This is a genomic window from Oxalicibacterium faecigallinarum (assembly GCF_014635705.1).
Taxonomy (GTDB): domain Bacteria; phylum Pseudomonadota; class Gammaproteobacteria; order Burkholderiales; family Burkholderiaceae_D; genus Oxalicibacterium; species Oxalicibacterium faecigallinarum.
In genome coordinates this window covers 224,032-685,404 of record NZ_BMDI01000002.1, presented here as the reverse complement: position 1 = coordinate 685,404, position 461,373 = coordinate 224,032, and the positions used below count along the sequence as shown (strand labels likewise).

Genomic DNA, 461,373 nt, shown 5'->3' with positions numbered 1-461,373 from the left:
ACCGCTTTACAGATCAGAAAACGGCGCAAAAGCGCCGTTTTTTCTTTGCGGCATGTGATGCAAACAGGCATTGAACATGCAATATCTTTCATTTAACTGAGCATTATTCTCAATAAAATGAAATAACACGATATGTGGAAGATGGTGTTAGACTGTCGCCACTGTCGATCGACCATTGTCGTGACCCCGCAGTCGAATGTCGGCTCTATCGCATTCAAGCTCGTTCGTCAGTGCTTTCCTACCGTATCTCGGGACAAGCACTGATCGCCCTCAAATGAAGGCTCCTCTATTCTCGCAACACAGGTTTGAAAAACCAGTTCTACGTTGCGGAAATTTGCCAAGACTGATGAAACGGTTCGCCAGCGTGCTTGTTTCAGCAGTCGTCACAATAAGGAATCGATCATGTCCAAGACCAACCATGAGCTCACCCACCGCATTCTGTCGATGAGCAGCCAGGCCGAAGAGAAACATCACGGCGACAACGATCGCGAGACCGTTGCCGAGACACAAGAAGCCGCAGATAAACGCGAAAGCCACATCCACGTCGTGCCATTCAATCCAGTGCAGACCGGGTCGTTTCAGTAATTTCCGTTTTTCCGTATCCCGGTGTTTAGCGAATCAGACTTTCGCGTGCCGCAGAGCTGATCGCTACCACCGCCGGATGCGTCAATTGTCTTTCCACTGAAATCGCATAAAACTGTTCGGTCACCAGATTGGTTCGACCAAGTTCAGTCACACCTGACTGTTTGCAGATTTGATCAGCCACCGCAGATGGCGCAGCAAAGATCCCCTTCCCCGCTTCGCCAAAAGCCTGCAGCAACGCACCATCGTCAAATTCGCCCACGATCCGCGGGTGCACCCGCTCTTTCTCAAACCAGCGCATCAGCCGCGGCCGCACCGCGGCGTCCTCTCCCGCCATCAGGAAAGGGGCGCCATCCAGGCTTTTCGGGAAACCCTTTTTGTACTGCTTCGCCAGTTCTGGCGCGGCAAAAAAACTGACGCTGCACTCTCCCAGCAAGTGGTTGTAGCCACGCACATCGATATTGGCCGGCATCGGGCTGTCTGCAATCACGATATCGAGACGGTGGATCGCCAAATCCGCCAGCAAATCGTTGAGCTTGCCTTCGCGACAGACAATCCGCAATGAATCGGGTAATTCCATCGATGGTTCCAGCAACAGATAAGCGATTGCCTTCGGCACCGCATCCGCCACCCCGACACGAAACTGCAGCGGCAAACCATCCGGGCGCGAACGCAGGACTTCCTGCAGCTCCTCACCAATGGTGAAGATTTCGTCGGCATAACTGAGTACGACACGACCGGCGTCATTGAGCTCCAGACGTCGACCGACCCGATTGAACAGCGGATAACCGAGTACGTCCTCAAACAATGCGATCTGACCGCTGATGGTCTGCGGCGTGAGATGCAGGCGTTCACTTGCCCGCCCAATGCCGCCCGACTTGGCCACCACCCAAAAATAGTGCAGATGCTTGTAATTGATTGCGTTCATCGTGTCTCACTCTATGGTTTTTACGAACGAAATGCTGAATTTATTCGAATTTTAATGAGGCAAATCTAGCCGTACAGTACGCCAGCCGGGGCAATATTGCCAGCCATAAAATGAAGCGTGACTGCAAAACAAGATAAAACGGCAGCGCTCGAGGAGACGTCATGAAGTGTCCCTGTTGCAAAGACATGCAACTGATCGTATCGGACCGCCACGGTATCGAGATCGACTACTGCCCGAATTGTCGCGGTGTCTGGATGGATCGTGGCGAACTCGATAAATTGATCGAACGTTCAATTACATCGCTGCCCGCGGAGCCGCCTGCGCCGGTGCGATCGCCGATATCGTCCATGCGTGGCATGGCTGCAGCCAACCCAAATCCACACTACGGCTACATCAAGGAAGGCTACGGTCAAAAGCAGCGCAAGAATCTGCTGGCCGAGCTTTTTGATTTCTGACCGACTTCGAAAGAAGGCACCGCGTAAGCAGGCGGGCAATTTGCCGCCTGCTTTTTTTATGGAAAAACGCCCTGAATGCGCTCGCCTTAACGCTTTGCCAAGGCAAAGTTCGGCCGAATGCTTTAAAGTAACGCCCTTAGCGGCGTTCTGTTTTACCAAACAGCGTCCTCACGACGCCATATAGCGCGCTCGTCCGTAACTCACAACAAGACTTACAGGAAATTTTTCATGCCAAAGCGCACCGCTAAAGAAGCACTCGCACGTCTACGTGACGGCAACCAACGTTTCGTCTCCGACATCCGTAGTATCGAAAGCATGACCACCAAGGTCCGCCGCAGTGAAGTCGTTGATGGACAAGACCCGTTTGCCATCATTCTCGGCTGTTCCGATTCCCGCGTTCCCGCAGAGATGGTGTTCGATCAGGGACTGGGCGATCTGTTCGTGATCCGTGTTGCCGGCAACGTCGTCGCGCCATCGCAGATCGGCAGTGTGGAATTTGCCGCAGCCCGCTACAACACCAAGCTGGTCGTTGTGCTCGGTCACTCGCAATGCGGCGCCATTCTGGCCACGCTGGAAGAACTCAAACGCCCCAGCGAAAACCAGTCACCGCATCTGAAATCCATCGTCGACCGCATCCGTCCGTCGGTTGCCACGTTGCTCGACACCGATCTCAAACACGATCACTGCGCACTCGTACATCAGTCGGTACGCGCCAACATCCGCGCATCGGTCAACCAGTTGCGTCATGGCTCGGCCTTGCTGGAAAACCTGATCGAAACGCAAGGTCTGGTTGTTGTCGGTGCCGAATACTCACTGGAAACCGGCGAGGTGGAATTCTTCGAAGGCTTGCCGGAGTAGGCGAACCGGGCTTCAAAAATAAAAAGCGGGCGCAATGCCCGCTTTTTTTTGTTGAGACGTAGCGATGCGTCAATCCACGGCCATCTCTGGCTCCACATCCCGCAGTGATATGGTCAGTTCCGGCGGCACGCCTGCGCGTCCACGCATACCCTCGATATCACGCAGGGGCGACTGTCCGTAAAGCCGTGCGTACTCGCGACTGAACTGCGACGGACTCTCGTAACCCACGCGGTGCCCTGCCGTACCGACATCCAGCCGTTCCACCAGCATCAGCCGGCGCGCTTCATGCAAACGCAACCGCTTCTGGTATTGCATGGGGGTCATCGCCGTCACCTGCTTGAACTGATGATGCAGCGAAGAGACGCTCATATTGAGGCGCTCTGCCAGTTCGGTCACCCGCAACGGCTGATCAAAATGATCGCGCAACCATGCCGCTGCCCGCGCGATGCGATTACCCTGACAATCCTCTGTCGCCACGTTGAGCAACTTGGCGCCATATGGTCCGGTCAGCAGACGATACAGAATTTCCTGCTCGATCAAAGGTGCCATTGCAGGGATATCGTCAGGACGATCCAGCAAACGCAACAGACGCAAGACTGCATCGATCAGTTCCGGCGGCGCTGCATGGACCGAAACCCCGCGCAGGTTAGCGCCATTCACGGCCGATCTTGGAATATGGGTGCGCTTGAGCAGTTCGGCCAGTCGGTCGCTATCGATGGCCATCCCGAGGCCCATATGCGGTTCGGCTTCGCTGGCTTCGGTAATGCAGGATTCGACGGGCAGATCCATCGATACCATCAGATAGTCGCCGACACCGTAGTCGAAGACTTCCGATCCCAGTGTCACCCGCTTTTTGCCCTGCACGATGAGCGCGAAACAAGGCCATTGCGCCGTATGGACCGCACGCGTGGTCTGACTGCTGCGCTTGAAGAACAGGTTGCCGATAGCCGTGTCGTATTCGCCATCCTTGTCGGCATAACGGGCAATGATGTCAGCCATTTCCTGATAGGCGGCATGCATGGAGATTCCTTTTCTTTCATCGACTTATGATGCAAGCGATGCTATCAGAGGCAAGTGCTTTTGATCGTACCCGACCCGACGATTTGCAGGATCGTGCATGAAGTTCGCAGGATAAGGATAACGGCCGATTGAGCAGCCATGCGAAAGTCTGTTCCTCCGCTACGGTCTGACTGTCGCCTGGATTCTCTGCCCGTTGCCTTTGCCCTGTTTTCACGCGGCTCCCGCCATTCTTTTATGAGGAATATCCCATGACGCATCGTACGCACCCGCTTCAAAACAAGGTCGCTATCGTCATTGATGCTGCTCACGGCATCGGTGCCGAACTGGCGCACCAGCTTGCCCATGCCGGCGCACTGGTCGTTGTACAGTACCGAGCCGTACAACGACAGGCCGCGCACAGGGTGGAAGAAGAAATCTTTGCTTGTGGCGGTCGCGCCTGGGCCGTCCCGGCCAATCCGTACAGCGCGTCGGACATTGCGTTTCTATTGGAACAAACCCAACAAGGCTTTGGCACGCCGGACATCATCATCGCCTGCGAGTCAAACGACGACATGTTGCGCCAGCAGTTTGGCACGCATGCAGAAAAGGTCTGGTTGCTGAGCGACGCTGCGGGCTGCACGCGAAAGAACTGCACCTTGCCAGCCAATGCGAGCTGTGCGCTGGTTCGCATCATCACGCAGGCGACGCGTAACGCCGCGCTGCAGCAGGGACGTCATCCGGTGACAACCGATGACGAAGAAGAAATGGCACGCAGCGGGGACTGGCTTACTGCGCACGCACACGTCTAAGTATCGCCTCAGTACTCGAAACTGACGGTAATCGAGCCAAAACTTTGTGGCTTGACCTGCCCGCGAAACTCTTTGCTGCGCAGGTACTGGGCATAGGTGATCTTGCCGCCCCGCCACTGCCAGGCAATCCCCGCCGCCACATCGCCTACAAAATAGCGTTTGGGTATGCTGTGACTGTCCGAAAAGGTATTGCCATCGAGGAAAATATTGTGCGCCATGGCGCGGGCATCCACCGAGACGAAACCGTGCAAACCACCTTGCGCCAGCCGACGGGATGAATTGACAGGCAACGGCGCATTGCTTTCGCTGGCAGGCCGAATTGGCGAGGTACCAAAGTCGTTGGGCAGAAAATTACCGATCCGCATCTCGACCCCGGCATTGGCGTATGTCTTGACGTTACCCAGCGCATAACCATAGTGCGTGATCGCGTCGAATTTCAACGCCCCCGCATCATGAATCTGCATGACACGACGTTTCTTTTCCCGCACATACAGAATGCCAAGCTCATTGTTCAACTGATTATTCCAGCCCTGGAAACGGTAGATACCGCGCCACTTGTGGATCAGGTCCTGCGACTGTCGCGCCAGTGACGCCGGTCCGACCATCCCCACGTTGATTTCAACCGTCTCCATCTCCTTCTCGGTGCGTGCGTTATAGGCTAGTCCCAGATACAGCCAGCCGGCATAAGGACGATCGTTGGTAATCAGGTCGCTGCGCGTGTGATCGGTAGGCGTGTAAATCTGCTGTCCGCCGGTCACCACCATATTGCGTGATTCGAAGTCACCAGGCTGGAGATGGCGGGAAAAATGGTTTAGACGACGTATCCATTTGGGCAGACATGGATCGCTGATGTAATCCTCCAGATTGGCCGACACCCACGATAGCTTGACGCCATTGGTATAGTTGTTGTCCGTGCCAGCGAAAAGATCGTTTTCAAAATAGAAATTGTAGACATCCGGATAGTTCTTGAGCTCACGCACACCCGGCTTTTTACCGCAGCGCGTGTGTTCGTAATCTTCCTCTTCTGCGGCAAGGACCTGGACGGGCAGTACGCAAAACGACAAGGCAAGACCTAACGCAAATCGTTTGCAGCAAGCAGAACGAATCGGTGAGTTTGGCATGGGTCGGAAAGGTAAAGGTCATACACACGCAGTGCGAGCCGTCGGCACTGCACCAGCGTCCATGCGCTAACGCACATCAGACAACTCGCATAATATGCGAGGATATGCCAATCGTTAATTGCTTCCTGCACGGACAAGATCAAACATGACTATTTCGCCACGCTTTACCGCCATCCTGCTCGCCACCACCCTGCTGGCCGGCTGTTCCATGTTCTCCAAAAAGGATAATAACGCCGTCCTGTCAGGCAATCTGACCGGCAGCGTGACCTATCGCGAACGGATTGCATTGCCGCCGGATGCCAAGGTCATCGTCAGTCTGGAAGACACCACACGCAAGGACCGCAGCGCCGAATTCGTGGCCCAGCAGGTACTGGAGCCCAAAGGCCAGGTACCGGTTGCCTTCAACCTGCGCTACATCCCTTCCGCCATCGATCTCAAACACCGCTACGCCATCAATGCAGCCATCATCGACGGTGCGGACCAGTTGCTGTGGTCCACGGATGAATCCGTACCCGTCAATTTTGCCGAACAGGACAAACCCATCGCAGTCACCGTCAATCGCATGCTGAGTCCGGTCGCGGCCCCTGTCCCCGCACCAAAAACTGCCATGCCATTCAAATGCGATGAAATCAGCCTGATCGCCCGCTTCTCGGATGGCGTGGTGGAAATTGCCTTGCCCGGCCGCACGATCTCCTTGCCACAAGTCGTCTCGGCATCCGGCGCACGTTACACGGATGGCCAGACCTTGTTCTGGAATAAAGGCGACACTGCGCTGTTCGAAATGAACGGCAAGAAGTACACGGGTTGTCTGGTTGATCGCCAGTTTTCGCCAGCCAAATCAGGACCGGCAGCCAAGAAAAATTAAGCCGCTTTACCTGTCCGGGAAACAGTCGCCTACATAACGACGAAAGACTTCATCCGGCCAGTACACGCCGCCGCACCTGTCAACAACAGTGGGAGTGATGCATGAGTTCATACTTGTTCTATCTTCTTGTAGTGGCTGCAGGTGCCAGTGTCGCGTTTCAGCAGGTATTGATTTCCAATCTGCGCCTACAGATCGGTTCGGCGTGGTGGGCCGCCGTAGCGAGTTATCTGGTGGGCTTGCTGTTCACACTGATAGTCGCGGCCATTGCACCCGGACCGAAGCTGGCCGAAGTCTTGCCCAGGAGCGGTGACTGGCTGCCCTGGATGGGCGGCATATTTGGCGCGATTTTTCTGGCCATTACCATCATGATGGTGCCGAAGCTAGGCGCGGCCACCACCATCTCGCTCATCATTGTCGGTCAGATGATGCTGTCGCTGATCATGGATCACTTCGGACTTTTCGGACTGCCGATCCAACCCATCAGTCTGCTCAAGCTGGCCGGTGCCGGACTATTGATCGCCGGGGTGGCACTGATTCGTGCCTGACGGCCATGCCTGTCAGGCGGTGATACCGCCTTGTTGCGCGCAACGCTTTTTCTGCAAAGGAATCCGAACCCACATCTTGACTTGCGCAATTTGCAGGCAGACATAGAGCAGACACAACCTTTCCCTCCTTAGCAGCTTGCGTCGTCTGTTTTTTCCCGCCTGAATTCTTTCCGCTCAGCCTGCCTGAAGCACCTCTGCACGCCGGCTCATTCAACTGCCCACCCATCGAGGGGCGCCACGCAACACCCCCATCGTACGCCTCAGCAGGCGTATTCCTTGTAGGCATCTCCTTACATCATGAAGTGGATGCAGCTTTCATTTCCCATCGGCATTGGCTTCTTACGGCGAAATACGCGGACGCCTATTCTGAACACATGTCAGGAGCGCTTATGAAAATCGTCGTTGTGGAAGATTCAGCAGTGATTCGAAAACATCTGATCACGTTGCTGGAAACGGTAGAAGGGGTGGAGGTTGCCGGCGAAGCAGAGTCGGAGCAGGCAGCCTTGGCGCTCATACCGGATACGCAGCCTGACTTGGTGGTACTCGATATCAGACTGTCTCCCGGCAACGGATTGAATGTGCTGAGAGAACTGCGTGCTTCTGGTGATGCAACTGAAATTCTGGTGGTAACGAATCTGATGCACGAGCAATACCGGAAGTTGAGCATGCGTCTGGGTGCAAACGGTTTTTATGACAAGACGTACGGTATCGAAACGATGTTGAACAGGATTCAGAGTGGATGTACCGGGTGGTCTCAAAAAAGGCAATGTAATTAATTTTTCCGCAGTCACAATCTGTCAGATACAGGAGTCGAAAATGTCCAAGTTGTTGAAAGCCGTCGTAGTTTGCTCCGCAGCCCTCGTTAGCAGCGCATCGTGGTCGGCCACCGCTTCCACCACCTTCCAGGTAACGGCGACAATCCTGAGCTCCTGCACCGTTGCCGGCACGACGCTGAACTTCGGTAGCAACATTGATCCGATCGCGGCGAGCGTGCCGCTGGATTCGACTTCGACCCTGACGGTTACCTGCAGCAACACCACGCCTTATACGGTGGCATTGAGTGCAGGCAGCAATGCAGGTGGTGCGACCAACTTCACTTCGCGTGCGATCAAGAACGGTTCGAGCACGCTGGGTTATCAGCTTTACACGGACTCCTCGCGCACCACGGTGTGGGGCAACGGTACCAGTAGCAGCAGCACGGTCCCCGGTACCGGTTCCGGTAGCAATCAGACGCTGAGCATTTATGGCCGTCTGCCTTCGTTGACTGGTGCTGTGCCTGGCAACTATACCGATACCGTCACCGTCACGATCACGTACTGATCATGTTGTACCTACTCTGCACCGCTTGCTGCCTTGGCCTGATCATCAGGGTCCGCGGCAAGGCAAAAATCGTGACAGCGACAATCAGAAAATCTCGGTAGAAAAAGGGCGGCCAATTGGCCGCCCTTCTTCCATGCAAGCGCTATCTGTCAGTTTTGGACCCATGCCAGCAATCGATTGTTGGCAGGCATTGCATGATCCGCACGTTGGACAAACCCGCATGATGCAGCCAGCGCTTGCACGGTTTCCAGATCGCGCAAACCCATATGCGCACTTTGTGCACGCAAGGCTTCATCGAACCGCGCATTGCCATCACTGGTGTACTGACCGCCGATATTAAACGGGCCGTACACACACAACACCCCTCCTGCGGGCAATACACGACCGGCACCATCGAACATGCGCTCGACCTTGTCCCATGACATGATGTGGCAGGTGTTGGCGGTAAAGATGGCATCGAAATCACCTTGTGGCCAGTCCGGTTGCGCCATGTCGAGGATCAGCGGCTTGCGCACATTGTGCAGTTGCGCCTCGTCGATCCATGCCTGAATGCTGGGATGATAGTTGGGCAGATCACTCGTTTGCCAGATCAGATGCGGCAAACTGGCTGCCATGTGCACAGCATGCTGACCGGTACCACTCCCGATTTCGAGCACGTGACGAGCGCTGGCGAACTCCTGTCGCAACACGTCGAGGATAGGATCGGCATTGCGTTCGCAAGCACTGGAAAATTGCTTGTTCATCGTGTCCTTTTCTTCAACTGAGGACTCAAGGGTACACGATGCGAAAGATCGATGTGCACGGGTCGAGCCCGCGGTTCACGACAACTGATCGCGCCCGACACGCCAGAGTTGATCCTTCTGCATACAAAAACGGCGCTTCTGTGCAGCGCTCAATCGCTTCATCGTGTATTCGGCACGTGATGCGGCTGCACGATCCGGATAGGCCACGACGGCCAGCAAGCGTCGTGGCGGATGCGAGCGTGTATAACGTGCGCCCTTGCCATTCTGGTGACGTGCAAAGCGCGCCTGCACATCCACCGCAATGCCGGTGTAAATGCTGCCGTCATGGCATTCCAGCATGTACAGGTACCAGCTCAATGCCCACACTTTCTGATCGTGCGAGGAACGGATGCGAACGAGGCTTCGTTATACTTTGCTGTCCCTTCAGAAATCCTGCACATGCATCCGTCCTTTTCATTCATCTTGCGGCTTGCCCTGACAAGCGTCATCGCCGCGTGCGCCTTGTTCGGCACCACAACCTTGCATGCCGACAACGAACCAACCCTGACCTTGTCGCTGCCCAATCAGGAGCAAAAGCTGGCACGCTCCAATCTGCTGCGCCACACAGCAACGCACACCATCACCGTCCCTGACGATCAGGCCTACAAGCGCACGATGACATATCAGGCGATTCCGTTTGCGGCCATTGTGCGCGACATGCGCCATATCGACACCTTGCAGTTTACGTCTGCAGACGGCTTTGTCGCCAATATTCCGGGAGAGCTGTTTCGTTCCGCATCCGAACCATGGATCGCGATTGAACCGGCAGGACGACCCTGGCCTGCCCTTTCATCCGACAGCCTGCGCAGCGCCGGCGCATTCTATCTGGTCTGGCTGACACCGGAGAAAAGCGGTGTCAAAGCGGAACAATGGCCGTTTCAGATCATCAGCATCCGTAATGTGGAAGCCTTGACCGTACGCTATCCGCAATTGCTTCCCAGGACAGAGGGACAAGACGAAGACGCGCAAGCGGCTGTACAGCGCGGCATGCAGCAATTTGTAATGCAGTGCGCAAGTTGCCATCGGCTCAATGGCGGCGGTGATGCCGATGTCGGGCCGGATCTCAATCTGCCCTTCAGTCCTACCGAATATTTTCAAGAAGCCTATTTACGCAAACTGATCCGTCATCCGGCTGCCGTGCGCAACTGGCCGCAGGCCCGCATGCCCGCCTTTGGCGAGGCGGTCATCAGCGACAATGAGCTGGATGATCTGCTGACCTACCTGCAGCAGATGGCCAGACAGCGCGATCGTGGCCGCTCCACACATCGCGATGCGACCATTACGCAGGAGTGAAAAAGCGGGAAGACATTTCTTCCAGACCTAGTGTCTGCAGGACTTCCTGCAACCTTTCGGTTGGACGGCGACGCGGCAGATCCTTGTAGCTGGCGATAATCAGCTCGTTCTTCATCGAATGCTCCCACCCGACCAGCTCGGTCACATTGACCTGATAGCCATGCGCCTCCAGCTGCAGGCAACGCAGCACGTTGGTGACCTGACTGCCGAATTCACGCGTATGTAAAGGATGGCGCCAGATCTCGGTCAATGGACTGGCTAGCGCCTTGCCTTTGTTCTTTCGGAGTACGGACGCAACTTCAGCCTGGCAGCAAGGCACGATCACGATGAACTGCGCCTGCTTTTTCAACGCGAAATGAATCGCATCGTCGGTTGCCGTATTGCAGGCGTGCAATGCCGTGACGACATCGATTTTTTCCGGCAACTGGTCCGAAGTGATGGAATCCGCCACCGACAGATTGAGGAAGGACATGCCCGGAAATGCCAGCCGTTGCGCCAGTTCGGTCGATTTCTGTACCAGTTCGTCGCGCGTTTCGATACCGTAAATGTGTGACTGATCCTGACGCTGCTTGAAAAACAAGTCATACAGAATGAAGCCCAGATACGATTTGCCCGCGCCATGATCCACCAGCGTGATATCCGGATGATCGGCGGAAATCTGCTCCAGCAGCGGCTCGATGAACTGATACAGGTGATACACCTGCTTGAGCTTGCGGCGACTATCCTGATTGAGCTTGCCATCGCGCGTCAGGATGTGCAGCTCCTTCAGCAGTTCAATGGATTGGCCGGGACGAATGTCGTGGGCTTGTGCTGACGAGGGGGACGACTGCTCGGTTTGCTGCCTGGGCGCGTCGGTGCGTTTACGGCTCATGGTACGGTTACTCGGAAAGCGTGCGAGCCGCCACTATAGGCACTTTGCGCAGCAGCGGCAACTTTGGTGGATTTCTGCCTGGACGGGAACTAGCTGGTTCGCTACAGGGTCGGACTGCGGCAACGGGCCTGCTCTGGCAACAAGCGCATGCAAATACTGTAAGCTTGCAAGGTCGGCAACACCCATCACGTTGCATTCTTTCCGTATCGACATCGATATCGGTTTGGCAATTCGCTCATGTTGCAGCGCTTTTTTGCGGCAGGCCTTTTTCACAAAACCAGTGCTGAACAGAACTCTTTACTCCTTCCATTCTGCGCGTCTTTTACGACGTCCCGTGCGGACATGTGTGATGCTGCTCGCCTGCCTGCTGCCTGTATGGTCGATGCCGGCACTGGCACAGGATGCGGTTGAAGCCGATGAGGCCGCCATCGAAGAAGTAAAAAACGAGACACCGATCGTTCCCTATCGTTTTGAAATCAATGGTGCGGGTGGACTGACGCCGTTCATTACCGACAATCTGGAACTGGCCAAGCGCCAGTCGCAATCCCTGAACGAGGATGAAGTCTCGCGCCTGATGACGGTTGCGCCCAACCAGATTCGCTCCTTGCTCGCGACCGAAGGCTATTTCTCAGCGACGGTCACCCACGAAATCAACCGGGACAGTACACCTTGGCTGGCGCGGTATCAGGTGACACTCAACGAGCGCACGCTGGTACGCAGCGTTGCGCTCAACGTCACGGGTCACATTGTCGAAGCCGATCCGCAACGCGTGGAACGATTACGCCGACAATGGGGCCTGAAGGCAGGCGGCATTTTCCAGCAGAAGGCATGGGATGACGCCAAGACTGAAATGCTGCGCTCCTTGCTGGTACGTGATTATCCGGCCGCTGCCATCACCCATAGTGAAGCGCGCATCGAGCCGCTGACCGCCAGTGCCACCCTGCTGATCGATGTCGACTCCGGTCCTGCCTTTACCTTTGGCGAATTGCAGATCGAAGGTTTGCAGCGGTATGAATCGCGCATGATCACCGATCTGAATCCGATCAAGCCCGGCGATCGCTACTCGCAGGAAAAACTCAATGAGTTGCAGGCGCGTGTGCAGGACACCGGTTACTTTCGCTCTGCCTTTGCGACCGTCGACATCGATCCTGCCAAACCGACCAATGTGCCGGTGCGACTGGATCTGAGTGAAAACGAACGCAAGCGCTTGTCGCTGGGTGTCGGCTTCTCCACCGATTCCGGGCCGCGCCTGCAACTTAAATGGCTGAACCGCAACTTTCTTGGCCGCGACTGGCGTCTGGAATCCAATCTGCGACTCGATCGCGACAACCGCCGCATCGGGTCTGAGGTTTTTCTGCCGCCAATCAGCAATGGCTGGAGTCCGAGTTTTGGTGCGCAGTATTCCTACACCAATCTGCTGGGTGAAAAGCTCGACAAGATTCAAACCGGTGGTCGCCTGACCAGCCCGGACAAGAACAATGAGCAGGTCTGGGCGCTGACGCTGTATGCCGATCGTCAACGTATCGGCGACAACTTTGAAACCAATCGTGAAGCCTTGCTGGCGTCCTACAGCTACACACGACGTCGTGTCGATAATCTGATCACACCGTCGCGCGGTTATGTCGCCTCGATCGAACTGGGTGCCGGACCCAGCGGTGTCGTCAATGAAGAAAACATCGCCCGTGTGGTCGCACGCGCCACCTACCTGTCACCGACATGGAACCGGCGTTGGCAAGCCGTGTTGCGCGGCTATGTCGGGCAGGTATTTGGCGCCGAGCGCGATACCGTTCCCGGCGATCTGCTGTTCCGTACCGGTGGCGATCAGACAGTCCGCGGTTACGGTTACAACCGATTGGGTGTCGAACAAAAAGGAGCCATCGTCGGAGGCACCGTCACTGCCGTTGCCAGCGCAGAACTGGTCTATCGGATCACGCCGGCGTGGGGCGCAGCGGTCTTTACCGATGCCGGTAATGCCGCCGATTCCTGGGGCAACTTCAAGTTCATGCACGGCAGCGGCGTTGGCGCACGCTGGCGCAGCCCGATCGGACCGGTGAATCTGGATCTGGCGTACGGACATGAAACCAAAGAACCCCGCCTTCACTTTTCCATCGGCTATGGCTTCTGACATGACGACACCAGAGCAACAGCCGCAACCGGCAAACAGCCCGAACAAGCCAAAGCGCCGCCGCTGGTGGCTGCTCGCAATCGCGCTGCCTGTCCTTTTGATTGCCGCTTCGATTGGCGCAGGCAGCTGGATGTTGCAAAGCGAACGCGGCGCTCAAACGGCATTGTCACTGGCCGAACGCTTTTCCGCCGGCACGCTGACGGCCGAAGGTGTCGATGGTCGCTTTAACGACACCTTGCACATCGCCCGACTGCAGATCAAGCTGGAAAATCAAGCCATCGTTCTCGACAATCTCGCCTTGTCCATGCGTCCTGCGGAATTGCTGCAAGGCCGACTGCATGTGACAGCACTGAATATCGATAAGCTCGGTATCACCAGCAAGATTGCGCAGACCAGCGAACCAGCCAAACTGCCAGACAGCATCAGCCTGCCCTTGCGTGTTCGCATCGATGGTGTTCAGGTTAAGGGCGGTGAACTGTCGTGGGGGCCGTTGAATGTCGTGACACTCGGTGCCTTTGCCTTCAATCTCGATTATGACAAGCAGCGCTATCTGTTGAATCTGGATCAGTTCAGTGCGCGGTCAACCTCTGGCAACAATGCCTTTTCCGGTGATGTGAGCGGCAAGCTGGAACTGACGACGGCGACACCGTATGCACTCGATGCGCATCTCAAGACAAACAGCGAAAACGTGATCGGCGATCGTGCCATCGTGATCGCCGGCGATGTGACGGCACAAGGCTCGCTGGCGGATGTGCAGGCCGGCATCGACATGCGCGTCGATCGGGCAACGATCAGCGGTCATGCCAGCATTCGTCCATTCGCCGAACAACTGCTCGGCAAGGCCGATCTCACGACGCGTGATCTTGATCTGGCATTACTGGCCGATGGCCTGCCAATGACGACACTGAATATCGACCTGCAGGCGGATGAAAAAGGCAGTGGCAATCTGACCATCAACAATCCGGCCGCTGGTTTGTACAGTGATGGCCGCGCCCCGCTCTCGCGTCTGGTCGTTGAGTTCGCACAGTCAGACAGCCGCTTTGATTTCAAACGCATTCTGGCCTCTCTGGGCAGCGCCAGAACGCCAGCCGGTACGATAGAGGGTAGCGGACATCTCAAGGATGGCGCGCTCGACATGACACTGAATACCGCAGCGCTCAATCTGCAACGCATCGATGCCCGCATCCGCCCCACCAAGCTGCAAGGCCGCCTGAACATCAGGCATGTGGAAGGTCGGCAGGACTTTACGCTGGCCTTGCAAGAACCATTGAAAAGCAATCCGCTCACCCTGAACGCACACGCAATCATCGCCGATGAGGCGGCTGTCATCGATAAGGCAGAACTGCGTGCCGGTAGCAGTGCCGTCGATCTGACTGCACGCATCGGTCTCGCCAATGCACAGGCGTTTGAAGCCAAAGCGCTTATCCGCGATCTGGACCTGCGCAACTTCGGCAATTTTATCGATACGCCCAAACTGAAGCTCAATGCAGAACTGTCGGCCAAGGGGCAGCGACATCCCGCGCTGGAAGCAGATGCTGATTTCCGTATTGCCAACAGCAGCATTGAAGGACACGCGCTGACAGGCGAGGGGCAAATCGCGCTGCGCAAAGAGACCTTGAACATTCCCAGGTTCCTGCTCAATGCCGGCAGCAATCGTCTGAGTGCCCAAGGAAAACTGGCCGAACAGGATGCCCGTATAACCTTTGCCATTGATGCGCCGGCATTGGCGCAGCTTGGCAATCCGTTTGGCGGCGCGCTGAAACTGGATGGCGAAGTGCGCGGCAGCGTGCAGCAGCCACGCATTGCCGCCAGCTGGAATGGCACACAGTTGCGCTTACCGGCGCAACTGCAGATCGATGGCACGCAAGGCAAGCTTGAACTGGCGCTCAACCGTAACGCCAACGCTGCGCTGATTTCTTCCGTTACCCTGCTTACCGATGCACAGGGTGTACGCAATCATACGCAGCAGGTCAAGCAACTGAGTGCGTCGTTGCAGCATGGCGCACCGGCCAATGCGCCCCTGAATCTCAAGATTCGCGGCGATGGCATCAGTGGCCAGCAACTCGATGCCGAACATTTTGAGATCACCGGTAGCGGCACCACCGCGCAACACACACTGACGGCGAGTCTGGCAGAGCGTGATCAGAACTGGAAGATGATCGCCCAAGGCGGCCTGCAAGATCTGGCGCGCAATCCGGGCTGGAAAGGCACGATCAACACCGTCGATGCAACAGGTCGACTGAATATCAAACTGGCTGGTCCTGCCGGATTCCAGGCATCGCAACGACAGGTACAACTTGATCAGTTCCGCCTAGCCTTTGGCAATGGCGTGATCGCGATCGAGCAATTCCTGCGCAACGAACGCGGCATCACTACACGCGGCACGATTGCCCGCCTGCCCGTCGCCGAGCTGCTGCGCTACGCGGCACCGGAGGCTCCGATGAGTACTGATCTGACCTTGGCCGGCGACTGGGATTTGAAGATGAGCAACCGGCTTGATGGTCGCTTCAATCTGCAACGCGAAAGCGGCGATATTGCCGTCCTCAACAACACCTCTGCCCGTCTCGGTCTGTCTGCATTGACGCTGACCGGCAATGCAGACAGGGGCCGGCTTGCGCTGCAGTTCCTTGCGGAAGGCGCCAAGCCGGGTCGTATCGAACTGCGACTGGACACCGTGATCGGCGGTGGCGAAAGCCAGTTTTCGATTGCTCCCAGTGCACCATTCAACGGCACTGCTCGCATCAACACGCCGACACTGACTTGGCTTGGCCCGCTGCTCTCCCAAACCTTGGTCACCGAAGGCAGCCTGAATGCCGATGTCGCCATCGATGGCACGTTTGGTCGTCCGCGCTTCAATGGCGGCATCAACGCCGACAAGCTCCGTGTGCTGATGACGGATACCGGCGTGGATTTGCGTAACGGTACCTTGCGTAGCCGCTTTCAGGGTGATCAGCTCGTGATTGAAGGCTTGAATTTCCAGAACGGCCGCGGCACGCTGTCGATTGCCGGGCCATTGAGTATGGTGCGCGAGCAGCTGGCACTGGAATTATCGGTCAATGCCTCGCGCTACACATTGATTGATCGTTCGGATCGCAAACTGGTTATCAGCGGTAGCAGCGTGGTCGGCTGGCGCGAAGGTCAGGCCAAGGCAAACGGCAACTTCACTGTCGATTCCGGCATGGTCGATATCGGCTCGTCCGAGGTGCCGCAATTGTCGGACGACGTCATCATCGTCGGTCAAGGTGACAAGCAAGGCACCAAAACCGTCATCGCACTGGACCTGACCATCGGTCTGGGCAAAGGCATCCAGCTGACCGGACGCGGACTCGATGGCACCATCGTTGGTGACATTCGCCTGCTGGCAGATGCCGGCGGCCCGTTGCGTGCGGAAGGCACGCTGCGCGTCGCCAAAGGGACGTTCAAGGCATACGGACGCGAACTGGCAATTGAACAAGGTCTGCTGCGATTCAATGGCCCCCTCAACAATCCAAGTCTTGATATTCTGGCGATGCGACGCGGACGCGATCTGGAAGTCGAAGCAGGCGTCTCGGTGCGCGGCAATGTCATGACGCCACGCATCACGCTGGTATCCGATCCGGTTGTCGCCGATGCGGAAAAACTGGCGTGGCTGGTATTGGGACGCAGTCTGTCCAGCGCCGGTGATGGCGACATGAGCGCACTGCAAAGTGCGGCCAGCTCCCTGCTGACACAAGGCGCGGCCGCCGGCCTGTCCTCGCAGATTGCAACCGCGTTCGGTCTCGATGATTTCAGTATTGGCACCAGCAATACCGGTTTGCAGGAACGCATCGTGTCACTGGGCAAGCGGATTTCTTCCCGTTTGTATGTGAGCTACCGTCAGGGACTGGAAACCGCCAGCAGCATCCTGCTGCTGCGTTACACGCTGACGCCGCGTATCTCGGTCGAGGGCGAGGCCGGTACCAGCAGCGCACTGTCTCTGTTCTATAACTTCGCGTTTGATTAAAAGCTTGTTTTTTGACAACGGAACGAAGTCTGCCTGCCCCGCTCTAAATCCCTGCATCAGCTCCGCAACAGGCTGAAGGCTTGTGCCGATCCATGATCCGGGGAGAACGAGAATGACAACAGAAGAACAGACCCAGAGACCGCAAACCCGACCCGATTCCATCAATTCGCCGCACCGCATCGTCATCGTTGGCGGCGGTGCTGGCGGACTTGAACTGGCGACCACGCTTGGCAACAAGCTGCACGAGCGCGTCAAGGTCGTGCTGGTCGATCGCAATTCCATCCATATCTGGAAACCGCTCCTGCATGAAGTCGCCGCCGGCAGCATGGATGCCAATGCCCACCAGCTTGAATATGCTGCACAGGCCCGCTGGCATCGCTTTGTGTTTCAGCAAGGCGATTTGTGCAAGCTGGATCGCGCCCGAAAAATCATCACTGTTGGCGCGTTGCTGGATGACAATGGCGAGGAACTGATTCCCGCACGCGAGATTCCCTACGATATGCTGGTACTGGCCATCGGCAGCGTTACGAATTTCTTCAATGTCCCGGGTGCTGCCGAGCATGCGATTGCACTCGATGCATTGCATCAGGCCGAACATTTTCGTCGTCGCATGATCAGCATGTGCATGCGTGCCGACCGCGGCATGACCAGCAATTCGGACAAGTCCAACCCGCAGATGCACATTGCCATCATCGGCGGCGGCGCGACCGGTGTTGAACTATCGGCAGAACTGCGCAATACCGCGGAAGTGCTGGGTGCGTATGGCTTGCATCACCTTGATCCGCACAAGGACATCCGCATCTCGGTCATCGAAGCCGCACCACGCATTTTGTCTGCCCTGCCGGAGCCGGTTTCAGCCAAGACTACCGCCTTGCTGCAAAAACTGGATATCGATGTGCTGACCAGCGCCAAGGTCGCCGAGGTACGTGCCGACAGCGTGGTGTTCGACAACGGGAACAGCGTGCCAGCCGACCTGACGGTATGGGCGGCCGGTATCAAGGCGCCAGCCATCCTCGCCGAACTGGACTTGCCCATCAACCGGCTTGGCCAGGTCGTGGTGAAGCAGACACTGCAAACCGAAGTCGATCCCGATATCTTTGCCTTCGGTGATTGCGCAGCCTGCCCATGGCCTGAGAAGAACAGCACGGTGCCACCACGCGCACAGGCAGCGCATCAGCAGGCGGATTTTTTGTTTGATGCCATCAAGCGTCGTCTGAACGGTGAGCCGCTCCAGCAATACACATACAAGGATTTAGGCTCGCTGGTATCGCTCGGCCGCTTTGATGCAGTCGGCAATCTGATGGGACCACTGGTCGGCAGCACGCTGTTTGTCGAAGGCCTGCTCGCGCGTTTGTTGTATATCTCGCTCTATCGCATGCATCTGGTCGCATTGCATGGCTGGCTGCGTACAACAGCCGATTCGATCGGGCAGTGGCTGCAAAGAAAAACCTCACCAAGGGTGAAATTGCATTAATAACAAGTCACGGCAAGCCATTGATGTGACAAATATTTGCACTATAATCGGCACCCCGGCACATTTGCCGGGCCCAAAGCAGGGTGCGCCGCTCTATCGTCGCAGCCACGTGCCGGATGATTGCAGTGGGTCGCAATCACCGTTCCTGCAGGATGGCAACCACCCTGCACCTATGCTATGTACTGCATCGACGAATTGCAACAAGGCAAGCAGTCAAGCCATAAAGAAGCGAAAGATCGGCAAGAGCAGCAAGAACCGCCGACCTCGCCGCGTGTCGAAAAGCAGAAGAGCATGACTGTGTATCAAGAAGTTTAAGACGTGCATCCGTGCATGCGCGATACATGCTTGGCGTTGATGAGCGCGCATCCTTTCTGCCGGTTTGACCGCTTTTAATCATTGCCGGGAGCAATATGACGCCACACAGTTTTTTCCCAGCGCTGCCGGAAGCGCTGAATGTTTTGACCGCGACCGGGCTGCTTCTGATTGCCGGACTGGTCGGCGCACATCTGCTGCGCCGTGTGTTTCCGCAAGTGCCCGCCATCACTGGCTATGTCCTGACCGGATTGCTGATCGGACCGTCCGTTTTCAATCTGATCAACGTACCGCTGCTCGCCGATATGAGTCTGCTGGTCGATCTGGCGCTCGGTCTGGTGCTGTTCGAACTGGGACGTCGTGTCGATTACCAGTGGCTGCTGCGCGAGCGCGGTCTGCTGTTTACCGGCATCGTCCTGAGCACCGTTACCTTCTTTGCCCTGTTCCTGCTGATGACGTGGTTTGGTGTCAGCAAGCTGGTCGCCACCATGGTCGCAGCGCTGGGTATGGCGACTTCGCCGGCGGTGGTCCTGAATGTGGTGCGCGAGGTCAAGGCCGAAGGTCAGTTGACAGAACGCATGCTGCATATTGTGGTGATCGGCAACGTACTTGGCTTTGTCGCCTTCACCATCGGTCTGATGGCCGTCCACGTGGAATACGACGCGGGCTGGAAAAGCGTCGTGCTGCATCCGATTTACCTGCTGCTGGGCTCAGCGCTGCTGGCTTGGGTGATGAGCCGTTTGCTGGTCTGGATTGGCCATTATCTCGGCAGGGATGTGCAGGCAAGGACGATTCTGGCACTGGCGCTGATTGCAGCAACCGTTGGCATCGCCTTCATGCTGAATCTGTCGGCCCTGATCGCTCTGCTGTTGTTTGGCATTGCCAGTCGCAAGAACGATCCGCGCCACACGGTGGTTGAAACCGATCTCAGTCCCTTTACCGGCGTGCTGTATGTTGCCCTGTTTGTTTTTGCCGGTGCAAGGCTTGAACTGTCGCACTTGCTGACCTTGTGGCCGGCTGCATTGGCCTTCATTGCCCTGCGTCTGTTGATCACCCTGACGACGACGACCGCCATGTCACGTCTGAACGGCATCGCCTTGCGTAAAGGCGCACTGCTTGGTGTCGGGCTGGTGCCGCTGTCCGGCTTCAACATCATCATGGTGCAGCATGCGGTCGGTTACTATCCGCAATTCGGCGCGCAGCTGAGCGCGCTGGTGGTCTCGATTCTGGTCATCCTGGAATTGCTGGGACCGATCTTCACAAGATATGCGCTGGTTGCCTCGGGTGAAGCCAAAAACTGAACCCCAAAAAAGCACGACGCTGATCAAGGAGCAACATGCTGGAATTCAATAACTCGACGCCGCTGACCATGGGCGTTGAACTCGAACTGCAGATCGTCAACCGTCGCGATTACAATCTGACGCGCGGTTCCGACGATTTGCTGGAGATTATCAACAAGGTCGATCACGGCTACGACATCAAGCCCGAGATCACCGAAAGCATGATCGAGATTGCCACGTCTGTGCATACCGATCACCATGCGATGCTGGCTGAGCTGGTCGAGATGCGCAAGCTTCTGGTCGCCGCTGCCGACAAGCTGAATCTCGGTCTGGCCGGCGGCGGTGCCCATCCGTTCCAGCACTGGGAAGATCAGCGTATTTATCCGACCGATCGCTATCGCCTGGTTTCCGATTTGTACGGCTATCTGGCCAAACAGTTTACGGTTTACGGTCAGCATATTCACATTGGCTGCCCAAGCGGTGACGAAGCCATCCGCCTGTCGCATCTGCTGGCACGCACGATTCCGCACTTCATCACCTTGTCGGCCTCGTCCCCGTTCTATCAGGGCGTCGATACCACCTTCCAGTCATCACGACTGACCAGCATCAATGCCTTTCCGCTCAGCGGTTACATGCCGTTTGTGACGGACTGGGATGGCTTCAACACCTACTTTGACAAGATGTCGAAGCTTGGCATCGTTGCCAGCATGAAGGATTTTTACTGGGATCTGCGGCCGAAGCCGGAATACGGCACGGTCGAGATCCGCGTCTGCGATACGCCGCTGACCATTGAAACTGCCGTTGCACTGGGTGCGTATGCGCAAACGCTGAGCAAGTACTTCATGGACAACCGCGACCTGCAACCCTTGCAGGATACGTATCTGACCTATTCCTACAACCGCTTCCAGGCATGTCGCTTCGGGCTCAACGGTGCCCTGATCAATCCGATTGCCGGAACCCAGTCATCAATTCAGGAAGACATCCTCAATACGTTCGACATGATCCGTGATGCTGCCGACGCGCTCGGGACCAGCGATGCCATCGCTTTGCTGCGCAATCGTGTAAACGCGCAGGGCGATGCAACATGGCTGCGTGCCAGCTACGAAAAGAGTGGTTCGTTGTCTGACGTGGTGCGTCAGCAAAGCAATGTATGGATGGGAAAGTAAAATCAACAAAAACGACGTCGCAACATTTTCCCTCAAGTAAGAGGATTCCTACAAACGAATTGGAAAAGCGCCGATTCTGCAATCTTTGCAACACGCTCACAATAGCCTCTGTAAAAAATGCATGTTGCTTTAGCAGAGGAGAATTACATGGCGAATGGATTGAATGTTTGTGGCAATGTTGTCGGTTTGCCGACACTTGACGCAAAGACACAGGCAGTCCTTCACGAAGACCGTGCTCCGTATCAGGAAACGGAACTGAGCCGTTGCGGCAAGCTGTATGGTGCATCCGAACCGATGCGCAATCTTTTTACCATGATCAGCAAAGTTGCACCGACCAATGCCAATGTCCTGATCGTGGGTGAAAGCGGCACCGGCAAAGAGCTGGTAGCCAATGTCATTCACCAGAAAAGCAAGGACAGCAGCCAACCGTTCGTTGCACTCAATTGCGGTGCCGTGTCACCCCAACTGATCGAGGCAGAACTATTCGGCCACGAGCGCGGCAGTTTTACGGGCGCCATCCGCTCCCAAAAAGGCTGTTTTGAACGTGCCAATGGCGGCACACTGTTTCTCGACGAAGTGACTGAGATGTCGCTGGACATGCAGGTCAAGTTGCTGCGCGTGCTGGAAACCAACCGTTTCTACCGCATTGGTGCAGATGAAGAAACCGAAGTGCGCGTGCGCGTGGTAGCGGCCACCAATCGCGATCCGGCAGAAGCCGTCGCAGCAGGTTTGCTCCGTCGCGATCTTTACTACCGTCTGGCGGTGTTTCCAATTGCCATGCCGTCATTGCGCGAGCGTGGTCACGATATCGGTCTGCTGGCTGATCTGTTTCTGCAACAGCTCAATGCCGAGGAAGGCTGCAATAAATTCTTTTCGCGAGCCTCGCTGCGACTGCTGCAAGCGTATCCGTGGCCAGGCAATGTTCGCGAACTGAAGAACGTCGTCCACCGCGCATTCATTCTGGCAGACCGCGAGCTCGACATTGCGCCGGCCATCGGCCCGGTCCGTAATGCACCGACATTGGCCGAGCAGAACACGGATTGCGTTACAGTGCAGATTGGCTCCAAGCTGGCGGACGCCGAACAGCAACTGATTTGCGCGACCCTGGACCACTGCGGCGGTAACAAGACCATGACCGCCGAGGTGTTAGGCGTGAGCCTGAAAACCCTTTACAATCGATTGAACGAATATCAATCGAAGTTATTCCTGCAGGATGCCATCGTGCATGCCAGCCCATACGGTGTACAGGCACGAAATTAACATCTGTTTGAATCCATTCTTGCCAAGACAATGATAAAAATTCTGGTAGTCGATGACCATGCAGTCGTAAGGGCGGGCGTACAGCACTTCATTTCGCAAGTGCCCGACATGAAAATCGAGGGAGAAGCAGGGACTGCACAGGAAGCCATCCGCATGATTCGTGCGCAGGAGTACGACATCGTCCTGCTCGACATCAACATGCCCGATAAAAGCGGCGTTGAAGTCCTCAAACAGATCAAGCGCGAAAAGCCGAACCTGCCGGTTCTGATCCTGAGCATGCATCCGGAAAGCCGCTATGCGGTACAGATCCTGCGATCGGGCGCGAGCGGTTATGTGCAGAAGGAAGCGCTGGCAGACGAATTGGTCAATGCGATCCAAACCATTTTACGCGGTCACAAGTACATCAGCCACGCCGTTGCCGAACTGCTGACCACTGAGCTGGATGTCAATGCCGAAAAGCCATTGCACGAGACGCTGTCCAAGCGCGAATACGAGATTTTCTACAAGTTATGCCAGGGACATGGCGTAACGAAAATTGCAGAGGATCTCTGCCTGAGCGTCAAGACCGTCAGCACGTATCGTGCGCGTGTCTTGCAAAAAATGAACATGGAGAACAACGCGGGCATCATTTACTACGCGATCAAACAAAATCTGATTGACTAGATTCATCAGGAATACCGCAGCGCACAGTACGTACCGTAACAACGACATGACCACGATCAACGACAACTCAATCACTCAAGGCAATCTGCCATTACGTGTTTTTCTGGTGGAAGACTCGCTGGAAATTCGCGACTTGATGGTCGAGAACATGGCAATGATCGATGGACTGAATGTCGCCGGTATGGCCGAATCGGAAGATGAGGCACTGATGCAACTGCAGGCTGAGCCGTTCGATATTCTCATTGTCGATATCCAGCTCAAGAAAGGCAATGGCATCAACCTGCTGCGAAATATTGCCGAAGATCAGAAATTTACCAATGCACTGAAAATCATCTGCAGCAACAATGCGACGGAAGTGTTCAGACGCGTTGGTCGTCAGTATGGCGTCAATCACTTCTACGACAAGACATCCGAGTTTCCCCAATTGTTTGCCCTGCTTCAGCAAATCGCCTCCCAACAGGATCACCGTCAGCAAGCCTGACGACGCTTATCAAGCCTGCCCACCCCATCCTGCTGCATCACATTCTGCTGGATCACATCCGGGTTCGGCGCGCCTGGAGCCAAACGCACCACCTTAAATCAGATCGCCAGTCAGATCCGGTTCGGCATCGTTCCGCATGTTTGCGGGAATTTTGGGAATGGTTGCACTGATCAACGTGCCGCCACTAGGCGCGTTCCCCACCGTGACCGAACCACCCAGATAGGTGGCGCGCTCGCGCATGCCGCGCAGACCGTGCGTCATCACATCCTTCAGACGTTCCGGCGCGATGCCGATGCCGTTATCGCGGATATTGAGAATGATCTCGTCATCCGTATCGTCCAGAATCACATCCACATGCGTCGCCTGCGCATGCTTGGCAATATTATTCAGTGACTCCTGCACCATGCGAAACAGCGCGATATCAACGCGCGGCGCATAAGACAGCGCATCATCCGGCAGGCTCGCATTGCAACTGATGCCGGAATACTTTTCAAACTCCAGCGCCTGCTCTGCAATCGCGACTTTGATACCGAACACGTCAAGTTTGTCAGGACGCAAACCGTTCTGAATGCGTCGTGTCGCCGTCGTGATCGAGGCCAGCAAGGTACGTATCTTGGCAATGCGTTCTGTGAACTTCGGTTCGTCCGGCATCTGCTGGAACGCCAGCGACAGATGCATGTTCAATGCCGTCAATGCCGAGCCCAGGTCATCGTGCAACTCGCGGGCAATGGCCTTTTTCTCTTCTTCTCGTGTCGTCTCAAGGTGACCGATCAGTTCATTGACTTCGGCAGTACGGGAGGCAACCAGTGCTTCCAGCTGCGTTTCATGTGCCTTCAGCGCATCTTCCATACGCTTGCGATCGGTGATATCGGTACTGATACCGACCAGTCCCATCATCTGCCCCTTTGCGTTCAGCCAGGGTGCTTTGGTGGAATGCAAGGTACGTACACCGAACGGAAAGTGTGTGGTCGTCTCGAACACCTGGGCCTGCTCGGTCTCGATCACGCTTCTGTCCTCGCGCGCGACGCGCTCCGCATCATCGCTGTTGATGTAAATGTCCTGACTGCGGAATCCCAGGACTTCATCACTGCTCTTGCCCAGCAGACGCAATTTGGCCGGATTGGCAAAAATCATGCGGCCATCCGTATCCTTGACGAAGATCGCATCCGGCGTGTTGTCGCTCACTGCACGTAACAGCGCATTGCTTTCGGCGAGCGCAATCTCGCCCTGTTGCCGCACTTCGTACTCGCGATTGAGCAAGCTCGCTGTACGACAGAACATGATGAACAGCACCGAGCTTGCCAGCAGGATCAGCAGCGGAGACGTCTTGTCTGCCTGATAGAAACCGCGTTCGACCCCCCACTTCACCGCAAGATCCAGCACAACCAGTAACAACAGACTGTTTGGCAGCAAGCGGCGCAACAACGGACCTGCCGGTGACTTGCTGTTCCAGAGACTCATCAGCCGGTGCGTCGGACGCGCCGCCAATATGCCCAGAGCCAGAATCACAAACGCGATCGAGGTGGCCGGCGCGACATCCGGATTGGCGGCAGCCGTACCGAATGAAATCACGTGATAGAAATGGCCGATCAACGGCACGCCCATGACACCACCCAGAACGATGGCACAGTATTCGGCCGGATAATGCTCGGCAGGCGTGCGGTAGTCGATAAACAGCAGGCAGCTGCCCGCCAATACAAACCCGGCAGCAGCCAGCGGCAGAATATTTGCGGACGCCTGTGCACTGGCCAGCACATAGTCGTCACCGATCTGCACGTTGAACAATTCACGCATCAGCGCCAGTGCACCTGCGGCTATCACCGCAACGGAAAAGATCGAGCCCACCATCGCCGCGCTGGTTTTCAGCAAACGACTTGAAAAGCGCATGGAGCGCAAACAAAGCGCAACGCTGACCAGCACAAAGATCAGGCCGGTATTGGGATTCATGGGAACAAAGTCGGAAACTGGATAATCAAGAATCCAGTACTGTTGCTGAGCGTTGATGATCGAGGTCAGTCCGACCACCGCCAGAAAACAGGCTGCCAGCACAGGGGCGTATAAGACGCGATATCCGATCAATCGGAACATGTAGAAACTCCGGTGAATAAGACTGAACCCTGCTTGCATTATCCCGATCTGCACGCTGCGTTTATTCGCGACGTCACGAGATGTGTGGAATAAGTATTACCGCATTCCATTGTCCACTTTTTGCAGCGCATTTGCATACCCATTCGGCGACAATTTCTGCAGAAATTTCAGAGCAAGAAAACAGGGACAGGTAGACATGACCTCACGGCCTGATAGCGAGTTGCACCTAGACGGCACCAGACTTTCGCACCAGATCCGCCTCGCCAAACAAAAAAGTCCGCGCTTGGCGGACTTTCTCGCTCTCTTGCTACGACATCAAAAAATCAGGTAAATCAGCACCAGTACAAAAGCTGGAACGCCGAGCAACCATGCAACGAAATATTTGCCCATGATGAGCCTCCTTGATAATTTATGCGCCGGGTTTATCCGCCGTGACAGAGCCTCACGCCATGTCACCGGACTTTGATGGCTTCCATGCTAGCGCGCGGGATGTCATCGCTGTATAGGCCGATGGCGCATAAAGATGTAGGAAAGCAAGTAAATGCAGGGCAGCAAATGAAGCGCATGTGGCAGCATGGCGCCGGCTGGCATCACCAGGATTCAGCGACGCAACTTTCATCGGCCGACAGAGTCTTTTAGTTACCAGCGTCTTTAGTTACATTACGTACGGGTACGGGCACCGGCCCATACGCCCACCGACACTCGATCTAGCAGGACGACGCCATGGCTTCTGGCACAACAAAAGAGTCGTACTCCGTCTGGCGACGCATGCGTATCGTCGCACAATGCTCCGTTACAGAATGGTTTGACCTGCGCGGCGGCAGTAAAGGTGCGGCAGTCGCTTTTTACACTCTTTTTTCCATGGCGCCGATTCTGGTGCTTGCGGTTGCAGTCGCCAGCGCCTTCTTTGGGCCACAAGCAGCACGCGGTGAAATCTTTGCCCAACTCACCAGCCTGGTTGGGCCGACCGGCGCGCAAGCCATCGAGATGCTGCTCACGCATGCGCAAAACCGTGAGGCCGGCTTTGCTGCAACCGTCATTGCCACCGTCGTGCTGATAGTAGGTACCACCACGATCTTTGCCGAGTTGAAGGATAGTCTGGATGAACTCTGGCATGTGCCGATTGCACGCAAGGTCGGTCTCATGCAGGTACTGCGTGTCCGGCTGCTGTCATTCGGCATGGTGATGGTACTGACCTTTCTGCTCCTCGTCTCGCTGGTCATCAGCGCAGGTATCGCGCTGCTGCAACGCTACTGGAACGACATGTGGCAGGAACATGCCATCTACCTGTGGCCGCTGGCCAATCTGGTGTCCTACTGTGTCATTGCGATTCTTTTCGCTGTCATCTACAAGACACTACCGCAGGTCAAACTGTCATGGCGTGATGTGATGATCGGAGCGATGGGCACGGCAGGCTTGTTCATCCTTGGCAAATATCTGATCGGTCTCTATCTGGGCAATAGCGGGGTGGCAAACAGCTATGGCGCGGCCGGCTCACTGGTAGCTCTCCTGTTGTGGGTGTATTACTCCGCACAGATATTTTTCCTCGGCGCCAGCTTCACGCGGCAATACGCCTTATGGTTTGGAACCCTGCACAATGATCAGCTCGCGCATGCGCAAGGCGCATCGTGCGCAGCAGAGACCTCTTCCGACACCTCCCCCTCTGTCGGTAATCAACACTGACCACACCCTTCCTTTTCTCTTTCAAAAGCCTCCTGCTTTCTCACATGTAGCGCTTGCAATCCCGTTCGAAATATTTACAAAAAACCGCATCGAAAATCATAAGTCACTGATTTTCATAGATAAAAAACCTGGCCCGAGGTTTGCAATAGGGAATGCAGGCACTTTTGCCGCGTTACCAAGCCAAGGAGAAAAATTATGAACTGGGACATCGTCGAAGGTAACTGGAAGCAACTCAAGGGAAATGTGAAAGAACAGTGGGGCAAGCTCACCGACGATCACCTTGATGTCATTGCGGGCAAACGCGATCAACTCGCCGGGAAGATCCAGGAAGCCTATGGCGTCAGCAAGGATGAAGCCGAAAAGCAGATCAAGGCGTTTGAAGAGCGCAACAGCAACGATCCACGCTTCAAGTAATTTTTCCTGCCGCTCACCAGACACCGCTTACTTAATTTAATTAACTAGGCATTGATTTATCAGAGCAAGACCAATCCAACTACAAAAAGGAGTATCACCATGAAAAAAACGCTCTCCATGCTCGTTCTCGCTTCCGCCAGCTTCGGCTTCATGGCAACGGCTGCTCACGCAGACCATCACATGAACAAGATCACCAAGGCAGAATACGATGCCGCTAAAAAGCGTGCTGATGCCGACGAAAAAGTAGCCAAGGCTGAATGCGACAAGCTGAATGGCAATGCAAAAGACATCTGCCAGGCTGAAGCAAAAGCTGCGCATACCAAAACCGTAGCCGAAGCAGAGGCTGCTTACAAAAACACGCCAAAAGCATGGGAAAGCGCTCGTAAAGACATCGCTGATGCCAACCACAAAGTCGCTAAAGAAAAATGCGATGACCTGAATGGCAACGCAAAAGACGTCTGCGAGAAAGAAGCAAAAGCAGCGCATGAAGCCGCCATCGCTGATGCAAAAAAAGATAAAAAAGTAAGCGATGCAAAAAAAGAAGCAGCTGACGACAAGAAAGACGCAATGGTCAAAGCTGAAAAAGAAAAATGCGATGCATTGAGCGGTGAAGAAAAATCGCGTTGCATCGGCGCAGCCAACGCCAAGCGTTAATCACATGCGCATGTAAGGAAAAGCCCTGACAGAGCCTGCTCAGTCAGGGCTTTTTTACACAAGACGCACATTCTCAATCCAGATCACATACTGTCTATAAGCATTTCAGAAACTGCAGCGGGGGAGCATCATCATGACAATCATTCTTTGTATCGCCACCGGTATCATCCTCGGCGGACTCTGCGCATTCTCGATGTCGGAAGACCGTTCGGACGTGATCCTCAATCTGATGACCGGCATCTCGGGTGCCGTACTGGGTGGCTGGATGCTGGGCCCCATGCTCGACGCCGCGCCCTCTACCATGAATGCCTTTGACGAGAGCAACATTTACGCAGCCATTGGCGGCGCCATCGTACTGCTAGTCATCGTGCACGTCTTGCAAGCGCAAGACCGCGTCGAATAACCATTAAAAAATGGCGCATCAAGACGGATACGCCAATCTACATTCATTTGCCGCACCGGGCCTCTTACCCAGAACAAATCAGCCTGGATGAATCATGTCCTGCGGCTGTACCCAGCGATCAAAATCTTCTGCACTGACCCAGCCTGAAGCAATTGCCGTTTCCTTCAGGTTCTTGCCTTCCTTGTGGGCGGTCTTGGCAATCTGCGCCGCTTTGTCATAACCAATATGTGGTGCCAGCGCGGTTACCAGCATGAGTGAACGTTCCATCAAATCCGCGATGCGATCCCGATTGGCAACAATGCCGCGTGCGCAATGTTCATCAAAGCTGTGGATGCCATCCTTGAGCAATCGCGCACTCTGCAGGAAGTTGTGCGCCATCAGCGGCTTGAACACGTTCAGTTCGAAATTGCCTGATGCGCCCCCCATGTTGAGTGCGACATCGTTGCCAAACACCTGACAACACAACATCGTAACGGCCTCGCTCTGCGTCGGATTGACCTTGCCCGGCATGATGGAGCTGCCGGGTTCGTTTTCCGGAATGCTCAGTTCACCCAGACCGGAACGCGGACCGGAAGCCAGCCAGCGTACATCATTGGCAATCTTCATCATGACTGCAGCCAATGTCTTCATGCCGCCATGCACACTGACCAGTGCATCGTGTGCCGCCAGTGCGGCAAACTTGTTGTCGGCACTTTTAAAAGCGACGCCGGTTCGCCTGCCCAGCTCTGTTGCAACGCGATCGCCGAATTCCGGATGCGTATTCAGTCCCGTGCCGACCGCCGTACCGCCTACTGCCAGTTCATGCAGCGATGGCAGCAAGGTGCCAATGACCTGTTCGGCATGCGCCAGTTGCGCGACGTGGCCGGAAAACTCCTGTCCCAGCGTTAGTGGCGTGGCATCCTGCAAATGGGTGCGGCCGATCTTGACGATATCGGCAAACTCGCGCGCCTTGTCATCGAGCGTACGACGCAATCCGGCGATCGCCGGCAACAAATCGCGCACCGCAAGCGCTGCCGCCACGTAAATTGCCGTTGGAAAAATATCATTGGACGACTGGCCAAGATTGACCTGATCGTTCGGATGGATCAATCGCTTTTCGCCACGCTCGCCCCCCATCAGCTCCGAACCACGATTGGCAAGCACCTCGTTCATGTTCATATTGCTTTGCGTGCCGGAACCCGTCTGCCAGATCGCCAGCGGGAATTCTTCCGGATGGCTGCCGGCAATCACTTCATCGGCAGCCTGCACGATGGCATCGGCTTTCTTCTCATCCAGCTTGCCGAGTCCTTTGTTGACGACTGCCGCAGCACGCTTGACTTCAGCCAGTGCCGTAATCAGTTCGGGCGGCATGCGTTCGGTTGAAATATGAAAGTGATGCAGGGAACGCTGCGTTTGTGCTCCCCACAGTCGCGCGTTATCCACCTCGATCGGACCAAACGTATCGCGCTCAAGCCGTGTGCTCATGATTTCTCCTTGTTCTGCCAGCCCGGTGTGGTGAGATCACCCCTGTATGTGTCATCCATGGTAGCGCAGCGTCCCCCGTCCCTGCGATTACCCGTACTGCGGAAACGGGTATCACACTGATACTTGCCGCCATGATGACTCCAGCCATGAATGCATGCATCGATGCATGACATACCGTCAGAGCTGCCTGGGTCCAGCAAGTTTCAGATATGGATATTCAAAAATATTCGATTTCGATTCGCAACGATTCCCTTACCATCCATTTCCATCCATCAACATCGCTGCAGCTGCGTCCGTGCTGACGCATGCATCCGCCCTCCATGACGCCGGCCGCATTCCGCTTTTCTTCTTCCCTTCAGTGGACAAAGTCCATCTGGATGCGGCTTGCCAGTCTGCTGCAATCAACATCGCGTGAACCCGCTTATGGTTATCTGCTGGACGCGGATGGCGATGCATTGTTGCAGGACGGTCGTGTGCTCTGGATCATGCAATTGCAGCAACGCCGGATTTTGCATGCCAGCATCGGCGTGGAAGAAATCTATGGGCATACAAAAGAACGGTTTGTCGCTGATCACAGCTTGTGGCTGGAGTGCATCGCCCCCGGCGATCGTCAGCAACTGCAAACGCTGCTGACGACCATCGGCGTCGGTCAATCACACACACTGTCACTGCGGATCAACCGTCCCGACGGCAGCCCGCGCTGGATCGAATATCAGATCAAATGCCTTGCCGACTATGCAACCGGCGACATGCACGTACGCTTTGTCGGTACCGATATCACCACCCGCCATCATCTTGAGATTGCACTGGCGCGCAGCAATCGGGCGCTACGCGCGATTACCGCTTGCGAAGATGTCATCGGCCATGCCGCCAACGAATCGACGCTACTTCAGGGCATTTGCGATGTCGTCACCGCTACCGGCTATCAGCTGGCATGGGCCGGCCTGATTGAATCGGATGGCGCAATCACGCCGATCGGTCTGACCGCGAAGCATCAGGATTATCTCGACGCGATGAAAGTCCCGTTGGGTGCCGGCGGCAACGGCACCATCGCGATCGCAACGGCACTGCGCACGCGCCGCCCCGCCGTTGCCAATTACTTTGCCAGCGACATGAGCCCGACACCGTGGCGACTGGCGGCCATGCGTTACGGCTTTCACTCCAAGCTGGTATTGCCGATGGCGGATCAGGACACCATGCTGGGCGTCTTCAATGTCTATGCGTCAGAACCGGATGCGTTCGATGCGCAGGAAGTCGCCCTGCTGGTCAGCTTGGCGCAACGCGTGGCGATGGAACTGCGTGCGCATCGCGATCGCGCCGGCAGACAGGCCGCAGAAGCGGCGCTGCGACTGCGTGAACGTGCCATCGAATGCAGCGCCAATGCCATTATCATCTCCAGCGCACGCGCCCCGGACTTTGTCATCGAATACGTGAATCCGGCCTTCGAACGCATTACCGGTTACAGCGCTGCCGAAGCCATCGGCAAGAACAGCAATTTTCTGCTGGGCACTGATCACGATCAGCCGGGCTTGCTGGAAATCCGCGCCGCGCTCTCCGAGCGACGCGAAGGCAAAGCCGTGCTGCGCAACTATCGCAAAGATGGCTCGCTGTTCTGGAATGATCTGCACATCGCGCCGGTAACCGGCGACGACACACGCACCACACACTTCGTTGCGGCGATGAGCGACATCACGCCGATGAAGCAGTATGAAACCACGCTGCATCGCATGGCCAACCACGATGCGCTGACCGGCCTGCCGAATCGTTCCCTGCTGGAAGACCGCCTCGAAAATGCCATCAACTACTCCGCCCGCAACGAACACTCCTTGTGGGTGGTTCTGGTCGACCTTGATCGCTTCAAGCTGATCAACGACACCATGGGGCATCAGGCCGGTGATCATTTGCTGAAGATCATTTCCGATCGTCTGCAATCCTCGGTCCGCGAATCCGATACGGTGGCGCGACTGGGCGGTGACGAATTTGTGCTGGTGCTGCCCGAATGCGCAGATGGCAACGCCAGTTCGGCGGCCGACGTGATCCAGCGCATCATGGATGCGGTGATCCAGCCATTGACGATTCGCGGCAATGAATACGTACTCGGCTGCAGCATGGGGGTGGCCGTCTACCCGAACGATGGCACCGACCCGGCAACCTTGATGGCCCACGCCGATGTCGCCATGTATCGTGCCAAGGACAACGGTGGCAACAGTTTCCAGTTCTATACACCGGTCATGCACGATGCCGCATTGAAGCGCTTGCAGCTGGAGTATCAGTTACGTCGTGCGATCGAACTGGATGAGCTGACCTTGCACTATCAGCCGCAGGTTGATCTGCGCCACGGCACCATCGTCGGCATGGAAGCGCTCATTCGCTGGAATCATCCACAAATGGGGCTGATCACGCCCGGTAGTTTTATCGGCATGGCGGAAGAAACCGGCCTGATCCTGCCAATCGGCATCTGGGTCCTGCGTACCGCCTGCCTGCAGGCGAAGAAATGGCAGGACATGGGCCATGACAATCTGCGCATCGCCGTCAATCTGTCGGCACGCCAGTTCGTGCAAACCGATCTGACCGAAACGATCGCGGACATCCTGCAGCAGACCGGCCTGCCGCCGCACTGCCTGGAAATCGAACTGACCGAGAGTTCCGTCATGGCCGACATCGAGCGTCACCTGTTGATCCTGCATGCCATCAAAGCACTCGGTGTGCATTTGTCCGTCGATGATTTCGGGACCGGCCATTCGAGTCTGGCGTACCTGAAGCGCTTTCCCATCGATACCCTGAAGATTGATCGTTCATTCGTGCGGGATATTGCCCTGCATCAGGACGATGCCTCCATCGTCGCCACCATCATTGCACTCGGTCACAACCTTCACCTGCAAGTCATTGCCGAAGGGGTGGAAACCGAAAACCAGATGGCCGTCCTGCGTGCACAGGGTTGCGATCAGATGCAAGGCTATTACTTCAGCAAGCCGCTTCCCGCCGAGCAGATCGAAGCCCTGTTTCTCGATCAGCAGATCACGGTCTGAGAGAACGCTTTTCCGCTCTTGCACATTTTTATCATGTGCTTATACCTGCAACGTCTTATGCGGAAAACGTACAAGCATGCGCGAAGAGATTCGTTCCGTTGCGCAAAGTGAATCGCTACTCTTGTTCTCCTCTGCATTGCAATGACGCCTTCAGACGGCGAACAGGCAGTGACCCCATCCTTCACTTTCAGGGTAGAACATGGATCGCCGATCATTCATCAAGAACACCTCCGTATTGTCTCTGGCTGGCCTGACATCCGGCCTGTCTCTCTCTGCATTGGCGGCAAACCCGCCGGAAGTGCGTCTGGATTATGCTTACTACTCGCCCACCAGCCTGGTGCTGAAAAAGTTCGGCTGGCTGGAAGAGGCGCTCAAGCCTGCCAACATCCCTGTCAAATGGACGCTGTCACAAGGCAGCAATCGCGCGCTGGAATATCTGGCGGCCAACAGCATCGACTTCGGTAGTACCGCCGGTCTGGCAGCCGTGCTGTCGCGCGCCAATGGCAATCCGATCAAGAGCATCTACGTCTACTCGCGCCCTGAATGGACTGCATTACTGGTAACCAAGGATTCGCCGATCCAGTCTGTTGCACAACTCAAGGGCAAGAAGATCGCCGCCACCAAAGGGACCGATCCTTATCTGTTTCTGTTGCGCACATTGAAACTCAATGGCTTGCGCAAGAACGATGTCGAAATCGTGCATCTGCAGCACGCCGATGGTCGTACCGCGCTGGAAAGCGGTCGCGTCGACGCATGGGCCGGCCTTGATCCACACATGGCGGCGAGCGAACTGCAAGCCAATACGCGTCTGCTGTATCGCAACGTCGCCTTCAATACGTATGGCTTCCTGAACGTCACGGAAGACTTTGCGAAAAAATATCCGGATACCGTCAAGCAGGTGATTGCTGCCTATGAGCGCGCCCGTCTGTGGATTCTGGCGAATCCAAAAGAAGCATCGCAAATCCAGGCTGACGAGGCAAAAATTTCTTTGGCCGTTGCCAAGGTTCAGCTCAATCGTACCGATTTCTCCAATCCGGTCATCGGTCGCGAGCATAGCGATGCATTAAAGGCCGCTGCACCGATCCTGTTGCAGGAAGATCTGGTCAAGCGTGGCACCGACGTCAACAAGGTAATCGATGAACTGATCGATCCACGCTTCGTACAGGGCATCGCCGTCAAGAAAGCCGTTTAAGCAAGCCATCTGATCGATAACCGGACTCAGGAATCGCCATGCCTCGCAGCCCTTCTGCCTCGCTCACATCGTACCCGGACAAACGGCTGGTTTCCGCTGCTGCGGTGACTGCGCCCATACCGCGTACGGTACAGGCGGCAAATGAACAGCCTGCCCACGATCAGCAGGTCACACGCAAGACATCGCACCGTACTCTGGGATGGCTGGGATGGATTCTGCCGGTTGCTCTGCTCGGCTTTACGGAAATCGCGGCCCATGTCGGCTGGGTGCAGGCGCGTCTGTTGCCGCCACCCTCGGAGATCGCACAAACCTTGTCAGCGCTGGTCGATCAGGGCTTGTTCGGACATATCGTGGCAAGCAGTACGCGCGTGCTGTCCGGCTACGCAATCGGCGCCCTTCTCGCACTGGCCTTTGGTCTGCTGGTCGGATTGAGCCGTCATGCAGAAGCCTTTTTTGAACCGACCTTTCAGGCGTTGCGCGCGATTCCAAGTCTGGCATGGGTACCGCTTCTGCTGCTGTGGTTCGGGATTGATGAAACACCGAAGATCACGCTGATCGCCATCGGCGCGTTCTTCCCGATTTATCTGGGGCTGGTGTCCGGCATCCGCAATGTGGATCGCAAGCTGATCGAACTGGGTGAGATGTATGGCCTGTCGTCCCTGACGCTGGCGCGCCGCATCGTATTGCCAGCCGCACTGCCAAGTCTGTTTACCGGCCTGCGCAACGGTTTGTCGCTGGCATGGATGTTCCTTGTCGCCGCCGAATTGATCGCTGCCACACGTGGCATCGGCTATCTGCTGACCGATGGTCGCGAAACCAGTCGGCCGGATGTCGTACTTGCTGCCATTCTGCTGCTCGCCATCCTCGGCAAGCTGACCGACAGCCTGTTGAAATGGCTGGAAGTGCGCAAGTTGGCATGGTCCGATTCACTCGCCACGCGCAATGCCTGAGGATTACCCCATGACTGCCCTGCTCGACCTGCACATTCATCACAAGCATTTTGACCAGCGCACGATCTTGCACAACGTGACGCTCTCGCTGAACGCTGGCGAAGTCGTCAGTCTGGTCGGCAAATCCGGCTGCGGGAAAAGTACCTTGCTGCGTCTGATTGCCGGGCTGGACCGTCAGTTTGACGGCCGGATTTCGCTGGATGGCAACGCCTTGCACGGTGTGTCGCCGGATGTCGGCCTTATTTTTCAGGAACCGCGCCTGTTGCCATGGCTGAGCGTCGCCGAAAACGTCGGCTTCAATCGCGACAGCAAGGGCGCAGCCAATCTCGATCCGCATATCCGTACCCTGCTGCAGGAGGTCGGTCTGATCGATGCCATCAATGCCCTGCCCAAGCAACTGTCGGGTGGCATGGCACAACGTGCAGCAATCGCACGCGGCTTGTACAACCAGCCGCGCCTGTTGCTGCTCGACGAACCATTCTCGGCAGTCGATGCATTTACCCGCATGCGGTTGCAGGACCTGCTGCTGACCTTGGCAGCACAACATGGCTTTGCCGTCCTGCTGGTCACGCATGACATCGATGAAGCGGCCTACCTGAGTGATCGTGTCCTCATCATGGGTCAGGGCGAGATCATCGATGACCTGCCGATTCATCTGACACGGCCGCGTAATCGCCATGCCGAAGAACTGGCCCAGGCACGGGATCGCATTCTCGACGTACTGGAAGAAATCCACGCCATCTGACCTGCGGCGTCGCCTCAACGGCACAGCCACTGCACATTAACCAAACACCATCACCATCGTTCAGGGAGAACATTTTGAAAACGAAACACAATCTTCGCCGTACCTTACTCACCCTGCTGGCACTGGCACCACTCGCTGCAACCCTGCCAGCCCATGCGCAAAAAGCACCGGATACGGTGCGTATCGGCTATCAGAAATCGTCGACACTGATTACCGTGCTCAAGACCCGCGCCACGCTCGAACAAAAACTGGCGCCGCTCGGCGTCAAAGTGACGTGGCATGAATTTGCCAGTGGCCTGCCGTTGCTGGAAGCATTGAACGTCGGCGCAGTCGATGTCTCGGCTGACGTTGCCGATACCGTACCGATCTTTGCGCAGGCTGCGGGTGCACAACTGACCTTCATCGCGCAGGAAGCGCCATCGCCGACCGCACAGGCGATAGTCGTCAAGGAAGACTCGCCGATCAAATCGATCGCCGATCTGCGCGGCAAGCGCATCGGTTTTGCCAAGGCAGCCGGCGCACATTACCTGTTGATCGCAGCGCTGGAAAAGAATGGCTTGTCGCTCAAGGACGTGACGCAGGCCTATCTGGCACCGGCGGATGGGCGCGCCGCGTTTGAACGTAATGCGATCGATGCGTGGGTAATCTGGGATCCGTTCCTCGCTGCCGTGCAACGCCAATCGAAAGTACGCGTACTGGCAGACGGTACCGATCTGGCCAGCTATCAACGCTACTACCTGGCTTCCACGCCATTCGCCAAGGCACGTCCTGACGTCGTGAAAGTTATCGTCAACTCACTGCAGGAAACCGGCAAGTGGGTCAAGCAATCCCCGCAAGATGCTGCGGCACTGCTGGCACCGGTCTGGGGGCTGGACACGGCAACGGTTGAACAGGCCAATGCCCGCCGCAGCTATCTGGTACGCAGCGTTGTACCCGGCAGCATCGGCGAACAACAGAAAATTGCAGATGCCTTCCTCGATGCAGGACTGCTGCCGAAAAAGGTCGACGCCACCAACGTACCGCTGTTCTAAGCAACGGACTTGAATCATCACATAGAAAGCAAGCTACCATGGGCCAAATACTGAAACTGGGCGAGCGGCAACAGGAACGCGATGCCGCCGTCACCCCCGCGCATCTCGCTCAACGCGATTTCGGCTCATGGACGGATGCGGTTGAGCAGGTTGCATCCGCCCTTGCACTGACCGCGATTGAGCGGGATCGCAATGGTGGCACCGCATGGGTCGAACGTCAGGTTCTGCGGGAAAGCAACTTGCTGAAGCTCGCTGTACCGGCTGCATTCGGTGGTCCTGAAGTGCCATGGCCGACGATTTATCAGATCATCCGCCGTTTTGCGGAAGTCGATAGCTCGCTTGCCCATCTTTTCGGCTTCCAGCATTTACAGGTTGCCAGTGTGACGCTATTTGGCAATCCGGAGCAAAAAGCATCGCTGCTTGGCAGAACGGTCAGCGAAGGCTGGTTCTGGGGCAATGCAACGAATGGCCTGGACACCCGCACCACACTGACCTGGCATGATGCCGATGGTGATAACGCCGCGCATTTTGAGCTGAACGGCATCAAGTCCTTCTGCTCCGGCGCAACCGGATCGGACATGATCAATATCACCGCGCCACGTTCTGCCGATCCGGCCGATCGTGTGTTCATCTCGATTCCGACCAATCGTGCCGGTGTGACGGTCTTGGATGACTGGGACAATCTTGGTCAGCGCCAGACCGATAGCGGCTCAGTCACCTTCGATAAAGTCCGTGTGGAAGCACATGAAGTACTCGGTCCGCCGGGCACCGCCGGCACACCACGTGCCACTTTACGCACGCTGGTGTCGCAACTGATCCTGATCGAAATCTATATCGGCAATGCCCAAGGCGCTTTGCTCAATGCCTGGCATTACACGCATGAACAGGGACGACCATGGTTCACCTCGGGTGTCAAACGGGCAATCGACGATCCTTTCACGCAACAGCATTACGGCGATTTGCGGATTGCCTTGCGTGGTGCCATCGCACTGGCCGAATCCGCCGCGCGCGATCTGCAACATGCATGGGAGCGTGGTGATGCCTTGACGGCGGAAGAGCGTGGCCTGCTGGCCGTGACGATTTATGAGGCAAAGATTGTCGCTGCGCGTGCTGCGCTGGATATCACATCAAAAATATTTGAAGTGATGGGCGCACGTGCCACTGCAGCGAAGTATGGCTTTGACCGCTTCTGGCGCAACGTGCGCGTGCACACGCTGCATGATTCGCTCGATTACAAACTCAAGGATGTCGGGCAGTGGGTCCTGACCGGCGACGTTCCGACACCATCGATCTACTCGTGACCGGCGGTTGATCCATCGCGCTTTATTTTGACGGCAATCTACTGAACTCGGGCCGGCTTGCGTCGCAGGCCGATCGCCACCTTCGCTGTTATATACAGGCCGACGAGCCCGCCTATCAGTAACAAGGCGTCAGCCAGATCGTCACGATCGTCCATGTTCTGGCCCAGAATTGCCAGTGCCAGCAAGACCATCACCAGATGGATACAGAACACCGGCAAGGATGCGGCACCCATGACTTCAAAGATGCGCAGACGCGGCAAGGCAAGCCGGATGCGTTCACCGTAGTGCATGATCAGAATCAGCAAGGCAAAGAAGTTGAGCATGCGCAGCGGTCCCAGATGCCATTTGTCCTGCAATGCATTCAGCATTTCATTGCCGGGGAAAGGCACCTGCCCAACGATATGGCGCCAGGCAAAGAAAAACAGCGCGATCAACAAGGAGGCGATCACGATGGAATCAGGAAAAGGTTTGCGATTCCGCAGCACCCCTTTGGCATCCATTGAACCCAGCCACAGGCCGAACACCCACAGGAATTGCCATGCAAAGGTTTCGAACGAACCTGTCTCATTGAACGGCACCGGCAAGCCGGTCACTGCCACCAGTATCTTGTAGAGCGCCGCGGAAAACTCGAACTGCGATAACAGCCATAACAAAACGCTGACGGTAAAAATGCCGCGCCAGCCATGCTTGATGCCATACGACAAAATGAAGGGACTGACCAGCAGCAACATCACGTACAAGGGCAGAATGTCGAGCAGAGGCGGATTGTAGATGAGCAAGATGCCGGCCCATAATCCGGTCACGGGCTGATTCAGATAAAAGCCGAGGTAATTGACGAAATCTTCCTGCTGATACTTGAGACCCAATGCGGTAATCAGCGTGAACAGGAATAACAGGCATGCAACGTGGCACCCATACACTTTCAGTGTGCGGATCAGGAACGAACGACGCATGACGGGAATGCCATCCTGTTCTGCTCTACGGGTATAAATCATGCCGGCCATGAAGGCCGACAGAATGACAAAGCCTTCCGCGGCAGAAACAAACCCCAGAGGTTGCCCCAAGCCGATGCTGTAACGGGTAGGAAGATGGGTCGCAAACATCAGGACCAGCATCAAGCCGCGCAGAGCGTCGAGCTCCCAGCGGCGACGGGTTAAATCTGTCATCGTGAAAATGGTATGCGCCGACCATGCCGACAAAATCAAACGCGCATTCAGGTATCAGAACAAGCGACGAGTCTGGTAGACCGGCCTGTTTTTTGAAAGTTCATGAATAATTTACAAAGTGCCGTCTCGACCGGGAACAATTTGCATACCGTCAGGAAGACCGTTGCGACAAACTGTTTTATGGCGAGCCGGATGCACGATGTTGCAAACGACCATCGTGCCAGAGCATGAATCCTGTCAACATCGCCAGAATCGCACCAGTCACGCAGATCGCGCCCCACCCGCCAATATTCCATGCCAGCGAACCCGCTGCCGACCCAAGCGCAGCACCAATGAAATACGTGGTCATGTAAACCGCATTGATGCGTGAGCGTGCCTCCGGCATCAGTTGATACACGATCTGCTGGTTGCTGATATGCAGCCCCTGCAAGGCAAGATCGATCAGCAACATTCCTGCGACAAACCAGAGCAGACTGGTGCCGCCAAGGTAAAGTCCGCCCCAGCTCAGCAGTAGCAGGATTGCACACACCATGCTGGTTTGACGATCCCAGCCACGATCGGACAAGCGACCCGCTACGTTGGCCATCAAGGCGCCCGCCACGCCGATCAATCCGACCAGACCGATCTGTGCATCATCCAGACCATGTGCAGGCCCCGACAACAATAGCGCCATGGTCGAGAACAAGGCACTCACTGATGCGAACGCCAGCGCACCGATGATCGAACGACTGCGCAAACGAGGCATGTCGCGAATCAACGTCGCCATGGAAGCGAGAATCTGAAAATAACTGGCACGTACCGGATTGCGCGACGACGGCAGTACGAACCACAAGGCCAGCGCAACGACCAGCATCGTGACACCTGCCACGCGATACACGGTATGCCATCCGCCCAGCCCGGATAACAGACCGGCGACGCTCCGCGCCATCAGAATGCCGATCAGCAAACCGCTCATCACGATCCCGACTGCACGACCGCTACGCGCCGGGTCCGACAGAGTCGCGGCCATTGGTACGAGAATTTGCGCTGCGACCGAGAACAGACCTGCCATCACGATACCGGCAAACAACAAGCCAATGTCGTTGGTGAAACCACTGATGAACTGACCGGTTGCAGCCAATAGCATCAAGAGAACCACCAGACTGCGACGCTCCAGTTTGTCACCCAGCGGCACCAGCAACAGCAAGCCAAACGCGTAGGCTACCTGTGCCACTGTCACCGTGAATGCAGCGGTCGCTTCACTGACCTGAAAACTGGTGGCAATCGAATGCAGCAAAGGCTGATTGAAGTAATTGCCGCCTGCGCACAAGCCGCATGCAACCGACATCAGCAGCAATACCGGCGTGCTCAATCCGCTATGTGATATCTGATTCGGCGAGGAAGAAGAAGTCATGTCAAAACCATGATGGATGATCAGTGCGGATGCAAGTGACATTCCGCCGGCGAAAAGCGTCGGGCAATGGCGAACATCGCCAACGATGCCAGCGCCATGAATAGCCATGCGTCAGTCAGATCATCGGATTGCTGCCGCACAATGCCTGCGATGAACGGAAACAGCGCGGCAAGGATATAACCGCCGCCCTGCGCAAAGGCGACGATCTCCCCTGCCCGTTGCGGGCTGTCGGCATGATCCATCGCCACAATCAAGGACAGGGGGAACAAGGCGCCAATGCCGAATCCCAGCAACACCGCCATCGGCCACGCCGCAGCCAGCGGGATGGTAATCAGCAAAAGCAGTGCGACCAACAACGAAGAGATTGCCGCATACAGCGCAATGCGCCGATCATGCAAACGATCGATCCATGCAGAAACCGCCAGGCCCACCATCACTTCCGACAGGGTGACGACACCCAGCAATGAACCAGCCTGTGCAGGTGTCCAGCCAAGCGCCGTGTAATACGGTGGCAGCCATGCGAGCACCAGTGCATATGCGCCTGTTCCCAAACCAAAGAACACCATCAACAGCCAGGCACGGGGCAGGCGCAATAACGAGGACGAAACCTGCGCAGTCGATGGAACCGATATCGGCTCTTGCGGCCACAGCAGCAACCACAATACGACAGCCGCCATTGCCGGCACCGCCCACACAGACAGGGCAACCATCCAGTTCGACAGCGCCGCGATATTCGGCGCACTGACACCCGCGATCAAGGCGCCACCCATGATCGCCGTGGTGTAAAAACCCATCGCACTGCCTGCCTTGCTGGCATAACGCTGGCGAATCAACACGGGCAACAATGCCTGTACCAACGCAATACCAAGCCCCGCAACAATCGCCGTCATGACGAGAGAAGCGCTGCCCGGATTCCACACACGTGCCGCGCACGCTGCGGCAATCGCCAGCAATCCGATCAGAATGCCGCGGCTCACACCAAACCACATCCGCAGGCGCGCCGCCAGTAACCCGCAGACACCCATCAGAACGACCGGTATCGTCGTGAGCAGACTGGCCGCCGTGTTACTCAATCCGGTTTGTGCCTGCATCTCGTCCAGCAAAGGACCGATCGTCGCCAGCACCGGACGCAAATTGAGTCCGATCGCAATCAACGCAATGGAAAACAGAGCCAGCGAAGAACGGGAACGCAGCATGGAACGCCTTGAAGGATGATCAGGAACAAGATAAAGTATCTTGACGTCGAGATATTATAGCAAAAACTATCTCTACGTCGAGATAGTTGAGGAGGCACGATTGGATAGAGCAGAAAAAGCAGCAAGGCAATGGCGCGAGGAACGTCCGGATATCGAAGTCGGACCAATGGTGTTGCTTGGGCGTCTGCAGGAAGCAGCCCTGGTGATTTCGCGCGACAGGCTCAACCCGCTGTTTGCCGAATATGGATTGCAGCCGGGCGAATTCGATGTACTGGCAACCTTGCGTCGCAGTGGCGCACCGTACATGCTGACACCGACCGCCTTGTATAACACCGCCATGATTTCCTCCGGCAGCATGACCAACCGGATCGAGCGTCTCGAAAAGGCCGGTCTGGTCAGTCGCAATGCGCATCCGACCGATGGCCGAGGCTCGCTGGTCGCCCTGACGGAAAACGGGCTGACACTGATCGAGGAGATGATCGGCGCCCACGTCAAAAATCAGAAAAACATTTTGCGCACGCTGAGCAAGGCCGAACAAGCGCAACTAAGCGCACTGCTGGAAAAACTGCTGGCCGATCAATGTCCCCCTGTGGATTGACCGGCAGATTCCCGTTTTGCGCCCACCTCCATCACCAGATAGGCAATCGTCGCCAGACCGAGCGGGATGAAATAATAAAAGGTCCGATACAACAGCAATCCAGCCAGCAATTCACTCGATGGCATGCGATGCGAGAGCAGCGCAACGAACACGGCCTCGATCACGCCCAGACCTGCCGGCACATGGGTGATCACGCCGGCAATCGCCGCAATCAGCAAAACACTCAGCACATCCACATAGGCGATCTTCTGCTCCAGCAGCACATAGATCACCACCCCCATGATCATCCAGTTGGCTGTCGACATGACGATCTGCAACAGGCCAAAGGGCAAAGAAGGAAAAGTCATCTCATGCCCGCGAAACGACAGCGTCTTGCCACCACGCAGCGCGCACAGCACAAGATAAAGACAGACGACACCTACCAGCGGCAAACCAAGCAAATGCAGCTCCGCCGTATCCATCGCCCATGAGGGCGGCAAACTCAGCGGCCGGAACCAGAACAACAAGCCCGCCACCAGCATGTAGCCGAGCCAATTGGTTGCCATGCTGGTGGCGACGACGCGCGTAATGGTGCTGGCATCCAGACCCAGACGTGAGTACAGACGATAGCGAAACGCCACACCACCCACCAGTGAACCGAAATTCAGATTGAAGGCATAGCTGATCATCGTCACGCTGACGACCTGCCATACACGCAAACTGTGCTTCATCAGGTAACGTCCGAGCAGATCAAAGCAGCCATACAGACTGTGACTACACAAGGCGAGGACCAGTGCCGGCCACAGCGCAAGGAGTGAACGTTCCTTCAGGGTATTGAGTACCTCGCCCCATTCGATCGTACGTGCGTGCTTGACGATCAGATAAGTCACGATGGCAAAGAAGGCAATCTTGAGAAAGCGCATCAGCCACGGCCACCATGCCCGCTGGCGCCAGCCGTGTGCGGCTTTATGCGCTGCGGATTTCTTCACAGTGCGTTCAGCCCCGGTATGCGGTGTTGCCTGTGAAGACTGCGCCATCATGCCTCCTGCGTCGCCGCTTCGACCGATGCCGTGGTTTGAGAACGATGCGCTGCCTTCAGCGATGGCGCATGCGTGGGCAGCCACCCCATCCACGACGGATAGCGTCGCAGAATATGAAACAGGAAATAGCTGCGTGTCAGGCGCCACCATGTCGGCTCTTCGATATCCTTGATGGAGAGTTGCTTGCAGCTCTCGTTCATCAGACGGTCGAGGCTCTTGCCCAGCTCGGCATTAAATTCCCGATCGCGGATCATCACATTGGCTTCCAGATTCAGCGCCAGACTGAGAGGATCGAGATTGCTGGAACCGACGGTCGCCCATTCATCATCGACGAGCGCCACCTTGCCATGCAGCGGACGATCGCAATACTCATAGATTTTGACGCCGGCGCTGAGCAGATGGTGATACAGCATGCTTGCGGCATACTGCACGATCGGCATATCAGGATTGCCCTGCAAAATCAGTGATACGTCCACACCGCGTTTTGCGGCATGGCGCAACGCTTTGAGGAAGCGATAACCGGGAAAGAAATAGGCATTGGCAATCACGATCCGTTTTTGCGCAAGACGGATGGCCAGCCGGTACTGCCGCTCGATATCGTTGCGATTACGATGGTTGTCACGCCAGACAAATGCGGCCAGCGCACCTTGCGGTTTGGCCGTCGGAGCAAGCGGCTCACGACGTCGAAACCAGCGGCGCCGGTCACGCGTCTTTTTCACTGCAGCCTGCGCAAAACTGTACATGTGCGACACCACAGGCCCATGCACCTCCACCGAGTAATCCTGCTTGGCTTCCGGTCCGAAATCGGCCAGATGATCTGCCGAGAAATTGATCCCGCCGATGAAGGCGATACTGCCATCCACCACGATCAGCTTGCGATGCAGGCGACGGAACAAATGCACACGACGGAAGATACCCGGCGCTGGATCAAATACATGCACGCGTACGCCAGCCTTCGTCAATGTCGAAATAAACTCCTCTGACAGATCCGGCGAACCCCAGCCATCGATTGTCATGTCAACCTCGACCCCGCGTTCGGCGGCAGCAACCAGTGCCTGCTGCAGGGCACGCCCTACCTTGTCGTCAAACAGGATGAAGGTTTCGAGAAAAATATCCTTTTGCGCAGCCGCAATCGCCTCGTACACCCGAGGAAAAAAAGCCTCGCCGTTTTCCAGTAGAGAAAAACGATTGCCATCGACCCAACGCTGTCTCAAGATAACCTCTGCGTGATTACACAATCTTTGGCGTGCGGCATGCAGGCGCATGCCTGTATGGATTTGCAAACAGCTCTGTCGCACGTCGAACCATTGCTGTAAAGTAATCGCGTCAGCCCATGAAGTCTGTGCGCTGACTCACAGTCCGACAATCGTCTTACCCGATCTTGTCATTTGGCAGCATTATTGTTCGTCAACGTACATAAATTTGGTTTTGCCATCCTTACAATGAGTTGTACCCATAGTTGTAACTGAATGGAGGTGTGTACACGCTCAGGCTGTTGCGCTGTGCACATATTTTTCCTCCCTTCTTTTTTAGCTTTATCACACAACAAGAAAGGAACCGACATGGCCACGAATATGAGCGGGGAGAGCGTTTCCCAATGCACGCTTCATCTGATTGAAGAACAATTGCAGGTCTTGCCGATTTCCATCGCTACCATCATGCAAGCAGACGAAGTTGGAGAAACAGCGTCTCAACTACTGTCCAAGCTCTTTCTGAAACGTAAACCGCGGCACAAAAAGACCGGTTCAGCCGGTAACATCGTCGCCGAAGAGGCACAGCCTTCGGAAGACATCGATTTCCATGAAGCCAGCGAATATTTGCGCGAGCATCCGCTTGAAAAAATGGATTACGCCCGCGTTCTGGTCAGCAACTCGCTGCTGTCCGTCGGCATTTATATGCGCGATCACGACATGGCATCGATGCGCACGCCCGAATTCCAGTTTCTCGGTCATGTCGTCAACGCGCTTCTCAACAACAACCGTTTCAAAGTCAACGAAGGCTATATGCCGATGGCTACCTTTGATGGCCTCGTCATCGATAGCAGCCTGAACGGCACGCGCGTCTTCGCTGAAAAAGGCGAGGACGGTTTCCTTGAATTCGGCGATGCGGTTGCTCTGCTACAGTGGCTGTCGCGCTACCTGCGCGGCGAGAAACGGTTTGTCTCGGGCGGCGACGCAGGTTAAACGAAACACCGCATAAAAAATGCCGGCTTCAAGCCGGCATTTTTTTGAGCAAAACGGATTACGAATGATTAGTTCGCAGCGTGTTTGGCACGCTCGATCCCTTGCGCAATAAAGCGTTTGCGCATTGGCGACAACACAAACTTGGCCGTCAACCCGGCAGTGATGGTCACCACTGCAGCCAGAATAAACACGCGGTTCCAGTTACCACCTGCCGCCAGCAGTGAGGCCAGCGGCACCAATGCCGCGGCGGCACCTTTGGCGGTGTACAACGTACCCGCATTGGCCGAGGCAAACTTGCTGCCGAAGGTATCGCCACAGATCGCAGGGAAAATAGAGAAAATCTCGCCCCAGAACATGAAGATCAGTGCAGCAAACACCATGAAGGCATAAGGATTGTGTCCCCACTGCATCAGACCCAGCAAGGCCAGACCTTCACCGATGAACACAATCACCATCGTGTTCTCACGGCCGATTTTGTCCGAGATCATGCCGCACAGAGGACGGGTCAAGCCGTTGGCCACGTTATCGATCGAGAGCGCCATCGTCAGCAAAGGCAGGGTCGCACCAAACAGCGTGATTGGCGTACCGGCGATACCGAAGTCATGCGCAATCGGACCAAGCTGCGCAGTTGCCATCACACCACCCGCAGCCACCGCAACATAGATGACATAAATCAGCCAGAACACCGGCGTTTTCAACATTTGTTTTGGTGTGTAGTCAGCGGCTTCCACTGTTTTCGTGCCTTTGGCATGTTCAGGCGCACGTGGACGAACCAGAAACAATGCAAGGATGAAGATCACCACACCTTGCAAGATACCGAAAGTCAGGAAGGTTTTTTCATAGCCTTCGCTGGCGATCATGTTGGCAATCGGGATCACGGTGATGGCCGCACCCGCGCCAAAGCCGGCCGCCGTCAAACCAGCGGCCAGACCGCGGCGATCAGGAAACCATTTGAGCGCATTGCCCACGCAAGTGCCATACACACAACCCGCACCGATCCCCGAAATCACGGCAGCCGTGTACAGCAACGGCAGGCTTTCTGCATAGCTGTTGAGAATCCAGCCCAGACCGGCAAAGATCGCACCGCCGGCCACAACCGGACGTGGACCGAACTTGTCGCCCAGCCAGCCTTCAATCGGCACCAGCCAGGTTTCGGTCACGATGAAGATGGAGAATGCCAATTGGATGGCGGCAGTTCCCCATTGATGCTTGGCGTTCATCGGTTCGACGAACAAGGTCCAGCCATATTGCAGATTGGCGACCAAGCCCATACAAAGAATACCGATGATCAGTTGCACCCAGCGGTTTCTGAATCCGGTGAGTGGCTGCACAGCGAGTGCAGACGTTTGTACTTGAGCCATGACGTTTCTCCTTCTTATCGGGATGAATTTACTATACTCGTGAATATTTCAGTTTTGAATTAAATATTCGTTAAGATGGCAAATTATTTTTATCCCGCGGGAAGTTTTTTCAGAAACCACGATGGAAATTACGCGTTAACGCGTAGGCGGAACGTATCCTCTTGGCAAGCACAGCCTCCCGCACGCCACGCAAAGCGCATACCTGCTTTGCGTGCCACTTCCTATTTGACGCGCTGCTTTTCCAGCTTGCGCGCCAATGTGCGACGGTGCATTCCCAGACGACGCGCGGTTTCGGAGATATTGAAGTCGGTTTCGACCAGCACCTGATGAATACGCTCCCATTCCAGCGTCTTGATCGAGGTCGAGCGATTGGTCAGTTCGATATCCGTATTGCCGGCAACGTGGTTGAAGGCCGCTTCAATGTCATCGGTATTCGATGGCTTGGCCAGATACTGACAGGCACCGAGCTTGATGGCCTCGACCGCAGTCGCCAGACTGGCAAAGCCGGTCAGCACGACGATCAGCATGTCCGGATTGTGCTGATGCAGCATCTGTACACACGCCAGACCGGATGAATTGCCTTCGAGTTTGAGATCGACCACGGCATAACCGGGTGAATGCTCTTGCAGGACCTTGGCCGCTTCATCCTGATTGGCAGACAACAACACCTTGTAGCCACGCCGCTCGAACGAACGTGACAAGGTACGTGCGAACGCCGTATCGTCTTCGATAATCAATAGTTGCCGATCAACCGACATGTTGTTCATCTCCTTCCAGACTGATCGAGGACAGTGGCAACACCACCTCGACGATCGCGCCGCCCTCTTCGCGGTTGCGGGCAACGATGGTGCCACCCAGCTTGCGCGCAACGTTTACCACCAGAAATAATCCAAGTCCCCGACCCGGTCTATTTTTGGTGGACTGATAAGGCTTGCCAAGCTGCGTCAGGATCGTCGCCGGAAACCCCGGGCCGACATCGGTAATCCGCAGACACAGGGATTCGCCCTCGCGCGAGACATCAAATCCGACCCAGCGTGGTGATGCTTCGGCCGCATTATCCAGCACATTCCAGATCATCTGCTTGAGTACCGAATCAAACGCAACAGGCACATCCTGCTCGATACGATTGACGTAATCAAAGTCGGTGACGCTGCGTTTATCGCGCCAGTCGTCCACCAGTTCATCAAGAAAGGTGCGCAGTGTCGTCTTGACCGAAGATTCGCCACGCGCCTCGCCCGCCGACAACAGAATGCTGCTGACGATGCCTTTGCAGCGCAGAATCTGCGCCTCCATCTCGGCAATCTCATCCTGCACTTCACTATTCTGAAATTCGGGCATGCGTCGCCAGTCACCAAGAATGACGGACAGCGTCGAAAGTGGTGTTCCCAATTCATGCGCCGCACCGGATGCCAGCAGACCCATCCGCACGATATGCTCTTCCTCGACAGCACGATTACGCAGATTGGCGAGTTCGGCATCGCCTGCCCGCAGATTGGCATTGATGCGAATAATGAAGAACGCCAGCAAGGCTGCATTCAATACAAAGCAGATCAGGATGCCTTGCACGTACAAGCTGAAGAACAGCGTTTCGCTCTCGCTTGGCAAAACCAGCGGATGCGAAAACGCAGACAGGCCAACCAGACAGGTACTGGTGATACCGACAATCATCCAGGTCGACCATGCCTCGAGCAGCAAGGCACTGAGGATGATTTGCAGCAGATAGAGAAAAACGAAAGGATTGGTGGTGCCGCCGCTCAGATACAGCTGGGCTGTCAGGATGGCAACGTCCACCAGCATTGCAAGGAACAGTTCCTTGTTGGAAACCATCGGCCGCTCGTGCCAGCGCAAGTGACTGGCCAGATTGAAGGCGACCAGACACACCAGTACTTCCAGCATCAGGCGCACCGGAAGCTCGATGCCGAACACCACCGTGACCACAAAGATGGTGGAAAGCTGGCCGATCACGGCGATCCAGCGCAACTGAATCAGTTGCTGCATGTTCTTGTGACCGGTCAGGCTGGTACCGAGTGCATCTCGCCAGCGCTTTCCGGCGCTGTGCTCGGCCGCTGCCGTTTCGCTTTTTCCTGACATTCAGGTTTCCGTGGCTGTCTTTGTCAATCGGCGGGTGCGGCAGCGGCGCGACGTTTGCGCTCCGTACGCGCAATCCACACCACGACAGCCACCACCATCAAGGCAAGAGCATACCAAGTTAGTGCATACACCAGATGGTTATTATGAAACGAGATCACCGTCAGACCGCCAACCGGCTGCACCGCACCGTCCAGCAAGGGATCGGTCAGCACCTGTCGGGACGCATCGGCATCAATGAAGTACGGTGCCACCCGCGTCAGGCCACGCGCCTGGGCAACCGCCGCGACATCCCGCGAATGCCAGCGATCTGCTGCCGGATCATTGGCGCGTAAAAAGCCGCCACCCGGTTCGGTGATACGGAGCAAGCCATTGACCTCGACCGGTTCAGTGGCAGGCGCCAATGCATCGGCAGCCTTGCCAGCCATCGCCGCACGAATCCGTGCCGCATCCTGTACAGATACAAAACCGCGATTGATCAGTGTGGTGCTGCCCTGCTCATCGCGCAATGGTGTCAGCAACCAGTAACCCGCACCCAGCTCGGTCGTCGCCTGCGTCAGTGCCGATGCCTGATACTGATAATGACCACGGACGGTGACATGGCGGTATTCATCGGAAGCGGCATTCACTTCGGACCAGCGATCCGGCGTTGGTGCTGCAACCGGCGCAGCATGCGCACGTTGCTCGACGCGTTCGATCAAGGCCAGTTTCCACTGCAGACGATAGAGCTGCCAGGTCCCCAGCGAGAAAAAACCGGCGAACAAAATAACGGCCAATACAACCAGAATCAGCCGGGCGGATTTTGAACGTAAAAGCGGCTCGGCTTCTTCCGAAGCCGAGCCGCTTTTCAGGGCAGTCCTGTCACTCATTTGCTATGCGACAGATGTCCTGCATCCGGTGCGCCAGCAGGCAGCGTCAGGTTGTGTGCCGCATCGTGCATCATGCCTGGCATCATGTTGTGATTCAGGTGATACATGACCCAGATCGAACCCGCCAGCATGATGATCACGACCACGACCGTGAAGATCAGCGCCAGCATCGACCAGCCACCTTCCACCTTGCCATTCATGTGCAGGAAGTAAACCATGTGCACCACGATCTGCACGGCTGCAAAGCCGAGGATGACGAAAGCCGTCGTGTTCGAGTTCTGGATGACATTGCCCATCACCAGCCAGAACGGAATTGCCGTCAGGATGACCGACAGGATAAAACCGACGACGTAGCCTTTGGTGGTGGCGTGATAGCCGCTGTCGTGGTCGTCATGACCGTGGTCGCCGTGTGCGTGTGCGTGATCGCTCATGGCAGAACTCCCATCAGATAAACAAAGGTAAAGACGCCGATCCAGACCACGTCCAGGAAGTGCCAGAACATCGACAGGCACATCAGGCGACGACGGTTCTCAGGAATCAGACCATGCTTGTTCAGTTGCACCAGCAACGTGATCAGCCAGATGATACCGAAGGTGACGTGCAGACCGTGGGTACCGACCAGCGTGAAGAACGCCGACAGGAACGCGCTGGTTTGCGGCGTCGCACCCATGTGCCACAGGTGATAGAACTCGTACAGTTCAACCGCCAGGAACGCTGCACCGAACACGCCGGTAATGGCGAGCCAGAGCTGGGTGCCCTTCAGGTTCTTGCTCTGCGCAGCAATCATGGCCATGCCGTAGGTGATCGACGACAACAGCAGGAATGCCGTGTTGATGGCCACCAGCGTCAGGTCAAACAGTTCTGCACCCGTTGGACCACCTGCGTAGTTACGACCGACCACTGCATACACTGCGAACAGCGAGGCAAAGATCAGACAGTCACTCATCAGGTAGATCCAGAAGCCCAGCATCGTGCTGCCTTCCGGATGATGCTCATGCACGTAATAACGTGGATCAGCGGCGCCGCTCAGGGCGCCATGCGAAGTTGCGTGTGTATCAGACATGGCTTTCCAGCAAACGAGTACGTGCTTCTTCGGTGCGGGCTACTTCATCCGCAGGGATGTAGAAATCACGTTTGTAATTGAAGGTATGGATGATCGAGGCAACAACGATGCCTGCGAACGTAAGGCCAGCCAGCAGCCACATTTGCCAGACGAGGAAGAAGCCCATCGCACCGCTCATCGCAGAGATGATGAAACCTGCTGCCGTGTTCTTTGGCATGTGGATCGGCGTAAAGCCTTCCAGCGGACGCTGATAACCGTTCTTCTTCATGTCAGCCCAGCTATCGGTGTCATGCACGCGTGGGGTGAACGCGAAGTTGTAATCTGGTGGTGGCGACGAGGTCGACCATTCCAGCGTACGGCCATCCCATGGATCACCGGTCACGTCACGCAGCTTGTCGCGTTTCAGGAAGCTGACACCGAACTGGATCAGCATCGAACCGATACCCATCGCGATCAGCACTGCACCGACTGCAGCGATCTGGAACCAGATCTGCAGCGATGGATCGTCGAAGTGGCTCATACGACGGGTCACACCCATCAGGCCGAGAACGTACAACGGCATGAAGGCAACGTAGAAACCGATGACCCAGAACCAGAACGAGCACTTGCCCCAGAACGGATCCAGCTTGAAGCCGAATGCTTTCGGGAACCAGTAGTAGATACCGGCAAACAGACCGAACAACACACCGCCGATGATCACGTTATGGAAGTGCGCGATCAGGAACAGGGAGTTATGCAGCACGAAGTCGGCAGGTGGAACCGCCAGCAACACGCCGGTCATACCACCGATGACGAAGGTCACCATGAAGGCAATCGTCCACATCATTGGCAGCTCGAACGAGATGCGGCCACGATACATCGTGAACAGCCAGTTGAAGATCTTCGCGCCGGTCGGGATCGAAATGATCATCGTCGTGATACCGAAGAACGAGTTGACGCTCGCTCCCGAACCCATCGTGAAGAAGTGGTGCAGCCACACGAGGTAGGACAGGATGGTAATCACAACGGTCGCGTACACCATCGAGGTGTAACCGAACAGACGCTTGCGGCAGTACGTCGACACCACTTCGGAGAAGATACCGAAGCAAGGCAGGATCAGGATGTACACCTCTGGGTGGCCCCAGATCCAGATCAGGTTGACGTACATCATGGCGTTACCGCCAAGATCATTCGTGAAGAAGTTGGTACCCACGAAACGGTCCAGTGCCAGCAGCGTAATGACTGCGGTCAGGATCGGGAACGAAGCAACGATCAGCACGTTGGTGCACAGCGAGGTCCAGGTGAAAACAGGCATCTTCATCATGGTCATGCCTGGCGCGCGCATCTTGACGATGGTGGCGATCAGGTTGATACCGGACAGCGTCGTACCCACACCGGCCACCTGCAGCGCCCAGATGTAGTAATCGACCCCGACGTCCGGACTCGCAAGAATGCCTGACAGCGGCGGATACGCCAGCCAGCCGGTTTTTGCAAATTCACCGATGAACAGCGATACCATGATCAGGACGGCACCGAAGGTGGTCATCCAGAAGCTGAAGTTGTTCAGGAACGGAAACGCAACGTCACGTGCGCCAATTTGCAGTGGCACCACATAGTTCATGAAACCCGTCACCAGCGGCATTGCCACAAAGAAGATCATGATCACGCCGTGCGCCGTGAAAATCTGATCGTAGTGGTGCGCGTTCAGGTAACCGAGGTTGTCGCCGAAAGCGATCGCTTGCTGCAGACGCATCATGATCGCGTCGGCAAAGCCGCGCATCAGCATGATCAGACCGAGGATCATGTACATGATGCCGATCTTCTTGTGATCGATACTGGTGATCCAGTTGCGCCACAGCGGGCCCCACAGGCGGAAATAGGTCAACGCACCCAGCATCGCGATGCCACCAAGGACAACCGCGCAGAAGGTGACGATGAGAATCGGCTCGTGAAGCGGGATCGCGTCCCAGCCCAGACGGCCGAAAATCAAGTGATTAGTATGCTCTTGCATCTTCGTTCTTCATCAAATTTGGAGTGGAACTGCACACTTCGCTGTTGATCAGCGCAAGGCGTGCCGCAGCTTCATTTTTGGACAGGTTGCGTGCAAGGACATCAACGCGCAGACGGTTTGCATCCGCTGCCATCATGTCTTTCATGCAAACAGTGCCAGGTTCGACGCAACGATTAACGATGGCTTCGAACAGTTCTGCGTCCAGTTTGCCGTAACGACGCACAGGCTCACGTTCACTTGGTTTTTCCAGTTCAACGTAATTGGTGCGATCCATCGATTCAGCGTTTTCGGCCTTGGTCTTTTGAACCCAGGCAGCAAACTCTTCATCGCTGACAGCATGATATTTGAAGCGCATGTGCGAGAAACCCGCGCCGCTGTAGTTGGCCGAGAAACCTTCGTAGGTGCCTGGCTTGTTCATGACAGCGTTGAGGGTGGTTTCCATACCTGCCATGGCGTAGATCTGGCCAGCCATCGCAGGAATGAAGAACGAGTTCATGACGGTCGATGCCGTGATCTTGAAGCGGATCGGCGTATCGATCGGTGTCACCAATTCATTCACCGTCGCGATGCCTTGTTCCGGATAGATGAACAACCATTTCCAGTCCATCGCGACAACCTGCACGGTCATCGGCTGGTGATCGGCTGGCAACGGACGGCTGGCATCGATACGATCAAGCGGACGATACGGATCCAGCTTGTGTGTGCTCACCCAGGTAATCGCACCCAGAATGATGATGATCAGCAGCGGTGCGCCCCAGATCAGCAATTCGAGCTTGGTCGAGTGATCCCAGTCAGGTTCATACTTGGCTTCGGTATTGCCCTTGCGATAGCGCCAGGCAAACACGAAGGTCAGAATGATGACCGGAACAATAATGATCAACATCAGCAGCGTCGAAACGATGATGAGGTTGCCTTGCTGGGCTGCGATATCGCCAGAAGGATTCAGCAGAACCAAATCGCATCCGGACAATAGTAGTACGAGCGGTAACAGCCATAGCCCGCGACGTGTGAATAAATGAGTCATTCCGTACATACAGAGGTTTGGGAGGCTGCTACTGTAATCTCAATTACGCAACCTGCCGATTGGACGTTTTGTCCCACCTTTTGATAAATCAGGTGTAAATTAGTATCAAGACGTCTGAACAGTGAGGTAAAGCAGGGTAATTGATGGACTAAACCAAAAGAAATGGAGGCGAGGATCATGGCTACCACTTATAACGCTGGACTGTCTGCCCATCCAGGATCACCAGGGCATCACGATTCCTTGAGTAGTCAAACCGGCAACATCAATGCCCAGGGGGGCAAGGTCGAACCAGGAGAAATCGCGATCGGGGTCGTACTGGGTCGCACTTCCGAGTACTTTGACTTCTTTGTCTACGCCATCGCCTCCGTCCTGGTGTTTCCCGCCGTGTTTTTTCCGTTCGAAGAACGTCTGACCGGCACGCTGTATTCTTTCCTTATTTTCTCCTTTGCCTTTTTGGCCCGTCCCTTTGGTACCGTCGTGTTCATGGAAATTCAACGACGCTACGGTCGGGAAGCCAAGCTGACACTCGCCTTGTTCATTCTCGGCTTCTCCACGGCAGGCATTGCCTTTCTGCCAACATACGGCACACTGGGTGCGATCGCCATCCTTCTGCTGGCCATGTTCCGTATTGGTCAGGGCGTGGCGTTGGGCGGTTCCTGGGATGGTCTGCCCTCCCTCCTTGCGATCACGGCACCGCCAGAACGCCGCGGCTGGTACGCCATGCTCGGCCAGTTGGGCGCGCCGATCGGCTTCATGATCGCTGCCGGCCTGTTTGCCTATCTGGTTTATACCCTGTCTCTGCCAGATTTCCTGGAGTGGGGCTGGCGCTATCCGTTCTATGTGGCATTCGCCATTAACGTGGTAGCCCTGTTTGCTCGTTTGCGTCTGGTCTCCACACCCGAATACACGGAGTTGCTGGATGCACAGGAACTGGAACCAACCAGTGTGGTTGAGCTGTCGCGCTCGCAAGGCCGCAACGTATTGATTGGCGCATTGGCAGCATTGGCCAGCTACGCCATGTTCCACGTTGTGACGGTATTTCCCCTGTCGTGGATCAATCTGTATTCGGCGCGCTCAATCAGTAACTTCCTGGTGATCCAGATGGCTGGTGCGGTACTCGGTGTTCTGGGTGTGCTGTTCTCGGGCCTGATCGCGGATCGCTTCGGACGTCGTAACACCCTTGGCACCTTTGCAGCCATGATCGCCGTGTTCAGCGCCTTTGTGCCCGCCATGATGAGCGGCGGCATTGGCGGCCAGAACACTTTCATTCTGCTCGGGTTCTTCCTGCTGGGTCTGTCTTACGGTCAGGCACATGGTGCGGTATCGGCCAACTTCCAACGTAAATACCGCTATACCGGCGCTGCGTTGACGTCGGATCTTGCTTGGCTGGTCGGTGCCGGCTTTGCACCGCTGGTCGCGCTGGGCCTGTCGGCACACTTTGGTCTGGGTTATGTCAGCCTGTACTTGCTGTCCGGCGCTGTCGGTACGCTGGCCGCACTGAGTGTCAATCGCGCCTTGGCATCCCGCAACTAGCTCGGCTTGCCTCGCTGCATCAAAAGCCTTGCGGTCTTGCCGCAAGGCTTTTTTATTGGGTACCGCGCAGCAAGACCTTCCACTTTTTCAACAGAATTGGAAAGATTGCCTGAACTATCACGTTTTTCGGGACTCCCTCTGTTTTATGGAAAGGAGAACGCCCATGTCTACTTCTTTAAATGGAATGCGAGTCGCTATCTTGGTAACAGATGGTTTTGAGCAAATCGAGCTGACCTCACCCAAAGCTGCACTGGAAAAGGAAGGCGCAACGACGATCATTGCCTCCGATCAAAAGGGACAGGTGCAAGGCTTTCACCACGACAAGAAAGCCGATCATTTTCTCGTCGAACAGATTTTTGATAACATCGACCCCAACGATTTTGACGCCGTCTTGCTGCCGGGTGGCGTACAGAATTCGGACACCATCCGCCTCAACCAGCCTGCACAACGATTTGTGCAAGCCATGCAAAAGCAGCACAAACCCATCGCCGTCATCTGTCACGGTGCCTGGCTTCTGGTCTCTGCAGGTCTGGTCAAGGGACGCACACTGACCAGCTGGCCTTCCCTGCAGGATGACATCCGGAATGCGGGCGGCGAGTGGGTTGATCAGCAAGTTGTTACCAATGACAACTGGATCAGCAGCCGTAAGCCCGATGATCTGCCCGCTTTCAACAAGGCTGTGATCAAAGCCATCTCCGACTACAAACAACAAAGCGTGCGTGGTACGGAAGATGAAAATGCCGTTGGCCTTGCCGCAGGCTAGTTAACCAGAACGGTGTCACACAGAGCAGGCAATCGCGACAGCGGTTGCCTCTTTTTGCATCCAGCGCAATCAATCAGGAAGCACATGTTTTACCCAACGCCATCGTCTCTGCGCGACATGGTGATTGATCGTTCCAAGGGAGTCAGCAATATGAACAGCAGCACCTCAGCACGTCTCAAACGTCGTACCTCCGCCTTATGCCTTCTGGCCACCACCACCCTCGCTGCTTTGTCCACACACGCAGCCACTGTCACACTCAACAATGGCGACCAGATCTCCGGCACACTCAAACAGTTGACTGGCGACACGGTCATATTTGAATCTGCCGTTTTTGGCGAGATCAAGATTCCCTTCAAGGAGGTCAGCAAGCTGACCACGGATGAAGATGTACGCGTACAGCTCAGCGATGGCACGGCGCTCAAAGGCAAGGTGGCGATGCAGGATGACGGTGCTGTCCAGATTGCCGAGCAACCGACCGAGGCACCGCTTACCGTGCCGCGCCAGCAGGTCGCCGCCTTCAATCCACCCATCATTGACGAATCGATGAAGTACACCGGCCGTCTGGATCTCGGTGGCGCGATGAATCGTGGTAACTCAACCGATGAGAAGCTCAATATCAACGGCGAATTTGTCGCACGCGACATCAAGAACCGTTACACGCTTGGCTGGGAATTCAACGAAGCCAGTTCTGCACAGGTGACCACCACCTCCAACCGCCGTCTGCTTGGCAAATACGATCGCTTCCTGAATGAAAAGGATTACATCTTCTTCAGCGTAAAGGGAGAAACCGACAAGATGGCTGCGCTGGATCTGCGCAGTTCAGTCGGTACCGGTTATGGTCGCCAGTTCATTGAAACGCCAGAAACCAAATTTTCAGGCGAGGTCGGCGTCAACTACATCAAGGAGCGCTATGCGACTGCGCCGGACGAATCCTTCCCGACCCTCAGCCTTGGCATGAAGTACGACCGCAAGTTCTGGGAAGACAAACTGGTCTTCTTCGAATACCTGAGCATCGATGCCAGCCTGGAAGATGCCAGCGATACACTGCTACGTAATCGCATCGGCTTTCGTGTACCGATCGCCAAGGGTCTGAACCTGAGTACGCAGTTCAACCTCGATTACGATAATCAGCCTGTGCCCGGCAAGAAAAAATCCGATCGTGCCTTCATCGTCAGTATCGGTTACGGGTTCTGACCCGAATTCTCTGCGCAGCAAGACAAAAAGCCGACTCCTGTAACATGGGTCGGCTTTTATTTATCTTCAGACCTTTCAGACCATGCCAACAGCATGGCAGCATCTCGAATGAAGTCACTGAACATCGCATCACTGGCCGCACTGTGCATGTTACTTGCCCTCGCTGGCTGCAGCGCTCTGCCCTCATTGGATAACCGGACTCGCAGCACGGCACTGGATGAAGCCAGCGCCAACGCGACGACGCTCGGACGTGCCAATCTACCTCGCACGGCTGCACATCCGGACAAATCCGGCATTCACGTCCTGCAAGACGCGCACGATGCCTTTGCCGCCCGCATGCTATTGGCGCATGCGGCAGAAAAAACGCTGGATGTACAGTATTACATCTGGCGCAACGATCTGACCGGCACCATGTTGTTCGAGGCGCTGCACAAAGCCGCCGACCGGGGCGTGCGGGTCAGATTGCTGCTCGACGACAACAATACGGCCGGACTGGAAACGGCATTATCCGCACTCGATGCGCATCCCAATATTGAAGTGCGGCTGTTCAATCCGTTCGTACCGAGACAGCTACGCATCATTGGTTATCTGACCGATTTTTCGCGTGCCAACCGGCGCATGCACAACAAATCATTCACTGCCGACAATCAGGCCACCATTATCGGTGGCCGCAATATTGGCGATGAGTACTTTGGCGCCACCAGCGGTGTGCTATTTGCCGATCTGGACGTGCTGGCAGTTGGCCCGGTCGTCAAGGATGTCTCGCGTGACTTTGATCGCTACTGGGACAGTGCCTCGTCCTATCCGGTCGGGCTGGTGTTGCCGCCGGTCGATCCAGAAGAATTGCAGCAGTTGGCAGCCAACGCAGCATCGGCCGAACGCAAATCCGAAGCCGCCGCCTACATGCGCGCGTTGCGTCACGCCACCATACTCGGCAAGCTGGCCGCCGGCGATCTGCCGCTGGAATGGGCGACCACCCATATGCTCAGCGACCATCCCGATAAAGGTTTGGGACGCGCAGCCGATCATGAATTGATCACGCACGACCTGTTGCGCATCATCGGCAACGCGAGTGCGGACGTTGAACTGATTTCGCCTTATTTCGTCCCGACCCAAGCCGGTGTCGACGCGTTGGTCGCGATGAAGAACAAGGGCGTCAGGATTCGCATCCTGACCAATTCGCTCGACGCCACCGACGTTGCAGCCGTGCATGCCGGCTATGCCAAACGCCGTGCGCCGTTGTTGAAAGCCGGTATCGAGCTTTTCGAACTGCGCCGCCTGTCACCCACTGCCAGCAAACCGGAAAACAAGGGAAAAATCGGCAGCTCAGGATCCAGCCTGCATGCCAAGACCTTTGCCATCGATAGGGAGCGCGTGTTTGTCGGCTCGTTCAACTTCGATCCCCGTTCTGCCCGTCTGAATACCGAACTGGGTTTCATCATTGAAAGTCCCGCACTAGCCGCCCGGATCGACGATGCATTCGAGAACGACATCCTGCACAACGCCTATACCGTACACCTGGATGAACACGGCAAGCTGTACTGGAATGAACTGGTGGATGGCAAATCGGTGCGCCACGACATCGAACCCGGCACCTCTGCTTTCCAGCGTAGCGCCGTCCGGTTTCTGTCCATCCTGCCGATTGAGTGGTTGCTGTAGTCGTGCAATTACCCTCCCTGCCGATCACGCGGACATAAAAAAGGGGATCAGATAACTGATCCCCGAAAACGCCCTGGCTCATCCTTAAGCCAAGGACTCCGCATAACTGGAACCCGGCATGGTGATGCAATGCATATCCTTGACGCGTGCCATCAGTTGCTCGATCTCGCTGTTCTTGGCAAAAAAATGCTCTACGCCCTGATCGCGCACAAGCTCGCGATAATCAGGCACGCTGCAGTTACTCAAAATCCATACTCGGGTGCGATTGCCGGACTTGCGGATTCGCTTCAGTGCATTGATCCCGTTACCGCTTTCCAGACCGATATCCATCAGCACCAGATCCGGACGCTTGCGATCCACCATGTCGACCGCTTCATCTTCACTGGCTGCATGACCGACAACTTGCACGCCCTGGATTCTTGCCAGTTGCAAAGTCAGTCTTGCCCGCACAATTACCGAATCTTCCACCAGAACGATCTTCATTTCCGACTCCTATTGCATCCATCACATGACTGCATTCTAGAAATCGGGGATTAAAACGCACAGTCGCAAAGCCCCTTCCGCATCGACAAGAAAGACTGAAACATGTGTAGGGAAATCCTCACGCACTGCTCGCGGGATTGTGTTTTAGGAAAGTTAAGGCTATATCTGAGTCATCGCTGGCGTTTACCAAGGAATATCTTCATGTCTGACACATCAACCTCCGCCATCCACTTCAGCGACAAGCGCATCACGGTATTGATTACCGGTGCAACCGGCTTCATCGGGAAGAAACTGGTGGCGGCACTGCTGAAAGATGGTCATCAGGTCATCGCACTGACACGTGATCCAGCCAAGGCAAATGCCATGTTTGCCGGCCAGGTGCGTTGCGTTCAGGAGCTGGATGACTTGAGCGATACGGATGCGGTAGACGTCGTGATCAATCTGGCCGGTGCACGCATACTCGGCGCACGCTGGAGCGCTCGACGCAAGCAGACCTTGCGCGCCAGTCGTGTCGGTCTGACAAAAAATCTGGTGTCGTGGATAGCCAACGCGCAACACAAACCTGCACTGCTGCTATCAGGATCAGCCGTCGGCTATTACGGTATTCAACATCAGGACGATCCGACACCGCTTGCGGAAGATGCGCCACCGCAAGCCATCTTCATGTCGCAGCTCTGTCAGGAATGGGAACAGGCGGCCGGCACCGCGAGACAGGCGGGCGTGACAGTCGCCTGTATGCGCTTTGGCATGGTGCTTGGGCACGAAGGGGCGTTACCGCTGATGATGATACCCGTCAGACTGGGTCTGGGAGGCCCACTTGGTGGTGGCAGACAGATGCTGGCCTGGATTCATGTCGAGGATGTACTGCGCGGTATGGCGCACCTGATTCAGGCTTCCGCGCAGGACAGGCCCATTGCAGCCGCCTACAACTTCACGGCACCACATGGCACGACACAGGCGGAATTTTCGCGTACGGCTGCGCTCATCCTGCATCGCCCTTGCCTTTTCCCGACGCCGGGATTTCCGGTCCGCCTGTTACTGGGCGAACAGGCAGACATCGTTCTCGAAGGACAGCGCGCCGTACCTGTGCTGTTACAGAAAGAAGGATTTCAGTTCCGCTATCCCACGGTAGACGATGCCTTACAGGCGTTGCTGCGCTGAATCGAACGTTCGTCGCGTCCGGCAACGACTAGCGCAAGACCGACAGATGCCGCGGGTGGGCCAGCGTATCGGCGATGTCGCGCAAACGCTCGAACTGTTGCCACCCCTGCTCCCAGTCACCCAGGCCGGATTCGGCATTGATATGCCCTAAGGCGCCCGCGTTCAGAAAGCCACAGCCCCAGACATCGGCCCAATAGGAAGCACGTGCCGCATTCATCCACGGGTCATTGGTGCTGCCGACCACAACCGATGGGCAGGACAGCCGCACATCACGCAAGGCATTGGCAACGTGAAACTTGTCCGGATCGGCAGGTGCCACCAGCAAGGCACCAGCGATGTTGAAACGGCCATGGCGATTGGCATGGATCGTCGTCAGACAACCAAAGCTGTGTGCCACGATCAGGGTTGGACGATCGGACTGAGCCAACGTCTGCTCCAGTTTCCATGACCAGCGCGGCAGATCAGGGATCGACCAGTCATCCTGATGTACGCGCTCGAAGTCCGCATGTTGTGCTTCCCAACGGCTTTGCCAATGTTCAGGTCCGCTGCCATGCAGGCCCGGCACAATCAGAACGCGATAGTTATCTCTGGTCGTCACGATGTCGCTCCCAGCGGCTGTTGTTCAGACACGATATCCCACTCTGCGAAGACAGAACGCGGCTGATCCCACAAATGACCTTGCACCTTCAATGACTGCGGTGCGCGCTCTGCGAGACGAAGCAGCTTGTCATGCACGCCTTGCGACTCGACACGTTTGAAGACGACGCTGACATGATTCGTCTGCGCTTCCAACAACAGCTCCAGTGCCGCCACTTCGTCATACAACTCGCGCACATCCACCTTGATGACATCCGGGCGAATCTGCGTCAGTTGTGCCAGCCCCTGACGCACGTCGGCAACATTGATCGCCAGACGGAAACCATTGCGACGGTAGTTGTCCGCAACGTAATGTGCAATCCACGCCTGATCCGGCTGGATCATGGGCAGTTGCAGAATGATCTTGCGGTGCGGCAAACCCAGGACATCCAGCACATGGCGGAAAGACATGCCATGGTTGCTGTCGACGGCCGACAGCAAGCGTGCATGCACGCTCAGATACAGATCGGCGTCGACCAGCTCCGGCTGGCGATAAAAATTCAGTACATGCAGCAGGCGGCACAGACGATCCAGTTCAATAGACTGATCGTCGGTCGCCACCGTATCCAGCAACTTCCATACGCTCAAACCAGCATCATTTCGGGAATGGCTGCGCATGTAACCCTGCACACCCACGATACGATGGTCGGCCAGCGTACGTATCGGTTGATAAACGCTAGTCAGGGTCGAGTTGAGATAACGTCCGTGCGCCTTGCCCTGCGGATCCAGCCACAGCGACGTATCCACTGGCGTATGGCGCAAGCGATCAAGATAGTCTTGCAATGCAGGGAATGTCATGGCGTTCTCCTAAAACCCGATCCTGCTCGTCTGCAACGCATGCAGATGAGCAGGCCTTCGCTTCGATTACAGCAGTTTGGCGAGCGATACTTCGGTCGCTTTCACCAGTGCCACGACTTCGGTGCCGATCTTCAGATCCAGATCCTTGACTGATCGCGTGGTGATGACGGAGGTCACGATACCGGCAGGCGTATCGACGTCGATCTCCGACACGACCGTGCCTTCGATGATGTTGCTGATCTTGCCTTTGAACTGGTTGCGTGCGTTGATTTTTTCGATGCTCATTGATGTTCCTTGTTGACGATGATGATGAAAATGATTTGCCTGAATGGTTCTAGACTGCCCAGGCAAATTGATTAACGGCCTTGAGCAGGGACACATCGCCAAGCGAGGCATCCGGGTCATTGGCCGAAGCCGGTTGCTGCAGGACGCGCGACAGAATCCGCTCTTCCAGTTGTGCAAAGGTCAGGTTGCCGCGTGCCCTTGGACGTGCCAGTGGAATCTGTTCGTCGAGCGTGATCCGCCCGTCTTCGATCAGGACCACACGATCGGCGAGCGCAATCGCTTCCTGCACATCGTGCGTGACCAGCAAGGCGGTAAAGCCACGCGCTTGCCACAACGATTCGATCAGTTGCTGCATCTCGATCCGTGTCAACGCGTCGAGTGCACCCAGCGGTTCGTCCAGCAACAGCAATTCCGGGTCGTGGACCAGTGCGCGCGCCAGAGCGACACGCTGACGCTGCCCGCCGGACAGCACGGCAGGCCATTCGCCAGCGCGGTCTTCCAGACCGACCTGGCGCAAGGACTTGCGTGCATCTTCCTTGTGCGACAAACCGAGAGCGACGTTATCGAGCACGCGCTTCCACGGCAGCAAACGCGAATCCTGGAACATGATGCGGGTCTCGGGACGCTGGCCGTTTTCGCCAAACTGCAGCGTGCCGCGATCGCCATTTTCAAGTTCCGCGATCAGGCGCAGCAAGGTGCTCTTGCCGCAACCGCTGCGACCGACCACAGCGACAAATTCGCCCGGTTCGATGTTCAGATCGACCGACTTCAGTACGTCGCGCCCGTTGTACGACTTGTACAGGCTCTTGATGGCAACACGAATACCGCGCTTGCCTGTACCGACCGCTTGTTTCAATTGACTGGACATGACAATTCCTTAATGACGATAACCGGGATGCCAACGCAACCAGTACCGTTCCAGCAGGCGCGACACCACGTCCGCCAGCTTGCCCAGCAAGGCGTAGAGCAGGATGCCGACCAGTACGATATCGGTCTGCAGAAATTCCCGCGCATTCATCGTCATGTAGCCAATACCGGATTGCGCAGAAATGGTTTCTGCGACGATCAACAACACCCAGACCAGTCCGAGCGAAAAACGCACGCCGACCAGAATCGATGGCAAGGCGCCTGGCAGGATCACGTCACGATACAAAGGCCAGCCGGACAAGCCATAGCTCTTGGCCATTTCGATCAATCCTTTATCGACCGAACGGATGCCGTGAAAGGTATTCAGATACACGGGAAAGAACACCCCGAGTGCAACGAGAAAAATCTTCGCGGTTTCCTCGATGCCGAACCACAAGATGACCAGCGGAATCAGTGCCAGCGCCGGAATGTTGCGGATCATCTGCAAAGTCGTATCCAGCAAGGTCTCCGCCGTACGGAAGGTGCCCGTCAGCAGACCCAGCGTCAGACCCAGACCGCCACCAACCGCAAATGCAGTGACAGCGCGTCCCAGACTGACTTGTACGTGCGTCCACAATTCACCCGAGACGGCGAGTGCCCACGCTGCCTTGGCAACTGCCCACGGCTCCGGCAAGATGCGGCTCGACAGCCAGCCCACTTGGGAAGCAATCTGCCAGACGGCAATCAGGACAAACGGCACGATCCACGGTACGACGCGTGACCATGAAGACGAACGCCAGGAGGAAACCGGTCGCTTGAGTTGCTGGGCGTCATCGACGCCGGTATTGGAAAGTACGGCACTCATGCATTCACTCCTCAGCTTGCCGAAACCTTGGGCAGGATATCGTTGGAAATCACTTCGCCAAACGGGCCGGTCAGCGTCGGTTCATCCGCCCTGTCCTTGCCCTTGCCGAGCAACGGGAAGACCAGTTCTGCGAAGCGATACGACTCTTCCAGATGCGGATAACCGGACAGAATGAAGGTCTCGATGCCCAAGTCGGCATATTCCTGCATGCGCGCCGCGACAGTCTCGGCATCGCCCACCAAGGCCGTTCCCGCGCCACCCCGTACCAGACCGACACCGGCCCACAAATTTGGCGAGACTTCGAGCTTGTCCTTGTTACCGCCATGCAGCGCGGCCATGCGGCGCTGACCTTCGGAATCCATCTTGGAGAAGGAAGCCTGCGCGCGCTTGATCAGGTCATCATCGACGTACTTGATCAGTTCATCTGCATCGCGCCATGCTTCCTCATTGGTTTCGCGCACGATCACGTGCAGACGAATACCAAACTTGACGGTGCGGCCACGCTTGGCCGCACGTGCACGGATGTCGGCAATCTTTTCTGCCACCGCTGCCGGTGGCTCACCCCATGTCAGATACACGTCGACCTGCTCGGCTGCCAACTCGTGCGCGGCCGGCGATGAGCCGCCAAAGTACAGCGGCGGATAGGGTTTCTGAATGGATGGATACAGCGTCTTCGCACCTTTGACCTTGATGTGCTTGCCATCAAAATCAAAACCAGCATCACCGCCCTCACCGGCCAGCGAGGCACGCCAGACTTTCAAAAATTCCGACGAGATTTCATAACGATCTGCATGTGATGCCCACAAGCCATCCGCTTCCAGCTCGGCCTGATCACCGCCAGTCACGACGTTGATCAACAGACGGCCTTTGGACAGTCGATCAAAGGTTGCTGCCATGCGCACCGCCAGACCCGGCGTACTCAAACCCGGACGGATAGCGACCAGGAACTTGAGTTTCCTAGTCTCGCCGATCAGGCTCGATGCGGTCACCCAGGCATCTTCGCAGGAGCGGCCGGTAGGCAGCAACACGCCGTCATAGCCGAGCGTATCGGCAGCGACGGCAACCTGCTTCATGTAATCAAAATCGACCTGCCGAGCGCCCTTGGAGGTGCCAAGGTAGCGGCTGTCACCGTGGGTTGGAATAAACCAGAATACGTTCAGACTCATGTGCACTCCTTGCGGTGCGTCGCCACCTCTTCAGGCGTGGTCGACGACATTTTCGTGGTTTCGTGGATCAGGGCTTGGTGGCGAGCACCGCATCCCTGACATTGATTTTCTTGGGAATCAGTTTGAGATCAGCGAACACATCAGCGATCTTTTGCTGTTCTGCAATGACTTGGGGCGACACCGGTTTGACGCCGTATGAGTAGCGTTTGGCAGCCAGTTCCACGGTCGGATAATCAAGGCCGGTTTGTTCGGCCAAAATGGTGGCGACTTCCTTCAGGTTCCTGGCACCCCACTGATCAATCTTGTCGAGTTCCTCCAGCAGGATGGCGAGCAGCCTGGGATTTTTCTCCGCATAGCTGCGCGAGGCGAGGAAGAACTGGTGATTGGCAACCAGTCCTGTGCCATCTTCCAGCACACGTGCACCGATCTGTTTTTCGGCGGCGGCGAGGAAAGGGTCCCAGATCACCCACGCATCCAGACTGCCACGCTCGAAGGCCGCACGCGCATCGGCAGGTGCGAGGAACAGAGTCTGGACATCCTTGTATTCAAGGCCGGCACGTTCAAGCGCTTTGACCCAAAGGTAATGGACGTTAGAGCCGCGATTGAGTGCAACCTTCTTGCCTTTGAGCTCTGCCACAGTCTTGATCGTGGAATTCTTTGGCACGATGATGGCTTCGCTGGTTGGCGATGGCGGTTCATTACCGACGTACACCAGATCAGCGCCGGCAGCCTGCGCAAAGATCGGTGGCGCTTCACCTGCGACACCGAAGTCGATGCTGCCGACATTCAAACCTTCAAGCAGTGCAGGGCCGGCAGTGAACTCGGTCCATTTGATCTCAATGCCTTCCGAGGCAAAGCGTTTTTCCAGCGTGCCGCGTCCCTTGAGGATCACCAGCGTGCCGTACTTCTGATAACCGATGCGCAGCACCTTGCTTTGCGCGGCCGCCAGCGTTGGTAGACCTGCCGTCAGTGCACCCAGACCAGCGGCCGACAGATAGGCCAGTGTGCGGCGACGTGCGGCGTGTTTTTCATTGTGATCCGACATACCGATTCTCCTGATGCAAAATTTCAGAAAAAGCGATCCCACCAGCATCGCAATGCCGTTCTTTCAGGACCGGGTTGATGAACTACGACAGTGAACGACTCAGCAACAGTCAGTTCGTACTAGTCGACGGCTTGCCAGCCGCAGTCTGGCGTCAAACGCTACAGCGCACAGCAGAGAATGGAATCGGATCGAATCCATTGACTGCTGCCGTTTCACGAATTGCCGCCAGACTGGACGACAAGTTCTCGATACCGTCACTGACACGTTGCGCAATGAGCGGATCAATGATCAGCCCGCTTTCGGCCGACCAGTTGATTTGTTGTTCGGTGGCGTAGATGCTGGGCAAAACATGCCGCGCATCGAGTGCCGATAACACCGGACGCAGACCGTAATCCAGCGCCAGCATGTGTGACTGACTGCCCCCAGTTGCAATCGGCAAGACCAGCTTTCCCTTCAGGCCATCCTGTGGCAACAGATCGAGAAAGGCCTTGAGGATGCCACTGTAGGCTGCCTTGTAAACCGGGGTGGCGATGACGACGGCATCTGCTTCTGCCACCTGCTGCCGTGCCGACTTCAGCACGGGATCGGCAAAGTCTGCATGGATCAGTGACTGCGCAGGCAGATCACGCACATGCAGCTTCACATAGCGGTGGCCGAGTGATGCCAGTCGTTCGCCAACATGATGCAGCAGACGGGTAGAACGCGATGGTGTAGACGGACTACCCGCGAGCAACAAGATGTTCATTTACTTCTTTCAGCTTTAAAACGATGTCGTGATATCGATGACGATACGGACAACAATCAATTACTTCGAACCTGGTTGATAGATCTTGTCGAACACACCGCCGTCCGAGAAGTGATCTTTCTGTGCCTTGGTCCAGCCACCGACGTCTTCGATCGTGTACAGCTTCAGTTTTGGAAACTGAGATGCATACTTGGCTGCCACTTTGGTGTCGATAGGACGGTAGTAGTTCTGTGCTGCCAGTTCCTGACCTTCAGTCGAGTACAAGTACTTCAGGTAGGCTTCGGCAACTTCACGGGTACCACGACGATCGACAGTCTTGTCGACAACGGTCACTGGTGGTTCGGCCAGAATACTGACGCTAGGGGCAACGATTTCAACCTTGTCCGGGCCGAGTTCCTTGATTGCCAGGATCGCTTCGTTTTCCCATGCCAGCAACACGTCGCCGATACCGCGTTCAACGAAGGTGGTGGTTGCACCACGTGCACCGGAATCCAGAACAGGCACGTTCTTGTACAGCTTGCTGATGAAATCGGTGGCCTTGGCTTCATTGCCGCCCGGTTGTTTCAATGCGTACAACCATGCTGCCAAGTGGTTCCAGCGAGCGCCACCCGAAGTTTTCGGATTTGGCGTGATGACGGCAACGCCTGGTTTCACCAGATCGTTCCAGTCCTTGATGCCTTTCGGATTGCCTTTACGGACCAGAAACACGATGGTCGAGGTATAAGGCGAGCTGTTGTGCGGCAGGCGTTTTTGCCAGTCTTTTGCGAGCAGGCCCTTGTCGGCAATCGCGTCGATGTCATAAGCCAGTGCCAGCGTCACAACGTCTGCTTCCAGACCATCGATGACCGAGCGACCTTGCTTGCCGGAACCGCCGTGCGAGGTACGGATCTTCAGATCGTCACCGGTCTTGGCTTTCCATTCCTTGGCAAAGGCCTTGTTGAATTCTTGATACAGTTCACGTGTCGGGTCGTACGAAACGTTCAACAACGAAACTTCCTTTGCATGCACCACTGGTGCAATCAATGCGAGTGCCAGAGCACTTCCAACCAATTTCTTGAGCAACATGTTTTCCCCTGAGCAGTAACTAAGTAACTTAGCGAATACAAACCGTTGGCTTGTTGAGGATGGAGATTACGGGGGCGTAAAAAAAAACAGAACGAATTGTTTCGCGGTTGCTTATCCGTTTTACGCATAACGCATGCATATCAAGGGCACAAATTGCGAACTACTTGAATCGCGCATATCGATATGACGAAGATGTCTTAGATGCGCGCCGCATATGGTGCGTAAAACCCTGCTGTGCCTGCATTGGCAATTATTGATAGACTGAAGCGCTTCCGTTTTCGCTTTAGCAACAGGAGCACGCATGCAATACCATCCACTTGGCCGCACCGATTTGCGCGTCAGCACCATCGCACTGGGCACCATGACCTGGGGCGAGCAGAATTCCGAATCAGATGCCCATGCGCAACTCGATATGGCGCTCGATGCGGGTGTCAATCTGGTCGATGCTGCAGAAATGTATCCGGTACCGCCCAAACCGGAAACACAAGGATTGACCGAGCGCTATCTGGGCACCTGGTTGAAGAAAAGCGGCAAGCGCGACAAGATCATCCTCGCTACCAAGGCAACAGGTCCGGCGCGCATGGCGCACAATCCGCAGCACATTCGCAATGGGTATTCCCGCCTGGACCGTCGTGGCCTGACCGAAGCGCTGCACGGCAATCTGGAACGCCTGCAAACCGATTACATCGATCTTTATCAATTGCACTGGCCGGATCGCACCGTCAATATCTTTGGCGCTCGTGACTATAGGCATCATGGCGAGGAAGACACCACGCCAATCGAAGAGACCTTGAGTGTGCTGGCCGAGTTTGTGAAGGCAGGCAAGATTCGCCATATCGGTGTGTCGAATGAAACACCATGGGGTATTGCACAGTTCCTGCGTGCGTCGGAACAACTGAATCTGCCGCGCATCGTCAGCATCCAGAACCCTTACAACCTGCTCAATCGCAGTTTTGAAATCGGTCTTTCCGAATTCAGTCATCGCGAGCAGGTTGGCCTGTTGGCGTATTCGCCGCTGGCGTTTGGCACACTGTCGGGCAAATACCTGAACAATGCGCGTCCTGCCGATGGCCGACTGACGCTCTTCAGCCGCTTCGTGCGCTATACCAATGAACATGCCACCAAAGCCATTGCTGCTTACGCAGAACTCGCAAAAGAGCACGGACTTGACCCGGCACAAATGGCGCTGGCGTATGTGAACAGCCGTCCTTTTCTGACCAGCAATATCATCGGTGCCACCACGCTGCATCAACTCGAACGCAATCTGGCGAGTATCGATCTGACGCTCAGTGCCGACGTGCTGGCAGCCATCGATGCCATTCATGCGCGTCATCCCAATCCGGCACCATAATGTGCGCTATCACATCGATTCACATGCAGACAATCTGGTAATGTCCTAAAGCCACGACAACCCTCTTTATCGACCACTTCGAAAAGGAACACCATGAGCCAAACCCGTAACGTCGCCGTCATCGTCGGCAGCCTGCGCAAGGATTCGTACAACCGTAAAGTGGCGGAAGCGCTCATCGCCATCGCGCCGCCAACCCTGAAACTGCGCATCATCGAGATCGCCGATCTGCCGCATTTCAGTCAGGACTGGGAAGCCAATCCGCCACAGACCGTGGTCGACTTCCGCAACAAGATCGGCGAGAACGATGCCGTGCTGTTTCTCACGCCGGAATACAACCGCTCGATTCCCGGCGTGCTGAAGAACGCCGTGGACATCGCCTCACGTCCTTACGGTCAGGGCATTCTGATGGGCAAACCAGCGGCGATTGCCAGCGCATCGATCGGTGCGACGGGCGGCTTCGGCGCCAGCCATCACCTGCGTCAGGTGCTGGTCAACGTCAACATGCCGACACTGGCGCAGCCTGAAGTCTATCTGGGCACCATCGACAAGCTGCTCGATGACAAGGGTCAACTGAGCGATGAACGCACGCTCAAATTTCTCGGCAAGTTTCTCGCCGCGTTTGAAAAATGGATCAACATCCATCTGCCTGCCTGAGCGCCCGCGCCAACAAAAAAGCCGAAGCATCGCTTCGGCTTTTTTGCTTTCTGATCGCAAGATCACGCCACAAAATATGGCCACAGGATCACGATCCAGGTTGCGCCTGCCAGTAACAACATCAGCAATACGGCCGCACTTCCAAAATCCTTGGCGTTCTTGGATAAGGGGTTACGTTCCAGAGAAACACGATCCACCACCGCCTCGATCGCAGAATTGATCAGTTCGACAACCAGCACCAGCACAAACACACCGATCAGCAACAAGCGTTCCCATGCAGCGACGGGCAGCAGAAAGGCAATGATGGCAGCCGCAACCACCAGCATCAGCTCCTGACGAAAAGCATGTTCGTTACGCCAGGCACTCCTGAATCCTTCAAGCGAATAACCCAGTGCAGAAATAATGCGCCGGAAACCGCTTTTGCTCTTGAATTGACTGACAGGCTGCGGGGATTGATCAGGGGTCATCGGTTGGTTCCGGTAGTCGGCCACAGGCGTGGCAACAAATCAGGGATGGTTCGATTATCAAACCAAGCCGCATTCTGCACAAGCAAGGAAGAATCGGATGGAGCCCATCCTGACCGATCCGCCGTGAAGCCGGCGTCAAGATCAATCCTTGCAGCAAGCGCGTTCTACGCATTGTTCTGATGTTTCACAATGTGATATAAACGTGGCACTGTACTGCCTAGACCAATTATGAGCACACCTCCCACTGCAGATCAGGACAAAACATCCATTCAAGTCATTGAGCGCATGGTGTCGCTGCTCGATGCCCTTGCCCTCCAGCCGGATCCGGTCAGCCTCAAGGAACTGGCGGCCACCACCGGATTGCACCCCTCCACCGCGCATCGCATTCTGAACGATCTGGTCATCAAGCGTCTGGTTGATCGTTCCGATCATGGCACCTATCGCCTCGGCATGCGCCTGCTGGAACTGGGCAATGTCGTCAAAAGCCGTTTGAATGTCCGCGATGCCGCCCTTGATCTGATGCGCGAACTCCATCGCAAAACCGATCAGGCGGTCAGCCTGTCTGTACGACAGAACGATGAAATCATTTATGTCGAGCGCGCGTTCTCCGAGCGTTCAGGCATGCAGGTTGTACGTGCCGTGGGTGGTCATGCGCCACTGCATCTGACATCAACCGGCAAACTGTTTCTCTCGGTCGATGAGTCCAAAGCGGTACAAGCTTATGCCAGACGCACCGGACTGTCCGGCCACAACCACAATTCGATCACGACGCTGGACAAGCTGGAAGCCGAACTTGATCGCGTCCGCACGCTTGGCTACGCACGCGACAACGAGGAACTGGAACTGGGTGTGCGCTGCATGGCTGCCGGCATTCATGATGATAGTGGCAAGCTGATCGCTGGCTTGTCCATTTCGGCACCAGCCGATCGCTTGCAGGATGCCTGGCTCGATGACCTGATCGCAACTGCACATCAGATTTCCATCGCACTCGGCTATAACGGTCATCCCAGCGGTAAATCTCGGCAATAGCCGCGCACTTTGCATTGCGGGCTGAGCGCGCCCTGTCTTATGGCAGAAACGGCAAGGACAATAAACGCAAGCCAATCGAGAACCAGCGTTCCTGCGAGCCGTCGTATCCAAAACGACTGCCGTAGGTAGCGTCGATCTGTACGCGATCCTGAATCAGCCAGCGACGTACGCCGAGCTGGTAGAACGGTCGCCCGCCTTGCTGACTGAAAGTTTCTCCAATCAACCAGGTCGATGGCGTCAGCTGCCATTCGCTACCAATACCCCATGTGCCGCGTTGCGTTCTCAACTCCCCATCGCGCAGCCAGCCCAGGTTGGCATGCACCAGCATGCGATCGTCACGAAAAGAAAAGGTCGCTGGTACGTAAGCGTAATAATCATTGGCAATGCGTCCAAGTCCGCGGTCATCGTGTCGCGTACCGCCTATAACCAATCCCCACCCCCAGTCATTTTCTTCGAGCTGGCGAAACAAGGTTTTGCCCTGCACGACCATGTCGGTGGTACTGCGTGTGTCTGGTGAGCGTGTATGACCGGTGCCTATTGCCAGTTCCAGATTACCGCTGAAGTTACATGCAGGCAGTGCCCAGAACTCATCATTCCCGCGATTATGCTGCGTCCAGCTTTCCAACTGACAGGCCTTGGGATCCACCACACGCGCATCATCCGTCACCATCGGGCGCGCTGCATGCACCGTGGTACTCGCCAGCATCAGTGCAAGGCAAGCGAAGCATGGCGACAAGGGAAAAAAGCGGGAAAAATACTGCATACAGGATGAAGCCTGGCGAAAAGATAAACGGCACAAACAGAAGCGGAGTGGCTGCGATTGTACGCAAGCGAAAGGAGAACTCAAACGCCTTCAGGGCGAAAGCAGAAAAGCGTTTGATCTTGTCCACGCGTCATCGGCGTGTCATGAAATTCTGCAACCATCCGAGATGGCTTGCAGAGAAAAAGCATCAGCTTTCGATGGTACGTACCTTGCGACTGGCGTTTTGCGGCTGCGTTTCTTCCAGCCATTTACGGATGCGTTGTGCATCGCCCAGACGCGAGTACTTGCCCTTTGAGTCGAGGAAGATCATCACGATCTGACGACCATTGATGCTGGCTTGCATGACCAGGCAACGGCCAGCTTCCGAGATATAGCCGGTCTTTTGCAGGCCGATTTCCCAGTCGGGATTGTTGACCAGACGATTGGAGTTGGCGTACTGCAGCGAATGACCACCCGGTTCGACCACATACTTGGTATCGGTCGAATACTGGCACAGCACGGGATGATGCGAAGCAGCCGCAACCAGCTTGGCCAGATCACGCGCCGTCGCGACATTACTGCTGGACAGGCCGGTCGAATCGACATAATGCGTACCGCTCATGCCCAACTCTTTTGCCTTGGCATTCATGGCCGCGACAAAGGCTTTGATGCCGCCCGGATAGTGACGACCCAATGCCGACGCCGCGCGGTTCTCCGAACTCATCAGGGCAATGTGCAACATGTTGGCGCGCGACAGCCGCGAACCGACACGCAGACGCGAGGAGCTGTTTTTCTCGCGATCAATGTCTTCGCTGGTGACTTCCAGCATTTCGTGCATGTCTTGACGTGACTCGACGACCACCAATGCCGTCATCAGCTTGGTGATCGAGGCAATCGGCAATGTCACGTTGGCATTTTTTTCAAACAGGACGTCCGAACTTGACTGATCCATCACCAGTGCCACATTCGATGCCAGTGCCAGCGGGTCGCGCGTCAGATTCAGGCCAGCCAGATCGCCTGCGGTCATCACAGGCGGTACGATAGGCACCGCCGGCTTGGCGACGCGATCATAAACGGTCTGCTTTTTACCATTGACGACAACCGATTTCTTGACCAGCTTTTCCTTGCTGTTCAGAGAGGCGGTTTGTGAGGACTTGGACTTGCCGGAAGCGGCGGTCTTTTGTGCATTGCTCTTGCTGGCTTTGCTGGAAGCGGTCTTGCTGGCAACCGGCTTTTTGCTGCTGGCAGCGGTTTTGGAAGAGGTCTTGCTGGAGGAGGCAGTTTTTGTCGTAGCGGCAGTGCTTTTCTTGGCGGTCGGGCTGGCGGTCGTTTTCTTGGAGGACGTCGTTTTTGCATCCTTGGCGTGCGCAGCCGGTACAAAAGCGATCATCAACGAAAAAAACATGCCTAGCGCAGACTTAAGCATCAGCGGCTCCCCAAAATCGGTGTACAAAATTGCTTGCAGTTTAGCAAACTCGCAAAAATACGCAAGAAAATTAAATAGTTAGCGTTAGTCATTAAACTATTTTCTAACTAACAATATTTGCTTTTCACCTAAACAGTGCGCGCTTTGGCACGCATCATCCTGCAAATGTAATTTCCTTTGAGCAATTTTCAGACCATTGTTTGACGTGCGCCTGCCTACTTGCGCACAACAAATGCCACTCCGGCAATCGCGAGCAACATTCCGAGCACCCCGATCATGCTGAAGGTTTCACCAAACATCAGCCATGCCATGATGGCCGTGGTCGGCGGTGTCAGATAAAGCAGGCTGGTCACTTGCGTGGCAGCGCTACGGCGGATCAGCGCAAACAACAGGAAGATTGCGCCAATCGACAACGCCAATACCGACCATGCCCATGCACCGATGAACTGCGGTGTCCATTGCACATCCGCAAACGCCGGCGTCCAGCCTTCAAACCAGATCGCCAGTGGCAGCACCACCAGCAAAGACGCCACATACTGAATCAGCGTACCGCTACGCAAATCGAACTGCGGGCAATGATGCTTTTGGTAGAGCGTGCCCACGGTAATGCAGAACAAGGCGATCAGACACCAGACGATGCTTTGCCACGTCAACCCGATCAGCGAGACCTTGTTGGCGACCACCAACGCCACGCCGGACAAGCCGAGGACCAGACCGATCCATTGCCGGCCGCGTACGCGTTCGCCGATCAGCGGTGCCGCAAAAGCAGTCAGAACCGGCTGCATCCCCACGATCAGCGCCGAGAGGCCCGCCGGCATCCCCAGTTTGATTGCGCACCAGACGCCTGCCAGATAACCGGCCTGCACGAGTACACCAGCCACGGCGATATGCCCGACCTTGCCATGCGGCCACGGCGCGCGCATGAACAGCACGAGCGGCAACAAAATGATGGCGACACCCAGAAAGCGCAGCATCAGAAAAGTCAGCGGCGGCGCATAGGGCAAACCATACTTGGCGGCGATAAAGCCGGTACTCCAGATCAGAACAAAGAGGAACGGCATCGCAGCGAGGCCGACCTGAGCTGACCAGTCAGTCGAAACGCCGGAAGAGGAAGAAGATTTGTCAGTCATTTGCAATTGTGGCACCACAGTCCACATGCGAAAAATGCATGCGGGACGCGCAGTATGCCTGTTCGCTGACTATTTTTCTTTGAGATTTTTTCACGCCGCATGCGACGCATGAATAATGTTCATCCGCGGCTGCCGCGATGCCCGGATCAGGATCGCAGTTTGTTTGAAGCAATCGCACGTGCCAGCACCATCACCGGCACCATGGCGATCAGCACAATAGTGAATGCGGGCAACGCCGCTTCGCCCAACCGCTCATCGGAAGCCAGTTGATGCGTGATCACTGCCAGCGTATCGAAATTGAAAGGCCGGATCGTCAGTGTCGCCGGCAACTCCTTCACCACATCGACAAAGACCAGCAGGCCTGCGGTCAACACACTACGCCATAACAATGGCGCATGCACACGCATCAGCATCGACGCCGGCCCATGCCCGAGACTGCGTGCACTGGCATCCATGGAGGGCGTGATCTTGAGCAAACCCGCCTGCACACTTTGCAGCGATACAGCAAGGAAGCGCACCAGATAGGCGTAGATCAGGGCAATCACGCTGCCGCTCAACACCAGCGCCACACCATGCTCGCTGCTCCACTGATCCATGCGCGCAATCGGGATCAGAATCCCCACTGCAATCACGGCCCCGGGAATGGCATAACCCATGCCAACAATCCGATTGCAGATGCGCTGTGCCGTTCCACCTGCAATTCGCGCCGCGTAGGCAATCACGACACAAATGATCACAGCAATCACTGCAGTCACGCCTCCCAGCAGAATCGTGTTGCGCAACCACTCGACGTAACGTGCCGAGATCACAATCGTTTCCGCGTCGATCAGCAAGTGCACCAGAATCAGCAACGGCGTCACAAAGCCGATCAGGATCGGCAACGCGCAAAACAGTCCTGCACCCACTGCATGCCTGCCACGTAACACCGCGCGTGGCTGCACCACGCTGCGCGCACCCACTGCGTAATAGCGTGCGCGCCCGCGACTTTTCTGTTCGAGAAACATCAGCAGCATCACCGTCAGCAACAACACACCGGCGATCTGTGCTGCAGCCGTGCGATCCGAGAAGATGTACCAGGATTTATAAATGCCGGTTGTGAGCGTCTGAACGCCAAAGTAACTGACCGCGCCGTAATCCGCCAGCGTCTCCATCAGCGCCAGCGCAATGCCTGCCGCCGCAGCCGGACGTGCCAGCGGCAAGCTCACCTGCATGAAGGCACGCCATGGGCCAGCACCCAGCGTACGCGCGGCATCCCACATGCGCGGACTGCGTTCCAGGAACGCGTTACGCACGATCAGATACACATACGGATAAAGAATGAAGGCAAACAGAATCCCTGCGCCTGATACCGACCGTACCTCGGGAAACCAGTAACTGCTGCGTCCCTGCCAACCAAACAGTTCACGCAAACCGCTCTGGATCGGCCCCGTGAACTGCAGGAAATCGGTGTAGGCGTAAGCAACCACATACGCCGGCATTGCCAGCGGCAGAATCAATGCCCATTCGAACAGTTTTCGCCCCGGAAAATCAAAGACCGCAACCAGCCACGCACACCCGATCCCGATCACAGCCGTCAGCACGGTGACGATCAATGCAATCGTGAGGCTATTCAGGATGTATTCCGGCAAAACGGTTTGCCACAGATGCGTAAACGTCTGCGCCTCCGCATCGGCCACGACAAACAGATTCGACAACACACCGATAATCGGCAGCGCAACGAGTGCAGCAATCAGCAAGGAAAGCAGCAACAAAGGATGGGCGCGCCCACCGTACAGAAACGGCCGACTCCGCTCACGAGAGCGAGCAACAACAGTGGGATCGGGCATGAATCGAGACGAGACGTGAAAGAGGAAACGAGAATTATAATCACTTTGCCTCTATACTCTGCGCAATCTCATTCGGAGCCTGCATGTCGTCTGTATCTCAAACGCCCCATCTGCATGTTGAAACGATCCGTGTCGGCTATCGCACAAGCCGTGAAATGCACGAGATCGTGCATGGATTATCGTTCTCGCTGGCACGTGGCGAAATCGGTTGCCTGCTCGGGCAGTCGGGCTGTGGCAAAACCACGGTATTGCGCGCCATTGCCGGTTTTGAAGGGCTGATCGATGGGCGTATCACACTGGGCGGACGTGAGCTGAGCAACGCGCAGAAAACAGCCGCACCGGAGACCAGACAGATTGGTGTCGTGTTTCAGGATTACGCCCTGTTCCCGCATCTGTCGATTGCCGACAACGTCGGCTTTGGCCTGCGCAAGTTATCCACGACTGACCGCAACAAGCAAGTCGACAAGCTGCTGCAACTGGTCGGTCTGTCTGCACATGGCAAAAAATTTCCGCATGAGTTATCGGGTGGTCAGCAGCAACGCGTGGCGCTCGCGCGCGCACTGGCACCACAACCCGATCTGCTGTTGCTGGATGAACCGTTTTCCAATCTGGATGTCGATTTGCGCGAGCGCCTTGCGACCGAAGTACGCGACATTCTGAAGGAAGTTGGCACCACCGCTATTCTGGTGACACATGATCAGCACGAAGCCTTTGCCATTGCCGATCGTATCGGCGTCATGCATGACGGCATGATCGTTCAGTGGGACGACGCTTATAACCTCTATCATCGTCCAACGACACGGTTTGTGGCGGACTTCATCGGACTGGGTGTCTTCGCGCCGGGAATCGTGGATGCAGACAGTAACCAGGTGCGTATCGAACTTGGCAATCTGCCACTAACTCAGCCCGATTTCCTGCCGGGCAATGCGCGTGTCGATGTATTGCTGCGCGCCGATGACGTGATTCATGACGATGCGAGCACGATGTCAGCAAAGGTGATTCGCAAGGCATTTCGCGGCGCCGAATTTCTGTACACACTGCGACTCGCCAGCGGCCAACAACTGCTGGCGCTGGTACCGTCGCATCACGATCATGCGATTGGCGAATATATCGGTATCCGTCTCGATGCTGCGCATGTGGTGAGCTTTCCGCGCGCCGACTAGCTCCACATACCGGACACTCAAGTCGGCGTGAACTCTTCCCCGCGCTTTGTCAGCTCGGCCTTCAAGCGTTCAAAGGCCGGCGCAACCGATTCAGGCGGCCCCTTCACACCCAGTTCGATATGCCGACGCGTGTTGGCATCCCCGACGCTAGGCAAACTGAAAACCTTGACTGGCGCATAATCGTGCTCGATCTGTTCCATCATGGGTGTCAACGCTGATTCCATCGCTTCGAATACCAGCACGGATTGTTCGGTACTGGGCTGCTGATGAAACAGATGCGCGTAATGCGTATCCAGCAACCATTCGATCATCGGCCATGCCATCACCGGAAAACCCGGCATGAAGTAATGCGCGCCGCCTTTACCATGACGAATCGAAAAGCCGGGAATCTTGTTGTACGGATTGGGAATGATGTCGGCGCCTTGCGGAAACTCGCCCATCTTCAGGCGATGCAGATTCTCCGGCTTGTTCAGGTCAAACGGCACGCCCGCTTCGCGCGCCATGTCCAGCATGCGCTCCTGAATTTTCTGCTTTGCCTCCGGATGCAGCACCAGCGGCACATCCAGTGCAGCCGCCGCGCATTGCCGCGTGTGATCATCCGGCGTCGCACCAATGCCGCCGCAACTGAACACCACATCGTCACTGCTGAAAGATCGTTTCAGTGTCGCGGTAATGCGCGCACGATCATCCCCGACGTATTCCGCCCAGCCGAGCGACAAACCGCGTGCAGCCAGCAACTCCACTACCTTTGGAAAATGCTTGTCGGCACGTTTACCCGACAGAATCTCGTCGCCGATGATGATGAGTCCGAATGCCATAGGTGATCCTAATCAGGGCAGCAAAGCTTGCATGGCTGCGTCAGTACGAACCTTCATGCAGAAGGCGTGGTGGGCGAAGGTGGTTCTGCAATCTCCGGCAGATCTAGCAGCGGCATCACATCTTTCGGTCCGGCATCACCATGCTCGACGCGATAGGTCGCCAATGCCTGCAAGACGTAATGCTGAAACCACAAACCCGTGAAAACGAACACCAGCACATACAGCCAGATCGCACCGGTTGCAAACACCGGCAGAAAAAACAGGAACACGGCACCGCCCAGCCACAGCAGCATCGGTGCCGCGCCCAGCAAGGTGGCCAGCGTACCGATGCAGAGCAAAGGCCAGCGATGCTGTTTGAGAATCGCCTTGCGCTCTTCCGCATCCGCATAGTCAGCAAGCGCGTCATACGCCATCACGCGATACGTGACCCAGCCCCACAACAAGGCTTGCGCAACGAACATGAAGGGAATGATGAGTGACAGTGGCAACGATACCAGCCACAGCACGAGAAAAATCAGGAATGAAGAAACCGAAGTCCACAGGCTGCCGAAAAAACTGCCGCCTTTACGCTGCTCCAGTCCCTTGTAATGACGCCCGCCGACATGACGCACAATAAACGGCATCGCAATCACGCCGACAAAGATCAGCGCCGTAAAGATCATCAGCGGCAACAGGATCCACATCGAAATCAGCGGCACCACCACCGTCTTGAGCGTTGCCAGCCCCAGCCAGGTCAGTACATTGCTTGCGGTGGTGAAGCCATCATTCTCGAGAAAGAAGGCCTGGGTCCAGTCCATCATGGCATTGAGACAGAACCACAGCACGACGCCCCAGATCAGCATCGACAGAACAAATGGCACGACCGTCAGCAGCAGCATGCGTATATGCAACTGACTGACAACCGCCCGCCCGAAGGCAACCAAGATTGCTTGCATCAAACCTTCCTGTTTTTCCTGTAAGGATTGCGGCCACATGCCATAAAGCGCTGGCAGCCAGCACGCATTTTACCGCGCCGCCTTATCTCATGCCGACGCCTGCCGGTCTTTGGCCAGGCGTGAACCTATGCCGTCCCGATGCGGTCTGCCTGTTATCCGCACCAGCGGAAGCCGGCGCGTACCTGATACAATCGCTGGCACTTTCTGACAATCATTTATCAAGGGAAAAACATGTCCACTACCACTTCCTCCGGTCTGCAATACGAAGACAAAGTCGTCGGCGAAGGTGCCGAAGCCACTGCGGGCGCGCACGTGACCGTGCACTACACCGGCTGGCTGCAAAATCCGGACGGCAGCGCTGGCGCCAAGTTCGATTCGAGCAAGGACCGTAACGATCCCTTCCGCTTCCCGCTCGGCGCCGGTCATGTGATCAAAGGCTGGGATGAAGGCGTGCAAGGCATGAAAATCGGCGGTACCCGCGTGTTGACCATTCCATCCTCGCTGGGTTACGGCGCACGTGGCGCAGGCGGCGTGATTCCACCAAACGCAACGCTGATTTTCGAAGTCGAACTGCTCGGCGTTTAATTCGCGCCTTCAATCAAAAACCGCACATTACCGTTGTTTCTTCCCGCCAACCAATCCGAGGAGAAATCATGAGTCTGCAGCAAGAATTTGAACAAGCCGTCGCCGATTCCAAAACGCTCCCGCAGCGTCCTGACAATCTGACCTTGCTGAAAATCTATGCACTATTCAAGCAAGCCAGCAGCGGTAATGTCGAAGGCGAGCAACCCGCCATGACCGACTTTGTGGCGCGTGCCAAATGGGATGCCTGGAACAATCTGAAAGATCTGTCGGCCGATGATGCCAAGCAGCAGTACATCGATCTGATTACAGACCTCAAAGGCTGAGTTGTCTTCACCAAAAAAATCCCCGCGCTGGCATCTGCCACGCGGGGATTTTTTATTGCAGAACGTTGGGCAAATGCGTTCGGCAACAATCAGGCGGTCGTACCAAAAAACTTGTCCATATTGCGCGCGATCTTTTCTTCCAGCGTGGACGAGAATGCCTTGAACAGAAAGTCCAGATTCACATCGACCTGAGCTTCATTCTCGCGCAAGGCCAGCGTGCCGGATACCCCGCTACGCTTGAATGCCAGCACATCGCCCTGCCACTGCGTACTCATATCGAATTCATTGACCATGCGATCGGCAATCTGTTGTGCCGCGTTGCGTGCCTGTTCCAGAGGAAGCTGATGCGCACGCTTGATACTGATGTCTGCCATTTGTACTACGTTCCCTTTACTGTTTGAGCGCGTCCGATTAACGCTATTTAACGCTATTACTTGAATGTATCTCCGTTGATCAGATTGGGGGGACGCTGTCCCGACAGCGCTGCCACCAGATTCGCCGATGCACAATCCGCCATGGCGCGACGGGTTTTTTCCGAGCCGCTGCCGATGTGCGGCGTCAGTACCACGTTGGGCAAGGTCAGAAAATCCGGATGCAGCGCTGGTTCATTTTCGAAGACATCCAGACCGGCAGACGCAATCCGCTTTTCGCGCAAGGCCGCGATCAGCGCTACGTCATCAACGATGCCGCCACGCGCGATGTTGACCAGTGTCGCGGTCGGCTTCATCAACGCCAGTTCTGCAGCGCCGATGATGTGATGGGTTTCCGCCGAATACGGCAACACCAGAATCAGGTGATCGGCGGTACGCAGCAATTCTTCCTTGCTGACGTAACGCGCATTGTTGGCCTGCGCCTCCTGCTCTGGCGTCAGGCGGCTGCGATTGTGATACACCACCTTCATGTCGAAACCCATCGAGCGGCGCGCAATCGCCTGCCCGATGCGTCCCATGCCGAGAATACCCAGTGTGGCACCGTGTACATCCGCACCGAGGAATTGATCAAAACGCCAGTTCTTCCACAAACCGGCGCGCAGATAATGCTCGGACTCTGACACGCGGCGCGCATTTGCCATCAACAATGTCCATGCATAGTCTGCAGTCGTCTGGTTCAACACATCCGGCGTGTTCGTCACCATGATGCCCGCCTTGGTTGCTGCCTGCACATCGATGTTGTTGTACCCGACCGCGACGTTACAGATCGCTTTAAGGTGCGTGTTCGCAGCGATTACATCCGCAGACATTTTTTCGCTGCTGGTGATCACGATGGCATCCTTGCCTTGCATCTTGCGATGCAATTCTTCGGCAGAAAAAATCTTGTCGTCCTGATTCGATTCGACCTCAAACTGCTGTTCCAGACGATCCAGCACATCCGGAAAAGTGGCGCGTGCAACCAGAACCTTGGATTTCATCAATGTCTCCTCAGACTGTGAGCTGTGTGGGGGAAAACAACGGCATTTTTGTTTTTATTGCGACGCAGCGCAAGAATGAACGTGCGGTATCGGTCCACCATTCTATCGCAGCTCTCTGTGGCGCATTGCCAGCCCGCAATGGTCGCCCCTCTTTGTTCGAAAATCTTATTTGCTTATGCAAAATCCATATAACTCGCATTTGTGGGAAAGTGCGATTTGCCTTAAAATGCGATGTTCTGCGGCTGTCCGGCGCGATCTCTTGCTATTCCAGCACTTCGCTTCTCCCATACTGCCCGCCAGGTTTTTCAAAATAATCAACAGTTAGGACTTGGTATGACCCACGTTGTTGCCGACTCATGCATCCTTTGCCGTTATACGGATTGCGTGGACGTCTGTCCGGTGGACTGCTTCCGTGAAGGCCCGAATTTCCTCGTGATCGACCCGGACGAGTGCATTGATTGCGCCGTCTGCGTGGCCGAATGCCCAGCTGCCGCAATCTTTGCCGAAGAAGATTTGCCAGCCGATCAGCAAGAGTACATTGCCATCAATGCTGAACTCTCGCGCTCGTGGCCGTCGATCACCAAGACCAAGGCACCACTGCCTGACGCAGACGAATGGAAAGACAAGCCGAACAAGCTCCAGTATCTGGAACGCTGATTCACTACTCTGCTCTCTGAACGCCTCGCTGTTTTTACACGGGGCGTTTTTCATTTGCATGCCACAGATTGGAATGCCTCTCATTACGAATATCCGTACGGATTGCCGGTCTTGCTTGGCGTTGCATACTGGTTAAGACCATAATTCGCTCTTACGCCACGACCGCACCCGCATGACCGTGTCTTCCTCCGACAATCGCACGCTTGCCGATCGCCTTGAAGATCTGCTGCCCCAGACGCAATGTACAAAATGCGGCTATCCGGCTTGTCGTCCGTATGCGGAAGCCATGGCCGATGGCAGCGCGTCCTACAATCAATGCCCTCCGGGTGGTCAGGAAGGCATCATCCGTCTGGCCAATGTTCTGGGCAAACCTGTTATTCCCCTGAACGTTGTGCACGGCCAAGAGCGTCCTCGTCCGATTGCCGTCATCGACGAAAAAATCTGTATTGGTTGCACGCTTTGCATTCAGGCATGCCCTGTCGATGCCATCGTCGGTGCCGCCAAGCAGATGCACACCGTCGTATCCGAACTGTGCACCGGCTGCGATTTATGTGTTGCACCCTGCCCGGTCGACTGCATTGATATGGTTGAGGTCACGCCGGGCAGGACGGGTTGGGATGCGTGGTCGCAAGAACAGGCGGATGCGGCACGCGCACGGCACGACTTTCGCATCGAACGTCTCAAGCGCGAAAAGGAAGAAAACGATGCCCGCCTGGCTGCCAAGGCGGCAGCCAAACTCAAAACGCTCGAGAGCGAAGAAGTCTCGGACGCTGAAAAGGCCGAGCAGGATCGCAAGAAAGCCATCATCGCCGCGGCCATCGAACGTGCACGTCTGAAAAAAGAACAGGCGGAGAAAGACAAGCAATGAATGCCGACAAGCGACGCGAGATTTTTACGCGACTGCGTGCTGCCAATGAAAAGCCCACCACCGAACTCGAATACACCACGCCGTTCGAATTGCTGATCGCAGTGTTATTGTCTGCGCAGGCCACCGACGTTGGCGTCAACAAGGCCACCCGCAAGCTCTATCCGGTTGCCAATACACCCGCCAAGATTTTTGCGTTGGGTGTTGAAGGATTGATGCCCTACATTCAAACCATCGGTTTATATAAAACCAAGGCCAAGAACGTCATCGCGACGTGTCAGATTCTGCTTGAGCAACATGGCGGCGAAGTCCCCCGCACGCGTGAAGCACTCGAAGCCCTGCCCGGCGTCGGCCGCAAGACTGCCAATGTCGTGCTTAATACCGCCTTCGGCGAGCCAACCATCGCGGTCGATACCCATATTTTCCGCGTCTCCAATCGCACCGGCATTGCGCCCGGCAAGAATGTCGATATCGTCGAACAGAAGCTACTGAAATTTGTCCCAGCGGAATTCAAGCTCGATGCGCATCACTGGCTGATCCTGCATGGCCGCTACACCTGTATCGCACGCAAGCCGCAGTGCTGGAACTGCATCATCGCCGATCTGTGCGAATACAAAGCCAAGACGCCGTTGCCTGCCAAAGGTGTCTAGGAATTAGATTCATCAATGAAAACAAAAACGACATGCCTTGGCATGTCGTTTTTTATTGCGCATCAAGTTGATCGCTTACAACACAATCGCACAAGCCGCATCAAACGTCAGACGTGGCAGACGTGGTTTGATCGCGGTGTGGTCGCCATAACCGATGCTGCACAGGAAGTTGGCCTTGACCTGGGTACCGACAAAGAAGGTTTCATTGACCTTGTCTGCGTCAAAGCCCGACATCGGGCCAACGTCCAGACCGATCGCGCGTGCGGCCAGAATGAAGTATCCGCCTTGCAATGACGAATTGCGGAAAGCGGTTTCTTCAGCCAGTGCCGGATTACCGTCCATCAGCGCCTGCACGTTGAACGGAGGATAGAGCTGCGGCATCTTGCGCGAGAACGCCATGTCCATGCCGATGATGGCAGTGATGGGGGCAGTTTTGACTTTCTCTACATTGCCGGCAGACACGCAGGCAGCGAGTTTTTCCTTGGCTTGTGGTGACTTGATGAAGGCAATGCGGGTGGGCGCGCTGTTGAAAGCGGTTGGGCACCATTTCATCAATTCATAGATTTCGCGCAGCTGACCATTGGTAACCGGCTTGTCGAGCCAGGCATGATTGGTATGGGCTTGGGTAAAAAGAGTCTCAAGTGCTTCCTGATTGACCATGGTCGATTCCATTCAAGTTTCAATACGCCGCGCTCGTGCATTTCTCATGCGGCAACAAACGGCTATGGTAGCGGAAACTGTCACTGCGAGCTTGGCCCGGGCAACGTACAATATCGGCTTGGCGGGCGATTTTGCCTATTGAGTGCTGGATTACTTGCTTCGAGACCATGTTTTTTACACCTTCCCAACACGACGTGCGTCGCTTCTTTTGCGAGACCTATCGCAAGACGACCGATAACGTCATTCTGACGCCGCTGGAAGCGATCGCGCGCGACTGGATCGTGCAGCATCCGGAATACGCCCCCGATTTTGAGAATGTGGAAGAAGCGATTGCGCGTGATTACTCGGTCGAGAATGGCCAGACCAATCCCTTCCTGCATTTGTCTATGCACTTATCGATCGCCGAACAGATTTCCATCGACCAGCCGCCGGGCATCCGTGCGGCATTCCAGAATCTGGCGCGTCGTCTGGATTCCGAACATGAGGCACATCATCGCATCATGGAGTGTCTGGGCCAGATGCTGTGGAAGTCGCAACGTACCAACTCGCCACCAGACGCTGCGGAATACATTGAATCCATCAATCGCATCGGCAGTTGAATCCGCACACTCTTTGTACGATTTGCTTCTAGCGAACAAAAAAGCCGCCTTCAAACGGGCGGCTTTTTATTTCCCAAAACGGAAAGCACTTTACTTCCGAAGCACTAACGTCCCCGGCAAGCTGTGCAGATAAGCAGCGATATTCTCGATATCCTGATTAGATAGCTTGCGTGCTTCCGGCACCATGATCGCGTTGGCGCGACCATTCGTGCCATCGCCGCCACGCTTGTACGCAATCAGCGCGTGCTTCAGGTAATCGCGATGCTGGCCTGCCAGATTGGGATAAGCCGGATCGATCGGTGTCTTGAAGTCGGCACCATGACATTGGGCGCAGTTGAACTTGGCGACGGCTGCCTTGCCCGCCTCGATCCGTTTGTCCGCATGGGCCGAAACCGAAACCAGCGCAGCCAGCGAGAACACACTCAGGGAAATGATTTTTTTCATGTCTGCGCTCCCTTATTTCTGATGTGAGTAATAGGCAGCGACATCGGCGATGTCCTGATCCGACATGCTCTCGGCTATGCCGCGCATGGTGGGATGCGAGCGCTCGCCCTTCTTGTATGCATTGAGGGCGTTGATGATGTACTTCTCGTTCTGCCCGCCGATCATGGGCACTTGATAAACCTCGGGGAAAGTTGCCTTGTAGCCGGGAATGCCGTGGCATCCGATGCACATCGCAACCTTGTTTGCCGCCGCCTTGGCATCGCCAACCACTTCTGCCGAGACTGCGAAATGCGGGGTACTCGCGAGTACGAGAATTGCAGTAAGAGATATAAGAGGTTTTTTCATGTTAGCCGTGGACAAGTTAGTCGAAGCTGCTGCATGAAGCTGTGCGACGGATGAAGATAAGGCGGTGTCGCACGGAAAGGCGAGTTGATTCTACATGAAGAAAAATATCAGTCCAACCAGTTATTTATTGCCACAAATACAACTTGCTATTTGGCGTTATTTCAACCGCGGATAGACAGGCGGCTCGTCGTCGTCGCGCTGCTTACTTTCATCACTGATTTCCTGCGAATCGGCAGCCACGACTTCGGCCGCTTTGCGTGCATCGGCGCCGACCGGCAATACGAAAATCAACGGCGTCAGCGTGACGCGACGTAAAAAGGAGCGGTAGACAACCCGCCGCACACGGCGCGGCACATCACGCGCACGCAATGCCAGCAGCAAGGCGCAGACAAACGCCACGCCAACGTTGAGCAAACCGACCGCAAGCAGACCGGCAAAGGCCAACCAGAACTCGGATGTCAGCAATACCATCCAGCCCAGACTACCCACGGTTGCGGTCAGGGTAGCCGCCGACAATGCCACATGACGTACATCCACCGGCAGGCCGAAGAAGTGCGCCACGGCAGGCATCATACCCAGCAGAACCGCCAGCGCCAGATTACCGGCGATGCCCGACACATTGCGCTCCAGCCAGTTGGCAAATCGTTCGGCGCGGTTGGCACCCATCGCATGTACCAATCGCCGGTGATTAGACAGCGACTCCTTGAGTCTGCGTAAGGCAAACCAGTTGTCGGCAAAGCCGGCAAACAGACTTGCCAGCCATAGCAGCAATCCGGTCACGGCAGCAAACAATGGTGTCCAGCCGATGATCGACAAGGAATGCAATGTCGTGTGCGCATCAATCGGATGCATCAGCGGCGCGTCCATCAGGAACAATGCCGCCACGCTCAGACCGCTCACCACCATGGCGACCGTCAAGACATTTCCCAGTACGGCAGCCGCCTGCGAACGTAGCAAGGCTGCCATTTGCGACAGCAGGCCACACAATCCTTCTATCGTATCCAGTGCGCCCATTTTTTCAGCCAGTGCCGCCGCCGTAATCACCGGCTGGCGTGCTGCCAGCACGCCACCAATAGCCGAAATCAGCAAGAAGCCAATCGCATAATTAACCGATAGGAAGAAACCTTCGAAGAATTCAGCAAAGCGGGCCCGATCGATGCCGAACTTGAACAGCCAGGTAAAACCAATCACCAGACCACCCAGCATGGCTGCCTTCAGCATGCGTTTGTATTCCTTGCCGTCACGCGCAATGTAATGCTCGCCGTGATAAGCGGTACGTTCGACAATCTTGCGTGCCAGCAGCGAAAAGCTGCGCCGGATCAAATCACGCACGGAAGAACGGTGATGATGTGCAGTGATCAAATCCACCAGCACGCTCTGGATCTGTCCCGATCCCTCTTCCGCATACGGTGCATTACGCAGATCAAGCAGGCGCCCGATACGATTGAGCTGTGCACGCATGCGTTCCAGGTGATACACCAGCCCGACCGAGGTGCCGAATTCGTCCAAGTGCGCGTATATCCGGTCGGTCTGTGCCTGACAAACCGCAATCAGCATGCGCACGCTACGCAAGGCACCCTGATCACGGGTATTGGTGATCAGATAGTGCTCCAGTTCCCGACGCAGCGACATAAAGGGCGTCGCCAGTAATTGCATGCGTGGCTCGAGACGCTGGCGAAACGCCGGGCTGATGCCGACCGATACGACCATCTGCACCAGATACAGCATCGCCTCATCAATCTGCTGGCGATAACCGTGGGCAATGCCGTCATCGCCGCACAGCTTCCACAGACGCATCATGGTGCGATCATCAAGCTCCAGCAACCATTCTGCATCGGATACGTCGGGAAACATCACCGTAAACAGCGTAGACAGATCATGCTGCCCCAAAGGCTTGGGCAAGATCAGCTTGACCAGTCGTTCGGACAATTCGGTAAAAAATGCCGACTCACGCGGCATGCCGGTCGACGAAAACAATTCGTGCCCCGTGGCTTCACGCAGCGTCTTGCGCAAGGTAGCCTGCACGGTTTGTCGCGCATCGCGATGCGCATCCAGCCAATCGAGCAGAAAACGCAGGCGATAGTGCTTGAGGCGGCGCCATTCGTCGCGCGCCAGCAAGGACACTTTCGGTTCATGACGCAGCCAGTCCGCCAGATCGATCATCCAGTTGGCGCGCACATGCCACGACGCATTGGGGTCGGCACGGCGAACCAGCGATTCGATCTGCGGCACGTACTGCGCATGATCGGCATGATGGCGCAAGGCACCACGACGGAATCTGCGCCATACGGCACAGATTCTTAAAAACGATATTTTCATTCTAGTTATTGTTGATTCAGGCGCTGTCTTGAAGAGCAACCGCATGGCTAACCGTGGCTGCTCACAAAAAGTTACTTCTCGCTCTCGCTTATACTGCGTATCTCTTCCTTGATATTTTTTACATCCGCCATGCGACAAGATACACGCTTCGAAGGTTCCCCGAATTACGTCACAACGGGCGATCTTAAACTGGCCGTCAATGCTGCCTTGACGCTGGAGCGCCCGTTGCTGATCAAAGGCGAACCGGGTACCGGTAAAACCATGCTGGCGGAAGAAGTCGCCGCAGCGCTCGGCATGCCACTCTTGCAATGGCATATCAAATCAACCACAAAAGCACAGCAAGGTCTGTACGAATATGATGCCGTCTCGCGCCTGCGCGATTCGCAACTGGGCGACGAGCGCGTCAAGCATATCGAAAATTACATCGTCAAGGGCGTCCTCTGGCAAGCCTTCATGGCCGATCGGCAAGTGGTGCTGCTGATCGATGAAATCGATAAAGCCGATATCGAGTTCCCCAACGACTTGCTGCGCGAACTGGATCGCATGGAGTTTTACGTGTACGAAACACGCGAAATGATCCGCGCCCGGCATCGCCCGCTGGTCATCATTACCTCCAACAACGAGAAGGAACTGCCGGATGCATTTCTGCGCCGCTGTTTCTTCCATTACATCAAATTTCCCGATGCAGAAACGATGGCACAGATCGTGGCCGTCCATTTCCCCAATCTGAAACAGGAATTGCTGGCAAGTGCCCTTGACGTGTTCTACCAGCTAAGGAATATCGGTGGCCTGAAGAAAAAACCATCCACATCCGAGCTGATCGACTGGCTCAAGCTGTTGCTGGCAGAAGACATTCCACCGGAAGCGCTGCACGCCAACACCACCGACATCAGCGTGCCACCGCTGCACGGCGCACTGCTGAAAAACGAGCAGGATATCCACCTGTTCGAACGTCTGGTGCAGATGGCACGCGCCAACCGCTAAAACTTTTTCGGCACATCACGCGCGCATGCTGATCGACTTTTTCTACACCCTCAGGAATGGTGGCGTACCGGTCTCGATCAAGGAATTTCTGATCCTGCTCGAAGCACTGGAGAGGCGCATCGTCGATTGCTCGTTTGACGATTTTTACTATCTGGCACGTCTGACACTGGTCAAGGACGAGGCGCACTTCGACAAGTTTGATCGCGCCTTTGCGCTGTACTTCAAAGGCATCGAGGCTGGTTTTGACGAGAAAGCCGAGATTCCGCTGGACTGGCTGATCAAGCGTGCCATGCGCGAACTCTCGCCGGAAGACAAGGCGCGACTGGAAAAATTCGGTTACGACAAGTTGCTGGATCGCCTGAAGGAATTACTGAAAGAACAGAAGGAACGTCACGAAGGCGGCAGCAAATGGATCGGCACCGGCGGCACCTCCCCTTTTGGTCATGGCGGCTACAACCCGGAAGGCATCCGCATTGGTGGTGAAAGCACGCACCGCCGCGCCGTCAAGGTGTGGGAAGAACGCAGCTTTCGCGATTACGATGCCTCGCGCGAAATCGGCACGCGCAATATCAAGGTGGCATTACGCAGGCTGCGCCGCTTTGCGCGTGAAGGTGCTGCCGAAGAACTGGCTCTGGATGACACCATCCGCGCCACTGCCAGCAATGCCGGCTGGCTGGATCTGAAGATGCGGCCGGAGCGCCGCAATCACACCAAGGTACTGATGCTGCTGGACGTTGGCGGATCGATGGACGATCACGTTCAGCGTACGGAAGAATTGTTCTCGGCTGCGCGTACCGAGTTCAAGAACATGGCGTTCTATTATTTCCACAATTGCGTCTATGATCATCTGTGGCGCAGCAACAGCCGCCGCCGGAACGAACGCTTTGCCACCTGGGATGTGCTGCATACCTATCCGCCGGATACCAAGCTGATCTTCGTCGGCGACGCCACCATGAGCCCGTATGAAATACTCGCCCGTGGCGGTGCGATCGACCATCACAACGAGGAAACTGGCGCAACGTGGCTGCGCCGTTTCACGCAAGCCTTTCCCAGCCATCTCTGGCTTAATCCGGAACCGGAACATCTTTGGGATTACCGCCAATCGATTGCCCTGATTCGCCAGCAGATGAGCAACCGCATGGTGCCGCTGACGCTGGAAGGACTGGAACGCGGCATGCGCCTGCTCAGCAAGTAAGTTCGACGCGCTCAACGCGGGAGATGCATGAAACGCTGCAGGGCGATGGTCAGATTGGTTTTGGACACCGGCATCGACAAAAAGCCGTCATATCCCGATACACGAGCACGTTCGGCATCGAATGTCATGTCCCGCGCCGACAAGAAGATCACGGCAATCCGCTCGTCATGCGCACGATTCTGTGTGACCAGATCGCACACCGCATAGGGATCCATTCCGGCTGCCGTCGTATTGACGATCACCGTTGCGACCGGGTGGAGGACGCAAGCCTGTTCCACCGCCGACATGGTATCGGCCAACAGAATCCTGACCGGCGCCTGCGCAAACATGGCAGCAATCCAGTCATACAGTTGCGGCGACTGATCCACGATCAGCACAGTACGTCCCTGACTGCGTTTGGTGCGCATCTTCAGATAGTCAGCCGGATCGGTCAGATCAATGTCCACCCGGTTACTGCGCCTGCGCTCGGTCACCGTCACAATGTCCGATGCCTGCAGGCGGGACAACGCGTCTGCCCGCGTCTCAATCAGCTTGTCCAGCACTTCGACCAATTGCTGCCAGCGTATCGGTCGCTCAACCCGAGCATAAGGCAAGGCCACTGGCGGCTCGCCCACCAGCAACGCCGGTCGTACGTCGCTCGGACGCAATTGCTCGAGAGTGACCAGCGCCTTCAGGCTGGCCGCATCGGCAATATACAAGTCCGGGTCTTGCAGATTGTCTTCATGCAGTTGCATGTAACGATGTCCCTGCTGCTCAACGGCAAAGGTCGCGTCGAAGACATCCGTTTCCTGCCGGGTAAAGCCCAGCAGACGCACTGCAAAAGGAAAAGAATGGGATGACATGTCTTGATACACACCCGATCAGCTTGCACGCCGTCTGGGCCACAGCACAATTTTCTAGTCGTCTGTTTACCAGCTCGTTTCAAACAATATTTGATCGCATTACCAGCCAGCATCCATGCAAATCACCGCATGGACTGATTGTTCTTATTGGAACCCTTTTGCCGAAAAAGCGCCATATGCTCATGCAAATAAATCCATGTTTGCCTGTCTTTGCATAGTTTCCCGTATAGTCGGCAAATCGTTCGGAAATGCAGTCCGGCAAGCCGGTAAAAGCATGCAGGCTGGTTTTTTTATTAGAATGCAACACATTACTCAGCATTTTTGCCGCAAGGCAGAATATTTGGAAACGGACTTTCACAGGTCCACCGCATCCCCAGCAAGATTGAATGGCCACTAAAAAATCCCCAGCAGACTACAGCGAATCCTCCATCCGAGTACTCAAAGGCCTGGAACCCGTCAAGCAACGGCCGGGCATGTACACCCGTACCGAAAACCCGCTGCACATCATTCAGGAAGTCATCGACAACGCCTCCGACGAGGCGCTCGGTGGCTACGGCAAGAACATCCAGGTCACGCTCAATGCCGATGGCAGTGTCAGCGTCGAGGATGACGGCCGCGGCATTCCGGTCGGCCTGCATCCGGACGAAGGCGTGCCAACGGTTGAAATCGTCTTTACGCGCTTGCACGCGGGTGGCAAGTTCGATAAAGGTTCGGGCGGTGCATATGCCTTCTCGGGTGGTTTGCACGGTGTCGGCGTCTCGGTCACTAACGCGCTGGCCAAGCGGCTGGAAATCACGGTCTGGCGCAAGGATGGCAACAACGGCGTCCATCACTTGGCGTTCGCCGCAGGCGATGTCATCGAACCGCTGACATCGCGCCCGTATCAGCGCGACGAAAAGCGCAACGGCACGCGTGTAACTGTCTGGCCAGATGGTAAATACTTTGACTCGGCTGCGATTCCGCTGGGCGAACTGCAACGTCTGCTGCGCTCCAAGGCAGTACTGCTGCCGGGCGTCAAGGTTACCCTGACCCAAGCCAAAACCGGTGAAACCCAAACCTGGTTCTACGAACAGGGCTTGCGTGGTTATCTGACCGAATCGCTGGCACAAGCGTCCGGCTCGGACTTGCTGATCCCGCTGTTCGAAGGCGAGCAGTACGCAGGCCCGGACGCCGACGGCTTTGCCGAAGGTGAAGGCGCAGCGTGGGTGGTGGCATGGACCGAAGATGGCGCAGTCGTGCGCGAGTCGTACGTCAACCTGATTCCGACATCCAATGGCGGCACGCACGAATCCGGCTTGCGCGAAGGCTTGTTCGGCGCGGTCAAGAACTTCGTCGAGATGCACTCGCTGCTGCCCAAAGGTGTCAAGCTGCTGCCGGAAGACGTGTTTGCACGTGTTTCCTTCGTGCTGTCGGCCAAGGTGCTCGATCCGCAATTTCAGGGCCAGATTAAAGAACGCCTGAACTCCCGCGATGCCGTACGTCTGGTGTCCACCTTCTCGCGCCCAGCGCTGGAGCTGTGGCTCAATCAGCACGTCGACTACGGCCGCAAGCTGGCCGAGCTTGTCATCAAGCAGGCGCAATCGCGCCTGCGCTCGGCGCAAAAAGTCGAGAAGAAAAAATCGTCCGGCGTCGCCGTCTTGCCGGGCAAACTGACCGATTGCGAATCCAGCGATACCACGCGTAATGAACTCTTCCTCGTCGAAGGCGATTCCGCCGGCGGTTCGGCGAAGATGGGCCGCGACAAGGAATTTCAGGCGATCCTGCCGTTGCGCGGCAAGGTGCTCAACTCTTGGGAAACCGAGCGTGATCGCCTGTTTGCCAATAACGAGATTCACGATATTGCCGTCGCCATCGGTGTCGATCCGCATGGCGTCAATGACGAGCCCGATCTGTCCGGTCTGCGCTACGGCAAGATCTGCATCCTGTCCGATGCGGATGTCGATGGTTCGCACATCCAGGTTCTGCTGCTGACGCTGTTCTTCAAGCACTTCCCGAAGCTGATCGAACACGGCCACATCTGTATCGCACGTCCACCGCTTTATCGCGTCGATGCGCCGGCACGTGGCAAGAAACCGATCCAGAAACTGTACGCGCTTGATGACGGCGAACTGGAAGCGATCGAAGACAAGCTGCGCAAGGATGGCGTGAAGGAAAAAGCCTGGGGCATTTCACGCTTCAAAGGCTTGGGCGAGATGAATGCCGAGCAGTTGTGGGAGACCACGATGAATCCGGACACACGTCGCCTGCTGCCGGTTTCGCTCGGCGAGTTTGACAATCCATTCTCGGAAGCGCGCTTCAATATGCTGATGGGCAAGGGTGAAGCAGCGGCACGACGGAACTGGATTGAAGAGCATGGCAACGAAGCCGAGGCCGACATTTGACGACTTCAATCTCGCAGCGATGACTGCGTTGCAAGGTCTTGCCGTGCCATTGGCACTGTCTACGACCTTCCGCCTTGTCCTCGCCCCGATATTGAACCCGTCGGTATTTTTGATGTAATGAATAATTGTGTAAAACAAGATGACCGATCAAGCCAATCTTTTTGACGAAGCTGTTCCTTCCGATAGCGGTGAATCGCTGACGCTCGCGACGTTTGCGGAGCGTGCCTATCTCGACTACGCCATTTCCGTCGTCAAGGGCCGTGCCCTGCCGGATGTGAGCGATGGCCAGAAACCGGTACAACGCCGCATTTTGTATGCGATGCATGAGCTGGGACTCGACGCCAGCGCCAAGCCGCGCAAATCCGCTGCAGTCGTCGGCGACGTGCTCGGTAAGTTGCATCCGCACGGCGATCAATCCGTGTATGACGCGCTGGTGCGTATGGCACAGGACTTCTCGCTGCGCTATCCGCTGATCGATGGCCAAGGTAACTTTGGCTCACGCGATGGTGACGGTGCGGCGGCGATGCGTTATACCGAAGCGCGTCTGACACCGATCTCCAAGCTGCTGCTCGAAGAAATCGACATGGGCACAGTGGACTTTCAGCCGAACTATGATGGTTCGACGGAAGAACCAAAGCTGCTGCCAAGCCGTCTGCCATTCGTTTTACTGAATGGCGCATCCGGTATTGCAGTCGGCATGGCGACGGAAATCCCGTCGCATAATCTGACCGAGATCGCCAAGGCTGCAGTTGCACTGATCCGCAATCCCAAACTTACGCATGCCGAGTTGATGGAAATCGTACCTGGCCCTGACTTCCCGGGTGGTGGCCAGATCATCACCTCGCCAGCCGCCATCAGCGACATGTACGCCAGCGGTCGCGGCAGCCTCAAGGTACGCGCGACATGGAAGATCGAAGATCTGGCACGCGGCCAGTGGCAAGCCGTTGTCACGGAACTGCCGCACGGCGTGTCGTCGCAACGCGTGCTGGAAGAAATCGAAGAGCTGACCAATCCAAAGATCAAGCTCGGTAAAAAATCTTTGTCGCCAGAACAGCTCGCGCTCAAGCAAACGGTACTGGCAATGCTCGATACCGTGCGTGACGAATCGGGCCGCGATGCGCCAGTACGTCTGGTATTCGAGCCAAAGTCCAAGAATCAGGATCACACCGAATTCACCAACCTGCTGCTGGCCCACACTTCACTGGAAACCAGTGTCTCGGTCAATCTGGTGATGATCGGCGGCGATGGTCGCCCACGCCAGAAAACACTGACCGACATCCTGCAGGAGTGGATCGCCTTCCGCTTCTCGACGATTACCCGTCGTACGCAATTCCGTCTGCAAAAGGTCGATGACCGCATTCACATCCTTGAAGGACGTGAAGCGATTCTGCTGAACATCGACGAAGTCATCCGCATCATCCGTGAATCCGATGAGCCGAAGCCAGCACTGATCGATGCATTCCGCTTGTCCGAACGTCAGGCCGACGACATTCTGGAAATCCGGTTGCGTCAGCTCGCCCGTCTGGAAACGATCAAGATTCAGCAAGAGCTGGCAGCATTGCGTAACGAAAAAACCACCTTGCAGGATCTGCTCGACAATCCATCGTCGATGAAAAAGCTGGTCATCAAGGAAATTGAAGCCGATGCCAAACAGTTTGGCGATGCACGTCGCACATTGATCGAAGAAGCCGAGAAAGCGACGGTCGAACAGAAAGTCATCGACGAACCGGTTACCGTCGTCATTTCGCAAAAAGGCTGGGTGCGCGCGCGTACCGGTCACGGTCATGATGCCGCGCAGTTCACGTTCAAGGCAGGTGATGCGCTGTATGACGCGTTCGAATGCCGCACGGTCGACAACCTGCTGGTATTTGGCTCCAACGGCCGTATCTATTCGGTGCCGGTCAACGCACTACCCGGCGCACGTGGCGATGGCGTCCCGATCACCACACTGGTCGAACTCGCCAGCGGCACCCAGATTCGTCACTACTTTGCAGGTTCGGGCGACACGCAACTGTTGCTCGCTTCGACCGCCGGTTACGGCTTTACTGCCAAGGCCGGTGACATGACCGCACGCAATCGTGGCGGCAAATCATTCATCACGCTGGATGAAGGCGATGAGCCATTGGCACCACGCCCGGTCATTGCCGGTGCCAGTGCGATTGCCTGCCTGTCGGAAAAAGGTCGCCTGCTGGTCTTTGGCCTAGACGAAATCAAGACACTCACGGCTGGTGGCCGTGGCGTGATCCTGATGGAACTCGAGAAGAACGAAAAGCTGCTGGCAGCACAACCGATCACGCAACGTGGCGTGCTGGTCAGTGGCAGTGGACGCGGGGGCAAGGCGCAGGAAGTCGCCCTGTCCGCGTCCGGCCTCGCAATCCACATCGGCAAGCGTGCGCGCAAGGGCAAGGCACTGGAATCCAAACTCAAGGCCACGACGCTGGCACCGCAAAAATGATGGTGGGGACGGCAGCAAGATCGTGCAGAGCGACGCGCACCGGCTTGCTGCTGGCCTTGTCCGCCACGCTGATGCTGGCCGCGTGCGGCCACAAGAACCCGTACTACGATCCCGCCAAGCCGCATCACACGCCCGAAGGCTTTCGCAACAATTATCTCGACAGAAAGCCGGATGGCTTGCTGAAGTGGCAGTGGCAACGCATCACGCAAGGTTTGCCCAAACCGCCTGCCAACAACTATGCGTTCCCGATTGTGCGGCCCGATGTCGTCGCATTGCATGCCAACAAGACGGATACCACTGCCACCTGGATCGGCCATGCCACCGTGCTGTTGCAAGTGCAGGGCACCAATGTCCTGACGGACCCGATCTGGTCCAAACGTGCCTCACCCTTATCCTTCATGGGCCCCAAACGGCACGTGCCGCCGCCGATGGATATGAACGAACTGCCGCATATCGATGTTGTTCTGATTTCACATAATCACTACGATCATCTGGATCGTGCAACGGTCGAGCAGTTGAACAAGCAGGATGGCGGCCCGCCGCTGTTCCTCGTTCCACTTGGCATCAAGCCGTGGCTCAATGATCTGGGCATCACCAACGTCAAAGAACTCGACTGGTGGGAAAGCGCATCGCAAGGTAGCTTGAATTTTCATCTGGTGCCAGTACAGCATTGGTCCGCGCGTAGCCTGACCGACCGGCAGGAAACTCTGTGGGGCGGCTGGACGATGCATACCAACAAGGATACTGCTACGCCCTTCTCCGTTTTCTTTGCCGGCGACACCGGCTTCTCCAAGGACTTTGAAGACATCGCCACGCGTTTCGGCAGCTTTGATCTGGCACTGATCCCGATCGGTGCCTACGCGCCACGCTGGTTCATGCAAACCCAGCACGTCGATCCGGCCGATGCAGTCAAGATCCACCAAACGATCAAGTCGGCTTACTCGATTGGTGTGCACTGGGGTACGTTCGAGATGGCGGATGAATCGCTGGATGAACCACCGCTGGCTCTGGCAGAGGCACGGAAAAAGGCAGGGGTTGCCGATCAGGCGTTTGTCGCACTCAAACATGGTGAGACGGTACGCTTCGATAAAAACGGTGCAGTTATTCCTTAAATCTTCCAGAGCGACACAATAAAAAACGGCGTCCGAGGACGCCGTTTTTTATTCGCTGATTGAAGATCAACGCAGCTTGTTCTTGATCAAGCCTGCCAGCACTTGCACACCATGCCGAATCTTTTCTGGTGGCACGGTGACAAAACTCAGACGCAAGGTATTGGTTTCTGGCTCGTTCGCATAGAACGGTGCGCCCGGAACGAATGCAACGTTTTGCGCAATCGCTTCATCCAGCAATTGCATGCCGTCGATGTGCTTGGGCAAGGTGACCCAGATGAACATACCGCCTGCAGGCTGGTTCCATTTGACGCCAACCGGGAAGAACTCTTCCAGCGCATCCAGCATGACCTTGCATTGATTGGCATACAGCGTACGAATCGATGGAATGTGCTGTGAAAGGAAACCATCCTTGATCGCTTCATACACCACCATCTGCGTCAGTTGCGAGGTGTGGAGATCAGATGCCTGCTTGGCCTGTTCCAGCTTGCGGATCAGGATCGCCGGTGCGACCACATAACCGAGACGGATGCCCGGCGTCAGCACCTTGGAAAACGAACCCAGATAGATTACGCCATTCGGATTCATCGTCAGCATCTTCGGCAATGGCTCACCGGCATAGCTGAGCGCACCATACGGATCATCTTCGATCAGGGGCAAGCCAAGACGTGCACAGGTTTCCACCAGAGCTTCCCGACGTTCGAGCGACATGGTGCGGCCGGTCGGGTTGTGGAAGTTCGGTAACGAATACAGCAGGCAGGCACCATCGGCAATGCCTTCGACGGTTTCCGGCAACAAGCCGTTTTCATCGGTCGGTACAGAAACGAACTCCGGGCGATACACCGAGAACGCCTGCAAGGCGCCCAGATAGCTCGGTGTTTCCACCAGCACCTTGCTGCCATCTTCGACCAGCACCTTGCCCAGCAAATCCAGCGCCTGCTGCGAGCCCGATACCATCAACACCTGATCCGGTGAAATCGTCACGCCATCGATCGACAGCGACTGCGCAATCCATTCACGCAATGGCGCATAGCCATCAGTAGGGCCGTACTGCAAAGCCACCTTGCCCTGATCCGACAAAACCTTGTCGAATGCCGTCTTCATATGCTCGACCGGGAAGGTTGCCGGCGAAGGCAAGCCACCCGCGAACGAGATGATGTCGGGCCGCATCGTAACCTTGAGGATTTCGCGGATGACCGAGCTTTGCAGTTGTTCAGCGCGTTGGGAAAACTGCCATTTGATCGGGGTTGGATTTTCGATTTTCATGATTCAGGAAACGGTGCTCTGCCTTGGCAGAGCGGGTAAATCGGACGAGGCAACCCCGTCAGAGTTGAATGAAGGAAAGATCAGGCAAGAACGCAGGCAACACTCAGATCACTTCGGCAATCAGCTCGATCTCGACACAAGCACCAAGCGGAATCTGTGCCACCCCGAACGCGGAGCGCGCATGCTTGCCCTGCTCACCAAAAATCTCGCCAAACAACTCCGATGCACCATTGGTGACCAGATGCTGCTCGGTAAAGTCCGGTGTGGAATTGACCAGGCTCATGACCTTGACGATACGCTTGACGCGATTGAGATCGCCGCCGCAGGCCGCTTGCAGTGTGGCAATCAGATCGATTGCGACGACACGTGCGGCCTGCTTGCCTTCTTCCGTTTCCATATCCTTGCCCAACTGACCGACCCATGGCTTGCCTTCCTTTTTTGCGATATGGCCAGACAGGAAGATCGTGTTGCCGGTTTGTGCATACATCACATAGGCGGCAGCGGGCGCGGACACCGCAGGCAATTCGATATTCAGGGCTTTCAATTTGTCATAGAAGGACATGCAGACTCCGGAAGGAAACAAGGCCAGCGCCTCAAGCGCCGTGACCGTTAGAAAAACGAAAACAGGCAAAAATTGCCGAATTCCGTGATTATCTCAAATCCGCGCCAACCCGACCGAACTATCTCGTTGCAAGGCAATGACACGCATCACATCAGCCATAACGGCGAACCGGCATGCGCTTGCCCAGCGCCACCACAATCACGATCAGCGTCGCAAACAGGACGGTTTTCCATGTCAGTGGCTCACCCAGAATCACCGCAGCACCCAGCAGGGTCAGGAAAGGCTGGATCAGTTGTACCTGACCGACACGCGCAATGCCGCCCAGCGCCAGTCCCTTGTACCAGAAGAAAAACCCGATAAACATCGAGAACAAGGACACATAGGCGAACCCGAACCAGGCACGTGGAGAAGCATGCAGCCCATGCTCCATGATCAGCCAGCCGAGCGCCGGCAACGCCAGTGGCATCGACAGCAGCAATGCCCAGGAAATCACGGTCAGTCCGCCCATTGTTTCGGACAAGCGGCCACCTTCTGCATACCCCATGGACGCGGCTACCACCGCGATAAACATCGCCAGATCGCCCCATTGCAAGGTGCCACCGCCCTCTTCCAGCGCAAAGGCCGCCACCAGCGCACTGCCGATCACCGCCGCAATCCAGAAACCTGCAGAAGGACGCTCGCCAAAACGGAGCGCGCCAAACAGCGCCGTCGCCAGCGGCAGAATGCCAAGCATGATGGCACCATGCGAAGCGTGAATCTCTCCCATCGCGACGGACGTAAAAATCGGAAAGCCCAGCACGCAACCGGCTGCGACGATGCATAGCGACTTGACCTGCGACCGGTTCGGACGCGGGGCCTTGGTCCACCACAACAGCGTGGCGCCACACATCGCTGCGACCACAGCCCGCCCCAATGCCATCAGGACAGGATGGATTTCCGTTACCGCAATACGGGTAAAGGGCAAGGTCAGGCTGAACATGGCAATGCCGATGGCACCCAACAGCATGCCGCGTGTTTCGTCAGAAAGCGCTTTTGCCATTGCCTTTACCTAAAGCCAGATTGCCACAGCGGCATAGACGGTCGCCAGCACCATCACGACACTGAAGACGCGACGCCAGAACACATCCTGCAAATAGCGGCGCAAGGCGGCACCTGCGGCAGTCCAGACGCTCAGGCATGGCAGGTTGACCAGACTGAACACGAGACAAAACAGCAAGATAGCCAGCCAGACCGGTTGCAGTGTCGGCAAGAAGGCGGCCGCGCCGGTAATACCCATGATCCATGCTTTGGGATTGGCAAACTGAAACAACGCTGCAGCACCAAAAGACATCGGCTTTGCCTGTCCGGTCATTGCGTCATCCGCTTTCATCACCCGCAATTGCCACGCCAGATACAGCAGATAGGCTGATCCGGCCACGCGCAGCAGCATATCGGCACCGGGCAAGGCCAGTACCAGACTGCCAATACCCGCCGCGCACAAAGCCAGCAGTATGGCAAACCCGCTCACGACACCCAGCATGTGCGGAATCGTGCGTACGAAGCCAAACCGGATACCGGAAGAAGTCAGCATGATGTTATTCGGCCCCGGCGTAATGGACGAGACAAAGGCAAAGATCAGGAAGGGCAACAGGGTATTCATGACAGCGAAGAGGCGAAACGACAGCGGGAAACACAATCGAACCAACCATCCGACCTGTACGACATGACACGTGCATCCCCGTCCCGAAACGATACAGGGAATTGCCATTTTGCGTTTGCCTCTCTCTGAAGCGGCTTTTGCGTGCCATCCAAACGCAAAAAAGTATTGAAAAAATCGATTCCGTCGCCAACTAGCAGCGCAGGGCAAAATCGGCGCGTTTTGCCTGATTTAACGGTACGCGTACAATGCGCGCACTTCACCGCATTCACGCAATGCGCCGCGCCGTGGCAACCGGCCTGACCGGCACTGCCTGCGATTTCAATATTCAACGACGTAACATCTCGACTCTGAGGAAAAAATGGCTACATCCGAAAAGCAAACCCTTGGCTTCCAGGCGGAAGTAAAACAGTTACTGCAACTGATGATTCACTCCCTGTATTCCAACAAGGAGATTTTCCTGCGCGAGCTGATCTCGAACGCATCCGATGCATCGGACAAACTGCGTTTTGAAGCGATCAATAACGCTGCCCTGTTCGAAGATGATGCCGATCTGAAAATCAAGGTCAGCTTCGACAAGGAAAAACGTACCATCACCATCAGCGACAACGGCATCGGCATGTCACGCGATGATGCAGTCGAACATCTCGGCACGATCGCCAAATCCGGCACCAAGGAATTCTTCTCCAAACTGTCGGGCGACCAGCAAAAGGATGCGGCACTAATCGGTCAGTTCGGCGTTGGCTTCTACTCCGGCTTCATCATCGCCGATCGCATCACGGTCGAAAGCCGTCGTGCCGGCCTGCCAGCCAATGAAGGTGTGCGCTGGGAATCCGAAGGCGCAGGCGACTTCACGATCGAAGCCATCGACAAGCCAAACCGCGGCACCGACATCATCCTGCACCTGCGCGAAGGCGAGGACGACTTCCTCTCCTCGTGGAAGATCAAATCCATCATCCGCAAATATTCCGACCATATCTCTCTGCCAATCGTGATGCAGAAGGAAGAATGGGATCAGGAGAAAAACGAAACCGTCGTGCGCGACGAGCTGGAAACCGTCAATCAGGCCAGTGCACTGTGGGCACGCAGCAAGAATGAGATCACGCCAGAGCAGTACACCGAGTTCTACAAGCATGTCTCGCATGACTTCGGCGATCCGCTGACCTATACGCACAATCGCGTCGAAGGCCGCAGCGAATACACGCAACTGCTGTACATCCCTGCCAAGGCACCATTCGACCTGTGGGATCGCAACAAGCGCGGCGGCATCAAGCTGTACGTCAAACGCGTCTTCATCATGGACGACGCCGAACAACTGATGCCGGTGTATCTGCGCTTTGTCAAAGGCGTCATCGATTCGGCCGATCTGCCGCTGAATGTCTCGCGTGAAATCCTGCAAGAGTCGCGTGACGTCAAGGTGATTCGCGATGGTTCGACCAAACGCGTGCTGTCGATGCTGGAAGATCTGGCCAACAGCGAAGAGCAAGCCGACAAGGACAAGTATGCGACCTTCTGGACCGAATTCGGTCAGGTGCTCAAGGAAGGCATTGGCGAAGATCACGCCAACAAGGATCGCATCGCCAAGCTCTTGCGCTTTGCCTCGACACATAACGATAGCGATGCCCAGACGGTATCGTTTGCCGATTATGTGTCGCGCATGAAAGAAGCTCAAACCAAGATCTTCTATGCGACTGCAGAATCCTACAACGCCGCAAAGAACAGCCCGCACCTCGAAATCTTCCGCAAGAAAGGTATCGAAGTCCTGTTACTGACCGATCGCGTCGATGAATGGATGCTGTCCTTCCTCGAAGAATTCGATGGCAAGCCGTTGTCGTCGGTTGCCAAAGGCGATCTTGACCTTGGCAATCTGGAAGACGAAACCGAGAAGAAACAGCATCAGGAAACCGAAGATCAGTACAAGGATCTGGTTGCCAAAATGCAGACCGCACTGGCAGACAAGGCCAAGGAAGTCCGCGTCACCTTCCGTCTGACCGACTCGCCAGCCTGTCTGGTTGCCGAAGAAAATGAATTGTCAGGCAACCTGCTGCGCATGCTGAAAGCTGCTGGTCAAAATGCACCGGATGCCAAACCAATTCTGGAAATCAATCCGGATCATCCGCTGGTACAACGCCTGAAGTACGAAGAAGCCAAGTTTGATGACTGGTCCAACATCCTGTTCGATCAGGCGCTGCTGGCAGAAGGCGGCAACCTCAATGATCCTGCCGGTTTCGTCAAGCGTCTGAATGACATGCTGCTGGGACTGGCCGGTAAGTAAGCCTCTTTTCGTTATCATGAAAAAAGCCGCACAGTGTGCGGCTTTTTATTTGAGGTTGTGCGAACGTTTTACATGAGAGGCATGAGTCGGCTTACTGGGGTATCTTTCTCTCGATGTAAGTGTTAGGCATCCGTGCCTCTGCTAACACGTTCTTTGCGCCAGGCTTCGAGCAACTCAGTGTTTCCGGTAGCTACTTGGATAAGCATTTGCAGCGACAGGATGGCCCCTGGAACTATGCCTTCTTTGTCAATTTCTTGGTTATCGTAGTCCGGGTTAGTCGCAAGTTCGACATTGATAACCCACCAGACTTCAATTTTTCGTAGTAGCTCGAAAAGGACTTCAAACTGCGCTTGGTGATCTGATTCAACTTGTCCCGTAACTACATCAAAAAGTTGATGCGCAAGTTGATTCCGTATTTTCTTTAGCTGCTCGAAGGTTTCGAGATCATGGTCATTGATTACTTCATACTCTTTTAGCCAATCGAGGGATGCGTAGAGAATGCTCCTGCTTCTTGATGCGACATTCTTTTGATAGTCTGGGCCGACGATAAGTCCAGTTTGATCGAATCCGTTTATATAGAAATCTCGAATGCGATCAACGATGCAGTCTTGGAGTATCTCAAACGTTGTGACGAACATCGTAGCCATAAAAAGCGATGGCCTCACTACGTCTGGATCGAGAAATCTCTCCCACCTATCAGCGTTGCTTGTCATTACAGACGCCTAACTATTTTTCAGCAGCGCAACAATATGAGCTGGCATCGACTTCTGCCAACCGCTTTGCGTACGGTTTATTTCCAGCAGTACACATAAGGCAGCGTACGCATCGTTGGCCGCGTAAACCAGCTGCCCTTCCGACAAAGTGCGCAACGCCCAGTTGGAGGTCGTCATGCTCTTGGATTTGTGAAAGCGCTGATTGAAGGCAAGCGCCACCGCAGCACGCAGACCAGTCGAATTCTTGTAACCCAATAGTTTGAAGACGGTATTGATATCCAGAACCGACGCAAGCGTGATACCAAAACGACGTCGGCTGTTGGACATATCCGATTCCAGTCCGAATCCTGCCTTGAGTACTTCAGGCGAGGACAGAATATCGATCACCGCTTGTTCACATTCAGGGCGATGCAACTGGAAAATGTAAGCTGTCTCCAGCGTAGAGAGCTGAACGACGTGCGGACCATCATCCACCGCGTTCTGCACAAAGATCGGCTTGGACTCGGTATCAAAACCAACGATGCGTGCACGACGCAGATCAGCAATCGCCTCCCTGCATGCCGCTTCGCCTGCCGGTACCTTGATGCGCGACATCGGCAACATGGGAAACGGCTGCAGCAGGTCCGTCTCTGCCTTGGTCGGGGCGTTCATGCGTCGTCCGTGCTGCGTGCGCGCGGCAGGTGACGGCGACTCTCGTTCTTGATCCATAGGGCGATTCGTGGATGTGATTGTTGGAAAGGAAGATTGCCTACTGGGCGCCATCCGCTTTCTGCGCCGCTTTGACTTCTGCCACGGCAGCACGCATTTCCATCTGCATGCGCTGCATCATCGGGCCAATGCGTGCTTGCGTCAGCTCCATCGACTTACCCATGACGACAGGCATTTTTTCGATCAAGGCCTTGCCGGTTGGTGTTGCATAAAACGTCAGCAAGTCATCGACTTCCTGCTGCGTAAAGTTTTCGCTGTAGACCTGCACGTAAATCGGTTTGGTTTGCTCCCAGCTGAGCTCTTCTCGCATGACCTTGACCATACGCGCCATGAAGTTATCCATGACCTTGCGGCCTTCTTCATTCATTTTGTTTTGCTGTACAGACTGATTGACCATGTTCTTCATGAAACCATCCAGATGGTCAAACATCTGATCCATCACCTTGTCGGAATCGGTGACGATCAAGAGCTTTTCAATCGATTCGGCAGATGGCTTTTCCGCCAGCGCAGCGCCGGAAACGGTCAGCACCAACAATAAAGTGATCAATGATTTCATGCACAGTCCCTGAAAAATGACTTCGGTCGAAGCGAAGCATTTAACCACAGGAAGTGCGATTTGCACGGTTATCCATGCAGAATACGAGGTCTTTGATACGGGAGAAAAATAGAGAAAGGAAGCTATTGCAACTTGCTGTCTTCGCCCTTGGCTTCCTGCATCGCTTCGGGCTCCAGTTCTTCTGCCGAACGATTAAAGTAGACAAACGCACCCCAAGCTGTCAGCAGCAAGGCCGTCGATGCCAGTATCGAGGCGGCATAAGGCAAATGCGCCATGTCGTCATGAATCGCCTTGAAAGTCGCGACCAGCCCTTCAATCGCCAGCGCCACCACCACGACAACAAAGAACCGCGACAAGAACCGGCGCACGCGCGTGGGGGCACTGATGTCGGCATCACGCACCACTTCCTCTTCGACGATCGTCTCAGCAATCTGTAACGCCACCACCGCCGCCGCCAGCAAGCCGACCGCTTCAATGATTGATTGTGCGGCACTACTGTCGAGTTCACCACCGAATGCCTGCCAGCCCATGCGCACGGCAATGATGATCAGCATCAGTGCCGCCATGGCAAAGAACACGGCAGTCAACACATGCATCGAACGAAAAAGACCGGTGACGAATTTCATGGTGATCCCACACAGGATATAGATCGTGCCGAGCAGGCGCATCGGCTTGCCCCAAGCATACGAGAATCACCTGGCGCCGAATGTGCGGCACCCCGCACAGGCTAGCGTCCGCCGGTCACGTCGATCAGTGTGCCGGTGGTATAGGAAGCCTTGTCGGACAACAGCCACATCACGGCTTGTGCGATCTCGACCGGCTCACCGCCTCGCTGCATCGGGACATGCGCCTTGACGCGATCCACACGTCCCGGCTCGCCGCCGCTGGCATGGATATCGGTGTACACCACGCCCGGACGTACGCCGTTGACACGTATGCCTTCCGTCGCAACCTCTTTGGCCAGCCCGACGGTCAACGTGTCGATAGCACCTTTGGAGGCCGCGTAATCGACGTACTCGGCCGGGCCACCAGCCTTGGCTGCAATCGAGGACAGATTGACGATGGCGCCGCCTTTGCCGCCATGCAGCGTCGACATGCGACGTACGGCTTCCCGGGCGCATAGGAAACTGCCGATCACATTGGTGGCAAAGATGCGCTGCATGCGCGCCGCATCCATTTGATCAACGCGCATTTGCTGCTCGAGAATACCGGCATTGTTGACCAGCGCGGTCAGCGGACCAAAGGTCTGATCAACTTCATGAAACATGCGCAGAATGTCCGTTTCCACAGCAACGTCGGCCTGTAGCGCCAACGCCTGTCCACCCGCTTGCTCGATCTTTCTGACTACACTGTCTGCTGCAGTCCGATTGCTCTTGTAGCTGAAACAGACCACATAACCATCCGCCGCAGCAAGCTCGGCAATCGCCGCGCCGATGCCACGACTGCCACCGGTGATCAGCATGACTTTCTTGTCCATCTTCGTCTCCTCCCTGTTTTGATCAAGAACGAAATTGTGCTTGCTGAATCACGCTCAAGTTACTGAGTGCCGAAACGGCATGATCCAGAAACGCCCGTAATCTCGGTACCATGTGTCGTGTGCCCGTAACCACGAGCTGAACCGGCAACGGTGCAGGTTCGTAGTCCGGCAACAGACGGACCAGCGCACCTGCTTCCAGATCCTCGGCAACCTGATACGACAAGGCCCGCGCGATGCCACGACCGGCCTTCGCCGCCAGCAATGCCGCATCAATTTCATTGACGGTCAGACGCGGCGTCAATTGCACTGTACGCTCCCTGCCCTCATGCCGGAAGCGCCATTCCGTTGCATGGATGCGTTCTGTGGTGAAGATCACATCATGCTGCAACAGATCATGAGGTGTCTGGGGCATGCCACGTCGGGCGAGGTAGTCCGGGCTGGCAACCAGCAGGCGACCGACCATGCCAACAGGACGCGCAACCAGTGTCGTATCAGCCAGCGTCCCGATCCGGACAGCCAGATCAAGTCCCTCTTCGATCAGATCAAGATTACGGTCGCTCATCATCATTTCGACCTGCATCTCCGGATACCGGTCGAGATAGCTATTGACGATCGGCGCCACGTGGCGCCGGCCAAAGACCATTGGTGCCGTGATACGCAGCTTGCCGCGCATCGCGGTCGATGCATCATCGGACACAGCCGCCTCATAGAGTGACAACACCTGCCTGGCTTGTCCGGCAAGGCGCAAACCCGCTTCGGTCGCTGCAAGATGGCGCGTTGTACGTTCCAGCAAGCGTGTGCCAATACGTTCCTCCAACGCGGATAACAATCGCGTCACGGCCGGCGCAGACCGCCCCAGCTTCCGACTCGCACCGACCAGACTTCCGGTGTCCAGAATGGCGAGGAAAACCTCCAGCTCATCCAGCCTGTCCATGCGCTTTCTCGCTCAAGTCCATCGTTTAATTATTCCATTTATTGAAATATTGAATTGCATTTTTACATAATTTACATCAATTATTGGAATAACTATGATGAATCCACTTTTCACCCATTCATCAAGGAGTTGTTCATGTCACACCTGCCACGCAAACTTTACGGTCTCAAGATTTCCGGTCACTGCCATCGCGTCGAGCTGATGCTGCGCATTCTGGACTTGCCGTTCGAATACGTTGAAGCCAATGCCACCGTCCGTCATAGCGCGGAATTCAAGGCCTTGAATCCGCTGGGGAAAATTCCCGTTCTGGTCGATGGCGATCAAGCGATCCCGGACAGCAATGCCATCCTCGTCTATCTGGTCAAACGCTATGCGTCAGGCACAACATGGCTGCCCGACGATGCCCTGCAGGCGGCAGAAGTCCAACGCTGGCTCTCCATCTCGGCCAATGAGTTGCGACATGGTCCGGCCAGCGCACGCATGACGGTGCTGTGGAACATGCCGGGAGAAATCGCACTGCCACTGGCACACGCCATCTCTGAACGTTTACTGGAAATGATGGAAGGACATTTGAAAACACGCCACTATCTGGCCACGGCGCACCCGACCATCGCCGATCTGGCGTGCTATTCCTACATTGCGCATGCAGACGAAGGACGTATCTCGCTGGCACCCTATCCGTCTATCAAAGCGTGGCTCAAACGCATTGAGGCGTTGCCGCACTTTGTGCCAATGCCTGCCTCACCTGTTCCGGAAGCAGCATGAACATCCCGACCAAGGCCCTACCCTTTCATGCGGGCGAATTGCGCGCACAGCAACTGGCGGGTGGTGGCCCGCCCGGATTTGCCATTCGCGAGGCGATGCCTGAACAACATCGCGACTTCTTCGCGATGCTGCGTTACATGATGGTGGCAACAGTTGATCACGATGGCTGGCCGGTTGCCTCCATCGTGACGGGCCCGTCCGGCTTTGCTACCTCCCCCAGCGCGGAAAAGCTGGTCATTGCCCGTGATGCACAGTGGCTTTCCAACATTCAGCCTTTCCTGCACGCTGGCAAGCCAGTCGGCATGCTTGGGATTGATCTGAATACACGTCGCCGCAATCGCGTCAATGGCACGATCAGCCATCTTGATGCGGAGGGCGTGCATCTGGATGTCAGGCAATCCTTTGGCAATTGCCCTAAATACATCCAGCTACGCAGCATTGACGATCATGCCGTCATGACTGCAACCACCAGTCAGGCGACACGTTCATTGACCAGTCTGGATGCGCAAGCGCAGGCCATGATTGCCAGGGCGGATACCTTGTTCGTGGCAACCACCAGCAATCCGCACGCAACTGAAAACGGCGGACTGGATATCTCGCATAAAGGAGGACGCCCCGGTTTTATTCGTGCCGATGGCAATATGCTGACCATTCCGGATTTCGTGGGGAATCGCTATTTCAACACGCTTGGAAATATCCTGACTGATCCACGTGTGGCCTTGCTGATCATTGACTTTGATCATGGCCATGTACTGCACCTGCAGGGCAAAGGCGAGGTGCTCTGGCATGCGTCAGAAACGGCTCAGGTGACCGGCGCGCAGCGCCTGTGGCGCGTCCATGTACAACACGCCAGCATCTTGCACAATGCAGTGCCATTGCGCTGGACATTTGTAGAAGCGGCACCGACAACACTGGCAACCGGCACCTGGCAACGGGAGAGCGAAGCTGTGCCTGCAAAATGACGGCAACGACGCCATGTCATTACAATAGGCACATGTCTTCCGCTGTCTTTCCCTCTCTGCGCTGTTTCCCGCCGGTCATCAACACCGATACGGAGATTCTGATTCTCGGCAGCTTTCCCGGTGAAGCATCGCTCGCTGCGCAACAGTACTATGCGCATCCGCAAAACCAGTTCTGGCGATTGCTGTCCGCCGTACTGGATGATGATCTGGTTGCGTTGCCGTATGCAGAACGACTGGCGCGATTACAAACGTACCGTATTGGTTTGTGGGACGTGATTGCTGCCTGCACCCGTGAAGGCAGCCTTGACAGCGCAATTCGCGGTGCGCTGCATAATGACTTCTCGCTCTTGCGCGAGCAATGCCCAGTCTTGCGCCGCGTTTGTTTCAACGGCAAAAAATCAGGGCAGCAGGCCGCCCGGTTTGCGCAAGCCGGGTTCGAGACCTTGCTGCTGCCCTCCTCCTCACCGGCTTACGCCGTCATGCGATTCGAACAGAAACTTGCAGCGTGGCGCGGTATCATCGCGCCAACCTGATTTTTTCCCAAAAGCCATTCATGCTGATCAAACGCAAATCCATCGAAGCCGAAGCCAACGCCAAGGCAGGACCGGGCCGCAAGAAAACTGCCACGCTCGCCAGCCTGAAGCAGCTCGCCTCGCCCAAGCAACGCAAACCCAGGTTTGCACCGGTCACACTGTCCGAACAGTTCGGCGTGCGCTATCTCCACTTTGGTACGGAATGGGTACAAGGTGCCATGCGCATCAGCAAGCCGGACTGGATCGAGCTGGAATATGCGCAGCAGATGATGGCGTGGATGCTGTTCAAAGACCAACCGCAACACATCGTACAACTCGGTCTTGGTACGGGTGCGTTGACCAAGTTTGCTTACCGTCGCTTTGCGGATGCCCGCGTTACGGCGGTGGAACTGAATCCTGCCGTGCTGGCGATTTGTACCTCGATGTTCAAACTGCCACCCAATGATGCACGTCTGAACGTGATCGAAATGGATGCGCTGGACTACGTGAACAATGAAGAACATCACGGCACCATCGATGCACTGCAAGTCGATTTGTACGACGCCACTGCACGCGGACCGGTGCTGGATACGCCGGAGTTCTATCAGGCGTGTGCCGCCTGCCTGAAACCGGATGGCATCATGACCGTCAACCTGTTTGGCGATCATCCGAGTTACGCCAAAAACCTCAGTGCCATGCACTATGCCTTCGATACGGTGATCTCTCTGCCGGAAGTACATGACGGTAACGTGATTGCGATTGCCTTCAACCAACCGCCAGAACTGGATATTCCTGCGCTCTACGAACGTGCCGCGCACATCACTGCCACCACGAAACTACCCGCCAAGTCCTGGGTCAACGGGATCAAGGCCTGGCAGGCACAACAGTAAGCAGGCGATCCGGCAAGGCGTGGGGGCTGTGATAGCATCGACGCACTTTTCGTCTTCTGGATTTGCACATGGCCAACGCCCCAATCGCAGCAAGTGGCACCGGCAAACCTGCCGCAGCATTCACTGCCAGCACACCCACACGACTGGATTTGCAGACGCTGTTCAACTGGCTGCTTGCCGACGGCATTCTCGCCAGAGAAGACGGCAAGACCTTTTACACTCAGGCGCAGGCCATTCACCGCAATGCCAGCATTGCCATGCATCCGCTGGTTGCCATTGCGCAGTGCAAGCTGACCGCGTTTGCACCACCACATCGTCCGCTTACACTGGAATGGTTGACGGAATGGCTGGCCGGCAAGGTCAAACTGCCTTTCTATCGTATCGATCCGCTCAAGATCGACTTTGCACGTGTTGCCGATGTCATGTCTGCCACCTACGCAACGCGCTTTCATATCCTGCCGGTCGAAATGACAGCAACCGAACTGGTGATTGCAACCTGCGAGCCTTTCCAGACCGAATGGGAAGCCGAGATCGCCAAGATCACGCGCCGCACGGTCAGGCTGGTCGTGGCCAATCCGCTCGACATTGCGCAGTACACGACGCAGTTCTTTGCACTCGCCAAATCCATCAAGGGCGCACGCAAGCTGGGCGGACAAGACCTTGCCTTGCGCAATAACTTTGAGCAACTGGTTGAGCTGGGCAACAGCAAACAGGTCGATGCCAACGACCAGCACATCGTCAGCATCGTCGACTGGTTGTGGCAATACGCGTTTGAGCAGCGCGCCTCCGACATTCATCTGGAGCCCAAACGCGAGTTTTGTGCGATTCGCTTCCGCATCGATGGTGTATTGCATCAGGTTTATCAGGTGCCACCGAGCGTCATGATTGCGATGACGGCGCGCATCAAGCTACTCGGTCGTATGGACGTGATCGAAAAGCGCCGCCCGCAGGATGGCCGCGTCAAGACGCGTACGCATGGCGGACAGGAAATCGAGCTGCGACTCTCCACCCTGCCGACCGCCTTCGGCGAAAAGCTGGTCATGCGTATCTTCGATCCTGACGTCGTCGTCAAATCACTGCCCGAACTCGGTTTTCCACCGGATGATGCCGCACGCTGGGCCGAGCTCACCACGCGGCCGCACGGCATCATTCTCGTCACCGGTCCAACCGGCTCTGGCAAAACCACCACGCTCTACACGACACTCAAGGCGCTTGCGACCAGTGAAGTCAATGTCTGCACGGTGGAAGATCCGATCGAGATGGTCGAAGCCGCCTTCAACCAGATGCAGGTGCAGCACGGCATCGATCTGTCGTTTGCCGAAGGCGTCCGTGCACTGATGCGACAGGACCCCGACATCATCATGGTGGGCGAGATCCGCGATCTGGAAACCGCCGAAATGGCCATCCAGGCGGCGCTGACCGGTCACCTTGTTTTGTCGACACTGCACACCAACGACGCACCGTCCGCCATCATGCGCCTCCTCGAACTGGGCGTACCGTATTACCTGCTGGAGTCGACGCTGATCGGCATCATGGCGCAACGGCTGACGCGTACCTTGTGCGCCCACTGCAAGTCGCCCGATGGCACCCTTTCCGATGAAGTTTGGCAAAACCTCGTCGGCGATGCCAAGATCAGCAAACCACGCACCGTATATCGTCCCGTCGGTTGCCCGGAATGCCGTCAGACCGGCTATCGTGGTCGCACCGGACTCTATGAACTATTGACGGTTTCACAGCCGTTTGCCCGTCTGATCAAGGCTGAAACAGACATCCATGCGTTGCGCAAGCAAAGCATCGCCGATGGCATGAAACCTTTGCGGCTGGCCGGTGCCCTCAAGATCGCCGAAGGCGTCACCACCATGGAAGAAGTACTGAAGGTGACCGCAGTACAAAACTGAGTCACGACACACATCCCCCAAAACAAGCGGGATATAAAAAAAGGAACTCTTACGAGTTCCTTTTTTGTTGCAGCAGGCTGCGCATGCAGCCTGCTTCTCAGCGCCTCACACTCAGGCGGTTTGTTCCTGTGGTTTGCCATCATGCGGCAGGTCTTCTTCACGCACATCGCAGATTGCCATTTGATGGGCACGACGCATACGGATGTTGCACAGTTCCACAACCAGCGAGAAGCCCATTGCGCCGTAGATGTAGCCCTTCGGAATATGGAATTCCAGGCTTTCCGCGACAAGAACCGCACCGACGATCACCAGGAAGCACAGCGCCAGCATCTTGATGCTTGGGTACTTGTTGACGAACTCGCCGATTGCCTTGGCCGAGAACATCATGATACCGACGGCGATCATGATAGCGACGATCATGATTTCGACTTCCTTGACCATGCCGACAGCGGTAATGACCGAATCCAGCGAGAACACGATGTCGATGATGGCGATTTGCAGCAGCACCATACCGAACGTTGCTTTCTTCACGGACACTTCCTTGCCGCTTTCCTCTTCCTCATGACCACCGGACATCAGTTCCTTGATCTCGACCAGCGCTTTGTAGAGCAGGAACAGACCACCGAAGAACAGAATCAGGTCACGACCAGAGAAGCCCATGGTACCAATCGTAAAGACCGGCTCGACCAGGCTCATCATCCACGAGAGGCTGAGCAGCAGCAGGATACGTGTACCCATCGCAAGACCCAGACCGATGATGCGGCCTTTTTGTTGTTGATGTTTCGGCAGGCGATCCACCAGAACCGAAATGAAGATGATGTTATCGACGCCAAGCACAATCTCCAGCATCGTCAGCGTTGCCAGCGCAATCCATGCTTCAGGCGTAGTGAAGACTTGTAAAAATTCCATAATGATCTCGAAAGTTGGTTTGAAAACACGCCGGACACATGGTGAGTTGTCCTGTCCTGATTGCTGACCAGCGCGGATAATTCATGCCATTTGAAGAAATGACAATGGTTGACGCATGTCATCCTTGGGATTGGCCTGCTTCTACATTGCAATTTCCTTTTTAGTTTTGGTCCCTGTTGGCAGGTGGTGCCACTCTAACGGAATCTTAACTGGGTGCAAAATCGAATTTAGCGTGAATTTAATTCGAAAAAACCGAATATTTAACGTTTTAAATGCCAAAAAAATGGATACGAGATCGTTAATTATCCTGCGAGTTCTGCTGCCATCCCAACAGAGAAAACCCTCTGTCCGCTATATTTTGCGCGCACTCAGGATGAATGCTTTGTGCAAAGCCGCACATGCAGATTGAAGCAATCACAGATTTTTTCGGATAATTTCTTTTTAACAATAATGAAGCGGATTGTTCGAAAAACCCGACACACAATTAACAACAATCTAACGTGATGGCGCGGTCTTAACGATTTTCTGTAACCCGTGTTGCACGGTGGAATAGTGCAGGCGAACGCCCAGTTCGGTTTTAAGCCGCCGATTGGCAAGACGGCGGGATTCCGCCATGAAGGAAAGCATTGCTGGCGTGACCTGATGCTGCAAGTCGGTACGCGGCAGACGTGGCGGGCGCGGCAACTGCAAGGCATCGGCCACCACGTCGAAGTAAGCACCCATTTTCATATCCGAATCATCCACGGCGTGATACACGCGCAATGGCTGCGCGCGCCGCATGGCGGCGATCACGATGCGCGCCAGATCGTCGGCATGGATGTGATTGGTAAATACATCGTCGGACTCGACCAGTGCCGGCGTTCCTTTGCGCAGACGCTCCTCAGGCAAGCGGTTCTGCGCATAAATGCCGGGTACGCGCACAATCGCCAGTCTTGAACCTGAGCGCCTGGCCCAGCGACGCAAGGTACGCTCTGCATCGACGCGGCGAATGGCGCGTGCATTGTGCGGCCGGACAGCACGCGTCTCGTCAATCAATGCACCACCGCAATCACCATAAACACCGGACGTGCTGACATAAACCAGTAAGGTGTGGTCGGGTAAAATGGCGGTCAAATGGCGGGTACGGCGATCAATCTGCCCTTCTGCCTGTGGCGGTGCCAGATGCAAAACGGTCGGTGCCAGTCGCGCCAGCCGGGCGGCCTCTGCCGGATGATCGAGATTGGCCAGGATGGGCGTTGCACCGGCAGCACGCAGCTCAGCCATGCGGTCGGCCTGTGTCGTGACGGCAAAGACACGATAGCGGTCTCGTAGCAGCGGCAGCATGCGCATGCCGACATCGCCACAACCCACAATGAGTAAGCGCGGTTTGCCGATTTTGCGGATCGCCTGTTTGTTTTGAATTTGCATGATCAGGATTGTATGACGTTCCAAGTAACCGTTAAGCCCAGCGGCAGGCAATTTCCCTGCGAAGCCGACGAAACCATTCTGAATGCCGCCATTCGCGCCGGCATCGGCTTGCCTTATGGCTGCAAGAATGGCGCCTGCAGCACCTGCCGCGGCAGCATTCTGGAAGGTGATGTGCATCACGGCCCGCACCAGGAGCGTGCTCTGTCCACTGCAGATGAATCCAAGGGTTTTGCCCTCTTCTGCTGCGCCAAACCTTATACCGATCTGGTGATCGAATCGCGCGAAGTACTGGGCGTCGGCGAGTTTTCGATGAAGAAGCTGCCTTCGCGCGTCGCCAAGCTGGAACGCCTGAGCGATGACGTCATCGTCATGTCGCTGCAACTGCCGGCCAATGAGCGTCTGCAGTATCGCGCCGGTCAGTACATCGAATTTCTGCTGAAAGATGGCAAGCGCCGCAGCTACAGTATTGCCAATGCACCACACGCCGACGAGCACCTGACGCTGCATATCCGTCATATGCGTGGCGGCCTGTTCACCGATCACGTGTTCAATGTGATGAAAGAACGTGAAATCCTGCGCTTTGAAGGCCCGCAAGGCACGTTCTTCCTGCGCGAGGATTCGCGCAAGCCGATGGTACTGCTGGCGTCCGGCACCGGCTTTGCACCGATCAAGGCCATCGTCGAACAAGCTGTGTATGAACGTAGTGAGCGCCCGATGGTGCTGTACTGGGGCGGCCGCCGCCCGCGCGACCTGTACATGCATGCCCTGTGCGAAGAATGGGCCCGCACGATTCCCAACTTCCGCTACATCCCGGTGATTTCCAATGCGGTCGCCGAAGACAACTGGACAGGACGTAGCGGCTTTGTGCATGAGGCCGTGATGGCCGATCTGCCGGACTTATCCGCGTATCAGGTCTATGCCTGCGGCAATCCGGCCATGGTCGATGCGGCGCAGGAAGCTTTCAACAAACAATGCGGCCTGCCGCGTGACGAGTTCTACGCGGATGCATTTACCTCCGAAGCGGATCTGCACAAGAACATGATCGAATAGGCACAGCGGTCGGAAAACGTTTTGACGGCCTGTGCAAAACGTCTTACTATTTCCGCATGAAACCGACCGCCATCAGCCTGCGACGCCGTAACCCGATTCCGCTACACCGGATGCCGTGCGCGTAGGCTTTTGCCGATCAATCAGCCACAGGCCCATCCTGTGGCTTTTTTTTTAGTTATCCATTTTTACTTACTCGTCACGAACAATCGGACGACTTTTGTATCCAATCACCATCTTTCGCTCGGGAGCACCTGCAATGGAATTCAGCCAGTACGACGTTAACAAACTGATGTACATCACCAATCGTCCACCGATCGTGTTCGTCGAAGGTGACGGCATGTGGCTGACCGACAATAACGGCAAACGCTATCTGGATTACCTGCAAGGCTGGGCCGTCAACTGCCTCGGCCATTCGCCACAGTGCATTCACGATGCGCTGGTATCGCAATCGAAAAAACTGATCAACCCATCACCTGCTTTCTACAACGAGCCGTCGATCGAGCTGGCCAAACTGCTGACCGACAACTCCTGCTTCGACCGCGTGTTCTTCGCCAACAGCGGCGCAGAAGCCAATGAGGGCGCATTCAAGCTGGCCCGTAAATGGGGCAAGATCAACAAGAATGCTGCAGGCGAAAATCGCTACGAGATCATCACCTTTGATCACAGCTTCCACGGCCGCACCATCGCTGCCATGTCGGCAAGCGGCAAAGCGGGCTGGGACACAATTTTTGCTCCGCAAGTGCCGGGCTTCAGCAAAGCGATCCTGAACGATATCGCGAGCGTCGAAAAACTGATCACCGACAAAACCGTGGCCGTCATGCTGGAGCCGGTACAAGGTGAAGGCGGTGTGATTCCTGCCACGCGTGAATTCATGCAAGCGTTGCGCGCCCTGACCAAGAAGCACAACATCCTGCTGATCGTCGATGAAGTGCAAACCGGCATGGGTCGTTGCGGCACGTTGTTTGCCTATCAGTTGTCGGGTATCGAACCGGACATCATGACACTCGGCAAGGGCATTGGCGGCGGCGTGCCACTGGCAGCCTTGCTGGCGAAGGAAGAAATCGCCGTGTTCGAGGCAGGCGATCAGGGTGGCACCTACAACGGCAATCCGGTCATGACTGCCGTCGGTTCTGCAGTCGCCAAGACACTGCTTGCGCCGGGCTTTCTGCAATCCGTGCAGGAGAAAGGCGATTACCTGAGCAAGGAACTGATCAAACTCTCCGACAAACATGGCCTGGCGGGCGAACGTGGCGAAGGTTTGCTGCGGGCACTCAAACTCGGTCGCGACATTGGTCCACAGATTGTCGAGATCGCACGCGATCTGGCACCGGTCGGTTTGCTGCTCAATTCGCCACGCCCTGACCTGCTGCGCTTCATGCCATCGCTCAATGTCACGAAGGAAGAACTGGATCAGATGCTGTCCATGCTGTCCAACGTGCTGGACAAGATCGGGCGCTGATTGATGTCAGGCCCGATGGAGAAAAGGACAAGCCGACGTGGCATGCTGCTCGCGCTGCTTGCTGCCTCGGTGCTCACAGCGTGCGGCACACCCACGCCATCAAGACGGCAAGCCGTAAAGCCTATCCTGTACGAACCGCAACCAGTCAGCGAACAAGGCAACGAAGTTGCACTGTTTGCGATGGGCCTGATCGACATCGGCTATCAGTTTGGTGGCAAGAATCCGGAAGCAGGCCTCGATTGCAGCGGCATGGTGTCCTACATCTATGGCAAGGCCGTTGGGATGCGCCTCCTCGGCAGCGCCGCCGACATGGCACGTCGCGGTCGCGAGATTGAGCCGCGGACCTTGCGTCCTGGCGACCTGGTGTTCTTCAATACGCTGAATCGTCCGTTCTCGCACGTTGGCATCTATATCGGCGATGGCCGCTTTATCCACGCGCCTTCCAGCCGCGGTCGCGTGCGTATTGATCGCATGGACAATGTCTATTTTGCGCCACGCTTCGAAATGGCACGCACCTACTTCGATTAACACCGTTTGAACCACATGCCTTCAAGGGGGCAACGATGTTGCATACGCCGGGCGATCAACGAATCTGCTTTGTCGGTGACTCTTTCGTACAGGGAACCGGTGACCCCTTGTGTCTTGGCTGGGCCGGACGACTTGCGCAACGTGCCGTTGAACACGGTGTCAATCTCACGCATTACAACCTCGGCATTCGTCGCGATACCAGTCGCGACATCCTTGCCCGCTGGCGGCAGGAATGTGCGGCCCGTCTGCCATCCGATTGCGCGCAGCGCGTCGTGTTCTCCTTCGGCGTGAACGACACATCCTACGATCACAATGCATTGCGCGTAGCACCGGGCGAGAGCCTTGCGAACCTGCAAACCATTCTGAGTACGGCCACCACGCGCTATCACGTCCTCATGGTCGGCCCGCCGCCCATGCCGGACCCTGCACACACGGAACGCATCGCCCGCCTGGACCGGCAGTTTGCCGATCTGGCCGACGTGCTGAGCGTACCGTATCTGTCAATCTGGGAGGCATTGCGCAACGATGCGTACTGGCTGCAGGAAGCGCAGCACAGTGACGGCGCACATCCGGGTCGACATGGCTATGACACGCTGGCCGACATGGTCCAGCGTTGGGAAGGCTGGTGGTTCCGTTAGGTAAGGCGTTCTAGTTGCGCCCGATCAGGGCACGACGCAATGCCGGCACGGTAGTTTTTTCTCCCAGCCAGATATCAAGAAAATGCCGGTTGAAGTCGCCATCCCGGATCGTGTTGATAAACCGGCCGTTGTGAAAGAATCCCAGACTGGCGTCTTCCCGTTGCACCACCGTCAAAGTATCGCCTTTCTTCACATCCAGCAGAACGCTTTGCATGAGCGGTTTCCATTGCACCAGCCGTGCCTCATCCACGCCCTGCTTGCGCATCTGTTTCAATCCTTCATCCGCCAGCGTATCCGCACTGAAGTCGCGGCTATAAACCAGTTCCAGAGCGTGTGGTCTGTTCACCGCATAATGACCGCTGCCAGCCCACAGGCTGGCCTCGTAGATATGCAGTCCAAACCAGCGCAAGGAGCCGGTTCCGACAATCGCCGCCTGCGGAATGTCGGCATTGATGTAAGCCGGCGCGCTACTTGCGCCAGCCATATTGGCCCATGCCAGAAGAATCAGGACAAGGTAGCGCACGGTTGACGAACACCCAGAGTCCACAACGCCACATCGGTACGACGCTCAAGAAAACCGGCTTCGCAATATTTGAGATACATCTCCCACAAACGCATGAAAGGCTCGTCAAAACCCTGCGCACGTATCTGTTCGCGTTGCGCCATGAAAGCGCGATGCCAATGATGCAGTGTCAACGCATAATCAAGGCCGAACGACTGATGCCGCTCTACACGCAATCCGACGTGATCGGATTGTGTGTGCAGCACGGAAGGACTGGGCAGCATGCCTCCCGGAAAAATGAATTGCTGGATGAAATCAGTACTGCGACGGTAGTGCGCGAAATGCGCATCGGCGATATCGATCGATTGCAGCACGATCTTGCCATTCGGCTTCAGACTGCGTTTCAGCATCGAAAAATAGGTAGGCCAGTGTGTCTCGCCAACCGCCTCGAGCATCTCGATCGAGACGATATGATCAAACTGCCCTTCGACGTGACGGTAATCCTGCAACGTGAGTGTGACGTATTTTTCCAGTCCCAACGTACGCATCCGTTGTTCGGCATAAGCAAGCTGAGACGGCGACAACGTGATGCCATATACATGGAGGCCACGTTGCGCCGCATATTCTGCAAACCCGCCCCAGCCACAGCCAATCTCCAGCACACGTTGCCCCGGCCTGGCGTCAAGTTCATCCAGAATGCGCTGGTACTTCGCTTGCTGAGCACAGTAGAGATCAAGTTGCTCCTGCCCGCCAAACCATGCCGACGAATACGTCATGCTGGCGTCGAGCCATAGCTGGTAGAAGGAATTGCCGAGGTCGTAATGCGCCTGGATATTCCGCTTGCTGCCCGCCCGGCTGTTATTGTTCAGCCACACGTGGGCAAGACGACGCATGAGCAGCGCCCACCACTTGCCATGGATGGCCTGCTCCAGCATCTGCTGGTTACGGATGACCAGCCGGAACAATGCAACCAGACTCTCGCTGCCCACCCAACCTCGACGCAGGCTCTCGGCAAAACCGATATCGCCTTGCATCATGATCGGACGCGCAGCACGCCAGTCGTGGATCGTCATATCTGCATCAATGCCTGTTTGTCGGCGACCAAACAGATGCACCATCCCCTCCGGCGTGGTAACACGCAGACTTCCCTCTTCAATTCGTTCCAGCAGCGAAAACAACAGCTGTCCTGACAAGGGAATGGTGTCGGGTGCCTGTAACGACAGTGCGCGACTCGATTTGATTTTCATTGCCGGAATTCCTTTTTATTACTGGTCAACGAATGAGAGGGTGGGACAGGCTTTGAATAGAACGGCGTTTTCTTCATCCATAACTTGAGTGCCTGCACGTGAATGCGAAACATGACACCCAGAGTAAGAAATGGCATGCGGCACAGGGCACGCCATAACTGACGGTCGGTGGCTGGCAGGCTGCGATAGGCGATGGCTGTCGCAATCAGCGGCTGACTGGACGAAGCTTCATCGAAATAATCGATTTCCATACGATGATGCGCGCCATTGCCGCAATAGCGGAAACGGTAATGTCCACCGACGCGACAGAACGGCGACACATGAAACTCCTTCCGGCAAATCAGCGGCGTGGTTTCCGTAATGGATTGCTGGTCTGGTGCGCACAACAGATACTGGTGGTGCTCTCCGAACGTGTTGTTGACCTCGGCAAGAATCGCGCGCAATGCTCCCCTGCTGTCGTGCATGTACCAGAAGCTGACCGGATTGAAGCCATAACCCAGCACACGCGGCATGGTCTGCAACCAGATCGCGCCATCCGGCAATGACATCCCTGCCTTTGCCAGTTCTGTCGTCAGCCACTGCATCAGTTCACCGGAACGATCGCCATGGTCACGCGAAAAAAAGGACAGCAAGGCAGGCCGATCAACGGCAAACAGGTAATTGTTTTTCTTCTGCAGCATCGCCAGCGCACGTACCGGAATGCGCAAGCAAAAAACCGGATACAGGAACCGATGTGCGTTGGGACGGGTACGTGCATGCATGACCTTGCCAAGCCCAAGCTCCATGAACGAACGATCATTCATATACAGCCTCCCATGGCGGCGCAATACCGAAGTCGCGTGCGACACGCAAGGCAGACTTCAGCCCGTCTTCATGAAAACCGTAGCCCTGCCATGCGCCACAGAACCAGACACGATCCTTTCCCTGTATCCGGGGCAATTCGCATTGAGCAGCAATGGCTGCTGCATCCATGATCGGATGCGCGTAGTCGAACTGTGCGAGCACGGCATGTTCGGCGATCGCCTCGTAAGGATTCAACGTCACAATGACTGGCTGCTGCCAGGGCACCGGCTGCAGCGCATTGATCAGATAGCTGACCGTCACGGGGACCGCGGCACTCTGCTGCGCCGCCAGCCTGTAGTTCCAGGCAGCCCATGCCTTGCGCCGGGCGGGCAATTGCAAAGAATCCGTATGCAGCACCGCATGATTCGGCTCCGTGCGGAAGGCACCAAGTATGCGTGCCTCTTCTTCATTGCAATCCAGCAGTTTCAAGGAAACGGGTGCATGACAAGCCATGACCACCTGATCATATTGCTCCACGCCCTTTACACTTTGCACCACAACACCCTGCGGTGTACGACGTACAGCGCGTACCGGGCAACGCAAATGCGTTTGATCAATCGCAGGCAGCATGCGATTGACATAGTCGCGTGCACCTTCCCGTACCGTTTTCCAGATTGGACGTTCGTTGATTTGCAGCAGACAATGATTGAGGCAAAACCGCAAAAAGGTCGCTGCCGGAAAATCCAGAGATGCCTGCGTCGAGCAGGACCAGATTGCTGCCGTCATGGGGAGCAAATACCATTCACGCATGGCGCTGCCGTATGCATGTCTGTCCAGCAAGTGACCCAGCGTACATCCGTTTTCGTCAGCCTCGATCAAATAGGCCGACGCGTTGCGGTTGAAACGCAGAATGTCTTTCAACATGCCGAGGAAGCGCGGGTTGAAGAGATTGCGTCGCTGACAGAACACGGTATCAAGATTGTTACCCGCCCATTCGATGCCATGCTTTTTGATGCCAACCGAAAAACTCATGCTGGTTTCGTGCGTCTGCACGCCCAGATGGCGAAATAGTGCGATGAGATTCGGATACGTCAGATCGTTATGGACAAGAAAGCCGGTATCGACAGGTGCCGTGATGCCTTCGAGCGTGACATCCACCGTGTGCGTGTGCCCACCGAAATAATCGTTGGCCTCATACAAGGTCACTTCGTGCTCACGCGCAAGCAACCATGCCGCGGCCAAACCGGCAATACCGGAGCCAATCACGGCAATACGTTGCGGCCGGTTCATCTTACGTTTCCTTCAGTAATTGAAGACGCAAGCGCTGACTGTGACAATCGGGATGAAACCAGATGTGCGCCATTGCGATTGCCAGATCTGGATCGGCAATGCGTCCCAGCGCCCCGTCTGCATGATGGAAAGAGACTGCCTGCCCGCGCTCGAAGATCATCCACAACACATCGCCTCGGTGTGCATCCGGCATCACTTTTCGCAAGGCCGCTTCCCATCGCTGCATTTGCTCGAGCGTCGGCTCGGCGAGACGCGCAATCTCGCGCTGGCTCGCTTCCACAATCGATTCCGCACTGACATTCCGCAGATAGGAGAACTGCAACGCAAAGTGTGGATTCGCCGGTTCGCCAGCCTCCAGCACGAGCGGGCCGGACGTCCACAACGTGGCGTGATACACCGAAAAGACGCTCCAGGTCAGCGTACCTGTGCCTTGCGACTGCCAGGCAGGCGACACCGGATGAACTTGGTCGAGGAATTCTTGAGCTTGCATGAAAATACGTCCGCAATACCGATTAGTACAAAATATAACATATAAGTTTAAATGAAAAACCAATTAGTTTTCTTTTTTACCAATTGGTCTATAATGAACAAAACCATTTGAAAAGCAGCAATGAATACACCTCCGAAGCCCAGTCTGAAAGAACGTCAGTTTGCATTGCGCGAAAGCGCGATTCTCGACGCGGTCGATGCACTTCTCTCGGGCAAGGGCTTCGATCTGATGACCATGGACGAGGTGGCGCAGGCGGTCGGCATTTCCAAAGCCAGCCTGTACAAACATTTCGATTCCAAGGAATTGCTGGCGGCTGCGACCATGTCGCGCCTACTGGATCGGACGCTGGACAAGGTTGCCGAATGCACGGACAACCAGCGCGCCATCGACAAACTGAAAATGCTGGTGGCGTGGAGTGTGCTCGAACATCTCGAAGGACGCATGCCGACATTGCCCTCCACGCGATCGAGCATTCATGAGTTCATGATGCGACACCGCCCGTATGTGGAGAAACTCGAGCAACTGACCGAGATCCTGGGCGGTTGGATCATCGCAGCGCAGGAAGCGGGACATATCAACCCAAGGCTACCCGGCGAGGTGGTGCTGTACACGATCTACGCCCGTCCTTGCGACCCGGTCACCGACTTTTTGAAGATGGGTGGCGCTTTCACCGATGAGGAAATCATCGATGCCATCGTCACCACCTGTTTTAACGGATTGCAGCCCGGTTAGCGGCCGCTTCCTGCGTTTGGGAGAAGCAAGATGCCATTGATTAAATATGCAATTGAACTTTCCGAACACGGCCGCATGCCGGATACCTTTATTCGTGCCGGCATTCGCCACTTGTTGAAGTCGCGACTCAACGAAATTGCCGCGCATGACATCGCCACCAGCGCTGACATGCAGCACGCCTTCGTACAGGACATGTGCATAGCACCTGTTGCCTTGCTACCCGAACGGGCAAACGAACAGCATTACGAACTGCCCACGGAATTTTTCCGCCTCAGTCTCGGACATCAGCTCAAGTACAGCTGCTGCTATTGGGACGATCAGACAAACACCCTGGATCAGGCCGAGGAAAACGCACTGGCATTGACGGTCGAGCACGCCGGTCTGGTCAATGGACAGGACATACTTGAACTCGGCTGCGGATGGGGCTCGCTGACCCTTTATATGGCGCGCCACTTTCCGGACAGCCGCATTACCGCCGTATCGAACTCTCACTCACAGCGCCAGTACATCGAAAAAGCGGCGCGCGAACGCCAGCTGGACAACATCACGGTGATCACCGCAGACATGAACGCGTTTGCGACCACCCGGCAATTTGACCGTATTGTTTCGGTCGAGATGTTCGAGCATATGCGCAACTATGAAGTCCTGTTTGAACGCCTGCACGGCTGGCTCAAACCGCAAGGGCGTTTCTTCATGCATATCTTCGTGCATCGCCTGACACCGTATGCATTCGTCGCACAAGGCGAAGATGACTGGATGAGCGAACTGTTTTTTTCAGGCGGCATGATGCCAAGCGATGCGCTTCCGCTGCATTTCCAACAGCATCTGACACTACGTCGGCAATGGCGCTGGAGCGGCGAGCATTATGAAAAGACTGCCAACGCGTGGCTGCAACTGATGGATGAAAAAAGCGACGTCATCATGCAGCTCTTCCGTGAAACCTACGGCGAAGACGCGCAGCGCTGGTTCAATCGCTGGCGCATCTTTTACATGTCCTGCGCCGAACTGTTTGGCTATGCAGATGGGCAGGAATGGTGGGTCAGCCATTATCTGTTTGAGCGCACATGATCCCGCTTGACGAGACATTCTGGCAACCCTGGCTGGCTGCGCTACCGGCGCTGCTGGTTTTCGCCGTTGCCGGATGGCTCTACAGCATATGGCGTCATAACGTCCACATCATCGATAGCATGTGGGCGCTGTATTTTTTATTGACCGCCATTTGCGTGGCATTGCAGCAAGCAATCACAACACGAGGCATCCTGATCTTGTGCGTGGCGATGATATGGGGATTGCGTCTGAGCACTTACCTGACCTTTCGCAACTGGGGCAAACCAGAGGATTATCGTTACCAGCAAATCCGCAAAAACAATGCGCCCCACTTCTGGATCAAAAGTCTTTATCTTGTCTTCGGCTTTCAGATGGTGCTGGCATGGTGTCTGGCGCTGCCGCTGATAGCAGCCATGCATAGCACGGCAGCAATGACCTGGCTTGATATCACTGGCCTGGCAATCGCATTGATCGGCATTGTGTACGAAGGTACAGCGGACTGGCAGCTCTATTGTTTCAAGCAGAATCCGGCGAACAAGGGCAAAGTCCTCGACCATGGTTTATGGGCATGGTCGCGTCACCCGAACTATTTTGGCGAGTCGCTGACCTGGTGGGGATTTTTCATCGTCGCCTTGGCATCTGGCCATTGGTGGACTGTATTCAGTCCAATCATCCTCACCATCTTGTTGCTGAAAGTCAGCGGTGTGAGGCTGCTTGAAAAAACCATTCACGAGCGACGCCCCGCGTATCGGGAATACATTGCGCGCACGAGCAGTTTCATTCCCTGGCCACCCAAACAACCATTGTCCCGTACGTCGACGTAAAGGAGCATGACATGTCATACAAGACCTGCCTCGCAACATGGATGGGCGTGTTAACACTTTCTGCCTGCTCGACAACCAGCACGCCGGTGCCACTGGCCGAGAAAATCGACCTCGATCGTTTCATGGGGAAATGGTACGTCATTGCCCATATCCCGCTATGGGTGGACAAACATTCCTTCAACGCAGTGGAATCTTACGAGCTGGCCAAGGACGGCACAATTGCCACGACGTTTACATTCAATGAAGGCAGCCTGAAAGGACCGCTCAAGACTTACAGGCCGACAGGATTCGTCAGGGAAGACACTAACAATGCCTTGTGGGGCATGCAATTTATCTGGCCGATCAAGGCGCAGTACAAGATCAGCTACATCGCGTCCGATTACTCCAGCACGATTGTCGCGCGTGACAAGCTGGATTATGTATGGATCATGGCGCGCAAGCCCACCATGGATGAGACTGAATACGAACGCCTGCTAACCCTGATTAAAGGGTATGGATATGACATCAGCAAGCTGCGTCGCGTCCCGCACGATACCCAGCCGACAAACTGAAATTACTCCAGTCAGTCGCCGATCGAAAAACCGGACAACTTGGCATCAGACCGTCATTCATTCAGCAGGACCGAGAATCCACCGTAAATCATGCGCTTGCCATCAAACGGCGCCCCAACGCCCGGTGCATGCATGCGTGGATCGTTCATGACCTTTTGCATACCCGCATCGCGCGTTTCCTTATCGGGCCAGCTGATCCAGGCGAAGACCACTGTTTCATCCGCCTTGCATTTGACCGACATCGGGAAAGAAGTCACCTCGCCTTGTGGCACATCGACGCCCCAGCATTCGACCACGTTCAAGGCACCAAACTCCCTGAACACAACCGCAGCATCTTTCGCGTGCTTTAGGTAGACATCTTTATTGGCGGTGGGAACGGCAGCGACAAAACCGTCTACGTAATGCATGCTTGCCTCCATTGATTAAACATAGCTGGAAGACGCAGTCCTTACATGAAAACGCATCCACCGTCTGGCGCATTCTAGAATTTGGCAAATTGCACGCCAAGCTTGTATTCCAGACTTTCACCGAGTCGAGGACCAATGCCCGGCAAAATGGCGCGCAGATTGCGTGGAAAGTGATGCAATTCATCCCGCATCTCTTTCAGCATTTTCTCGGCATCCTCGTCGCACATGCCATTGGACAAGCCTTCGCGGCATCGCACCACCATACCAACCAGTCCATCAGTAAAGTAATCAAGCCCTTCGTCGTAGGTTTCGCGCAGCAAACCGATCAGTTGATCGTAGATGATCAAAAGCTTGCCAAGTTCAAATTCAGGAGTCGTATCCGGAGCAACGCGTTTTACAGGACGCTTGAAGGGAAGAACGTTACTGCCGTGCGAAGTATTCTCAATCATGACCATCGAGCCTTATGCCAACCTACGCGAGAAAAACCTGCTCATATGACTTGGAGCGTATTTCTCTCGATTAATTTCAAGAAGACTGCTAACGCAGGACAAAAGCAAGCAATATTCGCGCCCTCAACTGCAGACGTACAACACACTATCTCTGCAAGTTTTTGATTTGCAAGGCGAAAGCATCAACAGCAGACCAGTCAGTAAATTCGACTGGCTTATTCAGATCAGTCGGCCCGCCGGTCATCCACATGATGAAGCGAATCATCTGCCGGTCAAAGAATCGATACTTTGCATAATCAATCTTGCCACCAAACATGGCGGCCAGTTGCGGCGACCAAGCTGCTTGAGCGACAAATTTCTTGAAGTAAGGATTATGGGCCCGCGTAGCCTTGTCCGCATTACGCGCAACACCACTTACGGAAAAGAACGCACTTGGCAAAGCAGCAAGCGTAACGCGATGCCTCTGAATGAAGTTGTACAAGGAAGGATGATGCTTGCCATAACGAATGCTCGCACCAATCACAATGCAGTCAAAGCCGCTGCAATCCAGCCGGATCGCTTCTTCAACAGATAGCAACGCAACTTGATGACCATAGTCTTCGAGAAGACGCTGAATAGACTGGCAAATTTTTCGTGTATGACCATCAATGGTTGAATACACAATTAGGATATGAGAATCGACATGCATGACACGTCGATTGTAACGCCTGGGTCAGCAAAAATCGCTTCTTGGGCTTAGGCGGCAAATAAACAGAAGGCATGCAACTGATAACAAGAATGAGCCAAGCTTGCATTGATGGAATCGCAGTGTGTGCGACGATCAGGAACGTAAAACAGGCGCACGTTGCGAGAACCATGCATGGATTAATCCAGACTGATAGAACTGCACAGCCTGATCAAAGCCCGCTGAAGTAATCATGGATGCAATCCGCGCAGGCGGCAGAATCGCGACATCTTTGGCATACGCTGCGCGCATCTGCTCCAGCCCAGCCGCGGGAATGCCAGCTGCCAGCATCATGTTCAGCCAAGTCTCAAGCAGAACTTCATAATCGGATGACCCAATATCCGAAGCCAGATCCGAACTCGCAAGTATCCCGTTCGGTTTCAATCGTGCAGCAATGCTGTGGAAAAAAGCGATGCGTGCGTCTTGATCGAGAATGAATTGCGACACCAAAAAACATGTCGCTGCATCAAAAGCATTCTGATCAGGTAGTGAATCCAGATAGCCCTCATGGAATTCGCAACGCGCCAGATAACCGCCCTTTTCAGCCTTGCTACGGCAAACATCCAGCATGGCTCCGGAAGGTTCTACGACGGTAAATTTCCATTGTGGGTAACGCTTGGCGAGATAGTCAATTTCCTCGCCGGTCCCAGCACCGACGCAGAGAATTCGAGCATTGACTGGAAGCGTGGCGAATACCGCTTCAAGCAGAAAATGCAAGGCATGGCGGATTGGAGCAGTCTTTGCCCAGCGCTCATCGTAGCTTGTAGCTTGTTGATCGAAGATAGCTTTGATTTCGTCGTCACGCATAAGATGTATTGCCTTGATAGCGATTTCAAGAAAAAACGGCGCATACGCGCCGTTTTTTATATTCAATTTTTTACTTCTTTCGCATCGGCGGCAAATCCGTGCAAACCCCTTTGTACACTTCCGCCGCCATACCAATCGACTCGCCCAAGGTTGGATGTGGGTGGATGGTCTTGCCGATATCGACAGCATCCGCGCCCATCTCAATCGCCAGAGCAATTTCACCGATCATGTCGCCGGCATGCGTACCGACAATGCCACCACCAACGATGCGATGTGTCTCGGCATCGAACAGCAGTTTGGTGAAACCTTCATCACGACCATTAGCAACTGCACGGCCGGATGCTGCCCATGGGAACAGGCCTTTGTCGAGCTTGATGCCTTTGGCTTTGGCTTCGTCTTCCGTCAAACCAACCCATGCAACTTCCGGATCGGTATAGGCAACCGATGGAATCACACGGGCATCGAAGTAGGCTTTCTCACCTGCTGCCGCTTCTGCAGCAACATGCGCTTCGTGCACGGCTTTGTGCGCGAGCATCGGCTGACCAACCAGATCGCCGATGGCGAAGATGTGATGCACATTGGTACGCATTTGCGCATCGACCTCAATGAAGCCGCGATCCGTGACAGCCACGCCTGCATTCTCGGCACCGATCTTCTTGCCGTTCGGGCTGCGACCAACTGCGACCAATACGAGGTCATAGACTTGTGGCTCTGGTGCGGCGACAGACGAATCAGCCGCTTCGAAGGTGACCTTGATGCCTTCCTTCAATGCTTCGACACCAACGGTCTTCGTCTTCAACATGATCTTGTCGAAGCGCTTTTCGTTGAATTTCTGCCAGACCTTGACCAGATCACGATCCGCGCCTTGCATCAGGCCATCCATCATTTCGACCACGTCGATACGTGCACCGAGCGTCGAATAGACTGTTGCCATTTCCAGACCGATGATGCCGCCGCCAATAACCAGCATACGCTTTGGCACGCTACGCAGTTCGAGCGCGCCGGTGGAGTCGACGATGCGTGGATCCTGCGGGATGAAAGGCAGATTCACCACGGATGAACCGGCTGCAATGATCGCCTGTTTGAACTGAACGACTTTCTTGCCATCTGCGGTCGCCACTTCAATATGATTAGGGCCGACAAACTGACCGACACCCTGCACGACATTGACCTTGCGCGCCTTGGCCATGCCAGCCAGACCGGTGGTCATCTTGCCGATTACTTTTTCCTTGTGGCTGCGCAGCTTGTCGATATCGATTTCCGGCTTGCCAAAAGTCACGCCGTGCGATGCCATGGCAGCCGCTTCGTCAATCACAGCTGCGACGTGCAGCAACGCCTTCGATGGGATGCAACCGACATTCAGGCAGACACCGCCGAGCGTCGAATAACGCTCGATCAGCACCGTCGACAAGCCCAGATCAGCTGCGCGGAAGGCAGCGGAATAACCGCCGGGACCTGCGCCCAGAACCATCATGTCGCATTCGATATCCGCAGTGCCATTGAAACTGGATGCGGTTGGCGCAGCGGCTTGCCGGGCCGGTGTTGCAGGTGCCGCCGTTGCAGATTGCGCAGGCACCGCAGCTTGTGCGACAGGTGCAGGTTTCTCTTCCTGTGGTGCGGGCGCTTCTTCACTCGCGTCCGCTTCCAGAATCAGCAACAGCGAACCCTCACCCACCTTGTCGCCCAGTTTGACTTTCAGTTCCTTGACGACACCGGCGTGACTGGATGGAATTTCCATGCTGGCCTTGTCGGATTCAACGGTGATCAGTGATTGATCCACCTTGATGCTGTCGCCTGCGCTGACAAGCACTTCAATGATTTCCACATCCTTGAAGTCACCGATATCCGGCACCTTGATCTCGACCGTGCCACCAGTTTGCGATTTGGCTGCGGGAGCGGCCGGTTTTGCCGCCGGCGCTGGCGCCGGTTTCTCTTCCGCTTTCGGCGCAGGCTGTTCGGCCGGTTTTTCTGCCGGTGCGGCTGCGGACGACTCCAGCACGAGGAGCAGCGAGCCTTCGCTGACCTTGTCACCCAGTTTGACCTTCATCTCCTTGATCACGCCGGCATGACTGGCAGGAATTTCAAGACTTGCCTTGTCGGACTCAACCGTGATCAGCGACTGATCGACGGCAATCGTATCGCCCACGCTGACCAGCACTTCGATGATTTCCACATCCTTGAAATCGCCGATGTCGGGGACTTTCACTTCAATCGTGCTCATCGCTTTCGCTCCGTATTGTTGTCGTTGGTCCGCACCTGGGCGAACGCACTATGTTTTTGAATGGGTTACAGAACCTGCATCGGAAAGCTGACGATGCGGAAAGGTCCGGCCGAGCTCTTGTCGAATTCGGCGCCTGCATTGACGCCAATCTCTGCCACTTCATACGCTGTCTGGCATTTGTCATAGGCGGCGTACATCGCACCCAGCGCAAAATTGCGGCCACTGCCAATGCCCCAGAAACGATCAAAGCAGAACACTTCGCGGTACGAGTACACGCCAAAGATGCCGTATGGATTGGCGACCAGTGCCGCAATCTGCGAAGACTCGTAAGGATCGTCATCTTCCTCTTTGGTATTGAGGAAGAACTGCTCCTTCAGGATCTGATGCACCTTTGAGAACGTATCGAAAACCTCGTCACGCGTATTGAGCTTGCAGTCTTCTGCCATGCCAACCAGCAGCTTGCGCATGACGGGAAAATGCGCTGCCGTACCCGCCAGCGTGACCCACGAATTGCCAACCTCGAACATCTTGTTGTTCGCTTCGTACGCATGCGACAGCCGCGTGTCACCAAACGTGACGAGCGAATCGCTGGCAATCGCGATCTCGTTGTTTTTCTTGACGACGACGCAGGTAGTCATGCGCCGTTCCTTAAATCAGCGATTTGCGCAGATCGGCCAGCATCTCGCTCAGATAGGTCACAAAGCGCGCGCCTTGTGCGCCATCGATCACGCGATGATCGTAGGACAGCGACAGCGGCATGATCAGACGCGGCACGAATTGCTTGCCGTCCCAGACTGGCTTCATCTGGGTTTTGGACAGACCGACAATCGCGACTTCCGGCGCATTGATCAGCGGCGTGAAGTAGGTACCGCCGATACCGCCGAGCGACGAGATCGTGAAGGTTGCGCCTTGCATATCGCTGCCTTTGAGTTTGCCGTCACGCGCCTGCGCCGACAATTCACCCATTTCACGCGCGATCTCCGTCACCGTTTTCTTGTCTGCGTCTTTCACGACCGGCACGACCAGACCATGCGGCGTATCGGCAGCAAAGCCGATGTTGTAGTACTGCTTGAGAATCAGGTTGTCGCCGTTTTCGTCGAGCGAGGAATTGAACTCCGGATATTTCTTGAGTGCCGCAACGCAAGCCTTGATCACGAAGGCCAGCAGGGTCAGCTTGACGCCGGATTTGGCCAGCGCTTCATTGCTCGATTTACGCAGTGCTTCCAGTTCAGTGACATCCGCTTCGTCGTATTGCGTCACATGCGGAATCATGACCCAGTTGCGATGCAGATTTGGACCACTGATTTTCTTGATGCGCGACAGCGGTTGCAACGTGGTCGGACCAAACTTGCTGAAATCCAGCGATGGCCATGGCAGCAGGCCGAGTGCAGCGCCATCGCCTTTTGCCGCTGCCGCAACCGGTGCCGCAGCAGGTGCCGCCGACAATGCCGACTTGACGAAACCTTGCACGTCCTCTTGCGTGATACGACCTTTCGGGCCGGAACCGCTGACTTTACCGAGGTCAACACCAAGCTCGCGTGCAAATTTGCGGATCGATGGCGATGCGTGGGCCTTGCTGTCTGCGCGTGCTGCAGGCGCTGCGGCGGCAGCTGGCTTTGCCGGTGCAGGTGTCGGTGCGGGAGCAGCCGCTGGTGCTGCTGCAGGTGCTGCTGCAGGTGCTGCAGGTTTGGCTTCTGCGACAGGCTCTTCTTTCTTGACTTCCGCTTTTGGCTCTTCAACCTTGGCTGGCGCTGCTTCTTCTTTTGCAGGCGCCGGTGCGGCCTTTTCTTCCTTGGCTGGTGCAGCCGCTTCTGCCGCTTCCAGCGTCAGCAGCAAAGAACCTTCACTCACCTTGTCGCCAAGTTTGACTTTGAGGTCCTTGACCACGCCAGCGTGGCTGGATGGAATCTCCATGCTGGCCTTGTCGGACTCGACCGTGATCAACGACTGATCGACCGTAATCGTGTCGCCTGGCTTGACCAGCACTTCAATGATTTCGACTTCCTTGAAATCGCCGATATCCGGGACTTTGACTTCCACGATGCTCATCTTTTCTCTCCGCTCATTTGTGCGTATCCGTCATCGCGGAGAACAACAGGCGCGTATTGATCGGAGAGCGATCTTCGCACCTGCGTCGCCCCGCGACGACGAGGGATGTTATTTCTGGATTACAGCGTGACCGGATTGGCCTTGTTCGGATCGATACCGTACTTCTTGATCGCATCGGCAACCACGGATTGTTCGATCGCACCTTCGTCCGCCAGCGTCTTCAGTGCTGCAACCGTGACGAAGTAACGGTTGACCTCGAAGAACTCGCGCAGCTTGGCGCGGCTGTCGGAACGACCAAAACCATCGGTACCCAGGACCTTGTACGAACGATCTTTTGGAATGAAGGCACGCACCTGCTCGGCAAACGTACGCATGTAATCGGTCGCCACAACGATAGGACCAGCCGTGCCTTGCAACGATTGCGTGATGTGCGCAACGCGTGGTTTCTTGGCGGTTGGATTGAGCATGTTCCAACGCTCTGCATCCTGACCATCACGTGCCAGCAAGGTGAACGACGGTGCCGACCAGATATCAGCCGTCACGCCCCAATCGTCTTTGAGCAGATCCGCTGCCGCGATGACTTCACGCAGAATCGTACCGGAACCCATCAGTTGTACGCGATGTTTGGCTTTCTTCGCGCCTTCCTGCAGCAGGTACAGACCTTTGAGGATGTTTTCTTCCTGACCGGCAACCAGACCTGGCTGTGCGTAGTTCTCGTTCATCAGCGTGATGTAGTAGAACACGTCTTCCTGATTGGTGACCATGCGACGCAGACCATCATGCAGGATGACTGCAACTTCGTGCGCGAAGGTTGGATCGTAAGGAATACAGTTCGGAATGGTCGACGCCATGATGTGGCTGTGACCGTCTTCGTGCTGCAAGCCTTCGCCGTTCAGCGTGGTACGACCGGCGGTACCGCCGAGCAGGAAGCCGCGTGCACGCATGTCGCCCGCTGCCCATGCCAGATCGCCGATACGCTGCAGACCGAACATCGAGTAGAACGTGTAGAACGGCACCATGATGCGATCATTGGTCGAGTACGAAGTCGCTGCCGCGATCCACGATGCCATCGCGCCCGCTTCGTTAATACCTTCCTGCAGAATCTGACCGGCTTTGTCTTCGCGGTAGTAGCTGACCTGATCTTTATCGACCGGCTCGTACAACTGACCTTGATGGTTGTAAATACCGATCTGACGGAACAGACCTTCCATACCGAAGGTACGCGATTCATCGACGAGAATCGGCACCACGCGCTTACCGAGGCTGGCGTCGCGCAACAGGATCGTCAGGAAACGCACGTAGGCTTGCGTGGTCGAGATTTCACGACCTTCTGCAGTTGCATCGAGTACGGCCTTGAAGGTTGTCAGTTCAGGCACCACCAATTTCTCATCCGACTTGACGCGACGTTGCGGCAGGTAACCACCAAGAGCCTTGCGGCGTTCGTGCAGGTATTTGATTTCCGGGGCGTCGTCCGATGGCTTGTAGAACGGTACGTCGGCCAATTGATCGTCGGCGATTGGCAATGCAAAGCGGTCGCGCATTTCGCGTACGGCTTCGTCGTCCAGCTTTTTGGTTTGGTGCGCGGTATTACGCGCTTCGCCCGATTTGCCCATGCCATAACCCTTGACGGTTTTGACCAGCAATACGGTCGGCTGACCCTTGTGTTCTTGCGCAACCTTGAAGCTGGCGTAAACCTTGTGCGGATCGTGACCACCACGCAGCAGGTGCCAGAGGTCGTCGTCCGACATGCGCGAGACCATTTCCAGCAGTTTGGGATGCTTGCCGAAGAAGTGCTTGCGCACGTAGGCGCCATCCTTGGCTTTGTAATTCTGGTATTCGCCGTCCAGCGTTTCCATCATCACGCGTTGCAGAATGCCTTCCTTGTCTTTTGCCAGCAGCGGATCCCAGTTGGAACCCCAGATGACTTTCACGACATTCCAGCCTGCGCCACGGAATTCGCCTTCGAGTTCCTGCATGATCTTGCCGTTGCCGCGCACCGGGCCATCCAGACGCTGCAGGTTACAGTTGACGACCATGACCAGATTGTCGAGCTGCTCGCGACCGGCCACGCCGATTGCGCCCATCGATTCGACCTCATCCATCTCGCCATCGCCGCAGAAAACCCATACCTTGCGATTGTCGGTTTTCGCGATTTCACGCGCTTGCAGATACTTCAGGAAACGTGCCTGATAGATCGCCATCAGCGGACCAAGACCCATCGACACCGTCGGGAACTGCCAGAAGTCAGGCATCAGTTTTGGATGCGGATAGGACGACAGACCGTTGCCATCCACTTCGCGACGGAAGTTGATCAGCTGTTCTTCGCTCAGACGGCCTTCGAGAAAGGCGCGCGCATAGACGCCAGGCGACGAGTGGCCCTGGATATAAACCAGATCGCCACCGTGATCTTCGGTTGGTGCGTGCCAGAAATGGTTGAAACCCGTACCCAGCATGTTTGCCAGCGACGCAAAGCTGGAAATATGACCGCCCAGATCACCATCGGCACGGTTGGCCTTGACCACCATTGCCATTGCATTCCAGCGCATCCACGAGCGCAGACGCTCTTCGTATTCCAGATTGCCCGGCGAGTTTTCGCCCAGGTCAGCCGGAATCGTGTTGACGTATGCCGTGGTTGGCGAGAATGGAATGTGCGAACCGCGACGGCGCGCCAGATCGATCATGCGTTCGACGAGGTAATGCGCGCGGTCCGGGCCCTCGTTTTCAATCACCGCTTCGAGGGCATCAAGCCACTCTTGCGTCTCCATCACATCTGGATCGTTGGCGGCTTGCGCGAGTACCTGATCGAGCTGGGCTGACATAGATAAAGTCTCCTGATTTGTCTGGTGCCATCTTTTGTAAAGACGGCCACGATTTTTAAAAATCCGATATATGCATTGTCATGCGAACGGGTCGGAGTTTAACAGCAGTTTTTGCAATTTCCAAATTGCGATATGATTTTCCACAATGTGAAATTTTGCAGTTTTGAGCCTTATTTCATCCGGTTAATCTTTTGATACAGCAACTGGATTACTGCCGATAACGGACCCGGAAAAGTGACCAGATCCTGCGTCAGGACGGCGCACCTATATAATCAGTTTCCTGATCGGTTCCGGATTCCCCTTTTCATCGGTTTTCGACTGTCTTACAAATTTCTTACAGCCCTATCTTTTCATTTATGACCGCACAAATCATTGATGGTAATCAGCTTTCCAAACAACTTCGTGCAGATATTGCACAACGTGCCGCTGCGCTGACCGCAAAAGGCAAGCAACCCGGTCTGGCCGTCATTCTGGTCGGCGAAGATCCGGCGTCTCACGTTTATGTCCGCAACAAGGTCAAAGCCTGCGAAGACAGCGGCTTGTACTCCCTGCTGGAAAAATACGATGCCGATTTGACCGAAGCTGCCCTGCTGGCCCGCATCGATGAACTGAATAAAGATCCAAAGATTCACGGCATTCTTGTTCAAATGCCATTACCCAAGCATATCGACGCGACTAAAGTCATTGAAGCGATCTCGCCACGCAAAGACGTGGACGGCTACTCTGTATTAAGTGCAGGCGAACTGCTGACCGGTCTGGATGGCTTCCGCCCTTGCACGCCTTACGGCTGCATGAAGCTGATCGAAAGCACCGGCACCAGCCTCAAAGGCAAGCACGCGGTCGTTATCGGTCGCAGCAATACGGTTGGCAAACCGATGGCACTGCTGCTCTTGCAAGCCAACGCGACCGTCACCATCTGTCATAGCGGTACCCCGGACCTTGGTTACCACACACGTCAGGCTGACGTCGTGGTCGCCGCCACCGGTCGTCGCAATACGCTGACGGCCGATATGGTCAAACCGGGCGCCATTGTTATTGACGTCGGCATCAATCGTGACGACAACGGCAAGCTGTGCGGCGATGTTGATTTCCACGCCATCAAGGAAGTTGCAGGCCACATCACCCCGGTGCCAGGCGGCGTCGGGCCCATGACCATCACCATGCTGCTCGTGAACACAATCGAAGCAGCGGAAAGAGACAACTGATGAATATTGCCCTGAACCCTTTACTCGATTTTTCCGATCTGCCACGTTTCGAGGGCATCAAACCCGAATACATCGGTCCGGCCATCGATGGCTTGCTGGACGAATGTCGCCGCGTCATCCAGGAACTGGAAAGCTCAACCACCCAAGTCACGTGGGAGAACTTTGTCGAACCGCTGGAAGACGTGACGGAAAAACTGGGACGGGCCTGGGGCATCGTCAGCCACCTGAACGCGGTGGTCGACACACCGGAACTGCGCGCTGCCTATAACGAAAATCAACCAAAGCTGACCGAGTTCTGGACCGAGCTGTCACAGAACCTGACCATGTTCACCAAATACAAGGCGCTGCAACTCGGCCCTGACTACGCCGGCTATTCTGCTGCACGCAAGAAGATCATCGAAAACGCCGTGCGCGATTTTCGTCTGGGCGGCGCTGAACTGAGCGATGCGCAAAAACCCGTCTTTGCCGAGATTCAGGAAAAACACGCTGCACTGACCACCAAGTTTTCGGAAAACATTCTCGACGCGACCAACGACTATGCCTTGTTCGTCGAAGATGAAGCCGAGCTGGCAGGCTTGCCGGATGACGCCAAGCAGGCAGCACGTGCTGCGGCGGAGAAGGCCAACAAGCCCGGCTACAAATTCACGCTGCACTTCCCGTCGTACTTCCCTGTTCTGCAATATGCAGACAGCCGTTCGCTACGCGAAACCATCTATCGCGCCAACGCGACCAAGGCATCCGAGCTTGGCGGCCATCCGGAATGGGACAACACACAGAACATCGTCGATATCCTGAAGCTGCGCGACGAAGAAGCCAAGCTGCTCGGCTACAAGAATTACGCCGAAGTGTCATTGGTGCCAAAAATGGCGCAGACGCCGGATGAAGTCATCGCCTTCCTGCAGGATCTGGCCAAGCGCGCCAAACCGTATGCAGAAAAGGATCTGAAGGAACTGCGCGACTTTGCCAAGAAAGAACTCGGCATCGACGATCTGCAAGCCTGGGACGTGACCTACGCGTCGGAAAAACTGCGCGAGCAACGCTATGCGTTCTCCGAGCACGAGGTCAAACAGTACTTCCCGGAAAACAAGGTCATCAACGGTTTGTTCCGCACCATTGAAACCCTGTTTTCGGTTGTGATCAAATCGGATAACGCCGAAGTCTGGCATCCGGACGTCAAGTTCTTCCGCATCGAAAAAGACGGCAAGCTGATTGGCCAGTTCTATCTGGATCTGTATGCACGCAATGGCAAGCGTGGTGGCGCGTGGATGGATGACGCGCGCGGGCGCCGTCGCCTGACGTCGAACAACGATGGCACCGGCGTACAAACACCCGTCGCCTACCTGACCTGCAATTTTACCGAACCGATGGTCGTCGACGGCAAGGTCAAGCCCGCCTATTTCACGCATGACGAAGTCATTACGCTGTTCCACGAATTTGGCCACGGCCTGCATCACATGCTGACGCAGGTCGATGAACTCGGCGTGTCGGGCATCTCAGGCGTGGAATGGGATGCCGTCGAACTGCCATCGCAGTTCCTCGAAAACTTCTGCTGGGAATGGGACGTGGTGCAAAGCATGACGGCCCACGCCGAAACCGGCGAGCCATTGCCCCGTGCGCTGTACGACAAGATGATCGCAGCCAAGAACTTCCAGTCCGGTCTGCAAACCCTGCGCCAGGTTGAATTCTCGCTGTTCGACATGCACGTGCATTACGACTACGATCCGGCTGGCGCAAAGAGTGTGCAGGATGTGCTCAATGAAGTTCGCAAGCAAGTGAGCGTCCTGACGGCGCCGCCCTTCAACCGCTTCCAGCATTCGTTCTCGCATATCTTTGCGGGCGGCTACGCAGCCGGCTATTACAGCTACAAATGGGCAGAAGTCTTGTCCGCCGACGCATACGGTGCGTTTGAAGAGGCAGGGAGTACGGAGGGTAATGTGCTGTCGCAAAACACCGGCGCCCGTTTCCTCAAGGAAATTCTCGCGATGGGCGGCTCCCGCCCCGCGATCGAATCGTTCAAGGCCTTCCGTGGCCGTGAACCATCGATCGATGCATTGTTGCGTCACAGCGGCATGGCTGCATGATTTTTGTGCGTCACCGCTTGCTTTTGCGAGCGGTGACGGCGCATACTCTGGCGATTGAGATTCTGGCTTGACATTCATTCAACAACAAGCGTTACACAACGCGAAGGAGACTGGAATGCACCATCGATCTTTATTGCTCTTGCTGTCCCTGCTGCTCTCTGCCACTGCACACGCCCAGCTTTACAAGTCCGTCGGTCCTGACGGCAAAGTCACCTACGGCGACACTCCGCCGCCAGCCAAGACCGGCAAGGTGCAGGAAAAAAACCTCAGCAACGCCGCACCTTCGACGCAATTTCCTTTCGAACTGGCAGATGCATCCCGCAAACACCCTGTCACGCTTTACACCGCCAGCAATTGCGCAGCCTGTGATCGCGGCCGTGAAGCACTCAATGCACGCGGCGTTCCCTTCACTGAAAAAACCGTGCAGACCGAAGCAGATGTCGTCAGCCTGAAACAGGCTGGCGGTGATCAGGAATTGCCGCTGCTAAAAGTCGGCAACAAAAAACAGATCGGCTATGCGCCAGATACATGGGCACAACTGCTCACCACGGCGGGCTACCCGGTCAACAGCCAGTTGCCTCGCACCTATCGCAATCCCGCACCCCAACCTGCGGCACCCGCCGCCCCAGCCACAAAGGCATCCACGTCCGCCACCGAACCTGCTGCAAGCGATAGCGAACGCTTTGCCGAGCGCCCTGCGGCAACCGGCAACGCGCCACCGGGTTTCCGTTTCTAAAACAAGCTATTCCTCAAAGATGGCATCACAATGACGAGATGCCATCGCCTCAAGCTCGCGCAGGTTTCGCTTCACCCAGGCTGGGCATTTCGTATAATCGATGACATTGTCCCGCCGGTTTGAAGAATTCATGACGCGTATCGATTTTCACAGCAACGTCCCCGACAAGATTGCCTATGCCTGCCGCCTTGTGCGCAAGGCACGCAACGCTGATTTCCGTGTCGTCATCCTGACGCAGGACTCGACACAGATGGCACGGCTCGACGAAACAATGTGGACCTTTTCCGCGCATGATTTTCTGCCCCATGTAGCAATCAACGATACGCTCGCTGCGCAGACACCCATTCTGCTGACCGCCGATCCTGCCATGGAAGCGCCGCATCACGACATCCTGATCAATCTGTCGGATGCGCCTCCAACACACTTTGCCCGCTTTGAACGCATGTTCGAAGTGATCTCTGCCGACGATGCCGACAAGCATGCAGGCCGACAGCGCTATACCTATTACAAGCAGCAAGGCTATCCACTGACGCACTTTGTGGCAGACAACACATGAATAAACCGAGCCAAGATGCCGGCATTCCGGTCCTGACCGAAATCATTCCTTCCCGCCCGCGTCCACCGGCAGACGATATTCCGGAACTACCGATATCGTCTGCGCTGCCGCCTGCCACGTCAGCACCAGTGCCTGCTCCTCCGCCTTCAACTGCAATCGATATACCAGATCCCTATCCCTCTACCGTTCCCATTGAAGGCTGGCTGGACGGTGAATGGACACGACTGGAACAAAAAATCAGTGAGCGCGCACTCAGCACTTTGATGGACCGCCTTGACCCTGTGCTGGAAGAACACATCCGTGAAAGTATCAGCGCCAGTCTGGACGAAGCCATGGACACCATCCGCGCCAACTTGCAGCTCAGCATCGAACAACTGGTGCGCGAATCCGTGGCCGAGGAAATTCGCAATCTTGATTTTTCAAAAAACAAAAAATATTAGTATTTTCTTTGTTTTATAGAAAAAAATATTTATAAAGATAATTTACTAAAAATATTAATGGCAATTTTGATTACTCAAAAAAGCCGTAAATTTTTACAATGTCACCTTGTGTTGTGAAAGAACAATGGAAGGAAATGGCATGAAAGTTATCGTTTTAGGCTCCGGCATCATCGGCACTGCATCGGCATGGTTTCTCAACAAATCCGGCCACGACGTCACCGTACTCGAACGGCAGGCCGGCGCTGCGCAGGAAACCAGCTTCGCCAACGGCTGCCAGATCTCCGTCTCCCATGCCGAACCATGGGCCAACCCGTCGGCACCTGCCAAGATCCTCAAATGGCTCGGCAAGGAAGACGCGCCGCTGCTCTACCGCTTCCGTCCGGAATGGCTGCAATGGAAATGGGGCATGCACTTTCTGCGCGAATGCACGCCGGCACGGACGGCAGACAACATTCGCCAGATTGTCTCGATCGCAGAATACAGTCGTCAGACCCTGCTGCAGGTACGCGCCGAAACCGGCATCGAATACGATCACCTGACACAAGGCATCCTGCACTTCTATACCGATCAGAAGGAATTCGACGATTCGCTGGCTGCGGCGCGTCTGATGTGCGAGCTGGGTTGCCAGCGCAATTCGATCAGCGCCGATGAAGTCGTACGTATCGAACCCGCACTGGCTGGCATGCGTGACAAGATCGTCGGTGGCGACTTTACTGCCTCGGACGAGTCGGGTGATGTCTATAAATTCACCACCGGCCTGGCAAAAAAAGCGGCCGAAGCGGGTGTCGACTTTCAGTTCAACACCACCATCACACGCCTGATTACCGAGGGTACGGGCGCGCATGCCAAAGTGAGCGGTGTGGAAATCATCGATCAGTACGGCCGCCATCGCACGCTGTACGCCGATGCTTTCGTCGTGGCCGCCGGCAGCTTCTCGCAGCCTTTGCTCAAACCACTGGGCATCGATCTGATGATCTATCCAGGCAAAGGCTATTCGGCAACCTATCAGGTGACCGACAGCGATGCGGCACCAAGTGTGTCGCTCACGGATGATGGTTACAAGCTGGTGTTCTCTCGTCTTGGTGATCGTCTACGCGTTGCGGGCACATGCGAACTCAACGGCTATACCCGCGAACTGAACACGACACGCTGCGAAGCGATCACGCGACGTGTGGAAGAACTGTTCCCGGGTGCCTGCGATTACGACAATGTCGCTTACTGGACCGGCTTGCGTCCGATGACCCCTTCCAACGTGCCGTACATTGGCAAGACCAAGTTCAGCAACCTGTTCCTGAACACGGGACACGGCACGCTGGGCTGGACCATGGGTTGCGGTTCCGGCCGTGCGATTGCCGATATCGTGTCCGGTCGCCAGCCTGATTTCGATTTCCGTTTCACCGGCATGCCACACCAGCCTGCTACCGGTGTTCCGCAAATCTGTTCCGCCACAAGCTAAACAGATTGCAGGGAATAAAAAACGGATGCCTTTCTTGATGACACGGCATCCGTTTTCCTTTGTAGTCCGGCGATTGCATGCCCGATCATTTGCCGATACGCACCTCGACTTCCGCTGCCTTTTCATCGAAGGCAATCCGCGTATCGAACTTGGCCCGCTTCATCGGAAAGCGGGACTGAAAATGCCGGACATTGCCCGAGCCTGAAATCACGCGTCGCACGAACTGATAATAGGCATCCATGTCCACCACGTGCACGACCAGAAAATAGTCATAATCACCCGACACGAAATAGCACTGCATCACTTCGGCCTCGCGTGCCATATTCGACTCGAAGGCTTGCATATGTTCGTCCGACTGGTTGTCGAGCGACACCTCCAGAAATGCCAGCATGCCGTAGCCAAGTGCAAACGGATCGATCATGGCAACGTCAGCACTGATAATGCCGGCATCGCGCATGTCGCGAATACGGCGCAGACACGTTGGCTGCGAGATATGCACGGCATCCGCCAGCTCGCGGGTGGAGATTTGATTGTTCTTCTGCAACAGATTCAACAGTCGGCGATCGACCTTGTCGAGGGTATGACTTTTCGGCATGCTTCTCTCAAGCAGTAATTCAATCCGTAAAAACAGGGCAAAATGCTTTGCGCCGCTTTTCTAATGCTGTAATGTCCATGAATCGTTCTACAGCCTTGGCCTGATTCTTGCGGCCATTGCACTGTGCATTTACACGCAACGCGACCAGTGTTGCAGCTACGCCAATTTTTGACAATCCTCAGGAGATAAATATATGCAGTTCAAGATGATTCCTCTGGTCGGTGCCCTCTCGCTCGTGCTGTCCGGCAGTGCACTGGCGCAAGAACAAGTCGTGCGCATCGGCAGCGTGGCGCCGACAACCGGCTCCGATTCGCATATGGGCAAGGATAATGAAAACGGCGTTCGCATTGCCGTCGAGGAAATCAATGCCAAGGGCATCACCATCGATGGCAAGAAAATCAAACTGCAACTGCTGGCTGAAGACGATGCCGCCGATCCACGCCAGGCAACCAATGCGGCGACCAAGCTGGTCGATGCACGCGTTGCTGCGGTCATCGGTCACCTGAACTCGGGCACCACGATCCCCGCTTCCCGCATCTATTCCAATGCCGGCATTCCACAACTGTCGCCATCGGCAACCAATCCAAAATACACGCAACAAAACTTCAAGACCGCTTTCCGCCTCGTCGCCAATGACGCCAAACTCGGCGGCACACTCGGCGAATACGCTGTCAAGACCATGGGCGGCAAGACCTTTGCCATCATCGATGACCGCACCGCTTACGGTCAGGGCGTTGCCGACCAGTTTGCCAAGAGCGTCAAGGCTTCCGGCGGCAACATCGTTGCAACGCAATACACGAACAACAAGGCAACCGATTTCAACGCCATCCTGACCGCGATCAAGGCCAAGAAGCCGGACATCATCTTTTTCGGCGGCATGGATGCGGTCGGTGGTCCGATGCTGCGCCAGATGCGCCAGCTCGGCATCAATGCCAAGTTCATGGGCGGTGACGGCATCTGCACCGGCTCGCTGCCTGGCCTGGCTGGCACCGCGCTCGGTAACGACCAGATCGTCTGCGCCGAAGCCGGTGGCGTTGCAGAAAATCAGCGCAAGGCTGTGGATGATTTCCGTGCCAAGTACAAAAAACGTTTCGGCAATGACATCGTCTACACCGCCGCGTATGCGTACGATGCGACCTACACCGTCGTCGATGCGATGAAACGCGCCAACTCGGTTGACCCTGCCAAGTTCCTGCCGGAAATCGGCAAGAGTAATTATCCAGGCGTGACCGGTACGATCGCCTTTGATGCCAACGGTGACATCAAGGACGGCATGCTGACGCTATACACCTATCGCAATGGCAAACGCGAGTTGCTGACCGTGACCAAGTAAGCGTCATTCTCTGACGTCAAAAGAAAAAAGCGCTTCGATGAAGCGCTTTTTTCATGAGGTCTGCAATCCGCTCTTGTTTCAAGCAGCAACCGGAATCAAAAAGTCGCAGGAGAATTCACCCACAGCACCTTGGCTTCCACTTCGCCCACATTGCGATAGCCATGCGGCGTATTGCTCTGGAAGCTGAACGTGTCGCCGGGGCCAACCACATAACTCTCCTTACCCAGGCGCAATTCGAGTTCGCCTTCGAGCACGTAGCCAACTTCTTCACCGACATGTTCGATCTGGCCGTCGCTGGCACCACCCGGTGCAACGATATGGATGTTGGCTTGCAGCAGGCCACCGCGAGTCGGCAATACAAGACGCTCCAGCGCGATGTCACCTGTCCTGATGATTGGGCGCTCGCCCTGACGCAAGACGGGTCCCGCCGGTGGCGCTTCATCCGACATCAGGGTCGAGATATTGGTATCAAGTGCATTGGCCAAGCGATGCAGCATCGCCAGCGAGGGGGTTGCCGAACCGCGTTCGATCTTGGAAATCAGGCTTTCAGAACACTCCGCCTTTTGCGCGACCTGCATCAGCGTCAGTCCGGCAATCAGTCGTGCATAACGCAAACGCACGGCCAATCCGCCAGGCCCGCCCTTCTTCTCCGATGCTTCGGTTTCCGCAACGACTTCGCTTTTCTTCTTCATTCCACTATCCATCCAGTATGACGATGACCTGAAATCTGACAGCAACGATCAGGCCAGCACTAGCGATTCGCCAGTTCCACCATCGTATAAGCCAGCGCCTGTACGCCAAGGTACAAGTCGGCAGGTGCGGTTTCTTCGGCAGCATTGTGACTGATACCGTCCTTGCTTGGCACAAAAATCATGCCGGTCGGACAGTGATCGGCCATATACATGGCATCGTGAAAGGCACCGGAGGTGACCTTTTTCGGTGCACCACGCTGCGCAAGATCGCTGGCGCGCGTACAGGCCTTCTCGATCAGATCCAGCATCGGCTGCGGAAATGCCGTCGGTGCACGATAAAACAGATTCTCAAACGTGATGTTGCCACGCCACGCATGCTGCGACGTCACATCCTGCAGAAAACGTTCAAAACGGTCCAGCACTGCGGCATCGACGCAACGGACATCGATCGTGAATTCCACTTCACCCGGAATCGTGTTGATCGAATTCGGTCCGACATGCCAGCGCCCCAGCGTCAGGCGAATATTATGTGCGGCTTCCTGATCGGCGCGCGCATAGAGTTGCGTGGCGATCGCCATGGCGGCAGCCATCGCATCGCTGCGCTCATCCATCGGTGTCGTGCCGGCATGGGCCGCCATGCCGGTGCACACCACACGATACCAGCGCACGCTTTGAATGCCGGTCACCACACCCAGCGCGGCATTGGCACGTTCCAGCACCGGACCTTGTTCGATATGCAGTTCGACATAGGCTTCCATCGGCAAGGCCATCGCGCGACGGGGCACATCGGGCACTTCCTTCAATGCAGCATCCAGTGCATCGCCCATGACGATGCCATCCTTGTCCACCGACTGACGATACCCATCCAATAGGGAAGGTGTCACAAACGCGCTGGAACCCATGGTGCCGGGACCAAAACGACTACCCTCTTCATTGGTCCATGCTACGACCTCGATCGGACGTACGGTGCGGATACCTGCATCATTCAGTGCCGCGATGACTTCCAGACCGGCCAGCACGCCGTACGCACCATCGAGCTTGCCGCCCACTGGCTGCGTATCGGCATGACTACCCGTCAGCACCGGTGTGCGATCACTTGTGCCAGCACGACGGAAGAACAGATTGGCACAATCATCGATACCCACTTCACAACCGAGACTGCGCGCATAGTCGATCAGATGACGGCGCGCGGCCAGATCGATGGGCGTCAAGGTCTCGCGTGAGACACCGCCATCATCACGCCCGCCAAACGCGGCAAGAGCTGCAATCGCGGATTGCAGACGTTCATTGTTGACAGCATCCTGCGCGCGCTCGGCGGCACTGGCTGTCGTGTTGGATGCATTCATGACTTCTTCCTACTTGTTGACTGAGGTGTTCTTGTTCGTTTGGGCTGCGATAAATGTTCGCGGTAATTGCACGGTGCTATTTACGATGTTCCTGCATAACCCCGTTCGAGTCGCGCAGCGGCCGTCAGGACACGATCATCGCCCCAGCGTGGTCCGACCAGTGTCACGCCAATCGGCAGTCCCTGACTGCCATTGCCAAGTGGCACATGCACACACGGATTACCCAGCAGGGTCCACATGCGATTGAAAATCGGATCACCGGTCGCACTCAGACCGGCCGGTGCTTCACCTTCCGTACTTGGTGCCAGCAGGAGGTCAACAGATTCAAAGACCTGAACCAGCTTGGCACGCGCTGTCGCCGCCAGCGCCTGGGCTTCAACATAACGCTCACCACCAATGCGGCTGCCTTCTTCCATCAGGTTTGCAAACGACTTGCTAAAACCATCGGACTGCGAGGCGCGTTCCGGTGCAAATGCCGCCGCCGCCTCATACGCCATGATGGTGATCTGAGCCTCGCTCAACGCATTACATGGTGATGGCAGTTCGACGTCGCGCAGCACGGCGCCGGACGTTTCCAGCAACTGCGCCGCCAGCGTCATGGCAGCACGCGTGCTGGCGCCGGCGCGATCCCAATGCGGGGTACGCACGATGCCAACCTTCAATCCCTTGACATCATTCGTCGCGAGAGCGGATGACAACGGCAGTTGTGCCAGCGCACCGATGAAGAACGCAGCATCCGTCACGCTGCGTGTCAGCACACCGACGGTATCCAGACTGATGGCCAGCGATTTGATGCCGGCCAACGGCAAGGTGCCGTACGTCGGCTTGTAACCAACGACGCCACAAAAGGCGGCAGGACGCACAATGGAGCCTGCGGTCTGGGTGCCGAATGCCACAGGCACCATGCCGCAGGCAACGGCCGCAGCCGAACCGCTGGAGGAACCGCCCGGCGTGTGCGGCAAGGCCGCACGTGGATTACGTGTCGGACCCGCGTGAAAGGTTGCGAATTCGGTCGTTACCGTTTTACCGACCAGCAGCGCACCGGCATGACGCGTTGCGCCTACGCATGCGGCATCAACCTCCGGATGGTGATCGACATAGATGGGCGACCCATAGGTTGTCGGCATGTCTGCCGTATCCATCAGATCCTTCACGCCGACCGGCAAACCGTGCAATACGCCATTTGCCGGCATGGTGTCCAGCCGACGCGCCTGCCTGAGCACCTGTGCCGGATCAAAATGCTGCCAGGCCCGTATTTCCGGCTCCAGCTCAGTGATACGTTCGATTGCCGCATGGGCAACCGCTTCCACCGTGACCTTGCCCGTGCCAATTCGCTCAGCCAGTTCCTGCAACGAAAGTAATGCGTAATCCTTCACACCATTCTCCGCTTAACCGAAATAGGCCGAACGTACATCGTCGTTGCTGGCGAGTTCTTGCGCGGTACCTTGCGCAACCACACGACCTTGCGACAGCACGTAACCATAGTGCGAGATCGCCAGCGTCTGACGTGCATTCTGCTCAACCAGCAACACCGTAATACCCAACGAGTTGATGCGACGGATGACGTTGAAGTTTTCCTTCACGTATAGCGGCGACAAGCCAAGCGAAGGTTCATCGATGACCAGCAACTTGGGCTCGGCCATCAGCCCGCGACCAATCGAGACCATCGCCTGCTCGCCCCCGGACATGGTGCCGGCGAGCTGGGTCGAGCGTTCTTTCAGACGCGGGAAGATTTCATACACCTGCGCCAGACGATCACGTACCAGCGCACTGTCTTTCTCAAGGAAAGCACCCAGCGCCAGGTTCTCGGCAACCGTCATGCGCGGAAATACCTTGCGGCCTTCGGGAATGCACGAGATACCGCCACCAATAATCGCGTGTGTCTGTTTGCCCGCCAGATTGCGTCCGTCCCACAGAATTTCGCCCTGACGCGGTGGCGTCAGACCAAGAATGGAACGGATCAGCGTGCTCTTGCCGGCGCCATTGGCACCGAGGATGCAGGTGATCTTGCCCGGCTCGACTTCGATGGAAACGTCGTGCAATACATTGACCTTGTCGTAGCCAGTCGTGAGACCCTTGACGATCAGCTTGCTCATTCGGCTTCTCCAAGATAAGCGGTTTGTACATTCGGATCGGCAGTGATTTCGGCATACGTGCCTTCGGCAATCTTCTTGCCGTAGTTGAAGACGATGCAGCGATCGGTGATCCGCTCAATCACATTCATTTCATGTTCGATCAGCACGATCGTCAGGTCGTCGAGCTTGCCGCGCACCTGCAGAATGTCGTCCATCAATGCTTCGGTTTCGTCATGCGTCATGCCGGCCGATGGTTCATCCAGCAGCAACAACTTGGGACGGCTCAGCAGCGCACGACAGACTTCGATACGACGACGATCAATCATGGTGAAGGTTTCCACCGGCTCGAACATGCGCGATACCAGCGGCGGACTGAAGATGTTCAGCAGCGCTTCGACCTTCGCAACATAGGCGTCGTATTCCGCACGGAATGCCTTGCGACGGAACAGGTTGAAGAACAGGCCGTGCTGCATGTGCTGGTAGTCGCCGATCACGATGTTGTCGAACACCGTCAACGGCAGCGACAGGCGTGAGCGCTGAAAGGTACGTGCCACACCCCGGCGATAGATATCCTGCGGTGTCTGACCGACCACCTCGCCACCGGCGTAGACGATCGAACCTTCACTCGCCTTGTACAGACCGGTGAGCACATTGAAGAAGGTCGTCTTGCCGGAACCGTTCGGTCCCAGCAGACCCAGCACTTCGCCGCGATTGATGTGCAGATCGAGTTTGTCGAGTGCCGTCAGACCACCAAAGCGCATGGTCAGTCCGCTGACAGCAACCAGGGCTTCCTTCTGCGTGACTGCACTTTTCGACTGGGCAGTAGCCGTTGCAGATTCCACCGAATTCATCAGATCGGCACTCATTACTTGCGTCGTCATCATGCGGCTCCCTTATTGAAGAACAGACGGGTCTTGCGTGGCAGCAGACCATCAGGACGGAACAGCAGAATGGCAATCACGAGTGCTGCATACAACAGCACGCGGTATTCCTGAATGAACTGAAACTTCTCCGGGAGGATCATCACGATGATGGCCGCAGGGATCAGACCAATCGGATTACCGAGACCACCGAGAATCGTGATCGACAACAGCAACAGAGAATCGGAGAACGTAAAGTTGTTCGGCGCAATAAAGCCAACCATCATGCCGTACACGCTACCGGCAATACCGGCAAACAGATTGCCCATGGTGAAGGCAATGATCTTCCAGCGCTTGATGTGCAGGCCAAATGTCGACGCAGCCGTTTCATCGGTACGCACGACGTCCATGCTCAGGCCGACCCATGAACGTTCGAGTGCACGCAGCAATACAAACGTGCCGGCGCAAATCACCAGGCTCAGCAACACGTAAGACACATAGAACGACACATCCAGACCGAATAGCGTAAAGCCGTCATTGAACTGGAGACCGAAGATTTCCATGCCCGGCACTTGCAAGCCTTGCGGGCCACCAAGCACGTCATTGACCTCGATAAAGGTCTTGAACAGGATGCCGAATGCAATCGTCACCAACGCTGCATAGTGACCACGCGTCCGCAGCACTGGCAGAATCAGAACGGAGCCGAGAATCGCAGCGACCAGACCGGACAGTGCAATGTTGACCAGTTGCGGCAAACCCGTATGCGTTGCCAGCACGGCAGCGGTGTAGCTGCCGATACCAAAGAACGCTGCCCCTGCAAAGTTGGCCACACCGGAGAAGCCGAATTGCAGCGTCAAACCCATGCACGCGGTCGAATACAGCAGCACGCCACCGATCATCAGCAGGATGAAGTGACTGTCATAGAAGGCAGCCGTCAACGCCAGTACCCCACCGATGGCCCAGATGCGCGCCAGACCGGGGCGGCTGGCCGCTGCCTGCTCGATGTGTTGCATGGTGCCGAGCTTCTTGCCGGCGATCGTGGCGATCAACGCCACCATGATCAGACCAGCGACCGCCAGTTGCGATTCTGCATGCAGGAACAACCACATGTAGATCGTGACGACCACAGCCGTGGCGCACAACACGATGGTTGCCGGTTTATTGAGAGATGTCTTGGAATTCATGTCAGACCCGTTCACTTGATTTTTCGGCGATGAGGCCAGTCGGTTTCCATGCCATCAACATGATGACCACGGCAAAGGCAAAGACGTCTTTGTACGCACTTGGAATATTCGGAATCAGCGCAGGCAAGGTTGCACTACCCAGCACTTGCAGACCGGCAAACAGGAAGCCGCCGATGATCGCGCCGTAGATATTGCCCAGACCACCAAGGATCGCGGCAGCAAAGCCGATCACACCGAGCAGCAGGCCGACGTTGAAGTTGATTTCGTTGTAATACAGACCGTTCATCACGCCTGCCAGTGCCGCCATCGCAGAACCAATCGCGAACGTCAGCAGCACGACCGCTTCAAAATTGATCCCCATCAGACGTGCTGTTTCTCCATCCTGCGCGACAGCGCGGATCGCCATGCCTAGACGCGTTTTGGTAATCAGGAAATGCACACCCGCAATGATCGCGATACCACTCAATAACAGGATCACGTTATCCGCACGCAAACTCAGATCACCGAGTTCGACCGAGCCGCTTGGCAGCAGCGACGGGAATGGCTGCGAGTTGGAACCGTCAGGGAAGAACAGGCGCACGGCTTCGCGCATCACGGTGCCCAACATCAGGGTGGCCAGCAGCGTGTTGAGCGGCGGTGCCTTGTGCAGAGGCAGAATCAGAAATTTTGCAATCAGCGCACCGAGCAGTCCGGTAACGACAATCGCTGCAATGACCACCGCAGCCAGTCGCAGCCATGGCGAACTGATATCCAGTGCCATCATGCCCAGCGAGGCGGTCAGCCCGGCAAACGCACCGATCATCAAGGTATCACCGTGCGAAAACTTGATGACGTCGAGCACGCCAAAAAAGAGGGTAAAGCCAACGGCAACCATGGCGTAGATGACGCCCAGCATCAAGCCGTTGAACACATATTGACCGATCAGACTCATGGTTTTCTCCTATCCAGTCTGATTGCAGATCGCTTTGCGCGCGACCTGCAATCGTTTGACGACACTTTCTTATTGACCGGATAACTTGCGTTTGCCCGTTGCGTAGCTGCTGTCTTCCCAGATGACCCATTTGCCATCTTCGACGACATACTTGGTGACCAGCGGCACGATGTTCTGACGACGATCATCGAAGGTCACTTTGCCGATCAGAGTGTCGACGTTTTTGGTCTGGTTCAGCACGTCACGCACTTTCTTGCGATCCGGGCCGACCTTCTCGACTGCATCCATGATCAGATTGGCTGCGGCATACGCGAATGGACCGTAGGCTTCTGGCGGTTCGCTGTATTTCTGCACACGGTATTGACCGGTGAATGCCAGTCCGCCAGGCAATTTCTCCCACGGTGCACCTTCGAGGAAGGACAAGGAGCCCTCGGCCAGTTTGTCGCCTACGCCCTGGATGTACGCATCGGACTTGATGCCCGAGGTACCTTCGAACTGTGCCTTGATGCCAAGCTTCTCCATCTGGGTGCGGATACGTACGCCCAGTGGGGTGAGACCGCCGAAGTAGATGACGTCGGGTTTCAGTTCACGGATCTTGGTCAGTTCGGTGGTGAAGTCCTGCTGATCAGCGGTGACGCCAAAAGTGCCGAGGATCTGGCCGCCATCTTTCTTCAGGTATTCGGAGAAGTACTTGTTATGGCCTTTGCCATAGTCGGTCGTGTCATGAATAATGGCCCACTTCTTATAGCCTTGTTCCATCATGAATTTTGCGGCGACTTCACTCTGGTTGATCATCGTGCCATTGACACGATGGACTTCCTTGAAGTCATTGCCATACGTGATCTCCGGCAGCACAGCGCCCCACACGATGACAGGCAGGCCAAAGCGGGCAAACACCGGCGCCGTACCCATGGCAACTGCAGAACAGAAGTGCGTTACACCGGCAACGATGCTTTTGTCCGCCGCCAGCTTGGTTGCCACCTGTACGCCAACGTTCGGACGGCATTCATCATCCTGAGAAACGAGTTGGTAGGTGTACTTCGATTTTGGATCGGCATTGCGCAGACGTACCGCCAGATCAGCCGAGTTGCGACCACCGAGACCGATGGACGATGTGCCGCCGGTCAGCGGACCGACGAAACCGATCTTGACCACTTCCTTGGAAAACGATGGTGCCGATGCGGCCATCAGACCCAGTCCGATTGCCGCGCACAACATCGTGCTCTTTAATACTGTATTGGCTTTACCCACTTCAACCTCCGAAAAATGAATCGTTCGCAACAGGGGACGACCACTTGAATCGAAATAACGAGCGATTCACTAAATTCAAGTAGCTTGAATTTAGTTCAGCAATATGTATGCCAATTTGAATTTAAAGGTTTCTTCTGGAATGGCTAGCTGATGGTGCAGTACTTGTTCGAAAAACGAACAAAGCATGCGAAAGGAGCAACAAACCGCACTGAAAGCGGGACAACGCCAAAAAGGAGTGCTTGCAAAATTGATATGAATAATGCGCGTACGAGCAATCGAGCGCCTGCAGCGCTACATATCAAAACTGAAAGAAGCGGGCAATAAAAAAGCGCCTGTTCAGGCGCTTTATATTAGATGGTGCGGCTTAGAGGAAGCTGACATGCGCCGCCCGGCGTCAACGGCGGATCAGTTCAGCGTCATGATCCATTGCACAAGCTGCTTGGCTTCGGCATCGCTGACCTGGGTATTAGCCGGCATCGGCACCGCACCCCAGGTACCGCTACCACCTTTGGTGATCTTTTGCGCCAGCTTGTCCTCCACACCCTTCTGCCCCTTATATTTGGCGGCGATGTCCTTGAAGGATGGGCCCAATACCTTGTTACCGACCGCATGGCATGCCATGCAATTCTTGGAACGAGCAAGATTAGCGTCCGCGAGCGCGACATTCGACAAACCGGCACTCATCAGCAGACAGAGCAACAACGAACGCTTCATACTTCTCTCCATGCAGTTGATCGGTACTATTTTACCGTGTTTGCCACGGCGTCCCGCTGGACAAATCGTCACAGCATCAACATAGCATCACGCGCGCCAACTTCAATTGACCGTTACTTTTTTTCACAATATGCTGGATAACGTGTGCACCGGCCACGAATACAGGGACAGGACAAGATCATGCCGCTCATCATTGCGATCGTATTGTTGGCGATCCTACGATTTTTCGAGATCAGCATTTTTGCCGGTCTGTCATGGTGGTGGATCGCGGGACTATTTGTCGTCGCCTTCCTCTGGTTTGAATATTTCGAACGCATGCTGGGTCGCGACAAGCGCAAGGCGCACGAGCAACTTGAAAAGGCACGCGAAGATCGTGTCAAAAAGACGTTCAAATAAACGTCATCAAAACCAGACATGAATACACAAAACGATCCCGTAAACAATTGATAACGATTGATAATTCTTTATCCCATCGTGTTTCAAATGGAGACGGCAGAAGCACAATAGCAGGCAATCAGGCCACACTGCTTCCACATGGATACGCCTTTCAACATCACGTCTGTCGGCTTCATCGATTTGCTGCCCGACGCCATCTGCATCGTTGATGAAACGGGACGTTTTGTCTTTGTCAGTTCCGCCTTCGAACGCATCTTTGGCTATCCACCGCATGAGGTCATCGGCAAACCGATGATCAATCTGGTTCATCCGGACGATCGCGCCAATACGCTGGCGATCGCGGATGACATCATGACAGGCAATCCGAGAATCAATATCGAAAACCGCTACATCCGCAAGGATGGCGAAATCGCGCACATCATGTGGTCGGCACGCTGGTCACCGGAAAACAAGGTACGCATCGCGGTTGCACGTGACATCACCAATCGCAAGAAAGCGGAGACCGTGCGCAGTGCGCTCTACGCCATTTCCGAAGCGGCGCACGTTGCGGAAGATCTGCAAGACCTGTTTGAACGCATGCATGGCATCATCAGTACCTTGCTACCCGCCGAGAATTTTTCGATTGCGCTGCACGATGCCGAACAACAGTCCCTGAATTTTGCCTACCATGTCGACCAGCATCAGCAATCGTCAGCAGTTTTGCAGCAATCCGCAGAAAAACTCTATGCAGAGATTGTCAGCACGCACCAACCCGTACTCGTCTGCACAAACGACCGCCTGACACTCCCACCGCGGCTACAGACAGTCGGCAATCAGCATGCACTGTGCTGGCTGGCGGTGCCGCTGCTGGCCAAGAACGGCACCATCGGTGCCTTGTTCCTGCGCAGTTACAACGATGGTTCGCATTACACGGAACAGGACAAGGAACTGCTGCGTTTCGTCTCGGTGCAGATCGCCACTGCCGTCGAACGTACGCAACTCTATGCGCGGCTGCAGCATGCATCGCAGTATGATCCACTGACCGATCTGCCCAACCGCGGCCTGCTGTTTGATCGCCTGCGTACCAGTCTGGCACGTGCACGTCGCCGTCAGGAAATGATGGCTGTGCTGTTTCTCGATCTGGATCGCTTTAAAGAAGTCAACGATACGCTCGGCCATGCGGCCGGTGATCAGCTCTTGCAGGAAGTGGCGCGACGCCTCAAGCAATGCGTGCGCGAGACCGATACGGTGGCGCGCATCGGTGGCGATGAATTCGTGATCCTGATCGAAAGCATGCAGCAACCTGACTACGCCAGCATCGTGGCCGACAAGATTCATGCAACGCTGGGCCAGCCGCTGCAACTGGATGAACATGTTGTGCATATCCTGTCCAGCATCGGTATTGCACACTATCCGAACGATGGCGAATCCGAGCAGAGTCTGCTTGATCACGCCGACGCCGCCATGTACGAACAAAAGCAGCAGCGCAAGAAAGACACCCATTTCGGGGAAGGCTGATCACGTCCGCCAGCGAGACTGATGCCGTATCCGGCAATCCATTCGCGAATTGCCGCATAATCTCGACTTTACCCATTTCCGTCCGCATTCCCATGAGCGTCATCGACAAAGCCCGTTCCGATTCCCGTCTTGCCTCGCTGCTTAAGGACATACAGCAACAACGCAAACTCCGGTTTGAAAAATCCAATAGCAGCGACTGGCTCTCTAGCCTGGACGATGAGCGTGCTGTCATTGAGTACGCCGGCTGTCGCCATCCGAGTGCCGCACTGGCGCAGGAACTGCTTTTACTTGATCTGCAGTTGCGCGGATATCGCCCGATCCGGCTTGGCATTTCTTCCTCGTTCGATCAGGACGCGATGCCCACTTTCATCAATGTCCTCAATCATGAATTGCAGCGCCACAAGATCTATGATCGCTTCATTGCACTCGGCTTTACGCCGGAACAGTTCTATCGTGACGCCGACAAAGATACGTCACCGTATCTGAATCAGGTGCTCATGACCGAGCCGGATACCATCACGCGTATCATTCCCCCATTCATGATGTTGCTGGCACCCGGCGGTACCTTGTCGCTGAACGCGTTTCAGGATTTCTACGATCGCTTCTTGCGCATCAATCCAAAGTGGACCAAGCAACTTCTGACCATCGAACAGCTATTCAAGGACTGGGCCGTCGCAGAAACAGTCGATCAGACCGAAACCGTACGCAAAATCATGCTGACGATCGAACCAAAAGGCAATTTCAGCTGGTTCGGCTTCAAGGATGAACACGGCTTTCCGGACAACGGCTTCTTTGTGGATGAAGCATTTTCAGTGCGGGTGTTACCAAACGCCTGATCTGCAGGATGCTGTCAGGCGAACAGACAGCAACACGGACGACACCGCATCAAATCATGCATATCTTCCATCATCGGCAGGACGATTGAACCAGATGCATTGAACCTGGAAGCAGCAAGTCGTCCAGATGCCTTATATCAGATGAGGAATCACGATGAATATCAGCGGCAAGCTCAGAAAAGCCAGCACAGTAGAGAGAAAGATACTGGCAGAGACTTCATCTTCGGCCACGTGATAACGCTGTGTAAACAGGAAGACATTGGCACCTACCGGTAGCGATGCAGCCAGCGCCATCGTTGCCATCGGAATGCCGCTTAATCCAAATAACCACGCACAGGCAACAAACACCACCGGATGCACAATGGTCTTGATGACGGCGATGCGTAGCGCCGGCATCAGATTGCCTTTGAGTTTGCTGAAGGCGAGCGTCACGCCGACCAACAGCAGGGACATCGGTCCCAATGCTTGTCCCATCAACTGCAATGGCTTGTCCACCATGTCCGGTAACGGCAAGCCCGTTTGCGCATAAAGTACACCGACAATGATCGGGATGGGCACGGGGTGCAGGATGCTGTTCTTGATGGCGGTACCCAAGGTACGCCACATGCTTTGCGATATGCCATCTCGTCGCGCCTGCCGCGCGACGGCCAGCTCAAAGGCAACCGTACCGCCGGTCATGAGCACCAGCGCATGCACGGAGATCAACGTCAGGAGCGAAATCAAACCACTTTCGCCATACACCAGACTGGCAAGGGGAATGCCGATCATCACTGTATTGCTGAAGGTATGTGCCAGCGCGCGTGCCGAGCCCAGCGTCGTCAAACCCTGCATCATTATCGTGACAAGAAAGATCAGGGCAACTGCCAGAAAATACACGCCAATCGGCGCGTAATCCAGCTCAGACAACTTCACATTCATCATCGTGCGGAACAGCAAGGCAGGCGTCAGCACGTAGAACACCAGATTGGACAGATCGGTAATCGATGCCTGACGAACCCATTTCAACCTGGCCAGACAAAAGCCGGTCGCGATGATGAAGACGACGGAGAACAGGGCAGGGACCGCAGGCGAGTTCACGATAACTCCAGAGCTTTTTTAGACTACCTTGCGACTTGGCAAAACCATTTTACTGAATCGAAGAAAATAAAAAACCGGACATTGGTCCGGCTTTTATTTCAGTCATCAGTGCTTCAGCCTGTCGTTGCGCCTTTGCTTGCGCTGGATGCCAGTGCTGCAAACTTCGCCAGAACACCGCGCTTGTAACGCGGTTCCGGTTGTTTCCAGTTGGCGCGACGGCGTGCGATTTCTTCATCCGGCACATTCAACTGGATCAGCAGGTTGTGCGCATCGATCGTGATCGAATCGCCTTCTTCGATCAATGCAATGGTGCCACCGACAAATGCCTCGGGGGAAACGTGACCAACCACCATGCCCCAGGTCCCGCCAGAGAAACGGCCATCGGTAATCAGGCCAACCGATTCGCCCAGACCCTGCCCCACCAATGCACCGGTTGGTGCCAGCATTTCCGGCATACCCGGGCCGCCTTTGGGGCCGAGGTAACGCAATACGACCACATCGCCTGCATTGATCTTCTTGGCCATGATGGCGTCCATTGCCGAATACTCATCATCGAACACACGTGCCGGGCCGGTGATGACCGGATTTTTCAGACCAGTGATCTTGGCAACACAACCCTCTGGCGACAGATTGCCTTTGAGGATCGCGAGGTGGCCCTGGTTATACAGCGCTTTGTCGATTGGACGAATGACGTCCTGATCCGCACGCGGTACCGATGGCACATCAGCCAAGGCTTCTGCAACCGTTTTGCCGGTAATCGTCATGCAATGGCCGTGCAGCATGCCAGCGTCCAGCAGGATCTTCATGACTTGCGGAATACCACCGGCCTTGTGCAGATCGGTCGCAACGTATTTACCCGATGGTTTGAGATCGCAGATGACCGGTACTTTCTTGCGCATGCGCTCGTAGTCATCGATGGTCCAATCGACTTCTGCCGCGTGTGCGATCGCCAGGAAGTGCAACACGGCATTGGTCGAGCCACCGGTTGCCATGATGACGGCAACCGCATTCTCGATGGCCTCACGCGTGACGATGTCACGTGGCTTCAGATCTTTCTTGATTGCTTCCACCAGCACACGAGCCGACTCTGCAGCCGAACCGACTTTTTCATCGTCAGGATTCGCCATGGTCGACGAGTACGGCAAGGACAAGCCCAATGCTTCGAACGATGACGACATCGTGTTGGCCGTGTACATACCACCGCACGAACCCGACGATGGACAAGCATTACGCTCGATACCATCGAAATCTTCTTGCGACATGCGGCCAGCGGTAAATTCACCCACTGCTTCAAATGCGGAAACAATGGTCAGGTCTTTACCCTTCCAGTTGCCCGGTTTGATGGTGCCACCGTAGACATAGATACTTGGCACGTTGGTGCGCAGCATGGCGATCATGCCGCCGGGCATATTCTTGTCGCAACCACCGATGACCAGTACGCCATCCATCCACTGACCGTTGACCGCGGTTTCAATACAGTCCGCAATGACTTCGCGCGAAATCAGCGAAAATTTCATGCCTTCGGTACCCATCGACATACCGTCCGAAATCGTCGGCGTACCAAAGACTTGCGGATTGGCACCGGCTTCCTTGGTTGCCTTGATGGCGATGTCGGCCAGTTTTTGCAAACCGGAGTTGCACGGCGTGATTGTCGAGTGACCATTCGCAATGCCGACCATCGGCTTGTCGAAATCTTCCTTCTCGTAGCCCAATGCGTAGTACATCGAACGGTTAGGGCTGCGGGATACGCCCTGGGTAATGTTTTTTGAGCGGCGGTTGAATGCCATGATGCCTCCATGGTTTTTGAAGTCGCCAGAATGCCTTGCGCAAATCAACCTGTCAAATATATGATTTAATAGTCATTGATATATTTAAAGTATCAATTAAAATATTTTTGTCCGCCTCCTCCATGAATATCGAGTTGCGTCAGTTGCGCTACTTCATCGCCGTTGCCGAGGAAATGCATTTCGGTCGCGCAGCCCAGCGTCTGCATATGACGCAACCGCCGCTATCGCTGGCGATCCGTTCGCTGGAAAGTGCCTTGGGTGTCGCGCTGTTCCGTCGCAACAATCGCAATGTGGCACTGACGCCTGCCGGGATTGCACTATTGCCCGAGGCACAGCGCATCCTGCAGCAGACCGCTGCCCTGCCCGACCTGATGCGCCGTGCCGCATCCGGTGCATCAGGCAGCCTGTCACTGGCGTTTGTGTCGACGGCGGACTACAGCGTGCTGCCATCCTTCCTGCGCGAATTTCGCGAAACCTATCCCGCGGTCGACATCGATCTGCGCGAAGCGACCACCGACGTGCAACTGGATGAACTGATGCAAGGCCGCATCGATGTCAGTCTGCTGATTCCGCCATTGCCGGAAAAAGCGCGACTCGAAATCGATTATTTACCGGTGCTGTCTGAACCTTTGATCCTTGCCGCACCCAAAGGATTGCCTGCCCTGCGTGGCAAGACGCGCGCCTCGCTGCAGACGCTGACCGATCAGCCGCTGATCATTTTCCCGCGGCGAATCGCACCAGCCCTGCACGATGCCATCCTCGCCTGTTATCACGAAGCCGGACTGACACCGCACATCGGACAAGAGGCGATTCAGATGCAGACCATCATCGGCCTGGTGTCGGCCGGCATGGGCATTGCGCTTGTGCCACAATCCGTATCCAATCTGAAGCGTCCCGGCGTAGATTACCGTCCATTGACCAACAAGACGCCCCTGGTGGAAACCGGACTGGCATGGCGACGCGATAATACATCGCCGGTGCTGCGCGCTTTTCTGGAATTACTGCGAAAGAAATAAAACATGTTGATTCACCCGATGCCCGATCCGATTGCCATTTCAATCGGCCCCCTTGCGATTCACTGGTACGGTTTGATGTACCTCGCCGCGTTCCTGCAATTTGTCTGGCTGGCACGCATTCGTATCAGGCAGCCTCATATCGCACGTACCGGCTGGACCAAGGAAGACATCGAGGACATGCTGTTTTATGGCGTGCTCGGCGTGATCGTTGGCGGTCGCCTGGGTGAAGTCTTGTTTTACGCACCCGCCTATTACTTCTCCAATCCACTGGAAATTTTCAAGGTGTGGAAAGGCGGCATGTCCTTCCACGGCGGCTTTCTCGGCGTACTGCTCATGATGGGTGTGTGGGCACGCAAGAAGCAACGCAATGTGCTCGATGTCTGGGACTTCATCGCGCCGATGGTGCCGCTGGGTTATGCATTTGGCCGACTCGGCAACTTCATCAATGCCGAACTGCCGGGCCGTGTCGCCGACCCATCACTCCCTTGGGCAATGATCTGGCCAAACGTGGATGATCTGCCGCGTCACCCGTCACCGCTGTATCAGGCGTCGGTCGACGGGGTACTGCTGTTCATCATCCTCTGGCTGTTCTCGCGCAAGGAACGCCCACGTATGGCCGTTGGTGGCATGTTCTCGCTGCTCTATGGTTGCGCGCGTTTTTTCACCGAGTATTTCCGTACGCCGGATTACGAAGTGCATTTAGGCGTGATCACCATTTCGGCAGGTCAGTTGCTGTCGGTGCCGCTGATTCTGCTAGGCATTGCGATGCTCGTCATGGCGTATCGCAGGCCGTCCTATCCGGCTAGCCGCGCCTGATCAGCACTGCATCCGATTCATTACGCATGTCATCTGCATAGCCGGCACCGATGGATTTCTGGGCCATCTTCACCAAACTGGGCGACACCAATTTCACATTGCCGGTTGCGCTGCTGCTGGCCATCTGGCTGGCCGCAGCACGTCACTGGCGACTGGCGTTATGGTGGTGTATTTTGTTTGGTACCGGTTTATTCATTGTGACGGCAAGCAAGGTTGCCTATGTTGGTTGGGGCATCGGCATTGCATCCATCGACTTTCGCGGTTTTAGCGGACATGCAATGCGTACCGCAACGATCGCACCACCGCTCGCCTATTTGTTGTTCCAGCATCGCAATCCAGAGACTGTGCGAAGGGGATTTTTGCTCGGTGCGGCCTTTGGCATCGCCATCTGCATCTCGCGCCTGATCCTCGGCGTACATTCCGTGTCCGAAGCAGTCAGTGGCTTATTGCTTGGTCTCTTTATTGCCATGCTCTTCGTGATGCTGTGCGAACGCGCACAACCTGTCCAGGCATCCCGCTTGCCGCTCATGATCGGCTTGTTCGCTCTCTTGCCTGCCTTGCTTGCCAGACCAGCGCCCACACAAGGATGGATTGAGCAGGTTGCTATTCAATTAGCCGGAGACCGGCATCGCGATGAAATTCACCATCGCCTTGGCAAACCCAATCCACTTCAAAAGCACGAGTCGAATGCAACGCCATCACCATGATGTCAAGGCAAACAGAAGCAAATAAAAAAGCCCGCATCATGCGGGCTTTTTGGATCGTGTAGCGAAAATCAGGCAGCGACCTTGGCAGCAGCAGGTTTGCTTTCCTTCGTTTCCTTGCTTTCTTTACGCGTGGCATTACGACGATCACGTGCATCGCGCCACGATTCCACTTCGCTTTCCGAAATGTGCTGCATCTTGCCCTCGCGCGTGACGGAGTAGTTGTGATGCACCACCAGTTCGTTCATTTTGGAACCCGGCGACACACGTGTGTATTCAAACAGCACAGAACGTTCGATACGTGCGCCTGCGCAAATCTGGCTACCGTGACCAATCCAGGTTGGTCCGATAATTGTTGCACCCGCCTCAACCTGGGTGCCGGAACCGATATAGACCGGACCTTCGATGGTGGTGCCTTCCCAGTCGATGCTGGTATTCAGACCGACCCACAGACCTTCACGGATCTGCGTGCCAGGCATGGTCATGTGTGCCAGTTCGCCTTGCAACACGCTTTGCGACACGGCCCAGTAATCACGGATGTTACCGATATCGATCCAGTTGAAGAAGCGCTTCTGCGCGTAGAACGGCAAGCCTTTTTCCACCAGCAGCGGGAACAGTTGCGAGCCGATGTCGAACTCGGTATCTGGCGGAATCAGCTTCAGCACTTCCGGTTCCATGATGTAGATACCGGTACTGGCGAACAGGGACAGCGCTTCTTCCGGTTTTGGTTTTTCCTGGAAGGATTTAACGCGGCCTTCTTCATCCATCACCACCATGCCGTAATCGGCCGCTTTTTCGCGCTCGACTTCCTTGGTGATGATGCTGACCATTGCACCCTTGCGGCGATGTTCAAACAGCGCCGACTTGATATCCAGATCGATCAGGGCATCGCCGCAGATTACCAGTGTGGTTTCATCAAAGAACTGGCCAAACTCCTGAATCTTCTTCATCCCACCAGCAGAGCCAATTGGCTTTGGCATCACCTTGCCGTTTTCATCCATGAAACCTTCGAACGAATAGCCGATTTGCGCACCAAAACGCTGACCTTCGCCGAAGTACTCTTCAATCTTGTGATGCAGATAGCTGACGTTGACCATGATGTCACGCACACCAAACTTCACCAGATGCTCGACCAGATATTCCATGACTGGTTTGCCGAGGATCGGAATCATTGGTTTCGGCAGCTCGTAAGTTAGCGGCTGGACGCGCGTGCCCTTGCCCGCTGCGAGAATCATTGCTTTCATGCTCTCCCTCTACTCTTTTGGATAGGTTGTGAATTCAAAACGAACATGCGCGCCGATACGGCAGACATGTAAAAAATGGGGGAAAAGGTACGAAGACGTGGAGTAGACAAACAGAAAAATCGGGAAAAGGAACGTAAAACGACAGGTAACAGCGGGGGCACGACTGCGCGATTGTTGCGCATGGGATTGTGCATGCCAAGATCCGTGACCGGGATTTCCATATTATTGCCTGATGAACCACATGTTGACCATCTATAAAGATGATTAAACCACTATAAAGTTCATTTTGCACGTGCGCTAACGCACTCTTGCATTGAATATTTATCGCTTGCCGATTTCGCCGTCCGCGAGTCTCTTTTTCATTATGCATGCAACGTGCCAGGGGGCATGCAGCATTGACTCACAGCATTTTCTTGACGATGTAATTCCACTCGCACTTCGTCACCGGCGTAATCGAAAGGCGACTGCCTTTTTGCAGTACCTGCATGCCTTCCAGTGCAGCGGCCGCCCGCATGTCGGCCAGCGGAATCAAACGCGTCTTTTCCAGTGCCCGCACATCCACCAGCATCCAGCGCGGATTCTCCGGCGTGGCTTTGGGATCGTGGTACGGACTTTCTGGATCAAACTGGGTGGGATCGGGATAAGGCATACTCGCCACCTCGGCCAGACCGGCAATACCGGGTTCGGGACAGCTCGAATGGTAGAACAGGACGCCATCACCGATCTGCATCGTGTCACGCATGAAATTACGTGCCTGATAATTACGCACGCCGGTCCAAGCTACCGTCTGGCCCGGTGCGGCAAGCGCATCGTCGATGCTGACTTCATCAGGTTCGGATTTCATGAGCCAGTAACGCATGACAATTTCCTGTAACGCCAAGTGAACAGTGAAAGGGGCCACCTGGATGCAAAACCCAGGTCCATGATCACACAAACTCGATACAAAACAAAAAACGGCTGCATTTGCATGCAACCGTTCTGAAATAAGTCCCCGCCTGTGCCGCTTTGCCGGCATCCCGAACCAAAAGGTTCAAGGTGGCCGCAGTTAGTTCAACTTCGGGTTCATCGGACTAGCGACGCTCACGCCCGTCAAACAAAATTCCGCGGCCGCTGCGCGTAAATGGTTCAAGGAATATATGGCAATGGCGAACACCGCAGGGAACTGAAGTCTACCGCAATCGGCGCGCAAGTGAAAGCGGCGGAAACGATTAAAACAGTTTTTCTTGCGGTGCGAGTGCTGTATCCAACACAGCATGCATCGCAGTGATTCTTTGCTTTACTTCTGCCATGCTCATCTCGGACAGCGGGCCATCCGGCACCTTGGTGGAGAGCAATTCTGCCGTGATTCCCAGCGCGGCAGTAACCGCAATGCGATCTGTCCCTTTAATCTTGCCGGCATCACGAATTGCGCACATCTTTTCATCAAGGTAGGCAATTGCTTCGCGCAACGCCTGCTCTTCATCTTCCTTGCAGGCAAGCTTGTACGCTTGTCCCATGATGGACACATTCAACTGAATCATGCTGCCTGTTCCTTCTGCTCTTCTGTACCAGGCATGCTGTCGATCAGCGCAGCAACACGATCATGTGCCTCCTGCATACGGCGCGACAATTGCGCATTTTCTTCCGTCAGTGCAGAAGAACGCAGGCGCAACTCGGCATTTTCACTGCGCAGTGCTTGCGTCAGTGCAGCCAGCTGCTCGATTTTTTGGGAAAGCGTTTGGAAGTCGGAAATCATGCCGCAACTATAGAGGTCTGGAGGAACGAGCGTCAATAGATTGCCATCTGGCACCACACTTTTTTGCATGCAGATGACAATTGTTTATGACTTTGTTGTTGTCCCGCGCAAATTCATGCATCGCCGCGCGCAACAACGCATGCGCATGGTAACCCATCAGGCGATCTCGATCAGACGACCATCCACCGTGATCAGTGCCGTACGGATCAACACGTCCGGAAAAACCGATGCCGCCGCCATGCGATAACGCGCCAGTTGCTGGGTATAGGCAATCCGTTCGTTATCCAGCAAATTACGCTTGTAATCGAGAATCCAGAACGCATCGTCAAACATGACGGCACGATCAAAGCGTGCGATGCCCGTCGCCGTCACGATCTCCATTTCATTACGGGCAAAACGATACTGTGCGGGGTCGAAAAAACGCATCAGTTCAGGCTGAGAAAGAATCGTGTGCGCCTGTGCACGCACTGTCTGGGCCAACACCAACGGGCACGGCAACCAGGCCGCAATCTGTTCGGCTTCTGGTATCTGCACTGGCCAGTCTGCCAGATGCATTAGCCGCTCCATCAACGCATGCAAGGCGATGCCTTCTTCGATTTCATCGGATGTCAACGCGAGAGGAACATCGATTGCCGGTGCAGGCATTGCCGGTGGCGAGAAAACCGGCCAGTCAATATGAGCAGGCAATGCTGGCGCAGATGCCGATGGCGCAACAGCCGTCGAAATCTCTACTGTCGGCACATGCGAGAAACTGGCATACCAACTGCCTTCTGTTACCCCATCAACCGCAGCCTTGCGATCATCTTCGACACCGCTGACGATCAGCAGATGGCGTGCACGTGTCGCCGCGACATACAGGAGATTCCAGTTCTCCTGTGTTTTCTGCCGTTCTTCTTCGTCGAACAGATGATTGCGCGCCATACCCCGCTCTGCCTTGCGCGCAAATGCGGAAAAATGCGTCGGCGCCTGACTATCCTGCGGCCACGCACACAGCATGCCGTAGTCTTCACGTGCGGATTCGCTATGGTTGGTATCGAGCATGACGACAATGGATGCTTCCAGCCCTTTTGCGCCGTGAATCGTCAGAATGCGTACTGCATCGGTACCCGCATCGATATCGGCTTCATCAGGCGCATCGCTTTCCGCTGTTTTTTGCAAACGGCGCAAGGCGTCGATGAACTTGGGCAGACTCGGATAGCGTCCCGCATCCATGTTGAGTGCCAGCTCGGTAAATGCATCGATATTGCCAGTAACCTGCCCGCGCACGACAGGCGTCGCGGTTTGTATATAGCGCGCAACGATATCGCCCTCTGCCAGAATGCGATCCAGCAGATCATGCACGGGTAAATGCGGCGCAACCGTCAACCAGTTCTGCAGCAACGCGACACCACGTTGCAAGGCAGGCGTCGTCAACGATGACGTAATATGCAAGAGCCTGTCCCACCAGTTATTTTCCGGAATGGCGGCAAGCGCAATCAGGTCCTCATCGCTGGCACCAATGATCGGTGACTTGAGCACATGTGCCAACGCCAGATTATCGTGCGGTGTGATGAGAAACGTCAGCAAGGCGATCAGGTCCGCGATCTCGAGCGAATCAAGCAGGCCACCGCGTTTATCGGAGGCAAACGGAATACCAGCTTCCCGCAAGGCACGCTCATAAGCACGCAAATGCGTCCGCTTTTTGACCAGCAACATGACGTCCGACCAGCCTGCTTCTGGCAATGTTTGCTTTGCCCGCAAGATGGCCTGCACCACGGCGCGACCTTCTTCAAGACGCCGCTCGTCTTCCTCTTCTTCCCGCGCTGTGGTCAACGGATCCCGCAACTGCGCAGGCGACCAGGTCACTTTGTCGTTCTTTTCGCGATGCACGAGCGGCAGACGCCAGACCGTGCCGGCCGACTGGGCGAGTGTCGTTTGCGGCTGATAAAGGGGATTGGCCGCGAACGCGATATTGAGCGCATCGACGATGCCTGCTGCATTGCGACGAGTCTGATTGGTACGCAAGAATGCGGCACCTTGCGCTTGCAAGGTTTCACGCGCAGCAGTAAAAACCCGTGGTTCGGCGCGGCGGAAGCGATAGATCGACTGTTTGGGGTCGCCCACGACAAACATGCTGGGACGCACCGTGTCATCGCCGTATGCAGCCAGCCAGGCTTGTACAATGTTCCATTGCAGCGGATTGGTATCCTGAAACTCGTCAAGCAGTACATGGCGATACCGTGCATCCAGACGGCTCTGCACATACGCTGCGTGTTCTCCATTGGCGAGCAGTTTCCACGCCTGCCATTCCAGATCGGCAAAATCAAAGACGCGTTGCTCGGCCTTGACGCCCTGGTACACATCCAGAAAGGCACGGCCAACAGCAAACAGCGCCTGATTCAATTCGATGACAAGGTGCTCGGTCGCACGTGCCTCCAGTTGCATCAACGCCTTGCCGATCGCCTCGAATTCATCCTCGAATGCCTGCACCCCGTCATCGCCAAGATGGCGTAGCAGCACATCGCATAATTTGCCCTTGCTTGCGCTGTTACCGCGGGGATGACCTTTGTCATCGACAAATTGCGTTGCCAGCGCAGCGAACTGCTCTACCGCGGCACCCGCCGTAATGGCAGTTTCAATGGCAATCGCACGTTTCTGATTGGTGGCGGTTCCCTGTCCGAGCAATACGGCGATACGCAGAATGCGCTCTCGCAAGATCGCATCGGACCAGACGGAAAGACGCGCATCGTGAAGCGCATCATCGCCGCACAGTTCCCTCAACCAGTCGAGCGGCTGTTCACCTTGCGCTGTTGCCGCCCACCATTCAGCACGCTTTTCGATGAAAGCATGCAGCAAGTCGCGTCCACGCGTGTCGCCAAGATGACGATACAGAACCAGCAATGCCTCCTTCAACTCGGCATCATCCCGCACCTGCAGCATGAAACGGCCATAGGCATCCGCGCTGATCTCACCCGTTGCTTCGGCCAAGCCATAGCCGTGCGGCACACCAGATGCCAACGGCGCAATTTGTATCAGACGTAGAAACCAGCTGTGGAAGGTATCGATCGACAAACCCTGCGGACTGCGCAGCACACGTTCATACAAGGCACGCGCCCGCGGCATCACGTCCGGCAAGCTCGTCTCTGCAACACCGCGCTCCAGCAACAATGCACGGACTTCCTCATCCTTGCCTTGCGCCAGTTGTGCCAGCAACTGCAACAGACGTTCCTGCATCTCTTGCGCCGCCTTGCGTGTAAACGTAATGGCCAATATCTGCGATGGCTCGGCACCGGCAAGCAACAGCCGCAAGATACGCGCGACCAGCAACCATGTCTTGCCGCTGCCGGCGCAGGCTTCCACCACGACAGAGCGCGCCGGATCGCAGGCAATCGCGACGAATTGTGTCGCTTCAGCCGGTGCACCGTTGATTTCATAGGCGCGCGGCATTGTCTGTTGATGGGGTACGCGTTCCATCACCACGCTCCCTTGCGGCACAAACCACGCACATCGCAATACTGGCAGACGGATTCCGGTCCGGTTGCCGGCAATGGCGCGCCGTTTGCAATTGCCTGCATGTTGTCCGTAATGTGTGAGGACAGTACTTGTTGCCATTGATCGAGCTCTGCCGTCTCGACCAAGGCAATCCCATTTTTATCCGCCTCCAAAGGCACATAGGCAGCGCTTGCCAGAGAGTCGTGCGACAGCAAGCCATAAAACGGCAATTGCTGATCTTCCCCCAGCTTGAGGCGATTCTTCAGATTGCTTTGCCCTGTGCTTTTGTAATCAAGCACCATGCGTTGTCCATCTGCGTTGTGATCGATACGATCTACACGTCCATGCAGCAAGACTTCACCATCGTGCCAACGCAAGACACGCTCAAGACGCTCTTCTCCCACGGAAAAAGTCCAGCCATCCGCCTCGTGTTTCTCCACCCACGCCAGATAGGCAGACATGTTCTTTTGCCAGCGCGCGTAATAACCCAGTGCAGCCGCACTGCGATCCAGCTCCTGCGCAAAGACACGGTTGGAAATCGCCTCCAGCAAGGCGGGACGATCAGCCAGTGGAATCGTGCGATCACGCAAGGTCTCATGAAATTGCAGCAGGATCTGATGCAACCAGTCGCCGTAATCCCGCTTCTCCGGCATGTCCGACAACTCATCGATGCCGGACAGACCAAGCATGCGGGTGGCAAAGAACTGGTAAGGACAGGCAACCAGACTGTTGTAACCGCTCGCAGATAACCTGCGTGGTACCAATGTCGGCGCGGCCGGTCGCGGCATCGTCACCGGCATGACCTCGAGATGACGCTTGGCCGGTGTGACGTCATGGATTGGCAGGCTCGCCTGTCCGGCTTGCTGCAAAGTCAGTTTCAATCTCTCTATCCATGGACTGGCAGGATTGGGCTCACCATTTTTATGCATCTGCCACGACAGCAGCACCGTATCGTTAGAAGACAGCAGCTCGATCACATCACGCAACTGCTGTCGTTGCCGCTGCTCGCGTGTCGGCAGACCGAGTTCAGCACGAACCGAATTGGCAAAGAACAAGGTCTCAACCGGTCTGGATGGCAGATGTTCACCATCGGCGCCCACAACCAGCACGGCATCAAAGGTGCGCAGGCGTGCGCCGTTCAACGGCAACATGATGACGCGACGATCATGATTGCGCGCGACAAACGCTGTCGATTCCAGTTGCAGGTTAAGGAATGCACGCCATTCCGCAAAAGAGAACGGCTGCTCCACGCGCACGCAATCACGCTCAATCTCGCTGAACATCGTGAGCACTTGCGCACCAGCTTCATCCGCCTGCAACGCGGTGCGCATGTCCAAGGCATCAAGCATCGCATGCATCGCACCTAGCCATGCACACAAGGTACGCGGCTTGCTGAACTGCGCGGCTTGTTGCGCCAGCGATGCTATCAGCTCTCGCGCTTCCGGCTGATCGGCAAGCGCCTTGTTGGCCGCCTCCCAACCACTTAAGACATTTGCCCGACGCAATACCAGCTCGATCTTCATGAGCACATCGGCCTTGCCCGGTGCAGACGCCATGACAAACGGTGACTTCAGAAAATCCAGCAAGGCCATGGTTTCTGCGGAAGCGGCAATCAATTCCAGCCATGCGGCAATCGCTGCAGCAGCACGTGTCGTCGACAGCTTCCACCCCGTTTCATCCGCAACCTGAATCTGCGCACGATCCAGAAGGGCTCGGATACGACGTGCCACCACGCGATCCTGCGCCACGATTGCGATCTGCTGCTTACCTTGCTGCAACCAGTCCACAATGACCTGCGCGCCGCCCTGCGCTTCGGCTTCCATGCTTTGTGCGGGGAAAAGCGATACACCTTGTGGCGTGCCGATCGGTCGCGACTCGGCCAGTACAGGGATGTCCAGCACCTCGCTCCATGCACGGCAATAGGCTTCGGCCAACCCTTCCGCGTCCCAGCTCAAGGTGAAGATCGTGACCGCTTGTCTGCCGGCCCAGGCATCAAGAAAAGCCTGCTCCATCGGGTCCGGCGCAACCGGGCTGATCCAGAACAAGGGCTGTGTCGCCTGATCGGCAAAGGCCAGCATGCGCACAAAACGAAGGACAATCGCATCGTTACCGTCGAGCTGGCTTTTCCAGATCGTCTGAACCAGTTGTGCCTCATCCGACACCATATGACGCGCACTCGGCGATAGCTGTTCAAGCGCTGCCTGCCAGCGCGCATCAGCCGCATCCGGCCTCACATGTAACGACGGCAGCAGGGCTTGCGTCAGTTCATCCGATAAGGCGAGCAGTGTCTCGGCGAGCGGTAACAAATCCGTATTGCGCCGCGCCGTGAATAATTTCTTGAGCCAGGCATGTTGTCGCAAGGAGGCGTACAAGGTCATCAACCGCTCACTCGATGCGGTCGCAAAAATGCCTGAAGCGGGCGGCAGCATGCCGATCGCGGCACCCAGGGTCATGATGGTCGGCGGAATGAAGGCCCGGTCAAGCGCGCGGGTCAGTGCCTGCCGTAGCAACTGGATGTGTTCAAACGTAGAAACCATGACCCGCACGGAAGACAGGTCCACGGACGCCGCCATTCGATAATCAGGCTGCGCACGGACCAGCAAAGCTTGCGCGACTTCGTCCCAGAACGCAGCGGACGGCGGCAATGCAACAACTTCAGGCGGCATGGAAACGGAGGCGTTCAAAGGTCAATAAGGGTCGGGAACGGCAAAACGGACACGGGAAACGAGGCGAGCGCACAACACGCCTGCGCATTCTATGTGAAGTCAAACAACGGCCTTTTGAAATTTTATCGGCAAAGCCACACTTTTTATAAAATTGGGTTATGATTTGCGCAGACCCCGCCTGACTACTTCTTGTACCCTCCCAAAAATACTTGAACTAAATTGCATTGTCTCCATCTGTTGTTTCAGCAACAGGAGCATGCGGACAACACCGGTACACGGTCAGTCTCAAGGCGCAGATATTTACCCCTACCCCTCACTTCGAGGCAAACATGAGCGAAAACATCAAACACATCAGCGATTCGTCTTTTGAAACCGACGTTCTGAAATCCGACCTGCCTGTCCTCGTGGACTTCTGGGCTGAAAGAAGTTGCCAAGGATTATGCTGGCAAGATTCAGATCACCAAAATGGATGTGGATGCCAACCAGGCGATTCCTGCCAAGTTTGGCATTCGCGGCATTCCGACCCTGATCCTGTTCAAGAATGGCGCACCTGCAGCCCAAAAGGTTGGCGCGCTGGCCAAAGGTCAGTTGGTTGCCTTTATCGACAGCAATATCTGATCGACATGCATGAATCGACGGTGCGCCCGCACCGTCGTTTGAATACAAAACAGTACTAGACTAGAGACAGTTGTACCGCTCACCGTAGTTCCCTCCCCCACCTTTTACAACTCCCGTCCGGGACACACGCACGACGACTATGCACTTATCCGAACTCAAGGCCCTTCACGTCTCCGCCCTGCTGGACATGGCCATCAGCCTCGATATCGACAACGCCGCCCGCCTGCGCAAACAGGAATTGATGTTTGCCATTCTCAAGAAACGCGCCAAGGCAGGCGAACAGATTTTTGGCGATGGCGCACTGGAAGTGCTGCCAGACGGCTTCGGCTTTTTACGCTCGCCTGACGCCAGTTACATGGCATCGACCGACGATATCTATATCTCGCCGTCCCAGATCCGCCGCTTCAATCTGCATACCGGCGATTCGATCGAAGGCGAAGTGCGTACTCCCAAGGACGGTGAGCGCTATTTTGCGCTGGTCAAAGTGGACAAGGTCAACGGGGAACCACCGGAAGCATCCAAGCACCGCATACTGTTTGAAAACCTGACACCACTGCATCCAAACAAGCTGTTGCAGCTTGAACGCGACATGCGTGGCGAAGAAAACATCACCGGCCGCATCATCGACCTGATCGCACCAATCGGCAAAGGTCAGCGCGGTTTGCTGGTGGCATCGCCAAAATCCGGTAAATCCGTGATGCTGCAACACATTGCCCATGCGATCACGACCAATCATCCGGAAGCGGTCATGATTGTGCTGCTGATCGATGAACGTCCTGAAGAAGTGACCGAGATGCAGCGCTCGGTACGTGGCGAAGTCGTGGCCTCGACCTTCGACGAACCGGCAACCCGTCACGTCCAAGTCGCAGAAATGGTGCTGGAAAAAGCCAAGCGCCTGGTTGAGATGAAGAAGGACGTTGTGATTCTGCTCGATTCCATCACGCGTCTGGCTCGCGCCTACAACACTGTGATCCCCGCATCGGGCAAGGTGCTGACTGGTGGTGTGGATGCCAACGCACTGCAACGTCCAAAGCGCTTCTTTGGCGCGGCACGTAACGTCGAAGAGGGTGGTTCGCTGACGATCATCGCCACCGCCCTGATCGAAACCGGCAGTCGCATGGACGACGTGATCTATGAAGAATTCAAGGGCACCGGCAACATGGAAGTCCATCTGGAGCGCCGCCTGGCCGAAAAACGCGTTTATCCAGCCATCAACCTGAGCAAATCCGGTACCCGTCGCGAAGAACTGCTGATCAAGCCGGATCAACTGCAAAAGATCTGGGTTCTGCGCAAACTGATGTACGACATGGATGAAATTGAAGCGATGGAATTCATCATGGACAAGATGAAGGCAACCAAAAACAATGCCGAATTCTTTGACATGATGCGTCGCTAATCAGTCAATCGCTTGTCATTTGCACCACACTATTAGGTAGCAAATGCCCAAAGCACGATATCAGAGGTGCTGATAAGCATTAAACAAAGACCGCTCAAATAAAGAGCCCACTCAAGATGGGCTCAAAATTGCGATTCCTCGAATTATTCTTATCGTGATCCTCAAACTATCGGATTAATCTCCATCCACGAAAGCGCAGACTTGTCTTTTAACAAACCTCTCATAAAGGCAACTTTCCAAGAGTTCATCGTGAGGAATTCTTCATCCTTTAAATCTTCCTGCAATCTTAGAAAAGTTTCATGCTGGCCAGCTCGAAAACATCGCATGTGCCATATTCGCCAATGGGAATTCATCTCCCTCTTAAAGAGATCGCCGGGGAGGCACTCATCCAAATGGGTTTGCATACGAATCAGCTCTCCACCAATTAACCCCTCTGGAACAACATTAAAAAGGACAGCTTCAAAGGGGGGAGAAAACCTAACGGTTAGTCGTAATGCATCTAGCATCTTATGGTCAAAATACGGATGGACAAACTCGATTGATTTTCCCTTGCTAGAACGACGTCGTTGACATCCATCACAACTTGGTACTAGGTTGTACGACAGTACAGCAAATTCTGGATATTCTCTTTTAGGCAGCACATGATCAAGAGTCGATACAGATGAACCACCACACATTGGACATGCCGTTAGTTTATGTTCTTTGCGAGCATCTTTAATCCAGTTCAAAGATAGTGCTTTCGGGGCACTTTTATATCTTTCTTCAATCCACTTTGTTAAGTTAATATCAAGCCCAAGCGGAACCAATACATTTGGTCCTCTGGGGCCTTTCAAATAATGAACCTGCGCGGCTCTAATTTCTTTTTTGACTGCTTCAAAATCAGGATTGAGAGCCGCCATCTTTTCTCTAACCTGTTTATTCGGTCCTAAGAGGCGTTTGAGCTTAAGCACCGATATTTCCCCGCAAAATCTGCCTTATCTCGGAAAGCACCTCTGGACTTACGTCTCGTGCATATTTCTCTCTAATCTCCTCAAATGACAAACCGAGTGTCGCAATTTTTCTTGCAACCTCTTGATTGACTTGAGTCGAGTCGGCATCTGCAAATATATTAGTAGCGAGTGCTTCAACATTAGCGCCAAAAGTTCTTAGAAATGCACTAGATATATGCGGCGTTAATTCTTCGTCTACTTTAAGGACGTGTACACAGCTTCCGGGCAGTTCCCGCACCACGAATGGAGAATGAGTAGCTATCAATGCAACAGACTTTGTCTTCTCTAACATAGCGCTTAAAACGCGCATAAAATCTGCAATTAACTTCGGATGAAGATGCGTCTCCGGTTCATCTAATACTAATAGTGTTCCGGTTTCTACTCTTGCGGCACAACGAATTCCAAAATTCAGAAATACGCGCTCTCCACTACTTAACTCAGTTGGCCCTTGATTATCAACCCACCGTTTAGGAGCACTCTCAGGAATAACTCTGGAAAGAATTTCGAGTTGTCGCTCTTCATTCAATAAAGATATATCGTGCAACGACCGCCATCCTCCTGAATTTCTATCGTCGTAACTCGGCAGAATTTCTACGGCAAGATCTTTCACATCAAATAATGGTTTAAGGGTGTCTCTAAGCCTTTCTAAGCCATGATCAATCCCCATTGCACTATCACGATAAAGCTGTATTAGTTGTGAAGATAATGTATCGCTACTATTAGGGGCGACACCACTATCTAAACGATGGATGTCGTCATGCATAGAGAAATTAAGATACTGAAATTTACTGTTCAAACGAACCTCGGGAGGAAATGCAGATTTTGAATCCCAAGATAAGGCTAGTACTCGGTTCACTCGAAAAGACGCGGGTGAAAAGAAACAATTCTCGGCTCGCGAACCGCCATCAGAAGTAAATGGATCGGTTCCAGTGCCATCAATTTGCGATGCTAGTTGCACAATCAGTTCCCGAAGAAACTGGGATTTTCCCACTCCGTTTATTCCAATTAAAGCGTGGCAACGATCATTTAAGGGCGGAGGCGCATCAAAGTTCAAATCAATAGAGTGCGGGCCAGTAAAGCCAGACAATTTAGCTGAAAATGAAAAATTATTTCTTACGTCAGCGATATCCTGCTCATGAGAATTGCTTAATAAACGGCCGGCCTTATGCCAAGCTAGAAACGTTGGCTCACGTCTAAAAACACCTTTGCTTATGGCATTAGTCTTGAGAAGACTCTCGAGTGCTTCTTGCTCTAAAAGATTCAATCGAAGATAGACCATATCCCTTAATGGGAAAAGTATTTCTTCAATAGAACTTCCTACACTTGCTGCCCATTTAACGAGTTCTCGATAAGCACTTTCACTTTTTAAAATTGTAAAAAATTGATCTCGTAACGGCACTGCATCTATTATGCTATCGCTACCAAGTTTGGTCTCTAACCAAAGATCAAATCTATAGGAATTGTCACCTAGGGTCTCAGGAACGACTAACATTCGCAGTTGTAGATCGCTATCTCCTTCCTTGGATATAAATCTGGCCATTGCCTGAAATGCATAACTAAAATCATTCCATTTAGGATCTACTGGCCATACGACTACAGTTTCAGGTGCCGTATGCTTCATTGCAAATTTTTCTGATGAACTAAAAAAAACTCGAAACACCATATTTTTCACTTAATTATTAGTGGCTCTTATAACAAGCCGAATTTTGTCGATGGCTTACTATTTCGGTGGAGCATTTTCTGATGCACGTCGCTCTGACAGATGCAACCAACCGAGAAATCGCTGATAGTCCTATCGAGCCGAACTCATTCCTTCTCCCTTTATAGGAATGTTATCGCTTTTAAACTATTTAACGCCTCTTTGAAGACAGGCGCTTTCACATGGCAAGTTCTAGCTGCGCCAATAATACGAATCTTCCTGCTTTTCGTATTTTTCTAATCAGTACAATTGGTTGATTTTTTCTTGCCTGTGTTGGGCATGTCGAAGAAATGACAGAGCCACTTTTCGTACCACGTTAGATCGAATACTTTGTCATATTCCTCGGCAACTAAAGCCATTTGGTTTTGGCAGATTCTGGTCAGCGCTCCTAGCGTAGGAGGTTCAGTGGCTTCGATTTTACGCAGTGTTGAATGCCAAGCTGCGATCTCAATTTCGGTAATTTCAGACGCAACTACTGCCGCAATGTCAGATTCCAAATAGCCGTATTTTTGGGCAAGTTCTCCGTGTAGACGAGCTCGATCTGCTAGGGAGAAAACCAGACTTGGCATAGTCGAGAGAGCAACGAAGACACCTGCCCAAGCTTTGCCAATTTCATTGGTCAACTGACTAAATGCGGCAGAGCCGGCTATCAGCGAAATAATTTTTCCCCACTTATCTGACATAGCTAAAAAACGCTCTCGCTTCCGGTGATACATCGCAGATAGCTGGACACCATAAATGAGATTATTCAGCTGCATCTGAATATCAACTGGGGTTGTCATTTTTTTGTTTTACCGCTACCCGTGGTGATTGGCTGTGCTGGCTTAACCGAGAAAGAAAGTCCACCTTTATTGTTTGAATTTATCTGTCTGGATCTATTGGTATCGATTGTCGTAGTACGCGATGGCTGATGTGGTTTGCTCGGACTTTGTGTCGGACTAGGTGTGTTAGTCTTTTTAGTTGTCATATTTTCTCCCGTTAGAGTTATGTGTCGAAGTGAAATATAGCGGCTTATCATTATCAATGAAATCTCGAACATCGCTTCTCCCATAAATATGGGGTGCGAAAGTTAGCTTAGAGTTTTCGATCAAGTCTGAGCACAAATTGGACAGGGGGAAGCGTGGCGATCAAAGCAATTTTCGTGGGCATCAACAAACATCTCGATGCGACTATCCCCGAGCTGAGCGGGGCCCGCAGTGATGCGACGGCATTGTGGGCGCTGTTCACCGACACTGTCGAAGCCCTGGCCGGGCGATTGCTTGTCGATGAGGCTGCTACATATGCAGAGGTGTCGCAGGCTATCCTCGGGACGCTTTCAGCTGCGGGCCAGGACGACGTGGTCGTCATTACATTCGCTGGGCATGGTTCTCCCGATGGAACCCTTGTCCTATTCGATACCAACGCAGCCGATCTCTCAAACACAGGCCTGTCGATGGCAGACCTCGCCGATGCCTTCAAGGCGACAAAGGCGCGTGCGGTGCTGTGCGTGCTTGACTGCTGCTTCAGCGGGCAGGCGCCAGCACGCGTTCTGGAGGTTGCAGCACGGCCGCGAAGCGTATTTGCGTTGACTGGAATTTACGGCGAAGGGCGCATTCTTCTTGCCGCATGTGCAGCCAATGAGTCAGCTTGGGAGCAGCCGGGCACCGGACACGGACTGCTTACGCATGCCGTGATTGAGGCGTTGACGGGTGCGATCGGCGACTCGGTTAGCTTCCCTGAAATCGCCGGCGAGATCATCCGGCTGGCGCGTGTCGAGGCCGAGCGCATCAGCGTGACACAGACGCCTGTATTCTTGGGTAGCGTCCAGGGCGGCCTTGTGCTTCCGACTCTCAAGCGCGGTGACAATTACGCCGCGGCGTTTCCGGCCAGAGCAGTCCAGCAAATGTCGGGGTCATTTGCGGAATTTTCCGCGCACGGCTTTTCACCGGACATCGTCGATCAGTGGACGATGGACTTCCCCCGAGGCCTCAACGCGCTGCAACTCAAGGCGGTCAACGAACACGGTGTATTGGCCGGCAAATCGCTGATGGTAGTCGCGCCGACCAGCTCAGGCAAGACTATGATCGGCGAACTGGCCGCGATTCAGGCAATCACAGCCGGTAAGAAAGCGGCGTTTCTGCTGCCGTACCGGGCACTGGTCAACGAGAAGTTCGAGGAGTTCAGCGAGCGATACGGACCTGCGGGCCTGCGCGTCGTTCGGTGCAGCGGTGATGCAACGGATGGCATTGGCCCCGTGTTGGGCGGTCGCTATGACCTAGGTTTCTTCACTTACGAAACCTTTCTCAATCTGGCGCTCGGTTCGCCGCGCTTGCTCAACCAGCTCGGTCTCGTCGTGCTTGATGAGGGGCAGTTCATCACGGACCCGAATCGGGGCATTACGGTCGAGTTGATTTTCGCGCTTCTGCTGCGGGCGCGCCAGCGCGGCATCGAGCCGCAACTGGTGATTTTGTCGGCGGTCATTGGCAACCTCAACAGCTTTGATCGCTGGCTTGACCTGCCCTTGCTGATGTCCAGCGAGCGGCCGGTGCCCTTGGTCGAGGGCGTGCTCGATCGGCGCGGAACGTTCCAGTACGTCGATGTAGACGGCACCACCAAGACCGAAGCCCTGTTGCCTGCGCACTGTATCGTGCAGCGTCGCGACAAGCCCAGCTCGCAAGACGTGATCGTGCCGTTGGTTCAGCAACTAGTCGCACAGAGTGAGAAGTTGCTGGTCTTCCGCAACATGCGTGGTCCGGCACAGGGCTGTGCCAAATACTTGTCCAAGGAATTGAGTTTGGGTTCTGCGACGACCGTTCTGGACGTGCTGCCGACTCAGGATCTGACCGGCGCCTCGCAGGATCTGCGGGAATGCCTTGCGGGAGGCACCGCGTTCCACAACACCAATCTCTTGCGCGCGGAGCGCGAGGCCGTCGAGAAAGGTTATCGCGACGCTGGCGGCGGTATCCATGCACTGGTGGCCACCACGACGCTGGCTGCCGGTATCAACACGCCGGCATCGACGGTGATCCTGGCCGAGAACGAGTTCGTCGGTGATGACGGCCGCCCATTCACCGTCGCCGAGTACAAGAACATGGCAGGACGGGCGGGACGCCTCGGATACAACGAGACTGGCAAGGCTATCATCCTTGCCGACACGCCGATGGAACGCGCCCAATTGTTCCAGAAGTATGTGCTCGGCATGCCTGAAGACGTCAAGTCATCCTTTCAGCAGCGCGACCTGCCAACATGGACATTGCGATTGCTTAGCCAGGTTCGGGGCGTGCGCGCCACCGAAATTCCTGGCCTTCTGGTCAACACGTTTGGCGGCTACTCTGCATCACGCGCAAATCCGCAATGGATCGCGATCGTGGAGCAAGAAGTCACCGCGTTGGTCGAGCGCCTGCTGCAGGCCGAGCTGGCCGAGCGCGAGGGTGAGTTGATCCATCTGACTTTACTCGGACGCGCCTGCGGCGCTTCTTCCTTGTCGTTTGAGTCGAGCTTGCGGCTAGTCGAGTTGATGAAACAGCTGAACGCCGCACAGACGTCACCCACTCAGGTGCTGGCGATGGTGCAGGTACTCGACGAAATGGATGCGATCTACACGCCGGTAATGAAGCGGGGGCGGTTGGAGAGCGTGCGCGCCAATGATGTTGCGCAGCGTTATGGGCATGCGATGACGCAGGCATTGCAGCGATATTGCCGGGACGAGATTGAGTTCTGGTGCCGATGCAAGCGCGCGGCGCTTTTGTATGACTGGATCGAAGGCACTCCCGTCGACGTGTTAGAGAAGCGATTCTCGACCACGCCCTTTGGAGGCGCTGTCGGATACGGGAACATCATCGGAATCGCCGATGCAAGCCGCTTTCACCTGCGCTCCACGCACCAAATCCTGTCGGCGCTCTTCCCTGACCAGCCCGCGTTCCTGGAGGGACTCGACGAAGTCCTGCAACGCCTCGAATTCGGGCTTCCGGCTGGCGCACTGCCGCTCACTAAATTGCCGCTCGCTCTGACCAGAGGGCAATACCTCGGGCTCTTCCACGCCGGATGTATGACGCCGGAAGCCGTGAACGATTTGAGCGGCGAGCGGCTAAAAGCATGTATTGGTTCAGCTAGCGCATCGCTGCTGAGGCCACAAGTATGAACACCATGGTCCAGCGCAGGGAAATGAAGTCTTTGGATAGACATGTCTCCACCATTGCGTCGTGGCCTCGAACGGAGTCAACGTGATGAGCGACTACTTCAGCGATCGTCAGAACGGTCCGCGCGCGCGCACCGAGCAGGTGATTTCTCCCACTGTTTGGGCAGGCCTCGTGGCGACGGTACAGGCGCTGATCAATAGCGGCGCATTCGGCCTGCGTTTTCCCGAACGCTGCCCAGATGGACAAGCCACTTGCGGCGGCGATGCTGTCGCCTTGGCGGCTTCCGTAAGCGCAGAAATACCGGGTCTGGCTTGGCCGTTGGAGACAGCCTCTATTGATGGGGAGGGCTACTTCGCTAAACGCCAGCCGTTCGCGCCGGACACCTTGCTCGTCTTGGATTTCATCGAGTTCGTTCACGCGTCGGTGGCTAAGCCGATCTCAGGGAAGTATCACGACTACTTCAGTCATCACCACCTGACTTTCGACCAGGAGGCTGGGCAGGAAGAATTCCGCGTGACTGTCAATCGCATATTCGCGCGCAACGGGGTTGCGTTCGAGATGCTGCCCAATGGTCGAATTGAGCGAGTACTCCCGCCGGTACTAGGCGAAGAACTGAAAAAAACGCTTTTCAATACGGGAGATCGCACGCTCGACAACATGCTTGACGAGTGTCGGGCCAAGTTTTCGGACCGCAATCCGTTGGTGCGTCGTGAAGCGCTAGAGCGGTTGTGGGACGCATGGGAGCGACTCAAGTCACTGGCTGACCCGAGCGACAAGAAGCGCTCGATCAAGATCGTCCTTGATGCAGTTACCTCCGTGCCGTCGCTGAGAGAGAGATTGGAGACAGAAGCAATAGAACTGAACTCCATTGGAAACAGTCACCTCATTCGACACTCTGAGATCAGCCAGGTGCCGGTGATCGATGTGGATCAGGTCGACTATCTGTTCCATCGACTGTTCGCCATGATTCAGTTGATGCTGAGAAAAAGGTAACGGCGCGAAAGCGTATGTTTGCGCGCTAGCGGGGTTCTCTTAAGCAAATTTTAGGTGTCTTGTGAAATGGAAAAGGTCAACCGTGGGTAATGTAATACTTGAATGGTACTTGGAGGTAAATGCCCTGTTTCGGGCCATGCGTCAGAAAGCGATCGATGCACAAGGCCTGCTTGCGAACGACGATAAAGCAGGAGCCAAGTTGATTAATGGCTATTTGAAATCCGACTATCAGCTACTGCGCAAGCTGTGGACTGGTGCAGGGTTTCCTGAGCAAGACATGGGAAATCTTGGTAGGCATATCGGATTTGGAGCAGCCAATGACTACGATGATATCCTTGCCCGTGATCTTCCCCAAGTTGAAGTAAGAGCGGAAGCGCATGTGCGCGAAGCGACTGGTACGAAATCGAGTATGGGCTTCGAGGAACTACTACATCCCATAATCTTCTCGCATGCTTTCCAGCACTATGTGGACGGACATTACCGGGATGCTGTTTTGAACTCTGTTGTCGCGATCTTTGATTTAATGCGAGAACGCACGGGTCTGGATCTTGATGGCGCGGCGCTGGCGACACAAGTATTGAGTTTGGAAAAACCGCACCTGATCCTCAGCGAACTCAACACGGAATCCGGTCGAAATGACCAGAAAGGCTTCATGCAAATTTTGGTTGGTGCTTACCTTGGCATTCGAAATCCCAAAGCTCATTCACTGAATCATGACCTCGACTCGGACAAGGCAGCGCAGTATTTGATCTTTGCAAGTCTCCTAGCTCGTCGTATTTACGAAGCCAAGGTATGTTGAAAATCTAGTTCTTTCTCGTTCAACGGGAAACTAGGACAGTCTAGTGCTATTTCTAATAACTGATCGGAGATATCCTGAATGCGAAGCATATCTCTTAAAAATCAAATCGTTACTCAAATAGTTTAGCTTTCGTCACAGGTGTTCTGAGACTATTCGTCATAGTTGAAACGTCATTGTTTCCAGGGCTCAGAGATGAAGCATAAAGAGAAATTTTCTCAGACACATACGCTTAAAGCTCACCGATCAGAAAAAACAGATTTATCTCTTCAGCAAAGCAATACATATACGACTAATAGCATTGAGGAACTGATTGACGCTGCGAACGAGATCTGTGTCGCTGTCGAAATCTTTATGATTAATAGACCGCAACCTGAGAAGGACTATGTGGTAAGAATTCTCCAGCAAAGAAAAATTACTTTGCTGGATACATTAACCACTTTTCGAGCTCAATCGTGAGTTAGTCCTTGAGGGGATCGCCAGTAGAGGAAAGCACCTTGATCTCGGACGTATCAAGGACCGCAATATGATTTGCATCTTCAACACTAAACTGAACTTTCTCTTGATTCTCAATCTCAACTGGAACGCTTTGAGAATAGAAGAAACACCATGCATCATTTTTTCTCTGAGCAATTTCACTCAAAAGCTTTAGAAGAGCTCTGTCGTTGCTTTCTAACCACTTCTTAAGCAACTTTATTTCTGCAGAGGTCTTTGCCTGTGTCTTTGTCTCATTAGACGTCGCCTTAGTTAGAGAGAACTTGATCTTCAATCGGAATTTCAACAGAAAGACATTGTCTAGTTCTACGACTTTTACAATCCCTCGATAGATTCGTTGTTTCTGATAGAAGGCATGAAAGCCAGTTATCGGCAAACAGATGGAATAGAACTCTCCTTTAACAATGCCATCAATGACCAACGGGGTTCTTTTTCGCTGTTCTTCAGTGAATTTGAGGAAAGACGCGGCGACAGAGGCCATGAATTTGGATGTGTGTGGTTTGGGCTGGCTTCCGTTGCCGACATCACTGTAATCATTCTTATCGCTCCCACTCAACTCATTTTCTTCGCTGGACTCGTGTTCTGTCCCGCCTTTTTTCTCTGATGTTCCTTTTTTCTTTTGCAGGCGGAATGGTGTAAAAACCAACCCAAACTCTTCCGACACATCCCCATTCGCAGGCGACCTTACTTCAGTCTTTTCTTCGACATCGCTATCTTTGGGCTCGTCGTTTACCCAAGTGCATGAGTCAATGTGGGGATGGTTTCGATGCTCTCGAAAGTAAGGTGATTTATGCTTAATCGTTTTGCTGGGAGTTCCTGTTGGTCGATCATAAAGAGCGGCAACAACAAGGGGTTGTAGCATTGATCTACATCTGGGGTCACCACAACGGAAAACAAATCGATTTCGTTTATCCTCCGGTTGCTGAAAAAACAAAATATGCGCTTCTTCGAGGGATATATTTCTTTTGTGTTTCTCGCTATACGCTTTTGCCTGCGGCATCGCTCTTCCTCATAAATCTATACGCTTTGCTAAAACGTGAGCGCATCTTCTTTCCTGCACCACGAATATCTGGTTGTACCAATTTGAGCCTAGAACCATAATCTTGCAGCGTTCGTAGGCTTATAGTTCCAGTTTGAGAAGTAAGTAGTCTTTGAAGAAATTCAAATTGATAATTAACGTCAGCTGTATCTCACGTGTAAGAATGAATCTACAAGTAAACCAACTCCTTACGCCATTCAATTGAGCTCGCCACATCTTGCGACTTAATCTTTTGTTCTTTGACTAACTTAACAGCAGCTTCGTAAGAATAACCATTAAGACGAGCGGCTTCTTGCTCTGCCCGGATGCGTTCAGCGAAGTTCTTTGTGAAAGCGCGTTCCCAAGCGCCTACAGTGGAGCCGAGAAATGGGGTCGACGGAGTTAAGACGCCAGGGTTGCTGAAGCGATCGAGATTGTTGATTTTCATACCTATCCTAACGCGCCATATATCTGACAACTATAGTCCTATATCAGAGCAGAATACTTGGCTACGAAAAGAAAACAAGAAAATTCGATCATATTTTCTGCATTTTGATTAAAAGCTCACTTGAGCTGCGCTATAGGTGAGGTTTTACAGGTTCTTGACCACAAAAAAGAGCCCTGAGTTTTGGTATGCACGGTTCTAATGATGAGCATCTAAAAGCGGTCGGGGATCATTAGCTTTGATAGATCTCTGCACTTTGCCCACGCCCAAAGGGCGCAGGCCTATGAACCTAGGTCTGTAAATCTGTCACACGTAATGCGGCATCGAGACTCAGTACTACTTCATTTACTTGGGCATATCCTGGGCTGATGACCCGCATCTCTCCCGCATTCTCAAGTAGAAGCGTTGGGAAACTTCTAACGCCCAGCGCCTTGGCACGCGAAAAATCCGACTTCGTTGCCGCAATCGTTTTCACGTCAGACCAAACCTTATAAAAAAAGCTGATATCGGTAGGAAATCCCAATCTACTCATCGCTTCACTACCAAAGCGCGCAAGAACGCGTCCGTCAGTGGTGTCTACTGCATCGACATAGAACGCTGTTTGTAGTGCACGAAATACAGCAAGCAGGTCGATCTCAGGAGCGATGAGGCGGGCAGCTACTACTGCTCGACAAATTGGCTCTGTGTCATAAACAAAGTTTTTGCGGGCGATGAGTCCTTCTCTATTGAAGGGTAAGCCACTGAGCGCTTCCACGCGACGCCAGTGGGTCAGCCGGAACTGCTTCCCTTCATCGTCGAGCACATCCGTCGCACCTGCACGCAAACCTCCTACGACGATCTCTAAGTCCAGATCGGGTCGTAACAACATGAGCTGCGTCATTTCCTTACCAAAGCCGTAGCACCATGAACACATGGGATCGGCGACATATACGAGTTTCATGATTCAGTTTCTTTAAAGCGGTTTATTAATTTGGAAGGCCTGACAATGCGTTCGCTTTGGCGGCGGTTGGCCCCGGTGTTTTGGCGACATTCATCACCCAGCACACCATGACAAAGTAGCCAATCAACGTTGTGAGTTCCATGACTCCTTTCTCACCAAACGTATTCTTCGCTAGCAGGTAGGTTTGATCGCTCACACCATGATTTCGGAGCAACTCCTGTGTGAAATCCACTGCGTGCTGAAGATCTGGCGGTAACCCGTGCACAGTGCTACCCACACTGATGGAATCCAGTGCGTTGGTAGGCACACCAGCATTGATTGCCGTAGGTGCATGTACTTGCCACTCGAATTGATTACTGGTTTCGCGAGCAACCACGCAGATCGTTAGTTCTCTCACTGCGTCCGACAACACACCTTCAAATCGAAGCTTTGCGCCTAAATCACCCACAGGCGCGGTTAAAGCTGGCGCATATAACAATGGGATGAATGCACCGTAAAGACTCTTCCTGGGGCCATTAATGATGGCATCTGCTGCGGCACGTTGTTCAGCATTCATCATTGAGTCTTGAAGCAAAGGAAGACGCTCCGTCTGGTGTGGCCCGTATCCTTGTGGACTAGCATTCTTCAATGTATCCGTCATACATTTCTCCTAGAGGGTTAGGTCGATGTTGCGTTGCGCTCACTTCAAGAGAGGAAGACGCCATACGTCGTAACGCTCTTCACCGAGTTTGACTGAGCCCATGAAATGTTTATGAAGTGCGCTTGATGTGAAGAAAAAGTCGCCCTCAGCAGATCGGGTAATCGTATCTGGCCAATGAATACGCTCATCCTTGTAAAGCAAGGACATGGACTTCGAGCTGGTTTCGTAGCGGACAATGCCGCTGCGCGTGATGTCCGTGAGGTAAAGGTCACCACTGGCGTCAGTCACAATGCCGTCGGTATTGCCACCCACATCACCCAAATTACGTACCTGCTTTGCAAGCTCGACATCAGTGAGTGCTTTGTTTCTTAGTGCAGAGGTCGATATCGAATGCGCATTCTTACCTGTTGTGACAGCCCAATAAAGAATGGATGCATCGGGTGACAACGCAATACCATTGATTCCGACCCGAAGCGGGTAGCCGGGTAGGATGTTGATGCCTTCTGCAACCGTTTCCACATCTTTTTCAGGTTGAACGCTCGTGTCTCGATCAAGAACACGACGTGTCTTGCCACTCATGAAATCGACAACAATTAATCCAGCGTCATTTCCACGCAGCCCGCTATCTGATACGTAAGCAATCTTTCTGCGCTCATCGACAACGATGTCGTTGAGGAAGCTAGTTTTGCGGTTCGCTACGGAATCTAACGGAATGCGTTTGATCACTCGTCCTGTGCGCTGGCTGTAGATCACAATCTTTTGTGCGCCAGCTGGTGCTTCAGTTTCGCCAGCGACGTAACCCATATCCAAAGCCCATAGCCATCCGTTCGTTTTGTCGGTATAGAAACCAAGCACACTTCTCAAATTGTGTTCAGGCCGGTTATTGACCGCATTCCTTTCTACCGAAGGGAATGCTTTGAGATGTGCAGGTCCGGATGTATTGGACGTATCGAGAATATTCAACGTCGCAGGCAAATCTTTACTTACCACTCGTGGCGTACTGACAAACGCACGACCGTTGTTACCAAAGTGAAGTCCAGCAATTGGGGCATTGACGGAGAGCGATGCTGCATTCTCCGTGTTGGTTGGCGCACCGTCCCACGTGATGCCGTTATAACTACGCCATAGCTCAGGTGGTCCATACTCAGATGCCATCGTTGACGTGGAGTACGCTCCGAATAACACGGCAGCGATGGCAGCAGTAAGAGAAGATGTGATTTTCATATGATGAAGTCGCTCAGATTAAATGTTGATGTTTTTAGATCTAAACCAAGGTGATGCCTACATCGACATTGCTGCGAGTGGCATTGGAGTAAGGACAAGTCTTGTGTGCCAAATCAATCAACTTTTGGGCATCCGCTTCATCTACGCCTGGAAGGCTGACTTCGAGATCAGCTGTAATACCAAAGCCACCGTCGTAATGCGGGCCAATACCAACTTTTGCCGTAACGGTCGTTTCTGCAGGTACTTTTAGCTTGAGTTGGAGTCCTGCGTACTTGATCGCGCCGATGAAGCATGCGGCGTAACCAGCAGCAAAAAGCTGTTCAGGATTTGTTCCGTCGCCACCAGGACCTCCCAGTTCTTTCGGAAGGGATAGCTTTGCTTCTAGGCGGCCGTCATCTGACCGTGTTGTGCCTTCTCGACCACCCGTCGCCGTCGCACTTGTTCTGTATTTCACATCAACTAACATCTCGATTCCTTTCGAATTAAAGTTGGAAACGTGGAGTGGGACAGTGCCAATATCAACCTGCATAGAAGCAGCGGGCTAAATCACGTGCACTACACGCGAGATCGCAATCCGGCTTCAACATTGATCGGAGACTACGCCGATTTGTCCTTGCGAAACATTCAGCATTCGCGCGTAGCGGCTGAGAATAAATGCACAACGGGAAGAGAAATTAGAGGGGTGCCCAGACAGCGAAGTTATTGCACTGCCTGGGGAGTTTTAAGGTCGATTGCGATAATCAGACCTCAGAGCATCATGCTTAACGACGCGATATGTTGCGATCCAAGAACTTGTGGATTGCCTGACCAATCTCATCGACATGCGTTTCTAGAGCAAAGTGCCCCGTGTCGTAGAAACGAACCTCTGCCTTTGGAATGTCGCGCTTGAATGCTTCAGCGCCTGGTGGCAAGAAGAACGGATCGTTTTTGCCCCAAACAGCCAGCAGCGCTGGTTTGTTTTTGCGGAAGTACTCTTGGAATTTCGGATACAGGTCCACGTTGGTTGCGTAGTCCTTGAACAAGTCCAGTTGAATTTCATCATTGCCCGGACGCGCAACCATTGTGGCGTCAAGGAAATAGGATTCTGGGGCTACTTTGCTGACGTCTTTCACGCCCGTCTCGTACTGCCACTTGATTGCATCGTGCTTCAGGAAGTCGCGCAGGGCATTGCGATTGGCATCATTAGGTTCTTTCCAGTATTTCTGGATTGGTGCCCAGCCCTCGCTCAGGCCCTCTTCGTACGCGTTGCCATTCTGAGAGATGATCGCGGTAATACGCTCAGGATGGGCTACCGCAAGACGCCAACCAACAGGCGCGCCGTAGTCAAAGACTTGCAGTGCGTATTTCTTCAGCTTCAGTTCATCAGTGAATTGATCGATGGTCTTCGCCAGATTGTCGAAGGTGTAGGCGTACTTCGAACGGTCAGGGCTTTCAGTAAAGCCAAAGCCTGGCAGGTCTGGGGCAATAACGTGATAGCGATCGGCAAGGATAGGAATCAGCTTGCGATACATGAACGATGACGTCGGAAAGCCATGCAGAAGCAGGACAGTCGGGTTAGATGGGTTACCTGCTTCGCGATAGAACACATTGACCTCGCCAACACGCACGAATTTATGGCTGACCTGTGTCGCACTCGTTACTTTGGTTGTTCCTGCACTGTTTGCGCTCGCAGCATGTGCTGGGGTGGATGCAATGACACCTGCCATGCCGATGGTGGCCAAGGCGCCGAAGAGAAGATGATTGAATTTCATTGTGCTGACTCCTAAACGAATAAGTTGAAAATTTCGCACCGGAAGCATGTAACCTGTAAAGTGCTTATATTTAGGTTACAAAGCATATGCGTAACCTGTCAAATGTTTTTTTATGGGTTACAATATCGATGTCGTAAATTGGAGACTCAACATGGACAGCAGCGGCCACAATTCGTCAGCATTGTTTGTTGGCGACAACTTGGCATTGGATTTCATTAACACGGCGTATGGCGTCGGAGACAACAAGCAGGATCTCCTGACTGATGACGCCAGCGTGACGAAGTGGCTACAACAGGCACAGGTAGCCTCACGTCGTTCGGATCAAGCCAAGTCACGTGGACTACTCAAGGCAGCGCTTGAGCTAAGGGATATTGCGCGTGAATTGGTAACCATGAGACATGCCGGCAAATGGGCAGACCCCTCTGCGTTGAATCGCTACCTCTCATTAGGTAGTTACCACCTTGTCCTTCGATGGAGCAAGGGTGATGAGCCTGCCGTGACCAATCAGGAGGCGGCATCAGACAATGTGGAAGCTGATCTTTTGCCGGTGGCAGAAGCACTTGCTCAGCTTCTGGCAGAAGCCAACTTTGAGAAAGTCAGGAAATGCGAGTGCGATGAATGCACACTGCTGTTTTACGACCGTACGAAAGCAGGACGTCGTCGGTGGTGCAGCATGGCAATGTGTGGGAATCGTATGAAAGTAGCTGCTTACAGGGCCCGCAGCAAAGCATGATCCCCTAAGCAGGGATCATGCTTCAAATAACTGTCGATTGTTTGAAAACGACTCCATCAGAAAATCCGCAACGGTTCTGATTGGTTGATTGTTGCGATCTTGACGACGGGTCAAGATCCAAATCTCTCGTGACGCGGGCTCGACTGGCATTTTGCAGAGCTGAAGCGTTCTCTCACGACGACCGACATAATGAGGGATCAGCGCTAGACCCGCGCCAGCCTTCGCAGCAGTGGCCTGTCCCACGTGATTGTTTGCCCTAAAAGACACGCGTGCTTTTGGATAGTTTCGGGCTAGCCAAGTCGCATCTGGCATATCGGCGTTTTCTTCATCGAAGCTGATAAAAACGGGCTCCATCCCCGCTTCAATCTGCGCGCAGATTCTCGGCGTGCCGTAAAAGCCAAAGTCCATACGCCCCATCGGCTTTGCGATGAAATCGCCATCTAGCGGACGTCCTAATCGAACGGCAATATCCGCCTGGTGCCGATCTAAACTGATCGAGCGCAAATCGCTCGCAATGTCGATGTCTAGGCCCGGATAAACAGTAGGTACGCGAGCAAGTTCTTCAATCACAAACGCCAAAGATAGCGCGGGCGGTGCATTAACACGGACTAAGCCCTTCAATGACGTTTCGTCACCACCCCTTGCGATGCCTTGCGCAGCTGCTTCCATCGAGCTGGCAATCTCCATCGTGCGCGTTCCTGCAGGCGTAAGCACATAACCATCCGGCCTTCTTTCAACTAGCTTTTCCCCGACACTGGACTCAAGGGATTGAATCCTGCGTGAAATGGTGGCGTGGTTGACCCCTAATGCACGCGCAGCGCCTGACAGGCTTCCATGCCGGCATAGCGCGAGAAATACGCGAAGGTCTTGCCAATCGGTCTCTGTGCGTTTTTTATCAGTCATTGTTAAAGAATAGCGGATTTTTAAATATCTAGCGTAGCAGTAACCTGTGACTCCGCAGTTAAACGGTTATTACAACTTTGGAGAATATCAGATGAGCAGTGAACAAAAAGTCGCCATCGTAACGGGCGCATCTCAAGGTCTTGGTGCAGGTATTGCGCAGGCATATCGCGATAACGGATTCATCGTCATTGCAAACTCTCGCAATATCAAGCAGACAGCGGATGAAGGCTTGATTGCCGTTCCTGGTGATATTTCGGATCGGAATGTCGCAAAGAAACTGGTTGAAACCGCAGTCAGTCGTTTTGGTCGCGTTGACACCCTGATCAACAACGCGGGTATCTTCATTGGCAAGCCATTTACTGACTACACGGTAGAAGACTTGAACAATATGCTGAGCACGAACGTTGCAGGCTTCTTCCATATCACTCAGCACGCTGTCGAACAAATGCTGAAGCAGCAAAACGGGCATATCGTCCAAATCACGACCACACTGGTGCGACAAGCACTCACCACCATTCCGGCAGGTCTCGCGTTGATCACCAAAGGCGGCTTGGATGCAGTCACCCGTGGTCTGGCGATTGAGTATGCAACGAAAGGTATTCGCGTCAATGCGATTGCACCTGGCATCATCAAAACACCTATGCATGCACCTGAAAATTACGAGTTCCTTGGTGGATTGCATCCAATGGGCCGCATGGGCGAAGTTCAGGATGTTGTCGACGCAGCGATGTATCTGGAACAAGCAAAGTTCGTCACCGGTGAGACACTCAACGTCGACGGTGGCCAACACGCTGGTCGTTGGTAAGAGGTGAGCCATGCCTTACGTGAACATTAAAGTGACTCGTGAAGGTACGGCTCCGGGCGCCGATGTGACAACGCTGGAGCAAAAGAAAGCGTTGATCAAAGGCGTCAGCGATTTGCTCTACGAAGTTATGGGCAAAGAGCATAGCCGTACCTTCGTGGTAATCGAAGAAGTCGATCTCGAAAACTGGGGGATCGGCGGTGTAACGACCTCCGAGTACCGCAAGCAGAAAGCCAAGTCCTAAAGGCGGTATTTTGAAAACCATCACAACATCATCATCTGACCGCAGCGCTGCACTGGCCGCTGCGGTCATTCTCGTCGTCGGCATGGGTATCGGACGCTTTGCTTTCACAGGTCTGTATCCACAGATGGTGCAAGACAACGTCATGACTGTCAGCGTTGGGTCATACGCGGCCTCTGCCAATAATGCCGGCTATTTGATTGGGGCATTCCTCGCCGGATTCTTCCCATCTGTCTCCAGTTTGAGAAAGTGCATTTTTGCGATCGTTGCGACAGTGATTTGCACACTGACGCTCGCACTTCCAGTTTCACACGAAGTCATTATCGGTATTCGCGCATTTGCGGGGATCGCAAGTGCCTTTGCGATGGTATCGGCATCGCACTGGCTTTTGCATGATCAGGCCAATACGGCTGGCGCACCATTACTGTACTCAGGTGTAGGACTTGGCATTGCGATATCAGCCGAGCTGATTGCTGCCGGTAGCTGGTATGGATTAAACAGTGAGTTGAATTGGCTACTGGTATCCGTGGCTGGAGCCGCAATGGGAATTTGCGCGTTGCAGATCATGAGCACGAAGTCGCATGTCTCTTCCGTTCAGACGCACATCACCAGGCCCGGTCATACACAGCAAGCTGCCCTTTCTGCAAGAACACTTTTAGTCATTTACATGCTGAGTGGATTCGGTGCCAGCATCACATCCGCTTACCTTCCGCTGTTTGTGCGTGGCGCATTGGGATCCTTCAATCCTGTGCATGTCTGGACGCTGTTTGGCATTGGTGCCATCCCATCTAGTTTCTTATGGCATCTTTTGCATGAACGTCTGGGCACCAAAAAGGCACTGACAACAAACCTTCTTGTGCAAGGTATCGGCGTCGGATTACCGGCTGTGTACCCAAGCGTGATGAGTTACGGCATTAGCGCGATATTGGTTGGCGGCTCTTTCATGGGTACCGTCACGATCGTTTTACCCGCCGCACGTCGCGTCGCACATACCGTGAAATTCAATGTGCTGGCCATGATGAGCTCTGGGTATGGCGTTGGCGCAATTGTTGGCCCATTGATTGCCGACGCTGTCTTTGCGCGTCAACAGTCATTCACTTTGTCGTTGTACTTCGCGGCGGTAGCCTTACTGATCGCTGCAGCGGCGGCAACGTTTTCTCGCAAAAACGGAACAACCGAAACCAAACTGACAACTTAAAGATGAATACTCCACTTACGCTTGGTGTACACCATGTCGGACTCGCCGTTCCAGACTTAGATTCTGCAGTGGACTTCTTTGTGAAGACCCTGAACTGGAATGAAAAAGGTCGGAACGATGAATATCCTGCGGCGTTTGTTTCAGATGGAACGATTACGCTCACATTGTGGCGTGTCGAAGATCCCAAAAATGCAGTGGCTTTCAATCGAAGACGCAATATTGGACTGCATCATTTAGCGCTTTCCGTAAGCGATCCTCAAACACTGACATTGGTGTTTGAAAGAGTACAGAAACACCCTGATGTTGTCGTTGAATTTGAGCCTAAGCCCATGCGGGTTGGTTCTTCAACACATCACTTTATCTGCGCTATGCCTAGTGGTGTACGGATTGAGTTCGCCACTTGCTAAGTCGTCGATCTTACGCAGACAACATAGCAGGCTCCTTAGCCAGATTTCTTGAGTCTGGCTAATGGAAGCTGGCATGTACCCGAAAATTGAAAAAATATTTTGCTTGACTCTAACTGTGCCAGGTGACACCGAGCCAATTGTCATCGCTATGACTATTGCCTATATTTTGGATTTTTGAGGAGAGTTGAAATGGCAGATGCATTGAAAAGCGCAAGCGCTCGGTACGGGCACATTAAACGTCGTCTGAAGAGAGCTGAACCTCTAACGGGAAAACACTTGGAATTGGCACTTGATGTTGTCGGTGATGGCAGTACGGGCGACAAGATGTTAGATGCGATATCCAACAAGCTTCAGGCAGGTCAAAAACTGGACGACTACGAACTCCACCTCATGGTTGACGTTTTTCTGGTGCACGTAAAGTTATCAATCGCTAGTTCACTACACTAACGTGATTTCTTTGTCGTCATACAATCCGCTTTCGACCCGTTGCCGTCGCTCACCTTATATACGATTAGATCATAGTAATTCACAGTTCACTCCAACGTGAATCCGATCGTCTCAGGCGCTTCCGGATCTGACAGATAATCATCGAGGAGCATGAAGCTCCGCCCAAACTTATTCAACGATAGAATCAAAACGTAGTTTGTAGTCTCGCCGTTTTCCGAAACAGGAACAAGACCTTGCGGTGGCTTTATCCACTCGTCAAAATCTTGACTGTAGTAAGTCTTTCCCGTTTCTGGATCGTGATACGAGTAGCGCTCTGCCTCCCGACGATCTTCCGCTTCTGCCTGATACGCGTCCTCGTCTACCTTGTACTTAGCCCACGGAAAGAAGTGATGAAGCATCCCTTTTAATCGTACGCCTGGTGCGTATAGCGTTGGCCATGTCTCCGTTTCATCGTCAGTGTAAATTGTGACTTGATAGCGTGGCAGTGATTTGTTTACCCAGTCTTCAAAAGTTATTCGGACCTGAACACCTTTGCTAATGAGATCCATCCAGTGACGGTCTATGCGAAGTCTGTTCAGACGGCGAACGTACGGCTCAAGTTGGGTAAGCGACTTAAGCCCCTTCAACGTGTACTCCGGATTGGCCAGCATGTCGATCTTCGGAACTTTGATCTTCCACTTCTTTCCCGTGTTTTTGACGAGTTTGCGGGTGATTTGTTGCCAATGAGCTGTCTTCGTATCAGGGTTATAGAGGACAAGCACTACAGGCATTGAATGACCGACCCAATAAGCCACGTGCTTATCATCGGTTCTGAAGACGTATGAGTCGGCCGTTTCCTCTTTGAAGAAGCTTGTGCCGCTCTTAATCTGGAGAGCAATCAGTTTGCCAGTCGGGCGCTCATTTTCCACGATCTCAATGTGGGCATCGATCCCATAATCATGCGTCGACTGCTCTCGAAAAAGCCATCCTTGTTCAGAGAAGAAATGGTCTAGCGCTGATACGCCTAATCGTTCTGTTTGAGGTGTTGGCATTCCGGGATTTTTGGATACTCAGTGAAGAGGTTGAATCAAGGCCACTTGGTAAGTTTCAGCACCGCATAAAACTCGCTTGGCAAACGAAACGAGAATATGGTCTGTCGCTTTGCTGCTAGCGTACCATCTGATTGTTCCTCTTGGCGAATGACTGCTCTTGCCGCCGATAGCAGACATTACCCATCGCGAATCAGTGGCAACTTTAGATTGCTATTTGGTGGCAATTTTGATGCGGATACTCCTTCATTGAATGAATGAGTCGATGAAAAGACGGAATATCTCGACGTAAAACTCACATACCGTGATTCTTATATTTTCTTGCCCAATTCGATACGGTCGATTCTTGCACCCCCATAATTTTTGCAATCTCAACTTGACGATATCCAGCCGTCGCTAATTCTGCCGCTTTGCTAACACGTGAACGCATCTTCTTTCCTGCACCACGAATACCTGGTTGTACCAATTCTTCTAGAGAGAACCACTCTTCAAACGACTGTATATGTGACTGCAAATGATCTAATTTAAATCTATAGGGATTTAACACCTCTCTGATTTTTTCGCCTAGCTCTTCATACTTTAGCTGGAGTATTGATTGGCCACCAAGCTTGTGCAAGACACGCGGGCAATGCTCTAGTAAATATTTCTGAGTACTCTCAAGCTTCGCCGACCCATCTAAACCCTCTGACATCTCTATAGGTACCAGTACATCCATCATTGTTCGAAGGTGACTAGGCTCTGACAAAATGGATTTGGTTTTTGGCTGCGTTTGAATACCTAGTTCATCCGCAAGTTGTCGAGCTTTTTTCCCTACTCGATACTGCATGTAGAGTCTAGATGCTGTCCGGTCTTCCGTATTGGGATCACTTTGACTATGTCGATGACAGTATTTCCCTTTAGTTTCAAGATCAGTTTGTGCCGGACAAAACAAACATTTACGACGATCTCTTACATATTTCGATGTCCATCCAATTAATGCCAGGCCTCTCACCACGGTGGGCAATGAAAACATATTGCGCGGAGATTTACGTATCGTCTCAAACGCTCGACGACCTATTTTTTCGGGATTGCGAAAATTGAGCCGCTCTTGATGGTTTTCAAGAAATGGGCTTTCTAAACGCTGAATCAATGAGCGACGTCCTTCGTGAGGGTCAAAAAATACTTCAGACATAACCTCTGGAAGGTCAGACTTAATTCTGGAAAGGAGTCTTTTTTGCATGGCAATGAATACTGAATGGATTTCATACCCAAACTCTTCAGTACTTATTTCCAAAATCTGAGGTAGAGGCGAGAGAAATCTCTCATAGAACTCCCCATCGATGCACAGGGGCTCTTCGTCGTAATCTACGTAAGCGCCGGCTTCCAAAGCCATTATATGAACGGTTCGTAGTCCCTCTAATACATAGAATGCCTGCTTTTTCGAAAACTTCATTTTTGATGTTTTTTTATACCTTTGATTTATTTTCTATCGAAGAGGAAAGTAAACGCAACTGTCTGAAAAATTGTCTGGGGATTTAGGTATGAATGAACTGATTGGCGCAAAACAATTTGCCAAATTTCTTGGAGTATCTGTTCGAACCCTCGACACCCTGGATAAGAAGGGAGATCTTCCTGCCGGATTTCGCGTCGGCCATGTAAGGCGCTGGCGTAAAGATGACGTAGAACAGTGGGTGGTCAAAAGAATCAATGACCAGATTATTAAAGATCATTGAAAATCGATGGGTGTCTCTTGATTAAATCAACTCAAAACTAAGCAGAAAGACAGGTGCAATCTCATGAGAACTTTATAGAAACTCGGAGATAGAAAGACAAACGGCCCAAGTTTGCAGACTTGGGCCGTTTTGGGGAAACACAGATTGAAGATCTGGTTCCTATTCTATTCTCCCATCCCCTATTGTCAAGCCATGCAGCGAGCATTTCCATGCTTGCAGGGACGATTGCATCTTGTTGCATCAATTTGCATTGCAATATGCAAAAAATCAAAATGGTTCTATCCCATCGACATTGGCTTTGAACTCTAGCACTAACTCAACTCAAGATCGGCAATTTATCTGAAAGTGCGAAACATCACTTCTATAAGGAGAGCCAATATGTAAAAACGCGACAAGCCTTTCGACTTGCCGCGCTCGCGTCGGTAGTGAAACCAACGGCCTAGGAATCTGCAGTTTCCGTCTACTCGCGCTTCGCGTCAAGCCCTACATTCCCGCACACATCTTATTTGTCGCAGTTATATCGGCAAGGGACCTTTCACGTCCTTTGAAATGTGTGTGCTTACCAAATCGATGCGTCGTAAGACGTGCGAGGGCATTCTTTGCCCAGAAGGAAGCAGCATGGCGCAACATTTTTTATTAACTTCTGCTTCTCGTGATCTCTGCGCTTATGACATTGCAGGCTGGTCTGAAGAGGATGCATTCTGGTTTTTTGTAGAGCAAAGATGGGGAGGAAGAGATGTTCAAACCTGCCCGTCTTGCGGAGCCATCGACTCACATTACTTCCGCGCCAAGCGCCGTCAATGGCGATGCAAACATTGTGATCGCTGCTTTAGTGTGACAAGCGGCACACCATTCGATTCTCGAAAAATGTCTTTTCACAAAATGATGCTGGGTATTGCGTTGTACTTGTCAGGGGCGAAAGGTAAGTCAGCAGTCCAATTGTCACGAGAAATTAACGTGAATTTCAAGACAGCATTTGCCTTTATTGGAAAACTTCGGGAATGTTTGCTTCGTAATCGATCGGTGGAGAAACTGACAGGGCAAGTACAAATTGATGGTGGTCATTTTGGAGGAAAGCCACGCAAGAAAAATTATCGAAACCGGCCTGATCACGCAGCGATCGCTGGCAAAGTCGAAGGCATTCTTAATCCTGAACTGAAGAGTCGAAGAAGAAAGCGTTCTTATGCATACAGCAAAGAAAATATAGAGCGGCGGAAGAAACGTCGCATCGTGATGGTGTTTCGTGACGTGTACCCGGAAAAAGGTCAAGGAGCGCGTCGAACGATCGTATCAGTCGCAATGAGCGAAAATGAGCGTGATGCTATTGAGTTGGCGCACCGTTATATTGGGGAAGATGCGTACATCTGGACAGATGAGAATCCCGCCTATGGGCAACTAGCGGCATGGTGGGAACATGAAGCGGTACCGCATTCAGAAATGTTCCAGACGCCGGAAGGTGTTAATGACAATCAGGCGGAATCTTTTTTCAGTAGGTTAAGAAGGTGCGAATATGGCACCGTACACCGTATTGAACCAAAATATTTAATGGATTTAGCTAATGAAATGGCTTGGCGTGAAGATGTCCGCCGTATGTCAGAAAGACAAAAGCTCACGGATCTATTTTGTAAAATCATGAAAAATGGTCTTTCGCGCTGGTGGCGTGGCTACTTCCAAGGCCACCATCGTGAAATGGAATTGCTCATGCTTTAGTGGACGGTCGGCCAATTCTTGCAGGCCCGTCCCAATCTTTTAGGCGCCACCTGCCTTCTACACATGTTTTAGCGGGATGCAGACGTTCGACCTTGCCATCAGCAAATTTGCGACGTAAAAGTTTGCGAACAGCGTATCGAAGCTCTATCAACTCTGAGTAATCAAGCTCTGTCGTGCTGGCTAGCGCAACGGCAGCCGTTATTTGCGTGGTCGTCAGCGATTCATTGCCTGCTTGCCTCAATGCTTTGTAGATTGCTTTGGTAATGCCGCCGTGTTTGAATTTATGTGGCGCATTCCTAGTTTCTAATGAAGGGATTCTTGCAGGATCAATAGGAATATCGTGTAGCAGAATAGTACGGTCAATGCTAAGCAAGTCCGCCTTAAGCACCTCAATCTCTTGCTGGGCAACTTCAATTTCCCACAACGCTTTTTCGGCCTTTTGAATCTGGCCAGCGATACGGGCGCGCTTAGTAACAAGCCACTTTAATGATGGAGGAATACGATTAGTCATAGCCGCTAGTTTGCGGCTATGACTAAGAAACTTAAAGGGCAGTTGCTACATAAGAGCGTTGCACCAATAAAAAGCCCGGTTTACCGGGCTTTTTTCATGTACGCGTAACATTCAAGCAACATGATCATGCAATCCAGCCCGCGAACCCCACTGCCAAAGCGCTGACTTACTGTCGCAAGTTGATGATTTTATTGTATAATCTGCGGCTATTTCCAACCGGGCAAGTGATCGCAATCGGGTCAAGAAGCAGCGCAGACCGACGAAGTGACGATTGGCTACTCACACATTTAGAGGCAAGCATGAAAGAAGGCATTCACCCAGATTATCGCGAAGTCGTGTTCCAGGACATGTCCAACGACTGGAAATTCATCACCCGTTCGACCATCCAGACCAAAGAAAGCATCGAACTCGACGGCAAAACCTACCCGCTGATCAAGCTTGAGGTAACGTCGGAATCGCATCCGTTCTACACCGGCAAACACAAGATCGTCGATACCGCAGGTCGTGTGGACAAGTTCCGCAAGAAGTTCGGTTCCGTCGGTTCCAAAACGCAAGTGGCCGAGTAATCTCGCCTGCATGCAATTCAAAAAGGCAGCTACGGCTGCCTTTTTTGTTATCGACGATCTTAAGCACAACCTTCGCACTCCATGTGCGCATGTGCATCGACGTCTTGCCAGCCAACTCGTTACACGATTACAGAACTTTTACGGCACAATAACGCCGAAACAATAACAAAAGCCGCCACCCCCTTCATGAAGCCAGTCCGCCTCCCTGCCTCCGCCACAAAAGCTTTGCCGCGCTGGGCATTGTTTGCGCTCTGCCTGTTGTACATTTTGCCCGGTCTGGTTGGCCGCGATCCCTGGAAACCGGACGACGCGTCCGGTTTCGGCATCATGTGGACGATGGCGAACGGCACCCTGTCGGATTGGCTGGCCCCGCACATCGTCGGCTTGCCAATGCCAGCAGAAGGCCCGTTTGCCTACTGGCTCGGGGCCATCTGCATCATTTTGTTTGGTGGGCTATTCGGTGACCCGATGGCTGCGCGCATTGCACCTATCCTGTTCTTCCTGCTTGGGTCGAGTGCTGTCTGGTACACCACCTACCTGTTAGGGCGTCGTCCGGATGCCCAACCAATGCGGCTGGCATTTGGCGGACAACCGGAACCCAAGGATTTCGGCCGCATGCTGGCCGATGGCGCGTTGCTGATTTACCTTGGCTGTCTGGGCTTGCTCGTACACTCGCATGGCACAACAGCGGAAGCGCTTCAGATTTCGCTGGTTGCCTGTTCGCTCTACATTTCCACACGTTTATTCGAATCCCATTCCTGGCGCAGCGCCATCGGCTTGGGTTTTGTCCTCGGGTTACTGGCGCTCACTCGCGGCTGGGTGATTCCGGCGGCATTATTCATCGGTGTCATTGGTCTGGCACTGGCACGTGACCGCGCATTGCTGCTGCGTGTAATTCCGCTGTCAGCACCTGTGGCTATTGCCATTCCAACGCTCTGGCTGTTTGCCAACAACGCCGTCCAACCGTTTGGTGGCACGCCAAACCAGGACTGGATGGCGTGGAATTACGCACAATTCGGCGCCCCCTCTCTACCTACCGCACAGTATTTCTTCAAGAATGCCATCTGGTTTGCCTGGCCAGCCTGGCCTTTTGCCATATGGGCCGTGTATGCATGGCGCCGGCAGCATGATTCGCTCCATATCACCCTGCCCCTGACTTTCCTCGGCGCCCTCCTGATCTCGGCCTTGCTCAATCCTTCCGCCGAAGAAGCCATTTTGTTGCCACTGTTGCCAATGCTGGCGATTCTCGCTGCCTTTGGCTTGCCTACCATGAAGCGCGGTGCCATCAACGCCGTCGACTGGTTCTCAGTCATGATGCTGTCCACCTGTGCGATCCTGATCTGGATTGGCTGGTTAGCCAAACAGACCGGCTGGCCAGCACAGCTTGCCAAGAATGCCTTCAAGATTGCTCCCGGTTTCAAACCCGATTTCAGTCTCTGGACTTTTTTGTTTGCCGCCGCCGCCACTGCAGCCTGGATATGGATCGTGTACTGGCGCGTCTCGCGCCGTCCAACCGTGTTGTGGCGCGCTGTCGTCTTGTCATCTGGCGGAATTATCCTGTGCTGGCTGCTGCTGATGACACTGTGGCTGCCGTGGGGCAATTACATCAAGAGCTATGCGATCGTTGCCCGTCAGGCCGACAAAATCCTGCCCGAAACCAGCCATTGTGTTGCCACCAACCTCGGCGCTGCGCAACGGGCCTCTTTTGCCTACTTTGGCAAACTCCAGTTCGCTCAGGAAGGCGAACGCAACTGCCAGTACTATCTCCTTCAGGACCATCATCGTGGCAATGACTCGGAGCCGACAATGACCCGTAGTGGCAAGGAATGGAAATTATTGTGGCAAGGACGCCGTCCCGCCGATCGCTCCGAACGCTTCCGTCTTTATGAGCGCATCCGCGGCAATTCCCTCATGCCGGAGTAAACGTGCAGAAAGCGCGCTTTCATCTTGCTCAAAAGCGTGCTTTCAAGCATAATATGCGGCTTGCACAATTGCGCCGTCTAACGGCCAATCCAAACAAGCCCGGGTGGTGAAATTGGTAGACGCAGCGGACTCAAAATCCGCCGCCGCAAGGCGTGCCGGTTCGATTCCGGCCCCGGGCACCAAAATGCAAAAAGCGATGTTCGTGAAAACGAACATCGCTTTTTCTTTGGCTCATCCCATTAATTTCAAACAATACGGTTCGCTACCGCATGAATTGATAAAGGGGCTCATAGAATCCCATGCAAACTAACGGATTAAGGTGCCTCTCCTTTTTCAAGCTGCGCATGATTCGTTCCGTCGACCTCTTTGATCATTGGCGCGCCAATTGAAGTCATAAACTGTTTGAAACAATCATTGATGATGACCTCTGCCGCTACATCTACATTTTTGTAGTTATCAGCCTTCCATACATCAAGTGGCATTTTTTCCTTGGCGATACCACTGCAACTCAATGTGCTCACGAGCTGAAACTTGTCATTCACTTTTTCCTGAATATTTAAATTCAGCCCATAGTTCAAGTTGTAATCCTGCGATGTCAGCATCGAGATGTAACCCAACTCCCAGCGAGATGCTGAAACGAAGATATGTAGTTCCTTTGCGTTAGCATCTGCCGGATTGGCTGCAATAAAGTAATCCGATACTTTTTTTGCCAAAGCCAGATCAACACCTTTACCTGCATCAACAGCATAGCTTTGCGGTAAAGCCTTATTCATCTGCTGGCTAAATGCCTGACTGATCTGCATGTTAGCTTGAAGCTGCTGCATATTGGCAGCACCTCCGCCACTTCCTAAAACGCTACCGGCAACAGACGACAACATAAAATTTCCAACTGCTTGCGATTTATTTCTCTCACTTAGTTGCACTGGCTTATCTACAGGCATAACGAATACTCTACTACCCGCCATTCTTTCTTTCAACGGCACAGTAGATACAACAGGCTTGCTTGCACAGCCTGCAAGCATGACGAGTGATACAACGAGTATGGATTTAATTGTTTGCTTCATGATTACTCCCTTGGATAAATTCTTATAGCCACTTTTTCAAATCATCAGTAGGCCATGAGTGGCTGCTGATTCATAGGTCATTTCCACTGAGTAGTAAAAAGTCATCGAACATTCTTGGGCGCTGTATTGCGCAACAATTGATTCATTTGACGGTTGCTATCCCTCTGCATGTCCTGCTGCAGTTTCAGAGATCTCGCTGGATATTCACGTGCAGTAGTTGCCGCCGCTTTGGGCGCCAATTGAGTAGTTACCTGAGTAGGACGATTCGCTGATACAGATTGCTTAGGATTAGCAGAAGATTGTGATGTGCTATCTGTTCCTGGTTGATCTGGTTCGATTTGCACTGACTCGGTTTCCGGCTGGCAGTCGTCAGATTTAGGAAATCGAGTGCATGTATCTATGCTATACCAATCAGGTTGACAGTAATAAGCATCTGGATACTTCCGACATCTTTCGGAGTTCAATATTCTTTCTACTGGTTGAGGCTGACATTCTTTTACAGAGGGATTATTAATGCAATATTTCCCATCTATTCTCGTTTGAATAGTTCTGATTGGAGCGGAAGTACTACAGGCAATAGGTGGATCATTTGCATCACAAAGGGAGAAGCTACCTAAATACGTAAAACCATCATTTAACATACAACGATGAATTTTTATTAATCCAGAATTATATTCTTCCAATGATCGAACTTTCATGAACTGATAACCACGATCATCAAAATAGTCTCCAGAACCACATTCAAGAAGTGCTTTTTCCTTTTCTAATCTTGATGTTCCAGATTTGCTCCATTTCCTGAAAACCCCCACCTCTGATCTGTTAATGTATTTTTCTTTACTAGGAATTTTGAATTTTTTAATGAATTGATCGTCAATAGGGGGATCAATCGTAATTGATTTCGGCTTTCCGCCTTCCCAGTATTGCTCGCAACCAGGTTGCCCATTTCCGTAGCAATTGGAAGCGGATGGAGTAATGCCTCTGGAGCCACAACTAGTTAAGATTAATAAAAGCATAGAAATAATAAAAAGATGAATGACTTTCATTTAAATTCGTCTTAACTACTTGGTTGGGTTAATAATTTTTGTAATAGCTTTGCTATCTGGTGAATCTTGCCAATAAATTTGGCTACTGCCATTGGGTTTGCCACTACCATAAGAATTATGTGCACTTGACTGCGCATAAAATATTTTGATTAGTTCTTTAAGAGAATTACTATTAATTGGAGTTGTACCTCCTGTTGCTTGATTTCTTCCCAAGAACGTTCCGACAAAATCATCAATATGTACTTGCGAGTTAACTTTACCTGTCCCTTCACTTAATTCTTTTAATAAATTGGCAGCTTGCTCTGCATTGTAAGCAGAGCCGAATAAACTGATATTGGTACCAGTAAGTGTGCCTTGTGCATTATTTTGTTGGGCAATTGCTTCCAGGGCGTTGCCAATCGTCATTCCCCCTCGACTATGCCCGTCAACTTGTAGCTCATCCTTCCCATACTTATTCATAATTTGTACATTTACCTGCGTCGCATTGGTTAAACCTAAGGCTGTTCCTTCAAGAAATTTCATATAACCCGCGATCATAAGCTCTGATAGAAAGTTATTAGATTCAGGAAAGTACACGAGATAATCTGCATTATTGTTTTGGTGTGCCAGTTGTTGCGCATTTTCAAGTGGATTAAAAATGCCGTTATTAAAAATGTGGATCTTGTTATCTTTACCTGCTTGAAGATTTAACTTCTGGTCTTCACTCAACTCGATCCATTGCACTTTGCCATCACTGTCCGTCACTTTGTGATACATCTTGGCTTCGCTTACAAACATTTTCCTGAACGATTCGTCAGTAAATGCGGTTATCGTTGTAGCCAACAAGATGCGATCAGCCTGTTGCTGATGTGCCTGCTCTTGTAAAAGCTCCATGTTCGGCCTTGCTAGAACACGATTGGTATTCGTCGTATCTCGGTTCAAGGCAACGATGGTTTCTTCAGCACTCTGCCCAGTGAGTTCTTTTTGGGTAGATTCGTCAACAATAGAAATGCTGGCTGGGGCAATAGCGCTAAGGGTCATACTGCTATCACTTAGATTTGCTTCGCCATGATTCAGCAAGTTGCCTGCAATGCCCTTAGCAGCAGCATATTTACCAGAAAGCATGTCACTGCTGAGCGTCATACCGCTGCTGCTAGCTTGAGCGTCCATGTGATTCTGGATATCACTAACAGTCAAGCTGCCTGTTACCAGATGGTTCTTGTCAGCACTAGCAGTGCTATCAATCAATGCGCCCTGTAGGTCTGTATTGCCAGCCACCTTGATATCAAAACCTTCCTCACCCGCCTTGATACCACTTTGTTGATAAACACTAGCGTAGTTGCTATTACTGTTTTGTTTACTCTGGCTAATACTGCCGCTAACTGTACCAACGCCAATCGGGATACTAATACTGATCCCTGTATTGCTTTGTTTCGCATTGCTGACTGCAGTATCTTGCAGGCTTTGAATATTAAGGTCACCACCAACATCCGCAATCACTTGGTTGCCGCTTGCGTTGGCACCAATCAAGTTAGTATCACTGCCTGAATTCAGGGCAAGCGTTTCTCCGGCCGAAACCTTAGTATTGTTATAGGTAACGCTATCGCTATTGGCGCTGCCTTTTCCGCGGCTGGCAGCAAGATCGATACCAAAGCCCACACCATCACTACCAATGCCAAACGATAAGCCGATACTGGCACTGCTGGATTTATTACTGCTGCGATTACTTTCGGTATCTGCGCTAGCAATCAAATTGATGTTCCGAGCAGCATCGAGTGTGACATTTTCATCTGCAGCGATTTGGCTACCCGTTACAGTTAGATCATCCTGAGTAGCTTTTATACTGATATCACCGCCAGCTTTAACCAAACTGCCTTGATGGCTGACGGCAGAGGTACTACTTGAGCTCTCACTTTTACTGCTACCGACACTAATGCTTATTTTGATACCTGCTGCAGCAGCTGCATCCTGCATGTTGCCTGCTGCCATAGCATCAATGACTTTGCCGCCTTGCTCAATGAGGGTCGAACTATTGGCGTAAGTCAGCAGCGCATTCAACGTCTGGTTACGGCTACTTTCACTTTGCGCAGTCGCTTGGGCAGTTTCTGCAATATTCTGAGCAAGATTCAGCGCACTACTTTGAAGAGTAAGAGTCAATCCACTCTGTCTGAATTTCATCTCCTGTGTACTGTCATTAGTATTTTTTGCAGCACTGATATCCACCGATTTTGCGGAAATACTGATATCACCCTGTGGGGCCAATACGTTGCTCCCTTGTTGCGCATAAGCGTGTCCCGCCGCTAAAGTGACATTGCCATCAACGCTTCCAACCGTGCTTGCCGATGAAGATTGTTGCTCTCTTACGCTTGTACGATCCTGCTCCTGTTTGCCATAGCTAATAGACAGGCCTCCACCATAGAAACCACTTGTCTTTGTCTCATTGAAGCTGCTTGAGCGAGTGGTATTAGTTGCTGCTTCAATCGTTAAATCATTTCTGGCCGCAATAGATAAACCTTCGTCACCAATCACTGCTGAGCCACGAATCTGCGTATCCCCAACGGACAGCACGGTAACGGTCTTGCCGCCGATATCGCTACCAATTGCGGTGTCACCCTGACTCTTGCTACGGCTCTCGTTGCTGTATTTGGACATGAAGCCTGAACTGGCGGCATATCGTGCATCGTCCCTCTTGCTTGTCTCACGCCCCTCGACAATTTGTACATCCTGACCAGCATTTAATACTAAGTTGTCACTAGCGTTGATGACTGCTGCACGTGCTGTGATATCAGCACCGGCCACTATCGAAGTAGCGCCGCCAGAGAAGATCTGGCTGCCAACTTCTTTGGTACCCGACTCACGTATGAAATTGCGGGCATCGGCCGTCCAGTCGTTGTCGTAGGCAGTATTGACCGTACGTACGTTGACGTTGTTACCTGCGCTAGCTTGAATATCACCTTTGCTGGATAGCACGCCTGCAAGAAAGCTCAAGTCATTGCCAGCACTCGCAACAAGAATGCCGTTGTCCTTGGTGACGTAAAGACCTGCTACACGATCAACCTGCGTCAGGCTACTACTGGAACGCCCCTCCGATGCTGTGCCAGTACTGGTCGTACTTTCCACTGTCAGATTGCGTCCTGCTGTGGCGATCAACACATCTTCCGCAACAATGCTTCCACCTACAACATTCAAATCTTGCTGCGCAGCCACGTTGACCGCAGTCCCAAGCATTGCGCCCATGTTACTAATGTTGTTTGCGCTGATCCCTGTAACCTGACGACCAGCAATCGTCCCTGCGTTAGTAAGATCACCGGTAAGCTGGATGTTAACGTTTTGCCCTGCCAACAAACTGCCATTGACGGCCAGATCACCCGCTCTTGGCATGACATAGACTTGGGGCACAAGCGTCGTCGTCATTGATCCATCCGGAAGAGTGACTTCTTGCGCAACCAACCAGACGATATCGCTGGTCAGTTGCGCGACCTGCTCAGCACTTAAAGCAATCCCGGGCACCAGATTCCATTTCGTAGCGTGTGTTATGCCGGCCTCCATCAACGCTTGGTACTGTGCCTCGTCACTTGCATAACCATCAAGGAAGCGGCGACCTGTCAGCTGTGCGATCTGCTCACGTACCAGCTTCTGCTCATAGAAGCCATCACCAATACGTTTTTGAATTACGCTCGGATCTGTTGCGAATGTTTGCAACATATAGTCGCTGGATAACCATTGCTTATAATTGCTAAATCGCGCATCCGTTTCATAAATGACGGTAGCAGCCGGATCCAGATTAATTTTTATCAAGCTGCTAGTTGGAACGTTTTGTACAGCAATCTGCGTGCCGCTACCATCAATTGCACTAGCACCTTGCGCAATCGAAGTATCCAGTCGGGTAGTAACATTTTCTGTTACGCCCACATACGATGCGGTGCCATAGTTACCTTGTCTCCATGCATAAGGCGAGTATTCAACAGCATCCATACGAGCGGAACCATACTTCGTTACCTTACGATTGCCTTGGGTCTCAGTATTCGTCAGGCTATCCACGTCAATGTGCAGAAGTCCGGCTGAAAGAATCTTGCTGTTGTCATTTAAAACAGCACCACCGGCAATCGTCATGGCGCCGTCGGCAAGAATCTGCCCTGGCATACCAACGTTATCCACGACGCTTTCAATCGTTTCAACTCTTGTGATGCGAATATAGTCAAAGCCGCGATAAGCACGTGACATCAGATGATTGTTGTAACTTTCCAGACGACTTCTTAAAGTACTCTGTGCTCCTACTGGAACATTAAACAGCTCCCATACGGGACTGTTGTCCGGATAGTCGTAATTTCCCGTGCGGACTCCACGGAAGCCATAGGTATAGATTTGATAAGGCGTTTTCGAGTATCCAGCCTCAAAAGGATACAACGCGCTCGGTGCCACGAGCTCATACCGAGTGAGATTGGATGTCCCATTGTCATTACGATCGGATGCGCATTTGTAGCAACTGCCTAACTCACTTGGTAAATAAAGCGTACCACCTAATCGGTAGTAAACCTGAGAGACACTTTCATTCGATGTGCCCGTCCTGACACTGAAATCGGGGTTCAAGTTATTAAGTGTTTGTACCGCGATGTTCATGCCACCTAACGATTCAATCGTGGCCGCTTGATTGTTAATCAAGTTTGCCGTACCAGTTACATTACCTTGTGCATCCAGATTTCGGCCTATACTGAATGCTGCATTGTCCGTACCACCACTAAACAGTAAAGCGCCATTCCTGTTGTCCAATGTGCCAACGCCGATAACCATCTTCTCGCGTGCAGCAATAACTGCATCTGCACGAATACCATTGATGGTTTCTGATTCATTAGTAAGATATTCAGATGCAATGCCAATATGGTTACCATAGATACGTCCGGTACCGAGGTTAGAAAGGGTGTCAGCACGCAAGATGGTTTGATTGCCGTCGATCAGACCCCGATTTGTGATTTGCTGGGCTGCTACAACAGAAGTGCTTGTAGCAGCAAGCTCACCCGTTACTGCGTTATCCAGATTCTTTGTATTGGCTATAAGTGCATCGACAGCAAATATCGAGCCCGCGTTGCTCAGATTCTGTACATCGATCGCCATTGAACGGTTTGCCTCGATACGCGCTTGCACATCATTGGTCAATGTCGATGTTGTACTAATTACCGCATCGCGCTGCGCAGCGATTAACGCATCAGCGCCATAGTTGTGAATAGCGTCGGTCGTCTCAATTTTGAGATATCCTTCGCTGGCATCCAATGATGCGGCTTGAATTAGTCCCGTATTTGTCAGCTGTCCGTTAGCGTGGAGCACGAGATTGCCGGCTTCAGCACTCAGTGCTCCCTGATTACGTACGCCCATTCCACTTTCGGTACCGATCAGATAAATATGACCAGCGTACATACCGCCCAACGCTGCGACGTCAAGGCTAAATTGTGGCGCAATACCTTCTGCGGTAGTCGCACTGATACCTGCTCCGGGATTTCCAGGATCATCGATTCTTTGAGCAGCAATCTCATTTGCTCCCGTGACCACTTTTAATCGATTTGCCCAAATTCCCGCATTGACTTCAACAGAACGTGCGAGGATATCCGTATAAGTTGCAGCGCTTGTATCAAGCCCTAGCCCTTCAATGCTGACAACACCTTTCGATACGCGGTAGTGATCTAATGCGCCACCGCTTGCCATATTCATCACGGGCTTACCCGTCGTTAAGGTGACACGATCTGCATTAATGAATCCGCCACCATTGACTTGAATACCAGCCGGATTGGCAATAATGACTTCCGCCCGTTGCCCAGCGACTTCGACGAAACCTCGTAATTGACTGGGATTACTGGAATTGACCTCATTCAAAATGACGCGTGCGGCACCACCTGTAAGCCAAGGATTACCTTGGACCCAACCACCAAGCTGAGTTTGGACGTTTGTCCTGCTGTTGTTAAGAATTGCCCCCTGATTCTGTACGTCAAACTGGCTATAGGTATTACGCGATACACCCGCTGCCGATGGCGTTTGAATATTGACTTGCGGTAATCCATTTGCAGTCTGCAAAACTGTAGGGCGCTGATTCCCCGGCGCAGTTGGATCAGCGGTAATTTGTGCATGAGTCGCAGGCGTAATTACCGCGATGACACCAGCTAACAGCTTAGCTGCAAAGGCAATATCTCTGATTTGCAGCACATGGAGCCATTCCTTTCTTTCGGTCACGACAGAGGCATGTTTTTTTTCGCCTTTTCCCTCGGAACTTGTATGCTCTGCGACCACCATCAACATGCCACGCGCCTTGTTTAAAACAATGCGATAAAGATTTTTGTTCATGTAAGGACCTGTCGCTAGATATATTGCATTGGGAATAAAAGAGAACCGGACATCGCAGCTCAGTAGCTCCAGTTCAAACTGAAACCTGCTGTCGTATTCGCTGTAACAAAGCCATCTGGTTTCTTGATTGGCTGTCCAACAAATACGTCATAAGCGCCACCGAGAATGCTGCCGCGCAGTCCAAGTACGGTACCGGCAAGGCGTGTTCCAACCAGATATTGACTGGCCTGACCGCCAACCTCGCCATAGTCGAGTCCGAAATAGATTTCTTGCCCGCTACTACCAAGAATCAGGCCAACGTCATTGCGCAAGGTCCATCCACGATCAGCAGAGAGGATCATGCTGCCGTCAAAGCCACGTACCGTATAACGACCACCAATGGCAAAACGATCCTGGGGGACAAGCGGGGTATCGTTCCATTGCATGCGCAGCGCGCCGAGATAACGCCAATATTGCTGCGCAAACTGCAAAGGAACTGAAAGCGAGGCATCTACGTTCCATACTTTTGGACGCGATGCCCCTTCGCCAAATGCGTCCTCCGGCGCCTCTAGCGCATGAAATGCACCAGTACCACGACGATAAGCAATATTAAGGTCGAGAGTATTTGCACCAATGAACTCGCGATGTCCGACACCAACTTCCCATCCAGCCGTGCGTCGCCTTTGTGTTTGCACTTCGGTATCGTCAATGAAGTTATCCGACTCTTTGAGATAGCCGCGTATTGATACAGTGGTCTTGCGTTGCGCATCGCGATAGACAATGCGCGAAAGCCGAAGGTCATTGTTACGACTGGTTCCAGAGTAGAGGTAGGTCTGCGTCATCCCTGCAACGCTTTGAAAATATCGATAGCGTGTCGCCGTCGTACTCAACATCCAGTAGCCAAACGGGATTGAATAATGCACAGTGCTACCGCGGGTACCACGCGCACCCGCATCTCCACCACCAAGATCATGATTGATACTGACGTAGAACAGGTCGTTCAGCGTCCACCAGTTATCGTAGGAGAGCGTGACGCCACCTTGATACTTGCCTGTCGATTTTGATCCTGAGTCATCCACAAAAAGTGATAGTCGAAATGGGAAAGTCTGCTGATACGCAATGACCAGATCGCTCTCTCCTGGTTTTGCCTGTTCTCCCTCAGCAGGTTCGATCCGTATATCAGCAGTTGCTGTCGGCACACGTTTGAAATTCTCCAAACCTTGCTCGATATCCCGCAAATTCAGAATATCGCCCGATCGAATCGGCATCGCATTCCATCGAGTACCGCGTGCATCTGCATCTTCGGCAAAGCGGATGTTGCGCACGCGTCCAGGAATCACGGTAATTGCCAGATCACCTCTCTGGATATCCTGTGGCGCTACAAGAACACGAGTTGTGACAAATCCTTGCTCCACAATGGAGTTCTGAATGCGTGTAAGCACCAGATTGATCCCATTCGCGCCTAAGCATTTACCGATCGGCGTGTCATCACCATCCACTACTTTGCGTAGGGCGAACTGAAAGCGATCTGCAGCATCGCCAACCAAGGTGACTCGCTCAATAGGGAAGCAGGGAACTTCATTCTGCTGCAATAAATTTGTGGTTTTTCCAGCAGGACTCTGAAGACGAACATCAGGCACCTGCTCTTGCTGAAGTCGGCGTTGTCGCTCTCGTTCTTGCTGCTTCAATAGCTCATCAGAAGCAAAACTTTGTGCGCCAGCAAAAAGCGGGATGAACAATCCGCCAATCAGAAAAAGCACAAAACAGGAAAACCACTTACGGGGAAAGGAAGAAACAGCAGCTTGCATGTATGGACCTGCGACTTTGTATTGTCGCTGTAGATATTGCGATTAGGAAAGGCTCGACAATATCGGCAAGGTCCATCAGACCGAATCCCATGTTCATGGGGATTTAGAAAAAAATGGGTATTTTTTGACGTTTTTTTGAAACAAATGTTAAATATTTTGTTTCAAAAAGATAAATAAAAACTGTATCAAAATTACCTATTTTTCTTGCATGTTCGACGTAGAAGGTGACAGATACAACAAAAATTGGTGAAAACCGATTTCGTTCAGGATGCAACGGAGTTCTAATCGTGATGCTTTAATTGTCATCAAGGTAACGCTCCGCATCACGCAAAACTTGCCTGATCGTGTTTTGAGAGAATCCTCGCTGCATCAAAAACCGCATTTGTTTGGCACGTTCATTGGCATCAACTGGTGGACTGCCAAATTTCCGCTGCCAGACTTCCTTGGCGCGGGCTGTTTCGTCAGCAAGACTGGCATGAACAGCCTCAAAGGTATCGGGGTCGATGCCGTGGCTTTTGAGTTCGGAGAGGATACGACTGTTGCCGAAACGGGCGGCACGTCGATTGATGAGAGATTCGGAGAAGCGTTCTTCAGACAGATATTTGGCTGCCTGCAGCGTATCGAGCAAGGCTTCGATATCGTCGCCCTCTTGCGCATAACGCGAGAGTTTGCGCGCAAGTTCCTGACGGCTATGCTCGCGCGCTGATAAATAACGAAGCGCCCGAGCTTTCAGACTTAATTGAAGTTTTGCCATTAGGTCTCAAAGCGGGGCGCTTGTCATACAACATCAGATGAACTGAGGGGATCAGCCGAGTTCTTTTTCTTCCTTGGCCGCAGCTTCCTTCGCTGCTTTTTTGCTTACAGGTTCTGCTTTCAAAGCTGGCAGTTGCGGTACGCCGAGTGCTTCACGCACCTTGTTTTCGATTTCGTGTGCGAGCTCAGGACGTTCTTTCAGGTAGTTACGCGCATTATCCTTGCCCTGACCGATGCGCTCACCGTTGTAGCTGTACCATGCACCGGCTTTTTCCACGACTTTATTGTCAGCGCCGAGGTCAAGGATTTCGCCTTCGCGCGAGGTGCCTTCTCCGTACAGAATGTCAAAGTGCGCTTCCTTGAATGGTGGCGCGATCTTGTTCTTGACGACCTTGATACGGGTTTCGTTACCAATCACTTCGTCACCAGACTTAATCGAACCGGTACGGCGGATATCCAGACGCACAGATGAATAGAACTTGAGTGCGTTACCACCGGTCGTCGTTTCCGGATTGCCAAACATGACACCAATCTTCATACGAATCTGGTTAATGAAGATCACCAGCGTATTGGTGCGATTGATGCTACCAGTCAGCTTGCGCAGGGCTTGCGACATTAAACGTGCTTGCAGACCAGGCAGTGAATCGCCCATATCGCCTTCAATTTCGGCTTTTGGCGTCAGCGCAGCGACAGAGTCAATGACGATCAAATCGACCGCACCGGAACGCACCAGCGCATCACAGATTTCCAGCGCCTGCTCACCCGTATCCGGTTGCGACACGAGCAATTGCGACATATCGATACCGAGCTTTTGCGCATACACGGCATCCAGCGCATGTTCTGCATCGATGAATGCGCACGTACCGCCAAGCTTTTGCATTTCAGCAATCGTTCGATTCAGGGCCATAGATTTCAACGATACGGCCACGTGGCAAGCCGCCAACACCTAACGCAATATCCAGTCCCAGAGAACCTGTGGAAACAACCTGCACCTCCTCCACGACAGCGCCATCTTCCATGCGCATGACAGAACCCTTGCCGAACTGCTTTTCGATCTGTGCCAGCGCGGCGGCCAGTGCTTTGCTCTTGTCAGAGCTCGGTGCGTTCTTTTTATCGTCCATGGGAATTCTTTCGTATGGGTAATGGGGAGCGGACTGTTTAGCGAGCCAGCCCGTCATGAAACCGTACTGTATAAAAAAACAGTGCTTTGCGCAAGCACCGTTTTCAGTTGTGCGAAATTATTTGGAATTTACGCCTATCTTACGAGAATTCACATTGTCAGGATTCGGTAAGGTGAGCGCAATCAGGTAAGATCGGCTTAACGCTTCCGATTGCATGCCATGTCCAGTCTGCCCGAATTACGTGCCCTTGCTTATAAAAAGGAACAAGCTGCAGCTCGCCGCCTGCAGCGATTGGGAAGCCAGACAGAAGAACAGGCATTGATAACTGTATTACAACAGTCCGCTGCCCCGCATACGCTGGAAAGCTTGCTGACAACCCGTCGCGCGGCACAGACCCAGCAGGATCACAAACGTTTCATGCGGCGGCAGCATGCGATTGAACAAAAGCAAAAGCGCCAGCAACACATTTATCCAACAGATGCATGGGTAGGCTGGTTTGACGGCTCAGCCTCGCCTAACCCGGGACGGATGCATATCGGTGCCGTATTGCAAGCGCCCGATCAGCGCCTGTTTGAAATCAGTGCGGATGCGGGACAAGGCGACAGCAGCATGGCCGAGTACCTCGCATTGCACGCGTTACTGAAAGCAGCGATCGAGCACAAAGTGTCACGATTGCTGATTCATGGTGATAGCCGCGTCGTGATCGATGATGTCCTTGGCAGTCACGGCAAACGTGCCATGGCGCTAGCCCGCTTCCGGATGCAGGCACAAGCGCTCATGACACAGTTGCAAGATGTGAAGTTGATCTGGATACCGCGTCATCGCAACCGGCACGCCGATGCCTTGTCCCAAGGTAGAGCAATCTCTGGAATTGAACAGTAAACAAGAGGGACGAACAGATGCAGCAAGACACGCCTTTTGTTGCTGCCCCTGATGAAACCCAATAGACTACAACCGATTTTCAGGCTGACTTACCAGCTTTCCTGACTTACCAGTTTTCATTGATTAGGTTCTATTTTTTCTATGCGAATTCTGCTTGCCGAAGATGACAGCGTTCTGGCTGATGGATTGACCCGCTCGCTACGCCAATCCGGTTATGCCACCGATTGCGTCAAAAACGGCCTCGAAGCCGATTCCGTTCTCTCCACCCAGGATTTCGATCTGCTGATCCTTGACCTGGGCTTGCCCAAAATGTCCGGACTGGAAGTGCTGCAACGTTTGCGCGCGCGCAACTCGCATCTGCCGGTTCTGATCCTGACAGCAGCAGACTCCATCGAGCAACGCGTCAAGGGGCTCGATCTCGGTGCCGACGATTTCATGGCAAAGCCCTTTGCGCTTTCCGAACTGGAAGCGCGTGTGCGTGCATTGACCCGGCGTGGTGCCGGTGGCGGCCCGACCGTCATCAAGCATGGTCCGCTGACCTATGATCAGGTAGGCCGGATTGCCTACATCAACGAGCAGATGCTGGATCTGTCAGCGCGTGAGCTCGGTTTGCTGGAAGTTCTGCTGCAACGCAGTGGTCGCCTTGTCTCCAAGGAACAATTGGTCGATCATCTGTGCGAATGGAGTGAGGAAGTCAGCAATAACGCGATCGAAGTGTACGTCCATCGCTTGCGTAAAAAAATCGAAGCGGGCGGCCTGCGCATTGCGACAGTACGCGGACTGGGCTACTGCCTCGAAAAATTCCCTGAATCAGCCACAGTAACGACACCGCCACCCACAGCAGGTTGATGCGGCACCATGCGCCATCTTAGTCGAAGCTCAACATCCGATGATGCGATGGCCACGCGACAAGCAGACGACACTGCGCCCGCAAAGGAAACACACCGCTCCCTGTTCGGCGAAATTCTCGACTGGATGCTGGTGCCATTGCTGCTGCTGTGGCCACTCAGCATTGCCGTCACCTATATCGTCGCCAAATCGATTGCCAACGAACCGTTTGATCGTGCACTCGAAGACAAACTCAATGTCATCGCACAGCAGGTCAAGCAACAAGGCAACTCTGTCGTCACACGTCTCAACGGTCCCGCACGCGATGTACTGCATGCCGATAACGTGGACAACCTCTACTACCAGATTCGCAATCATCGCGGCATGCTGGTGGAAGGTGAAGCAGACATTCCCTCACCCAAAGGCGAGGAGCTGCCGCCAACATGGACAACGGAGTTCCGTTATGACTTCGTGCGCAATGCAGAAGTCCGTGTCGCCTATGTGTATATCGATCTCAACAAAACGCGTCCTGAAACCCAGTTCAATCATGACAGCCGCCTGGCATTGATCCAGGTTGCCGAAACACTGGAAAAACGTTCGCAACTCGCCAATCAGATCATCAAGGGCGTGATCGTGCCGCAATTCATTATCCTGCCGATCGCACTGATTCTGGTGTGGTTTGCACTGACACGCGGGCTACGCCCGCTTGCAGAATTGCAGGAACGGATCAACCAGCGTCGTTCCGATGATTTAAGTCCAATCGATTCCGGTCATGTGCCAGAAGAAATCCTGCCGCTGGTCGGTTCGCTCAATGACATGCTGGATCGCCTGTCGCAAAACATCCGTACGCAAAAACGTTTCATCGCCGACGCCGCGCATCAGATGAAAACGCCACTGGCTGGCATGCGCATGCAATCGGAGCTCGCCTTGCGTCAGCAGGAGCAGGAAGAAATCCACAAATCACTGGAACAATTGGCCAAGAGCTCCAAGTCAGCGACCAGGCTGGTTAACCAGTTGCTGGCCCTCGCACGGGCTGAGAACCCGATGCCTGATGCACGCCTGATGCATGCCATCGATCTGACGGAACTGGCGCGCGACACCGTGCAGGACTGGATTCCCATGTCGTTCAATCACCGTATCGATCTGGGACTCGAAGCACCCGATGAAGAAATACTTGTCCGCGGCGACCGCATCATGCTGCGCGAGCTACTAAACAACCTAATCGACAACGCGCTCAACTACACACCGGCTGGCGGGCATGCGACCGTGCGCGTGCATATGGATGCGGCTCACCAGCGCGCCATTCTGGAAGTCGAAGATACCGGCCCCGGCATTGCCCAGCACGAGCACGTGCATATCTTCGACCGCTTCTATCGCATCCTCGGCTCCAATGTCGAGGGCAGCGGTCTCGGCTTATCCATCGTGCGCGAAATTGCACAGCAACACGGCGCGACGATCGACATCCTGGAGAATCCGCATTGCATCGGCCAGAAGATGCCTGGCTGTCTGATGCGCATCAGCCTGCCGCTCACCAGTGCAGAGGAAGTGGTCGAAGAGGAAGAACCATGAATAGCCAACCTGCCACGCCCTACTGGCGACAGACAAGACGCCTGACCCTGCACTTGCTGCTGGTCTGGTTTGTCGTCACTTTCCTGTCGATTTACTTTGCACGCGATCTGGCTGCCTACACCTTGCTGGGCTGGCCGGTTTCCTTCTTCATGGCGGCGCAAGGCAGTACGCTGATTTACTTCGGTATCGTCGCGCTGTATGCATGGGCCATGCGCCGCCTTGATCAACAGCACGACGAAGAAAGCGCGCATGAGCAATAGCAGCTTCTTCCGGCGGCTGGTTCGTTATTACAGCCTGTATACGATCGGTTTTATCGTCTTTCTTTTCATCCTTGCGATTCTGGAGCACGAAGGTTTTCCGCGCGTCTGGATCGGTTACATCTTCATGTTCTCTACCATCGTCGTCTACGCGGTGATCGGTATCTTGAGCCGTACGGCAAACATGGAGGAATACTATGTCGCCGGTCGGCGTGTGCCTGCTTTCTTCAATGGCATGGCGACTGCAGCAGACTGGATTTCCGCCGCGAGCTTTATCAGTCTGGCGGGCGGCCTCTATTTATGGGGCTTTGACGGCCTTGCCTACATCATGGGATGGACCGGCGGCTTTGTACTGGTAGCGCTCTTGATTGCCCCTTTTCTGCGTAAGCTCGGGCAATACACCATTCCCGATTACCTGACAGCGCGCTACACCGGCCCGTGGAGCGATAACATCGTGCGCATCATCACGGTGGTCGCGACGATTCTGGTGTCGTTCACTTATGTCGTTGCGCAGATTTATGGCGTTGGCCTGATTACCTCACGCTTTACCGGCGTCGACTTTTCGGTTGGCATTTTTCTGGGACTTGCCAGCATTCTGGTGTGCTCGTTTTTGGGTGGCATGCGTGCGGTAACCTGGACCCAGGTTGCGCAGTACATCATCCTGATCATTGCCTTCATGATTCCGGTCGTATGGCTGTCGGTCAAACATACCAATATCCCTATCCCGCCAATTGCCTACGGTTCTGCAATTGAAAAGTTGAGTGAACGCGAACAGGTCCTGATCGATGATGAAAAGGAAAAAGAAGTACGTGCGATCTATCGTCAGCGCGCGCAGGATTTGCAAGAGCGGCTTGCCACCTTGCCGGATTCATGGGAAATCGGACGCTCGGAGATTCAGCACAATCTCGATGCACTGAAAGCCGGGAATGCGGAGATGCAGGAAATCCGGCGTACCAGCCGGCAGTTGACCGCCTACCCTAAAGACGCCGAGGACGCGCAACGACAGTGGACAGCCGAACGTGCGCGCTATCTGGAACTGACCAATCCGCCCAAACGGCACACGGAACCTTTTCCCGGTACGCCGGACGAATCGGATATCAAACGAAATAATTTTCTGTCACTGGTGTTCTGCCTGATGATGGGTACAGCCGCCTTGCCGCATCTGCTGGTTCGCTTTCAGACAACACCAACAGTACGAGAGGCGCGCTTCTCCGTTTTCTGGACACTGTTTTTCATCATGGCGCTGTACATCACGATTCCGGCACTCGCAGTGCTCGTGAAGTACGACATCTACAGTTCACTGGTCGGAACCGATTTCACATCGCTGCCCGAATGGGTTTCCTACTGGGCCAGCATCGACAAGAATCATCCGCTGGTCAGCATCAACGACATCAATAGCGATGGCATTGTGCAACTGGCCGAGATTTCGATTGATGTCGATATGGTCGTGCTGGCGACACCGGAAATCGCCGGCCTGCCCTACGTGATTTCCGGACTGATCGCCGCCGGTGGTCTGGCTGCGGCCTTGTCGACGGCAGACGGCCTGCTGCTGACCATCTCCAATGCCCTATCGCACGATGTGTATTACAAAACGATCAACACGCAGGCGTCCACACAAAAGCGTGTCACCGTCTCTAAACTTTTGTTATTGATGGTCGCCTTGGTTGCCGCATATGTTGCATCGCTCAAACCCGGTGATATTCTCTCTCTGGTCGGCGCCGCATTTTCACTCGCCGCCTCTGCCTTGTTTCCGGCACTGGCATTGGGTGCAATCTGGAAGCGTGCCAATCAGCAAGGCGCGATCGCCGGCATGCTGGTCGGATTCATGGTGTGTGCGTATTACATGATGCTGACGCATCCTGCTCTTGGTGGGTCGGCAAGCGGGCAATGGTTTCATATCGCGCCGATTTCTGCCGGTATATTTGGCGTACCGGCAGGCATGCTGACCCTGATTGTGGTGAGTTTGCTGACACCGCCGCCGGACCGGCGCGCCGCAGCCATGCTGGCGCAGATTCGTCACCCATGATGCACTGGGAGGAAGCTGCATCGGTCTGGCATGTTTCTTGAATAAGGCAGTACATCATCTCTTGTAAAACAACCGATTGACTATGCCCAATTTTTTCAACGAGATGTACTCTGATGGCGCCGCCAATGTGCGCGACCACTACCGCGAATTCGAGCGCTGGCTCTCCGCCCAGTCGTCCAAGACCATCGATCGCAAGCGAGCGGAAGCCGATCTGATCTTCCGCCGTGTCGGCATTACCTTTGCCGTCTATGGCAACGAAGCTGGTACCGAGCGCGTCATCCCCTTCGACATCATTCCACGCATGATCACGGCGCCGGAATGGACGCAGATGCAAGCCGGTCTGGAACAGCGTGTACGCACGCTGAACATGTTCATTCACGATATCTATCACGATCAGAACATCGTCAAGGCCGGCATCATTCCGCCTGAACAGATTTTCCGGAATGCGCAGTACCGTCCGGAGATGCAAGGTATTTCGGTAGCGTCCGACATCTACGCCCACATTGCCGGTGTCGATATCGTGCGCGCCGGTCAGGGTGAATTCTACGTATTGGAAGACAATCTGCGCGTACCGTCCGGCGTGTCCTACATGCTGGAAGACCGCAAGATGATGATGCGTCTCTTCCCCGAACTGTTTGCCAAATATCCGGTAGCGCCCGTTGCGCATTATCCGGACATGCTGCTCGATAACCTGCGTTCGGTCGCACCCGTTGGCGTGACGGATCCGACCGTGGTGGTCATGACGCCCGGCATGTACAACTCGGCTTATTTCGAACACGCCTTCCTCGCGCAGCAGATGGGCGTGGAGCTGGTGGAAGGGCAGGACTTGTTCGTCAACGACAACCATGTCTACATGCGCACCACGCGCGGGCCAAAGCGTGTTGACGTGATCTATCGCCGCATCGACGATGATTATCTCGATCCGCTGGCGTTCCGCTCCGATTCCACGCTCGGTGTGCCCGGCCTGCTGTCGGTCTATCGCTCCGGTCGTGTCACTCTGGCCAACGCAATTGGCACCGGTGTCGCCGATGACAAATCGATTTATCCGTATGTGCCGGACATGATCAAGTTCTACCTGTCGGAAAAACCGATCCTCAACAACGTGCCGACCTATCAGTGCCGCAAGCCATCAGATCTGTCGTACGTGCTGGCCAATCTGCCGCAACTCGTCGTCAAGGAAGTCCACGGTGCCGGTGGTTACGGCATGCTGGTCGGTCCGGCATCAACCACGGCAGAGATCGAAGCGTTCCGCGCACGCATCATCGCCAAACCGGAAGGCTACATCGCACAGCCCACGCTGGCGCTGTCGACCTGCCCCACTTTTGTTGAATCCGGCATCGCGCCGCGCCATCTCGATCTTCGTCCGTTTGTGTTGTCAGGCAAAACGATTTCGATGGTCCCCGGCGGCCTCACACGTGTCGCCTTGCAGGAAGGTTCGCTGGTCGTGAACTCTTCGCAAGGCGGCGGCACAAAAGACACCTGGATTCTGGAGAACTGAGATGCTCAGCCGCACCGCCGATCACCTGTTCTGGATGGCCCGCTACACCGAGCGCGCCGAAAATACCGCCCGCATGCTGGACGTCAACGTGCAAACGGCCTTGCTACCGCAATCCGCCCGGGCTGCAGAAGAAGGCTGGCGCGCCACGCTCAGCATTTCCGAATTGCAGAATGAGTTCGATCAAAAGTATCCGAAGTTCACGTCCAAGGACATGCTGCACTTCATGGTCACGGATACCTCCAACCCGTCATCGATCGCCTCCTGCCTGCGCGCTGCACGAGAAAATGCACGCGCCGTGCGTGGTGCATTGACGACCGAAGTATGGGAAACCCAGAACATCACGTGGCTGGAAATGCTCAGCCAACTCAGCGACAACGTGCTGGAACAAGACCCGAGTCAGTTTTTCGAATGGGTCAAGTATCGCTCGCATCTGTCGCGCGGCGTCACCTTCGGCACCATGTTGCAGGACGAAGCCTTGTACTTCATCCGTCTTGGCACCTTCCTTGAACGTGCCGATAACACCGCACGTATTCTGGACGTCAAGTTTCACGGCCCTGGCGCTGCGCCGTCGGCTGCCAAGCTCGGCAACGAAAACCAGCTCGATTATTACTACTGGGCCGCAATTCTGCGCTCAGTGTCGGCTTTTGAAATCTATCGGACCGTCTATCGCGATGCCATCACGCCTGCGCGTGTCGCCGATCTGCTCATGCTGCGCGGCGATATGCCGCGCTCCCTGCGCGCCTGTCTGTACAACGTCGAACGTGACCTGCGCAACATCAGCCATGACCAGCACAGCCATACGCTGCGCATGGCGGGCAAGATGCACGCAGAACTCGAGTTCGCCCATATTGAAGACATTCTGGAAGAAGGCCTGCACGACTACCTGACCGACTTCCTGGAGCGCGTCTATACACTCGGCAATCGTGTCAGTCACGATTTCCTCGTTCCGCTGGCGGCCTGATTATGCGACTTGCCATTCGTCACGAGACGCTTTACCGCTACACCGCCCCGCTAAACTACACAATCCAGCAACTGCGTCTGACCCCTCGTATCGACTCGCATCAGCAAACGCTGCAATGGCACATCGATACGCCGGGCCTGCGACATGCCTTTACCGATGCCTTCGGCAATCTTTGCCACATGCTGACGATCACCGGCAATCACGATGCCGTGCCGATTGTGGTCAGTGGCGAAGTCGACGTCACAGCACTGGTTCAGGGCCGATTGCACGAGAAAGGTACGTTGTCGCCTCTGGTATTCACGACGCCCACGCGCCTGATTGCGCAAACCGAATCGATTCAAGCGTTTTCTGCACGGCATTTGCGAGGGAAAAATAGTACCGATCTGATGCGCTTGGCAGAAGCCATTTGCGGTGCGGTTTCGTACCAAAGCGGTGCAACAGCCGTCACCAGTACGGCTGACGAGGCACTACATCTGGGATCGGGCGTGTGTCAGGATCACGCGCATTTGTTTATCGCCTGCTGTCACGCACAGGATATCCCAGCCCGATATGTATCCGGTTATATCGACTCCGGCAGTACCGGCCATGCCGAAAGCCACGCATGGGTCGATGTCTGGGTGGAAGAAAGTGCCTTTACCGGCTGGATCAGTATCGATGTCACGCATGCCATGTTTGCCGGCGAGGTGCATTGCCGTCTGGCGGTCGCGCGCGATTACGACTCTGCCGCACCGGTCAGCGGGATTCGTCGCGGCGGTGGTGAAGAGTCACTTGAAGTCAGCGTCAATGTGACACCACTGGATTCGCAATAGACATCTTTGTCAGTCTCTCTGTCGTTGCGTATTTCATTTTTTGCATGATCAGAAGATTCATACCGATAGCATGACAACAACATCATTTTCCCACTCGCAACAGAACGTTTTCTTACAAGGCTTCGGCCAACGTCGATACCCTGTTTCCTGTAAAATCGGCGTTTTGCTTTTTCACTTTTCACCATGACTTATTGTGTTGCGATGCGCCTGAATTCGGGGCTGGTTTTTCTGTCCGATTCGCGCACTAACGCTGGCGTCGATCACATCGGTACATTCCGCAAAATGAATGTGTTCGAAACACCTGGCGACCGCATGATGGTGATGATGACGGCAGGCAATCTGTCGATCTCGCAGTCGGTCCGTCAAATTATTGCGGAACACACAACGGCTGCCGGCCGCAATATCTGGAATGCGACATCCATGTATGAAGCCGCCCAAATCGTCGGCGAAGCGATTCGCATGGTGCATGATCGCGATGCCGAAACGCTGGAACAGTTTGGCATCGACTTCAACGTCAGCATGATTTTTGGTGGACAGATCAAGGGCGAGCGCTGCCGCTTGTTTCAGATGTATTCCGCCGGCAATTTCATCGAATCGCACGACGAAAACACCTATTTCCAGATCGGCGAATCCAAGTACGGCAAGCCGATTCTCGATCGTATCATCACGCCGGAGACACCCCTCGACGAAGCCGCCAAGTGCGCGCTGATATCGATGGATTCGACCTTGCGCTCTAATATTTCCGTCGGTCTGCCGCTTGATATGCTGCTGTATGAAACCGATACGCTGGCCGTCACCCGCTTTGTCACCATCGACGAACAAAATCAGTATTTCCAGATGATACGGAACACCTGGGGCAAGCAATTGCGCGCTGTGTTTGAAAGCATCGATGATCCGGTCTGGAATGCAGCCCCGGATCAGGCCGTCAATGTCTTGTCGACGGTGGGTCAGAAAAGTCAGCCACTACGCATCAAACCGCCTGCCCAGTTTGGGATTCCTGCCGGTACACCAGCGCCTTTGCAAACATTGGCACAAGACGAAGAAGGTAATCATCAACAACATTGATGAACCTGGGAACATAAAAAACGGCTGCCGCGGCAGCCGTTTTTCTTAATGCAACAGGTCAGGCAAGTGCCCGTTGCAACCACGTTTCAAAAACCTTGAGTGCGACCTCCTGCAACTGTGGGCCGAGTCGTTGTGCTTCTGCCCGCAGTACATTCGGATCGATACCCGCCTGAGAAAGCTCGCTCGCATGACCAACCAGCCATTGTTCGATACGCGCGGTATCCGCTTCCAGATGGCATTGCAAACCCAAAACCGTGCTGCCGACAGAAAACGCCTGATGCTTGCCCACACTGGTTAAGGCCAGATGATCGGCACCGGCAGGGATATCGAACTGATCGCCATGCCAGTGCAATACCGGCACGTCGTTCAGCAAGGCCAGCGGTGACTGCTGCCCTTGTGCTGTCAGCGTCAGCGGCGAAAAACCGATTTCCTTCACGCCCATCGGATACACCCTGGCACCGAGCGCTCGTGCCATGAACTGCGCACCCAGACAAATGCCGAGCATTGCACGGCCACTAGCCAGACGCGCCTTCACCATCGCCATTTCTTGCGTCACAAACGGATGGATCGCGTCGTCGAAGGCGCCAATCGGCCCACCCAACACCACCATCAAATCCGGTGCGACGACATCAAGATGATCCAAATTGTCGATTGTCGGATCAATGTAGCGAATCTCGTAACCACGCGCACGCAACCAGGGTTCGAAAATACCCAGATCTTCAAAATGCACATGTCGCACTGCCAGTACTGTCTTCATTCCGTTTCTTTTCCCAATCAACGATTGCTTCACCTGAAAACAAAAAAGGCCACAACGCGTCGCGCTGCGGCCTTTTCCTGAATCCTTTCAAACTCAGACAACGATGGTCTGTGCCTGACCTTGTTCACGTTCACGAATTTCACCGATGCGCATGACCGTCTCGCCTGCCGCAGTCAGTTGTGCCATCGCAGCATCTGCATTTTCCTTCGCCACGATCACCGTCATGCCGATACCGCAGTTGAAGACGCGATGCATTTCCGCGTCGGCGACATTGCCATGCTCTTGCAACCATGTGAACAACGGCGGCATGGTCCATGCATCCTTTTGCAACACGGCAGTCAGGTTGTCCTGCAAGACACGCGGAATGTTTTCAACCAGACCACCGCCGGTGATATGCACCATGCCTTTGACTTCCATGGATGCCATCAGGGCCAGCAATGGTTTGACATAGATGCGGGTTGGCTGCATCAATACGTCGGCCAGCTTGCGACCGTGGAAATCACCATTCAGATCAGGATTGGCACGCTCGATGATCTTGCGGACCAGCGAGTAACCGTTGGAGTGGATACCCGAGGAAGCCAGGCCCAGTACAACGTCACCAGGTTTGATTTTGGTGCCGTCGATAATTTTGGATTTTTCAACCGCGCCGACGGCAAAGCCAGCCAGATCGTATTCACCATCCGGATACATGCTTGGCATTTCGGCTGTTTCACCACCAATAAGGGCACAACCCGCCTGTTCGCAGCCCTGTGCGATGCCTTTGATGACATCTGTCGCGCTCGGCACATCCAGTTTGCCGCACGCAAAGTAGTCGAGGAAGAATAGTGGTTCTGCGCCCTGCACCAGAATATCGTTGACGCTCATCGCCACCAGATCGATACCGACCGTGTCATGCTTGTTAAGCATGAACGCCAGTTTGAGCTTGGTGCCAACACCATCCGTACCTGAAACCAGAACAGGCTCCTTGTACTTCTTGCTGATTTCGAACATGGCGCCAAAACCACCGAGACCACCCATCACGCCTTCGCGCATGGTGCGTTTGGCAAACGGCTTGATCGCTTCGACCAGCGCATCGCCGGCATCGATGTCTACGCCGGCATCGCGATAGGAAAGAGAAGTGTTGGAAGTGGTACTCATGATTTGAATAGGGACAGATAAATGGACAGTGTGTGCTGACTAGGCATTCCCGGCAGTCGATGCCGCCGGAATCTGCTGCCTTTTTATGCCGCATTGCACCGGACTTGGCTCTATAATCCAGCTTTTGCACGCGGACAGGCGTCGGCAAACCGCTATTTTAGCAAATCAGCCCTCGCATTTCCCTGTATTTCAGGTCAATTTTTTCAAGCCACCTTTCTTGCCAACCATCGAAAAACAACCTCGCGCGATCCTTTTTCCTCGTGCATCGACCGTTTTTCCTCTGTCATTCGAACCGAATTTCCCCGCATGAGGCAGTTGCTACTCGATCTTCCCGCAGACAAACCACAAACACTGGCCTCGTTTGTCACCGGCGCCAATGCCGAGGTCAAACAGCTGTTGCAGCGGATTGAACAGAACCAGGCTGACAGTCTGGACGAGCGTACGGTTTATCTGTGGGGCGAAGCGGGCTCCGGCAAATCACACCTCCTGCAGGCACTGGCCGCTCTGCCGCAGGCACGGCTGATCGATAGCGCCTCCGCCACAAGCGCCTTCGATTACGACCCTGCGGTCCGTTGCTATCTGCTGGATGATGTCGAGCGCCTGTCCGATGACAATCAGATCGCCGCCTTCGCTCTCTTCAATCAGGTTCGGGAACGTGGCGGCAACCTGGTTGCCAGCGGCAATGCCGCGCCGGCAAAGCTGGCGGTACGCGAGGATTTGCGCACGCGTTTTGGCTGGGGCCTGATTTATCAGGTGCACGGCCTCAGCGATGATGAAAAGATTGCGGCATTGACGCAGGCGGCGCAGACACGCGGCCTACCGCTCAACGACGGCGTGTTACCCTACCTGCTGACACATTTTGCCCGCGACATGCGCTCCCTGTCGGCAATGCTGGATGCACTGGATGCCTATTCTCTGGAAACCAAGCGCCCGATTACACTGCCTTTATTGCGTGAACTACTGCAGCGCAATGACTGAATAGCAACGCTTTCAAGCCCATTTTGAGATTTACAACTTCACAACGATTCGATTTTGCATGAACCTCGCCCTGTTTGATCTGGACCACACGCTGCTTCCCATTGATTCCGACCACGAATGGGGTGAATTTCTTGTCCGCAAGGGCGCGGTGGATGAAACTGCCTTTCGTGCACGCAACGACGCTTTCTATGAACAGTACGCCGCTGGCGTGCTCGATCCTGTGGCCTATCTCGAATTTGCACTCGGCACGCTCGCATCCTTTTCCAAGGAAGAACTCGATAACTGGCAGTTGACTTACATGCGCGAAGTGATTGAGCCGCAACTGCTGCCAGCAGCGCACGAACTCGTCAAAAAGCACCAGGATGCCGGCGATCTGGTGGCCATCGTTACCGCCACCAACCGCTTTATCACCGCACCGATTGCGCAAGCACTTGGCGTGGAACATCTGATTGCTGCCGAACCGGAATGCGGCCCGAACGGCTGTCCAACCGGCAAATTGCTGGGCGAGCCAACCTACGGTCCGGGCAAGATCGCTGCGACCAATAACTGGCTTGCCAGCCGCGGGCAAAAGCTGGAAGATTTTCCACGCAGCTGGTTTTACAGCGATTCGCAGAATGATATTCCGCTGATGTCGCTGGTGACCGATCCGGTTGCAACCAACCCGAATGCCAGACTGACTGCCCATGCCCAAGCGCATGGCTGGCCGATCATCCGTCTGTTTGAACAACAATGATCCAGAAATTGATACGCCGGATTCTCGGCACCAAGAAAAAGAATACCGGCGACGGCACACAGCCTGTCGTACTGACAGCCGCCGAGCATCGCATCGACCCCAAGCTGGTGTCGTCCAATGCAATTCGCGTCACCAGCACATTGCAGCAGGCCGGGTTCAAGGCTTTCCTCGTAGGTGGTGCCGTGCGCGACCTGCTGCTCGGTGTCAAACCCAAGGATTTCGATATTGCGACGAACGCCACGCCGGAGCAGGTCAAAAAACTGTTCCGGCGTGCGTTCATCATCGGCCGTCGCTTCCAGATCGTGCATGTGATGTTTGGTCAGGACCTGCTGGAAGTCACTACCTTTCGCGGTACCGCCGTTGATAGCGCACCCAAGGATGAGCACGGTCGCGTATTGCGTGACAACACCTTTGGCGAACAGCACGAGGATGCGCTACGTCGCGACTTTACGATCAATGCGATGTACTACGATCCGGCTTCGCAAACCGTGCTCGATTATCACGGCGGCATGACCGATATTCGCAACAAGACGTTGCGCATCATCGGCGTGCCGGAAGCACGCTATCGCGAAGATCCGGTGCGTCTGCTGCGGGTCGTGCGCTTTGCAGCCAAGCTCAACTTCACCATTGCAGAAGAGACGCGTGCGCCGATTTCCGTCATGGCACCGCTGATCAACAACGTGCCTGCAGCACGTGTATTCGATGAAATGCTCAAGCTGCTGCTGAGCGGTCATGCCCTTGCCTGTCTGCAGCAACTGCGCAAGGAAGGCCTGCATCACGGCCTGCTGCCCTTGCTGGACGTCGTGCTCGAACAGCCGCTCGGCGAAAAATTCGTGCGTCTGGCACTCGAAGCAACCGATGCACGCGTCAAGCAAGGCAAACCCGTGTCACCTGGCTTCCTGTTCGCTTCGCTGCTCTGGCATCAGGTTCTGGAAAAATGGAAGGCGTATCAGGCTGCCGGTGAATACCCGATTCCAGCGCTGCATCTGGCAGCCGACGATGTCTTGAACACGCAAACCGACAAGCTTGCCCTGCAACGCAAGATCGCCACCGACATGCGCGACATCTGGGCCATGCAACCGCGCTTTGATCGTCGCGTCGGCAAGACACCTTACAAGCTGCTTGAACATCAGCGTCTGCGCGCCGGGTATGACTTCCTGCTGCTGCGCTGCGAATCCGGCGAGATCGATCGCGAAATCGGTGACTGGTGGACTGACTTCATTGCTGCCGATGGTGCGGGCCGTGAAGAATTACTGGCGAAAAAGCCTGCACTTAAATCGACTGGCAAGGCCATTGCAGGCGAAACCGATGACGCCGCGCCTGCACCCGCGAAAAAACGTCGTCGCCGTGGCGGCCGCAACCGCAATCGCCAGAACAACGACGCCTCTTCTGCAGACAAAAGCGAATGAGCAAGACAATCGCCTACATCGGCATCGGTGCCAATCTGGGCGATGCACGCGAGACCGTCACACAGGCCATCGATCTGCTTGATCGTCTGCCGCAGACCAGTCTGATCAAGCGCTCCTCGCTGTTTCGGACCGCACCGGTTGATGCCGAGGGCGACGATTACGTCAACGCGGTAGCGCAAATCCGGACCGAACTGCTTCCGCACGATCTACTATTGGCGCTGCTGGATCTGGAGCAACAATTCGGCCGCATGCGCCCTTACATCAATGCCCCGCGCACGCTGGATCTGGATATCTTGCTGTTCGGTGATCAGCATATCGACAGCCCGTCGCTGACCGTACCGCATCCGCGCATGACCATGCGTGCCTTTGTACTGATTCCCTTGCTACAGCTCGACCCATTGCTTCACATCCCGGGGCAAGGCCCCGCACACCAGTTCGTACCCCGCGTCAGCGATCAGGCCATCAGCGTTATTTCCTAGGCACATCGCGACCTTTTCTCTTGCCCCGAGACCATCATGCAAATTCCTGTCTTTGTCCAAACCGTCTTTCTTCTGACGCTGTCCAACATCTTCATGACCTTTGCCTGGTATGGCCATTTGAAGGGATTGCAATCCAAGCCCTGGTGGATAGCCGCACTGATCAGCTGGGGGATCGCCCTATTTGAATACATGTTGCAAGTACCGGCCAATCGTATCGGCTATACCGAGATGAGTCTGGCTCAACTGAAAATCTTGCAGGAAGCGATTACACTCACAGTTTTTGTGCCGTTCGCAATCTTCTTCATGGGACAGCCGTTCAAGCTCGATTACGTATGGGCTGCATTGTGTCTGGTTGGCGCGGTGTATTTCATCTTCCGTTCCTGAACGCGTGACGGCAACCACGCAGCTAGCAAGAGTTATGAATCTGGAAAAATACAAATACGTCGTCGTCGAAGGTGCCATCGGTGCCGGTAAAACAACACTGGCACGCAAACTCGCCGAAAAACTGCAAGCACAAACACTGCTTGAATTGCCGGAAGAGAATCCCTTCCTCGAAAAGTTCTATCGCGATGCGGCACGCTATGCCTTGCCAACACAGATGTTCTTTCTCTTTCAACGCCTGAACCAGTTGCGCGATCTGGCGCAGCCAGATCTGTTCGACGCCCGTATCGTGTCCGACTTCTTGCTCGACAAGGATCCGATCTTTGCACGCCTGACTCTGGGTGACGACGAACTGGCGCTGTACCAGCAGTTGTACGATCATCTGCGCCCACAAGCACCACTGCCTGATCTGGTGATTTATCTGCAGGCAGAACCGGCCACGTTGATTGAGCGCATACGCAAACGCGGTGTTCCGATGGAAGCACCCATCTCGGCCAATTACATTGAAAAACTGTGCGACAGTTACAGCCGCATTTTTTACGACTACGAGGCAGCGCCCTTGCTGATCGTGAACACCGAACATTTGAATCCCATCGACAACGATGAGGACTTCGCGCTGCTGCTGCAACGCATCTCCAACATGCGTGGCAAGCGCGAATTTTTTAGCCTGGGAGAATGAACATGGCCAGCTATCTGCAGGAAAACGAACAACGCACCAAGGCGGTCACGATTCCCTCCCTGTTTGCCATGCGTGAACGCGGCGAAAAAATCACGATGCTGACCGCCTATGACGCCAGCTTTGCCTCCGTAATGGATATGTGCGGCATTGACACCTTGCTGGTCGGCGATTCGCTCGGCATGGTCTGTCAAGGTCACAACTCGACACTCACCGTCACGATTGACGAAGTGGCCTACCATACAGCCAGCGTGGCTCGTGGTAACAAGACCGCCTTGCTGCTGGCAGACATGCCTTTCGGCAGCTACCCTACCCCGGAACAAGCCTTCGCCAACGCCGTCAAACTGGTCCACGCTGGCGCCCAGATGGTCAAGATCGAAGGTGGTGCCTGGGTTGTCGACACGGTGCGTTTTCTGGTTGAGCGGGAAATTCCGGTGTGTGCGCATCTCGGTCTGACCCCCCAATCCGTGCATCGTTTTGGTGGTTACAAGGTACAGGGCAAAACGGCAGAAGCCGCTGCGCAACTCAAGGCTGATGCGCTCGCGTTGCAGGAAGCAGGTGCGTCCTTATTGATTCTGGAAGCGATTCCTGCTGGCGTTGGCAAGGACGTCACGGATGCCTTGCAAATGCCAACAATCGGTATCGGTGCCGGCCCTGACTGCTCTGGCCAGGTATTGGTCATGCACGACATGATCAATGTTTTCCCGGGCAAGAAGGCACGCTTCGTGAAAAATTTCATGGCGGGGCAAAGCAGCATCGAAGGCGCTGTACGCGCTTTCATTCGCGAGGTCAGGGAAGGCACGTTCCCCGCAGCAGAACACTGCTTCTGATCAAGCGATCCCTACAACAATGCCCGCATAAAGCGGGCATTGTTGTATGTACGGACAACGGATCACACCGATTTTTCCGCAAAGGTATTGCATCGATTCAGATCGCCAGTTTCGATCCCGCGCTGGAACCAGCGCATACGCTGCTCCGATGTGCCGTGCGTAAAGGAATCCGGCACGACATAACCCTGCGCCTGCTTTTGCAAGGCATCGTCACCAATCGCGCTCGCCGCCTTCAACGCACTCTCCACATCGCCCTGTTCGAGAATCTGGCGGGCACGATTTGCATGATGTGCCCATACGCCGGCAAAGCAATCCGCCTGCAACTCGACACGGACAGACAAGGCATTGGCCTGACGTTCAGTCAGACTGCGACGCTTTTGCTCCACCTTCTCCATGATGCCCGTGATGTTCTGCACGTGGTGTCCCACTTCATGAGCGATCACATAGGCTTGTGCAAAATCACTGGCCACATGAAAGCGATCACGCATGGTCTGATAGAACGCGAGGTCGATATAAATCTTCTGATCGCCAGGGCAATAGAACGGTCCCGCCGCCGTATCGCCGGTACCGCATGCGGTCGGTGTGCGACCGGTAAAAAGCACCAGTCGCGGTTGCTGATACGTGCCACCATTCTCACGGAAAATCGCACCCCAGGTATCTTCGGTATCGGCCAAAACAGTACGTACGAAGCGTGCCATCTGGTCGTTGGCCGGCGTTTCCTGCACAGGTACTTGTGACTGCGTCGATACCGGCCCACCGCTCAGCAAACTCAGGATCGTCATCGGATTAATGCCGAAAACGTAGCCCCCCAGCAAGGCAATCACAATAGTGCCGATGCCGACCGAACGCCCGCCCAATCCGCCGAAACTGCCTCCTCGACGGTCCTCGACGTTATTGCTTTCACGATTGCCTTCCCATTTCATCGCGTGTCCTCCTCTGCAGTCTTGTTCTTGCTGTTCGACCATGGCGAACCCGGAGCAGAATACCGGGAGTCCTCATGCATTTTCTGAGTGTCATTTTGCTGCCGAACGGCAAACCACGCATCAACTATCTGCAAGCATCAGTTCATTTTGCAACGCACGAATCTGCTCCCCCTCCCGCACAAAGACATCGACCAATGCGGGATCAAAACAGATGGATTTGTTCTCGATGATAAAAAAGCGGACCTCTTCCCACGTCCATGCTTTCTTGTAGGGACGTTCAGACGTCAGGGCGTCATAGACATCCGCCAGGCCGACAATACGCGCCTCGACCGCAATCTGCTCGCCACGCAGACCTTGCGGATAGCCTTCCCCATCAAAACGCTCATGATGTGACAAGGCAACTGTCGCGGCTGACCGCAACAGCGGGGAAACGCTATTGGCAAGAATCTCGTAGCCCATTTCGGCGTGTGAACGCATCAGCATTGTTTCACCCGGCGTGAGTTTGCCGTTTTTATTGAGTAACGATGCCGCAATGCCAATCTTGCCGATATCGTGCAACGGAGCGATACGCTCCAGCACCGCAATGTCTGCCTCCGGCAAGCCCATGCCTTGCGCAAGCAATCGGGTATAGCGCCCGACGCGGCGCTCATGTGCGCTCGTCACGGCATCATGAAAATGTGCTAGCCGATCAAAACTGCGCAGCATGTCTTCGTCGCTAAAGCGCAAATTCTGACCGATCTGCTGCATGCTGTGACGCAGCAATCCCAGCTCATCCTGCTCGTCATACTGTTCGCGCGCAACGGCGAGCCAGCGTCGCAGGCGGATCATGGCCTCGACCTCGCACAATGGCAGACGCACACATTCGTCTGCGCCGGACAAAAAGGCTGCCTCGAACATGCCAGTCTCATCCGGCACGGCAATACACAGCGGCAACCGCTCATCCTTGGCACGCACCTGCCGTGCCAACTGCAAGGCATCCACCGCGCCGCCATGCACTGCAAGAACGGCAACGGTCTGCTTGTCAACGCGCAAGGCCTGGACGTCTGAACCGCGCCGGATGCAAACATCTGCAGCGATGCGTAGTAACAGGGTCTCGACGGCAGCGCCCAGCGCGCCATCATCACAAATCAGAACAAGGGAAACGTCATGCGCACTTACAGCAGAATCAGGCATGGGAAAATCAGGAGATAAAAAGCAACCGTGACGATAACGCGATTCGTCCTATCGTGCAGGACGCAAGCAGAAAACAGAAATGACGCATAAAAAACAAAGCCGCTCATCACAACATGAGCGGCTTGTCGTCAAGGCCACATCTTGAACGCGGCCGATCAATTCAATATTTATTCAAAGAATTCCTTGACCTTGTCCTTCCAGGTTTTGGTTTGCGGACTGTGCTTGGAACCACCTTCAATCGTGAGTTGTTCAAACTCACGCAGCAATTCCTTCTGGCGTTCGGTCAAGGTCACTGGCGTTTCGACCACAACATGACAGAACAAATCACCAGCGTAACCAGAGCGCACACCCTTGATGCCCTTGCTACGCAAACGGAAGGTTTTGCCGCTTTGCGTGCCTTCCGGCAACGTGAAAGAGGCCTTGCCGTTCAAGGTGGGCACTTCCACTTCGCCACCCAGTGCGGCCTTGGCAAAAGAGATTGGAATCTCGCAATGCAGATCATCGCCTTCGCGCTGAAACACCGCGTGTTGTTTGATGCGAATCTCGACGTACAGATCACCCGGCGGACCGCCATTCATGCCGGGTTCGCCGTTACCTGACGAACGAATGCGCATCCCGTCATCGATACCGGCAGGAATCTGTACTTCCAGCGTCTTGTTGCGCTTGATCTTGCCGGCACCGCTACAAGTACCGCATGGTGAAGGATTGATCTTGCCGGAACCCTGACATTTCGGACAGGTTTGCAGCACACTGAAGAAACCTTGCTGCATACGCACCTGCCCATGACCACCGCAAGTCGTGCACGTCACCGGTGACGTACCCGGCTTGGCACCGGTGCCATCACAGGTTTCACAACTGTCCCACGACGGTACCCGAATTGTCGTGTCGTAACCATGTGCCGCTTGTTCCAGCGTGATTTCGAGGTTGTAACGCAGATCGGCACCGCGATACACCTGTGGACCACCACGGCCACCACGACCACCTGCAGCCTGACCGAAGATGTCGCCGAAGATATCGCCAAAGGCATCGGCAAAGCCGCCTGCGCCGCCGCCCATGCCTCCCATATTCGGATCGACACCTGCATGCCCATAACGGTCATATGCATCGCGCTTTTGCGGATCGGAGAGCATCTCGTAGGCTTCTTTTGCCTCCTTGAATTTTTCTTCCGCTTCCTTGCTGCCCGGATTGCGATCCGGGTGATGCTTCATCGCGAGTTTGCGATACGCCTTCTTGAGCTCGTCTTCCGATGCACTTTTGCCGACGCCAAGAACTTCGTAAAAATCACGTTTCGCCATCTGTACCTGCCCTGTATTTTCTCTGGTATTACTGCACAGCTATGCATGCAAACGCCGAGTCAGGGTTTTTCAACCGTCGACCCGGCGCGCTTTTGATACTGCCAGCTGTGAACGCTCCAAAACAAACATGGCGCAAACCTTCTTGCGCCATGTTCAGGCGGAAGAGCCGCCTTGCTGCAATTACTTGTCTTTGACTTCCTTGAAGTCTGCGTCAACCACATCGTCCTGCTGTGGCTTGGCTTCTTCCTGCGCACCACCGGCGAAATCTGCACCCGCCGCACCACCGGCTGCTGCCTGTTGTGCCTGCATGTCAGCGTACATTTTTTCGCCCAGCTTCTGCGCAGCGGTCGTCAATGCTGCCGATTTTTCTTCGATTGCAGCCTTGTCGCCATCTTTCAATGCATCTTCAAGATCCTTGATCGCAGCTTCGATCGCTTCTTTTTCGCCAGCTTCCAGCTTGTCGCCATATTCGGTCAGCGACTTGCGGGTCGAGTGCACCAGTGCATCGCCCTGGTTGCGCGCTTCGGCAACTTCCTTGGCGCGTTTATCTTCCTCGGCATTGGCTTCAGCATCCTGCACCATCTTCTGGATTTCCTCTTCGGTCAGACCGGAGTTCGCCTTGATGGTGATCTTGTTTTCCTTGCCGGTTGCCTTGTCTTTCGCGCCGACGTGCAAGATGCCGTTGGCGTCGATGTCGAAGGTCACTTCAATCTGTGGCGTGCCGCGTGCTGCCGGTGGAATGCCTTCCAGATTGAATTCGCCCAGTGCCTTGTTACCGACCGCCATTTCACGCTCGCCCTGGAATACCTTGATGGTCACGGCAGGCTGATTGTCGTCAGCAGTCGAGAACACTTGCGAGAACTTGGTCGGGATCGTGGTGTTCTTCTGGATCATCTTGGTCATCACGCCGCCCAGGGTTTCGATACCCAGCGACAGTGGCGTCACGTCCAGCAACAACAGATCTTTACGGTCGCCAGACAACACCGAACCCTGGATCGCTGCACCCACGGCAACGGCTTCGTCCGGGTTCACGTCCTTGCGTGGCTCCTTGCCAAAGAAGTCCTTCACAGCTTCCTGTACTTTCGGCATACGGGTCTGACCACCGACCAGAATGATGTCATCGATATCGGAAACCTTGACGCCAGCATCCTTGATTGCGGTACGGCAAGGCTCGATCGACTTGGCGATCAGATCTTCAACCAGCGATTCCAGCTTGGCGCGCGTGATTTTCAGATTCAAGTGAACCGGTGCGCCATTTGCCATCGCAATGTACGGCTCGTTGATTTCGGTTTGCTGCGACGACGACAGCTCGATCTTCGCGCGTTCAGCCGATGCCTTGATACGTTGCAGCGCGATCGCGTCTTTCGACAGATCGAGGCCGTTGATCTTCTTGAATTCTTCGATGATGTAGTCGATCAGGCGTTGATCGAAATCTTCACCGCCGAGGAAGGTGTCGCCGTTGGTCGACAGCACTTCAAACTGCATTTCGCCATCGACGTCAGCGATCTCGATGATCGATACGTCAAAGGTACCGCCGCCCAGATCGTACACGGCAATCTTGCGGTCGCCCTTGCCGGTCTTGTCCAGACCGAAAGCCAGTGCTGCCGCGGTTGGTTCGTTGATGATGCGCTTGACGTCCAGACCAGCGATACGGCCTGCATCCTTGGTCGCCTGACGTTGTGCATCGTTGAAGTACGCAGGAACGGTAATGACTGCTTCGGTCACTTCTTCGCCCAGATAGTCTTCTGCGGTTTTCTTCATCTTGCGCAGGACTTCCGCCGAAATTTGTGGCGGCGCCAGTTTTTTGTCGCGCACGGACACCCATGCATCGCCGTTATCGGCCTTGGTGATCTGGTAAGGCATCAGACCGATGTCTTTCTGCACTTCTTTTTCTTCAAACTTGCGGCCGATCAGACGCTTGACTGCGTACAGCGTGTTTTTCGGATTGGTCACGGCCTGACGTTTGGCCGGTGCGCCAATCAGGATCTCGCCATCTTCCTGATAAGCGATGACGGAAGGCGTGGTGCGCGCGCCTTCAGAGTTTTCGATGACTTTCGATTTGCCGCCTTCCATGACTGCGACGCAGGAGTTGGTCGTGCCCAAATCGATACCGATGATTTTGCCCATGATGGTCTTTCCCTTAAATATCTGTAGAACTTGAAACTGTTGAATACGAAAACTGCTTATTCGTACAAAATGGCTGGACACCGCTCAATATGTGGTGAAAATCAGTGCTTTCAAGCCATTTTTTGCTGTTTTTACTGCGCGACGGTTACCAGCGCGGGACGCAGCAACCGGTCGGAAATCATGTAACCCTTTTGCAGCACGGCGACGATGGTGTTCGATTCCTGATCGGCAGGCACCATGGAAATCGCCTGATGCTTCATCGGGTCGAGTTTTTCACCTTGTGCCGGCTTCACTTCCAGCAAACGTCCTTTTTCAAACGCGCCACTCAATTGCTTCAGCGTCATTTCGACGCCTTCCTTCAAGGATTCGATCGTCGGCGTTTCCACCAGCAATGCCATTTCCAGACTGTCCTTGACTGGTACCAGGGCTTCGGCAAAGCCTTCAATCGCAAACTTGTGGGCGCGGGCAATATCGTCCTGCGCACGGCGACGGGCATTTTCCGTCTCTGCCTTGGCGCGTAAAAAGGCGTCTTGCAGCTCCTGCAGCTGCTGCTGCGCCGCTGCCAGCTGTTCTTCCAGTGAAGGCGCCGCGGCAGTGGCTGCCGCAGGTTCGGCAGGCTGTTCAGCCTTCGACGCTTCATCCATTGCTGCCTGTTCGGCGTATTTGTCCTGGTCTTGCATGAAAAAATCTCCAACAATCAAAGAGTTACAGCAACTATTTGTGAACGCAAAAGCGGATACGAATGCCCACATGGGGCTATCCCCCACATTTTCAAGGGATATTCCATGCGAATTGCATGGAATCGATCCGGTTCGGGCAATTGCAAACCCGCGATGATAAAGCGAGCAGCGCGGTTGTTGTTACAAATTTCGCCAGAAAAGGTGCGAAAAGGACTGGATTCCGGAGGGATTGTGTCTAATCTGATGGCAGGGAGGCTGATTTTTGCGGGAAACCGCAAGGAGAGATGCCGTGAAACTGCAACTGATTTCCGCCATGGTCATTGCGTACACTGCCACCGCTGCACTGGTGATTTGTCAGCTCGCACCGTGATGCATCTTTTGGTGCATACAACAGGCAACGCCAGATGAGCGGTTCACTGCGAGGCGCCAAGCCGTGCGGCCGCTTCCCGCGTGATCTGCGCCTGCTCTTCCAGTTCTTCTTTCAAGGCTGGCGTCATCAGCGTCGGCCAGCCAATCATGTGCAACTCCGCCACCTCGGCCATGGCGCGTATCCAGCCGTCATCTTCATTGAGACATGGAATGTAATTGAAATCGGTCCCGCCTGCCTGCAAAAAGTCATGTCGGACTTCCATGGCAATTTCTTCCAGCGTTTCCAGACAATCACTGGTGAATCCCGGACAGATCACATCCAGCTTGCGCACTCCTTCGCGAGCAAGAGCCTGCACGGTCGGCGCAGTGTAGGGTTGTAGCCACTCGGCCTTGCCAAAACGCGACTGGAAGGTCACCAGATATTGTTCGGGCGTCAGACCTAGTGCCTGCGCCAGCAGGCGCGCCGTCTTGTGGCATTCACAGTGATAGGGATCACCGAGCAGCAGCGTACGCTTGGGTACGCCATGAAAACTCATGAGCAATTTCTCGGGCCGCCCATTCAGCTCCCAGTGGGCGAGCACCGATTTGCGCAGTGCCTCGATGTAGGCCTCATGGTCGTGGTAATGCTTGATGAAGCGCAGTTCCGGCACATTGCGTTCACTGCGGTAATGCGCAAACACGGCATCAAAAATCGAAGCAGTCGTCGTTCCCGAATACTGCGGATAGGCAGGCAGAATCAGAATGCGGTCACACCCCTCTTCCTTCAACTGTCGCAGGATCGACGGCAACGATGGATTACCGTAACGCATGGCGTACACCACACGCACCTTGTGACCACGTTCGCCCAGATAACCGGACAGCAGACGCGCCTGTTTTTCTGTATGTACCTTGAGTGGCGAACCTTCATCCGACCAGATGGAATCGTACTTCTTCGCCGACTGGCCCGAACGAAATGGCAGGATGACCAGATGCAAAATCCACCACCAGATCGCACGCGGGATCTCGACTACACGCGGATCGGACAAAAACTGCTTGAGATAACGCCGCACGGCAGATGTGGTGGGCGCGTCAGGCGTACCCAGATTGACCAGTACGACAGCAGTCTTGGGCAACTTGCCATGTGTATGGACGGGCTCGGAACGATAGGACATGGCGATTTGTTCTTCTTGTTGTCGTGAGGAGGAAATCAGCAAAGGCGAAAGCCACCTTTGCGCATTCAGACCACTCAGCTTGCCAGCAGTTCACGCGCATGCGAGCGCGTGGTTGCCGTGATTTCGATACCACCCAGCATGCGGGCGATTTCCTCGACGCGTGCATTGTTATCCAGCGCCACAATCGATGACACGGTACGACCATCGCTATTGCGCTTGCTGACTTCAAAATGCTGATTGGCCTGACTGGCAACCTGCGGCAAGTGCGTGACGCACAATACCTGACGGTCTTGTCCGAGCTTGCGCAGCAAACGGCCAACGACTTCCGCCACACCACCACCAATACCGCTATCGACTTCATCGAAAATCAAGGTCGGGGTTGCGGTTGCACTGGAGGTAATCACCGAAATTGCCAGCGCGATCCGGGCCAGTTCACCGCCCGACGCGACCTTGGCAAGCGAACGTGGCGTCGTACCGGCATGACCTGCCACCAGAAATTCCACCTGCTCCAGGCCATACGAAGCCGGTTCGCACGCGTGCAGCGCGATATCGAATCGACCGCCACTCATGCTGAGCTCCTGCATGGCCGCTGTCACTGATGTTGCCAGCGCCTTGGCGGCCTTGGTACGCGCTTTGGACAGCTTTTGTGCCGCACTCATGTACACCGCTCTGCGCTTTTCTTCCTTCTCGCGCAAGGCGTCCAGATCGCTGGCATCGGCCAGTTGCTGTAACTGCGCCGACAAGGTATCGAACTCCTGCGGCAACAAATCGGCATCGACATGAAACTTGCGTGCCGCAGCATGCAGGTCTTCCATACGTCGTTCAACCTGCTGCAGGCGCGCCGGATCAAGCTCGACTCGCCCCAGATAGTCGTTCAGCGCATAGACCGCTTCCTGCAACTGGATGCGCGCGGGCTCCAGCACGTCCAGAACCGGTTGCAAAGCAGGATCCAGATCAACCAGTTTGCCTAAACGGCTGTTCAGGGACGAGAGTTGCGACAGCATCGGCGCCGCGTCGGATTCGGAAATCAGATTCAAGGCGTCCTGCGCACCTTCGATCAAGGTGGCAGCATGCGACAGTCGGCTGTGTTCCTGCGAAACATCTGACCACTCACCCGGTTTGGCTGCCAGCTTCTCCAATTCGCCGACCTGCCATTCAAGACGTTCCCGCTCGAGCAGCACGTTACGCGCATTGGCTTCGAATTCCTCACGCTGCTTGGCCAAGGCGCGCCAGCTTTTGAAAGCCTCGGCAACCGCCCGCACCTCTTCCTGCAAACCCGCCTGATTGTCGAGCAACACACGTTGCGCATCCGCCTTCAGCAGAGACTGATGGGCGTGCTGTCCATGAATATCAACCAGCTGCTCACCCAGTTCACGCAATTGCGCCGCCGTGGCGGCCACGCCGTTTATGAACGCCTTGGAGCGCCCTGCACTGTCGATGACGCGGCGCAATAACACGCCACCTTCTTCGCTACCACATTCATTCTCTGCAAGCCATGCGTCGAGTTCCGGACTGCCTGAAAACTCGGCTGTGATATCCGCCTTGGCTGCACCTTCGCGTATGACGCTGGCATCACCGCGCCCGCCGAGCGCCAGTGCCAGCGCATCAATCAGAATGGATTTTCCCGCACCGGTTTCGCCTGTAAAGACAGAAAAACCGGCGGAGAAATCCAGCTCGATGGAATCGACAATGACAAAATCGCGAATCGAAAGCGTGCGCAACATGGAGAGTAAACCGCCTTGTGTCCCTGTTCATCGCAACCTTACCCGGCCACGATCAACACCTCGGATGTCATGAAAAAAACGACGGTCAGCGACCGTCGCATGATGCAATTATTTTAACCGGCCTTCTACAGACGGATATTCGTTCCAGTGCAGTTTCTCTCGCAAGGTGTCGTAGTAATTCCAGCCTTGCGGATGCAGGAAGGTCACCACATGTTCGGAGCGCCTGATGATAATGCGGTCGTTGTGCTGCAAACGCGCTACCGACTGCATATCGAAATTGATATTGGCCTCACGACCGCCCATCACTTCGATCATGATCTCGCTGGAATCCGGCACCACGATCGGACGATTCGACAAGGCGTGGGGGGCAATCGGCACCATGGCAAAGCCCTTGACACTCGGCTGCAGGATCGGCCCGCCGGCAGACAGCGAATAGGCAGTGGAACCGGTTGGCGTTGCCACGATCAGGCCATCCGAACGCTGGTTGTACATGAAGTTGCCATCTACCTCGACATGCAATTCGATCATGCCGGAACCGGAGCCGCGCGACAGCACCACATCATTCAGTGCCAGCGTGTGGTTCATGATGCTGCCTTCACGCATGATCACGCCATCCAACAGCGTGCGATGCTCGGACACCGCCGAACCATTGAGCATCTCCTGCAGCATCGGCATCATGCGATCGAGCGAGACATCGGTCATGAACCCGAGACGTCCCTGATTGACACCGATCAGCGGCACATCAAACGGTGCCAGTTGACGCGCGATGCCCAGCATGGTGCCGTCACCGCCAACGATGATGGCTGCATCGGCGGTTTCACCGATCTCACGCAAGGACATGGACTCGAAACCGGTGATCGAAAAATTCTGCACGGTTTCGGATTCAAACAGGACTCGACGCCCGGTTGTTACCAGACATTCGGCAATTTGCAGCAGGGACTGCGCGGTACCACCAGCCATGTGCTTGCCAAAAATGGCAATGGTCTGGAAACGCGGCAAGGGAGCAAGAGAAGTGGTAGGCGACATGATGCAGCAGATTAGACCATAATTTAACTTCCGATTGCACTCCAGCCAGCAGCATTTATTGAAATCACGGGACCGTGTCGTCACGCCCATGCAACGTATGCATTCCACCACCATCAAAGCCGTTTTATTCGATCTTGACGATACGCTGTGGCCGCTCGACGCCGTGATCAAACGCGCCGAGCGCGTCTTGTATGATTGGCTGACTGTCCACACTCCACGCCTTACCCGACAATTCACGCTGGAAGGCTTGCGGTCGTTACGCGCGGAGATACTGCCAACCGACCCACGCTATCGCTACGATCTGTGGTCGTTACGCCATGCCACGCTGCTGCGCGCCTGCGCAGAATGTGATGAAAATGGTGACCGCATGCTGGAAGCCATGGCCGTTTTTTCGGAAGCACGCAGCACGGTCACGCCATTCGATGATGTAGCGCCGGGCCTGCAAACACTTGGACAACGCTACCTGCTGGGGTCGATTTCCAACGGTTTTGCCGATCTGCACGCGATCGGCCTGGCACATCACTTCCAAACCTCGCTGGCAGCCCACCAGTTTGGTGCCGCCAAACCGGATGCCTCGATTTTTCTGGCGGCGTGCGACGCGTTGCAGGTTTTGCCGCAGGAAGCGCTGTATGTCGGTGACGATCCGCATCTGGATGTGGAAGGCGCACAGAACGCCGGTTTGCATGCTGGCTGGATGAATCGCTTTGATCGCCCTTTTCCGCAAGCCATTACGCCGTCTGCACAATTCACCAACCTGCACGACATTGACAAATGGCTGCAGTCAAACTGAATTGTCAGGCAGACATTTTGCATATCTGCCATTGAGATTGGCCGCCATGACAATATGTGCAGGATGTTACGGTCAGATGGCCAAGCGGCTTGCCGTACGGCATTGCGAGTATTTACAATACGCTCATCATGCAACTCGATAATCGCGCCCAAACTCTGCTGAAAGCTCTCGTCGAACGCTATATTGCGGACGGGCAGCCGGTCGGCTCGCGCGAACTGTCGCGGATTTCCGGACTGGATTTGTCACCTGCCACGATACGTAATGTCATGGCCGATCTGGAAAATCTGGGGTTCGTTGCCAGCCCGCACACCTCGGCCGGACGCATTCCCACGCCACGCGGTTACCGCGTTTTCGTCGATACCTTGCTGACAGTGCAACCGATTGATCACAGCAATGTCGAGTCGCGCCTGCAATCCTCGCTGCAATCAGGTTCGTCGCAAAAAGTCATTTCGAATGCGGCGCAGATTTTGTCATCGCTGTCCGAATTTGCCGGCATTGTCATGACGCCGCGCCGCGAATCGGTATTCCAGCACATCGATTTTTTACGTCTGTCCGAGAAACGCATTCTGCTCGTGATCGTCGGCCCGACCGGCGATGTGCAGAACCGCCTGCTTTTAACCGAAGTCGATTACACGCCGTCACAACTGATTCAGGCTGCCAACTACATCAATCAGAACTACGGTGGATTGAGCTTCGATGAGGTCAAACTGCGCCTGCAAAATGAATTGCAGCAGTTGCGCGATGACATGACCAACCTAATGCAGGTTGCCGTTGAAGCTGGGAGTGACGCCATGAATGACAATAGCGACGACGTGGTGATTTCCGGCGAGCGCAATCTGCTGAGCGTCAACGATCTGTCATCCAACATGGCTTCTTTGCGCAAGCTGTTTGAGCTGTTTGAGCAGAAGACGAGCCTGATGCAATTGCTGGATACATCCAACAAGGCGAGCGGCGTTCAGATTTTCATCGGCGGCGAATCCAATCTGGTGCCGATGGATCATATGAGCGTCGTGACGTCGCCCTACACCGTCAATGGCAAGGTTGTTGGCACTCTGGGCGTGATCGGGCCCACACGCATGGCGTATGAGCGCGTGATCCCGCTTGTCGACATCACGGCCAAATTGCTGTCAAACGCACTCAGTCATTCAAACCCCTGATCAGCAAATAATATCGACCCAACAAAAAAGCCACGCTCCTTTATCAGAACGTGGCTTTTTTACATCCAACCCGTTACTGACGGGCCGAATTGGTTGGCAGCAACTACTTCTTGGCAGTTTTCTGGCAAGCCTTGCAGTGACCATACAATGCAAGTGCGTGATCGGCAATCTCAAAGCCATATTGCTTGGCGATGCTTTCCTGACGCTTTTCGATTTCTTCATCGAAGAATTCTTCTACCTTGCCGCAATCCAGGCAAACCAGATGGTCGTGATGCGAACCCTCGTTGAGTTCGAACACGGCCTTGCCGGTTTCGAAATGATTACGCTGCAGAATGCCGGCCTGTTCGAACTGGGTCAGCACACGATAGACCGTCGCCAGACCAACGTCCAGATTGTCCGCCAGCAGCATCTTGTAGACGTCTTCTGCGCTCAGGTGACGTACCTTGGCATTCTGGAAGATGTCGAGAATCTTCAGGCGGGGCAGCGTCGCCTTAAGGCCGCTGGCTTTGAGTTCGGATGGATTGTTAGGCATGTTCTTGGTCATAATAAGGATATCTGCCTTATCATATAGCGTTTTCATACAATTGCTCAACCGCCCGAGATTCCTTATGCAAATCCTGCCTTTCCGATCCGGCCGCTCGCCGGCTGTTGTCAGCGCGCTGTGCCTGACACTGGCTGCGCTCGTTTCCGGCTGTGCGTCCAAAAAGAATCCCTTGATCGAGGAAGAGGCGCCGGCCTCCCAGGCTGCCCGACCTGCAGCAGACGCCCCAAAATCGGAGAGCGATGCCAAGGCAGCAACTGCCAGTGGCGTGCAAACCATCCAGCAAAAACGTTTCCTCGGCTTTTTGCGTCCTTACCGTCCGGACATTCAGCAAGGCAATTTCGTGTCGAAGGAAATGGTTGCGCAGCTACAACCTGGCATGAGCCGCGATCAGGTGGTTTTTCTGCTGGGTACGCCGCTGCTGACCGACATTTTCCACGCAGATCGCTGGGATTATTCGTTCCGTCTGCAAAAGGGCAATGGCGAAATCACGACCAGTCATGTAACCGTCTATTTCCAGAATAACGTCGTGTCACGCTATGAAGGCGGCAACGATCTGCCGACCGAACAGGATTACCTTGATCGCATTGCCGACAAAGCCAAGAAAAAATAATCTCGAATAATTTCATTACGCCGTTCTCCAAGCAGTCATGACTCCATTGAAAATCGCAGTTGCCGGCGCGTCCGGCCGCATGGGCCAGATGCTGGTCGATGCCATTCAGAATGCACCGGATACCACACTGGCCGGCGCCATTGATATTCCATCATCGCCGGCCATCGGCACCGATGCGGCCGCCTTTCTGGGGAAACCTGCCGGCATTGCGATCGAATCCAACCTTGCGAAAGGTCTGGCCAATGCCACATTCCTGATCGACTTTACACGTCCGGAAGGCACGCTTACGCATCTGGAGTATTGCGCTGCGCACGGCATCAAGATGATCATCGGCACGACCGGTTTCGACGCTGCGGGCAAAGAAGCCATCGCAAAGGCCGCTGAGAAAACCGCAATCGTCTTTGCTCCCAACATGAGCGTGGGCGTCAATGTGACGATGAAGTTGCTGGAAATGGCTGCAAAGAATTTCTCCGAAGGCTACGACATCGAGATCATTGAAGCGCATCACCGTCACAAAGTCGATGCGCCATCCGGTACTGCAATCAAGATGGGCGAAGTCATCGCCGATGCGTTAGGCAAGGAATTGAATGACGTTGCCGTCTGGGCACGCGAGGGGGTGACCGGTGCGCGCGACCCATCGTCGATCGGTTTTGCGACCGTCCGCGGCGGCGACATCATTGGCGACCATACCGTGCTGTTTGCCGGTATTGGCGAACGCATCGAAATTTCGCACAAATCATCGAGCCGCGTCTCCTACGCAACCGGCAGCCTGCGCGCTGCACGCTTTCTCGCGGACAAGCAGACGGGTCTTTACGATATGCAGGATGTACTCGGCCTGCGCTGATAGCCTGCGCCAGGCAAACGTCATTCTGTAAAGGCGCGTGATATGGCAACGGCAACAAATCAGGGATTGGGACTCGCACATTACTGGGCGCAAGGCGATGCCGTTTCCCATACCGTTGCCTATATCCTGCTGGCCATGTCGGTCCTGAGCTGGTTTTACATCCTTTCAAAAAGCTGGAGTGCATGGCGCATTCGGCGCAGCGCATCGGCGCTGGAGCGCTTCTGGCAAGCACCCACGCTACCCGATGCCATCAACGGCTTACGGCTGGCCGATCCGGAGCATGTCTATATACCACTTGCCCTGCAAGCAACCGAGGCGGCCAATTTAAAGCAGCAGGCCGGCTCGCTCAATGCCGACACCGATCCGGGCGAGCTCCTCACGCGCACCTTGCGACGTGCAATCAACCGGGTGTCCGCGCGTCTGGAAAATGGTCTGACGCTTTTGGCTTCCGTTGGCGCAACGGCCCCCTTCGTCGGCCTGTTTGGTACGGTATGGGGGATTTATCACGCCTTGATCGCCGTCTCCGACGCTGGCACCGTGCAGATCGACAAAATCGCCGGACCAGTCGGAGAAGCACTCATCATGACAGCGCTGGGTCTAGCCGTGGCGATTCCTGCCGTACTCGGCTATAACGCCTTTGTCCGTATCAATCGGGTCACACTTGCGGAACTTGATGGTTTTGCGCACGATCTGCATGCCTATCTGACTATCGGCAAACGTATCGGACAGGAGGCCGTCACATGAGTTTCGGTGGTTTCGACGACCACCAGAAACCGTCCCCGATGGCGGAGATCAATGTCACGCCGATGGTGGACGTCATGCTGGTGCTTCTGGTGATCTTTATCCTTGCCGCACCTTTATTTACCCATGCCATCCGGCTGGAGCTGCCGAGCGCTGCCTCGGCACCTGCACCAACCGACACATCCACTGTCACGCTGTCAATTGATGCCAGCGGCAATCTATTCTGGAATGGCGAGATGGTGACACGCGAAGCACTTGAGCACCACTTTGCAGAGGCCGCGCAACAACAACCACAACCGCAATTGCAGCTGCGTGCCGACAAAGACACGCGTTACGATCTGCTGGCACAGCTCATGTCCTCGGCACAAGGCAAGGGACTGACTCGCCTTGGCTTCGTCACCGAACAACCGACAGGAAACAAGTAATGGCGACCGTTCAGCTTGACGGCACCCAGATCAAAGACTGGCCATCCTTCCACCGGATTTGCCGGGATGCCTTCGGCTTTCCGGACTTTTACGGCAATAACATGGATGCCTGGGTCGATTGCATGAGTTATCTGCGTGACGACGATGGCATGACACGTTTCAAATTGCAGAAAAATGAAATCCTGACCATTACCGTCAGCAATGCCGCCGCCCTGCGCACTGCGGCGCCGGATATCCTCGACGATCTGCAATTCTGCATTGAGGCGATTAATGATCGTTATACCGATTATGGTGAAAAAGCCGCACTGATACTCAAACTGGCCTGAAGACACTTCCACGCTGTTCCTGCCTGCGGCCGCTGTCATCGGAAGGGGCGAAACGTTATAATCATGCCTTTGACGCTTTCACGGCGTTTTGCACTCCTTTTCATTCATTTCTTTGGCTTCATCCGTCATGCAAGATAAATACAGCCCCGCCGACGTAGAAAAATCGGCGCACGACCATTGGCAATCCATTGACGCCTACAAGGCCATCGAAAACGCCAAGGACAAGAACGGCAAGGACAAGAAAAAATTCTACGCATGCTCGATGCTGCCGTATCCATCCGGCAAGCTGCATATGGGTCATGTGCGCAATTACACGATCAACGACGTGATGTATCGCTATCTGCGCATGAGCGGCTATAACGTACTGATGCCGATGGGTTGGGATGCGTTCGGCATGCCGGCAGAAAATGCGGCGATGCAGAACAATGTGCCTCCAGCGCAATGGACCTACTCGAACATCGAATACATGAAGACGCAGATGGCGTCGATGGGGCTGGCAATCGACTGGTCACGCGAAATGACCGCATGCAAGCCCGAGTATTACAAGTGGAACCAGTGGATGTTCCTGAAGATGCTCGAGAAAGGCATCATCTACAAAAAGACCGGCACCGTGAACTGGGACCCGATCGACCAGACCGTGCTGGCCAATGAGCAAGTCATCGATGGTCGTGGCTGGCGCTCCGGCGCGCTGATCGAAAAACGCGAAATCCCGATGTACTACGCCCGCATCACCGATTACGCCGAAGAACTGCTCGATCACGTCGACAACAAGCTGCCGGGCTGGCCGGAACGCGTACGCATCATGCAATCCAACTGGATCGGCAAATCAACCGGTGTACGTTTCGCCTTCCCGCATGAAATCAAAGAAGACGGCAAACTGATCAATGAGGGCAAGCTGTGGGTCTTTACGACGCGTGCCGATACGATCAAAGGCGTAACCTTCTGTGCTGTGGCACCAGAACATGCACTGGCCACCTTCGCTGCCAAATCGAATCCGGAACTGGCGGACTTCATCGCCGAATGCAAACTCGGCAGTGTCATCGAAGCCGACATGGCAACGATGGAAAAGAAAGGCATGCCGACCGGCCTCTTCGTCAAGCATCCGCTGACCGGCGCACTGGTTGAAGTCTGGGTTGGCAACTATGTCTTGATCACATACGGCGATGGTGCCGTGATGGGTGTGCCTGCGCATGATGAACGCGACTTCGCCTTTGCACAGAAATACGCGTTGCCCATCCATCCGGTCATCGCGGTCGAAGGCAAGGAATTTTCAGAAGTATCGTGGCACGACTGGTACGGCGACAAGGAAAACGGTCGCTGTGTCAATTCCGGTAAGTACGATGGCCTCAACTATCAGCAGGCCGTCGATGCCATCGCTGCCGATCTGGCCGAGATGGGGCTGGGCGAGAAAAAAATCACCTATCGTTTGCGCGACTGGGGCATTTCGCGGCAACGCTACTGGGGCACGCCGATTCCGATGATCAACTGCCCGGACTGCGGTTCAGTCCCAGTGCCAGAGAAGGATTTGCCGGTCGTCTTGCCGGAAGATTGCGTACCGGATGGCAGCGGCAATCCGCTCAACAAGCATGAAGCTTTCCTCAAGTGCGATTGCCCGCAATGTGGCAAGCCTGCACGTCGCGAAACCGACACGATGGATACCTTCGTCGATTCCTCGTGGTACTTCATGCGCTATTGCTCGCCAGGCTCGAATGATGCGATGGTCGATAGCCGCAATGACTATTGGATGCCAATGGACCAGTACATCGGTGGCATTGAGCACGCGGTATTGCATTTGCTGTACGCACGCTTCTGGACCAAGGTCATGCGTGACTTTGGCTTGGTCAAGTTCGACGAACCTTTCGTCAATCTGCTGACGCAAGGCATGGTACTCAACGAAACGTACTATCGCGAAGACGCAAGCGGCAAGAAGACCTGGTTCAATCCGGCCGATGTCGAATTGACCTTTGACGACAAGGGTCGTCCACTGTCGGCGATCTTGTCCAGCGACAAGCAGGCTGTCGAAATCGGCGGTACGGAAAAAATGTCGAAGTCCAAGAACAACGGCATTGATCCGCAAGCGCAGATCGAGCAGTACGGTGCCGACACCGCACGTCTGTTCACCATGTTTGCCGCTCCGCCGGAACAAACTCTGGAATGGTCAGGTACGGGAGTTGAAGGAGCGAATCGTTTCCTGCGCCGGGTCTGGTCCTTCTGTCATGCGCAAGCCGCCCAAGTTACAGCAGCCTCGACCACTGACCTTGCAACATTGACGGAAGCGCAAAAAACCTTGCGCCGTGAAGTTCACAAGATCCTGCAACAGGCGGATCACGATTACAAACGTATCCAGTACAACACCGTCGTTTCTGCCTGCATGAAAATGCTGAACACGCTGGAAGGCGCGAAACTCGACGACTCCGCGGCATCCAATGCCGTGATTGCGGAAGGGATCTCGATTTTTCTGCGTATCCTGAATCCCGTTGCGCCGCACATCACACACGTGCTCTGGCAGGAGCTTGGCTACGTCAATCAGTTCGGTGACATTCTGGATGCACCATGGCCGCAAGTCGATGCGGCGGCACTGGAGCAAGCGGACATTACACTGATGATCCAAATCAACGGCAAGCTGCGCGGCAGTATCGTCGTGGCGAAGGATGCAGATAAAGCCACGATCGAGGCTGCCGCCCTTGCCAGTGAAGGTGTGCAGAGATTTCTGGAAGGCACACCGAAAAAGATCATCGTGGTTCCGGGAAAACTGGTCAATATTGTTGCCTGACCCTTGTTGCCAGTTGCTGGCATGACGCTCATTCAAACGCAGGACTCAAGATGCTGAAAAAACGCCGCCTTCTCTGCCTCGCATTAGGCTCCACCTCGCTCTTGACTGCGTGCGGGTTCAAGCTGCGCGGATCTTTGCTGGGAAACGATCTGCCTTTCAAGACCTTGTACATCGAGATTCCACCCACCTCAACTTTGGGTGTAGAACTGCGTCGCAACATTCGAGGCAGTGGAGAGGTGCAGCTCAAGGAAATCCGTGAAGAAGCAGAAGCCATTCTGGCCGTGACTAGCGAAACGCGGGAGAAAGTGATTCTTTCCTTGAATAGCCAAGGCCGCGTACGTGAATTTGCCATCCACTACCGCGTTACGATTCGCGTACTCGACAACAAGAATGCTGAATTGCTGCCTCCGACGCAGATCTCCCTGCGCCGCGACATCACGTATAACGAAAATCAGGTGCTGGCCAAGGAAGCCGAGGAAGTCATGCTGTACAAGGACATGCAATCCGATGCCGTGCAACAGATTCTCCGGCGCGTTGCATCCATTCAGCGTCCGACTTCCGCTGCAACGCCACAATAGGTCAAGCAGCCAACCATGCAATTGCGGCCTGACGCACTCGACGCGCATCTGGCGAAACCGCTGGCGGCTCTGTACGTCATCACCAGTGATGAACATTTGCTGGCTCTCGAAGCAGCCGACAAGATTCGCAAAGCGGCACGCACACAAGGTTTGACAGAGCGTGAAGTCCTGATCGTCGAACGCAGCTTCAAATGGGGCGAGTTGCTGGCAGCCAATCAGTCACAATCCCTGTTTGGTGATCGCAAGCTGATCGAATTGCGCATCCCCACCGGCAAACCCGGCAAGGATGGTGGCAAGGCACTGCAAGACTATGCAGCATCCTTGAGTCCGGACAATGTCACCCTGATCACCTTACCCAAACTCGACTGGCAAACGCAGAAAGCTGCCTGGGTATCCAGCCTGCAATCAGCCGGCGTCTATATCGACATTCCACTGATTGAACGCAATCAGCTTCCTGCCTGGCTGGGTACGCGTCTCGCAGCGCAAAAACAGAGTGCCAGTCGTGAATGTCTGGATTTCATAGCGGACCGCGTCGAGGGCAATCTGCTGGCAGCCCATCAGGAAGTACGCAAGCTGGCGCTGCTGTATCCGGAAGGCCAGCTCAGTTTTGAACAAGTGCATGATGCCGTATTGAATGTTGCGCGTTACGACGTTTTCAAACTCAATGAAGCCATGCTCTCCGGCGATGCGGCACGTCTGGTGCGTATGCTGGAAGGCCTCAAGGGTGAAGGCGAAGCGCTACCGCTTGTTTTGTGGGCTGTCGCAGAAGAAATCCGTACCTTGTTAAAACTCAAAGCAGGTGTTGCACAAGGACGGCCGTTGCCGCAACTGTTGAAAGAAGCACGTATCTGGGGACCACGAGAACGCCTGATGGAACCCGCCCTGCGCCGCCTGAAACTTGCCACGCTGGAAGCTGCGCTGCAGGAAGCCGCACAAATCGATAAGATGGTGAAAGGTTTACGCGCCAAGGCTTTCAGCGGCGATGCATGGGATGCGATGCTGCAACTTGGATTAAAAATCGCTCGCGGCTAGACTCGATCAACACTGGCTACAGGTGTTTTTCTCCCAGTCAGCCCCATCTAACGTAAGCAGTAGCAAATACTTGTCAGATCAACCATTGTTATGACCATGGACATCAAGCAATACATGAAGGAAATCGGCGAACGTGCCCGTCAGGCATCGCACGCCATGGCCAAAGCCGACAGCGCAGCCAAGAACAAGGCATTGCTGCTGATCGCCGCAGCAATCCGCCGCGATGCCGACGCATTGCGAGCCGCCAACAAACTGGATCTGGATGCCGCACGTGCCAATGGTCTGGAACCGGCAATGCTGGATCGTCTGACCTTGTCCGATAAGGCGATTGCCACGATGGCAGAAGGTCTGGAGCAAATCGTCGCCCTGCCTGATCCAATCGGTGAAATCTCGAACATGAAGGTTCGGCCAACCGGCATACAGATCGGGCAGATGCGCGTGCCACTCGGCGTCATCGGCATCATTTATGAAGCGCGCCCCAATGTGACAGTCGATGCAGCGGGTCTCTGCATCAAAAGCGGCAATGCAACGATCTTGCGTGGTGGCTCAGAAGCCATTCACTGCAACCAGGCATTGGCCAAGCTGGTCAAGGAAGGCTTGTCGGGAGCAGGTCTGCCACAGGACGCCGTCCAAGTTGTTGAAACAACCGATCGCGCAGCCGTCGGCGAACTGATCACCATGACAGAGTATGTGGATGTCATCGTGCCGCGCGGCGGCAAGGGACTGATCGCGCGTCTGATGGCGGATGGCACGGTTCCCATGATCAAGCATCTGGATGGCATCTGCCACGTCTATATCGACGACAAAGCTGACCCGAAAAAGGCACTCGACGTGTCGTTCAATGCCAAGTGCCATCGTTACGGCACCTGCAACACGATGGAAACCCTGCTGGTTTCACGTAGTGTTGCAGCACAGATTTTGCCCGAGCTCGCCAAGTTGTACGCCACGAAGGACGTCGAGTTGCGCTGTGACGATGAAGCCAAGGCAATACTGCAAGGCTATGCGCATCTGGCATCAGCTACGGAAGAAGACTGGTCCACCGAATATCTGGCCCCCATTCTTGCGATCAAGACCGTGGCCGATGTCGATGAAGCCATTGCGCACATCAACAAATATTCTTCCAAACATACGGATGCCATCATTACGGAAGATTATTCCAAGGCAATGCAATTCCTGCGCGAAGTGGATTCCGCTTCGGTGATGGTCAATGCCTCGACGCGCTTTGCCGATGGCTTCGAATACGGACTGGGTGCGGAGATCGGCATCTCCAATGACAAGCTGCATGCCCGTGGCCCGGTCGGCCTCGAAGGGCTGACCTCGCTCAAATACGTCGTCTTTGGGCATGGGGAGGTTCGTGCCTGACCCGGAACGAGCAGCACTGCAACATCATGTTGTCTTGCAAGGCAATCGCGTGACGCAATCCATCTTCAAACAGGACAGCTGACATGCTCTGGATCAAGGCACTCCATATCGTCTTCATCACCTCGTGGTTTGCTGGCCTGTTTTACCTGCCGCGCATCTTCGTCAATCTGGCGATGGAAACCGATGTCAACGCGCATACGCGCCTGCTGCTGATGGCACGCAAGCTGTATCGATTCACGACAATGCTGGCGATACCGGCACTCGGCTTCGGTTTCTGGTTGATGAGTTATGGTTTTGGTGGCGGCTGGCTGCATGCCAAACTCGCCCTGGTCATCCTGGTCATTGGCTATCACCATGCATGCGGTTCATTACTGAAAAAATTCGAAAACGGCCTCAATCGTCGCAGCCATCAATGGTATCGCTGGTTTAATGAAGTGCCGGTCATTCTGTTGCTGGCCATCGTGATTCTGGTTGTCGTCAAACCATTTTGAGTTTCGCGTTATCCGATAGCGCTTTAGTGCCAATAAGGAAATGGAATGTCCAAGGTCTGTGAATACTACTTTGCACCGCAATCACCGTGGTCTTATTTCGGACATGCGCGTCTGATCGAACTGGCAAAGCGATACGAGGTGCAGATCGATATGAAGCCGATTGACCTATCACAACTGTATAACGCGGCTGGTGGCCTGCCTCTTGCCAAGCGGCCTCCGCAACGACAGGCCTATCGTCTGGTTGAACTCAGACGCTGGAGCGAGCATCTGGGCGTACCACTGAATCCGCAGCCGAAGTTTCCGCCGTTATCAGGCGATGCCGCAGCAAAACTGATCATCGCTGCCAAACTAACCCATGGCACCGATGCAGCGCTGGCGCTGACCGGCCAGATCATGCAGGCTTTCTGGACCGCTGACTGCAACATCATGGATAGCGCAACACTCATTGCACTTGCCAACGAGGCGGGCTACGACGGTGCGGCGTTAAGCAAAGCCTCCGAAACAGCCGCAGTCCAGAAAACATATGAGCAATTCACATCAGAAGCCATCGCTGCCAATGTATTTGGCGTGCCATGGTATGTCGTTGATGGCGAACCATTCTGGGGACAGGACAGGCTGGAATTTGTCGAGGCAGCATTCAAGAAGTAATCGGCCTAGGCGTCAAACGATGACGCACTGCCGCAACGACAAACTGTAATACAAAACAATGTCGATTCTCATCAGGAGGATTGACCTCACATTCAACAACGGACAAAGGGTTCTCCGCATATGACCGCTTCTATCTCTCTTTCTCATTCTTTCTTTTGCCCATGCCCACGCGGCATGGAAGCAGCACTCGCTGAAGAGCTCGACGAAATCGCACAGCTTGGTACCAGCAATGGCGGCAAACTCAAGGTACACAATCAGGTACCGGGCGGCGTACATTGCTCCGGCACCCTGGAAGACGCCATGCGCATGAATCTGCATTCGCGCATTGCCTCCCGGGTGCTCATGCGCATGGCCCATTCCCGCTATGTCAACGAAAACGATATTTACGACCGCACGCTGGAACAGCCGTGGGAAGACTGGTTTGGTATTCATCACACGATCCGGATCGATGTTACGGCCATCAAGTCACCACTGCGCAGTCTTGAATTCACGACACTGAAGATCAAGGATGGCATTTGCGATCGCTTCCGCGATCTGTGCGGCAAGCGCCCTTCCGTCGATACGCGTACACCGGATATGCGCATCGTCGGCTTTCTCGACGCCAACAACTTCACCCTGTACCTCGATACCTCTGGTGAAGCGCTGTTCAAGCGTGGCTGGCGCCTCGACACGGGCGATGCCCCGTTGCGTGAAAACCTTGCCGCCGGCCTGCTGCGCGTGGCTGGCTGGAAACCGGGGATACCGTTGTTCGATCCGATGTGCGGTTCCGGCACCATCCTGGCAGAAGCGGCGCAGATAGTCGCCGGCATCCCGCCAGGACTGCATCGTGAGTTCGCCTTTGAAAAATTCAACGAGGTCGATCAGACTGCCTGGCAAACCATCAAGGGCAGCATCAAACTGAATCCTCTGCCGACCGAGCCAACCATTTTCGGCAGTGACATTTCCGGCGACATGGTCAGCATGACGCGCAGCAATCTGAACAAGGCCGGTATCCACTTTGACGTGCCGCTCAAACAGATCGAGGCACAGGAAGTGAAAGCCCCGACTACCACGCCTGGCATTCTGCTGACCAATCCCCCGTACGGCGAGCGGATTGGTGTACGAGGTGATAAATCGCTGACCGACGATGATCTTGCGAAGGAATTCTTTAGCGATTTCAGCGCCACACTCAAACAGCGTTTTGCCGGCTGGTCGGTGTTTCTGTTCACCGCTGATCTGGGTGTACCAAAAATGCTGCGTCTGAAAGAATCCCGCAAGACCCCATTCTTCAATGGTGCACTGGAATGTCGCCTGTTCCGTTTCGACATGGTGGCTGGGTTCAATCGCCGTGAACAAGCCAAACCCAAGGATGTAACGGGCCATTAACCACAGGCATGCATCGGGACAGACCGTTGTCCCGATATTTTTTCTGCAACACACGTTTTACGATCTTGGTTCAGGGTGACCAAACGAACTGTCACTCCGACCGTTTGTCGCTACCCTGATTTTTTCTTTTCAGGAGAAACAGCATGATGCCCTTCCCTCCTTTGAAAGATCCTTTGCTGCAGCGCACGCAAGCCTATATCAACGGCCAGTGGGTGGATGGCATGCAATCCATGCAGGTCATCAACCCGGCCAACAATCGGGTCGTCGGCAACGTGCCGAATCTCTCGACTACCGAAACTGAGCGCGCCATCGCTGCAGCACAGGCCGCATTTCCGGCCTGGTCTGCCAAAACGGGGAAAGAACGTGCGGCGCTGATGCGCAAATGGTTTGATCTGATGACCGCCAGCACCGATGATCTGGCCATACTGATGACCGCCGAACAAGGCAAGCCATTGATCGAATCCAAAGGAGAGGTTGCCTACGGCGCCAGCTTTATCGAATGGTTTGCCGAAGAAGCCAAGCGTGTCAGCGGTGATGTGCTGGCATCGACATGGGCCAATCGTCGTACTGTCGTCATCAAGCAACCGGTCGGTGTCTGCGCTGCGATTACGCCGTGGAATTTTCCGATCTCCATGATCACACGCAAGATCGCACCGGCGGTAGCTGCCGGCTGCACCATCGTCATCAAACCCGCGGAACAGACACCACTCTCGGCACTGGCACTCGCCGAACTGGCGCATCGTGCCGGCATTCCCGCCGGCGTCATCAATGTCATTACCGCCGACGCCAGCAACTCGGTTGCCGTCGGCAAGGCATTGTGTGCAAGTCCGGTGGTACGCCATCTGTCATTCACGGGCTCCACGCCGGTCGGCCGCATCCTGATGGAACAATGCGCACCGACAGTCAAACGCATGGGACTGGAGCTGGGCGGCCATGCACCATTCATCGTGTTTGAAGATGCCGATCTGGATGCTGCCGTCAAAGGTGCCCTTGCATCCAAATATCGGAATGCCGGCCAGACCTGCGTTTGCACCAATCGTTTCTATGCACATGCCTCGATCTACGACGAGTTTGTACGCAAGCTGGCGGAAGGCGCGACCAAGATCAGAGTCGGCAACGGATTTGAACAGGGCGTCATGCAAGGCCCGCTGATCGACGACGCCGCCGTCACAAAGGTGGAACAGCATGTCAGTGATGCGCTTGCCAAAGGTGCGCGGCTGCTCACAGGCGGTCGTGTGCATCCTGAACTCGGTGGACGTTTTTATGAGCCGACGGTGCTGGCCGATACGCAAAAAGGCATGACCATTATGAGCGAAGAAACGTTCGGGCCGGTATCTGCCGTCACGCGTTTCTCCAGTGATGAGGAAGTCATTGCTGCGGCCAACGACAGCGAGTTTGGCCTGGCCAGCTATTTCTATTCGCGTGACATCGGGCGCGTCTGGCGTGTAGCCGAGCAACTGCAGTACGGCATGGTCGGTATCAACACCGGAGCCATCTCCAACGAAGTCGCACCATTTGGTGGTGTCAAGCAATCGGGGCTTGGGCGCGAAGGGTCCAAGTACGGCATGGACGAATATCTGGACATCAAATATCTGTGCATGGGCGGGATCGAGTAACGCATGACTGATCCGCAATCCACCAAGGAAGAACCACCGCTGGCGCTGCTCATCAGCAGTACGGCGCTGGCTGTCATGCTGGCGCTGTTGGCCATGCTCGGTCCGTTTTCGATCGATACATATCTGCCGGCGTTTCCTGCCATCCAGCAATCGCTGAATGCCACCGCGATCGAGATGCAGCAGACCTTGACGGTTTACATGTTCTCGTTTGCCGTGATGATCCTGTGGCACGGTGCCTTGTCTGATTCGTTTGGTCGTCGCAAGATCATTCTGGTATCGCTTGCCATTTTTGCCGCAGCGACGGCCGGCTGTGCGGTGTCCGACAGCATCGAGCATTTGTGGCTGTTTCGCATGCTGCAGGGGATCTCAGCCGGCGCGGGCGTGGTGATCGGTCGTGCCATCATTCGCGATCTGTACGAGGGTGCGGCCGCCGCGCGTCTGCTGTCGCTGGTCACGATGATTTTTTCCATCGCGCCGGCAATCGCCCCGATCATCGGCGGCTGGATCGTCAAACATCTCGACTGGCGCGCGATCTTTATCACGCTTTTCATCTATGCCGTTCTGCTATTGGTGTACTGCTGGCGTCGTTTGCCCGAATCCTTGCCGGTCACGCGCCGTCAGGCATTCAACCCCAGCATGCTGTACCGCAACTATCGTAACGTCTTCAGCTCCCTGTCTTTTCATTTGATCGGGGGCACGGTCGCCTTCAACTTTTCCGGCATGTTTCTTTATGTCGCGGCGGCACCGGTTTTTCTGGTCGAACATCTCGGGCTCGGTCCCGACCAGTTTGGCTGGCAATTCATCCCGACCGTGGCCGGCATTTTTTGCGGTGCGCTGACGGCCAACCGGCTGTCCGGAAGAATCCCGCTTACGCGCCAGATCTCGATCGGCTTTACCTTGCTCATTGGGGCTGCCTTGTTTAACGTGGGATATCACCTGTTCTTCCCGCCGCGCCTGCCATGGTCGGTGGCACCGCTATTCTTCTATACCTTTGGGATGTCGGTCGTCGCCCCGGTCGCAACACTGCTGGTCCTCGATCTGTTTCCCACCATTCGCGGCATTGTGGCATCGTGCCAGTCGTTTACCCAAACCCTGCTGGGCGCCGTGGTTGCCGGTGCGATTGCACCGTGCCTGTCCCATTCCGCCGTTGCCCTGGCGCTGGGTCAGCTTGCCTTTACCCTCACCGCGCTCGCCTTGTGGAACGGCCGCCGCCTTACGCTGCAACGAGGACCCGGTTTGTAGAATGCAACATCAGCGGCACATCGGCTGCACGTTTATTGCGTGCAGGCATGACTTTCGCTAAATTAATGCCCATTCAGCACGGCAGCCAATTGGCGTGCACATTTCACTTGAACCGGACAAACCGGGAGCAAACATGGTGCATGATTTCAGTTCAGCGACCAAAGAAACACTGCAGTTTCTTCATGCGACTTTCGGCTTCGATCTCTGGATGGTAACGAGAACGGAAGGCAACAACTGGATCGTTCTTGATGTGAAAAATACGCACTATGGCACCCGCCCGGGTGCCGTTTTCAATTGGACGGATTCACTTTGCTCGCGCATGGTGCGCGGTGAAGGTCCTCGTATCGCACCACGCGCCAGCGATGTGCAGATTTATCGCGAAGCGCCCATTGCCAGCCAGCTGAAAATCGGTGCCTATGTCGGCATCCCGCTCAAGCGGGCCGATGGTTCACTGTTTGGCACCCTGTGCGCGATTGATCCCGAACCGCAATCCGACGACATTTATCACGCCCAGAAATACATCGAATTACTGGCAGACTTGCTCAGCAGTCTGCTTCATACGGAACTGGCACTGGCCGACAGCATACGTCGTGCAGAACGGGCAGAAATCGACGCCGCTCGCGACAGTCTGACCTCGCTCTACAATCGTCGCGGGTGGGATCAGTTGCTGGAACGCGAGGAAGATCGCTCACGCCGCTATGGCAACCCTGCCGGCATCGTCATGATTGATCTGGATGACCTGAAAACTGTCAATGACACACAAGGGCACGATGCCGGTGACAAGTTGATCAAACGCGCCGCAACCACTATCCAGCGTGTCACACGTCAGAACGATGTCGTAGCGCGTATTGGCGGCGACGAATTTGCGATTCTCGCCATTGAATGCAGCGCCGACGATACGGAAATTCTCGTCAAGCGCGTCCGTGCCGGTCTGCAAGCTGCAGGCGTCAAGGCATCTATCGGTCACGCCAGCCGCCATCCGGAAAATGGTTTGCTGGCCACCGCGCGCGAAGCCGACATGCGCATGTATGCGGAGAAAAGGCAGCGCCACCTCGAACGCGCAACGCATTCCTGATGGTGCCTTGCTGACCACCCGGAAAGCAGCGCGCCGTCGCCACGCGCTCGACGCTCTTCGATCAGTCCTTCTTTCTGTGCGCATTCAAGTCACGCAGCAGTTGCTGAAAATCCGGCGATGCGTCCAGCAAGGTGGTTGCCGCACCGCGCAACTCCCGCACCGTAGCCTTGGGCAAGTAGAGCGAGGTCGGCACGTTCAGCAAGGCTTCTCTCTGCGCCTCATTCTCCATGTTTTTCAGGGCGATATTGATGTAATACATCTTCGGCATCGGACGACCATCCTTAGCCGCCATTTCTCTTGCCGATTCGCGCCAGCGATCAAAGGCCGTTTGCATGACACGTTCGGACTCCTGCGTATAACGCGCGATCGGGATATCGCCAATCGCGCGAATCACGTCCTTGAACCCCGGCACATCGGCACTGTGATCAATCGTATGGGTTGGATCATTCTGGGCGTTGACGACGACAAGCACAAACTTGTTGGCCTCTTCCAGACGAAAATCGCGCCGCACCTCATCGCCACCCATGACGGCTTCCAGATCGAGCAAACCGCGAATGCTCAGATTGTCAGCAAGGCCGCCATCCAGCAAATGAATGTACGGACGTTTTTCACGGTCTATGTAGCTGAGCAGCTCTCTGCTGCGTGCACGCGAAGCGGCCGCCAGCCGCCCACGTGAAGAAGAATCGGCAGCCAGCCGCATGCTGTCCGGCACCTGATAATCGCATTGCCCCGCATAGTTCCACAACGTCACCGGAGAAAACACCAGCGGTACCGCACTGGATGCTGCCACTGCACGCGAGAGGCGAAAAGTGTTGAGGTCCGAACAGATCAGATCGAATGTCTCTTGCGTGAAATCGAAACGCCCGCCGGTCGACATATCTGTTGCGCTGATGATGACAAACGGACCTTTGCGACCCGACGCCATATCGCCAAAGGTCGCCTTGTCGAACAAGACTTCATCGAGTTGCTCTTCCAGCAGATCGGAGCGGCCAAAACGTGGCGATGTCAGACGCCACTGGCTGGAAAGAGAAATCACCCGGCTGACGATCTTGTCCTGAAAATCCAGACTGAGGAAACGACTGTCGAAATCCTGCAATACACGTTCGCCATGCAAACCGTAGTAGGCCGCAAGAATCGATCCGCCCGACACGCCGTACACAAGATCGACCTCATCGAACAAGCGCATGCGCTTGCCATTGCTCTGAAAGCGTTGCCGCGCAAACTCTTCCAATACGCCGTAACCCAGTGCGGCCGAACGTGCACCACCACCCGAGAACATCAAGACCATGAAGATCTTGCCCTCACCCGGCTCGAGATTCGCCGAGGCAATACTGTAATCCTGGTCCGTATGTGCATGCGGCAACGGGTCGTTGATGTGGTAATGCACCAGACTGCAGCCACTCATCACGACAGCAGCAAGGAGAAGACAGAAAGCACGCCAGAGGCGGAGAGGGGGATTCATGCAGGCAGACGCAAAAAAGTGAGTCGTAACGTGACGGATAAGCTGCTCCGCATTATAGCCAGACGCTGTAACACACAGTTACACATCTGTATGCAATGTGGTCAACGTGCTGCGTTGGCACCACGTTATTGACAGTACGAGTTGACTGCAATTCGTACCCATTCACTTTAAAAAGAGAGAGCACAACATGAACAAACTGATCGCCACCCTGGTTTCTACCCTGTTCGCTTCTGCCGCCTTTGCGCAGGCACCTGCTACTCCTGTCACTCCGGCTCCGGCAACCGTCAAGGCGGAAGTCAAAGCGGAGAAAAAAGTGGCAAAAGCTGAAAAATCCGAGGCCAAAGTTGATGCCAAGGCAGATGCTAAGGTACACAAAGCAGAAGCCAAGGCGGAAGCCGATAAGGCAAAAGCACACGCCAAGGCTGAGAAAGAAAAAGCCAAGGCACATGCTCATACAACCGAAACCAAGGCCGATGCCGCAGCAGACGTTAAGGCATCTACGACCAAGTAAGCTGCAAAGCAAAAAGACAGGCACTGCCCGTCTTTTTTGCTGGATGACACCGTATCTTGCGTGGATTGGTCTTCGCACCGATGCACGCATTATGCGGTGTTGCTTTCCGTTTGTTTCTTCAGCTCAAGCTCTGCATTGTCTTTGCATGCAGCCAAAACACGCGCGCGTGAAAGCGCCCGTACCATTTCCTCAAATGCGGCACGTTGTTGATGCTCGTCAGTCACACGCAGGACAAAGGATGGATGATAGGTTGGCACAATCACGCATGACCTTTGCCTGATCTCCTGGCCCAGCATCTGTGTCAGTGTTGCCTTTGGTGATTTCAGTAGCGATTTCAAAGCCGTGCTACCCAGCGCGACAATAATATCTGGCTGCTGTTGCTCGATTTCCTGATCCAGCCAGATCATGCAGGCATCAATCTCAAGCTGAGCAGGTGTTTTATGCAAGCGACGCTTGCCACGTGGTTCCCATTTGAAATGCTTGACGGCATTCGTGATGTAAATCTGTTTTCGATCGATGCCGGCCTTCTGCAAAGCCTGATCAAGAATCTGTCCGGCAGGACCGACAAACGGGACACCAGCGAGATCCTCCTGATCACCCGGTTGTTCACCGACCAGCATGATGCGTGCGTCGCGCGGGCCGATGCCCGGCACCACCTGGGTTGCGTGACACCATAAGGTACAACGCTGACAGGCCTGCAATGCACTCGTTGTCGCCCGCTCAGGTTGCGCTGCATCGGCTGTTACCCGAATTTGCACGCCACGGCGTGCGCCGACGGATTCGGTCTGCGCAATACGTTGCGCGCCCGCTGCCGCACGACTGATCAGGTCGGGAATCAAAGTCGCCTCCGGCATGTTTTTCCAGTACCGAACGGGCATATGCAGTTCCATCGCCTGCGTATTCAAACGAGCCGGATTGAAGGTGCTGCGATAGTAGGCCAGCCATAACTGTTCTCCTTCATCCTCAACCTCGAGCGGGCCGGTCGCGGACGGCGGGCCTTGAAGCAAGGTTTGACCATCCCACACTGCTGTGGCTTGTGGCGTCGCGATCAGCCAGCTTGCCTTGCCCATGCGGCGCGCAAAGTGGACCGATACGCGCGGCAGCACATCATGCATCGGCTCAAACCAGGCAACAAATCTCGGCGCGCCCAACTCGATCGCTCGTTCCCGAAAGCGCAGAAAGGCATTCATCTTGTGCGCCTCGCGGTGTACGGTCTTGGCCATGGCGTGCAAACGTCGCCCATCTTCATCGGCTGCAGACATCACTGCCCGCTCGCCATGATGCCAGCGCCATACAACACGATACAAAAACGCCCAGCGATCATCTGCACGAAAACAGGCAGCCCCCGCCAGCAATTCCATCAGAGCGCGAGGCATACGCAGACTCGGTACCTGTGATCCGGTTTCCTTGGCATCAGAAGAACGCATTGTGGGGGCCGCAAGGGGCAGCAATCCCTCAAACAAGTCCGCAACATCTCGCGAAGCGGATTGCCATTGCAGCTCATGCGGCGGCAGTCCCTGAGCAATCAGCAGACGCGTGGCATCACGCCATGCCTCAAAGCTATCAACTGCAACAGTCTGCCTCGTCAACGACGTCATGACTATGCCTGCAGCGCGGGGAACAGATTCATCTGCGTCGGCTGCTCAGCCATGGCACGACGCAAGACGTCGGATGGTGTCGTATCGCGCGTCGGTCGATAATCAGCAGTAATGATGAATGGCTTGAGCTTCTCCATGCTGCAGCGCATGCGTGCCAGATCAGCGTAGCGTACACGTCGCGACATGCGAAGATGCACGATGCGGTCCGCATTGCGCAGACCGATCCCCGGAATACGCGCAATCATGCTTTTATCTGCCTTGTTGATATCCATCGGAAAGTGCTCCCGATGCGCAAGTGCCCATGCCAGTTTGGGATCAATATCAAGTGCCAGATTGCCGGTTGTCGGCAAGAGCTCCTGTGCCTGAAACCCGTAGCTTCGTACCAGAAAATCGGCTTGATACAGGCGATGCTCACGCAGCATCGGTGGCGGCTTCAATGGCACGCTCTTGGGGCTTTGCGGAATCGGACTGAAGGCCGAGTAATACACGCGCTTCAATTTGTATGAACTGTAGAGCGTTTCGGCCGTCGCCAGAATGGTGCTGTCATCCGTTTGGTCGGCACCCACAATCATTTGCGTGCTTTGTCCGGCCGGTGCAAATTTCGGCCCACGTGGCTCCGCCTTTTTTTCATCAAGCCGATGACGAATCGAGGCCATCGCCAGCTTGATCGTATGGACTTTCTTTTCCGGGGCCAGGCGTTCCACGCTATCGGCGGTGGGCAACTCGATATTCACACTCAAACGATCGGCATACCGTCCAGCCAGTTCGATCAATTTGGGATCCGCATCCGGAATCGTCTTCAGATGGATGTAGCCTCGGAACTGATGCACCTCGCGCAAACGGCGCGCAATCTCCACCAATTGCTCCATGGTGTAATCCGGCGACTGAATAATGCCGGAACTCAAAAACAATCCGTCGATGTAATTGCGCAGATAAAAATCGGTCGTCAGCCGCACCACTTCTTCCACGCTGAAGCGTGCACGTGGCACGTTACTGCTACGACGATTGACGCAATATTGACAATCGTAGATACAAAAATTGGTCAGCAAGATTTTGAGCAAGGAAATGCAACGTCCGTCCGGCGTATAACTGTGACAAATGCCGACACCCGTCGTCGCCCCCAGTCCATCTTTGCCAATCGATGCGCGCCTGGGTGCGCCACTGCTCGCACAGGAGGCATCATATTTGGCGGCGTCGGCCAACACTTCCAGTTTGGCTGCAAGATCCATAGGATAATTTAACTGTATATATATACAGTATTATAGGCGGCTGCTTTTGAAAATACACCAGCAAATCCGCCTTTTTGACGATGCTAAAATGCTAATTACACGACCGATTATTGCGATATTGCAATCGAAGTCTGGCGGGGGGGGGCGTGCCGTAATTCATTTTTTAGGGTGGCAAGCCGGCAGCTACGTGCGGTTTTTCGCAGGAATCCGCTGTTTTGCACGCAATGAGTGCGTATTCAGGTTCAAAAATTGCATCCTCCACAAGACCGTTTGGCTTAGGCTTAAGGCAACTTTTTGCAGTTGCATCAGCCAAAGCCGGGGAATGCCTTAGATGAGGTTTGTTGCATGATTATTTATCAGGTCTACCCGCGCAGTTTTCAGGATTCAAATAACGATGGCATCGGCGATCTGGCCGGCATCGAGCAAAAACTGGATTACATCAAGAGTCTGGACGTGGATGCCATCTGGATCAGTCCCTTCTTCAAATCGCCGATGGTGGACTTCGGTTACGATGTTTCCGACTATCGCGATGTTGATCCGATTTTCGGCAACATGGACGATTTCAAAAGTCTGCTGGCCGCAGCCAAGAAGCGCGATATCGGCATCATTGTCGACATGGTGATCTCGCATACATCCGATGAGCACCCGTGGTTCAAGGACAGCCGTCTTGGCAAGAACGGCAAATCCAACTGGTACCTGTGGGTCAGCCCGCAACCGGATGGCAGCCCGCCCAACAACTGGGTTTCCGTCTTCGGCGGTCCGGCCTGGCGCTGGGATGCGGAACGTCGTCAATACTATTTCCACTCCTTCTTCGCCAGCCAGCCCGACCTCAACATGCACAACCCGGAAGTGCAGGAGCAAGTCCTGTCGGACATGCGCTACTGGCTGGATCTCGGTGTCAGCGGTTTCCGTTTCGATGCCTGCAATCACGTCTTTCAGGATCTGCAGTTACGCAATAATCCGCCGCGCGAAGATGTCAGCGCCGCCTTGCATCCGTATGGTTTTCAGGTGCACGTTTATGATCAGGCGCAACCGGAAATGCTGCCGTTCCTTGAAAAGATACGCGTACTGCTCGACGAGTATGATGCCTTCAGTCTGGCCGAAGTCGGCGGCCATGACGCCATCAAGCTGATGGGCCAATACACCGAGCCCGGGCGCCTGCATTCGGCCTACAGCTTCTCACTGATGCAACCCGACAGCAGTGCGCAACGCGTGCGCGATGTCATCACGGAGCTGGAAACGAATATTCCGTATCCAGGCGCGCCTTGTTACGCGCTGAGCAATCACGACAAGCCACGCGTGGCAACACGCTGGCAGAACGGGCGTGATCGTGCCGAGACCGCCAAGGAAATGCTGGCACTGCTGTTTTCCATGCGCGGTGACATCTGCATGTATCAGGGTGAAGAGCTCGGGCTGCCTCAGGCGGATGTGCCCTTTGAACGCATTCAGGATCCATTCGGCAAATCGTTCTGGCCGAAGTTCAAGGGACGTGATGGCTGCCGCACACCGATGCCATGGACCGGCGGCTCACACGGTGGCTTCAGCGTGGCTGAACCATGGTTGCCCGTCACGGACGAACATCGTGCGATCAACGTGAGTGTGCAGGAGGCCGATCCGCATTCCGTACTCAACTTCTATCGCAAGATGATTGCGGTACGACGCGCCAATCCGGCATTACACAAAACCGCAAAGATCGAATTGATCGATGCACCGCATGCGGTGCTGGCATTCTGCCGTACCACGGATGGTCAGAAGCTCTACTGCCTTTTCAACATGGATGTCATCCAGCATGTCGTGCAGTGCAACTACAACGGTCTGGTGTTCGGTCAGCACGTGACGCTGAACGATGGCAGTATCACGCTGGGCGTCAGCGGCTTTTGCCTGTTGGCCGTGTGATCCAACGCGCACCTAGCGTGCGCGTAAGGTGATCTCGGTAATTTCCGAAGGACGACCGAGACGAATCGGCAAACCGGCCCACAATCCCGTGCCATTACTAACATACAACTGCATGTCATTGACCTTGTACAGGCCGGAGACAAACCCCTGATTCGCCCACTGCACTACCTTGTGGAAACCCAGTATCTGTCCGCCGTGCGTGTGCCCCGACAATTGCAATAACACACCAGATGTCGCGTTCGCCAGCGCATCGATTGGCCGGTGTGCCAGCAAAATGATCGGCTGCCGAGAAGGCGCATCCTTCAGCGCAGCAGCCAGATCGGGCGGCGTCTCCCGGAAATTCGGTGCGATCGTATCTGTCACTCCTGCCAGCACAAAGGATGCATCATTCTGTGTGATCGTCACATGTTGATTCAACAGCATCGGCAAACCCAGATCACGGAAAGCGCGTAACCAACTTGCATAGTCTGCGTAATATTCATGATTACCGGGAATCGCATACACACCCTGCTTTGCCTGCAGCTTGCGCAGCGGTTGTATGTCCTGATGCCGCGCCTCCGGCGTGCCATCCACCAGATCGCCGGTAATCACGATCAAATCCGCTTGCAAGGCATTGGTCTTTTCCACCACGGCATCCATCCATGCTGCCTGCAGTAAACGGCTTGCATGCAGATCTGTCAGCTGTACCAGACGAAATCCATCCAGCTGGGCCGGCAATGCGGGCAACACGACCTCCAGCTTTTTCACATCCGGCACACGCACTGCCTGCCACACACCGATCAGCGACAGTATTGCCGCAATAGCGGCAATCACGCGGGGCACCCGTACCGAATACAGTAAAGACCGCGCATATCGTCTGAATGGCAGATACGCAAGCAGCGCAACAATATCCTTCAGCATCAGCAACAAGCCGGTGAAGCAGATGGCGCCATACAACCAGCCGAACGACACCAGTAAAACAAACGGGATTTCCGGCGATGCCATCGATCCGAAAAAATTGCGCGTAATCAGTTGATGCTCGGCGCCCAGCAGTATGACGACAGCAAGGCCCAGTCTGATCAATCGGGAAAATGGCAGCGGCCATACCAGCCGCCAGATGACGTACAACGCAATGAAACAAGAAACAGCATGAAACACGAGCACACCTTTTCAGCGATACGGGATCAGAGACTGGCTAACCGTGACAGTCTCGATCATCCATGATGATATTGACGGATACCCGGCGATCACGGTCAGAGCACGTGGCAATACCGCGCTGCTTCTGCTGACAACATGGATGACCGATTGCGACGATCAGGTTTGAAAGTGCGCACGCTGTTTTGTTCCTGCGCGCCAACAAAAGACGAGCATATACACCACGATCTGAGCGACCTTGAGAAAATTGACTGATTACTTGCTGACACGCGCCGCGATCGATTCCGCTTCTCTGGATGCCGCGTCCCGCTCATGCGCAGTCAGGCTGCCACACTCGTAATCGAGATTGGAACGATCACTGCTGCCGGCGAAGGAAGACAGGCCGACGATATACATGCCCCATGCACAACCTCGAATACGATCTTCCTTGTCGTAGGACTCGTTCGAATAAAGGTAAGCAAGCTGGCGCTGCGCCTGATGATCGTTGCCAAAAGCCGGCGGTTTTGCCGCCTTGATTCTTCTTGCAAAATCCTGCGCATCCGCATCGCGCCGCGCCCTGTAACCGTGAGATTGCGGATCATCCAGAAAGACCATGTCCGGCACCGGCACCAACGCACCGCCGCTTGCGCCGCAAATCCGCGCGCAGTCGTTCTTTACCGCGAAATAGCCAGGCTGATCGCCGCCGCCCACCGTAAAGGTACAGACATGACCTGCAGCACGGCTCAACAGATTGCCATCCGGTTGATCAGCAATACGAAATGAAATCTCGAATGCCCGGCTCCAGCCGTAATCGCGCTCGGTACGTGACAATGAGGTGGCGACCAGCGTCCAGTCCGAAAGATCGGACTTCATTTTCGCAAGATTCTGGCAAGCGCCCATCAAGGTTTCCCACGCCTGCGTGCTCTCGGCCTCGGTCAGTTGTGATTTGTTGGCAATCCCGCTTTGCAGCGCAAAGGGTTGCGCATTGTCGTTGTTGCATGCCGTCAATAATCCGACGGCGATCAAGATGGCCAGTAATCGCATGTGTCTCCTCCATTCATTCTTTTCTGCATGGTATCGCATGAAGATGGCAGGTTCGGCGCGGTACAATACGCCGCCTCAGATTCGAGCCTTATTTTCAACAGATACCAGCATGACCGATCACACCACCAACGACGGCAAGAAACCGCTTTTCTACGATCCGACCGAACATCGCATCCGCAGCTTTGTCACGCGCGCTGGTCGCCTGTCGAATGCGCAGGCGCGCGCCATCGAGGAATTCGGTCCGCAGTTTTTCATCCCCTATGAAAAGAAACCGCTGGATATCGATCAGGCATTCGGCCGGACCGCGCCGACAATCTTCGAAATCGGCTTCGGCATGGGCGAAACGACCGCCAGGATTGCATCCGGCATGCCGGAAAAGAATTTCATTGGCGTCGAGGTGCACACACCGGGCGTCGGCAATCTGCTCAAACTGATCAGCGAAGGCGGTCTGACCAATCAGCGCGTGATTCAACATGACGCATATGAAGTCTTGATCAACATGATCCCCGATCAGTCACTCGCCGGTGTGCACGTGTTTTTCCCTGATCCATGGCACAAGGCACGTCACAACAAGCGTCGCCTGATTCAGGGGCCGATGGTGGCGTTGCTTTCGTCGAAATTGAAAGCCGGTGGCTACATTCACTGCGCGACCGACTGGCAGGAATATGCAGAACAAATGCTGGAAGTATTGGGCGCCGAACCGACATTGAAGAATACGGCGGATGGCTACGCACCACGCCCCGATTATCGCCCTGTCACCAAGTTCGAAAATCGTGGGATCAAGCTCGGCCACGGCGTATGGGATCTGGTGTTCGAGAAAAAATGAGATGAGACTTTACGGTGTCGCCATGTCGCCAATCAACGCAACGATCTCGGCACCGTAACTTTCCAGTTTCTTTTCACCGACGCCGCTCACACCCCGCAAGGCGTCCAGTGAGGTGGGCTGCACCTTGGCAATCTCGCGCATGGTCGCATCCTGAAACACGACATAAGCCGGGACATTGTGCTTGCGTGCGGTTTCCATGCGCCACCAGCGCAGTTTTTCGAATACCGCCTGCTCTTCCGCCGACAAGTCAGTTTCCACATACCCTTTCGGCTTGCTGGTACGTCGTGTCTTGACCGGCTTCTGATACGCGCGCAATTGCACTTTCTCCAGCCCCTTGAGCACCGGTCGTGCCGCCTCTGTCAGCTTGAGCGCACCATACGATTCGTGATCGACGCTGATCAAACCCAATGCAATCGTTTGACGCAGAATGGCGCGCCACTCCGCCTCACTGCGATCCGCACCAATGCCGTAGGTCGAAATCTGCTCATGTCCCCACTGGCGTAACTTGTCGGAGTCAGCGCCACGCAACACATCCAGCACATGCATCGCACCAAACCGCTGATCGACCCGATAGATGGTCGACAACAGTTTTTGTACGGCGACCGTAGCATCGAATGAGCTTGGCGGCTGTGCACACGTATCGCAGTTGCCGCACGGCTCGGAGGATTGGCCGAAGTAATCGAGCAGACGCTGACGGCGACAATGCAGCGTCTCGCACAAACCGAGCATGGCGTCGAGCTTGGCGCCTTGCACACGCTTGAATGTGTCATCCGTTTCCGACTCGTCGATCATGCGGCGCTGCTGCACGACATCCTGCAAGCCATACGCCATCCATGCGCTGGCAGGCAAACCATCACGCCCCGCTCGACCGGTTTCCTGATAATAGCCTTCGATGCTCTTCGGCAGATCCAGATGTGCAACGAAACGTACATCGGGCTTGTCGATCCCCATACCAAAGGCAATCGTCGCCACCATCACAATGCCATCCTCGCGCAGAAAGCGTGACTGATTGGCGCTACGTGTCGCGAAGTCCATACCCGCGTGATACGGCAATGCCGTCAGACCGTTTTCATTCAGAAATTCGGCCGTCTCTTCCACCTTCTTGCGCGACAGGCAATAGACGATGCCCGCATCACCCGGATGTTCGCTTTCGATAAAGTCGAGCAACTGCTTGCGACTGCTGGCTTTTTCAACAATCTGGTAACGGATGTTGGGGCGATCAAAGGACGATACGAATCTGTGCGCATCCTCCAGTTGCAGGCGATGCGCGATTTCGGCGCGTGTCTGGTGATCCGCCGTCGCCGTCAACGCAATCCGCGGCACATGCGGAAAACGCTCGTGCAGCACCGACAGGCGAATGTATTCAGGGCGAAAATCATGCCCCCACTGCGAGACGCAGTGCGCCTCGTCAATCGCAAACAGAGCAATCTTGAGCGTATCGAGCATGTCAAGACAACGCGGCGTCATCAACCGCTCCGGCGCCACATACAGCAGATCAAGATCGCCGGTGCGCAGGCGACGCTCGATGCGTATCGTCTCGTCAAAACTCTGGGTGGAATTGAGAAATGCCGCACGCACACCGACTTCGGCCAATGCATCGACCTGATCCTGCATCAAGGCAATCAACGGCGACACCACAATACCGACCCCGTCACGCAACAACGCCGGAATCTGATAGCACAGTGATTTACCGCCGCCCGTCGGCATCAGTACCAGCGCATCGCCACCGCGTGCCACCGCATCCACGATGGCCGCCTGCTCGCCACGGAAGGAGGGATAGCCGAAAACCGTTTCCAGAATATGCAGCGCTCGAGCGCCCAGATCATCCCGCGTATTCATCGAATGCAATCGTCTTTCCTTGCTGACTGCCTCAATGCGCCACCGTCAGATACTCAAGCTGAGTCAGGAATGTCATGGCGTGCAGGCGTGTCGTGCCGCACATGTCCAGGTCCGGCTGCAAACTGCTGCAAACGGAAGGCCGTTCCGGCTGACCGAAAATCCGGCAACGATTCCCGTCGTCGAGCTGCACGCAACGCACCCCCGCCGGCTTGCCGTCCGGCATACCGGGAATGGCCGACGAAATCGACGGTGCGGTGCAGCAGGCGCCACAATCGGGACGACAGGCGAGACTCATTATCTATTTGCCAAGAAAGCAACCCGACAAGTGGTGGGCAGGGTGGAAAAAACGAGGAAGATGCACGTCATGGGCGCCATTGTACCGGTTGCAGCAAGCGGTCGCGGCAATCTTTCCCGGACAAAGCGTGTGGTTTTTTGCAAATTCCTGCCAGCCACAGGTGAAGCTGTTGCGATCAGGCACCCATCCTTTGATAAAATGCCGTCTTCCTTAATTCGTTACCAAGCCATCGCCATGAATATCGAACAAGCCCGTTTCAACATGATCGAACAACAGATCCGTCCTTGGGACGTGCTGGATACGGACGTTCTGGAACTCTTGACCATCGTCAAACGCGAAGCATTTGTGCCGGCCGCCTATCGTGGACTGGCTTTTGCCGACAGCGAGATCCCGCTGCCAGGTGGCGAGAATATGCTGGCACCACGTGTTGAAGCCCGCATCATGCAAGAACTGACTGTTCAAAAGCACGAAACCGTTCTGGAAATCGGCGCGGGCTCGGGTTACATGGCGGCACTGCTCGCACACAAGGCGCGTCATGTGACCACGGTTGAAATCAATCCGGAACTGAAAGCGCTGGCCGAGAAAAATCTGGCTGACTACGGCGTCACCAATGTCGAAGTCGTCGAAGGCGATGCCGCCCAAGGCTACACAGGTCTGGTGCAACCCCATTCGCCATACGATGTCATCGTCGTTTCCGGTTCGCTGCCATTCGTGCCGGAAGCACTGCTGGCCCAACTGAAAGTGGGCGGCCGCATGTTTGCTGTTGTCGGCACGGCACCTGCAATGACCGCACAGATCATCACCCGCATCTCCGAGGTGAAGTTCGATACCGTTGGCGTGTTTGAAACACTGATCAAGCCACTGCAAAACGCACCTGCACCTTCGCAGTTCAAGTTCTGATTCATCGATCTCAAAGAAAGTTTGCGGATGCAACAACTTACTGCCCCGGAAGTCGCCACCCTGATTGCTAACGCTTCCGCGGACAAGCCGATGTTGCTGGATGTGCGCGAACCATGGGAATTCCAGACCTGCCATATCGAAGGTTCGGTCTCGATTCCCATGAACACCATCCCCGCCCAGATCGAACAACTTGATCGCAACGCGCCGATCGTCTGCATCTGCCATCACGGCATGCGCAGCCTGCGCGTCGCCAGTTTTCTTGAAGCCAACGGTTTCGGCAAAGTCATCAACCTCACTGGCGGCATTCACGCATGGGCGCAGCAGGTTGATACCACCATGCCAACTTACTAAACAACGCGCTCCTCAGGAAAGAGCGATGCGCGTATTACGATTTTCCGCTGTTCTTCTCGCCCTTGCGGCATCCTTGCCTGCCTCGGCAACCGATTTGCTGCAAGCCTATCGTGACGCACTGGCCAACGATGCGATCTACGCAAGCGCCCGATCAGCCGCGGCTGCAGGGCGCGAACTATCGGTCCAAGGTCGCGCCAATTTATTGCCGCTGATTGGCTTGAGCGGCAATCATCAACAAATCCGTCGCCAGTCGACTCCCGAATACACCGCGCGCGGCTACACGCTGTCGCTGGCACAACCGCTGATCGACACTGCGGCATGGCAAACCTACGAGCAAAGCAAATTGCAGGTTGCCGCCAGCGAAACAACCTTTGCCGTCGCCGCCCAGGATCTGATCCTGCGTGTTGCCCAGGCCTATTTCGATGTATTGGCGGCACAGGACACCCTGACGTCTCTGCAGGCGCAAAAGAATGCCATTGACGAGCAGCTTGCTTTTGCAAAACGCAATTTCGAAGTCGGGAATGCAACCATCACCGATACGCATGAAGCGCAAGCCCGCTACGATCTGGCAACCGCACAGGAGCTTGCCGCACAAAGCGATCTGGAAATCAAACGTGAAGCGCTGGCCCAGCTAACCGGCCAATCGGCAACCGCACTGGCCGTATTGCGCAAGAATGCACAACTGCAGCCACCACAGCCCGCCCAGATGAGTCCCTGGGTCAGCAATGCAGAGCAACATAATTTTGATGTCATGGCCAAGCAGCTCATGCTGGAAATTGCACAGCGCGACATCACACGCAATCGTGCCGGTCATTACCCGACGGTTGATCTGGTTGCCACGCACACGGATACAACCCAGCGCAATAATGTCATCGGGCAAAGCACGGCCACGGGCCAGACCAATGCGGTCGGTCTGCAATGGCAGATTCCGCTGTTCAGCGGTTTTGCCGTAACGAGTCAGGTGCGACAGGCCATTGCGCTGGAAGACAAGGCACGCGCCGATCTGGAATCCTCACGTCGCGTTGCCGCACAGGCAGCACGACAAGCGTATGTCGGCGTGACAAGTGGACTGGCACAGGTGAAAGCATTGGAAGCGGCAGAAATCTCCAGCCGTTCCTCACTGGAATCGAATCGCATCGGCTATCGGGTCGGCGTACGTATCAACATCGATGTCCTCAACGCACAGCAACAGTTGTATGTCACGCAACGCGATCTGGCGCAGGCGCGTTACAACACCTTGCTCAACTCGCTTCGGCTGAAATCTGCAGCAGGCATGCTGCAGGAAGAAGATCTGATTCAAATCAATACCTTGCTGGTACCACCAGCCACATCACCACAATCCTGATGTCCTGTCCTGCATTGCGCAGGTGGTCATATATTGTTTGATCAGTTTGTTTTGATGCGCTGTGATGGCGCATAGCGCAAACCATCGATACAGGTATCGATCACATGCTCGGCGATCTCTGCCATGTCAAACGTCGTTGGCGAAAACAGCCAGTTCATCAGCAAGCCCACAACCTGACCATGCAAGGTTAGCGCAGCCAAGCGCGTATTGAGATCGGATGGCAACTGTTGGAGCGCAATCGCATCCTTGAGAATACGCTCCATATTCTCCAAACCCCGTCGATAGCAATCCTGCTGACGAATCCAGATCGGGTCGTTGCGATCAACCAGTTCACATTTCAGGAACAAGATATCGAGCACACGGCGTGTACGCTCATTCAGTGCGGCATCTTGCATCAAGTGCACCCACGTATCGCGCAAATGTCTCAGTGGATCAGCGGCATATTCTTCCGATGTCGCATTCATCAGCGACTCCATCGGCAACCGGACCCGCTCTGACATCGCCTCAAACAAATCTGCTTTGTTTTTGAAATGCCAATAGATTGCGCCACGTGTCACATCGGCCGCAACGGCAACATCCGCCAATGAAGTTTGCGCCAGCCCACGCGTATAAAACACCTCTTCGGCCGCATCAATGATGCGGTTACGCGTTTCGAGCGCCTCTTCTTTGGTAGAACGTGCCATCTGCTTTCAATCTCCTGTCACAAACTTTGTGTACTTTCGCTATGCTGAAGTGTTATTTTTATTGTCAGTTTCCTGTAATACATACATTCGCGAATGTATGTATAATACCCGACTTGCAGTAGTTCGGCAAAAAGCACAGCCGCAAAAGCCAGTGCCTGTTGTTTTGCTTCTCTTCAGCGTCACCAGTTTCTTTATCGGATCTGCCGTCCTCGGCAGCGCTTTCACCTATCGTGCGAGATGTATATGAGTTCACTTCCCCGTTTGACGCGCATCAGCGCCAGTCTTTTCCTGATCTTTGCTTTGGCCGCTTGCGGTAAAAAGAACGAGGCACCTGCCGCACCACCACCAACCGAAGTTTCCGTTATAACCATCAATGCCGCTCCTCTCGCCGTTACCAACGAATTGCCAGCACGCCTGGAATCCAGCCGCATCGCTGAAGTACGCGCCCGTGTCGCCGGCATCGTCCTGAAGCGTAATTTCCGCGAAGGTGCAGACGTTAAAGCCGGCGAACTGCTCTATCAGATTGATCCAGCCCAGTTCCAGGCCAACTACAACAGCGCCGATGCCGCAGTCCAACGTGCAGAGGCCACGCTACTGCAAGCAGAAATGACCGCCAAGCGCTACAAGCCGCTGGTAGAAACCAATGCCGTCAGCAAACTGGAATATGACAACGTCGTCGCCACCGAAAAGCAGGCGACTGCCGATCTGGTATCGGCCAAGGCCGCGCGTGAAACCGCACGCCTGTCGCTGGGGTACGCCAATGTGACCTCGCCGATCTCCGGCCGCATCGGTCGCGCATTGGTCACAGAAGGTGCACTGGTCGGGCAAAACGAAGCCACGCCTTTGGCTGTCGTCCAGCAGATCGATCCGATCTACGTCAACATGACGCAATCCAGCACCGAAGTGCTGCGTCTGCAACGCGCCATGGCCGCCGGCCAGCTGAAAAGCGCGGGCAAAGATCAGGTCAAGATCACCCTTGTCACGGAAGATGGTCAGGTCTATCCGCATCCCGGCAAATTGCTGTTCTCGGATCTGACGGTGGATGAAACCTCGGGTGCGGTTTCGTTGCGCGCCGAGTTTTCCAATCCGGAACGTACCCTGTTGCCAGGCATGTACGTGCGTGCACGAGTCGAACAGGCTGTCAATGACGCTGCCATTACCGTGCCACAACAGGCCGTAACGCAAACCCCTGGTGGCTCTGCTGTCATGGTCGTGGGCGAAGACAACAAGGTAACGTCGCGCCTCGTTAAAACCGGTTCGTCGAACAACAACAACTGGGTCATTGAAAGCGGCCTGAAGTCTGGCGAACGGGTGATTGTGGAAGGCCTGCAGAAAGTCCAGCCAGGCGCGACCGTGAAACCTGTGCCTTGGAAAAAAGCAGCGAATGTAACCGATGCAGCCGCACCGGAAGCTGCAGCACCAGCCACACCTGCTGCCGCAGAAACCAAGCAGCCCGCCGCCAATGCTCCTGCCAGCCAGAAGGCAGAGCAGCCCCAGTCGAAGTAAGGGAGTACCGTAATGGGTAAATTTTTTATTGATCGCCCGGTATTCGCGTGGGTACTGGCGATCTTCATCCTGCTCGCGGGCGGACTAGCCATCAAGTTTTTGCCGGTATCGCAGTATCCAAACATCGCCCCGCCGGCTATCGTCGTTACCGCCAACTATCCTGGCGCGACTGCGCAAACACTGGATGACAGTGTTACCTCGCTGATCGAACAGGAAATGAACGGCGCTGACGGTCTGATGTATGTCGAATCGCAAAGTCAGGCCAACGGCCAGGTACAGATCACGGTGACGTTTACGCCGGAAACCAATCCCGATCTGGCAGCCGTCGATGTACAGAACCGCCTCAAGCGTGTCGAGGCTCGCCTGCCTTCCGTCGTGACGCAACAGGGCGTGCAAGTCACTAAATCACGCAGCAACTTCCTGCTGTTCATCGGCTTGTCGTCGACCGACAATTCGCTGGATCCGATCGCATTGGGTGACTACCTGTCGCGTAACGTGCTCAATGAAATCCGTCGCGTCAAGGGCGTAGGTCAGGCCCAGTTGTTCGGCACCGAACGCGCGATGCGTATCTGGGTCGATCCGAACAAACTCGTTGGACTGAATCTGACACCTGCCGAAGTCACTGCTGCCATCCGTGCACAAAATGCACTGGTCGCAGGCGGTACGCTGGGTGAACTGCCAAGCAATAGCGACCAGCAGTATGCGGCTACGGTGGTCGTCAATGGCCAGATGACCAGCCCGGAAGAGTTCGGCAAGATTGTGCTGCGCGCCAATCGTGATGGTTCGACGGTGCGCTTGCGCGACGTTGCCCGTGTCGAAATCGGTGGACAGCAGTATGCGACCTCGGGTCGCTTGAACGGCAATCCGACCTCGTTCATCGGTGTGCAGCTGTCGCCGACGGCCAATGCGCTGGAAACTGCCAAGCTGGTCCACGCCAAGATGGACGAACTGTCGCGCTACTTCCCTGCTGGCGTGAAGTACGAGATTCCTTACGACACGTCGAAGTTCGTGCAGATCTCGATCGAAGAAGTGGTCAAGACCCTCATCGAAGCCATCATCCTGGTGTTCCTGGTGATGTTCCTGTTCCTGCAGAACATTCGCTACACGATCATCCCGACGATTGTGGTGCCGGTTGCGTTGGCAGGTACATTCGCCACGATGATGCTGTTTGGTTTTTCCATCAACGTGCTGACCATGTTTGGTATGGTGCTGTCGATCGGTATCCTGGTCGATGATGCGATCGTGGTGGTGGAAAACGTCGAACGTATCATGGCCGAGGAAGGGCTCTCGCCACGCGATGCAACACGCAAGGCCATGGGGCAGATCTCCGGTGCGCTGGTGGGTATTACGCTGGCTGATTGCCGTGTTCATCCCGATGGCATTCTTCGGTGGTGCCGTTGGAGCGATCTATCGTCAGTTTTCGCTGGCCATCGCCGCATCGATGGTGTTCTCGGTACTGATGGCGTTCACCTTGACACCGGCGCTGTGCGCAACAATCCTCAAACCGATCGAAAAAGGCCAGCATCACGAAAAACGTGGCTTCTTTGGCTGGTTCAATCGCAAGTTCAACAGCACGACGACCGGCTACCAAAGTTTCGTCTCCCGCATGCTGACCAAGACCGGTCGCTGGATGGTGGTATACGGCCTGATCATCGGCTGCGTTGCATTGCTGTACGCACGTCTGCCAGCCTCGTTCCTGCCGAACGAAGATCAGGGCTATATCGTGACCAACGTCGAATTGCCTGCCGGCGCGAGCCAGGCGCGTACGCTCGAGGTCATCAAGCAGATTGAAAACTTCTATCTGAACGAGCCAGCGGTCCAGCACGTGGTGGCAATTACGGGCTTCAGCTTCTCGGGTAACGGCCAGAATGCCGGTATCGTCTTTACGCCGTTCAAGGACTGGAAAGAACGTGGCAAGGGCGAGTCGGCTGATGAAATCGCCGCCAAGGCGTTCGGCACCTTCTCCCAGATCAAGGATGCCATCGTGTTCCCGCTGAACCCGCCTCCGATCCGCGAATTGGGTAACGCCACGGGCTTCACCTTCCGTCTGCAAGATCGTTCGGGTCAGGGACATGAAGCATTGGTCGCCGCACGCAATCAATTGCTGGGGCTGGCAGCGCAAAGTCCGGTACTGGCAGGCGTACGCCCTGAAGGTCTGGAAGATGCGCCGCAGCTGCAACTCGACATTGATCGCGACAAGGCCAATTCGCTGGGCGTGACGTTCGATGCCATCAATACGACGCTGTCGACTCTGCTGGGCTCGTCTTACGTGAATGACTTCCCGAATCAGGGTCGTCAACAGCGTGTGATCGTACAAGCCGATTCGCCACGTCGTCTGCAACCGGAAGATCTGAAAAATCTTTATGCACGTAGCTCGTCCGGCAACATGGTGCCTTTCTCGTCCTTCGTGACGTCGAAATGGATTACCGGTCCGGTGCAACTGATTCGTTACAACGGCTATCCGGCAATGAAGATTTCAGGTGCGACCAAACCAGGCTACAGCACGGGCGATGCCATGACGGAGATGGAAAACCTGATGACCAAACTGCCACCGGGCTTCGGCTTCGAATGGACAGGTCAGTCGCTGGAAGAGAAAACCTCGGGCGATCAGGCACCGGCACTGTATGCACTGTCGCTGATCGCCGTCTTCCTGGTGTTGGCTGCACTGTATGAAAGCACCTCGATTCCATTTGCGGTCATGCTGGTGGTGCCGCTTGGTATTCTGGGCGCACTGCTGGGCGTGACGTTGCGGGGGATGCCGAATGACGTGTACTTCAAGGTCGGCATGATTACGGTTGTCGGGCTATCGGCCAAGAACGCGATTCTGATCATCGAATTTGCGAAAGACCTGCAGGCACAAGGCAAGGGACTGATCGAAGCGACGCTGGAAGCGGTTCACCTGCGTTTCCGTCCGATCATCATGACTTCGCTGGCGTTCATCCTCGGGGTGCTGCCACTGGTAATTGCCTCGGGCGCAGGCTCTGCCAGCCAGCGCGCGATCGGTACCGGCGTGATGGGCGGCATGATCACGGCAACCGTCCTGGCGGTGTTCCTGGTCCCTGTGTTCTTCGTGGTCGTCCGCAAGTTGTTCAAGGGTAGCGAACGTCAACGTCGCATGTATGCGGCCAACAAGCCGCGCAATGAGGATGAAGAAATATGATGAAGCAAATCACATTGACGCTGCTGGCTGTCGGCGTCCTGAGCGCTTGCTCGATGGCACCCAAGTACACGCGTCCCGATGCACCGGTAGCGGCAAGCTACCCGGAGCATCGAGAAGCGCAAGGCGCTCAGCGCAGCGCAGCCGAAACTGGCTGGCGTGATTTTTTCCACGATGCACGTCTTCAGACACTGATCGGTCGTGCACTGGAAAACAATCGTGACCTTCGTGTTGCCGCGTTACGTATTGAAGAAGCGCGCGCGCAGTACAACATCGTGCAGGCCGATCGCGTACCGAACCTGAATGGTACGGCAACCGGCAACCGCGGCCGCACGCCTGCCTCCGTCAATCAGTTTGGCCAAAGCGTCGTCACCAGCAATTATCAGGTTGGTGTGTCGCTAGCCTCCTTTGAACTCGATTTCTTCGGTCGCGTAAAAAGTCTTAGCGATGCCGCGCTGGCAAGCTATCTCTCTACCGAAGAAGCGCGCGTATCGGCGCAGCTCAGTCTGATTTCAGAAGTCGCGAAGGCCTATCTGAACGAACGTGCCTTTGCTGAACAGGAAGAACTGGCGCGTCGCACGCTGGAAAGTCGTGCCAAAGGTTACGAGCTGGCCAAGCAGCGCTTTGACGTAGGCGCAACCTCGGCGCTTGATCTGCAGCAGAACGAAGCCTTGTTGCAGACCGCTCGCGTTACCGCAGCCAGCGTGGCGCGTCAGCGTGCGCAGGCATGGAACGCATTGACCGTACTGGTCGGTCAACCATTGACGGATCTGCCCGCTCCGCAACCATTGTCGTCGCAAGACATCGTGACCGAGTTGCCAGCAGGCCTGCCATCCGATCTGCTTGTGCAACGTCCGGATATTCGCAGTGCCGAACAGACACTGCTGGCAGCCAATGCCAATATCGGTGCGGCGCGTGCCGCTTTCTTCCCGCGCATTTCGCTGACGGCAGGTGTGGGCACGGCGAGCAATTCGCTGGACGGCTTGTTTGAAAGCGGATCGCGTGCGTGGTCTTTTGCACCGCAATTGGTTCTGCCGATCTTCCAGGGTGGTCGCAATACGGCCAATCTGAATCTGGCTGAAGTGCGCAAAAACATTGCTGTCGCAAACTACGAAAAGACCATTCAGGTTGCCTTCCAGGAAGTCGCTGACGCACTGGTCGCACGTGGTTTTCTCGATGAGCAGGCGGATGCACAAGAACGTGTGCAGCGTGCCCAGGCAGAGCGCATGAAGTTTGCGGATCAACGTTTTGAGAACGGTATTGCGAGCTCCCTCGACGTACTCGATGCACAACGTGAATTGTTTTCCGCCGAACAGGAACTGGTGCAGATTCGCCTGCTACGTCTGACCAATGCTGTCGATCTGTATCGCTCGCTGGGCGGAGGTATTCGGGAAACCACTGCGACGGCAGCCGCACCAACCACACCGGCAACGTCGGCACCATAAGCAGACCAACTGCAAAACAAAAAAGAGGCCATCCGGCCTCTTTTTTTATGGGGTATGTTTCTTCTTATGCCAAAGCGGGCTGCGCGTCGCCGGGTCCTTTGAGAAAGGTTGCCGTCAAACGCATCTGCTCGGCCAGTTTTTTTGCCAGCGGCTCGAAAATCGCGCGGCGCTGCTCGGTCAGTTTTTCACCCGGATTACCATGTACAAGGCAAGTCAAACGCGAGGTACCTGAGGTGCAGACACTGAGAAGAACCCTACCCAGTTGACCCAGTTCGCTGTGTCGGAAAATATATTCGTAAGATGTGGCAGAAATCGGTTTGCGTTGTGCTGTCACGTTTGGTGGTAATTCAATTGCCATGTGCTGCGTTCTCCTTTGTTGCCGTATTGTCGGCTGCTCCTACTTGTTTTCGTATCCCATTTTTATGGGATATCTCATACTGATTTGCAATATGGTTAGACAAATCGGTGCATACCATACCACAGACACTTGTCTTGGAACCTCCCCGCCAGCGCATTATCCAAACCACATTGTCACTTGCTGGAGCATGCATGTCTTTCTGGAAGAAACCACTACTGTGTCTGCCGTTTTTATCGATTGCCTTATCCGCTCACGCTGCAGACCATCCATTACGATCCGGCACCTGGGAAATTACCGCCAGCTCCAATCTGCTTGGCTTGGTTGAGCAGGTGCCACCGGATCAGCGCCGTCAACTTGGCAATCTTGCAAAGCAATATGGGTTTGTCATGCCGGATATCAAGGACGGCGCGGCCAGCTCCCGGGTTTGCGTTACACCAGACATGGCAAAACAGAATGTATTGCCTACCAGCTACCATCGCCAGTCAGGATGCGAAGCACGCAACACGCAGCGCATCGGTAATCAGGTGACCGCTGACATTATTTGTGATGGTGCACAAATCAAAGGACAGGGGCGTGTCGAAGCAACCTTGAATACGCCTGATACCTTTACGGGGAAAACCAGCTTCAAGGGATTGGTGCATGGCGTGGCTGTCGATGAGCAGGCCAACACCAGCGGTCGCTGGATTGCGGAAGCCTGCAATCAGGCCAATCCGTGAATAGGAATGTTTACCTCACGAAAAAATAACGGAAACATCTGGTCACAATCGTTACCACTTCAAGGTGGTTATTGCCGGGCGCCTGTTATGTAATGACTTCATCCACTCAAGGAGATGAATCATGAAAAAACTTCTCGGCTTCTCGGCGGCAATCCTGGCGGGCGCAACGCTTTTCTTTTCTGCTGCACCCGCGATGGCACGCGTCAATGTCGACGTGGCCATTGGCGTGCCGGCACCGGTCTATGTCGCACCACCTCCTGTGTATGCGCATCCAAGACCCGTTTATGTTGCGCCGCCACGCCCGGTTTACGTCGCGCCGCGTTACTACTATCCTGAGCGACACTATCACCGTCATCACTACCGTCATGACCACCGCCATCGTGGACATCACCACCATCATGGCCGTCATGGCAGACATTGAGTCGCCATCTAATACCGGACCTGTTGTGCTATGAACCTTCGCAAGCCATCATTGATTGCCCTGCTCCTTGGCATGACGCTATCCCTCATGGGTGCGATGCCGGCGTCTGCGGAACGTGTCAGCACTGTCACGCTTGAACAGGCGCAACAGGACATTCGTGCGCAGATTCAATACGGTCTGGAATATGGGTTCATTACGCCGGAAGAAGCGCGGGTCCTTTATCAACGCGAACGTGACATCCAGTTCAGAGACATGCGCTATCGACAGAATCCCCATGCATCACCTCGCGAGCGGGATCAGCTATGGCGCGATCTGGATGCCATGCGGCTGGATGTGGATCGCAAGCTCAATGGCGACCACGGCAAGCAACGCGCCGCACTGCGACTTGATCAGCGTCAGATCCAACTCAATGATCGTATCAATCGTGGTATCGCGGCAGGACTCATCGCGCCGAGCGAAGCGCATCAGCTACAACAACGGCAGCGTGATATCAGCCGCCGCGAAGCACGTCTTCAGGCAAACGGTACGCTCGGACCAGTGGAACGTGACCGCCTGCATCGCGAATTGGATCGACTGGAATGGGAAGTCAATCGTCTGCTCGATCATGCCTACCAATATCGTCAGTAATGGCTGAGCTGCTGCGATGTGCGCAATGATATGCACACTGAATAACGCGGCTCACACTGCTCTGCCTGATGAAGCCCTGACCAATGGCACGAGCAAATCCATCGTGCGTGATGTGGCACCGCCATGCTGTCGTGCAAAGCGACATGCGTTCTCTCCCATTTCCTCACGCACATCCTGATGCATCAGCAGCCGCGCAGCTTGCGCCATCATGGCTGTCGCATCAGGCATCCGCAAGGCGGCTCCCTCTGCAATCGCATTGTCTGCGGCATCTGCAAAATTGAACGTGTAAGGGCCGATCAGGACCGGTTTGCCGACAGCACACGCCTCAATCAGATTGTGTCCACCCAGCGGCAGGAAACTGCCGCATACACAAGCCACATCAGCAGCTGCATAGTAAGCAAACATCTCCCCCATAGAGTCACCAAGGAACACCTGCACATCGGCGGGTACGGCTTCTTCGCCCGATTCGGAACGGCGCATCAGCGACAGTCCGCGCGTACGGATCTGCTGCGCCACGCTGTCAAAACGCTGCGGGTGACGTGGCACGATAAGGAGCAGGACATCGGGTATTGTCAACGCCGTCAACGCGTCGAGGATCAGGGTCTCCTCGCCATCCCGCGTGTTCGCACAGACCAGAACCGGACGCGGACCAAAACGACGACGCAATTGCGCACCACGCACAAGCATTGCGTCCGGCGGCACGATATCGAACTTGATGCTGCCGGTAACCTGCACACACGGCGCACCTAGCTGGCGGATACGTGCTGCATCACTTTCCGTCTGCGCTGCAACAACTGTCATTGCACGTGCCGCCTCGACAAAAAGCGAGGGCAAGCGCAATGCCTTTTTCAGGGAACGCTCGGACAAGCGCGCATTGACGAGCGCAACCGGCACATCATGGCGTTTGCATTGGCGCATGACATTTGGCCAGACCTCTGTTTCCATCAGCACGCATAACTGCGGTTGGAAGCGACGTAAAAAACGAGCAACCATCCAGCCTGTGTCATAAGGCAGGTAGCTTTGCACGACACGCGACTCATGCTCGAATAAGGCGCGACCGGTTGCTCGACCGGTTGGCGTCATATGCGTCAGCAACACGACATGCCGTGGAAAGTGCGCAAGCAATGCTTCGATCAATGGCTGTGCAGCACGCGTCTCGCCGACCGACACCGCATGGACCCACAGCACTTGCGCGCTCGACATCAACGGGACCTTGCCGTAGCAGCCCAGCCGCTCGGCAACATGTTGTCGATAACCAGGCTCCTTGCGACCACGCATCAGGAGTCGCAACAAAACCAGTGGCAGAGCGAGCCACCACGCAATCGAATACATCAGTCGCATCGTATGAGGGACGCATCACATCGGATACGTGGAAGAAAAATTGGCGGAGACTGCATGAACCGTATTATGCCGCAGCGGCGGACACACCATTACACATCGAATTGCGAAACCCATAAGGAACAAGGCAGCCGAACACTTGTTCGACTGCCTTGTTCATTACGTTCAGACAGCATCAATACGGCATGACAGCATCCGGCTTGGCATCCTTGATCACACGCTTGAATTCACCCTGAATACGTTCCAGCGCCGCCTGCGATTCTGCCTCGAAACGCATGACAATCACAGGTGTCGTGTTGGAGGAACGCGCCAGACCGAAGCCATCCGGATACTCAACGCGCAAGCCATCGATCGAAATGGTCTGATCGGAACCCGGGAACTTGGCTTCTGCCTGCAGTTTTGCAATCAGCGGGAAGCTCTCGCCATCCTCCAGTTTCAGTTGCAGTTCCGGCGTACTGGTCGATTGCGGCAAACTATTCAGCAAGGCCGAAGGATCCTTCTCTCGACTCAGCAATTCGAGCATGCGCGCACCTGCATACATGCCATCGTCAAAGCCGTACCAGCGATCCTTGAAGAACACATGGCCGCTCATCTCGCCACCAAGTGGCGCACCGGTTTCACGCATCTTGGCCTTGACCAGCGAGTGTCCGGTTTTCCACATCAGCGGCTTGCCGCCGTTCTCGGTAATCCACGGCGCCAGATGGCGCGTGCATTTGACGTCGTACAGAATCTGCTCACCCGGATGGCGTGTCAGTACATCCTTGGCAAACAGCATCAACTGACGATCAGGATAAATGATCTGACCGTCCTTGGTCACCACACCTAAGCGATCGCCGTCACCATCAAAGGCAAGGCCGATTTCCGCATCGGTCTCCTGCAGGCAGCGAATGAGATCCTGCAGATTTTCCGGATGGGCCGGATCGGGATGGTGATTCGGGAAATTGCCATCAACTTCGCAAAACAGCTCAATGACTTCACAACCGAGCGCACGATACAAATCACCCGCAAATGCACCTGCCACACCGTTTCCGCAATCCACGGCGATCTTCATCGGACGTGCCAGCTTGACGTCATCAACGATACGCTTCAGATAATCCGCAGCGATATCATGCGTGCGATAACTGCCTGCACCTTCACTGAAGGTTTGATCGACGATTGCCTTGTACAAGGACTGAATCGCGTCGCCGTAAATGGCTTCGCCCGACAACACCATCTTGAAACCGTTGTAGTCCGGCGGATTGTGACTGCCGGTGACCATGATGCCGGATTGCGTGTCCAGCTTGTGCGTCGCAAGGTACAGTACCGGCGTGGCAACCACACCAAGATCGATGACATCAACGCCGGCAGCCTGCAAGCCTTCAGCCAGCGCTTTCGCGAGCGATGGGCCAGACAGACGACCATCGCGACCGATGACCACCGTCTTTTCGCCTTTGGCACGGGCAGCCGTACCAAAGGCCCGTCCGATATCCCGTGCAATTCCTGCATCGAGAGTCTTGTCGATGATGCCGCGAATATCGTATGCCTTGAAAATTCCCTGTGTGAGCGTTGTCATGTTAAATCGCAATCCTGTCAAAGATATCGTCAAACTCCGATGGAATCGAGCGAATTGCCACCTGCCAGCCAATCCTTTACCCACTGTGGCTGACGACCACGTCCGGTCCACTGCAACGACGCATCCTTCGGATGACGATAGCGCACGGCAACCGGTTTTCTGGTTTTGACCACTTTTGTCTTGCCTGCAGAACCGAGCAACTCATCAAGCGATACGCCCACGCTTTGTGCGATCGCAATGATCTGCTCACGTGCGCGAACAACTTCCTGCTTTTGACGCTTTTTGATTTCCTGCTTGATTTTTTCCTGCAAGGCAGACAGTTCGGCCAATGACAATCCGGACAAATCCATGAGAGGCTCCTTTTTTACGACATTGAATGAATAAGAGAAATAAAACACAAAACGGCGATTACTTTAACAGCCGCGTCGTTTTTTCGCCTGAATTCATTTTAAATATCGAAGATTTGATCGAATAAACGAAAAGAGCTTTATTTAAAAGTTTCTCCCAATGGCAAATCGTTATTGAGACCAGTCCCAATCGAAATAGTTTCACAAATTACAACAACATCCTGCCCTATTGCTCCAAGCAATTGCTGCGCCTGCTCATGGCTGAACGTTCCTGCACCTGCCTGACCAATTGCGACTGCAATTCCTGACATTGCTGCATTTCATTTAAAGCGACTCCACTATTTAATAATTGGCTGAAAATAAACCAGCCACTCGCAATCTGATTTATTTTCCAGCCTTGGAATTTAATTAAAAACGCCAGCGTGATAACTAGCCAAAAACAATACGGTCAGGCTGACAGATGGCGAATCAAGGCTACAATCGAGGCAAAGTCGCTTTTAATTATTTTCATGACAACTTACGCCATCGGTGATCTGCAAGGCTGCAATGGACAATTAAGTCATTTGCTGGATGCCATTGACACACATACTCCGGATGCAAAACTGATTTTTGTTGGCGATATCGTCAATCGTGGTCCGGCGTCACTCGCCACATTACGACGCATCAAGGCACTGGGCCCGCGCGCCCGCATCGTGCTCGGCAATCACGATCTCAATCTTCTCGCCGTTTCGTGCGGGCTCAGAAAACCCAGCGCATCCGATACATTGGATGACATTCTGCAAGCCGATGATCGCGAGGAGTTACTGACATGGTTGCGTCACCAGCCGCTGGCATTTGCAGAAGACGATCGTTTGTTTGTGCACGCAGGTGTTTTGCCGCAATGGTCTGTCGCACAAACGGTTGCGCTGTCACGGGAGGTGGAAAATGCATTGCAACGCGATGACTGGGTCGACTTTCTGCGCAATATGTACGGCAATGCGCCAGCCGGCTGGCATGATGAACTGCAAGGCATTGATCGCCTGCGGGTGATCGTCAATGCCTTGACGCGCATCCGCTTTTGCAACCGCGATGGCACGATGGATTTCAAGACGGCAGAAGGAATTGAGCAAATTCCTGCAGGCTTGCAGCCATGGTTCGATATGCCGAACCGAGGTACCGCGAACACAACCGTTGTGTTCGGTCACTGGTCAACGCTGGGGCTGTTAGTGCGACCGAATCTGCTGGGACTGGATACAGGTTGTGTCTGGGGAGGAAAACTGACAGCGATCAATCTGCAGGATCGCTCACTGATTCAGGTCGATTGTCCGCAACATCAACGCCCTGGCAAATCCTGATCAGACAGCCTGCCTGGCTTGCAACACACTGCCAATTGCAGCATGCGCCTGTTGTGCCAATACACGGCGATCCGAGTCCGTCGTTTCGATCAACGGCAATTCAGTGAGTTCGGCGCGCATCCCGCGGGCTTTAAGAATCAGCATCATGCTGTCGACGAACGTCGTATCGCCGACAAAATCAGCGGCTTTATGCAAAGCACCGCTGTCATGCAGATAGCGCACAGCATAAGGTTGAATCGGTACGGCAGCAGCGATCGCCGCCTCGAACAGGTTGGAATGAAACGGCAAGAGCACACCTTGCGCCGATGTGGTCCCTTCCGGAAAAAAAGCGATACGCTGTCCGCGCAAGAGTCCCGTCACCAATCCTTCCTGCACACGCCTTGTCTCGCGCCGTTTTCCACGCGCGATAAAAATCGTGCCGGCCTGTTCACACAACCATCCCAACAAAGGCCAGCTGCGGATGTCTGCCTTGGCGACGAAGTGGCAGGGTTGTACGGAATTGATGACGAAGATATCCAGCCACGACACATGATTGGCGACCACCAGCACAGAGCGTTTGTCTGACGGCACATCAGAAACATGATGATCGACGCGTACGCGCAAGATACGCAACAGCCCGCGTGACCAATGTTTGACGAGCGCTTCACGACGGGCCGCACTGACCAGCGGAAAGACAATGGCGCTGGTTGCCAATCCCTGCAGCAGGTGGAGAATGACGCGCAGAAAAGGCCACATGATCACGCTAGTCAGCCTTTCTGGATACCGGCATGTGCGCGCAACAAAGTCTCAACGCTGAAACGCGATGTGACCTGCAACGATCGTGGCCTTGACCTGACCTGCCAGCTCGTAACCGACAAACGGTGTGTGCTTGCCCTGACTAGCCAGTGCGGCAGCCTCCACTTTCCAATGCACTGCAGGATCAAACAGACAGACATCGGCGACACTGCCAACGCCCAACTGACCGGCCTGCAAACCGACGATGCGCGCAGCGTCACTGGTGACTTTGGCAATGGCCTGCGCTACCGCTTTTTTAGGCTCTGCACATTCTTCCCCCCACTTCAATGCGAGGGAAAGCAGCAATTCCAATCCTGTTGCACCGGGTGACGCTTCACCGAACGGCAGCAATTTTTCATCATCGTCAACAGGCGTGTGATCAGAACAGATCACATCAACCGTGCCATCCAGCAGACCGGCACGAATCGCATCACGATCACGCTGGCCGCGCAGCGGCGGATTCAGGCGCGCATTGGAATCAAAGAAGCCGATATCCATCTCCGTCATGTGCACGTGATGCGCACCCACGTCACAGGTAATCGGCAAGCCCTCTTTCTTTGCAGCCCGCACCAGTTCCAGCCCCGCCGCTGTCGACATGCGGCACAGATGCACGCGTGCCCCTGTGACACGGACGAGTTCAAGAATCGTATGCAAGGCAACCGTCTCAGCCATCACGGGTACACCGGACAAACCAAGGCGGGACGCGACTGGCCCACTATGGGCCACACCGCTACGTCCCAAATGCGGATCCTGCGGACGCAACCAGACCGTGAAGTCGAATGTCTTCGCATACTGCAATGCACGCAACAGAACGGTGGTATCCAGAATCGGCTGATCAGCCTGCGAAAAGCCGATACAACCGGCATCGGTCAGCTCAGCCATCTCTGTCAGTGACTTGCCTTCCAGCTTCGTCGTCAATGCACCCAATGGATAAACGTGCGCCTGATTCAACAAGCGTGCGCGATGCTTGAGCATCTCAACCAGACCCGGCTCATCCAGCACGGGATCCGTATCCGGCGGACAAACCAGGCTCGTCACACCACCCTGCACTGCCGCCTGCATTTCGGATTCCAGCGTAGCCTTGTGTTCATACCCAGGCTCGCGCAGACGCGCGCTCAAATCGACGAGGCCCGGGGCCACGATCAAGCCAGTTGCATCAATCACCTTGCTGGCAGCGAAACCTTCCGGCGCCTGACCGATGCCAACCACTTTTCCCGCTGCGATATAAACGTCCTGCTGTGCATCGATGCCGTTTGCCGGATCGACCAGATGACCATTCTTGATATGGATCTTCATCGTTTAATTTCCCGCCAAAATACTCATCACCGCCATCCGTACCGCGATACCAAAGGTCACCTGCGGCAGAATCACGGCTTGCGTGCCATCGGCAACCGCCGATTCGATCTCGACACCACGGTTCATTGGTCCCGGATGCATGACGATCGCATCAGGCTTGGCCAGCGCCAAACGTTCAATCGTCAGGCCATAGCTCTTGAAGAACTCCTGCGCCGATGGCAGCAAGGCGCCACTCATGCGTTCGTTCTGCAAACGCAGCATGATGATGACATCGACGTCCTTCAAGCCCTTGTTGATATCGGTGAAGACACGCACACCGAGCTGCTCCAGTCCACTCGGTAACAAGGTACGCGGTCCGATCGCCCGCACCTCCGGCACACCCAGCGTTGTCAAGGCATGGATATCGGAACGCGCCACGCGGCTATGCAGAATATCGCCCACTATCGCCACTTTCAGATTGCTGAAATCCTTCTTGTAGTGGCGGATGGTGTACATATCCAGCAAACCCTGCGTCGGGTGCGCGTGACGACCATCCCCGGCGTTCACGACACGTACATGATGCTGTTTGGTGTCATTGAGATGCTTGGCAATCAGATACGGTGCGCCCGATTGCGAATGTCGCACCACAAACATGTCCGCATGCATGGCCGACAGATTGTCGATCGTATCGAGCAGCGACTCGCCCTTGCTCGAGCTGGACGCCGCGATATTCAGATTGATGACATCGGCAGACAGTCGCTTGGCTGCAATCTCAAATGTCGTGCGTGTGCGGGTCGAGTTTTCAAAAAACAGATTGAAGACACTCTTGCCACGCATCAGCGGCACCTTCTTCACCTCGCGATCACCAATGCTGACAAAGGAAGAGGCCGTATCGAGAATGTGCAGAATGTGTGCCTTGGGCAGGCCTTCGATGGTGAGCAAATGCTGCAACTCACCATTCTTGTTCAATTGCGGATTAAGCATGATCCACCGTCAGGGAAAAACGGCCATCGTCGGCCCGTTGCAAGACCAGCTGACGCTGGTCGGGAATGGAAATGGTTTGCGCCACAAAATCGGCAGCGACCGGCAATTCACGTCCACCGCGATCCGCCAATGCTGCCAGCATCACACGCGCCGGACGGCCATAGTCAAATAGCTCATTGATCGCTGCACGTGTCGTACGACCGGTATAGAGCACATCGTCGACCAGCACGACCGTTGCCCCTTCGACATCAAAAGCGATCTGCGTCGATTTGACATCCACCTTCAAGCCTTTTTCTGCGTAATCGTCGCGATGAAACGACACGTCGATAAAGCCGAGTCGATCCGTCAGTTGCAGATCGGCAGCCAGTCTTTCTGCCAGCCAGGCACCACCGGAATGAATGCCGACAATGGCGACGTTCTCGACCTGTGCCAGGCCGGATTTGACCTGTTGCAGCAAGGTCGCATACATCGCCTCGGCGTCGAAATCAGGATTGGGATTCGTCATCGAAATATTGTTGAAGGATGATTGCGGCCGCACGATCGTCGATCGTTTCGCCACGTTGGTAAGAAATCACGGCAGACGAATACCGCTCGTCCACCAGTACGGTTGGTACATCAAAACGCCCATGCAACTGGTTGGCGAAACGACGGCAGCGCACGGTCATTTCATGCTCGGCACCGTCAGGATGACGCGGCAAGCCGACGACGCACAAGGCTGGCTGCCACTCCCTGATCAACGCGCCCAACTCGGCAAACTTGCCGTCATTGGTCGCCGCACGAATCACGGCCAGCGGTTGTGCCTGTCTGAGCACCGTATTGCCCACGGCAACACCAATCCGCTTCAGCCCAAAATCAAAACCGAGCACCGTTTCCATCAGAGCAAGACGCTCTCTGCCATCTTACGCATGACCAGCCTCCGCACTCAACATCAGCGGATCGATACCCAGCAACTTGAGAGCGGCAGTAAAACGTTTTTCCAAAGGCAGATCGAACAGGATCGTGCTGTCTGCCCGGACTGTCAGCCAGCCATTGCGAGCAATCTCGTCCTCAAGCTGGCCGGCACCCCAACCCGCACAGCCCAGACTGACCAGCATCTGGTCAGGGCCTTCGCCGCGCGCCACTGCTTCCAGAATATCCTTGGACGTCGTCATGGCGACCGTCTCGGTCACGGCCATGGTGGACGAAAACACGCCCTGCGGCACATGCAGGACAAAACCGCGATCAGACTGTACCGGCCCGCCATACAGCACCATGTCGTGCGGCGCGGATGGTTCGGGCGCGATTTCCAGCTTCAGATCAATCCGACTCAACAGGTTCTCCACCGTCATGTCCGTCGGCTTGTTGATGATGACGCCCAAGGCACCGCTCGTATTGTGCTCGCACAGATACACAACTGTCCCGCCAAAAACGGGATCCTGCATGGCGGGCATGGCAATCAGAAAATGGTCTGCCAGACTCAAGCCTGCCGGCCGATCGTCGGAACTGGAGGAAAAATCAGGGAATTCCGGGAGAGAACCCGGATCAGAGGGAGAATTGCTGGTCTTGCGTTGCTTCGGCATGGCCGCTATTTTAGCAGTTTTGCACAATCGGTCAGGCCGTTTTTGGCCTGCCTGTCCGTCCGGCGGCATACAGAAAACCCGCTTTTCGACGTGCCGCCGCCCCGACCAAATTGTCATTTGAAACCGATCATGCCCACATTCGACACCGCACTGGTGTGGTTCCGACGCGATCTGCGTCATTTCGATCATGCCGCATTGCATCACGCCCTCGCACAAAGTCGGCAAGTCTATTGCGCCTTCATTTTTGACCGCGCCATTCTAGACGATCTGCCCAGACCGGACAGACGTATCGACTTCATCCATGCCAGCCTGACGGAACTTCGTGCCGCCTTGCAAGAAATGGGGGGCGAACTGATCGTCCTGCATGCCGCGGCAGAGCGTGCAATTCCAGAATTGGCACAGGCCCTTGGCGCCGATGCCGTTTTCGCCAACCGCGACTACGAACCGGCTGCCATCAAACGCGACCAGAATGTCGCGACGGCACTCAACAAAGCTGGACGTGCACTCTACACATTCAAGGATCAGGTCATCTTTGAGTGTGACGAGGTTTTGTCGCAATCCGGCACGCCTTTTTCCGTGTTCACCCCCTACAAGAATGCCTGGCTGAAGAAACTGCATACAGGACCGGAAGACGCCTGGTTGCAGGCCTACGACACCGAGTCGCAACAAGGACAGCTCGCAGCAGCCCCCAAAGCCTTGCAGCATATGCCATCGCTCAAGGAACTCGGCTTTACGCCATCCAATCTGCATGAACTGAAGATACCGACAGGTATGAATGGCGGTCAGATGCTGCTTGACGACTTTGGCGAACGCATGTCCCAGTATCATCAGACCCGTGATTTTCCGGCAGTCAAAGGGCCGTCCTATCTGTCAGTCCATTTACGTTTCGGTACCGTATCGACGCGCGCCCTTGTCCGTCGCGCTTTGCTCACCATGCGAGCCGGCAATGGCGCAGGCAATTCCGGCGCGGCCACCTGGCTGTCGGAACTGATCTGGCGCGAGTTCTATTTCATGATCCTGCACCACCATCCGCATGTTGAAACCCATGCCTTCAAACCCGCTTATGACGCCATCAAATGGGAAAGCGGCAAACATGCCGAAGCGCTGTTCGCAGCGTGGTGCGAAGGACGCACAGGCTATCCACTGGTCGATGCCGCAATGGCCCAGATCAACCAAACCGGCTACATGCACAATCGCTTGCGCATGGTTGTCGCGTCTTTTCTCATCAAGGATCTGGGCATCGACTGGCGCTGGGGCGAACGCTATTTTGCAGAAAAACTGAATGACTTCGATCTGTCTGCCAATAATGGCGGCTGGCAATGGGCCGCGTCTTCTGGCTGTGATGCGCAACCGTATTTCCGCATCTTCAATCCGGTTACACAATCCGAGAAGTTCGATGCGGATGGCAAGTTCATCCGTCGCTATCTGCCGCAACTCGCCCAGCTATCGAACAAGCACATTCATGCGCCATGGAAAGCGGCGCCAACGTCGCTGCAAACAGCCGGCGTGGTGCTGGGAGAAAACTATCCCAAACCCATCATCCAGCATGAAGAGGCACGCGCCCGAACCTTGCAGCGCTATGCCGTCGTCAAGAAGGTCACTGAATCCTGATATCTGTCTACCCAAAAAAATCCCGCTCGCAGGCGGGATTTTTATACCAACTTACTGTTGGTCCAGCGATGAATAGCGGCCGACAAACCCGGCAATCAGTTCCAGCAAGACATCTTCCTGATACGGTTTGCCTAGATACTCATTCACGCCAAGCTCCATGGCAAAGTTACGATGCTTGGCTGCGGTGCGCGAGGTGATCATGATGATCGGAATCGCACGCGTACGCTCGTCATCACGAATATTGCGTGTCAGATCAAAACCGTCCATACGCGGCATCTCGATATCGACCAGCATCACATCCGGCGTGACCGATTGCAGGTGTTCCAGCGCATCCACGCCATCCTTGGCCAGCACAACCTGATAGCCTTCCCGCGTCAGCAGACGTTGGGTTACACGGCGTACCGTCAGTGAATCATCGACCACCATGACGATTGGCGTCGTCCGCAGCCCCTGCACGGGATCGGCAGTGCCTGTCCCGTCCGAGGACGACATCTCTGCCACGGCTCCCATCCCATCCGGCGTATCGAAGGCACTGAGTCGTGGCGCACGCTGATTTTCAACAGCAGCACGTTGCGCCAGTGGCACCGGATTCAAAATCAGCACGATGTCACCGGAACCCAGTACGGTCGCGCCAGTAATACCGATCATGCGTGATAGCTGTGGTCCGATATTCTTGACCACCACCTCGCGAGAACCAATCACTTCATCTACATGGATGGCGATCCGTTCGGCACCACTCTTCAGAATCAGCAACGGCGAATACTGCTGCGTCACTGGCGCGGCATCGACATCACCAAGCAAGGTAGACAAATAGTGCATCGGGACCCGATGGGACTGCCACATGATCATGCCGTCGTTATAGGCCTGCGTCAGCGCGCCGGATTTCAGTTGCTGCACCTGCTCGACCAGCACGGCCGGCACCGCATAAATACGGCCGCCTGTTGCCAGCAGCACAACCTGCGTGACGGCCAGCGTCAGTGGCAAGTGAATCGTGAACTGCGCGCCGACACCTGGCTCAGAGACAATCGCCACGCGACCGCCAAGTGATGCGGCTTCGGATCGCACCACATCCATGCCGATACCACGTCCTGCGAGTTCGGTAACTTCTTCCGCGGTCGAGAATCCAGGATGGAAGATCAGATCCGTGACTTCGGCATCAGACAAAACGGTCTCATCACTTAACAAGCCCACCGCAGATGCCTTGTTACGGATGCCGTCGATGTTCAAACCCTGACCATCGTCAGAGAACTGAATGACAACCTCGTTACCTTCCTGACGGACCTCGATGCGCAACTCGCCGATATCATTCTTGCCCGCGGCGCGGCGTTTTTCACGCGACTCGATGCCGTGTACGATCGCATTCCGCAACAAGTGCTCGAATGGCCCCGTCATTTTTTCCAGAACACTACGATCGATCTCGACGCCACTGCCACGAATATCGAGATTGACACGCTTGTCCATTTCCTTGGAAGCCTGACGCGTCACGCGATACAGCCGTTCCGAAATGCTGGCGAACTGAACCATACGCACGCGCATCAGATCTTGTTGCAAATCGCGCGTCAGACGTGCCTGTGCGGACAGATCGGTACTGGCACTTTCCACTGTGCGATGCAACGTTTGCTGCACCGTGCCAACGTCGCTGACGCTCTCGGCCATCATGCGCGTCAGTTCCTGCAAACGGGTGAAGCGGTCGAATTCCAGCGGATCGAATTCACGATCGGCAGAACTCCCCATGCTGGACGTAATCTGGGACTCCGCCTGCATCTCGATCTCGCGCAACTGTTCACGCAAGCGCGATACGTTATCCGACAACTCACCAAGCGACTGCCTGATCGTGCCTACTTCCGTTTCCAGACGCGAACGCGAAATCGATACTTCACCAGCCTGATTGACCAGACGATCCAGAATATCCGCACGCACACGCACCAGTGGCGACGCTGCAGGCGTCGTCACCGCACGCGAGTCAGGCGTAACCGGCGCAGGCAAGAGCTTGTCGGACGACAATGGCAGCAGCGGTGTCACCTCAACCAGTTCGGCGGCAGGTACCGTTGACGGGTCGTCTGCAACAACATCGGTTTCTGCAGCAACTGCTGCTGGCGAGATTGATGGCAACTCACCGTTTTGCAGTTGCTCGAACAGCTGCAAGGCATGGTCGTAACGGCTCAGCAGATCTTCCAATGCAATCGTCGATGGGTAACCCGCGTGAGCAATGTTTTCAATTCGGGTTTCCATCTCGTGCATATGCTGACCGAGCGTCATCGCGCCCGCCATCCGTGCACTGCCCTTGACCGTATGCAGCAAACGCAACAGCGCCTGTGGCGCTGCCGTGTCGCCGGTGTTGTGTTGCCAGGCCCGCAGGATTTCAGCCATCTGCGGCAACATATCCCGCCCCTCTTCAATAAAGACAGGCAACAGATCCGCATCAATCTCGTCACGAATAATCAGAGTCGGATCAAGGCGCTCTTCGGCGGCCGGCGCATAATCAGACTCCTGCAACGTCGGCGATGCCGCAACCACTTCCTCTACAGTCACATCCGGGATCTCGGTCGATTCGACTGCCAGTGCAGGGGCAAGCACGTCGGACAACAGAGGGATACCTTGATCGAACGTGACGTCTTCTTCGGTCTGGACAACGACATCTGTCGTCGCCAGCGAGCGGAACTCGAAATCCTCCAGCATCGCCTCAAGTGCCTGAATCTGCTCCTGATCGGCTTGCGGCATATCGCCCAGCGCAAATGCCTTCAGCATGTCACGTATGCGTTCAACCGACTGATCCAGCACATCGTACTCGGTCAACAGCAGCTTGACGGGTTTTCTGGACAGGTACTGCAAGACAAGTTCCAGCGCATGGGCAAGACGATGTAACGGCGTAAAGCCAACGGTTGCTGAACTGCCAGCCAGCGAATGTGCCGCATGCACCGCCACCATACTGACCTGACGATCAGGCTCGTGGCGCCACTCACCAAAATCCTGCACCAGACGGCGTACCAGCTCATCGGTTTCTGCCAGATAAATGCTATGCAGCGGCAGACTGATTTCCAGATCGCCGATCCGCTTGATGTTGTCTTCCACGCGCGCAACCGCCATCGGATTGCCTGGAAAGTCGATAACATCGGCAATCGGCTTGCCTGGTTCAGGCGACTGCTCGGTCTCATTCGCGCTCTCGGCCGCCTGCGCATCGACAGGTTCATCAACAACGGTGACTGCATCGCTTGCCGTCGGATCCGGCGAGATGACATCAACGGTCTCTTCTTGCGCGTGATCAGATGTTTCCTGTACTTCGACCTCGGTTTCAGACACGGCTGCATTGAAGGCATCAAACGACGCCAACGCGTCGTCACCAAGCTCAGGTTCTGACAGATCAACGTCTGTTGTAGTGCTTGCCGTCGGCACCACATTTGCATTCTCTTCCGTCGATACGGTCGTTCGTGCGGGTCCGCTATCGGACGACGATGCTGTCGCATCAAACTCGTCCATCTGCGGCGAGGAAGGCACTATCGCTGCGCTTTCTTCCAGACGGAACGGCTCGCCATTTTTCACCCGCTCGGCCGCATCGATCAATGCCTGCCCGGTGCGATCCGAACGTCCCATGGTTTGCATGTCAAGTACCCATGCACCCAACTCACTGGCTGCATGAGCCACCAAGGCATACATCTCGCTATTGCCCTGCCCTTCGGACAAACGTAGATTGAGAACTTGCTCGATGCTCCACGCAGTATTGCCAAAGGCGGACAAACCCACCATGCGGCTACTGCCTTTGAGCGTATGGAAAGAACGACGCAGCGTCGTCAGGTATTCCTGATTGTGTGGCGCGCTGCGTGATGCAGGCAGATTTTCTGCCACACAAGCCAGCACTTCCACTGCCTCGGTCAGAAAAATATCGAGCAGTTCCGCATCAATCTCTTCTTCCGTTTCCGGTGCGACAAGCGGAGCAATTGTTTCCACAACAGGCGAGGGAGATGGCGCAACGAGAGCAAGATCGTCAAGCACATTGTGCGTCGGCACGAAGTCCGGCGATTCCAGCATATCGATCAGATTGCGCGCCCGGTCACCGGCATCCGGATTATCGACCAGCGTCGCATCCATGCGAACCTGTTCGAGCGACTCCTTCAACTGGCTCTGCAACAAGACATTATCTGGCTCGGCGGCCAGCGAACGCACCAGCGCCTGCGATTCCAACTGACGTTGCAACAACTCATCTTCCACTGTCGGCAGGGTTGCGGCGGTGGCAGGCTCGGCGGCGACACCGGCATCAATGACTTCTTTTGCCGGCGCCACTCGTGCAGGCACATCCACCTTGACCGTCAGTTCATCACCGGTCGGGCGTTCTGTCCGCTCGGCGTGGAAAACGCCATGCTCATCATCAAAGCGAAAACGTACACGCTTGCCATCGTCGTGAAGCTGCAAGGTCTCCAGGAAGAATCCCAGTGCGCCGACATTGTTCGCAACCTGTTCAAACGCAGCCACATCTGGCACTGCATCGCTTTCCAAAAAGCCGCGTACCGCGTCCTGCACATGGCGTGTCGCACGCACAGCATCATCGTGATCCAGTACCGCCAATGCGCCACTGATCTGGTACAGCACACTATTGACGTCGGATAAACCGGCACGCTGCTGCGGATCACGGAAATAAGCATCGAGCCCTTTTTCCACCTGCCGCAAACTGGATTGCAGTTCGCTCGACAAGACTGCCATGGTCTGGCGTTGCTGTGCTTCACGCGACATCTCGTCCAGCCATGATGCGGATACGGTCAATGGCTCACCAGCAACGGCAGACAACAGTCGCGCGGTCAATGCGTCGGCGCGCTCGGAAAAATCATCGGGCAGATGCGTGATCTGCTGCAAGGCATGTTCTACAAACAACAGGCTGGTGGCGATTTCCAGACTCAAGGCATCGCCTGGCGCTGTGTGCGCGGCATGCCGCGCAATACCGCTCAGCTCCTTCAGCAATTTGGACAAGGCCGGTGTGGCAAGCCGGCTACCTGCGTCGGCCAGCGCATTCATTTCCAGCTCGAACGTCGGCACGACGCCGGCATCGCCTCCTGCAAGCCTGTTCCAGAGGATCTTGGCCTGTGCCAGGCGCTCTTTGGCAGCAGCCAGCGATTGCACATCGACCTGCCCGTAACGTCTGGTTTCGTAATCCTGCGGCACAACGCCATCGAGCTGATAAACCATGCAGATTTGCTGCACAGCTGGTGATGGCTGCTGAATACGCGCAATGAAGAACAGCGCATCACGCAGCAGCCGTTCGGCGATACTGAACGACCCCTCACCCAGCCGACGAATCTGCAGATTGATACGAGCAAACAACTGTTTGACATACAACTCGGCAGGAATCTGACCGGAGGCAACCGCATCGGTAAAGCCTGCCATCACCCACCAGAAAGCACGCGCCTGAGAGTTGGTCTGCGCACTTTCCACATGCTGGACAACATCGCGCATGGCCAGCGCACCTGTCTTGCCGAAAGCTGCATCGCTTTTCAGATACGTGAGCAAGGCGCGTTCAAAGCGTTTGCGCAAACCGACGTAATCGTCGGCGCTCAGATGTTGCGTCGCAGCAGGCAGCTGAGGACGGATAGCCAGGTTGGGGAAGAACAGATCGGCTGGATGAATACGCTCCGCCCCCCGTACTTCCAGCAAACCGCGATAGTAGGGAAACAGGCGGACCGGTTGGTGCGGCAGGCCGGCGAGCAACTCTTCCAGATATTCAACCAGTGCCTGATACGCCAGCACAATCGCGTCAATACTTGACGCATTCAATTCAAGCTGTTCCGCTTCGAAACGCTCGAACAACTCCTCGACAGTCTCGGTAATGATGGCGACGCCATCGACATCGATAATTTGCAAGGCACCATGTGCCTGATGCAGATATGCCTTGGCTTGTCGCAACGAGGTCGAGCGCGTATCGGCATCGCCGCTCAACGCCTCGCCCAGCGCAACGCGCGAGCGCGTCAGCGCTTCGCTGATCTCACCGATGACCCACGACAACGGTCCGGTATCGAAAGGTTCTCTGCCGCCCGGAGACGAAGAAGAGGATGGGGTATTCATGACTGCCTCGCGGTGCACTGATGAGCATCCGCCATCGCGGGCTCACCACAAGTTCTGTTCAGTCGCAGCCGGCAAACCGGCCGGGGTGACGATCAGGCTGTAACGCGGAAACGCGATACCGAGTTTTTCAGTTCCTCTGCCAGTTTCGAGAGTTCACCAATCGAATAGGCGGTTTGCTGCGTACCTTCCTGCGTTTGTTCCGTAATCGTCAGAATGCCCTGAATGTTCTGCGCCACGCCGTTGGCCGACGTTGCCTGCTGTTCTGTCGCCGAGGAAATGCTTTGAATCAGATCTGCCAGTCGGTTCGAAACGCGACGGATATCCGCCAGTGCCGCACCGGCCGCATCGGACAGACGCGCACCTTCGACCACACCCTGCGTCGATTTCTCCATCGCGGCGACCGCATCATGCGTATCGGTCTGAATGGTACGGACCAGCGCACCGATCTGCTTGGTTGCCTCACCGGAGCGTTCTGCCAGTCGCTGCACCTCTTCTGCAACCACCGAGAAGCCGCGGCCTGCTTCACCTGCCGATGCTGCCTGAATCGCAGCGTTCAGTGCCAGCACGTTGGTCTGTTCGGTAATGTCGGAAATCAGTTCGGTAATCTCACCAATCTCCTGCGAGGATTCACCGAGTCGCTTGATTCGTTTTGAGGTTTCCTGAATCTGTTCACGAATCTCGTTCATGCCCTTGATCGCGTTTTCCACCGCACGTGCGCCCTGTTCTGCTGCGCTAACCGATTGACGCGCCACCTCGGCCGATTCATTTGCAGATTTCGACACATCGGTAATCTGTACCGCCATTTCGAGTACAGCCTGACCCGTTTCCTGAATGTTGCGTGACTGCTTTTGCGAGGCTTCCAGCAGGCCAGCCGAAATATTCTGTGCCTGATTGGACGCCGAAGTCACCTGTTCCGCAGTGTTCGTCACGCGACCGACCAGTCCGCGCAACTCTTCCACCGTGTAGTTAACCGAGTCGGCAATCGCGCCCGTAATGTCTTCGGACACGGTCGCCTGAATCGTCAAGTCACCGTCCGCCACTTCCTGCAATTCATTCATCAGACGCAGAATCGCGGCCTGGTTCTGATCGTTTGCCTGTTTGGCTTCCTCTTCCTGCTTCAATGCTTCCAGACGCAGATTTTCTGCCGCCAAGCTTCGCGCCTCTGCTTCGCGGGTACGATTGCGACCATCCTGCAGCGCAATCAACGCAAGGCCCACCGCCGATGCCAGTGCAGTCACAACCGCCAGCAGCATCAACCAGAATGGTAGGGTCAACGAATCCTGATCGCCGCGATAGCTTTGCTGGATATCCGTCAGGCGCTGCTTGAGTGCCTCGTTCTCTTTAAAGATCAGTTCTTCAGCCTGTTTTGCCGCAATAAAATTTTGCAGATTGCCGAGAATTTGCGCGATCGATTTCTGGTACTCACCGAATGCCGTCTGCAACTCCAACAGTTTTTCGCGTGTCTCCGGCTCGGTCACCCGTGCCAGACGTAGCTGATCGCTGCCGTTCAGAAAACCCTCGATGATGTCGCGAAAGGTGTTGGTATCCTTACCCAGCAGGAACGCCGTTTCCGGATTCACACCCTCGGAACTCAGAAACTCATTTGCGCTTCGGGCCAGACGCTGCGTCAACATCACCAACTGACCGGATGCCGCAATTTCACGCGGCGACGCACCGCTTTGCGCTTTCAGGTTTGCAATCTGCTCGCTCAACTCCAGCAGCGTCGGCGAGATCGCATTCATGCTTTGCAGCGTTGCGCCGAAGCCGGTCAGCACTTTTTCCATCTTCAGGATCGTTGCCGCCGCTTTGTCGGTACCAGACCACAATGCTTGCGTTTCCTTCAGCATGGCATCCATCTTGGTACTTGGCGTTCCGATTGTGCGGCCTTGGTAATTGCCGCCTTGCGACAAAATGGTCAGATCGTTGTTGAATTCCTTGCGGCTATCTGCCAGCTGCTTGAATGCTTCCGGGTTACCCTGAATCGCGTTTGGCGTCGCCTTACCGACACGCTGCGAGTGCATCAGCGCATCACCTGCGATCTGGGTCTGGGTCGATGTCAGCGCTGACGAATCCGCGTTCATCCAGACGAACAACACACCCAGCACCACGGAGCCAAGCAGAGTACCAACCAGGATCCTGTTCTGTTTCTGCAGCGGATATTTACCGATCAGCGGTAACGTGATGTCGCCGCTTTTCTGCAGCATGTCACCGATATAAGTCGCGTTAGGATTGAATTCGCGCGGTGTTTCACCATGCACATCATCGGCAGCGGCATTTGCAATCGGATCGCTGCTTACCGCGCTTTCGGGCAGGACATCGGGCTGGGTCGTGGAAAGATCTACCACGACATCCACGTCATCAGTCTCTGTCGCCGCTTTTTTTGGCTTGGAAAAGAGCGGTAATTTGAACGCCATCTTTGATTCTCCTGACTCTGCTGATTCTGTTACGTTGCGCCGCTTGTCATTGCCAAGGAGCGGTATTAAAGACCTACGTGTAGGAACGCCGGCTGCTGGATGACCTTTGCCAGATCAAGCTCGCTCCATACGTGCGACTCCTGATCAAGATAACGTTGTCCGATCCATGGCTGTGCGTCGCCAGCCTCGTGTTCACGCATCTCGGTCACATTACGCAAACCAAGCACACGCGACACCAGCAAACCGCAATTGAATCCTAGTGAAGAACTGAAGGCGACAATTCTGCTGTCTTTGTCGATCACCGTTTTGGCGCCGCCCTGAAAGCGCGCGAAATCGACCACGCTGACCAGATTGCCACGAATATTGATCAAACCCAGATACCAGGGTTGCGTCAGCGGCACAGGCGTAATACCGCTGGCAGAAACAATTTCGCCCGCGGCCTGCAGATGCAGCAAGTAACGGCTGCCGCCAATCAACACACCAAGCTGGCTGACCTGTGTCGACTCGCTGCTGCGCGCCGTTTGCATCCGCTCGACCAATTGCGCCTGAAATTCACGCAAACGCGTGCGGCGCGCACTGTGGTCCGGCTGCTGCACTTGCAGGTCAGAAGTGGACTGGCTCATGGACCGGCTTAGCTGAGCGCTTCGATTTTGGAGAGAAGCTCCGCAGGATCAACGGGCTTGACGATGTAATCACGTGCACCTTGACGCAATCCCCAGATGCGGTCGGTTTCCTGTCCCTTGCTGGTACAGATGATGATGGGTACGTTCTGTGTTTCGGGATCCCGCGCGATTGCACGGGTAACCTGAAAACCGTTCTGTCCTGGCATGACCACGTCCATCAGGATCAGCTCTGGCTTGTCGGCCTTGATTTTCAGCAGTGCCTCTTCACCACTTTCCGCAGTGGAAACCGAAAAACCTTTTTTAACCAGAATATCGGTCAGGAAGTAACGCTCAGTCGGTGAATCGTCAACGATGAGAACTTTTTGAATAGCCATCAGTAACCCTTGGATCGAAATTATTTTGCGAGAGCAACGACATGCTCGCGTACTGTCTTGAGCAGACTGTCTTTGGTGAATGGCTTGGTGAGATAGGCATCGGAGCCGACCATGGCGCCACGCGCACGATCAAACAACCCATCTTTGGAGGAAAGCATGACAACGGGGGTGGCGTGGAATTTTGCGCTCTTCTTGATCAAAGCGCAGGTTTGATAACCATCGAGACGCGGCATCAGAATGTCGCAGAAGATCAACGATGGCTTGTGATCATTCATCTTGGCAAGAGCATCAAAACCATCGTCTGCCAGAACAACCTTGTATCCTGCCTGCCCCAGAAAAATCTCTGCCGATCGACGAATGGTACTGCTATCGTCAATCACCATGATTTTCATCTCAGCGTTTTCCAGTGCCGTCGTCATGATTCATCTCATTGAACTGTCGAGACAATATACGGCTCAACAGTGCCAAAAAGCAAGATTCTTGAAACCTTCTCAAGCGCGCTTGGGCGGCACGCCGTGGTTTTTCGACACAAATTGTTAAACCGGTAAGGCAGATGAAACAAAACCGGTGCAGAAGCGTGATGACTTACACAACAACCATTTCAAAATCTTCCTTGCGTGCACCGCATTCTGGACAGGTCCAGTTCATTGGTACATCCGCCCAGCGTGTTCCCGGCGGGATGCCTTCTTCCGGCAACCCTGCGGCTTCGTCGTAGATCCAGCCGCAAATCAGGCACATCCAGGTCTGGAATTGTTCGTTTGATGTTTCGTTAGTGCTCACGGCAAACAGCCCTTCAAGTTAAAATGCAGAGTCAGCTATCTTAATATACCCGCCGTGCAAAACCAAACTTCCCCGCTTATTTTGACCTTTGGTCCGTCCGATCCGGTCGGCGCTGTCGGCATTCAGGCTGATCTGGCCTCTTTTGCCGCCATGGGCTGCCACGGCTTGTCCGTCGTGACCGGATTACTGATCGGCGATACCGCCCGCATCGAAGACATGCAGGTTGTGGAATCGGACTGGGTAGCCGATCAGGCGCGCGTCCTGCTCGAAGACATGCCGGTCACGGCCTTCAAGGTCGGCGTCGTCGGCAGCATTGAAAATGCCTCGGCGATTGCCGAGATCGTTTCGGACTATCCGGATGCGCCTCTGATTTTCGATCCGTTTCTGTCGTCCCAGCCTGAACAGGGACCGGAAGGCGAAGACATGCTGATGGCGTTGCGCGAGCTGCTGATTCCGCAAACCACCTTGCTGATCATTTCAACAGTGGAACTGACCCGTTTAGCTGAAACCTGGCGTGAGCCGTCGGATGACGACATGCTGGCCGTCGATGTGATGCGCCTGATCGAAATGGGATGCGAATACGTATTCGTCACCAGCACACCATCCGATCTGACCGATGTGGCCAACACCCTGTTCGACAGCAGCGGCGTGATCCGGCACGATAACTGGCAGCGCATTTCCGGCTCCTACAGCGGCAGCGGCACAACCTTATCCGCCACGATTGCTGCATTGCTGGCAAACGGCCTGGATATGCCGGAAGCCGTGTTTGAAGCGCAGGAATTCACGATTGCGTCGATTGCCAATGCGCAGCGCCTTGGCATGGGTCGTCTGATCCCTGATCGCTATTTCTGGGCTCGCGAATCGGAAGAGCTTGGCAACGCGCCGCCTCCCATCCAGTAACTATTTTCTCTCTCGCATGACAACTCAAAACGAACGCCTGTTCGCCCGCGCTCAACAAAGTACGCCGGGCGGCGTCAATTCCCCCGTCCGTGCCTTCCGCTCCGTCGGCGGCACGCCGCGCTTCATCACGCGTGCCGAAGGCCCTTACTTCTGGGATGCCGATGATCGGCGTTATATCGATTACATCGGCTCCTGGGGCCCAGCCATTGTCGGTCATGCCCATCCTGAGGTCGTCAAGGCAGTGCAGGAGGCGGCCGCGCGCGGCCTGAGTTTTGGTGCACCGACCGAAGGTGAGATCGACATGGCAGAACGCATCTGCCAACTCGTGCCATCGATCGAACAAGTGCGCCTGGTGTCGAGTGGCACCGAAGCCGCCATGAGCGCGCTGCGTCTGGCGCGTGGAGCGACCGGGCGGGACAAGATCATCAAGTTTGAGGGCTGCTATCACGGCCATGCTGATTCGCTACTCGTCAAAGCCGGCAGCGGCTTGCTGACCTTTGGGAATCCGACGTCGGCTGGCGTACCGGAAGATTTTGCCAAACACACGCTGGTCCTCGACTACAACAATCCGCAGCAACTGGAAGACGTCTTCAAGAAAATGGGCGACCAGATTGCCTGCGTGATCGTCGAACCGATTGCTGGCAACATGAATCTGCTGCGCGCCACCCCTGAATTTCTGCAGACCATGCGCCGCGTCTGCACGCAGTATGGTGCGGCCCTGATTTTTGACGAAGTGATGTCGGGATTCCGCGTTGCCCTCGGCGGGGCGCAATCGATTTACGGTATCGCACCCGACCTGACTGTGCTCGGCAAAGTCATCGGCGGTGGTTTGCCAGTCGCCGCGTTTGGCGGACGTGCTGATCTGATGCAGCATCTGGCGCCCTTGGGTGGCGTCTATCAGGCCGGCACGCTGTCGGGTAATCCGGTAACGGTGGCTGCCGGCATGGCAACCCTGAAACTGATTCAGGCCCCCGGCTTCCATGACACGCTGGCCGCGCAAACCAGCAAACTGGTACAGGGGCTCAGTGCCGCGGCTGCTGATCATGGCATTGCATTTTGTGCAGATTCGGTTGGCGGCATGTTTGGCCTGTATTTTGCCGAACAGTTACCGGTTTCTTACGCCACGATGATGGAATGCGACAAGCAGCGCTTCAATCGCTTCTTCCATGCCATGCTGGATGCGAATGTTTATCTCGCACCATCCGCGTTTGAAGCGGGCTTTGTATCGGCACAGCATGATGACGCCATCATCGCGCAAACGATTGCAGCGGCAAGCGACGCCTTTGCGCTGATCGCGAACGACATCAAGTAATCCAGGCCACCCAACAAAAAAGCCTGCCGATCATGCGCTCGGCAGGCTTTTTCATATTGCAAGGGGTGTCTTACTTCAGCCAGCCGCGACGACGGAAATACCAGAACGGCGTGACGGCAGAAGCAATCATCAACAGAATTGCCAGCGGATAGCCAAACGTCCAGTCGAGCTCTGGCAATACCTTGAAGTTCATCCCGTAAATGCTGGCAATCAGCGTTGGCGGGAGGAAAGCAACCGATGCCACCGAGAAGATCTTGATGATCTTGTTCTGGTTAATGTTAATGAAACCAACGGTCGCATCCATCAAGAAGTTGATCTTATCGAACAGGAAAGCCGTGTGACCATCCAGCGATTCAATATCGCGCATGATCTGGCGCGCTTCTTCAAATTGCTCGGAATTCAGCAGACGACCACGCATCAGAAAGCTGACCGCACGGCGCGTATCCATCATATTGCGCCGGATACGACCGTTCAAATCTTCCTCGCGCGCGATCGAGTTCAGTACACCGGCCGCGTCTTCATCGCTCAGTTCTTCCTGCAACACGCTGCGGCTGACGTCTTCCAGCGTCTGATACACACCTTCGAGAATATCGGCGGAATACTCCGCGTCGGTCGCATACAAATCGAGCAACACGTCCTTGTAGTCGGTAATCGAGCCAGGGCGTGAGCGCGCGCGCATACGCACCAGCCGGAAGATTGGCAAATCTTCAGAATGGACAGCGAACAAAATATTCTTGGCAAGAATGAAAGCGACGGTAGTGATACGGGATGGCCCATCGTCTTCCTCGATCAGGAAGTCGGTACGCAGATGCAGGTCGCCGTTGTCTTCTTCGTAATACCGGGCCGAAGCCTCAATGTCTTTAACCTCGTCCTCGTCCGGCAGGGTCACACCGTAAATGCTCTTGACCCAGAAACGCTCTTCCTCTGTCGGATCGCGCAAATCGACCCAGACCGGCGTCGTATTCATCAGGTCGGCGCGCGTCTCGATATTGACCTGATTCAGCCGGCCATTTTGCAATACAAACACATTGATCATAAGCGCTCCCAAGCCGCATATCACGAGGATAAAAACGGCAAAGCCTGCAGTGCGCCGACGTCTGCAGGCAACAAATTTTTAAAGGGGACACGGCCGGACAAACAGCCAGGACGCGACCTCCCACCATATCCGGCGAGAGGCGCTCAAACAGAAGCGTTACAGCACGATCTCGCGGGATTGACCATCATGCGACAGTCGGCAACCTAAATAAGGACTACCCAAGACGGGTCTCCAAAAACGAAAACAGCGCAAGTGTACTGATAAGTCCAACGGCTCGCAAGCCGATTACGTGGTAGATCACAAGTTTGTTGTCCGCGTTCTGCAAGCCAGTCTAAAAGAACATCATGACCACTTGATGAAGCCAGCAATCAGACAGCGAAAAGTCAGGGAAGTGCCGCAGAATTCATACGCCGCAGGATCAAGTCCGTACGACGCGCCAGATAGCCGGACCCACGATTGACGTCGTAAAAACGCGGGTTCGGCAACATGACCGCAAGGCGTGCTGCCTGATAGGCACTGAGCGAGGCAGCCGATGTGCCGTAGTAGTGACGCGATGCCGCCTCTGCGCCAAACACACCCACACCCCACTCGACCGAATTGAGATAGATCTCGAAGATGCGTTCCTTATCCATCCAGAACTCAAGCATGTAGGTAATGACCACTTCCTGCCCTTTGCGGATGTAGCTGCGCTCCCCGGACAGGAAGAGGTTCTTCGCCAGTTGCTGCGTGATCGTCGAACCGCCTGCAACGACCTTGCCCTTTTTCAGGTTTTTCTCGTAGGCCTTTTGCATTGCCACCCAATCCACACCTTCGTGACCGGAAAAATTGGAATCTTCCGACGCAATAATGGCGCGCTTGAGATGATTGGAGATACGGTTGTAAGGCACCCAGGTATGCTTGAGCTGTGCCTTCGGATTTTTTTCCTGCATGATCGACAGTTGATGCCGCATGAAACTGGTCGATGACGGATTGAAATACGTCCACCAGCCAATCTGCAGGAAAAAATAAAGCTGCAAGAGCAAGATCAGAAGAAACGGTGCCGCGATCAGCCAGAGCAGCAGCTTGCGCATTTTTTTCTTCATGGGATTCTGATCCGGCGTCTGAAAACGATCAGGACGACAACTGCGAACGCAATGCCGCATACACAGCATCCGTCAGCGGTCTGACCTGTCGCCATTGAAAGAAGGATTCGGCAGCCTGCTCTACCAGCATGCCCAACCCGTCACGTGTCTGCGCACCCTGCTGCGCTGCGAATTGCATAAAACTGGTCGGCGCGGCACCATACATCATGTCGTACGCCAGGGTATGCGGCGCAAACACTGCCGGCGCAATCGGTGGCACATCAGCCGTCAGGCTAGCTGCCGTTGCATTGATCACGATATCGAACGGCGTATGCAGCGCTTCGAAACTGCTGACCTCGATATCCTTGCCCGTACCGAATTGTGCGGCCAGCTCTTCTGCCTTGGACACGGTGCGATTGGCCAGCACCAAACTGGCCGGCCGTTGCTCCAGCAAAGGCAGAATGACGCCACGTGCAGCGCCGCCTGCACCAAGCAGCAAAACCGATTTACCCGTCACAGGTACATGCGCGTTCTTCACAATATCCTGTACCAGACCGACGCCATCGGTGTTGTCGCCAATGATCTGGTCACCGCGGAACATCAGCGTATTCACCGCGCCTGCGGCTTTGGCCCGTTCGGTCAGGCTGGTTGCCAATGCATGCGCTTCCAGCTTAAACGGCACGGTGACATTCAAGCCTTTTCCGCCATTCGCGATAAAGGTCTGCACGGTTTCGACAAATCCATCCAGCGGAGCGAGCAGACGTTCATAAGTCAGTTGCTGCGCGGTCTGCTGTGCGAAGCGCGCGTGGATATCGGGTGACTTGCTGTGTGCAATCGGATTACCGATCACCGCATAACGATCAAACTGCTTATCGTGCATGATCAATCAGTTTCCTCTGGTTTCTGTCTGCAGCGAATCATCGCGTGTGAAATTGAAGCGCGTGATGATTTCCCACACGTCGTCGCGACTCGTCGAGCGCATGTTTTCCGGAAAGCGCGGGAAAGGCGCCGCACGTCGCACAATCGCCAGTGCCGCCGCATCCAGATCAGGATTGCCGGATGAACGCTCGATACGCGGCCCGCCCTCTTTCATATACAACGTACCATCCTGAAAGATCGGAATGTAGACCACCATTTGGCCATACAGTTTGCGACCATCCTTTTGCGGAAAATTCAACGTACCGATGTTTTCGATTTTGGTTTGCAACGCCTTGTAATAGGCGGCGTAACCCACTTCTTGCGTGCTTGGCGTAACCTGCGTCTTCTTCGGTCGCTTGTTGTAATCCTCAATACTGCGGGCGATTTCCGCCTCGCGACGCAACAGTGCGCGTGCGCTATCCAGCATGTCCGTTGCTCTCGGCTGCGGCAATTCTTTTACCGGTTCGACGTCGGTCGTTTTCTGCGTGCGGACATTTTGCTTGCTTTGCATCTGCGCCAGCAATTGCTGCTGCTGCCGCTCCAGTTCTTCGATCTTGCGACGCGATGCCTTGGTACTGTCGCCATCCGCACTTTGTCGCAAATCCGGCAGAGGCGATTTGGCACGGCCTTCTGCATGGTTGCCGCCACCATCCAGATTTGCCTGTGCCAATGCATCGGCCTTCAACGGTGCACGATCATGTTTAGCATTGACCAGAATAACTTCCAGCCCAGGATCCGTCGGCTGAAACTTGAACGCTTCTGGCGCGACAAAGCGCACTGTCAGCAACGCCGCATGCGCCATCACTGAAACAGTAATGGCGATGGAGAGCGTACGATTCTTGGTGAACAGTTTCACGCGGCCGATAATCGGAAGGGTTGAGACGAATCGGTTGATTTTAAGTCAAACGCATTGCCATGAACGAAACACGGCAAGACATTTATTTGTCTGTTGCATCAGCGACCGGCCCTGCGACATCATCCGGTACCGGTTCAGCATCGGCTTCCAGCAAATCTTCCTGCATCTCTTCGTCCAGCTCTTCTACAGCGTCTGCGCTGTTCGCCTGCTGGATTTCGAGCACGCGTGCTTCCACTGACAAATCGACTTCATCCCAGCGCAGCAAATCCAGCCGCACCTGCGCGCCACGTGCTGCCTGCGGCATACCGGGCAGACGAATCACCAGCGGGATATCCGTCAGACGAACGATTTCATCTTTCAGGACAACGGCATCGACCTGCATGGTCGGGGCATCACCTTTTTCCTGTCCAAGCCATCGCAGGCACCAGTACCGTTCCATATCACTCTGGAACGAAGCATAGGCGCTATACGCAGCATCAAAGGCCGACACGATGGCAAACAAATCCGCATCGCGTTGCTTGAAGGGTGCTGCCAGCGGCGCGGTCACGCCATGCTCGGCACAGGCCAGAATCTGCCATTGGTTAACGAGGTCGGTGTAACGACGCAACGGTGAAGTACTCCATGCGTACTGATCCACACCCAAGCCCTGATGCGGCGCAGCATGCGTCACCATCTTCACCTGCATCTTGGCGGCCCAGCCATGCCCCATTCCCTGACTGCGATAGATGCCTGGCACGCCATGATCGTGCAGGAATTTCCCCCACGTGCTGTTGGCGAAAATCATGAGTTCCGCCACGATCTTGTCGAGCGGCGCACCCCGTTTGCGGCGCTGGATCGACACCACATCGTCTTCCACATAGAAGTTGAAGTCGACCCGATTGTTCTGCTCCGGCCGCAAGCCGAATGCCTCGCGTTTGAGCATACGGGCTTTTTCCAGCACCTGCACCCATTGCCAGAGCAAGGACAAGTCATCCTTGTGCGGATAGTCACCGGCATTGGCCGCCAGATTTTCTTCCGTCACCAGCCCATCGAGGTCGTTGTGACGCAGATTGGCGGCGATCGGCACACCTTCCGCACGGGTCTCGGTAGACAAGACGGACCAGTCACTCGTGTCAACCGTCGCATAGAGTGACAAAGCAGGACACACCTTGCCTTCGGCCAGCGTAAACGCATCAACCAGTTCATCCGGCAACATCGTGATCTTGTCGCCTGGCATATAGACTGTGGACAGACGCTGGCGCGCAATCGCATCAAGCGCGTCATCCCGTTTGATGCCCAGCCCCGGTGCGGCAATGTGAATACCGACCTTGACTTTGCCATCCGGCAGACGTGTCACCGACATTGCATCATCAATCTCTGTCGTCGTCACATCATCGATGGAAAAAGCCTGCACGTCGGCGACCGGCAACTCGGGCAAGCTTGGAATCTGAATTGCCGGAAACCCAATCCCTTTTGGAAAGGATTCAAACAGGAACTTGGAAAAATGCAGTTCCTTGGCCGACGCAATACCGCCGGCAGCCAGCATCAATCGCTGTGGCGCAATTTGCAACTCGTTGCAAGCAGCATCCAGTGCCTTGTATTCGATGGTGTTCTTGTCCGGTTTGAACAGCAACTGATGCACGATATTTCGCATCGCATCCGGCAGCCTGTTTGCTTTCAATTCCTCGACATACTGCGCCTGAATCAAGCCTTGCTGACGCTTCCTTTCGATACCGGCCAACGCTGCTTTCAACGCCGTTTCGGGCGCAGCCTTGTAACGTCCTTTGCCCTTTTTCTGAAAATAGATTGGCGCTGCATGCATGCGCATGATCAGACCCGCGGCCTCATGCGGCTTGGGATCGTGACCGAAGTATTCCGTTCCCAATTCGGCAAAACCGAACTCTTCCTGTCCTGCGACTTCCCACAGAAAATCCAGATCGATATCAGCCGCAATCGCCTGCGCCTCCGTCATGAATTCGGCAGGCGAGGGTGAAGCAAACTGCAGCAACACATCCTTGGCCCGCACTTTCGCACGTTTGCCGGAAGGCATCTCGACCTGATAGGCCTCGCCCTGTTGCGCCATCGAAACGCCCGCCTTGAAATCCCCGGACTCGTCAAAAAATAAATTCATTGAAACACTTGCTCATGGTTACGTCAGTGGCGATACATCGCATGACTTGTTGCTACCGGCAGCATCGCCGGTTGGTATTCTTCCTGTCTGCTACGTGCTGTTCATTCGCGCGCCGGTCCAATGCGATCAAGCGCCGGTAAAAAAATCTCTGTCACCAGCAGCAATCCTTGCCGACGTCGATACAGACAACGACGCGCAAAGAGCGGCATCGCAATATCGACGTCTAATGCCTGCGCCGCGCGCCGCATGAGCGGGTGACAAACACGCAATCGGGCATATTCCAGCACGCCGCGTTGCACACGCGGATCACCAAACAATGTGGTGCCGAGTGAACGCTCGCCCAATCTGCCGAAAAACGGCCAGTCCGATGCGGTGGCAGTCAACGGCACGACCGTATGCGCATAAACGACCGGTTGCTCGTCACAGCGCAACAACACCTCGCGCTGTTGAACCGCAACCCGGCGTGGCAAATCAATCGCCTGCACTTCATCACGCAAAACACGCGCATTGCCTTGCATCAGACGCTGTACGCGAAACCGTTCGCAACGCTGCATCAGCTTGACCGTCAGTGACATCTGATCCGTCAGCCATGCCTGCATCGCCGGGGAGGCGTTGACATGATTGATATTGGACGTCCAGCGGGCAGATGAACCAGCCTGTTTCGTCACGCACGCGCTCCTACACCACAAAACGCCAGTACCTCATCCGCATAACCGGCAAAATCGGAGAGACCGTGATCGCTGCCCTGAATGATGCGCTGCTTGGCGCCGGCAAACTGTACGACCATTTCCCGCCAGTCCAACAATTCATCCCCTGTTGCCGCGATCAGGAAGTAGCGTTCCGAACGTGTGATGCGGTCGACTGCCAACGCCTGCAGTTCATCGATATACGATGCCTTGAATTCAAATGGCTCATTGGAGTGATATTGCGTTTTCACCCCCACCTGCGATGCCAGATCGCGCGCAGCGTGCACGGCCGGATTCAGCAATACAGCCGCACAACCCAGGCGTTCCGCCATCCAGGTTGCGTAATAACCGCCCAGCGAAGAACCGATCAACGTCAAGCTGGCCGGATCGACTTGTTCGGCAGAAGCCATTGCCAGCTCGATCGCCTCGCGTGGCGAAGGCGGCAACTGGGGGCAGCAATACTCGTCATCTCTGCCAAGCGCACGCATGCGTTCAGCCAGCAAACTGGTTTTAAACGACTGCGGCGATGAACGAAAGCCGTGCAGATACAGAATCATGATTGCAAGGCGTCCAGTATTTTCTGGTGCACGCCACCAAACCCACCATTACTCATCACAAGTACATGATCACCAGGCTGCGCCTGTGAGGTCACCGCCTGCACCAGTGCAGGCAAATCATGGAATGCCGATGCCTTTTGACCGAGCGGAGCCAGTGCTGCTGACAAATCCCAACCCAGCGCATCTTTGCCACCGCCAGTCGCGCCATAACCAAATACCAGATCGGCATCAAGCAGACTGCCGGGCAAGGCATCCTTCATCGTGCCAAGCTTCATGGTGTTGGAGCGCGGTTCGAGCACAGCGAGAATGCGTGCTGCACCGACCTTCTTGCGCAAACCGGCAACGGTAGTGGCAATGGCCGTCGGATGATGGGCAAAGTCGTCGTAGACTGCGATATCGTTGACCGTGCCGCGTAATTCCATGCGACGTTTTACGTTTTCAAAGCGATCGAGGGCGCTGATTGCCTGCGACGGCACCACGCCGACATGGCGAGCTGCAGCAATCGCAGCCAATGCATTCATGCGATTGTGCTCCCCCGTCAACTGCCAATCGACAGTGCCTTGTTTTTCGCCCTTGAACAACACATCGAAACGACCATCCTCGTAGGTCGTCAGCGACCAGCCATCCGGCGCTGCACCGCCAAACCATTCGCATTCGCTCCAGCAACCACGCTGCATAACACGCTGCAATGCTTCTTCACGCGCATTGGCAATCACGCGCCCGACACCCGGAACCGTACGCACCAGATGATGGAACTGGGTTTCGATCGCCTTAAGATCGGGAAAGATATCGGCGTGATCGTATTCCAGATTATTCAAAATCGCGGTCTTGGCGCGGTAATGCACAAACTTGCTGCGTTTGTCGAAAAACGCTGTGTCGTATTCATCAGCTTCAATGACGAAGAACGAGGAATGCGCGCCACTACCAGACAAGCGGGCTGAAATGCCAAAGTTCATCGGCACCCCACCGATCAGAAAGCCGGGATCGTACCCGGCGTCTTCCAGTATCCATGCCAACATGGACGACGTCGTGGTCTTGCCATGCGTACCCGCCACAGCCAGCACCCATTTGCCTTGCAGAATATGCTCGCCGATCCATTGCGGGCCGGATACATAGGGCAGACCACGATTGAGGATTTCCTCCATCAAGGGATTACCGCGCGAGACGACATTGCCGATCACAAACAGATCGGGCTTGAGATCGATCTGCTCCGGGCCAAAACCTTCGATCAGCGCAATACCTTGCACCTCAAGCTGAGTGCTCATCGGCGGGTAGACATTGGCATCGCAGCCGGTGACCTTATGGCCGGCGGCCTTTGCCAATACGGCCAGCCCACCCATGAAAGTGCCGCAGACGCCAAGAATGTGGATATGCATTGTAGAATTTCAGATTGGAATAACAGGATTTTACCTGACGCCGCCACGATCGCCCTTGATCAACATGCGATCATTTTCATTCACCCCGTCAGACTTCGTTACTCACCATGCCCTCTCATTTCCCTAGTGAATCCGATCTCTTGCGTGCTGAAATTGCAGTCGCGGCCGCCCGACTGATTGCCGAAGACGGTATCGATTACGGCACGGCCAAGCGCAAAGCTGCCAAACAAATTCTGGGGAATAACAAGGTGCGCGGCGATGTGTTGCCAGATAACGCCATGGTAGAAGACGAAGTGCGTGCTTACAATGCACTCTTTTTTGCCGACACTCAACCGCTCCGACTACGGTATTTGCGTGAACTGGCCGTACGACTGATGCGGGAATTACAACCGTTCCAACCCTATTTGACGGGTGCCGTGTTAAATGGCACGGCGGGGGAACATTCGGACATTCATCTCCATTTGTTTGCCGACAGCGCCAAAGATGTCGAAATTTTTCTCTTAAACAAAGGAATCGACTTTGATGTCTCCGAATCGCCGCATTTCAACGGCCATGACGAAGTCGAAACCCTGAGCTTCCTCTGGCAAAATGAAGGCGTTCACCTTGTTCTGTATGAAACGGATGATCTGCGCCAAAGTAATGGCCGAAAATCCGGCAGCCGCACGGAACGCGCGCCCATCGCAAGCGTGATAGCCTTGCTGACCGAATCCGACCACACGTCTCTATAAATATCCATGAGCAAAAAAATCCTTCTGATGGCAATCGTTGCCTTGGTATTTGGCCTGATCGGCAGCCTGATTAGCGCTTGGCGCTACATTCCAGCCACGCCGGACTCGCCTGAAGTAGCCAATCTGTTTGCACATAAGATGGAAGATGTCGCCAAGCGCAAACACAACTTGTCTTCATATCAGGGCAAAACACTTATCGTTAATTTTTGGGCAACATGGTGCGCACCATGCGTTGAAGAAATGCCGGAACTGGTCGAACTGCAAAATGAATACAGCACCGACAAACTGCAAGTACTCGGCATCAGCATCGATTCACCAAGCAACGTGAAGGAATTTGCCGAAAAATACAAGATTTCCTATCCGCTCCTGCTGGCGGGCATGCTCGGCACCGAACTCGCACGTAGTTTTGGCAATCCTTCTGGCGGCCTCCCCTTTACCGTTATGATTACACCCTCTGGCGCAGTCAAAAAGACTTATCTGGGCAGACTGAACATGGCGGAGTTGCGCGCCGACCTGCCGGCCCCCTAGCGCGATTTCAACATACCAATTTCACTTTTTTCTCCTTGCCAATCCTCGGCATTTCGCTGCAAAATGCCGCCATCGTCGTCAAACGGAGTTTTATCTCCATGGCAAAAAACTTGCTATTGCTCAATGGCCCTAATCTGAACCTGCTCGGTACTCGCGAGCCGGAAGTCTATGGGCGCGCCACGCTGGCCGATGTGGAACAGGCTGCCGTTGCGCAAGCGAAGGATGCAGGTGCCACGCTCCACACTTTTCAAAGCAACCATGAAGGCGCGCTGATTGATCGTATTCATGCCGCGAAAAAAGAGGGCGTTGATGCCATTGTGATCAACCCCGGTGGACTGACTCATACCAGTGTTGCGTTGCGTGACGCCCTGGCTGGCGTCGCCATTCCGTTTGTTGAGGTACATATTTCGAATATTCACCAGCGTGAGGCATTTCGCCATCACTCCTACTTGTCTTCGATTGCAGTTGGTGTGATCTGCGGCATGGGCATCGAAGGATATCCTCCGGCCATCGCCTTCGCGCTCAAAAAGCTTTAAATCAACAAGAATTGTCGGCAAATAGCTTATAATTCCTGCCAATTTCAACTTATCAAACAAAATTCCAAGGACATTTTTCATGGATCTACGCAAGCTCAAGACGCTGATCGACCTCGTCGCTGAATCCGATATTGCTGAACTAGAAGTCACCGAAGGCGAAAGCAAGGTCCGCATCGTTAAATCTGGCGGCCCGCAAGGTCAGGTCGTGATGATGCAACCCCAAGCGGCACCACAGCAATTTGCTGCTGCGCCAGTTGCAGCGCCAGCCGCTGCCCCGGCTGCACCAGCGACGCCTGAAAGCAAAGGTCACGTTGTGAAATCGCCGATGGTGGGCAGCTTCTACCGTGCTTCGGCACCGGGCGCACCCGCATTTGTCGAAGTCGGTGCGACTGTCAAAGAAGGCGATACGCTGTGCATTATCGAAGCAATGAAGTTGCTCAACGAAATCGATGCCGATGCATCTGGCGTCATCAAGGAAATTCTGGTCGAGAATGGCCAGCCAGTTGAATTCGGTCAACCGTTGTTCATCATCGGGTAATGTCTGGCGGACATGCGTTCGCCCACAGACTGACCCGATTTCACTCTTATAACGACGAGTCCAGTTTCCATGTTTGAAAAAATCCTCATTGCCAACCGTGGCGAAATCGCGCTCCGTATTCAGCGCGCCTGCCGCGAGATGGGCATCAAGACTGTCGTAGTCCACTCTGAAGCGGACCGCGATGCCAAATACGTCAAGCTTGCTGACGAATCGGTTTGCATCGGCCCCGCACCATCGCCGCTCAGCTACCTCAATATGCCGGCCATCATCAGCGCGGCGGAAGTAACCGATGCCGAGGCGATCCATCCGGGCTACGGCTTCCTGTCGGAAAACGCTGATTTTGCCGAACGTGTCGAGCAATCCGGTTTTGTCTTTATCGGCCCACGCTCCGATTCCATCCGCATGATGGGTGACAAGGTGTCTGCCAAGCAAGCAATGATCGCCGCTGGCGTCCCTTGTGTGCCGGGTTCAGATGGCGCGCTGCCTGATGATCCGAAGGAAATCGTGCAGATTGCCCGTCGTGTCGGTTACCCGATCATCATCAAGGCAGCGGGCGGTGGCGGCGGACGCGGTATGCGCGTCGTGCATACCGAAGCCGCCTTGCTGAACGCTGTGACCATGACCAAGACGGAAGCCGGCGCAGCCTTCGGCAATCCGGAAGTCTATATGGAGAAGTTTCTGGAAAATCCACGTCACGTGGAAATTCAGATTCTCGCAGACGAACACAAGAACGCCATCTGGCTCGGTGAACGCGATTGCTCGATGCAACGTCGCCACCAGAAGGTACTGGAAGAGGCACCCGCACCGGGCATCCCACGCAAGACCATCGAAAAGATTGGTGATCGTTGCGCAGAAGCGTGCCGCAAGATGGGTTATCGCGGCGCAGGCACGTTCGAGTTCCTGTACGAAAACGGCGAGTTCTACTTCATCGAGATGAACACGCGCGTGCAGGTTGAACATCCTGTTACCGAGATGATCACGGGTATCGACATCGTGCAGGAACAGATCCGCATCGCCGCTGGCGAAAAACTGCAGTATCGTCAACGTGATGTCGTGTTGAGCGGCCATGCAATCGAATGCCGTATCAATGCGGAAGATCCATTCAAGTTCACGCCATCGCCAGGCAAGATCGTATCCTGGCACGCGCCGGGCGGCCCCGGCATTCGCGTTGACTCGCATGCTTATGCTGGTTACTACGTTCCGCCGAATTACGACTCGATGGTTGGCAAAGTCATTTCTTACGGCGCGACGCGCGAGCAAGCCATTCGCCGTATGCAGATCGCCCTGTCGGAAATGGTAGTGGAAGGCATTCAAACCAACATTCCATTGCATCGTGAACTGATGGTGGATGCGCGTTTCATCGAAGGTGGCACCAACATTCACTATCTTGAGCAGAAGCTGGCCGAAAGACCGGATCAGCGCAAGTCGTAAGCAGATTCAACGCCCGGCTCCGACCGGGCGTTTTTCCATTCACGTCTGACAGCACGTTACGGCAGCTGCCTGCCGTGTCCTCTTCCATGAGGCAGACAAATCAGCCATACTTTGGCTGCGCTTTACCTATACCGAGGAATGCATGAGCTGGACCGAAATTGTCATCGAAGTTGCCCGTACGCACGCGGAACCACTATCCGACGCGCTCATGGAAAGCGGTGCCTTGTCGGTTTCGGTTGAAGACGCTGATCTGGGTACGGAAGCCGAGCAACCGCTGTTTGGCGAACCCGGCATGGAACCGACTGAAACAGCGTGGGAGCATAGTCGTGTCGTCGCCTTGACCGCAGAAGATGCCGACCACGCCGCATTGATTGCGGAAGCCGCGCAAGCCGTTGGACTCGCCGCAGACAAAGTCAGTTACACCTTACGCGATGTTGCCGAGCAGGATTGGGTGCGTCTCACGCAATCGCAATTCGAGCCCATCCACATCGGCAAAAACATCTGGGTCGTGCCGAGCTGGCACGAAGCCCCTGATCCTTCCGCACTGGTACTCGAACTGGATCCGGGACTTGCCTTTGGTACTGGCAGTCATCCGACCACCCGTCTGTGCATGGAATGGCTGGAAGTCCATCCACCTGCCGGTCTCAGCGTACTGGATTACGGGTGCGGTTCCGGCATTCTGGCGATGGTCGCCAGGAAACTGGGCGCACGCGATGTCGTCGGCATCGACATCGATCCTCAGGCCATCGAAGCCGCACGCGACAACACGGCACGTAATCATTGTGAAGTCGCGTACTTTGTCCCGGACGAATTTGCAGAATCCGGACATGAACACGCCTTCGATGTCGTCGTTGCCAACATCCTCGCTAATCCGCTCAAGCTGATGGCACCGATGCTGTCCGGTCGTGTCAAACCCAACGGACAACTCGTGTTATCGGGTGTGCTGGCAACACAAGTCGAAGACGTGATCGACATTTACCGTCCATTCATCGAATTGAGCGTCTGGCGCGAATGCGATGGCTGGGTTGCGCTTGCCGGTCGTCTGCCTGCAACGTCGGATCAAGGATAAGTCATCCATGGCACTGGCGACACAATGTCCGCACTGCCAAACGACGTTTCGCGTCGTGCATGATCAATTGAAATTGCGAGCCGGCCTGGTACGCTGCGGCTACTGCAAGGAAATCTTCAACGGCATCGAGCATCTGCTGCCCCCGGAAGAGTCTGGTACAACAGCACCAACTGCGGCAATTGCGCCAACACCACGCGCTCCCGTCACGCCCCCACAATCAACCGTCGCGTCCACCGCGATTGACACCATGCCCGGTGCGACATCGAGAGCGGTGTCAACTTCCTCATCGGCTTTGTCGGCGGCCAGCGGCGACACGACAAGTGAAGAAGGACAGGAAGCATTTGCTGCGGCAACCGCGCCGTCCCCTGCATCGGTCATGCCGACCAGCCGACTGTCATTTACCATTCCCGCTCATTTTGAACGGGAACATCCACCGGTCTATCATGCACAGGATGAGAAACCGGCCGATCCGCTGCAGCGCATGACGCTGATGGATTTTGACCGTGAACAACCTGCAACATTGGACGAACTCGGTCAGGATGCGTCCTACGCCGCGCAGGCAGAATCCAGCGCAGAAGAGCTGGATCAGGCCATCAGCGATCTTGAACGCAAACCGTGGCGTCAAACCTCTCGTGGCGATGAGGAGCAAGATGATCTGGCGCTGGACGATGAAACAGAACAAGAGGAAGAGCCAGCCTTTGTACGCAAGGAGCGCGCACGCAAGGAACTCAGTACGCGCGTCCGCAATACCCTGCTCATCGCGTGCAGTTTATTGACCCTCACAGCACTGCTTCAGGCTGGCTACAGTTTTCGCAATCAGCTGGCCGGCATGTTTCCGGCAGCCAAACCGGCACTGATCAGCTTGTGCGAAGGACTCGGTTGCAGAATTGCCCTGCCCGCCGATATATCCTCCGTTTCCGTTGAGTCCAGCGAGTTGCAGACCCAAGCCGGCAATAGCAATTCGTTTGTCCTGACCGCCTTGTTACGCAATGACAGCAGTCTCGATCAGGAATGGCCTTTGATCGAACTGACGCTGAACGATGCCAATGAGAAAGCGGTACTGCGGCGCGTATTCACACCGCTGGAGTATCTGCGCGATCAGGCGCTGGTCGATGCAGGCTTTCTCCACAATAGCGAACGCTCCGCGCGCGTCCTTTTTGAACTCAACGATACGCGCGCTTCCGGCTATCGCGTGTATCTGTTTTATCCCTGAACAGACTGTTCGCACTGATCGATCTGATTCCTTTTTTATTCTTTCAACAGTATCAACCTCATGAAATCACTTATTTGCGGTTCGCTCGCGTTCGATAACATCATGTCCTTCGACGGACGCTTTTCCGAATCCATCCTGGCCGATCAATTACACAAGATAAATGTCGGTTTTCTGGTGCCGAATATGCGTCGCGAATTTGGGGGCTGCGCCGGCAATATCGCCTACAACCTCAAACTGCTTGGCGGTGATCCGTTGATCATGGCAACCATCGGTCAGGATGGCGCCCCTTATCGGGAGCGCCTGACCCAGCTGGATATCTCGCAACAGTGTATTCGTACGATCGATGATTCTTTTACCGGACAGGCGTTTATCACGACTGATGCCGACGGCAATCAAATTACCGCTTTCCATCCTGGTGCGATGAGTTTCTCTCACTTCAACAAGGTTGCCGACACCGGCAAGGTGGCCATCGGTATTGTCGCGCCTGATGGTCGCGACGGCATGCTGCAACACGCAAAGGATTGCGCCGATCTCGGCATTCCGTTCATCTTCGATCCAGGTCAGGGTTTACCGATGTTCAATGGCGACGAACTGAAAGGCTTCATTGATCAAGCCACTTACGTTGCGGTCAATGATTATGAAGCTGAGCTGTTGACCAGCCGTACCGGACTGACACTTGCAGGCATCGCAGAACGCGTGACGGCGCTGATCGTGACACGTGGGGAAAACGGTGCCGAGATTTTCACCAACGCCGAACACCTGGCCATTCCAAGCGTGAAGGTTGACAAGGTGGTCGACCCAACTGGCTGCGGCGATGCTTTCCGCGCCGGTATTCTGTATGGACTCACAAACGGACTGGACTGGGCAACAACCGGTCGTCTGGCCAGTCTGATGGGTGCCATCAAGATCGCCAGCCAAGGTCCACAGAATCACGCGCCATCACGTCAGGAAATCGAAGCCCGGTTCGAACAGGCATTCGGTTACCGTTTCTAAACATCAGTTGAAGTCAGCAGATAAAAAAGAGCCGGCATAGGCTCTTTTTACATGACAGAAGTAATGGCGATTGCCACAAGCTGGATCGCGATTCTTAACAGAATCAATGCCACCAGCGGAGACAAATCAATCGACCCAATCAATGGCACAACACGCCGCAACGGACGCATTACAGGCTCGTTCAACGCACGCACAAAGGGCGCAAGCGGCGCGTGAGGATTCACCCAACTAAAAATGACCTCGATCAGAATCAGGCCGATCAGTCCGTACAACGCCCAATGAATCACTTTCATCAAGGCAAGCAAAAACAGGAACTGCAATGAAAACACATCACGCAGAAATACTTCGACGGCTGTAGCAAGCAGTGCAATGACAAATGCACCAAGCAAGCTGGCCCAATCATAACCACCTGCGCCGGGCAAGACGCGACGCAGTGGCCGCACCAGCCAGTCAGTCAACTGATAGACAAACTGGGCAATCTGCAATGGTGGACGGACACGCACAGCCTGCATCCAGAATCGCAATAACAGTGAGCCGGCAAGAACGATGGCAATCGTGTCGACGATCAGCGTGAATATGCTATCAAGCAAAACGAGCTCCTTCAAAAAAAACCGCTGTGCGACGCAAGCCGCACAGCGGGATTGTGCCTGAAATTAATCAGGCCCATCCAGACAGGTCTGGAATTATGGGCGATTGGTACCCGTTGGAAACGGCCATGCCGCTGCCGGGTTGATCACCGTTTTGACTGCAGGTGCCGCAACAGCTGCCGGTTTAGCTGCTGGCTTTTTCGGCGCAGCAGGCTTCTTGGCAGCGGCTTTTTTAGCGACTGGCTTTTTAGCAGCAGGCTTTTTAGCAGCGGCTTTTTTTGCTACCGGCTTTTTAGCGGCAGGCTTTTTGGCAGCAACCTTCTTGGCGGCAGGCTTTTTAGCTGCTGCTTTCTTGGCGACTGCCTTTTTAGCTACCGGCTTTTTAGCTGCTGCTTTTTTAGCCACTGGCTTTTTAGCGACGGCCTTCTTCGCTACTGGCTTTTTAGCTGCTGCTTTTTTAGCTACTGGCTTCTTGGCGACTGCCTTTTTAGCCACTGGCTTTTTGGCTGCTGCTTTTTTAGCTACTGGCTTCTTGGCGACTGCCTTTTTAGCCACTGGCTTTTTAGCTGCTGCTTTCTTTGCTACTGGCTTTTTAGCTGCTGGCTTTTTAGCTGCAACTGGTTTCTTGGCCGTAGCGGCTTTTTTTGCAGCAGGCTTCTTCGCTGCTGGTTTTTTTGCTGTTGCCATATTGTTTCTCCTTCACGTGATGGAAAAAATCAAGTTTCTAAAGTTGAAACCCGCCCACACCATCGCGATGGAATTGGCGGATTATTCATCGGCACAAGCGTACTGTGCTTGCGCTAATGAATTCGGCTCCAGCTGAACTGCTGCATCTCCTCACTTATGCAGCACTTCAGCCTTACATGACTAGGCAAATACGCGTTTTATCGCTTTGCGGTCGTCAAAAAAAACGCCAGCGCGCACGCCGGCATTGGAATTCTGTTTCCCAAAAAACAAACCTTTTTCAAACGAAAAAGCCGCCACACCTGACTGAATCAGGTGAAGCGGCTTGCTCAGCAGATGAGATCTTATCGGTCTTCTACTGTTCATTAAAGTCGGTTGTTGCCTTTCCTGTTTTAAGCAGAATCGGTTTTCATTACCTGCCTGTTTTTTGTGCTGCCTAATTAAAAGGCAGCGACAAGATGGCGAGCAATGTTCAGTTTATTCCCAACTGAGTGCGCCACCGGTCTGATATTCGATAACGCGTGTTTCGAAAAAGTTGCGTTCTTTTTTCAGATCGATCATTTCGCTCATCCAGGGGAAAGGATTTTCTTCCTGTTCGAACATGGGTTCCAAACCAATCTGTTGCGCACGACGATTTGCGATGAATCGCAGATAGCCTTTGAACATCGGCGCATTCAGGCCTAGCACTCCACGCGGCATTGTATCCTCTGCGTAACGATATTCCAACTCTACCGCGCGTAAAAACAACGATTTGATTTCGTCTTTGAATTGCGGCGTCCACAGATGTGGATTCTCAAGCTTGATCGTGTTGATCAGATCGATACCGAAATTGCAGTGCATCGACTCGTCACGCAGAATGTATTGGTACTGTTCTGCTGCACCCATCATCTTGTTCTGGCGGCCGAGTGCAAGAATCTGCGCGAAGCCAACATAGAAGAACAAGCCTTCCATCAGGCAGGCAAAAACGATCAGCGAACGCAGCAAGGTCTGATCCGATTCCAGCGTACCGGTCTTGAATTCCGGATCGGTCAGCACGTCGATGAACGGAATCAGGAACTGATCCTTGTCGCGGATCGAGCCGATTTCGTTATAGGCGTTGAAGATTTCGCCTTCATCCAAGCCCAGCGATTCCACGATGTACTGATACGCGTGCGTGTGAATCGCTTCTTCAAATGCCTGACGCAACAAATACTGACGGCATTCTGGCGCGGTGATGTGACGGTAGGTACCGAGCACGATGTTGTTGGCGGCCAGCGAATCGGCTGTCACAAAGAAACCCAGATTGCGCTTGACGATACGACGCTCGTCCTCGGTCAGGCCGTTCGGGTTCTTCCACAGCTCGATATCGCGCTGCATGTTGATCTCTTGCGGCATCCAGTGGTTGGCGCAACCAGCCAGGTACTTGTCCCACGCCCATTTGTATTTGAACGGTACCAGCTGATTGACGTCCGTTTGACCGTTGATGACGCGCTTGTCCGCCGCGTCCATACGTTGCGTTGCGTTGACGGTTTGTGCTGGTTTTGCCATCAGCGATGGATCAAGCGCCACATCCTGCTGTGCAGCCGAACGCGGTTGTGCCGCTGGCTGTAGTCCTGGCTGAGGCTGTGCGGGTGTCGGCTTGACTTCATCATCCCAACTAAGCATGACTCTTTTCCTTATTGATTTGCTGCCGCTGCTGCATCGTTTGATGCCGACAAAGGCTTTATATAGTCTTTGTCAGCATCGCATGGCGCAAGTTCAGTCGACGTGTCGTTATGTGTTATCCGATGTCATCCATCGGACAGATGGTGTTACTGGCAGGCTTCACATTCCTCGAAACCAGGATCGCCTGGACGCAACATGCAGGCAGGACCGTCGGTCTCTTGTGCAGCTTGAGCGGAACCGGCACCCGCACCGGAATCCACGGCATTCAGCGCACCGGCTTTCGAAGTCGATTTCTCGGTATGCGTCGCGCCGATGGTACGCAGATAGTACGTGGTTTTGAGGCCGCGCAACCATGCCAGCTTATAGGTTTCATCGAGTTTTTTACCCGATGCGCCCGCCATGTAGATGTTCAGGGACTGTGCCTGATCGATCCACTTCTGACGACGCGATGCTGCCTCAACCAGCCACGATGGTTCGACTTCGAACGCGGTGGCATAGATGTCACGCAGATCCTGTGGAATGCGGTCGATCTTGGCCAGGCTACCATCGAAATACTTGAGGTCGGAGATCATGACTTCATCCCACAGACCACGTGCTTTCAGGTCACGCACCAGATATTCGTTGATCTCGGTAAATTCGCCGGACAGGTTCGATTTGACGTACAGGTTCTGATACGTTGGTTCGATACAAGCCGACACACCAATGATGTTCGAAATCGTTGCCGTCGGCGCAATCGCCACGCAATTGGAGTTACGCATACCGAACTGCTTGATGCGCTCACGCAATGGTGCCCAGTCCAGCGTTTCGGTCGTATTCGCTTCCAGATAGCCGCCGCGCTCTTCCATCAACAGCTTGAGCGAATCCTGCGGCAGGATGCCACGATCCCACAGCGAACCACGGTACGAGCTGTAGCGGCCACGCTCTTCTGCCAGTTCGGTCGATGCCCAGTAAGCGTAGTAGCAAACGGCTTCCATCGACTTGTCGGCAAACTCCACTGCCTCATTCGATGCGTAAGGGATGCGCATCATGTGCAAGCAATCCTGGAAACCCATGATGCCGAGGCCAACCGGACGATGACGCAGGTTGGAATCACGCGCTTTCTTGACAGCGTAATAGTTAATATCAATCACGTTGTCCAGCATGCGCATGGCGGTGCTAATGGTTTTCTGCAGCTTGACCAGATCCAGCGCGCCATCTTTCATGTGGGCCGGCATGTTGATCGAACCAAGATTGCAGACCGCGATTTCCGAATCGTTGGTATTCAGGGTGATTTCGGTGCACAGGTTCGAGCTGTGAACAACGCCCACGTGTTGCTGTGGCGAACGGATGTTGCACGGATCCTTGAACGTGATCCATGGATGGCCGGTTTCAAACAGCATCGACAGCATCTTGCGCCACAGATCGAGCGCCTGCACTTTCTTGAACAGCTTCAGTTCACCGCGCGCGGCCTTGGCTTCATAGCCGGTATAGGCTTCTTCGAACGCCTTGCCAAACTTATCGTGCAGATCAGGCGTATCGGATGGCGAGAATAGGGTCCATTCGCCTTTTTCCATCACGCGCTTCATGAACAGATCCGGAATCCAGTTCGCGGTGTTCATGTCGTGGGTACGACGACGATCGTCACCCGTGTTTTTGCGCAGGTCGAGGAATTCCTCGATATCCATGTGCCAGGTTTCGAGGTATGCGCAGACCGCACCTTTACGTTTACCGCCCTGGTTGACCGCAACGGCGGTGTCGTTGACGACTTTCAGGAACGGCACCACGCCTTGCGAGCGACCGTTGGTGCCCTTGATGTGCGCACCCAGCGAGCGGACTGGTGTCCAGTCATTGCCCAGACCACCGGCGTATTTCGCCAGCAAGGCGTTTTCCTTGATGGCTTCGTAGATGCCATCCAGATCATCGGCAACGGTCGTCAGGTAGCACGACGACAGTTGCGAGCGTTGCGTGCCGGAGTTGAACAGGGTCGGCGTCGAGCTCATGAAGTCGAAGCTGGACAGCAGGTTGTAGAACTCGATCGCACGTTCTTCGCGGTTGATTTCGTTCAGTGCCAGGCCCATGGCGACACGCATGTAAAACGCTTGCGGCATTTCGATGCGCACGTCACGAATGTGCAGGAAGTAGCGGTCGTACAGGGTTTGCAGGCCGAGGTAGCCGAACTGCAGATCACGCTCAGGTTTCAGCGCATCACCGAGTTTTTTCAGATCGAACTGAGCCAGCTTGGCATCCAGCAATTCTGCCTCGATACCCTTTTTGATAAATTTCGGGAAGTATTCAACATAGTGCGCAGGCGCATCGGCTTGCGCGACTTCCTGGCCAAACACTTCCTTACGGATCGTGTGCATCAGCAAACGCGAAGTCACGGTGCTGTAGGCAGGATCTTTTTCCATCAACGCGCGCGCAGCAAGAATCGCGGACTTGTGCAGTTCTTCAACCGGCACGCCGTCGTACAGATTCTTGACGGTTTCGTTCAGGATGGCGGCAGCGTCGACATGCTTTTCCAGACCGATGCAGGCAGCGTCGATCAGATTACGCACTTCACTCATTTCCAGCGGACGACGTTGGCCGTTTTCGACCACATGCAACTGATGCGTATCTTCGACCGGCTTGGTCGCTTGTTGCTGCGCACGCTCTTCCATACGCTTGGCACGATACAGCACGTAAGCGCGTGCAACGTCGTGCTCGCCCGAACGCATCAGGGACAGTTCAACCTGATCCTGAATATCTTCAATATGGAAGGTGCCACCAGCCGGCTGACGACGCACCAGTGCGTTGACGACATTGGAGGTCAGTTGCTCGACCAGTTCGCGCACACGCGCGGAAGCAGCGCCCTGACCACCATTCACGGCGAGGAAAGCTTTGGTCACGGCGATCGAGATTTTCGATGGCTCAAAACCGACAACCGCACCATTACGACGAATGATGCGGTAATTATTCAGACCAACCGTGTTGCTGCTTGGGGTCGATGGCGAGACGGCCAACGAACCGACATGTGCAACGTCGGACGACGACTTGGCCGAAATTTCTTGTGCAGAGAGCATGAAGACTCCTTCTAGCGGATGCAGGCAATACTGCCTTGCTTGATTAAGAGAAAACCGGCTAATGCCAATTCGCGAAAACTTCATGGAAGCAGCGCCAGATCGCCCATGGCGAAGCACTGCCCATTCTGCTGCTTTGTTGGTGCATTCGTTTCATAAAAGCGGCCTCTATCTCCATAAAGGACCTGCGAAACGAAAAAGGTATGACGCCGATAACCCACTACATCTAGTGCGGAAACCGCGATTGACACTAATTCTAGTGCCTCGATTCAGGATGTGCAATGCCTTTCTCAGGCTTTTTCAGGATTATTTTTTGTCAAGATAATGTGCAAAATCGACGCTGTTTTTTTACATTCCACAAAACTGCAGATCGTCGCTCATTTCCCCGCTTTCTTGACGGTTTCCTGCTGCCAGCCGGTATTCAAGCTGATAACGCTGCCAGTCGAAAAAGGGTCCGGGATCCGTTTTTCTTCCCGGCGCGATGTATGCATGGCCTGTCACATTCCTCAGCGGATAGGCTCCCCGCAAGGCCAGCGTCAACGCAACCAACGCCTCGTACTGACGCGGCTCGAAAGGCTGGTCATCCGTTCCTTCCATCTCGATACCAATGGAAAAATCGTTGCAGCGCTCCTTGCCGCAGAAAACCGAAACGCCTGCGTGCCAGGCACGATCGCGGGCCGAAACAAACTGAATGATCTCTCCGTCCCGCCGGATCAGAAAGTGCGCCGACACCTTCAGAGGGCGCAACTGGTCAAAATAAGGATGCGCCTCATAGTCCAGTCGATTGAGAAACAGATCACTAATATAAGGGCCGCCAAATTTACCGGGCGGCAAACTGATGTTGTGTACCACCAGCAAATCGATCGGCACGCCATCGGCACGCTGATCAAAATTCGGCGATGGCATCCGCACGGCCTTATCTGCCCAGCCCTGATCATCAATCACAATCGATGGAAGCGCCAAGACTTTACTCCGGTTCATGAATATTCAAACGTTGCATGCGATAGCGCAATTGGCGAAAGCTGATGCCGAGCAGCTCTGCTGCCTGCGTGCGATTGAAATGGGTCCTAGCAAGTGCCCGCCGGATCACGTCGCGTTCGATTTGGTCCAGATGATCCGGCAATGAGCCGGGCAAAGCCATTTCTGCACCCTGATCTTTGGGCGCACCATCGGACAACCCTGACGTTATTGCTGCTGCCTCCTGCCGGGCTACAGTATTTTGTGCGGGCAGCGGTGTCGCTGATAGTACGTCCTGCAAAACCGATGTTTCGGACACTTTCAGCAACAGATCTTCTTGCTCTATCTTGCCGTTATTGGCAAACGCCAGTGCCCGCTCCAGAATATTTTCCAGCTCGCGTACGTTGCCGGGAAAGCGATACGACCGCAATGCAGCCAGTGCGTCCGGTGCTAACGATGCGGGCGTGCCTGGGCTTAATCGTGCCAGAATGGCTTCCGACAACAAGCCAATATCTGCCAATCGCTCTCGCAATGGCGGCAAGGACAATTCGATCACATTGAGACGATAGTACAAATCCTGCCGGAAACTGCCCTTCTGCACGCACGCATGCAGATTCTGGTGCGTCGCGCTGATGATGCGCACATCAACCGGCTCTTCTGTCGTCGCTCCCACCTTGCGTACGCGGCGCTCCTGAATCGCACGCAGGAGCTTGACTTGCATGGCCAGCGGCAAATCCGCCACCTCATCAAGCAGCAAGGTTCCACCATGCGCCGCCTGGAAGAAGCCATCGCGATCTTCGCTGGCACCGGTAAAAGCACCTTTGCGATAGCCGAAGAATTCAGCCTCCATCAAGGCTTCGGGGATGGCGCCACAATTGACTGCAATAAACGGTTTGTCAGAACGTGCGCTCTGTGCATGGATATCCCGCGCAGCCAGTTCCTTGCCGCTGCCGGATTCACCGCTGATGGCGACCGGCGCCATACTGCGCGCCAGTTTGGCAATTTGCGCCCGCAATGCCTGCATGACTTCCGATTCGCCCATCAACCGCAATGGGATGGACGTCCGCGCGCGCGCATTGCCCGCCATGGCCGGCGCTTTCTCACTGATACGCAACGCCGTACGCACCATGGTCCGCAATTGTTCCAAACCCACGGGCTTGGAAAGATAGTCAAACGCGCCTGCCTTCAATGCTGCTACCGCGTTGTCCGCGCTGCCAAACGCGGTAATCACGGCAACCGGCGGACTTTTCTCCATTGCAGCAATCTCGCAGACCAGGTCGATACCCTGCCCATCCGGCAAACGCATGTCGGTCAATACCAATGCATATTTTTGTTGCTGCAAATAGCCCCGCGCTGCGGTCAGCGTGTCGGCACTGTCCACATCCAGCCCCATACGAATGAGCGTGATTTCGAGCAGTTCACGCAGATCCGCCTCATCGTCAACGATCAGAATACGTGGCGTGCTCATGATTCTGGAAGACCCTTGTTCATGGTTGATTCAAGTCTTGTTCAGCCGCAAAGCTGATGACAAAGCGGCCGGATGGCAGCGCCAATTCGTCGTCGCTCCGATATTCGTAATTCAGCTTGGCTCCATTATTCAGACACAACTCACGTGCAAGATAAAGGCCAAGTCCGGTGCCCTTGCTTGACGTGGTGTAAAAGGGCTCGAACAAATGCGCACGCACCGTCGGCGACATTTGCGGACCATCATCCTGTACATGCAGCTCTGCACGATGACCAGCAACTGCCAGCAAACGCAAGTGGATACTGCCCGGCTTGCCACTTGCGTAGCGTAACGCATTTGTCAGCAAGTTCAAGATGATCTCGCGCAAATGCAGAGGATCGAAGCGGACATGTACAGACGCTGGTACGGTGACTGCAATGACACCGTCCTTCACCCCACTCATTTCTCGCAATTCCGCGACCAATTCGTGGATCAGGGTTGATATTTCCAGCGGCAATGGATCGTGATTCGCCTTGCGTGACAGTTTGAGAATGTCCTCAATCATGCGATTCAGACGCGCCACATTGTCCTGCACAATCTTCAGCAAGCGCTTGCGCGCCGTATCCGTTTCATCCTCATTCAAGAGTGCCGCGGCATGACCAATCGCCGACAGGGGATTACGCACCTCATGCGCAATACTGGCAGTCAGTCGTCCCATTGACGCCAGCTTGAGTTGTTGCGCCTGGTTTTCGATTTCCGTCACATCCTGCAAGAAAATCACGACGCGCTCTTCCTGCACACCACTGCTTTCCACGCGGACGAAACGCAGTTTCAAATGCGTCGATGATTCGCGTCGCGCCGCCATGATGGTCGTACTGCTTTGCAGCGTGGTTTCGACCACTGGCTGAATACGGACAAAAACCTGCTGATCCGCCGACCGTGATGTCTGCGTGTTCGCCTTGTCCCGCCAGTTGTCATACGCGTCGGCGATTGCACTTAATCCATGCACTTCGTCCAGCCGGCCGCGTTCATGCTGTTTGGTGATGGACAAACCAAGCAAACGTTCTGCCGCCGGATTGCCGGTCAAAATCCGTCCGTTTCGGTCCACCACCAGAATACCGTCATCCATATCTTCGATGACCAGCCGGTTGATTGCCTGCTGCACCTGTAGTGCCTTACCGCGCCCCTGCGCGAGCGACTCCTGTTTGATGAGTCGATCTGCCAGTCGATTGATGGCAATGATAATGATGAAAAACGCTGCGCAATACAGACCAACCTGGGTCGACGAAATATCGCCATTGTCGTTGAGGAGCTGGTAGCCATTTTCGGCCAGCATCGCAAACGTGGCGACGGAGACAAAAAACAGGGCCATGACCAGCGGTGCCAGAATCGCGCCGCCGGCAAGGGGAAAGAGATAAAGAATGGCCAAGCCACTGCGCAAGCCACCCACTGCCATATATAACAGCGTAATCGCGGCCAGATCGACCATGATCTGTACCGAAACCTGCAACAGGAAACGTCGCCGCCAGTAGGATGCCAAGAGAACAAATCCCAGCGCCAGCAGCATGTAGGCAAGACAAATGATCCAGAAATAGCCATTGCCGTGTGCCGCCTTGGGATTGGCCCAGCCAAAATAGCCAAGCAGGACAGCAACGATCAGGGTTCGCGTAAATGCGAAAGTCTGCAGTGTGCGCCAGAACGTCTCACGGACGTCCGTAACCATGGCGACGGCAGGATTCATGCGTCAACGCCCGTTGTGCAATTGACGGTGCTCGGTACTGCAGAAAGTCTGACGGTCACCGTCATAGACGGCTTCCGAGGCGGGGAAATGGACACCGCACTGCGCGCACGAGACCATCGCCTCCGCATCCTCAGCATCAGGCATCTGTACAAACGCGTTCTGCTGTGCGCGGCGCGCGGCGGCAAGCGCCTCTTCGTGGGCCTTTGCTCTTGCCTTGGCTTTACTGCGCAGCACCCAGATAACCGCAAAAATCAGGACCGCCCACGCCAGCAACTTCATGCAACACCTCTTTGCAACACTACTTCAAGAACAAAGCGACTCCCGACATAAGCCAGCAGCAACATGCCGAAACCGCTTAACGTAAACGTCAAGGCTGTCCTGCCGCGCCACCCCCGCAAATGTCGTCCTGCCAGCAAGATGCCAAACAACATCCACGACAGCATGCTGAAGGTCGTCTTGTGATCCCATTTGAAGGCCCGGCCAAAAATTTCTTCGGAAAAGACCACGCCGGACAGCACCGTCAATGTCAGCAGAATGAAACCGAAACCGATCAAACGGAACAGCAACTTTTCCATCGTCAGCAAGGCCGGCAAACGATCAATGGCCAGCGCAAACAAGCCCGTCTTGCGGTCATGCAGACGCGTATGCAGTTTTGACTCTTGCACCATCATGAGAATGGCGTGAAAGGCCGCGATGGTCAGCGTGCTGTAGGCCAGCGTTGCGATCGCAACGTGCCAAGGAAAAAGAGCTGATTTGCCTTCTAGCGGCACGACGTTCCCCGGAAACATCAAGGGCAGCAAAACCGCCAGCGCCGCACACGGCAGCACCAGAATTCGCAAACCATCCAGCGTGAAATTTCTGTTCTCCAGCCAATATGCAGCGACCGAAATCCACAAGGTTGCCGACAACATGATGGCAAAACCCGTGCGTAAGGCACTCGGCGCGATCACATCCATCCATAGCGCCGCTCCATGCAGCAACCAGCCCGCCAAGACACCGACGGCAATGATCTGACGCTTATGCGATGGGAGAAAAGCACATGCCGCGTAACACAGCGCAGCCAGCACAAAGAGGAAGGTATACATTCGCTTCAGTTTACACCATGTCACCGCACAATCTGTGCGCAAAACCCTTACAGAACTGCGGTCAATATTGATGCGGGGCAGCCATCCCGATCTTGCCTTTACGTCATGCCTTGCCCCCGCTTGCGACAAAGTCGCTTGTACCGAACTAAGCAATTCGCATGCGCGCATCAGGTAAAATGCTACCTTTCCGTCGCTCTGTCGACGATCGCAGGCTTACCGATTACATCATCATGCTCGACAATCTCACTCAACGCCTAGCCAAGGCCGTCAAAACCATGCGCGGCGAGGCTCGTCTGACCGAAGCCAACACCGCCGACATGCTGCGCGAAGTGCGCCTCGCCCTGCTGGAGGCTGACGTCGCCTTGCCAGCCGTGCGCGAGTTCATCAGCCGTGTCAAAGAAAAAGCCATGGGCGAAGACGTCATTGGCTCCCTGACGCCTGGTCAGGCACTGGTTGGCGTGGTGCAGCGCGAGCTGGCAACCCTGATGGGTGCCGATCTCGGACGCGAAGCCACCCAGCTCAACTTTGCCACACAGCCTCCCGCCATCATTCTGATGGCCGGCCTGCAAGGCGCCGGTAAAACCACCACCGTCGGCAAGCTGGCCAAGTATTTGCGCGAGCAAAAGAAAAAGAAAGTTCTGACGGTCTCCGCGGACGTCTATCGTCCGGCCGCAATCGGTCAGTTACAGACCGTGACTGAACAGGTTGGCGCCGACTTCTTTCCGTCGCAATCGACGGACAAGCCGGTGGACATTGCACGTGCCGCGCTCGATCACGCCAAGCGTCACTATCATGATGTGCTGATTATCGATACTGCCGGCCGGCTGGGTATTGATGAAGCGATGATGCAGGAAATTCGTGCGCTGCACGAGGCCGTCAATCCGATCGAAACGCTGTTCGTGGTCGATGCCATGCTTGGTCAGGATGCGATCAATACGGCCAAGGCTTTTAGCGATGCGCTGCCGCTGACCGGCGTCGTACTGACCAAACTGGATGGTGATTCGCGCGGCGGCGCGGCGCTGTCCGTACGCCACATTACCGGCAAGCCGATCAAGTTCGCCGGTGTGGCAGAAAAAATGGATGGCCTGGAAGCCTTCGATCCGGCACGGATGGCCGATCGCATTCTCGGCATGGGCGACATTCTGGCGCTGGTTGAAGAAGCCCGCAAAGGTGTCGATGTCGAAGCTGCACAAGGTCTGGCACAGAAAATCAAGGGCGGCGGCAAATTCGACCTGACCGATTTTCAGCTGCAACTGGCACAGATGAAAAAAATGGGCGGCATGGCCAATCTGATGGACAAATTGCCTGCGCAGTTACAGATGGCTGCCGGCAACGCGAACATGGGCATGGCCGACAAACAGGTGGCACGCATGGAAGGCATCATCAATTCAATGACCCCAGCAGAGCGTGCCAAACCAGACCTGATCAAGGCATCCCGCAAACGCCGCATCGCTGCCGGTGCCGGCGTGCAGGTGCAGGAAGTCAACCGCATGCTCAACCAGTTCGAACAAATGCAAACCATGATGAAAAAACTCAAGGGTGGCAATCTGGCCAAGCTCATGCGCGGCATGAAAGGCATGATGCCCGGCATGCGCTAGACAAACAGTGCTGTGTATATAGAGCCCGTTCATATGAGCGGGCTTTTTGTTTTTTGAATCAGGTATTTACGTACCCGCGATTTGCAAGCAATCAAAAAATCGCTCACCTTCTTCGCAAACAAATCACGCTTCTTTCACATCCTTGATCAATCAATCGATCATCCCCTGTTTCCCCTCTGTGTGATCGGCGTGGCTAGCAGCCGACAAAACACCCTGTTCGCTTATAAAAAACACTTGCATGGCAGTAAAAACCGCACCACTATTAGCGTTGCGTGAATTGGCGCAATTTCCCAACACTTTGTGAAGGAGGCTTTAAGATGGCAACAGCCAAAAAACCAGCGGCCACTAAAACGGCCGCCAAGAAACCAGCTGCAAAGAAACCAGTAGCAGCAAAAAAAGCAGCACCAGCTAAAAAGGCAGCACCGGCCAAAAAAGCCGCGCCAGCCAAAAAAGTAGCCGCAAAAAAACCAGCCGCTAAGAAAGTCGCAGCGAAAAAGCCAGCAGCTCGCAAGCCAAACGCCGCCTTCATGAAGCCAGTTACCCCTTCCGCAGTGTTGGCAGCCGTCATCGGCGCAAATCCAGCACCACGTACCGAAATCACGAAGAAGGTCTGGGACTATATCAAGAAATTCAAACTGCAGAATGAAGCCAACAAACGCATGATCGATGCGGATGAAAAATTGAAAGCTGTTTTTGGCGGCAAGAAGCAAGTTTCAATGTTCGAAATGACCAAACTCATCTCGGCACATCTGAAGTAATATCTGATAGCCAAACAAAAACGCCCGCGTCACGCGGGCGTTTTTGTTTTTCAGCTTGTCTTTGCAACTTGTTTTCTATTCAGGCTTGTGTTCCCAGTTGCGCCATGCGGCCCGGACCGCATTCGGATATTCAGGCCTGCCACGACTGCCGTTGTAACGCCCCAAAGCCAAATACAGGTCACCTTTTTCAATATCGATATACATACGCAGAATCGAACAGCCGTAACGCAAATTGGTTTGCATATGGAAGAGCTTGCTGCGATCACCGTCCCCAATCACGCGCGTCCAGAACGGCATGACCTGCATGTAACCATGCGCACCGACTGGCGACACGGCATATTTGCGAAACGCGGACTCGACCTGAATCAGGCCAAGTACCAGCGACGGATCCAGACCTGCACGGCGCGCTTCGTACCAGAGCGTTTGCAGAAATTCGAGTCGTCCCTGACGATCCGGCATACGCCGGACAAGACGGTCAGACATATCGCCCAGCCAGCGCAAATAGGCAAGACGCTCCTCGATATCGATAAATTGTGGTTTGGGTGGATTAGGATCGGAAATCGCGCGAGATAAAGCCATGCGCACGGAGTCGGCGAGCGCCTCTTCCTTTTGGTTACCAGCCAGCGCCGGTGCCATGCATACCGATGGCACTACCAAGAAACAAGCGACATGACGCAGCAGGTCACGTCGCTTTGATCTGAGTGTCACGCCATCTGTCATGCCTGCCTGACTCAGGCCGCCAGACGCGCCTGAATGAAAGCGACCATCTCTGCAGGCGCAACGGCGGTCGCTTCGGTATCGCGACGTCCCTGATATTCCAGCTTGCCTTCCTTCAGACCACGGTCACCAATCACGATCCGGTGCGGTACACCGATCAGTTCCCAGTCTGCAAACATGGCCCCCGGACGTTCACCACGGTCGTCGAGAATCACGTCAACACCAGCAGCCGTCAGTTCCGCATACAAACGATCGACTTCTGCCTTCACCGCTTCGCTGCGGTCATAGCCCATCGGACAGATGACCACTTCAAATGGTGCGAGCGCAGTTGGCCAGATAATGCCTTTGTCGTCAAAGTTCTGCTCGATCGCGGCACCAAGAATACGTGTGACGCCAATGCCATAGCAGCCCATCTGGATCGGCTGCGGTTTACCATTTTCATCGAGGAAAGTTGCCTTCATATCCTGCGAATAGCGCGTACCAAGCTGGAATACATGCCCCACTTCAATACCGCGTTGAATCGCGAGCGTACCTTTGCCATCTGGCGACGGATCACCCTCGACCACGTTACGTAAATCGGCGACAGTCGCTTCCGGCAGGTCACGCCCCCAATTCACGCCGGTGTAGTGAAAGTCAACGTCGTTTGCGCCACATATGAAGTCACTCATCGCGGCAACGGTGTGATCAGCCACGATATTGACCGGCTTTTTGGTGCCGATCGGCCCGAGATAGCCTGGCGTGCTGCCAAACCATTCGACAATTTCGGACTCGCTCGCAAAACGGAACTCGGCAAGGCCCGCCACTTTGGATGCCTTCACTTCATTCAACTCGTGGTCACCGCGCAAGAGAAGCAACCAGACCTGTTTGGTCGCGACTTCGCCTTCTTTGGCTTCAGTAACCAGTACGATGGACTTTACATTTTGCGTCAGCGGCACATTGAGAAACGCTGCCACATCCTCACAGCGCTGTTTGCCGGGTGTCGGGGTTTTGGTCAACGCCTGGGTCGCCGCAGCACGCGTCGTGGTTGGTGGCAAGGCAGCGGCGGCTTCCATGTTGGCGGCGTAGTCCGAGGTTGGGCAATAAACCAGTGCGTCTTCACCGGTATCGGCAATTACGTGGAATTCGTGCGAACCGGAACCGCCAATCGCACCGTTATCTGCTGCCACAGCACGGAACTGCAGACCGAAGCGGTTAAAAATCTTGGTATAGGCGTCAAACATGATCGCGTAGGACTTCTTTAGCCCCTCCACATCACGATCAAAGGAATACGCGTCTTTCATCGTGAATTCACGCCCGCGCATCAGTCCAAAACGCGGACGACGCTCATCACGGAACTTGGTCTGCACATGATAAAAGTTGACCGGCAACTGACGATAGGATTTGATTTCCGTGCGCACCACATCGGTAATCACTTCTTCCGAGGTGGGTTGAATCGCAAAGTCGCGGCCATGACGGTCTTTGACACGCATCAGCTCCGGCCCCATCTTGTCCCAGCGACCGGTTTCCTGCCAGAGCTCGGCCGGCTGTACCAGCGGCATCAGCAATTCGATCGCACCAGCCTTATCCATCTCTTCCCTGATGATGTTTTCCACCTTGCGGATGATGCGCAAACCCATCGGCATGTAGGTATAGATACCGGAACCGATGCGTTTGATCATGCCGGCGCGCATCATCAGTTTGTGGCTGACAACTTCAGCGTCGGAAGGGGCTTCTTTGAGAGTGGAAATGAAAAAACGGGAGGCACGCATGAGATGTGTTCTTGTTAAAAAGAGAGCGGGGTTATAATCATTCCAATTTTAAAGGATTAGCTGGCTGATGCATCCCCTGTTCGTACAATTGATTACCCTTCCTGTCGTGAGCATGCCGCGGTATGCAACACGGCGGCTGGATGATTGCCGCATTGTTTTTCGATCGAGGGTCGCTTAGCCGCAGAAAGTTATGGGTGCAACATGCTGGATCGTGAAGGCTTTCGCCCTAACGTCGGCATCATTCTGCTCAACGGACAGAATGAAGTTTGGTGGGGAAAGCGCGTGCGCGAGCATTCGTGGCAATTCCCGCAGGGCGGCATCAAATTCGGCGAAACGCCGGAACAGGCCATGTATCGCGAACTTGAGGAAGAAGTCGGCCTCAAGGCGGAGCATGTCAAAATCATCGGTCGTACACGCGACTGGTTACGCTACGAAGTTCCCGACCATTTCATCAAACGCGAGATTCGCGGCCATTACCGGGGGCAGAAGCAGATCTGGTTTCTGCTGCGCATGGTCGGCCGTGATTGCGATGTCAACCTGCGCATGACGGAACATCCGGAGTTCGACGCCTGGCGCTGGCATGAATACTGGGTCCCCCTGGATGTCGTCATCGAATTCAAACGTGATGTCTATCAAAGAGCGTTGCAGGAGTTATCGCGTTTTCTGAACAAGCCACCACACGGCAATGCCTCGCGCTATCTGCGTCAGACACATGCGCCGCGCAAACCGCACGCTCAACCTGTTTCCCGTGAGAAAAAACCAGACAATGAGTAATTCTTTTCCTTCGCTGTCATGTTTGGCGGCCCGCCTGAGCCGCACGCTGCTGGCGGCATCCCTGCTGTTCGCCAGCCATGCTGTATTTGCACAAACCAACTTCGAAGAAGACTTCGATGATGAAAACAAGCCATGGGAAGAAATTGCCGTCCAAATGCCGCCCGCACCGAAGCAGGAAGACCTGATCGAGTTTTACGTCAGCCCGACGGCGACACAAAAATTTCAGTTGGATGCGAAGTCCTTGTCGATCGGTTCGGATGGCGTTATTCGCTACACGCTGGTGGCAACCAGCACTAGCGGCGCAAAGAATATCAGCTATGAAGGTATCCGTTGCGAAACCTTTGAGCGCAAACTTTACGCCTTTGGGCGTGATGATGGCTCATGGGGAAGATCGCGACGCGATCAATGGGAAGGCATTGTGCGTGGCCGTGCCAACAATCAGCATGCCATCCTCTCGCGTGACTACTTCTGCAGCAATCTGATGATCATGGGCCCGGAGAAGAATATCTTGCAGCGGCTGCGCAGCAAACAAACGCTGACCGACAATCTGCTGCGCGAATAACGCTTTCCCATGCAATCGTTGTACTGACAAAAAAAGCCTGCCAAATGGATATATATTGGCAGGCTTTTTTCATGCTTGATCCGTCACTTAGAGCAGTACCAGATTATCGCGATGAATCAGTTCCGGTTCTTCAACAAATCCCAGAATGGTCGCAATTTCTGAAGAGGGTTTGCGAACAATGCGACGCGCGTCGGAACTAGCGTAATTCGTCATGCCGCGTGCAACCGGATGACCGTTTTCATCGACACAGGTAATGACATCACCACGTCCGAAGCTACCCGTTACCTCGATGACGCCGATCGGCAACAGGGATTTACCTTCGGCCGACAGTTTTTTCACCGCACCGGCATCCAGCACGACTTTGCCCGCTGTCTGCAAGTGATCGGCCATCCATTGCTTACGCGCCGTCAACTGCGCCGTTTGGGCAGTCAGCTGCGTGCCTATCGCTTCACCATGGGCCAGGCGTGTCAGGACGTTCTCCTCCCGCCCCCATGCGATCACCGTATGCGCGCCAGAAAATGCGGCACGCTTGGCTGCCAGAATCTTGGTCAGCATACCGCCGCGTCCAAGGCTGCTACCGGCACCGCCAGCCATTGTCTCCAACGACAAATCGCCGGCTTTGGCTTCATGCACAAAGGTTGCATCGGGATTTTTGCGCGGATCAGCTGTATACAAACCGCGTTGATCCGTAAGAATAATCAATGCATCCGCTTCGATCAGATTAGCGACTAGCGCACCCAAGGTATCGTTATCGCCAAACTTGATTTCATCGGTAACAACGGTATCGTTTTCATTGATGATCGGCACGACGCCGTAGCGCAACAAGGTAAAAAGCGTGGAGCGCGCATTCAGATAACGCTCACGATCAGCCAGATCGGCATGTGTCAGCAGCACCTGCGCAGTACGCACATCGTAGTGGCGGAAACTTGTCTCGTAGATCTGTGCCAGCCCCATTTGCCCGACTGCGGCACAGGCCTGCAATTCGTGCACACCGGTTGGCCGCTTGTCGAACCCCAGTCTCTGCATACCTTCGGCGATTGCACCGGAACTGACAAGGACAACTTCTTTGCCCAATGCGCGCAATTGCACGATTTGTTCAGTCCATTTTTCAATGGCATGGGCATCCAGTCCTTTACCGTCATTGGTGACCAGAGAAGAACCGACTTTGATGATGACGCGCTTGGCTTGTTGAATCACGGAATGCATGACTGGTCCGACGCTGTTTTTATGAGTAAATGCAGAATGACCCTGAGGAAGAAAAACTCAGTTAATCAATGGTTTTGAAACGCGGATCGTCCGGATCGATCGAATCAATCGCGCGCACCTCTTCCATGATTTTTGTTTCCGCCGAACGCTGCTCACTCTGACGTTGCTGTTCGAGGTAATCGTAGATCTCGAGAACCAGATCGTTGCAACCTTCCCGTGTCAGTGCCGAAATCTCGAAGACCGGACCTTTCCAGCCAAAACGTTTGACGAAATCCTTGATACGTTTGGCTCGCTCTTCTTCGGGCACCATATCCAGCTTGTTCAATACCAGCCAGCGAGGCTTGTCGAACAGGGTCTCGTCGTACTTCTTGAGTTCCTTGACGATGGCCTTGGCTTCCTTCACCGGATCGACATTATCGAATGGCGCCAGATCGACGATATGCAATAACAAACGCGTACGCTGCAAATGACGCAGGAACTGATGTCCCAAGCCAGCGCCATCGGAAGCACCTTCGATCAGGCCCGGGATATCGGCGATCACAAAACTCTTTTCGTGGCTCACACGCACCACACCCAGGTTGGGATGCAGTGTCGTGAAAGGATAATCGGCGATCTTCGGGCGTGCATTCGAAACCGCCGTGATGAACGTCGACTTGCCGGCGTTCGGCATGCCGAGCAAACCAATGTCTGCCAAGACTTTCAGTTCAAGGCGCAATTCACGACGCTGCCCTTCCTTACCTTCGGTCTTTTGACGCGGGGCACGATTGGTGGACGACTTGAAGTGAATATTGCCCCAGCCACCTTCACCACCTTGCGCCAGTAGAATTTGCTGACCATGTTCGGTCAGATCGGCGACCAGCTCACCGTCGTTCTGGTCGATGACCAGTGTGCCGACAGGCATGCGCAGAAAGATGTCATCCGCACCCTTGCCATAACAATCGGAACCACGACCATTTTCGCCATTCTTGGCTTTATGGATTTTGGAATAACGGAAGTCGACCAGTGTGTTGATGTTGCGATCGGCCACCGCCCAGATGCTGCCGCCCTTGCCGCCATCGCCGCCATCAGGTCCGCCAAACGGTCTGAATTTTTCGCGACAAAAGGAGGCGACGCCGTTGCCACCATCACCGGCAATGACTTCGATTTTTGCTTCGTCGATGAATTTCATGCAAACCGTCCGTAAAAACTAAAAAGGCCCTACCGTCGGCAGAGCCTTTTGATTAAAGGCTTTCGCCTTTCCTGTTGCTGTGATGCCGATTAGGCAGCCACAACCGTCACATAGTGACGCTTCAATGCACCTTTGGTCACGAAAGCAACTTTGCCATCGGTCAGTGCAAACAAGGTGTGATCCTTGCCGATGCCGACGTTTTCGCCTGGGTGCAGACGCGTGCCACGTTGACGAACGATGATGCCGCCTGCGTTGATGGCTTGACCGCCATAAACTTTGACGCCCAGTCGTTTCGATTCTGAGTCACGACCATTTCGCGTAGTGCCGCCGCCCTTTTTATGTGCCATTTCTGACTCCTTGGTATCTGGTTGATCCTGATCCCGGCTTAGCCGTTGATCGAGACGATTTGCAATTCGGTATAGTTCTGACGATGGCCCTGGCGCTTCTGATAGTGCTTGCGGCGACGCATCTTGAAGATCTTGACCTTGTCGTGACGACCGTGGGAAACAACCGTGGCAAGGACCGTAGCACCTTCAACCAGAGGAGCGCCAAATTTGATGGCTTCTCCAGCGCCCACTGCGAGCACCTGGTCAAGAGTGATTTCGGATCCAATGTCTGCCGGTATCTGTTCTACTTTGAATTTTTCGCCAGCGACAACTTTGTATTGCTTGCCACCGGTTTTTATGACCGCGTACATGTGAAACCTCATCAAATGATTTAGGAATTAATTTTTTACCACCGGAGAAACCCTGCCGAAATGGGAAAACCCCAAATTATACATAGACTTAGGAGGTCGGTCAAAGCGATTCTGCGATTCTGTCGCACACGAATGACGCCCGACGCATCACACGCGGTGCAGCGATCGCCTCAATTTGGTTATGACATCGTATAATTCCGCTACCTTTCCACGTTACCCTGATCAGGCTTACCTTGGTTTCCGCAACTGCTCCGTCCGCACAAATTCAGCTTATTGAGCCTATTTCGGCCGATTTAAAGGCAGTTGATGCCGTAATTCGGCAAAAACTGCATTCCGAGGTGGCGCTGGTCAATCAGATCGCTGACTACATTATCAGCGCCGGCGGCAAACGTATCCGCCCCGTTCTGGTGCTTTTGGTTGCCAATGCCTATGGGTACAAGGGTACCGATCATCACCAATTGGCTGCTGTGGTTGAATTCATACATACCGCCACATTGCTGCACGATGATGTTGTCGACGAATCCTCCATGCGCCGCGGACGCCAGACTGCCAATGCCTTGTTCGGCAATGCTGCATCGGTTCTGGTGGGTGATTTCCTGTATTCACGCGCGTTCCAGATGATGGTGTCGGTCGGTGATATCCGGGTCATGGAAATTTTGGCCGACGCGACCAACGTCATTGCCGAAGGCGAAGTCTTGCAACTTCTTAACATGCACGATCCCGATGTCTCGGAAGAACGCTATACCCAGGTGATCCGCTCCAAAACCGCAAAATTGTTCGAAGCAGCAGGTCAGCTCGGCGCGCTGATCGCCGGTGCCGATGAAACGCAAATCGAAGCGGCAGCAGAATATGGACGCTCGCTCGGCACCGCTTTCCAACTCATTGACGACGTACTGGATTACTCCGGGCAGGCCGAAGATATCGGCAAGAATGTCGGCGACGACCTGCGCGAAGGCAAAGCGACACTGCCACTGATCTATCTGATGGAACACGGCACCGCCGAGCAGCGCGAACTGGTCCGCACCTGTATCGAAAATGGCGATGAACAGCATTTCGACACTGTTTTGCATGCCGTCACGACATCCGGCGCGCTCGATTACACCCGCAACAAGGCGGAAGAGGCCTCCGCAACCGCCACGGCGGCCATTGCCGGCATGCCGGATAACGTCTTCAAGGATGCATTGCTCAAGCTCAGCGCCTTCGCCGTCAATCGCAATCATTGATGACAAGAGAGCATGATTCGAGGGTTCTTACCTCGAATATGTGTCGGCGCTGAGACGCAAAAGTCACGCACGTAGCCCGTTTTCTTTACAAAATAGATGCCGGGGGGCATTATCGAAGCACATTAGCGCTTCGCTTGTTTGTCCCGGCATAGATCATGGCTGCTGTACTTCCCAACTCCCAAACCAATTTTGCAATGCCCGGCCTGGCCCGCGCCTTATTGCAAGCAGGGAAGTTATCGCAACAGCAAGCTGACGGATTGATCCAGCAAGCAAAGGCCGAAAAAATCCCCTTCATTGATACGCTGCTGCAAAGCGCCGTGATCGACTCTGGTGACATGGCCGTGTTTTGCTCGGAGACTTTCGGCTATCCGCTGCTTGATCTGAACGCGTTCAATGCTGCCGTCATACCCGACAAGGCCATTGACCTCAAGTTGATGCAAAGCCAGCGGGTCATCGCGCTGGCCAAACGCGGCAACAAAGTCTCGGTTGCGCTGTCCGATCCGACCAATTCAGCCGCACTCGATCAGATCAAGTTCCAGACGCAGTTGACTGTCGAGCCTGTAATTGTCGATCACGCTGCCTTGCTCAAGCTGATCGAAAAACTGAGTCAAAGTGCCGAACAGAATCTGAATGAACTGATTGGCGAGGATCTCGACAACATCGATTTCGTCGATGACGACAACACGGCGCCGATCGATACCACGACGATCGATATTGACGATGCGCCAATCGTCAAATTCCTTCAGAAGATTCTAGTCGACGCCATCAATCAAGGTGCGTCCGATCTGCACTTTGAACCGTTTGAAAAGTTTTACCGCATTCGCTTCCGCGTTGATGGCGTGCTGCGTGACATCGCGCAGCCACCCTTGGCCATCAAGGAAAAGCTGGCATCGCGGATCAAGGTCATTTCCAAACTCGACATTTCGGAAAAGCGCGTCCCGCAAGACGGTCGCATGAAACTGGTGATGTCGAAAACGCGCTCCATCGATTTCCGTGTCAGCACCCTGCCAACGCTGTTCGGCGAGAAGATCGTCATGCGTATTCTGGACGGCTCGCAGGCGCAAATGGGAATCGAAGCGCTCGGCTACGACGAGGACCAGAAAGCGACGTTGCTGGAAGCCATCCATCGCCCCTACGGCATGGTGCTGGTGACCGGCCCGACCGGCTCGGGTAAAACCGTATCGCTGTACACCTGTCTCAACCTGCTGAACAAACCCGGCATCAATATTTCGACGGCCGAAGATCCGGCCGAAATCAACCTGCCCGGCGTCAATCAGGTCAACGTCAACGACAAAGCCGGTCTGACATTCCCCGTCGCGCTCAAGGCATTTCTGCGTCAGGATCCAGACATCATCATGGTGGGTGAGATTCGTGATCTGGAGACAGCCGATATTGCAATCAAGGCGGCACAGACGGGTCACATGGTATTTTCCACCCTGCACACCAACGACGCGCCCGCCACGCTGACGCGCTTGATGAACATGGGCGTGGCCCCGTTCAATATCGCCTCCTCGGTCATCCTGATTACCGCGCAGCGCCTTGCACGCCGTCTGTGTTCATGCAAGCAACCCGCCAGCATTCCGGATGAAACGCTGCTGGAAGCCGGCTTTGAGGAAGCGGATCTCGACGGCACATGGCTGCCTTACAAGCCGGTTGGCTGTGAGCGTTGCAGCGGCAGCGGTTACAAGGGCCGCGTGGGCATTTATCAGTTGATGCCGATCACGGAAAACATGGAGCGCATCATCCTGAGCCACGGCACGGCACTCGAAATCGAGGAGCAGGCACGAAAGGATGGCGTAAAGAATCTGCGCCAGTCTGGGCTAGTCAAAGTCAAACAAGGCCTCACCAGCCTGGAAGAAGTGCTCGGCTGCACCAATACATAAAGGATTCTGAATGGCGACATCAGAACGAAGAGGCAGTACAGCAGTAAAAGAATCCGTTTTCGCATGGGAAGGCAAAGACAAGGCCGGCAAAATTGTTCGCGGTGAGATCCGCGCCGGCGGGGAAGCGGTCGTCAATGCCACGCTGCGACGCCAAGGCGTTCTGGTGACCAAAGTCAAAAAGAAGTCCTACCGCAGCGGCAAGAAAGTCTCGGAAAAGGACATCACACTCTTCACACGTCAGCTGGCGACGATGATGAAGGCGGGCGTACCCCTGCTGCAGTCCTTCGATATCGTCGCCAAGGGTAACGACAATCCATCCGTTTCCAAACTTGTTCAGGACATTCGCGCCGATGTCGAAACCGGTACCAGTCTGAATCAGGCGTTTCGCAAATTTCCGCTGTATTTCGACCCATTGTTCTGCAATCTCGTCGCGGCCGGCGAGCAAGCAGGTATTCTGGAAGATCTGCTGACACGACTGGCGATTTACAAGGAAAAGACGCTGGCCATCAAAGGCAAAATCAAGTCAGCGATGTTTTATCCCGTGTCGATTCTGGCAGTCGCGTTTATCGTCACCACGGTCATCATGATCTGGGTCGTACCCGCCTTCAAGGAAGTCTTCACCAGTTTTGGTGCCGATCTGCCGGCTCCCACGCTAATGGTGATGGCGATGTCCGATTTCATGGTGGCGAATTGGTACATCATCTTCGGGCTACTGTTCGCGGGTCTCTACCTGTTCTTTCAGTCATGGAAGCGCTCGCTCAAGATGCAGCAGACGATGGATCGTCTGCTGCTCAAAATGCCTGTATTCGGCCCCGTCATCCGTAAGGCCACGATTGCCAGATGGACGCGCACCCTGGCCACCATGTTTGCCGCCGGTGTACCTCTCGTGGAATCGCTGGACTCTGTCGGTGGTGCCGCCGGCAACGCGGTTTATCTTGATGCCACCAAACGAATCCAGACAGAAGTCAGCACCGGATCCAGCCTTACTGCTGCGATGCAAGGATCCGATGTCTTTCCGAACATGGTGACGCAGATGGTGGCCATCGGTGAAGAGTCAGGTTCGCTGGACAGCATGCTCAGCAAGGTCGCCGATTTCTACGAGGAAGAAGTGGATGATGCGGTTGCCTCACTCTCAAGCCTGATGGAACCGCTGATCATGGTGATTCTCGGCGTCCTGATCGGCGGTCTGGTCGTAGCCATGTATCTGCCAATCTTCAAGCTGGGCTCGGTCGTCTAGGCATCGCGAGCACTCACTATATTGTCTGCCGGCGCGAAGTACGTTACCGTTCGTGCCTGCAGACCTTGTCTTTCTGATCGTCATTTCCTCTTCATGTCATGCTTGATCTGATCCTTTTTGCGCCGCCATCGTCGTTACTGCCCACCATTCTGGCCGGGATTATCGGCTTACTGATCGGCAGCTTCCTGAATGTGGTGATTCACCGCATTCCGAAAATGATGCAAAGGGAATCGGACAACTATGTTGCCAGCGAAAGCGGCAAACCCCTGCCACATGAAGATCGTTACAACTTGATGGTGCCACGTTCCTGCTGCCCGCAGTGCAACCATCAGATCACCGTGCTCGAGAACATTCCAGTTGTCAGCTATGCCGTGCTTGGAGGCAAGTGCAGCAACTGCAAAACAGCCATCTCCCTCCGCTACCCCATCATTGAGCTATTATCAGGCGCACTCTCGGCATGGATGATCTGGCGGTTTGGCAGCGGTCTGACAGGACTGAGCACACTGCTTTTCATTTATCTCCTGATCGCCATGACGTTCATCGATGCAGATACCCAACTCCTGCCGGATGACCTGACACTGCCACTGCTATGGCTCGGATTACTCATCAATATCAATGGCACGTTCGTCCCGTTGCATGAAGCCGTTATCGGTGCCATGGCCGGTTATCTCAGCTTATGGTCGGTTTACTGGCTGTACAAACTATTGACCGGCAAAGACGGCATGGGCTATGGCGACTTCAAACTATTGGCAGCACTGGGCGCATGGCTGGGCTGGAAAATGCTGCCCGTGATTATTCTGCTGTCCTCAGCAGTGGGCGCGGTCGTCGGCATCGCACTCATCGTGCTTGCCAAACGCGGACGCAATATTCCCATTCCATTCGGCCCTTATCTCGCAGCCGCCGGCCTGTTGGCGCTCCTTTATGGACCAGCGCTGACAGAAACCTATTTCGATTTTCTTTAAGTCATGCGGCACACTGAGGCATCACGATTTTCAATCGGTTTGACAGGTGGCATCGGCAGCGGCAAAAGTACTGTTGCCGATTTATTTGCCAAACTTGGTGCATCCATCGTCGATACCGATCTGATCGCCCATCAATTGACTGCACCGGAAGGCCTGGCCATCGAGCCGATCCGGCAGGCATTTGGAACAGCGTTCATCGCGCAGGACGGTGCGCTGGACAGAAAGAAAATGCGGGACGCCGTATTCGGCGATCCGACGCAAAAGAAGCTGCTGGAATCTATTCTGCATCCCTTGATCCGTATCGAAACTGAACGTGCCGCTCGTCAGGCTTCCGGCACTTACGTCATCTTCGTCGTCCCGCTGCTGGTCGAATCCGGCACCTGGATACAACGCGTATCCCGCGTGCTGGTGGTGGACTGTCCGGAGGAAGTCCAGCGCCAGCGGGTCATGCAGCGCAGTGGCCTCAGCGAAGCACAAGTCAACGCCATCATGGCTAGTCAGGCTTCTCGTGCTGACCGCCTTGCAGCGGCCGACGATATCATCCTGAATGATGGCGATTCCTCGCTGCTTCCCGCAGCCGTGGAGCGATTGCATAGCCGGTATCAGGCGTTGGCCCTTGAGGCATCGGGCTTGTGAACGATCAATCTTTACGACTGTCTACCCCCTTTCGCGCGTGGGCCAATCCTGTCTTTTAAGGATGAGGGACCGGATACGAACAAATTCCTTACGGCATTTGTATTTTGTTGCCGCTTCGGTCAGAATCACACAATTGCTTAGTAATTAACACCCCGGCCAACTTTTTAGGGATGCCACTTTGATCGTTTACGAATACCCTTTCAACGAGCGTATTCGCACGTTGTTGCGGCTCGAAGATCTGTATGAGAAATTCGCTTTCTTCATCAGTCACGAGCATCCGCAACACCATCATGTCGCCCTCTCCACCATTTTCGAAATGCTGGAAGTTGCCGGTCGTGCCGATCTCAAATCCGATCTCTTGCAGGAACTGGAACGCCAGAAGCAGACGCTGCTCGGCTTTCGTTCCAATCCCAATGTAGAAGCAGAAATGCTGGATGCAATCCTGCATGATCTGGATCGCATCAGCTCCGCGCTCAGCGCCTCCCAGGGTAAAACCGGCCAACATATTCGTGAAAACGAATGGCTGATGAGCATCCGCGGACGGACCATTATTCCAGGCGGGGCTTGTGAATTCGACCTGCCATCCTACTACGCGTGGCAGCACGATGCGCCCGAACAGCGCGTCGCCGACATTCAGAAATGGTTTATGCCTCTGGTTCCGCTATTTGATGGCATCAGCATGGTGTTACGTTTGCTGCGTGAATCGGGGCGTCCGGTCAAAATGATTGCGCAAAGCGGTAGCTACCAGCAAATGTTGCAAGGCAAGTCGTATCAGATGCTACGTCTGAGCATCGATGAAACTTTGGGCGCCATCCCGGAAATTTCGGCTAACAAATACATGCTGTGGGTGCGCTTTACTTCGCAGGATGGTGACATGAAACCCAAGGCGCTCGAGAGCGACGTGCCTTTCGAACTCAGCCTCTGCAGCTTCTAGGAAATATATGGTTGCTGTCGTTAATTGCCCGACCTGCAGTGCGAAAGTTGAATGGGTACCAGCCAACAAGTTTCGCCCGTTTTGTTCCGAGCGTTGCAAACAGATTGATCTGGGCGCTTGGGCGGAAGAGAAGTACGTGATCCCCGTCACAAATCCGCTGGAAGATTTTGAGGATGACGCGCCTCCGCCATCGCAACGTGAAGCCTAATCGACGTTAGGGCGGTCGCGCAGGCGATCCAGCCATTCGATCAATGGGATCGTGGCTGGCAACAAGGGTTCGACACCCACGCTGCCTTGCCAGGCAAAAGCCTGATTTTCCAGACTTTGCGGCTCACCTCGCCACTCCCGACTAATATAGAAATGCAGGCGAACATGGGCGTGCGGATATACATGCTCAACGCCGCACCACGGCTCCGCCGACAAGATCTCAACACCTAGTTCTTCCAGCATCTCGCGTTTCAGCGCATCGATAATCGCCTCGCCCTTCTCAACCTTGCCGCCTGGAAACTCCCAGTAACCTGCATAAGGTTTTCCGTCCGGGCGCTGGCCAAGCAGTACATCACCATTGGTTTTCATCAGAATGCCGACAGCGACATCGATTGGACGAACAGTCGAGGAAGAAGGTGTATCAGACATCAGGTCATACCAAGGAGAGTGAAAAACTTACTTTGGCATCTTGCCAGCATGATCCTTGGCAAACTGCCAGGCCACGCGACCAGAACGCGAACCCCGTTGCAAAGCCCAACGCAAAGCATCCGGTTTGGCTGCCTCGATCTGCGCGGCGTTGCATCCAAAATGTTCCAGCCAGTGCGCAACGATATCCAGATAGTCATCCTGCTTGAACGGGTAGAACGTCACCCACAAACCAAAGCGTTCGGACAGCGAGATTTTCTCTTCCACCGTTTCACCGGGATGCAGATCCCCATCATCACCGTGTTTGTAGCCAGCGTTGTCGGACATCCGCTCGGGTAACAGATGACGACGGTTGGAAGTGGCGTAGATAAGCACATTATCGGACTGCGCGGAAATGCTGCCATCGAGCGCGACCTTCAATGCCTTGTAGCCACCTTCTCCCTCTTCAAACGAGAGATCATCGCAGAAGATGATAAAGCGCTCCGGACGCTTGGAAACCAGATCGACGATATCGGCCAGATCACCCAGATCGTCCTTGTCGACTTCGATCAGACGCAGACCCTGTGACGCAAATTGATTCAAGCATGCCTTGATCAAGGATGACTTGCCCGTACCACGGGCTCCAGTCAGCAACACATTATTGGCAGGCAGACCTTCAACAAACTGGCGCGTGTTCTGTTCAATCTGCATTTTCTGGGGCCCGATGTTATGCAAATCATCGAGTGCAATCGGCGACATATGTACAACCGGCTGCAAATAACCACGACCATTCTTGCCGCCGGATTTACGCCATCGGAAGGCGACGCCGGCATTCCAGTCAGGTTCCGCCAAGGCAGGTGGAAGAAAAGCTTCAAGCCGACCCAGCAAGGCCTCGGCACGTGTCAGAAATTGTTCAAGTTGCGTCATGCGAATCTACAGAATAAAAGAGCAGCGAATAAAAGCGATCAGGAGCGATAGTCCGCGTTGATCGATACATACTCATGCGACAGATCGCACGTCCAGATCGTGGCATCGGCCTTGCCGCGACCCAGCTTGACGCGAATCGTGATCTCGCTCTGCTTCATGACACGCTGCCCATCGGCTTCCTGATAGTCGGGATTGCGGCCACCATTCTTGGCAACCCACACATCATCGAGATAGAGATTGATCTTGCTGACGTCGAGATCCTCCACACCTGCGTAACCAATGGCAGCCAGAATACGGCCCAGATTGGGATCGGAAGCAAAGAAGGCAGTTTTGACCAAGGGGGAATGGGCGATCGAATAACCGATCTTGCGACATTCTTCGGCATCCTTGCCTTCTTCAATCGTTACGGTCATGAACTTGGTGGCGCCTTCGCCATCACGCACGATCATCTGCGCCAGTTCTTGCGACAAACCAAGGACGGCAGCGTACAGCGCAGCATATTCCGGTGTATCGGTACTGGCGACCTCAACGCCGGCAGTGCCCGTTGCCACGACGATGAAAGAGTCATTGGTCGACGTATCGCCATCGATGGTGATGCAGTTGAACGAACGATCTGCGACGTCCCGCGTCAATTTCTCCAGCACTGGCTGAGCGACCTTGGCATCGAATGCAAGAAAACCCAGCATGGTCGCCATATTCGGCTTGATCATGCCCGCGCCTTTGCTGATACCTGTCAGCGTGATGGTTTGTCCGTTGATCACAACCTGACGCGAAGCCGCTTTCGGCTGCGTATCTGTCGTCATGATCGATTGCGCGGCGTTATACCAGTTGTCTTCCTGCAGGTTCTCAATCGCTTGCGGCAATCCGGCAACCAGTCTATCCACCGGCAAAGGTTCCAGAATCACGCCCGTCGAGAATGGCAATATCTGCGTCGGCGCACAATCCAGCAGTTTGGCCAAGGCGTTGCAGGTTTCCTGTGCATTCGCCAGACCTGCTTCGCCAGTACCAGCATTGGCGTTACCCGTGTTGATCACCAGTGCACGGATCGGCGCGTCAGCTTTCAATGCACCGAGATGCTCCTTGCACAGTTGAACCGGCGCAGCGCAAAAACGATTTTTGGTAAAGACACCGGCTACCGTTGCCGTATTCGCCAGCTTCATGACCAGCACATCCTTGCGATTGGCCTTGCGAATGCCCGCTTCGGCATGACCAAGTTCAATACCGGAAACGGCAGTCAGTTTTTCAGGAATCGGGAGAGGGAGATTAACGGCCATGGCGGTATCAATAAAGGTGGAAAATCAATCCGTTATTGTAATCCCATCAGCCTGACCCGGCATCCGCTACCGTAATACAAGGCGCAAAAGAAAAGGGCGGGATCAGCCCGCCCTTCTTACCGACAACAAGCTACAGCCTTATCAGGCCAGACGCCCGTGGCACTGTTTGTACTTCTTGCCACTGCCGCATGGGCATGGATCGTTACGACCAACCTTTGGATAGGCATTGCGCTCGTCCGGTGCCGCGGTTGGCGCAAGCAATTCTTCCGGTGCCGCATTCTCGTCAAACTCGGCATGCTGGTAATGCACGTTCTCGACTTGCGATTGCGCCAATTGCTGTTCCGCCGCATCGATTTCCTCGCGAGATTGCACACGCACAGTCATGACGATACGCACAACTTCCGACTTGATCATGTTGAGCATCTGACCAAACAGCTCGAACGCCTCGCGCTTGTATTCCTGCTTTGGATTTTTTTGCGCATAGCCGCGCAGATGAATCCCCTGACGAAGATGATCCAGTGCTGCCAGATGTTCACGCCAATGCGAATCCACTGCCTGCAACATGACACTACGCTCAAAGCTGCCAAACGATTCCTGACCGACAGTCGCAACCTTGGCCTGATAAGCCGCCTCCGCTGCCTGGATCAGCGCATCCAGCATTTCCTCTTCAGAGATATTGCTGTCTTTCTCGACCAGTGCCGCCATCGAGAAGTCCAGTTGCCATTCATCGCGCAGGCTGGCATCCAGTCCTGGCAGATCCCATTGTTCTTCCATCGAGCCAGCCGGCACGTAGGTATAAAACAGATCCGTGAATACACCCTGGCGCAACGACGAAATCAGCGCAGAAACGTCAGTCGTTTCCAGCAATTCATTACGTTGCTGATAGATAACCTTGCGCTGATCATTGGCGACGTCATCGTATTCCAGCAGTTGCTTACGGATATCGAAGTTACGGGCCTCGACCTTGCGCTGTGCGGATTCGATCGAGCGTGACACGATGCCGGCCTCAATCGGCTCGCCTTCCGGCATCTTCAAGCGATCCATGATCGCACGTACGCGATCACCGGCAAAGATGCGCAACAAGGCGTCATCGAGCGACAAGTAGAAACGTGAGGAACCTGGATCACCCTGACGACCGGAACGGCCACGCAACTGGTTATCCACGCGACGCGATTCGTGACGTTCGGTACCGATGATGTGCAAACCACCTGCGGCAACAACCTGATCATGCAGCGACTGCCATTCTTCACGCAGTGTTTGCGATTGCGCTGCCTTGTCGGCGTCGCTCAATGCATCATTGGCTTCCAGCAGCTGGATCTGCTTGCCGACATTACCACCGAGTACGATATCGGTACCGCGACCAGCCATGTTGGTGGCGATCGTGATCGCCTGCGGGCGACCTGCCTGCGCAATGATTTCTGCTTCGCGTGCATGCTGTTTCGCGTTCAGCACGTTATGTGGCAATTTGGCCTTGCTCAGAATGCCTGCCAGCAGCTCCGAGTTTTCAATCGACGTCGTACCAACCAGCACTGGTTGACCACGCTCGTAGCAATCCTGAATATCCTTGAGCATCGCCTGATATTTTTCCGGCGCGCTTTTGTAAACCTGATCCTGACGATCTTTACGCTGGCTTGGCCGATTTGGTGGAATGACCACCGTTTCCAGCTTGTAGATTTCCTGGAATTCGTACGCTTCAGTATCCGCCGTACCGGTCATGCCTGCCAGCTTGGTGTACATACGGAAGTAGTTCTGGAACGTGATCGACGCCAGCGTCTGGTTCTCATTCTGGATGCGGACACCTTCCTTGGCTTCAACCGCCTGATGCAGACCTTCGGACCAGCGGCGCCCCGTCATCATACGGCCGGTAAATTCATCGACAATGACGATCTCATTGTTCTGCACAACGTAGTGCTGATCCTTGTGATACAGCGTATGCGCGCGCAAAGCCGCGTACAGATGATGAATCAGGGTGATGTTGGCAGCGTCGTACAGCGAGGCGCCTTCTGCCAGCAAACCCATGCCCGTCAGAATCTGCTCGGCTTTTTCATGACCGGCTTCGGTCAACAGCACCTGATGCGATTTCTCATCCTTGGTGTAATCGCCAGGGACTTCCACCTTGCCTTTGCCATCCGGCGTTTCTTCGCCAATCTGCAAAGTCAGCTGCGGCGGCACCGCATTCATCTTGTGATACAGATCCGTGTGATTTTCAGCCTGACCGGAAATGATCAATGGCGTACGCGCCTCATCGATCAGGATCGAGTCGACCTCATCGACAATGGCAAAATGCAAGTCGCGTTGCACGCGGTCATTGGTGTCATACACCATGTTGTCGCGCAGGTAATCAAAGCCAAACTCGTTGTTGGTACCGTAGGTGATATCGGCGTTATATGCAGCCTGTTTGACCTCGTGTGCCAGCTGCGACAGGTTGACGCCCGTCGTCAGGCCCAGCCAGCCGTACAACACGCCCATGGTCTCTGCATCACGCTGGGCCAGATAGTCGTTAACGGTCACGACATGCACGCCCTTGCCGGCCAGGCCGTTCAGATACGCCGGCAAGGTTGCCATCAGCGTTTTGCCTTCGCCGGTACCCATTTCCGCAATCTTGCCGTAATGCAAGACCATACCGCCGATCAACTGCACGTCAAAGTGACGCATCTTCATCACACGCTTGCTGGCCTCGCGACAAACGGCAAAGGCTTCCGGCAACAGACTGTCGATTGATTCACCTTTGGCCAGACGCGCCCGGAATTCAGGCGTTTTCGCCTTCAACTCATCATCGGATAATTTTTCCAGCGCTGGCTCTAACGCATTGATTTCACGAACAGTTTTTTGATATTGCTTGATGAGTCGCTGATTGCGGCTACCGAAAATCTGAGTCAGTAATGACATGCTTGGATTCTAAAAAATGCGCCTGGATACAATCACGATACACATGCAACATGCGCGTGTATGGCTCTGGGCTTGGGCTAAAGGGCTGATTTTATCATGCGGTTTCCGGCATATTGGGCTTAACACACCGGAAACAATAGACAGGGCGTGAAGATATTAATTCTCGATGACTTGCACGACATTCCACCCTGATAAGGAAGGGGAAAGACTACCGCGCCGACAAAGCCAGTTTTTTGGCATGGCTGGCCCCCGCCACCAGGAATTTGTGCGGATCTTGGGCTACCCCCTTGATCCGGACTTCAAAATGCAAATGGGGTCCGGTGGAGCGTCCTGTACTGCCAATATCGGCAATATGCTGACCACGCCGCACAATATCGCCAAGTTGCACGACCAGACGCGACGCATGCGCGTAGCGCGTAATCATGTCATTGCCATGATCGATTTCCAGCATATTGCCGTAAGCGGGATGAAATTCGGCCGAGGTCACCACACCACCAGCCGCCGCCATGATCGGCGTACCGCTAGGCGCTGCAAAGTCGATGCCTTCATGCATGGAACTGCGTCCGGTAAATGGATCAAGACGACGACCAAAGGTAGAAGCGTTGTAGGCAACGTTCACTGGCTGGACAGTGGGTAGCAGACGCGACTGGATCTTGTCGCTCATCAGCGCTGATTCCACCACATTCAGATAATCGGCGCGGCGTTCCAGATCATGACTCATGCCATCCAGCAAGGCCTGAAACTCCGAGAGCGTCAGATCACGACTGCTGGTGCCATCCATCTCGGGAGAGAGTCCTCCACGACCGGGTTTTTCACCGAAGTTGAACTCGGTCGGTTTCACCCCTGCCAGCCCCTGTACACGCTCGCCCAATGCATCCAATCGCATCATCTGCGCCTGCATTTCACCGACACGCCGCGCCATCAGGGCGAGATTTTCTTTCAGGTATTTGTCCTTGTCGGCATCTTCTACGCTTGACGAGGATCCGACCAGATCACGCACAGGCGCGGGCATGTTGGCCGCCTGACTCAACGCGACATAAGACAGCAGCAAGGCACCGCCAATGATGGAACAGACAAAAACCATGAGGAGCAAGGCCAGATGACGACGCGTGAGCGTGACGGACTTGGCATGCGTAAAACGAGGGTGCAACAAAATAATCTGCATCACAACTCCCTGTCCTCTCGCCGATGCAAGGCGAGGTGTGATATGGTCTGATGACGATGTGGCCATCCTCATTCATCCCATACAAACAAGCCACCTCTTTGCAAAAACCGGCAAAGGGGGCTGTGGAATTCCTGCGTTCGCACGACAAACTAGCCGTACTTATGCCTTCGGTGTCCCGAATGGCCGCCTTGCAAAAGGATTGTGCGACGGCACTGCCTGCAATGTTCGCGCAGTGCGCCGTCCTGCAGTTCGAAGCAGGACAGTTGGTTATCGCGGTACCCAGTACCGCACTGGCTGCAAGATTGAAACAGCAATTGCCCAAGTTTCAGGACGAATTACTGCGTCGGGGATGGCAGGTTACTGCAATCAGACTTAAAGTGCAAGTCAGCAAAATTGCAGAAAAGCCGAGAACATCTGTCAAAACACCGTTATCTACAAAAGCGTTGCACGCCTTTGGTGAATTAGAGGACTGCCTGGAAGACAATCCGCGCAATCAGGCGTTAAAGAGTGCATTACGCGCACTAATTCGGCATCAACACGATAAATAAAAACCGGCTGGATGCCGGTTTTTTATTTAATCAATCAACTCAACGCCCATTCAAGATCTGCCTGTCGCACATAATCCTTGGGGGCAGAGTCGATTTGATCAAAGCTGACAATTTCATACGCATCCGGCTGTTCCAGCAAAGCGCGCACTAACAGGTTATTGAGCATGTGGCCGGACTTGTGCGCGTTGTAACTGGCAATCAATGGATAACCAACAAGATACAAATCACCGATTGCATCGAGAATTTTGTGACGCACGAATTCATTTTCGTAACGCAGACCATCGCTATTGAGGATACGGTACTCGTCCATCACAATCGCGTTTTCCAGTGAGCCGCCGCGGATCAAGCCCAGCCCACGCAAGGTCTCCATATCCTGCATGAAGCCGAAGGTCCGCGCACGGGCAACATCCTTGACGTAGGACTCCAGGCTGAAATCAATCGTCGCCGTCTGGCCGGTGCCATCAACAGCCGGATGTTTGAACTCGATAAAGAAGCTCAGTTTGAAACCGTTATACGGCTCAAGTCGTGCCCATATCTCGCGATCGCCGCTTCCCTGACGAACCTCTACCGGCTTTTTGATCCGAATAAACTTTTTGGGCGCATCCTGTTCCTGCAAACCGGCTTGCTGCAACAGAAAGACAAAAGACGATGCGGAGCCATCCATGATCGGCACTTCTTCCGCAGTCAGATCGACATACAGATTATCGATACCCAGACCGGCGCAGGCAGACATCAGATGCTCGACGGTCGAAACCTTGGCACCATCTTTTGCCAACGTCGATGCCATGCGCGTATCGCCAACAATCGTCGCCTGCGCAGGCAGTTCCACCACCGGATCGAGATCGATACGACGGAACACGATGCCGGTATCAGGCGGTGCCGCGTGCAGTGTCAAGGCAACCTTGGTACCAGAGTGCAGACCGACGCCGACTGTCTTGACCTGTTGTTGGATAGTGCGTTGTTTGAGCATGCGCGAATTATAGCAATGAGGAAACGTAAAACCGTCACGAAGAAAAGCTTTGTAACAGCTTACCCACACAATACAAGTGGGCTCAAATTGTCTTTTTCAATAGACGCCATCGATAAACTCTTTTGCCTTGCCGCAAATAAAACGAGCTGCCCGACTTAACTGGCAGCTCGTCAATCAGATTACCGAAGTAATCTCGATCAGATTTGCGACAGCAGCTTTTCAGCGGTCGATGTTTCCAGATGACCACTGTCTTCCACGTTCAAGACTTTAACAACGCCATCTTCAACCAGCATCGAATAACGCTGGGAACGTACACCCAGACCACCTTTGGTCAGATCAAACTCCAGACCCAGTGCCTTGGTGAAGGTGCCGCTGCCATCAGCGATGAAACGGACTTTGCCATCAGCCTTTTGCTCGCGGCCCCATGCGCCCATAACGAAAGGATCGTTGACAGACAGGCACCAGATTTCATCGACGCCTTTTGCCTTGAACTGGTCCGCTGCGGCGATATAGCCAGGCGCGTGCTGTTCGGAGCAGGTTGGGGTAAATGCGCCTGGAACGGCGAAGATTGCAATTTTTTTGCCTTTGGTTGCTTCGTGAACCATGACTTTGCTCGGACCAATGGCGCATGCTTCGGTTGCGACATTAACGTATTCTGCGAGCCGCGCTTCTGGCAGCTGATCACCAACTTTGATTGTCATCGTGGATTTCCTTTGATTAATTTAACGGCGTGACCGGTGAAAAAACGCCGCGCACGAGCGCGGCGTCGAACAACAAGTATGCCTTGTTCTGCCTCTTTCTGCAGACAGTTTGACAATAATATCAAACCATCTGCAGACGGCAAAAGCCGGCGCACATCTATTTAGTCGGCTTGTTTGCGCAGGAAGGCAGGAATATCATAGGTTTCCATGCCGTTTTTCTCCAGTGCACGGACGGTATCCGAGGCCGATTCACGACGCCAGACGGCCGGCGCTTTCAAGCCTTCGAACGATGCCGCAGGCTGCGCCGCACCTTGCAACATGCCGGTGTTTGCCATCATTGGTTCGTTGTGCGTGCCGGTACGCAGCATTGGCGTTTGTACCAGTTGGACACCTTTACGTGCACGACCGAGGCCGGTTGCCACCACGGTTACGCGAATGTCGTCGCCCATCGTGTCATCGTATGCGATACCTTGTGCAATCGATGCATCCGGTGCAGCGAAGGCGCGAACGGTTGCCATGACTTCCTTGATTTCCTTACCTTTCAGGCTGCGGCTGGCGGTCACGTTGACCAGTACGCCACGTGCGCCCGACAGATCGATGCCGTCCAGCAGAGGCGAAGCGACGGCCTGCTCTGCTGCGATACGTGCGCGATCAACGCCGTGTGCGGTTGCCGTACCCATCATGGCTTTGCCCTGTTCGCCCATGATCGTTTTCACGTCATTGAAGTCGACATTGATGTGACCTGGCACGTTGATGATCTCGGCAATACCAGCGACAGCGTTGTTCAGCACGTCATCGGCATGTTGCAGCCATTCGATCATGCTGTCGTCTTCGTAGATCTCTTCCAGTTTTTCGTTGAGGATGATGATCAGCGAATCGACATGCTCGGACAATGCTTCCAGACCTTCTTCAGCGATATCCATGCATTTTTTGCCTTCGTACGAGAATGGCTTGGACACAACCGCAACCGTCAGTGCGCCTTGCTCTTTGGCGATCTGCGCAACGATGGGTGCTGCACCAGTACCCGTACCACCGCCCATGCCGGCAGCGATAAAGACCATGTGCGCGCCGCGCAGTGCGTCTTCGATACGTGCACGCGACTCTTCTGCCAGTTGACGACCGACGGCTGGTTTCATGCCGGCGCCCAGGCCGGTGTCACCGATCTGAATGACGTTGTGGGCATTGGACTGATCCAGTGCCTGTGCATCCGTGTTTGCCGCGATGAATTCAACGCCGGACACGCCTTTGTTGATCATGTGCTGTACGGCATTGCCGCCCGCGCCGCCGACGCCGACAACCTTGATCACCGTGCCTTGGGAAACATTTTCGAGCATATCGATTTCCATGATAGTTCCTTCTTATATAGAGGGCAGTTCCCAGTTGATAGGCATCACGCGGTGTGACGACTAGCAACTGCTAACTGCGGGTTAAGTCAAAAAATTAAAATCAGATCGCAAACAACAAAAATCAAAAATTACCGAGAAACCATTCCTTCATGCGACGCACCAACGCCGTCGCCGATCCATCCTGTCGCGTGACCAGATGTCCACGCAGATACTGCTTTTTCGCTTCCAGCAACAAACCCAGCACAGTTGCATACCGGGGACTGCGTACTACATCTGCCAACTGCCCGTTGTACTCCGGCGTGCCAAGACGCGCCGGTTTGAGAAAAATATCTTCTGCCAGTTCCGCCATGCCCGGCATCATTGCCGTACCGCCGGTCAGTACGATGCCGGACGACAGTACCTCTTCGTAACCCGACTCACGTACAACCTGATGCACCAGCGAGAACAACTCTTCGATTCGTGGCTCGATCACCGCCGCCAGCGCCTGACGCGACAAGCTGCGTGAACCGCGATCGCCCAGGCCTGGGACTTCCAAGGTATCGCCCGGATCCGCCAACACCTGCTTCGCCATCCCGTAACGCAGCTTGATTTCTTCTGCTTCCGCAGTCGGTGTGCGTACGGCCATCGCGATGTCATTGGTGATCTGGTCGCCCGCAATCGGAATCACGGCCGTATGGCGAATCGCCCCTTCGGTAAAAATCGCCACGTCGGTCGTGCCACCACCGATATCGATCAGGACCACGCCCAGCTCTTTCTCGTCTGCCGTCAGCACGGCATCGGCAGATGCCATCGGTTGCAGGATCAGATCAGACACTTCGAGACCGCAGCGACGAATACATTTGACGATGTTCTGTACCGCGGAAACCGCACCGGTCACGATGTGCACCTTGACCTCGAGTCGGATGCCGCTCATGCCGATTGGTTCACGCACATCTTCCTGATTATCGACAATGAATTCCTGCGGCACCGTATGCAGCAATTGCTGGTCGGTCGGTATGTTGACAGCCTTGGCGGTTTCGATCACGCGCGCCACATCGGTGGCCGTAACTTCCTTTTCCTTGATTGCCACCATGCCGCTCGAATTGAAACTGCGGATATGGTTGCCAGCAATACCGGTATAGACATGGCGGATCTTGCAATCGGCCATCAGTTCGGCTTCTTCAAGCGCGCGCTGGATCGACTCGACTGTTGCCTCGATATTGACCACCACGCCTTTTTTCAAGCCGCGCGACTCGTGCTGTCCAAGGCCGATGACTTCATGGCGACCGTTAGGCAGCACTTCCGCCACCACGGCCACCACCTTGGAGGTGCCGATATCCAGCCCGACGATGAGGTTTTTAGCGTCTTTTGTCATGTCTTTCCGTTTGCCTTTTTATTGCCGTGTGTGCCGATGTTCAAACCCTGAGCCGTCAGTGCCAGACCATTCGGATATCGCATATCAATGTTTTCAATTCTGTCCTGCAGCAATGCCACCAGTTGCGGATACACGGCAACCAGTCGATCAACCCGATCCTTGAGCGTCGCTACCGTCTTTTCTCTACCCAGCTCAATCGTCACACCATTGTTCAGCTTGACCGTCCACGCATAACGATCCGAGAGACTCAGCTCTTCAGCCGACACATTCAACGGCGCCAGCCACGTATTCAAATCTCGCCAGCGTGCGATCACTTCCTTCTCGCTACCTTCCGGGCCATTGAAGGCCAGCAAACGCGCATCCTCTTCGGCTTCGGCCAGATTGGCGACAAACACGTCACCCTTCACCGACAACAATCTGCCGTCATCGCCCCACGTACCGAGCGGCGTATGTTCCTCAACCGTCACGATCAACTGATTGGGCCAGGAGCGACGAACGGTAGCCTTACGCACCCACGGGACCGACTCAAAAGTCTGACGCACGGAATCCAGATTTGCCGTAAAAAAATTTCCCTTGATCCGCGCCAATGCCGCGCTGCGAACCGTCAACGGGTTGATATGGCGCAAAGGCTCATGCTGCGTTGCCTCGACCCGAATCACCTGCAAGGTGAAGTAAGGGCGATGCGCCACCCACCACAGGCAGGATGCGACGACCGCAAGCGCAACCAACCCAAACAGGGTATTGGCTGTTGCATTGAGTAGTCGGACGTCTTGCCACATGATGGTGTCAGTTTCCCTTCAATTTACTTGCTGCTCTGCTTCAAGCCCAGCGTCGCCAGACGCAGGATTTCCACGCACAAATCTTCATAACCGGTACCTGCCACGCGTGCCGACATCGGCACCAGCGAATGACTGGTCATGCCTGGCGAGGTATTGATTTCCAGTAAAAATGGCTCGTTATCGGATTCGCGCAGCATGAAATCCACACGCGACCATCCGGTACAGCCAATCGCATTGAAGGCATTGACCGCCAACGTCTGAATCCTTTTCGTCAGCGCCTCATCGAGTGGCGCAGGACACAGATATTCGGTCTCGTCGCTGAAATACTTGTGCTCGTAATCGTAGTTTCCTTGCGGCGCACGAATCTCGACGATCGGCAAGGCACGCGCATCGCGACCACGACCAATCACCGGCACGGTCAGCTCGCGCCCTTTGACGAACTGCTCGGCCAGAATCACGCTGTCGTACCTGGCGCACAGATCAAACCCGTCACGCAAACAGTCTGCCGACTCGACACGGGCGATCCCGATCGTCGAACCCTCATGCGGTGCCTTCAGCATCAACGGCAGGCCAAATTCTTTCGCCACGGCCTGCAAACGCTCGGTCGTCGTGCTGGCAACCTCCAGCGAAACAAACGCTGGCGTCGGCACGCCATTACTCACACAGATACGTTTGGTCATGATCTTGTCCATCGCAATCGAGGACGCCATCACGCCAGGACCGGTGTACGGAATACCGAGCTGCTCCAGTGCGCCTTGCAGAGAACCGTCTTCGCCGAAAACACCGTGCAAGGCAATGAAGACCCGATCAAATCCTTCAGTCGCCAATTCGGCAATACTGCGCTCTGCCGGATCAAACGGATGGGCATCAATCCCTTTGGCCTGTAACGCAGCCAGTACGCCTTTGCCCGACATCAAGGACACTTCGCGCTCGGCGGACCGACCACCGAACAACACGCCAACCTTGCCAAATTCTTTTCTCAAGTCACTCATTGCACCTGCCCCTGCTGCAGTTTGGCGGGCACGCCACTAATCGAACCCGCCCCCATCGTGATCAATACGTCGCCATCACGGATGACATTCATGATCGTTGCCGGCATGTCGGCAATGCTTTCAACAAACACCGGATCAACCTTGCCGGCCACGCGCAAGGCATGCGCCAGCGTACGACCGTCGGCAGCCACAATCGGTTGCTCGCCTGCGGCATACACCTCGCCCAGCACCAACAGATCTGTCGTCGACAACACCTTGACGAAATCCTCGAACAGATCGCGCGTGCGTGTATAACGATGCGGCTGGAAAGCCAGTACCAGACGACGTCCGGGAAACGCACCGCGTGCTGCCGCCAATGTCGCCGCTGTCTCGACCGGGTGATGACCATAATCATCGACAAGAGCAAACGTACCGGCCGCATTTCCGTTGACATCCTTGATCGCGATTTCGCCATAACGTGTGAAGCGACGGCCAACACCATTGAATTCACTCAGTGCTTTTTGCGTTGCACTGTCGGCCACACCGAGTTCACGCGCAATCGCAATGGCAGCGCAGGCGTTTTGCACGTTATGCATGCCGGGCTGATGCAGTCGTACCTGTAATGGTTCGTAACCTTCCTGCACCACCGTAAATTCCATGTGACTGTTGACCGCACGTGCGTCGATAGCGCGGACATCGGCATCTTCATGGAAGCCGTAAGTCGTGACCAGCTTGGAAATACGCGGAATCAGTTCGCGCACGGTCGGATCGTCGATACACAACATGGCCACGCCGTAAAACGGCAGGCGCTGTGTGAAGTCGACGAATGCCTGCTTGAGCTTGTCGAAACTGTGATCATAGGTTTCCATATGATCGGCATCGATGTTCGTGATCACTTCGATCATGGGTGACAGATTCAGGAAGGATGCATCCGATTCGTCGGCCTCGACCACGATGTAATCACCCGAACCCAACTTCGCGTTGGCCCCGGCACTATTGAGCAAACCACCGATCACGAAGGTCGGATCGAATCCGCCTTCCGCCAGAATGCTGGCCACCAGACTAGTGGTCGTGGTCTTGCCATGCGTACCAGCGATGGCGATGCCGCGTTTCAAACGCATCAGTTCCGCCAGCATGACGGCACGCGGCACGATCGGAATATGCTTCGCGCGCGCGGCAACCACTTCGGGATTGTCCGCCTGCACGGCGGTCGAAGTCACGATCGCATCCGCTTCGGCGATATTCTCTGCGACATGCCCCTGGGTGACCTTGGCACCCAGCGAGGCCAGCCGACGCGTCGCGGTATTACTGCCGAGATCGGAGCCGGAAATCGTATAGCCGAGATTCAGCAGCACCTCGGCAATGCCGCTCATCCCGCTGCCGCCGATACCGACGAAATGAATGTTTTTGACTTTGTGTTTCATGCGGCTTTCACCAATTCTTCCAGCACGTCGGCAATCGCATCGTTTGCATTGCGTCGACCTTGTTCATAGGCTGCTTCGGCCATTTTCTGGCACTGCACACGCGTCATGCCTTGCAGCAATCCGGCCAAATGTGCGGCATTCAACTCTGTTTGCGGCAGGTGGATGGCTGCCTGCTGCTGCGCCATCCATTGCGCGTTATGACGTTGATGCGTGGTCGTCGACACCAGCAGCGGCACCAGCACGCTGGCAACACCGGCAGCGGTCAGTTCGGATACCGTGATTGCGCCCGCGCGGCAAATCACCAGATCAGCTTCCGCATAGCGACGCGGCATGTCATCAATAAAATCGAGTACTTCCGCTTCGACTTGTGCCTTGGCGTAATTGGCACGCAATGCGTCGATATTTTTCTTGCCGGATTGATGCGTAACGATCGGTCTTTGTTCAGCCGGAATCAATGCCAGAGCAGCCGGCAACGTTTCGTTCAGCACTTGCGCACCAAGGCTGCCACCAACAACCAGTACGCGCAGCGGACCATGACGATCTGCATAACGTTGCGCTGGTGGCAGGACATCACTGATTTCCTTGCGAACCGGATTGCCCGTCACGACCGCCTTTGCAGCAGCCGCGCCGAAATCTGCTGGGAAGCCGAACAGCACGCGTTGCGCAATCGGCGTCAGCGTCTTGTTCGACAACAGCAAGGCTGCATCCGCATTCAACAGGACAACGGGCGTACCACGCAGTTTTGCCATCAATCCACCAGGCACCGTCACGTAACCACCCATGCCGAGAACCACATCAGGCTTGCGGCGTGACAAAATCGAAGAACAGGTGCCAAAGCTTGCAAGCAAACGCAATGCGCCTTTGATCGTGTGCGACAAACCCTTGCCACGCAACCCGCTGAAGGCAATCGTGTCCATCTCGATGCCACGTTGCGGCACCAGTTCACGCTCCATGCCGTGTGCCGTACCCAGCCATGACACTTGCCAACCTCTTGCACGCATGGTTTCGGCAATCGCCAGGCCCGGGAAAATATGTCCGCCGGTACCAGCCGCCATGATCAAGAGCTTCTTCATATCCGCCCTCCTCGCATGAGGACGCGATTCTCGTAATCGATACGCAACAGAATCGCCAGACCGACACAGTTGATCAGCACACCCGAGCCGCCGTAACTCATCAGCGGCAGGGTCAAACCCTTGGTTGGCAACAACCCCATGTTGACACCCATGTTGATGAATGCCTGCACGCCGATCCAGATACCGATTCCCTTTGCGACCAGCCCGGCAAATGTCAGATCCAAGGCAATCGCCTGACGACCGATTTCGAATGCTCGTTTGATGATCCAGTAGAACGCAATCACAACCACCAGTACACCAACGAAACCGAGTTCTTCACCAATCACCGCCAGCAGAAAGTCCGTGTGGGCTTCCGGCAGATAGTGCAATTTCTCAACACTGCCACCGAGACCGACACCAAGCAGTTCACCGCGACCGAAGGCGATCAGTGAATGCGACAACTGATACGCCTTGCCAAGCGCATTGCTTTCTTCCCACGGATTCAGATACGCAAAAATACGCTCACGGCGCCACGGCGATGCAATGATCACCATGCTGAAAATGCCAACCAGCGTCGCACCTATACCACCAAACCAGATGCCATTGATGCCGCCGAGGAACAGGATGCCCATGGCGATACAAACGATCACGCCGAATGCACCCAGATCAGGTTCCAGCAACAACAGCAAACCGACAAAGCCGATCGCCAGTGTCATCGGCATGAAACCCTTGGTCAGCTTGTGCATCACCTGCTGCTTGCGCACGGTGTAATCAGCTGCGTACAACACCACGAACAATTTCATCAGCTCGGATGGTTGCAGATTGAAGACATGGAAGGACAACCAGCGACGCGCACCATTGACGCCTTTACCCACACCGGGAATCAACACCAGAATCAGCAAGATGATGGTGCCGGCAAACAGATAAGGCGCCCACTTCTGCCAGGTTTCGATCCGCACACGGAACGCCAACAGACCGGCAAACAAGGCGAGGCTGATAAAGATCGCCTGACGACCGAGGAAATGCGCATTGTCGTAACGTGCGTACTTCGGCGAATCCGGTAAGGCAATCGATGCCGAATAGACCATCACCATGCCGTACAGCATGAGCAGGATCACGACCCACACCAGCGGCTGGTCGTAACTCATCATCTTCGAGCGCTGCTCAATCCCCGGCAACGGCTGCTTCTCGGCAGCTGGGCGGAACAGCGATGTCAGCGCGAGCTTCATGCACTCACCTCGCCACGGGACAAAGCAATCTCGCGTACGGTATCGACAAATACTTGTGCGCGATGTGCATAGTTACGGAACATATCCAAGCTTGCACAGGCGGGCGACAGCAATACGGCATCACCGTGGCGCGCCAATGCGGCAGCCTGTTCGGTTGCCTCTTCCAGCGTAGTACAGTCAGTCAATGCGGTACCCGACTCGCTCAACGCTGCACGAATCGCACCGGCATCCTTGCCGATCAAAAATACAGCACGCACATACTTGGCAACCGGATCGGCCAAGGGCGAAAAATCCTGTCCTTTGCCATCACCGCCAGCGATGAGGATCAGATGCGGTTCTGCGTTTTCACGACCAGCGCCGAGCCCTTTGAGTGCCGCCACTGTCGCACCGACATTCGTGCCTTTGCTGTCATCGTAGTATTCAGCGCCACCAATGGTCGTGATGAGTTCAACACGATGCGGTTCGCCGCGATACTCTCGCAAACCATGCAGTAACTGTGCAAATGACAGACCAATCGCACGGCATAGTGCCAATGCAGCCAGTGCATTGACGGCATTGTGCTGACCACGGATATGCAAGGCATCGACTGGCATCAGTTTCTTGGTCATCACTTCAACATCGATTTGTTCTTTTTTGCGACGTCTTGGCTGCTGATCTTCATCGGCAATCGCGACCGACAACCAGCGCATGCCGTTTTCATCCACCAGACCGAAACAATCCGGCTGATCGGCTTCATCAATACCGAAGGTGACAACGCTCGACAAAGGTGACGCCATCTGCATGGTCCACGCATCATCACGATTCAATACGCGCACGGTGTCATGACCGAAAATGCGTGCCTTGTCATCTGCATAGGCTTGCATGTCGCCATGCCAGTCCAGATGATCTTGTGTCACATTGAGTACGGTTGCCACGTCGGCTTGCAGCGACATCGTGGTATGCAACTGGAAGCTCGACAGCTCCAGCACCCAGACTTGCGGCAACTGCTCGGTATCCATTGCTTCACGCAGGCAATCGAGTGCGGCCGGACTGATGTTGCCGGCAACCTGCACGGTCAAACCGGCACGACGACACAGCAGGCCGGTCAGACTGGTGACCGTCGTCTTGCCATTGGTACCGGTGATCGCGATGACCTTCGGCGCGTAAGCACGCTCTTCTTTCAACGCCGCCAATGCCTGCGCGAAGAGTTCGATTTCGCCCCAGACCGGAATATTCTTTTCTGCAGCAGCCGGAATGATGTTTGCCAGCTCACGCTGCGGCATCAGGCCAGGGCTGACGACAACAACATCGATACCATCCAGCAAACCGGCATCAAACTGGCCCTCGCCGGCACCGCCCACAAACTCGGCATTCGGAATCAGCGACTGCAATTGGGCGAGACGATCAGGTGCCTGGCGCGTATCGGCGACGCGCAGCGTGGCGCCGCAGCGGTGCAGCCACTGCGCCATCGCCAGCCCCGATTCACCGAGACCCATCACCAGAAAATGCTTGCCTGTGTAATTCATTCTGCTTTCTTCGCCACCCAATCAACGCAACTTCAGCGTCGACAAACCAAACAACACGAGAATCATCGTGATGATCCAGAAACGGACCACGACCTGCGTTTCTTTCCAGCCTTTCTGTTCGAAATGGTGATGCAACGGCGCCATCAGCAAGATGCGCTTGCCGGTTCCCGTTCTCATCTTGGTGTACTTGAAGTACGCAACCTGCAGCATTACCGACAAGGTTTCCACCACGAAGATACCGCCCATGATGAACAGCACGATTTCCTGTCGCACGATGACCGCAATCGTACCGAGCGCACCACCCAGAGCCAGCGCACCGACGTCACCCATGAAGACTTGTGCCGGATGCGCGTTGAACCAGAGGAAAGCCAGACCGGCACCCGCCATCGCACCGCAGAAAATGATCAGTTCGCCTGCACCCTTGATATGCGGAATGAACAGATACTGCGAATAGATCGCGCTGCCCGACAGATAGGCAAACAGACCCAATGCCGTACCGACCATCACAGTCGGCATGATCGCCAGACCATCCAGACCGTCGGTCAGATTGACAGCGTTGCTGGTACCGACGATGACGAAGTAGGTCAGTGCAATGAATCCCCATACGCCGAGTGGGTAGCTAATGGTTTTGAAGAAGGGCACGATCAAGTCGGCCTTCGGTGGCAACTCCATGCTGAAGCCGGATTGCACCCAAGCCAGGAACAGATCGAGGAATTGCGAATTGCTTGGCGCCGATACCGAGAACGCCAGATAAACCGCTGCAAACAAACCGATCAGCGATTGCCAGAAATACTTCTCTTTGGACGACATGCCCTTTGGATCCTTGTAGACCACCTTGCGATAGTCATCGACCCATCCGACCGCACCGAAACCCAGCGTCACGATCAGTACGACCCAGACAAAACGATTGGTCAGGTCGGTCCACAGCAAGGTCGAGATACCGATCGCCAGCAGAATCAACGCGCCGCCCATGGTTGGGGTACCGCTCTTGATCAAATGCGTTTGTGGACCGTTGGTGCGTACCGCCTGTCCGACTTTCAAGCGCGTCAACATGCGAATCACCGCCGGACCGGCAAACAGACCGATCGCCAGCGCTGTCAGCGTTGCAAACACGGCACGGAACGTAATGAAGTTGAAGATACGCATCGGACCGATGTGATCCTGCAGAAACTGTGCAAGCCAAAGCAGCATGTTAGTGGCCTTCCTGATGATGTTGACCGAGCAGATGCTGCACAACACGTTCCATTTTCATGAAACGCGATCCCTTGACCAGCGCTGTTGCCTCGTTGTTGAAAAATGCGTCTAGCGCCTGATTGAGTTCTGCGATATCGCCGCAATGCGTTGCGCCGTTGCCAAATGCACGACTGGCATGGACCGTCATCTCTCCGAGCGTCAACAGACGTTCGATGCCGCGTGCACGTGCATAGGCACCAACTTCTTCGTGATACTGCGGGCCGTCATTGCCAACTTCACCCATATCGCCCAGCACCAGTACGCGTGGCGCTTTCAGCTGCGCCAGCACATCAATCGCAGCGCGCACCGAATCCGGATTGGCGTTATACGTATCGTCGATCACCAATGCACCGTTGCTGGCAGTCTTGCGTTGCAAACGACCATTGACCGGCGCGAAAGCCTGCAAGCCACGTACGACTGCCTCGGCCGGTACGCCAATTGCCAAGGTGCAGGCAATCGCAGCCAATGCATTGCGCACATTGTGCAAACCGGCAGCAGACAGAGCGATATCGAATCGTTGTCCATTTGTGGTCACCTGCAAGTCGCTGCCAAATACATTGGCCTGATGCGTACAACGCACATCAGCATCATCACTCAACCCGAAGGTCAGGCTGCGGCAATGTGCTGCGTAACCGCGCCAGAGCGAAGTAAATTCATCATCAGCCGGATAGACGGCCACGCCGTCGGCAGGCAAGGCTTGCAGCACCGAACCGTTTTCCATGGCGACAGCTTCGACGCTCGCCATGAATTCCTGATGCTCGCGCTGTGCGTTATTGACCAGCCCGACAGTTGGATTGGCAATCGCGGACAGCAAGGCAATCTCACCCGGATGATTCATGCCGAGTTCGATCACGGCTGCCTGATGCTCTGCCGTCATGCGCAACAGGGTCAATGGCACACCAATATCGTTATTGAAGTTGCCGCGCGTTGCCAGATAACGATCCGTACCAAATGCCGCTTGCAGGATGGCCGCGATCATTTCCTTGACCGTGGTCTTGCCATTGCTGCCGGTGACGCCAATCAGGGGCAGCGCAAATTGCTGACGCCAGCCATGACCAATTTCGCCGAGAGCAACACGCGTATCCGGCACGACCAATGCAGGCACATTCAGATCGGCAGGCTGACTTTCGATAACCATGCCGGCAACCTTGCGCGCAGCAACGTCATGCAGATAATCGTGCGCATCAAAGCGTTCGCCGCGCAGCGCAACGAACAAATTACCCGCTGCAGCGGTGCGGCTGTCGCTCGAAATGCCATCAAATGACGCATCGCCGGACAATGTCGCGCCCTTGACCCAAGGCAGCAATGTGCGCAGTGTCGACTTCATCCGTGCGCCCCTTGCATTGCCCGCGACGACAAAGCCAGCGCAGCATGATCGGCATCGAGGAACGGCAATTTGCGGCCCTTGATTTCCTGATAGTTCTCATGGCCCTTGCCAGCCAGCAGGATGACATCCTGCCGTGTCGCATTACGGCAAGCCCACAAAATCGCTGTCGCACGATCCTCGATCACGTGCATGTCTGCATGCGTCTTGTCGATACCAGCGACAATCTGCGCAATGATGGACTCCGGTTCTTCATATCTCGGATTGTCAGTCGTGACGATCACATGATCTGCCACCATGGCTACCGCGCCCATTTGCGGACGCTTGCCGGGATCACGATCACCACCACAACCAAACACACACCACAATTTTCCGTGGCGTTCTTCTGCGACCAGTCGCAGACTCGCCAGCGCTTTTTCCAGTGCATCCGGCGTATGCGCGTAATCAATCACGACCAGCGGTGCCTCAACGCCGCCCAGTTGTTGCATACGGCCAGGCACTGCCATCAGTGCTTCGACCGCAGCAATCGCCTTGCGCCATGCCGCACCTTTTGCAAGCAAGACACCGATAATGCCAAGCACATTGCTGACGTTGAAATCGCCAACCAACTGGGTTTTGACCTGCGCGCGCTCCGCACCGAAATGCAAATGGAATGCGGTGCCGCTTTGACTGCTGCGCACATCCGTTGCCTGCAGCGTCGCCACATCATGCAAGACATGTCCGCCAATGCTGTATGCGGTGACGGCGATTTCCGGCCGGGTTGATCGCAGACGTGCGATCAGGCGTTCGCCCATTGCATCATCGACATTGATGACTGCGTGCTTCAAACCCGGCCAGTCGAACAACTGTGTCTTGGCTTCTTCATACGCCTGCATGTCACCGTGATAATCGAGATGGTCACGCGTGAAGTTCGTAAACAATGCGATATCAACATGTATGCCAGCCATGCGCTGCTGATGCAGACCGATCGACGATGCCTCGATTGCCAGTGCGGTCGCACCGTGCTTGCCGAGTTCAGCCAGTGCACGTTGCAATTGCACGGCATCCGGTGTGGTGTAACCAGTCACCGTAAATGTCCCGGCCGTTCCATCACGATAAATGCCTGTGCCAAGCGTGCCGATTACTGCAGTCGGACGGCCGAGACGGGACAAGGCGCTGCCCAGCCACTGCGAACAGGACGTTTTGCCGTTGGTACCGGTCACGGCAACAGTCAACATGGCTCGATCGGGATGCGCGTACCAGGCTGCGGCGATCTCACCGACTTGTGACTTAAGATGGGCGACTGGCAAAGAAGGCAAGCCAGCAATCGCTGCCGTAAAGTCGGCACCGCCGTCTGCTTCCAGCAGGATTGCAATCGCACCGCGCTCCACCGCATCGCCAATGTAGGCGCGGCCGTCTGCTTCATCATTTGGATATGCGACGAACACATCGCCCGCTTGCACCTTGCGCGAATCGGCAGTCAATTGCGCCTTCGGTGCATGCTGACGCAACCAGTCCAGAATGACATCAAGATTCATTTGTGCGGCCATCACAGCACCTCCTGCAATGGCTCAGGCGGGATGATGATGTTGGTCACGGTGGAATCCGGCGCAACATTCATCGAGCGCAACGCGCTCGCCACCACGGAAGAAAAAACAGGTCCGGCAACCGAACCGCCATAGTGCCGACCGGCAGTCGGTTCATCGATCATGACGGCAACGATGATGCGCGGATCGGAGACCGGTGCAAAGCCGACAAAAGACGCGACGTATTTCTTCACGTATTTGCCGTTTTCCAGTTTGTAAGCCGTACCGGTCTTGCCGCCGACACGATAACCGGGCACCTGCGCCTGCGGTGCAGTCCCCGTCGGACCTGCTGCCATTTCCAGCATGCTGCGCATTTCACGTGCAGTTTTTTCGGACAATACACGTTGTGCGATCGGCTGATCGGAAGAGCGCTGCAAAGTCAGCGGAATCATCTCGCCATCACGTGCAAAGATCATGTAGGCATGGGCGATCTGAAGCAGCGACACGGAGATACCATGACCGTAGCTCATGGTCGCCTGCTCGATCGGACGCCACGATTTATAAGGACGCACACGACCGGCTACCGCACCCGGGAAACCAATCTTTGGTTGCTGCCCGAAACCAACAGAGGTGAACAGATCCCACATTTCCTGCGGTTGCATCTGCAAGGCAATCTTGGCGGTACCAATGTTGGATGATTTTTCGATGATCTGCGAGACCGATGCCAGACCAATCGCGTGCGCATCACCAATCGTTGCCGTACCGATCGTCATGCGGCCGGGTGCGGTATCAATCATGGTATTGGGACGCACGATTTTCTTTTCCAACCCCAAGGCAACCGCAAATGGCTTGAGCGTCGAACCCGGCTCGAAGGTGTCAGTCAGTACGCGATTACGCAATTGCGCGCCGCTCAACTGGGCACGATTGTTGGGGTCGTATGTTGGCAGATTGGCCAGCGCCAGAATCTCGCCCGACTTGGCATCCAGAATCACGATGCCACCAGCCTTGGCTTTATTAGCTTCGACCGCCGCTTTCAGATTCGAAAAAGCGATGTACTGCAGCTTGCTATCGATTGACAGCGTCAGATCCTGACCATCATGCGGCTCGCGAATTGCCTCGATATCTTCCACCACATTACCGAGACGATCGCGAATCACACGCCGACTGCCCGGCACACCTGCCAGCGTCTTTTGATACGCCAGCTCCATGCCTTCGATACCCTTGTCTTCCACGTTGGTGAAGCCGACGATATGCGCCATCGCCTGACCTTCCGGATAATACCGCTTGTATTCCTTACGCGTGTTGATACCGGTAATATTCAATTTCAAGACCTTGTCGACCACATCCATTTCCACCTGACGCTTCAGATAGACAAAGGTTCGGTCCGAATCAAGACGGCCATACAAATCTTTTTCGCTCATATCGAGCAGCTTGGCCAACTGGCGCAGCTTGTCCTTCGGCGCTTCCATCACATCTTCAGGAATGGCCCAGACTGCGCGTACCGGCACTGACGAAGCCAGCACCTGTCCGTTGCGATCGGTGATCTTGCCACGTGTCGAGGGCAGCTCCAGTGTCCGCGCGTAACGCGAAGCGCCCTGCTTTTGCAGAAAATCTTTGGACATGCCTTGCAGCCACAAGGCGCGTCCAGCCAGGGTCGCGAAAGCAGCGAAAATCAAAAACAGCACTACCCGCGAACGCCAGGCCGGCAGCTTGGCTGCCAGGACCGGGCTGGCAACGAAAGGCACGCCTTTGCCGGAAGCGGTACGTGACGTGCTACGCGTCATTTCGCCTCCAGATTCAGATATTGCGTGCTCGCCGGCGATGCCGGCACCATACCCAGATCGCGACGCGCATTGGCTTCGATACGGCCATGCACGCCAAGCGTGGATTGATCGAGCTGCAACTGACGCCAGTCGATTTCGATCTGACGTGTCTTGGCCTGCTCACGCTCCAGCGCGATAAAGGCCGTACGGGACTGATAATGCGCATTGACGACCGACAGCGCACACAGCACCAAAATGGTCGTCAGCACGAACGCGATGCGGCCGCTCATTGCAGCGCTCCCGCAGGTGTCAAACGTTCAGCAATACGCATCACGGCAGAGCGCGCGCGCGGATTCTCGGCAACCTCTTCCTCGGAAGGCATGACACGACCAAGCAGCTTCATCTCGGGCTGCGGCAGATCGACGGCACGAATCGGCAGCCGACGGTCAGGCTGCGCCGCTTTGGCCTTGCCTGCCATGAACTGCTTGACGATGCGATCTTCGAGCGAGTGAAAACTGATCACGACCAATCTCCCGTTTGGTGCCAGATGGCGAAATGCCTCTGCCAGCACTACTTCGAGTTCTTCAAGCTCCTGATTGATGAAAATCCGGATAGCCTGAAAGGTGCGAGTGGCCGGGTCTTTGCCTTTCTCGCGAGTTTTGACGGCGTTTGCCACGATCTCGGCAAGCTGTCGTGTGCTTGAAATTGGCTCGACTGCCCTGCGAGCAACAATCGCCTTTGCAATCTGAAAAGCAAACCGTTCTTCCCCATAATCTCGTATCACTTTCTCGATTTTTTGTTCGGTTTCCGTAGCAAGCCATTCGGCTGCCGACATGCCGCGCGTGGTATCCATGCGCATATCCAATGGACCGTCTGCACGAAAGCTGAAGCCCCGGGCAGCGTCGTCCACCTGTGGCGACGAAATGCCAAGATCCAGCAATACCCCATCCAACTGCCCGATGCCGCGCACCGACAAGGCCTCTGCCAGCGTCGCAAAACTGTCATGCACGATCTCGAAACGCGCGTCAGCAATACTTGATGCGTTCGCAATCGCGTACGTATCCTTGTCAAAGGCCAGCAAACGTCCACGCTCGCCCAGCTTCTGCAGAATCAAACGACTATGACCACCGCGACCAAACGTGCCGTCAACGTAGATGCCTTGTCGGCGATCGTCTTGCAACGCGAGCGCTGCGACCGCTTCGTTCAACAAGACTGTCCGGTGCTGATATGGCTGCACCGCCTCTACATTCGTCACGGGTGTCAGAAGGAAAAATTGTTGAGTACATCGGGCACACCGGCAGCGATCGCATCCGATTCGCTTTCTGCCAGTTTTGCCGCATCCCAGATTTCGAAATGACTGCCCATGCCCATCAGCATGACGTCACGCGTCAGGCCACCCGCCGCGCGCAATTCAGGCGCGATCAGAATTCGACCAGCGGTATCAAATTCGACATCCACGGCATTGCCGAGAAAAATGCGTTGCCAGGCGCGCGCGGAAATCGGCCACTTGGCGATTTCCTCACGGCGGGTTTCCCACACAGAACGAGGGAAGAGAAGCAGGCACCCATCCGGATGTTTGGTCAGAGTGACACGTCCCTCGCATTGCAATTGCAATGCGTCGCGATGGCGGGCGGGAATGGTCATCCGGCCTTTGGCATCGAGATTGAGAGAAGACGCGCCTTGAAACACCCTGAAAATCCTTTTTATTGGCCTGCACTGTTGGTGAAGCATTTTGATTTGTCGGTTGAAATAACCCACAAATAAACACTTTTTCACACTGTCGCCCACTTTAGAGGATGCAATTCCGCGGGTCAAGCAAATTTCAGGCGTAAAAGTAGATTTTTTTCAATGAAGTCAAGGACTTAGCGCATTACGCTCAAGCAATCTAAAGTTGAAATTATCCAAATAATTAAGCACTTATCACACACTGTGAAAGTGCCACCTCATCTATACACATGTGTTTTGGAGTGAAAAACGAAAATACTGAAGAGGCGAGAAGGGACAAAACGCTCGCACATAACGGCCATTTTTACGCAAGGGATAGAAAAGAAGGATCTGCGCGATCGTGAATAAAGATCACATCGGCAATTGCTTCCGAATGATCGGCAATGATCTACCAGCGTCGCACGGTGGGAATGCTGCACTCAGAAGAGGGATCGGGCACTGATTTGCAGTAGAGGTAGGCTTCTTCACTGACGTGGGCGCCCCGACGCCGCCCAGCACCTTTGACAAATGGTGCAAAGCACTCCTGGCTGGCCCAGAAGGCACGCCATTTGGCGGCACACTCGCTCTCAGTGGGCCCTTGTCGCGGCGCAGTCAGCGCGCCAGCGCTTTGTTGACTTTGAGCGCGTGCAGCGGCCTCTTCTTCCCTGCGGGCATCGGCACGCTGCTCCTCGAGAAGTTGACGTTCGCGGGCGGCACGCTCCTGCGCAGCACGCAGGTCTTCAGAAGAAATCGCCGAACCACTGGTATCGACGCGCACTGCCTTGTCGGCATAGCGCGGCGGCACCACGTCAGACACATGGGTGCGACCCTTTTCATCCACCCAACGATAGATATCGGCGGCAACACCGGGCAGAAGAACCGCACCCAGCATACAGGCAACAACCCACCGAACAGAAAGAGCGCTCATGACACATCTCCGCACAACACGCTCTTCCGTTATAGCACGAGCGCAAAGTGCTTGCGTTATGCTTTTCCGCCAAAAAGGCCAAGAAGACCGATGATGATGAGATAAAGCGCGACGATAAAGTTAAGAAGTCGTGGCATCACCAGAATCAAAATGCCGGCAATCAGCGAAACCAGCGGACCAACCGAAAGATAGAAGTTCATGATCAGACTCCGACAAGAACGCAGGCACCTTTTGCCTGCGATATGTCATCTTCAAACTGCCTATCCGTAATGTCGGTTCGCTAGCTCACATCCTGTTGCACAAAAGAAAACGACGCACGTGATGGATCATGTGCGCCGTTGAAAAATCAATGAAGCAAACCGATAGGCCGGATTCTGTTACGGCAGACGAGCAAGCCCGTCTGCTATGACAACCATTCCTCTAGGCCGTACATTACTGCACGGCTCAAGCTTTCTACCCGCACGCTCCGCGAGCCACCTCAACGCGTGCCTATTTGAAATTGCTCCGGGTGGAGGTTACCGCGTTTCACCGTAACTTAATACGCTCGTCTCTGTGGCCCTGTTCCTCGTCTCACGACGGACGGCCGTTAACCGTCACCCTGCTCTATGGAGTCCGGACCTTCCTCCCGCCATCACCGAAATGACAGCCAGCGGTTGTCTTGGTCTGCTTCGGCCGCCATTGTAATCCAGCAAAGCGCGACCCGCTATGACAGCGCTTGCAAACGGTGCATACTCTGGTGGTAGCGATTACGAAGATGATCACCCCAGATCAGGCTGCAGCAGCATGACAGAGAGCCATGACCATGACCCTGCTTAATGCTTTTTTGCCGCATCACACCACTCTCGCGCGAATGCGACGTCAATTTGTCGCTGCTGCATTTCTATCCCTGATTCTTCCCCCTTGCTTCTCCCAAGCGCAGACCGGCAGCGTGCCGGACACGACGGCGCAGCGTGTAGCCGCCTGCATCGCTTGCCATGGCAAGGAAGGGCGCGCCGGCAGCGATGGGTACTACCCGCGTATTGCAGGCAAGCCGGCTGGCTATCTGTACAACCAGTTGATCAATTTCCGCGATGGCAAACGGCACTATCCTGTCATGACCGCCATGCTGGTCAATCTGTCCGACGACTATCTTCGCGAGATCGCACAACACTTCGCAGACCAACACCCGCCGTTTCCCGCGCCACAACCCAGCCGGGCAACCACCGCCGAACTTCTGCATGGACAACAACTGGTTCATGAAGGCGATCGTACTCGCGGCATTCCGGCTTGCATTGCCTGTCACGGCACAAAAATGACCGGGGTCAAGCCAGCAGTTCCAGGCCTGGTTGGATTGCCGCGCGACTATCTGCTTGGACAGATTGGCGCGTGGAAGATCGGCGTACGTCAGGCAAGTGCCCCCGATTGCATGGCGCAGATCGTGCAGAAGATGACGCCAGAAGATATCAGCGCCGTTGCCTCCTGGCTGGCGGCGCAAACGGTGCCGGTAGACAGCAAACCGCTATCGTCTCCTGCCAGCATGGTGTTACCGATTGATTGCGGTGGTGTTCCGCAGGGAGCTGCCAAATGAAACTGTTCATACTGCGCGTCGGCTGCGTTCTGCTTCTCTTGTTACTTGCATTAAGTGCATGGCTGTTTGTCACACATCGCAATCCGGATCTGGACCAGCCTGCCGTTCCGGTCGCCGATGTGCAACAGCAAATCCGGCAGGGTGCGTATCTCGCACGTATCGGTAATTGCATGAGCTGCCATACCGCGCGTGGTGGCGCACATTACGCAGGTGGTCGTGCGATCCCGACACCATTCGGCAATATCTATGCATCCAATCTGACCCCGGATCACGAAACCGGTATCGGCAACTGGAACGAGGACGATTTCTGGCGAGCCATGCACGATGGTCGCTCCAAGGATGGCAGACTGCTATATCCCGCCTTCCCTTACCCGAACTACACGCATGTTTCGCGCGCCGATTCCGATGCACTGTTCGCCTATTTGCAAACCCTGCCTCCTGTTTCCCAGGAAAATCGCACGCACGAACTGCGCGCCCCTTACAACAATCGCTTGCTGCTGTACGCCTGGCGCGCACTGTATTTTCGTCCCGGTACATTTGTTGCCGACGACAAGCAATCCTTTGCATGGAATCGTGGCGCATATCTGACACAAGGCCTGGGGCACTGCGCCGCCTGCCATTCGCCACGCACGATGTGGGGTGGGGTTACCGAAAAGGCAGCATTAAGTGGCGGCCTGATTCCATCGCTCAATTGGTACGCGCCTGCACTGAACAGCGGTGATGCCAGCCTCGGCCAGTGGGAGACAGAAGACATTGTTGCCTTTCTACAGCATGGCGTGACCGACACACGCAGCGTGACGGGGCCAATGGCCGAAGTGGTGGCCAACAGTCTGCAACATATGAAGCAAGATGATCTGACATCTATCGCGACGTATCTCAAATCACTTCCTGCCACGAAATCGGTATCACCATCCGAACGTTTGCGTCCCGATGAAAAACAGGCGATCATCGCCAGCGGTGCGCGACTGTATGAACATCACTGTGCAAGCTGCCATCAAAGCTCGGGCGTCGGTGTCGCATCAATCTATCCCGCACTCGCCGGCAATGGTGCCGTCACCGCAGATCCGGCCGTCAATCCGATTCGACTGGTCTTGCATGGCGGTTTTGCACCGAGCACCCAAGGCAATCCACGACCATATGGCATGCCGCCATTCGGGCAGAATATGACCGATGAAGAGATTGCCGCAGTGGTCACGTATATCCGTAATGCATGGGGCAATCAGGCGAGCGCCGTCAGCGCGCATGATGTCAACCAGCATCGTTCTCAGGAAGGGTTATAAGCCGCTTATGCACACCATGACGCAGACTGCCTCACCAAGGCACAAGAACAAAATGATCGCCATGCTGCTTGCCGTCTTTCTTGGTGGTACGGGCGCACATCGTTTCTACCTGCATGGCAAACATGACTTTCTGGCGTGGAATTATCTGCTGGCGTTACTGCTGTTCATTTTTGCCCTCATCGTCACGCGCGGGCCGCATTCATGGACGATCAGCGTGCTGGCGCTATTTCCGATTTCGATTTACCTCGGCTGGATCGAGGCGCTGGTCATCGGCCTGACACCGGATGAAAAATGGGATGCGCGCTTTAACACGCAGTCGGGCCAGACCAGCAATTCACGCTGGCCGATTGCCGTCTTGTTAGTGCTGACCTTTGCGATTGGCATCACTGCCTTTCTGGTCAGTATTGCGCGCGCTATCGATCTGTTTTTAACTGGCGGCGCGTTCGGCTAACAACAGCAAGCTGACGCGTCAGATCACACCCAACAACTTGAGCGCCAGTGGCAGCAAGATGGCAGTCAGGATGCCGCACATCCCCATTGCCAATCCGGAGAACGCACCCATTTCCGGACTGATCTGAAAAGCCCGGGCCGTACCGACGCCATGTGCCGTCGCACCAAGCGCAAAGCCTTGGGTCGCATCGTCCTCGATCTTGAACCACTTGAAGATGTACTGCGCGACCGCCGCGCCAAACAAGCCGGTGAGCATCACCATGACTGCAGTCAAGGTCGGCAATCCACCAATCTTTTCCGTCACACCCATCGCAATTGGCATCGTCACGGATTTAGGCGCCATCGACAACACGGTCAATGGCGATGCACCCAATGCCCAGGCAATCATCATCGCACTTCCAATCCCGACCACACCACCAACCAGCGAACCGAGCAACAAGGCAAACCAGTTGCGTTTGAGCTTTTCCAGTTGATGGTAAAGCGGTATCGCCAACGCAACGGTCACCGGTCCCAACAGAAAGTGTACAAACTGCGCGCCGTTGAAATACACGCTATAGGGTGTATTGGTGATCCAAAGAACCAGCACCAGCAAAGCGACCGATATTGCCACCGGATTGGCCAATCCACTGCGGCCACTTTTTTCATACACAAAGAGAGCAATGCGATAAGCAAGCAGGGTTGCTGTCAGCCACAGCAACGGCGATCCCGCCATGTAAACCCATAAGGTATTGAGCTCGAGATGCGGAATCATTGCCCGGCCTCCTGCTTGCTGCGCGATAACCAGCGTATGACCAATGCTGTTGCGATAATCGAGAGTAATGTGCTGGCCACTACCGACACCGTGATCGGCAACCATTCATCAGCGATGCGCCCCATGTGTACGCTGATGCCCACGCCCGCCGGCACGAAGAGCAACGCCATGTGTGCCAGCAACTGATTGGTGGTGGGTGCAAGCTTATCTGCAATGCCTTTCCGAAGGATCAGATAGCCAAGAAGCAGCAACATGCCAATCACGGGTCCCGGAATCGGGAGAGAGAAGACATGGACAAGGCCTTCACCCATGGTCTGGAAAACAAGTAGTGTCAGCAATGTATCGAGCATGAGCGATCCGTAAGAGCGGAAGAAAAGACCTGCAGGGACAGCCGCAGAAGGTCGGGACGACAGGAATGATCGTAGCAGTATGCCAAGCTGAGCAAAGCATTGCAGCGGATGAAATTTTTTCAGTGCGCACGCGTGCCACAAGGTTTGACTTTATTTGTGCGGCGTTGCATTTCAGCCTTGTCCATATTTGCATTTTGATTGAATTAAGGACACGTACCACCACTCATGCTGCCAACAATCTGTCCGTCCAGGACACGCCAAAAATAGAGATGGAATCGGCGTCAGGCCCCGCGCAGAATCAATTCAATTCGATGCATACGAATAGAGAGGATCAGCAATTCTTTTCCTTTCCCGCATGGATCGAACACGATCATGGCCGCCTTTCAACCATTACAAGTGGCGAAAACCGGCCATGCGATTTTTCTTTTTAGCGAAACAAGGACTTCGAACATGAGCAAGCCATTGGACGGAATCAAGATCATAGACTTTACTCACGTACAGGCAGGGCCCGCCTGTACCCAGATGCTGGCATGGTTCGGCGCCGACGTCATCAAGATCGAGCGCCCGGGCGCGGGCGATGTCACCCGCTCGCAGTTGCGCGACATTCCCGGCGTCGATGCGTTGTACTTCACCATGCTGAACAGCAACAAGAAATCACTGACGCTCGATACCAAGAAACCTGAAGGCAAGGAGATTCTCGAAAAGCTGATTCGCGAATCGGACGTGCTGGTCGAAAACTTTGCGCCCGGTGCACTCGACCGCATGGGCTTTACGTGGGCACGCATTCAGGAGCTCAATCCCGGCCTGATCCTGGCATCTGTCAAAGGCTTCAGCGATGGTCATCACTATGAAGACTTGAAGGTCTACGAAAACGTCGCCCAGTGTGCAGGCGGTGCGGCCTCCACCACAGGCTTCTGGGACGGTCCGCCGACCGTCAGTGGCGCAGCATTGGGCGACTCCAACACCGGCATGCATCTGGCCATCGGCATCCTGACCGCGCTGATGGGCAGGCAGAAAACCGGACGCGGCCAAAAGGTCTCTGCATCGATGCAAGATGCCGTGCTCAACCTCACGCGCGTCAAGCTGCGCGACCAACAGCGTCTGGACAAGATCGGTTTCCTTGAGGAATATCCGCAATACCCGAACGGCAAGTTCACCGATGTCGTGCCGCGTGGCGGCAATGCTGGTGGTGGCGGTCAGCCGGGCTGGGTACTCAAGTGCAAAGGCTGGGAAACCGATCCGAACGCCTACATTTATTTCACGATCCAAAGCCACGCATGGAGTCAGATTTGCAAGGCGCTCGGCAAGGAAGAATGGATCGACGATCCTGCCTACAACACGCCGATCGCGCGTCAGGACAAGATTTTCGACATCTTTGCGTTCATCGAAGACTTCATCAAGGACAAAACCAAATTCGAAGCTGTCGATATCTTCCGCAAGTTTGATATCCCGTGCGCTCCAGTGTTGTCGATGAAGGAAATCGCTGCCGATCACTCCTTGCGCGCCAGTGGTTCGATTGTGGAAGTCGATCACAAGGAGCGCGGCAAATACCTGACTGTCGGCAGTCCGATCAAGTTCTCTGAACTGACACCGGAAATTACCGCTTCACCTTTACTGGGTGAACATACGGACGAAGTGCTGCAACGCCTTGGTTATAGCGAAGCAAAAATCGCTTCACTACGCGCACAGCAAGCGATCTAAGGTACCAAGCAACAAAAGCGACGAGAGCGAGCACGCGTCTGGAGGTGGCATTGGCCATCGCCAGACGTTTGTTATGATCGACACTCTCATTTCTATCGACGCACTGAAGACGGCTCCCATGCGCAAGATCACTGTCGGCCTTTTGGTCTTTCCCCGCTTTCAAATGCTGGACATTGCCGCACCCGGTGATGCCTTTGCAGAAGTCAAAGTTTTGAGCAAAGGCCAGAGCGAGTACGAAATCCTGACGATCGGCACCACACGTGGCCCGATCCAGTCTTCCAGCGGATTGACCATTCTGCCGGATCGTACGATCTTTGATCCTTGCCCGCACTTCGACACTTTGATCGTGCCAGGTGGACTCGGCGTCTTCGATATTCTGGAAGATACGACACTCACCGATTGGCTCACCATGCAGGGCGAAAACTGTCGCCGATTGGGTGCGATCTGCAACGGCGTTTTTGCGCTCGGCGCGGCCGGCATGATCAGCGGCCGTACGGTCACCACGCACTGGATGGATGCCGCCAATCTTGCAACCATGTTCCGCAAGGCAAAAGTTGAACCGGACCTTATTTACGTCAAGGATGGTTCGCTTTACACGACGGCTGGCGTGACAGCTGGTATCGATCTGTCACTGGCACTGATCGAAGAAGATTTCGGCAAACAGATGGCAGTCGATGTGGCCAAGTATCTGATCGTCTATCTGCGACGTGCGGGCGGGCAATCGCAATTCAGTCCCCTACTGGACATGCAAGTCGAAAACGACTCACCGATTGCAACCGTGCAGGGGTATATCCTCGGCAACCTGGAGCAGGAATTAACCTTGCCATCGATTGCCAACACCTTGCAGATGAGCGCACGTCATCTATCGCGTGTGTTCAAGCAGGAATGCGGCATGACAGTCATGAATTTTGTGAACGATGCGCGTATCGATGCAGCACGCCATCATCTGGAAGCCACCGAACTCACGTTATCCGAGATTGCACGGCGCTGCGGCTTTGGCAATGCAGCGACCTTCCGTCGCGTCTTTGGCAAACGACTCGGCATCAGCCCTGCCGATTATCGTCAACGCTTCCATTCGGAAAATGCTCACACCGAGAAAGTGTGAGGCGACTTACCCATCACAAGAAAAATAAATGAAAAATTGATACGTCTCTAGGACGCTTGACCAGCCACGTCATCCGCAAGCGCAGGCACGTCATCGGCATTGCTGTTCGCCGACACCTCGCAGGCCCGCTGCCAGATGCTGCCCCTACACGGACCGCCCTGTTCGGCAAAAATCTCGGCAAAATGTCGCCGTTCGCCACCGCGCAATTTCACCAGTGGAGCAGGCACCGGCTCGCTATGAACGAGACACAGCCGCGCATACAACCAATACCATTTCCAGGCGAGCGCCTTTTGATAGAAGTAGGCACTCTCTTCCGCCTTGAATAAGGCGAGTCGGAAGCCATTGGAACGGCGCAGCACCTGTTGCGCGGCGACGTGAATCAGCAGATAGGATGGATCGGCAATCCCTTGCAACACGGTCTCGCCATCTTCACGACTGCGCAATGCGTCCAGATAGGACGCCGTGCCAACCTCGATCAGAGCGCGATGAAATTCCTGCTGCCAGGCGGTGACGAATGGCGAATTAGCCGGCGCGCCAAACGCCCAGCTTTCCACGACCGGAAAAGCAGCATCGCGCGTGTAGCCATCCAGATAAAACCCGACAACTTCCGCACTTTGTGCGCACCGCTGCGCTTCCAGCCAGTTGAGAGAACACGTGAGCAAAATCGACGCATCCAGCCAGTAGCCGCCATAACGGCTCACAAGATAAAGACGAATCCAGTCCGAGCGCTTGGTCGGGTGCAGCCTCTCGAACCCTGCCGGAATGTCGTCCAGCGGAATATGAGTGCCGATGTTCTGGCTGTTCACTACCTGCACATCAAATCCGGGGTTGTGCGCACGCCAGTTTGCGACGCACTGATCCACCAAGGCATCAGGCTTCTCCGAATCCCAATAACTCCAAATACGCGCTGGAATTGGCTCAGAGGCGCATACCTCTGACCGAATATCTCTTTCTTCTCCAAGATATCGCACTGGGATTGGATGCCCTGGATAGGGCGCCGCGCGATGAGGTCGCAGAAAAGACAGGAAACGGTAAGCCTCGCGCAAGAGAGAAACCTGAATGGAGGACATGGGAGGAAGAATAAGAAGCAAGTAGGCTGGCAATCAATAGGGCCAAGTTTAACTTTTCCGTGCGATTTTGTGCCGATCCATTACAGAAAAAGGCTTTTTATCGACACATTTCCTATTCGAGCAAGCTCACAAGCGTCATCTATAACAACATAACGGAAAGTAGAGAACTGGAAATAGCAATCCCGCCTCGTCCGCTTTACCTGTCTTTTCCTGGTAGATTTCCCCGTCACGTCCAACCACGATCAAGACTAAGCAGTTGATCGATTTAACGTCACCAAGGCTTGCGTAATCGCGCCTTGCGGATCGGCCAGTTGATCGAGAATAGTGAAATGGTTGGCACCTTCTATCGGTAACAAATTGCCTGGCAAGCCTTTGCGCAACTTGGCAAACAACGTCGATTGATCTTGCAGTCCGCTGAGCTCCCCAGTGCCGTAGGTGATCAACAGCGGCTTGGCGCTCAAAGCTTGTTTTGCCGGACTCATGCTCACGACTTCAGCATCACTCAATCGCAACTTATCGTTCACATAGGAAAGCCGGATTGGCTCCAGATCGAACAGACCGCTGATGGCAACACCGGCGACGATACCGGGCTCGTCGAGACACATTGCGGTTAGATGTCCGCCAGCCGACCAGCCAGAAAGAATCATCTGCTGCGTATCACCGCCAAGCTCGCTCACATGCTCACGCAACCACCGAATACCCAGCCTGACCTCATCGACAATGCCGCTCAAGGTCTGCTCAGGTGCCAGCGTGTAACCAATCATCGCAACGTGAAAGCCATGTGCCAGCGGTCCAGCCGCAAGGAAACTGAAGGTTTCCTTGGCCCGCATTTGCCAGTAGCCGCCGTGGATAAACACCATCAACGGACCCGGTTTGTCTGCAGGAAAATAATCGACGCGATTGCGTTCGGCAGGACCAAAGCGCAAATCAAGATGCTGCGGATAGGCAGCACGCAAAGCGGCGCTACGCTGATCGAAATCGGCGAGCAATTCGCTGCTATTGGTCACACCCTTGCTGTTGTTGTAGGCCGCATCCAGCGTCGCCTTGTCCATGCCACGATAAATTGCGGCCTCACTCATGCTGCTACCTTGGTCGAAACGTGACTGGTCAGATATTGCGTCATGTCGCGACGAATGTCGTTGAAGGCAACCGTCGTGATATCACGCGGGCGCGCCAGATCGAGGTGAATGTCTTTCTCGATCCGGCCCGGGCCTGCCGTCATGACGACAACACGATCCGACAGCATCACCGCTTCTTCCACCGCGTGCGTGACAAAGACGACCGTGACCTTCGTGCGCTCCCAGATTTCAAGCAGATCCTGCTGCAGCTTTTCACGCGTCAGGGCATCGAGTGCGCCGAACGGCTCATCCATCAGCAGCACTTCGCAGTCATTGGCCAGCACGCGCGCAATCGCCACGCGCTGCTTCATGCCGCCGGATAACTGGCCCGGATAGTAGTCGGCAAACTTCGTCAGCCCCACCATATCCGTGTAGTAGGCCGAAATCTCGTCGAGCTTGGCCTTGGGCAAATTACGCTGGCGAGGACCAAAGCCGATGTTTTCCTTGACCGTCAGCCATGGAAACAAGCCATAGTCCTGAAACACCATGCCACGCTCCGGACTTGGCCCATCGATCGGCATGCCGTACATATTGGCCGTGCCGGTCGTCGCGGTTTCAAACCCTGCCATGATGCGAAGTAACGTAGACTTGCCGCAACCCGAGGCGCCGATCAGACAAACGAACTCGCCCTTGTTGATGGTCAGATTGACGTCGCGTAACGCTTGTACCTTGTTGCCGCCGATCGAGAAAACCTTGTCGACGCCCTTGATATCGATTGCCGGTAAGGGCCGGCGTTCCGTGTAGATTTCAGACATGATGTTGCGGGCTCCATTTCAACAAACGGTTATTCAACAGCACAAGCAGACGATCCGTGGTGTAACCGGTCAGGCCAATCACGATCATGCCGGCGATCACCAGATCGGTACGCGACAGCATCCGGCCGTCCATGATCACGGCCCCCAATCCTTCCGGCACACCAGTCATCTCGCCAACGACGATCAGAATCCAGGCAAAACCGTGGCCGAGACGCAGGCCGTTGAGAATCGAAGGAATTGATGCCGGCAACACGACCTGACGGAACAGCGAAGAGCCATTGCATCCCAGCATCTGTGCCGCCTCGAACAGGCGACCATCCACCGACTTCACACCAAATATCGTGTTGAAGACAATCGGATAGAACGCACCGAGGAAGACCAGAAAGATCGCCGCGTTTGGACCAATGCCGAAGAAAATCATCGACAGCGGCAACCAAGCCGTGACCGGTACCGGGCGCAACAACTGCAGCGTTGGATCCAGCAAATCACGGATGATCTTGATACGACCAATCAGCAAGCCGAGCGGAATACCAATCAGTGCTGCGGCAAAGAAGCCACCGTAGACACGGGTGACGGATTTCCACAGATGCAGGGACAAGGTTTCGCTGAAAGCATCGTCATACACGCCACCGAATGCAAAGTCCCACAACATCAATCCCACTTCCTTCGGCGGTGGAATCAGCAAAGTGCCGGTAATGCGCACCGCCAGATCCCACGCCAGCAGCAACAGCAGTGGCACCACCAGTGGCGTGACGATCCGAGCCGGATGCCACGTTTTTCCACTTTTCTTTTCTTCCATCGTCAGTGCGGCCTGTCCCATGACGACTCCTTCCTAAAACATTGATGTGTCGATGACGCGATTACTTAACTTGTTTGACGAAGCTGGCATCGATGAAGGTGCTGTAGTCAGGCAGACGACGAATCTGCTTTTTATCCAGCATTTGCGAGCCGTAGTACTGCGCACGCTTGGACCAGTCGTCATCGAGCTTCCAGGTCAGTTCCACATTAGGCGCAGCCAGTTCAGCCGTCTTGGCAGGCAGACCAAGTTTTTGTACCGACATATCGACGAATGCAGCGCGATTTGCCATGACGTAGTCAGTCGCTTGTTGGTGAATCTTGAGGAAGACCTTGATCAACTCCGGCTTGGCCTTGATCGTATCGGCATGCGCGGTCATGACCATGTTGACGGTGCCGGTTGGGGTCGTGTACGGATACTCGACAATCTTGCCGATGCCCTTGCCAACGCTGATCGATGGGCCTGGCTCAGCACCCACATAGGCATCGACGTCACCACGCTCGAGCGCCGATGCCATTTCGCTGAATGACACACGGACTGGGGTAATGTCCTTGACCGTCATGCCTTCCTGCTTGAGACGATCGAGGATCACGACTTCCTGTGTCGAGCCCGGCAGGATGCCAACACGTTTGCCTTTCAAGCCTTTGATCGAGTCGATACCGCTATCGGTACGTGCCACTACCGCCATCCCGCGGTTGCACTGTGCGGCAATCACAACCACCGGCTCACCAGCGGCTGCGCCCAAGGTAGCCGCTGCCAGACCATAGGTACCGAAATCAACCGATTTGGTGACGACTGCATTCTTGCCATCAGTCGGTGTTTCAAACGGAATCACTTCAATCTTGTAACCGGGCGGCGTGAACTTGTCGTAAAAGTACGGCGTAATGCCGTGCATCAGTTTAAGGGTGCCGACCTTGATGACCTGATCCGCGGCGAATGCCGACGACATGCCGCCGACAGCGAAAGAAGCAGCGATCAGGGAAGCGATAAAGGTTCTGCGATTAGACATGGCGATATTCCTTTCAGTGGTGATCGAACGGGATAGATCGACGCCGACAGCACGCGATCTGAGAAAACACAATCTTGTGTACAAGTTAAAAGAGATATCGCAAGGTCTGTGCCATGTCAGATAACGCTTGTGAACAGAAATTTTCGGCTGCACTGCCCCGATTCATGCGTTCGGGCATGCTCGTGGTGCAAAACGCACCGCGCGAGTGCAAACACCGCAAGAAATGGAAAAAGCCGCATGGTCTTTCGACAATGCGGCTTGATTGGCCGTGAAAATACAAGTACTGCTACATGCGCTCAAAAATGCCGGCCGCCCCCATACCCGTGCCGACACACATGGTCACCATGCCATATTTCAGCTTGTTGCGACGCAAGGCATGGACCACGGTTGCCGAGCGAATCGCACCGGTTGCACCGAGTGGGTGACCAAGCGCAATCGCACCGCCCATCGGATTCACTTTGGCTGGATCCAGTCCAATGTCTTGAATCACTGCCAGCGCCTGCGCGGCAAAGGCTTCATTGAGTTCGATCCAATCCATCTGATCCTGCTTGAGGCCCGCAGCCTTCAACGCCGCAGGAATCGCTTCACGTGGGCCAATGCCCATGATCTCGGGCGGTACGCCACGTACCGAAAAGGAAACGAATCGCGCCAATGGGGTCAGGTTGAATTGCTTGAGCATTTTTTCGCTGACCACGATCAGCGCACCGGCACCATCCGATGTCTGCGAACTGTTGCCTGCCGTGACCGATCCTTTCGGCGAAAACACCGGCTTGAGTTTCGCCAGTGCTTCCAGACTGGTATCGGCACGCGCACCTTCGTCCATATTGACGATGCGCGTGGACAGATCGATCTCGCCGCTTTTCAGGTTCGGCGCACGCTCGACAATCTCGACTTCCGTCATTTCGGCATTGAACTGGCCGGACTGCTGCGCAGCCAGCGCCTTGAGATGCGATTGCAGCGCAAACGCGTCCTGCGCCTCGCGCGTCACTTTCCATTGCGTAGCAACGCGCTCGGCCGTCAGGCCCATGCCATACGCCATGCCGATGTTCTCATCCTTGAAGATACCCATATTCATCGACGGATGATGTCCCATCATCGGCACCATCGACATCGACTCGGCCCCCGCAGCAATCATGACATCCGCCTCACCCACACGAATCCGATCCGCCGCCATCGCCAATGCTGTCAGTCCGGAAGCGCAATAACGATTGACCGTGACACCACCAACCGTATTCGGCAACCCCGCCAGCAATACGCTCATGCGCGCCATGTTCAAGCCCTGCTCTGCTTCGGGAAAAGAACAACCGACAATCGCATCTTCGATTACGTCAGGATCAAGCGAAGGTACCTGCGCCAAGGCAGACTGCAGCACACGCACCAGCAAATCGTCCGGCCTTGTGTTACGAAACATCCCACGTGGTGCCTTGCCTATCGGCGTGCGCGTTGCCGCAACAATGTAAGCGTCCTGAATTTGTTTGCTCATCTCTTGCTCCTGAAGGAGAGATTTCTAAACCAAGCTTGTAAGTGGCGAGATTGGCCTGCGCAATAGCGCGGGCGGCCCTTAATTTCTAACGGGTTTACCGGATTGCATCATCCCCATGATCCGCTCCTGCGTCTTCGGATGATCCAGCAATTCCATGAAGGCCTTGCGCTCACGGTCCAGCAGCCACTGTTCGTCAACCTGACTGCCTGCATCGAGATCGCCGCCGCTGACGATCTCCGCGATCATCATGCCGAGCTTGTAGTCATGCGCCGAGATGAAACCGCCATCACGCATATTGATCAGTTGCGCGCCAATCGTCGCAATACCGTAACGACCGATGACAGGTATCAGCGTACGACGCGGTGCGCGATAGCCTGCCTCATGCATCGCATGTACCTGACTGCGCGCCACGTGCAGCAACTCATACGGGTTGAAGACGATGACATCATCGCCTTTCAGATAGCCCATACTTTGCGCTTCGAGCGCAGAACGCGACACCGCGGCCGTCGCGGCATGCATGTAGGCGTGCTTGAGGAACTGCAGGATGTCGTTGCCCTTGGCGGCTTCGGCTGCGCGCGCCGTAATTTCCTTCAAACCACCACCCGCCGGAATCAGGCCCACACCAACCTCGACCAGACCGATATACGATTCGATCGCAGCGACGCGACGTGCCGCATGCAACAGCAGTTCGCAACCGCCCCCCAATGCAAGGCCGGCGACTGCAGCCACAACCGGCACATTGGCATACTTGATCGCCTGATGTGCCTGCTGCAACTTGACGACCTCAGGTTCGATTGCCTTGGTGCCACCCGACATGAAGAGCGGGAGCATCGACTGCAGATCAGCGCCAGCCGAGAACGCACCACCTTCGGCAGCATCGGCATGCCAGATGACCAGTCCCTTGTAATTGGTTTCCGCTTCTTCGAGCGCCTTGTGAATGCCGGCAGTGACTGCCGGGCTGATCACATGCATCTTGGTCTTGAACGACAACACCAGCACCGCATCATCTTGATGCCAGATGCGCACGGCATCATCTTCAAACACGGTCGTGCCTGCTGCTGCACCACCAACCGAATGATCACCGAACACACCTGCACGGAATGCCTGACGCGCATACACAGACAGATCGGAACGCGGCATGACTTTACGTTGGGATGGCGACCATGAACCATCTTCCACGTGCACGCCATGACGGCCATCGAACACCCATGCCGGCAATGGCTCGCGACTCAATGCCTTGCCGGCATCGATATCTTCCCTGACCCAGTTGGCGATCTGTGACCAGCCGGCAGCCTGCCAGATTTCAAACGGGCCAACGCTCCAGCCATAACCCCAGCGCATGGCGAAATCGATCTCGCGCGCATTGTCCGCAATCGACTCCAGATGCACGGCAATGTAGTGAAACATGTCGCGGAAGATCGCCCACAGAAACTGCGCCTGCGGATTGCTCGAATCATGCAGCGCCTTCATGCGCTTTGCCGGATCCTTTTCTTTCAGGATACGACCAATCAGATCATCGGCCTTGGCACCGCTAGGAACATAGTCGGCAGTAGCCGGATCGATGCGAAGAATATCCTTGCCAACTTTCTTATAAAAACCTGCACCACTCTTCTGGCCGAAAGCTCCGCCTTCAATCAGCTTCCCGACCAGCGCCGGCGTCTGATAAACGGAATAGAACGGATCGTCGTGCAGGTTATCCTGCATGGTCTTGATCACGTGCGACATCGTATCGAGTCCGACGACATCAGCCGTACGGAACGTACCGGATTTGGCACGACCAAGCTTGCTGCCGGTCAGATCATCGACCACATCCACCGTTAATCCGAATTTTTCCGCCTCGATGATGGTTGCCAGCATGCCGAAGATGCCGACGCGATTCGCAATGAAGTTAGGCGTATCAAAAGCACGCACCACACCTTTACCCAACGTCGTCGTGAGGAAAGCTTCCAACTGATCGAGAATTTCGGGACGTGTCGCCGCAGTCGGGATCAATTCGACCAGATGCATGTAGCGCGGCGGATTAAAAAAGTGCACGCCGCAAAAACGCGGTTTCAGTTCCTCACTCAACCCATCTGACAGTCTGGTGATCGACAAACCCGATGTATTAGAGGCGAAGATAGCATCGGCGGCAACATGCGGCGCGACCTGCTTATACAGATCATGCTTCCAGTCCATGCGCTCTGCGATCGCCTCGATGATCAGATCGCATTCAGCCAGGCGTTCCAGATCGTCTTCGTAATTGCCGATCTCGATCTGTGCCGCCAGCTCGGGCAATCCAAGCGGCGCCGGATTAAGCTTGCGCAGATTGTCGATCGCGCGCAGGACGATGCCATTCTTGTTGCCCTCCTTGGCAGGGAGGTCAAACAGGATCACCGGCACTTTTGCATTGATGCAGTGCGCTGCAATCTGTGCACCCATCACGCCGGCACCGAGAACAGCGACTTTCTTGACAATGAAATTGGTCATGCAATGCCTTTCAAAACAGAAGGTGGCGCGTGATGCATTTCTTGTGCGCCAACCTTGGATCAGCAATCACGGTGTTGTGTTGACTAGAACAAATCGGCGTCCAGCGCCATCAGATTGTCGGCACCGGCACGCGCCTGACGAATCAGCATGGCAGTCTCCGGCAGCAGACGGGCGAAATAGAACCGTGCCGTCGCCAGCTTGGCTTGATAGAATTTTTCATCCTGCGCCTGTTTCTCCAGCGCGATCTTGGCCATGCGCGTGAACAGATACGCATACACCAGATGGCCAACCACGCGCAGATATGGCACCGCCGCTGCACCGACCTCATCCGGATTGCGCAAAGCCTTCATGCCGATCTCGACCGTCAATTTTTCAACCTTGGAAGCCAGATCAGCCAATGGCGTGATGAACTCGGACAAGGACTCATCCAGGCCGTTTTCTTCAATGTAGGAACGAATCTTCTCGCCCAGCTTGCGTAGCTTGACACCATTGTCCTGCAATATCTTGCGGCCCAGCAGATCGAGCGACTGAATCGTGTTGGTGCCTTCGTAAATCATGTTGATGCGCGAATCGCGTACGTATTGCTCCATGCCCCATTCGGAAATGAAGCCATGACCGCCATACACCTGCATTGCTTCCGAGGTCGATATCCAGCCGTTATCGGTCAGAAAAGCCTTGATGATCGGCGTAAGCAGTGCAACTTCATCTGCGGCTTCAGCACGGACCTTTTCATCCGGATGATTGAGTTCTCGATCAATCTGCAAGGCGACGTAGGAACTGAACGCGCGCCCACCTTCCGCATATGCCTTGGCCGTCAGCAGCATGCGGCGCACATCCGGATGCACGATGATCGGATCAGCCGGCTTGTCCTGTGCCTTTGGACCTGTCAGGCTACGCATCTGCAGGCGGTCCTTGGCATAGACCAAGGCATTCTGATATGCCACTTCGGTCAGGCCTAACGACTGCACGCCAACACCGAGCCGTGCCGCGTTCATCATGACGAACATGGCATTCAATCCTTTGTTCGGCTCGCCGATCAGCCAGCCAGTCGCACCATCGATATTCATCTGGCAGGTGGCGTTGCCGTGGATACCCATTTTCTCTTCCAGCGCACCGCAGAAAATCGGATTGCGCGTGCCCGGCGTGCCGTCGGCATTCGGCAAGAATTTAGGAACGATGAAGAGGGAAATACCATGTGTTCCGGCTGGCGCATCCGGCAAACGTGCGAGCACCAGGTGCAGAATGTTCTGCGACATATTGTGCTCACCGGCCGAGATGAAAATCTTGCTACCGGTCAGTTTGTACGAACCATCAGCCTGCGGTTCGGCTCTGGTGCGCAGCAAGCCCAGGTCTGTACCGCAATGTGCTTCGGTCAGGCACATCGTGCCGGTCCATTCGCCGGAAACCAGTTTGGGTAGATACAGCGCTTTTTGCTCATCGGTGCCATGCTTGTGCAGGCACTCGTACGCACCATGCGACAGCCCCGGATACATGGTCCATGCCTGATTGGCCGAGTTGAGCATTTCAAGGAAAACGGTTTGCACTACGGTTGGCAAACCCTGGCCGCCAAACTCAGGGTCCGCAGACAATGCTGGCCAGCCCGCCGCCACGTATTGATCGTAGGCTTCCTTGAAGCCTTTTGGCGGCGTCACTTCATGCGTCGCCGTATCCAGCTTGCAACCTTCGCGGTCGCCACTATGGTTGAGCGGAAAGAGAATGTCGGAAGTGAACTTGGCCCCCTCCTCCAGCACCTGATTGATGATGTCGGCGTCGATTTCCTCGTACTTGGGTAGTTGCTTCAGTTCATCGGAAACCTGCAGCAATTCATGCAGAACGAATTGCATGTCACGTAATGGCGCGTTGTACTGGCCCATGATTGCCTCCTCACTTCTGATTGTTGTTTTATGACTGCCTGTTTGACGAGCTGCATACGACTATCTGCACTCAATACTAACTGATCCGATGCACTTCAGGCACCGACAAATGCGGCAGCACAAAATCACTTATTCCCCGGTACGATCTAGCAAACGCCGGTCGCGTTTGGTCGGACGTCCCTTGATATCTAGGCCCGGCTCGCGAAAATAGCGTCGCCGATCGGCTTCCTGCCGACGCTTGGCAATACTTTCCGCGGTTTCTTCGTAAAGTTGCTGGGCTTTCTCTGCAGAACCCCGCACATCCGATAATCCACGCACGACAACTTCCCACTCGGTCGAACCATTGTCGATCTGAAGAATATCGCCCAGCCGCACCGTACGCGACGGCTTCATACGTTCGCCGCCTGCCTTGGCCTTGCCACGATCCACGGCATCGGTCGCCAGCGAGCGTGTCTTGAAAAAACGCGCCGCCCACAGCCATTTGTCGATACGTACGTTTTCCATGAAAGACCCTAACTGTCGAAACCATATTGTAACGAGCGCACAATTTGTTTCTGTTGCGCACGCAACATCCTATTCCGCCGATTTTCCCCAAGTGATGATGCGCATCAAATTCTTGTACACAAAATAGCCGGCTCGATATGCCATCCGTTTGTACAGCGGAATGCTGTCGAAATCCGCCATGCTCATCGGAACACCATCTGCGATACCTTGTTCGATGTGTGCGCGCAATTCGCAGGCAAATTCGGCATCGACCACGACCACATTGGCCTCCTGATTGACGAAGAGGCTGAATCCGTCAACATTGCTTGATCCCACGGTCGCCCAGCGATCATCAACCACGGCGACTTTGCCGTGCAACTGCGTCTTGCGATATTCGACAATGCGTACGCCAGCCTTCAACAATTTGGGATAGAAGGAACGCGCAATCACATCCTGAAACCGATATTGCCCGACGCCCAGCAACAAGGTCACCTCCACCCCACGTCGTGCGGCAGCAATCAGACCGTTACGCATCTTGCGACCCGGTGCAAAATAAGGATTGGCCAGCATCGCGCTGCGTCGCGCATTGCCAAGCGCCTGTAGATAAGCATGCTGAATCGTGCGCCGGTTACGCAGATTGTCACGGATCACCAGCCCGGCCACCATCGGCAAATGGCCATGCGTGCCATGTTCACGTCGCTGCTCTTTGAACGTCGCCCAGCGCGTGCGCCAGCTGATGCTACCCAGACGCGCCCAGTGCACTGCCATTTCCCAGTGAATCGTTGCAACCAGCGGCCCGCAGATACGCACACCAAAATCCCAGCGCGGTGCCGGCAATGGTATGCGGGCATCGTCATCGTCGTTCATGTCATCAACGATATTGAGTCCACCCAGAAAGGCCACCACGCGATCCACCACACACAGTTTTCTGTGCATGCGTGCGATGCCGCGTCTGAACCAGGGATTGAAGCTGTGATGCGCAACACCCATGGCATCGAAGTCGCACTGCAAACGATGTGCGTGCGCGTTTCCAGTACCGATCCAGTCGGTGATGACATTGACGATGACACCGCGTTCAGCCGCCCTGCCTAGCGCAGCCTTGATGCTCTCGGCCGTTGCGTCATCCGCGAAAATATAGGTTTCGAAATAGATTTCATGCTGAGCAGCATCGAACGCCTCGATCAGCGCAGGAAAATACTCGGCGCCGCAGTGCAACAGCCGGATGTCGTTATCCTCAGTAAAGCTGACTGAACGCATAGGGAAGCTGGGAAGTAAGCTGCGGACGGATCAAAATATCGTTTGTCCGAAGAAGCGCATTCTGACACGAAGTTGACACGCTGCAGCGGCAGCACCTGCCGCCATCATTTCAATGCGAGCGAAGCGACGATCGGCGCATGATCCGACAGCTTTGCCCAAATCTTGCCATGCAAAACCTCGGCAGACTCTACCTTGAAGCCGCGCACATAGATACGATCCAGTTGCAGAAACGGCATGGCCGCGGGAAAGGTACGTGCCGGCTGAATCTTGGTCCCACGCCCGCTCAATTGGCGCAGATAAGTACCAAACCCGCGACGCGAAATGTTTTCGTCAAAGACCTCCGTCACACCAAGCCGGGCACGCAGCTCTTCGCTCAGCTGATTACCCCAGTCATTGAAGTCACCGGCGATGATCACTGGCGCATCCGGCGGTGCCGTCGTACTCACGGCTTCGATCAGCGCCTCGTTCTGACGCTTGCGGCTGCCGGCAAACAAGCCGAGATGAATCACGTAGCAATGCACTTCGGCTTCCGGTGCACGCACCACGCAATGCAAGATGCCGCGCGACTCATACTTGTGATCGGAGATGTTGCGATTGCTGGAGGACAGAATGGGAAAGCAACTCAACAGCGCGTTGCCATGATGACCGTGATCGTACACGGCATTCATGCCGTAGGCGCATTGGTGCGAATCACCGGCAAGAAAATCCTGTTGCGATAGTTCCGGCCAGTCGGTTGCGTGCTTGAGAGCATGTAAATCATGGCGTCCTTGCACTTCCTGCAAAAACAGCACATCCGCCTGCATGGCATTGATTGCCTGCTTGAGTGCATGAATGCGGGGACGCGCGCCGAAGGAAGAGACGCCTTTGTGGATGTTGTAGGTGGTGATGCGCAGTTTCATGTCAGATGTCATCCGATCTTCGAAGTTTCTCCAACACGGATAACCGCATGACCAACACGATTATCTGTGCCTTGTCAGGCTCATCATCGTCCATTGGCACGCGCAAGTCCGTTCGTTTGCCCACACGGCTGCTATCTAATGCCGGAATGCATCATTTTCAAGAGGCCATGGCTCAGGCAGTTTGAAACGAAGGCAACTGCAAAATCGCTTCGGCATTGGACGCGGAAAAACAGCGATCCGCCGCTTCACGATACGGCAGCCACACCATATTCAAATGTTCACGCGGCGCCAGTGTCACCGGCATCGTACGCGGCACACGCAGACCAAAGACATGCTCGGTATTGTGTGTGACACCGGGCGCATAACGATGTCGCCATACCGGATAGATTTCATACACATTGGAAAGTTGCCAGTCGCGCAGATTGTCAGCGGGCACCGCCGATGGCAGTGTTGCTTCGCCACCGATCCGGATACCGGTTTCCTCCTGCACTTCGCGTACCGCCGTCAGCCACAGCGATTCTTCCGGCGCATCTTTAGAGCCCGTCACCGATTGCCAGAATCCCGGTCTGTCTGCACGTTCCAGCAACAACACATCGAGTGCTTGTGTATGGATCACGACAAGGACGGATTCGGGAATCTTGTAGACAGCGCTCATATCATCAATTCAAAAGCACTTCGGCTTCAATAGAACAGGTGCGGAAACAAAAAAGGCGCGGAAATCCGCGCCTTTCGATTATGCCGCAAATCCGGCTTATGCCTTGATCGCCGGCTCGACGTTACGCAAGCGGATATGCAATTCACGCAACTGCTTTTCGTCGACTTCCGACGGCGCCTGCGTCAACAGACATTGTGCTCGCTGGGTTTTCGGGAAGGCGATCACATCGCGGATCGATTCCGCACCCGTCATCATGGTGACGATACGGTCGAGACCGAATGCCAGACCACCATGCGGTGGTGCGCCGTATTGGAGCGCATCCAGCAGGAAGCCGAATTTGAGCTGCGCATCTTCCGCGCTGATCTTCAAGGCACGGAAGACCTTGCTCTGCACTTCAGCTCGATGGATACGGACCGAGCCACCACCCAATTCCCAACCGTTGAGGACCATATCGTAGGCTTTTGCCAGGCAACGTGCCGGATCGCTTTCCATCAGATCTTCATGCCCATCTTTTGGTGCCGTGAACGGATGGTGGACGGCGGTGTAACGCTGGTTGTCTTCATCGAATTCGAACATCGGGAAGTCGACCACCCACAGCGGACGCCATTCGTCATCGAACAGGCCGTTCTTGCGACCGAATTCGCTATGACCGATCTTCACGCGCAAGGCGCCGATCGCATCATTGACAACCTTGGCTTTGTCAGCACCGAAGAAAATCAGATCGCCATCTTCTGCGCCGGTCAATTCGATGATCTTGGTCAGTGCGGCATCATGGATGTTCTTGACGATAGGCGACTGCAAACCATCACGGCCTTTCGCTTTCTCGTTGATCTTGATATAGGCCAGACCTTTCGCACCGTAAATGGCGACGAATTGCGTGTACGCATCAATCTCGGAACGCGGCATCGCACCACCACCGGGTACGCGCAGTGCAACGACACGACCGTTTTCCATATTGGCTGCGCCCGAGAATACCTTGAAGTCGACGTCCTTCATGACATCGGTGATTTCGGTGAACTGCAACTTGACGCGCATGTCCGGTTTGTCGGAACCATAGAGACCCATTGCGGTGGCGTAATCCATCACGGGGAATGGGTTCGGCAGTTCGACGTTCAACACTTTCTGGAACACCAGACGGATCATGCCTTCAAACATGTCGCGGATTTCCTGTTCGCTCATGAACGAGGTTTCGCAGTCGATCTGGGTAAATTCAGGTTGACGATCGGCACGCAGATCTTCATCACGGAAGCATTTGGTGATCTGGTAGTAACGATCAAAGTTGGCGACCATCAGCAATTGCTTGAACAACTGCGGCGATTGCGGCAAGGCGAAGAAGTTGCCAGCGTTGACGCGCGATGGAACCAGATAGTCACGTGCGCCTTCCGGCGTGGATTTGGTCAGCATCGGGGTTTCGATATCGATGAAGCCGTTCTCGTCGAGGAATTTACGCACTTCCATCGCGACCTTGTAACGCAGACGCAGATTGTTTTGCATTTGCGGACGACGCAGATCCAGCACGCGATGCGTGAGGCGCGTGGTTTCCGACAGGTTGTCGTCGTCGAGCTGGAACGGTGGCGTGACCGATGCGTTCAACACTTCGAGTTCATGTGCCAGCACTTCGATCTTGCCCGACTTCAGATTGGCATTGGTCGTGCCTTCGGGACGATGACGAACCAGACCCGTAATACGCAGGCAGAACTCGTTACGCACCGACTCCGCCGTCTTGAACACATCGGCACGATCCGGATCGCACACGACCTGCACCAAACCTTCACGATCACGCAGATCGATGAAGATCACGCCGCCGTGATCACGACGACGATGCACCCAGCCGCACAGACTGACGGTTTGATCGAGCAGCGCTTCCGTAGTAAGGCCGCAGTATTGAGTTCGCATTGACATGGTCAGTTTCCAGTTTCTTCAGTTTTTTGATCGATTGTTCGCGAAAACAATCTCAGGTAATTACAAGGCATCCGAAGAAGATTTCTTCGGATCGATAATGTGCGTTTTTTCGAAATATTCCGGCGTCACGACACCCATCGATACGATGTACTTGAGCGCTTCATCCACGCTCATGTCGAGCTCAATCACATCTGCTGCCGGCATCATCAGAAAAAATCCGGACGTCGGATTGGGCGTGGTCGGCACATAAACGCTGACATACTCGCCATGCAAGTGATTGCGCACGTCGCCGCCTGGTGCGCCGGTCTGAAACGCGATGGTCCATGAACCATGACGCGGATATTGCACCAGCAAGGCTTTCCGAAAAGCGTTGCCGGACGACGAAAACAAGGTGTCCGATACCTGTTTGACGCTTGAGTAAATGGTGTTGAAGATCGGGATGCGACGCAGCAAACCTTCCCACAACGCCACCACCTTGTTGCCAATAAAGTTCTGTGTCGCGAGCCCGGTCAGGAAAATGATGACCAGCGTCAGGATGGTGCCAAGACCAGGAATCGAGAATCCGAAGAGTACTTGTGGCTGCCAACGTGCCGGCAACAGCAGCAACGACTGGTCCATGGTGCTGACGATCAGATTCAACACCCACAGCGTGATGGCCAGAGGGACAAGAATCAGCAGCCCCGTAATGAAATATTTACGCATGATGACGATCAAAAGACTTGCATGGAACGACTGAAGAAACGCACTTTATGTCGCTGTCGGTGCGGCAGGTGCCGCACTTGGCGCAGATGGGGCAGACTCCCCTGATCCACTGGATGCAGCCGGTGCCGGCTTGCTGCCCGAGCCCTTGAAATCGGTGGCATACCAGCCGGTTCCCTTGAGCTGAAAGCCCGCAGCCGTCAATTGCTTCTGGAAGCTGCTCTTGCCGCATGCAGGGCAGTCGGTCAGCACCGGATCGGACATCTTTTGCAAAACATCCTTGGCAAAATCACATTCCACGCAACGGTAGGCATAAATCGGCATCGCACACTTCCGGCAAAATCGTCCAAAACCCTGAATTATAAAGGTTTTCCAACCCGTTTTATCGAGACTGTGCGGTTTTGTGCAAGGGTGAAACCGGGATTCAACGCGAAGAAAATACATCCATCAGGAGAAAAGTCCCCTTCTGCGTTTGAAAACGGTCGATTTGCGGCACCAATCGCCGGAAATGCTCGGTCTGACAATGCGCGTCGAGTGCCGCACGATCCGGCCAGGTTTCTATGAAAACGAAATGGCCGGGGTCTTTCTGGTCGACATGCAGATCGTAGGAAATACAGGCAGGCTCCAGGCGGGTCTTGGCGACCAGTTCGGCATACAGCGGACGCACGAGATCAAGGCTGTCGTGCCGGATAAAATCCTGCGCGATGACTTTCAGCATATGCGTCCTGTGGCCGGCCCGTACCTGATCAACGCGCGCGAATCTCGGTCCAGATGCGGTTGAGCGTGCGACGCTGCTTGCTGTTCAGATCCTGCAGCATTTCAAGTTTCGCTGTAGTGGCGGCATCCGGGAAGATGGCCTGATTTTTCGCCAGATCGGGTTTGATGAACGGGATTGATGCCGAATTCGGGCTACCAGAACCGATCAGGTTGCTCAACTCGGCGCCGTTCTTGCCATCCAGTACAAAGTTGATGAACTTGTGTGCCAGATCCGGACGCGGTGCATCCTTCGGAATCACCAGACTATCGAGCGACATCGCCGCGCCTTCTTTCGGCAAGGCATGACGGATACGGAACTTGCGCCCTGCCGCCTTGGCGTCTTCATCCGCCTGATAGATATCGTTCGAATAACCGTGGACCAGCCAGATATCACCAACGGTCAAACCCTTGATGTAGCTGGTGCCATTGAAAGCGGCCCAATATGGCTTTGCTTTCAGGATCACATTCTTGGCCTCTTGCCATTTTTTCTCATCGGTATCGTTGATCGAGTAACCGAGATACTTCATGGCAGCTGCCATCAACTCGTTGGCAGAATCCAGCACCGTGACCTTGCCCTTGATCTTGGACAGGATGACCGGATCAAAAATGGCCGCCCAGCTATCGACCTTGATACCGAGTTCTTTCATCTTCTGTTCGTTGTAACCCAATACCGTCACCGTGTAGGCATATGGCACCGAAAACTGATTGCCCTTGTCGAACTGCGTATCCATCATTTGCGGATTCACGTTCTTGAGATTAGGCAGCAGCTTCTTGTCGAGTGGCTTGAGCGCATTCTGCTTGATCAGCGATTGCAGCGCGTTCCCGGTCGGCACGAGCAAATCATAGCCCTTCGCACCTGCTGCCAGCTTGGCCAGCATTTCTTCGTTATCGCCATAGTAGCTCTGCACTAACTGGCACTTGCACGATGCCTCGAATGCCTTGACCGTCGCATCTGCAAGGTAGTTATTCCAGTTGTACAGATGCAGCTTGTCCTGCGCCTGCGCCGAAGCGCCAATCAGCAAGAGAGAAAAGACAGCTAACAGTTTTTTCATGGCAAGTCCTCGGCAAAAGATCAGCAACAAAATCAGGAACGGAAGGCGTTAGGTGACAACTTGGAAGCAAGAATGATCAGGAACAGCGTCAAACCCATCAACAGGGTTGAAATCGCATTGACTTCCGGCGTGACGGCAATCTTGATCATCGAGTAAATCTGCAGCGGCAATGTTGACGTATTGGCACCTGCCGTGAAGAAGGTAATCACGAAATCATCGATCGACAACGTAAAGGCCATTAACGCACCGGCTACCACGCCCGGCATGATCAGCGGCAGCGTCACCCGACGAAAAGCCTGCCATGGCGTCGCACCGCAATCACGCGCGGCTTCCGTCAGGCTTTCATCCATCCCCGACAGACGCGACTGCACGACAATCGCGACAAAACCCATACTGAAGGCAATGTGCGCCAGCGTGATGGACAGCATGCCGAGCGTCATGTTCAGCATCACGAAGAAAATCAGCAGCGACACCCCCACCAGAATTTCAGGAATCGCAATCGGTGTCAGCACCAGAATCTGCAAGGCTTTGATCTTGTAGCGATGCAAGGCAAATCCGGCCATCGTGCCCAGCACGGTGGAAATGGCACTCGATACCAGCGCAATGATCAGCGAATTGCCTGCAGCCGTCAGCATCTCCTGATTGGCAAACAGCTTGCGATACCAGTCGAGTGTAAAGCCAACCCATTCCGCATTCAGGCGCGAATCGTTGAACGAATACAGCACCACAATTGCCAGCGGCACGTACAAAAAGGCATACACCAGGACCGCACTGACAGTCAGCAGCAGAGAATGACGCATCTTAGCCATGCGCCCTCCTGCGTGGACGCGCCAACAAGGCTGCCAAACCGGCCACGGCCAGTGCAGCCACCGTCAGCATGATCGACAGCACGCTACCGAAAGGCCAGTCCCGCGATTCGAGGAATTGCTGCTTGATGACATTGCCAATCATGATGCCGTCGGTACCGCCAAGAATGTCGGACACCGCAAAAATGCCCAGCGCGGGAATAAACACCAAGGCCGAGCCCGCCACCACACCCGGCAGTGACAGTGGAAAGGTCACGCGCCAGAAGCGTTGCCAGGCATTGGCTCCCAGATCCTGCGCCGCATCCAGCAAAGCCGGATCATGCTTTTCCAGATTGGCATACAGCGGCAAGACCATGAAAGGCAGATGCACATAGACCAGCCCGACAATGACCGCGAACACGCTGTACAGCAGTGATACCGGCCCAAGGCCAAACACGTCCAGCATGCTGTTCAACCCACGCGTAAACAAGGACTGCGGACCGAGGATGATCATCCATGCATAAATGCGGATCAGGAAATTACTCCAGAATGGCAGTATCACCAGCAGCACGAGAAGATTGCGCCATTTCTTTGGGCTGCGTGCAATCAGCAAGGCAACCGGATACGCCATCGCAATACAGACCACGGTGGTGATCAGTGCATAGAGCAGCGACTTGAGAAAGATGACGAAATAGATTGGTGTCGAGAAAAAGGCGGAGAAGCTCTCGAACGTCAGATCGAGCTGTCCTGCATCGTCAAACATCGGTGCCAGACCACCGTAATCCCCCGGATAGCGGAATGCCGCGAATCCCATGATCAGGGTGGGCAGCGCAAAAAACACCAGCAGATACAGCAGCGGCGGCCCGCCAATCAGCCAGCGCGCCAGAGCATTGCCGCGGGAAGAGCTGACCGGCTTGACCGGCGTGCGTGCTGCAGCGTCAGCCATGTGCGCCATCGACAATGAAGTGGCCAGCGTCAATACGCCATGCGACATCGACGGCATCGCCGACCTCAAAGAAGCGCGGCCGACCAATTGCGGAGTTCGCCAGCAAGGTTTCAAGTCGTGCGCCGCCTTCGGTTTCCACGATATAAACCGTTACACCGCCCATATAGAGCAGTTCCTTGACGTGGCCGTCGAAGTGATTTTCGTCTGCCACGCCACGCACGATCTCGGCGCTGACCAGGGTTTTTTCCGGCCGCAGTGCAATCGTGCCTTTGGCGCCAACACGTGCGTCCGGTACAGTCGATGTCTTGACCATGCCCATACTCGGCACATCCAGCCACATCGTGTTGCCTTCGATTTGCGTGATCGTACCGTCGAACAGATTGCAGGTACCGATAAAGTCGGCAACGAAACGGCTTTGCGGATAACTGTAGATGCGGGTTGGCTCGTCAAGCTGTTCGACGGTGCCCTTGTTCATGACGGCAATGCGATGCGACAGCGCCAGCGCTTCGGCCTGATCGTGTGTCACATAGATAAACGTGATGCCGACTTCTTTTTGCAGATTGATCAGCTCGATCTGCATCTGTTCACGCAACTGTGCATCGAGCGCCGACAGCGGCTCATCAAGCAGCAGCAGTTTGGGATGGGTGACGAGCGCGCGCGCGATCGATACACGCTGACGCTGCCCACCCGACAATTCATGCGGATAGCGCGCTGCAAAACCGGTCAGGCGCACATCTTCGAGCGCCTCATCGACCTTGGTCTGAATCTCGCCTTTCGGTGTCTTGGCCATCTCAAGCGGAAACGCAATATTCTGCGCCACCGTCATATGAGGGAATAAAGCGTAGTTCTGGAAGACAGTTCGCACTGGACGCTGTTCCGGTGGCACGCCAGTCAGATCCACACCATCAAGCAGAATCTGGCCTGCATCCGGTACATCAAAGCCCGCAATCATGCGCAGCAACGTGGTCTTGCCGCAACCGGATGGGCCGAGCAGCGTGAAGAACTCGCCAGCCTCGATCGAGAGGCTGATATTGTCGACTGCCGTGTAATCGCCGAAACGACGGCTGAGGTTACGAATTTCGAGAAGCGCCATCTTGTCCTGAACTGGGCGTGCAAGCAATTGCGGGGGTTGAAAAAACCGAGCAATTGTAGCAAATCGCGCGCCCGGCTTTAAGGGAAAGTCGCGCCCTCAAATGGGGCAAATCAAACCATGCGCGCTATCGGCTGCCAAGCGACTTGTCGACAAGATAACGTTGGAGCCTCACATCGCCGGGTGCAACGGACGGTTCGGGGCGGCATCAGCCAAATCACATCACTGCACGCGATCAACCGGCAAAGGTAAAGAACAGCAAGGTCAATACGCCACCGCCTATCAGACCACAGCCGAAATACACCATCACACCCAGCAGCATATTCGTGCGTCGTTGTTCATCAATCAGACGGCGCAACAAATCGCCATTGTCGGGATGCGGCTCGGAGGCCTGCAACAAGGCCTGATGTGCCAGACGCGGCAACTGCGGCAAGAGTTTGCTGTAGCGTGGGGCCTCGATTTTGAGGTTTTCCAGCAAGCCACGCCAGCCAACCTGCTCGTTCATCCATTTTTCGAGATAGGGTTTGGCCGTCTTCCACAGATCCAGTTCCGGATCGAGTTGCCGTCCCAAACCTTCGACGTTAAGTAGCGTTTTTTGCAGCAGAACCAGCTGCGGCTGCACTTCGACATTGAAGCGGCGTGAAGTCTGGAACAGACGCAGCAGCACCTGCCCGAAGGAAATCTCACTCAACGGACGATCGAAAATAGGTTCGCAACAGGCGCGGACTGCAGATTCCAGTTCATCCACGCGCGTCTCTTTGGGCGCCCAACCCGATTCGATGTGGGCTTGCGCCACGCGCTTGTAATCGCGGCGGAAAAAGGCAAGAAAGTTTTGCGCCAGATAGTCCTTGTCGAAATCATTGAGCGTGCCAACGATACCGAAATCGAGCGCAATATAACGACCGAACGTGCGCGGATCAGTCGAAACAAGGATATTCCCCGGATGCATGTCGGCGTGGAAGAAACCATCACGGAATACCTGCGTGAAGAAAATCTCGACGCCATCGCGTGAGAGTTTTTTCAGATCGATGCCGGCCGCAATCAGACGCTCGGTCTGTGAAATCGGAATGCCATTCATGCGCTCCATCGTGATGACCGAGGTCGAGCAAAAGTCCCAGAACATTTCCGGCACGACCAGCAAATCGGAATTGGCGAAGTTGCGTCGCAACTGGCTGCCATTGGCGGCCTCACGCATCAGATCCAGTTCATCGTGCAGATATTTATCGAACTCGGCCACGACTTCCCGGGGTTTGAGGCGTTTGCCATCGGCCCACAAGCGCTCGATCATGTTGGCAACAATATGCATCAGCGCCACATCGTCGTCGATTGATCGCTTGATACCCGGCCGCAAGACCTTGACCGCCACTTCACGACCATTTTTCAGTTGCGCAAAGTGCACTTGCGCGATCGAAGCAGAGGCAACCGGCTCGCGCTCGAAATGATTGAACAGCACATCAGGATGTGCACCGAGCGACTTGACGATCTGCGCAATCGCCACATCCGACGAAAACGGCGGCACGCGGTCCTGTAAGCGCGCCAGCTCATCCGCGATGTCCATCGGCATCAAGTCGCGACGCGTCGACAGCACCTGACCGAATTTGACAAAGATCGGGCCCAGCTCTTCCAGCGCCAGACGCAAACGTTCGCCGCGTGGTGCCGACAGGTCACGCCAGAACAGCAGGCGATCAAAGACACGTGCCGTGCGAGGAATGGCCAAACCCGAGATGACGATCTCGTCCAATCCATAACGAATCGCCACACGCAGGATCTTGAGGACCCGCATAAATTTCAACATCATGAATTGCCGCCCTTGAGCTTTTCGATACGCTTGGCAAGGCGCGCAACATCGTCGCGCAACCTGGTGACGTCATTGGTAAAGTCCGCAACCGCGCGCGGACGAACGAGAAGAGGATTCTCTTCCAGAAAATACTCGGCGACGTTTTCCGTCACCGACTGATGGACTGCCTGCGCATTCTTCACAACCGCGCGTGCACCTTCTGTCACACGTCGTGCGGCAATGTCACCAACCAGGCGGCTCAAGTCATCCTCGGCCTCCCAACGCAGGGACTGGCTTAACTGCGAGATCGTATTGGCAAAATCGGCATCACCCTCAATCTTCACATAGGAAAACGCCCGTTCGCGATTCTGCAGAATCACTGACAGATCGGATAGCTGCACGCGAATCGTGACCGTTGCGGCATCCGCGGCATCCGCTGCTTCGACCAAGCCGTCAGCACGCACCTTAAGACGCAAGGCAAACACACCCGCATCAAACACCGCAATCTTGCCTGCGTGCGGTTCCAAACGCGCGCGCGCCCATCCTTCCTGCGCAAGCAGATGATTGATGGCAGCAGAAGGAAGCATCGCGGGAGATAGTCTTGTCATGGCAAAAAAGAAGCCGCCGGTGACCATTCACAGGCGGCTTCAAGTTTAACAGTTTGCAGCGTGAAGCTGCCAGCGATCTCTCGTCGTAAGATCCGAGACCGGATCAGATCATGCCAGTGGCTGAATTACAGCTGCTGAATACCAGCCAGCACCCAGCCGCCGTTGCCGTTGACTGGCTTGGACAGATTCCATGCTTCGGTAAATGGCTGCGTAGGCGTATCTTGCGATTCGCGGATCAGGCCCGAGAACTTGATGCTGGCGATATATTCGTCACCAACCGTTTCCACACCATAGAATTCGCCATCCAGTTGCACGACGTCGGTATGGTTTTCTGCTGCGCCACGTTCGGTCAGTTGCATCTTGATTTCAGCAAACATTTCCGGCGTGGTGAATTCGCGGATGTCTTGTACATCAGCACGATCCCATGCAGCCTGCAGACGGATGAAGTAGGTTTTTGCGTTGCGCACGAACGCTTCCACGTCGAAATCCGCTGGCACACGATCATCTGCCTCGACGGCAGCCGCAGCGCCACCGAACGAACCAGCACCTTGCAATGCCGATGGTTGCGCGTTGTAGCCTTGATTCAATCCCGAACCGATTTCAGGCGTGCTCGATTTGGCCGAGTAATTGTTCGCAAACGAAGGCTGACCTTGTTGGCCGCCTGCACTTTTGCCCTTGATCATGCGATAGATGAACATTGCAGCAAAGGCCAGCAGAGCAATCATCAAGACGGTGCTGATCATGCTTGCCAGTGCGCCGCCAATACCCAGATGCGACAACAATGCACCCAGGCCCAGACCCAGCAATGCGCCACCGAGAATGTTACGCATCATGCTTGGTTTGGCTGCAGCCGCGCCAGCAGCTCCTGCACCAGCCGCAGCAGGAGCCGCAGCCGGACGTTGTGCACTGTTAGCCGCCTGCGACGACTGTTGCGCCGGTGCAGGACGCTGAAAACTTTGGGACTGTTTACCGAAAGAACCGCCACCGCCCATGCGCTTGGCTTCGACTTCGGTCGCGACGAAGGTCATCGAACTGACCATAACCGCCACTGCCAACAGTAATTTTTTCATGCTGTCTCCTAGAGTTTAATACCGGTGTGCAATGCGGCCACGCCGGCTGTCAAATTGAAGTACTGGACTCTTTCAAGACCAGCCTCCTGCATCATCGCCTTCAACGTTTCCTGATCGGGATGCATGCGAATCGATTCGGCCAGATAACGATAACTATCGGCATCATTCGCCACACGCTTTCCCAACCATGGCAACACGGAAAACGAGTAAATGTCGTAGGGCTTTTTAAGTGGCTCCCACACTTTTGAAAATTCAAGCACCAGCAGTTTGCCGCCCGGTTTCAACACCCGACGCATTTCTGCCAGAGCAACATCCTTGTGCGTCATATTGCGCAAACCAAAAGCCACACTGACACGATCAAAATAATTGTCGGGAAACGGCAATTTCTCCGCATCACACAAGGATGTGGGGGTGACCAGCCCTTTGTTCAACAGTCGATCACGCCCAACGCGCAACATCGATTCGTTGATATCGGTCAACCACACTTCGCCCGTCGGCCCGGCCTGTTTGGCAAATGCCTTGGCCAGATCACCGGTGCCGCCAGCAATATCCAATACCTTGAAGCCGGGACGAATCCCTGCTTGCGCGATCGTGAACGCCTTCCACACACGATGCAGACCCGCCGACATGAAGTCATTCATCACGTCATACTTGGCCGCTACCGAATGGAATACCTCGGCGACCTTGTGAACCTTCTCTTCTTCAGCAACGGTTTGGTAACCGAAATGGGTGGAATTTGTCATGGCATTTCCGCTCGCAGGTTTGAATTATACAGATGTTAGGAAAACGTGAAATAAACGTTATTTTTATTTCTTATTGGAAATATTTTGCAACAATCAGTGGGTGCTACAGCCAGTCGGTCCCGACACCATCATTGGTGCGTCCCGACCGCTTTCACGCGTGAAGCCGGCGGCTTCCAGTCGACGCAGATAGTCTTCCCACATCAGCACCTGCTCCTTGCCCATGCGATACAGGAATTCCCATGAATAGATGCCGCTGTCATGCCCATCGTCAAAAATCGGCTTGAGACCATAGTTGCCGACTGGTTCGACGGCAGTAATCCCCACATTGCGTTTGCCGGTCTGCAAGGTCTCCTGCCCCGGCCCGTGGCCACGCACTTCCGCGGACGGCGAACAGACGCGCAGAAATTCAAACGACAGCGAAAACTGCTTGCCGTCGTCAAACGCGATTTCCAGTACACGTGATTGCGTACGCACCTTGATATCGGTCGGGATGGGTGTCGCTGGATGGGAACTAGGGCCGCTCATGGTGTCCTCGTTTTGGAATTGAATCGGGAAGAATCAGACAGGATAACGCGTCATGCAAGCAAGGCGCACTGCATCACACTTGTTCACGCGACGCACGTGACATGTCGGGTCACGGCAGCACGCAGATCCTGCAGACGCGCACGACGTTGTGCCAGCGTATCCGGATCGGGCGGACGCTGTAATGGCGCCCAGATCGGATGCGGAAAATGAACGTCATCGGTATAACGCGGAATCAGATGCCAGTGCAGATGCGGCACCATGTTACCGAGACTGGCCAGATTGATCTTGTGCGGCTGCATCACTTCACGCAAGGCCGCTTCGACCTGGCAAACCGTACGCATCAACAGCGAACGATCGACCGGTGACAGATCCGTCATTTCCGCAACGTGATCATGCCAGATCACGCGGCAGAAACCAGGGTAGTGAGCATCATCGACGAGAACGACGCGCAATTGGTCGTTGCGAAACAAGACCTCGCCGCCATGCTGTTCGCACAGCTCGCAACCCGAACCGATCCGTGTCATACCAGCACGCGCTCAATACCGCCGTTGTTGGCGCGTTCGACGTACTCCGGCAACCAGTTGGGGCCGAGCAGATGCTTGGCCATTTCGACCACAATGTAATCGGCCGTGGTGCCGGAATCATCGTTGTAGCGCGACAAACCCTGCAGGCAGGACGGACACGATGTCAGTACCTTGACCTGACCATCAAACCCATCGGCGCGCAATTTGCCTGCGCCCTTTTCCATTTCCTCTTCCTTGCGGAAGCGAACCTGGGTCGAGACATCAGGGCGCGTCACGGCAAACGTGCCGGACTCGCCGCAGCAGCGATCGTTTTTCTCGATCTTCTGCGCATCAACGGTGGTGATCAGCGAGTTGACCGTCTTCAGCGGGTCCTGCAATTTCATCGGCGTATGGCAAGGATCGTGATACATGTAGCGCACGCCCTCCACACCTTCGAGCTTGACGCCCTTCTCCATTAGGAATTCATGGATATCGATGATGCGACAGCCGGGGAAGATCTTTTCAAATTCATAGCCCTGCAACTGGTCGTAGCAGGTGCCGCACGACACCACCACCGTCTTGATGTCGAGGTAGTTGAGCGTATTGGCCATGCGATGGAACAGCACGCGATTGTCGGTAATGATCTTCTCGGCCTTGTCATAATCGCCCGAACCACGTTGCGGATAACCGCAGCACAGGTAGCCAGGCGGCAGCACGGTTTGCACGCCGACATTCCACAACATCGCCTGGGTTGCCAAACCAACTTGCGAGAACAAACGCTCGGAACCACAACCCGGGAAGTAGAACACCGTTTCGGTATCGACCGTCGTGGTCTTTGGATTGCGGATGATCGGCACAACCTTGTCGTCCTCGATATCCAGCAAGGCACGCGCTGTTTTCTTTGGCAGGTTGCCCGGCATCTTCTTGTTGATGAAGTGGATCACCTGCTCTTTGATCGGTGGCTTGCCCACAGTCGGCTGCGGTGCGCGCGTCTGCCTCTTCGCCATCTTCTTCAACACATCGTGACCAAACCGCTGTGCCTTGTAACCCCAGTCGATCATGACCTTGCGTGTGGCATTGATGGTGGTCGGATCGGTTGCGTTCAGGAAGAACATCGCCGCCGTGGTGCCCGGATTAAAGCTCTTCTTGTCCATCTTGCGCAGCAGATTGCGCATGTTCATCGACACATCGCCAAAGTCGATATCAACCGGACATGGGGTCACACACTTGTGGCACACGGTGCAGTGGTCGGCCACGTCTTCAAATTCTTCCCAGTGTTTGATCGAAATGCCGCGGCGTGTCTGCTCTTCGTACAGGAAGGCCTCGACCAGCAGCGAGGTCGCCAGAATCTTGTTACGTGGTGAATACAACAGATTGGCACGCGGCACGTGTGTCGAGCACACTGGTTTGCACTTGCCACAACGCAGACAATCCTTGACGCTCGATGCAATCGCGCCGATATCGCTTTGCTGCATGATCAGCGATTCATGTCCCATCAGACCGAACGACGGCGTGTAGGCGTTGCGCAGATCGGCACCAAGCTCGGCCATATCCATCAGCTTGCCCTTGTTGAAACGGCCTTCCGGATCGATACGACGTTTATACGAACGGAAATCCGCCAGCTCGGCATCCGTCAAAAATTCGAGCTTGGTAATCCCGATACCATGTTCACCCGAAATCACGCCATCGAGCGAACGCGCCAGTTTCATGATGCGCGCAACGGCTTCATGCGCATCCTGCAGCATCTGGTAATGATCGGAATTGACCGGAATATTGGTATGCACGTTGCCATCGCCCGCATGCATGTGCAGCGCGACAAACACGCGACCACGCAAGATGCGTTTGTGGATGGCGGTGACTTCTTCCAGAATCAGACGGAACCATGCGCCGCTGAAAATCTGCCGCAACGGCATACGCACTTCGGTCTTCCACGAAATGCGGATGGTACGATCCTGAACGATATCGAACAACGTGGCAGTTGGCTGTGCTTGCAAGCGCTCGTCAAAGATACCTGCCATTTTTTCGAAGCCATGCGTCAGCAAGTCTGCTTTGACCTCACGCAATGGTTTGTCGAGATTGCCGAGCACATACGACCAGCGTGCATGCGTGACGTCGATCAGTTCTTCGGCCTGATGCACACGATCTTCGAGCAGCTCGGCCGCCGGAATATCGTCACCTTCCACATCATCGCTCTTGCCCAACGGCAGATTGCCCTTGACGAAGAAGCTGCGCAGTTCTGCCAGCAATTGCAGTTTGTTCTTGATCGACAGCTCGACGTTGATGCGTTCGATGCCATCCGAATATTCGCCCATGCGATCAAGCGGGATCACGACGTCTTCGTTGATCTTGAACGCATTGGTGTGTTTGGAAATCGCTGCGGTACGCGCACGATCGAGCCAGAATTTTTTACGTGCTTCCGGGCTGACAGCGACAAAGCCTTCGCCCACACGCGTATTGGCCAGACGGATCACTTCCGATGCGGCCTGCGCGACCGCATCTTCATCGTCACCGACGATGTCGCCGAACAGCGCCATCTTCGGCAGAATGCCGCGCTTGGATTTGGTCGCGTAACCGACCGCCCGTAGATAACGCTCGTCCAGATGCTCAAGACCGGCGAGAATCGCGCCACCTTTTTTGGTTTCCGCATCGAGGAAGTTCTTGATCTCGACAATCGACGGAATCGCATCGCGCGAATGGCCAAAGAACTCCAGACACACCGTACGCGTGTGCTTCGGCATCTTGTGCAGAATCCAGCGCGCCGAGGTGATCAGGCCATCGCAGCCTTCCTTCTGCACACCCGGCAAACCGGACAGGAACTTGTCGGTCACGTCCTTGCCCAGACCTTCCTTACGGAAAGTGCGGCCGGCGATCTCGAGAATCTCGGTCTTGAACGGCGTGTTTTTCTTGCGTCTGCGTTCGCTCGGATGCGTCCACTCCAGCTTGAACTTGGCAACCGGCGCATCGTGAATCTTGCCAAGGTTGTGCTCAAGACGCGTGACCTCCAGCCAGTCACCGTTCGGATCGACCATGCGCCAGCTCGCCAGATTGTCGAGCGCGGTTCCCCATAACACGGCTTTCTTGCCACCGGCATTCATGGCGATATTGCCACCGATGCACGAGGCCTCTGCCGAAGTCGGATCGACAGCGAACACGAAGCCGGCTTTTTCCGCCGCATCGGCCACACGCTTGGTCACCACGCCTGCGCCCGAATAGATGGTCGCATATTCGCGATCCACACCGGGCAACGTCGTCATCACGACGTCGCTCAGTTGAATCAGTTTTTCGGTATTGATGACGGCCGACATCGGCGTCAGCGGAATCGCACCGCCGGTATAACCGGTGCCACCACCACGCGGAATAATGGTCAGGCCAAGTTCGATACAGCCTTTGACCAGCCCTGCCATTTCTTCTTCGCTATCGGGCGTCAGCACGACAAATGGATATTCAACGCGCCAGTCGGTCGCATCGGTCACGTGCGAAACACGCGACAGGCCATCGAACTTGATGTTGTCCTTGTCGGTGTAGCGGCCCAGCACGCGGGTGGCGCGCTTGCGCAAATCCCAGGTATTGCGGAATTCTTCGCCAAAATCGGCCACCGCCTTGCATGCGGCCTGCACCAGCGATTCCACCGCCGCAGCGCGACGCGCAGCGTTGACATCATCCGCCACAGCCAGATCCTTGGCACGGCGCTTGTCGACTTCGGCCAGACGGTGCTTGAGTGCGTCGATCAATGCCTGACGTCGCTTGGGGTTATCCAGCATATCGTCCTGCAGATACGGATTGCGGCGCACGACCCAGATATCACCGAGGACTTCATACAGCATGCGTGCCGATCGGCCGGTCTGACGCTCGGAACGCAAGGTCGACAGCAATTCCCACGCCTCTTCCCCGAGCAGGCGCATCACGATCTCGCGGTCGGAAAAGGAAGTGTAGTTATAGGGAATTTCACGCAAGCGCGTAGGCGCTGCGCCGCCGGGCAGATCGGCGAGAAGTGTCTGAACTTGTGCTGGAGCGTTCATCAGAAATTGGATTGCATTGACGCTAAACACGCATTCTAGCCGATTGCCGCCTGTCCCGTTGGGACGGGAACGCACCTTGCGTGACAGGAAAACGTTGTCTTTTGTCTAAAAATCGCCTTGTGTCAGCCTAGAACCAACCGCCAACCCAATGCCAGAAGCCATCCGGCACATACAAAAGCAGCCAGGTCATCGTCAGATAGCGTAAAAACTTGCCGATCGCCATGTAAAACACACAGGGCCAGAACGGCAGGCGCAGCCAACCTGCCAGCAGACAGAGCGGATCGCCAATACCCGGCAGCCAGGACACCAGCATGGTTTTTGCGCCAAATCGCTCAAGCCAGTGAAACCAGCGCGTCTGGCGCTCCTTGGCAAACACCTGCTTGGCCCCCAAACCCATCCAGTAATTGACCAGACCGCCAAGCGTATTGCCGACGGTTGCGACGCAGATAATCGGCCAGAACATGGCAAGGTTGGCCTTGACTGCGGCAAAGACGGCGGGCTCCGAGCCCAGTGGCAGCAATGTTGCAGAAATCAGGCTGATCAGGAAGACAGAAGTCAGTCCTACTTCCGGCTCGGCCAAAAAGGCGAGCAGCCACTGCACAGCGGATTCAATCATGGAAACACCATACCGACTTCACTTGCGAACATTCCCGAAAAATAAGCAACGCTACTCAACCAAGACGACACTGCCACCCCGATCTCGCCATAAGACGATCAATTGCCACTGCGGCTGGCAAAGCCGTCCATTATAATGAACGGCTGCGTTGTGCCGCCTATTTTGCGCACACGCTCGTTCATTCGCGCGCCAAGCCACGACATCATGACTACCGACTATCTGAAGAAAATCCTCACTGCACGCGTCTACGACGTCGCAGTCGAATCACCGCTGGAACTGGCCCCAACCCTGTCAGAACGCTTCGGCAACCAGATTTATTTCAAACGCGAAGATATTCAAAGCGTCTTCAGTTTCAAACTGCGCGGCGCTTATAACAAGATGGCGAATCTGCCGCCGGAGAAACTCAAGCGCGGCGTAATCTGCGCTTCTGCCGGCAATCATGCGCAAGGCGTTGCGCTGGCAGCGACGCGACTTGGCTGCAAAGCCCTGATCGTGATGCCGACCACCACCCCGCCGGTAAAAATCGAAGCCGTCAAGGCACGCGGCGGCGAGGTCGTGCTTTTCGGTGATTCTTATTCGGATGCCTATCAGCACGCGCTCGATCTGGAAAAGAAACACAAACTAACCTTTGTCCATCCATTCGACGATCCGGATGTGATTGCCGGTCAGGGCACGATTGCAATGGAAATCCTGCGCCAGCATCCGGGGCCGATCCACGCCATCTTTGTCGCCATTGGCGGCGGCGGCCTGATCGCCGGTATCGGCGCCTACGTCAAGGCTGTGCGCCCCGACATCAAGATCATCGGTGTACAAACCACCGATTCCGACGCCATGGCACGCAGCCTGAAGGCCGGTCGTCGCGTCGCCCTCAATGACGTCGGCCTGTTCTCGGACGGTACCGCAGTCAAGCTGGTTGGCGAGGAAACCTTCCGCCTGGCCAAGCAAGTCGTCGACGACATCATTCTGGTGGATACCGATGCGGTGTGCGCTGCCCTCAAGGACGTGTTCCAGGACACGCGCAGCATTCTGGAACCGGCAGGCGCACTGGCAATTGCCGGTGCCAAGGCATACATGGAACGTGCCAAGGCCGAGAAAAAGCCGCTGAAGAATGAAACGCTGGTCACCATCGCATGCGGTGCCAACATGAACTTCGACCGCCTGCGCTTCGTTGCAGAGCGTGCCGAAGTTGGTGAATCACGCGAAGCGGTGTTTGCCATCACGATCCCGGAAGAACGCGGTAGCTTCAAGCGCTTCTGTGAATTGATCGGTCCGCGCAATGTGACCGAATTCAACTACCGCATCAGCGATGCCAGCAAGGCGCACGTCTTTGTCGGCATGCAGATAGCCGATAAAGACGAGCCGACCAAGATCACGAAAAATTTTGAGAAGCATGGCTTCAAGACGCTGGATTTGACGCACGATGAACTGGCCAAAGGCCATATCCGTCATCTGGTCGGCGGCAAGAGCGAGCTGGCGCAGAACGAACTGCTGTATCGCTTTGAATTTCCTGAACGTCCGGGTGCGCTGATGCGCTTCCTCGACAGCATGGCGCCAAACTGGAATATCAGCCTGTTCCACTATCGCAATCAGGGCGGTGACGTCGGCCGCATTCTGGTTGGTCTGCAAGTGCCGAAGAAGGAAATGAAAGACTTCCGTGCCTTCCTCGCCGGTCTTGGTTATCGCCACTGGGATGAAAGCGAAAATCCCGTCTACAAGCTGTTTTTGTAAAAGAGTTCCATGAGCACGCCTTCGCCAACCAACGGCTCGCCCCTCGGCCAGCCATCGACGTATCAGTCGCAGTACGATCCGTCATTGCTGTTTTCGATCCCGCGTCAATACAAGCGTGAGGAGATCGGTCTGGGCGAAGGTCGCCTGCCTTTCTTCGGCATGGATATATGGAATGCGTACGAAGTATCGTGGCTGAACATGCGCGGCAAGCCGCAGGTTGCGCTGGCACGCTTCATGGTGCCGGCCGATTCGCCCAACATCATCGAGTCAAAGTCCTTCAAGCTGTACCTGAATTCCCTGAATCAAACCAAGCTGGGTGGTACCGACGCCTTGCTGGAACTGTTGCGTGCCGATATATCCGCCGGCTTTGGTGCACCCGTACAGATCGCACTGACGCTGCCGGAGAATTTTTCGCAGGTATCCATGGGCGAACTGGACGGACTGCTGCTGGACCGACTGGATATCGAAGTCGATGACTACGCTCCCAACCCTGATTTGCTGCGCGCGGAAGAAAATGAAGCGCCTGTCGAGGAGACGCTGGTATCGCATCTGCTCAAATCCAACTGTCTCGTCACTGGCCAGCCGGATTGGGCCAGCGTACAGATCAAGTACGCGGGTCCGCAAATCGATCAGGAGCGTTTGTTGCGTTACCTGATCGGTTTTCGTGAACACAATGAATTTCACGAGCAATGCGTGGAACGCATCTTCATGGACATCCTGCGTCATTGCAAACCACACAAGCTGGCAGTCTATGCGCGCTATACACGCCGCGGCGGGCTCGACATCAATCCGTGGCGCAGCAATTTCAGCACAGGCACACCCCCGTCCAACGCACGGAACGCTCGCCAATAACAGTGGTCTATTCAGCGGTTGCGCATTTGCACAACAGCAATTGCTTACCAAATGTTATTTATTGTCGCCGCAGGTGATTTATTCGCTACCATACATGACGCTCGCAACATGGCGCACAGACGAGACAATGTGTGTCGTAACAAGTAAAGAATGATGTAACAGTTCTGCAAGCAAGTCGCTGCAAAATTCAGCCTCATCTTTTATATAATCGCCGGCGCAGAACTTATCCATACCATTATGACAACGACAAACAACAACGCTTCCGCCGATCCAGCTTTCATGCAGGAAGTGGCAAAACTGATCGTTCACGCTCTGAACCTCGATACCGATCCTGCTTCGATCGCACCGGATGAACCCCTCTATGGCAACGGCCTGGGTCTGGATTCGATCGACATCCTCGAAGTCGCTCTGGTGGTCTCCAAAAACTACGGCATCCAGTTGCGCGCCGATCACGAAGACAACGAAAAAATCTTTGCCTCGCTGCGCTCGCTGTCGGACTACATCGCAGCCAACAAGGCTTCGTAAGTCGTTGTTCATGCGCCATGCAGATCGACCGGATGGCGCGCCGCCAGCCTCGTTGCGCCCATTCGTGCCCTTGTTGCCGCACACGGATCCGTCACGCATCGTGGCATGGCGCGACACGCATGCGGTTACGGCTGCGCAGTTCCTGTCCGATGTCAGGCAACTGATTCCTCAACTGCCGGCGTCCACGCATGTCCTCAATGACTGTCACGACCGCTACCGTTTTCTGGTGGCGCTGTGCGCGATCATGGTGGCGGGCAAGATCAATCTTCTGCCATCGACACGGACAGCGGAAACCATACGGCAACTGCAAGGGTTTGCGCCTGATGCAAGCTGTCTGACCGATCAGGCGAACTGCACAATCGCCCTGCCGCAAACCGCGTTTCCGACACTGCGCCCAGAAGAAAACATCACGTTTGCCGTACCGCAGCTCGTCGATGATCAGGTGGTGGCCTATGTCTTTACTTCCGGCTCGACCGGGCTCCCGGTCGCCCACAGGAAAACGTGGGGCGCACTCGTACGGAATGTGCAGGCGGAAGCACAACAACTGGGACTGCTGAACGCATCCGGCTGCACGATCGTCGGTACCGTACCGCCACAACATATGTATGGCTTTGAGTCGACTGTGCTGATGCCGCTGATCAATGGCTTTGCCATGGCGAGCGCACCGTGGTTCTACCCTGCCGATATCTGCCGCACGCTGGAGCAGGTTCCCGCCCCACGCGTACTGGTCACCACGCCCGTGCATTTGCGCCAGTTGATCAGCATGCAAACCGCGCTGCCATCAACCAGCCTGATCGTATCCGCAACCGCACCTCTCGCACCGCAACTGGCAGCGCAGTCGGAACAGGCATTCAAGGCGCCGTTATGCGAAATCTACGGCAGCACCGAAACGGGTCAGATCGCCACGCGACGTCCGACTGTGTCGCAGGAATGGAACCTGTTCCCGAACATTCAGATGCAACGCCATCCGGACGACGCCAGTGACGAACGCATGTGGATTAGCGGCGGTCATGTCGAAGTGCCGATGCCGATGAACGATGCCATCGAGCTGAAAGAGGCAGGGCGCTTTCTGATGCATGGCCGCATGGCAGATATGATCAACATTGCAGGCAAGCGCAGCTCTCTCGCCTACTTGAACCATCATCTGAATGCGATTCCCGGCGTCGAAGATGGCGCGTTCTACATGCCGCCGGAAAAGACGTCCGGCGAAGTGACGCGATTGCAGGCATTTGTCGTCGCCCCGCTGGTCGAGACGGAAACGATTCTGAGCGTGTTGCGCGAAAAAATCGATCCAGCCTTCATGCCCCGCCCCTTGCTCAAGGTGCCGCAACTGCCACGCAACGCGACCGGCAAACTGCCCCATGCCGCACTGGCCGAACTGGCGGCTACCTTTGCCACCAATAAAACGGACACGCACTGATGCAAACACTCACGCTGCATATCCCTGCCGATCATCCTTCGTTTGCCGGTCATTTCCCCGGCATGCCGATCACGCCCGGCGTTGTGCTGCTGGACCTGGCATTGCATGCGATCACGCAACATCTGCAACGCGAACTGGTCAGCTGCAGACTCAACAGCGTCAAATTCCTGCGGCCGGTTTTGCCGGATACCACGCTGGTCATTCATTACGAAACCAATGCTGCCGGCAATATCCAGTTTGACATCAAGGATGCGGAGCACATTGCCGTCTCGGGAGTCTTTCATGCGTAATCACACCTTCTGCTTTATGCGCGCAACATCGTTCGTTACACGCACGCTCGGCATCACCATCCTGGCTGTGGGATGCAATCTGGCTCATGCTGCCGACTGGACCATGGATCAGTTGATGGCGAGCCTCGCGCAGACCAAACCAGCCAAAGTCAATTTCGTCGAAAAAAAATACATCTCGACACTGGATCGTCCGGTCGAATCCTCGGGCGAAATGTTTTACACGCCACCCGACAAGCTGGAAAAGCGAACCATCAAACCCAAACCGGAACGCATGCTGCTTGAGCGCGACATGATTACGCTGGAACGCGGCAAACATAAATTTGCGATCGATCTCAACGAGTCGCCAGAGCTGGCCGCATTGATCGAAAGCATCCGCGCCACGCTGGCAGGCGACCGTCGTTCGCTCGAACTCAACTATGTGGTTGCCCTGACCGGGACACGCGAGCAATGGAAACTGGCACTGACACCAAGCAATCTGCAGGCACGCCAGAAGGTCAAGCGCATCACGCTCAGCGGCACGGCCGGTGAAGTGCGCGAAGTCGAAGTCCAGCAGGCGGATGGCGACCGTTCCGTCATGACGATCGAGAAGCCGCGCCCATGACCACGTCCGCGCAACACCATGCTGCACCGCCACGATCATGGAAGGCAATCGGCGTCTGGCTGATCCTGCTGCTGATTGGTGTCGGCATTCTGTTCCGCTCGACCTTCACCGCCGACCTCACGGCTTTCCTGCCGAACAATCCGACGCAGGAACAAAAGCTGCTGGTCGAGCAACTGCGCGACGGCATGGTCTCGCGCATGATCCTGATCGGCATCGATGGTGCCGATACGCCAACCCATGCAGCGCTGTCCAAAGCACTCGCGCAAAGGATGCGCAGCAATGATGAGTTCGTTTCCGTCAACAACGGCGAGCCCGTCAATCAGGAAAAGGATCGTGCCTATCTCTTCAACAATCGCTATCTGCTGAGTCCCGGCGTGACGCCGGAGCGCTTTAGCGTCGAAGGTTTGCACGAGGCCTTTAGTGAAACTGTCGATCTATTGGCCTCGCCAGCAGGCATGCTGGTGAAAGATATCCTGCCGCAAGATCCGACGGCCGAAATGGCAACACTGATTACCCAGTTCAACAGTGGTCAGCAGCCCCGCAAGGTACAAGGAGTCTGGGTGGCCAAAGATGGCGGCCGTGCGCTGATTCTGGCGCAAACACGCGCCCTCGGCTCCGACACCGATGGTCAGGAAATGGCCATCACCCATATCCGCGAAAAATTCGAGGCGGCAAAAGCAGACGTCGCCAAGACACTCCCGCAAGCTGTCAAAGCCACAATGATCATGACCGGTCCCGGCGTGTTCGGGGTCAATGCGCGCAATACCATCAGCAAGGAAGCCGGCCTGTTCGCCATCATCAGTGCCGTGTTGATCATGACGATCCTGTTGATCGTTTATCGCTCCGGGATCGCCGTGCTGCTTGGTCTGGCGCCCGTTTTGAGCGGCGTTCTGGCGGGCACGATTGCCGTCAGTCTCGGTTTTGGCAGCGTGCATGCCATCACACTCGGCTTTGGTACCACGCTGATTGGTGAAGCCATCGATTACGCGATCTATCTGTTCATTCAGTCTGGCAGCGCAAAGAACAGTGCAGACTGGGCAAAAAAATCATGGCCGACGATTCGGCTTGGCGTCTTGACATCAATGTCTGGTTTTGGTGCCCTGCTGTTCTCGGGCTTTCCCGGTCTGGCGCAACTTGGCCTGTTTACGATCGCCGGGCTGGTCTCGGCCGCCTTCGTCACACGGTATGTCCTGCCCTCACTGTTGCCACGTGACTTCGTGGTCCGCGATCTGTCGCATATTGGTTTTGCCCTGGAGAGAGCCATCATCGTCTTGCGACGTCTGCGCCTTGTCGTGCTTGGTCTGGTGACCATTGCCTGCGTCATATTGTGGATCAATCGCAATGACCTCTGGCAACCAGAACTCGGTGCATTGAGCCCTGTCAGCCAGCAAGACAAAGACCTCGACGAAAAATTGCGCAAGGATATTGGTGCCCCCGATGTGCGCTATCTGGTCGTCGTCAAAGGCAAGACGCTGGAAGATGCGCTACAGGCATCCGAAAAAGTCGCAGCGCGTCTGGATGGCATGGTGGAACACGGTCATCTGGCAGCGTTTGAAAGCCCGACACGCTATCTGCCAAGTCAGGCCATGCAGAAAGCCAGACTGGCCAGCCTGCCGGATGCGGCAACGCTCAATCAGCGTGTGGCGCAGGCCATCGCCGGATTACCGTTTCAGGCATCCGTCCTTGCCCCCTTCATCGCGTCGGTTGATACGCTCGCGCAAACCGCCACACAACCAGACAAGCTGGAATCACGCCTTCTGTCGCGCAAAGATCTGACCGGCACGTCGATGGCGCTGGCGACCGATTCACTGCTGATCGAACAGCAAGACGAAACCACCGCGTTGTTGCCACTCACTGCCAACGCCGACGATCATCTGATCGATGCCGCCTTGATGCGTAGCGAGCTGGAAAAATCGGGAGTGAAGGAGGCCTATTTCATCGATTTGAAGATCGAAACCGACAAGCTGTATAGCGGCTATATGCGCGAAGCGGTGTTACTGGCCTTGTGCGGGCTGGCCGCCATGACCGTGCTGCTGGGTTTCAGCATTCGTTCGGCGGGCGGTCTGGCGCGCGTGATGGTGCCACTGATTACCGCCGTTCTCAGCGTTGCGGCATTCTTCATGCTGACCGGCGAACGCATGACGATCCTGCATCTGGTCGGCCTGTTGCTGATCGTGGCAGTCGGCTCCAACTATGCCCTGTTCTTTGCGCAGCCGCCGACCACCGTGGTGACCGATCCTGAAACCGGCGCACAGGAGGTCGTTGCGCAGATCAAGCCAACTACGCTGGCCTCATTGATCTTTGCCAATCTGACGACGGTCATCGGCTTTGGCGTGCTCGGCTTTTCCAGCGTGCCTATTCTCAGTGCCATCGGCAAGACAGTCGGCATCGGCGTGATTCTGGCGCTGGTGTATTCGGCCGTCTTCTCAAGCATGCTGCATTCCAAATCATCCGACTCATCCAAGAAATGACGTGACCATGACGATCAATGCCATCCAAAATCTATTGACCGCCGCGTGTGCGCCCTACCAGCAAGCAGGACGTTTTGCCTGGCATTTTGCGCAAGGCAAACTGGGGCGCGATCCCGTATTCAAAGGCATGCTGGCACGCAATCTCCTGCCGCATCGGGATGGCGGCATTCGCGTACTGGACATCGGCTGCGGGCAAGGTTTGCTTTCTTCCTGGCTGTTATCTGCCCAGGCACAACACGCCAAAGGCGAATGGCCGGCAAACTGGCCAGCGCCACCAGCCATTGCACACGTGCATGGCATTGAACTGATGCCGCGCGATGTTGATCGCGCGCGCGCAGCCTTGCACAAGGACAGCACCCGCGCCACGTTCGAAGTCGGCAACATGTGCACTGCCAACTTCCCGCCATCGGATGCAGTCGTGATTCTGGATGTCTTGCACTACGTCGACTTTCCTGCGCAGGACGATGTGCTGCGTCGTGTGCATGCCTGCCTGACCGATGACGGCGTGCTGTTGTTGCGTGTCGGTGATGCAGCGGGTGGCCTGCCATTCAAGATCAGTAACTGGGTCGACAATGTCGTGACCAGCATTCGCGGCCACAAGACACTGCCAACCTTCTGTCGCAGCATCGCCGACTGGCAACGTGATATCACGGCTCTGGGTTTTTCCGTGCAAGCCATGCCGATGCATGAAGGCACGCCCTTCGCCAATATCCTGCTGGTTTGCCACAAGGCGAAAACATGATCATTGATCGCGAATGGATGACCGCACATATTCCGCATCAGGGCGATATGTGTCTGCTGGATCGGGTTGAAAGCTGGGATGCTGCGCGCATGATCGCGGTGACAGCGAGCCACCTGTCACCGACCAATCCCTTGCGTGCGCATGGCCGGCTCGGCGCTGCCAACGGCATTGAATATGCGGCCCAGGCCATGGCGGTTCATACCGCGTTGCTGATGACATCCAAAGCCGACGCACCAGTCACGGAACGCCCCACAGCCGGTTTTCTGGCAAGCGTGCGCAACACCACATTCCATGCTGCCCGCCTTGATGATCTGGATGAGTCTTTGCAGGTCGAAGTAACGCTGACACACAGCGAACCCAACTGCATTCTTTACCAGTTCGCCGTACGCGGCCAACACTCACAAAAGCCATTACTCGATGGCCGTGCCACGGTCATCATCGATGCCAGCATGGTCACCGACAACATGAAAGGATCTGCAGCATGAAGCTTGCATTGGTAACGGGTGGCAGCGGCGGTATCGGCAGCGCCATCTGCAAACGTCTGGCACGGGATGGATTGCATGTGATCGTGCATGCCAACCGCGGGCGCGACAAGGCACAAGCTGTGTGCGATGCCATCATTGCCGATGGCGGCAGCGCTGAAGTTGCCGCGTTCAATATCACGAATGCGGAAGAGACGCACACAGCGCTGGAACAATTGACAGAGGCCGGTCCGATTCAAGTGCTGGTCAATAACGCCGGGATTCATTCGGATGCCGTCTTCCCCGGCATGTCGCCAACGCAATGGCATGACGTCATCGATGTTTCGCTGCATGGCTTCTTCAACGTCACCCAGCCTTTGACCATGCCAATGATCCGTACACGCTGGGGCCGCATCATCAATATCTCTTCGGTCGCCGCTGTCGCCGGCAATCGTGGGCAAGTCAATTATTCCGCTGCCAAAGGCGCCTTGCATTCGGCCACCAAATCACTCTCACTGGAACTGGCAAGTCGCGGCATCACGGTTAATGCCATCGCGCCGGGCATCATTGCCACCGACATGATCGATGGCACGTTCGACGACAAGCTGATCCAGAACATGGTGCCGATGAAGCGCGCAGGCAAGCCGGAAGAAGTGGCTGATCTGGTTGCATTTCTTGCGTCAGAACAGGCTGCCTATATCTCCGGCCAGATCATCTCGATCAATGGCGGGATGATCTGATCAAAAGGATGGACAATAAAAAAGCCCGCAATGCTGCGGGCTTTTTTATTGTCACCGGCATCACGCCGATCCTGCTTCCGGATCACGAATATTGATCTTGCGCCGACGCCACGCATCCAGCGTACGCATCGGATTGAACAGAGACGACAAGTAGTAGATGCCTTTGAAGACATACAGCGATGGCCAGATGGCCTTGTTGTGAAAGATGTCACCAGCCAGCACCGACATGACCGCCGCCTTGGTCTGCAGGAAGTCACGGGGATTGAGGAACAGAAAACGCATGGCAGGATTGGTCACACGGTAAATGAACCACGAGAAAATCGATGGTCCGCGACGCATGTGGTGATCGAACTTCGCCAGTTCGCGCGCAGCCTTTTTCGGCTCCTGCAAGCAAGCCTTGACCGCATCGACACCGACAAATGCGCTCTGCATTGCCAGCAACACGCCGGAAGAAAACACCGGATCGATGAAGGCGTAGGCATCACCGAGCAACATGCAGCGATCGCCGTAGCTCTTGCTGCTGGTGTAGGCGTAATTGCCGGTCGCATGCACCTCGCCGACGCGCACGGCATTCTTCATGCGATCCGCCAGCTTCGGCGCCATTGCAATCGTATCCATCAGGAACTGCTCGACGCTGACCTTGCGCGAAGCCAGATAATGCGGCCAGCACACCGCCCCGACACTGGTTGTGCCGTCGGATAACGGGATCAGCCAGAACCAGCCATGTTCAAACCAGAACAGGCTGATATCACCTTCGCGCTTGCCTTCATAACGCTCGACACCAGTGAAATGACTATACAGCGCAGAGCTGTTGTGCTTGCGATTCTTTTGTTTGCTTTTGAATTGATTGGCAAGGAACGTGTCGCGTCCGGAAGCATCGATCACGTAATCGGCCAGATAGTCCTGCTGGCGGCCATCAGCAAGTTGCGCCTTGATCGCAACATGCGCTTTCTGGAAATCCACCGTGCGAACCCGACAACCTTCCGTGACATTCGCACCTTTATCCCGGGCATTGTCGATCAGGATGTGATCGAAATCGGCACGACGCACCTGATACGCATAGGGCATTGATTTATCGAAGGCTTCCGCAAACTCGATATGGGTCTTCATGTCCGACTCGATCGAGTTGAACTCCACGCCCCACTTCGGCATACCGATCGCCTCCACCTTTTCCTTCACACCCAGCTTCTCCAGCAATGGGATATTGGCCGGCAACAATGACTCGCCAATATGAAAACGTGGATGCACGGCTTTTTCCAGCAGCGTGACATCAATACCATCCTGTGCCAGCAACGCTGCTGCTGTCGAACCTGCCGGCCCGCCGCCGATGATCAGTACTTGTGTGCGTATGGGTGTACCTGACACACCCTGCGCGCGAGAAGTCGCCGTCATCGGGTCGGCTGCGGTCGCCAGTTCATCTGTTGTCTGCATTGTTTTCTCTCCGGAAATCATGCGTTCCGCTCTCGCCGGAACAAGCGCACATCATACGTCAGCGGCAACGCGGCAGCACATCCCGATCAAGAAATCCTTGCCACAGCTCCAGCCAGGGCTTCCATGTGTGACCGCCTTCAGCAGTCGTGACACGATTGGCTGGCAGCACGTCGCCAATCAGTCGGTTACTGCCTGCAAAGCGATCTTCCAGCCCGTAACCGATATACAGCGGTGGCACACGGTCAGGTGCCGTCGCGTACGTCTTGATCCATGACCACAGTTCGCGATCATAGTCATTGGCGGCAATCGGTCCGACCGGCCAGTCGGCCAGCCCGGATTTGCCAACTTCCGCAATCAGGCTGCGATTGCCAAGAAACGGGGCCATCAAGAACATACCGTCGATGGTGTCGCCAAACGCTTTCGCGTAAAGCAAGGAACCATATCCGCCAAGGGAAATGCCTGCAAACCAGATATGCCGATATCCCTTGGCGCGCGCCGGCATGACGATATCCTGATGCAAACGTTCAACCACCAATGCCGAGGTGTAATAGCCGACATGGGTATCGGCCATGATGACGTCTGCCGCGATGCGGCGGGCATGCATGGCGTCCACAAACCCCTGTCGGACAAAATCTTCCGGTGTATCGTAAGCACCGGGCAGAAGTACAACAAGCGTATCGATGTCGCCTTTACAAGGAGCGACATCCTCAATAACATCCAACTTGCTTTTGACAATTCCAATCGGCATACAGGCAGTCAGCACGGTCGATACCAACAGGATCAGGCCGGCAATCTTGAGAGGTTGAGGAAAACGGCTCATTATACGGATACCCCGCGAACGCACTGTGCGGTTACACGCTGTGGATACAAGCCCGTTCTGATTGCCGGGCACTTCTTTGATGCGTCATAGTCCATACATCACGTATCCTCGCTTTTCACGACAAACACAATCATGTTGAACGTCTCTTACGGCAGTGCTCTCCCCGACGAAGGACAGGATTCCGGTCTACTCGGCGGGTTGATTTTCAGTGCGCTGCCACCTATCGCTGACGCGCCAGCCTTTGCCCATATTGCCATGGCACGGCTGGATCAGGATGCCTTGCTCTGTGAAAGCCTGCATGGCAACGGCGTCATCCGCACCGGCCAGCTCAACGACATTCACTACCGTTTCAATGACCATCTTCTGTTTGGCATCGTCACGATTGATGAAACTCTGTTTGCCGGCACACCCAAACAGGAGGGCACGCCGCTACAGATTGCGACCCGGCAGGCCTATCGCCATATTTTTTCGCTGCTGCATGCACAGGGCTTCCCGTATGTATTGCGCTTCTGGAATTACATGGCCGACATCAATGCTGTTACAGATGACCTTGAACGTTACCGTCAGTTCAATCTGGGAAGACAACAGGCATTTGCCGAAAGTGGTCAGGCCGTTGCAGGCAACGTCCCGGCGGCATGCGCGTTGGGTACGGCATCGGGGCCACTGACGATTACATTTCTGGCAGGACGACAACCCTCTGTCGCGATCGAAAATCCGCGTCAGATCAGCGCCTACGATTACCCCGAGCAGTACGGCCCGCGCAGCCCGCTGTTTTCCCGCGCCAGCGTCGCGACCGTCGATCAGCAACGCATTTTTCTGCTTTCCGGCACAGCCAGCATCGTCGGTCACGAAACACGTCACACCGGCGATGTCGCCGCGCAAACGACTGAGTCACTCGCCAATATCGCCGCCGTGCTGACAGAAGCCAACCTGAAGACGAATGCGCAATGCGCGCTGCAAGCGCTGGACTACATCGTCTATATCCGCCATGCGGAAGATATCGCGCAGGTACGTCAGATCATCGAGCAGCAGGTCGGCCCTGCCGTACGCGCGGCCTATGTGCAGGCCGATATTTGCCGCGCCGATCTGCTGGTGGAGATCGAAGGTTCGGCTGCCTTGCCAGCCAACTGATCATCACGCTCAAAAAAAGGCCGTTCATCCCGACAGATGAACGGCCTTTTTGATGGTGCAGCGAGTCGCAGAATTACTGGAAACCGCGCTCGGTCTTGTCGTGCTCGATGATGGTCAAACCGCTGTTATCGTTGACGCCATACGTATAGGCACCAGCACCGCCGGCGAACGTCAGACGTCCCAATCCCTTGTAATAGAACACCGTCTCATAACGACCAGAACCAAAGTAAAACGGGATCCATGCCTTTCCCGTAATGTGCGAACTGGTATCGGTCGGTTTGCCGACGACGCTGATGACTTCATTGAAGCCCATACCAATTTTCAAATTATTGAACTTGCTCTTGGGTGCCGGCGTGCCAATGATCTGCCCGGACCAGCCATTGATACCTTTGACTTCCTGAGGCTTGCCTGCATCGGCGGTAGGTGCTGCTGATTTTTTGCTGGCGGCAGCCGCAGCTGCCTTCTTGTCGGCCGCATCCTTGGCAGCCTGTTCTTTTGCGCTCAGTTTTTTGGCTGGCGCGACAGGCTCAGGTGCCGGCTTGGCAGCGACTGGTGCAGGTGCTTCTTCTTTCTTCTGCATGGTTTCGCAGCCAACCAACAAGGTCGACAATACGGCAAGGCCAATCAGTTTTTTCATTATTTTCTCCCTGGTTTGAAAAGCGGATCGTTGATCGCTTACTGAACTGGCGTAAACACCGCATGCAGACTGCGACCATTTACATATTCCAGATCAGCGTGTGCCGCACGTGCCTGCGCGACAATCTGCAACAAAGGCAGTCCGCGAGCGGCCGGAATACCAATCCGCACCTGCTCCAGCGCAGTGTTAGTCATGCGTGTACAAGCAGCATCCTCCAACTGCAAGCTCAGCGCGCCCAGACTCTGAACACTTTGCGTCGGGTTCAACAGCAATGCGACCGCATACTGATCCAGTATCGGACGCGTCGCATGCAATGGTTCGGGATAAGGTGTGTCATAGACCACCAGCAGCACCGGACGCTTTTCAATCGCGCATTGCACTGCGGCTTCCAGCAGACCGACAGCGAAGCCGCCATCGTAGGCGCACAAACTGGTGGATGGCAACATCGCACCCGCTGCAATACCCCAGTAGCCGGAAGGCGCGTTATGCACGGAATTATGAAAACGGGTCGGCGAGATCATGCGGTCGCTGCCCGCAAGGGCTTCGCAGATCAGATGGCAGTTGTCGCCATCACCGCCGGAAGAACAGAACACCGTCGTCATCGTCGCCGGATCGATACCGGCATTACTCAGCGCCTCCATGCCGGTCGCCAGTGCCAGCTTGACACCCGCGCCGGTACGGCGACGCTCGGCCGGTGGCAACACATTCAGCGCCGGCACGACAGTCGGCACGATCTGATAATCGGACGCGTCCTGTAGCAGGCTCTGCCACGCTGTCCAGTTATTCGCACCGGGACCGACCATGCCGATGGCATCCAGATAAACTTGCACGCTCATCGTACGACTCCCAGCACCAGACTGCAGTTAGACCCGCCAAAACCAAAGGAATTGTTCAGCGCATAGTCGATCGGTTCGGCGCGATTCTGCAGCAGGTAATCGACATCGAGCGCAGCATCGACGGCTTGGGTATTGATGCCTGCCGGCAGCATGCCATTGGTCATCGCCATTGCACAGATCACGGCTTCCACGCCGCCAGCCGCACCGAGCGTATGCCCGGTGGCACCTTTGGTAGAACTGCACGCGGTATGACGACCAAAAACGGCATGCACAGCACGCCCTTCTGCCGCATCATTGCTTGGCGTTGCCGTGCCATGCAGATTGATGTACCCAATCCGGTCCGGCGTGATGCCGGCAGATGCCAGTGCAGACTTCATCGCCATCTGCGCACCCAGGCCTTCCGGATGCGGCGATGACATGTGGTGTGCATCGCTTGACTCACCGACACCGCACAGCAGAATCGAACCGGGTTGTGCCTCGCCCTGCACTTTTGTCAGCAAGGCAAACGCTGCACCTTCCCCGATCGAGATACCTTGCCGGCCTTCGCCATAAGGCTGTGCCGGTTCCGGCGACAGCAGTTGCAAAGAGTTGAAACCATAGAGCGTCGTCAGGCACAAGGTGTCGACACCGCCAACCACAGCGGCATCGATCACGCCGGCCTCGATCATGCGTGCCGCATTACCAAACACCTTGGCACTCGACGAACAGGCAGACGAGACCGTCAACGCCGGACCACGCACACCCAGAAAGGCTGCGACGAATGCGGCGACAGAATACGTATTGTGTGTCTCCGCATAACGGAAGTCGGGCGGCAGCGCGCCCAGTTTGCCGTCGGCATCTGTCTCGCGACGACGATAGGCCAGTTCGGTTTGCAAGATACCTGACGTGCTGGTGCCGAGAAACAGGCCCACGCGATCAGCACCCACCTGGGCAATGACTTGCTGCACACTTTCGATGAATCCGTCCTGCTGCAAGGCCAGTTGCGCGAGACGATTATTGCGGCAATCAAAATCAGCCAGCGCAGCACGAATGACAACCGCATCGACGCCGGGCACCTCGCCAATCCATGTCGGCAAATCGATCGTCTCAAAATCGCAAGGCTTCAGCGCGCCCTGCTGCGCCGCCAGCTTTTGCCAGTTCGCATCCCGCCCGAGCCCCAGACAGGTACTCAGTGTGTAATGTTTTAATTCGAGTGCTTGCATGCGTTAAGACCGTTCTCCGGATAAATCGCAAATCAATAATGGAATGATTGTGTACCTAAGCACGCAATCCCTGTTCGATGGTGACGCATTGCAAATGCTGTTGTTTCAGGGCAGTCAACACGTGGGCCAACACATCGAGAATGACAGGCTGACCATGGACATCACGCGCCGCATTGCCATCATGCAGCAGCAGAATATCGCCAGCACGCGTCCCGTTGAGCAACCGTCGCGTTACAAGTGCGGCATCGCCAGTCCGCGTATCGAAACCGCGTCGCGTCCAACTCACCAGTTGCAGGTCAAGGGCGTGCAGAACCGGATCAAGAAACGGATTACGCAAGCCTGCTGGTGCGCGAAAATAACGCGGCGTTCTGCCTGTCGCTTCAGCAATGACCTGCTGCGCCTGCATCAGTTCCTTGCGCAAGCCGCCCATACCCATCATCGAAAAATAATGACGATGCTTCATGCTGTGATTTTCGATGTGATGACCGGCATCAACGATACGTCGCGCCAGCGCTGGCTGCGCAGCCACCTTGTCTGCAATGCAAAAGAAGGTTGCCTTGACATCATGTTTGGCCAGTAAATCCAGCACACGTGGGGTGACTTCTGGATCAGGACCATCATCAATCGTGATCGCCACTTCCTGTCTGTCATGCGGCAAACGCAACACATTCGGTCCCAGCCAGGTACTGCGCGGCCACAAGCCGATCGCGGTAATCGCAGCATGATTGGCAATCACGCTGGCCACACTCATGCCCAAGGTACCCGGCCAGACAAGTGCCGAAGCCGCCGCGCCAACGTGCAAGACCGCCGATGCCTTGAGGAAGCCGCTGGGCTGCCATTTCGTCGTTTGCATGGGCGCTTTCATCAATCAGCCCGCCCGAGCATAAGCTGCATTGGTAAACAAGGTGGGCGCGCCCATGACGGGCAAAGCCGACAGAATCGCTTCATCCAGCAATGCGCGTAAATCTTCGCAAGCCTGGCTGTCCGCCAATGCGGGATGTTCGTCACATGCACGCGTGATGAAGGCCGCAGCCAGATGCTGCAACAGCACCAGATTGTCGTCCATGCGTTGCATGAACTGCGCGTCGTCGAGCTGATCATTGAGCCCGCGATTGAGCTCGGCAAACCAGTCGATTGACGTCTGATCGAGCAGTTGGGCAGGATTGCGACGTGCGCTGTGCTGACTCCATGCGCGGAAGAAAGCCTGAACCGCCGCGTTGACCTGCATCATGTGCGCCAACCGTTTTTGCAAACGCGCCATCGTGATCAGATCCGTCAAACGATTCTGAAAAAACAATTGGCACATCACACCCCAGTAATAAGCGTAATCCCAGGTCACCTTGTGCGGCAGCACTTCCGGATCGCCAAACAGCCGATACTGGTCCTGATAGACAGGCAACATCGATTCGTACAGGGAGAAGTAAATTTTCTGGAAGTAATCGGCCACCATGACGACCGGCCCGTTGGCACGATCATGCGCAATCAGCTCCGTGATGTTGGTATTGCCAATCGCAATGAAATCACCGCCGGGCGAATAGAAGGGATCAAGAAACAATCCTGCCTCCCCTGTCAGCGCCCAGCGCCGTTCACCGCAATACATTTGCTTGCAACCGTACGAAAAGTGCTTGAAGAAGGCAAAGTCCTGCAGCTTGTCACGCTCGCCATCGAGATGTTCAAAGAGGCGTGGCTGGTACCTTTGCAGCCAGTCCATTGCCTTGTCGAAGGTATTCATTTTTTCGACCGGATGCACAGCCGGGTCGGCAACGATGCCGACCGAGTGCGAACCCGACGATAGCGGGATCAGCCAAACCCAATAGCCTTCGCCAACCAGATGACTGGTCGAACGCCAGCGATCCGGCGGATTGCATGCATTGATCCAGTCTTGATCCTGCGACCAGTCGTGCATGTTGATGTGCTTGCCGATACGGAACCATACGGCACCGGCCTTGTGTGCATTGTCTTGCGCCAGATCGAGCTTGCGCTTGATCAGACCTGCGCGACCGGATGAGTCGATCAGCCAGCGACCGGTCACCGAGATGGTCTGCCCATGCGCCTCATACGTCACCTGATGCGAGGTATCCTTCTCGCCGATGTCAAAGCGGCGAATCATGGCAGCGTCGACAAACGTGACACCTGCTGCCTGCGCCATTTCGGCAAGACGATTCTCGAAAATACCGCGATCAATCTGATAGGACTGGGTCGGAAAGACGGTGCTGCCACCCAGTTCGGTGACCTGATCGAAATCGCGACGCCCTTCAGAAAAAAAGAAGCGGAAGCCAAACTTGCGAATCTGCTCGCTTTCCAGATGCGACTTCAGTCCGAGGACGGAATCAAAGTAATGGGCGGCGATCTCGACCGATGATTCACCCACCTTGTGTGCCGCCAGCGGCACCGGATGCGCCCTTCGCTCGATCACCAGAATCGATAAATCCGCAAAGCGCTGCCGCAATTGCAGCGACAGCGTCAAACCGGCCAGACCTCCGCCCATGATGACAACGTCATAGTGTTGCGTGGTAGCCGTTCCGCTCATCATGCCTGCCCTTGCCAGAAGTCGAAGAAATTGAACCAGTTGTACGGTGCACGCTTCGCAAAATATTCAAGTCGCGACACGTAATGCGTCATGGCAGCCGTGATCTGCTCTTCGGTGTTGCAACGCGTACCATCTGCCGCATCCGAGAAATCGGCGATGCGTTCAATATGGATCTCGTAACGATTACCGCCCAGATAAAGGCCCATCATCAGAAATACCGGACGACGCATCATGGCCGCCATGCGGAAAGGGCCCATCGCAAAGGGTGCCGGCACGCCAAGAAATGGCAGCATTGCTGTTTTTTCGCTGCCGATGGAGCGGTCGGCAAGGATGCCGACCAACGCGCCTTCGGCCAGCCTGTCCTTGACTGTCAGCATCGCACTCAGATTGCCGAGCGCCACGATTTCCTGTTGTGCCGCCGGATTGATGGCATTCATCAAGGCGCCGATCTTGCGGGCATTCTCTTCATACATCAGCAGGACCAGTTTGAGGTCGTCACACTGACGTGAGACCATGCGCACGACCTCAAAACTGCCCATGTGCGCCCCCATCAGAAACACACCTTTGGAACGCGCTGCGACATCGTGCTCCATATAATGATCGGACACGACGCGCACATCGAACTTCTCTGCATTGCCACGCAAGAAATACACGCGATCGAGCAACACACTGGCAAAGGTATAGATATGACGGAAAACTTCAGCGCGTCGCGCCGCACGACCGAACACACGGGACAGATACAAGCGTGAGGTCGCCACGGCATCGGATGCGGTCAGCACATAATAGGCAACCACCGGATACAGCAGCACGCGCGACAACGGACGACCAAATGTCGTGGCAAACCACACCATTGCCTTGAGTGCCGCCAGACACCCGCGCTCCTTCTTTTGTGTCCACTCTTCGGCCGTAACCGACACCTCGTCGGGAACGGTCGAAGCCTTTGAGCTGGAAGAATCGGCGTGCATGTCGCTTAAACCTTGTTTCTGTTATTCAGATAAGCCGATACGCTTTCACGAATCGACGCATGCCGAAAATCCGGATTGAAGTGCTTGCGGCACGCGTACTCGGCGGCAAACATTGCAATGATCATCGGCCAGTTCAATATATTGGCAAATACGGACCAGGTTTCGATCGATGCCGCGGCAAAAATAACGAGTGAGACAAGGACCTGCAGAGCAAAGAAAATGGCCCATGCAATCGTGACATGGCGCGTATATCGCACCACGCCTTCAGGCATGTCCGGATGAATCGAGCGAGCAATCGTGGTGATGATGGGCGTGCGACCGCCATACAGGGTTTGCATGAAGAACCAGCACAGCATGGTGTTAGCCGTGACATGCTGAATCAGATAAATCCAGTCCAGTTGCGTCAGCAAGGTGTGCCAGAAACCGAACGTGATCCACGCACATCCGGCCGCAACCACCAAACCCGCACACCACGCCAGGACCTTGCCGCAACCCAACTGCTTCGTTGTCACGATCGCGCTCCAGCACAGGAACGCCGCAATCGGCACGATCAGCATCAGCACCGCCAGTTGCCGCCAGATGCTGAAGGCATCCTCAATGACGAGCGCAGCGTGACTCAACGCCACGTAGGCGATGATCACAACAACAGTCAGGGCAATCTTAAGAGCGGACATGAAAAGCGACTCGGCAAAAATTCTTCTGCGCACGGATGGACACAACAAACCAGACGCACAGTATAAGGTAGTCGTGATGCAAAAAAAGCAAGCATTTGTTACTGCAAACGGATTACGGCAACCCCAACTTGCGCAGCACCAGAATCGGCAATCGGATGGCAAAACCGAAGAGCAGGCGCGTGTACATACCAGCCAGCAATTTGTTATCGCGCCAGTAATTGAAATGCGACACACCGCCTTCCGATTCTGTCAGGTAACGCACCTTGCACGGTACATTGATCGGACGTATCCCGCGCCAGCACAAGCGGATGACCGCTTCCGGATCAAAATCAAAACGACGCATCCACGGATTGCTGCGCATGATCTCGGCCAGCGCACGCGCCGGATACACACGGAATCCGAACAGCGAGTCGCCAATCCCGGCACCACCACTTACCACGTTGGCCAGCGTGTTCGACACCTTGCGTCCATTGACACGGATACGGGGTGCACTGGCATCAAATACCGGCACTCCCAGCACCATCGCGGCCGGATCGGCGATCGACTTCTGCATGAAGGTCGGAATCATCGATGCATCGTGCTGACCGTCAGAGTCCATGGTCAGCACATGCGTGTACCCCTGCTGCAGAGCGAGCTCGATGCCATGCAGCACGGCTGCCCCTTTACCGCGATTTTCCGGCAGCACAATCACATGCAGATCAGGATCTTCTGCAGCCAGCCGCTGCAATTGCTCGGCCGAACCGTCGGTGCTGCCATCGACAACGACCCAGACGGGCGCCCATTGCGCACGCGCCGAGGCCACCGTCGCATAGACGGCGGCACCGGGGTTGTAACTGGGAATGAGAACGAGATGGGTGGATGACGCTTGCATGCAGCACTATTTAATAATTAGTTTTACTTATTTGAACGATCGGCCGTTTGAAATCAATTCTTCTGATACCAGCTCGTCGCAAGTCTCTTCTATCACTGCCTGACTGGCGGGAAGCAACGTGACGGATGCAGCTTCCGTCTCCGTTGGCCCTGCGTCTTGCAGTTCCTGCTCATAATAACGCTGCAATTGCTCGACAAACAGCTTGCCCTCTTCTTTCACGGAAAAACGTTTGCCGGCATAGACACGGATCTGTACAGGGAACGCAGGTGCGCGCCAGACCGGCCAGCCTTTTCCAAGAAAACCGGATTCGGATTCAATCACGATGGTCTGCACATCGGCGTTGGTACGTCGTGCAATCACGCCCACCGTTCCCTGAAACGGATTGATCTTGCCGTTACGGCTGCGCGTCCCCTCGGGAAACAGCAGCAACTGGCTGCCAACCTCCGTCAGTTCCCGGCTCGCATCACTGACAATCGTGCGGATCGAGTCATTGGGAATATATCCGGCCATCTTCGCGCCATGTCCGAACAAGACATTGCGCAACACCTGCGCCTTCATGATGCACACCACGTTCGGCAGACGGGACGTGATCAGCAGCGCATCCAGCAGCGACGGATGATTGGACGTTAGAATCAAACCGCGCTCATCCTGCAAACGATCAATATCCGACAGATCAAGCCGCAGGATGTGCAGATCGTCGAGGATGCGGAAGTACAGACGAAAGGTCGCGGTAATCACACGACGGGCATTTTCCCGGCGTTTGCCGGATGCGAGAAATGCTGACTGGATCGCCAGACCGATGGAACCGACGATCATGAAGATCGCCAGCAATAACAGGCTGAAAAAAAGGATCAGAACGTTACGTACATGCTTGAAGCGATTTATCAGATGCATCATAAAGATCACAAAAAGTACGAACGGGCTTTGACTAAACAAGATTGAATCGCGCAAACATCTTTGGGCCCGACTGCTTCCGACTTCTGGAAACATGCAACCTGACTTCTTCCGCCGAAATTATATCGGAATCAAGCCACTGTTCTGCTGCCTATCGCACATAGATACACATCTGGGCAGACAATTTCTGTTGTTTGCTTTCTTGCATGAAAGACATCTTTCGCACGAAAGCCATTTGTCAATAGACAAGTCTGCATTCTGGGTTCTTTCCACAACAAACCGCCCGCTTCTGTCGTGATGAAAGTCGATTTGGTGGTTTGGTCAAAAAATAGGCCTATAATCTGTGCCGGAATCCTTTTTTGTGCTTCGCAACAATGAACCATCTCAGTCAGATTCTCCCTCCCGCCAATGTTGTGCTTGACCTCGATGTCTCCAGCAAGAAACGGTCGTTCGAGCAAGTCGGCCTGATTTTCGAAAACAATTGCGGCATCGCCCGTTCCGATGTGTCGGACAACCTGTTCGCGCGTGAACGTCTGGGCTCAACCGGTCTCGGTCATGGCGTCGCTGTGCCGCACGGCCGCATCAAGGGCCTGAAAGCGCCGTTGGCAGCATTTGTTCGTCTGGCACAACCGATTCCATTTGAATCGCCGGATGGTCAGCCTGTCCGCCTGATGATCTTCCTGCTGATCCCTGATCACGTCACGCAACAGCATCTGGAAATTCTGTCGGAAGTGGCAGAAATGTTTTCAGACGAAAATTTCCGCACCATGCTGTCGACACTGGACGATCCTGCTGCCGTGCATGCGCGCCTGATTACCTGGCAGCCCAGCCTGCAAGGCATGGACTGATCAAAGCGAATCCGCTTTATACTGAAGCGACCGGCTGCATTGTCATGCCGTCTTTTGTGCATTCCGCTCATGAAAAAAGCGGATCACGACACGCATAACCTACGCTGCCTGACTTACACCACTAAGCGCACGCTCCCATGCCACTGCAAACACCGCTCTCGATACAACAGCTCTATGACGACAACCGCGAGCTGCTCGAGCTCGGCTGGTTTGCCGGATTTCCCGGCGGCGAGCGTCAAATTTCCGGCGACGCCACGTCGGCAGCCGATCAGGTTGGTCACCTTAATCTGATCCATCCGGCGCGTATTCAGGTCTTTGGTCATCAGGAAACCGAATATTACGAACGCCTGTCGCCTGGCGCGCGCGCCTATCACACGGCAGAACTGATTGCCGGTCAGCCGCCAGCCGTCATCATTGCGCAAGGTCTGGAAACACCACCGGACATCATGGCGATCTGTGATGACAAGAACATTCCGCTGTTTTCAACGCCATTGCCTGCAGCCCAGGTGATCGATTATCTGCGCGTCTATCTGTCGAAAAAACTGGCGCAACGCATCACCATGCATGGTGTGTTCATGGACGTGCTAGGTGTTGGCGTCCTGATCACGGGTGAATCGGGCCTGGGTAAGAGCGAACTGGGCCTCGAACTGATCTCACGCAGTCACGGCCTGGTCGCCGATGATGCGGTCGAGTTTGCCCGCATCGCACCGAACATGATTGAAGGCCGCTGCCCGCCTCTGCTACAAAATCTGCTGGAAGTGCGCGGTCTGGGCCTGCTTGATATCCGCACCATCTTTGGCGAGACGGCGGTTCGCCGCAAGATGCGCCTCAAACTGATTGTGCATCTGGTCCGTCGCAGCACGCTGGAAGAAAACTACGAACGCCTGCCAGCACCATCGCAAACCGAAGAAATTCTCGGCCTGCAAATTCGCAAGGTCGTGATTCCGGTGGAAGCCGGGCGCAATATCGCGGTCTTGCTGGAAGCAGCCGTACGGAACACCATTCTGCAACTGCGCGGCATCGATACGCTGAAAGACTTCATGATCCGCCAGCAAAAAGCTATGGAGAGCGACGACTAAGTCGCTCTCTTCGCCTGGCAAACTCGCCGTCTGTGCATAAACTTGCAGTGCGGTATCATGGATGCCATGCGCATCATTCTCATTACCGGCATTTCCGGCTCCGGCAAATCAATCGGTCTCAAGGCACTGGAAGACGCGGGCTATTTCTGCGTCGACAATCTGCCGCCTGCCTTGCTGCGACAACTGGTCACCTCACGTCTGGAAGATGGCGGCGACAGTCTGGCTGTCTCGGTCGATGCACGCAGCGCCAAATCGCTTGCCAGCCTGCCCGAGGATCTGGCCTGGCTGCGCAGTCAGGGCCATGACGTCAAGGTGCTGTTCCTCACCGCCAAGACCGAAGCACTGATTGCCCGCTTTTCCGAAACCCGTCGCAGTCACCCGCTGTCGCATCGCGCTGCCATCAGCGATGAAGCCGACGAACGCCGCACATTGACGGAATGCATACTCGCCGAGCGCGACATGCTGGCCGGCATTGAAGAAATCGGCCACGTGATCGACACCTCCGGCATGCGCGCCAACAAGCTGCGGGCATGGATCAAGAATCTGGTCGAAAGCGACCAGTCGCCATTGACCATTCTGTTCGAATCGTTTGCCTTCAAATTTGGCGTGCCGCTAGATGCCGATCTGGTATTCGACGTGCGTACCCTGCCCAATCCCCATTACGACGAAAAACTGCGCCCGCTGACCGGGCGGGATCAGCCTGTGCAGGATTTTCTGCTGGCGCAACCGGATGCCGTCGACTTGCTGGCCGACATCCGCGGCTATGTCGAACGCTGGTTGCCGGCTGTCAAAAAAGATAATCGTGGTTACCTGACCGTTGCCATTGGTTGTACTGGCGGCCAGCATCGCTCGGTGTATTTCGTCGAAAGACTCGCCGCGCACTTCCGCACGACCGAGCATGTTTTGCTCCGGCATCGCGAACTTGACTGAAACAACGCAATCCAAATGCTGTCACACTGACTGACTCTGTCAGCAAACCTCACAGCCGACACCTACCTGGCGCATCGGTATTTGCCCATCCTTTTGCACACGCATCATGACCGATCGTTCCGACTGGATTCCCCTCTTTCCGCTCAATACCGTTTTGTTCCCGGATGGCATCCTGCCGTTGCGGGTCTTTGAAACACGCTATATGGATATGGTGCGCGATTGCATGAAACGCGGGATACCGTTCGGCATCGTCTTGATTCGTTCCGGCGCAGAGGTCGGGGGCGTCGCCGAGCCGGAAGATATCGGCTGCATGGCTCATATTCTGGACTGGGATGCGGAGCAACTAGGCGTGTTGCTGCTACGCACACAAGGTGGGCAGCGTTTTCGCATCATCGAAACACGTGTGTGCGCCGACAATCACATCGAAGCGCGTGTCGAGATGATCGATGCTGATCAGCCCATGCCGATCACGCCTTTACATACTGCCGCTGCACGCGCGCTGGAACTGATCGTTGACGACATCACCAGTCGAGGGGAAGTAGAAACGGGCGAAGCCTTTGGCAACCCATTTCCCGCCCACTTTCATTACGACGATACCGGCTGGGTTGCCAATCGCTGGAGTGAAATTCTGCCTATCCCGCTACAGGCGAAACAGCGTCTGCTGGCGCTGAACGATGCGCATAGCCGCATGACCATCGTGCATCAGTATCTGCAGCAACATCACATCATCTGAGCACCGCCTGATCAGGAAAACAAATCGGATGTCGCAAACAAGGCGACAAGCAACTTCTTGACAGGGGCGGGCAAAGGCGCGTCAGCAAGCCTGGCAACCGGATACCAAAGCGCATTATCCTGCGCCACGCTGTGCGTGCGCTTTTGCAAATCCACACGATACGGCACCACATGCAGTTTGAAATGCGTGAAGCCGTGCGAAAAATCCTGCAGACGTGCCATCGATGACGGTACGCCAAAGCGCTTTGCAAATGCCGTCATGCGTGCTTGCAGATCCTGCGTCTGCTCCGACGCAGGCAGCGACGTCGTCGCAAATTCCGGCAAGGACAGCAAACCGCCCCAGATACCCTGATCCGGTCGCTGCTCCAGCAAAATCTGTCCATCATGCACCATCACCAGCATGCTCGCATAGCGTTCCGGCACGGCCTTTTTCGGTTTGCGGACTGGCAGCTGGGCCGTGCGGCCGGTTTGATAAGCCACGCAACGATTGGCGAGCGGACAGCGTGGACAATCCGGACGATTGCGCGTGCACAAGGTCGCACCCAGATCCATCAACCCTTGCGTATAGGCCTCGACATCCTGATCAGGCAGCAAGGCAACAGCGCGCTGCCACATCTCGTTTTCGACTGCTTTCTCACCCGGAAAACGATCGATACCAAACACACGAGCAAACACGCGTTTCACGTTGCCGTCCAAAATGGCTGCACGCGTACCGTAGGAAAATGCGGAGATTGCTGCTGCGGTCGAGCGGCCGATCCCAGGCAAGGTCTCCAGCACGGCCGGATCAGCAGAAAATTGTCCGCCGTGCTCTGCCATCACGATCTGCGCACAACGATGCAGATTGCGTGCGCGTGAGTAATAGCCGAGACCGCTCCAGTGCGCCATAACCTGTTCGGATGGAGCGGCCGCCAGATCGGCAACCGTGGGAAACGATTCCAGAAAACGCAGGTAGTAGGGAATGACCGCGGCGACCTGCGTCTGCTGCAGCATGATTTCCGACAGCCAGACGCGATAGGCATCGCGCGTGTTTTGCCACGGCAAGGCATGGCGGCCATGCTGCTTTTGCCATGCAATCACCGCACGCGAGAAATCAGGATCGGGTGCAATTGCGCCGACATTGTCTTTCTCTGACAATAAGGCTTTGCTTTTCTTTACCGCGGCTTTTCCAGCTTCAGCTACAACAACACGCTTCATCTATGCGGCAGCCTTGTAACCGGCAAGCGGCGCCAGAATGGCAGCATGCAATTCATTTTCCAGACGCATCAGCGCGGCACGCTGTGTATCCAGCTCCAGTTGCATCTGCTCGAATACCTGCACTTTTTCTTCAAGGCTGTCGGTCGCTTCGTGAATTTTTTCCAGCGACTTACGGCGACGCTTGAGCTGATTCTTGTGTTCGCCGATCTGCGCCTCCAGCGGTGCCATCACGACCTTCAGCCAGGTTTCCACATCACGATTGGCCTGCAGCATGCATTGCCGCACACGCGACGCAATCGAATCAAAGAACTTCTGCATCAGCACGACTTGCGGCGTCGTCATGATGGCCGTAGCGTTGAACTGCTTCTGATAAATCTGCTCGATCATCTCGATCTCTTTGACATACTTCTCAAGAGAGAAAGGCATCGGTGCCGACAAGGCCAGCGCATGTTCGGTCGAGAACTTGCGGTACATCACCGACATCATTTCGCCGATCTCATCCGTTTTCTGCGAGGATTTTTGAATACTGTGCAGCGTCTTTTCAAAGAAGTCGCGCACGGCCTGACGCAAACCCGCCGAGAAACGACTCTTTTCCATCGCTTCACGCGTCAGGATGACGTTCTGCTTGAGCACGGCCATGCCAAGATGGCTGAAGACTTCTGCCGATAACCGAGCAAAGACCGAACGCGTCGCCTGCAACTTGAACAAGCTGCCGTCGAACTCACGTTTTTCCAGATCAATGCGCGTCATCATGTGTTCGAGAATCGTGCGATTCTTGCCGCGCAAGCTCTTCAACTCCATCAACTGTTCGACCACATTGCGCGAACGAGACGACAGCAGCGCCAGTCGCGAACTCGTCATCGCATTGATTTCGCTCTGCAACTGACTGCGAATAATCTCCTGACGTGCCGGAAGCAATTCTGTAGACAAGGCCGTTTCCAGAACCGGCAAACGGCTACGCGTCAGCAAATTCTGATCGTGATTGATCTTGCCAACCAACCCCTTTTGCGCCGAAACCGGAAAAATCTGCTGCTCCGACAACGACAAGGTTTGCGCGACCGAACTCACCTGCGCCGCGATCTGGCTATCGATCTGTTCGCTCGTACTCAACTCATCCCACATGCTGTCGATCTTGTTGAGCACGACCATCCGGCCAGAACCGGAATTGCCGATGTGGTTACGCCAGATATCGATATCGCTCTTGGTCACGCCAGCATCCGCGGCCAGAATGAACAGCACCGCATGCGCATTGGGAATCAGATTGAGCGTCAGCTCCGGCTCCGTACCAATCGCATTCAGGCCCGGCGTATCGACAATGACCAAACCTTGCTTGAGCAATGGATGCGGGAAATTGACGATCGCATGCCGCCATTGCGAAATCTCGACCGTGCCGTCGATATCCACCGTCATGCCGGCATCATCGTCTTGTGCATCGTAAAGGCCATAGCGCACAGCCTCCTCGACCGGCACGCGCTTGGTCATGCCAACCTGCTTGAATGCTTCGAGCATCCCGTCAGCCGACGTCGTGTCCAGCGGTAACACGGTCCATTGATGATTCTGCCCCTTGAAATCGCTGGTCGATTGCGCCTCGGCGCGGGTTTCAATCGGCAAGAGACGAATCGAAGGCGGAAACGTTTCGTCATACAGCAATTCGGTCGGACACATGGTGGTACGACCGGCAGAGGTCGGCACGATGCGTTGGCCGTAACCGGCAAAGAAAATGGAGTTGATCAGTTCCGACTTGCCGCGTGAAAATTCCGCGACGAACGCAATCGATAATTTATCGTCTGCCAGACGGGCAATGGCCTGCTGCATGCGCTGCTCGGTGGCGGCATCCGACAGATCAAATTCCTGCACGCCATCGCGATAACGCTCCAGCGCCAGCCGCACGTTATCGCGCCAGTGTCCGTACTCGTTGAATTTTTCTACAAGATTATTCACATCCACCCCGTTTTACGGTCTGCGCTTTGCGCGATGCTCCCAACTGCACAGTGTTGGCATGTCGTCGCAACATCGATCATGTCCACCATCATTTGTCGCCGTTGTGCCGGCAAGCAAACATCCGGCACCAGGCGGACACTAGCATTGGCGGTCACTTTTGACAATTTGGACAATAGAAGGTCGAACGCTGGCCCTGCACGATCTGCCGGATGGGCGTCTTGCAAATTCGGCATGGTTCGCCCGTGCGGGCATAAACAAAATAACTTTGCTGAAAATAGCCAGACTGACCATTTACAGCCAGAAAATCCTTCAGCGTACTGCCGCCCTGCTCAATCGCCTCGGCCAACACCTCGCGAATCGTCTGCGCCAGACGCACATATCGTTCCAGCCCGATGCGGTGCGCGGCAATGCGCGGGTTGATCCGGGCACGGAACAGGCTTTCCGACGCATAGATATTGCCAACGCCAACCACGATGTCGCCCGCCAGCAACACTTGCTTGATCGACGCCGTGCGTCCGCGCGTATGTTTGTAGAGCCATTGCCCGTCAAACTGCGCTTCCAGCGGCTCCACGCCCAAGGTCCGCAACAAAAGATGATTGTCGATCACACCTTCGTTCGAGGCATGCCACAAAACCGCACCAAAACGACGCGGATCGCTCATACGCAGAACCTGATCGCCCACTTGCATGTCGAAGTGGTCATGCTTCTTGGGTGGCGTATCGGGTGGCAACACACGCAAGTGACCGGACATGCCAAGATGAATCAGCAAGGTACCATGATCAAAATGCACCAGAAGATATTTGCCGCGCCGCCCGGTACTGCGAATCGTATGCCCGACCAGCGTCGTACCAAGATCGGCTGGAAACGGCCAGCGCAAACCGGTGTGACGCAAGGTGACTGCCGTCACGGTGCGTCCTTCGAGGTGAGGAGCGACACCACGGCGCGTGACTTCTACTTCGGGTAATTCAGGCATGCGGAATAGAAAGAAAGCGGAAAAAGAAAACTGAAACCAGACGTGGTCAGAAAAACAGCCCGCGTCAGCATTACCAAACCAAAATCTGCGCTGGTTTTCCAGTGCTTTTCCTCACCTGCCACGCCAGCGCATTGCGCGCTGGTTCGGCGTAGAATAAAGCTCTGCTCGATTCGTCTGGACTTCATTTTGAAAAATGCTCTTGCCATTGTAACGCTGTCCGCTCTTTTGCCTGCGCTTGCCACAACTGCTCAGGCACAACCTGCATCGACAATCCATTCTCCGCTCGCGCGCTCTGCACAGGTCACCACGACACCTGCCAGCGCGACAGCTGAAAAACAAACTCCAGCCAATCCATCGCTTCCCGCCAATAACCTGACGGAAGAGCTGATGTTCAAGCTGCTGCGCGCCGAAATGGCTTATCAACGCGGCGACTGGCAACTGGCGTTTGTCACCATGCTGATCTCGGCGCAGGAAACCCGTGACCCGCGTCTGGCACGTCGCGCAGCAGAAATCGCCCTGAGCGTCAAACAAACCGGCGAAGCCCTGTCCGCTGTGCGCCTGTGGCGACAGCTCGACCCGGATTCGGACGAAGCCAGCCAGTTCTATCTCGGTCTGGTGGTTCTCGGTGAAAATCTGGCCGAAGCCAAACCGATTTTCGTCGAGCGCCTGCAGGAAGTCCGTCCGCAAGCGCGCGGTCTGCTGATTCTGCAAATCCAGCGACTGCTGGCCGGCGTCAAGGACAAGCAAGGCGCGTTCAACCTGATGGAAGAACTGGTCACGCCATATGGCAATCTGGTCGAAAGCCATATTGCAATGGCACAGGCAGCCTTCGCCAATAACGATACGGCGCGGGCGCAGCAGGAAGCACTGACCGCCCTGAAGATCAAACCCGATCTGGAAATCGCTGTCCTGATGGCGGCGCAAACCATGCAAAACCGCAGCCAGACACTCAGCTTCCTCGATGATCATCTGAAGAAGTATCCAAAGGCCCGCGAAATCCGCATCGCCTACGCCAAGGTACTGATCGACGATAAACAGCAGGAAAAGGCACGTGAACAGTTCGAGATTCTGCTGAAGGATCAGCCACGCGACCTGACCATCCTGTATGCCATGGGCATTCTCGGGGCACAGATGAACGATCGCCCAATGGCGGAAAAATACCTGACGGCCTACCTGAAGGAACTGGAAGCCAATCCGGATGAGACGCGCGATCCGGTACAAGCCCTGATGATCCTTGCGCAGATCGCCGCAGATCGCAAAGACTATCCTGCGGCCCTGAAATGGCTGGCACAGGTTGAGCCGGGTCCGGCCTATCTGGAAGCGCAAGTCAAAAGTGCCCAGATCATGGCGCAATCAGGCGACATCGACGGTGCACACAATGTGCTCAGCCATTTGAAACCGGAAGGCCAGGCGGAACAGATCCAGATTCTGATCGCCGATGCACAACTGATGCGCGACGCCAATCGCATGCCGGAAGCCATGGCCATCATGGAAAACGGCCTGAAGACATTCCCGGACGATACCGGCCTGCTGTACGACTACGCCATGCTGGCAGAAAAAGCACAGCGCTTCGACAAGATGGAAACAGCGCTGCGCAAGATCATCCAGCTCGCGCCGGATAATCAGCACGCCTACAATGCGCTCGGCTATTCACTGGCTGACCGCAACGTGCGCCTGCAGGAAGCGCTGAAACTGCTGCAGAAAGCATCCGAACTGGCACCCGAAGACCCGTTCATCATGGATAGCGTCGGCTGGGTGTATTTCCGCCTGGGTCGTCTGGCTGAAGCCGAGGATTATCTGCGTCGCGCCTATGCCATTCGTCCAGATGCCGAAATCGGCGTACATCTTGGTGAAGTACTGTGGGTCAAGGGTCAAAAGGACGATGCGCACAATCTGTGGCGCGCCGCACAGCAAAAAGACCCAGATAATGAAACACTGCGCAGCACGCTGACGCGTTTGCGCATCAGTCTGTAAGCATGTTGCGCCGGCCGATCGGCGCAACATCTTTCCAGCGGTCGGGTATTCCGTTTTAAGCAAAAGTCCCGGCCTTCCTCCGAGTACTTACTCCATAGACTCCGTTTAATTACATGCACGCTTTTCCATTCGCACTTTCCGGCTTGCGTCGCTCTTTGTCCTCGCGAACCATTGGTACTGCATTGATCAGCAGCGCTCTGTTACTGGGCGGTTGCGCCAGCATCGCGCCCGATACCGGCAGCAGCACGGCATCGGAAAGCGTCAAACGCACCTATCACGAGCGTATCGACCTTGCTGGTCGGCTGTCGGTGCAATATCAGCAAAATGGCAAGGATGAATTCCTGCACGGCAGCTTTACCTGGAAGCAGGATGACAAACGCAGCGACATCGCGCTGCTGTCACCACTAGGCCAGATTATTGCGACCATTGCCATCACGCCCAGCGGTGCAAGCTTGACCGAATCAGGCAAGGCCCCCCGCACGGCAGACGATGTCGATGCACTGGTTGCGCAAACGCTGGGCTGGCCACTGCCGATTGCCGGCTTACGTCAGTGGCTGCAAGGTTTTGCAACAGACAAGGACAGTCAGGCCTTCGTCGCAGGCAATAACGGTGATCGCATCACGACACGCGATGGCTGGCAACTCGCTTACGCCAACTGGCAAACGGATGCAGCAGGCAATCGTTATGCCAAACGTCTGGACCTGAGCCATCAAACCAACCAGGCAGGCAAGGTGGAAATCCGCATCGTCATCGACAACTGGCAACCACGCTGAATCCAGCCATGACTCGCGTTCTGAACAACTGCGCCGCACCGGCCAAGCTCAATCTGTTTTTGCATGTCGTCGGCCGCCGTGCCGATGGCTACCATCTGCTGCAAAGCGTGTTTCAATTGATCGATCGCGGTGATGTCCTGCACTTTTCCTTGCGAGATGACGAGGCCATCTGCCGCAGCACCGAACTGGCCGGCGTACCAGCCGAATCCGATCTGGTCATCCGCGCGGCGCGTCTGCTGCAAACCGCAATCATCGCGCGTGGCGCCAAGACACCCGTTGGCGTCGATATCGCGGTTGAAAAAAAACTGCCGATGGGCGGCGGGCTCGGCGGCGGCTCCTCAGATGCAGCCACGACACTGCTTGCGCTCAATCATCTATGGCAAGCCGGCTTTTCACGCGAAGAACTGATGCAAATCGGCGTCAAGCTGGGTGCCGACGTACCGTTTTTCATCTTTGGCAGAAATGCCTTTGTTGAAGGAATCGGCGAGGCCATGCAAGCGGTGGACACGCCTTCGCGCTGGTTTGTCGTGATCGAGCCGGGCGTATCGGTACCGACACAACAGATTTTTGCAGAAACAGGTTTGACAAGGGATACGAAAGTCGTCAAAATAGCGGACTTTCTCGGGGCTGCAACAAGCTTCGGAAAAAACGACCTGCAAGTCGTGGCTGAAAAGCTGTTTCCTCCCATTGCAGATGCCGTCAAGTGGCTGCAACAATTTGGGGAAGCACGCATGACCGGTTCCGGCGCTTGTGTGTTCTGTGGTTTTACTGACGAACGGCAAGCGGATGCAGCACTCGATCAAGTGCCTGCACAATGGAAAGCGTGGAAAGCCAGAGCGTTGGATCATCACCCGCTCGCACAGTTATTGCAGTCGTAACAGTTTCGTTTGACGAGTATCCGACGCGACAATCGCGAAGATGTTCGGCAAACACAAAGGTTGCGTAGGGGAATCGCCAAGTTGGTCAAGGCACCGGATTTTGATTCCGGCATTCCAAGGTTCGAATCCTTGTTCCCCTGCCATTAAATAAAAGCGCAAAAGCGCAAAGAAGCGATACGCAGAAGCCGCCAATACAAGACTTGCAAAAGTCAGGTTTTGGCGGCTTTCCAACTTTTTAACGACTGTAACGATACGCGGGAATTTCCATGGCACTCGAAAACCTGATGGTTTTTACCGGCAACGCTAATCCGGATCTGGCTTTGGGGGTTGCACAAGAACTCAAGATTCCACTCGGCAAGGCAGTCGTCTCGAAATTCTCCGACGGTGAAATCGTTGTCGAGATCAACGAGAACGTGCGCGGCAAGGATGTCTTCGTCCTGCAATCGACCTGCGCACCAACCAATGACAATCTGATGGAAATCATGCTGATGGTCGACGCTCTCAAGCGCGCCTCGGCAGGCCGTATCACCGCAGCGATTCCCTACTACGGTTATGCACGTCAGGATCGCCGTCCACGTTCGGCACGTGTGGCGATTTCGGCAAAAGTTGTGGCCAACATGCTGCAGGAAGCGGGCGTTGAACGTGTCCTGATCATGGATCTGCACGCTGACCAGATCCAGGGCTTCTTCGATATTCCGGTCGATAACATTTATGCATCGCCGATTCTGCTGAGCGATCTGGTCGCAAAAAACCAGGAAGATTTGCTGGTGGTGTCGCCAGACGTTGGCGGCGTGGTTCGCGCCCGTGCACTGGCAAAGCGCCTGAACTGCGATCTGGCCATCATCGATAAACGTCGTCCGAAGGCCAACGTCTCGGAAGTCATGAACATCATCGGTGAAGTCGAAGGCCGTAACTGCGTGATCATGGATGACATGGTCGACACCGCAGGCACCCTGACCAAGGCAGCCGAAGTATTGAAGGAACGTGGCGCGAAGAAAGTGACCGCTTACTGTACGCACCCGGTGTTGTCGGGCCCGGCGATCGAACGCATTACAACCTCGCCACTGGACGAGCTGGTGGTGACCGACACGATCCCGCTCTCCGAAGCGGCACGTGCCTGTTCGAAGATTCGTGTTCTGACCTGCGCACCGCTGCTGGCAGAAACCTTCAAGCGCATTACCAAAGGCGACTCCGTCATGTCGCTGTTTGCAGATTAAGAAACAACCGTCCCGCGGGTCATTTCGATGACAAGCGGGCAGCAGGCAGCAACATCGCCTGACCATCGGATGCGGCTTTGGCCGCATTCTTTTCAATCCCCTGGTCGCGGGGGATTAACCGCAGGATGAAAATCATCCTGCTTAATTGGAGCTTTATCATGAAAGTAGTTGCATTTGCACGCAAAGAGCTGGGGACCGGAGCGAGCCGCCGCCAGCGCAATGCAGGCCTGACCCCAGGTATCGTTTACGGCGGCGAAGCTGCGCCAGTCAACATCTCGCTCGACGCTAACGCCCTCTTCTACGCACTGAAGAAGGAAGCGTTCCACTCGTCCATCCTCGACCTCGAAGTCGAAGGTAAAGTCGAGAAAGTTCTGCTGCGCGATTTCCAGATGCACGCATACAAGCAGCAAGTTCTGCACGCTGATTTCCAGCGCGTCGATGCGAAACAAAAGATCCACACCAAAGTGCCTCTGCACTTCATCAACGCTGAGATCTCGCCTGCAGTCAAACTGTCGAGCGCCGTGATCAGCCACGTGGCAACCGAACTGGATATCAGCTGCCTGCCAGCCGATCTGCCAGAGTTCATCGAAATCGATCTGGCAAATCTGGAAGCCGGCAATTCGATCCACCTCGCAGACATCAAACTGCCAAAAGGCGTGTCGGCTGTTCAACACGGTGGTGAAGAAAACCCAACGATCGCAACGGCTGCCGTTCCAGCCGGTACCGTTTCTGCAGAAGACGCAGCAGCGGAAGGCGATGCAGAGAAGAAGTAATTCTTTCTCGTGTCACAAAAAAGCCCGTCCTGGTGACGGGCTTTTTTACGTCTGTACGCTTCCAGTAAAAGGCAGCGCGCAGAAAACTGTCTCTTTTGCCAGAAACGCGCAGGTGATTTATCCCAGCGTCGCCATGTCGATTACGAAGCGATAACGTACATCGTTCTTTTCCATCCGATGCCAGGCCTGATTGACGTCCTTGATCGAGACCATCTCTACATCGGCCACGATATTGTGCTGACCGCAAAAATCCAGCATTTCCTGCGTCTCTGCCATGCCACCGATGCCAGAACCGAACAATGATTTGCGGCCAAAGATCAGATTGCCGCCAATGACTGGATCAATTGGCGTCAACACACCAACCATCCCCATCTTGCCGTCAAGCTTGAGCAAACCCAGATACGGATTGACGTCATGCCCGACCGGAATCGTGTTGAGCAAAAAATCGAAGCTGTTCGCATGCTTATGCATATCCGTCGGATCACGCGATACCAAAATTTCGTCCGCGCCCAACCGCTTGGCATCCTTGCCTTTGTCCGGCGAGGTCGTGATCATCACTACATGCGCGCCCATTGCCTTGGCGAATTTGACGCCCATGTGACCCAAGCCACCCAGACCGATCACACCGATCTTTTGTCCCGGTCCTGCCTTGACGTAGCGTAGTGGCGAATAGGTCGTGATGCCTGCACATAACAACGGCGCCACGGCCTTCAGATCAAGATTCTCCGGCACTTTCACGACAAAGTGCTCTTCCACCACGATGTGGTCGGAATAACCGCCGAACGTCAGTTGATCGCTATTACGCTCGGTCCCGTTATAGGTCCAGGTTGCGCCCTCTTCACAATACTGTTCCAGATCAGCCGCGCAGGCAGAGCAGTGGCGGCATGAACCGACCATGCAGCCCACGCCAGCCAGATCGCCAACCTTGTACTTTTTGACATGCGCGCCAACCGCCGTCACACGGCCAACGATCTCGTGCCCCGGTACCATCGGATACAGCGAGTTGGACCAGTCATCACGCGCCTGATGCAGGTCGGAATGACAAATGCCGCAGTAAAGAATATCGATACAGACATCGTGCGGCCCCGGCTCGCGTCGTTCAAACTGAAACGGCACCAGAGGAGATTGCGCATCCTTTACCGCATAACCATGAGCGTGAGCCATGAAGAACCCTTTCCAGATAAATAACGAAACGCGCACTTTCGGCACGACAGACGATGAATTGCAGGAACAATAGCAGACCCGCTTTAATCTGATTAGACTAGCAATTCCGATTATTCTTATGAAAATGGCGCATCAATGAAGCGGGATGAACTCAACGATCTGGCCGCCTTTGCGACCGTCGCGGAAGAAGGCAACTTTACCCGCGCTGCTGCCAAACTCGGCATGTCGCAATCCGCGCTCAGCCACGCGATCAAGGCGCTTGAGCAGCGCATCGGCCTGCCCCTGCTCACACGCACCACGCGCAGCGTCTCCACCACGGAGGCCGGCGAGCGCCTGCTGCAAACGCTACGTCCGGCACTCGACAGTATTGCGACCGAGCTGGCCAATATCAGCGATCTGGGCGATACACCCAGCGGCACCGTCCGCATCACCGCCGATCAGGTTGCCGCACGCTGGTTGATCCAGCCCATGCTCGCGCGCTTCATGGCGATGTATCCCAACATCACGGTCGAGATCAATACGGATGATGGACTGACCGACATCGTCGCTGATCGCTTTGATGCGGGCGTGCGATTGGGTGAACTGATCGCGCAAGACATGATTTCTGTCCGTATCGGTCCGGATGTCCGCACCGCCATCGTCGCCACACCTGAATATCTGGCAAAGAATCTTGCGCCGATTGTCACGCCGCAGGATTTAAAGAGCCATCGCTGCATGAACTATCGCCTGCAAACCGCAGGCGGTATGTACGCGTGGGAATTCAGTAGAGGCGGACGCATGATCGAAGTCCGCGTGGACGGCCCATTGATCATCAACAATTGGGCGCTGGCGCTGGCAAGCGTGCTGGATGGTGCAGGCATTGGCTATTGCTTCGAGCATGAAGTCGAACAACACATTGCCGATGGTCGTCTGGTGCGTTTGCTCGAAAACTGGTCGCCAACCTTCCACGGCTATCATCTGTACTTTCCCGACCGACGCCGCACACCGGCACTGAGCGCCTTCATCGACGCCATCCGCTGGAAAGGTAACGGTAACGGCGTGCATTCATGACTTTGCACAGCATTCAACATCGCCAAGCGCGCCACGATCCGCGATAATCCAACCTTTTGCTTCTGCCTGCACCATGTCCATCCGCCTCATCGTCGGTCTCGGCAATCCCGGACTCGAATACGAACAAACCCGCCACAACGCCGGATTCTGGCTGGTCGACAACCTCGCCAACAGCCTGCCGCGCTGCAGCCTTGTGCGCGAAACCAAGTACAACGCACTCGCTGCCAAAGCCAACATCGCCGGTCAGGAAGTCTGGTTGCTGGAGCCACAAACCTTCATGAACCGCTCCGGCCAGTCAGTCGGTGCCTTGGCACGCTTCTTCAAAATCGCACCGGAAGAAGTACTGGTCGTGCATGATGAGCTGGACTTGCCACCGGGTGTCGCCAAGCTGAAGAAAGGCGGCTCATCCGGTGGTCACAACGGCCTGAAAGACATCACCGCTGCGCTTGGCACGCAAGATTACTGGCGCCTGCGCATCGGCATCGGCCATCCACGCACGCTGAATCTCAATCAACCTGTCGTCGATTTCGTCCTGCATCGTCCGCGCAAGGAAGAACAACCGCTGATCGATGAAGCGATTGCCAAGAGCCTCACCATCATTCCGCTGCTGTGCGAAGGCAAGTTCAACATCGCCGCCACGCAATTGCATACGGTTGCCAAATAAGCAGCACCGACAGCAAATAAGCGACAAGCAACATCCAACGTTTTTGCATCCCGTCGCAAATCGCGGCGTGGCCTGCGCGCTACGGTAGAATAGCGGGTTAATTTATCTCTCAGTAAAGCACACCATCATGAGTCTCAAATGCGGCATCGTCGGCCTGCCTAACGTCGGCAAATCCACCCTCTTCAACGCGCTGACCAAGGCGGGCATCGCTGCCGAGAACTATCCGTTCTGCACGATCGAACCGAACGTCGGCATGGTGGAAGTGCCTGATCCGCGTTTGCAAGCACTGGCAGAAATCGTCAAGCCAGAACGCATCCTGCCGGCCACGGTGGAATTCGTCGACATCGCCGGCCTCGTTGCCGGCGCATCCAAAGGTGAAGGCCTGGGCAACCAGTTCCTCGCGCACATCCGCGAGACCGATGCCATCGTCAACGTCGTGCGCTGCTTTGAAGACGACAACGTGATCCACGTTGCCGGTCGCGTCGATCCAATCGCCGATATCGAAGTTATCCAGACCGAACTGGCGCTGGCCGACATGGGCACCGTGGAAAAAGCGATTCACCGCGAAAACAAGAAAGCGCGCTCCGGCGACAAGGATGCAGGCAAGCTCGTCGCCCTGCTCGAACGCATCATGCCGCAACTGGACGAAGCCAAGCCCGTGCGCGCGATGGGCCTGGACAAGGAAGAAATGGAACTGATCAAGCCACTGTGCCTGATCACTGCCAAGCCAGCCATGTACGTCGGTAACGTCTCAGATTCGGGCTTCACCAACAACCCGCTGCTCGACAAACTGACCGAATATGCCAAGGCACAGAACGCACCAGTCGTTGCCATTTGCGCTGCAATCGAAGCAGAGATCGCCGATCTGGACGATACCGACAAAGCCGAATTCCTCGCCGACATGGGCATGGAAGAGCCTGGCCTCGACCGCCTGATCCGCGCCGGCTTCAAGCTGTTGGGTCTGCAAAGCTACTTTACCGCTGGCGTCAAGGAAGTCCGCGCCTGGACCATCCACGTTGGCGATACCGCACCACAAGCCGCCGGCGTGATCCACACCGACTTCGAACGCGGCTTCATCCGCGCACAAACGATTTCATTCGACGACTACATCACCTACAAAGGCGAAAACGGCGCGAAGGAAGCCGGCAAGATGCGCGCCGAAGGCAAGGAATACGTGGTGAAGGATGGCGATGTGTTGAATTTCTTGTTTAACGTGTAAGTCCGTAGTAAAAAGTGCCTTTCATCACTATTCCCCGATGAGGCTACCGCATGACGCCTGAAACCAAAGCCCGCCAGCTAATCGATCAAAAACTAGAGCAAGCTGGCTGGGTGATTCAGGACCTCAAGCAATTCAATCTATCTGCTGGTGTTGGCATCGCCATACGCGAATTCCCAACCGATACCGGCCCAGCCGACTATGCGTTGTTTATCAACCGTAAGCCCGTCGGCGTCATCGAGGCAAAAAAAGATTCGGCCGGCGAAAATCTCACAGTCACAGAAGCCCAGACCGAACGCTATGCCAGCGCCAATCTGAAATGGCGTGCAGATAATGCGCCATTACGATTTCTCTTTGAAGCAACCGGACAGATCATTCGCTTTACCGATAATGCTGATCCTCTGCCTCGCTCGCGAGAAATTTTTCATTTCTTCAAACCAGAGACATTGGCGACATGGCTGGATCAGCCTGAAACGTTACGTCGTCGTTTAGCGGAGCAAATGCCAGCACTTCCTGAACGCAATCTGCGTGATTGTCAGGTCAGCGCGGTAACAGGCTTGGAAAAATCGCTCGCAATGAATAAGCCACGTGCGCTTGTGCACATGGCCACTGGTGCGGGAAAAACCTTTACCGCTATCACTTCGGTTTACCGCCTGCTCAAGTTTGGTGGAGCAAAGCGCATTCTGTTTCTGGTCGATACACGCAATCTCGGCAAACAGGCACATCAAGAGTTCATGGCATATACGCCGCCTGACGATGCCCGTAAATTCACTGAGCTGTACAACGTGCAGAGACTCACCTCGCCGCATATCGATCCTCATGCGCAGGTTTGCATCAGCACCATCCAGCGCATGTATTCCATTCTGAGTGGCGAGCCGATTGATGACTCGGCGGAAGACATTTCTCTCAATGAAGTGCAACAAACAACTAAGCAAGAAAAATTCGTTCGCTACAACTCGGCAACGCCCGTCGAAACCTTCGACTTCATCGTCATCGATGAATGCCATCGCAGCATCTATAACCTTTGGAAACAGGTACTTGATTATTTCGATGCCAGCCTGATTGGCCTCACTGCAACGCCTGATAAACGCACTTTCGGTTTTTTCAACGAAAACATCGTCGCTGAATATAGTTATGAGGACTCCGTAGCTGACGGCGTCAATGTCGGCTATGACGTCTATACCATCGAAACGGAAGTCACCCAAAAAGGTGGACAACTCAAAGCCAAGGAATGGGTCGATCATCGCGATCGCCAAACACGCAAGAAGCGTTGGAGCGAGACAGAAGAAGATACTGTCTACACAGGCAAGGAACTCGATCGCTCAGTCGTCAACACAAGCCAGATTCGCCAAGTTATCCAGGCCATGAAAACGGCTGTAGAAACGAAAATTTTTCCCACACGCAAAGAAACACCCAAGACCCTGATCTTTGCCAAGACAGATAGCCACGCAGACGACATTATTAACATCGTCCGCGAGATCTATGGTCAAGGTAATGCCTTCTGCAAGAAGGTCACCTATCGCTCGGAAGAAGACGCTGACAGTATTCTGAGCAGCTTCCGCAACGACTATAACCCACGCATCGCCGTGACCGTGGACATGATCGCCACCGGTACCGACGTCAAGCCACTCGAAGTATTGCTCTTCATGCGCGACGTGCGCAGCAAGGGATACTACGAACAGATGAAGGGCCGTGGCGTGCGCAGTCTGGACGCCGATAGTCTCAAGCGCGTTAGCAACAGTGCCGATGGCGCCAAAACCCGATTCGTGCTGATCGATGCTGTGGGCGTTGAAAAGTCCTGCAAGACAGAAAGCCGCCCGCTGGAGAAGAAACCCGGTGTTGCGCTCAAAGATTTGTTGCAAGGTGTGGCAATGGGTAGCCGAGACGACGACACCTTACTCTCGCTAGCCAACCGTCTCGTTCGTTTGAACAAGCAACTCGACGACAAAGCCAAAGCGCGTATCGAAAAGCACAGCGGTGGCATTCCCATCGGAGAACTCGGGAAGGCCCTGATCAACGCACTGGATCCGGATGCCATCATGCAAGCTGCGCTGACTCAAGCCCGAGCAAGTGGCATTACCCGCAGCGAAGACACCTTGCTACCAGAAGAAATAGAAGCAGCACGCGCTGAGCGCGTTGCTGCTGCCTGTTCGCCCTTCGACAAGCCAGAATTGCGCGACGAAATCGAAAATGCTCGCCGCGAGCGTGAGCAGATCATCGACCATATCAATCTGGACCAGGTCACGTTCTCAGGGTTTTCTGAACAAGCAGAGACCGAAGCCAAGGCCGTAATCCAAACCTTTACGGAATATATCCGTCAGCGCAAGGATGAAATCGCCGCGCTAAGCTTCTTTTACCAGCAGCCATATCGACGTCGCGCCCTCACCTTCGACATGATCGAAGACCTGCATGAACAACTGAGCAAGCCACCACTAATGCTTACCACCGAGCGTCTGTGGAGCGCCTATGCGCGCGTACACGCCAATCAGGTCAAAGGCACCACTAGTCACCGTCAACTCACTGATCTGGTGTCACTCCTGCGCTTTGCGCTCGAGCTGGATGGTGCCGATGCAGAGCTCAAGCCTTTTGCTGACGAGGTGGACCGTCGCTTTGCCAACTGGATCTGGCGCCACAATGCGCAACGAGGAACTGCCTTCACGTCAGAACAGACCGAATGGTTGCGGCTGATGAAGGACCACATTGCGAATTCATGTTCGATTGCGCGAGAGGACTTTGATTACGCGGAACTGGCAGACAAGGGCGGCTTGCAAAAAGCCTGGGGCATGTTTGGCAAGGAACTGGATACGTTAATGAATGAGATGAATGAGGAGTTGGTGGCTTAATGGCTTTTACGATGTCCATTGCCGAAGTTATTGCGGCAGATACAACTGGCTTGCTCAGCAAGCACTCAACCTGGGAGCGAGTCCCGCTTGCACAAGTTGCTGAAATATTGAATGGCGCGCCTTTTGACTCGGCTTTTTTCAATAACTCTGAAGGCATGCCGCTGGCGCGAATCCGTGATGTTCTCACCGGAGATACCAGTACTTATTACACCGGCCCATATGAAGAAACTTACCTTATTAGGCACGGGGATTTGCTCATCGGTATGGATGGCGACTTCCACTCGGGTTTTTGGGGTGTCAGGACTGCATTATTGAATCAGCGAGTTTGCAAGATCACCCCTATTGAACGGCACTATGACAAAAAGCTACTGTCGCTTGTTCTTCCTGGCTATCTCGCAGCGATCAATGCGAATACTCCATCGGTTACTGTCAAACACTTGTCCTCTAAGACCATCGGTGAAATTGAACTACCATTACCACCAAGAGCCGAACAAACCCGCATCGTCAGCAAACTTGAAGAACTTCTGTCTGACCTCGATGCCGGCGTAGCAGAACTGAAGGCCGCGCAGAGAAAATTGGTGCAATACCGCCAATCGCTACTAAAAGCGGCGGTGGAAGGCGCACTCACAGCAGACTGGCGCATGCAAAACACGCCCGCCGAAACAGGCTCCCAACTACTCGACCGTATCCTCACCGAACGCCGAGCCCGCTGGGAGGCCAAGCAGCTCGCCAAATTCAAAGAACAAGGAAAAATCCCGCCCAAAGACTGGCAGAAGAAATACCCTGAGCCGATTCAGCCAGATACCACCGATTTGCCGCAATTGCCAGAGGGGTGGGTGTGGGCGACGATTGATCACTTGCTAGCAGACATTGAAACCGGAACAAGCTTCAAATGCGAAGAACGTCCACCGTACTCGGATGAAGTTGGCGTTTTGAAAGTTAGTGCTGTCTCTTGGGGAGAATACAACGAAGAGGAAAGCAAGACCTGCCAAGATGAGTCAATGATCCGTCCAGAACTGTTTGTGAATGTTGGTGACTTCCTTTTTTCACGCGCCAACACAATCGAATTGGTGGGCGCATGCGTGATTGCACAGAACGTTACAAAGCGAGTCATGCTCAGCGACAAGATTCTTCGCCTTGTCCTAGTAAACAAGGAATTAAAAGTTTGGCTGCTTACACTATTGCGCAGTGAACTCGGGCGCAAGCAAATCGAAATGCTTGCCTCAGGAAATCAGGAATCCATGCGTAACATTGGCCAAGAACGTCTGCGGCAAATTCTTGTGCCTCTGCCGGGTCCAAACGAAATAGAGCAAGCGTCCTTATTGCTTTCAGCAAATATCGAAGCCGCACACTTACAAGAGACTACTATCAAACTCTCCCTCAAACAATCCACCGCCCAGCGTAAAAATATCCTGCGCGCCGCCTTCGCCGGACAATTGGTGCAACAAGATCGGAATGACGAGCCAGCTAGCATCCTACTTGAACGCATCCGTGACGAGCAGGAAGAACGAGCGAAGCAGCCAACACGCGTTAAGTCACGCAAAAAGGAGTCTGCATGAGTGATTCCGTAACACTTTTAGCGAATGGCTGGGGCATGCCTCCTCTACCGGATGCCGTCGCCAATTCCTTGCTTGAAGCAGTATTGACTGGGCAGGAGACACTGCAATTAGAAACTAAACGCGTTTCCGGAAAAATGGTTGGCAAAGCGTTGCAAACCATTTGTGCCTTTGCCAATAGCCATGGTGGTTGGCTGATGTTGGGTGTAGAAGATTTTGACAAGGGCACGGGACGTGATCGCTTGTATGGCATTCAGGAGAATCCGGAGGCCATTGATGAATTACTGCGCAAAATGCGTACACAGTTTGCGCCGTCGATCACCGGTCTAAAAAGCTGGATGCTTTGGACTGAACTGCGGGACGGCAAGCAGGATCAGTTGATTGTGATACAGGTACCGCCGAGTGACAAAGTGCATTCGATTATTGACGGCGGCACATGGCTACGACTGCCTGCCAGTAATCGCGAGATGAACGCAAGCGAAATCACTGAATTGTCATATCGACGCGGCGTGCATAGCGCCGAAAGTGAACCAGTCGATGTGGACTTCGATTTGCTGGATACCGCAACTTGGCGTTTATTTATGCAAGGCAGAGGACTGTCGTCCACCGGCTTAGCAGATCAACTTTACCGGATCGGTCTGGCTAAGAAATCGAACGGTGTTCTCAAACCATTGCGCGCTGCTGTTTTGCTATTTGCCGATTACCCTGGTGCGTTGCTCGCTGCTTCTGGAACGCGTGCCGACGTGCGGGTATTTCATTACAAAGGCATAGTCGATCAGGCTGGCGACGTCCCAAATTTAAAAAAGCCACCGAAAACTTTTTCTGGTCCCATCTATCAATTAATTTCGCAAGTTGATGCCTACGTTCTGGACGAGTTGGCCCAAGGGCTTACGCTTGCCGCATCTGGATTCGATACGGTGCATCGCTATCCTGCGCGTGTGGTGAAAGAAGCGATCACCAACGCGCTGATACATCGTGACTACCATCTCAATCGTGATGTCATCATTCGTATTTTCGATAACCGGCTTGAAGTCATCAGTCCGGGGCTGTTTGCTGGACGTATCACGGCAGCGACGGTACAAAAGATGGGGTCGTTTGCACGCAATCCGCTGATCGCAAGTAACCTGCGCGAGTTTCCGGTACCGCCCAATGTGGATGCTGGAGAGGGAGTTCGCATGATGTTTAGCCTGATGCGCGATGGTAATCTCTATCCGCCGCAATACCGCGAGCAGCGTGATCAGGCGCAAGAAGCGATCGTCGTCACATTGCTCAATGAAGAACGCCCGCCAGTGTGGGAGCAGGTAAGCGACTGGATGGATCGCAATGGTCCAATCAGCAACAACGAACTGTGCAAGATTGCCAATTTGGATACCCTAAAAGCATCCAGACAACTGCAACGCTGGGTTTTGCAAGGTCTTCTGATCAGCGATGACACACGAGGCAAACGCAATACTGTCTACCGTAAGCCAAGTCAGGTAGAGACAGACCTGCTCCACCAGCAATTACCATCAAAAGACGACGCATGACCAAGCAAACGGCCATTTTCATTATCAACACGCATCGATAATGAAAAAACAAAAACATAAAAAACAATAAAAAACAAATACTTACAACAATCTTCATTATCAATATCTGCTTGTGAACACCTCAACACTGATTCAAAAAGTCTGGAATTTTTGCCACACCCTGCGCGACGACGGTGTAGGTTACGGCGACTACCTGGAACAACTCACCTATCTGCTGTTTTTAAAGCTTGCAGACGAATACGCTCAAGAGCCTTACAACCGTGATACCCATATTCCCAAAGGCTATGGCTGGACCAACCTTGTGTCTAAAGTCGGCGAGCCATTAGAAGCACAATACTTAGCAAGCTTGCATAAGCTAGGAGAAGAGCCGGGCATGTTAGGCGCCATTTTCTTCAAGGCGCAAAACAAGATTCAGGACCCGGCAAAACTGTCTCGACTGGTACAGCTGATTAACGCTGAAAACTGGATTAGCCTAGATGCAGATACAAAAGGCGACCTCTACGAAGGTTTGCTGCAAAAGAATGCAGAAGACACAAAAAGCGGAGCGGGCCAATACTTTACCCCACGCCCATTGATTGAAGCCATGGTCGCTTGCTTGCGCCCAGAACCAATGAAGACCATTGCGGATCCAGCGTGCGGGACCGGTGGCTTTTTCTTGGGTGCTTACAACTGGCTCAATCGTTCCGATGCCAAGCTTAACAAACGACAGAAGGAGTTTTTGCGCGATAAAACCTTTATCGGCAACGAGATTGTGCCCAGCACACGCCGCATGTGTTTGATGAATTTATTCCTTCACAACATTGGCGAGCTGGATGGTGAGCCATCTATCGAACGTTCTGACGCATTGATTGGTGAGCGTAGCAATAAGGTGGATTACGTTCTGGCCAATCCTCCATTCGGGAAAAAAAGCAGCATGACCATCACGAATGAAGATGGCGAAGAAGACCGAGAAGCGCTGGTGTACGAACGACAGGATTTTTGGGAAACGACTTCAAACAAGCAGCTCAACTTCCTTCAACACATCGTGAGTATGCTGAAAGCAGATGGCAAAGCAGCCGTTGTATTACCTGATAACGTCTTGTTTGAAGGTGGTGCAGGAGAACGCATTCGACGCAAGTTATTGGAGAACTGCGATGTTCATACCATTCTCCGTCTACCGACCGGGATTTTTTACGCGCAAGGCGTGAAAGCAAACGTCGTATTCTTTGACAACGCTCCCAAAGATGGTCGAGTAAAAACGAAAGGCATCTGGTTTTACGATCTTCGAACCAATAAACATTTCACGTTAAAAACGCGCGCACTCAAACTAGATGACTTGCAGGATTTCATTGCTTGTTATAACCCTGAAAATCGACACAGGCGACAGGAAACAGAGCGTTTCAAATATTACCGTTATGAAGATTTGATTAACCGTGACAAGGCAAGTCTGGATATTTTCTGGCTGAAAGATGAGAGCTTGGACAATCTAGATGACTTGCCCCCTCCAGACGTGTTGCAGCAGGAAATCATTGAGCATTTGGAAGCTGCGCTACTTTCATTCAGAGAAATATCTCTGAATTTACCAAAAAGCCTTTTGGATGAGTCGGCGCATGCCGACATAGAAATGCCTCACGCCAATAAGCATCAAAAATTAAGCCGCCCCCGAAAGAAATGACATATATGTTGCAAATTGGCATGCAAATTGCGAGAAAAATGGTAGCAAGGTAGACTCCCTACCTTCTTCAAAGCACCGCCCTGCTTGACCGCAGCGCCGAACAGACTCTCCGATGTCGAACCAGCTGGTTGATGAAAATACGCAATTGCGCCGGCAGTTATCCGAACTGCTGGAGCATGCGCGTCGCAATCAGGACATCATGCAGCGGTATCAGGCGTTTGACCTGAAGTTCATCGGTGCCAACAGTTTTCAGGAATTGATCGATAGCGTTTTCGATACGCTGACCGAGGCGTCAGAACTGGATGTGGTGACGCTGGCGCTGATCGATCCTGAGGCGGAAATCCGGCGCATCCTGACCGATCTGCGCATCGATGTCAGCGATTATCCAAATCTCATTTTTATCGAGCAAAGCCCGAATGCTGCACAGACAGCGATGCATCGTGCACAGCTCGGTGCGTATCGCAGCACGCAGCATATGCACCTATTCCCAGAGTCCGTGCTCAAACCCGCCAGCGTGACAGTCTTGCCGCTGATCCGACGCAATCAGTTGATCGGCTGGCTGAGCCTTGGCAGTCTGGATCCGCAGCGCTTTACGACCAATATGGCCAGCGACTTTCTCCAGCATCGTGCGTCCATCGTGGCGATCTGTGTGGAGAACGTGATCAACAATGAACGTCTGCAGCACATTGGCCTGACCGATCCGCTGACCGGTGTAAACAATCGTCGCTATGTGGAAAAACGCCTACTGGAAGAAGTGGGCCGTACGCAACGCCATGCTTATCCGCTCTCTTGCCTGTATATCGATCTGGATCATTTCAAGCAGGTCAATGATCGTTATGGTCATCAGGGCGGCGATGAAGTCCTGAAGGAAGTTGCGGGGCGCATTACGGCCGAGTTGCGTTTGAGTGATGCGCTTGGGCGATTTGGTGGCGAGGAATTTGTGGTGCTGTTGATTGATGCGCCGCACGACGCTGCACTGGCTGTGGCAGAGCGCATCCGCCTAAGTGTGAACAACACGCCACTTCATTTAAGTTCTGGAGAAAGCCTGCATGCGACGGTGTCCATCGGCGTGGCAACTGCACACAATCTGTCACGCAAGGATCCGGCGGCACCGATCGCACAACAACTTTTGGCATCGGCTGACGTAGCGCTTTATCGGGCAAAGAAGGAAGGGCGCAATTGCGTGATCAGTGCTGAGAATACCGAATCACGTGTTGCCACGGCCGCAAAATAAAAAACGGAGCTTATTGCTCCGTTTTTAGTTTGATGCCTTTTCGGCCTGCAGTTTCTCGTACTTGACCAGCAATTCCGTTTTGGATTCGCGCCATTCCGGATTGAAGGGAATGCAGCTGACGGGACAGACTTCCTGACATTGCGGCTGATCGAAATGACCGACGCATTCTGTACACTTGTTGGGATCGATCTCGTAGATCTCTTGCCCCATGTAGATTGCATCGTTGGGGCATTCTGGTTCGCAGACGTCGCAGTTGATGCATTCGTCGGTGATCATTAAAGCCATTGCATCACCCTC

Annotated in this window: 430 protein-coding genes, 2 tRNA genes, 2 other RNA genes and 4 pseudogenes; 197 read left to right on the top strand and 241 right to left on the bottom strand. The window is 54.9% G+C overall.

Going from position 1 to position 461,373, the window contains the following annotated elements; translation table 11 throughout:
• Positions 1-402: 402 nt before the first annotated feature.
• Positions 403-585 (top strand): hypothetical protein, encoded by a 183-nt coding sequence (locus IEV29_RS13290; protein WP_188381755.1) that lies wholly within the window; start codon positions 403-405, stop codon positions 583-585.
• A 25-nt stretch (positions 586-610) separates the two neighbouring features.
• On the opposite strand, the gene nhaR is transcribed toward IEV29_RS13290, so the two are convergent.
• Entirely contained in the window at positions 611-1,510 is a 900-nt protein-coding gene (gene nhaR, locus IEV29_RS13285; RefSeq protein WP_188381754.1) for a transcriptional activator NhaR, read from the bottom strand.
• Positions 1,511-1,671: 161 nt separating this feature from the next.
• Here nhaR and IEV29_RS13280 point away from each other — a divergent pair, with 161 nt between their 5' ends.
• Positions 1,672-1,965 (top strand): TFIIB-type zinc ribbon-containing protein, encoded by a 294-nt coding sequence (locus IEV29_RS13280; RefSeq protein WP_188381753.1) that lies wholly within the window; start codon positions 1,672-1,674, stop codon positions 1,963-1,965.
• 228 nt (positions 1,966-2,193) lie between these two features.
• Positions 2,194-2,823 carry a carbonic anhydrase gene (locus tag IEV29_RS13275; protein WP_188381752.1) on the top strand — a complete coding sequence of 210 codons (630 nt, stop codon included), beginning with the start codon at positions 2,194-2,196 and terminating at the stop codon, positions 2,821-2,823.
• 69 nt (positions 2,824-2,892) lie between these two features.
• Here the strand turns inward: IEV29_RS13275 and IEV29_RS13270 are convergent, their stop codons facing one another.
• Entirely contained in the window at positions 2,893-3,843 is a 951-nt protein-coding gene (locus tag IEV29_RS13270; RefSeq protein ID WP_229726398.1) for an AraC family transcriptional regulator, read from the bottom strand.
• A 248-nt stretch (positions 3,844-4,091) separates the two neighbouring features.
• On the opposite strand from IEV29_RS13270, the gene IEV29_RS13265 reads away from it, so the two are divergent.
• Positions 4,092-4,631: an SDR family NAD(P)-dependent oxidoreductase gene (locus IEV29_RS13265; protein ID WP_188381751.1), complete on the top strand. Its 540-nt coding sequence runs from the start codon at positions 4,092-4,094 to the stop codon at positions 4,629-4,631.
• An 8-nt stretch (positions 4,632-4,639) separates the two neighbouring features.
• On the opposite strand, the gene IEV29_RS13260 is transcribed toward IEV29_RS13265, so the two are convergent.
• On the bottom strand, positions 4,640-5,752 hold the full coding sequence (locus IEV29_RS13260) for a lipid A deacylase LpxR family protein (protein WP_188381750.1): 1,113 nt from the start codon (positions 5,750-5,752) through the stop codon (positions 4,640-4,642).
• A gap of 145 nt (positions 5,753-5,897) precedes the next feature.
• Between IEV29_RS13260 and IEV29_RS13255 the strand changes: the two genes are divergently transcribed.
• The 4 genes from IEV29_RS13255 to IEV29_RS13240 all read left to right on the top strand — a co-directional run bounded on the left by IEV29_RS13255 (position 5,898) and on the right by IEV29_RS13240 (position 8,482).
• Complete coding sequence (locus tag IEV29_RS13255) at positions 5,898-6,617, top strand: YbaY family lipoprotein (protein WP_188381749.1); 720 nt, start codon at positions 5,898-5,900, stop codon at positions 6,615-6,617.
• Positions 6,618-6,718: 101 nt separating this feature from the next.
• A complete protein-coding gene (locus tag IEV29_RS13250; RefSeq protein ID WP_188381748.1) occupies positions 6,719-7,162 on the top strand; it encodes a DMT family transporter in 444 nt (147 codons plus the stop codon).
• A gap of 389 nt (positions 7,163-7,551) precedes the next feature.
• Positions 7,552-7,938 (top strand): response regulator, encoded by a 387-nt coding sequence (locus IEV29_RS13245; protein WP_188381747.1) that lies wholly within the window; start codon positions 7,552-7,554, stop codon positions 7,936-7,938.
• 40 nt (positions 7,939-7,978) lie between these two features.
• Positions 7,979-8,482, top strand: a complete 504-nt coding sequence (locus tag IEV29_RS13240) for a Csu type fimbrial protein (RefSeq protein WP_188381746.1) — start codon at positions 7,979-7,981, stop codon at positions 8,480-8,482.
• Between the two features lie 149 nt (positions 8,483-8,631).
• On the opposite strand, the gene IEV29_RS13235 is transcribed toward IEV29_RS13240, so the two are convergent.
• A complete protein-coding gene (locus tag IEV29_RS13235) occupies positions 8,632-9,225 on the bottom strand; it encodes a DUF938 domain-containing protein (protein ID WP_188381745.1) in 594 nt (197 codons plus the stop codon).
• 75 nt (positions 9,226-9,300) lie between these two features.
• Positions 9,301-9,582, bottom strand: coding sequence for a GIY-YIG nuclease family protein (locus IEV29_RS13230; protein ID WP_188381744.1), 282 nt, complete (start codon positions 9,580-9,582; stop codon positions 9,301-9,303).
• Positions 9,583-9,663: 81 nt separating this feature from the next.
• On the opposite strand from IEV29_RS13230, the gene IEV29_RS13225 reads away from it, so the two are divergent.
• Positions 9,664-10,557 (top strand): cytochrome c, encoded by an 894-nt coding sequence (locus IEV29_RS13225; RefSeq protein WP_188381743.1) that lies wholly within the window; start codon positions 9,664-9,666, stop codon positions 10,555-10,557.
• Here IEV29_RS13225 and IEV29_RS13220 read toward each other — a convergent pair.
• Positions 10,544-11,428, bottom strand: coding sequence for a class I SAM-dependent methyltransferase (locus IEV29_RS13220; protein ID WP_188381742.1), 885 nt, complete (start codon positions 11,426-11,428; stop codon positions 10,544-10,546). The two genes, IEV29_RS13225 and IEV29_RS13220, sit on opposite strands and share 14 nt — an antisense overlap.
• A gap of 349 nt (positions 11,429-11,777) precedes the next feature.
• Between IEV29_RS13220 and IEV29_RS13215 the strand changes: the two genes are divergently transcribed.
• From IEV29_RS13215 to IEV29_RS13180, 8 genes are all read left to right on the top strand, one after another.
• Positions 11,778-13,553 carry an autotransporter assembly complex protein TamA gene (locus IEV29_RS13215; protein ID WP_229726397.1) on the top strand — a complete coding sequence of 592 codons (1,776 nt, stop codon included), beginning with the start codon at positions 11,778-11,780 and terminating at the stop codon, positions 13,551-13,553.
• 1 nt (position 13,554) lies between these two features.
• Entirely contained in the window at positions 13,555-17,535 is a 3,981-nt protein-coding gene (locus IEV29_RS13210; protein ID WP_229726396.1) for a translocation/assembly module TamB domain-containing protein, read from the top strand.
• 112 nt (positions 17,536-17,647) lie between these two features.
• Complete coding sequence (locus tag IEV29_RS13205) at positions 17,648-19,009, top strand: NAD(P)/FAD-dependent oxidoreductase (RefSeq protein WP_188381741.1); 1,362 nt, start codon at positions 17,648-17,650, stop codon at positions 19,007-19,009.
• A 410-nt stretch (positions 19,010-19,419) separates the two neighbouring features.
• Complete coding sequence (locus IEV29_RS13200) at positions 19,420-20,622, top strand: cation:proton antiporter (RefSeq protein WP_188381740.1); 1,203 nt, start codon at positions 19,420-19,422, stop codon at positions 20,620-20,622.
• 35 nt (positions 20,623-20,657) lie between these two features.
• On the top strand, positions 20,658-21,767 hold the full coding sequence (locus IEV29_RS13195; RefSeq protein ID WP_188381739.1) for a YbdK family carboxylate-amine ligase: 1,110 nt from the start codon (positions 20,658-20,660) through the stop codon (positions 21,765-21,767).
• A gap of 147 nt (positions 21,768-21,914) precedes the next feature.
• The gene (locus tag IEV29_RS13190; RefSeq protein ID WP_188381738.1) at positions 21,915-23,027 is read left to right on the top strand and encodes a sigma-54 interaction domain-containing protein; all 1,113 of its coding nucleotides are present in this window, start codon (positions 21,915-21,917) and stop codon (positions 23,025-23,027) included.
• 30 nt (positions 23,028-23,057) lie between these two features.
• A complete protein-coding gene (locus IEV29_RS13185; protein ID WP_188381737.1) occupies positions 23,058-23,690 on the top strand; it encodes a response regulator in 633 nt (210 codons plus the stop codon).
• Between the two features lie 46 nt (positions 23,691-23,736).
• The gene (locus IEV29_RS13180) at positions 23,737-24,171 is read left to right on the top strand and encodes a response regulator (protein ID WP_188381736.1); all 435 of its coding nucleotides are present in this window, start codon (positions 23,737-23,739) and stop codon (positions 24,169-24,171) included.
• Positions 24,172-24,264: 93 nt separating this feature from the next.
• Here IEV29_RS13180 and IEV29_RS13175 read toward each other — a convergent pair whose 3' ends face one another.
• The gene (locus IEV29_RS13175; protein WP_188381735.1) at positions 24,265-26,259 is read right to left on the bottom strand and encodes a PAS domain-containing sensor histidine kinase; all 1,995 of its coding nucleotides are present in this window, start codon (positions 26,257-26,259) and stop codon (positions 24,265-24,267) included.
• 723 nt (positions 26,260-26,982) lie between these two features.
• Between IEV29_RS13175 and IEV29_RS13170 the strand changes: the two genes are divergently transcribed.
• From IEV29_RS13170 to IEV29_RS13155, 4 genes are all read left to right on the top strand, one after another.
• On the top strand, positions 26,983-27,942 hold the full coding sequence (locus tag IEV29_RS13170; RefSeq protein WP_229726395.1) for a YihY/virulence factor BrkB family protein: 960 nt from the start codon (positions 26,983-26,985) through the stop codon (positions 27,940-27,942).
• 195 nt (positions 27,943-28,137) lie between these two features.
• Positions 28,138-28,356, top strand: coding sequence for a CsbD family protein (locus IEV29_RS13165; RefSeq protein ID WP_188381734.1), 219 nt, complete (start codon positions 28,138-28,140; stop codon positions 28,354-28,356).
• A 180-nt stretch (positions 28,357-28,536) separates the two neighbouring features.
• A complete protein-coding gene (locus IEV29_RS13160) occupies positions 28,537-29,010 on the top strand; it encodes a hypothetical protein (RefSeq protein WP_308632730.1) in 474 nt (157 codons plus the stop codon).
• A 133-nt stretch (positions 29,011-29,143) separates the two neighbouring features.
• The gene (locus IEV29_RS13155) at positions 29,144-29,413 is read left to right on the top strand and encodes a GlsB/YeaQ/YmgE family stress response membrane protein (RefSeq protein ID WP_188381733.1); all 270 of its coding nucleotides are present in this window, start codon (positions 29,144-29,146) and stop codon (positions 29,411-29,413) included.
• Positions 29,414-29,491: 78 nt separating this feature from the next.
• Here IEV29_RS13155 and fumC read toward each other — a convergent pair whose 3' ends face one another.
• The gene (fumC, locus tag IEV29_RS13150) at positions 29,492-30,877 is read right to left on the bottom strand and encodes a class II fumarate hydratase (RefSeq protein ID WP_188381732.1); all 1,386 of its coding nucleotides are present in this window, start codon (positions 30,875-30,877) and stop codon (positions 29,492-29,494) included.
• Between the two features lie 305 nt (positions 30,878-31,182).
• Here fumC and IEV29_RS13145 point away from each other — a divergent pair, with 305 nt between their 5' ends.
• From IEV29_RS13145 to IEV29_RS13120, 6 genes are all read left to right on the top strand, one after another.
• Positions 31,183-33,906: a sensor domain-containing protein gene (locus IEV29_RS13145; protein ID WP_188381731.1), complete on the top strand. Its 2,724-nt coding sequence runs from the start codon at positions 31,183-31,185 to the stop codon at positions 33,904-33,906.
• Between the two features lie 199 nt (positions 33,907-34,105).
• The gene (locus IEV29_RS13140; protein ID WP_188381730.1) at positions 34,106-35,098 is read left to right on the top strand and encodes an aliphatic sulfonate ABC transporter substrate-binding protein; all 993 of its coding nucleotides are present in this window, start codon (positions 34,106-34,108) and stop codon (positions 35,096-35,098) included.
• 104 nt (positions 35,099-35,202) lie between these two features.
• Positions 35,203-36,048 carry an ABC transporter permease gene (locus tag IEV29_RS13135; protein ID WP_373868143.1) on the top strand — a complete coding sequence of 282 codons (846 nt, stop codon included), beginning with the start codon at positions 35,203-35,205 and terminating at the stop codon, positions 36,046-36,048.
• A 10-nt stretch (positions 36,049-36,058) separates the two neighbouring features.
• Positions 36,059-36,793 carry an ABC transporter ATP-binding protein gene (locus IEV29_RS13130; RefSeq protein ID WP_188381728.1) on the top strand — a complete coding sequence of 245 codons (735 nt, stop codon included), beginning with the start codon at positions 36,059-36,061 and terminating at the stop codon, positions 36,791-36,793.
• Between the two features lie 74 nt (positions 36,794-36,867).
• A complete protein-coding gene (locus tag IEV29_RS13125) occupies positions 36,868-37,824 on the top strand; it encodes an aliphatic sulfonate ABC transporter substrate-binding protein (protein ID WP_188381727.1) in 957 nt (318 codons plus the stop codon).
• Between the two features lie 38 nt (positions 37,825-37,862).
• Positions 37,863-39,125, top strand: coding sequence for an acyl-CoA dehydrogenase family protein (locus tag IEV29_RS13120; RefSeq protein ID WP_188381726.1), 1,263 nt, complete (start codon positions 37,863-37,865; stop codon positions 39,123-39,125).
• Positions 39,126-39,163: 38 nt separating this feature from the next.
• Here the strand turns inward: IEV29_RS13120 and opgC are convergent, their stop codons facing one another.
• The 3 genes from opgC to IEV29_RS13105 all read right to left on the bottom strand — a co-directional run bounded on the left by opgC (position 39,164) and on the right by IEV29_RS13105 (position 42,880).
• The gene (opgC, locus tag IEV29_RS13115; RefSeq protein WP_188381725.1) at positions 39,164-40,291 is read right to left on the bottom strand and encodes an OpgC domain-containing protein; all 1,128 of its coding nucleotides are present in this window, start codon (positions 40,289-40,291) and stop codon (positions 39,164-39,166) included.
• Positions 40,292-40,469: 178 nt separating this feature from the next.
• Positions 40,470-41,684 carry an MFS transporter gene (locus IEV29_RS13110; protein WP_188381724.1) on the bottom strand — a complete coding sequence of 405 codons (1,215 nt, stop codon included), beginning with the start codon at positions 41,682-41,684 and terminating at the stop codon, positions 40,470-40,472.
• A 20-nt stretch (positions 41,685-41,704) separates the two neighbouring features.
• Positions 41,705-42,880 carry an MFS transporter gene (locus IEV29_RS13105; protein WP_188381723.1) on the bottom strand — a complete coding sequence of 392 codons (1,176 nt, stop codon included), beginning with the start codon at positions 42,878-42,880 and terminating at the stop codon, positions 41,705-41,707.
• Between the two features lie 100 nt (positions 42,881-42,980).
• Between IEV29_RS13105 and IEV29_RS13100 the strand changes: the two genes are divergently transcribed.
• Entirely contained in the window at positions 42,981-43,478 is a 498-nt protein-coding gene (locus IEV29_RS13100) for a MarR family winged helix-turn-helix transcriptional regulator (RefSeq protein WP_188381722.1), read from the top strand.
• Here the strand turns inward: IEV29_RS13100 and IEV29_RS13095 are convergent.
• Positions 43,457-44,494 (bottom strand): lysylphosphatidylglycerol synthase domain-containing protein, encoded by a 1,038-nt coding sequence (locus tag IEV29_RS13095; protein ID WP_188381721.1) that lies wholly within the window; start codon positions 44,492-44,494, stop codon positions 43,457-43,459. The two genes, IEV29_RS13100 and IEV29_RS13095, sit on opposite strands and share 22 nt — an antisense overlap.
• The gene (gene clsB / locus IEV29_RS13090; protein WP_229726394.1) at positions 44,494-45,711 is read right to left on the bottom strand and encodes a cardiolipin synthase ClsB; all 1,218 of its coding nucleotides are present in this window, start codon (positions 45,709-45,711) and stop codon (positions 44,494-44,496) included. The genes IEV29_RS13095 and clsB overlap by 1 nt, the downstream gene beginning before the upstream one ends.
• Positions 45,712-46,059: 348 nt before the next feature.
• Here clsB and IEV29_RS13085 point away from each other — a divergent pair, with 348 nt between their 5' ends.
• On the top strand, positions 46,060-46,680 hold the full coding sequence (locus IEV29_RS13085) for a hypothetical protein (protein ID WP_188381720.1): 621 nt from the start codon (positions 46,060-46,062) through the stop codon (positions 46,678-46,680).
• A gap of 68 nt (positions 46,681-46,748) precedes the next feature.
• Here IEV29_RS13085 and oxlT read toward each other — a convergent pair whose 3' ends face one another.
• From oxlT to cyoA, 8 genes are all read right to left on the bottom strand, one after another.
• Complete coding sequence (oxlT, locus tag IEV29_RS13080; RefSeq protein WP_188381719.1) at positions 46,749-48,041, bottom strand: oxalate/formate MFS antiporter; 1,293 nt, start codon at positions 48,039-48,041, stop codon at positions 46,749-46,751.
• 221 nt (positions 48,042-48,262) lie between these two features.
• The gene (locus IEV29_RS13075; RefSeq protein WP_188381858.1) at positions 48,263-48,799 is read right to left on the bottom strand and encodes a response regulator transcription factor; all 537 of its coding nucleotides are present in this window, start codon (positions 48,797-48,799) and stop codon (positions 48,263-48,265) included.
• Positions 48,789-50,132, bottom strand: coding sequence for an ATP-binding protein (locus IEV29_RS13070; protein WP_188381718.1), 1,344 nt, complete (start codon positions 50,130-50,132; stop codon positions 48,789-48,791). The genes IEV29_RS13075 and IEV29_RS13070 overlap by 11 nt, the downstream gene beginning before the upstream one ends.
• A 23-nt stretch (positions 50,133-50,155) precedes the next feature.
• Positions 50,156-50,998 (bottom strand): SURF1 family protein, encoded by an 843-nt coding sequence (locus IEV29_RS13065; protein ID WP_188381717.1) that lies wholly within the window; start codon positions 50,996-50,998, stop codon positions 50,156-50,158.
• On the bottom strand, positions 50,995-51,429 hold the full coding sequence (cyoD, locus tag IEV29_RS13060) for a cytochrome o ubiquinol oxidase subunit IV (RefSeq protein ID WP_188381716.1): 435 nt from the start codon (positions 51,427-51,429) through the stop codon (positions 50,995-50,997). Before cyoD ends, IEV29_RS13065 begins: the two co-directional genes overlap by 4 nt.
• Positions 51,426-52,061 (bottom strand): cytochrome o ubiquinol oxidase subunit III, encoded by a 636-nt coding sequence (gene cyoC / locus IEV29_RS13055; protein WP_188381715.1) that lies wholly within the window; start codon positions 52,059-52,061, stop codon positions 51,426-51,428. Before cyoC ends, cyoD begins: the two co-directional genes overlap by 4 nt.
• On the bottom strand, positions 52,054-54,051 hold the full coding sequence (cyoB, locus tag IEV29_RS13050) for a cytochrome o ubiquinol oxidase subunit I (protein WP_188381714.1): 1,998 nt from the start codon (positions 54,049-54,051) through the stop codon (positions 52,054-52,056). Before cyoB ends, cyoC begins: the two co-directional genes overlap by 8 nt.
• The gene (gene cyoA, locus IEV29_RS13045) at positions 54,035-55,075 is read right to left on the bottom strand and encodes a ubiquinol oxidase subunit II (RefSeq protein WP_188381713.1); all 1,041 of its coding nucleotides are present in this window, start codon (positions 55,073-55,075) and stop codon (positions 54,035-54,037) included. Before cyoA ends, cyoB begins: the two co-directional genes overlap by 17 nt.
• 177 nt (positions 55,076-55,252) lie before the next feature.
• Between cyoA and IEV29_RS13040 the strand changes: the two genes are divergently transcribed.
• The 4 genes from IEV29_RS13040 (at position 55,253) to IEV29_RS13025 (ending at position 60,224) form a co-directional block, all read left to right on the top strand.
• Complete coding sequence (locus IEV29_RS13040; protein WP_188381712.1) at positions 55,253-56,608, top strand: MFS transporter; 1,356 nt, start codon at positions 55,253-55,255, stop codon at positions 56,606-56,608.
• A 163-nt stretch (positions 56,609-56,771) separates the two neighbouring features.
• Positions 56,772-57,371 carry a type 1 glutamine amidotransferase domain-containing protein gene (locus tag IEV29_RS13035; RefSeq protein WP_188381711.1) on the top strand — a complete coding sequence of 200 codons (600 nt, stop codon included), beginning with the start codon at positions 56,772-56,774 and terminating at the stop codon, positions 57,369-57,371.
• Between the two features lie 84 nt (positions 57,372-57,455).
• Entirely contained in the window at positions 57,456-58,565 is a 1,110-nt protein-coding gene (locus IEV29_RS13030) for a DUF481 domain-containing protein (protein WP_188381710.1), read from the top strand.
• A gap of 93 nt (positions 58,566-58,658) precedes the next feature.
• On the top strand, positions 58,659-60,224 hold the full coding sequence (locus tag IEV29_RS13025) for a phospholipase D family protein (protein ID WP_229726393.1): 1,566 nt from the start codon (positions 58,659-58,661) through the stop codon (positions 60,222-60,224).
• An 84-nt stretch (positions 60,225-60,308) separates the two neighbouring features.
• Here the strand turns inward: IEV29_RS13025 and IEV29_RS13020 are convergent, their stop codons facing one another.
• Positions 60,309-60,707: a response regulator gene (locus IEV29_RS13020; protein WP_188381709.1), complete on the bottom strand. Its 399-nt coding sequence runs from the start codon at positions 60,705-60,707 to the stop codon at positions 60,309-60,311.
• 201 nt (positions 60,708-60,908) lie between these two features.
• On the opposite strand from IEV29_RS13020, the gene IEV29_RS13015 reads away from it, so the two are divergent.
• Positions 60,909-61,868 carry a TIGR01777 family oxidoreductase gene (locus IEV29_RS13015; protein ID WP_229726392.1) on the top strand — a complete coding sequence of 320 codons (960 nt, stop codon included), beginning with the start codon at positions 60,909-60,911 and terminating at the stop codon, positions 61,866-61,868.
• A 28-nt stretch (positions 61,869-61,896) separates the two neighbouring features.
• Here IEV29_RS13015 and IEV29_RS13010 read toward each other — a convergent pair whose 3' ends face one another.
• From IEV29_RS13010 to IEV29_RS12970, 9 genes are all read right to left on the bottom strand, one after another.
• On the bottom strand, positions 61,897-62,469 hold the full coding sequence (locus IEV29_RS13010; protein ID WP_188381856.1) for an RBBP9/YdeN family alpha/beta hydrolase: 573 nt from the start codon (positions 62,467-62,469) through the stop codon (positions 61,897-61,899).
• A complete protein-coding gene (locus IEV29_RS13005; protein WP_188381707.1) occupies positions 62,463-63,302 on the bottom strand; it encodes an EAL domain-containing protein in 840 nt (279 codons plus the stop codon). The genes IEV29_RS13010 and IEV29_RS13005 overlap by 7 nt, the downstream gene beginning before the upstream one ends.
• Before the next feature lie 66 nt (positions 63,303-63,368).
• Entirely contained in the window at positions 63,369-63,587 is a 219-nt protein-coding gene (locus IEV29_RS13000; RefSeq protein ID WP_188381706.1) for a TOBE domain-containing protein, read from the bottom strand.
• Positions 63,588-63,636: 49 nt separating this feature from the next.
• On the bottom strand, positions 63,637-64,455 hold the full coding sequence (locus IEV29_RS12995; RefSeq protein ID WP_188381705.1) for an ATP-binding cassette domain-containing protein: 819 nt from the start codon (positions 64,453-64,455) through the stop codon (positions 63,637-63,639).
• A gap of 9 nt (positions 64,456-64,464) precedes the next feature.
• Positions 64,465-65,298 (bottom strand): aliphatic sulfonate ABC transporter permease SsuC, encoded by an 834-nt coding sequence (gene ssuC / locus IEV29_RS12990; protein WP_188381704.1) that lies wholly within the window; start codon positions 65,296-65,298, stop codon positions 64,465-64,467.
• A gap of 11 nt (positions 65,299-65,309) precedes the next feature.
• Positions 65,310-66,458 (bottom strand): FMNH2-dependent alkanesulfonate monooxygenase, encoded by a 1,149-nt coding sequence (gene ssuD, locus IEV29_RS12985; protein WP_188381855.1) that lies wholly within the window; start codon positions 66,456-66,458, stop codon positions 65,310-65,312.
• A gap of 73 nt (positions 66,459-66,531) precedes the next feature.
• Positions 66,532-67,509: a sulfonate ABC transporter substrate-binding protein gene (locus tag IEV29_RS12980; RefSeq protein ID WP_188381703.1), complete on the bottom strand. Its 978-nt coding sequence runs from the start codon at positions 67,507-67,509 to the stop codon at positions 66,532-66,534.
• 151 nt (positions 67,510-67,660) lie between these two features.
• Positions 67,661-68,254, bottom strand: coding sequence for an NADPH-dependent FMN reductase (gene ssuE / locus IEV29_RS12975; RefSeq protein ID WP_188381702.1), 594 nt, complete (start codon positions 68,252-68,254; stop codon positions 67,661-67,663).
• Between the two features lie 60 nt (positions 68,255-68,314).
• Complete coding sequence (locus IEV29_RS12970; protein ID WP_188381701.1) at positions 68,315-69,319, bottom strand: sulfate ABC transporter substrate-binding protein; 1,005 nt, start codon at positions 69,317-69,319, stop codon at positions 68,315-68,317.
• A 301-nt stretch (positions 69,320-69,620) separates the two neighbouring features.
• Here IEV29_RS12970 and IEV29_RS12965 point away from each other — a divergent pair, with 301 nt between their 5' ends.
• Both IEV29_RS12965 and IEV29_RS12960 read left to right on the top strand, forming a co-directional pair.
• Positions 69,621-70,670 carry an NADP(H)-dependent aldo-keto reductase gene (locus tag IEV29_RS12965; RefSeq protein WP_188381700.1) on the top strand — a complete coding sequence of 350 codons (1,050 nt, stop codon included), beginning with the start codon at positions 69,621-69,623 and terminating at the stop codon, positions 70,668-70,670.
• A 93-nt stretch (positions 70,671-70,763) separates the two neighbouring features.
• On the top strand, positions 70,764-71,324 hold the full coding sequence (locus IEV29_RS12960) for an NADPH-dependent FMN reductase (RefSeq protein WP_188381699.1): 561 nt from the start codon (positions 70,764-70,766) through the stop codon (positions 71,322-71,324).
• A 62-nt stretch (positions 71,325-71,386) separates the two neighbouring features.
• Here the strand turns inward: IEV29_RS12960 and IEV29_RS12955 are convergent, their stop codons facing one another.
• Positions 71,387-71,791, bottom strand: a complete 405-nt coding sequence (locus IEV29_RS12955) for a diacylglycerol kinase (RefSeq protein WP_188381698.1) — start codon at positions 71,789-71,791, stop codon at positions 71,387-71,389.
• A 228-nt stretch (positions 71,792-72,019) separates the two neighbouring features.
• Between IEV29_RS12955 and IEV29_RS12950 the strand changes: the two genes are divergently transcribed.
• A complete protein-coding gene (locus IEV29_RS12950) occupies positions 72,020-72,820 on the top strand; it encodes an IclR family transcriptional regulator (RefSeq protein WP_188381697.1) in 801 nt (266 codons plus the stop codon).
• Positions 72,821-72,857: 37 nt separating this feature from the next.
• Here IEV29_RS12950 and IEV29_RS12945 read toward each other — a convergent pair whose 3' ends face one another.
• The 5 genes from IEV29_RS12945 to IEV29_RS12930 all read right to left on the bottom strand — a co-directional run bounded on the left by IEV29_RS12945 (position 72,858) and on the right by IEV29_RS12930 (position 77,944).
• The gene (locus IEV29_RS12945) at positions 72,858-73,508 is read right to left on the bottom strand and encodes a PA4824 family protein (protein WP_229726390.1); all 651 of its coding nucleotides are present in this window, start codon (positions 73,506-73,508) and stop codon (positions 72,858-72,860) included.
• Positions 73,477-73,710, bottom strand: a complete 234-nt coding sequence (locus tag IEV29_RS16230) for a hypothetical protein (RefSeq protein ID WP_229726389.1) — start codon at positions 73,708-73,710, stop codon at positions 73,477-73,479. Before IEV29_RS16230 ends, IEV29_RS12945 begins: the two co-directional genes overlap by 32 nt.
• A 60-nt stretch (positions 73,711-73,770) precedes the next feature.
• Positions 73,771-74,988: a D-alanyl-D-alanine endopeptidase gene (gene pbpG / locus IEV29_RS12940; protein WP_188381696.1), complete on the bottom strand. Its 1,218-nt coding sequence runs from the start codon at positions 74,986-74,988 to the stop codon at positions 73,771-73,773.
• Between the two features lie 215 nt (positions 74,989-75,203).
• Positions 75,204-76,049, bottom strand: coding sequence for a DMT family transporter (locus tag IEV29_RS12935; protein ID WP_373868142.1), 846 nt, complete (start codon positions 76,047-76,049; stop codon positions 75,204-75,206).
• 215 nt (positions 76,050-76,264) lie between these two features.
• Entirely contained in the window at positions 76,265-77,944 is a 1,680-nt protein-coding gene (locus IEV29_RS12930; protein ID WP_188381694.1) for an ABC transporter permease, read from the bottom strand.
• A gap of 83 nt (positions 77,945-78,027) precedes the next feature.
• Here IEV29_RS12930 and IEV29_RS12925 point away from each other — a divergent pair, with 83 nt between their 5' ends.
• Positions 78,028-79,107, top strand: coding sequence for an ABC transporter ATP-binding protein (locus tag IEV29_RS12925; protein ID WP_188381693.1), 1,080 nt, complete (start codon positions 78,028-78,030; stop codon positions 79,105-79,107).
• Between the two features lie 17 nt (positions 79,108-79,124).
• Here the strand turns inward: IEV29_RS12925 and IEV29_RS12920 are convergent, their stop codons facing one another.
• Together IEV29_RS12920 and IEV29_RS12915 are read right to left on the bottom strand one after the other, a co-directional pair.
• Positions 79,125-79,925, bottom strand: a complete 801-nt coding sequence (locus IEV29_RS12920) for a competence/damage-inducible protein A (RefSeq protein WP_188381692.1) — start codon at positions 79,923-79,925, stop codon at positions 79,125-79,127.
• Positions 79,926-79,978: 53 nt separating this feature from the next.
• Positions 79,979-80,860: an EI24 domain-containing protein gene (locus tag IEV29_RS12915; RefSeq protein WP_188381691.1), complete on the bottom strand. Its 882-nt coding sequence runs from the start codon at positions 80,858-80,860 to the stop codon at positions 79,979-79,981.
• A gap of 231 nt (positions 80,861-81,091) precedes the next feature.
• On the opposite strand from IEV29_RS12915, the gene IEV29_RS12910 reads away from it, so the two are divergent.
• Entirely contained in the window at positions 81,092-81,445 is a 354-nt protein-coding gene (locus tag IEV29_RS12910) for an FKBP-type peptidyl-prolyl cis-trans isomerase (protein ID WP_188381690.1), read from the top strand.
• Between the two features lie 68 nt (positions 81,446-81,513).
• Positions 81,514-81,768: an acyl-CoA-binding protein gene (locus IEV29_RS12905; protein WP_188381689.1), complete on the top strand. Its 255-nt coding sequence runs from the start codon at positions 81,514-81,516 to the stop codon at positions 81,766-81,768.
• A gap of 89 nt (positions 81,769-81,857) precedes the next feature.
• Here the strand turns inward: IEV29_RS12905 and IEV29_RS12900 are convergent, their stop codons facing one another.
• Together IEV29_RS12900 and IEV29_RS12895 are read right to left on the bottom strand one after the other, a co-directional pair.
• Positions 81,858-82,142 (bottom strand): polyhydroxyalkanoic acid system family protein, encoded by a 285-nt coding sequence (locus IEV29_RS12900; protein ID WP_188381688.1) that lies wholly within the window; start codon positions 82,140-82,142, stop codon positions 81,858-81,860.
• 56 nt (positions 82,143-82,198) lie between these two features.
• Positions 82,199-83,176: a 2-hydroxyacid dehydrogenase gene (locus IEV29_RS12895; RefSeq protein WP_188381687.1), complete on the bottom strand. Its 978-nt coding sequence runs from the start codon at positions 83,174-83,176 to the stop codon at positions 82,199-82,201.
• Between the two features lie 333 nt (positions 83,177-83,509).
• On the opposite strand from IEV29_RS12895, the gene fdxA reads away from it, so the two are divergent.
• The 3 genes from fdxA to nth all read left to right on the top strand — a co-directional run bounded on the left by fdxA (position 83,510) and on the right by nth (position 85,348).
• Positions 83,510-83,833 carry a ferredoxin FdxA gene (gene fdxA / locus IEV29_RS12890; protein ID WP_188381686.1) on the top strand — a complete coding sequence of 108 codons (324 nt, stop codon included), beginning with the start codon at positions 83,510-83,512 and terminating at the stop codon, positions 83,831-83,833.
• 172 nt (positions 83,834-84,005) lie between these two features.
• Positions 84,006-84,701 carry an electron transport complex subunit RsxB gene (gene rsxB, locus IEV29_RS12885; protein WP_188381685.1) on the top strand — a complete coding sequence of 232 codons (696 nt, stop codon included), beginning with the start codon at positions 84,006-84,008 and terminating at the stop codon, positions 84,699-84,701.
• A complete protein-coding gene (gene nth, locus IEV29_RS12880) occupies positions 84,698-85,348 on the top strand; it encodes an endonuclease III (protein ID WP_188381684.1) in 651 nt (216 codons plus the stop codon). Before rsxB ends, nth begins: the two co-directional genes overlap by 4 nt.
• A gap of 75 nt (positions 85,349-85,423) precedes the next feature.
• On the opposite strand, the gene IEV29_RS12875 is transcribed toward nth, so the two are convergent.
• A complete protein-coding gene (locus IEV29_RS12875) occupies positions 85,424-86,008 on the bottom strand; it encodes a malonic semialdehyde reductase (protein WP_229726388.1) in 585 nt (194 codons plus the stop codon).
• A 167-nt stretch (positions 86,009-86,175) separates the two neighbouring features.
• On the opposite strand from IEV29_RS12875, the gene IEV29_RS12870 reads away from it, so the two are divergent.
• Positions 86,176-86,607 carry a DUF1841 family protein gene (locus tag IEV29_RS12870; RefSeq protein ID WP_188381682.1) on the top strand — a complete coding sequence of 144 codons (432 nt, stop codon included), beginning with the start codon at positions 86,176-86,178 and terminating at the stop codon, positions 86,605-86,607.
• A 90-nt stretch (positions 86,608-86,697) separates the two neighbouring features.
• On the opposite strand, the gene IEV29_RS12865 is transcribed toward IEV29_RS12870, so the two are convergent.
• From IEV29_RS12865 to IEV29_RS12855, 3 genes are all read right to left on the bottom strand, one after another.
• Positions 86,698-87,051 carry a c-type cytochrome gene (locus tag IEV29_RS12865; RefSeq protein ID WP_188381681.1) on the bottom strand — a complete coding sequence of 118 codons (354 nt, stop codon included), beginning with the start codon at positions 87,049-87,051 and terminating at the stop codon, positions 86,698-86,700.
• A gap of 12 nt (positions 87,052-87,063) precedes the next feature.
• Positions 87,064-87,396, bottom strand: coding sequence for a c-type cytochrome (locus IEV29_RS12860; protein ID WP_188381680.1), 333 nt, complete (start codon positions 87,394-87,396; stop codon positions 87,064-87,066).
• Positions 87,397-87,552: 156 nt separating this feature from the next.
• Entirely contained in the window at positions 87,553-89,715 is a 2,163-nt protein-coding gene (locus IEV29_RS12855; protein ID WP_188381679.1) for a site-specific recombinase, read from the bottom strand.
• A gap of 129 nt (positions 89,716-89,844) precedes the next feature.
• On the opposite strand from IEV29_RS12855, the gene IEV29_RS12850 reads away from it, so the two are divergent.
• Positions 89,845-90,699 (top strand): AAA family ATPase, encoded by an 855-nt coding sequence (locus IEV29_RS12850; RefSeq protein WP_188381678.1) that lies wholly within the window; start codon positions 89,845-89,847, stop codon positions 90,697-90,699.
• Positions 90,700-90,724: 25 nt separating this feature from the next.
• Entirely contained in the window at positions 90,725-91,894 is a 1,170-nt protein-coding gene (locus tag IEV29_RS12845) for a vWA domain-containing protein (protein ID WP_188381677.1), read from the top strand.
• 11 nt (positions 91,895-91,905) lie between these two features.
• Here IEV29_RS12845 and IEV29_RS12840 read toward each other — a convergent pair whose 3' ends face one another.
• Together IEV29_RS12840 and IEV29_RS16225 are read right to left on the bottom strand one after the other, a co-directional pair.
• Entirely contained in the window at positions 91,906-92,736 is an 831-nt protein-coding gene (locus IEV29_RS12840; RefSeq protein ID WP_188381676.1) for a response regulator, read from the bottom strand.
• 79 nt (positions 92,737-92,815) lie between these two features.
• Positions 92,816-93,130, bottom strand: coding sequence for a hypothetical protein (locus tag IEV29_RS16225; protein ID WP_229726387.1), 315 nt, complete (start codon positions 93,128-93,130; stop codon positions 92,816-92,818).
• Here IEV29_RS16225 and IEV29_RS12835 point away from each other — a divergent pair.
• From IEV29_RS12835 to IEV29_RS12825, 3 genes are all read left to right on the top strand, one after another.
• Positions 93,123-95,117, top strand: coding sequence for a DNA topoisomerase IV subunit B (locus tag IEV29_RS12835; protein ID WP_188381675.1), 1,995 nt, complete (start codon positions 93,123-93,125; stop codon positions 95,115-95,117). The two genes, IEV29_RS16225 and IEV29_RS12835, sit on opposite strands and share 8 nt — an antisense overlap.
• 139 nt (positions 95,118-95,256) lie before the next feature.
• Entirely contained in the window at positions 95,257-97,572 is a 2,316-nt protein-coding gene (gene parC, locus IEV29_RS12830) for a DNA topoisomerase IV subunit A (protein WP_188381674.1), read from the top strand.
• Positions 97,569-98,684, top strand: a complete 1,116-nt coding sequence (locus IEV29_RS12825; protein ID WP_188381673.1) for an MBL fold metallo-hydrolase — start codon at positions 97,569-97,571, stop codon at positions 98,682-98,684. The genes parC and IEV29_RS12825 overlap by 4 nt, the downstream gene beginning before the upstream one ends.
• Before the next feature lie 66 nt (positions 98,685-98,750).
• Here the strand turns inward: IEV29_RS12825 and IEV29_RS12820 are convergent, their stop codons facing one another.
• The 4 genes from IEV29_RS12820 to IEV29_RS12805 all read right to left on the bottom strand — a co-directional run bounded on the left by IEV29_RS12820 (position 98,751) and on the right by IEV29_RS12805 (position 102,148).
• Complete coding sequence (locus IEV29_RS12820) at positions 98,751-99,947, bottom strand: aminotransferase-like domain-containing protein (RefSeq protein ID WP_188381672.1); 1,197 nt, start codon at positions 99,945-99,947, stop codon at positions 98,751-98,753.
• A 103-nt stretch (positions 99,948-100,050) separates the two neighbouring features.
• Positions 100,051-100,509 carry a RidA family protein gene (locus IEV29_RS12815; RefSeq protein WP_188381671.1) on the bottom strand — a complete coding sequence of 153 codons (459 nt, stop codon included), beginning with the start codon at positions 100,507-100,509 and terminating at the stop codon, positions 100,051-100,053.
• 151 nt (positions 100,510-100,660) lie between these two features.
• Positions 100,661-101,548: a DMT family transporter gene (locus tag IEV29_RS12810; RefSeq protein WP_229726386.1), complete on the bottom strand. Its 888-nt coding sequence runs from the start codon at positions 101,546-101,548 to the stop codon at positions 100,661-100,663.
• Positions 101,549-101,557: 9 nt separating this feature from the next.
• On the bottom strand, positions 101,558-102,148 hold the full coding sequence (locus IEV29_RS12805; protein ID WP_188381670.1) for a LysE family translocator: 591 nt from the start codon (positions 102,146-102,148) through the stop codon (positions 101,558-101,560).
• Between the two features lie 358 nt (positions 102,149-102,506).
• On the opposite strand from IEV29_RS12805, the gene htpG reads away from it, so the two are divergent.
• The gene (htpG, locus tag IEV29_RS12800; RefSeq protein WP_188381669.1) at positions 102,507-104,420 is read left to right on the top strand and encodes a molecular chaperone HtpG; all 1,914 of its coding nucleotides are present in this window, start codon (positions 102,507-102,509) and stop codon (positions 104,418-104,420) included.
• A 122-nt stretch (positions 104,421-104,542) separates the two neighbouring features.
• Here htpG and IEV29_RS12795 read toward each other — a convergent pair whose 3' ends face one another.
• From IEV29_RS12795 to IEV29_RS12770, 6 genes are all read right to left on the bottom strand, one after another.
• A complete protein-coding gene (locus IEV29_RS12795) occupies positions 104,543-105,133 on the bottom strand; it encodes a hypothetical protein (protein WP_188381668.1) in 591 nt (196 codons plus the stop codon).
• 9 nt (positions 105,134-105,142) lie between these two features.
• Positions 105,143-105,841, bottom strand: a complete 699-nt coding sequence (locus IEV29_RS12790; RefSeq protein WP_188381667.1) for a 3'-5' exonuclease — start codon at positions 105,839-105,841, stop codon at positions 105,143-105,145.
• A 40-nt stretch (positions 105,842-105,881) separates the two neighbouring features.
• Positions 105,882-106,397, bottom strand: a complete 516-nt coding sequence (locus IEV29_RS12785) for a DUF2059 domain-containing protein (protein WP_188381666.1) — start codon at positions 106,395-106,397, stop codon at positions 105,882-105,884.
• 122 nt (positions 106,398-106,519) lie between these two features.
• Positions 106,520-107,023 (bottom strand): hypothetical protein, encoded by a 504-nt coding sequence (locus IEV29_RS12780; RefSeq protein WP_188381665.1) that lies wholly within the window; start codon positions 107,021-107,023, stop codon positions 106,520-106,522.
• Between the two features lie 101 nt (positions 107,024-107,124).
• Positions 107,125-107,874, bottom strand: a complete 750-nt coding sequence (locus IEV29_RS12775) for an SDR family oxidoreductase (RefSeq protein ID WP_188381664.1) — start codon at positions 107,872-107,874, stop codon at positions 107,125-107,127.
• Between the two features lie 22 nt (positions 107,875-107,896).
• Positions 107,897-108,808: a LysR family transcriptional regulator gene (locus IEV29_RS12770; protein ID WP_188381663.1), complete on the bottom strand. Its 912-nt coding sequence runs from the start codon at positions 108,806-108,808 to the stop codon at positions 107,897-107,899.
• A 135-nt stretch (positions 108,809-108,943) separates the two neighbouring features.
• On the opposite strand from IEV29_RS12770, the gene IEV29_RS12765 reads away from it, so the two are divergent.
• The 5 genes from IEV29_RS12765 (at position 108,944) to tfpB (ending at position 113,835) form a co-directional block, all read left to right on the top strand.
• On the top strand, positions 108,944-109,573 hold the full coding sequence (locus IEV29_RS12765; protein WP_188381662.1) for a glutathione S-transferase family protein: 630 nt from the start codon (positions 108,944-108,946) through the stop codon (positions 109,571-109,573).
• Positions 109,570-110,535: a pyridoxamine 5'-phosphate oxidase family protein gene (locus IEV29_RS12760; protein WP_188381661.1), complete on the top strand. Its 966-nt coding sequence runs from the start codon at positions 109,570-109,572 to the stop codon at positions 110,533-110,535. The genes IEV29_RS12765 and IEV29_RS12760 overlap by 4 nt, the downstream gene beginning before the upstream one ends.
• A 32-nt stretch (positions 110,536-110,567) precedes the next feature.
• Positions 110,568-111,068, top strand: a complete 501-nt coding sequence (locus IEV29_RS12755) for a DNA-deoxyinosine glycosylase (protein WP_188381660.1) — start codon at positions 110,568-110,570, stop codon at positions 111,066-111,068.
• Positions 111,069-111,088: 20 nt separating this feature from the next.
• Complete coding sequence (locus IEV29_RS12750) at positions 111,089-111,937, top strand: spermine/spermidine synthase domain-containing protein (protein WP_188381659.1); 849 nt, start codon at positions 111,089-111,091, stop codon at positions 111,935-111,937.
• A 68-nt stretch (positions 111,938-112,005) separates the two neighbouring features.
• Entirely contained in the window at positions 112,006-113,835 is a 1,830-nt protein-coding gene (tfpB, locus tag IEV29_RS12745) for a type IV pilus assembly ATPase TfpB (protein WP_188381658.1), read from the top strand.
• Positions 113,836-113,946: 111 nt separating this feature from the next.
• On the opposite strand, the gene IEV29_RS12740 is transcribed toward tfpB, so the two are convergent.
• Together IEV29_RS12740 and IEV29_RS12735 are read right to left on the bottom strand one after the other, a co-directional pair.
• On the bottom strand, positions 113,947-114,744 hold the full coding sequence (locus IEV29_RS12740; RefSeq protein ID WP_188381657.1) for a TerC family protein: 798 nt from the start codon (positions 114,742-114,744) through the stop codon (positions 113,947-113,949).
• 495 nt (positions 114,745-115,239) lie between these two features.
• Entirely contained in the window at positions 115,240-116,151 is a 912-nt protein-coding gene (locus IEV29_RS12735) for an NAD-dependent epimerase/dehydratase family protein (protein ID WP_188381656.1), read from the bottom strand.
• 12 nt (positions 116,152-116,163) lie between these two features.
• Between IEV29_RS12735 and IEV29_RS12730 the strand changes: the two genes are divergently transcribed.
• The 4 genes from IEV29_RS12730 to IEV29_RS12715 all read left to right on the top strand — a co-directional run bounded on the left by IEV29_RS12730 (position 116,164) and on the right by IEV29_RS12715 (position 119,826).
• Positions 116,164-117,201 (top strand): CDP-6-deoxy-delta-3,4-glucoseen reductase, encoded by a 1,038-nt coding sequence (locus IEV29_RS12730; RefSeq protein WP_188381655.1) that lies wholly within the window; start codon positions 116,164-116,166, stop codon positions 117,199-117,201.
• Positions 117,202-117,457: 256 nt separating this feature from the next.
• Positions 117,458-118,660: an acetylornithine transaminase gene (locus IEV29_RS12725; RefSeq protein WP_188381654.1), complete on the top strand. Its 1,203-nt coding sequence runs from the start codon at positions 117,458-117,460 to the stop codon at positions 118,658-118,660.
• A 15-nt stretch (positions 118,661-118,675) separates the two neighbouring features.
• Entirely contained in the window at positions 118,676-119,188 is a 513-nt protein-coding gene (locus tag IEV29_RS12720; RefSeq protein ID WP_229726385.1) for a C40 family peptidase, read from the top strand.
• Between the two features lie 35 nt (positions 119,189-119,223).
• Positions 119,224-119,826: a DUF459 domain-containing protein gene (locus IEV29_RS12715; protein ID WP_188381652.1), complete on the top strand. Its 603-nt coding sequence runs from the start codon at positions 119,224-119,226 to the stop codon at positions 119,824-119,826.
• Positions 119,827-119,836: 10 nt separating this feature from the next.
• Here IEV29_RS12715 and IEV29_RS12710 read toward each other — a convergent pair whose 3' ends face one another.
• Genes IEV29_RS12710 through IEV29_RS12690 form a run of 5 tightly spaced genes read right to left on the bottom strand, consistent with a single transcriptional unit; the run spans position 119,837 to position 124,138 of the window.
• Positions 119,837-120,349, bottom strand: a complete 513-nt coding sequence (locus tag IEV29_RS12710) for a chalcone isomerase family protein (RefSeq protein ID WP_188381651.1) — start codon at positions 120,347-120,349, stop codon at positions 119,837-119,839.
• Complete coding sequence (locus tag IEV29_RS12705) at positions 120,331-121,575, bottom strand: SAM-dependent methyltransferase (protein ID WP_188381650.1); 1,245 nt, start codon at positions 121,573-121,575, stop codon at positions 120,331-120,333. The genes IEV29_RS12710 and IEV29_RS12705 overlap by 19 nt, the downstream gene beginning before the upstream one ends.
• A complete protein-coding gene (locus tag IEV29_RS12700; RefSeq protein ID WP_188381649.1) occupies positions 121,572-122,378 on the bottom strand; it encodes a DUF1365 domain-containing protein in 807 nt (268 codons plus the stop codon). The genes IEV29_RS12705 and IEV29_RS12700 overlap by 4 nt, the downstream gene beginning before the upstream one ends.
• On the bottom strand, positions 122,371-123,648 hold the full coding sequence (locus IEV29_RS12695; protein ID WP_188381648.1) for an NAD(P)/FAD-dependent oxidoreductase: 1,278 nt from the start codon (positions 123,646-123,648) through the stop codon (positions 122,371-122,373). The genes IEV29_RS12700 and IEV29_RS12695 overlap by 8 nt, the downstream gene beginning before the upstream one ends.
• Position 123,649: 1 nt before the next feature.
• Complete coding sequence (locus IEV29_RS12690) at positions 123,650-124,138, bottom strand: chalcone isomerase family protein (protein ID WP_188381647.1); 489 nt, start codon at positions 124,136-124,138, stop codon at positions 123,650-123,652.
• 120 nt (positions 124,139-124,258) lie between these two features.
• Here IEV29_RS12690 and IEV29_RS12685 point away from each other — a divergent pair, with 120 nt between their 5' ends.
• The 4 genes from IEV29_RS12685 to IEV29_RS12670 are packed head-to-tail and all read left to right on the top strand — an operon-like array spanning position 124,259 to position 127,292.
• Positions 124,259-124,870 (top strand): TetR/AcrR family transcriptional regulator, encoded by a 612-nt coding sequence (locus IEV29_RS12685; protein ID WP_188381646.1) that lies wholly within the window; start codon positions 124,259-124,261, stop codon positions 124,868-124,870.
• Positions 124,871-124,900: 30 nt separating this feature from the next.
• Positions 124,901-125,938, top strand: a complete 1,038-nt coding sequence (locus IEV29_RS12680) for a cyclopropane-fatty-acyl-phospholipid synthase family protein (protein WP_188381645.1) — start codon at positions 124,901-124,903, stop codon at positions 125,936-125,938.
• Positions 125,935-126,741: a DUF1295 domain-containing protein gene (locus tag IEV29_RS12675; protein WP_188381644.1), complete on the top strand. Its 807-nt coding sequence runs from the start codon at positions 125,935-125,937 to the stop codon at positions 126,739-126,741. Before IEV29_RS12680 ends, IEV29_RS12675 begins: the two co-directional genes overlap by 4 nt.
• Positions 126,742-126,752: 11 nt before the next feature.
• Positions 126,753-127,292: a lipocalin family protein gene (locus IEV29_RS12670; RefSeq protein ID WP_229726384.1), complete on the top strand. Its 540-nt coding sequence runs from the start codon at positions 126,753-126,755 to the stop codon at positions 127,290-127,292.
• A gap of 53 nt (positions 127,293-127,345) precedes the next feature.
• On the opposite strand, the gene IEV29_RS12665 is transcribed toward IEV29_RS12670, so the two are convergent.
• The 8 genes from IEV29_RS12665 to aceE form a co-directional block, all read right to left on the bottom strand.
• Positions 127,346-127,699: a DUF1428 domain-containing protein gene (locus IEV29_RS12665; RefSeq protein WP_188381643.1), complete on the bottom strand. Its 354-nt coding sequence runs from the start codon at positions 127,697-127,699 to the stop codon at positions 127,346-127,348.
• Between the two features lie 74 nt (positions 127,700-127,773).
• Positions 127,774-128,148, bottom strand: coding sequence for a hypothetical protein (locus tag IEV29_RS12660; RefSeq protein WP_188381642.1), 375 nt, complete (start codon positions 128,146-128,148; stop codon positions 127,774-127,776).
• A gap of 145 nt (positions 128,149-128,293) precedes the next feature.
• Positions 128,294-128,836, bottom strand: coding sequence for a menaquinone-dependent protoporphyrinogen IX dehydrogenase (gene hemG, locus IEV29_RS12655; protein ID WP_188381641.1), 543 nt, complete (start codon positions 128,834-128,836; stop codon positions 128,294-128,296).
• 132 nt (positions 128,837-128,968) lie between these two features.
• The gene (locus IEV29_RS12650; protein WP_229726383.1) at positions 128,969-129,745 is read right to left on the bottom strand and encodes a class I SAM-dependent methyltransferase; all 777 of its coding nucleotides are present in this window, start codon (positions 129,743-129,745) and stop codon (positions 128,969-128,971) included.
• A 4-nt stretch (positions 129,746-129,749) separates the two neighbouring features.
• On the bottom strand, positions 129,750-131,900 hold the full coding sequence (gene lpdA, locus IEV29_RS12645) for a dihydrolipoyl dehydrogenase (protein WP_188381640.1): 2,151 nt from the start codon (positions 131,898-131,900) through the stop codon (positions 129,750-129,752).
• A 65-nt stretch (positions 131,901-131,965) separates the two neighbouring features.
• A complete protein-coding gene (locus IEV29_RS12640; protein WP_188381639.1) occupies positions 131,966-132,538 on the bottom strand; it encodes an Ntn hydrolase family protein in 573 nt (190 codons plus the stop codon).
• Between the two features lie 10 nt (positions 132,539-132,548).
• Positions 132,549-133,949 (bottom strand): dihydrolipoyllysine-residue acetyltransferase, encoded by a 1,401-nt coding sequence (locus tag IEV29_RS12635; RefSeq protein WP_188381638.1) that lies wholly within the window; start codon positions 133,947-133,949, stop codon positions 132,549-132,551.
• A gap of 119 nt (positions 133,950-134,068) precedes the next feature.
• On the bottom strand, positions 134,069-136,768 hold the full coding sequence (gene aceE / locus IEV29_RS12630) for a pyruvate dehydrogenase (acetyl-transferring), homodimeric type (RefSeq protein WP_188381637.1): 2,700 nt from the start codon (positions 136,766-136,768) through the stop codon (positions 134,069-134,071).
• A 356-nt stretch (positions 136,769-137,124) separates the two neighbouring features.
• On the opposite strand from aceE, the gene folD reads away from it, so the two are divergent.
• The 6 genes from folD to IEV29_RS12600 all read left to right on the top strand — a co-directional run bounded on the left by folD (position 137,125) and on the right by IEV29_RS12600 (position 143,242).
• On the top strand, positions 137,125-137,973 hold the full coding sequence (folD, locus tag IEV29_RS12625) for a bifunctional methylenetetrahydrofolate dehydrogenase/methenyltetrahydrofolate cyclohydrolase FolD (protein WP_188381636.1): 849 nt from the start codon (positions 137,125-137,127) through the stop codon (positions 137,971-137,973).
• On the top strand, positions 137,973-140,054 hold the full coding sequence (locus tag IEV29_RS12620) for a M3 family metallopeptidase (protein ID WP_188381635.1): 2,082 nt from the start codon (positions 137,973-137,975) through the stop codon (positions 140,052-140,054). Before folD ends, IEV29_RS12620 begins: the two co-directional genes overlap by 1 nt.
• 115 nt (positions 140,055-140,169) lie before the next feature.
• Positions 140,170-140,790, top strand: a complete 621-nt coding sequence (locus IEV29_RS12615; protein WP_188381634.1) for a glutaredoxin family protein — start codon at positions 140,170-140,172, stop codon at positions 140,788-140,790.
• Between the two features lie 130 nt (positions 140,791-140,920).
• Entirely contained in the window at positions 140,921-141,346 is a 426-nt protein-coding gene (locus IEV29_RS12610) for a DNA polymerase III subunit chi (protein ID WP_188381850.1), read from the top strand.
• Complete coding sequence (locus IEV29_RS12605; RefSeq protein ID WP_188381633.1) at positions 141,343-141,786, top strand: hypothetical protein; 444 nt, start codon at positions 141,343-141,345, stop codon at positions 141,784-141,786. Before IEV29_RS12610 ends, IEV29_RS12605 begins: the two co-directional genes overlap by 4 nt.
• 139 nt (positions 141,787-141,925) lie before the next feature.
• A complete protein-coding gene (locus tag IEV29_RS12600; RefSeq protein ID WP_188381632.1) occupies positions 141,926-143,242 on the top strand; it encodes a D-amino acid dehydrogenase in 1,317 nt (438 codons plus the stop codon).
• A gap of 85 nt (positions 143,243-143,327) precedes the next feature.
• On the opposite strand, the gene IEV29_RS12595 is transcribed toward IEV29_RS12600, so the two are convergent.
• Positions 143,328-143,837, bottom strand: a complete 510-nt coding sequence (locus IEV29_RS12595; protein ID WP_188381631.1) for an Lrp/AsnC family transcriptional regulator — start codon at positions 143,835-143,837, stop codon at positions 143,328-143,330.
• Between the two features lie 193 nt (positions 143,838-144,030).
• On the opposite strand from IEV29_RS12595, the gene IEV29_RS12590 reads away from it, so the two are divergent.
• Positions 144,031-145,170 carry a branched-chain amino acid ABC transporter substrate-binding protein gene (locus IEV29_RS12590; protein ID WP_188381630.1) on the top strand — a complete coding sequence of 380 codons (1,140 nt, stop codon included), beginning with the start codon at positions 144,031-144,033 and terminating at the stop codon, positions 145,168-145,170.
• 95 nt (positions 145,171-145,265) lie between these two features.
• On the opposite strand, the gene IEV29_RS12585 is transcribed toward IEV29_RS12590, so the two are convergent.
• The 9 genes from IEV29_RS12585 to IEV29_RS12545 form a co-directional block, all read right to left on the bottom strand.
• Positions 145,266-145,862 (bottom strand): helix-turn-helix domain-containing protein, encoded by a 597-nt coding sequence (locus tag IEV29_RS12585; RefSeq protein ID WP_188381629.1) that lies wholly within the window; start codon positions 145,860-145,862, stop codon positions 145,266-145,268.
• A 59-nt stretch (positions 145,863-145,921) separates the two neighbouring features.
• Positions 145,922-147,208 (bottom strand): M20 family metallo-hydrolase, encoded by a 1,287-nt coding sequence (locus IEV29_RS12580; protein WP_188381628.1) that lies wholly within the window; start codon positions 147,206-147,208, stop codon positions 145,922-145,924.
• A gap of 80 nt (positions 147,209-147,288) precedes the next feature.
• Positions 147,289-148,584, bottom strand: coding sequence for an amidase (locus IEV29_RS12575; protein ID WP_188381627.1), 1,296 nt, complete (start codon positions 148,582-148,584; stop codon positions 147,289-147,291).
• Positions 148,585-148,596: 12 nt separating this feature from the next.
• A complete protein-coding gene (locus tag IEV29_RS12570) occupies positions 148,597-149,304 on the bottom strand; it encodes an ABC transporter ATP-binding protein (protein WP_188381626.1) in 708 nt (235 codons plus the stop codon).
• Positions 149,301-150,044: an ABC transporter ATP-binding protein gene (locus IEV29_RS12565; protein WP_229726412.1), complete on the bottom strand. Its 744-nt coding sequence runs from the start codon at positions 150,042-150,044 to the stop codon at positions 149,301-149,303. The genes IEV29_RS12570 and IEV29_RS12565 overlap by 4 nt, the downstream gene beginning before the upstream one ends.
• A 119-nt stretch (positions 150,045-150,163) precedes the next feature.
• Complete coding sequence (locus IEV29_RS12560; protein ID WP_188381625.1) at positions 150,164-151,327, bottom strand: branched-chain amino acid ABC transporter permease; 1,164 nt, start codon at positions 151,325-151,327, stop codon at positions 150,164-150,166.
• 1 nt (position 151,328) lies between these two features.
• Positions 151,329-152,258: a branched-chain amino acid ABC transporter permease gene (locus tag IEV29_RS12555; RefSeq protein ID WP_188381624.1), complete on the bottom strand. Its 930-nt coding sequence runs from the start codon at positions 152,256-152,258 to the stop codon at positions 151,329-151,331.
• A 69-nt stretch (positions 152,259-152,327) separates the two neighbouring features.
• Positions 152,328-153,509, bottom strand: coding sequence for a branched-chain amino acid ABC transporter substrate-binding protein (locus IEV29_RS12550; RefSeq protein ID WP_188381623.1), 1,182 nt, complete (start codon positions 153,507-153,509; stop codon positions 152,328-152,330).
• Positions 153,510-153,914: 405 nt separating this feature from the next.
• The gene (locus IEV29_RS12545; protein WP_188381622.1) at positions 153,915-154,223 is read right to left on the bottom strand and encodes a c-type cytochrome; all 309 of its coding nucleotides are present in this window, start codon (positions 154,221-154,223) and stop codon (positions 153,915-153,917) included.
• A 180-nt stretch (positions 154,224-154,403) separates the two neighbouring features.
• Here IEV29_RS12545 and IEV29_RS12540 point away from each other — a divergent pair, with 180 nt between their 5' ends.
• The 3 genes from IEV29_RS12540 to IEV29_RS12530 all read left to right on the top strand — a co-directional run bounded on the left by IEV29_RS12540 (position 154,404) and on the right by IEV29_RS12530 (position 156,952).
• A complete protein-coding gene (locus IEV29_RS12540; protein ID WP_188381621.1) occupies positions 154,404-154,619 on the top strand; it encodes a TIGR04438 family Trp-rich protein in 216 nt (71 codons plus the stop codon).
• Between the two features lie 138 nt (positions 154,620-154,757).
• Positions 154,758-156,116 (top strand): diguanylate cyclase domain-containing protein, encoded by a 1,359-nt coding sequence (locus tag IEV29_RS12535; RefSeq protein WP_188381620.1) that lies wholly within the window; start codon positions 154,758-154,760, stop codon positions 156,114-156,116.
• A gap of 92 nt (positions 156,117-156,208) precedes the next feature.
• Positions 156,209-156,952 carry a hypothetical protein gene (locus IEV29_RS12530; protein ID WP_188381619.1) on the top strand — a complete coding sequence of 248 codons (744 nt, stop codon included), beginning with the start codon at positions 156,209-156,211 and terminating at the stop codon, positions 156,950-156,952.
• Positions 156,953-157,084: 132 nt separating this feature from the next.
• Here the strand turns inward: IEV29_RS12530 and IEV29_RS12525 are convergent, their stop codons facing one another.
• Positions 157,085-158,029, bottom strand: a complete 945-nt coding sequence (locus tag IEV29_RS12525) for an AEC family transporter (protein ID WP_188381618.1) — start codon at positions 158,027-158,029, stop codon at positions 157,085-157,087.
• 113 nt (positions 158,030-158,142) lie between these two features.
• Positions 158,143-159,816 carry a dihydroxy-acid dehydratase gene (gene ilvD, locus IEV29_RS12520; protein WP_188381617.1) on the bottom strand — a complete coding sequence of 558 codons (1,674 nt, stop codon included), beginning with the start codon at positions 159,814-159,816 and terminating at the stop codon, positions 158,143-158,145.
• A gap of 122 nt (positions 159,817-159,938) precedes the next feature.
• Between ilvD and IEV29_RS12515 the strand changes: the two genes are divergently transcribed.
• Genes IEV29_RS12515 through IEV29_RS12505 form a run of 3 tightly spaced genes read left to right on the top strand, consistent with a single transcriptional unit; the run spans position 159,939 to position 162,355 of the window.
• A complete protein-coding gene (locus IEV29_RS12515) occupies positions 159,939-160,832 on the top strand; it encodes a LysR family transcriptional regulator (protein ID WP_188381616.1) in 894 nt (297 codons plus the stop codon).
• 3 nt (positions 160,833-160,835) lie between these two features.
• Positions 160,836-161,648: a prolipoprotein diacylglyceryl transferase gene (gene lgt, locus IEV29_RS12510; protein WP_188381615.1), complete on the top strand. Its 813-nt coding sequence runs from the start codon at positions 160,836-160,838 to the stop codon at positions 161,646-161,648.
• Between the two features lie 50 nt (positions 161,649-161,698).
• Positions 161,699-162,355, top strand: a complete 657-nt coding sequence (locus tag IEV29_RS12505; protein WP_188381614.1) for a phosphatase PAP2 family protein — start codon at positions 161,699-161,701, stop codon at positions 162,353-162,355.
• A 68-nt stretch (positions 162,356-162,423) separates the two neighbouring features.
• Here the strand turns inward: IEV29_RS12505 and IEV29_RS12500 are convergent, their stop codons facing one another.
• The 7 genes from IEV29_RS12500 to IEV29_RS12470 form a co-directional block, all read right to left on the bottom strand.
• Positions 162,424-163,596: a nucleotidyltransferase family protein gene (locus IEV29_RS12500; RefSeq protein ID WP_188381613.1), complete on the bottom strand. Its 1,173-nt coding sequence runs from the start codon at positions 163,594-163,596 to the stop codon at positions 162,424-162,426.
• 400 nt (positions 163,597-163,996) lie between these two features.
• Positions 163,997-164,455 carry an EVE domain-containing protein gene (locus IEV29_RS12495; RefSeq protein ID WP_188381612.1) on the bottom strand — a complete coding sequence of 153 codons (459 nt, stop codon included), beginning with the start codon at positions 164,453-164,455 and terminating at the stop codon, positions 163,997-163,999.
• 125 nt (positions 164,456-164,580) lie between these two features.
• Positions 164,581-164,760, bottom strand: a non-coding RNA gene (gene ssrS, locus IEV29_RS12490) — 6S RNA.
• Between the two features lie 44 nt (positions 164,761-164,804).
• The gene (locus IEV29_RS12485) at positions 164,805-165,116 is read right to left on the bottom strand and encodes a cell division protein ZapA (RefSeq protein ID WP_188381611.1); all 312 of its coding nucleotides are present in this window, start codon (positions 165,114-165,116) and stop codon (positions 164,805-164,807) included.
• Complete coding sequence (locus IEV29_RS12480) at positions 165,113-165,400, bottom strand: coiled-coil domain-containing protein (RefSeq protein ID WP_308632729.1); 288 nt, start codon at positions 165,398-165,400, stop codon at positions 165,113-165,115. Before IEV29_RS12480 ends, IEV29_RS12485 begins: the two co-directional genes overlap by 4 nt.
• 87 nt (positions 165,401-165,487) lie before the next feature.
• A complete protein-coding gene (locus tag IEV29_RS12475; RefSeq protein WP_188381610.1) occupies positions 165,488-168,784 on the bottom strand; it encodes a UvrD-helicase domain-containing protein in 3,297 nt (1,098 codons plus the stop codon).
• Positions 168,784-171,468, bottom strand: coding sequence for a PD-(D/E)XK nuclease family protein (locus IEV29_RS12470; protein WP_188381847.1), 2,685 nt, complete (start codon positions 171,466-171,468; stop codon positions 168,784-168,786). The genes IEV29_RS12475 and IEV29_RS12470 overlap by 1 nt, the downstream gene beginning before the upstream one ends.
• A 329-nt stretch (positions 171,469-171,797) precedes the next feature.
• On the opposite strand from IEV29_RS12470, the pseudogene IEV29_RS12465 reads away from it, so the two are divergent.
• Together IEV29_RS12465 and rho are read left to right on the top strand one after the other, a co-directional pair.
• Positions 171,798-172,086, top strand: a pseudogene (locus IEV29_RS12465) (thioredoxin family protein).
• A gap of 139 nt (positions 172,087-172,225) precedes the next feature.
• Positions 172,226-173,482: a transcription termination factor Rho gene (rho, locus tag IEV29_RS12460; RefSeq protein ID WP_188381609.1), complete on the top strand. Its 1,257-nt coding sequence runs from the start codon at positions 172,226-172,228 to the stop codon at positions 173,480-173,482.
• A gap of 161 nt (positions 173,483-173,643) precedes the next feature.
• Here the strand turns inward: rho and IEV29_RS12455 are convergent, their stop codons facing one another.
• From IEV29_RS12455 to IEV29_RS12445, 3 genes are all read right to left on the bottom strand, one after another.
• On the bottom strand, positions 173,644-174,432 hold the full coding sequence (locus tag IEV29_RS12455) for a hypothetical protein (RefSeq protein ID WP_188381608.1): 789 nt from the start codon (positions 174,430-174,432) through the stop codon (positions 173,644-173,646).
• Positions 174,425-176,134: an AAA family ATPase gene (locus IEV29_RS12450; protein WP_229726411.1), complete on the bottom strand. Its 1,710-nt coding sequence runs from the start codon at positions 176,132-176,134 to the stop codon at positions 174,425-174,427. The genes IEV29_RS12455 and IEV29_RS12450 overlap by 8 nt, the downstream gene beginning before the upstream one ends.
• Positions 176,135-176,406: 272 nt before the next feature.
• Positions 176,407-176,928: a hypothetical protein gene (locus IEV29_RS12445; protein ID WP_229726382.1), complete on the bottom strand. Its 522-nt coding sequence runs from the start codon at positions 176,926-176,928 to the stop codon at positions 176,407-176,409.
• A 362-nt stretch (positions 176,929-177,290) separates the two neighbouring features.
• On the opposite strand from IEV29_RS12445, the gene IEV29_RS12440 reads away from it, so the two are divergent.
• The 3 genes from IEV29_RS12440 to IEV29_RS12430 all read left to right on the top strand — a co-directional run bounded on the left by IEV29_RS12440 (position 177,291) and on the right by IEV29_RS12430 (position 182,080).
• Positions 177,291-180,290, top strand: a complete 3,000-nt coding sequence (locus IEV29_RS12440; protein ID WP_188381605.1) for a DEAD/DEAH box helicase — start codon at positions 177,291-177,293, stop codon at positions 180,288-180,290.
• Positions 180,291-180,375: 85 nt separating this feature from the next.
• Positions 180,376-181,281 carry an AbiJ-NTD4 domain-containing protein gene (locus IEV29_RS12435; protein WP_188381604.1) on the top strand — a complete coding sequence of 302 codons (906 nt, stop codon included), beginning with the start codon at positions 180,376-180,378 and terminating at the stop codon, positions 181,279-181,281.
• A 136-nt stretch (positions 181,282-181,417) separates the two neighbouring features.
• Positions 181,418-182,080: a TIGR02391 family protein gene (locus IEV29_RS12430; protein ID WP_229726381.1), complete on the top strand. Its 663-nt coding sequence runs from the start codon at positions 181,418-181,420 to the stop codon at positions 182,078-182,080.
• A gap of 457 nt (positions 182,081-182,537) precedes the next feature.
• Here IEV29_RS12430 and IEV29_RS12420 read toward each other — a convergent pair whose 3' ends face one another.
• The 7 genes from IEV29_RS12420 to IEV29_RS12390 form a co-directional block, all read right to left on the bottom strand.
• Positions 182,538-183,572 (bottom strand): hypothetical protein, encoded by a 1,035-nt coding sequence (locus IEV29_RS12420; protein ID WP_188381602.1) that lies wholly within the window; start codon positions 183,570-183,572, stop codon positions 182,538-182,540.
• Between the two features lie 208 nt (positions 183,573-183,780).
• Positions 183,781-184,038: a hypothetical protein gene (locus IEV29_RS12415; protein WP_188381601.1), complete on the bottom strand. Its 258-nt coding sequence runs from the start codon at positions 184,036-184,038 to the stop codon at positions 183,781-183,783.
• A 286-nt stretch (positions 184,039-184,324) separates the two neighbouring features.
• On the bottom strand, positions 184,325-184,975 hold the full coding sequence (locus IEV29_RS12410; RefSeq protein WP_188381600.1) for a DsbA family protein: 651 nt from the start codon (positions 184,973-184,975) through the stop codon (positions 184,325-184,327).
• A 25-nt stretch (positions 184,976-185,000) separates the two neighbouring features.
• Positions 185,001-185,615, bottom strand: coding sequence for a carboxymuconolactone decarboxylase family protein (locus tag IEV29_RS12405; protein ID WP_188381599.1), 615 nt, complete (start codon positions 185,613-185,615; stop codon positions 185,001-185,003).
• Between the two features lie 39 nt (positions 185,616-185,654).
• Complete coding sequence (locus tag IEV29_RS12400) at positions 185,655-186,839, bottom strand: L-dopachrome tautomerase-related protein (RefSeq protein ID WP_188381598.1); 1,185 nt, start codon at positions 186,837-186,839, stop codon at positions 185,655-185,657.
• A gap of 40 nt (positions 186,840-186,879) precedes the next feature.
• Positions 186,880-187,305: an organic hydroperoxide resistance protein gene (locus IEV29_RS12395; RefSeq protein WP_188381845.1), complete on the bottom strand. Its 426-nt coding sequence runs from the start codon at positions 187,303-187,305 to the stop codon at positions 186,880-186,882.
• Between the two features lie 295 nt (positions 187,306-187,600).
• The gene (locus IEV29_RS12390; RefSeq protein ID WP_188381597.1) at positions 187,601-188,590 is read right to left on the bottom strand and encodes an alpha/beta fold hydrolase; all 990 of its coding nucleotides are present in this window, start codon (positions 188,588-188,590) and stop codon (positions 187,601-187,603) included.
• Between the two features lie 151 nt (positions 188,591-188,741).
• Here IEV29_RS12390 and IEV29_RS12385 point away from each other — a divergent pair, with 151 nt between their 5' ends.
• Entirely contained in the window at positions 188,742-189,323 is a 582-nt protein-coding gene (locus tag IEV29_RS12385; RefSeq protein WP_188381596.1) for a CGNR zinc finger domain-containing protein, read from the top strand.
• Positions 189,324-189,338: 15 nt separating this feature from the next.
• On the opposite strand, the gene IEV29_RS12380 is transcribed toward IEV29_RS12385, so the two are convergent.
• On the bottom strand, positions 189,339-190,226 hold the full coding sequence (locus IEV29_RS12380; RefSeq protein WP_188381595.1) for a LysR family transcriptional regulator: 888 nt from the start codon (positions 190,224-190,226) through the stop codon (positions 189,339-189,341).
• Positions 190,227-190,317: 91 nt separating this feature from the next.
• Here IEV29_RS12380 and IEV29_RS12375 point away from each other — a divergent pair, with 91 nt between their 5' ends.
• The 5 genes from IEV29_RS12375 to IEV29_RS12355 all read left to right on the top strand — a co-directional run bounded on the left by IEV29_RS12375 (position 190,318) and on the right by IEV29_RS12355 (position 193,321).
• Entirely contained in the window at positions 190,318-191,031 is a 714-nt protein-coding gene (locus tag IEV29_RS12375) for an SDR family NAD(P)-dependent oxidoreductase (protein WP_188381594.1), read from the top strand.
• Between the two features lie 10 nt (positions 191,032-191,041).
• Positions 191,042-191,272 carry a tautomerase family protein gene (locus tag IEV29_RS12370; RefSeq protein WP_188381593.1) on the top strand — a complete coding sequence of 77 codons (231 nt, stop codon included), beginning with the start codon at positions 191,042-191,044 and terminating at the stop codon, positions 191,270-191,272.
• A 10-nt stretch (positions 191,273-191,282) separates the two neighbouring features.
• A complete protein-coding gene (locus IEV29_RS12365; protein WP_229726380.1) occupies positions 191,283-192,467 on the top strand; it encodes a YbfB/YjiJ family MFS transporter in 1,185 nt (394 codons plus the stop codon).
• A 2-nt stretch (positions 192,468-192,469) separates the two neighbouring features.
• The gene (locus IEV29_RS12360; protein WP_188381592.1) at positions 192,470-192,874 is read left to right on the top strand and encodes a VOC family protein; all 405 of its coding nucleotides are present in this window, start codon (positions 192,470-192,472) and stop codon (positions 192,872-192,874) included.
• Positions 192,875-193,063: 189 nt separating this feature from the next.
• On the top strand, positions 193,064-193,321 hold the full coding sequence (locus IEV29_RS12355; protein WP_188381591.1) for a hypothetical protein: 258 nt from the start codon (positions 193,064-193,066) through the stop codon (positions 193,319-193,321).
• An 86-nt stretch (positions 193,322-193,407) separates the two neighbouring features.
• Here IEV29_RS12355 and IEV29_RS12350 read toward each other — a convergent pair whose 3' ends face one another.
• Positions 193,408-194,352, bottom strand: a complete 945-nt coding sequence (locus IEV29_RS12350) for a DUF4365 domain-containing protein (protein ID WP_188381590.1) — start codon at positions 194,350-194,352, stop codon at positions 193,408-193,410.
• A gap of 292 nt (positions 194,353-194,644) precedes the next feature.
• The gene (locus tag IEV29_RS12345) at positions 194,645-195,721 is read right to left on the bottom strand and encodes a helix-turn-helix domain-containing protein (protein WP_188381589.1); all 1,077 of its coding nucleotides are present in this window, start codon (positions 195,719-195,721) and stop codon (positions 194,645-194,647) included.
• Positions 195,722-195,869: 148 nt separating this feature from the next.
• Here IEV29_RS12345 and IEV29_RS12340 point away from each other — a divergent pair, with 148 nt between their 5' ends.
• Together IEV29_RS12340 and IEV29_RS12335 are read left to right on the top strand one after the other, a co-directional pair.
• Complete coding sequence (locus IEV29_RS12340) at positions 195,870-196,061, top strand: helix-turn-helix transcriptional regulator (RefSeq protein WP_188381588.1); 192 nt, start codon at positions 195,870-195,872, stop codon at positions 196,059-196,061.
• A 618-nt stretch (positions 196,062-196,679) separates the two neighbouring features.
• The gene (locus IEV29_RS12335; RefSeq protein ID WP_188381587.1) at positions 196,680-197,771 is read left to right on the top strand and encodes an IS1595 family transposase; all 1,092 of its coding nucleotides are present in this window, start codon (positions 196,680-196,682) and stop codon (positions 197,769-197,771) included.
• On the opposite strand, the gene IEV29_RS12330 is transcribed toward IEV29_RS12335, so the two are convergent.
• On the bottom strand, positions 197,761-198,282 hold the full coding sequence (locus IEV29_RS12330) for a hypothetical protein (RefSeq protein ID WP_188381586.1): 522 nt from the start codon (positions 198,280-198,282) through the stop codon (positions 197,761-197,763). The two genes, IEV29_RS12335 and IEV29_RS12330, sit on opposite strands and share 11 nt — an antisense overlap.
• A 299-nt stretch (positions 198,283-198,581) precedes the next feature.
• Between IEV29_RS12330 and IEV29_RS12325 the strand changes: the two genes are divergently transcribed.
• The 3 genes from IEV29_RS12325 to IEV29_RS12315 all read left to right on the top strand — a co-directional run bounded on the left by IEV29_RS12325 (position 198,582) and on the right by IEV29_RS12315 (position 200,953).
• Complete coding sequence (locus tag IEV29_RS12325; protein ID WP_188381585.1) at positions 198,582-198,848, top strand: type B 50S ribosomal protein L31; 267 nt, start codon at positions 198,582-198,584, stop codon at positions 198,846-198,848.
• 186 nt (positions 198,849-199,034) lie between these two features.
• Positions 199,035-200,771 carry an ArnT family glycosyltransferase gene (locus tag IEV29_RS12320; RefSeq protein WP_188381584.1) on the top strand — a complete coding sequence of 579 codons (1,737 nt, stop codon included), beginning with the start codon at positions 199,035-199,037 and terminating at the stop codon, positions 200,769-200,771.
• 97 nt (positions 200,772-200,868) lie between these two features.
• Positions 200,869-200,953: transfer RNA gene (locus tag IEV29_RS12315), tRNA-Leu, on the top strand.
• A gap of 132 nt (positions 200,954-201,085) precedes the next feature.
• On the opposite strand, the gene IEV29_RS12310 is transcribed toward IEV29_RS12315, so the two are convergent.
• From IEV29_RS12310 to recA, 6 genes and pseudogenes are all read right to left on the bottom strand, one after another.
• Positions 201,086-201,835, bottom strand: coding sequence for a hypothetical protein (locus tag IEV29_RS12310; protein ID WP_188381583.1), 750 nt, complete (start codon positions 201,833-201,835; stop codon positions 201,086-201,088).
• 101 nt (positions 201,836-201,936) lie between these two features.
• Positions 201,937-202,878 (bottom strand): hypothetical protein, encoded by a 942-nt coding sequence (locus tag IEV29_RS12305; RefSeq protein WP_188381582.1) that lies wholly within the window; start codon positions 202,876-202,878, stop codon positions 201,937-201,939.
• A gap of 15 nt (positions 202,879-202,893) precedes the next feature.
• Positions 202,894-209,187, bottom strand: a complete 6,294-nt coding sequence (locus IEV29_RS12300; protein WP_188381581.1) for a hemagglutinin repeat-containing protein — start codon at positions 209,185-209,187, stop codon at positions 202,894-202,896.
• Positions 209,188-209,246: 59 nt separating this feature from the next.
• A complete protein-coding gene (locus IEV29_RS12295) occupies positions 209,247-210,974 on the bottom strand; it encodes a ShlB/FhaC/HecB family hemolysin secretion/activation protein (RefSeq protein ID WP_188381580.1) in 1,728 nt (575 codons plus the stop codon).
• A gap of 295 nt (positions 210,975-211,269) precedes the next feature.
• Entirely contained in the window at positions 211,270-211,728 is a 459-nt protein-coding gene (recX, locus tag IEV29_RS12290) for a recombination regulator RecX (protein ID WP_188381579.1), read from the bottom strand.
• Positions 211,729-211,779: 51 nt separating this feature from the next.
• Positions 211,780-212,848: pseudogene (gene recA / locus IEV29_RS12285) on the bottom strand (recombinase RecA).
• Between the two features lie 219 nt (positions 212,849-213,067).
• On the opposite strand from recA, the gene IEV29_RS12280 reads away from it, so the two are divergent.
• The 9 genes from IEV29_RS12280 (at position 213,068) to IEV29_RS12240 (ending at position 222,743) form a co-directional block, all read left to right on the top strand.
• Positions 213,068-213,730: a ribonuclease HI family protein gene (locus IEV29_RS12280; protein ID WP_188381578.1), complete on the top strand. Its 663-nt coding sequence runs from the start codon at positions 213,068-213,070 to the stop codon at positions 213,728-213,730.
• Between the two features lie 141 nt (positions 213,731-213,871).
• Positions 213,872-214,579 (top strand): response regulator transcription factor, encoded by a 708-nt coding sequence (locus IEV29_RS12275; RefSeq protein WP_188381577.1) that lies wholly within the window; start codon positions 213,872-213,874, stop codon positions 214,577-214,579.
• 48 nt (positions 214,580-214,627) lie between these two features.
• Positions 214,628-216,127 (top strand): sensor histidine kinase, encoded by a 1,500-nt coding sequence (locus IEV29_RS12270; RefSeq protein ID WP_229726379.1) that lies wholly within the window; start codon positions 214,628-214,630, stop codon positions 216,125-216,127.
• Entirely contained in the window at positions 216,124-216,387 is a 264-nt protein-coding gene (locus IEV29_RS12265) for a DUF4212 domain-containing protein (protein WP_188381575.1), read from the top strand. Before IEV29_RS12270 ends, IEV29_RS12265 begins: the two co-directional genes overlap by 4 nt.
• Positions 216,377-218,410 (top strand): sodium:solute symporter family protein, encoded by a 2,034-nt coding sequence (locus tag IEV29_RS12260; protein ID WP_188381574.1) that lies wholly within the window; start codon positions 216,377-216,379, stop codon positions 218,408-218,410. The genes IEV29_RS12265 and IEV29_RS12260 overlap by 11 nt, the downstream gene beginning before the upstream one ends.
• Before the next feature lie 82 nt (positions 218,411-218,492).
• On the top strand, positions 218,493-219,908 hold the full coding sequence (locus IEV29_RS12255; protein ID WP_188381573.1) for a circularly permuted type 2 ATP-grasp protein: 1,416 nt from the start codon (positions 218,493-218,495) through the stop codon (positions 219,906-219,908).
• Position 219,909: 1 nt separating this feature from the next.
• A complete protein-coding gene (locus tag IEV29_RS12250; RefSeq protein ID WP_188381572.1) occupies positions 219,910-220,869 on the top strand; it encodes an alpha-E domain-containing protein in 960 nt (319 codons plus the stop codon).
• Between the two features lie 2 nt (positions 220,870-220,871).
• Positions 220,872-221,678, top strand: coding sequence for a transglutaminase family protein (locus IEV29_RS12245; RefSeq protein ID WP_188381571.1), 807 nt, complete (start codon positions 220,872-220,874; stop codon positions 221,676-221,678).
• 183 nt (positions 221,679-221,861) lie between these two features.
• The gene (locus tag IEV29_RS12240) at positions 221,862-222,743 is read left to right on the top strand and encodes a proteasome-type protease (protein ID WP_188381570.1); all 882 of its coding nucleotides are present in this window, start codon (positions 221,862-221,864) and stop codon (positions 222,741-222,743) included.
• Positions 222,744-222,801: 58 nt separating this feature from the next.
• On the opposite strand, the gene IEV29_RS12235 is transcribed toward IEV29_RS12240, so the two are convergent.
• Entirely contained in the window at positions 222,802-223,500 is a 699-nt protein-coding gene (locus tag IEV29_RS12235; RefSeq protein WP_188381569.1) for a glutamine amidotransferase, read from the bottom strand.
• A gap of 93 nt (positions 223,501-223,593) precedes the next feature.
• Entirely contained in the window at positions 223,594-224,637 is a 1,044-nt protein-coding gene (purM, locus tag IEV29_RS12230) for a phosphoribosylformylglycinamidine cyclo-ligase (protein ID WP_188381568.1), read from the bottom strand.
• 306 nt (positions 224,638-224,943) lie between these two features.
• On the opposite strand from purM, the gene hda reads away from it, so the two are divergent.
• The 7 genes from hda to panB are packed head-to-tail and all read left to right on the top strand — an operon-like array spanning position 224,944 to position 230,123.
• A complete protein-coding gene (gene hda, locus IEV29_RS12225; protein WP_188381567.1) occupies positions 224,944-225,615 on the top strand; it encodes a DnaA regulatory inactivator Hda in 672 nt (223 codons plus the stop codon).
• A gap of 58 nt (positions 225,616-225,673) precedes the next feature.
• On the top strand, positions 225,674-226,348 hold the full coding sequence (locus tag IEV29_RS12220) for a histidinol-phosphatase (protein ID WP_188381566.1): 675 nt from the start codon (positions 225,674-225,676) through the stop codon (positions 226,346-226,348).
• Positions 226,345-227,757 (top strand): polynucleotide adenylyltransferase PcnB, encoded by a 1,413-nt coding sequence (pcnB, locus tag IEV29_RS12215; RefSeq protein ID WP_188381565.1) that lies wholly within the window; start codon positions 226,345-226,347, stop codon positions 227,755-227,757. The genes IEV29_RS12220 and pcnB overlap by 4 nt, the downstream gene beginning before the upstream one ends.
• Positions 227,754-228,236, top strand: a complete 483-nt coding sequence (gene folK, locus IEV29_RS12210) for a 2-amino-4-hydroxy-6-hydroxymethyldihydropteridine diphosphokinase (RefSeq protein ID WP_188381564.1) — start codon at positions 227,754-227,756, stop codon at positions 228,234-228,236. Before pcnB ends, folK begins: the two co-directional genes overlap by 4 nt.
• A gap of 36 nt (positions 228,237-228,272) precedes the next feature.
• On the top strand, positions 228,273-228,620 hold the full coding sequence (locus IEV29_RS12205; protein WP_229726378.1) for a DMT family protein: 348 nt from the start codon (positions 228,273-228,275) through the stop codon (positions 228,618-228,620).
• 34 nt (positions 228,621-228,654) lie between these two features.
• Positions 228,655-229,296 carry a deoxynucleoside kinase gene (locus IEV29_RS12200; protein WP_188381563.1) on the top strand — a complete coding sequence of 214 codons (642 nt, stop codon included), beginning with the start codon at positions 228,655-228,657 and terminating at the stop codon, positions 229,294-229,296.
• Between the two features lie 2 nt (positions 229,297-229,298).
• Positions 229,299-230,123, top strand: coding sequence for a 3-methyl-2-oxobutanoate hydroxymethyltransferase (gene panB / locus IEV29_RS12195; RefSeq protein WP_188381562.1), 825 nt, complete (start codon positions 229,299-229,301; stop codon positions 230,121-230,123).
• Positions 230,124-230,185: 62 nt separating this feature from the next.
• Here the strand turns inward: panB and ypfJ are convergent, their stop codons facing one another.
• The 8 genes from ypfJ to IEV29_RS12155 all read right to left on the bottom strand — a co-directional run bounded on the left by ypfJ (position 230,186) and on the right by IEV29_RS12155 (position 240,591).
• Positions 230,186-231,046, bottom strand: coding sequence for a KPN_02809 family neutral zinc metallopeptidase (gene ypfJ / locus IEV29_RS12190; RefSeq protein WP_188381561.1), 861 nt, complete (start codon positions 231,044-231,046; stop codon positions 230,186-230,188).
• A gap of 120 nt (positions 231,047-231,166) precedes the next feature.
• Complete coding sequence (locus IEV29_RS12185; protein WP_188381560.1) at positions 231,167-232,219, bottom strand: HD-GYP domain-containing protein; 1,053 nt, start codon at positions 232,217-232,219, stop codon at positions 231,167-231,169.
• 167 nt (positions 232,220-232,386) lie between these two features.
• Positions 232,387-233,514 (bottom strand): molecular chaperone DnaJ, encoded by a 1,128-nt coding sequence (gene dnaJ, locus IEV29_RS12180; protein WP_188381559.1) that lies wholly within the window; start codon positions 233,512-233,514, stop codon positions 232,387-232,389.
• 180 nt (positions 233,515-233,694) lie between these two features.
• On the bottom strand, positions 233,695-235,641 hold the full coding sequence (gene dnaK / locus IEV29_RS12175) for a molecular chaperone DnaK (RefSeq protein WP_188381558.1): 1,947 nt from the start codon (positions 235,639-235,641) through the stop codon (positions 233,695-233,697).
• A gap of 131 nt (positions 235,642-235,772) precedes the next feature.
• Positions 235,773-236,321: a nucleotide exchange factor GrpE gene (grpE, locus tag IEV29_RS12170; protein WP_188381557.1), complete on the bottom strand. Its 549-nt coding sequence runs from the start codon at positions 236,319-236,321 to the stop codon at positions 235,773-235,775.
• A 413-nt stretch (positions 236,322-236,734) separates the two neighbouring features.
• Positions 236,735-237,841, bottom strand: a complete 1,107-nt coding sequence (hemH, locus tag IEV29_RS12165) for a ferrochelatase (protein ID WP_188381556.1) — start codon at positions 237,839-237,841, stop codon at positions 236,735-236,737.
• A gap of 74 nt (positions 237,842-237,915) precedes the next feature.
• Positions 237,916-239,565 (bottom strand): DNA repair protein RecN, encoded by a 1,650-nt coding sequence (gene recN, locus IEV29_RS12160; RefSeq protein ID WP_188381555.1) that lies wholly within the window; start codon positions 239,563-239,565, stop codon positions 237,916-237,918.
• Between the two features lie 108 nt (positions 239,566-239,673).
• The gene (locus IEV29_RS12155) at positions 239,674-240,591 is read right to left on the bottom strand and encodes an NAD kinase (RefSeq protein ID WP_188381554.1); all 918 of its coding nucleotides are present in this window, start codon (positions 240,589-240,591) and stop codon (positions 239,674-239,676) included.
• 88 nt (positions 240,592-240,679) lie between these two features.
• Between IEV29_RS12155 and IEV29_RS12150 the strand changes: the two genes are divergently transcribed.
• Positions 240,680-241,381, top strand: a complete 702-nt coding sequence (locus IEV29_RS12150; RefSeq protein WP_229726377.1) for an HAD family hydrolase — start codon at positions 240,680-240,682, stop codon at positions 241,379-241,381.
• Between the two features lie 128 nt (positions 241,382-241,509).
• The gene (gene hrcA, locus IEV29_RS12145) at positions 241,510-242,538 is read left to right on the top strand and encodes a heat-inducible transcriptional repressor HrcA (protein WP_188381553.1); all 1,029 of its coding nucleotides are present in this window, start codon (positions 241,510-241,512) and stop codon (positions 242,536-242,538) included.
• A gap of 103 nt (positions 242,539-242,641) precedes the next feature.
• On the opposite strand, the gene fur is transcribed toward hrcA, so the two are convergent.
• Positions 242,642-243,070, bottom strand: a complete 429-nt coding sequence (gene fur, locus IEV29_RS12140; RefSeq protein WP_188381552.1) for a ferric iron uptake transcriptional regulator — start codon at positions 243,068-243,070, stop codon at positions 242,642-242,644.
• Between the two features lie 76 nt (positions 243,071-243,146).
• Here fur and IEV29_RS12135 point away from each other — a divergent pair, with 76 nt between their 5' ends.
• From IEV29_RS12135 to IEV29_RS12065, 15 genes are all read left to right on the top strand, one after another.
• Positions 243,147-243,692: an outer membrane protein assembly factor BamE gene (locus IEV29_RS12135; protein WP_229726376.1), complete on the top strand. Its 546-nt coding sequence runs from the start codon at positions 243,147-243,149 to the stop codon at positions 243,690-243,692.
• A 37-nt stretch (positions 243,693-243,729) separates the two neighbouring features.
• Positions 243,730-244,536 (top strand): 4-hydroxy-tetrahydrodipicolinate reductase, encoded by an 807-nt coding sequence (dapB, locus tag IEV29_RS12130; protein ID WP_188381550.1) that lies wholly within the window; start codon positions 243,730-243,732, stop codon positions 244,534-244,536.
• A gap of 42 nt (positions 244,537-244,578) precedes the next feature.
• Positions 244,579-245,280: a MotA/TolQ/ExbB proton channel family protein gene (locus IEV29_RS12125; RefSeq protein ID WP_188381549.1), complete on the top strand. Its 702-nt coding sequence runs from the start codon at positions 244,579-244,581 to the stop codon at positions 245,278-245,280.
• Complete coding sequence (locus tag IEV29_RS12120) at positions 245,277-245,702, top strand: ExbD/TolR family protein (protein ID WP_188381548.1); 426 nt, start codon at positions 245,277-245,279, stop codon at positions 245,700-245,702. The genes IEV29_RS12125 and IEV29_RS12120 overlap by 4 nt, the downstream gene beginning before the upstream one ends.
• On the top strand, positions 245,702-246,028 hold the full coding sequence (locus tag IEV29_RS12115) for a barstar family protein (RefSeq protein WP_188381547.1): 327 nt from the start codon (positions 245,702-245,704) through the stop codon (positions 246,026-246,028). The genes IEV29_RS12120 and IEV29_RS12115 overlap by 1 nt, the downstream gene beginning before the upstream one ends.
• Before the next feature lie 127 nt (positions 246,029-246,155).
• The gene (leuS, locus tag IEV29_RS12110; protein WP_188381546.1) at positions 246,156-248,801 is read left to right on the top strand and encodes a leucine--tRNA ligase; all 2,646 of its coding nucleotides are present in this window, start codon (positions 246,156-246,158) and stop codon (positions 248,799-248,801) included.
• 50 nt (positions 248,802-248,851) lie between these two features.
• Positions 248,852-249,379, top strand: a complete 528-nt coding sequence (locus IEV29_RS12105) for an LPS-assembly lipoprotein LptE (RefSeq protein WP_188381545.1) — start codon at positions 248,852-248,854, stop codon at positions 249,377-249,379.
• A gap of 15 nt (positions 249,380-249,394) precedes the next feature.
• Positions 249,395-250,411, top strand: a complete 1,017-nt coding sequence (gene holA / locus IEV29_RS12100) for a DNA polymerase III subunit delta (RefSeq protein ID WP_188381544.1) — start codon at positions 249,395-249,397, stop codon at positions 250,409-250,411.
• A gap of 96 nt (positions 250,412-250,507) precedes the next feature.
• On the top strand, positions 250,508-251,773 hold the full coding sequence (locus IEV29_RS12095; protein WP_188381543.1) for a glutamate-5-semialdehyde dehydrogenase: 1,266 nt from the start codon (positions 250,508-250,510) through the stop codon (positions 251,771-251,773).
• Between the two features lie 83 nt (positions 251,774-251,856).
• Positions 251,857-252,264, top strand: coding sequence for a CopD family protein (locus IEV29_RS12090; RefSeq protein ID WP_188381542.1), 408 nt, complete (start codon positions 251,857-251,859; stop codon positions 252,262-252,264).
• Positions 252,265-252,309: 45 nt separating this feature from the next.
• Positions 252,310-252,912 (top strand): 2-hydroxychromene-2-carboxylate isomerase, encoded by a 603-nt coding sequence (locus IEV29_RS12085; RefSeq protein ID WP_188381541.1) that lies wholly within the window; start codon positions 252,310-252,312, stop codon positions 252,910-252,912.
• 120 nt (positions 252,913-253,032) lie between these two features.
• Positions 253,033-254,277, top strand: a complete 1,245-nt coding sequence (locus IEV29_RS12080) for a THUMP domain-containing class I SAM-dependent RNA methyltransferase (RefSeq protein ID WP_373868135.1) — start codon at positions 253,033-253,035, stop codon at positions 254,275-254,277.
• Positions 254,278-254,420: 143 nt separating this feature from the next.
• A complete protein-coding gene (locus tag IEV29_RS12075; protein WP_229726375.1) occupies positions 254,421-255,893 on the top strand; it encodes an NAD-dependent succinate-semialdehyde dehydrogenase in 1,473 nt (490 codons plus the stop codon).
• 3 nt (positions 255,894-255,896) lie between these two features.
• A complete protein-coding gene (locus tag IEV29_RS12070) occupies positions 255,897-257,135 on the top strand; it encodes a multidrug effflux MFS transporter (RefSeq protein WP_188381539.1) in 1,239 nt (412 codons plus the stop codon).
• Between the two features lie 94 nt (positions 257,136-257,229).
• Complete coding sequence (locus tag IEV29_RS12065) at positions 257,230-258,210, top strand: sensor domain-containing diguanylate cyclase (protein WP_229726374.1); 981 nt, start codon at positions 257,230-257,232, stop codon at positions 258,208-258,210.
• A 61-nt stretch (positions 258,211-258,271) separates the two neighbouring features.
• Here IEV29_RS12065 and IEV29_RS12060 read toward each other — a convergent pair whose 3' ends face one another.
• Positions 258,272-259,672: a patatin-like phospholipase family protein gene (locus tag IEV29_RS12060; RefSeq protein WP_188381538.1), complete on the bottom strand. Its 1,401-nt coding sequence runs from the start codon at positions 259,670-259,672 to the stop codon at positions 258,272-258,274.
• 187 nt (positions 259,673-259,859) lie between these two features.
• On the opposite strand from IEV29_RS12060, the gene IEV29_RS12055 reads away from it, so the two are divergent.
• Entirely contained in the window at positions 259,860-260,183 is a 324-nt protein-coding gene (locus IEV29_RS12055) for a hypothetical protein (RefSeq protein ID WP_188381537.1), read from the top strand.
• Between the two features lie 89 nt (positions 260,184-260,272).
• Here IEV29_RS12055 and IEV29_RS12050 read toward each other — a convergent pair whose 3' ends face one another.
• Positions 260,273-261,781 (bottom strand): UdgX family uracil-DNA binding protein, encoded by a 1,509-nt coding sequence (locus IEV29_RS12050; RefSeq protein WP_188381536.1) that lies wholly within the window; start codon positions 261,779-261,781, stop codon positions 260,273-260,275.
• Positions 261,782-261,783: 2 nt separating this feature from the next.
• Entirely contained in the window at positions 261,784-263,010 is a 1,227-nt protein-coding gene (locus IEV29_RS12045) for a putative DNA modification/repair radical SAM protein (RefSeq protein ID WP_188381535.1), read from the bottom strand.
• 345 nt (positions 263,011-263,355) lie between these two features.
• On the opposite strand from IEV29_RS12045, the gene IEV29_RS12040 reads away from it, so the two are divergent.
• Positions 263,356-264,906, top strand: coding sequence for an alpha-amylase family glycosyl hydrolase (locus IEV29_RS12040; RefSeq protein WP_188381534.1), 1,551 nt, complete (start codon positions 263,356-263,358; stop codon positions 264,904-264,906).
• A 12-nt stretch (positions 264,907-264,918) separates the two neighbouring features.
• Here the strand turns inward: IEV29_RS12040 and IEV29_RS12035 are convergent, their stop codons facing one another.
• Both IEV29_RS12035 and IEV29_RS12030 read right to left on the bottom strand, forming a co-directional pair.
• Complete coding sequence (locus IEV29_RS12035) at positions 264,919-266,043, bottom strand: metallophosphoesterase (protein WP_188381533.1); 1,125 nt, start codon at positions 266,041-266,043, stop codon at positions 264,919-264,921.
• 252 nt (positions 266,044-266,295) lie between these two features.
• Positions 266,296-267,063, bottom strand: coding sequence for a hypothetical protein (locus IEV29_RS12030; protein ID WP_188381532.1), 768 nt, complete (start codon positions 267,061-267,063; stop codon positions 266,296-266,298).
• Between the two features lie 109 nt (positions 267,064-267,172).
• Between IEV29_RS12030 and trmB the strand changes: the two genes are divergently transcribed.
• Positions 267,173-267,889 (top strand): tRNA (guanosine(46)-N7)-methyltransferase TrmB, encoded by a 717-nt coding sequence (gene trmB, locus IEV29_RS12025; RefSeq protein ID WP_188381531.1) that lies wholly within the window; start codon positions 267,173-267,175, stop codon positions 267,887-267,889.
• A 9-nt stretch (positions 267,890-267,898) separates the two neighbouring features.
• Here the strand turns inward: trmB and recQ are convergent, their stop codons facing one another.
• On the bottom strand, positions 267,899-269,728 hold the full coding sequence (gene recQ, locus IEV29_RS12020) for a DNA helicase RecQ (protein ID WP_188381839.1): 1,830 nt from the start codon (positions 269,726-269,728) through the stop codon (positions 267,899-267,901).
• Positions 269,729-269,759: 31 nt separating this feature from the next.
• Positions 269,760-270,023, bottom strand: a complete 264-nt coding sequence (locus IEV29_RS12015) for a YkgJ family cysteine cluster protein (RefSeq protein ID WP_188381530.1) — start codon at positions 270,021-270,023, stop codon at positions 269,760-269,762.
• Between the two features lie 234 nt (positions 270,024-270,257).
• Between IEV29_RS12015 and IEV29_RS12010 the strand changes: the two genes are divergently transcribed.
• The 3 genes from IEV29_RS12010 to IEV29_RS12000 are packed head-to-tail and all read left to right on the top strand — an operon-like array spanning position 270,258 to position 272,619.
• Positions 270,258-270,923 (top strand): protein-L-isoaspartate O-methyltransferase family protein, encoded by a 666-nt coding sequence (locus tag IEV29_RS12010; protein WP_188381529.1) that lies wholly within the window; start codon positions 270,258-270,260, stop codon positions 270,921-270,923.
• A gap of 27 nt (positions 270,924-270,950) precedes the next feature.
• Positions 270,951-271,274, top strand: a complete 324-nt coding sequence (locus IEV29_RS12005) for a rhodanese-like domain-containing protein (protein ID WP_188381528.1) — start codon at positions 270,951-270,953, stop codon at positions 271,272-271,274.
• Between the two features lie 25 nt (positions 271,275-271,299).
• Positions 271,300-272,619 carry a TolC family outer membrane protein gene (locus IEV29_RS12000; RefSeq protein WP_188381527.1) on the top strand — a complete coding sequence of 440 codons (1,320 nt, stop codon included), beginning with the start codon at positions 271,300-271,302 and terminating at the stop codon, positions 272,617-272,619.
• A 41-nt stretch (positions 272,620-272,660) separates the two neighbouring features.
• Here IEV29_RS12000 and IEV29_RS11995 read toward each other — a convergent pair whose 3' ends face one another.
• Complete coding sequence (locus IEV29_RS11995; protein ID WP_188381526.1) at positions 272,661-273,302, bottom strand: TetR family transcriptional regulator; 642 nt, start codon at positions 273,300-273,302, stop codon at positions 272,661-272,663.
• 243 nt (positions 273,303-273,545) lie between these two features.
• Here IEV29_RS11995 and IEV29_RS11990 point away from each other — a divergent pair, with 243 nt between their 5' ends.
• The 3 genes and pseudogenes from IEV29_RS11990 (at position 273,546) to IEV29_RS11980 (ending at position 279,410) form a co-directional block, all read left to right on the top strand.
• Positions 273,546-274,808, top strand: coding sequence for an efflux RND transporter periplasmic adaptor subunit (locus IEV29_RS11990; RefSeq protein ID WP_308632728.1), 1,263 nt, complete (start codon positions 273,546-273,548; stop codon positions 274,806-274,808).
• A gap of 12 nt (positions 274,809-274,820) precedes the next feature.
• Positions 274,821-277,968 (top strand): annotated as a pseudogene (locus tag IEV29_RS11985) (efflux RND transporter permease subunit).
• Positions 277,965-279,410, top strand: a complete 1,446-nt coding sequence (locus tag IEV29_RS11980; RefSeq protein ID WP_308632727.1) for an efflux transporter outer membrane subunit — start codon at positions 277,965-277,967, stop codon at positions 279,408-279,410. The pseudogene IEV29_RS11985 and the gene IEV29_RS11980 overlap by 4 nt, the downstream one beginning before the upstream one ends.
• Positions 279,411-279,474: 64 nt before the next feature.
• On the opposite strand, the gene IEV29_RS11975 is transcribed toward IEV29_RS11980, so the two are convergent.
• The gene (locus tag IEV29_RS11975; protein WP_188381524.1) at positions 279,475-279,768 is read right to left on the bottom strand and encodes a hypothetical protein; all 294 of its coding nucleotides are present in this window, start codon (positions 279,766-279,768) and stop codon (positions 279,475-279,477) included.
• Positions 279,769-279,959: 191 nt separating this feature from the next.
• Here IEV29_RS11975 and IEV29_RS11970 point away from each other — a divergent pair, with 191 nt between their 5' ends.
• The 3 genes from IEV29_RS11970 to IEV29_RS11960 all read left to right on the top strand — a co-directional run bounded on the left by IEV29_RS11970 (position 279,960) and on the right by IEV29_RS11960 (position 281,532).
• A complete protein-coding gene (locus IEV29_RS11970) occupies positions 279,960-280,484 on the top strand; it encodes a DUF3617 domain-containing protein (RefSeq protein ID WP_188381523.1) in 525 nt (174 codons plus the stop codon).
• Positions 280,485-280,605: 121 nt separating this feature from the next.
• Positions 280,606-280,905, top strand: a complete 300-nt coding sequence (locus tag IEV29_RS11965; protein ID WP_188381522.1) for a hypothetical protein — start codon at positions 280,606-280,608, stop codon at positions 280,903-280,905.
• Positions 280,906-280,977: 72 nt separating this feature from the next.
• Positions 280,978-281,532: a hypothetical protein gene (locus IEV29_RS11960; RefSeq protein WP_188381521.1), complete on the top strand. Its 555-nt coding sequence runs from the start codon at positions 280,978-280,980 to the stop codon at positions 281,530-281,532.
• Positions 281,533-281,583: 51 nt separating this feature from the next.
• Here IEV29_RS11960 and waaA read toward each other — a convergent pair whose 3' ends face one another.
• The 4 genes from waaA to IEV29_RS11940 form a co-directional block, all read right to left on the bottom strand.
• Entirely contained in the window at positions 281,584-282,873 is a 1,290-nt protein-coding gene (gene waaA / locus IEV29_RS11955; protein ID WP_188381520.1) for a lipid IV(A) 3-deoxy-D-manno-octulosonic acid transferase, read from the bottom strand.
• Positions 282,874-283,045: 172 nt separating this feature from the next.
• Complete coding sequence (locus tag IEV29_RS11950) at positions 283,046-284,422, bottom strand: phosphomannomutase/phosphoglucomutase (protein WP_188381519.1); 1,377 nt, start codon at positions 284,420-284,422, stop codon at positions 283,046-283,048.
• 29 nt (positions 284,423-284,451) lie between these two features.
• Positions 284,452-284,772, bottom strand: a complete 321-nt coding sequence (locus tag IEV29_RS11945; protein ID WP_188381518.1) for an H-NS histone family protein — start codon at positions 284,770-284,772, stop codon at positions 284,452-284,454.
• Positions 284,773-284,909: 137 nt separating this feature from the next.
• On the bottom strand, positions 284,910-285,080 hold the full coding sequence (locus IEV29_RS11940) for a hypothetical protein (protein WP_188381517.1): 171 nt from the start codon (positions 285,078-285,080) through the stop codon (positions 284,910-284,912).
• 198 nt (positions 285,081-285,278) lie between these two features.
• On the opposite strand from IEV29_RS11940, the gene IEV29_RS11935 reads away from it, so the two are divergent.
• Positions 285,279-286,103: a symmetrical bis(5'-nucleosyl)-tetraphosphatase gene (locus tag IEV29_RS11935; protein WP_188381516.1), complete on the top strand. Its 825-nt coding sequence runs from the start codon at positions 285,279-285,281 to the stop codon at positions 286,101-286,103.
• Here IEV29_RS11935 and IEV29_RS11930 read toward each other — a convergent pair whose 3' ends face one another.
• Genes IEV29_RS11930 through IEV29_RS11905 form a run of 6 tightly spaced genes read right to left on the bottom strand, consistent with a single transcriptional unit; the run spans position 286,104 to position 290,695 of the window.
• Entirely contained in the window at positions 286,104-286,838 is a 735-nt protein-coding gene (locus tag IEV29_RS11930; protein ID WP_308632726.1) for a lysophospholipid acyltransferase family protein, read from the bottom strand.
• 51 nt (positions 286,839-286,889) lie between these two features.
• The gene (locus IEV29_RS11925) at positions 286,890-288,173 is read right to left on the bottom strand and encodes a dihydroorotase (protein ID WP_188381514.1); all 1,284 of its coding nucleotides are present in this window, start codon (positions 288,171-288,173) and stop codon (positions 286,890-286,892) included.
• A gap of 3 nt (positions 288,174-288,176) precedes the next feature.
• Positions 288,177-289,136, bottom strand: coding sequence for an aspartate carbamoyltransferase catalytic subunit (locus IEV29_RS11920; protein WP_188381513.1), 960 nt, complete (start codon positions 289,134-289,136; stop codon positions 288,177-288,179).
• Positions 289,129-289,641: a bifunctional pyr operon transcriptional regulator/uracil phosphoribosyltransferase PyrR gene (gene pyrR, locus IEV29_RS11915; RefSeq protein ID WP_188381512.1), complete on the bottom strand. Its 513-nt coding sequence runs from the start codon at positions 289,639-289,641 to the stop codon at positions 289,129-289,131. The genes IEV29_RS11920 and pyrR overlap by 8 nt, the downstream gene beginning before the upstream one ends.
• A complete protein-coding gene (gene ruvX / locus IEV29_RS11910) occupies positions 289,622-290,011 on the bottom strand; it encodes a Holliday junction resolvase RuvX (RefSeq protein ID WP_188381511.1) in 390 nt (129 codons plus the stop codon). Before ruvX ends, pyrR begins: the two co-directional genes overlap by 20 nt.
• A 24-nt stretch (positions 290,012-290,035) precedes the next feature.
• Positions 290,036-290,695 carry a YqgE/AlgH family protein gene (locus tag IEV29_RS11905; protein WP_188381510.1) on the bottom strand — a complete coding sequence of 220 codons (660 nt, stop codon included), beginning with the start codon at positions 290,693-290,695 and terminating at the stop codon, positions 290,036-290,038.
• Between the two features lie 129 nt (positions 290,696-290,824).
• Here IEV29_RS11905 and IEV29_RS11900 point away from each other — a divergent pair, with 129 nt between their 5' ends.
• Complete coding sequence (locus tag IEV29_RS11900) at positions 290,825-292,306, top strand: cryptochrome/photolyase family protein (RefSeq protein WP_188381509.1); 1,482 nt, start codon at positions 290,825-290,827, stop codon at positions 292,304-292,306.
• 51 nt (positions 292,307-292,357) lie between these two features.
• Here IEV29_RS11900 and IEV29_RS11895 read toward each other — a convergent pair whose 3' ends face one another.
• From IEV29_RS11895 to IEV29_RS11870, 6 genes are all read right to left on the bottom strand, one after another.
• Positions 292,358-298,354: a FimL-related protein gene (locus IEV29_RS11895; protein WP_188381508.1), complete on the bottom strand. Its 5,997-nt coding sequence runs from the start codon at positions 298,352-298,354 to the stop codon at positions 292,358-292,360.
• A 92-nt stretch (positions 298,355-298,446) separates the two neighbouring features.
• Positions 298,447-300,768 carry a methyl-accepting chemotaxis protein gene (locus tag IEV29_RS11890; protein WP_188381507.1) on the bottom strand — a complete coding sequence of 774 codons (2,322 nt, stop codon included), beginning with the start codon at positions 300,766-300,768 and terminating at the stop codon, positions 298,447-298,449.
• A 65-nt stretch (positions 300,769-300,833) separates the two neighbouring features.
• Positions 300,834-301,391 carry a chemotaxis protein CheW gene (locus tag IEV29_RS11885; RefSeq protein ID WP_188381506.1) on the bottom strand — a complete coding sequence of 186 codons (558 nt, stop codon included), beginning with the start codon at positions 301,389-301,391 and terminating at the stop codon, positions 300,834-300,836.
• A gap of 8 nt (positions 301,392-301,399) precedes the next feature.
• Positions 301,400-301,765, bottom strand: a complete 366-nt coding sequence (locus IEV29_RS11880; RefSeq protein WP_188381505.1) for a response regulator transcription factor — start codon at positions 301,763-301,765, stop codon at positions 301,400-301,402.
• Positions 301,766-301,785: 20 nt separating this feature from the next.
• Positions 301,786-302,184: a response regulator gene (locus tag IEV29_RS11875; RefSeq protein WP_188381504.1), complete on the bottom strand. Its 399-nt coding sequence runs from the start codon at positions 302,182-302,184 to the stop codon at positions 301,786-301,788.
• 166 nt (positions 302,185-302,350) lie between these two features.
• Positions 302,351-302,503 carry a rubredoxin gene (locus IEV29_RS11870; RefSeq protein WP_188381837.1) on the bottom strand — a complete coding sequence of 51 codons (153 nt, stop codon included), beginning with the start codon at positions 302,501-302,503 and terminating at the stop codon, positions 302,351-302,353.
• A 96-nt stretch (positions 302,504-302,599) separates the two neighbouring features.
• On the opposite strand from IEV29_RS11870, the gene thiD reads away from it, so the two are divergent.
• Both thiD and hemL read left to right on the top strand, forming a co-directional pair.
• On the top strand, positions 302,600-303,445 hold the full coding sequence (gene thiD, locus IEV29_RS11865; protein ID WP_188381503.1) for a bifunctional hydroxymethylpyrimidine kinase/phosphomethylpyrimidine kinase: 846 nt from the start codon (positions 302,600-302,602) through the stop codon (positions 303,443-303,445).
• Between the two features lie 16 nt (positions 303,446-303,461).
• Positions 303,462-304,757 carry a glutamate-1-semialdehyde 2,1-aminomutase gene (gene hemL, locus IEV29_RS11860; protein WP_188381502.1) on the top strand — a complete coding sequence of 432 codons (1,296 nt, stop codon included), beginning with the start codon at positions 303,462-303,464 and terminating at the stop codon, positions 304,755-304,757.
• A 70-nt stretch (positions 304,758-304,827) separates the two neighbouring features.
• On the opposite strand, the gene corA is transcribed toward hemL, so the two are convergent.
• The 8 genes from corA to mpl all read right to left on the bottom strand — a co-directional run bounded on the left by corA (position 304,828) and on the right by mpl (position 313,357).
• Positions 304,828-305,793 carry a magnesium/cobalt transporter CorA gene (corA, locus tag IEV29_RS11855; RefSeq protein WP_188381501.1) on the bottom strand — a complete coding sequence of 322 codons (966 nt, stop codon included), beginning with the start codon at positions 305,791-305,793 and terminating at the stop codon, positions 304,828-304,830.
• Positions 305,794-306,176: 383 nt separating this feature from the next.
• Positions 306,177-306,875: a monofunctional biosynthetic peptidoglycan transglycosylase gene (gene mtgA / locus IEV29_RS11850; protein WP_229726373.1), complete on the bottom strand. Its 699-nt coding sequence runs from the start codon at positions 306,873-306,875 to the stop codon at positions 306,177-306,179.
• 28 nt (positions 306,876-306,903) lie between these two features.
• Positions 306,904-307,734 carry a shikimate dehydrogenase gene (gene aroE / locus IEV29_RS11845; RefSeq protein ID WP_188381500.1) on the bottom strand — a complete coding sequence of 277 codons (831 nt, stop codon included), beginning with the start codon at positions 307,732-307,734 and terminating at the stop codon, positions 306,904-306,906.
• A 6-nt stretch (positions 307,735-307,740) separates the two neighbouring features.
• Positions 307,741-308,628 (bottom strand): TonB family protein, encoded by an 888-nt coding sequence (locus IEV29_RS11840; RefSeq protein WP_229726372.1) that lies wholly within the window; start codon positions 308,626-308,628, stop codon positions 307,741-307,743.
• An 82-nt stretch (positions 308,629-308,710) separates the two neighbouring features.
• Positions 308,711-310,738: a ribonuclease catalytic domain-containing protein gene (locus tag IEV29_RS11835; RefSeq protein ID WP_188381499.1), complete on the bottom strand. Its 2,028-nt coding sequence runs from the start codon at positions 310,736-310,738 to the stop codon at positions 308,711-308,713.
• 101 nt (positions 310,739-310,839) lie between these two features.
• Positions 310,840-311,406, bottom strand: coding sequence for a chorismate--pyruvate lyase family protein (locus IEV29_RS11830; protein ID WP_188381498.1), 567 nt, complete (start codon positions 311,404-311,406; stop codon positions 310,840-310,842).
• Entirely contained in the window at positions 311,403-311,981 is a 579-nt protein-coding gene (locus tag IEV29_RS11825; RefSeq protein WP_188381497.1) for a YqiA/YcfP family alpha/beta fold hydrolase, read from the bottom strand. Before IEV29_RS11825 ends, IEV29_RS11830 begins: the two co-directional genes overlap by 4 nt.
• A complete protein-coding gene (mpl, locus tag IEV29_RS11820; protein WP_188381496.1) occupies positions 311,978-313,357 on the bottom strand; it encodes a UDP-N-acetylmuramate:L-alanyl-gamma-D-glutamyl-meso-diaminopimelate ligase in 1,380 nt (459 codons plus the stop codon). The genes IEV29_RS11825 and mpl overlap by 4 nt, the downstream gene beginning before the upstream one ends.
• Before the next feature lie 107 nt (positions 313,358-313,464).
• Here mpl and IEV29_RS11815 point away from each other — a divergent pair, with 107 nt between their 5' ends.
• The 8 genes from IEV29_RS11815 to IEV29_RS11780 all read left to right on the top strand — a co-directional run bounded on the left by IEV29_RS11815 (position 313,465) and on the right by IEV29_RS11780 (position 320,393).
• Positions 313,465-314,085: a hypothetical protein gene (locus IEV29_RS11815; protein WP_188381495.1), complete on the top strand. Its 621-nt coding sequence runs from the start codon at positions 313,465-313,467 to the stop codon at positions 314,083-314,085.
• Positions 314,086-314,091: 6 nt separating this feature from the next.
• Entirely contained in the window at positions 314,092-314,613 is a 522-nt protein-coding gene (locus IEV29_RS11810; protein WP_188381494.1) for a TlpA disulfide reductase family protein, read from the top strand.
• 98 nt (positions 314,614-314,711) lie between these two features.
• The gene (aroQ, locus tag IEV29_RS11805) at positions 314,712-315,149 is read left to right on the top strand and encodes a type II 3-dehydroquinate dehydratase (protein ID WP_188381493.1); all 438 of its coding nucleotides are present in this window, start codon (positions 314,712-314,714) and stop codon (positions 315,147-315,149) included.
• Between the two features lie 79 nt (positions 315,150-315,228).
• A complete protein-coding gene (gene accB / locus IEV29_RS11800) occupies positions 315,229-315,687 on the top strand; it encodes an acetyl-CoA carboxylase biotin carboxyl carrier protein (RefSeq protein ID WP_188381492.1) in 459 nt (152 codons plus the stop codon).
• A 69-nt stretch (positions 315,688-315,756) separates the two neighbouring features.
• Entirely contained in the window at positions 315,757-317,118 is a 1,362-nt protein-coding gene (accC, locus tag IEV29_RS11795) for an acetyl-CoA carboxylase biotin carboxylase subunit (protein WP_188381491.1), read from the top strand.
• A 142-nt stretch (positions 317,119-317,260) separates the two neighbouring features.
• Positions 317,261-318,187 (top strand): 50S ribosomal protein L11 methyltransferase, encoded by a 927-nt coding sequence (prmA, locus tag IEV29_RS11790; RefSeq protein ID WP_188381490.1) that lies wholly within the window; start codon positions 317,261-317,263, stop codon positions 318,185-318,187.
• 7 nt (positions 318,188-318,194) lie between these two features.
• Positions 318,195-319,400 (top strand): DUF3426 domain-containing protein, encoded by a 1,206-nt coding sequence (locus tag IEV29_RS11785; RefSeq protein WP_188381834.1) that lies wholly within the window; start codon positions 318,195-318,197, stop codon positions 319,398-319,400.
• Positions 319,401-319,460: 60 nt separating this feature from the next.
• Positions 319,461-320,393, top strand: coding sequence for a carbohydrate kinase family protein (locus IEV29_RS11780; RefSeq protein ID WP_188381489.1), 933 nt, complete (start codon positions 319,461-319,463; stop codon positions 320,391-320,393).
• A gap of 47 nt (positions 320,394-320,440) precedes the next feature.
• On the opposite strand, the gene IEV29_RS11775 is transcribed toward IEV29_RS11780, so the two are convergent.
• Positions 320,441-320,983 (bottom strand): YggT family protein, encoded by a 543-nt coding sequence (locus IEV29_RS11775; RefSeq protein WP_188381488.1) that lies wholly within the window; start codon positions 320,981-320,983, stop codon positions 320,441-320,443.
• A gap of 93 nt (positions 320,984-321,076) precedes the next feature.
• Positions 321,077-321,667 carry a histone H1-like DNA-binding protein gene (locus IEV29_RS11770; protein WP_188381487.1) on the bottom strand — a complete coding sequence of 197 codons (591 nt, stop codon included), beginning with the start codon at positions 321,665-321,667 and terminating at the stop codon, positions 321,077-321,079.
• 116 nt (positions 321,668-321,783) lie between these two features.
• Between IEV29_RS11770 and IEV29_RS11765 the strand changes: the two genes are divergently transcribed.
• Positions 321,784-322,104 (top strand): hypothetical protein, encoded by a 321-nt coding sequence (locus IEV29_RS11765; RefSeq protein WP_188381486.1) that lies wholly within the window; start codon positions 321,784-321,786, stop codon positions 322,102-322,104.
• Between the two features lie 37 nt (positions 322,105-322,141).
• Here IEV29_RS11765 and IEV29_RS11760 read toward each other — a convergent pair whose 3' ends face one another.
• From IEV29_RS11760 to IEV29_RS11730, 7 genes are all read right to left on the bottom strand, one after another.
• Positions 322,142-323,308: a ribonucleotide-diphosphate reductase subunit beta gene (locus IEV29_RS11760; protein WP_188381485.1), complete on the bottom strand. Its 1,167-nt coding sequence runs from the start codon at positions 323,306-323,308 to the stop codon at positions 322,142-322,144.
• Between the two features lie 146 nt (positions 323,309-323,454).
• Entirely contained in the window at positions 323,455-326,346 is a 2,892-nt protein-coding gene (locus IEV29_RS11755; protein ID WP_188381484.1) for a ribonucleoside-diphosphate reductase subunit alpha, read from the bottom strand.
• Between the two features lie 345 nt (positions 326,347-326,691).
• Positions 326,692-327,324, bottom strand: a complete 633-nt coding sequence (ampD, locus tag IEV29_RS11750; protein ID WP_188381483.1) for a 1,6-anhydro-N-acetylmuramyl-L-alanine amidase AmpD — start codon at positions 327,322-327,324, stop codon at positions 326,692-326,694.
• Positions 327,311-328,768, bottom strand: coding sequence for a sigma-54-dependent transcriptional regulator (locus IEV29_RS11745; protein WP_188381482.1), 1,458 nt, complete (start codon positions 328,766-328,768; stop codon positions 327,311-327,313). The genes ampD and IEV29_RS11745 overlap by 14 nt, the downstream gene beginning before the upstream one ends.
• A 19-nt stretch (positions 328,769-328,787) precedes the next feature.
• On the bottom strand, positions 328,788-330,485 hold the full coding sequence (locus tag IEV29_RS11740; RefSeq protein WP_188381481.1) for a sensor histidine kinase: 1,698 nt from the start codon (positions 330,483-330,485) through the stop codon (positions 328,788-328,790).
• A 3-nt stretch (positions 330,486-330,488) separates the two neighbouring features.
• On the bottom strand, positions 330,489-330,764 hold the full coding sequence (locus tag IEV29_RS11735; RefSeq protein WP_188381480.1) for a PP0621 family protein: 276 nt from the start codon (positions 330,762-330,764) through the stop codon (positions 330,489-330,491).
• A complete protein-coding gene (locus IEV29_RS11730; RefSeq protein WP_188381479.1) occupies positions 330,761-331,570 on the bottom strand; it encodes a cytochrome C assembly family protein in 810 nt (269 codons plus the stop codon). Before IEV29_RS11730 ends, IEV29_RS11735 begins: the two co-directional genes overlap by 4 nt.
• Positions 331,571-331,800: 230 nt before the next feature.
• Between IEV29_RS11730 and ffh the strand changes: the two genes are divergently transcribed.
• From ffh to IEV29_RS11720, 3 genes are all read left to right on the top strand, one after another.
• Positions 331,801-333,168, top strand: coding sequence for a signal recognition particle protein (gene ffh / locus IEV29_RS11725; protein ID WP_188381833.1), 1,368 nt, complete (start codon positions 331,801-331,803; stop codon positions 333,166-333,168).
• An 81-nt stretch (positions 333,169-333,249) separates the two neighbouring features.
• Positions 333,250-333,444: a hypothetical protein gene (locus IEV29_RS16220; RefSeq protein WP_229726370.1), complete on the top strand. Its 195-nt coding sequence runs from the start codon at positions 333,250-333,252 to the stop codon at positions 333,442-333,444.
• 41 nt (positions 333,445-333,485) lie between these two features.
• Positions 333,486-333,926, top strand: coding sequence for an SWIB/MDM2 domain-containing protein (locus IEV29_RS11720; protein WP_188381832.1), 441 nt, complete (start codon positions 333,486-333,488; stop codon positions 333,924-333,926).
• Between the two features lie 75 nt (positions 333,927-334,001).
• Here the strand turns inward: IEV29_RS11720 and IEV29_RS11715 are convergent, their stop codons facing one another.
• Together IEV29_RS11715 and IEV29_RS11710 are read right to left on the bottom strand one after the other, a co-directional pair.
• Positions 334,002-334,562, bottom strand: a complete 561-nt coding sequence (locus IEV29_RS11715; RefSeq protein ID WP_229726409.1) for a lytic transglycosylase domain-containing protein — start codon at positions 334,560-334,562, stop codon at positions 334,002-334,004.
• A gap of 95 nt (positions 334,563-334,657) precedes the next feature.
• On the bottom strand, positions 334,658-336,391 hold the full coding sequence (locus IEV29_RS11710) for a proline--tRNA ligase (protein ID WP_188381477.1): 1,734 nt from the start codon (positions 336,389-336,391) through the stop codon (positions 334,658-334,660).
• A 201-nt stretch (positions 336,392-336,592) separates the two neighbouring features.
• On the opposite strand from IEV29_RS11710, the gene IEV29_RS11705 reads away from it, so the two are divergent.
• Both IEV29_RS11705 and IEV29_RS11700 read left to right on the top strand, forming a co-directional pair.
• Entirely contained in the window at positions 336,593-337,165 is a 573-nt protein-coding gene (locus tag IEV29_RS11705; protein ID WP_188381476.1) for an RNA pyrophosphohydrolase, read from the top strand.
• Positions 337,158-337,727: a CNP1-like family protein gene (locus IEV29_RS11700; RefSeq protein WP_188381475.1), complete on the top strand. Its 570-nt coding sequence runs from the start codon at positions 337,158-337,160 to the stop codon at positions 337,725-337,727. Before IEV29_RS11705 ends, IEV29_RS11700 begins: the two co-directional genes overlap by 8 nt.
• Before the next feature lie 87 nt (positions 337,728-337,814).
• Here the strand turns inward: IEV29_RS11700 and proB are convergent, their stop codons facing one another.
• The 4 genes from proB to rplU all read right to left on the bottom strand — a co-directional run bounded on the left by proB (position 337,815) and on the right by rplU (position 340,798).
• Positions 337,815-338,933: a glutamate 5-kinase gene (gene proB / locus IEV29_RS11695; protein WP_188381474.1), complete on the bottom strand. Its 1,119-nt coding sequence runs from the start codon at positions 338,931-338,933 to the stop codon at positions 337,815-337,817.
• 61 nt (positions 338,934-338,994) lie between these two features.
• Positions 338,995-340,101, bottom strand: a complete 1,107-nt coding sequence (gene cgtA / locus IEV29_RS11690; RefSeq protein WP_188381473.1) for an Obg family GTPase CgtA — start codon at positions 340,099-340,101, stop codon at positions 338,995-338,997.
• A gap of 89 nt (positions 340,102-340,190) precedes the next feature.
• Positions 340,191-340,448 carry a 50S ribosomal protein L27 gene (rpmA, locus tag IEV29_RS11685; RefSeq protein WP_188381472.1) on the bottom strand — a complete coding sequence of 86 codons (258 nt, stop codon included), beginning with the start codon at positions 340,446-340,448 and terminating at the stop codon, positions 340,191-340,193.
• A 38-nt stretch (positions 340,449-340,486) separates the two neighbouring features.
• Positions 340,487-340,798: a 50S ribosomal protein L21 gene (rplU, locus tag IEV29_RS11680; RefSeq protein WP_188381471.1), complete on the bottom strand. Its 312-nt coding sequence runs from the start codon at positions 340,796-340,798 to the stop codon at positions 340,487-340,489.
• A 233-nt stretch (positions 340,799-341,031) separates the two neighbouring features.
• Between rplU and ispB the strand changes: the two genes are divergently transcribed.
• From ispB to IEV29_RS11645, 7 genes are all read left to right on the top strand, one after another.
• Positions 341,032-342,021, top strand: a complete 990-nt coding sequence (gene ispB, locus IEV29_RS11675) for an octaprenyl diphosphate synthase (protein WP_373868134.1) — start codon at positions 341,032-341,034, stop codon at positions 342,019-342,021.
• Positions 342,022-342,176: 155 nt separating this feature from the next.
• Complete coding sequence (gene pilB, locus IEV29_RS11670) at positions 342,177-343,904, top strand: type IV-A pilus assembly ATPase PilB (protein WP_188381470.1); 1,728 nt, start codon at positions 342,177-342,179, stop codon at positions 343,902-343,904.
• Between the two features lie 10 nt (positions 343,905-343,914).
• Complete coding sequence (locus IEV29_RS11665) at positions 343,915-345,141, top strand: type II secretion system F family protein (RefSeq protein ID WP_188381469.1); 1,227 nt, start codon at positions 343,915-343,917, stop codon at positions 345,139-345,141.
• A 98-nt stretch (positions 345,142-345,239) separates the two neighbouring features.
• A complete protein-coding gene (locus IEV29_RS11660) occupies positions 345,240-346,103 on the top strand; it encodes a prepilin peptidase (RefSeq protein WP_188381468.1) in 864 nt (287 codons plus the stop codon).
• 3 nt (positions 346,104-346,106) lie between these two features.
• Entirely contained in the window at positions 346,107-346,739 is a 633-nt protein-coding gene (gene coaE / locus IEV29_RS11655) for a dephospho-CoA kinase (RefSeq protein WP_188381467.1), read from the top strand.
• A gap of 178 nt (positions 346,740-346,917) precedes the next feature.
• Entirely contained in the window at positions 346,918-347,673 is a 756-nt protein-coding gene (gene zapD / locus IEV29_RS11650) for a cell division protein ZapD (protein WP_188381466.1), read from the top strand.
• A 7-nt stretch (positions 347,674-347,680) separates the two neighbouring features.
• Positions 347,681-347,881, top strand: coding sequence for a DNA gyrase inhibitor YacG (locus IEV29_RS11645; protein ID WP_188381465.1), 201 nt, complete (start codon positions 347,681-347,683; stop codon positions 347,879-347,881).
• Here the strand turns inward: IEV29_RS11645 and IEV29_RS11640 are convergent.
• From IEV29_RS11640 to IEV29_RS11620, 5 genes are all read right to left on the bottom strand, one after another.
• A complete protein-coding gene (locus IEV29_RS11640; protein ID WP_188381464.1) occupies positions 347,878-348,309 on the bottom strand; it encodes an NUDIX domain-containing protein in 432 nt (143 codons plus the stop codon). The two genes, IEV29_RS11645 and IEV29_RS11640, sit on opposite strands and share 4 nt — an antisense overlap.
• A 27-nt stretch (positions 348,310-348,336) precedes the next feature.
• A complete protein-coding gene (locus IEV29_RS11635) occupies positions 348,337-349,212 on the bottom strand; it encodes an ATP-binding protein (RefSeq protein WP_188381463.1) in 876 nt (291 codons plus the stop codon).
• Between the two features lie 38 nt (positions 349,213-349,250).
• Positions 349,251-350,486 carry a bifunctional glutamate N-acetyltransferase/amino-acid acetyltransferase ArgJ gene (argJ, locus tag IEV29_RS11630; protein WP_188381462.1) on the bottom strand — a complete coding sequence of 412 codons (1,236 nt, stop codon included), beginning with the start codon at positions 350,484-350,486 and terminating at the stop codon, positions 349,251-349,253.
• Positions 350,487-350,627: 141 nt separating this feature from the next.
• Positions 350,628-353,375 (bottom strand): preprotein translocase subunit SecA, encoded by a 2,748-nt coding sequence (secA, locus tag IEV29_RS11625; RefSeq protein ID WP_188381461.1) that lies wholly within the window; start codon positions 353,373-353,375, stop codon positions 350,628-350,630.
• Positions 353,376-353,583: 208 nt separating this feature from the next.
• The gene (locus tag IEV29_RS11620; protein ID WP_188381460.1) at positions 353,584-354,540 is read right to left on the bottom strand and encodes a M23 family metallopeptidase; all 957 of its coding nucleotides are present in this window, start codon (positions 354,538-354,540) and stop codon (positions 353,584-353,586) included.
• Positions 354,541-354,596: 56 nt separating this feature from the next.
• Between IEV29_RS11620 and IEV29_RS11615 the strand changes: the two genes are divergently transcribed.
• Positions 354,597-355,088 carry a DciA family protein gene (locus tag IEV29_RS11615; protein ID WP_308632725.1) on the top strand — a complete coding sequence of 164 codons (492 nt, stop codon included), beginning with the start codon at positions 354,597-354,599 and terminating at the stop codon, positions 355,086-355,088.
• A 34-nt stretch (positions 355,089-355,122) separates the two neighbouring features.
• Here IEV29_RS11615 and lpxC read toward each other — a convergent pair whose 3' ends face one another.
• From lpxC to rnpB, 20 genes are all read right to left on the bottom strand, one after another.
• Entirely contained in the window at positions 355,123-356,058 is a 936-nt protein-coding gene (lpxC, locus tag IEV29_RS11610; RefSeq protein WP_188381458.1) for a UDP-3-O-acyl-N-acetylglucosamine deacetylase, read from the bottom strand.
• 197 nt (positions 356,059-356,255) lie between these two features.
• On the bottom strand, positions 356,256-356,759 hold the full coding sequence (locus tag IEV29_RS11605) for a peroxiredoxin (protein ID WP_188381457.1): 504 nt from the start codon (positions 356,757-356,759) through the stop codon (positions 356,256-356,258).
• Positions 356,760-356,920: 161 nt separating this feature from the next.
• Positions 356,921-358,105, bottom strand: a complete 1,185-nt coding sequence (gene ftsZ, locus IEV29_RS11600; protein ID WP_188381456.1) for a cell division protein FtsZ — start codon at positions 358,103-358,105, stop codon at positions 356,921-356,923.
• A 121-nt stretch (positions 358,106-358,226) separates the two neighbouring features.
• Positions 358,227-359,459, bottom strand: coding sequence for a cell division protein FtsA (gene ftsA / locus IEV29_RS11595; RefSeq protein ID WP_188381455.1), 1,233 nt, complete (start codon positions 359,457-359,459; stop codon positions 358,227-358,229).
• A complete protein-coding gene (locus tag IEV29_RS11590) occupies positions 359,456-360,238 on the bottom strand; it encodes a cell division protein FtsQ/DivIB (RefSeq protein WP_188381454.1) in 783 nt (260 codons plus the stop codon). The genes ftsA and IEV29_RS11590 overlap by 4 nt, the downstream gene beginning before the upstream one ends.
• 23 nt (positions 360,239-360,261) lie before the next feature.
• Positions 360,262-361,230 (bottom strand): D-alanine--D-alanine ligase, encoded by a 969-nt coding sequence (locus IEV29_RS11585; protein WP_188381453.1) that lies wholly within the window; start codon positions 361,228-361,230, stop codon positions 360,262-360,264.
• Positions 361,227-362,633, bottom strand: coding sequence for a UDP-N-acetylmuramate--L-alanine ligase (gene murC, locus IEV29_RS11580; protein WP_188381452.1), 1,407 nt, complete (start codon positions 362,631-362,633; stop codon positions 361,227-361,229). Before murC ends, IEV29_RS11585 begins: the two co-directional genes overlap by 4 nt.
• Positions 362,630-363,706: an undecaprenyldiphospho-muramoylpentapeptide beta-N-acetylglucosaminyltransferase gene (gene murG / locus IEV29_RS11575; RefSeq protein WP_188381451.1), complete on the bottom strand. Its 1,077-nt coding sequence runs from the start codon at positions 363,704-363,706 to the stop codon at positions 362,630-362,632. The genes murC and murG overlap by 4 nt, the downstream gene beginning before the upstream one ends.
• Positions 363,703-364,914, bottom strand: a complete 1,212-nt coding sequence (ftsW, locus tag IEV29_RS11570; protein ID WP_229726369.1) for a putative lipid II flippase FtsW — start codon at positions 364,912-364,914, stop codon at positions 363,703-363,705. Before ftsW ends, murG begins: the two co-directional genes overlap by 4 nt.
• Positions 364,911-366,419: a UDP-N-acetylmuramoyl-L-alanine--D-glutamate ligase gene (gene murD, locus IEV29_RS11565; RefSeq protein ID WP_188381450.1), complete on the bottom strand. Its 1,509-nt coding sequence runs from the start codon at positions 366,417-366,419 to the stop codon at positions 364,911-364,913. Before murD ends, ftsW begins: the two co-directional genes overlap by 4 nt.
• Before the next feature lie 21 nt (positions 366,420-366,440).
• A complete protein-coding gene (mraY, locus tag IEV29_RS11560; protein WP_188381449.1) occupies positions 366,441-367,610 on the bottom strand; it encodes a phospho-N-acetylmuramoyl-pentapeptide-transferase in 1,170 nt (389 codons plus the stop codon).
• Between the two features lies 1 nt (position 367,611).
• Positions 367,612-368,979: a UDP-N-acetylmuramoyl-tripeptide--D-alanyl-D-alanine ligase gene (locus IEV29_RS11555; RefSeq protein ID WP_188381448.1), complete on the bottom strand. Its 1,368-nt coding sequence runs from the start codon at positions 368,977-368,979 to the stop codon at positions 367,612-367,614.
• Positions 368,976-370,505, bottom strand: coding sequence for a UDP-N-acetylmuramoyl-L-alanyl-D-glutamate--2,6-diaminopimelate ligase (locus tag IEV29_RS11550; RefSeq protein WP_188381447.1), 1,530 nt, complete (start codon positions 370,503-370,505; stop codon positions 368,976-368,978). Before IEV29_RS11550 ends, IEV29_RS11555 begins: the two co-directional genes overlap by 4 nt.
• A complete protein-coding gene (locus tag IEV29_RS11545; protein WP_188381446.1) occupies positions 370,505-372,265 on the bottom strand; it encodes a peptidoglycan D,D-transpeptidase FtsI family protein in 1,761 nt (586 codons plus the stop codon). Before IEV29_RS11545 ends, IEV29_RS11550 begins: the two co-directional genes overlap by 1 nt.
• Positions 372,262-372,534 carry a cell division protein FtsL gene (gene ftsL / locus IEV29_RS11540; protein ID WP_188381445.1) on the bottom strand — a complete coding sequence of 91 codons (273 nt, stop codon included), beginning with the start codon at positions 372,532-372,534 and terminating at the stop codon, positions 372,262-372,264. The genes IEV29_RS11545 and ftsL overlap by 4 nt, the downstream gene beginning before the upstream one ends.
• Positions 372,531-373,499, bottom strand: a complete 969-nt coding sequence (gene rsmH, locus IEV29_RS11535; protein ID WP_188381444.1) for a 16S rRNA (cytosine(1402)-N(4))-methyltransferase RsmH — start codon at positions 373,497-373,499, stop codon at positions 372,531-372,533. Before rsmH ends, ftsL begins: the two co-directional genes overlap by 4 nt.
• 5 nt (positions 373,500-373,504) lie before the next feature.
• Positions 373,505-373,933 (bottom strand): division/cell wall cluster transcriptional repressor MraZ, encoded by a 429-nt coding sequence (mraZ, locus tag IEV29_RS11530; protein WP_188381443.1) that lies wholly within the window; start codon positions 373,931-373,933, stop codon positions 373,505-373,507.
• 424 nt (positions 373,934-374,357) lie between these two features.
• Complete coding sequence (locus tag IEV29_RS11525) at positions 374,358-374,876, bottom strand: DUF4124 domain-containing protein (protein ID WP_188381442.1); 519 nt, start codon at positions 374,874-374,876, stop codon at positions 374,358-374,360.
• Positions 374,877-374,932: 56 nt separating this feature from the next.
• Positions 374,933-375,076 (bottom strand): DUF3096 domain-containing protein, encoded by a 144-nt coding sequence (locus IEV29_RS11520; RefSeq protein WP_188381441.1) that lies wholly within the window; start codon positions 375,074-375,076, stop codon positions 374,933-374,935.
• 147 nt (positions 375,077-375,223) lie between these two features.
• Positions 375,224-375,546: RNase P RNA component class A (gene rnpB, locus IEV29_RS11515), an RNA gene on the bottom strand.
• Positions 375,547-375,726: 180 nt separating this feature from the next.
• Between rnpB and IEV29_RS11510 the strand changes: the two genes are divergently transcribed.
• Genes IEV29_RS11510 through IEV29_RS11500 form a run of 3 tightly spaced genes read left to right on the top strand, consistent with a single transcriptional unit; the run spans position 375,727 to position 378,174 of the window.
• Complete coding sequence (locus IEV29_RS11510) at positions 375,727-376,443, top strand: c-type cytochrome (protein ID WP_188381440.1); 717 nt, start codon at positions 375,727-375,729, stop codon at positions 376,441-376,443.
• Positions 376,440-377,723 carry a c-type cytochrome gene (locus tag IEV29_RS11505; RefSeq protein WP_188381439.1) on the top strand — a complete coding sequence of 428 codons (1,284 nt, stop codon included), beginning with the start codon at positions 376,440-376,442 and terminating at the stop codon, positions 377,721-377,723. The genes IEV29_RS11510 and IEV29_RS11505 overlap by 4 nt, the downstream gene beginning before the upstream one ends.
• Before the next feature lie 52 nt (positions 377,724-377,775).
• Positions 377,776-378,174, top strand: coding sequence for a TM2 domain-containing protein (locus IEV29_RS11500; protein ID WP_229726367.1), 399 nt, complete (start codon positions 377,776-377,778; stop codon positions 378,172-378,174).
• 18 nt (positions 378,175-378,192) lie between these two features.
• Here the strand turns inward: IEV29_RS11500 and IEV29_RS11495 are convergent, their stop codons facing one another.
• Both IEV29_RS11495 and IEV29_RS11490 read right to left on the bottom strand, forming a co-directional pair.
• Positions 378,193-378,924 (bottom strand): LrgB family protein, encoded by a 732-nt coding sequence (locus tag IEV29_RS11495; protein ID WP_188381437.1) that lies wholly within the window; start codon positions 378,922-378,924, stop codon positions 378,193-378,195.
• On the bottom strand, positions 378,921-379,274 hold the full coding sequence (locus IEV29_RS11490; protein ID WP_188381436.1) for a CidA/LrgA family protein: 354 nt from the start codon (positions 379,272-379,274) through the stop codon (positions 378,921-378,923). The genes IEV29_RS11495 and IEV29_RS11490 overlap by 4 nt, the downstream gene beginning before the upstream one ends.
• A 65-nt stretch (positions 379,275-379,339) precedes the next feature.
• Between IEV29_RS11490 and IEV29_RS11485 the strand changes: the two genes are divergently transcribed.
• From IEV29_RS11485 to IEV29_RS11475, 3 genes are all read left to right on the top strand, one after another.
• Entirely contained in the window at positions 379,340-379,705 is a 366-nt protein-coding gene (locus IEV29_RS11485) for a hypothetical protein (RefSeq protein WP_188381435.1), read from the top strand.
• 19 nt (positions 379,706-379,724) lie between these two features.
• The gene (frc, locus tag IEV29_RS11480; RefSeq protein WP_188381434.1) at positions 379,725-380,975 is read left to right on the top strand and encodes a formyl-CoA transferase; all 1,251 of its coding nucleotides are present in this window, start codon (positions 379,725-379,727) and stop codon (positions 380,973-380,975) included.
• 73 nt (positions 380,976-381,048) lie between these two features.
• On the top strand, positions 381,049-382,080 hold the full coding sequence (locus IEV29_RS11475) for a GlxA family transcriptional regulator (protein WP_229726366.1): 1,032 nt from the start codon (positions 381,049-381,051) through the stop codon (positions 382,078-382,080).
• Positions 382,081-382,127: 47 nt separating this feature from the next.
• Here the strand turns inward: IEV29_RS11475 and IEV29_RS11470 are convergent, their stop codons facing one another.
• From IEV29_RS11470 to IEV29_RS11335, 28 genes are all read right to left on the bottom strand, one after another.
• Positions 382,128-383,150, bottom strand: coding sequence for a glycosyltransferase family 32 protein (locus IEV29_RS11470; RefSeq protein WP_188381433.1), 1,023 nt, complete (start codon positions 383,148-383,150; stop codon positions 382,128-382,130).
• Between the two features lie 248 nt (positions 383,151-383,398).
• Positions 383,399-384,229 carry an alpha/beta hydrolase gene (locus IEV29_RS11465; RefSeq protein WP_188381432.1) on the bottom strand — a complete coding sequence of 277 codons (831 nt, stop codon included), beginning with the start codon at positions 384,227-384,229 and terminating at the stop codon, positions 383,399-383,401.
• Positions 384,226-385,023, bottom strand: coding sequence for an ABC transporter ATP-binding protein (locus IEV29_RS11460; RefSeq protein WP_188381431.1), 798 nt, complete (start codon positions 385,021-385,023; stop codon positions 384,226-384,228). Before IEV29_RS11460 ends, IEV29_RS11465 begins: the two co-directional genes overlap by 4 nt.
• Complete coding sequence (locus IEV29_RS11455; RefSeq protein WP_188381430.1) at positions 385,016-385,843, bottom strand: ABC transporter permease; 828 nt, start codon at positions 385,841-385,843, stop codon at positions 385,016-385,018. Before IEV29_RS11455 ends, IEV29_RS11460 begins: the two co-directional genes overlap by 8 nt.
• Before the next feature lie 40 nt (positions 385,844-385,883).
• Complete coding sequence (locus IEV29_RS11450) at positions 385,884-386,828, bottom strand: ABC transporter substrate-binding protein (protein WP_188381429.1); 945 nt, start codon at positions 386,826-386,828, stop codon at positions 385,884-385,886.
• Between the two features lie 286 nt (positions 386,829-387,114).
• Positions 387,115-388,311, bottom strand: coding sequence for an acetyl-CoA C-acyltransferase (locus IEV29_RS11445; RefSeq protein ID WP_188381428.1), 1,197 nt, complete (start codon positions 388,309-388,311; stop codon positions 387,115-387,117).
• 78 nt (positions 388,312-388,389) lie between these two features.
• A complete protein-coding gene (locus tag IEV29_RS11440; protein ID WP_188381427.1) occupies positions 388,390-390,777 on the bottom strand; it encodes a 3-hydroxyacyl-CoA dehydrogenase/enoyl-CoA hydratase family protein in 2,388 nt (795 codons plus the stop codon).
• Positions 390,778-390,860: 83 nt separating this feature from the next.
• Positions 390,861-392,651 (bottom strand): acyl-CoA dehydrogenase C-terminal domain-containing protein, encoded by a 1,791-nt coding sequence (locus tag IEV29_RS11435; protein WP_188381426.1) that lies wholly within the window; start codon positions 392,649-392,651, stop codon positions 390,861-390,863.
• Between the two features lie 129 nt (positions 392,652-392,780).
• The gene (locus tag IEV29_RS11430) at positions 392,781-393,155 is read right to left on the bottom strand and encodes an RNA-binding S4 domain-containing protein (RefSeq protein ID WP_188381425.1); all 375 of its coding nucleotides are present in this window, start codon (positions 393,153-393,155) and stop codon (positions 392,781-392,783) included.
• Between the two features lie 69 nt (positions 393,156-393,224).
• On the bottom strand, positions 393,225-394,391 hold the full coding sequence (locus IEV29_RS11425; RefSeq protein ID WP_188381424.1) for a phospholipase D-like domain-containing protein: 1,167 nt from the start codon (positions 394,389-394,391) through the stop codon (positions 393,225-393,227).
• Between the two features lie 104 nt (positions 394,392-394,495).
• Entirely contained in the window at positions 394,496-395,290 is a 795-nt protein-coding gene (locus IEV29_RS11420) for an endonuclease/exonuclease/phosphatase family protein (protein WP_188381423.1), read from the bottom strand.
• A gap of 172 nt (positions 395,291-395,462) precedes the next feature.
• Positions 395,463-395,945 carry a dihydroneopterin triphosphate diphosphatase gene (nudB, locus tag IEV29_RS11415; RefSeq protein ID WP_188381422.1) on the bottom strand — a complete coding sequence of 161 codons (483 nt, stop codon included), beginning with the start codon at positions 395,943-395,945 and terminating at the stop codon, positions 395,463-395,465.
• Between the two features lie 96 nt (positions 395,946-396,041).
• Complete coding sequence (gene aspS / locus IEV29_RS11410) at positions 396,042-397,847, bottom strand: aspartate--tRNA ligase (protein WP_188381421.1); 1,806 nt, start codon at positions 397,845-397,847, stop codon at positions 396,042-396,044.
• Between the two features lie 60 nt (positions 397,848-397,907).
• On the bottom strand, positions 397,908-398,549 hold the full coding sequence (locus tag IEV29_RS11405) for a DUF502 domain-containing protein (RefSeq protein WP_188381420.1): 642 nt from the start codon (positions 398,547-398,549) through the stop codon (positions 397,908-397,910).
• Positions 398,550-398,594: 45 nt separating this feature from the next.
• Entirely contained in the window at positions 398,595-398,870 is a 276-nt protein-coding gene (locus IEV29_RS11400; RefSeq protein WP_188381419.1) for an FmdB family zinc ribbon protein, read from the bottom strand.
• 100 nt (positions 398,871-398,970) lie between these two features.
• The gene (locus IEV29_RS11395; RefSeq protein WP_188381418.1) at positions 398,971-399,264 is read right to left on the bottom strand and encodes a putative quinol monooxygenase; all 294 of its coding nucleotides are present in this window, start codon (positions 399,262-399,264) and stop codon (positions 398,971-398,973) included.
• 28 nt (positions 399,265-399,292) lie between these two features.
• The gene (locus IEV29_RS11390; protein WP_188381417.1) at positions 399,293-400,354 is read right to left on the bottom strand and encodes an ABC transporter substrate-binding protein; all 1,062 of its coding nucleotides are present in this window, start codon (positions 400,352-400,354) and stop codon (positions 399,293-399,295) included.
• 32 nt (positions 400,355-400,386) lie between these two features.
• Positions 400,387-401,163, bottom strand: a complete 777-nt coding sequence (locus tag IEV29_RS11385) for an ABC transporter permease (RefSeq protein WP_229726365.1) — start codon at positions 401,161-401,163, stop codon at positions 400,387-400,389.
• Positions 401,156-402,142 (bottom strand): ABC transporter permease, encoded by a 987-nt coding sequence (locus IEV29_RS11380; protein ID WP_229726364.1) that lies wholly within the window; start codon positions 402,140-402,142, stop codon positions 401,156-401,158. The genes IEV29_RS11385 and IEV29_RS11380 overlap by 8 nt, the downstream gene beginning before the upstream one ends.
• Positions 402,078-403,178 (bottom strand): ABC transporter ATP-binding protein, encoded by a 1,101-nt coding sequence (locus IEV29_RS11375; protein WP_188381416.1) that lies wholly within the window; start codon positions 403,176-403,178, stop codon positions 402,078-402,080. The genes IEV29_RS11380 and IEV29_RS11375 overlap by 65 nt, the downstream gene beginning before the upstream one ends.
• Before the next feature lie 232 nt (positions 403,179-403,410).
• The gene (gene ubiB, locus IEV29_RS11370) at positions 403,411-404,973 is read right to left on the bottom strand and encodes a ubiquinone biosynthesis regulatory protein kinase UbiB (protein ID WP_188381415.1); all 1,563 of its coding nucleotides are present in this window, start codon (positions 404,971-404,973) and stop codon (positions 403,411-403,413) included.
• Positions 404,970-405,560: a ubiquinone biosynthesis accessory factor UbiJ gene (locus tag IEV29_RS11365; protein WP_188381414.1), complete on the bottom strand. Its 591-nt coding sequence runs from the start codon at positions 405,558-405,560 to the stop codon at positions 404,970-404,972. Before IEV29_RS11365 ends, ubiB begins: the two co-directional genes overlap by 4 nt.
• A gap of 125 nt (positions 405,561-405,685) precedes the next feature.
• A complete protein-coding gene (locus IEV29_RS11360; RefSeq protein WP_188381413.1) occupies positions 405,686-406,630 on the bottom strand; it encodes a Tim44 domain-containing protein in 945 nt (314 codons plus the stop codon).
• An 8-nt stretch (positions 406,631-406,638) separates the two neighbouring features.
• Positions 406,639-407,373, bottom strand: coding sequence for a bifunctional demethylmenaquinone methyltransferase/2-methoxy-6-polyprenyl-1,4-benzoquinol methylase UbiE (gene ubiE / locus IEV29_RS11355; RefSeq protein ID WP_188381412.1), 735 nt, complete (start codon positions 407,371-407,373; stop codon positions 406,639-406,641).
• Between the two features lie 93 nt (positions 407,374-407,466).
• Entirely contained in the window at positions 407,467-407,898 is a 432-nt protein-coding gene (locus IEV29_RS11350) for a gamma-butyrobetaine hydroxylase family protein (protein ID WP_188381411.1), read from the bottom strand.
• An 83-nt stretch (positions 407,899-407,981) separates the two neighbouring features.
• Positions 407,982-408,422: an HIT family protein gene (locus IEV29_RS11345; RefSeq protein ID WP_188381410.1), complete on the bottom strand. Its 441-nt coding sequence runs from the start codon at positions 408,420-408,422 to the stop codon at positions 407,982-407,984.
• Positions 408,419-412,420: a DUF3683 domain-containing protein gene (locus tag IEV29_RS11340; protein ID WP_188381409.1), complete on the bottom strand. Its 4,002-nt coding sequence runs from the start codon at positions 412,418-412,420 to the stop codon at positions 408,419-408,421. Before IEV29_RS11340 ends, IEV29_RS11345 begins: the two co-directional genes overlap by 4 nt.
• Before the next feature lie 127 nt (positions 412,421-412,547).
• Positions 412,548-413,036: a YqaA family protein gene (locus tag IEV29_RS11335; protein WP_188381408.1), complete on the bottom strand. Its 489-nt coding sequence runs from the start codon at positions 413,034-413,036 to the stop codon at positions 412,548-412,550.
• A gap of 204 nt (positions 413,037-413,240) precedes the next feature.
• Between IEV29_RS11335 and ilvA the strand changes: the two genes are divergently transcribed.
• From ilvA to fabG, 9 genes and pseudogenes are all read left to right on the top strand, one after another.
• Positions 413,241-414,764 carry a threonine ammonia-lyase, biosynthetic gene (ilvA, locus tag IEV29_RS11330; RefSeq protein ID WP_188381407.1) on the top strand — a complete coding sequence of 508 codons (1,524 nt, stop codon included), beginning with the start codon at positions 413,241-413,243 and terminating at the stop codon, positions 414,762-414,764.
• 9 nt (positions 414,765-414,773) lie between these two features.
• Positions 414,774-415,616, top strand: coding sequence for an NADPH-dependent 7-cyano-7-deazaguanine reductase QueF (gene queF / locus IEV29_RS11325; protein ID WP_188381406.1), 843 nt, complete (start codon positions 414,774-414,776; stop codon positions 415,614-415,616).
• A gap of 237 nt (positions 415,617-415,853) precedes the next feature.
• A complete protein-coding gene (locus IEV29_RS11320; protein WP_188381405.1) occupies positions 415,854-416,141 on the top strand; it encodes a phosphopantetheine-binding protein in 288 nt (95 codons plus the stop codon).
• A gap of 10 nt (positions 416,142-416,151) precedes the next feature.
• Positions 416,152-417,851, top strand: a pseudogene (locus tag IEV29_RS11315) (ApeI family dehydratase).
• Complete coding sequence (locus IEV29_RS11310; protein WP_229726361.1) at positions 417,844-418,452, top strand: LolA-related protein; 609 nt, start codon at positions 417,844-417,846, stop codon at positions 418,450-418,452. Before IEV29_RS11315 ends, IEV29_RS11310 begins: the two are co-directional and overlap by 8 nt.
• Positions 418,449-420,923 (top strand): MMPL family transporter, encoded by a 2,475-nt coding sequence (locus IEV29_RS11305; protein ID WP_188381404.1) that lies wholly within the window; start codon positions 418,449-418,451, stop codon positions 420,921-420,923. The genes IEV29_RS11310 and IEV29_RS11305 overlap by 4 nt, the downstream gene beginning before the upstream one ends.
• A 7-nt stretch (positions 420,924-420,930) precedes the next feature.
• Entirely contained in the window at positions 420,931-421,665 is a 735-nt protein-coding gene (locus IEV29_RS11300) for a class I SAM-dependent methyltransferase (RefSeq protein ID WP_188381403.1), read from the top strand.
• Positions 421,662-422,150: a hotdog family protein gene (locus tag IEV29_RS11295; protein ID WP_188381402.1), complete on the top strand. Its 489-nt coding sequence runs from the start codon at positions 421,662-421,664 to the stop codon at positions 422,148-422,150. The genes IEV29_RS11300 and IEV29_RS11295 overlap by 4 nt, the downstream gene beginning before the upstream one ends.
• The gene (gene fabG, locus IEV29_RS11290; RefSeq protein WP_188381401.1) at positions 422,147-422,866 is read left to right on the top strand and encodes a 3-oxoacyl-ACP reductase FabG; all 720 of its coding nucleotides are present in this window, start codon (positions 422,147-422,149) and stop codon (positions 422,864-422,866) included. Before IEV29_RS11295 ends, fabG begins: the two co-directional genes overlap by 4 nt.
• A gap of 60 nt (positions 422,867-422,926) precedes the next feature.
• Here the strand turns inward: fabG and IEV29_RS11285 are convergent, their stop codons facing one another.
• Both IEV29_RS11285 and IEV29_RS11280 read right to left on the bottom strand, forming a co-directional pair.
• Positions 422,927-424,297: an NAD(P)/FAD-dependent oxidoreductase gene (locus IEV29_RS11285; protein WP_308632724.1), complete on the bottom strand. Its 1,371-nt coding sequence runs from the start codon at positions 424,295-424,297 to the stop codon at positions 422,927-422,929.
• Positions 424,298-424,355: 58 nt separating this feature from the next.
• Positions 424,356-425,117: an alpha/beta hydrolase gene (locus IEV29_RS11280; RefSeq protein WP_188381400.1), complete on the bottom strand. Its 762-nt coding sequence runs from the start codon at positions 425,115-425,117 to the stop codon at positions 424,356-424,358.
• A gap of 132 nt (positions 425,118-425,249) precedes the next feature.
• Here IEV29_RS11280 and IEV29_RS11275 point away from each other — a divergent pair, with 132 nt between their 5' ends.
• Entirely contained in the window at positions 425,250-426,248 is a 999-nt protein-coding gene (locus tag IEV29_RS11275; RefSeq protein WP_229726360.1) for a chorismate transformation FkbO/Hyg5 family protein, read from the top strand.
• A 73-nt stretch (positions 426,249-426,321) separates the two neighbouring features.
• On the opposite strand, the gene IEV29_RS11270 is transcribed toward IEV29_RS11275, so the two are convergent.
• From IEV29_RS11270 to IEV29_RS11230, 9 genes are all read right to left on the bottom strand, one after another.
• On the bottom strand, positions 426,322-426,885 hold the full coding sequence (locus tag IEV29_RS11270; RefSeq protein ID WP_188381399.1) for a hypothetical protein: 564 nt from the start codon (positions 426,883-426,885) through the stop codon (positions 426,322-426,324).
• A gap of 38 nt (positions 426,886-426,923) precedes the next feature.
• A complete protein-coding gene (locus tag IEV29_RS11265; protein ID WP_188381398.1) occupies positions 426,924-427,721 on the bottom strand; it encodes a beta-ketoacyl synthase chain length factor in 798 nt (265 codons plus the stop codon).
• Complete coding sequence (locus IEV29_RS11260) at positions 427,718-428,923, bottom strand: beta-ketoacyl-[acyl-carrier-protein] synthase family protein (protein ID WP_188381397.1); 1,206 nt, start codon at positions 428,921-428,923, stop codon at positions 427,718-427,720. Before IEV29_RS11260 ends, IEV29_RS11265 begins: the two co-directional genes overlap by 4 nt.
• 55 nt (positions 428,924-428,978) lie before the next feature.
• The gene (locus IEV29_RS11255) at positions 428,979-429,776 is read right to left on the bottom strand and encodes a polysaccharide deacetylase family protein (protein WP_188381396.1); all 798 of its coding nucleotides are present in this window, start codon (positions 429,774-429,776) and stop codon (positions 428,979-428,981) included.
• 15 nt (positions 429,777-429,791) lie between these two features.
• Complete coding sequence (locus IEV29_RS11250; RefSeq protein WP_188381395.1) at positions 429,792-431,453, bottom strand: NAD(P)/FAD-dependent oxidoreductase; 1,662 nt, start codon at positions 431,451-431,453, stop codon at positions 429,792-429,794.
• Entirely contained in the window at positions 431,453-432,418 is a 966-nt protein-coding gene (locus IEV29_RS11245; protein WP_188381394.1) for a lysophospholipid acyltransferase family protein, read from the bottom strand. The genes IEV29_RS11250 and IEV29_RS11245 overlap by 1 nt, the downstream gene beginning before the upstream one ends.
• A gap of 5 nt (positions 432,419-432,423) precedes the next feature.
• Positions 432,424-433,092 carry a COG4648 family protein gene (locus IEV29_RS11240; RefSeq protein WP_188381393.1) on the bottom strand — a complete coding sequence of 223 codons (669 nt, stop codon included), beginning with the start codon at positions 433,090-433,092 and terminating at the stop codon, positions 432,424-432,426.
• A gap of 112 nt (positions 433,093-433,204) precedes the next feature.
• Positions 433,205-433,963 carry a glycosyltransferase family 2 protein gene (locus tag IEV29_RS11235; protein ID WP_188381392.1) on the bottom strand — a complete coding sequence of 253 codons (759 nt, stop codon included), beginning with the start codon at positions 433,961-433,963 and terminating at the stop codon, positions 433,205-433,207.
• Between the two features lie 27 nt (positions 433,964-433,990).
• Complete coding sequence (locus IEV29_RS11230; RefSeq protein ID WP_188381391.1) at positions 433,991-434,860, bottom strand: lysophospholipid acyltransferase family protein; 870 nt, start codon at positions 434,858-434,860, stop codon at positions 433,991-433,993.
• A 371-nt stretch (positions 434,861-435,231) separates the two neighbouring features.
• Here IEV29_RS11230 and IEV29_RS11225 point away from each other — a divergent pair, with 371 nt between their 5' ends.
• The 4 genes from IEV29_RS11225 (at position 435,232) to IEV29_RS11210 (ending at position 438,447) form a co-directional block, all read left to right on the top strand.
• Entirely contained in the window at positions 435,232-435,705 is a 474-nt protein-coding gene (locus IEV29_RS11225) for a PTS sugar transporter subunit IIA (RefSeq protein WP_188381390.1), read from the top strand.
• A gap of 137 nt (positions 435,706-435,842) precedes the next feature.
• Positions 435,843-436,784: an HPr(Ser) kinase/phosphatase gene (gene hprK / locus IEV29_RS11220; protein ID WP_188381389.1), complete on the top strand. Its 942-nt coding sequence runs from the start codon at positions 435,843-435,845 to the stop codon at positions 436,782-436,784.
• Positions 436,785-436,850: 66 nt separating this feature from the next.
• Entirely contained in the window at positions 436,851-437,714 is an 864-nt protein-coding gene (gene rapZ / locus IEV29_RS11215; protein WP_188381388.1) for an RNase adapter RapZ, read from the top strand.
• 106 nt (positions 437,715-437,820) lie between these two features.
• The gene (locus IEV29_RS11210; RefSeq protein ID WP_188381387.1) at positions 437,821-438,447 is read left to right on the top strand and encodes an LON peptidase substrate-binding domain-containing protein; all 627 of its coding nucleotides are present in this window, start codon (positions 437,821-437,823) and stop codon (positions 438,445-438,447) included.
• An 11-nt stretch (positions 438,448-438,458) separates the two neighbouring features.
• On the opposite strand, the gene mutY is transcribed toward IEV29_RS11210, so the two are convergent.
• From mutY to mutM, 3 genes are all read right to left on the bottom strand, one after another.
• Positions 438,459-439,640, bottom strand: coding sequence for an A/G-specific adenine glycosylase (mutY, locus tag IEV29_RS11205; RefSeq protein WP_188381386.1), 1,182 nt, complete (start codon positions 439,638-439,640; stop codon positions 438,459-438,461).
• Positions 439,641-441,581, bottom strand: a complete 1,941-nt coding sequence (locus tag IEV29_RS11200; protein WP_188381385.1) for a dynamin family protein — start codon at positions 441,579-441,581, stop codon at positions 439,641-439,643.
• A 151-nt stretch (positions 441,582-441,732) separates the two neighbouring features.
• Positions 441,733-442,554: a bifunctional DNA-formamidopyrimidine glycosylase/DNA-(apurinic or apyrimidinic site) lyase gene (gene mutM, locus IEV29_RS11195; RefSeq protein ID WP_188381384.1), complete on the bottom strand. Its 822-nt coding sequence runs from the start codon at positions 442,552-442,554 to the stop codon at positions 441,733-441,735.
• Between the two features lie 186 nt (positions 442,555-442,740).
• Between mutM and IEV29_RS11190 the strand changes: the two genes are divergently transcribed.
• The 6 genes from IEV29_RS11190 to IEV29_RS11165 all read left to right on the top strand — a co-directional run bounded on the left by IEV29_RS11190 (position 442,741) and on the right by IEV29_RS11165 (position 448,169).
• Positions 442,741-444,528 carry a tetratricopeptide repeat protein gene (locus IEV29_RS11190; protein ID WP_188381383.1) on the top strand — a complete coding sequence of 596 codons (1,788 nt, stop codon included), beginning with the start codon at positions 442,741-442,743 and terminating at the stop codon, positions 444,526-444,528.
• A gap of 113 nt (positions 444,529-444,641) precedes the next feature.
• Complete coding sequence (gene lolB, locus IEV29_RS11185; protein ID WP_188381382.1) at positions 444,642-445,301, top strand: lipoprotein insertase outer membrane protein LolB; 660 nt, start codon at positions 444,642-444,644, stop codon at positions 445,299-445,301.
• An 8-nt stretch (positions 445,302-445,309) separates the two neighbouring features.
• A complete protein-coding gene (ispE, locus tag IEV29_RS11180) occupies positions 445,310-446,179 on the top strand; it encodes a 4-(cytidine 5'-diphospho)-2-C-methyl-D-erythritol kinase (protein ID WP_188381381.1) in 870 nt (289 codons plus the stop codon).
• 66 nt (positions 446,180-446,245) lie between these two features.
• Positions 446,246-446,322 (top strand) — tRNA-Gln (locus IEV29_RS11175).
• Between the two features lie 123 nt (positions 446,323-446,445).
• A complete protein-coding gene (locus IEV29_RS11170; RefSeq protein WP_188381380.1) occupies positions 446,446-447,396 on the top strand; it encodes a ribose-phosphate pyrophosphokinase in 951 nt (316 codons plus the stop codon).
• Between the two features lie 158 nt (positions 447,397-447,554).
• On the top strand, positions 447,555-448,169 hold the full coding sequence (locus tag IEV29_RS11165; RefSeq protein WP_188381379.1) for a 50S ribosomal protein L25/general stress protein Ctc: 615 nt from the start codon (positions 447,555-447,557) through the stop codon (positions 448,167-448,169).
• A gap of 117 nt (positions 448,170-448,286) precedes the next feature.
• Here the strand turns inward: IEV29_RS11165 and IEV29_RS11160 are convergent, their stop codons facing one another.
• Positions 448,287-449,333: an NAD(P)-dependent alcohol dehydrogenase gene (locus IEV29_RS11160; RefSeq protein WP_188381378.1), complete on the bottom strand. Its 1,047-nt coding sequence runs from the start codon at positions 449,331-449,333 to the stop codon at positions 448,287-448,289.
• A 135-nt stretch (positions 449,334-449,468) separates the two neighbouring features.
• Between IEV29_RS11160 and IEV29_RS11155 the strand changes: the two genes are divergently transcribed.
• The 8 genes from IEV29_RS11155 to IEV29_RS11120 all read left to right on the top strand — a co-directional run bounded on the left by IEV29_RS11155 (position 449,469) and on the right by IEV29_RS11120 (position 461,076).
• On the top strand, positions 449,469-450,383 hold the full coding sequence (locus tag IEV29_RS11155) for a LysR family transcriptional regulator (protein ID WP_188381377.1): 915 nt from the start codon (positions 449,469-449,471) through the stop codon (positions 450,381-450,383).
• 73 nt (positions 450,384-450,456) lie between these two features.
• The gene (gene pth / locus IEV29_RS11150) at positions 450,457-451,047 is read left to right on the top strand and encodes an aminoacyl-tRNA hydrolase (protein WP_188381376.1); all 591 of its coding nucleotides are present in this window, start codon (positions 450,457-450,459) and stop codon (positions 451,045-451,047) included.
• 127 nt (positions 451,048-451,174) lie between these two features.
• Positions 451,175-452,266 carry a redox-regulated ATPase YchF gene (gene ychF / locus IEV29_RS11145; RefSeq protein WP_188381375.1) on the top strand — a complete coding sequence of 364 codons (1,092 nt, stop codon included), beginning with the start codon at positions 451,175-451,177 and terminating at the stop codon, positions 452,264-452,266.
• Between the two features lie 50 nt (positions 452,267-452,316).
• On the top strand, positions 452,317-455,106 hold the full coding sequence (locus IEV29_RS11140; protein ID WP_188381374.1) for a type I restriction endonuclease subunit R: 2,790 nt from the start codon (positions 452,317-452,319) through the stop codon (positions 455,104-455,106).
• An 11-nt stretch (positions 455,107-455,117) separates the two neighbouring features.
• Positions 455,118-456,665 (top strand): restriction endonuclease subunit S, encoded by a 1,548-nt coding sequence (locus IEV29_RS11135; protein ID WP_188381373.1) that lies wholly within the window; start codon positions 455,118-455,120, stop codon positions 456,663-456,665.
• A complete protein-coding gene (locus IEV29_RS11130; protein ID WP_229726359.1) occupies positions 456,662-458,188 on the top strand; it encodes an RNA/DNA-binding domain-containing protein in 1,527 nt (508 codons plus the stop codon). The genes IEV29_RS11135 and IEV29_RS11130 overlap by 4 nt, the downstream gene beginning before the upstream one ends.
• 112 nt (positions 458,189-458,300) lie before the next feature.
• Positions 458,301-459,842, top strand: coding sequence for a class I SAM-dependent DNA methyltransferase (locus IEV29_RS11125; protein ID WP_188381372.1), 1,542 nt, complete (start codon positions 458,301-458,303; stop codon positions 459,840-459,842).
• 112 nt (positions 459,843-459,954) lie between these two features.
• Positions 459,955-461,076, top strand: a complete 1,122-nt coding sequence (locus tag IEV29_RS11120) for a GGDEF domain-containing protein (RefSeq protein ID WP_188381371.1) — start codon at positions 459,955-459,957, stop codon at positions 461,074-461,076.
• Positions 461,077-461,100: 24 nt separating this feature from the next.
• Here IEV29_RS11120 and IEV29_RS11115 read toward each other — a convergent pair whose 3' ends face one another.
• Positions 461,101-461,361: a YfhL family 4Fe-4S dicluster ferredoxin gene (locus IEV29_RS11115; RefSeq protein WP_188381370.1), complete on the bottom strand. Its 261-nt coding sequence runs from the start codon at positions 461,359-461,361 to the stop codon at positions 461,101-461,103.
• Positions 461,362-461,373: the final 12 nt, after the last annotated feature.

Excerpts from the sequence above, each read along its gene's own strand:
- IEV29_RS13290 (WP_188381755.1), top strand. The coding sequence starts at position 403 with ATGTCCAAGACCAACCATGAGCTCACCCACCGCATTCTGTCGATGAGC.
- nhaR (WP_188381754.1), bottom strand. The coding sequence starts at position 1,510 with ATGAACGCAATCAATTACAAGCATCTGCACTATTTTTGGGTGGTGGCC.
- IEV29_RS13280 (WP_188381753.1), top strand. The coding sequence starts at position 1,672 with ATGAAGTGTCCCTGTTGCAAAGACATGCAACTGATCGTATCGGACCGC.
- IEV29_RS13275 (WP_188381752.1), top strand. The coding sequence starts at position 2,194 with ATGCCAAAGCGCACCGCTAAAGAAGCACTCGCACGTCTACGTGACGGC.
- IEV29_RS13270 (WP_229726398.1), bottom strand. The coding sequence starts at position 3,843 with ATGCATGCCGCCTATCAGGAAATGGCTGACATCATTGCCCGTTATGCC.
- IEV29_RS13265 (WP_188381751.1), top strand. The coding sequence starts at position 4,092 with ATGACGCATCGTACGCACCCGCTTCAAAACAAGGTCGCTATCGTCATT.
- IEV29_RS13260 (WP_188381750.1), bottom strand. The coding sequence starts at position 5,752 with ATGCCAAACTCACCGATTCGTTCTGCTTGCTGCAAACGATTTGCGTTA.
- IEV29_RS13255 (WP_188381749.1), top strand. The coding sequence starts at position 5,898 with ATGACTATTTCGCCACGCTTTACCGCCATCCTGCTCGCCACCACCCTG.
- IEV29_RS13250 (WP_188381748.1), top strand. The coding sequence starts at position 6,719 with ATGAGTTCATACTTGTTCTATCTTCTTGTAGTGGCTGCAGGTGCCAGT.
- IEV29_RS13245 (WP_188381747.1), top strand. The coding sequence starts at position 7,552 with ATGAAAATCGTCGTTGTGGAAGATTCAGCAGTGATTCGAAAACATCTG.
- IEV29_RS13240 (WP_188381746.1), top strand. The coding sequence starts at position 7,979 with ATGTCCAAGTTGTTGAAAGCCGTCGTAGTTTGCTCCGCAGCCCTCGTT.
- IEV29_RS13235 (WP_188381745.1), bottom strand. The coding sequence starts at position 9,225 with ATGAACAAGCAATTTTCCAGTGCTTGCGAACGCAATGCCGATCCTATC.
- IEV29_RS13225 (WP_188381743.1), top strand. The coding sequence starts at position 9,664 with ATGCATCCGTCCTTTTCATTCATCTTGCGGCTTGCCCTGACAAGCGTC.
- IEV29_RS13220 (WP_188381742.1), bottom strand. The coding sequence starts at position 11,428 with ATGAGCCGTAAACGCACCGACGCGCCCAGGCAGCAAACCGAGCAGTCG.
- IEV29_RS13215 (WP_229726397.1), top strand. The coding sequence starts at position 11,778 with ATGCTGCTCGCCTGCCTGCTGCCTGTATGGTCGATGCCGGCACTGGCA.
- IEV29_RS13210 (WP_229726396.1), top strand. The coding sequence starts at position 13,555 with ATGACGACACCAGAGCAACAGCCGCAACCGGCAAACAGCCCGAACAAG.
- IEV29_RS13205 (WP_188381741.1), top strand. The coding sequence starts at position 17,648 with ATGACAACAGAAGAACAGACCCAGAGACCGCAAACCCGACCCGATTCC.
- IEV29_RS13200 (WP_188381740.1), top strand. The coding sequence starts at position 19,420 with ATGACGCCACACAGTTTTTTCCCAGCGCTGCCGGAAGCGCTGAATGTT.
- IEV29_RS13195 (WP_188381739.1), top strand. The coding sequence starts at position 20,658 with ATGCTGGAATTCAATAACTCGACGCCGCTGACCATGGGCGTTGAACTC.
- IEV29_RS13190 (WP_188381738.1), top strand. The coding sequence starts at position 21,915 with ATGGCGAATGGATTGAATGTTTGTGGCAATGTTGTCGGTTTGCCGACA.
- IEV29_RS13185 (WP_188381737.1), top strand. The coding sequence starts at position 23,058 with ATGATAAAAATTCTGGTAGTCGATGACCATGCAGTCGTAAGGGCGGGC.
- IEV29_RS13180 (WP_188381736.1), top strand. The coding sequence starts at position 23,737 with ATGACCACGATCAACGACAACTCAATCACTCAAGGCAATCTGCCATTA.
- IEV29_RS13175 (WP_188381735.1), bottom strand. The coding sequence starts at position 26,259 with ATGTTCCGATTGATCGGATATCGCGTCTTATACGCCCCTGTGCTGGCA.
- IEV29_RS13170 (WP_229726395.1), top strand. The coding sequence starts at position 26,983 with ATGGCTTCTGGCACAACAAAAGAGTCGTACTCCGTCTGGCGACGCATG.
- IEV29_RS13165 (WP_188381734.1), top strand. The coding sequence starts at position 28,138 with ATGAACTGGGACATCGTCGAAGGTAACTGGAAGCAACTCAAGGGAAAT.
- IEV29_RS13160 (WP_308632730.1), top strand. The coding sequence starts at position 28,537 with ATGAACAAGATCACCAAGGCAGAATACGATGCCGCTAAAAAGCGTGCT.
- IEV29_RS13155 (WP_188381733.1), top strand. The coding sequence starts at position 29,144 with ATGACAATCATTCTTTGTATCGCCACCGGTATCATCCTCGGCGGACTC.
- fumC (WP_188381732.1), bottom strand. The coding sequence starts at position 30,877 with ATGAGCACACGGCTTGAGCGCGATACGTTTGGTCCGATCGAGGTGGAT.
- IEV29_RS13145 (WP_188381731.1), top strand. The coding sequence starts at position 31,183 with ATGCATCCGCCCTCCATGACGCCGGCCGCATTCCGCTTTTCTTCTTCC.
- IEV29_RS13140 (WP_188381730.1), top strand. The coding sequence starts at position 34,106 with ATGGATCGCCGATCATTCATCAAGAACACCTCCGTATTGTCTCTGGCT.
- IEV29_RS13130 (WP_188381728.1), top strand. The coding sequence starts at position 36,059 with ATGACTGCCCTGCTCGACCTGCACATTCATCACAAGCATTTTGACCAG.
- IEV29_RS13120 (WP_188381726.1), top strand. The coding sequence starts at position 37,863 with ATGGGCCAAATACTGAAACTGGGCGAGCGGCAACAGGAACGCGATGCC.
- opgC (WP_188381725.1), bottom strand. The coding sequence starts at position 40,291 with ATGACAGATTTAACCCGTCGCCGCTGGGAGCTCGACGCTCTGCGCGGC.
- IEV29_RS13110 (WP_188381724.1), bottom strand. The coding sequence starts at position 41,684 with ATGACTTCTTCTTCCTCGCCGAATCAGATATCACATAGCGGATTGAGC.
- IEV29_RS13105 (WP_188381723.1), bottom strand. The coding sequence starts at position 42,880 with ATGCTGCGTTCCCGTTCTTCGCTGGCTCTGTTTTCCATTGCGTTGATT.
- IEV29_RS13095 (WP_188381721.1), bottom strand. The coding sequence starts at position 44,494 with ATGGCGCAGTCTTCACAGGCAACACCGCATACCGGGGCTGAACGCACT.
- IEV29_RS13085 (WP_188381720.1), top strand. The coding sequence starts at position 46,060 with ATGGCCACGAATATGAGCGGGGAGAGCGTTTCCCAATGCACGCTTCAT.
- oxlT (WP_188381719.1), bottom strand. The coding sequence starts at position 48,041 with ATGGCTCAAGTACAAACGTCTGCACTCGCTGTGCAGCCACTCACCGGA.
- IEV29_RS13075 (WP_188381858.1), bottom strand. The coding sequence starts at position 48,799 with ATGTCGGTTGATCGGCAACTATTGATTATCGAAGACGATACGGCGTTC.
- IEV29_RS13070 (WP_188381718.1), bottom strand. The coding sequence starts at position 50,132 with ATGTCAGGAAAAAGCGAAACGGCAGCGGCCGAGCACAGCGCCGGAAAG.
- IEV29_RS13065 (WP_188381717.1), bottom strand. The coding sequence starts at position 50,998 with ATGAGTGACAGGACTGCCCTGAAAAGCGGCTCGGCTTCGGAAGAAGCC.
- cyoD (WP_188381716.1), bottom strand. The coding sequence starts at position 51,429 with ATGAGCGATCACGCACACGCACACGGCGACCACGGTCATGACGACCAC.
- cyoC (WP_188381715.1), bottom strand. The coding sequence starts at position 52,061 with ATGTCTGATACACACGCAACTTCGCATGGCGCCCTGAGCGGCGCCGCT.
- cyoB (WP_188381714.1), bottom strand. The coding sequence starts at position 54,051 with ATGCAAGAGCATACTAATCACTTGATTTTCGGCCGTCTGGGCTGGGAC.
- cyoA (WP_188381713.1), bottom strand. The coding sequence starts at position 55,075 with ATGACTCATTTATTCACACGTCGCGGGCTATGGCTGTTACCGCTCGTA.
- IEV29_RS13040 (WP_188381712.1), top strand. The coding sequence starts at position 55,253 with ATGGCTACCACTTATAACGCTGGACTGTCTGCCCATCCAGGATCACCA.
- IEV29_RS13035 (WP_188381711.1), top strand. The coding sequence starts at position 56,772 with ATGTCTACTTCTTTAAATGGAATGCGAGTCGCTATCTTGGTAACAGAT.
- IEV29_RS13030 (WP_188381710.1), top strand. The coding sequence starts at position 57,456 with ATGTTTTACCCAACGCCATCGTCTCTGCGCGACATGGTGATTGATCGT.
- IEV29_RS13025 (WP_229726393.1), top strand. The coding sequence starts at position 58,659 with ATGGCAGCATCTCGAATGAAGTCACTGAACATCGCATCACTGGCCGCA.
- IEV29_RS13020 (WP_188381709.1), bottom strand. The coding sequence starts at position 60,707 with ATGAAGATCGTTCTGGTGGAAGATTCGGTAATTGTGCGGGCAAGACTG.
- IEV29_RS13015 (WP_229726392.1), top strand. The coding sequence starts at position 60,909 with ATGTCTGACACATCAACCTCCGCCATCCACTTCAGCGACAAGCGCATC.
- IEV29_RS13005 (WP_188381707.1), bottom strand. The coding sequence starts at position 63,302 with ATGACATTCCCTGCATTGCAAGACTATCTTGATCGCTTGCGCCATACG.
- IEV29_RS13000 (WP_188381706.1), bottom strand. The coding sequence starts at position 63,587 with ATGAGCATCGAAAAAATCAACGCACGCAACCAGTTCAAAGGCAAGATC.
- IEV29_RS12995 (WP_188381705.1), bottom strand. The coding sequence starts at position 64,455 with ATGTCCAGTCAATTGAAACAAGCGGTCGGTACAGGCAAGCGCGGTATT.
- ssuC (WP_188381704.1), bottom strand. The coding sequence starts at position 65,298 with ATGAGTGCCGTACTTTCCAATACCGGCGTCGATGACGCCCAGCAACTC.
- IEV29_RS12980 (WP_188381703.1), bottom strand. The coding sequence starts at position 67,509 with ATGTCGGATCACAATGAAAAACACGCCGCACGTCGCCGCACACTGGCC.
- ssuE (WP_188381702.1), bottom strand. The coding sequence starts at position 68,254 with ATGAACATCTTGTTGCTCGCGGGTAGTCCGTCTACACCATCGCGTTCT.
- IEV29_RS12970 (WP_188381701.1), bottom strand. The coding sequence starts at position 69,319 with ATGTTGCTCAAGAAATTGGTTGGAAGTGCTCTGGCACTCGCATTGATT.
- IEV29_RS12965 (WP_188381700.1), top strand. The coding sequence starts at position 69,621 with ATGCAATACCATCCACTTGGCCGCACCGATTTGCGCGTCAGCACCATC.
- IEV29_RS12960 (WP_188381699.1), top strand. The coding sequence starts at position 70,764 with ATGAGCCAAACCCGTAACGTCGCCGTCATCGTCGGCAGCCTGCGCAAG.
- IEV29_RS12955 (WP_188381698.1), bottom strand. The coding sequence starts at position 71,791 with ATGACCCCTGATCAATCCCCGCAGCCTGTCAGTCAATTCAAGAGCAAA.
- IEV29_RS12950 (WP_188381697.1), top strand. The coding sequence starts at position 72,020 with ATGAGCACACCTCCCACTGCAGATCAGGACAAAACATCCATTCAAGTC.
- pbpG (WP_188381696.1), bottom strand. The coding sequence starts at position 74,988 with ATGCTTAAGTCTGCGCTAGGCATGTTTTTTTCGTTGATGATCGCTTTT.
- IEV29_RS12935 (WP_373868142.1), bottom strand. The coding sequence starts at position 76,049 with ATGCCGTTCCTCTTTGTTCTGATCTGGAGTACCGGCTTTATCGCCGCC.
- IEV29_RS12930 (WP_188381694.1), bottom strand. The coding sequence starts at position 77,944 with ATGCCCGATCCCACTGTTGTTGCTCGCTCTCGTGAGCGGAGTCGGCCG.
- IEV29_RS12925 (WP_188381693.1), top strand. The coding sequence starts at position 78,028 with ATGTCGTCTGTATCTCAAACGCCCCATCTGCATGTTGAAACGATCCGT.
- IEV29_RS12920 (WP_188381692.1), bottom strand. The coding sequence starts at position 79,925 with ATGGCATTCGGACTCATCATCATCGGCGACGAGATTCTGTCGGGTAAA.
- IEV29_RS12915 (WP_188381691.1), bottom strand. The coding sequence starts at position 80,860 with ATGCAAGCAATCTTGGTTGCCTTCGGGCGGGCGGTTGTCAGTCAGTTG.
- IEV29_RS12910 (WP_188381690.1), top strand. The coding sequence starts at position 81,092 with ATGTCCACTACCACTTCCTCCGGTCTGCAATACGAAGACAAAGTCGTC.
- IEV29_RS12905 (WP_188381689.1), top strand. The coding sequence starts at position 81,514 with ATGAGTCTGCAGCAAGAATTTGAACAAGCCGTCGCCGATTCCAAAACG.
- IEV29_RS12900 (WP_188381688.1), bottom strand. The coding sequence starts at position 82,142 with ATGGCAGACATCAGTATCAAGCGTGCGCATCAGCTTCCTCTGGAACAG.
- IEV29_RS12895 (WP_188381687.1), bottom strand. The coding sequence starts at position 83,176 with ATGAAATCCAAGGTTCTGGTTGCACGCGCCACTTTTCCGGATGTGCTG.
- fdxA (WP_188381686.1), top strand. The coding sequence starts at position 83,510 with ATGACCCACGTTGTTGCCGACTCATGCATCCTTTGCCGTTATACGGAT.
- rsxB (WP_188381685.1), top strand. The coding sequence starts at position 84,006 with ATGACCGTGTCTTCCTCCGACAATCGCACGCTTGCCGATCGCCTTGAA.
- nth (WP_188381684.1), top strand. The coding sequence starts at position 84,698 with ATGAATGCCGACAAGCGACGCGAGATTTTTACGCGACTGCGTGCTGCC.
- IEV29_RS12875 (WP_229726388.1), bottom strand. The coding sequence starts at position 86,008 with ATGGTCAATCAGGAAGCACTTGAGACTCTTTTTACCCAAGCCCATACC.
- IEV29_RS12870 (WP_188381682.1), top strand. The coding sequence starts at position 86,176 with ATGTTTTTTACACCTTCCCAACACGACGTGCGTCGCTTCTTTTGCGAG.
- IEV29_RS12865 (WP_188381681.1), bottom strand. The coding sequence starts at position 87,051 with ATGAAAAAAATCATTTCCCTGAGTGTGTTCTCGCTGGCTGCGCTGGTT.
- IEV29_RS12860 (WP_188381680.1), bottom strand. The coding sequence starts at position 87,396 with ATGAAAAAACCTCTTATATCTCTTACTGCAATTCTCGTACTCGCGAGT.
- IEV29_RS12855 (WP_188381679.1), bottom strand. The coding sequence starts at position 89,715 with ATGAAAATATCGTTTTTAAGAATCTGTGCCGTATGGCGCAGATTCCGT.
- IEV29_RS12850 (WP_188381678.1), top strand. The coding sequence starts at position 89,845 with ATGCGACAAGATACACGCTTCGAAGGTTCCCCGAATTACGTCACAACG.
- IEV29_RS12845 (WP_188381677.1), top strand. The coding sequence starts at position 90,725 with ATGCTGATCGACTTTTTCTACACCCTCAGGAATGGTGGCGTACCGGTC.
- IEV29_RS12840 (WP_188381676.1), bottom strand. The coding sequence starts at position 92,736 with ATGTCATCCCATTCTTTTCCTTTTGCAGTGCGTCTGCTGGGCTTTACC.
- IEV29_RS12835 (WP_188381675.1), top strand. The coding sequence starts at position 93,123 with ATGGCCACTAAAAAATCCCCAGCAGACTACAGCGAATCCTCCATCCGA.
- parC (WP_188381674.1), top strand. The coding sequence starts at position 95,257 with ATGACCGATCAAGCCAATCTTTTTGACGAAGCTGTTCCTTCCGATAGC.
- IEV29_RS12825 (WP_188381673.1), top strand. The coding sequence starts at position 97,569 with ATGATGGTGGGGACGGCAGCAAGATCGTGCAGAGCGACGCGCACCGGC.
- IEV29_RS12820 (WP_188381672.1), bottom strand. The coding sequence starts at position 99,947 with ATGAAAATCGAAAATCCAACCCCGATCAAATGGCAGTTTTCCCAACGC.
- IEV29_RS12815 (WP_188381671.1), bottom strand. The coding sequence starts at position 100,509 with ATGTCCTTCTATGACAAATTGAAAGCCCTGAATATCGAATTGCCTGCG.
- IEV29_RS12810 (WP_229726386.1), bottom strand. The coding sequence starts at position 101,548 with ATGGCAAAAGCGCTTTCTGACGAAACACGCGGCATGCTGTTGGGTGCC.
- IEV29_RS12805 (WP_188381670.1), bottom strand. The coding sequence starts at position 102,148 with ATGAATACCCTGTTGCCCTTCCTGATCTTTGCCTTTGTCTCGTCCATT.
- htpG (WP_188381669.1), top strand. The coding sequence starts at position 102,507 with ATGGCTACATCCGAAAAGCAAACCCTTGGCTTCCAGGCGGAAGTAAAA.
- IEV29_RS12795 (WP_188381668.1), bottom strand. The coding sequence starts at position 105,133 with ATGACAAGCAACGCTGATAGGTGGGAGAGATTTCTCGATCCAGACGTA.
- IEV29_RS12790 (WP_188381667.1), bottom strand. The coding sequence starts at position 105,841 with ATGGATCAAGAACGAGAGTCGCCGTCACCTGCCGCGCGCACGCAGCAC.
- IEV29_RS12785 (WP_188381666.1), bottom strand. The coding sequence starts at position 106,397 with ATGAAATCATTGATCACTTTATTGTTGGTGCTGACCGTTTCCGGCGCT.
- IEV29_RS12780 (WP_188381665.1), bottom strand. The coding sequence starts at position 107,023 with ATGAAATTCGTCACCGGTCTTTTTCGTTCGATGCATGTGTTGACTGCC.
- IEV29_RS12775 (WP_188381664.1), bottom strand. The coding sequence starts at position 107,874 with ATGGACAAGAAAGTCATGCTGATCACCGGTGGCAGTCGTGGCATCGGC.
- IEV29_RS12770 (WP_188381663.1), bottom strand. The coding sequence starts at position 108,808 with ATGGACAGGCTGGATGAGCTGGAGGTTTTCCTCGCCATTCTGGACACC.
- IEV29_RS12765 (WP_188381662.1), top strand. The coding sequence starts at position 108,944 with ATGTCACACCTGCCACGCAAACTTTACGGTCTCAAGATTTCCGGTCAC.
- IEV29_RS12760 (WP_188381661.1), top strand. The coding sequence starts at position 109,570 with ATGAACATCCCGACCAAGGCCCTACCCTTTCATGCGGGCGAATTGCGC.
- IEV29_RS12755 (WP_188381660.1), top strand. The coding sequence starts at position 110,568 with ATGTCTTCCGCTGTCTTTCCCTCTCTGCGCTGTTTCCCGCCGGTCATC.
- IEV29_RS12750 (WP_188381659.1), top strand. The coding sequence starts at position 111,089 with ATGCTGATCAAACGCAAATCCATCGAAGCCGAAGCCAACGCCAAGGCA.
- tfpB (WP_188381658.1), top strand. The coding sequence starts at position 112,006 with ATGGCCAACGCCCCAATCGCAGCAAGTGGCACCGGCAAACCTGCCGCA.
- IEV29_RS12740 (WP_188381657.1), bottom strand. The coding sequence starts at position 114,744 with ATGGAATTTTTACAAGTCTTCACTACGCCTGAAGCATGGATTGCGCTG.
- IEV29_RS12735 (WP_188381656.1), bottom strand. The coding sequence starts at position 116,151 with ATGCAAATTCAAAACAAACAGGCGATCCGCAAAATCGGCAAACCGCGC.
- IEV29_RS12730 (WP_188381655.1), top strand. The coding sequence starts at position 116,164 with ATGACGTTCCAAGTAACCGTTAAGCCCAGCGGCAGGCAATTTCCCTGC.
- IEV29_RS12725 (WP_188381654.1), top strand. The coding sequence starts at position 117,458 with ATGGAATTCAGCCAGTACGACGTTAACAAACTGATGTACATCACCAAT.
- IEV29_RS12720 (WP_229726385.1), top strand. The coding sequence starts at position 118,676 with ATGGAGAAAAGGACAAGCCGACGTGGCATGCTGCTCGCGCTGCTTGCT.
- IEV29_RS12715 (WP_188381652.1), top strand. The coding sequence starts at position 119,224 with ATGTTGCATACGCCGGGCGATCAACGAATCTGCTTTGTCGGTGACTCT.
- IEV29_RS12705 (WP_188381650.1), bottom strand. The coding sequence starts at position 121,575 with ATGAAAATCAAATCGAGTCGCGCACTGTCGTTACAGGCACCCGACACC.
- IEV29_RS12700 (WP_188381649.1), bottom strand. The coding sequence starts at position 122,378 with ATGAATGATCGTTCGTTCATGGAGCTTGGGCTTGGCAAGGTCATGCAT.
- IEV29_RS12695 (WP_188381648.1), bottom strand. The coding sequence starts at position 123,648 with ATGAACCGGCCGCAACGTATTGCCGTGATTGGCTCCGGTATTGCCGGT.
- IEV29_RS12690 (WP_188381647.1), bottom strand. The coding sequence starts at position 124,138 with ATGCAAGCTCAAGAATTCCTCGACCAAGTTCATCCGGTGTCGCCTGCC.
- IEV29_RS12685 (WP_188381646.1), top strand. The coding sequence starts at position 124,259 with ATGAATACACCTCCGAAGCCCAGTCTGAAAGAACGTCAGTTTGCATTG.
- IEV29_RS12680 (WP_188381645.1), top strand. The coding sequence starts at position 124,901 with ATGCCATTGATTAAATATGCAATTGAACTTTCCGAACACGGCCGCATG.
- IEV29_RS12675 (WP_188381644.1), top strand. The coding sequence starts at position 125,935 with ATGATCCCGCTTGACGAGACATTCTGGCAACCCTGGCTGGCTGCGCTA.
- IEV29_RS12670 (WP_229726384.1), top strand. The coding sequence starts at position 126,753 with ATGTCATACAAGACCTGCCTCGCAACATGGATGGGCGTGTTAACACTT.
- IEV29_RS12665 (WP_188381643.1), bottom strand. The coding sequence starts at position 127,699 with ATGCATTACGTAGACGGTTTTGTCGCTGCCGTTCCCACCGCCAATAAA.
- IEV29_RS12660 (WP_188381642.1), bottom strand. The coding sequence starts at position 128,148 with ATGATTGAGAATACTTCGCACGGCAGTAACGTTCTTCCCTTCAAGCGT.
- hemG (WP_188381641.1), bottom strand. The coding sequence starts at position 128,836 with ATGCATGTCGATTCTCATATCCTAATTGTGTATTCAACCATTGATGGT.
- lpdA (WP_188381640.1), bottom strand. The coding sequence starts at position 131,900 with ATGAGCACGATTGAAGTGAAAGTCCCCGACATCGGCGATTTCAAGGAT.
- IEV29_RS12640 (WP_188381639.1), bottom strand. The coding sequence starts at position 132,538 with ATGACTACCTGCGTCGTCGTCAAGAAAAACAACGAGATCGCGATTGCC.
- IEV29_RS12635 (WP_188381638.1), bottom strand. The coding sequence starts at position 133,949 with ATGAGCATCGTGGAAGTCAAAGTCCCGGATATCGGCGATTTCAAGGAA.
- aceE (WP_188381637.1), bottom strand. The coding sequence starts at position 136,768 with ATGTCAGCCCAGCTCGATCAGGTACTCGCGCAAGCCGCCAACGATCCA.
- folD (WP_188381636.1), top strand. The coding sequence starts at position 137,125 with ATGACCGCACAAATCATTGATGGTAATCAGCTTTCCAAACAACTTCGT.
- IEV29_RS12620 (WP_188381635.1), top strand. The coding sequence starts at position 137,973 with ATGAATATTGCCCTGAACCCTTTACTCGATTTTTCCGATCTGCCACGT.
- IEV29_RS12615 (WP_188381634.1), top strand. The coding sequence starts at position 140,170 with ATGCACCATCGATCTTTATTGCTCTTGCTGTCCCTGCTGCTCTCTGCC.
- IEV29_RS12610 (WP_188381850.1), top strand. The coding sequence starts at position 140,921 with ATGACGCGTATCGATTTTCACAGCAACGTCCCCGACAAGATTGCCTAT.
- IEV29_RS12605 (WP_188381633.1), top strand. The coding sequence starts at position 141,343 with ATGAATAAACCGAGCCAAGATGCCGGCATTCCGGTCCTGACCGAAATC.
- IEV29_RS12600 (WP_188381632.1), top strand. The coding sequence starts at position 141,926 with ATGAAAGTTATCGTTTTAGGCTCCGGCATCATCGGCACTGCATCGGCA.
- IEV29_RS12595 (WP_188381631.1), bottom strand. The coding sequence starts at position 143,837 with ATGCCGAAAAGTCATACCCTCGACAAGGTCGATCGCCGACTGTTGAAT.
- IEV29_RS12590 (WP_188381630.1), top strand. The coding sequence starts at position 144,031 with ATGCAGTTCAAGATGATTCCTCTGGTCGGTGCCCTCTCGCTCGTGCTG.
- IEV29_RS12585 (WP_188381629.1), bottom strand. The coding sequence starts at position 145,862 with ATGAAGAAGAAAAGCGAAGTCGTTGCGGAAACCGAAGCATCGGAGAAG.
- IEV29_RS12580 (WP_188381628.1), bottom strand. The coding sequence starts at position 147,208 with ATGAATGCATCCAACACGACAGCCAGTGCCGCCGAGCGCGCGCAGGAT.
- IEV29_RS12570 (WP_188381626.1), bottom strand. The coding sequence starts at position 149,304 with ATGAGCAAGCTGATCGTCAAGGGTCTCACGACTGGCTACGACAAGGTC.
- IEV29_RS12565 (WP_229726412.1), bottom strand. The coding sequence starts at position 150,044 with ATGCGCTTTGGTGGTCTGACGGCACTCGACAAACTCGATCTGCACATC.
- IEV29_RS12560 (WP_188381625.1), bottom strand. The coding sequence starts at position 151,327 with ATGAATTCCAAGACATCTCTCAATAAACCGGCAACCATCGTGTTGTGC.
- IEV29_RS12555 (WP_188381624.1), bottom strand. The coding sequence starts at position 152,258 with ATGAGTCTGATCGGTCAATATGTGTTCAACGGCTTGATGCTGGGCGTC.
- IEV29_RS12545 (WP_188381622.1), bottom strand. The coding sequence starts at position 154,223 with ATGAAGCGTTCGTTGTTGCTCTGTCTGCTGATGAGTGCCGGTTTGTCG.
- IEV29_RS12540 (WP_188381621.1), top strand. The coding sequence starts at position 154,404 with ATGCCGCTCATCATTGCGATCGTATTGTTGGCGATCCTACGATTTTTC.
- IEV29_RS12535 (WP_188381620.1), top strand. The coding sequence starts at position 154,758 with ATGGATACGCCTTTCAACATCACGTCTGTCGGCTTCATCGATTTGCTG.
- IEV29_RS12530 (WP_188381619.1), top strand. The coding sequence starts at position 156,209 with ATGAGCGTCATCGACAAAGCCCGTTCCGATTCCCGTCTTGCCTCGCTG.
- ilvD (WP_188381617.1), bottom strand. The coding sequence starts at position 159,816 with ATGGCATTCAACCGCCGCTCAAAAAACATTACCCAGGGCGTATCCCGC.
- IEV29_RS12515 (WP_188381616.1), top strand. The coding sequence starts at position 159,939 with ATGAATATCGAGTTGCGTCAGTTGCGCTACTTCATCGCCGTTGCCGAG.
- lgt (WP_188381615.1), top strand. The coding sequence starts at position 160,836 with ATGTTGATTCACCCGATGCCCGATCCGATTGCCATTTCAATCGGCCCC.
- IEV29_RS12505 (WP_188381614.1), top strand. The coding sequence starts at position 161,699 with ATGGATTTCTGGGCCATCTTCACCAAACTGGGCGACACCAATTTCACA.
- IEV29_RS12500 (WP_188381613.1), bottom strand. The coding sequence starts at position 163,596 with ATGAAAGCAATGATTCTCGCAGCGGGCAAGGGCACGCGCGTCCAGCCG.
- IEV29_RS12495 (WP_188381612.1), bottom strand. The coding sequence starts at position 164,455 with ATGCGTTACTGGCTCATGAAATCCGAACCTGATGAAGTCAGCATCGAC.
- IEV29_RS12485 (WP_188381611.1), bottom strand. The coding sequence starts at position 165,116 with ATGATTCAGTTGAATGTGTCCATCATGGGACAAGCGTACAAGCTTGCC.
- IEV29_RS12480 (WP_308632729.1), bottom strand. The coding sequence starts at position 165,400 with ATGCAAAAAAGTGTGGTGCCAGATGGCAATCTATTGACGCTCGTTCCT.
- IEV29_RS12475 (WP_188381610.1), bottom strand. The coding sequence starts at position 168,784 with ATGGAACGCGTACCCCATCAACAGACAATGCCGCGCGCCTATGAAATC.
- IEV29_RS12470 (WP_188381847.1), bottom strand. The coding sequence starts at position 171,468 with ATGCCGCCTGAAGTTGTTGCATTGCCGCCGTCCGCTGCGTTCTGGGAC.
- rho (WP_188381609.1), top strand. The coding sequence starts at position 172,226 with ATGCACTTATCCGAACTCAAGGCCCTTCACGTCTCCGCCCTGCTGGAC.
- IEV29_RS12450 (WP_229726411.1), bottom strand. The coding sequence starts at position 176,134 with ATGGTGTTTCGAGTTTTTTTTAGTTCATCAGAAAAATTTGCAATGAAG.
- IEV29_RS12445 (WP_229726382.1), bottom strand. The coding sequence starts at position 176,928 with ATGCAGCTGAATAATCTCATTTATGGTGTCCAGCTATCTGCGATGTAT.
- IEV29_RS12435 (WP_188381604.1), top strand. The coding sequence starts at position 180,376 with ATGAGCGACTACTTCAGCGATCGTCAGAACGGTCCGCGCGCGCGCACC.
- IEV29_RS12430 (WP_229726381.1), top strand. The coding sequence starts at position 181,418 with ATGCGTCAGAAAGCGATCGATGCACAAGGCCTGCTTGCGAACGACGAT.
- IEV29_RS12420 (WP_188381602.1), bottom strand. The coding sequence starts at position 183,572 with ATGCCGCAGGCAAAAGCGTATAGCGAGAAACACAAAAGAAATATATCC.
- IEV29_RS12415 (WP_188381601.1), bottom strand. The coding sequence starts at position 184,038 with ATGAAAATCAACAATCTCGATCGCTTCAGCAACCCTGGCGTCTTAACT.
- IEV29_RS12410 (WP_188381600.1), bottom strand. The coding sequence starts at position 184,975 with ATGAAACTCGTATATGTCGCCGATCCCATGTGTTCATGGTGCTACGGC.
- IEV29_RS12405 (WP_188381599.1), bottom strand. The coding sequence starts at position 185,615 with ATGACGGATACATTGAAGAATGCTAGTCCACAAGGATACGGGCCACAC.
- IEV29_RS12400 (WP_188381598.1), bottom strand. The coding sequence starts at position 186,839 with ATGAAAATCACATCTTCTCTTACTGCTGCCATCGCTGCCGTGTTATTC.
- IEV29_RS12395 (WP_188381845.1), bottom strand. The coding sequence starts at position 187,305 with ATGTTAGTTGATGTGAAATACAGAACAAGTGCGACGGCGACGGGTGGT.
- IEV29_RS12390 (WP_188381597.1), bottom strand. The coding sequence starts at position 188,590 with ATGAAATTCAATCATCTTCTCTTCGGCGCCTTGGCCACCATCGGCATG.
- IEV29_RS12385 (WP_188381596.1), top strand. The coding sequence starts at position 188,742 with ATGGACAGCAGCGGCCACAATTCGTCAGCATTGTTTGTTGGCGACAAC.
- IEV29_RS12380 (WP_188381595.1), bottom strand. The coding sequence starts at position 190,226 with ATGACTGATAAAAAACGCACAGAGACCGATTGGCAAGACCTTCGCGTA.
- IEV29_RS12375 (WP_188381594.1), top strand. The coding sequence starts at position 190,318 with ATGAGCAGTGAACAAAAAGTCGCCATCGTAACGGGCGCATCTCAAGGT.
- IEV29_RS12370 (WP_188381593.1), top strand. The coding sequence starts at position 191,042 with ATGCCTTACGTGAACATTAAAGTGACTCGTGAAGGTACGGCTCCGGGC.
- IEV29_RS12360 (WP_188381592.1), top strand. The coding sequence starts at position 192,470 with ATGAATACTCCACTTACGCTTGGTGTACACCATGTCGGACTCGCCGTT.
- IEV29_RS12355 (WP_188381591.1), top strand. The coding sequence starts at position 193,064 with ATGGCAGATGCATTGAAAAGCGCAAGCGCTCGGTACGGGCACATTAAA.
- IEV29_RS12350 (WP_188381590.1), bottom strand. The coding sequence starts at position 194,352 with ATGCCAACACCTCAAACAGAACGATTAGGCGTATCAGCGCTAGACCAT.
- IEV29_RS12345 (WP_188381589.1), bottom strand. The coding sequence starts at position 195,721 with ATGGCTTTGGAAGCCGGCGCTTACGTAGATTACGACGAAGAGCCCCTG.
- IEV29_RS12340 (WP_188381588.1), top strand. The coding sequence starts at position 195,870 with ATGAATGAACTGATTGGCGCAAAACAATTTGCCAAATTTCTTGGAGTA.
- IEV29_RS12335 (WP_188381587.1), top strand. The coding sequence starts at position 196,680 with ATGGCGCAACATTTTTTATTAACTTCTGCTTCTCGTGATCTCTGCGCT.
- IEV29_RS12330 (WP_188381586.1), bottom strand. The coding sequence starts at position 198,282 with ATGACTAATCGTATTCCTCCATCATTAAAGTGGCTTGTTACTAAGCGC.
- IEV29_RS12325 (WP_188381585.1), top strand. The coding sequence starts at position 198,582 with ATGAAAGAAGGCATTCACCCAGATTATCGCGAAGTCGTGTTCCAGGAC.
- IEV29_RS12320 (WP_188381584.1), top strand. The coding sequence starts at position 199,035 with ATGAAGCCAGTCCGCCTCCCTGCCTCCGCCACAAAAGCTTTGCCGCGC.
- IEV29_RS12310 (WP_188381583.1), bottom strand. The coding sequence starts at position 201,835 with ATGAAGCAAACAATTAAATCCATACTCGTTGTATCACTCGTCATGCTT.
- IEV29_RS12305 (WP_188381582.1), bottom strand. The coding sequence starts at position 202,878 with ATGAAAGTCATTCATCTTTTTATTATTTCTATGCTTTTATTAATCTTA.
- IEV29_RS12300 (WP_188381581.1), bottom strand. The coding sequence starts at position 209,187 with ATGAACAAAAATCTTTATCGCATTGTTTTAAACAAGGCGCGTGGCATG.
- IEV29_RS12295 (WP_188381580.1), bottom strand. The coding sequence starts at position 210,974 with ATGCAAGCTGCTGTTTCTTCCTTTCCCCGTAAGTGGTTTTCCTGTTTT.
- recX (WP_188381579.1), bottom strand. The coding sequence starts at position 211,728 with ATGGCAAAACTTCAATTAAGTCTGAAAGCTCGGGCGCTTCGTTATTTA.
- IEV29_RS12280 (WP_188381578.1), top strand. The coding sequence starts at position 213,068 with ATGTCCAGTCTGCCCGAATTACGTGCCCTTGCTTATAAAAAGGAACAA.
- IEV29_RS12275 (WP_188381577.1), top strand. The coding sequence starts at position 213,872 with ATGCGAATTCTGCTTGCCGAAGATGACAGCGTTCTGGCTGATGGATTG.
- IEV29_RS12270 (WP_229726379.1), top strand. The coding sequence starts at position 214,628 with ATGGCCACGCGACAAGCAGACGACACTGCGCCCGCAAAGGAAACACAC.
- IEV29_RS12265 (WP_188381575.1), top strand. The coding sequence starts at position 216,124 with ATGAATAGCCAACCTGCCACGCCCTACTGGCGACAGACAAGACGCCTG.
- IEV29_RS12260 (WP_188381574.1), top strand. The coding sequence starts at position 216,377 with ATGAGCAATAGCAGCTTCTTCCGGCGGCTGGTTCGTTATTACAGCCTG.
- IEV29_RS12255 (WP_188381573.1), top strand. The coding sequence starts at position 218,493 with ATGCCCAATTTTTTCAACGAGATGTACTCTGATGGCGCCGCCAATGTG.
- IEV29_RS12250 (WP_188381572.1), top strand. The coding sequence starts at position 219,910 with ATGCTCAGCCGCACCGCCGATCACCTGTTCTGGATGGCCCGCTACACC.
- IEV29_RS12245 (WP_188381571.1), top strand. The coding sequence starts at position 220,872 with ATGCGACTTGCCATTCGTCACGAGACGCTTTACCGCTACACCGCCCCG.
- IEV29_RS12240 (WP_188381570.1), top strand. The coding sequence starts at position 221,862 with ATGACTTATTGTGTTGCGATGCGCCTGAATTCGGGGCTGGTTTTTCTG.
- IEV29_RS12235 (WP_188381569.1), bottom strand. The coding sequence starts at position 223,500 with ATGAAGACAGTACTGGCAGTGCGACATGTGCATTTTGAAGATCTGGGT.
- purM (WP_188381568.1), bottom strand. The coding sequence starts at position 224,637 with ATGAGTACCACTTCCAACACTTCTCTTTCCTATCGCGATGCCGGCGTA.
- hda (WP_188381567.1), top strand. The coding sequence starts at position 224,944 with ATGAGGCAGTTGCTACTCGATCTTCCCGCAGACAAACCACAAACACTG.
- IEV29_RS12220 (WP_188381566.1), top strand. The coding sequence starts at position 225,674 with ATGAACCTCGCCCTGTTTGATCTGGACCACACGCTGCTTCCCATTGAT.
- pcnB (WP_188381565.1), top strand. The coding sequence starts at position 226,345 with ATGATCCAGAAATTGATACGCCGGATTCTCGGCACCAAGAAAAAGAAT.
- folK (WP_188381564.1), top strand. The coding sequence starts at position 227,754 with ATGAGCAAGACAATCGCCTACATCGGCATCGGTGCCAATCTGGGCGAT.
- IEV29_RS12205 (WP_229726378.1), top strand. The coding sequence starts at position 228,273 with ATGCAAATTCCTGTCTTTGTCCAAACCGTCTTTCTTCTGACGCTGTCC.
- IEV29_RS12200 (WP_188381563.1), top strand. The coding sequence starts at position 228,655 with ATGAATCTGGAAAAATACAAATACGTCGTCGTCGAAGGTGCCATCGGT.
- panB (WP_188381562.1), top strand. The coding sequence starts at position 229,299 with ATGGCCAGCTATCTGCAGGAAAACGAACAACGCACCAAGGCGGTCACG.
- ypfJ (WP_188381561.1), bottom strand. The coding sequence starts at position 231,046 with ATGAAATGGGAAGGCAATCGTGAAAGCAATAACGTCGAGGACCGTCGA.
- IEV29_RS12185 (WP_188381560.1), bottom strand. The coding sequence starts at position 232,219 with ATGCCTGATTCTGCTGTAAGTGCGCATGACGTTTCCCTTGTTCTGATT.
- dnaJ (WP_188381559.1), bottom strand. The coding sequence starts at position 233,514 with ATGGCGAAACGTGATTTTTACGAAGTTCTTGGCGTCGGCAAAAGTGCA.
- dnaK (WP_188381558.1), bottom strand. The coding sequence starts at position 235,641 with ATGGGCAAAATCATCGGTATCGATTTGGGCACGACCAACTCCTGCGTC.
- grpE (WP_188381557.1), bottom strand. The coding sequence starts at position 236,321 with ATGCAAGACCAGGACAAATACGCCGAACAGGCAGCAATGGATGAAGCG.
- hemH (WP_188381556.1), bottom strand. The coding sequence starts at position 237,841 with ATGTCCTATCGTTCCGAGCCCGTCCATACACATGGCAAGTTGCCCAAG.
- recN (WP_188381555.1), bottom strand. The coding sequence starts at position 239,565 with ATGTTGCGCACGCTTTCGATTCGCGATTTTGTCATTGTCGATTCCATC.
- IEV29_RS12155 (WP_188381554.1), bottom strand. The coding sequence starts at position 240,591 with ATGTCGCCTACCACTTCTCTTGCTCCCTTGCCGCGTTTCCAGACCATT.
- IEV29_RS12150 (WP_229726377.1), top strand. The coding sequence starts at position 240,680 with ATGCAACGTATGCATTCCACCACCATCAAAGCCGTTTTATTCGATCTT.
- hrcA (WP_188381553.1), top strand. The coding sequence starts at position 241,510 with ATGCAACTCGATAATCGCGCCCAAACTCTGCTGAAAGCTCTCGTCGAA.
- fur (WP_188381552.1), bottom strand. The coding sequence starts at position 243,070 with ATGCCTAACAATCCATCCGAACTCAAAGCCAGCGGCCTTAAGGCGACG.
- IEV29_RS12135 (WP_229726376.1), top strand. The coding sequence starts at position 243,147 with ATGCAAATCCTGCCTTTCCGATCCGGCCGCTCGCCGGCTGTTGTCAGC.
- dapB (WP_188381550.1), top strand. The coding sequence starts at position 243,730 with ATGACTCCATTGAAAATCGCAGTTGCCGGCGCGTCCGGCCGCATGGGC.
- IEV29_RS12125 (WP_188381549.1), top strand. The coding sequence starts at position 244,579 with ATGGCAACGGCAACAAATCAGGGATTGGGACTCGCACATTACTGGGCG.
- IEV29_RS12120 (WP_188381548.1), top strand. The coding sequence starts at position 245,277 with ATGAGTTTCGGTGGTTTCGACGACCACCAGAAACCGTCCCCGATGGCG.
- IEV29_RS12115 (WP_188381547.1), top strand. The coding sequence starts at position 245,702 with ATGGCGACCGTTCAGCTTGACGGCACCCAGATCAAAGACTGGCCATCC.
- leuS (WP_188381546.1), top strand. The coding sequence starts at position 246,156 with ATGCAAGATAAATACAGCCCCGCCGACGTAGAAAAATCGGCGCACGAC.
- IEV29_RS12105 (WP_188381545.1), top strand. The coding sequence starts at position 248,852 with ATGCTGAAAAAACGCCGCCTTCTCTGCCTCGCATTAGGCTCCACCTCG.
- holA (WP_188381544.1), top strand. The coding sequence starts at position 249,395 with ATGCAATTGCGGCCTGACGCACTCGACGCGCATCTGGCGAAACCGCTG.
- IEV29_RS12095 (WP_188381543.1), top strand. The coding sequence starts at position 250,508 with ATGGACATCAAGCAATACATGAAGGAAATCGGCGAACGTGCCCGTCAG.
- IEV29_RS12090 (WP_188381542.1), top strand. The coding sequence starts at position 251,857 with ATGCTCTGGATCAAGGCACTCCATATCGTCTTCATCACCTCGTGGTTT.
- IEV29_RS12085 (WP_188381541.1), top strand. The coding sequence starts at position 252,310 with ATGTCCAAGGTCTGTGAATACTACTTTGCACCGCAATCACCGTGGTCT.
- IEV29_RS12080 (WP_373868135.1), top strand. The coding sequence starts at position 253,033 with ATGACCGCTTCTATCTCTCTTTCTCATTCTTTCTTTTGCCCATGCCCA.
- IEV29_RS12075 (WP_229726375.1), top strand. The coding sequence starts at position 254,421 with ATGATGCCCTTCCCTCCTTTGAAAGATCCTTTGCTGCAGCGCACGCAA.
- IEV29_RS12070 (WP_188381539.1), top strand. The coding sequence starts at position 255,897 with ATGACTGATCCGCAATCCACCAAGGAAGAACCACCGCTGGCGCTGCTC.
- IEV29_RS12060 (WP_188381538.1), bottom strand. The coding sequence starts at position 259,672 with ATGAATCCCCCTCTCCGCCTCTGGCGTGCTTTCTGTCTTCTCCTTGCT.
- IEV29_RS12055 (WP_188381537.1), top strand. The coding sequence starts at position 259,860 with ATGAACAAACTGATCGCCACCCTGGTTTCTACCCTGTTCGCTTCTGCC.
- IEV29_RS12050 (WP_188381536.1), bottom strand. The coding sequence starts at position 261,781 with ATGACGTCGTTGACGAGGCAGACTGTTGCAGTTGATAGCTTTGAGGCA.
- IEV29_RS12045 (WP_188381535.1), bottom strand. The coding sequence starts at position 263,010 with ATGGATCTTGCAGCCAAACTGGAAGTGTTGGCCGACGCCGCCAAATAT.
- IEV29_RS12040 (WP_188381534.1), top strand. The coding sequence starts at position 263,356 with ATGATTATTTATCAGGTCTACCCGCGCAGTTTTCAGGATTCAAATAAC.
- IEV29_RS12030 (WP_188381532.1), bottom strand. The coding sequence starts at position 267,063 with ATGCGATTACTGGCCATCTTGATCGCCGTCGGATTATTGACGGCATGC.
- trmB (WP_188381531.1), top strand. The coding sequence starts at position 267,173 with ATGACCGATCACACCACCAACGACGGCAAGAAACCGCTTTTCTACGAT.
- recQ (WP_188381839.1), bottom strand. The coding sequence starts at position 269,728 with ATGAATACGCGGGATGATCTGGGCGCTCGAGCGCTGCATATTCTGGAA.
- IEV29_RS12015 (WP_188381530.1), bottom strand. The coding sequence starts at position 270,023 with ATGAGTCTCGCCTGTCGTCCCGATTGTGGCGCCTGCTGCACCGCACCG.
- IEV29_RS12010 (WP_188381529.1), top strand. The coding sequence starts at position 270,258 with ATGAATATCGAACAAGCCCGTTTCAACATGATCGAACAACAGATCCGT.
- IEV29_RS12005 (WP_188381528.1), top strand. The coding sequence starts at position 270,951 with ATGCAACAACTTACTGCCCCGGAAGTCGCCACCCTGATTGCTAACGCT.
- IEV29_RS12000 (WP_188381527.1), top strand. The coding sequence starts at position 271,300 with ATGCGCGTATTACGATTTTCCGCTGTTCTTCTCGCCCTTGCGGCATCC.
- IEV29_RS11995 (WP_188381526.1), bottom strand. The coding sequence starts at position 273,302 with ATGGCACGTTCTACCAAAGAAGAGGCGCTCGAAACGCGTAACCGCATC.
- IEV29_RS11990 (WP_308632728.1), top strand. The coding sequence starts at position 273,546 with ATGAGTTCACTTCCCCGTTTGACGCGCATCAGCGCCAGTCTTTTCCTG.
- IEV29_RS11980 (WP_308632727.1), top strand. The coding sequence starts at position 277,965 with ATGATGAAGCAAATCACATTGACGCTGCTGGCTGTCGGCGTCCTGAGC.
- IEV29_RS11975 (WP_188381524.1), bottom strand. The coding sequence starts at position 279,768 with ATGGCAATTGAATTACCACCAAACGTGACAGCACAACGCAAACCGATT.
- IEV29_RS11970 (WP_188381523.1), top strand. The coding sequence starts at position 279,960 with ATGTCTTTCTGGAAGAAACCACTACTGTGTCTGCCGTTTTTATCGATT.
- IEV29_RS11965 (WP_188381522.1), top strand. The coding sequence starts at position 280,606 with ATGAAAAAACTTCTCGGCTTCTCGGCGGCAATCCTGGCGGGCGCAACG.
- IEV29_RS11960 (WP_188381521.1), top strand. The coding sequence starts at position 280,978 with ATGACGCTATCCCTCATGGGTGCGATGCCGGCGTCTGCGGAACGTGTC.
- waaA (WP_188381520.1), bottom strand. The coding sequence starts at position 282,873 with ATGCGACTGATGTATTCGATTGCGTGGTGGCTCGCTCTGCCACTGGTT.
- IEV29_RS11950 (WP_188381519.1), bottom strand. The coding sequence starts at position 284,422 with ATGACAACGCTCACACAGGGAATTTTCAAGGCATACGATATTCGCGGC.
- IEV29_RS11945 (WP_188381518.1), bottom strand. The coding sequence starts at position 284,772 with ATGGATTTGTCCGGATTGTCATTGGCCGAACTGTCTGCCTTGCAGGAA.
- IEV29_RS11940 (WP_188381517.1), bottom strand. The coding sequence starts at position 285,080 with ATGTCAGGAATTGCAGTCGCAATTGGTCAGGCAGGTGCAGGAACGTTC.
- IEV29_RS11935 (WP_188381516.1), top strand. The coding sequence starts at position 285,279 with ATGACAACTTACGCCATCGGTGATCTGCAAGGCTGCAATGGACAATTA.
- IEV29_RS11930 (WP_308632726.1), bottom strand. The coding sequence starts at position 286,838 with ATGTGGCCTTTTCTGCGCGTCATTCTCCACCTGCTGCAGGGATTGGCA.
- IEV29_RS11925 (WP_188381514.1), bottom strand. The coding sequence starts at position 288,173 with ATGAAGATCCATATCAAGAATGGTCATCTGGTCGATCCGGCAAACGGC.
- IEV29_RS11920 (WP_188381513.1), bottom strand. The coding sequence starts at position 289,136 with ATGCTTAATCCGCAATTGAACAAGAATGGTGAGTTGCAGCATTTGCTC.
- pyrR (WP_188381512.1), bottom strand. The coding sequence starts at position 289,641 with ATGACGAATCCCAATCCTGATTTCGACGCCGAGGCGATGTATGCGACC.
- ruvX (WP_188381511.1), bottom strand. The coding sequence starts at position 290,011 with ATGGAAACGGTGCTCGGTTTTGATTTTGGGCTGAAGCGGATTGGTGTT.
- IEV29_RS11905 (WP_188381510.1), bottom strand. The coding sequence starts at position 290,695 with ATGCCGAAGCAACGCAAGACCAGCAATTCTCCCTCTGATCCGGGTTCT.
- IEV29_RS11900 (WP_188381509.1), top strand. The coding sequence starts at position 290,825 with ATGCCCACATTCGACACCGCACTGGTGTGGTTCCGACGCGATCTGCGT.
- IEV29_RS11895 (WP_188381508.1), bottom strand. The coding sequence starts at position 298,354 with ATGAATACCCCATCCTCTTCTTCGTCTCCGGGCGGCAGAGAACCTTTC.
- IEV29_RS11890 (WP_188381507.1), bottom strand. The coding sequence starts at position 300,768 with ATGGCGTTCAAATTACCGCTCTTTTCCAAGCCAAAAAAAGCGGCGACA.
- IEV29_RS11885 (WP_188381506.1), bottom strand. The coding sequence starts at position 301,391 with ATGAGCCAGTCCACTTCTGACCTGCAAGTGCAGCAGCCGGACCACAGT.
- IEV29_RS11880 (WP_188381505.1), bottom strand. The coding sequence starts at position 301,765 with ATGGCTATTCAAAAAGTTCTCATCGTTGACGATTCACCGACTGAGCGT.
- IEV29_RS11875 (WP_188381504.1), bottom strand. The coding sequence starts at position 302,184 with ATGACGACGGCACTGGAAAACGCTGAGATGAAAATCATGGTGATTGAC.
- IEV29_RS11870 (WP_188381837.1), bottom strand. The coding sequence starts at position 302,503 with ATGTGCCTGATTTGCGGCTGGATCTACGACGAAGCCGCAGGGTTGCCG.
- hemL (WP_188381502.1), top strand. The coding sequence starts at position 303,462 with ATGACAACTCAAAACGAACGCCTGTTCGCCCGCGCTCAACAAAGTACG.
- corA (WP_188381501.1), bottom strand. The coding sequence starts at position 305,793 with ATGATCAATGTGTTTGTATTGCAAAATGGCCGGCTGAATCAGGTCAAT.
- mtgA (WP_229726373.1), bottom strand. The coding sequence starts at position 306,875 with ATGAAGAAAAAAATGCGCAAGCTGCTGCTCTGGCTGATCGCGGCACCG.
- aroE (WP_188381500.1), bottom strand. The coding sequence starts at position 307,734 with ATGCACGATAAGCAGTTTGATCGTTATGCGGTGATCGGTAATCCGATT.
- IEV29_RS11835 (WP_188381499.1), bottom strand. The coding sequence starts at position 310,738 with ATGAATTTATTTTTTGACGAGTCCGGGGATTTCAAGGCGGGCGTTTCG.
- IEV29_RS11825 (WP_188381497.1), bottom strand. The coding sequence starts at position 311,981 with ATGATTCTGTATCTGCACGGCTTTCGTTCATCGCCGCAGTCGTTTAAA.
- mpl (WP_188381496.1), bottom strand. The coding sequence starts at position 313,357 with ATGCATATCCACATTCTTGGCGTCTGCGGCACTTTCATGGGTGGGCTG.
- IEV29_RS11815 (WP_188381495.1), top strand. The coding sequence starts at position 313,465 with ATGCCCTCTCATTTCCCTAGTGAATCCGATCTCTTGCGTGCTGAAATT.
- IEV29_RS11810 (WP_188381494.1), top strand. The coding sequence starts at position 314,092 with ATGAGCAAAAAAATCCTTCTGATGGCAATCGTTGCCTTGGTATTTGGC.
- aroQ (WP_188381493.1), top strand. The coding sequence starts at position 314,712 with ATGGCAAAAAACTTGCTATTGCTCAATGGCCCTAATCTGAACCTGCTC.
- accB (WP_188381492.1), top strand. The coding sequence starts at position 315,229 with ATGGATCTACGCAAGCTCAAGACGCTGATCGACCTCGTCGCTGAATCC.
- accC (WP_188381491.1), top strand. The coding sequence starts at position 315,757 with ATGTTTGAAAAAATCCTCATTGCCAACCGTGGCGAAATCGCGCTCCGT.
- prmA (WP_188381490.1), top strand. The coding sequence starts at position 317,261 with ATGAGCTGGACCGAAATTGTCATCGAAGTTGCCCGTACGCACGCGGAA.
- IEV29_RS11785 (WP_188381834.1), top strand. The coding sequence starts at position 318,195 with ATGGCACTGGCGACACAATGTCCGCACTGCCAAACGACGTTTCGCGTC.
- IEV29_RS11780 (WP_188381489.1), top strand. The coding sequence starts at position 319,461 with ATGAAATCACTTATTTGCGGTTCGCTCGCGTTCGATAACATCATGTCC.
- IEV29_RS11770 (WP_188381487.1), bottom strand. The coding sequence starts at position 321,667 with ATGGCAACAGCAAAAAAACCAGCAGCGAAGAAGCCTGCTGCAAAAAAA.
- IEV29_RS11765 (WP_188381486.1), top strand. The coding sequence starts at position 321,784 with ATGAATTCGGCTCCAGCTGAACTGCTGCATCTCCTCACTTATGCAGCA.
- IEV29_RS11760 (WP_188381485.1), bottom strand. The coding sequence starts at position 323,308 with ATGCTTAGTTGGGATGATGAAGTCAAGCCGACACCCGCACAGCCTCAG.
- IEV29_RS11755 (WP_188381484.1), bottom strand. The coding sequence starts at position 326,346 with ATGCTCTCTGCACAAGAAATTTCGGCCAAGTCGTCGTCCGACGTTGCA.
- ampD (WP_188381483.1), bottom strand. The coding sequence starts at position 327,324 with ATGAACCGGAGTAAAGTCTTGGCGCTTCCATCGATTGTGATTGATGAT.
- IEV29_RS11745 (WP_188381482.1), bottom strand. The coding sequence starts at position 328,768 with ATGAGCACGCCACGTATTCTGATCGTTGACGATGAGGCGGATCTGCGT.
- IEV29_RS11740 (WP_188381481.1), bottom strand. The coding sequence starts at position 330,485 with ATGAATCCTGCCGTCGCCATGGTTACGGACGTCCGTGAGACGTTCTGG.
- IEV29_RS11735 (WP_188381480.1), bottom strand. The coding sequence starts at position 330,764 with ATGAAGTTGCTGGCGTGGGCGGTCCTGATTTTTGCGGTTATCTGGGTG.
- IEV29_RS11730 (WP_188381479.1), bottom strand. The coding sequence starts at position 331,570 with ATGTATACCTTCCTCTTTGTGCTGGCTGCGCTGTGTTACGCGGCATGT.
- ffh (WP_188381833.1), top strand. The coding sequence starts at position 331,801 with ATGCTCGACAATCTCACTCAACGCCTAGCCAAGGCCGTCAAAACCATG.
- IEV29_RS11720 (WP_188381832.1), top strand. The coding sequence starts at position 333,486 with ATGGCAACAGCCAAAAAACCAGCGGCCACTAAAACGGCCGCCAAGAAA.
- IEV29_RS11715 (WP_229726409.1), bottom strand. The coding sequence starts at position 334,562 with ATGGCACCGGCGCTGGCTGGTAACCAAAAGGAAGAGGCGCTCGCCGAC.
- IEV29_RS11710 (WP_188381477.1), bottom strand. The coding sequence starts at position 336,391 with ATGCGTGCCTCCCGTTTTTTCATTTCCACTCTCAAAGAAGCCCCTTCC.
- IEV29_RS11705 (WP_188381476.1), top strand. The coding sequence starts at position 336,593 with ATGCTGGATCGTGAAGGCTTTCGCCCTAACGTCGGCATCATTCTGCTC.
- IEV29_RS11700 (WP_188381475.1), top strand. The coding sequence starts at position 337,158 with ATGAGTAATTCTTTTCCTTCGCTGTCATGTTTGGCGGCCCGCCTGAGC.
- proB (WP_188381474.1), bottom strand. The coding sequence starts at position 338,933 with ATGCATTCCGTGATTCAACAAGCCAAGCGCGTCATCATCAAAGTCGGT.
- cgtA (WP_188381473.1), bottom strand. The coding sequence starts at position 340,101 with ATGAAATTCATCGACGAAGCAAAAATCGAAGTCATTGCCGGTGATGGT.
- rpmA (WP_188381472.1), bottom strand. The coding sequence starts at position 340,448 with ATGGCACATAAAAAGGGCGGCGGCACTACGCGAAATGGTCGTGACTCA.
- rplU (WP_188381471.1), bottom strand. The coding sequence starts at position 340,798 with ATGTACGCGGTCATAAAAACCGGTGGCAAGCAATACAAAGTTGTCGCT.
- pilB (WP_188381470.1), top strand. The coding sequence starts at position 342,177 with ATGGCTGCTGTACTTCCCAACTCCCAAACCAATTTTGCAATGCCCGGC.
- IEV29_RS11665 (WP_188381469.1), top strand. The coding sequence starts at position 343,915 with ATGGCGACATCAGAACGAAGAGGCAGTACAGCAGTAAAAGAATCCGTT.
- IEV29_RS11660 (WP_188381468.1), top strand. The coding sequence starts at position 345,240 with ATGCTTGATCTGATCCTTTTTGCGCCGCCATCGTCGTTACTGCCCACC.
- coaE (WP_188381467.1), top strand. The coding sequence starts at position 346,107 with ATGCGGCACACTGAGGCATCACGATTTTCAATCGGTTTGACAGGTGGC.
- IEV29_RS11645 (WP_188381465.1), top strand. The coding sequence starts at position 347,681 with ATGGTTGCTGTCGTTAATTGCCCGACCTGCAGTGCGAAAGTTGAATGG.
- IEV29_RS11640 (WP_188381464.1), bottom strand. The coding sequence starts at position 348,309 with ATGTCTGATACACCTTCTTCCTCGACTGTTCGTCCAATCGATGTCGCT.
- IEV29_RS11635 (WP_188381463.1), bottom strand. The coding sequence starts at position 349,212 with ATGACGCAACTTGAACAATTTCTGACACGTGCCGAGGCCTTGCTGGGT.
- argJ (WP_188381462.1), bottom strand. The coding sequence starts at position 350,486 with ATGGCCGTTAATCTCCCTCTCCCGATTCCTGAAAAACTGACTGCCGTT.
- secA (WP_188381461.1), bottom strand. The coding sequence starts at position 353,375 with ATGTCATTACTGACTCAGATTTTCGGTAGCCGCAATCAGCGACTCATC.
- IEV29_RS11620 (WP_188381460.1), bottom strand. The coding sequence starts at position 354,540 with ATGCAGATTATTTTGTTGCACCCTCGTTTTACGCATGCCAAGTCCGTC.
- IEV29_RS11615 (WP_308632725.1), top strand. The coding sequence starts at position 354,597 with ATGTGGCCATCCTCATTCATCCCATACAAACAAGCCACCTCTTTGCAA.
- lpxC (WP_188381458.1), bottom strand. The coding sequence starts at position 356,058 with ATGCTCAAACAACGCACTATCCAACAACAGGTCAAGACAGTCGGCGTC.
- IEV29_RS11605 (WP_188381457.1), bottom strand. The coding sequence starts at position 356,759 with ATGACAATCAAAGTTGGTGATCAGCTGCCAGAAGCGCGGCTCGCAGAA.
- ftsZ (WP_188381456.1), bottom strand. The coding sequence starts at position 358,105 with ATGGAAATCGATATGCTCGAAAATGTTTCCCAAGGCACGGTGATCAAG.
- ftsA (WP_188381455.1), bottom strand. The coding sequence starts at position 359,459 with ATGACAAAAGACGCTAAAAACCTCATCGTCGGGCTGGATATCGGCACC.
- IEV29_RS11590 (WP_188381454.1), bottom strand. The coding sequence starts at position 360,238 with ATGTGGCAAGACGTCCGACTACTCAATGCAACAGCCAATACCCTGTTT.
- IEV29_RS11585 (WP_188381453.1), bottom strand. The coding sequence starts at position 361,230 with ATGAGTGACTTGAGAAAAGAATTTGGCAAGGTTGGCGTGTTGTTCGGT.
- murC (WP_188381452.1), bottom strand. The coding sequence starts at position 362,633 with ATGAAACACAAAGTCAAAAACATTCATTTCGTCGGTATCGGCGGCAGC.
- murG (WP_188381451.1), bottom strand. The coding sequence starts at position 363,706 with ATGAAGAAGCTCTTGATCATGGCGGCTGGTACCGGCGGACATATTTTC.
- ftsW (WP_229726369.1), bottom strand. The coding sequence starts at position 364,914 with ATGAAGCTCGCGCTGACATCGCTGTTCCGCCCAGCTGCCGAGAAGCAG.
- murD (WP_188381450.1), bottom strand. The coding sequence starts at position 366,419 with ATGAATTACACAGGCAAGCATTTTCTGGTGATGGGTCTCGGTGAATCG.
- mraY (WP_188381449.1), bottom strand. The coding sequence starts at position 367,610 with ATGCTGCTTTGGCTTGCACAGTTTCTGCAGGATCACATCGGTCCGATG.
- IEV29_RS11555 (WP_188381448.1), bottom strand. The coding sequence starts at position 368,979 with ATGAAGTCGACACTGCGCACATTGCTGCCTTGGGTCAAGGGCGCGACA.
- IEV29_RS11550 (WP_188381447.1), bottom strand. The coding sequence starts at position 370,505 with ATGGCCGCACAAATGAATCTTGATGTCATTCTGGACTGGTTGCGTCAG.
- IEV29_RS11545 (WP_188381446.1), bottom strand. The coding sequence starts at position 372,265 with ATGACGCGTAGCACGTCACGTACCGCTTCCGGCAAAGGCGTGCCTTTC.
- ftsL (WP_188381445.1), bottom strand. The coding sequence starts at position 372,534 with ATGAGCGGCCGCATCGCGTTCGTGCTGACGACCATTTTGGTGCTGTGT.
- IEV29_RS11525 (WP_188381442.1), bottom strand. The coding sequence starts at position 374,876 with ATGAGCGCTCTTTCTGTTCGGTGGGTTGTTGCCTGTATGCTGGGTGCG.
- IEV29_RS11520 (WP_188381441.1), bottom strand. The coding sequence starts at position 375,076 with ATGAACTTCTATCTTTCGGTTGGTCCGCTGGTTTCGCTGATTGCCGGC.
- IEV29_RS11510 (WP_188381440.1), top strand. The coding sequence starts at position 375,727 with ATGCGACGTCAATTTGTCGCTGCTGCATTTCTATCCCTGATTCTTCCC.
- IEV29_RS11505 (WP_188381439.1), top strand. The coding sequence starts at position 376,440 with ATGAAACTGTTCATACTGCGCGTCGGCTGCGTTCTGCTTCTCTTGTTA.
- IEV29_RS11500 (WP_229726367.1), top strand. The coding sequence starts at position 377,776 with ATGATCGCCATGCTGCTTGCCGTCTTTCTTGGTGGTACGGGCGCACAT.
- IEV29_RS11495 (WP_188381437.1), bottom strand. The coding sequence starts at position 378,924 with ATGATTCCGCATCTCGAGCTCAATACCTTATGGGTTTACATGGCGGGA.
- IEV29_RS11490 (WP_188381436.1), bottom strand. The coding sequence starts at position 379,274 with ATGCTCGATACATTGCTGACACTACTTGTTTTCCAGACCATGGGTGAA.
- IEV29_RS11485 (WP_188381435.1), top strand. The coding sequence starts at position 379,340 with ATGATCGTAGCAGTATGCCAAGCTGAGCAAAGCATTGCAGCGGATGAA.
- frc (WP_188381434.1), top strand. The coding sequence starts at position 379,725 with ATGAGCAAGCCATTGGACGGAATCAAGATCATAGACTTTACTCACGTA.
- IEV29_RS11475 (WP_229726366.1), top strand. The coding sequence starts at position 381,049 with ATGATCGACACTCTCATTTCTATCGACGCACTGAAGACGGCTCCCATG.
- IEV29_RS11470 (WP_188381433.1), bottom strand. The coding sequence starts at position 383,150 with ATGTCCTCCATTCAGGTTTCTCTCTTGCGCGAGGCTTACCGTTTCCTG.
- IEV29_RS11465 (WP_188381432.1), bottom strand. The coding sequence starts at position 384,229 with ATGAGTGAGGCCGCAATTTATCGTGGCATGGACAAGGCGACGCTGGAT.
- IEV29_RS11460 (WP_188381431.1), bottom strand. The coding sequence starts at position 385,023 with ATGTCTGAAATCTACACGGAACGCCGGCCCTTACCGGCAATCGATATC.
- IEV29_RS11455 (WP_188381430.1), bottom strand. The coding sequence starts at position 385,843 with ATGGGACAGGCCGCACTGACGATGGAAGAAAAGAAAAGTGGAAAAACG.
- IEV29_RS11450 (WP_188381429.1), bottom strand. The coding sequence starts at position 386,828 with ATGTCTAATCGCAGAACCTTTATCGCTTCCCTGATCGCTGCTTCTTTC.
- IEV29_RS11445 (WP_188381428.1), bottom strand. The coding sequence starts at position 388,311 with ATGAGCAAACAAATTCAGGACGCTTACATTGTTGCGGCAACGCGCACG.
- IEV29_RS11440 (WP_188381427.1), bottom strand. The coding sequence starts at position 390,777 with ATGACCAATTTCATTGTCAAGAAAGTCGCTGTTCTCGGTGCCGGCGTG.
- IEV29_RS11435 (WP_188381426.1), bottom strand. The coding sequence starts at position 392,651 with ATGGGCCAGTACAACGCGCCATTACGTGACATGCAATTCGTTCTGCAT.
- IEV29_RS11430 (WP_188381425.1), bottom strand. The coding sequence starts at position 393,155 with ATGGAAAACGTACGTATCGACAAATGGCTGTGGGCGGCGCGTTTTTTC.
- IEV29_RS11425 (WP_188381424.1), bottom strand. The coding sequence starts at position 394,391 with ATGCGTTCAGTCAGCTTTACTGAGGATAACGACATCCGGCTGTTGCAC.
- IEV29_RS11420 (WP_188381423.1), bottom strand. The coding sequence starts at position 395,290 with ATGAAACTGCGCATCACCACCTACAACATCCACAAAGGCGTCTCTTCC.
- nudB (WP_188381422.1), bottom strand. The coding sequence starts at position 395,945 with ATGAGCGCTGTCTACAAGATTCCCGAATCCGTCCTTGTCGTGATCCAT.
- aspS (WP_188381421.1), bottom strand. The coding sequence starts at position 397,847 with ATGTCAATGCGAACTCAATACTGCGGCCTTACTACGGAAGCGCTGCTC.
- IEV29_RS11405 (WP_188381420.1), bottom strand. The coding sequence starts at position 398,549 with ATGCGTAAATATTTCATTACGGGGCTGCTGATTCTTGTCCCTCTGGCC.
- IEV29_RS11400 (WP_188381419.1), bottom strand. The coding sequence starts at position 398,870 with ATGCCGATTTATGCCTACCGTTGCGTGGAATGTGATTTTGCCAAGGAT.
- IEV29_RS11395 (WP_188381418.1), bottom strand. The coding sequence starts at position 399,264 with ATGCTGAAAGTCATCGCGCAGGATTTTATCCGGCACGACAGCCTTGAT.
- IEV29_RS11390 (WP_188381417.1), bottom strand. The coding sequence starts at position 400,354 with ATGAAAAAACTGTTAGCTGTCTTTTCTCTCTTGCTGATTGGCGCTTCG.
- IEV29_RS11385 (WP_229726365.1), bottom strand. The coding sequence starts at position 401,163 with ATGGCTAAGATGCGTCATTCTCTGCTGCTGACTGTCAGTGCGGTCCTG.
- IEV29_RS11380 (WP_229726364.1), bottom strand. The coding sequence starts at position 402,142 with ATGCCGTCGATGTCGCATGGCGTATTGACGCTGGCCACTTCATTGTCG.
- IEV29_RS11375 (WP_188381416.1), bottom strand. The coding sequence starts at position 403,178 with ATGGCGCTTCTCGAAATTCGTAACCTCAGCCGTCGTTTCGGCGATTAC.
- ubiB (WP_188381415.1), bottom strand. The coding sequence starts at position 404,973 with ATGATGTTGAAATTTATGCGGGTCCTCAAGATCCTGCGTGTGGCGATT.
- IEV29_RS11365 (WP_188381414.1), bottom strand. The coding sequence starts at position 405,560 with ATGACAAGACTATCTCCCGCGATGCTTCCTTCTGCTGCCATCAATCAT.
- IEV29_RS11360 (WP_188381413.1), bottom strand. The coding sequence starts at position 406,630 with ATGAAAAAATTACTGTTGGCAGTGGCGGTTATGGTCAGTTCGATGACC.
- ubiE (WP_188381412.1), bottom strand. The coding sequence starts at position 407,373 with ATGACAAATTCCACCCATTTCGGTTACCAAACCGTTGCTGAAGAAGAG.
- IEV29_RS11350 (WP_188381411.1), bottom strand. The coding sequence starts at position 407,898 with ATGAGCGGCCCTAGTTCCCATCCAGCGACACCCATCCCGACCGATATC.
- IEV29_RS11345 (WP_188381410.1), bottom strand. The coding sequence starts at position 408,422 with ATGACACGGATCGGTTCGGGTTGCGAGCTGTGCGAACAGCATGGCGGC.
- IEV29_RS11340 (WP_188381409.1), bottom strand. The coding sequence starts at position 412,420 with ATGAACGCTCCAGCACAAGTTCAGACACTTCTCGCCGATCTGCCCGGC.
- IEV29_RS11335 (WP_188381408.1), bottom strand. The coding sequence starts at position 413,036 with ATGATTGAATCCGCTGTGCAGTGGCTGCTCGCCTTTTTGGCCGAGCCG.
- ilvA (WP_188381407.1), top strand. The coding sequence starts at position 413,241 with ATGACTACCGACTATCTGAAGAAAATCCTCACTGCACGCGTCTACGAC.
- queF (WP_188381406.1), top strand. The coding sequence starts at position 414,774 with ATGAGCACGCCTTCGCCAACCAACGGCTCGCCCCTCGGCCAGCCATCG.
- IEV29_RS11320 (WP_188381405.1), top strand. The coding sequence starts at position 415,854 with ATGACAACGACAAACAACAACGCTTCCGCCGATCCAGCTTTCATGCAG.
- IEV29_RS11310 (WP_229726361.1), top strand. The coding sequence starts at position 417,844 with ATGCGTAATCACACCTTCTGCTTTATGCGCGCAACATCGTTCGTTACA.
- IEV29_RS11305 (WP_188381404.1), top strand. The coding sequence starts at position 418,449 with ATGACCACGTCCGCGCAACACCATGCTGCACCGCCACGATCATGGAAG.
- IEV29_RS11300 (WP_188381403.1), top strand. The coding sequence starts at position 420,931 with ATGACGATCAATGCCATCCAAAATCTATTGACCGCCGCGTGTGCGCCC.
- IEV29_RS11295 (WP_188381402.1), top strand. The coding sequence starts at position 421,662 with ATGATCATTGATCGCGAATGGATGACCGCACATATTCCGCATCAGGGC.
- fabG (WP_188381401.1), top strand. The coding sequence starts at position 422,147 with ATGAAGCTTGCATTGGTAACGGGTGGCAGCGGCGGTATCGGCAGCGCC.
- IEV29_RS11285 (WP_308632724.1), bottom strand. The coding sequence starts at position 424,297 with ATGCAGACAACAGATGAACTGGCGACCGCAGCCGACCCGATGACGGCG.
- IEV29_RS11280 (WP_188381400.1), bottom strand. The coding sequence starts at position 425,117 with ATGAGCCGTTTTCCTCAACCTCTCAAGATTGCCGGCCTGATCCTGTTG.
- IEV29_RS11275 (WP_229726360.1), top strand. The coding sequence starts at position 425,250 with ATGTTGAACGTCTCTTACGGCAGTGCTCTCCCCGACGAAGGACAGGAT.
- IEV29_RS11270 (WP_188381399.1), bottom strand. The coding sequence starts at position 426,885 with ATGAAAAAACTGATTGGCCTTGCCGTATTGTCGACCTTGTTGGTTGGC.
- IEV29_RS11265 (WP_188381398.1), bottom strand. The coding sequence starts at position 427,721 with ATGAGCGTGCAAGTTTATCTGGATGCCATCGGCATGGTCGGTCCCGGT.
- IEV29_RS11260 (WP_188381397.1), bottom strand. The coding sequence starts at position 428,923 with ATGCAAGCACTCGAATTAAAACATTACACACTGAGTACCTGTCTGGGG.
- IEV29_RS11255 (WP_188381396.1), bottom strand. The coding sequence starts at position 429,776 with ATGCAAACGACGAAATGGCAGCCCAGCGGCTTCCTCAAGGCATCGGCG.
- IEV29_RS11250 (WP_188381395.1), bottom strand. The coding sequence starts at position 431,453 with ATGAGCGGAACGGCTACCACGCAACACTATGACGTTGTCATCATGGGC.
- IEV29_RS11245 (WP_188381394.1), bottom strand. The coding sequence starts at position 432,418 with ATGCACGCCGATTCTTCCAGCTCAAAGGCTTCGACCGTTCCCGACGAG.
- IEV29_RS11240 (WP_188381393.1), bottom strand. The coding sequence starts at position 433,092 with ATGTCCGCTCTTAAGATTGCCCTGACTGTTGTTGTGATCATCGCCTAC.
- IEV29_RS11235 (WP_188381392.1), bottom strand. The coding sequence starts at position 433,963 with ATGCAAGCGTCATCCACCCATCTCGTTCTCATTCCCAGTTACAACCCC.
- IEV29_RS11230 (WP_188381391.1), bottom strand. The coding sequence starts at position 434,860 with ATGATGCATCTGATAAATCGCTTCAAGCATGTACGTAACGTTCTGATC.
- IEV29_RS11225 (WP_188381390.1), top strand. The coding sequence starts at position 435,232 with ATGAACCATCTCAGTCAGATTCTCCCTCCCGCCAATGTTGTGCTTGAC.
- hprK (WP_188381389.1), top strand. The coding sequence starts at position 435,843 with ATGCCACTGCAAACACCGCTCTCGATACAACAGCTCTATGACGACAAC.
- rapZ (WP_188381388.1), top strand. The coding sequence starts at position 436,851 with ATGCGCATCATTCTCATTACCGGCATTTCCGGCTCCGGCAAATCAATC.
- IEV29_RS11210 (WP_188381387.1), top strand. The coding sequence starts at position 437,821 with ATGACCGATCGTTCCGACTGGATTCCCCTCTTTCCGCTCAATACCGTT.
- mutY (WP_188381386.1), bottom strand. The coding sequence starts at position 439,640 with ATGAAGCGTGTTGTTGTAGCTGAAGCTGGAAAAGCCGCGGTAAAGAAA.
- mutM (WP_188381384.1), bottom strand. The coding sequence starts at position 442,554 with ATGCCTGAATTACCCGAAGTAGAAGTCACGCGCCGTGGTGTCGCTCCT.
- lolB (WP_188381382.1), top strand. The coding sequence starts at position 444,642 with ATGCACGCTTTTCCATTCGCACTTTCCGGCTTGCGTCGCTCTTTGTCC.
- ispE (WP_188381381.1), top strand. The coding sequence starts at position 445,310 with ATGACTCGCGTTCTGAACAACTGCGCCGCACCGGCCAAGCTCAATCTG.
- IEV29_RS11170 (WP_188381380.1), top strand. The coding sequence starts at position 446,446 with ATGGCACTCGAAAACCTGATGGTTTTTACCGGCAACGCTAATCCGGAT.
- IEV29_RS11165 (WP_188381379.1), top strand. The coding sequence starts at position 447,555 with ATGAAAGTAGTTGCATTTGCACGCAAAGAGCTGGGGACCGGAGCGAGC.
- IEV29_RS11160 (WP_188381378.1), bottom strand. The coding sequence starts at position 449,333 with ATGGCTCACGCTCATGGTTATGCGGTAAAGGATGCGCAATCTCCTCTG.
- IEV29_RS11155 (WP_188381377.1), top strand. The coding sequence starts at position 449,469 with ATGAAGCGGGATGAACTCAACGATCTGGCCGCCTTTGCGACCGTCGCG.
- pth (WP_188381376.1), top strand. The coding sequence starts at position 450,457 with ATGTCCATCCGCCTCATCGTCGGTCTCGGCAATCCCGGACTCGAATAC.
- ychF (WP_188381375.1), top strand. The coding sequence starts at position 451,175 with ATGAGTCTCAAATGCGGCATCGTCGGCCTGCCTAACGTCGGCAAATCC.
- IEV29_RS11140 (WP_188381374.1), top strand. The coding sequence starts at position 452,317 with ATGACGCCTGAAACCAAAGCCCGCCAGCTAATCGATCAAAAACTAGAG.
- IEV29_RS11135 (WP_188381373.1), top strand. The coding sequence starts at position 455,118 with ATGTCCATTGCCGAAGTTATTGCGGCAGATACAACTGGCTTGCTCAGC.
- IEV29_RS11130 (WP_229726359.1), top strand. The coding sequence starts at position 456,662 with ATGAGTGATTCCGTAACACTTTTAGCGAATGGCTGGGGCATGCCTCCT.
- IEV29_RS11120 (WP_188381371.1), top strand. The coding sequence starts at position 459,955 with ATGTCGAACCAGCTGGTTGATGAAAATACGCAATTGCGCCGGCAGTTA.
- IEV29_RS11115 (WP_188381370.1), bottom strand. The coding sequence starts at position 461,361 with ATGGCTTTAATGATCACCGACGAATGCATCAACTGCGACGTCTGCGAA.